397 protein-coding genes, 4 tRNA genes, 1 pseudogene and 1 other annotated feature (1 of these 403 only partly in view) are annotated in these 461,373 nt (G+C 50.8%); of the genes and pseudogenes, 192 read left to right on the top strand and 210 right to left on the bottom strand.

Going from position 1 to position 461,373, the window contains the following annotated elements; genetic code table 11:
• Together SE18_RS22800 and SE18_RS22795 are read right to left on the bottom strand one after the other, a co-directional pair.
• A protein-coding gene (locus SE18_RS22800) for a hypothetical protein (protein WP_054536774.1) crosses the window boundary here: on the bottom strand, positions 1–589 show its start. The gene continues 1,310 nt to the left of window position 1, outside the view; only the first 589 of its 1,899 coding nucleotides appear in the window; the start codon lies at positions 587–589; the stop codon falls past the left edge of the window.
• 263 nt (positions 590–852) lie between these two features.
• On the bottom strand, positions 853–2,223 hold the full coding sequence (locus SE18_RS22795) for an alpha/beta fold hydrolase (RefSeq protein ID WP_054536773.1): 1,371 nt from the start codon (positions 2,221–2,223) through the stop codon (positions 853–855).
• A 502-nt stretch (positions 2,224–2,725) separates the two neighbouring features.
• Here SE18_RS22795 and SE18_RS22785 point away from each other — a divergent pair.
• Positions 2,726–2,959, top strand: a complete 234-nt coding sequence (locus tag SE18_RS22785; protein ID WP_054536771.1) for an indolepyruvate ferredoxin oxidoreductase subunit alpha — start codon at positions 2,726–2,728, stop codon at positions 2,957–2,959.
• Between the two features lie 75 nt (positions 2,960–3,034).
• On the top strand, positions 3,035–3,736 hold the full coding sequence (locus SE18_RS22780; protein ID WP_054536770.1) for an HAD-IA family hydrolase: 702 nt from the start codon (positions 3,035–3,037) through the stop codon (positions 3,734–3,736).
• 56 nt (positions 3,737–3,792) lie between these two features.
• On the opposite strand, the gene SE18_RS22775 is transcribed toward SE18_RS22780, so the two are convergent.
• The 5 genes from SE18_RS22775 to SE18_RS22755 all read right to left on the bottom strand — a co-directional run bounded on the left by SE18_RS22775 (position 3,793) and on the right by SE18_RS22755 (position 6,836).
• Positions 3,793–4,152, bottom strand: coding sequence for a DUF5615 family PIN-like protein (locus SE18_RS22775; protein WP_054536769.1), 360 nt, complete (start codon positions 4,150–4,152; stop codon positions 3,793–3,795).
• 122 nt (positions 4,153–4,274) lie between these two features.
• The gene (locus SE18_RS22770) at positions 4,275–5,081 is read right to left on the bottom strand and encodes a class I SAM-dependent methyltransferase (RefSeq protein WP_054536768.1); all 807 of its coding nucleotides are present in this window, start codon (positions 5,079–5,081) and stop codon (positions 4,275–4,277) included.
• A gap of 11 nt (positions 5,082–5,092) precedes the next feature.
• On the bottom strand, positions 5,093–5,491 hold the full coding sequence (locus SE18_RS22765) for a hypothetical protein (RefSeq protein ID WP_054536767.1): 399 nt from the start codon (positions 5,489–5,491) through the stop codon (positions 5,093–5,095).
• 48 nt (positions 5,492–5,539) lie between these two features.
• Positions 5,540–6,262 carry a hypothetical protein gene (locus SE18_RS22760; RefSeq protein ID WP_054536766.1) on the bottom strand — a complete coding sequence of 241 codons (723 nt, stop codon included), beginning with the start codon at positions 6,260–6,262 and terminating at the stop codon, positions 5,540–5,542.
• 19 nt (positions 6,263–6,281) lie between these two features.
• On the bottom strand, positions 6,282–6,836 hold the full coding sequence (locus SE18_RS22755) for a GNAT family N-acetyltransferase (protein ID WP_054536765.1): 555 nt from the start codon (positions 6,834–6,836) through the stop codon (positions 6,282–6,284).
• 99 nt (positions 6,837–6,935) lie between these two features.
• Between SE18_RS22755 and SE18_RS22750 the strand changes: the two genes are divergently transcribed.
• Positions 6,936–7,373, top strand: a complete 438-nt coding sequence (locus SE18_RS22750; RefSeq protein WP_054536764.1) for a DUF5946 family protein — start codon at positions 6,936–6,938, stop codon at positions 7,371–7,373.
• Here the strand turns inward: SE18_RS22750 and SE18_RS22745 are convergent.
• From SE18_RS22745 to SE18_RS22690, 12 genes are all read right to left on the bottom strand, one after another.
• Positions 7,339–8,010, bottom strand: a complete 672-nt coding sequence (locus tag SE18_RS22745) for a ComF family protein (RefSeq protein WP_054536763.1) — start codon at positions 8,008–8,010, stop codon at positions 7,339–7,341. The two genes, SE18_RS22750 and SE18_RS22745, sit on opposite strands and share 35 nt — an antisense overlap.
• 49 nt (positions 8,011–8,059) lie before the next feature.
• Positions 8,060–8,596, bottom strand: a complete 537-nt coding sequence (locus SE18_RS22740; RefSeq protein WP_054536762.1) for a hypothetical protein — start codon at positions 8,594–8,596, stop codon at positions 8,060–8,062.
• Between the two features lie 8 nt (positions 8,597–8,604).
• A complete protein-coding gene (locus SE18_RS22735) occupies positions 8,605–9,270 on the bottom strand; it encodes an RNA polymerase sigma factor (protein WP_054536761.1) in 666 nt (221 codons plus the stop codon).
• 220 nt (positions 9,271–9,490) lie between these two features.
• Complete coding sequence (locus SE18_RS22730; protein ID WP_054536760.1) at positions 9,491–10,300, bottom strand: prenyltransferase/squalene oxidase repeat-containing protein; 810 nt, start codon at positions 10,298–10,300, stop codon at positions 9,491–9,493.
• A gap of 44 nt (positions 10,301–10,344) precedes the next feature.
• Positions 10,345–15,126: an Ig-like domain-containing protein gene (locus SE18_RS22725; RefSeq protein WP_054536759.1), complete on the bottom strand. Its 4,782-nt coding sequence runs from the start codon at positions 15,124–15,126 to the stop codon at positions 10,345–10,347.
• Positions 15,127–15,142: 16 nt separating this feature from the next.
• Positions 15,143–15,559 carry a molybdenum cofactor biosynthesis protein MoaE gene (locus tag SE18_RS22720; protein WP_054536758.1) on the bottom strand — a complete coding sequence of 139 codons (417 nt, stop codon included), beginning with the start codon at positions 15,557–15,559 and terminating at the stop codon, positions 15,143–15,145.
• Between the two features lies 1 nt (position 15,560).
• Positions 15,561–15,800 (bottom strand): MoaD/ThiS family protein, encoded by a 240-nt coding sequence (locus SE18_RS22715; RefSeq protein WP_054536757.1) that lies wholly within the window; start codon positions 15,798–15,800, stop codon positions 15,561–15,563.
• A complete protein-coding gene (hisF, locus tag SE18_RS22710; protein WP_054536756.1) occupies positions 15,797–16,588 on the bottom strand; it encodes an imidazole glycerol phosphate synthase subunit HisF in 792 nt (263 codons plus the stop codon). Before hisF ends, SE18_RS22715 begins: the two co-directional genes overlap by 4 nt.
• Positions 16,589–16,590: 2 nt before the next feature.
• On the bottom strand, positions 16,591–17,688 hold the full coding sequence (locus tag SE18_RS22705) for a coiled-coil domain-containing protein (protein WP_054536755.1): 1,098 nt from the start codon (positions 17,686–17,688) through the stop codon (positions 16,591–16,593).
• Positions 17,689–17,690: 2 nt separating this feature from the next.
• Positions 17,691–18,413, bottom strand: coding sequence for a 1-(5-phosphoribosyl)-5-[(5-phosphoribosylamino)methylideneamino]imidazole-4-carboxamide isomerase (gene hisA / locus SE18_RS22700; RefSeq protein ID WP_054536754.1), 723 nt, complete (start codon positions 18,411–18,413; stop codon positions 17,691–17,693).
• A gap of 117 nt (positions 18,414–18,530) precedes the next feature.
• Positions 18,531–19,163 (bottom strand): imidazole glycerol phosphate synthase subunit HisH, encoded by a 633-nt coding sequence (gene hisH / locus SE18_RS22695; RefSeq protein ID WP_054536753.1) that lies wholly within the window; start codon positions 19,161–19,163, stop codon positions 18,531–18,533.
• A 372-nt stretch (positions 19,164–19,535) separates the two neighbouring features.
• A complete protein-coding gene (locus SE18_RS22690; RefSeq protein WP_054536752.1) occupies positions 19,536–20,573 on the bottom strand; it encodes a histone deacetylase family protein in 1,038 nt (345 codons plus the stop codon).
• Between the two features lie 296 nt (positions 20,574–20,869).
• On the opposite strand from SE18_RS22690, the gene SE18_RS22685 reads away from it, so the two are divergent.
• Complete coding sequence (locus SE18_RS22685) at positions 20,870–22,216, top strand: Hsp70 family protein (protein WP_054536751.1); 1,347 nt, start codon at positions 20,870–20,872, stop codon at positions 22,214–22,216.
• 115 nt (positions 22,217–22,331) lie between these two features.
• The gene (locus SE18_RS22680; RefSeq protein WP_054536750.1) at positions 22,332–22,625 is read left to right on the top strand and encodes a hypothetical protein; all 294 of its coding nucleotides are present in this window, start codon (positions 22,332–22,334) and stop codon (positions 22,623–22,625) included.
• A 36-nt stretch (positions 22,626–22,661) separates the two neighbouring features.
• On the opposite strand, the gene lexA is transcribed toward SE18_RS22680, so the two are convergent.
• Entirely contained in the window at positions 22,662–23,306 is a 645-nt protein-coding gene (gene lexA / locus SE18_RS22675; protein ID WP_054536749.1) for a transcriptional repressor LexA, read from the bottom strand.
• 242 nt (positions 23,307–23,548) lie between these two features.
• On the opposite strand from lexA, the gene SE18_RS22670 reads away from it, so the two are divergent.
• The 6 genes from SE18_RS22670 to SE18_RS22645 all read left to right on the top strand — a co-directional run bounded on the left by SE18_RS22670 (position 23,549) and on the right by SE18_RS22645 (position 28,288).
• Positions 23,549–24,064 (top strand): NUDIX hydrolase, encoded by a 516-nt coding sequence (locus SE18_RS22670; RefSeq protein WP_054536748.1) that lies wholly within the window; start codon positions 23,549–23,551, stop codon positions 24,062–24,064.
• Between the two features lie 33 nt (positions 24,065–24,097).
• Positions 24,098–25,006, top strand: coding sequence for a carbohydrate kinase family protein (locus tag SE18_RS22665; RefSeq protein WP_054536747.1), 909 nt, complete (start codon positions 24,098–24,100; stop codon positions 25,004–25,006).
• 87 nt (positions 25,007–25,093) lie between these two features.
• Entirely contained in the window at positions 25,094–25,780 is a 687-nt protein-coding gene (locus SE18_RS22660) for an amino acid kinase family protein (protein WP_054536746.1), read from the top strand.
• 380 nt (positions 25,781–26,160) lie between these two features.
• Positions 26,161–27,447, top strand: coding sequence for a phosphopyruvate hydratase (gene eno, locus SE18_RS22655; protein WP_054536745.1), 1,287 nt, complete (start codon positions 26,161–26,163; stop codon positions 27,445–27,447).
• A gap of 64 nt (positions 27,448–27,511) precedes the next feature.
• Positions 27,512–27,886, top strand: a complete 375-nt coding sequence (locus SE18_RS22650; protein WP_054536744.1) for a YraN family protein — start codon at positions 27,512–27,514, stop codon at positions 27,884–27,886.
• A 21-nt stretch (positions 27,887–27,907) separates the two neighbouring features.
• Complete coding sequence (locus SE18_RS22645; RefSeq protein ID WP_054536743.1) at positions 27,908–28,288, top strand: RidA family protein; 381 nt, start codon at positions 27,908–27,910, stop codon at positions 28,286–28,288.
• A gap of 209 nt (positions 28,289–28,497) precedes the next feature.
• On the opposite strand, the gene SE18_RS22640 is transcribed toward SE18_RS22645, so the two are convergent.
• From SE18_RS22640 to rplJ, 4 genes are all read right to left on the bottom strand, one after another.
• The gene (locus SE18_RS22640; RefSeq protein ID WP_054536742.1) at positions 28,498–29,277 is read right to left on the bottom strand and encodes a PfkB family carbohydrate kinase; all 780 of its coding nucleotides are present in this window, start codon (positions 29,275–29,277) and stop codon (positions 28,498–28,500) included.
• The gene (locus tag SE18_RS22635; protein WP_054536741.1) at positions 29,274–29,771 is read right to left on the bottom strand and encodes a hypothetical protein; all 498 of its coding nucleotides are present in this window, start codon (positions 29,769–29,771) and stop codon (positions 29,274–29,276) included. The genes SE18_RS22640 and SE18_RS22635 overlap by 4 nt, the downstream gene beginning before the upstream one ends.
• 142 nt (positions 29,772–29,913) lie before the next feature.
• The gene (gene rplL, locus SE18_RS22630) at positions 29,914–30,309 is read right to left on the bottom strand and encodes a 50S ribosomal protein L7/L12 (RefSeq protein WP_054536740.1); all 396 of its coding nucleotides are present in this window, start codon (positions 30,307–30,309) and stop codon (positions 29,914–29,916) included.
• Between the two features lie 85 nt (positions 30,310–30,394).
• A complete protein-coding gene (gene rplJ / locus SE18_RS22625) occupies positions 30,395–30,919 on the bottom strand; it encodes a 50S ribosomal protein L10 (RefSeq protein WP_054536739.1) in 525 nt (174 codons plus the stop codon).
• Between the two features lie 18 nt (positions 30,920–30,937).
• Positions 30,938–31,096, bottom strand: a sequence feature (ribosomal protein L10 leader region).
• A 370-nt stretch (positions 31,097–31,466) separates the two neighbouring features.
• Between rplJ and SE18_RS22620 the strand changes: the two genes are divergently transcribed.
• From SE18_RS22620 to SE18_RS22610, 3 genes are all read left to right on the top strand, one after another.
• Positions 31,467–32,825 carry an acetyl ornithine aminotransferase family protein gene (locus SE18_RS22620; RefSeq protein ID WP_054536904.1) on the top strand — a complete coding sequence of 453 codons (1,359 nt, stop codon included), beginning with the start codon at positions 31,467–31,469 and terminating at the stop codon, positions 32,823–32,825.
• A gap of 108 nt (positions 32,826–32,933) precedes the next feature.
• The gene (locus SE18_RS22615; protein WP_054536738.1) at positions 32,934–33,206 is read left to right on the top strand and encodes a hypothetical protein; all 273 of its coding nucleotides are present in this window, start codon (positions 32,934–32,936) and stop codon (positions 33,204–33,206) included.
• Positions 33,207–33,244: 38 nt separating this feature from the next.
• Positions 33,245–33,802 (top strand): hypothetical protein, encoded by a 558-nt coding sequence (locus SE18_RS22610; protein ID WP_054536737.1) that lies wholly within the window; start codon positions 33,245–33,247, stop codon positions 33,800–33,802.
• Between the two features lie 354 nt (positions 33,803–34,156).
• On the opposite strand, the gene SE18_RS22605 is transcribed toward SE18_RS22610, so the two are convergent.
• The 9 genes from SE18_RS22605 to rpoN form a co-directional block, all read right to left on the bottom strand.
• Positions 34,157–35,236 carry an isocitrate/isopropylmalate family dehydrogenase gene (locus SE18_RS22605; RefSeq protein WP_054536736.1) on the bottom strand — a complete coding sequence of 360 codons (1,080 nt, stop codon included), beginning with the start codon at positions 35,234–35,236 and terminating at the stop codon, positions 34,157–34,159.
• Between the two features lie 835 nt (positions 35,237–36,071).
• Entirely contained in the window at positions 36,072–36,773 is a 702-nt protein-coding gene (locus SE18_RS22600; RefSeq protein ID WP_054536735.1) for an SDR family oxidoreductase, read from the bottom strand.
• Positions 36,766–37,386 (bottom strand): GTP cyclohydrolase I FolE, encoded by a 621-nt coding sequence (folE, locus tag SE18_RS22595; protein WP_054536734.1) that lies wholly within the window; start codon positions 37,384–37,386, stop codon positions 36,766–36,768. Before folE ends, SE18_RS22600 begins: the two co-directional genes overlap by 8 nt.
• 58 nt (positions 37,387–37,444) lie before the next feature.
• Positions 37,445–38,266 carry a 6-carboxytetrahydropterin synthase gene (locus SE18_RS22590; protein ID WP_054536733.1) on the bottom strand — a complete coding sequence of 274 codons (822 nt, stop codon included), beginning with the start codon at positions 38,264–38,266 and terminating at the stop codon, positions 37,445–37,447.
• Positions 38,267–38,611: 345 nt separating this feature from the next.
• Entirely contained in the window at positions 38,612–38,914 is a 303-nt protein-coding gene (locus tag SE18_RS22585; protein WP_054536732.1) for a hypothetical protein, read from the bottom strand.
• Between the two features lie 133 nt (positions 38,915–39,047).
• Positions 39,048–39,986 (bottom strand): diacylglycerol/lipid kinase family protein, encoded by a 939-nt coding sequence (locus tag SE18_RS22580; protein WP_054536731.1) that lies wholly within the window; start codon positions 39,984–39,986, stop codon positions 39,048–39,050.
• Entirely contained in the window at positions 39,983–40,363 is a 381-nt protein-coding gene (locus tag SE18_RS22575) for a hypothetical protein (RefSeq protein WP_054536730.1), read from the bottom strand. Before SE18_RS22575 ends, SE18_RS22580 begins: the two co-directional genes overlap by 4 nt.
• A complete protein-coding gene (locus SE18_RS22570; protein ID WP_054536729.1) occupies positions 40,350–40,640 on the bottom strand; it encodes a hypothetical protein in 291 nt (96 codons plus the stop codon). Before SE18_RS22570 ends, SE18_RS22575 begins: the two co-directional genes overlap by 14 nt.
• Positions 40,641–40,662: 22 nt before the next feature.
• Positions 40,663–42,048, bottom strand: coding sequence for an RNA polymerase factor sigma-54 (rpoN, locus tag SE18_RS22565; protein ID WP_054536728.1), 1,386 nt, complete (start codon positions 42,046–42,048; stop codon positions 40,663–40,665).
• 151 nt (positions 42,049–42,199) lie between these two features.
• On the opposite strand from rpoN, the gene SE18_RS22560 reads away from it, so the two are divergent.
• A complete protein-coding gene (locus SE18_RS22560) occupies positions 42,200–42,964 on the top strand; it encodes a dimethylarginine dimethylaminohydrolase family protein (protein WP_054536727.1) in 765 nt (254 codons plus the stop codon).
• 65 nt (positions 42,965–43,029) lie between these two features.
• Here SE18_RS22560 and rplA read toward each other — a convergent pair whose 3' ends face one another.
• The 11 genes from rplA to SE18_RS22505 form a co-directional block, all read right to left on the bottom strand.
• Positions 43,030–43,743 carry a 50S ribosomal protein L1 gene (rplA, locus tag SE18_RS22555; RefSeq protein ID WP_054536726.1) on the bottom strand — a complete coding sequence of 238 codons (714 nt, stop codon included), beginning with the start codon at positions 43,741–43,743 and terminating at the stop codon, positions 43,030–43,032.
• Positions 43,744–43,949: 206 nt separating this feature from the next.
• Positions 43,950–44,375: a 50S ribosomal protein L11 gene (gene rplK / locus SE18_RS22550; protein WP_054536725.1), complete on the bottom strand. Its 426-nt coding sequence runs from the start codon at positions 44,373–44,375 to the stop codon at positions 43,950–43,952.
• A 35-nt stretch (positions 44,376–44,410) separates the two neighbouring features.
• Positions 44,411–44,983 carry a transcription termination/antitermination protein NusG gene (nusG, locus tag SE18_RS22545; protein WP_054536724.1) on the bottom strand — a complete coding sequence of 191 codons (573 nt, stop codon included), beginning with the start codon at positions 44,981–44,983 and terminating at the stop codon, positions 44,411–44,413.
• Positions 44,984–45,007: 24 nt separating this feature from the next.
• Positions 45,008–45,223 (bottom strand): preprotein translocase subunit SecE, encoded by a 216-nt coding sequence (secE, locus tag SE18_RS22540; protein ID WP_236706941.1) that lies wholly within the window; start codon positions 45,221–45,223, stop codon positions 45,008–45,010.
• A gap of 69 nt (positions 45,224–45,292) precedes the next feature.
• Positions 45,293–45,457 carry a 50S ribosomal protein L33 gene (rpmG, locus tag SE18_RS22535; protein ID WP_041303786.1) on the bottom strand — a complete coding sequence of 55 codons (165 nt, stop codon included), beginning with the start codon at positions 45,455–45,457 and terminating at the stop codon, positions 45,293–45,295.
• Between the two features lie 153 nt (positions 45,458–45,610).
• Entirely contained in the window at positions 45,611–46,813 is a 1,203-nt protein-coding gene (tuf, locus tag SE18_RS22530; RefSeq protein ID WP_054535852.1) for an elongation factor Tu, read from the bottom strand.
• 95 nt (positions 46,814–46,908) lie between these two features.
• A tRNA-Thr gene (locus SE18_RS22525) sits at positions 46,909–46,984 on the bottom strand.
• 26 nt (positions 46,985–47,010) lie between these two features.
• Positions 47,011–47,095 (bottom strand) — tRNA-Tyr (locus SE18_RS22520).
• A 64-nt stretch (positions 47,096–47,159) separates the two neighbouring features.
• Positions 47,160–48,302, bottom strand: coding sequence for a pyridoxal phosphate-dependent aminotransferase (locus SE18_RS22515; protein ID WP_054536722.1), 1,143 nt, complete (start codon positions 48,300–48,302; stop codon positions 47,160–47,162).
• Between the two features lie 2 nt (positions 48,303–48,304).
• Positions 48,305–49,378: an STAS domain-containing protein gene (locus SE18_RS22510; RefSeq protein ID WP_054536721.1), complete on the bottom strand. Its 1,074-nt coding sequence runs from the start codon at positions 49,376–49,378 to the stop codon at positions 48,305–48,307.
• On the bottom strand, positions 49,375–49,581 hold the full coding sequence (locus SE18_RS22505; RefSeq protein ID WP_054536720.1) for a hypothetical protein: 207 nt from the start codon (positions 49,579–49,581) through the stop codon (positions 49,375–49,377). The genes SE18_RS22510 and SE18_RS22505 overlap by 4 nt, the downstream gene beginning before the upstream one ends.
• Positions 49,582–49,956: 375 nt before the next feature.
• Here SE18_RS22505 and SE18_RS22500 point away from each other — a divergent pair, with 375 nt between their 5' ends.
• Entirely contained in the window at positions 49,957–51,462 is a 1,506-nt protein-coding gene (locus SE18_RS22500; protein ID WP_054536719.1) for a carboxypeptidase M32, read from the top strand.
• Between the two features lie 83 nt (positions 51,463–51,545).
• Positions 51,546–52,607 carry a TRM11 family SAM-dependent methyltransferase gene (locus tag SE18_RS22495; RefSeq protein WP_054536718.1) on the top strand — a complete coding sequence of 354 codons (1,062 nt, stop codon included), beginning with the start codon at positions 51,546–51,548 and terminating at the stop codon, positions 52,605–52,607.
• 137 nt (positions 52,608–52,744) lie between these two features.
• Here the strand turns inward: SE18_RS22495 and SE18_RS22490 are convergent, their stop codons facing one another.
• Positions 52,745–54,034, bottom strand: coding sequence for a DUF2087 domain-containing protein (locus SE18_RS22490; protein WP_054536717.1), 1,290 nt, complete (start codon positions 54,032–54,034; stop codon positions 52,745–52,747).
• Positions 54,035–54,652: 618 nt separating this feature from the next.
• Here SE18_RS22490 and SE18_RS22485 point away from each other — a divergent pair.
• Genes SE18_RS22485 through arsM form a run of 3 tightly spaced genes read left to right on the top strand, consistent with a single transcriptional unit; the run spans position 54,653 to position 56,352 of the window.
• On the top strand, positions 54,653–55,012 hold the full coding sequence (locus SE18_RS22485; RefSeq protein WP_054536716.1) for an ArsR/SmtB family transcription factor: 360 nt from the start codon (positions 54,653–54,655) through the stop codon (positions 55,010–55,012).
• A gap of 53 nt (positions 55,013–55,065) precedes the next feature.
• Complete coding sequence (locus tag SE18_RS22480) at positions 55,066–55,488, top strand: GNAT family N-acetyltransferase (RefSeq protein ID WP_054536715.1); 423 nt, start codon at positions 55,066–55,068, stop codon at positions 55,486–55,488.
• Between the two features lie 45 nt (positions 55,489–55,533).
• Entirely contained in the window at positions 55,534–56,352 is an 819-nt protein-coding gene (gene arsM, locus SE18_RS22475; RefSeq protein ID WP_054536714.1) for an arsenite methyltransferase, read from the top strand.
• A gap of 52 nt (positions 56,353–56,404) precedes the next feature.
• On the opposite strand, the gene SE18_RS22470 is transcribed toward arsM, so the two are convergent.
• The 6 genes from SE18_RS22470 to SE18_RS22445 all read right to left on the bottom strand — a co-directional run bounded on the left by SE18_RS22470 (position 56,405) and on the right by SE18_RS22445 (position 61,844).
• Positions 56,405–57,217, bottom strand: coding sequence for a cytochrome c oxidase assembly protein (locus SE18_RS22470; RefSeq protein ID WP_054536713.1), 813 nt, complete (start codon positions 57,215–57,217; stop codon positions 56,405–56,407).
• A 4-nt stretch (positions 57,218–57,221) separates the two neighbouring features.
• Complete coding sequence (locus tag SE18_RS22465) at positions 57,222–57,554, bottom strand: cytochrome C oxidase subunit IV family protein (RefSeq protein ID WP_054536712.1); 333 nt, start codon at positions 57,552–57,554, stop codon at positions 57,222–57,224.
• Positions 57,555–57,579: 25 nt separating this feature from the next.
• Positions 57,580–58,206, bottom strand: a complete 627-nt coding sequence (locus SE18_RS22460; protein ID WP_054536711.1) for a cytochrome c oxidase subunit 3 — start codon at positions 58,204–58,206, stop codon at positions 57,580–57,582.
• A 59-nt stretch (positions 58,207–58,265) separates the two neighbouring features.
• Entirely contained in the window at positions 58,266–60,113 is a 1,848-nt protein-coding gene (gene ctaD, locus SE18_RS22455) for a cytochrome c oxidase subunit I (protein WP_054536710.1), read from the bottom strand.
• A gap of 9 nt (positions 60,114–60,122) precedes the next feature.
• Positions 60,123–61,202, bottom strand: coding sequence for a cytochrome c oxidase subunit II (gene coxB / locus SE18_RS22450; RefSeq protein WP_054536709.1), 1,080 nt, complete (start codon positions 61,200–61,202; stop codon positions 60,123–60,125).
• 414 nt (positions 61,203–61,616) lie between these two features.
• Positions 61,617–61,844 carry a hypothetical protein gene (locus SE18_RS22445; protein WP_152976724.1) on the bottom strand — a complete coding sequence of 76 codons (228 nt, stop codon included), beginning with the start codon at positions 61,842–61,844 and terminating at the stop codon, positions 61,617–61,619.
• Between the two features lie 284 nt (positions 61,845–62,128).
• On the opposite strand from SE18_RS22445, the gene SE18_RS22440 reads away from it, so the two are divergent.
• The 7 genes from SE18_RS22440 (at position 62,129) to gatB (ending at position 72,794) form a co-directional block, all read left to right on the top strand.
• The gene (locus tag SE18_RS22440; protein ID WP_054536707.1) at positions 62,129–65,758 is read left to right on the top strand and encodes a WD40 domain-containing protein; all 3,630 of its coding nucleotides are present in this window, start codon (positions 62,129–62,131) and stop codon (positions 65,756–65,758) included.
• A gap of 83 nt (positions 65,759–65,841) precedes the next feature.
• Positions 65,842–66,078, top strand: coding sequence for a hypothetical protein (locus SE18_RS22435; RefSeq protein ID WP_054536706.1), 237 nt, complete (start codon positions 65,842–65,844; stop codon positions 66,076–66,078).
• A 170-nt stretch (positions 66,079–66,248) separates the two neighbouring features.
• Entirely contained in the window at positions 66,249–66,794 is a 546-nt protein-coding gene (locus tag SE18_RS22430) for a helix-hairpin-helix domain-containing protein (protein WP_054536705.1), read from the top strand.
• Between the two features lie 8 nt (positions 66,795–66,802).
• The gene (locus SE18_RS22425; RefSeq protein ID WP_054536704.1) at positions 66,803–68,110 is read left to right on the top strand and encodes a DEAD/DEAH box helicase; all 1,308 of its coding nucleotides are present in this window, start codon (positions 66,803–66,805) and stop codon (positions 68,108–68,110) included.
• 218 nt (positions 68,111–68,328) lie between these two features.
• Complete coding sequence (locus SE18_RS22420) at positions 68,329–69,831, top strand: DUF790 family protein (protein WP_054536703.1); 1,503 nt, start codon at positions 68,329–68,331, stop codon at positions 69,829–69,831.
• A gap of 240 nt (positions 69,832–70,071) precedes the next feature.
• Entirely contained in the window at positions 70,072–71,043 is a 972-nt protein-coding gene (locus tag SE18_RS22415; RefSeq protein ID WP_054536702.1) for a BtrH N-terminal domain-containing protein, read from the top strand.
• A gap of 299 nt (positions 71,044–71,342) precedes the next feature.
• Complete coding sequence (gatB, locus tag SE18_RS22410; RefSeq protein ID WP_054536701.1) at positions 71,343–72,794, top strand: Asp-tRNA(Asn)/Glu-tRNA(Gln) amidotransferase subunit GatB; 1,452 nt, start codon at positions 71,343–71,345, stop codon at positions 72,792–72,794.
• A 65-nt stretch (positions 72,795–72,859) separates the two neighbouring features.
• Here gatB and pulA read toward each other — a convergent pair whose 3' ends face one another.
• Both pulA and SE18_RS22400 read right to left on the bottom strand, forming a co-directional pair.
• Positions 72,860–75,535 carry a pullulanase-type alpha-1,6-glucosidase gene (pulA, locus tag SE18_RS22405; RefSeq protein WP_054536700.1) on the bottom strand — a complete coding sequence of 892 codons (2,676 nt, stop codon included), beginning with the start codon at positions 75,533–75,535 and terminating at the stop codon, positions 72,860–72,862.
• A 73-nt stretch (positions 75,536–75,608) separates the two neighbouring features.
• A complete protein-coding gene (locus SE18_RS22400) occupies positions 75,609–76,355 on the bottom strand; it encodes a response regulator transcription factor (RefSeq protein WP_054536699.1) in 747 nt (248 codons plus the stop codon).
• Between the two features lie 263 nt (positions 76,356–76,618).
• Between SE18_RS22400 and SE18_RS22395 the strand changes: the two genes are divergently transcribed.
• Entirely contained in the window at positions 76,619–77,647 is a 1,029-nt protein-coding gene (locus SE18_RS22395) for an N-acetylmuramoyl-L-alanine amidase family protein (RefSeq protein WP_054536698.1), read from the top strand.
• A 91-nt stretch (positions 77,648–77,738) separates the two neighbouring features.
• Here the strand turns inward: SE18_RS22395 and SE18_RS22390 are convergent, their stop codons facing one another.
• The 4 genes from SE18_RS22390 to SE18_RS22375 form a co-directional block, all read right to left on the bottom strand.
• The gene (locus SE18_RS22390; protein WP_054536697.1) at positions 77,739–78,293 is read right to left on the bottom strand and encodes a hypothetical protein; all 555 of its coding nucleotides are present in this window, start codon (positions 78,291–78,293) and stop codon (positions 77,739–77,741) included.
• 57 nt (positions 78,294–78,350) lie between these two features.
• Entirely contained in the window at positions 78,351–78,992 is a 642-nt protein-coding gene (locus tag SE18_RS22385) for a cyclase family protein (RefSeq protein WP_054536696.1), read from the bottom strand.
• Positions 78,993–79,120: 128 nt separating this feature from the next.
• Positions 79,121–82,318: a carbamoyl-phosphate synthase large subunit gene (carB, locus tag SE18_RS22380; protein ID WP_054536695.1), complete on the bottom strand. Its 3,198-nt coding sequence runs from the start codon at positions 82,316–82,318 to the stop codon at positions 79,121–79,123.
• A 363-nt stretch (positions 82,319–82,681) separates the two neighbouring features.
• Entirely contained in the window at positions 82,682–84,430 is a 1,749-nt protein-coding gene (locus tag SE18_RS22375; RefSeq protein WP_054536694.1) for a golvesin C-terminal-like domain-containing protein, read from the bottom strand.
• 257 nt (positions 84,431–84,687) lie between these two features.
• On the opposite strand from SE18_RS22375, the gene SE18_RS22370 reads away from it, so the two are divergent.
• The 8 genes from SE18_RS22370 (at position 84,688) to SE18_RS22335 (ending at position 96,110) form a co-directional block, all read left to right on the top strand.
• Complete coding sequence (locus SE18_RS22370) at positions 84,688–85,329, top strand: VOC family protein (RefSeq protein ID WP_201783525.1); 642 nt, start codon at positions 84,688–84,690, stop codon at positions 85,327–85,329.
• Between the two features lie 363 nt (positions 85,330–85,692).
• Positions 85,693–88,554 (top strand): DNA polymerase I, encoded by a 2,862-nt coding sequence (polA, locus tag SE18_RS22365; protein WP_054536693.1) that lies wholly within the window; start codon positions 85,693–85,695, stop codon positions 88,552–88,554.
• A gap of 17 nt (positions 88,555–88,571) precedes the next feature.
• Positions 88,572–90,680, top strand: a complete 2,109-nt coding sequence (locus tag SE18_RS22360) for a response regulator (protein WP_054536692.1) — start codon at positions 88,572–88,574, stop codon at positions 90,678–90,680.
• A 102-nt stretch (positions 90,681–90,782) separates the two neighbouring features.
• Positions 90,783–91,697 carry a hypothetical protein gene (locus tag SE18_RS22355; protein ID WP_152976723.1) on the top strand — a complete coding sequence of 305 codons (915 nt, stop codon included), beginning with the start codon at positions 90,783–90,785 and terminating at the stop codon, positions 91,695–91,697.
• 22 nt (positions 91,698–91,719) lie between these two features.
• A complete protein-coding gene (locus SE18_RS22350; RefSeq protein WP_054536690.1) occupies positions 91,720–92,619 on the top strand; it encodes a DUF4129 domain-containing protein in 900 nt (299 codons plus the stop codon).
• Position 92,620: 1 nt separating this feature from the next.
• Positions 92,621–93,787 carry a DUF4350 domain-containing protein gene (locus SE18_RS22345; protein ID WP_054536689.1) on the top strand — a complete coding sequence of 389 codons (1,167 nt, stop codon included), beginning with the start codon at positions 92,621–92,623 and terminating at the stop codon, positions 93,785–93,787.
• 65 nt (positions 93,788–93,852) lie between these two features.
• Positions 93,853–94,800 (top strand): AAA family ATPase, encoded by a 948-nt coding sequence (locus SE18_RS22340; RefSeq protein WP_054536688.1) that lies wholly within the window; start codon positions 93,853–93,855, stop codon positions 94,798–94,800.
• A complete protein-coding gene (locus SE18_RS22335) occupies positions 94,800–96,110 on the top strand; it encodes a DUF58 domain-containing protein (protein ID WP_054536687.1) in 1,311 nt (436 codons plus the stop codon). Before SE18_RS22340 ends, SE18_RS22335 begins: the two co-directional genes overlap by 1 nt.
• A gap of 257 nt (positions 96,111–96,367) precedes the next feature.
• Here SE18_RS22335 and SE18_RS22330 read toward each other — a convergent pair whose 3' ends face one another.
• The 4 genes from SE18_RS22330 to SE18_RS22315 all read right to left on the bottom strand — a co-directional run bounded on the left by SE18_RS22330 (position 96,368) and on the right by SE18_RS22315 (position 101,446).
• Positions 96,368–97,261, bottom strand: coding sequence for a metallophosphoesterase (locus tag SE18_RS22330; protein WP_054536686.1), 894 nt, complete (start codon positions 97,259–97,261; stop codon positions 96,368–96,370).
• A gap of 101 nt (positions 97,262–97,362) precedes the next feature.
• On the bottom strand, positions 97,363–98,541 hold the full coding sequence (locus SE18_RS22325; protein ID WP_054536685.1) for a class I SAM-dependent methyltransferase: 1,179 nt from the start codon (positions 98,539–98,541) through the stop codon (positions 97,363–97,365).
• The gene (locus SE18_RS22320; protein WP_054536684.1) at positions 98,541–99,533 is read right to left on the bottom strand and encodes a YpdA family putative bacillithiol disulfide reductase; all 993 of its coding nucleotides are present in this window, start codon (positions 99,531–99,533) and stop codon (positions 98,541–98,543) included. Before SE18_RS22320 ends, SE18_RS22325 begins: the two co-directional genes overlap by 1 nt.
• A gap of 71 nt (positions 99,534–99,604) precedes the next feature.
• The gene (locus SE18_RS22315) at positions 99,605–101,446 is read right to left on the bottom strand and encodes a hypothetical protein (RefSeq protein ID WP_152976722.1); all 1,842 of its coding nucleotides are present in this window, start codon (positions 101,444–101,446) and stop codon (positions 99,605–99,607) included.
• A gap of 245 nt (positions 101,447–101,691) precedes the next feature.
• On the opposite strand from SE18_RS22315, the gene SE18_RS22310 reads away from it, so the two are divergent.
• The 5 genes from SE18_RS22310 (at position 101,692) to SE18_RS22290 (ending at position 107,768) form a co-directional block, all read left to right on the top strand.
• The gene (locus SE18_RS22310) at positions 101,692–102,831 is read left to right on the top strand and encodes a polysaccharide deacetylase family protein (protein WP_054536682.1); all 1,140 of its coding nucleotides are present in this window, start codon (positions 101,692–101,694) and stop codon (positions 102,829–102,831) included.
• A 365-nt stretch (positions 102,832–103,196) separates the two neighbouring features.
• Positions 103,197–104,204, top strand: a complete 1,008-nt coding sequence (locus SE18_RS22305; RefSeq protein ID WP_054536681.1) for a HEAT repeat domain-containing protein — start codon at positions 103,197–103,199, stop codon at positions 104,202–104,204.
• A 211-nt stretch (positions 104,205–104,415) separates the two neighbouring features.
• The gene (locus SE18_RS22300; protein ID WP_054536680.1) at positions 104,416–105,153 is read left to right on the top strand and encodes a PIG-L deacetylase family protein; all 738 of its coding nucleotides are present in this window, start codon (positions 104,416–104,418) and stop codon (positions 105,151–105,153) included.
• The gene (locus SE18_RS22295; RefSeq protein ID WP_201783524.1) at positions 105,150–106,214 is read left to right on the top strand and encodes a lipid II:glycine glycyltransferase FemX; all 1,065 of its coding nucleotides are present in this window, start codon (positions 105,150–105,152) and stop codon (positions 106,212–106,214) included. The genes SE18_RS22300 and SE18_RS22295 overlap by 4 nt, the downstream gene beginning before the upstream one ends.
• Before the next feature lie 9 nt (positions 106,215–106,223).
• On the top strand, positions 106,224–107,768 hold the full coding sequence (locus SE18_RS22290) for a UDP-N-acetylmuramoyl-L-alanyl-D-glutamate--2,6-diaminopimelate ligase (RefSeq protein ID WP_054536678.1): 1,545 nt from the start codon (positions 106,224–106,226) through the stop codon (positions 107,766–107,768).
• On the opposite strand, the gene SE18_RS22285 is transcribed toward SE18_RS22290, so the two are convergent.
• The 3 genes from SE18_RS22285 to SE18_RS22275 all read right to left on the bottom strand — a co-directional run bounded on the left by SE18_RS22285 (position 107,753) and on the right by SE18_RS22275 (position 109,965).
• Entirely contained in the window at positions 107,753–108,361 is a 609-nt protein-coding gene (locus SE18_RS22285; protein ID WP_054536677.1) for an FFLEELY motif protein, read from the bottom strand. The two genes, SE18_RS22290 and SE18_RS22285, sit on opposite strands and share 16 nt — an antisense overlap.
• A gap of 140 nt (positions 108,362–108,501) precedes the next feature.
• Positions 108,502–109,191 (bottom strand): hypothetical protein, encoded by a 690-nt coding sequence (locus SE18_RS22280; RefSeq protein WP_054536676.1) that lies wholly within the window; start codon positions 109,189–109,191, stop codon positions 108,502–108,504.
• A gap of 42 nt (positions 109,192–109,233) precedes the next feature.
• A complete protein-coding gene (locus tag SE18_RS22275) occupies positions 109,234–109,965 on the bottom strand; it encodes a hypothetical protein (RefSeq protein WP_054536675.1) in 732 nt (243 codons plus the stop codon).
• A 201-nt stretch (positions 109,966–110,166) separates the two neighbouring features.
• Here SE18_RS22275 and SE18_RS28045 point away from each other — a divergent pair, with 201 nt between their 5' ends.
• The 3 genes from SE18_RS28045 (at position 110,167) to SE18_RS22260 (ending at position 114,949) form a co-directional block, all read left to right on the top strand.
• The gene (locus SE18_RS28045) at positions 110,167–110,892 is read left to right on the top strand and encodes a DnaD domain-containing protein (protein WP_054536674.1); all 726 of its coding nucleotides are present in this window, start codon (positions 110,167–110,169) and stop codon (positions 110,890–110,892) included.
• On the top strand, positions 110,834–111,565 hold the full coding sequence (locus SE18_RS22265; protein ID WP_407928495.1) for an ATP-binding protein: 732 nt from the start codon (positions 110,834–110,836) through the stop codon (positions 111,563–111,565). Before SE18_RS28045 ends, SE18_RS22265 begins: the two co-directional genes overlap by 59 nt.
• Positions 111,566–111,667: 102 nt before the next feature.
• Positions 111,668–114,949, top strand: coding sequence for a tetratricopeptide repeat protein (locus SE18_RS22260; protein ID WP_054536673.1), 3,282 nt, complete (start codon positions 111,668–111,670; stop codon positions 114,947–114,949).
• A 60-nt stretch (positions 114,950–115,009) separates the two neighbouring features.
• Here the strand turns inward: SE18_RS22260 and SE18_RS22255 are convergent, their stop codons facing one another.
• Complete coding sequence (locus SE18_RS22255; RefSeq protein WP_054536672.1) at positions 115,010–115,927, bottom strand: ADP-ribosylglycohydrolase family protein; 918 nt, start codon at positions 115,925–115,927, stop codon at positions 115,010–115,012.
• A gap of 56 nt (positions 115,928–115,983) precedes the next feature.
• Positions 115,984–117,213: a lipase family alpha/beta hydrolase gene (locus SE18_RS22250; protein ID WP_054536671.1), complete on the bottom strand. Its 1,230-nt coding sequence runs from the start codon at positions 117,211–117,213 to the stop codon at positions 115,984–115,986.
• Positions 117,214–117,557: 344 nt separating this feature from the next.
• On the opposite strand from SE18_RS22250, the gene SE18_RS22245 reads away from it, so the two are divergent.
• Positions 117,558–117,836: a hypothetical protein gene (locus SE18_RS22245; RefSeq protein WP_054536670.1), complete on the top strand. Its 279-nt coding sequence runs from the start codon at positions 117,558–117,560 to the stop codon at positions 117,834–117,836.
• 88 nt (positions 117,837–117,924) lie between these two features.
• On the opposite strand, the gene SE18_RS22240 is transcribed toward SE18_RS22245, so the two are convergent.
• From SE18_RS22240 to SE18_RS22190, 11 genes are all read right to left on the bottom strand, one after another.
• Positions 117,925–119,034: a pyridoxal phosphate-dependent aminotransferase gene (locus tag SE18_RS22240; protein WP_054536669.1), complete on the bottom strand. Its 1,110-nt coding sequence runs from the start codon at positions 119,032–119,034 to the stop codon at positions 117,925–117,927.
• 1 nt (position 119,035) lies between these two features.
• On the bottom strand, positions 119,036–120,088 hold the full coding sequence (locus SE18_RS22235) for an STAS domain-containing protein (protein WP_054536668.1): 1,053 nt from the start codon (positions 120,086–120,088) through the stop codon (positions 119,036–119,038).
• 162 nt (positions 120,089–120,250) lie between these two features.
• The gene (locus SE18_RS22230; RefSeq protein WP_054536667.1) at positions 120,251–120,670 is read right to left on the bottom strand and encodes a DUF3054 domain-containing protein; all 420 of its coding nucleotides are present in this window, start codon (positions 120,668–120,670) and stop codon (positions 120,251–120,253) included.
• A 51-nt stretch (positions 120,671–120,721) separates the two neighbouring features.
• Positions 120,722–121,366, bottom strand: coding sequence for an RNA ligase family protein (locus tag SE18_RS22225; protein ID WP_054536666.1), 645 nt, complete (start codon positions 121,364–121,366; stop codon positions 120,722–120,724).
• 79 nt (positions 121,367–121,445) lie between these two features.
• Positions 121,446–122,204, bottom strand: a complete 759-nt coding sequence (locus tag SE18_RS22220; protein WP_083470086.1) for a Crp/Fnr family transcriptional regulator — start codon at positions 122,202–122,204, stop codon at positions 121,446–121,448.
• A 29-nt stretch (positions 122,205–122,233) separates the two neighbouring features.
• Complete coding sequence (locus SE18_RS22215) at positions 122,234–123,235, bottom strand: MBL fold metallo-hydrolase (protein ID WP_054536664.1); 1,002 nt, start codon at positions 123,233–123,235, stop codon at positions 122,234–122,236.
• A 200-nt stretch (positions 123,236–123,435) separates the two neighbouring features.
• Positions 123,436–124,818 carry a vWA domain-containing protein gene (locus SE18_RS22210; protein WP_054536663.1) on the bottom strand — a complete coding sequence of 461 codons (1,383 nt, stop codon included), beginning with the start codon at positions 124,816–124,818 and terminating at the stop codon, positions 123,436–123,438.
• A gap of 116 nt (positions 124,819–124,934) precedes the next feature.
• Entirely contained in the window at positions 124,935–125,867 is a 933-nt protein-coding gene (locus SE18_RS22205) for an AAA family ATPase (protein ID WP_054536662.1), read from the bottom strand.
• Between the two features lie 198 nt (positions 125,868–126,065).
• Positions 126,066–127,448: a TolB family protein gene (locus SE18_RS22200; protein WP_054536661.1), complete on the bottom strand. Its 1,383-nt coding sequence runs from the start codon at positions 127,446–127,448 to the stop codon at positions 126,066–126,068.
• Between the two features lie 238 nt (positions 127,449–127,686).
• Positions 127,687–130,719: a hypothetical protein gene (locus SE18_RS22195; protein WP_236706939.1), complete on the bottom strand. Its 3,033-nt coding sequence runs from the start codon at positions 130,717–130,719 to the stop codon at positions 127,687–127,689.
• Positions 130,720–130,744: 25 nt separating this feature from the next.
• Complete coding sequence (locus tag SE18_RS22190) at positions 130,745–134,827, bottom strand: adenylate/guanylate cyclase domain-containing protein (RefSeq protein ID WP_054536659.1); 4,083 nt, start codon at positions 134,825–134,827, stop codon at positions 130,745–130,747.
• Positions 134,828–134,977: 150 nt separating this feature from the next.
• Here SE18_RS22190 and SE18_RS22185 point away from each other — a divergent pair, with 150 nt between their 5' ends.
• Both SE18_RS22185 and SE18_RS22180 read left to right on the top strand, forming a co-directional pair.
• A complete protein-coding gene (locus SE18_RS22185; protein ID WP_054536658.1) occupies positions 134,978–135,826 on the top strand; it encodes a glycosyltransferase in 849 nt (282 codons plus the stop codon).
• Entirely contained in the window at positions 135,823–136,923 is a 1,101-nt protein-coding gene (locus SE18_RS22180; RefSeq protein ID WP_054536657.1) for a glycosyltransferase family 4 protein, read from the top strand. Before SE18_RS22185 ends, SE18_RS22180 begins: the two co-directional genes overlap by 4 nt.
• On the opposite strand, the gene SE18_RS22175 is transcribed toward SE18_RS22180, so the two are convergent.
• From SE18_RS22175 to SE18_RS22165, 3 genes are read right to left on the bottom strand one after another with little or no spacing between them, the layout of a single operon-like run.
• Complete coding sequence (locus tag SE18_RS22175; protein WP_054536656.1) at positions 136,909–137,502, bottom strand: histidine phosphatase family protein; 594 nt, start codon at positions 137,500–137,502, stop codon at positions 136,909–136,911. The genes SE18_RS22180 and SE18_RS22175 overlap by 15 nt on opposite strands.
• Positions 137,503–137,524: 22 nt before the next feature.
• A complete protein-coding gene (locus SE18_RS22170) occupies positions 137,525–138,943 on the bottom strand; it encodes a hypothetical protein (RefSeq protein WP_054536655.1) in 1,419 nt (472 codons plus the stop codon).
• A gap of 35 nt (positions 138,944–138,978) precedes the next feature.
• Positions 138,979–139,506, bottom strand: a complete 528-nt coding sequence (locus SE18_RS22165) for a VTT domain-containing protein (RefSeq protein ID WP_054536654.1) — start codon at positions 139,504–139,506, stop codon at positions 138,979–138,981.
• A 641-nt stretch (positions 139,507–140,147) separates the two neighbouring features.
• On the opposite strand from SE18_RS22165, the gene SE18_RS22155 reads away from it, so the two are divergent.
• The 6 genes from SE18_RS22155 (at position 140,148) to SE18_RS22130 (ending at position 148,423) form a co-directional block, all read left to right on the top strand.
• On the top strand, positions 140,148–142,547 hold the full coding sequence (locus SE18_RS22155; protein WP_054536652.1) for a hypothetical protein: 2,400 nt from the start codon (positions 140,148–140,150) through the stop codon (positions 142,545–142,547).
• A 496-nt stretch (positions 142,548–143,043) separates the two neighbouring features.
• Entirely contained in the window at positions 143,044–145,266 is a 2,223-nt protein-coding gene (locus tag SE18_RS22150; protein WP_054536651.1) for a protein kinase domain-containing protein, read from the top strand.
• 58 nt (positions 145,267–145,324) lie between these two features.
• A complete protein-coding gene (locus SE18_RS22145) occupies positions 145,325–146,224 on the top strand; it encodes an amidohydrolase family protein (protein WP_054536650.1) in 900 nt (299 codons plus the stop codon).
• A gap of 240 nt (positions 146,225–146,464) precedes the next feature.
• Positions 146,465–147,181 carry a thioredoxin gene (gene trxA, locus SE18_RS26955; protein WP_083470081.1) on the top strand — a complete coding sequence of 239 codons (717 nt, stop codon included), beginning with the start codon at positions 146,465–146,467 and terminating at the stop codon, positions 147,179–147,181.
• A gap of 85 nt (positions 147,182–147,266) precedes the next feature.
• A complete protein-coding gene (locus tag SE18_RS22135) occupies positions 147,267–147,491 on the top strand; it encodes an MbtH family protein (protein WP_054536649.1) in 225 nt (74 codons plus the stop codon).
• 80 nt (positions 147,492–147,571) lie between these two features.
• Positions 147,572–148,423 carry a hypothetical protein gene (locus SE18_RS22130; protein ID WP_054536648.1) on the top strand — a complete coding sequence of 284 codons (852 nt, stop codon included), beginning with the start codon at positions 147,572–147,574 and terminating at the stop codon, positions 148,421–148,423.
• Between the two features lie 63 nt (positions 148,424–148,486).
• On the opposite strand, the gene SE18_RS22125 is transcribed toward SE18_RS22130, so the two are convergent.
• Both SE18_RS22125 and SE18_RS22120 read right to left on the bottom strand, forming a co-directional pair.
• The gene (locus tag SE18_RS22125; protein ID WP_054536647.1) at positions 148,487–150,955 is read right to left on the bottom strand and encodes an ATP-dependent Clp protease ATP-binding subunit; all 2,469 of its coding nucleotides are present in this window, start codon (positions 150,953–150,955) and stop codon (positions 148,487–148,489) included.
• A 78-nt stretch (positions 150,956–151,033) separates the two neighbouring features.
• On the bottom strand, positions 151,034–152,038 hold the full coding sequence (locus SE18_RS22120; RefSeq protein WP_054536646.1) for a DnaJ C-terminal domain-containing protein: 1,005 nt from the start codon (positions 152,036–152,038) through the stop codon (positions 151,034–151,036).
• A 522-nt stretch (positions 152,039–152,560) separates the two neighbouring features.
• Here SE18_RS22120 and SE18_RS22115 point away from each other — a divergent pair.
• Entirely contained in the window at positions 152,561–153,022 is a 462-nt protein-coding gene (locus SE18_RS22115; RefSeq protein WP_054536645.1) for an ABA4-like family protein, read from the top strand.
• A 10-nt stretch (positions 153,023–153,032) separates the two neighbouring features.
• Positions 153,033–154,022, top strand: coding sequence for a hypothetical protein (locus tag SE18_RS22110; protein ID WP_054536644.1), 990 nt, complete (start codon positions 153,033–153,035; stop codon positions 154,020–154,022).
• A 237-nt stretch (positions 154,023–154,259) separates the two neighbouring features.
• Here the strand turns inward: SE18_RS22110 and SE18_RS22105 are convergent, their stop codons facing one another.
• Complete coding sequence (locus SE18_RS22105; protein ID WP_054536643.1) at positions 154,260–155,717, bottom strand: catalase; 1,458 nt, start codon at positions 155,715–155,717, stop codon at positions 154,260–154,262.
• Positions 155,718–155,891: 174 nt separating this feature from the next.
• On the opposite strand from SE18_RS22105, the gene SE18_RS22100 reads away from it, so the two are divergent.
• The 8 genes from SE18_RS22100 to xseB all read left to right on the top strand — a co-directional run bounded on the left by SE18_RS22100 (position 155,892) and on the right by xseB (position 164,608).
• The gene (locus tag SE18_RS22100) at positions 155,892–156,800 is read left to right on the top strand and encodes a LysR family transcriptional regulator (protein ID WP_054536642.1); all 909 of its coding nucleotides are present in this window, start codon (positions 155,892–155,894) and stop codon (positions 156,798–156,800) included.
• Positions 156,801–157,003: 203 nt separating this feature from the next.
• Positions 157,004–157,669 (top strand): SIMPL domain-containing protein, encoded by a 666-nt coding sequence (locus SE18_RS22095; RefSeq protein ID WP_054536641.1) that lies wholly within the window; start codon positions 157,004–157,006, stop codon positions 157,667–157,669.
• Positions 157,670–157,769: 100 nt separating this feature from the next.
• Positions 157,770–158,186 (top strand): CBS domain-containing protein, encoded by a 417-nt coding sequence (locus SE18_RS22090; RefSeq protein ID WP_054536640.1) that lies wholly within the window; start codon positions 157,770–157,772, stop codon positions 158,184–158,186.
• Positions 158,187–158,445: 259 nt separating this feature from the next.
• On the top strand, positions 158,446–159,009 hold the full coding sequence (locus tag SE18_RS22085) for a Uma2 family endonuclease (protein WP_054536639.1): 564 nt from the start codon (positions 158,446–158,448) through the stop codon (positions 159,007–159,009).
• A gap of 770 nt (positions 159,010–159,779) precedes the next feature.
• Positions 159,780–161,615, top strand: a complete 1,836-nt coding sequence (locus tag SE18_RS22080) for a 2-oxoacid:acceptor oxidoreductase subunit alpha (protein WP_083470079.1) — start codon at positions 159,780–159,782, stop codon at positions 161,613–161,615.
• Between the two features lie 3 nt (positions 161,616–161,618).
• Entirely contained in the window at positions 161,619–162,665 is a 1,047-nt protein-coding gene (locus tag SE18_RS22075; protein ID WP_054536638.1) for a 2-oxoacid:ferredoxin oxidoreductase subunit beta, read from the top strand.
• A gap of 657 nt (positions 162,666–163,322) precedes the next feature.
• Positions 163,323–164,387: a type III polyketide synthase gene (locus tag SE18_RS22070; protein ID WP_054536637.1), complete on the top strand. Its 1,065-nt coding sequence runs from the start codon at positions 163,323–163,325 to the stop codon at positions 164,385–164,387.
• A gap of 14 nt (positions 164,388–164,401) precedes the next feature.
• Positions 164,402–164,608: an exodeoxyribonuclease VII small subunit gene (gene xseB / locus SE18_RS22065; RefSeq protein WP_054536636.1), complete on the top strand. Its 207-nt coding sequence runs from the start codon at positions 164,402–164,404 to the stop codon at positions 164,606–164,608.
• Between the two features lie 100 nt (positions 164,609–164,708).
• Here xseB and SE18_RS22060 read toward each other — a convergent pair whose 3' ends face one another.
• Positions 164,709–166,013: an alpha-L-fucosidase gene (locus tag SE18_RS22060; protein WP_054536635.1), complete on the bottom strand. Its 1,305-nt coding sequence runs from the start codon at positions 166,011–166,013 to the stop codon at positions 164,709–164,711.
• A 461-nt stretch (positions 166,014–166,474) separates the two neighbouring features.
• Here SE18_RS22060 and SE18_RS22055 point away from each other — a divergent pair, with 461 nt between their 5' ends.
• Together SE18_RS22055 and SE18_RS22050 are read left to right on the top strand one after the other, a co-directional pair.
• Positions 166,475–167,056 (top strand): TetR/AcrR family transcriptional regulator, encoded by a 582-nt coding sequence (locus SE18_RS22055; RefSeq protein ID WP_054536634.1) that lies wholly within the window; start codon positions 166,475–166,477, stop codon positions 167,054–167,056.
• A 32-nt stretch (positions 167,057–167,088) separates the two neighbouring features.
• Positions 167,089–168,207 (top strand): DUF418 domain-containing protein, encoded by a 1,119-nt coding sequence (locus SE18_RS22050; protein ID WP_054536633.1) that lies wholly within the window; start codon positions 167,089–167,091, stop codon positions 168,205–168,207.
• A 52-nt stretch (positions 168,208–168,259) separates the two neighbouring features.
• On the opposite strand, the gene SE18_RS22045 is transcribed toward SE18_RS22050, so the two are convergent.
• From SE18_RS22045 to lysA, 4 genes are all read right to left on the bottom strand, one after another.
• Positions 168,260–169,246 carry a TerC family protein gene (locus tag SE18_RS22045; RefSeq protein WP_054536632.1) on the bottom strand — a complete coding sequence of 329 codons (987 nt, stop codon included), beginning with the start codon at positions 169,244–169,246 and terminating at the stop codon, positions 168,260–168,262.
• Positions 169,247–169,696: 450 nt separating this feature from the next.
• Positions 169,697–170,899, bottom strand: coding sequence for an RNA polymerase sigma factor RpoD (gene rpoD, locus SE18_RS22040; protein WP_054536631.1), 1,203 nt, complete (start codon positions 170,897–170,899; stop codon positions 169,697–169,699).
• Between the two features lie 15 nt (positions 170,900–170,914).
• Positions 170,915–172,843, bottom strand: a complete 1,929-nt coding sequence (dnaG, locus tag SE18_RS22035) for a DNA primase (RefSeq protein ID WP_054536630.1) — start codon at positions 172,841–172,843, stop codon at positions 170,915–170,917.
• Between the two features lie 200 nt (positions 172,844–173,043).
• On the bottom strand, positions 173,044–174,375 hold the full coding sequence (gene lysA / locus SE18_RS22030) for a diaminopimelate decarboxylase (RefSeq protein WP_083470076.1): 1,332 nt from the start codon (positions 174,373–174,375) through the stop codon (positions 173,044–173,046).
• Between the two features lie 187 nt (positions 174,376–174,562).
• Between lysA and SE18_RS22025 the strand changes: the two genes are divergently transcribed.
• The 6 genes from SE18_RS22025 to SE18_RS22000 all read left to right on the top strand — a co-directional run bounded on the left by SE18_RS22025 (position 174,563) and on the right by SE18_RS22000 (position 180,764).
• On the top strand, positions 174,563–176,425 hold the full coding sequence (locus SE18_RS22025) for a PD40 domain-containing protein (protein ID WP_054536629.1): 1,863 nt from the start codon (positions 174,563–174,565) through the stop codon (positions 176,423–176,425).
• Between the two features lie 353 nt (positions 176,426–176,778).
• Entirely contained in the window at positions 176,779–177,075 is a 297-nt protein-coding gene (locus tag SE18_RS22020; protein ID WP_054536628.1) for a hypothetical protein, read from the top strand.
• A gap of 226 nt (positions 177,076–177,301) precedes the next feature.
• Positions 177,302–177,967, top strand: coding sequence for a pyrimidine 5'-nucleotidase (locus tag SE18_RS22015; protein WP_054536627.1), 666 nt, complete (start codon positions 177,302–177,304; stop codon positions 177,965–177,967).
• 86 nt (positions 177,968–178,053) lie between these two features.
• A complete protein-coding gene (locus SE18_RS22010; protein ID WP_054536626.1) occupies positions 178,054–178,539 on the top strand; it encodes a PaaI family thioesterase in 486 nt (161 codons plus the stop codon).
• 3 nt (positions 178,540–178,542) lie between these two features.
• Positions 178,543–179,169 (top strand): macro domain-containing protein, encoded by a 627-nt coding sequence (locus SE18_RS22005; protein ID WP_054536625.1) that lies wholly within the window; start codon positions 178,543–178,545, stop codon positions 179,167–179,169.
• A 146-nt stretch (positions 179,170–179,315) separates the two neighbouring features.
• Positions 179,316–180,764: a hypothetical protein gene (locus SE18_RS22000; protein ID WP_054536624.1), complete on the top strand. Its 1,449-nt coding sequence runs from the start codon at positions 179,316–179,318 to the stop codon at positions 180,762–180,764.
• A 50-nt stretch (positions 180,765–180,814) separates the two neighbouring features.
• On the opposite strand, the gene SE18_RS21995 is transcribed toward SE18_RS22000, so the two are convergent.
• Both SE18_RS21995 and SE18_RS21990 read right to left on the bottom strand, forming a co-directional pair.
• On the bottom strand, positions 180,815–181,504 hold the full coding sequence (locus SE18_RS21995; protein WP_054536623.1) for a CvpA family protein: 690 nt from the start codon (positions 181,502–181,504) through the stop codon (positions 180,815–180,817).
• A 132-nt stretch (positions 181,505–181,636) separates the two neighbouring features.
• Complete coding sequence (locus SE18_RS21990) at positions 181,637–183,079, bottom strand: tetratricopeptide repeat protein (RefSeq protein ID WP_054536622.1); 1,443 nt, start codon at positions 183,077–183,079, stop codon at positions 181,637–181,639.
• A 233-nt stretch (positions 183,080–183,312) separates the two neighbouring features.
• Between SE18_RS21990 and SE18_RS21985 the strand changes: the two genes are divergently transcribed.
• Both SE18_RS21985 and SE18_RS21980 read left to right on the top strand, forming a co-directional pair.
• Positions 183,313–184,512 carry a M20 metallopeptidase family protein gene (locus SE18_RS21985; RefSeq protein WP_054536621.1) on the top strand — a complete coding sequence of 400 codons (1,200 nt, stop codon included), beginning with the start codon at positions 183,313–183,315 and terminating at the stop codon, positions 184,510–184,512.
• The gene (locus tag SE18_RS21980) at positions 184,509–185,456 is read left to right on the top strand and encodes a M28 family peptidase (protein ID WP_054536620.1); all 948 of its coding nucleotides are present in this window, start codon (positions 184,509–184,511) and stop codon (positions 185,454–185,456) included. Before SE18_RS21985 ends, SE18_RS21980 begins: the two co-directional genes overlap by 4 nt.
• 51 nt (positions 185,457–185,507) lie before the next feature.
• Here SE18_RS21980 and dnaA read toward each other — a convergent pair whose 3' ends face one another.
• The 5 genes from dnaA to SE18_RS26950 form a co-directional block, all read right to left on the bottom strand.
• Positions 185,508–186,926, bottom strand: a complete 1,419-nt coding sequence (gene dnaA, locus SE18_RS21975) for a chromosomal replication initiator protein DnaA (protein ID WP_054536619.1) — start codon at positions 186,924–186,926, stop codon at positions 185,508–185,510.
• Positions 186,927–187,271: 345 nt separating this feature from the next.
• The gene (locus tag SE18_RS21970) at positions 187,272–187,469 is read right to left on the bottom strand and encodes a zinc ribbon-containing protein (RefSeq protein ID WP_054536618.1); all 198 of its coding nucleotides are present in this window, start codon (positions 187,467–187,469) and stop codon (positions 187,272–187,274) included.
• A gap of 492 nt (positions 187,470–187,961) precedes the next feature.
• Positions 187,962–193,355, bottom strand: a complete 5,394-nt coding sequence (locus SE18_RS21965) for a beta strand repeat-containing protein (RefSeq protein ID WP_054536617.1) — start codon at positions 193,353–193,355, stop codon at positions 187,962–187,964.
• 563 nt (positions 193,356–193,918) lie between these two features.
• On the bottom strand, positions 193,919–194,923 hold the full coding sequence (locus SE18_RS21960; RefSeq protein ID WP_054536616.1) for a class I SAM-dependent methyltransferase: 1,005 nt from the start codon (positions 194,921–194,923) through the stop codon (positions 193,919–193,921).
• A 168-nt stretch (positions 194,924–195,091) separates the two neighbouring features.
• Positions 195,092–195,391 (bottom strand): PspC domain-containing protein, encoded by a 300-nt coding sequence (locus SE18_RS26950; RefSeq protein WP_083470074.1) that lies wholly within the window; start codon positions 195,389–195,391, stop codon positions 195,092–195,094.
• Between the two features lie 124 nt (positions 195,392–195,515).
• Between SE18_RS26950 and SE18_RS21950 the strand changes: the two genes are divergently transcribed.
• Both SE18_RS21950 and SE18_RS21945 read left to right on the top strand, forming a co-directional pair.
• Entirely contained in the window at positions 195,516–197,978 is a 2,463-nt protein-coding gene (locus SE18_RS21950; RefSeq protein ID WP_054536615.1) for a penicillin acylase family protein, read from the top strand.
• A gap of 64 nt (positions 197,979–198,042) precedes the next feature.
• A complete protein-coding gene (locus tag SE18_RS21945; protein ID WP_054536614.1) occupies positions 198,043–200,469 on the top strand; it encodes a hypothetical protein in 2,427 nt (808 codons plus the stop codon).
• A gap of 203 nt (positions 200,470–200,672) precedes the next feature.
• On the opposite strand, the gene SE18_RS21940 is transcribed toward SE18_RS21945, so the two are convergent.
• The 19 genes from SE18_RS21940 to tsaE all read right to left on the bottom strand — a co-directional run bounded on the left by SE18_RS21940 (position 200,673) and on the right by tsaE (position 219,873).
• Positions 200,673–201,143, bottom strand: a complete 471-nt coding sequence (locus SE18_RS21940) for a hypothetical protein (protein WP_054536613.1) — start codon at positions 201,141–201,143, stop codon at positions 200,673–200,675.
• Entirely contained in the window at positions 201,140–203,065 is a 1,926-nt protein-coding gene (locus SE18_RS21935) for a serine/threonine-protein kinase (protein ID WP_054536612.1), read from the bottom strand. Before SE18_RS21935 ends, SE18_RS21940 begins: the two co-directional genes overlap by 4 nt.
• A gap of 191 nt (positions 203,066–203,256) precedes the next feature.
• The gene (locus SE18_RS21930; RefSeq protein ID WP_054536611.1) at positions 203,257–204,876 is read right to left on the bottom strand and encodes an NADH-quinone oxidoreductase subunit N; all 1,620 of its coding nucleotides are present in this window, start codon (positions 204,874–204,876) and stop codon (positions 203,257–203,259) included.
• Between the two features lie 11 nt (positions 204,877–204,887).
• A complete protein-coding gene (locus SE18_RS21925; RefSeq protein ID WP_054536610.1) occupies positions 204,888–206,402 on the bottom strand; it encodes a complex I subunit 4 family protein in 1,515 nt (504 codons plus the stop codon).
• 18 nt (positions 206,403–206,420) lie between these two features.
• Positions 206,421–208,118, bottom strand: coding sequence for a complex I subunit 4 family protein (locus tag SE18_RS21920; RefSeq protein ID WP_054536609.1), 1,698 nt, complete (start codon positions 208,116–208,118; stop codon positions 206,421–206,423).
• A gap of 12 nt (positions 208,119–208,130) precedes the next feature.
• Positions 208,131–210,356 carry an NADH-quinone oxidoreductase subunit L gene (gene nuoL, locus SE18_RS21915; RefSeq protein WP_054536608.1) on the bottom strand — a complete coding sequence of 742 codons (2,226 nt, stop codon included), beginning with the start codon at positions 210,354–210,356 and terminating at the stop codon, positions 208,131–208,133.
• A gap of 80 nt (positions 210,357–210,436) precedes the next feature.
• Complete coding sequence (gene nuoK / locus SE18_RS21910) at positions 210,437–210,754, bottom strand: NADH-quinone oxidoreductase subunit NuoK (protein WP_054536607.1); 318 nt, start codon at positions 210,752–210,754, stop codon at positions 210,437–210,439.
• Between the two features lie 10 nt (positions 210,755–210,764).
• Positions 210,765–211,451 carry an NADH-quinone oxidoreductase subunit J family protein gene (locus SE18_RS21905; protein ID WP_054536606.1) on the bottom strand — a complete coding sequence of 229 codons (687 nt, stop codon included), beginning with the start codon at positions 211,449–211,451 and terminating at the stop codon, positions 210,765–210,767.
• A gap of 59 nt (positions 211,452–211,510) precedes the next feature.
• Positions 211,511–212,752, bottom strand: a complete 1,242-nt coding sequence (gene nuoH, locus SE18_RS21900) for an NADH-quinone oxidoreductase subunit NuoH (protein WP_054536605.1) — start codon at positions 212,750–212,752, stop codon at positions 211,511–211,513.
• A gap of 3 nt (positions 212,753–212,755) precedes the next feature.
• Positions 212,756–213,754: a 4Fe-4S binding protein gene (locus tag SE18_RS21895; protein ID WP_054536604.1), complete on the bottom strand. Its 999-nt coding sequence runs from the start codon at positions 213,752–213,754 to the stop codon at positions 212,756–212,758.
• A complete protein-coding gene (locus SE18_RS21890; RefSeq protein ID WP_054536603.1) occupies positions 213,751–214,863 on the bottom strand; it encodes an NADH-quinone oxidoreductase subunit D in 1,113 nt (370 codons plus the stop codon). Before SE18_RS21890 ends, SE18_RS21895 begins: the two co-directional genes overlap by 4 nt.
• Before the next feature lie 3 nt (positions 214,864–214,866).
• Positions 214,867–215,403: an NADH-quinone oxidoreductase subunit C gene (locus SE18_RS21885; RefSeq protein WP_054536602.1), complete on the bottom strand. Its 537-nt coding sequence runs from the start codon at positions 215,401–215,403 to the stop codon at positions 214,867–214,869.
• Positions 215,387–216,139, bottom strand: coding sequence for an NADH-quinone oxidoreductase subunit B (locus SE18_RS21880; protein ID WP_054536601.1), 753 nt, complete (start codon positions 216,137–216,139; stop codon positions 215,387–215,389). Before SE18_RS21880 ends, SE18_RS21885 begins: the two co-directional genes overlap by 17 nt.
• Before the next feature lie 88 nt (positions 216,140–216,227).
• A complete protein-coding gene (locus tag SE18_RS21875; protein WP_054536600.1) occupies positions 216,228–216,584 on the bottom strand; it encodes an NADH-quinone oxidoreductase subunit A in 357 nt (118 codons plus the stop codon).
• Positions 216,585–216,888: 304 nt separating this feature from the next.
• Positions 216,889–217,365 (bottom strand): FHA domain-containing protein, encoded by a 477-nt coding sequence (locus tag SE18_RS21870; RefSeq protein WP_012192498.1) that lies wholly within the window; start codon positions 217,363–217,365, stop codon positions 216,889–216,891.
• Complete coding sequence (locus tag SE18_RS21865) at positions 217,366–218,094, bottom strand: FhaA domain-containing protein (RefSeq protein ID WP_054536599.1); 729 nt, start codon at positions 218,092–218,094, stop codon at positions 217,366–217,368.
• A gap of 27 nt (positions 218,095–218,121) precedes the next feature.
• On the bottom strand, positions 218,122–218,649 hold the full coding sequence (locus tag SE18_RS21860) for a P-loop NTPase family protein (RefSeq protein ID WP_054536598.1): 528 nt from the start codon (positions 218,647–218,649) through the stop codon (positions 218,122–218,124).
• The gene (gene tsaB / locus SE18_RS21855; RefSeq protein WP_054536597.1) at positions 218,646–219,317 is read right to left on the bottom strand and encodes a tRNA (adenosine(37)-N6)-threonylcarbamoyltransferase complex dimerization subunit type 1 TsaB; all 672 of its coding nucleotides are present in this window, start codon (positions 219,315–219,317) and stop codon (positions 218,646–218,648) included. Before tsaB ends, SE18_RS21860 begins: the two co-directional genes overlap by 4 nt.
• Positions 219,318–219,357: 40 nt before the next feature.
• On the bottom strand, positions 219,358–219,873 hold the full coding sequence (gene tsaE / locus SE18_RS21850) for a tRNA (adenosine(37)-N6)-threonylcarbamoyltransferase complex ATPase subunit type 1 TsaE (protein WP_054536596.1): 516 nt from the start codon (positions 219,871–219,873) through the stop codon (positions 219,358–219,360).
• Between the two features lie 253 nt (positions 219,874–220,126).
• Between tsaE and clpB the strand changes: the two genes are divergently transcribed.
• On the top strand, positions 220,127–222,706 hold the full coding sequence (clpB, locus tag SE18_RS21845; protein WP_054536595.1) for an ATP-dependent chaperone ClpB: 2,580 nt from the start codon (positions 220,127–220,129) through the stop codon (positions 222,704–222,706).
• A 103-nt stretch (positions 222,707–222,809) separates the two neighbouring features.
• Positions 222,810–223,250 carry a nuclease A inhibitor family protein gene (locus SE18_RS21840; RefSeq protein WP_083470073.1) on the top strand — a complete coding sequence of 147 codons (441 nt, stop codon included), beginning with the start codon at positions 222,810–222,812 and terminating at the stop codon, positions 223,248–223,250.
• Here SE18_RS21840 and SE18_RS21835 read toward each other — a convergent pair.
• Positions 223,247–224,089 (bottom strand): hypothetical protein, encoded by an 843-nt coding sequence (locus SE18_RS21835; protein WP_152976719.1) that lies wholly within the window; start codon positions 224,087–224,089, stop codon positions 223,247–223,249. The genes SE18_RS21840 and SE18_RS21835 overlap by 4 nt on opposite strands.
• A gap of 455 nt (positions 224,090–224,544) precedes the next feature.
• On the opposite strand from SE18_RS21835, the gene SE18_RS21830 reads away from it, so the two are divergent.
• Positions 224,545–225,840: a sensor histidine kinase gene (locus SE18_RS21830; RefSeq protein WP_054536592.1), complete on the top strand. Its 1,296-nt coding sequence runs from the start codon at positions 224,545–224,547 to the stop codon at positions 225,838–225,840.
• Here SE18_RS21830 and SE18_RS21825 read toward each other — a convergent pair.
• The 3 genes from SE18_RS21825 to SE18_RS21815 all read right to left on the bottom strand — a co-directional run bounded on the left by SE18_RS21825 (position 225,815) and on the right by SE18_RS21815 (position 230,195).
• Positions 225,815–226,711, bottom strand: a complete 897-nt coding sequence (locus SE18_RS21825; protein WP_054536591.1) for a phosphatase PAP2 family protein — start codon at positions 226,709–226,711, stop codon at positions 225,815–225,817. The two genes, SE18_RS21830 and SE18_RS21825, sit on opposite strands and share 26 nt — an antisense overlap.
• A gap of 98 nt (positions 226,712–226,809) precedes the next feature.
• Entirely contained in the window at positions 226,810–228,555 is a 1,746-nt protein-coding gene (locus SE18_RS21820) for a DEAD/DEAH box helicase (protein ID WP_054536590.1), read from the bottom strand.
• A gap of 245 nt (positions 228,556–228,800) precedes the next feature.
• On the bottom strand, positions 228,801–230,195 hold the full coding sequence (locus tag SE18_RS21815) for a hypothetical protein (RefSeq protein ID WP_054536589.1): 1,395 nt from the start codon (positions 230,193–230,195) through the stop codon (positions 228,801–228,803).
• Between the two features lie 629 nt (positions 230,196–230,824).
• Between SE18_RS21815 and uvrB the strand changes: the two genes are divergently transcribed.
• Entirely contained in the window at positions 230,825–232,921 is a 2,097-nt protein-coding gene (uvrB, locus tag SE18_RS21805; RefSeq protein ID WP_054536587.1) for an excinuclease ABC subunit UvrB, read from the top strand.
• A 33-nt stretch (positions 232,922–232,954) separates the two neighbouring features.
• On the opposite strand, the gene SE18_RS21800 is transcribed toward uvrB, so the two are convergent.
• From SE18_RS21800 to rpsF, 5 genes are all read right to left on the bottom strand, one after another.
• Positions 232,955–233,869 (bottom strand): PH domain-containing protein, encoded by a 915-nt coding sequence (locus tag SE18_RS21800; RefSeq protein WP_054536586.1) that lies wholly within the window; start codon positions 233,867–233,869, stop codon positions 232,955–232,957.
• Positions 233,870–233,938: 69 nt separating this feature from the next.
• Positions 233,939–235,360, bottom strand: coding sequence for a peptidylprolyl isomerase (locus SE18_RS21795; RefSeq protein WP_054536585.1), 1,422 nt, complete (start codon positions 235,358–235,360; stop codon positions 233,939–233,941).
• Positions 235,361–235,457: 97 nt separating this feature from the next.
• Complete coding sequence (rpsR, locus tag SE18_RS21790) at positions 235,458–235,718, bottom strand: 30S ribosomal protein S18 (protein ID WP_012192483.1); 261 nt, start codon at positions 235,716–235,718, stop codon at positions 235,458–235,460.
• A 40-nt stretch (positions 235,719–235,758) separates the two neighbouring features.
• Entirely contained in the window at positions 235,759–236,256 is a 498-nt protein-coding gene (locus SE18_RS21785) for a single-stranded DNA-binding protein (protein WP_054536584.1), read from the bottom strand.
• Positions 236,257–236,275: 19 nt separating this feature from the next.
• On the bottom strand, positions 236,276–236,581 hold the full coding sequence (gene rpsF, locus SE18_RS21780; RefSeq protein ID WP_054536583.1) for a 30S ribosomal protein S6: 306 nt from the start codon (positions 236,579–236,581) through the stop codon (positions 236,276–236,278).
• Positions 236,582–237,375: 794 nt separating this feature from the next.
• Between rpsF and SE18_RS21775 the strand changes: the two genes are divergently transcribed.
• The 3 genes from SE18_RS21775 (at position 237,376) to SE18_RS21765 (ending at position 240,851) form a co-directional block, all read left to right on the top strand.
• Positions 237,376–238,797, top strand: a complete 1,422-nt coding sequence (locus SE18_RS21775) for an aspartate ammonia-lyase (protein WP_054536582.1) — start codon at positions 237,376–237,378, stop codon at positions 238,795–238,797.
• Between the two features lie 192 nt (positions 238,798–238,989).
• On the top strand, positions 238,990–240,234 hold the full coding sequence (locus SE18_RS21770; RefSeq protein ID WP_160319539.1) for a WGR domain-containing protein: 1,245 nt from the start codon (positions 238,990–238,992) through the stop codon (positions 240,232–240,234).
• Positions 240,235–240,257: 23 nt separating this feature from the next.
• On the top strand, positions 240,258–240,851 hold the full coding sequence (locus tag SE18_RS21765; protein WP_054536580.1) for a hypothetical protein: 594 nt from the start codon (positions 240,258–240,260) through the stop codon (positions 240,849–240,851).
• A 351-nt stretch (positions 240,852–241,202) separates the two neighbouring features.
• Here the strand turns inward: SE18_RS21765 and alr are convergent, their stop codons facing one another.
• The gene (gene alr, locus SE18_RS26945; protein ID WP_083470071.1) at positions 241,203–243,758 is read right to left on the bottom strand and encodes an alanine racemase; all 2,556 of its coding nucleotides are present in this window, start codon (positions 243,756–243,758) and stop codon (positions 241,203–241,205) included.
• A 206-nt stretch (positions 243,759–243,964) separates the two neighbouring features.
• On the opposite strand from alr, the gene SE18_RS21755 reads away from it, so the two are divergent.
• Entirely contained in the window at positions 243,965–244,177 is a 213-nt protein-coding gene (locus tag SE18_RS21755) for a helix-turn-helix domain-containing protein (RefSeq protein ID WP_054536579.1), read from the top strand.
• 170 nt (positions 244,178–244,347) lie between these two features.
• Here SE18_RS21755 and SE18_RS21750 read toward each other — a convergent pair whose 3' ends face one another.
• The 3 genes from SE18_RS21750 to SE18_RS27285 all read right to left on the bottom strand — a co-directional run bounded on the left by SE18_RS21750 (position 244,348) and on the right by SE18_RS27285 (position 248,728).
• Positions 244,348–244,587, bottom strand: coding sequence for a hypothetical protein (locus tag SE18_RS21750; RefSeq protein WP_054536578.1), 240 nt, complete (start codon positions 244,585–244,587; stop codon positions 244,348–244,350).
• Positions 244,588–244,671: 84 nt separating this feature from the next.
• Positions 244,672–245,124 (bottom strand): DUF3800 domain-containing protein, encoded by a 453-nt coding sequence (locus tag SE18_RS21745; RefSeq protein ID WP_054536577.1) that lies wholly within the window; start codon positions 245,122–245,124, stop codon positions 244,672–244,674.
• 121 nt (positions 245,125–245,245) lie between these two features.
• Positions 245,246–248,728, bottom strand: coding sequence for an ATP cone domain-containing protein (locus SE18_RS27285; protein WP_152976718.1), 3,483 nt, complete (start codon positions 248,726–248,728; stop codon positions 245,246–245,248).
• Positions 248,729–249,348: 620 nt separating this feature from the next.
• Between SE18_RS27285 and SE18_RS21730 the strand changes: the two genes are divergently transcribed.
• Positions 249,349–251,640 (top strand): sensor histidine kinase, encoded by a 2,292-nt coding sequence (locus tag SE18_RS21730; RefSeq protein WP_054536576.1) that lies wholly within the window; start codon positions 249,349–249,351, stop codon positions 251,638–251,640.
• On the opposite strand, the gene SE18_RS21725 is transcribed toward SE18_RS21730, so the two are convergent.
• Positions 251,637–256,079 (bottom strand): GAF domain-containing protein, encoded by a 4,443-nt coding sequence (locus SE18_RS21725; protein WP_152976717.1) that lies wholly within the window; start codon positions 256,077–256,079, stop codon positions 251,637–251,639. The two genes, SE18_RS21730 and SE18_RS21725, sit on opposite strands and share 4 nt — an antisense overlap.
• A gap of 128 nt (positions 256,080–256,207) precedes the next feature.
• Entirely contained in the window at positions 256,208–256,891 is a 684-nt protein-coding gene (locus tag SE18_RS21720) for a class II aldolase/adducin family protein (RefSeq protein WP_054536574.1), read from the bottom strand.
• A 195-nt stretch (positions 256,892–257,086) separates the two neighbouring features.
• Between SE18_RS21720 and SE18_RS21715 the strand changes: the two genes are divergently transcribed.
• The 6 genes from SE18_RS21715 to coaBC all read left to right on the top strand — a co-directional run bounded on the left by SE18_RS21715 (position 257,087) and on the right by coaBC (position 263,405).
• Positions 257,087–257,650, top strand: coding sequence for a hypothetical protein (locus SE18_RS21715; protein ID WP_054536573.1), 564 nt, complete (start codon positions 257,087–257,089; stop codon positions 257,648–257,650).
• Positions 257,651–257,655: 5 nt separating this feature from the next.
• Positions 257,656–258,351 carry an STAS domain-containing protein gene (locus tag SE18_RS21710; protein ID WP_054536572.1) on the top strand — a complete coding sequence of 232 codons (696 nt, stop codon included), beginning with the start codon at positions 257,656–257,658 and terminating at the stop codon, positions 258,349–258,351.
• A 178-nt stretch (positions 258,352–258,529) separates the two neighbouring features.
• Entirely contained in the window at positions 258,530–259,981 is a 1,452-nt protein-coding gene (locus tag SE18_RS21705; protein ID WP_054536571.1) for an FAD-binding protein, read from the top strand.
• 222 nt (positions 259,982–260,203) lie between these two features.
• Positions 260,204–260,365, top strand: coding sequence for a hypothetical protein (locus SE18_RS27605; RefSeq protein WP_160319538.1), 162 nt, complete (start codon positions 260,204–260,206; stop codon positions 260,363–260,365).
• A 12-nt stretch (positions 260,366–260,377) separates the two neighbouring features.
• Positions 260,378–262,129, top strand: coding sequence for a M61 family metallopeptidase (locus SE18_RS21700; protein WP_054536570.1), 1,752 nt, complete (start codon positions 260,378–260,380; stop codon positions 262,127–262,129).
• A gap of 73 nt (positions 262,130–262,202) precedes the next feature.
• Positions 262,203–263,405, top strand: a complete 1,203-nt coding sequence (gene coaBC, locus SE18_RS21695) for a bifunctional phosphopantothenoylcysteine decarboxylase/phosphopantothenate--cysteine ligase CoaBC (RefSeq protein WP_054536569.1) — start codon at positions 262,203–262,205, stop codon at positions 263,403–263,405.
• Between the two features lie 83 nt (positions 263,406–263,488).
• Here the strand turns inward: coaBC and SE18_RS21690 are convergent, their stop codons facing one another.
• Both SE18_RS21690 and SE18_RS21685 read right to left on the bottom strand, forming a co-directional pair.
• Positions 263,489–265,201, bottom strand: a complete 1,713-nt coding sequence (locus tag SE18_RS21690; protein WP_054536568.1) for a proline--tRNA ligase — start codon at positions 265,199–265,201, stop codon at positions 263,489–263,491.
• A 120-nt stretch (positions 265,202–265,321) separates the two neighbouring features.
• Positions 265,322–266,812 carry a DUF4153 domain-containing protein gene (locus SE18_RS21685; RefSeq protein ID WP_054536567.1) on the bottom strand — a complete coding sequence of 497 codons (1,491 nt, stop codon included), beginning with the start codon at positions 266,810–266,812 and terminating at the stop codon, positions 265,322–265,324.
• A gap of 173 nt (positions 266,813–266,985) precedes the next feature.
• Between SE18_RS21685 and SE18_RS21680 the strand changes: the two genes are divergently transcribed.
• Entirely contained in the window at positions 266,986–267,408 is a 423-nt protein-coding gene (locus SE18_RS21680) for a GNAT family N-acetyltransferase (RefSeq protein WP_054536566.1), read from the top strand.
• 47 nt (positions 267,409–267,455) lie between these two features.
• Here the strand turns inward: SE18_RS21680 and SE18_RS21675 are convergent, their stop codons facing one another.
• Positions 267,456–268,535 carry a s-methyl-5-thioribose-1-phosphate isomerase gene (locus SE18_RS21675; protein WP_054536565.1) on the bottom strand — a complete coding sequence of 360 codons (1,080 nt, stop codon included), beginning with the start codon at positions 268,533–268,535 and terminating at the stop codon, positions 267,456–267,458.
• Positions 268,536–268,646: 111 nt separating this feature from the next.
• Here SE18_RS21675 and SE18_RS21670 point away from each other — a divergent pair, with 111 nt between their 5' ends.
• From SE18_RS21670 to SE18_RS21660, 3 genes are all read left to right on the top strand, one after another.
• Positions 268,647–269,255: a YdcF family protein gene (locus tag SE18_RS21670; protein ID WP_054536564.1), complete on the top strand. Its 609-nt coding sequence runs from the start codon at positions 268,647–268,649 to the stop codon at positions 269,253–269,255.
• A 79-nt stretch (positions 269,256–269,334) separates the two neighbouring features.
• Positions 269,335–270,225, top strand: a complete 891-nt coding sequence (locus tag SE18_RS21665; protein ID WP_054536563.1) for a hypothetical protein — start codon at positions 269,335–269,337, stop codon at positions 270,223–270,225.
• Between the two features lie 121 nt (positions 270,226–270,346).
• Complete coding sequence (locus SE18_RS21660) at positions 270,347–272,329, top strand: amidohydrolase family protein (RefSeq protein ID WP_054536562.1); 1,983 nt, start codon at positions 270,347–270,349, stop codon at positions 272,327–272,329.
• Between the two features lie 63 nt (positions 272,330–272,392).
• Here the strand turns inward: SE18_RS21660 and SE18_RS21655 are convergent, their stop codons facing one another.
• Positions 272,393–273,268: a LiaF transmembrane domain-containing protein gene (locus tag SE18_RS21655; RefSeq protein WP_054536561.1), complete on the bottom strand. Its 876-nt coding sequence runs from the start codon at positions 273,266–273,268 to the stop codon at positions 272,393–272,395.
• A 14-nt stretch (positions 273,269–273,282) separates the two neighbouring features.
• Positions 273,283–273,849, bottom strand: coding sequence for a PspC domain-containing protein (locus tag SE18_RS21650; protein WP_054536560.1), 567 nt, complete (start codon positions 273,847–273,849; stop codon positions 273,283–273,285).
• Positions 273,850–274,166: 317 nt separating this feature from the next.
• On the opposite strand from SE18_RS21650, the gene SE18_RS21645 reads away from it, so the two are divergent.
• Together SE18_RS21645 and pssA are read left to right on the top strand one after the other, a co-directional pair.
• Complete coding sequence (locus tag SE18_RS21645) at positions 274,167–274,829, top strand: phosphatidylserine decarboxylase (protein ID WP_054536559.1); 663 nt, start codon at positions 274,167–274,169, stop codon at positions 274,827–274,829.
• The gene (pssA, locus tag SE18_RS21640) at positions 274,826–275,518 is read left to right on the top strand and encodes a CDP-diacylglycerol--serine O-phosphatidyltransferase (RefSeq protein ID WP_054536558.1); all 693 of its coding nucleotides are present in this window, start codon (positions 274,826–274,828) and stop codon (positions 275,516–275,518) included. Before SE18_RS21645 ends, pssA begins: the two co-directional genes overlap by 4 nt.
• 56 nt (positions 275,519–275,574) lie before the next feature.
• On the opposite strand, the gene SE18_RS21635 is transcribed toward pssA, so the two are convergent.
• From SE18_RS21635 to SE18_RS21620, 4 genes are all read right to left on the bottom strand, one after another.
• Complete coding sequence (locus SE18_RS21635) at positions 275,575–276,573, bottom strand: patatin-like phospholipase family protein (RefSeq protein WP_054536557.1); 999 nt, start codon at positions 276,571–276,573, stop codon at positions 275,575–275,577.
• 85 nt (positions 276,574–276,658) lie between these two features.
• Positions 276,659–277,153 (bottom strand): cyclic pyranopterin monophosphate synthase MoaC, encoded by a 495-nt coding sequence (moaC, locus tag SE18_RS21630; RefSeq protein ID WP_054536556.1) that lies wholly within the window; start codon positions 277,151–277,153, stop codon positions 276,659–276,661.
• Between the two features lie 15 nt (positions 277,154–277,168).
• Positions 277,169–277,666 (bottom strand): hypothetical protein, encoded by a 498-nt coding sequence (locus SE18_RS21625; protein WP_054536555.1) that lies wholly within the window; start codon positions 277,664–277,666, stop codon positions 277,169–277,171.
• Positions 277,659–278,546 (bottom strand): STAS domain-containing protein, encoded by an 888-nt coding sequence (locus SE18_RS21620; RefSeq protein WP_054536554.1) that lies wholly within the window; start codon positions 278,544–278,546, stop codon positions 277,659–277,661. Before SE18_RS21620 ends, SE18_RS21625 begins: the two co-directional genes overlap by 8 nt.
• A 140-nt stretch (positions 278,547–278,686) precedes the next feature.
• Here SE18_RS21620 and speB point away from each other — a divergent pair, with 140 nt between their 5' ends.
• The 4 genes from speB to SE18_RS21600 all read left to right on the top strand — a co-directional run bounded on the left by speB (position 278,687) and on the right by SE18_RS21600 (position 286,290).
• Positions 278,687–279,589, top strand: coding sequence for an agmatinase (gene speB / locus SE18_RS21615; protein ID WP_054536553.1), 903 nt, complete (start codon positions 278,687–278,689; stop codon positions 279,587–279,589).
• A gap of 160 nt (positions 279,590–279,749) precedes the next feature.
• Positions 279,750–283,631 (top strand): right-handed parallel beta-helix repeat-containing protein, encoded by a 3,882-nt coding sequence (locus tag SE18_RS27735; protein ID WP_054536552.1) that lies wholly within the window; start codon positions 279,750–279,752, stop codon positions 283,629–283,631.
• Positions 283,632–283,798: 167 nt separating this feature from the next.
• Positions 283,799–285,520, top strand: a complete 1,722-nt coding sequence (gene recJ / locus SE18_RS21605; protein ID WP_054536897.1) for a single-stranded-DNA-specific exonuclease RecJ — start codon at positions 283,799–283,801, stop codon at positions 285,518–285,520.
• Positions 285,517–286,290: a hypothetical protein gene (locus tag SE18_RS21600; RefSeq protein WP_054536551.1), complete on the top strand. Its 774-nt coding sequence runs from the start codon at positions 285,517–285,519 to the stop codon at positions 286,288–286,290. Before recJ ends, SE18_RS21600 begins: the two co-directional genes overlap by 4 nt.
• Before the next feature lie 52 nt (positions 286,291–286,342).
• Here the strand turns inward: SE18_RS21600 and SE18_RS21595 are convergent, their stop codons facing one another.
• Positions 286,343–287,086, bottom strand: a complete 744-nt coding sequence (locus tag SE18_RS21595) for a phosphoribosylaminoimidazolesuccinocarboxamide synthase (protein ID WP_054536550.1) — start codon at positions 287,084–287,086, stop codon at positions 286,343–286,345.
• An 85-nt stretch (positions 287,087–287,171) separates the two neighbouring features.
• A complete protein-coding gene (locus SE18_RS21590; RefSeq protein WP_054536549.1) occupies positions 287,172–287,750 on the bottom strand; it encodes a TetR/AcrR family transcriptional regulator in 579 nt (192 codons plus the stop codon).
• Positions 287,751–287,859: 109 nt separating this feature from the next.
• On the opposite strand from SE18_RS21590, the gene SE18_RS21585 reads away from it, so the two are divergent.
• The 5 genes from SE18_RS21585 to SE18_RS21565 all read left to right on the top strand — a co-directional run bounded on the left by SE18_RS21585 (position 287,860) and on the right by SE18_RS21565 (position 291,645).
• The gene (locus SE18_RS21585) at positions 287,860–288,735 is read left to right on the top strand and encodes an MBL fold metallo-hydrolase (protein ID WP_054536548.1); all 876 of its coding nucleotides are present in this window, start codon (positions 287,860–287,862) and stop codon (positions 288,733–288,735) included.
• 394 nt (positions 288,736–289,129) lie between these two features.
• On the top strand, positions 289,130–289,501 hold the full coding sequence (locus tag SE18_RS21580; RefSeq protein WP_054536547.1) for a DUF1304 domain-containing protein: 372 nt from the start codon (positions 289,130–289,132) through the stop codon (positions 289,499–289,501).
• Positions 289,502–289,580: 79 nt separating this feature from the next.
• On the top strand, positions 289,581–290,429 hold the full coding sequence (locus SE18_RS21575; RefSeq protein WP_054536546.1) for a dioxygenase family protein: 849 nt from the start codon (positions 289,581–289,583) through the stop codon (positions 290,427–290,429).
• Positions 290,430–290,736: 307 nt separating this feature from the next.
• A tRNA-Arg gene (locus tag SE18_RS21570) sits at positions 290,737–290,813 on the top strand.
• A 58-nt stretch (positions 290,814–290,871) separates the two neighbouring features.
• Positions 290,872–291,645 (top strand): DUF554 domain-containing protein, encoded by a 774-nt coding sequence (locus tag SE18_RS21565; RefSeq protein WP_054536545.1) that lies wholly within the window; start codon positions 290,872–290,874, stop codon positions 291,643–291,645.
• A gap of 56 nt (positions 291,646–291,701) precedes the next feature.
• Here the strand turns inward: SE18_RS21565 and SE18_RS21560 are convergent, their stop codons facing one another.
• Together SE18_RS21560 and SE18_RS21555 are read right to left on the bottom strand one after the other, a co-directional pair.
• The gene (locus SE18_RS21560) at positions 291,702–292,514 is read right to left on the bottom strand and encodes a MerR family transcriptional regulator (protein WP_054536544.1); all 813 of its coding nucleotides are present in this window, start codon (positions 292,512–292,514) and stop codon (positions 291,702–291,704) included.
• A 111-nt stretch (positions 292,515–292,625) separates the two neighbouring features.
• Positions 292,626–293,321 (bottom strand): DUF6391 domain-containing protein, encoded by a 696-nt coding sequence (locus SE18_RS21555; RefSeq protein ID WP_054536543.1) that lies wholly within the window; start codon positions 293,319–293,321, stop codon positions 292,626–292,628.
• A 179-nt stretch (positions 293,322–293,500) separates the two neighbouring features.
• Between SE18_RS21555 and hisZ the strand changes: the two genes are divergently transcribed.
• Genes hisZ through SE18_RS21540 form a run of 3 tightly spaced genes read left to right on the top strand, consistent with a single transcriptional unit; the run spans position 293,501 to position 297,757 of the window.
• On the top strand, positions 293,501–294,901 hold the full coding sequence (gene hisZ / locus SE18_RS21550; RefSeq protein ID WP_054536542.1) for an ATP phosphoribosyltransferase regulatory subunit: 1,401 nt from the start codon (positions 293,501–293,503) through the stop codon (positions 294,899–294,901).
• A 49-nt stretch (positions 294,902–294,950) separates the two neighbouring features.
• A complete protein-coding gene (gene pheS, locus SE18_RS21545) occupies positions 294,951–295,991 on the top strand; it encodes a phenylalanine--tRNA ligase subunit alpha (RefSeq protein WP_054536541.1) in 1,041 nt (346 codons plus the stop codon).
• A 44-nt stretch (positions 295,992–296,035) separates the two neighbouring features.
• Positions 296,036–297,757, top strand: coding sequence for a phospholipid carrier-dependent glycosyltransferase (locus SE18_RS21540; protein WP_054536540.1), 1,722 nt, complete (start codon positions 296,036–296,038; stop codon positions 297,755–297,757).
• Between the two features lie 230 nt (positions 297,758–297,987).
• Here SE18_RS21540 and SE18_RS21535 read toward each other — a convergent pair whose 3' ends face one another.
• Positions 297,988–298,515, bottom strand: a complete 528-nt coding sequence (locus SE18_RS21535; protein WP_054536539.1) for an ArsR family transcriptional regulator — start codon at positions 298,513–298,515, stop codon at positions 297,988–297,990.
• A gap of 28 nt (positions 298,516–298,543) precedes the next feature.
• Positions 298,544–299,854 carry a serine hydrolase gene (locus tag SE18_RS21530; protein WP_054536538.1) on the bottom strand — a complete coding sequence of 437 codons (1,311 nt, stop codon included), beginning with the start codon at positions 299,852–299,854 and terminating at the stop codon, positions 298,544–298,546.
• Between the two features lie 331 nt (positions 299,855–300,185).
• Here SE18_RS21530 and SE18_RS21525 point away from each other — a divergent pair, with 331 nt between their 5' ends.
• From SE18_RS21525 to SE18_RS21505, 5 genes are all read left to right on the top strand, one after another.
• On the top strand, positions 300,186–300,440 hold the full coding sequence (locus SE18_RS21525; RefSeq protein ID WP_054536537.1) for a YggT family protein: 255 nt from the start codon (positions 300,186–300,188) through the stop codon (positions 300,438–300,440).
• Positions 300,441–300,529: 89 nt separating this feature from the next.
• Positions 300,530–302,182 carry a spermidine synthase gene (locus SE18_RS21520; RefSeq protein WP_201783523.1) on the top strand — a complete coding sequence of 551 codons (1,653 nt, stop codon included), beginning with the start codon at positions 300,530–300,532 and terminating at the stop codon, positions 302,180–302,182.
• 1 nt (position 302,183) lies between these two features.
• A complete protein-coding gene (locus SE18_RS21515) occupies positions 302,184–302,612 on the top strand; it encodes a hypothetical protein (RefSeq protein ID WP_054536535.1) in 429 nt (142 codons plus the stop codon).
• A gap of 313 nt (positions 302,613–302,925) precedes the next feature.
• A complete protein-coding gene (locus SE18_RS21510; RefSeq protein ID WP_054536534.1) occupies positions 302,926–303,801 on the top strand; it encodes a class I SAM-dependent methyltransferase in 876 nt (291 codons plus the stop codon).
• Entirely contained in the window at positions 303,798–304,385 is a 588-nt protein-coding gene (locus SE18_RS21505; RefSeq protein ID WP_054536533.1) for a histidine phosphatase family protein, read from the top strand. Before SE18_RS21510 ends, SE18_RS21505 begins: the two co-directional genes overlap by 4 nt.
• Before the next feature lie 124 nt (positions 304,386–304,509).
• On the opposite strand, the gene SE18_RS21500 is transcribed toward SE18_RS21505, so the two are convergent.
• The 7 genes from SE18_RS21500 to SE18_RS21465 all read right to left on the bottom strand — a co-directional run bounded on the left by SE18_RS21500 (position 304,510) and on the right by SE18_RS21465 (position 315,807).
• Positions 304,510–305,253 (bottom strand): amino acid hydroxylase, encoded by a 744-nt coding sequence (locus tag SE18_RS21500; protein WP_054536532.1) that lies wholly within the window; start codon positions 305,251–305,253, stop codon positions 304,510–304,512.
• Between the two features lie 171 nt (positions 305,254–305,424).
• Positions 305,425–307,866 carry a tetratricopeptide repeat protein gene (locus SE18_RS21495; protein WP_054536531.1) on the bottom strand — a complete coding sequence of 814 codons (2,442 nt, stop codon included), beginning with the start codon at positions 307,864–307,866 and terminating at the stop codon, positions 305,425–305,427.
• A 90-nt stretch (positions 307,867–307,956) separates the two neighbouring features.
• Positions 307,957–310,398: a tetratricopeptide repeat protein gene (locus SE18_RS21490; RefSeq protein ID WP_054536530.1), complete on the bottom strand. Its 2,442-nt coding sequence runs from the start codon at positions 310,396–310,398 to the stop codon at positions 307,957–307,959.
• On the bottom strand, positions 310,395–312,839 hold the full coding sequence (locus SE18_RS21485) for a YfhO family protein (protein ID WP_054536529.1): 2,445 nt from the start codon (positions 312,837–312,839) through the stop codon (positions 310,395–310,397). Before SE18_RS21485 ends, SE18_RS21490 begins: the two co-directional genes overlap by 4 nt.
• A gap of 76 nt (positions 312,840–312,915) precedes the next feature.
• Positions 312,916–313,308: a hypothetical protein gene (locus SE18_RS21480; RefSeq protein ID WP_054536528.1), complete on the bottom strand. Its 393-nt coding sequence runs from the start codon at positions 313,306–313,308 to the stop codon at positions 312,916–312,918.
• 18 nt (positions 313,309–313,326) lie between these two features.
• Positions 313,327–314,310, bottom strand: coding sequence for a WXG100 family type VII secretion target (locus SE18_RS21475; RefSeq protein ID WP_054536527.1), 984 nt, complete (start codon positions 314,308–314,310; stop codon positions 313,327–313,329).
• A 489-nt stretch (positions 314,311–314,799) separates the two neighbouring features.
• Positions 314,800–315,807, bottom strand: a complete 1,008-nt coding sequence (locus tag SE18_RS21465; RefSeq protein ID WP_054536525.1) for an aminoglycoside phosphotransferase family protein — start codon at positions 315,805–315,807, stop codon at positions 314,800–314,802.
• Positions 315,808–316,324: 517 nt separating this feature from the next.
• Between SE18_RS21465 and SE18_RS21460 the strand changes: the two genes are divergently transcribed.
• From SE18_RS21460 to SE18_RS21445, 4 genes are all read left to right on the top strand, one after another.
• Positions 316,325–317,152, top strand: coding sequence for an MOSC domain-containing protein (locus tag SE18_RS21460; protein WP_054536524.1), 828 nt, complete (start codon positions 316,325–316,327; stop codon positions 317,150–317,152).
• Positions 317,153–317,180: 28 nt separating this feature from the next.
• On the top strand, positions 317,181–317,387 hold the full coding sequence (locus SE18_RS21455) for a YwbE family protein (protein ID WP_054536523.1): 207 nt from the start codon (positions 317,181–317,183) through the stop codon (positions 317,385–317,387).
• A complete protein-coding gene (locus tag SE18_RS21450; protein WP_054536522.1) occupies positions 317,380–318,003 on the top strand; it encodes a histidine phosphatase family protein in 624 nt (207 codons plus the stop codon). Before SE18_RS21455 ends, SE18_RS21450 begins: the two co-directional genes overlap by 8 nt.
• Before the next feature lie 100 nt (positions 318,004–318,103).
• Entirely contained in the window at positions 318,104–318,955 is an 852-nt protein-coding gene (locus SE18_RS21445; protein WP_054536521.1) for a hypothetical protein, read from the top strand.
• Here SE18_RS21445 and SE18_RS28380 read toward each other — a convergent pair.
• Both SE18_RS28380 and SE18_RS21435 read right to left on the bottom strand, forming a co-directional pair.
• Positions 318,952–319,812: pseudogene (locus SE18_RS28380) on the bottom strand (BsuBI/PstI family type II restriction endonuclease); the annotation flags it as partial. The gene SE18_RS21445 and the pseudogene SE18_RS28380 overlap by 4 nt on opposite strands.
• Before the next feature lie 89 nt (positions 319,813–319,901).
• Complete coding sequence (locus SE18_RS21435) at positions 319,902–321,425, bottom strand: Eco57I restriction-modification methylase domain-containing protein (protein ID WP_054536520.1); 1,524 nt, start codon at positions 321,423–321,425, stop codon at positions 319,902–319,904.
• Positions 321,426–321,660: 235 nt separating this feature from the next.
• On the opposite strand from SE18_RS21435, the gene SE18_RS21430 reads away from it, so the two are divergent.
• Genes SE18_RS21430 through scpB form a run of 6 tightly spaced genes read left to right on the top strand, consistent with a single transcriptional unit; the run spans position 321,661 to position 326,770 of the window.
• The gene (locus SE18_RS21430) at positions 321,661–322,815 is read left to right on the top strand and encodes an aminotransferase class V-fold PLP-dependent enzyme (protein ID WP_054536519.1); all 1,155 of its coding nucleotides are present in this window, start codon (positions 321,661–321,663) and stop codon (positions 322,813–322,815) included.
• Between the two features lie 30 nt (positions 322,816–322,845).
• Positions 322,846–323,241: a hypothetical protein gene (locus SE18_RS21425; protein WP_054536518.1), complete on the top strand. Its 396-nt coding sequence runs from the start codon at positions 322,846–322,848 to the stop codon at positions 323,239–323,241.
• 22 nt (positions 323,242–323,263) lie between these two features.
• Entirely contained in the window at positions 323,264–323,665 is a 402-nt protein-coding gene (locus SE18_RS21420) for a succinate dehydrogenase, hydrophobic membrane anchor protein (protein WP_054536517.1), read from the top strand.
• Between the two features lie 12 nt (positions 323,666–323,677).
• Positions 323,678–325,168 (top strand): FAD-binding protein, encoded by a 1,491-nt coding sequence (locus SE18_RS21415; protein ID WP_054536516.1) that lies wholly within the window; start codon positions 323,678–323,680, stop codon positions 325,166–325,168.
• 28 nt (positions 325,169–325,196) lie between these two features.
• Complete coding sequence (locus SE18_RS21410) at positions 325,197–325,949, top strand: succinate dehydrogenase/fumarate reductase iron-sulfur subunit (RefSeq protein WP_054536515.1); 753 nt, start codon at positions 325,197–325,199, stop codon at positions 325,947–325,949.
• Positions 325,950–325,954: 5 nt separating this feature from the next.
• Complete coding sequence (scpB, locus tag SE18_RS21405) at positions 325,955–326,770, top strand: SMC-Scp complex subunit ScpB (protein WP_236706936.1); 816 nt, start codon at positions 325,955–325,957, stop codon at positions 326,768–326,770.
• 384 nt (positions 326,771–327,154) lie between these two features.
• Here scpB and SE18_RS21400 read toward each other — a convergent pair whose 3' ends face one another.
• Positions 327,155–327,832 carry a YczE/YyaS/YitT family protein gene (locus SE18_RS21400; RefSeq protein ID WP_054536514.1) on the bottom strand — a complete coding sequence of 226 codons (678 nt, stop codon included), beginning with the start codon at positions 327,830–327,832 and terminating at the stop codon, positions 327,155–327,157.
• Between the two features lie 185 nt (positions 327,833–328,017).
• On the opposite strand from SE18_RS21400, the gene SE18_RS21395 reads away from it, so the two are divergent.
• Together SE18_RS21395 and SE18_RS21390 are read left to right on the top strand one after the other, a co-directional pair.
• Positions 328,018–329,142 (top strand): S1C family serine protease, encoded by a 1,125-nt coding sequence (locus SE18_RS21395; RefSeq protein ID WP_054536513.1) that lies wholly within the window; start codon positions 328,018–328,020, stop codon positions 329,140–329,142.
• A 92-nt stretch (positions 329,143–329,234) separates the two neighbouring features.
• Entirely contained in the window at positions 329,235–330,332 is a 1,098-nt protein-coding gene (locus SE18_RS21390) for a M20 family metallopeptidase (RefSeq protein WP_054536512.1), read from the top strand.
• 376 nt (positions 330,333–330,708) lie between these two features.
• On the opposite strand, the gene SE18_RS21385 is transcribed toward SE18_RS21390, so the two are convergent.
• From SE18_RS21385 to SE18_RS21365, 5 genes are all read right to left on the bottom strand, one after another.
• Entirely contained in the window at positions 330,709–332,631 is a 1,923-nt protein-coding gene (locus SE18_RS21385; protein WP_054536511.1) for a hypothetical protein, read from the bottom strand.
• A gap of 15 nt (positions 332,632–332,646) precedes the next feature.
• Positions 332,647–333,021 carry an EamA family transporter gene (locus SE18_RS21380; RefSeq protein ID WP_054536510.1) on the bottom strand — a complete coding sequence of 125 codons (375 nt, stop codon included), beginning with the start codon at positions 333,019–333,021 and terminating at the stop codon, positions 332,647–332,649.
• A gap of 138 nt (positions 333,022–333,159) precedes the next feature.
• On the bottom strand, positions 333,160–333,570 hold the full coding sequence (locus SE18_RS21375; protein ID WP_054536509.1) for a hypothetical protein: 411 nt from the start codon (positions 333,568–333,570) through the stop codon (positions 333,160–333,162).
• Positions 333,539–334,150, bottom strand: coding sequence for a class I SAM-dependent methyltransferase (locus tag SE18_RS21370; protein WP_054536508.1), 612 nt, complete (start codon positions 334,148–334,150; stop codon positions 333,539–333,541). The genes SE18_RS21375 and SE18_RS21370 overlap by 32 nt, the downstream gene beginning before the upstream one ends.
• Before the next feature lie 33 nt (positions 334,151–334,183).
• The gene (locus tag SE18_RS21365) at positions 334,184–334,939 is read right to left on the bottom strand and encodes a class I SAM-dependent methyltransferase (RefSeq protein ID WP_054536507.1); all 756 of its coding nucleotides are present in this window, start codon (positions 334,937–334,939) and stop codon (positions 334,184–334,186) included.
• A gap of 581 nt (positions 334,940–335,520) precedes the next feature.
• Between SE18_RS21365 and SE18_RS21360 the strand changes: the two genes are divergently transcribed.
• The gene (locus SE18_RS21360) at positions 335,521–336,306 is read left to right on the top strand and encodes a TrmH family RNA methyltransferase (protein WP_236706934.1); all 786 of its coding nucleotides are present in this window, start codon (positions 335,521–335,523) and stop codon (positions 336,304–336,306) included.
• Here the strand turns inward: SE18_RS21360 and SE18_RS21355 are convergent.
• A complete protein-coding gene (locus tag SE18_RS21355) occupies positions 336,282–336,887 on the bottom strand; it encodes an HAD family hydrolase (RefSeq protein ID WP_201783521.1) in 606 nt (201 codons plus the stop codon). The two genes, SE18_RS21360 and SE18_RS21355, sit on opposite strands and share 25 nt — an antisense overlap.
• 131 nt (positions 336,888–337,018) lie before the next feature.
• Between SE18_RS21355 and SE18_RS21350 the strand changes: the two genes are divergently transcribed.
• The 15 genes from SE18_RS21350 (at position 337,019) to SE18_RS21280 (ending at position 362,180) form a co-directional block, all read left to right on the top strand.
• Positions 337,019–339,841, top strand: coding sequence for a glycosyltransferase family 39 protein (locus tag SE18_RS21350; RefSeq protein WP_152976715.1), 2,823 nt, complete (start codon positions 337,019–337,021; stop codon positions 339,839–339,841).
• Between the two features lie 116 nt (positions 339,842–339,957).
• A complete protein-coding gene (locus SE18_RS21345) occupies positions 339,958–341,196 on the top strand; it encodes a glycosyltransferase (protein ID WP_083470064.1) in 1,239 nt (412 codons plus the stop codon).
• A gap of 378 nt (positions 341,197–341,574) precedes the next feature.
• On the top strand, positions 341,575–342,891 hold the full coding sequence (locus tag SE18_RS21340; protein ID WP_054536503.1) for a nucleotide sugar dehydrogenase: 1,317 nt from the start codon (positions 341,575–341,577) through the stop codon (positions 342,889–342,891).
• Positions 342,892–343,281: 390 nt separating this feature from the next.
• The gene (rpsB, locus tag SE18_RS21335) at positions 343,282–344,049 is read left to right on the top strand and encodes a 30S ribosomal protein S2 (RefSeq protein ID WP_054536502.1); all 768 of its coding nucleotides are present in this window, start codon (positions 343,282–343,284) and stop codon (positions 344,047–344,049) included.
• Between the two features lie 122 nt (positions 344,050–344,171).
• Positions 344,172–344,756, top strand: a complete 585-nt coding sequence (tsf, locus tag SE18_RS21330) for a translation elongation factor Ts (RefSeq protein ID WP_054536894.1) — start codon at positions 344,172–344,174, stop codon at positions 344,754–344,756.
• Between the two features lie 155 nt (positions 344,757–344,911).
• On the top strand, positions 344,912–345,658 hold the full coding sequence (pyrH, locus tag SE18_RS21325) for a UMP kinase (RefSeq protein WP_054536501.1): 747 nt from the start codon (positions 344,912–344,914) through the stop codon (positions 345,656–345,658).
• Positions 345,659–345,686: 28 nt separating this feature from the next.
• Positions 345,687–346,247 carry a ribosome recycling factor gene (frr, locus tag SE18_RS21320; protein WP_054536500.1) on the top strand — a complete coding sequence of 187 codons (561 nt, stop codon included), beginning with the start codon at positions 345,687–345,689 and terminating at the stop codon, positions 346,245–346,247.
• A gap of 294 nt (positions 346,248–346,541) precedes the next feature.
• Entirely contained in the window at positions 346,542–347,693 is a 1,152-nt protein-coding gene (locus tag SE18_RS21315) for a type 1 periplasmic-binding domain-containing protein (protein ID WP_054536499.1), read from the top strand.
• A gap of 62 nt (positions 347,694–347,755) precedes the next feature.
• A complete protein-coding gene (locus SE18_RS21310) occupies positions 347,756–348,238 on the top strand; it encodes a GNAT family N-acetyltransferase (RefSeq protein WP_054536498.1) in 483 nt (160 codons plus the stop codon).
• 17 nt (positions 348,239–348,255) lie between these two features.
• A complete protein-coding gene (locus SE18_RS21305) occupies positions 348,256–348,768 on the top strand; it encodes a phage tail protein (protein WP_054536497.1) in 513 nt (170 codons plus the stop codon).
• A 54-nt stretch (positions 348,769–348,822) separates the two neighbouring features.
• Complete coding sequence (locus SE18_RS21300; protein ID WP_054536496.1) at positions 348,823–349,338, top strand: phage tail protein; 516 nt, start codon at positions 348,823–348,825, stop codon at positions 349,336–349,338.
• Between the two features lie 44 nt (positions 349,339–349,382).
• Entirely contained in the window at positions 349,383–349,880 is a 498-nt protein-coding gene (locus SE18_RS21295; protein ID WP_054536495.1) for a phage tail protein, read from the top strand.
• 20 nt (positions 349,881–349,900) lie between these two features.
• Entirely contained in the window at positions 349,901–351,028 is a 1,128-nt protein-coding gene (locus tag SE18_RS21290) for an ABC transporter substrate-binding protein (protein ID WP_054536494.1), read from the top strand.
• Between the two features lie 32 nt (positions 351,029–351,060).
• On the top strand, positions 351,061–361,275 hold the full coding sequence (locus tag SE18_RS21285; RefSeq protein ID WP_160319537.1) for an isopeptide-forming domain-containing fimbrial protein: 10,215 nt from the start codon (positions 351,061–351,063) through the stop codon (positions 361,273–361,275).
• A 158-nt stretch (positions 361,276–361,433) separates the two neighbouring features.
• A complete protein-coding gene (locus tag SE18_RS21280) occupies positions 361,434–362,180 on the top strand; it encodes a DUF4388 domain-containing protein (protein ID WP_160319536.1) in 747 nt (248 codons plus the stop codon).
• A 112-nt stretch (positions 362,181–362,292) separates the two neighbouring features.
• Here the strand turns inward: SE18_RS21280 and SE18_RS21275 are convergent, their stop codons facing one another.
• The 6 genes from SE18_RS21275 to SE18_RS21250 all read right to left on the bottom strand — a co-directional run bounded on the left by SE18_RS21275 (position 362,293) and on the right by SE18_RS21250 (position 366,589).
• On the bottom strand, positions 362,293–363,525 hold the full coding sequence (locus SE18_RS21275) for a hypothetical protein (RefSeq protein ID WP_054536491.1): 1,233 nt from the start codon (positions 363,523–363,525) through the stop codon (positions 362,293–362,295).
• A gap of 98 nt (positions 363,526–363,623) precedes the next feature.
• A complete protein-coding gene (locus tag SE18_RS21270) occupies positions 363,624–364,577 on the bottom strand; it encodes a DUF6263 family protein (protein ID WP_054536490.1) in 954 nt (317 codons plus the stop codon).
• 95 nt (positions 364,578–364,672) lie between these two features.
• On the bottom strand, positions 364,673–365,098 hold the full coding sequence (locus SE18_RS21265; protein ID WP_054536489.1) for an LIC_13387 family protein: 426 nt from the start codon (positions 365,096–365,098) through the stop codon (positions 364,673–364,675).
• Positions 365,098–365,493, bottom strand: coding sequence for a hypothetical protein (locus SE18_RS21260; RefSeq protein ID WP_054536488.1), 396 nt, complete (start codon positions 365,491–365,493; stop codon positions 365,098–365,100). Before SE18_RS21260 ends, SE18_RS21265 begins: the two co-directional genes overlap by 1 nt.
• 9 nt (positions 365,494–365,502) lie before the next feature.
• Complete coding sequence (locus tag SE18_RS21255) at positions 365,503–366,024, bottom strand: DUF2867 domain-containing protein (protein ID WP_054536487.1); 522 nt, start codon at positions 366,022–366,024, stop codon at positions 365,503–365,505.
• Complete coding sequence (locus tag SE18_RS21250; RefSeq protein ID WP_054536486.1) at positions 365,966–366,589, bottom strand: TetR/AcrR family transcriptional regulator; 624 nt, start codon at positions 366,587–366,589, stop codon at positions 365,966–365,968. The genes SE18_RS21255 and SE18_RS21250 overlap by 59 nt, the downstream gene beginning before the upstream one ends.
• A gap of 165 nt (positions 366,590–366,754) precedes the next feature.
• Here SE18_RS21250 and SE18_RS21245 point away from each other — a divergent pair, with 165 nt between their 5' ends.
• Positions 366,755–367,918 carry a glycoside hydrolase family 27 protein gene (locus tag SE18_RS21245; protein WP_160319535.1) on the top strand — a complete coding sequence of 388 codons (1,164 nt, stop codon included), beginning with the start codon at positions 366,755–366,757 and terminating at the stop codon, positions 367,916–367,918.
• Between the two features lie 68 nt (positions 367,919–367,986).
• Here SE18_RS21245 and SE18_RS27855 read toward each other — a convergent pair whose 3' ends face one another.
• Positions 367,987–369,018 carry a choice-of-anchor J domain-containing protein gene (locus SE18_RS27855; RefSeq protein WP_054536484.1) on the bottom strand — a complete coding sequence of 344 codons (1,032 nt, stop codon included), beginning with the start codon at positions 369,016–369,018 and terminating at the stop codon, positions 367,987–367,989.
• Positions 369,019–369,171: 153 nt separating this feature from the next.
• Positions 369,172–370,113 (bottom strand): NADP-dependent oxidoreductase, encoded by a 942-nt coding sequence (locus SE18_RS21235; RefSeq protein ID WP_054536483.1) that lies wholly within the window; start codon positions 370,111–370,113, stop codon positions 369,172–369,174.
• Between the two features lie 110 nt (positions 370,114–370,223).
• On the opposite strand from SE18_RS21235, the gene SE18_RS21230 reads away from it, so the two are divergent.
• Complete coding sequence (locus SE18_RS21230) at positions 370,224–370,610, top strand: winged helix-turn-helix transcriptional regulator (RefSeq protein WP_407928491.1); 387 nt, start codon at positions 370,224–370,226, stop codon at positions 370,608–370,610.
• Here SE18_RS21230 and SE18_RS21225 read toward each other — a convergent pair.
• The 5 genes from SE18_RS21225 to SE18_RS21205 all read right to left on the bottom strand — a co-directional run bounded on the left by SE18_RS21225 (position 370,607) and on the right by SE18_RS21205 (position 375,347).
• Positions 370,607–371,398 (bottom strand): helical backbone metal receptor, encoded by a 792-nt coding sequence (locus SE18_RS21225; protein WP_201783520.1) that lies wholly within the window; start codon positions 371,396–371,398, stop codon positions 370,607–370,609. The genes SE18_RS21230 and SE18_RS21225 overlap by 4 nt on opposite strands.
• Positions 371,382–372,017, bottom strand: a complete 636-nt coding sequence (locus tag SE18_RS21220; protein WP_054536481.1) for a hypothetical protein — start codon at positions 372,015–372,017, stop codon at positions 371,382–371,384. The genes SE18_RS21225 and SE18_RS21220 overlap by 17 nt, the downstream gene beginning before the upstream one ends.
• Positions 372,014–373,315: a glycosyltransferase family 4 protein gene (locus SE18_RS21215; protein ID WP_054536480.1), complete on the bottom strand. Its 1,302-nt coding sequence runs from the start codon at positions 373,313–373,315 to the stop codon at positions 372,014–372,016. Before SE18_RS21215 ends, SE18_RS21220 begins: the two co-directional genes overlap by 4 nt.
• A 257-nt stretch (positions 373,316–373,572) precedes the next feature.
• Positions 373,573–374,562: an NAD-dependent epimerase/dehydratase family protein gene (locus tag SE18_RS21210; RefSeq protein ID WP_054536479.1), complete on the bottom strand. Its 990-nt coding sequence runs from the start codon at positions 374,560–374,562 to the stop codon at positions 373,573–373,575.
• Between the two features lie 20 nt (positions 374,563–374,582).
• A complete protein-coding gene (locus SE18_RS21205; RefSeq protein ID WP_054536478.1) occupies positions 374,583–375,347 on the bottom strand; it encodes a glycosyltransferase family 2 protein in 765 nt (254 codons plus the stop codon).
• Between the two features lie 33 nt (positions 375,348–375,380).
• On the opposite strand from SE18_RS21205, the gene SE18_RS21200 reads away from it, so the two are divergent.
• Positions 375,381–376,160, top strand: a complete 780-nt coding sequence (locus tag SE18_RS21200) for a polysaccharide deacetylase family protein (RefSeq protein ID WP_054536477.1) — start codon at positions 375,381–375,383, stop codon at positions 376,158–376,160.
• A gap of 65 nt (positions 376,161–376,225) precedes the next feature.
• Here SE18_RS21200 and SE18_RS21195 read toward each other — a convergent pair whose 3' ends face one another.
• From SE18_RS21195 to SE18_RS21175, 5 genes are all read right to left on the bottom strand, one after another.
• Entirely contained in the window at positions 376,226–376,483 is a 258-nt protein-coding gene (locus SE18_RS21195; RefSeq protein WP_054536476.1) for a GlsB/YeaQ/YmgE family stress response membrane protein, read from the bottom strand.
• Positions 376,484–376,551: 68 nt separating this feature from the next.
• Complete coding sequence (locus tag SE18_RS21190; RefSeq protein WP_054536475.1) at positions 376,552–376,809, bottom strand: GlsB/YeaQ/YmgE family stress response membrane protein; 258 nt, start codon at positions 376,807–376,809, stop codon at positions 376,552–376,554.
• Between the two features lie 619 nt (positions 376,810–377,428).
• A complete protein-coding gene (locus SE18_RS21185; protein ID WP_054536474.1) occupies positions 377,429–377,947 on the bottom strand; it encodes a hypothetical protein in 519 nt (172 codons plus the stop codon).
• Entirely contained in the window at positions 377,947–379,110 is a 1,164-nt protein-coding gene (locus tag SE18_RS21180; RefSeq protein ID WP_054536473.1) for a methionine aminotransferase, read from the bottom strand. Before SE18_RS21180 ends, SE18_RS21185 begins: the two co-directional genes overlap by 1 nt.
• Positions 379,111–379,120: 10 nt before the next feature.
• Positions 379,121–380,104 (bottom strand): zinc-dependent alcohol dehydrogenase family protein, encoded by a 984-nt coding sequence (locus tag SE18_RS21175; protein WP_054536472.1) that lies wholly within the window; start codon positions 380,102–380,104, stop codon positions 379,121–379,123.
• A gap of 361 nt (positions 380,105–380,465) precedes the next feature.
• On the opposite strand from SE18_RS21175, the gene SE18_RS21170 reads away from it, so the two are divergent.
• The 5 genes from SE18_RS21170 to SE18_RS21150 all read left to right on the top strand — a co-directional run bounded on the left by SE18_RS21170 (position 380,466) and on the right by SE18_RS21150 (position 387,102).
• Positions 380,466–381,149, top strand: coding sequence for a hypothetical protein (locus tag SE18_RS21170; RefSeq protein ID WP_054536471.1), 684 nt, complete (start codon positions 380,466–380,468; stop codon positions 381,147–381,149).
• 20 nt (positions 381,150–381,169) lie between these two features.
• Complete coding sequence (locus tag SE18_RS21165) at positions 381,170–382,036, top strand: hypothetical protein (RefSeq protein WP_054536470.1); 867 nt, start codon at positions 381,170–381,172, stop codon at positions 382,034–382,036.
• Positions 382,037–382,070: 34 nt separating this feature from the next.
• Positions 382,071–382,313, top strand: coding sequence for a hypothetical protein (locus tag SE18_RS21160; RefSeq protein WP_054536469.1), 243 nt, complete (start codon positions 382,071–382,073; stop codon positions 382,311–382,313).
• A 130-nt stretch (positions 382,314–382,443) separates the two neighbouring features.
• A complete protein-coding gene (locus tag SE18_RS21155) occupies positions 382,444–384,486 on the top strand; it encodes an NAD(P)/FAD-dependent oxidoreductase (protein ID WP_054536468.1) in 2,043 nt (680 codons plus the stop codon).
• A gap of 63 nt (positions 384,487–384,549) precedes the next feature.
• Positions 384,550–387,102, top strand: coding sequence for a hybrid sensor histidine kinase/response regulator (locus SE18_RS21150; RefSeq protein WP_054536467.1), 2,553 nt, complete (start codon positions 384,550–384,552; stop codon positions 387,100–387,102).
• A gap of 273 nt (positions 387,103–387,375) precedes the next feature.
• On the opposite strand, the gene chrA is transcribed toward SE18_RS21150, so the two are convergent.
• Entirely contained in the window at positions 387,376–388,542 is a 1,167-nt protein-coding gene (chrA, locus tag SE18_RS21145; protein ID WP_054536466.1) for a chromate efflux transporter, read from the bottom strand.
• 174 nt (positions 388,543–388,716) lie between these two features.
• Between chrA and SE18_RS21140 the strand changes: the two genes are divergently transcribed.
• Genes SE18_RS21140 through SE18_RS21125 form a run of 4 tightly spaced genes read left to right on the top strand, consistent with a single transcriptional unit; the run spans position 388,717 to position 392,078 of the window.
• The gene (locus tag SE18_RS21140; RefSeq protein WP_054536465.1) at positions 388,717–389,925 is read left to right on the top strand and encodes a WXG100 family type VII secretion target; all 1,209 of its coding nucleotides are present in this window, start codon (positions 388,717–388,719) and stop codon (positions 389,923–389,925) included.
• Between the two features lie 11 nt (positions 389,926–389,936).
• Positions 389,937–390,710, top strand: coding sequence for an oxygen-dependent tRNA uridine(34) hydroxylase TrhO (gene trhO / locus SE18_RS21135; RefSeq protein WP_054536464.1), 774 nt, complete (start codon positions 389,937–389,939; stop codon positions 390,708–390,710).
• Positions 390,707–391,363 (top strand): SDR family oxidoreductase, encoded by a 657-nt coding sequence (locus SE18_RS21130; RefSeq protein ID WP_054536463.1) that lies wholly within the window; start codon positions 390,707–390,709, stop codon positions 391,361–391,363. The genes trhO and SE18_RS21130 overlap by 4 nt, the downstream gene beginning before the upstream one ends.
• Before the next feature lie 13 nt (positions 391,364–391,376).
• Positions 391,377–392,078 carry a hypothetical protein gene (locus SE18_RS21125; protein ID WP_054536462.1) on the top strand — a complete coding sequence of 234 codons (702 nt, stop codon included), beginning with the start codon at positions 391,377–391,379 and terminating at the stop codon, positions 392,076–392,078.
• On the opposite strand, the gene SE18_RS21120 is transcribed toward SE18_RS21125, so the two are convergent.
• The 4 genes from SE18_RS21120 to SE18_RS21105 all read right to left on the bottom strand — a co-directional run bounded on the left by SE18_RS21120 (position 392,050) and on the right by SE18_RS21105 (position 395,669).
• On the bottom strand, positions 392,050–392,778 hold the full coding sequence (locus SE18_RS21120) for a PIG-L deacetylase family protein (RefSeq protein WP_054536461.1): 729 nt from the start codon (positions 392,776–392,778) through the stop codon (positions 392,050–392,052). The genes SE18_RS21125 and SE18_RS21120 overlap by 29 nt on opposite strands.
• 278 nt (positions 392,779–393,056) lie before the next feature.
• Positions 393,057–393,950: a 16S rRNA (cytidine(1402)-2'-O)-methyltransferase gene (rsmI, locus tag SE18_RS21115; protein ID WP_054536460.1), complete on the bottom strand. Its 894-nt coding sequence runs from the start codon at positions 393,948–393,950 to the stop codon at positions 393,057–393,059.
• Positions 393,951–393,967: 17 nt separating this feature from the next.
• On the bottom strand, positions 393,968–394,387 hold the full coding sequence (locus SE18_RS21110; protein ID WP_054536459.1) for a hypothetical protein: 420 nt from the start codon (positions 394,385–394,387) through the stop codon (positions 393,968–393,970).
• 199 nt (positions 394,388–394,586) lie between these two features.
• Positions 394,587–395,669, bottom strand: a complete 1,083-nt coding sequence (locus tag SE18_RS21105) for a YihY/virulence factor BrkB family protein (protein ID WP_054536458.1) — start codon at positions 395,667–395,669, stop codon at positions 394,587–394,589.
• 481 nt (positions 395,670–396,150) lie between these two features.
• Here SE18_RS21105 and dnaX point away from each other — a divergent pair, with 481 nt between their 5' ends.
• The 4 genes from dnaX to SE18_RS21085 all read left to right on the top strand — a co-directional run bounded on the left by dnaX (position 396,151) and on the right by SE18_RS21085 (position 399,394).
• Positions 396,151–397,878, top strand: a complete 1,728-nt coding sequence (gene dnaX, locus SE18_RS21100) for a DNA polymerase III subunit gamma/tau (RefSeq protein WP_054536457.1) — start codon at positions 396,151–396,153, stop codon at positions 397,876–397,878.
• Positions 397,879–397,952: 74 nt separating this feature from the next.
• Entirely contained in the window at positions 397,953–398,261 is a 309-nt protein-coding gene (locus tag SE18_RS21095; protein ID WP_407928502.1) for a YbaB/EbfC family nucleoid-associated protein, read from the top strand.
• A 71-nt stretch (positions 398,262–398,332) separates the two neighbouring features.
• The gene (recR, locus tag SE18_RS21090) at positions 398,333–398,947 is read left to right on the top strand and encodes a recombination mediator RecR (RefSeq protein WP_054536455.1); all 615 of its coding nucleotides are present in this window, start codon (positions 398,333–398,335) and stop codon (positions 398,945–398,947) included.
• Between the two features lie 84 nt (positions 398,948–399,031).
• Entirely contained in the window at positions 399,032–399,394 is a 363-nt protein-coding gene (locus SE18_RS21085) for a roadblock/LC7 domain-containing protein (RefSeq protein ID WP_054536454.1), read from the top strand.
• Between the two features lie 55 nt (positions 399,395–399,449).
• Here SE18_RS21085 and SE18_RS21080 read toward each other — a convergent pair whose 3' ends face one another.
• The 6 genes from SE18_RS21080 to SE18_RS21055 all read right to left on the bottom strand — a co-directional run bounded on the left by SE18_RS21080 (position 399,450) and on the right by SE18_RS21055 (position 406,880).
• Positions 399,450–400,712: a glycosyltransferase family 87 protein gene (locus SE18_RS21080; RefSeq protein WP_054536453.1), complete on the bottom strand. Its 1,263-nt coding sequence runs from the start codon at positions 400,710–400,712 to the stop codon at positions 399,450–399,452.
• A gap of 35 nt (positions 400,713–400,747) precedes the next feature.
• Positions 400,748–403,666, bottom strand: a complete 2,919-nt coding sequence (locus SE18_RS21075; RefSeq protein ID WP_054536452.1) for a VWA domain-containing protein — start codon at positions 403,664–403,666, stop codon at positions 400,748–400,750.
• 73 nt (positions 403,667–403,739) lie between these two features.
• Positions 403,740–404,705 carry a ferric reductase-like transmembrane domain-containing protein gene (locus SE18_RS21070; protein WP_054536451.1) on the bottom strand — a complete coding sequence of 322 codons (966 nt, stop codon included), beginning with the start codon at positions 404,703–404,705 and terminating at the stop codon, positions 403,740–403,742.
• A gap of 5 nt (positions 404,706–404,710) precedes the next feature.
• A complete protein-coding gene (locus SE18_RS21065; protein ID WP_054536450.1) occupies positions 404,711–405,610 on the bottom strand; it encodes an FAD:protein FMN transferase in 900 nt (299 codons plus the stop codon).
• A 10-nt stretch (positions 405,611–405,620) separates the two neighbouring features.
• A complete protein-coding gene (locus tag SE18_RS27600; RefSeq protein ID WP_054536449.1) occupies positions 405,621–406,049 on the bottom strand; it encodes a hypothetical protein in 429 nt (142 codons plus the stop codon).
• Positions 406,050–406,061: 12 nt separating this feature from the next.
• Complete coding sequence (locus SE18_RS21055) at positions 406,062–406,880, bottom strand: PepSY domain-containing protein (RefSeq protein ID WP_054536448.1); 819 nt, start codon at positions 406,878–406,880, stop codon at positions 406,062–406,064.
• A gap of 148 nt (positions 406,881–407,028) precedes the next feature.
• Here SE18_RS21055 and SE18_RS21050 point away from each other — a divergent pair, with 148 nt between their 5' ends.
• Genes SE18_RS21050 through SE18_RS21040 form a run of 3 tightly spaced genes read left to right on the top strand, consistent with a single transcriptional unit; the run spans position 407,029 to position 409,522 of the window.
• The gene (locus tag SE18_RS21050; RefSeq protein WP_054536447.1) at positions 407,029–407,571 is read left to right on the top strand and encodes a DUF2231 domain-containing protein; all 543 of its coding nucleotides are present in this window, start codon (positions 407,029–407,031) and stop codon (positions 407,569–407,571) included.
• Positions 407,572–407,580: 9 nt separating this feature from the next.
• Positions 407,581–408,261, top strand: a complete 681-nt coding sequence (locus SE18_RS21045; RefSeq protein WP_054536446.1) for a response regulator transcription factor — start codon at positions 407,581–407,583, stop codon at positions 408,259–408,261.
• Complete coding sequence (locus SE18_RS21040; RefSeq protein WP_054536445.1) at positions 408,254–409,522, top strand: sensor histidine kinase; 1,269 nt, start codon at positions 408,254–408,256, stop codon at positions 409,520–409,522. Before SE18_RS21045 ends, SE18_RS21040 begins: the two co-directional genes overlap by 8 nt.
• Positions 409,523–409,581: 59 nt before the next feature.
• On the opposite strand, the gene SE18_RS21035 is transcribed toward SE18_RS21040, so the two are convergent.
• Positions 409,582–410,217, bottom strand: a complete 636-nt coding sequence (locus tag SE18_RS21035) for a class I SAM-dependent methyltransferase (protein ID WP_054536444.1) — start codon at positions 410,215–410,217, stop codon at positions 409,582–409,584.
• 562 nt (positions 410,218–410,779) lie between these two features.
• On the opposite strand from SE18_RS21035, the gene SE18_RS21025 reads away from it, so the two are divergent.
• The 3 genes from SE18_RS21025 (at position 410,780) to SE18_RS21015 (ending at position 414,451) form a co-directional block, all read left to right on the top strand.
• Positions 410,780–412,468 (top strand): ABC1 kinase family protein, encoded by a 1,689-nt coding sequence (locus tag SE18_RS21025; protein ID WP_054536442.1) that lies wholly within the window; start codon positions 410,780–410,782, stop codon positions 412,466–412,468.
• A 178-nt stretch (positions 412,469–412,646) separates the two neighbouring features.
• Positions 412,647–412,955 (top strand): hypothetical protein, encoded by a 309-nt coding sequence (locus SE18_RS21020; RefSeq protein ID WP_054536441.1) that lies wholly within the window; start codon positions 412,647–412,649, stop codon positions 412,953–412,955.
• 101 nt (positions 412,956–413,056) lie between these two features.
• Positions 413,057–414,451: a glucose-6-phosphate isomerase gene (locus SE18_RS21015; RefSeq protein WP_054536440.1), complete on the top strand. Its 1,395-nt coding sequence runs from the start codon at positions 413,057–413,059 to the stop codon at positions 414,449–414,451.
• Positions 414,452–414,496: 45 nt separating this feature from the next.
• On the opposite strand, the gene SE18_RS21010 is transcribed toward SE18_RS21015, so the two are convergent.
• From SE18_RS21010 to SE18_RS20985, 6 genes are all read right to left on the bottom strand, one after another.
• Positions 414,497–414,937 (bottom strand): hypothetical protein, encoded by a 441-nt coding sequence (locus SE18_RS21010; RefSeq protein ID WP_152976712.1) that lies wholly within the window; start codon positions 414,935–414,937, stop codon positions 414,497–414,499.
• Positions 414,938–415,046: 109 nt separating this feature from the next.
• The gene (locus SE18_RS21005; protein ID WP_054536438.1) at positions 415,047–415,457 is read right to left on the bottom strand and encodes a hypothetical protein; all 411 of its coding nucleotides are present in this window, start codon (positions 415,455–415,457) and stop codon (positions 415,047–415,049) included.
• Between the two features lie 38 nt (positions 415,458–415,495).
• Positions 415,496–415,921, bottom strand: coding sequence for a hypothetical protein (locus SE18_RS21000; RefSeq protein ID WP_054536437.1), 426 nt, complete (start codon positions 415,919–415,921; stop codon positions 415,496–415,498).
• A gap of 113 nt (positions 415,922–416,034) precedes the next feature.
• Positions 416,035–417,219 (bottom strand): phosphoglycerate kinase, encoded by a 1,185-nt coding sequence (locus SE18_RS20995; protein WP_054536436.1) that lies wholly within the window; start codon positions 417,217–417,219, stop codon positions 416,035–416,037.
• Positions 417,220–417,372: 153 nt separating this feature from the next.
• Positions 417,373–419,856, bottom strand: a complete 2,484-nt coding sequence (locus SE18_RS20990; protein ID WP_054536435.1) for a DNA translocase FtsK — start codon at positions 419,854–419,856, stop codon at positions 417,373–417,375.
• Positions 419,857–419,984: 128 nt separating this feature from the next.
• Complete coding sequence (locus SE18_RS20985; RefSeq protein WP_054536434.1) at positions 419,985–421,277, bottom strand: glycosyl hydrolase; 1,293 nt, start codon at positions 421,275–421,277, stop codon at positions 419,985–419,987.
• A 124-nt stretch (positions 421,278–421,401) separates the two neighbouring features.
• Here SE18_RS20985 and SE18_RS20980 point away from each other — a divergent pair, with 124 nt between their 5' ends.
• From SE18_RS20980 to SE18_RS20960, 6 genes are all read left to right on the top strand, one after another.
• Positions 421,402–422,133, top strand: coding sequence for a hypothetical protein (locus SE18_RS20980; RefSeq protein ID WP_054536433.1), 732 nt, complete (start codon positions 421,402–421,404; stop codon positions 422,131–422,133).
• Positions 422,134–422,156: 23 nt separating this feature from the next.
• The gene (locus SE18_RS20975; RefSeq protein ID WP_054536432.1) at positions 422,157–422,636 is read left to right on the top strand and encodes a hypothetical protein; all 480 of its coding nucleotides are present in this window, start codon (positions 422,157–422,159) and stop codon (positions 422,634–422,636) included.
• 580 nt (positions 422,637–423,216) lie between these two features.
• Positions 423,217–423,948, top strand: a complete 732-nt coding sequence (locus SE18_RS20970; protein WP_054536431.1) for a hypothetical protein — start codon at positions 423,217–423,219, stop codon at positions 423,946–423,948.
• 122 nt (positions 423,949–424,070) lie between these two features.
• Positions 424,071–424,146, top strand: a tRNA-Arg gene (locus SE18_RS20965).
• A gap of 136 nt (positions 424,147–424,282) precedes the next feature.
• On the top strand, positions 424,283–424,444 hold the full coding sequence (locus tag SE18_RS27595; RefSeq protein WP_160319534.1) for a hypothetical protein: 162 nt from the start codon (positions 424,283–424,285) through the stop codon (positions 424,442–424,444).
• 99 nt (positions 424,445–424,543) lie between these two features.
• Positions 424,544–424,837: a hypothetical protein gene (locus tag SE18_RS20960; protein WP_054536430.1), complete on the top strand. Its 294-nt coding sequence runs from the start codon at positions 424,544–424,546 to the stop codon at positions 424,835–424,837.
• Here the strand turns inward: SE18_RS20960 and SE18_RS20955 are convergent.
• The gene (locus tag SE18_RS20955; protein ID WP_054536429.1) at positions 424,834–425,859 is read right to left on the bottom strand and encodes an AAA family ATPase; all 1,026 of its coding nucleotides are present in this window, start codon (positions 425,857–425,859) and stop codon (positions 424,834–424,836) included. The genes SE18_RS20960 and SE18_RS20955 overlap by 4 nt on opposite strands.
• 197 nt (positions 425,860–426,056) lie before the next feature.
• On the opposite strand from SE18_RS20955, the gene SE18_RS20950 reads away from it, so the two are divergent.
• From SE18_RS20950 to folK, 3 genes are all read left to right on the top strand, one after another.
• Positions 426,057–427,259 carry a leucine-rich repeat domain-containing protein gene (locus tag SE18_RS20950; RefSeq protein ID WP_083470057.1) on the top strand — a complete coding sequence of 401 codons (1,203 nt, stop codon included), beginning with the start codon at positions 426,057–426,059 and terminating at the stop codon, positions 427,257–427,259.
• Between the two features lie 87 nt (positions 427,260–427,346).
• On the top strand, positions 427,347–428,474 hold the full coding sequence (locus SE18_RS20945) for a patatin-like phospholipase family protein (RefSeq protein ID WP_054536427.1): 1,128 nt from the start codon (positions 427,347–427,349) through the stop codon (positions 428,472–428,474).
• Positions 428,471–428,950 carry a 2-amino-4-hydroxy-6-hydroxymethyldihydropteridine diphosphokinase gene (folK, locus tag SE18_RS20940; RefSeq protein ID WP_054536426.1) on the top strand — a complete coding sequence of 160 codons (480 nt, stop codon included), beginning with the start codon at positions 428,471–428,473 and terminating at the stop codon, positions 428,948–428,950. The genes SE18_RS20945 and folK overlap by 4 nt, the downstream gene beginning before the upstream one ends.
• Before the next feature lie 198 nt (positions 428,951–429,148).
• On the opposite strand, the gene SE18_RS20935 is transcribed toward folK, so the two are convergent.
• Complete coding sequence (locus tag SE18_RS20935) at positions 429,149–430,612, bottom strand: DNA-3-methyladenine glycosylase 2 family protein (protein WP_054536425.1); 1,464 nt, start codon at positions 430,610–430,612, stop codon at positions 429,149–429,151.
• An 11-nt stretch (positions 430,613–430,623) separates the two neighbouring features.
• Positions 430,624–431,160 (bottom strand): methylated-DNA--[protein]-cysteine S-methyltransferase, encoded by a 537-nt coding sequence (locus SE18_RS20930; RefSeq protein WP_054536424.1) that lies wholly within the window; start codon positions 431,158–431,160, stop codon positions 430,624–430,626.
• Between the two features lie 263 nt (positions 431,161–431,423).
• On the opposite strand from SE18_RS20930, the gene SE18_RS20925 reads away from it, so the two are divergent.
• Together SE18_RS20925 and SE18_RS20920 are read left to right on the top strand one after the other, a co-directional pair.
• On the top strand, positions 431,424–432,074 hold the full coding sequence (locus SE18_RS20925; RefSeq protein WP_054536423.1) for an NAD-dependent epimerase/dehydratase family protein: 651 nt from the start codon (positions 431,424–431,426) through the stop codon (positions 432,072–432,074).
• Between the two features lie 129 nt (positions 432,075–432,203).
• Complete coding sequence (locus tag SE18_RS20920) at positions 432,204–434,513, top strand: PPC domain-containing protein (protein WP_054536422.1); 2,310 nt, start codon at positions 432,204–432,206, stop codon at positions 434,511–434,513.
• 96 nt (positions 434,514–434,609) lie between these two features.
• On the opposite strand, the gene SE18_RS20915 is transcribed toward SE18_RS20920, so the two are convergent.
• From SE18_RS20915 to rlmB, 4 genes are all read right to left on the bottom strand, one after another.
• Positions 434,610–435,671: a phosphotransacetylase family protein gene (locus SE18_RS20915; protein WP_054536421.1), complete on the bottom strand. Its 1,062-nt coding sequence runs from the start codon at positions 435,669–435,671 to the stop codon at positions 434,610–434,612.
• Between the two features lie 302 nt (positions 435,672–435,973).
• Positions 435,974–438,067 carry an acetate--CoA ligase alpha subunit gene (acs, locus tag SE18_RS20910; protein ID WP_054536420.1) on the bottom strand — a complete coding sequence of 698 codons (2,094 nt, stop codon included), beginning with the start codon at positions 438,065–438,067 and terminating at the stop codon, positions 435,974–435,976.
• Between the two features lie 66 nt (positions 438,068–438,133).
• Positions 438,134–438,811 carry a M50 family metallopeptidase gene (locus tag SE18_RS20905; protein WP_054536419.1) on the bottom strand — a complete coding sequence of 226 codons (678 nt, stop codon included), beginning with the start codon at positions 438,809–438,811 and terminating at the stop codon, positions 438,134–438,136.
• Positions 438,812–439,233: 422 nt separating this feature from the next.
• Entirely contained in the window at positions 439,234–439,974 is a 741-nt protein-coding gene (gene rlmB, locus SE18_RS20900) for a 23S rRNA (guanosine(2251)-2'-O)-methyltransferase RlmB (protein ID WP_054536418.1), read from the bottom strand.
• Between the two features lie 75 nt (positions 439,975–440,049).
• Here rlmB and SE18_RS20895 point away from each other — a divergent pair, with 75 nt between their 5' ends.
• Positions 440,050–440,457 (top strand): sulfite exporter TauE/SafE family protein, encoded by a 408-nt coding sequence (locus SE18_RS20895; protein WP_201783519.1) that lies wholly within the window; start codon positions 440,050–440,052, stop codon positions 440,455–440,457.
• Positions 440,458–440,618: 161 nt separating this feature from the next.
• On the top strand, positions 440,619–442,256 hold the full coding sequence (locus SE18_RS20890) for a GAF domain-containing sensor histidine kinase (RefSeq protein ID WP_054536417.1): 1,638 nt from the start codon (positions 440,619–440,621) through the stop codon (positions 442,254–442,256).
• A 188-nt stretch (positions 442,257–442,444) separates the two neighbouring features.
• Here SE18_RS20890 and SE18_RS20885 read toward each other — a convergent pair whose 3' ends face one another.
• Positions 442,445–443,599, bottom strand: coding sequence for an acyl-CoA dehydrogenase family protein (locus SE18_RS20885; protein WP_054536891.1), 1,155 nt, complete (start codon positions 443,597–443,599; stop codon positions 442,445–442,447).
• Positions 443,600–443,783: 184 nt separating this feature from the next.
• On the opposite strand from SE18_RS20885, the gene SE18_RS20880 reads away from it, so the two are divergent.
• From SE18_RS20880 to pepF, 13 genes are all read left to right on the top strand, one after another.
• On the top strand, positions 443,784–444,677 hold the full coding sequence (locus SE18_RS20880; RefSeq protein WP_054536416.1) for a hypothetical protein: 894 nt from the start codon (positions 443,784–443,786) through the stop codon (positions 444,675–444,677).
• Between the two features lie 97 nt (positions 444,678–444,774).
• Positions 444,775–445,371: a hypothetical protein gene (locus SE18_RS20875; RefSeq protein WP_054536415.1), complete on the top strand. Its 597-nt coding sequence runs from the start codon at positions 444,775–444,777 to the stop codon at positions 445,369–445,371.
• Between the two features lies 1 nt (position 445,372).
• A complete protein-coding gene (locus SE18_RS20870; protein WP_152976710.1) occupies positions 445,373–445,921 on the top strand; it encodes a hypothetical protein in 549 nt (182 codons plus the stop codon).
• Between the two features lie 66 nt (positions 445,922–445,987).
• Entirely contained in the window at positions 445,988–446,578 is a 591-nt protein-coding gene (locus SE18_RS20865; RefSeq protein WP_054536413.1) for a hypothetical protein, read from the top strand.
• 31 nt (positions 446,579–446,609) lie between these two features.
• Complete coding sequence (locus tag SE18_RS20860) at positions 446,610–447,173, top strand: hypothetical protein (protein ID WP_054536412.1); 564 nt, start codon at positions 446,610–446,612, stop codon at positions 447,171–447,173.
• Positions 447,174–447,265: 92 nt separating this feature from the next.
• Entirely contained in the window at positions 447,266–447,760 is a 495-nt protein-coding gene (locus tag SE18_RS20855; protein WP_054536411.1) for a hypothetical protein, read from the top strand.
• 11 nt (positions 447,761–447,771) lie between these two features.
• Positions 447,772–448,347, top strand: coding sequence for a hypothetical protein (locus tag SE18_RS20850; protein ID WP_152976709.1), 576 nt, complete (start codon positions 447,772–447,774; stop codon positions 448,345–448,347).
• A gap of 28 nt (positions 448,348–448,375) precedes the next feature.
• Positions 448,376–448,936 carry a hypothetical protein gene (locus tag SE18_RS20845; RefSeq protein ID WP_054536409.1) on the top strand — a complete coding sequence of 187 codons (561 nt, stop codon included), beginning with the start codon at positions 448,376–448,378 and terminating at the stop codon, positions 448,934–448,936.
• 3 nt (positions 448,937–448,939) lie between these two features.
• Positions 448,940–449,521 (top strand): hypothetical protein, encoded by a 582-nt coding sequence (locus tag SE18_RS20840; protein ID WP_054536408.1) that lies wholly within the window; start codon positions 448,940–448,942, stop codon positions 449,519–449,521.
• Positions 449,522–449,600: 79 nt separating this feature from the next.
• A complete protein-coding gene (locus SE18_RS20835) occupies positions 449,601–450,752 on the top strand; it encodes a lipocalin-like domain-containing protein (protein ID WP_054536407.1) in 1,152 nt (383 codons plus the stop codon).
• Between the two features lie 45 nt (positions 450,753–450,797).
• Positions 450,798–451,295 (top strand): crossover junction endodeoxyribonuclease RuvC, encoded by a 498-nt coding sequence (gene ruvC / locus SE18_RS20830; RefSeq protein ID WP_054536406.1) that lies wholly within the window; start codon positions 450,798–450,800, stop codon positions 451,293–451,295.
• On the top strand, positions 451,296–452,054 hold the full coding sequence (locus SE18_RS20825; protein WP_054536405.1) for a hypothetical protein: 759 nt from the start codon (positions 451,296–451,298) through the stop codon (positions 452,052–452,054). It begins immediately after the preceding gene.
• A 44-nt stretch (positions 452,055–452,098) separates the two neighbouring features.
• Positions 452,099–453,916 (top strand): oligoendopeptidase F, encoded by a 1,818-nt coding sequence (gene pepF / locus SE18_RS20820; protein WP_054536404.1) that lies wholly within the window; start codon positions 452,099–452,101, stop codon positions 453,914–453,916.
• Positions 453,917–453,968: 52 nt separating this feature from the next.
• On the opposite strand, the gene SE18_RS20815 is transcribed toward pepF, so the two are convergent.
• From SE18_RS20815 to SE18_RS20805, 3 genes are read right to left on the bottom strand one after another with little or no spacing between them, the layout of a single operon-like run.
• Positions 453,969–454,481, bottom strand: a complete 513-nt coding sequence (locus SE18_RS20815) for a hypothetical protein (protein WP_054536403.1) — start codon at positions 454,479–454,481, stop codon at positions 453,969–453,971.
• Between the two features lie 52 nt (positions 454,482–454,533).
• The gene (locus tag SE18_RS20810) at positions 454,534–455,007 is read right to left on the bottom strand and encodes a GNAT family N-acetyltransferase (protein ID WP_054536402.1); all 474 of its coding nucleotides are present in this window, start codon (positions 455,005–455,007) and stop codon (positions 454,534–454,536) included.
• Positions 455,008–455,010: 3 nt separating this feature from the next.
• Positions 455,011–455,478 (bottom strand): DUF3291 domain-containing protein, encoded by a 468-nt coding sequence (locus SE18_RS20805; RefSeq protein WP_054536401.1) that lies wholly within the window; start codon positions 455,476–455,478, stop codon positions 455,011–455,013.
• Between the two features lie 144 nt (positions 455,479–455,622).
• On the opposite strand from SE18_RS20805, the gene SE18_RS20800 reads away from it, so the two are divergent.
• Genes SE18_RS20800 through SE18_RS20790 form a run of 3 tightly spaced genes read left to right on the top strand, consistent with a single transcriptional unit; the run spans position 455,623 to position 458,236 of the window.
• Entirely contained in the window at positions 455,623–456,948 is a 1,326-nt protein-coding gene (locus SE18_RS20800; RefSeq protein ID WP_054536400.1) for a hypothetical protein, read from the top strand.
• A gap of 16 nt (positions 456,949–456,964) precedes the next feature.
• Complete coding sequence (locus tag SE18_RS20795) at positions 456,965–457,744, top strand: hypothetical protein (RefSeq protein ID WP_054536399.1); 780 nt, start codon at positions 456,965–456,967, stop codon at positions 457,742–457,744.
• A gap of 24 nt (positions 457,745–457,768) precedes the next feature.
• Positions 457,769–458,236 carry an SRPBCC family protein gene (locus SE18_RS20790; RefSeq protein WP_054536398.1) on the top strand — a complete coding sequence of 156 codons (468 nt, stop codon included), beginning with the start codon at positions 457,769–457,771 and terminating at the stop codon, positions 458,234–458,236.
• On the opposite strand, the gene SE18_RS20785 is transcribed toward SE18_RS20790, so the two are convergent.
• The 3 genes from SE18_RS20785 to SE18_RS20775 are packed head-to-tail and all read right to left on the bottom strand — an operon-like array spanning position 458,233 to position 461,229.
• Positions 458,233–459,036, bottom strand: coding sequence for a protein phosphatase 2C domain-containing protein (locus SE18_RS20785; RefSeq protein ID WP_054536397.1), 804 nt, complete (start codon positions 459,034–459,036; stop codon positions 458,233–458,235). The genes SE18_RS20790 and SE18_RS20785 overlap by 4 nt on opposite strands.
• Positions 459,033–460,472 carry a 1,4-alpha-glucan branching protein domain-containing protein gene (locus tag SE18_RS20780; protein WP_054536396.1) on the bottom strand — a complete coding sequence of 480 codons (1,440 nt, stop codon included), beginning with the start codon at positions 460,470–460,472 and terminating at the stop codon, positions 459,033–459,035. Before SE18_RS20780 ends, SE18_RS20785 begins: the two co-directional genes overlap by 4 nt.
• Positions 460,453–461,229: a DUF2270 domain-containing protein gene (locus SE18_RS20775; protein WP_054536395.1), complete on the bottom strand. Its 777-nt coding sequence runs from the start codon at positions 461,227–461,229 to the stop codon at positions 460,453–460,455. Before SE18_RS20775 ends, SE18_RS20780 begins: the two co-directional genes overlap by 20 nt.
• Positions 461,230–461,373 lie beyond the last annotated feature (144 nt).

The raw sequence follows: 461,373 nt of genomic DNA, 5'->3' as shown, positions 1-461,373 counted from the left end.
TGCTCATGCCGCTTAAGTTGTAGATTGTGGCAGCAGTTGAATGAAAACCCCAGTGATAGCCAAAATTATCAACTGGCAGATAAGGCCGCAACGAATAGGGCACTTGGCCACTCTCAGCAATCACCCGCATAATCGTGGCATGGTGAATTGAATCGACCCATGGCGGAAACGCTACATTGCGAATATGGCTAATTCTGGTGCTAATCGCGAAGCTCACAATCAATAATGTCAAGCCAAGAATTGGCACTGGCGCTGGCAAGACCCAAGGCTGTTCGCCCTCGCGCCAGATACGCCAAACAACCCCGCCAACCAAGCCAAAGGCGATAAACGTAATCATGCCAACGCTGAAAGCTAGACCAAACGTGGTTAACCAGACATAGCCTAGTGGCCAGACGGCCAAACTTAGGCCAATCCAGAGGCTTGGGCGCACCAATGGCGCTAGCTCCAAATCAAGCCAGCGTTCTAGCAGATAACCTGGGGCCAGCGTACAAACCAGCGCCGCAAACCAAAAACGGCTGTGCGGCAAGATTAAGATCAACACCGCTAGCCCAAGCAATCCAGCAAGCCCAATTATTCGTTGACGATTCATACAGCACCATGCAATCTGAAGTTCATGCCAAATGGTACACGAAAAACGCCACTGGTAAAACAGTGACGTTTATTTCGAGACGAAAAATACAGTTTCAGATACCTCGTTAGATCTATGACGTCCACAAATCGTGCTTTAGGCGGTGCAGGGGGATGAAAACCCCTTGCGTTCTCCGCCTTGAGGCAGGGCGGAGGGAAGGTGATCACAATAAACAAATGAAAACATATCTGAGTCAAATCGATTGTTCAAACCATAATAGTTGATCAGCGATGCACCTCAGCACGCTGTTCAGCCAGTTGTAATTGCCAATTTTGCACTCGCAGCCGCTGCACCAACGAACGAGCCAGATTCTGCATTAACTTCAGGCCAAGCGAGGCATCATCCTCAAACAAGGCAAACAGGTAGCGGCTATCGATCGAAAGCACGGTTGCCCCCGATTTACCAGCGCGTAAATCGGCAGTGCGGCGACCACCTTTGCCTTGAATTAAGGCCATTTCGCCAGCAATTTGGCCAGCCATCAGCACATTAACCCGCCGCGATTCCTCAATCCCCAGTTCGTTGCTGATACGCACCAGCACATCAACTTGACCATCTTGCACAATAAACAGCTCGTCGCCGCTTGAATCTTCAAGCGCCAAAATATCTTGGGGCGCAAAATGATGTTGATGGCACAAGCCGGCTACCCGCATCCGTTGTGCTTCGCTGAGATCTTGACCCAACTCAGTATTCGAGAGAAACTGAGCAATTTCGCCCACATCAAGGTCGCGTTGTTGCTGCACTTGGGCATTGGGCAGGCTGGGTAAAATTGGCAAGCCCAAAAACGAAGCAATATAGCGCATGGTCGTTTCGTATTGCTCAAAATGCGGCCAATGGCCAGCATTCGGAATCAAGCGCAAATCAGCTTCCGTCCATTCGTCGGCAACTGCGCCAGCATCGCGCAAAGGCACAGTGTTATCTTCAGCGCCCCAAATAACTTGGGCTGGTGGCTGAATTTGCTTGAGTTTGCCGCGCAAATCGCCCATTTTCATAGCTTCGTAACAGGCAGCGCGCACGGCGCCTTGGCCAGGCCGACGAGCATCAGCCCGAATCCGATCGTAATCTTGTTGCGAAATTGCGGCGCGTTCGGCAAATAAAATTGGCTTCATCAACTGATTGATATAGCTCAAGGGAGTATTTTCGAGGTAGCTTAATATTTTACCGCCCAAGCGGGTGCGTTCAAGCAAAATATGCGGCGCCACAAATAAATTGATAAAGGTCGATAAGCGGCCACTCACTACTGGATTGAGCAAAATCAAGCGTTCGACCAACATCGGGTGGCGCAACGCCAAGGTCATGGCAATTTGGCCGCCCATCGAGTGGCCAAGCACCACCACAGGCCGATCGCTAGCTTCTTCGATCAGTTTGGCCATCAAATCAGCATACCATTCAATTGTAATTGGATGCTTCGGTGCAGGCGACCGCCCATAGCCTGGCAAATCGACCGCCATATACGAATAGCGGGTGCCTAAGGCTTGCAGCAGCGGCGTCCAGGTAAACCACGAGCTTGACCAGCCATGAATTAACAAGGCAACAGGGGCATTGCGACGGTTATCGCGGATATGCAGTTCCTGACCGTCGATCACATAGGTTGACATGGACTACCCTCATTGCAGGACCAATTACATAATCAGCGTTATTGTAGCATAGTGAGGCAAGCAACTTCTATAGATACGAGGCTAGTTAGTAGTGATGAAGGATGAAGGATGAGGGATGAATTATGAAGTCAGAAATCAAAAGTCTGAAATCAAAATAGGGGTCAGGGGACAGCGATCAGGGCATGAGGCTATGGGCTGGCGAGAACCTAATTCTACACATCTGTGCCAATCTGTGGCAAAAAAATACATATTCGTGCCATTCGTGGAATTCGTGGCTCAAAACGCAACCTTCGCGATCTTCGCGATCTTCGCGGTTTCTGTCCTTCGTGTGCTTCGTGGATCAATACTGCTTGAATATAGACTAAAAACCCTGATTTTACCGTCTTTATTAGAATCATTCTCATTATGTGACTAAAGTTACAGAAGCATGGCGAGGAGCTTGCTACACTATATTCAGAAAACAAGTATGAAGTTATCGCCGCAGCGCGAAGGAGCATCAACAATGGCATACGTAATTGCAGAACCATGTATCGGCACCAAAGATTCAGCCTGTGTCAAAGTTTGTCCAGTTGACTGTATCTACGAAGGTGAAGACCAATACTACATCAACCCAGACGAATGTATCGATTGTGGCGCTTGCGAACCAGAATGCCCAGTTAGCGCAATCTTCTCAGGCGACAGCGTGCCAGAACAATGGGCTTCATACGCTCAAAAGAACATCGATTTCTTCGGTTAGTTCCAAACTTCGCCAATTGAAACACAGGGACACGGAAATTTCCGTGTCCCTCTTCTTTATTTAGCCGAGGTTCCCATGTTGCGTTTTCCAGTAGTTTGTTTTGATGTTGGCTTTACCTTGCTCGACGAACGAGTTGATGCTCACGATTTAATTGGCGAGGTTTTGCAGGAATTTGGCCTCCAAGCGGAGCCAAGTTTAATTCGCGATGCCCGCCGCGCCACCAATCGTTGGTATCATCAGCGCTATCACGCGCTCGATAATACCGATTGGAGTTCCGATGCCACAATTCGCACGCTCTGGCTCGAATTCTATCAACACTTGTTCGATCAAATCGATCCCAGCCTTGATCACGCGGCGCTTGGCGCTCGCTTGATCGCGCACTACGAGCAGCCAGAAAATTGGGTTCCCTTCACCGATGTGCGCGAAACCCTCGATAGTTTGCACGCCCAAGGCATTCGGATTGGCATCGTCTCGGATTGGGCCAGCAGTTTACGCCCAATTTTGACCTACAACAAACTCTTGCCCTACTTCGATTTTGCGGTGATTTCGGCGGATGCAGGCTATGCCAAGCCCATGACCGACCTCTATCAGCTAGCGATCAAACGGGCTGGGGTTGCAGCCGAGCAGATTATTCATATTGGCGATAGCTATTATGCAGATGTCTTGGGAGCGCGCGCGGTGGGCATGCAGGCAGCTTTGATCGATCGCCATAAGCGAATTGCCAAGGCCGATTGCCCAATTCTGCACGATTTGCGCGATGTATTGTCGTTGGTTTAATGTTGGGAAAATCTCGCTCATAATGCGATGGGCGAGATATCATCTTTTAGTACCCTTTAAAGTGGAATCCACTCGATAACACTATTCCAATCTTCCAAATCTGTACAATACCAAATTTCATAGAGAGCGGCAGCTAAAATACCAATAGGGGTTAACGGACGAATAACCAATCCTCCACAGTGTTGAAATCCTGCTGCTATATGCTCTGTTATATGAGTAAACATCGTGTTGTAGTCTTGAGTTACAAAAATATATTGTTGTTGTTCGCTAAATGTTAAAATTTCTCTATCACTACTACCAAAAACTAGCTCATGATGATCACCTACACCCAAGATCTCGATTGATCGATTATGGCGTAATAATGCTTCTTTAAGCCGCAGAGACACATGTTCATCAAATAGATACCGAACCTTCATGCAGCATTCTCACGACGCATTGCTATTCGTAATTCATCATCATTAGGCTCCTTTTACACAATAGACTAGCATTATTGTAATGCGATTTTGGATATTCGACCCTCATTAGCATTAGTAGTCAATTAACTTAGGCGTAAACGCAACACCAAAACTGGGGGGATTTCGCTAAAATTGGCCCACGAAAACGGATGCGTGCTCGGCGTATCTGGCGCATAACTTGGCTCTAACAAGCCATCAAGCACAAAGCCCGCTACAAACGCCACCCCAAGCAAGCTGGCCAGCGAGCGATGAAAAAACCATTGGGCCATTGGTTGGCCAACGACCCCAACGCCTTGATGAGTGGCAGGTGTGAGATAGCTGCCAATTTGAATGTGGGCCCGAGTTTCAACCTCGCCCTGTTCATTTTCAAATTGCTCGACAATTTTGCGACTGTGCGGTGCTTGAAAACATGGATGCACGCTTGCCAGTACAAAACGGCCTTGGGGCTTGAGCAATTTGGCTGCTGCTTGAAATAGTGGTTCAAGCGTTGGCAAATCCATCAGCACCATCGTTGAAACCAGCGCATCGAAGCTGGCAACGCCCAAGCCAAGCAACTGCTCAGAACTTGTCGCATCGACAACCTGATATTCAAGCGTTCTAGGGTTAGGATACTGCTTGGCACGTTCGATCAGGCTAGGGCTGGCATCAACTGCCAGCACCGTTGCCCCCAATTCGGCCAAATGGCGCGCAAATAGACCGTTCCCACAGCCAACATCAAGCATGTGCTGATCTGCTTGTAGCTCCAACAATTGCAGCATTGCAGGGCGCACCAATTGCAAATGAAAGCGATTGCCAGCTTGGCCCATCGAGCTATCCCAATATTCGGCGTTGGCTTCCCAAGCAGCATTCGATTGGGCGTTCAATTCAGGCCATTCGGTGTTTGCGCTCATTGCTTGTATTCCTAATAATCTTGCGGATCGATCAATTCGCCACAGTTTGGAATATCCTGCAAGCGCGCGAAGGTTTGGCGACCATGGGTTTTCGCCAATTCAACCATTTGATCAGCGCCCTGTGAGGGGCCGCCAACCCGCAAAACTGCATCGCAACGAATCACCAAGCGCTCAGCAATGGGGTGAAATATGGCATTAAACGTTGCATCGCCAATCCGCTTAGAGCCAGCCAAATCGACCATTGGCAAGGCTAGCCACTCACCAAGCACTGGCAAATGACCAGCATTAAACAAGGGCAACACATACGATTCCATCAGATGCACATTGGCTGCAATTTTAGCCGGATCATCGCCAGTGCCCGAACGATAGGGACCCGCAATCAGAATCATCAACCCAGCATGATCAGCCATAACTGCATCCTCCAAACAAAATCCCCGTTACTCTAGCATAGCTGTCAACTATTCAGGCTTGCGCACTTCAAGGTTATCAAATTCGCAAACTTGAGTTACGTTAGCACCATAAGCACCACATATCACGCCAATAGTTCCCAATTTCAGCAAATCGTCAACCTCAATATCGGTAAGATAGAGGCCATTAAAAAGCAACATAATCGTTTTGTCTTTGACAACAACTGCTAAACGATTAAACTCTTTTTGCGATTTTTCGGGTAAACTTGTTAAGGTAATAATTTCTTTCCATTCACTCTCATTAGTATAGAGCAAGCGATAACAATCTTCAATAATTTCAAAATAATAAAAATTTGTAGCTTTATTTATTGTCACACTATTATCTATAGCCTGAGATAAAAATAATAGCCCATAAGTATCATGTACCTTCTCAAAAGATTTTGCATCAATACTTGCGTAAAAACCTTTTTCTCTATCAACAATATATTCTGCGGCCACTGATGAATAAATTAACGAATCACCTCCTTTCATCTCCATTCGATATAATTCTGGACCAACATCCATACTGCCAGTAGCATTATCATATTGAAAAGGGCCAGCCATCCATTTATTCCGATTATCGCGAAACGAATCGGTCAAGACCACAGGCCATTGGTGCCATGCTTCTTGCAGATTAGTCATTGTGGTTGGAGTAGCAGTTGGTTGCACAGTTGCGGCACAACCCAGCAATACGCTACACAAAACGCCGATGCTCAGCCAACGAAATGGTTTCATAATGCGCTCCTCTCAATGATTAAATCGACTGCGGCAATGCTCCAAGCCATGGGCCTGGAGCTTGGTTTGGCAACTCGACTAGCTCAGTTTTTTCGGCATAGATCGTAAAGCCACGCGCTTGATAATTGGCCAAAGCAGTTGGGCCATCGAGCGTGCACGTATGCACCCAAACCCGCGAGTTAGTTAATTGCCACGCCTGTTGAATAACCGCAGTGATTAGCAGGCCACCTAAACCTTGGCCATGCCATTGCGCCAATAGGCCAAAATAGCCAATTTGGGCCGAGCCATCAGGCTCTTGTACCAATTCACAATAGCCAATCGGAATCCCTTGATAGGTGCCAAGCCATGTTTGAATTGTGGGCTGGCTGAGATAATCGAGCCATTGCTGATACGTCCAGCTAAGCCGATCGAGCCAAAACCACTCGCCACCCACGGCAGTGTAGAAAAATCGATTCAGCTCAGGGCTGATGCGCTGAACTTGCGCAAAGCCAAAGGCTGGATCATGGCGTGAGCTTGGTTTAAGCTCGCTCTCCGCCAGCATTTGCAGATAGGTGGTGGTAACTGCACGCTGCATAGGCAAGCATTTCCTCTATTGCTAATCAATCATTTGGCAGATGTTGCTACATTTGCTTTCGCTTATGCTATCGCTTGATTATACCGAACGAGGTGAGCCATGCCAACTAACGAGATGTGCGACGAATGTGGTGCGCCGCAGGTCGAAGGATTCACTTGTTGGGAGCAACTAGGCGGGTTAATCGCGTGGGAATATACTGATCCAGCCTTGCATGCCCAGCATTTTTTGGTGGTGGCCTGCTACAATTTGCAACACCCAGCCCAATTTAGCGCGGCGGCGCTGGCAGGATTGTGGATTGGCTTCAACGATTATCTTGACCATGGGGTAAGTACCGCAACATTACGTCAACGAGCAGCCAGACACTATGCAGGAGCGACGCGGGTTTTGCGCCCAGAAGCTGAACACCAGCCGCAATTACAGCGTTGGGCCATGACAATTGCCGATGTCTATCTGCCTGATCAGCCAGAAGGTGTGGTTGAGCGGCTATTTCGTTGGGCTAGGATTATTCAGGCCTATCATGTGGCGGCGCAGGCTTAACAATCGCTTTGGCCAAGGCCAAACCTTCAACGACCTTGCTTCCAGCGGCAAGCAAAGCACTGGCACAGGCTTCAAAGGTCGAGCCAGTTGTCAGCACATCGTCGATTAACAGAATATGGGCTGGCGCAGGCTGTTGGCCATGCCATGCAAACGCTCCGGCTACATTGGTTGCACGAGCTTGGGCTTGTTGGCCAACCTGATGCTCGGTGGCGCGCACCCGTATAAGCTCGGTGCTGAGTGGCAATTGCCAAGCTTTGGCCAAATTACGGGCCAATAATTCTGCTTGATTATAGCCCCGCTCACGTTTGCGCACGCCATGCAGCGGCACGGGCATTAGCACAACATCTTGCCACGCACAAAATTCAAACAGTAACGGCGCCAAAATCTGGGCCAAGGGATAGGCATTTTGATATTTAAAGGCGTGGATTGCAGCCCGCAAACTGCCTTGAAATGGATAGATACCCAAGGCGCGTTCAAGTGGCGAATCGGCAGCTAAAGGTTGCGGGCGTTGATTAGGAGCCAGGGGAATACATTCGGCGAGGCAGGTTGAGCAAAATTGGGTTCCAGCCTTGCCACAGCTGTAGCAGCGCGGCGGGTAAACGAGATCAAGCAAGCTATTCCACAAACGGTTGATCATCGTACCCCCAAACCAAACCCGCAAGCCAGACGACTTGCGGGTTGCTTTTTTAGGCGGTTTGTTGCTTGTTCGGGAGCGGCATGCGTTCCCAAACTTGCCAAATCAAAATTAAGAGAATAATCCATTGCAAGGGTTGGTGCACAGCGATGAGTGCTGCCACAACCGAGCGTGATGATGGAATATGGCGATAGAGCCAATCGATTGCGACTCCAGGCCATGTGCTTGCGCTCGCCAACCATTGTTCGACGCCAACCGCCCCAGCCAAGAGAAACAAGCCATAGACCAGCAAACCGATTGCCAAAATGCTTGCAACTCCACTCAAGCCAACAAAGGCACGGCGTTGCAACTTCCAATGTTTGCTGCGCACCATCAAGGGTGGCATCAAGCCAGGGACCAAGGCCAGAAGCTTGGCCGTCAGATCATCAGGAACCGTTGTGATCATGGCTGAGCGCACAACCGTATCGAAGGCTTCAGCACGGCGGGCACGGGTAGCACAGCTTTCACATGTATCAAGATGGTCTGTCAGTTGTGGATCTAACGCTTCTTCGCGCAGATCATAGTTGGTTCGATGTTCACAACGCTTCATGACACACCTCAGCGCCATCCTAGGGCAAATGCAAAGCGACCACGGCTTGGCCGTTCATCGGCAACAGGCTCGCGCTTTGCAGGCAAGAGTGCTTCCGATTGATTGGCGGCCAAGAGCAACGCGAGGCGCTCTTTACCACGGCGAATATAGCTTTTGACTGTATTCAGTGGTACTTCTAAAATTTCTGCAATATCATTGTACCGCAAATCGTCAAAATAGTAGAGGGTTAATGCCAAGCGATAATGATCTTCAAGCTTATCTAAAGCTTGGGAAACTTCGGCCCGCAATTCGTGGTTCGAGGCTACTTCTTGGGGGTCGGCCCAACGATTATCATCGGCAATGCTCGATAACGGATCGACGGTTTCGCCATCGTCATCGGTCATGGCTGGCATTTCTGGGGCACGCCGACCGCGCTTGCGCAACTCGTCACGCCCAAGGTTGATAACCAAACGATAGAGCCATGTTGTAAACCGACTTTCGCCATTATACTGGCCGATTACCCGCAACAGCTTGATACAAGCATCTTGGGTTAGGTCAGCGGCATCTTCGGGCTGGCGCATCACGCTCATGGCGATGTTGTAAATATAATGTTGTTGGCTAACAATCAATGCTCCCATTGCTTCGGGATCATTGCGTTGAGCGCGATTGAGAATTTCAGCAGTTGGTTCGGCCACAGTTACAACTCCTTGCCATCAGCGTGGCTTCTATTGCTTCAGACGCTGACCCGCAAAAAATAGTTGCAGCAATTGCAGCGATTGATCACTATTCTGCCAAAATTGTCAGCATTGCAAAATGATCTTTCGATCTGTCAGCTCTAGTCCTTTTGGCCGATCACACCAAACTGCCCCACTCTGAGTATTGAGAGTGGGGCAGCAGTGCCAATTGAGCTTTGATTTATCGTAAGCCGAAGCGCCGCACAATCCGCACAATCCATGCGGTCAGCAAGGGGTCGGGCAGACCATCTTCGTTGAGCCATGCACCATTTGGTTGTTGCAGGTTGCGCAAAACGTTGATTGCTTGCGTAACCGCCCGTGTCATACGGGGAATGCGGGCAATCCCAGCGGCGTTCAACATCACGGCGAGGCTCGGCGCATCCCAATCGTTGGAAATAAGATCGCCTAAGCCGCCCAACATGCGCTTAACTGGCCGACTTTCGCGATGGCCCAACAGAACTGCGGCCAGCATCGCCCAACCAGTGGCCTCGACCCGAAAGCCAGGCAATAAGCCATTATTGGCAATTTGGCCAAGCAACCACGTATTGGCTTTATCGGCAGCCACATTCACCTCTGGGTTATCCAACAAGGCGAGGCTGGCAGAACAAACAGCGGTGGTAAAGATCAACGCTGCATCCGACTCGCTATCCATCCATAAGGGCGGGCTGTACATGGCCAAATTGCTGCTTTCGCGCCACCAGCCACGCGGCGATTGGGCATCGAGAATAAAACGGCTAGCAGCAACAACCGCTGGATGGTCGCTAGCCTCAAGTTCAACAAAATGGCGAATAATGTTGCAGCTATCGTTGAGCGTGCTCGGTCGCCCTGCAACGCCATTCAGCGGAAAACCGCCATCATCGTTTTGCAAGGCCGCTAATTGATCAAGTAATTCTTCATCAGCGGGCGTGGCCTCAAGCATGTGAGTTATTTTGGCTTGGGCTAAAACATTGCCCGATTGTTCAATCCATTGAATTGCTTCTGGAATACGCATTGATCTGCCTTAATTCTGAAAATAAAGATAGGGCTATTGTACCATCAGCGAATACGGACTGGCGGCGCAGTTTGCTCAAGCTCAAGCGTTTGGCCAGCGCTGGTCAATTGGGCGGCAGGCCACGCAAATTGGCCAGTTTGGCGTGCAACTCCCAACAGTTGAATTGGATAAATTCCAGCCCGTAACCGTGTCGCACTCAATTGGCCATCATGCCAGATTAAGCCTGGCGCTGCGCCCAATTGCCACGTCGCCCCGTTGGGTGCAGCCAAGCGCAATTGCAGCAGCTCAACATCGCGTTCAAGCACCAAATAGCCTTGCCAAAGCCATTGCTGGCCATAGGCCAACTGCGCGATTGGCGTGGCATGGAGCAAGCGGGCTTGGGGAGCAGGAGTTTGCCAACTGGCTTGGCTAGCCAACAAAATTGGCCCATTTGGCTCGATCTGGAGGTTCAATTGGTTGGTAATTGGCAAGCTCAGGCGCGTCGCTTGATCATAACGATCCAACGCTGCTTGATTCAAGCCAAAAGTATAGCTCGCTCTGGTTGGAAAATCCTGTTGGCTAAGCTGAAAAACTGCGATACTGCTCGGCAAATCTTCCCAGGTTGTGCCATTCCAGCCCTCAGCAAGTAGGCTCAGCACCTGCGCTCGCAGCGCCGAACTTGGCTGGCTGCGCTCAAAAATCAAGCCAATCATAGCAGCTTGACGGGTGCGGCTCATCCAAGGGCTGGGTTCCAAGGGTTGATTCAACATTTGGCGCACTTTAGCCAAATATTGATCAGCTTGGGGCGAATCGAGCAAAACCAAGGCATAGATCAGGCGCAAGCGTTGGGGCACAGTCAGTTGGCTATTTTTGAGCAAAGTGGTTATTTGGGCTTCGACAGTTTTGTTGCTTTGGGCCAAGGCCAACAACATTTCGCTGCGCAAATCGGGATCAAGTGGGCTAACCAAGGCTAGCCAACGAGTTGCGTTAGCAGTCAATTGGCTGAGATCGGGCGAGCGTTGTTCACTGGCAATCAACTGCACAATCAAGGCGGTTAATTGCACATCGCCGCTTTGGCCATCCCAACTCCAACTGCCATTGGCAAGTTGCTGCTTGGTCAATTGCACAATCGCTCCGTTGGCGGGCTGAGCGGCATAGCGCGCCATGGCGATTTGTCCGGCCAAGCTCAGCGGATCAGTGCCATTGAACTGGCTGGGCAAGGCTTGGGTTGCTTGAGCCAAACTAGCAATCGCCAGCTCGATTGAGGCTGCTTGGTTGGCGGTGGGCACTTGCCATGTAATATCAGTTGGCTCGGTAATCAAGCGACTTTGCCGCAACAAGACTTGGCTTGGCGGATCAATAGCCAAACTCTTGGTGATGATTTGGGTTTGTTGATTAACCTCGAAGGTCGCGGTCAGCATGGTTGTGCCAAGTTTGCTGGCAACTAAGCCTTGGGTCGCGCTATAAATGCGGCTGCTATTACCAGTTGTTGGCTCGGCGAGCGCAGTCAATTGCGCTTGATCATAATTAAGCGTGATGCGTGGAATCCCGCCGCGTGTTGCCAGCAGATTCAAGCGCGCCGTGACACTTAATTGATCGCCAAGCAGCAACCGCTCAGGCAGCAGCAATTGAGCAGCGATTGGCGGGCTTGACCCAAAAATGGTTGTGGCTTCGGCGCTACTCAGGCCGTCGCTGGCCAAGGCTTCGATTTGCCCAGCGCCAAAGCCCGTCAAATCGAGCAAAGCTTGGCCATTGCTCGCAGTGCGGATCAGGCGATGCTGGCTTGCTACGTTGGTTGTGAAATTTGATTGAAAACTCAAGCCAACCATACTGGCGACTGGCTGACCAGCGCGTTGGGTTCCCAGCACTAATTGCGAGCCGCTGACAACCAGCGTCAACTCAAGCGGGGCAACGCTTTGGAAAGGAATTTGGCTACTACTGCTGCGCAGTTGTTTGTCATCAAGCCATGCCAAGGCAACATCCAATTGCTGAGTATTGCTCAAGCTTGGCGAAATTGCGATGCGCTGGTCTGCGACCCACGGCTGAAGTTGCTGGCGAATGGTGCTGCCTTCAAACCAACTCACGAGCACGCTGGTGGCAGTTTGATTGGTCAGCGGCGCAAGGGCTAGCTCGGTCGTGTCAACCAAGCTGCTTTGGCTACGGCCAATCGGTTGTTCGCTGGCAGCGCCAAGCACCCATAACGGCACTTCCACGCTTGCAGCATCTGGGTTTGTTGCCCGAATCAGCCATTGGCCTGAACGCAAACCTGTTGAGCGCCAAATTGCTTCACCAGCAGCGTTAGTGCGCAAACTTTGGGTGCTCGAAGTCGCACCAGTCACTTCGATTTGGAGATTGCGATTGGCCAAGGCCATGCCTTGTTGATCGCGTAATTGGAAGCTGATGCTTGCTGCTTGGTTCTGGTTGAGCAATTGTTGGCTGGCTCTGGCTTGCAAATCGGCAGCATAGCGAATATGGAGATAGTGATAGCTGGTTTGCGGGCCAAGCTGAATTGCCAACACATAATCACCAAGCAAGGTTTGGCTACGTTGATAATCAAATTGGGCAATCCCAGCGGCGTTGCTTTGCCAAACCCCCGCCGATACTTGGCGATTGTTTTGATCGAGCAAGCGCCACGAACCCTGTTGATGCGGCAGATCGCTAATAATTTCGGCGGGTACAAGCGCGTTGGCGGCCTGAAATTCGGGCAAAACAACCTGATAGCCAAGCGCAGGATCGTTGACCACAAAGGTTTGGCTGGCCAAAACCTGATTGGCGTAGCGCAGTCGAACCTGATACAAGCCTGGTTTAACTTCGGCGGCAAGTTGCACTTGGCGGAGCCAAAGCGTTTGGGTCAGGTTAAAGGTTTGTTCGGGGGCAATCGCTTGGCCGCTCAGGTCGAGCACGGCGAGCGTCAAACTTGGCGTGGTTGCTAAGCCAGCAGCCAATTGAGTACTGCCAATAATCGTGAGTTGTTGGTTGGCTTGGTAGCTATGGCGTTCGAGCATGAGTTGGCTGCTCAAGTTTGGTGCTTGGCGCTGTGGTTGAATAATGGTTTCGGCCACAATCGGCGCTTCTTGTGCGCCCCCAAGCAACACTAAGCGCCCGCTGCTAGCGCGAATTGGGGTTTGCCAAAGCCCCTGCTGATCGCTTGCCCCCATCGCTAATTGGCTCACGCCCGCCAAAATGCTTAAGTTCTCGTCGGCGGCTGGCTGACGATTTGCCACATCAACCACCCAAGCTTGGGCTTGCTCGGCGCTCGCCAACAGTTGAGCACGATAAGGTGTCCAAATCAGCACATGTTGCACAAGCTCTGCATTGGGAGCTTGAATTTGCAACAATAACGCACCTTGGGTTGGCGTGATGGTTAATGTTCGGGCAGGAGCCGCACCAATTTGCCATTGCTGTTGGGGTTGGAGATTGTAGCGCTGTGGATTGAGCGGCGTTTGCGGTTGTTGCAAGGCTGCTGCCAAAACCGCCCGATCCATTGGATACAAGGTGGCGGTGAGGCGACTGGTTTCGCGGCCACGCAAGCGCAATTCGGCCTGCGTTTCGGGCAGCAACAACGAATAGCCACCACCTTCGATGTGTAATGGCTGGGCTTGGGCTTGGGTCCGAAAATTCAGCGGCGCAGAGCCAGCTAAGGTCAGCGTATAGCTTGTGCTTGGTTGCCAAGCAGCGCTAATCAAGGCTTGTTGATTGACGATGCTAATCGCCACATCGGCCACATCCGGCTCGATAAACAGTTGGGCCGCAATCTGCTCGCGCTCAGGCGTTTGGTTAAACAAGAGGCGCAACGAATCGGCGGGTGCCAAACTGCCGCCGCGCCCGGGCAGCGAACCAATCAGTTGCAGCTTGGGTTGGATTTGCCAAACTTGGCTGATTGGCTGGCTCAGTTGGAGGCTGGTGGTGATGGTTTGGCCTGCTGGCCAAGCTCCAGCTGGGGTAGCGCGCAAAATAGTTTGGGGCAACGGCTCTGCTTGATAGTGTACCTGCCATGTCGCGCTCAGGGCTGGGGTAAATTGAATCCGATCAATTAACTGTTTGGTTATGGTTTGATCAAGCAACCCTTCAAAAGCCCACTCCAAAGCTTGATTCGCTTCGATATTTTGCGCAGTTGGCAGCGCAATCGCGCTTGGCTCGCTAACGTTGAGTTGCCATTGGCTGGTTTGCACCGGAATTCCCAACAAATCGTTGAGATTTTGCAGGCTTAGTTGGTAGCGCTGGCCGAGCTGCCATTCTGCCTGCACCAACACGCTACGATCATCAAGCCAGAGTACTTGACGGGCAACGCTTGGCTCGATGCTGAGTTCAGCTAAATCACGCTGGAATTGGCTGGCATGATCAATCATTGCCCGATTGAAACGCAACAAGATTGGCATATTTGGGGCGATCGTGGCATTGGGCAATGGCGAGCGAAAGATCAACAAGGGTGCTGGGGCAGCAGCAAACTGGGTTGAAACCGTGGTTGGCAAGGTTTGGCGCAACATCGATTGCGCAGTTGGCCGCAATTGAACAGTGACGGTCGTGCCAGGAGTCCAGCCAAATTCTGGCTGCCAGCGCGCGCGGGTGCGGCCTTCCCATTGCCAACGGCCCCGCACTGGCGGCGTCATGACGAGCGCAGCTTCAACGCTCGATCGATCCATCGGCAGGTTGAAATTGAATTCCAAGGCCGTGGCTGGCGGCAATTCGCGGCTACCAGCCAACGGCGTTAAGCGCAGGACAGTTGGTTGCGGCAGCCAACCAGCGATACTCGCCACAATCACGCCAAGCAGCGCCATGCCCAACAAGCTTAGTATTGTGAGCAACCAACGCCACCACCATCGTGCTAGTTTTTCGAGCAATCGCATAGTTCACCTTAGTGCTTCAACGCTGACCCACCCATTCTTGCGAACCATCGGCCCAGTGTTCACATTTCCAAATTGGCACCACCAATTTGATTTGATCCATCAGCCAAGCCACCGCAGCAAATGCTGCGCCACGATGAGCTGAGCCAATCGCAATCAGCACCGCTGTTTCGCCAATCTGCAACACGCCAACCCGATGATGGATTGCCACTTTGCCAATGCCAAACTGGGCTTGAGCTTGTTGGCCCAACAAGGCTAATTGCTGCTCGGCCATCTCGGGATAGGCTTCGTATTCCAAAAAGGCGGTGGCGCGCCCGCCAAAGTTGTTGCGTGCCACGCCTTCAAACAGCACAATCGCACCATGACCAGCATCTGCAACCAAGGCCCGCAACGGCTCAGCCTGCAACACGCTTTCGGTTACCAAAAATGCTTGCACCTTAGCCTCCACTAACTGGCGGAATCAAGGCCAATTCATCGTTGGGCTTCAGGGTTGCATCAAGCGGCACATACTGGCGATTGATCGCATAGGCCAAGCCCGTCAAAGGCAAGTTTGGATGTAGCTCGGCCACAAGTTGGAGCGCCGTCTCAACCGTTGCATCCTCAGCCAACTCTACGCTTAAACTGCTTTGGTTGAGGGCTTCGCGCAGGCCAGCAAAAAAACGAATTGTGATGATCATACTGGCCTCGGGGTGCGGCGCATCGGAATGCCTTGGGCTGCCAAATAGTCCTTAACGGCTTCGACCGTGTAGGTGCCAAAGTGGAAGATCGAGGCTGCCAGCACTGCATCTGCTTGGCCTTCGTGCAGCGCAGCCAGCAAATGTTCGGGCTTGCCAGCACCACCAGAGGCAATTACCGGCACGCCAACTTGGGCACTAATCGCCGCTAGCAGTTCGTTATCGTAGCCAGCGCCAGTGCCATCAGCATCCATGCTGTTGATCACCAACTCACCTGCACCCAAATCGACCACTCGTTTGGCCCATTCAATTGCATCCAAGCCCGTTGGCCGTGGATCGCGGCCAGTATGAGTGAACACGTTCCATTGGCTGGGCTGGCCTGGCTCGTTAATCCGGCGGGCATCCATCGAGAGCACAATACATTGCGAGCCAAAGCGCTTGGCGCCATCCTCGATTAATTGTGGGTTGAGCACAGCAGCGGTGTTGATCGAAACTTTATCTGCGCCAGCTCGCAACATTCGATACATATCATCGACGCTGCGAATCCCACCGCCAACGGTCAAGGGAATAAACACTTGGCGTGCGACCTGCTCGACGACTTCGACCATAATATTGCGTTCATCGGATGAGGCGGTGATATCGTAAAACACCAGCTCATCAGCGCCCGATTCGTTGTAGAAGGCCGCCAATTGCACCGGGTCGCCAGCATCGCGATGGTTGAGAAAGCTGATGCCTTTGACAACGCGGCCAGCTTTAACATCCAAACAAGGAATAATTCGACGGGTCAACATGCTTAGATCTCGCTTCCGCGTTCCAAGATTTCGCTTTGGGCAATTTGCAATCGGCCTTGAATCGCCGAAACAACATCACTGAGCGCTTGCACTTCGCGCCGTTCCAAATCTTGCATGCGGCTCAAGTTGGCAATTTGCACATCTTCAAGCCGATTTTGGGTACGGCTAAGCTTCGATTCGTACTCATGACACCAGGTATCAATCCGCTCCAACGAACCCATAATTTGGCGCAGATGAATTTCATCAACCGAACGCAATTCATCCAGCTGCTCGTTATGTTGCCCACGCAATTCTTCCAAGCGCTCTTGGTTCATCAAGAAGCGTTCAGTGCTGACCCGCTCGATGCGCTTAATTTCGGCGATCATATCGGGCAATTGAGCGCGCACAACCTCAATCTGCTCAGGCAGTGGCTCGATTTGAGCCTCGACACCTTTTTGCAAATCTTCAAGCCGCTCGAAGCGCGAACGCAACTCGCGAATCCCTTCGCCGATGTCGATCACCATCTGTTGGGTTTCAACTGCTTGGCGCCGCATTTGTTGCTTTTCGATCTGCACATCTTCGCTGAGTTTGCGCATATCTTGCACGGTTTCAGCATCAACGGCGCGCAACTGTTCAAGCTGGCCACCGAGTGACCGATACTGATCGTTTTGCTCGCGGATGCGGGCTTCGAAATCGCTCATACGTTGTTCGAGCAATTCGATGCGGGCAAACCAGCTTTGTGATGTTTGCAAATCTTGTTTGCGATGTTCTTGCTGTTGGGCCAACGAAAGCTGAATATCGCGAATTGGCTTGACCCCATCGTCCATACGCACGGTGCTGTTGGCAATTTCCTTGCGCAAGGTGGTTAATTCACGCCGATAGCTTTCTAAAGTTTGGGCTTGCTCTTGGGCTTGGCGCTCGATCATGCCTTGCAGTTGGGCCACCACTGCTTCAGATTTCCGCGATTGCTCGGTTGCCCAGGCGTATTTACCATTGACGTCTTTGATTTGACGCCGCAATTCATCGATTTGATTCTGTAAATAGAGTAATTGCGATTGCTCTTGGGCGCGTAAACGCTCCTCTTCATAACGAGCGGTAATATCTTGTTTCGATGACGACACGTTTAGCCTCCGTGTTCAATCGTTTGAATTGCCGAGGCCAAATCGATATGGCCTGTGTAGAGTGCCGTGCCGATAATCGCCCCGCTAATGCCAAGCTCAGCCAAACGCGCCAAGTGTTCAACGCGGGCGATGCCACCAGAGGCCACAATTGCCGGGCCAGTGGGCGTTACCAAAGCGGCAGTTTGCGCATAATTTGGTTCGCTCAAGGTGCCATCACGGCTAATATCAGTATAGATGATCCGTGCAACTCCGAGTTGGGCCATTTGTTCGGCTAGCTCGGTGGCACGCTGGCGGCTGCTTGCCAGCCAACCTTCGGTCGCAACCACACCATTGCGGGCATCGATGCCAATTGTAATTGCCTTGCCATATTGGGCAACTAATTCGGCGACCAATTCTGGGTTGCGCACTGCCACTGTGCCCAAAATCACATCGCTCACGCCAAGCTCAAAGGCCGCCGCAACGCTGGCTGCATCGCGCAGGCCGCCGCCAAGTTGCACTGGCACGCCAACCGCTTTGGTAATTGCGGCAATCGTGCTGGTTTGGGTTGGGCGGCCAGCCTTGGCGCCATCAAGATCGACAATGTGAATGCGGCTTGCGCCTGCTGCTTCCCATTGTTGCGCGACCGCCACCGGATCGTCGCCATAAACCGTTGTTTGCTCAAAATCACCTTGCACAAGCCGCACACAGCGGCCATCGCGCAAATCGATTGCTGGTATAAGTTGCATGGTGCTCCTATAAGTAGTGGGGATCGGTTTTCGGGCGTTGAGGATCGGCTCCATTGCCAAACCAGCCCAAGGCTCTACGATCCAGATTATGTCGATCCTGCCAAGTTTGTTTGAGACTTAATCCCGATCCCTGATCCCCAACGCCCGACCCCGCGCCAATTCAACCCAATTCCCCAACAATTTGAGGCCCCATTGGCCGCTTTTTTCTGGGTGAAATTGCACGGCAGTGATATTATCGCGGGCAATCGCAGCTGGAAAAGTCAGTCCATACTCGGTGCGCCCAGCAACTAAAGCAGCGTCATTGGTTGCCAAATAGTAGGAATGGACAAAATAAAATTCAGCACCATTGGGAATGCCCTCCCACAAAGCGCTGCCATCGTGCTGCACGCTATTCCAGCCAATTTGTGGCACTTTCAGGCCTTGGTCGAAACGGCGAATCGTGCCTGGCACTAAACCAAGGCATTCATGCAAGCCAAATTCTTCGCTTTGCTCGGCCAGCACTTGCATGCCAACACAAATGCCCAAAAATGGCGTGCCACGGGCGATTACCGCGCGAATCGCCGAATCCATGCCCATTTCGCGCAACGAGCGCATGGTATCGGCGGTTGCGCCAACCCCGGGCAACACGACAGCATCAGCTGCTAATACAGCAGCCGGATCAGTCACCACTTCGATCGGCGCTTGCACATATTCCAAAGCGCGCACAGCGTTTGGCAAGTTGCCAGCCCCATAATTTATCACTGCAATCATTGATTGTCCTTGTATGTATTCGAGGGGATCGGGTATCGGTCGTTGAGGATCGGTATGGATAGACTTTTGGCTATAGGCTAATTTGGAATCCCAATAAATCTCCGATAGCCAAGCGCCAAGCGCCAATTGCCAAGCCCCAGCCCCCGACACCCAGTCCCCAATCCCTATATTCTATGCTCTTCATCCCTCATCCTTCGGCTCTCTGCGCCTCTGGGTTAAAACATTGATCCACAATGGCCAGAAACCGCGAAGAACGTGAAGGACACGAAGGGAAATTGACTATTGGCTATTGGCACAGGCTGACCAACCGATCCCCAGCCCCCGACACCCAGTCCCCAACCCCTATGCTCTTCATCCTTCATCCTTCATCCTTCATCCCTTTAAAAGCGGATGTTCGCGGCGCAAATGCTCGATTAGCCACATAACATCTGGTTCTGGGGTATGGCTGAATTCTTGATTGAACGCAGGGGCAGGCTGACCAGAAACCCAGGTGTGCAGCGTTGCATTGAGGCTTTGAGCAAGGGCTTCGAGGTTGTAACCACCCTCAAGCAAGCCCACCAAGCGTCCGTCGCAGCACTCGGCGGCTAAATTATACACGATGGAAGCGAGCTGGGCATAACCACCAGTTGAGAGCGCCAAGTTACCCAATGGGTCATACACATGGGCATCATAGCCTGCTGAGATGATTAATAACTCTGGCTCGAAGCGTCGAATTGCTGGCGCAATGGTATGCTCAAAAATCAAATTAAAGCCCATATCGCCAGTCAAGGGGCGCAAGGGCAAATTGAGCGTCGTGCCCAAGCCAGCGTTCTCGCCCATCTCCTTCCAATGGCCTGAGCCAGGCCAAAGCGGCCAGCCATGAGTCGAAATATACAACACATCAGGGTTGGTGTAGAAAATATCTTGGGTGCCGTTACCATGATGCACATCCCAATCCAAAATTGCCACTCGTTTAAGGCCATATTCGCGTTGAGCAAAGGCGGCGGCAATGGCTGCATTATTGAATAAACAAAAACCCATCGCCTGATCAGCAGTGGCGTGATGGCCTGGCGGGCGCACTAAGGCAAAAGCATTGGGGTGGAGCCCGCTCAACACCGCATCAGTCGCGACAATCGAACCACCAGCAGCAAGCTGGGCAATCTCAACCGAATCTGGCAAAATGTAGGTCTCAGGATCAGCCCAATCGCCAAATTGACCCATACGTTGCAGGTTTGGCAAGTGGCTTGGCACATGCACAGCCTCAATCTCGGCAACGCTGGCATGGCGTGGTTCAAGCGTGGTTAAATGCTGTTGCAAATCATCATCAGCAGCGAGCAGCGCATGAATCGCTCGCAAACGATTGGCATTCTCTGGGTGTTCAGGCTGGTCATGGTCAAGGTAATGATCGTGTGAAATTAGGGCGAGGCTCATACGCAAAAGCTCCTCAGCGGACAATACAAACCCTAGCTTAATCGAGGCGAGGCTTGGCTGCAACCAACCAACGATGGACTTTGCAGGCTTGAGGTTAATCAACCAAGCGTTGCCTCACGCCAAATCCGCGTGCACGCTGGCTAAAATACACCATTGCCCATCCAACATCCGTCTTAAGACCGATCATGGGAAGCAAAATGCTTTGTTACAATCCATGTTCTGCACCAGCCGCCCCCCAGTTTTGGGTTTGGGCGGCATTTCGCCGTGCAACCCATACATTTTAAGGAGGCTTTGCGATGCGGGTAGGCTTAGATTTCGGAACAACTAATACGACCGCAGCAATTTACGATGGCGCAAAGGTAACCTTGGTTCCGCTAGACTCCGTAGCGGCAAACCCCAATGTGTTACGCACTGCGCTGTTTATTACGCCAGAAGGCCAGCAACTATTTGGCCGCGCAGCGATCAACGCCTTTACTGAGGGCAATGTTGGCCGCGAGATTATCTACGAACGGCGCTATGTTGGCACAGTCACCAACACCTATTCTGGAGTTGGCACAATCGTCCAAGCGGTTGAAGGCATGGTCGATAGCAATCCACCAGGCCGCTTGTTTCAATCGATCAAAACCATGCTCCGCGATCCATCCTACATCAAAACCAACGTGTTTGGCCAAGAAACCACGCTCGAAGAACTGATTGCCAAAATTCTGCGTGCCATTCGGCGCGAAATTGAGCGCTTTACTGGCGAAAAAATTAGCGCCATTACGGTCGGGCGGCCTGTGCACTATGCCGATACGCCGGAAGGCGATGCCTTGGCGATTCGGCGTATGCGCGAAGCATGCGAATTGGCCGATTTGCCGAATGTGAGTTTTATGCCCGAGCCAGTTGCCGCTGCCCACGCCTTTGCTGCCAGCCAACACCAACGCCGCAATATTGTGGTGTTCGACTTTGGTGGCGGGACACTCGACGTAACCGTGATGGCGATTGACGGCAATGAGCGTCAGGTATTGGCCACTGATGGCGTGCCAATTGGCGGCGATGTACTCGATAGCAAAATCGTGACTGGGGCGTTACGCCAATATTTTGGCGATGGCGCACGACTTGGCCCACGCAAATTGCCCTTGCCTGCAACCCTCTTGGAGCACCTCGACAACTGGCAAAATATTCTCGAAATGCATACGCCCAAAATGCTTGAGATTATTGAAGAAGCGGTGCGCACTAGTGATAAACCCAAAGAACTCAAGGCATTGCGCACCCTCGTGCGCGAGAACTACGGTTTGGTGCTGTACGAACACGCCGAGGAAGCCAAACGCCAGCTTTCCAGCGAGCGCCAAGTTGAAATTAGCATGCATGTTGATGGCATCGATTTTGACCATTTGTTGCCGCGCTTTGAATTTGAGCGCTTGATTGGCCCCGAAGCGCGCTCGATTGGCGCTTGTGTTGATCGCACAATCAAGGCTGCTGGCCTCAGCCACGATCAAATTGATGTGGTGCTGCGCACTGGCGGCTCCTCACGGATTCCGCGCTTCATCAAATTATTAGCCGACCGCTTCAGCGAAGATCGGCTGCGTGAGCAAGATCCCTTCACCAGCGTTGGCGCAGGCTTGGCAGTTGCCGCCTACGAAGGTCGCGGCGAAGCAAGCTAAATCCAAAGGCTTGGCATCGAATCTGCAAGCTCAAGCTATGGCCTAGCTCAACATCACGGCCATAGCTTGGCAATCTCAGCTATAATGCAGCTAGCTTTAGTAGGGAGTATGCGCGATGGTCAAGCAAAAAATCTTAGCTACCCTCAGCAATATCACCAGTGTACGAGCGCAAGTTGATGGATATCGTCAGCGATTTCAAGATCTCAAGCCATGGTGGCCGGTTTTGATTCCATTTTTGTTGTGGCGAGGCAAGCGGGCCTACGATCGCGAGCTCAAAGCGGTTGGGGTTAAGTTGGGCGAAGCTGCCTTGAAAAAGGCCCAAGAACAGCACAAGCTTGAGCAACAACAAACCAAGCTGATCGAAACCCAAGCCAAAATTAACCAAAAAACCAAAAAGGGACGGAATTAATTCCGTCCCTTTGGGTATGCTGTCTGGAATGGGATTTTAGCCGAGGTTGCGAATGACCCCAACCACGCGGCCTTGCACTTCCACATTGGTTGATGGATAGTACATCGCATCCATGGTGACGTTGGCTGGCTGCAACCGCACGCGGTCGCCTTCCCAATAAATCCGCTTCAAAGTAACTTCATTTTCATCGCGAATGCGGGCTGCGACCATCTCGCCATTTTCGGCGGTTTCCTGATAGCGCAACAAAACAATATCGCCATCGGCAATTAAGGCATCGACCATCGAATAGCCTTTGACCCGCAAGGCATAGACATCGCCCAGCTTATCGCTGCCAACGATTTCTTCGGGCACCAAGACCGAATCTTCGGAGTTGGTTGATTCGTTGGGGCCTGGAATTGGCTGGCCAGCGGCAATAACGCCCAGCACTGGCACGCGTTGACCACCAAGCACGGTGGGCAATGGTTGTTCAACATTAATCAATTCGATTGCGCGCGAGATGTTGCCTTCGCGGCGAATTTGGCCTTTGCTTTCGAGGGCGCGTAAGTTATAAGCAACCACTGAGGTTGATGAAATACTTAACTCGCGTTGAATATCGCGAATCGCCGGAGCATAGCCATTTGTGCGAATAAATTGCTTGATGTAATCATAGATCCGTTGTTGGCGTTGCGATAATCCGCTCATTGAAGCGCTTCCTTTCTGGGCCGACGTAGCTGTGGGTATTCAGCCATACACGAATAGACGTTCTACTTGTTATTATAGAAAAATACATATGTTCTGTCAACTAGGATGTTCTACTTTTTAGCTAAAACGGCAAAATTCGGTCTCAAAGTAGCCTAATTAGGGCAAATAATTAACTTGGTCGAGCAAGCGCTGCAATCAGTTTATACTTTAATGATCTCATTTTGATTTGGACTGAGGCTATTATGGAATTACCAAGCTTTATTTTTCCTTTATTAAAACGCTTTCGCTTGCCGCCACGTTTACATTGGTTGGCAGCAAACGTGATCAATCAGCATTTTTTGCTGGGCGTAGCCGGAATTATTACCGATGAGCAAGGGCGCTTGTTGTTGTTTCACCATACCTATCGCCGCTCGCACCCGTGGGGCATGCCAGGCGGCTGGATGAGCAAAGCAGAATCGCCGCTCGAAACCCTCGAACGCGAGGTACGCGAAGAATCAGGCTTGCAGGTGCGGGCCGACCGCTTGGCATTAATCGGGGTAACCCGCGACCGCCCTAAATTTGAATTTGTGGTTTGTGGCACGGTGATCGGTGGTACATTCCAAGCCTCGCGCGAAGTTGACCAAATGGGCTGGTTTGCGCCCGATCAATACCCAGCTTTAGCCCCATTCCACCTGCATATTTTGCAACAATGGCGCGAGCAGCCCACAACCGAAGTTGGCTGGTATGATGCACCGTGGATTATTGCCCATCCACGTTAATCAGCAATGCTTTTGAATCAGTGGAGCAACAGAATGCAACAATCAATCGTTGTTTTTGGTGATTTAAATCTGGATACGAGCGTTTCAATTGAGCAATTTCCGCTTGCCTTGGGCGATACACTGTTTCGCTTCGATGGCATTAACGACGATATTGGTGGTGCGGCCACCAATGTTGCGGTTGGCTTAACTGCACTTGGTCATGCTGTCCATTTTGCTAGCGTTGTTGGCACAGATCATCTGGCCGAGCTTGTAGTACAAATCGCTCAAACCAAAGGCTTAGCCGCGCAATATATTCGGCGTGATTGGCAAACAACGTCAAGAACAGTAGTATTAATTGATCACGAAGGCAATCGTCAGTGCATCAACGATCCCAAGCAAGTGCATCACTATCGTTACCCCGAAACCGCATTGTCAACTATTTTTGCCCAAAGCCAATGGGTATATTGCGCAACCCAACATTGGTGTCGCTATGTAGCCCAAGCAGCACATGATGCTGGCAAACATGTGATTGTCGATGTTCAAGCATTGGTTAATATTGATGATTACCACCGCGATTTTCTCCAAGCGGCCTCTATCGTACTGCTTAGCAGCGAACAGTTAGCCATGCATAGCCATGAATTTATCCATGTACTATGGCGAGAATTTGATGTGGAGCTTGTTGTAGCAACTCATGGCAAACATGGCGCCACCCTTGGCGTAAGATCAACCAAGTACATTGAATATCAACCAGCCTTCAACCTTGGCTCGGTAGTCGATAAGACTGGCGCTGGCGATGCGTTTTGTGCAGGTTTTATTGCAGGTTTAGCCAGCGATTTACCACCGCAGCAAGCACTAAACGTTGGTCAATATGTTGCTGCGAGCAAAATTGGGGTCAAAGGTTCGACCAATGGTTTTCCTAATCGCAATCAGGTTTTCCAAGCCCTAAACTGCAACCTTGCATAAACTGTCAGCGCTTCGTCATCTTTAATCCTATTGTTTGCTAGTCCCCCTCGTTACAATTGAGCACAACACAGATGGGGACAACCAGAAATGACGCATGTAATCAAAATTAGCGGCTACGAAGTGGATCACGCTGATTCACTGCAAACATTAATTAGCGCCTTAAGCAGCATCAACGATCAAGTGGTTTTAATTCATGGTGGTGGCAGCATTTTGCCGCGCGTCTTGAACGCTATCGGTGGAACGAACCATCCGGCAGCAGCTGAAATTGCCGCCATGGCACTGCGTGGTGGCATCAATCCACGCTTGGTTGCAGCCCTCACCCAACATCATCTCCAAGCAATTGGCTTATGTGGCTCAGATTTGGAGTTGATGTATTTGTTGCCCAAAAGCGATGAGCCGATTGTGCGCTTCGAGGTATTGCACTATTTATTGGAGCAGGCTTGGTTGCCAGTGCTGGCGCCACTTGCCATGGAAAGTGCAACCGGTGCGGTCAAATTGCTCAACGCCGATACCGCCGCCCAGATGATCGCCTCGGCACTTTCAGCTGATCAATTAACCTATATTGTGCAAACCCCAGGCGTGTATGCTGCGGGGCGACGAATCAGTGGCATTTCTGGCCGCCAATGTGATCGCTACATTAAACAAGGTGCATTCGATCCAAGCTATACCTCGGTCGTCAAAGCAGCCTCGCTGGCAGCACCGCATGTTGGGCGCGTGCGCATTACCGATCTGAATGGCTTTTTGGATGGAGTTGAAACAGTCGTTGTGGCGTAGGAAGAGCTCGACTGAAACCACGAAGGGTACGAAGAACGCGAAGGGACAAGGGGTTAGGATTCAGGGGCCAGTTTTGATCCACGAAGGATACGAAGGGCACGAAGGTTAAATTTTTTGCCACAGATTGTTATGATTATCGTGGATTGCCAACTGCCTGAATCCTGACAACTAACCCCTGATCCCTGTCTCCTATGTTCGATGTTCTTTGCTCTCTGTTCTGCTCCCCATTTTGCCTTTTGTCTATACGTCTTCATCCTTCATCCCTCATAATTTATCCTTTATCCTTGCTCGATAGGTCGCGAAACCGCTACCCAGCAAATAGACAGAGCGTGGTATGATGGGGCCATAAAGATTCGTGTCCCTTGAGGAGGCTTCTCAATATGGCACTCATTACGCACGTTCGCGGTCGCGAAGTTCTCGATAGCCGAGGCAACCCGACCGTTGAAGTTGAAATCGGTTTGGAAGATGGCACGCTTGCCCGCGCAATTGTTCCTTCGGGCGCTTCAACTGGCGCACACGAAGCAGTTGAACTGCGCGACGGCGACAAAAACCGCTACGGCGGCAAAGGCGTGCTCAAAGCTGTAAAGCATGTCAATGAAGATATTGCTGAAGCCATCGAAGGCTTAGAGGCGCTTGATCAAATTACGCTTGACAAGACCTTGATTGAGCTTGATGGCACTAACAATAAAGGCAAACTTGGCGCTAATGCAATCTTAGGAGTTTCATTGGCTACCGCCAAAGCTGGCGCATTGTCAATTGGTTTGCCACTCTATCGCTACCTTGGCGGCGTTTTTGGCCATACCTTGCCAGTTCCAATGATGAACATCTTGAATGGTGGCAAGCATGCCCAAGATAGCACCGACTTCCAAGAGTTTATGGTGATGCCAGTTGGCGCGCCATCGTTCCGCGAAGCGTTGCGCTGGGGTGCAGAAATTTATCACACCCTCAAAAAAGTGCTCCACGACCGAGGTTTGGCCACCAATACTGGCGATGAAGGCGGTTTTGCTCCATCATTGCCATCAAACGAAGCTGCGCTTGAAGTTATTGTCGATGCAATTCAAAAAGCTGGCTATACCCCAGGCAAAGATATTATGTTGGCGCTCGACCCAGCATGTAGCGAAATCTACGAAAACGGCATCTACAACTTGGCCCGCGAAGGCCGCAAGCTTAGCTCAGAAGAAATGGTTGGTTACTGGGAAAACCTGGTCAACAAATATCCAATCATTTCAATCGAAGATGGCTTGCACGAAGATGATTGGGGTGCTTGGTCGTTGTTGCGCCAGCGCATCGGCGATCGGGTGCAGTTGGTTGGCGACGATTTGTTGGTGACCAACGTCGAACGCCTCAACCGCGCAATCAAAGAAAACGCAGCCAACAGCATTTTGATCAAGCTCAACCAAATTGGGACTTTGACCGAAACGCTCGATGCGATTCAAACCGCCCAACGAGCTGGCTGGACGGCAATTGTCAGCCACCGTTCAGGCGAAAGCGAAGACGTAACCGTTGCCGATTTGGTCGTTGCAACCAACGCTGGCCAAATCAAAACCGGCGCGCCAGCCCGTACCGATCGGGTCGCCAAATATAACCAGTTGCTACGGATCGAAGAAGAACTCGATAGCCAAGCCAAATTCGCTGGCTGGAGCGCCTTCGCCGTTAAACGCGACTAATCGACACTGACCATTCAGGACACGCAACGGCGCGTGTCCGCTTGCTATTTTAGGGGGAGCAAGCATGGCCGATGATCGTAAAGCACTTGGGCAGTGGGGCGAACACTACGCTGCCGCCTACCTTCAGCAATTAGGCTATCAACTCATTACCAGCGGTTGGCGCTGTCGTTGGGGCGAAATCGATTTGATCGCCTACGATCAGACAACCTTGGTGATTATTGAAGTTCGCACCCGCCGCGGCGCAGCCCATGGCAGTGCAGCAGAATCATTGACCCTCAAAAAACGCCAGCGTTTAGCCCAATTGATGCAAGCCTACTTGCAAGTGCTTGAGCAAGCTCAAACCCCATGGCTTGGTGAATATCGCATCGATGCCATCGCCATCACCCTCTCCCGTGGTCAGCCCCAACTTGAGCATTTTCAAGCAATTTCGATTGAATAAGTAGCGATCAAGGAGTTTTACATGACCCGTGAAGTTATCAGCACGCCCAACGCACCAGCCGCAATTGGCCCATACTCACAAGCAATTGCCATTGATGGATTATTGTTCTGCTCAGGCCAAATTCCGCTTGACCCCGCGACTGGCCAAGTTATCGAGGGCGATGTGAGCGCCCAAACCCGCCAAGTGATGGAAAATATTCGCGCCTTGCTGACGGCAGCTGGCACCAGCTTGGAAAAAGTGGTCAAAACCACGATTTTCTTGGCCGATATGAACGACTTTGCAACCGTCAATGCAATTTATGGCGAATACTTCCCCGAAAATCCACCAGCGCGCTCAACCGTGCAAGTGGCGCGCTTGCCTCGCGATGTGCAAGTTGAAGTCGAAGTGATTGTATTGCGCTAAAAGATATTTGCAGCCCTCTGCTTTCAAGGGTAGGTTGTCAACGATCATTGATGATCACCACCCTTCCGTCCCGCCTCAAGGTGGGAAACGCAGGGGGCTTTAATCCCCCTGCCCCCCTAAAATTCAAGCTGTCAACATCCACCCTTTATTAATCAATCCAATACTTTAAACTTTCCTCGCCCGCATTCAGTGGAAGCGGGGCTGGCAACTTAGCCCAATTGGCCGCTAATCTGCAAGGCTGCTTGTTGGCAGGCCCAATCTGCTGCTTGCAACGGTGAAGCGCCTTGCTGTATCCGCCAAAACCATGCCGCTGCCCAAACATCACCAGCCCCGGTTGGGTCGCTCACCTGCACCGGATAAGCCGCCACATGCTGGGCCTCACCATTGATCCAGATGGTTGCGCCACGCGAACCTTGGGTCATCGCCACCAAGCCACAAGCCTTGGCCCAACTGGCAACCAGCTCAAGCTTGCCACCAACATCTTCATCGCTGACCACCAAGGCATCAATTTGGGCTAGCTCAGTTGGGGTTGGTTGCCAACGTTTAGGCTGAATTCGACCAGTGCTATCCCAATGCCTGAGCCAACCCTGAGCTGTTAAGCCAATCAAAGCGTGGGGAAATAGGCTGCGCGGCGGAATGGCGGTGAGTTCTTGGGCTAAGGGCGCAAGATGCACCAAGCGGGCTGTGCGCCAATATGGCCCAAGCGCTGCCCAATCCAAGGTTGTGGGCGCAGCATGCAGCCATTGAGTACGAGCATCGCCCTGATAACGATTTTCAAAGGTGGCGGTGGCGCTGCTTGGTAAACGCAACACGGTGCAGTTACTTGGCAAATCAAAGATGATCTTGGTTTGAGCTGGAGTGATGATCGTGGGTGCCACTCCCCACGAGGCTAATGCCCGCGCGGCAAACGTGCCAGTGCCGCCTTGTTTCCAGCCGGTCGCAGTCAGATCGCGGGTTAGTGCGCCAATTAACAGATACTCAAGGCTCATGGGCTATGCTCCAAAGGCAAGTGAAGCGTGTGGGTTGGATTGCCACGCATAAAAACAAAGGGGTCGAGGTAGGCGCGGTAGGTGATATTGAAGGTATATTTTGTGTAAGTCGCCTCACGTTCCAAGCCAAAGCGGGTTTTATAGCTTAGCTGGCCCCATTCGCCAATTGCCAACTGCATAATCGTGGTTGAGGTGGTTTGTTCGGGCAAGCGCAACAGCACCTCAAGTTGGGGCAACGAGTTGAGGCGCAAACCTAAGCCATTATGATACAGGTGGCGCAAATCGCTATAGGTACGCAGATTAGCCCGAGTTGGGCGGGTGTAGGCATTGGTTTCATCAAACTCGGTATGATGCAGCACAGCGCCTTGCACAAAACCAGTCGGTGGCAGGGGCATCACACTTAACCGTTCAGGTGTACCTTGACACAACTGCGGTGGACGTTGGCCGTGGGGCACAGTCCAGCGCGTTTTGATTAGTTGGACAACAACAAGCATGTCAACTCACAGCTGAAAAAACTCTTCTCCTCAGTTTAATCCAATTTTGGCAGAATAGCAGGCTTAGTGGTGGCAATTAACAAAAAAACCGACGTTTGAGGGGAGAAACCCCCAAACGTCGGCTGAAAGCCAAGTAAAAAACTTACTTGATTTCGATTTCTGCGCCAGCAGCGGCCAAAGCAGCCTTGGCAGCTTCGGCTTCTTCTTTGCTGACACCTTCTTTGATTGGTTTTGGTGCGCCTTCGACCAAATCTTTGGCTTCTTTCAAGCCCAAGCCAGCGACAACTTCGCGAACGGCTTTGATGATCGCGATTTTCTTGTCGGCTGGAGCGCCTTTCAAGATAACGGTGAATTCGGTTTGTTCTTCAGCAGCAGCAGCTGGAGCATCGCCACCAGCAGCAGCGCCACCAGCAACCATCACTGGAGCAGCAGCTGAAACGCCGAATACTTCTTCCATTTCTTTAGCCAATTCAGCAGCTTCGACCAAGGTCAAGCCTTTGAGTTCTTCCAACAATGCAGTTACTTTTTCTGAAGCCATGAGTGTAATTGCCTCCAAAGCAATAAAATACGAATTTCAAGGTTGATTGGCGAAAAGGCTAGGCGATTCGCCGAACGAATGCGATTTAGCCTTCAGCACCTTTTTGTGCGTGTGCGCCGAGGATGTAGGCAATATTGCGCATAACACCCTTCAAGCCACCGACAATGCGGCTTGCTGGAGCGTTGATACCGCCCAAGATCTTGGCCAAGCTATCGTCGCGGGTTGGCATTTTGGCCACCCGTTCGACATCTGCGCCAGTGATTTTTGAGGTACCGACGAGCCCGCCTTTGATCTTGATGTCTTTCTTCGAAGCTTTGAAGAAATCGTCAATTGCCTTGGCAACGCCTGGAATATCATCGTATGAAAATGCCAGCGCGGTTGGGCCACCCAAAAATTCTTCAATGTCAGTTTTACCTGCTTCGCGTGCTGCCAAGCGGGTCAAGGTGTTTTTAGCAATAATCACCTCGCCGCCTTTTTCACGAACTTTCTTGCGAAGCTCGCTCAATTCGGCAACTGTCAAGCCGCGATAGTCGGCAACTAAAAGCATTTGAGCGCGGTTTAGGCGTTCGGTTAATTCGGCAACGGTTGCAACCTTAGCTTGTGTTGGCATTCCGTTCACCTCCTTTCACAGGCAAATAAAAAAGCCCTGAGTGTCAAGACACGCAGAGGCAGTAGCACACAAATGTGTGGAAGATTACAAAGAATCTATCAGCTACCTCGGCGGGCGATGCTTGGCATCATTAAGCGCGAACGCACCTGCTGTCTACGGTGGTATTTCTTGTACCGAAGCGAGATTATAGCAGGCTTTGGATGTTTCGTCAAAACTAAACAGAACAGAGAACAGAGAGCATAGAACATAAGGAAGGTACGAAACCGCTAAGAGCACGAAGAACACGAAGTGTAGATTCAGCCATTCTATAAATTCGGTGGCAATCCAAACAATGTACTCTCATCTAAATCTTAGCGCTCTTCGCGTTCTTCGCGGTTTTAATTCGTTATCCTCAGCCTCAGCAACCAATTTGGCATCTCTATGTTCTATGTTCTATGCTCTATGCTCTTTCCCCATATTGACTTTTGATTTACCTTTGACGCACTAGAATGGCTCGGATAGAATGAGCATAATACCGATCACTGTGCCAAGGATGGGTATTTTGGCAATGTCGCCTATCAACCTGTTTAAGGAGTTCCCCGTGACTGATCTGCTGACGACGATTCCTGGTCCCCGCGCAACTGCCCTAGTTGATCGCGATACGGCGGTAATGGCCCCATGTAGTGGGCGTGTCTATCCTTTTGTGATGGAACGTGGCCTTGGTTCTGAAGTGTGGGATGTTGATGGTAATCGCTACCTCGATTTAAATGCAGGGATTGCGGTCGTATCAACTGGCCACAGTCATCCACGCCTCGTAAGCGCCCTGCAAGATCAGGTGGCGAAGTTTATCCATATGGCTGGGACGGATTTTTATAATGAGCCAATGGTTAAGGCCGCCGAAAAATTAACCTCATTGATGCCTGGCTCAGGCGAGTGGCAAGTCTTTTTTGCGAATAGCGGCACCGAATCAGTCGAAGCAGCAATCAAATTGGCGCGTTATTACACCAAACGCCAAAATATTATTGGCTTCTATAGCTCATTCCATGGTCGCTCGTATGGCAGCTTGTCGGTAACTGCCTCGAAGCCGTATCAACGCAAAGGCTTCTTCCCCTTAATGCCTGGTGTATTCCACGCCTTCTATCCCAACCCCTATCGCACACCATGGGGCGTTGAGCCAGAACGAGTTGCCGAAATCTGTTTGGATTTCATCGAAAAGACCTTGTTTACCACCACCACGCCAGCAGAAGATGTAGCGGCAATCATCGTTGAGCCAATTCAAGGCGAAGGCGGCTATGTCGTGCCAGCTCCAGGCTTCTGGCAAGGCTTACGCGAACTCTGCGATCGTCACGGCATTTTGTTGATCGCCGATGAAGTGCAAAGCGGCGTTGGCCGCACTGGCAAAATGTGGGCAGTTGAATACGAAGGCGTTGTACCCGACATCATCACCAGCGCCAAAGGCATTGGCTCAGGCGTGCCAGTTGGCGCGATGATCGCCCGCAAAGAAATTAGCAGCGTTTGGAAACCAGGCGCACACGGCAATACCTATGGTGGCAACGCCTTGGCAATGCGTGCCGTCTACGAAACCTTATGCCTTGCCGAAGAAGAATTAATGGCCAATGCCAACGAGGTTGGTGGCTACTTCAAGCAACGTCTGCACGAACTCGAAGATCGCTACGAATGTATCGGCGACGTGCGCGGACGCGGCTTGATGATCGGCATGGAATTCATCAAGGATAACGTCAACAAAGATCCCCATGGCGAGCTTTCCAACGCCGTGATGGAAGAATCGTTCCGCCGTGGCATGTTACTGTTGACCTGTGGCAAATCGACCATCCGCTTCTGTCCGCCATTGGTGCTCACCAAAGATCAAGTTGATGAAGGCATCAATTTGTTGAACGATACCCTGCAAGCCCTCGGCGCAAAGTAACGAGCAACCAATACCTGCGAAGCATAGCCATACTATGCTTCGCAGAGTTTTTCTGAATCGCTTATCAAAAGTTCTAGGATGGCCATATTCCAAAAAGGATTGTAGCTTATGAGCCAACTTTCGCTTGATACCAGCAGCAAAGCCGAGGAAATCCAAATTAACATCCTACGATCAATGAGCATTGTTGAGAAATTACGTTTGGCAGAGCAACTCAATCAAACCCGTGATCGACTAGCGTTCTATGGGTTGCGTAAACGCTTCCCTGATGCGAGTAATCGCGAATTACAACGCCGTTTCTTTGATATTAAACTAGGTTATGAACTAGCAAATAAAGTATATGGCTCAATCGAGCAATGGTGTAATAATGAGATCATTGAATAGCCCTTTAGATATTATGACGTATATTGCTGAGATATTTGATGAATTTATTGATTGAATATTTCGTTGGAGGATCGTTTGCATCAATTATCTATGGCGAATACCGTACAACTCAGGATGTTGATATCATTGCCAAAATTAATAAACAACATATTCCAATGTTACTTTACCATCTTCAAAAAGAATTTTATATTCAAGAATCCGAAATAGAAATGGCGATTAATACAGTCAATTATTATCAAGATACACCTTCTTTTAGGTCAACTTTTAACATTATTCATTTGGCTACAGGATTTAAGATAGATATTTTCCTCCCCACCCATAGACCTTTCGAGCAAAGCCAATTTAATCGCCGAGTCTACGAGCAGCTAACGAATGAAACAGCAATTGGTACATGTATTACGACCGCCGAAGATATTATTCTGGCAAAACTTGAATGGTATAGCATGGCACAAGGCGTATCCGATCAGCAATGGCGAGATGTGAAATCAATTATCAAGGTTCAAGCAGACCAGCTTGATCATTCATATTTGGAATATTGGGCTGCTCAACTAGAAATTTCCGATCTGCTTAAAAAAGCTCTTCAAGATGCTCACTAGATCACAAATAGAACAAAACAAAAGATCTAGGGCTACAACTCTAACGCAAAGGCGCAGAGAACGAATGGCTTTTGACTAATGGTTCGTTCAATTCGTGCAATTCGTGGCTAGAAAATCGTGCTTTATAAGAACACAGAGCATAGAACAGGGTTATGGGCTAATGGCTTTGAGCTAACGGAAGATTGTTCGTGTAATTCGTGGAATTCGTGGCTAAAAAAATAATGTTTCGTGCTCTTTGTATCCTTCTTAGATCAAAACCGATCCCCGAACCCCAACAACCGATCCCCAGAGACAATAAAAGCACACTCCGCCGTTGCAGTGTGCTTTCGAAGTGATCAATTGCTGGCAAGCAGCTTAGTTACCGAGCGATGGCCAAACTTCCATCTTGGTTTTGACCCGGCGAATCACTTCGTCGGTGAAATCGGTGGTGGTGGTGTGGCCGCCCAAATCGGCGGTGCGCACGCCATCGTACACCGCTTCCAAGGTGGCTTCACTGATCGCGCGGGCAGCCATATTGGCTTGCGGCGTATCAATGTAATCAAGCAAGGCAGCCGAGGCCAAAATCATAGCCATTGGATTAGCAACATTTTTGCCTTCCAAGCTGGGAGCCGTACCGTGTGGCGCTTCGGCCATCACAACATTCACCTTGAAATCTTTGTCGAAGGCCAAAAGCAATGATTCAGCGCCAGCAATCGTGCCGAACATTTGCAAAACCAAGTCGCTCAAGCAGTCGCCATCGCGGTTGAGCGCTGGTATAACCATTGGATCGCCAGAGTTGGTCAGCAGCAAGGCATAGGTTGCATCGATCAATTGTGGCTCGTAGCGCACATCAGCATAGCGCTTGGCTGCTGCGTCCATTTCTTCCTTGAGCATGCCTTCGTAGACTGGGCTAACGGTATATTTGGGGCCGCCAAAAACTTTAGCTTTCATGCGCCGAGCATGCATAAAGGCATATTCAGAAACAGCGCGACACGTGCCACGGGTAATTTTTTCGGTGCGATAGGCAATTTCGTTATCGCCTTCGCCTTCGCGCCATTCTTTAGCACCATAGGCATCGTCAACGGCCATGCGAATGACCGAGATTGGGGCATAGGCACCGCCAACTGGGCGCACACCTGGAATTCGACGGCCAGTTCGCACAATCACCGTGCCATTGATTTGTTCGCGCAGAATTGCGTTGGGGCTACCAACATCGCCAGCTTTTTCTGGAGTGATCGTGGCGGCCTTTAAGCCAAAGCCAGCTTCTTTCATCGCTTGAGCTGCTTCCAACACAATTTGATTATTGGTCGCTCGACGCGATTCGAGGCTCAGATCGTAGCGCTTCAATTCAATCTCAACGCCTGTCACGGCAGGATCAAGCACGCGCAGACTTTCTTCAAGCAGTTCTTGCCCCGTTTGATCGCCCTCAAGGACAACAATCGTTGGCTTACTCATTTAATTTAACTCCTGATCGTATCGATCGTTTTGAAAATAAACAAAGTTCACCTAAGGATACAAGTCTGTGCCACTACTGTCAAAGTGGGTAGGAGCTAGTGGTCAGGGGTCGGGGATCGGGGGTCGGAAATTGGGATTTAGCGCAAAGAAGAGATGGCTATAGGCTATAGGCTTTGGGCTATCGGGGATGAGTTGGAACATCCAATAGCCAATAGCCCATGTTCGTGCTCTTCGCGTTCTTCGCGGTTTCAGCCCTTCGTGTCCTTCGTGCTCTTCGTGGATCAAAAATAGCTCAAACTTTACGAGTCACAATAGTACTTTATAGCTACATCCCCCCTCTGTTTAAGAGCATTCGCACAGCAAATGACGAAATTCTGCTCTATTAGTAGCTTAAATGACGAAAATAGGCAGCATATCAATCGAAGTGTTTAAATTTCAACTTAAATGGGTGATTTATTAAAAATTTTTGATGACACATATGGGGGAAGCGAGGTGCTATCAAGCTATGGACTGTCGCTTGATTGAATCACTGGAATAAGCTTGGTATGATACATCCAGAGTAATCGAACTGAACATTGTAGTCGCCAAGCAATCTAATATCGTCGCAGTATACATCATTGCACATCGTCGCACCAACCAAACTCGTTGCAGCACTCATCGCACTACTCCATTGCAGCACGACATTCTAGCACGTTGTCGCACCATTCTAGCTCATTGCACTCGACATCGCACTACCATCGCACATCGTAGCCTTTCAGTTTGATGCTCGACCATTCTCAATCTGGGACTTCCAGAGTAAGCCGAGGCGGCATTTACCGCCTCGGTTTTTTGTTGGCTACAATTTGCCAACAACATGGCCAATGCTGATCTCATCGATCAGCACATGGCTTGGTTGGCTCAGAATATGCGCGATGGTGTTGGCAACTTCGCTGGCTTGCAACATATTCTGGCGGTTCCAGCTGCCAGCCACATCATTCCACAATGCTGTATCAACTGCCGCCGAAACAACCGCCGTCACCCGCACTGATTGCGGGCGTAGCTCCTCGCGCAAGGCCTGCAAAAAGCCCATCAAGCCAAATTTGCTGGCTGAATAGGCCGACCAACCAGGAAAACCACTCTTGCCAGCAATCGACGAAATCGCAATGATCTGGCTGCCAGGCTTGAGGTAGGGCAAAGCAGCTTGACAGACCACAAAGCTGGCAGTCAAATTTACATCCAATGATTGCTGCCATTGCTGCAAACTCAACGCGCCAACGTCGGCCACATGGGCCACACCAGCAGCCAAAATCAACGCATCAATTTGGCCTTGGCCTACTTGCTGAGCCAAATCAATCGCTTGCTGCACAATCACCGGATCGCTGGCATTGCCAGCCACAACCTGCGCCGTCCCGCCAGCAGCATGAATTTCGGCGGCCACTGCTTGCAGCTCGGTTTCGCTGCGAGCCAGCAAAATCAGCTGATTCTGGGCGGCACAGGCCAAAGCAATCGCCCTCCCAATGCCACGCCCTGCGCCAGTAATGAGAATTGTTTTACTCATCGGAATAATTCGCCGTAATATGACCCATAAATTCAGCCCGAATTTGGGGATCGGTCTTAAACACACCTTGCAGCGATTGGGTCACCATGCGAGCATTAGCTTTTTTAACGCCGCGAATCATCGAGCACATATGCGCGCCATGAACCACGACCGCCACACCGCTAGCACCGATCGCTTCAGCGACAAAATCGGCAATCTCGCGGGTAAGCCGCTCTTGCACTTGCAAGCGTTTGGCAAACATATCGACAATGCGCGGAATTTTCGAAAGCCCAATCACCTTACCATTGGGAATATAGGCAACGTGGGCTTTGCCCCAAAATGGCAACATATGATGCTCACAGAGCGATGAAAACTCAATATCGCGCACCAAAACCATCTCGTTATAATCAACTGTAAAGATTGCCTCGTTAATCAAGGCAACCGGATCAGTGCGATAGCCAGCCGTAAGCTCGGTAAACATTTTAGCAACCCGATGCGGAGTGCGTTGCAAACCCTCGCGTTCAACATCTTCGCCGAGACCCTCGATAATTGTTTTGACTGCTGCTTCCATATCTTCGCGCACAGCTGGGGCTGAGTTGCTATTGAGTCCATTGCCAGAATAAATAAGCGTCATCTGATTAATCCTTTGTTAGTAGTAGTTCCAGAACCTCGTCCAGCGTTCAGGCTTAAGCTTAATTGTGGCTCAATGGGTAGTCAAACACATTATTGGCAGTTTCCCACAGCCGCAAATGTTTTAATTGTGAGCCAAACAACGCTTCGAGCCGTTGCCACAGCACAACCACAATATTTTCAGCGGTCGAAGGCTGTTCGGCAAATTCGGCAACCTGATAATCAAGATGGCGATGATCCCAGTCGTCAAGCACACTCTGCACGCGCCGATCCATATCGACCAAATCGATCACCATGCCAGTTTGGGCATCGATCAGGCCATCAACCGTCACTTCCAGCTGATAATTATGGCCATGGCCATTGGGATTATTGCACTTGCCATATAAATCGCGGTTTGCTTCATCGGATAACTGTTGCGCATGCAAGCGATGCGCTGCCGAAAACTCATAGCGCCGGTTGAATGTGGCGCGCTGTTGCTGACCAAAATATTCAGCATACAAATCGTTATTTTCGTACAAGCGTAATTTGGCTAAACGAACTCCTTTGGGTAATTGCGGCTCGATCTGGCCCCACAAAACTTGCACCAAATTTTCGGTTGTGGGGATTATCTCACGAAAGTAGGGGGTATCTTCATTCAGATGTTTATGATCAAATTGGTCTAAAACCGTTGTGACCAAGCGCTTCAACTCAACCATATTCATAACCATGCCAGTGATCGGATCAACAGCACCAGCGACGGTCACAAACAACTCGTAGTTATGGCCATGACCATAGCGATTGGTGCATTTGCCAAAGACCGCCTCATTTTGCTCTTGGCTCCATTCCTCGCGCCAATAGCGGTGCGAAGCCGAAAAATTAAAGCGCCTAGTTGCAAAAACATCCATGAGCAATTCATCCTTATGTTAACACCAATCCCCCAGCTATCGATCATGTCTTTTTATTATGCCATTGAAACTCTAGGCTCTCAATGCTTTTTAAGCATGATCTTAGCAAGTTATGCCGCTTGAGACTACGCACGAATAAACCAGAAGGATGAATAATCCAAGAAGTAGCACAGAGAATCGAGGTTTTGGGAATCGAGGATCAGAGGATTATGGGTCAGAAGATCAGATGGCAACTATATCTATGAGCAATTTAACACAGAGCTACGGAAAAGCGAGGCTATTGGCTATCGCTATAGTTTTGGGTTGCTCATAAACTTCAAGCGTCAACAGCCAATAGCCTCGTTCTTATTCAGCATCGTCGAAATCTAGCGGATCATCAACTGGCGGCACATAACTTAGCCCTTCTTGGATCGCTTCCATGGGATCGTCGGTTTCGCCTTCGCGTAAGTTCTCGCCAGTCAATTCGTCGTATGATTCCAGCGGCTCGTCCAAATCGCTGTAGGCTTCAGTTTCGCCTTGCTCAATATCAGTAATCGTAAAATCTTGCAGATTTTCAACTTCATCGGCGTTGAACACGCCCAAAACATCGCTTTCTTCATTGCGATAGCCAGCTAATTCGCGTAGTTCATCACGTAAATCATCACTCATCAGAATCTCCTTGCTATTGAGGGTTTAGGGTCTAGGGGCTGGGGGTCGGTAGTTCGAGTCGTCCGCCGATTGCCCCCACTATTCCGCTAGCCAAAAGCCTATGTTCTATGTTCTATGCTCTATGTTCTGACCCTTATCCCTCGTCCTTCTGAATCTCGGCCTGATATTCAGCACCCACAACCACTTCCAAGGCTTTGGGCAGCACGCTGAACACAATTGGCTCGTTAGTTATCAATTCGCCATCGGCGTTGAACCAAATTTCTGGCTCAGAAACAACTTGGACTTTTTTGGCGCGGCGCAATTCGACCAACTCGCTATTCAGATAATTGCCATTGACCAATAAGCGTGCCGCCGCTCCAACCAAGTTCAACAGCGAGCCATAATGCACAATCACCACATCGAGCAAGCCATCTTCGGGGTTGGCCAAGGGTGCAACTTGCACGCCAGCCGCCGCTGTACGGCCATTGGCAATAATAATGTTCAGCGCATCTACCTGCTCAGGCGCTGCATCATCATATTGAATTGTAGTGCGATAGGTCGTTAGATCGGGCAAAACCCCCAAAGCTCCGCGCAAGTAAGCTAACGGCCCCCAAGTAGACTTGACCTCGCCCGATAACGCTTCGTTGAGTTGGCCGCTAAAACCACCAGCAGAGACATTCAGCGCATAATGCAATTCGCGCGGCGTGCGAATCTCAATCACATCAAGTTTGCGCCGCTCGCCAACCAAAATCAATTTCCAAGCTTCGAGCGGATCAGTGGGCAAGGCCAAGGTGCGAGCAAGATCATTACCCGTGCCCAGCGGGATCACACCCAGCGGCACGCGCCGTTCAGCTTCTAGCAGGCCTTTAACGATCTCGTTGATCGTGCCATCGCCGCCAGCAGCAACAACTAATTCGGCTCCAGCGGCCACCGCTTGGCGGGCCAAACGCTCACCATCGCCAGCAGCATCGGTCGTGAGAATTGTGACACCGCTCATTGGGGCCAGCGTTTCGCGCAGCAAAGCGCCTTGCTCAGACGTGCCCGAAGCAGGATTCATGATTAGGCTAATCTTCAAAGTGGCCTCGTCGCTCATGGCTCAACACTTTCATCTGGTTGCGAATGGCGATCGAACAACCGCACTGCAAACCAACTAACCGTCATCCAAGGAATCACCTGAGTACCTGGAATTAGGGCCTCAACCACGCTAACGCGGCGCAATCCCTGCAAGTTGAAGTGACTGAGCACCAACCACGAAATTGGCGCTGCAAACACGTCAAAGGCCAAATCAAGTAGATCGAGCACAATCACCAAGCTTAAGGGAACGCGCATCATAGTTTCGCGATACGATGCGCCTTCGGGCACATTCAGGCGTTTGAGCCGATACCAAATGAGGGCTAGGCCAAGCAAGCCCAAGCCCCCGGCAATTGCAATCGTCCAACCAACAGCCCTGAAAAAGTTACTCCAATCCATGGGTGCTTCTCCGTGCTTGCTTCAATTGCCAAATGCCAGTTCCAAGCATTCCCAGCACTATAAGCAAGAATGTGCCACGCTCAAAGCGCACGCCCGTTTGCGGCTGCGCTGCGTCGAGCCATGCAAAGGGCCAAACCAAGGCTTGGCTCAACCAAAGAATCAGTTGGGTAAACGGCTGAGCGGGGTTGGCAGCAAATAAGAGCAATACCAACCGCGTAATCAGCAAACTTAACCCAGCAGCGAGCAACCATTCGAGCCAGATTCGCCAACGTCGCATCACAACAGCCTTTCTTGAAGGTTTAGCGCAAGGTCGAAGGCAAAATATTCAGTTGATTGCGATACTTAGCAATCGTGCGGCGCGCCACATCAAAACCACGCTCTGAGAGCAATTCAACCAATTCTTGGTCGGTCAATGGGCGGGTTTCGTTTTGCACCAATTCCAACAGCACATCTTTGACGTTCAACGAGGCGGTGAAGAAATGGCTAAATGGAATCACCGAGCGATTGGGCAATTGCACATATTTATTGGCGGTTGCGCGGCTCACCGTCGATTCGTGGACGCTAATGCCATCGGCAACCTCGGCCCGCGTCATTGGACGCAAGAAGCGCACGCCTTGACGCAAGAAATCTTCTTGGGTCTCAATCAAAAATTCGCTAATCCGACGAATGGTTTCGCGGCGTTGGCGAATGTTGGTCAGGAACATTTGAGCACGCGCAACATATTGACTAAGGTGATCGCGCTCTTCTGAAGACATTTCAGCTTCTGCTTCGCGGCCACGTTTGGCCAACGATTGATACAGCGGATTGATGCGTAGGAAGCTGCGATCCGACATCAGCACTTCTGCTTCGAGCTTGCCTTCGTTCTCGCGAATAATCACATCGGGCATGATGTAGTTGGTGCGGGCTGAGCCTTCGCCGCTGAGCGCTAGGGGATAGGGCCGCAAATGTTCGCGAATAAACTCGCGCACTTCGACCACATCATCATATTCTGCATTCAAGGCTTGGGCGATTGCGCCATAGCGATGTTCAGCCAAATCGTTCCAAAACTCAGTGATCACGCGCTCAACATAGGGATGTTGCACATCTTCTTCGGCCAAGCGCCGCAATTGCAACAACAAACATTCTTGCACCGTGCGCGCGCCGACGCCGACTGGGGCGATATCTTGCAGCTTGAGCAATACCGCAATCACCCGTTCTTCGTCAATCGTGAGCGTTGCGGCAATATCGACGGTATTGGCATCGAGAAAGCCCTGCTCATCCAAGCAGCCAACCAAATATTCAGCAATAAAATAATCTTGTTCTGGCAGCGAGGCTCGCAAATCACGTAGCAACACTTCGCTCAACTGGGCTGGCGTAGCCACCATCATTAATGGATCAAATTCATCTTCCTCGCCAGCGGCGGTGTAATCGCTACGTTCAGCTTCGGCCAAGCGTTGGTCTTCGTGAACGCAATATAAACAGAGCATTTCGATCAAAGGCCGACCACAACGTGAGCATGTTTCATCTGGCTCCAGATCGACATTCTCAAGCGCTGGATTCTCCTCTAATTCTTGCTGGATCAATTGTTGCAATTCGTGGGTTGAAAGCACCAGCATATTGTTTAATGCAATCAAAGCTGGTGATGCTTTGGTTGACATGGCTTGTTGTGCTAGCGCCTCAGGCGACATGCCCATGCGAAATTCCATGGCGCAATTCCTCCATAGGTTTGGTGCTTTGCCAACACGGGTGCTGGCAAACAAGGTAATTCTATTGCTATTATACGGTAAACCACCAAGTGAAGGCTTTCTGTGGTACATACGTGGACTTTTGAAGTAGCCAAAAAGGATAGCAATTTTTATGCCAACCGCAATTGTCCGTCCGGTTAGTCCGGCAATTCAAGCATGTGAGCTAACCCACCTCGAACGTTTGCCGATTGATTTGAGCAATGCTCAGAGCCAGCATAATCGCTACTGCACTACGCTTGCGGCTCATGGCTATCAGGTCGTTGAACTTACTTTAGCCGAAGATTTGGCTGATTCGGTGTTTGTCGAAGATACCGCCGTCGTGCTACCAGAACTAGCAATTATCACCAGACCTGGCGCTGAATCGCGGCGCCCAGAGTTGGCAGCCATGGCCGCAGTACTACAAAACTACCGTCAATTGGCCTGGCTCAGCGAGCCAGCAACGCTTGATGGTGGCGATGTGGTTGTTTTAGGCAAAAGCATCTGGATTGGGCTGTCGAGCCGTAGCAATCAAGCTGCGGTTGAGCAAGTGCAGACGCTAACCGCGCCATTTGGCTATCGCGTTCAAGGTGTGGAATTGGGCCAGTGCCTGCATCTCAAAAGCGCTGTTTGTGCCGTTGATCAAACCACAGTCTTGATCAATCCACAATGGGTTGATCGGCAGGTATTTGCTGAATATCAGGTGATCGAGGTAGACCCACGTGAGGAGTATGCGGCGAATGTGGTGCAGCTGCACGATGGGCGTTTGCTCTACGAACAAGCGTATCCGGCAACTGCTGAACGTTTACGCCAGCAGGGCTATCAACTAATTTTGCTGGATAATAGCGAGCTAGCCAAAGCCGAGGGCGCATTGACCTGTTGCAGCGTGTTAGTTGATTGAACTTGAGGGCTAAAACAAAACCAGCGAGAACGGCAGCAGCCATTCCCGCTGGTTTACGAATTCAATTAGGCGGTTGCTTGCGCAATGTTCACATCGAGCGGAATCCCAGGACCCATGGTGCTGGTCAGGGTAATGCTGCGAATGTAAACACCTTTTGAACCGCTTGGTTTTGCAGCTTTGATCGCATCCAACAAAACTAACAAGTTTTCTTGAATTTGCTCAGCGCTGAAGCTAACCTTGCCGATGGCAACGTGCAACAAACCAGTTTTATCGTTGCGGAATTCGACGCGACCGCCTTGCAAAGCCTTGATAGCTTGTGGCAAATCGCTTGGTGGCACAACCGTACCGCTCTTAGGGTTTGGCATCAAGCCGCGGCGGCCAAGAATCCGGCCCAAGCGACCAACCTTACCCATCATGTCGGGGGTGGCAACGGCGACGTCGAAATCGATGAAGTTTTCTTTTTCGATGCGTTGGATCAGCTCATCGCCGCCGACAATATCAGCACCAGCATTGCGAGCGACGTTTTCGGTATCGCCTTGAGCGAAGACCAACACGCGCACGTTTTTACCGGTACCGTGGGGCAATGAAGCGGTGCTCCGAACCGTTTGGTCGGCGTGGCGAGGGTCGATACCCAAGCGCAAGTGAACTTCAACGGTTGCATCAAAATTGGTGAACGAGGTTTCTTTGACCAAAGCCGCAGCTTCTTCGGGCGTGTACAAGCGATCAGCTTCTACTTTTGCCGCAGCAGCTTGGTACTTTTTACCGTGTTGCTTTGCCATGAACAATTAGCTCCTTGTGGTCTTAAGCGAAGCCAAAGCTTCTGCCACAACATCAAATCAAAAGTCAGAAGTCAAAAATCAGATTAAACATAAAAACGTTTAATATATATTTTTGGCTTGATCTTTATCCAAAAAACAAGTGAATATGCATCAGATAGCAGCTATCAGCAAGTTTTGCCTTCTGATATTTGCCTTTTGACTTTCACTTAGTCTTTGATTGTAATCCCCATTGAGCGGGCGGTACCGGCGATAATTTTTTCGGCGGCTTCAACATCGTTGGCGTTCAAATCAGGCATTTTGGTTTCGGCCAATTGGCGCAATTGAGCGCGGGTAATTGAGCCAGCACCTTGAGTGCCAGTTTTGCCGCTGCCACGTTGAATCCCAGCAGCTTTGCGCAACAAGTCGGCAGCAGGTGGGGTTTTCAGAATGTAGGTAAACGAGCGGTCTGAATAAACCGTAATTTCAACTGGAATAATCGTGCCAACTTGAGCTGACGTTTTTTCGTTGTAATCTTTACAAAACGCCATAATGTTGATACCAGTTGCACCAAGTGCAGGACCAACAGGTGGTGCAGGCGTTGCTTTACCAGCAGGCAATTGCAACTTTACGACTGCGGTTACTTTCTTTGCCACAAGGGACTCCTTCGCGAACTAGGTGTCGCGGGTGTTTATTCGATAACCCGGATAACTTGTAAGAAATCAAGCTCAACTGGTGCTTCACGACCAAAGAACGAAACAAGCACGCGCACGCGGCCCCGTTCTTCGTCAATCTCATCGACCACGCCTTCAAAGTCGGTGAAGGGGCCGTCGGTAATTTTGACAGTTTGGCCAATTTCGTAGTTGACCTTGACTTTGGGTGCTTCTTCTTCCATTTGCTTCAGAATAAAGCGAACTTCTTCATCGGCCAATGGTGATGGCTTGGTTCCCATGCCCACAAACGAGGTGACACCTGGTGTATTACGCACCACATACCACGAATCGTCGGTCATGGCCATTTGAACCAGCACATAGCCAGGAAACACCTTTTTTTGAACAGTCCGACGCTGGCCATTTTTGATTTCAATCTCTTCTTCGGTTGGCACGACGACGCGGAAAATTTGGTTCCGCATATCCATCGATTCAATCCGATGCCGGAGATTTTGCATCACTTTGTTTTCATAGCCTGAGTAGGTATGAATAACGTACCAATGGACACCCTCGGGATCAAGCGTTTTTTGTGCTTCGTTTTCGTTGTCAGACATACTGAGCCTCGCATTTGGCGGTATTTATTGGATGATCCGCACCAGCGTTTCAAATAGCAAGTCGAAGACTGCTAGAATCGACCCGACCAACAACGAAATGCCAATCACGACTAGCGTCAAGCGTTGAGTTTCCTCGCGGCTTGGCCAAACGACCTTGCGCATTTCCGAAAACGCATCGCGGAAAAATTGGGCGATTGGATTCGGTTTGTAATCTTCTTTGTCTTCTGTTGCCACGGCCACCACAACCTCCTGATGAAATAGAAATGCTGCGGGGCGCTAGGCGCGACCGCGTTTGCGCAATTTCTGGTACTACTTCGTTTCGCGGTGCAAGGTGCGTTTGCGCAAACGTGGGCAGTACTTCATCAATTCTAAACGATTTGTGTCGTTTTTGCGATTCTTGGTCGTTGTGTAATTGCGATCGCCACACTCAGTACAAGCCAAGGTGATCACAATCCGGTTTTCTTTCTTTGCCATGATAAAACCTCTGTAGATGTGAATCAGTGCCAAACATAATAATGCGGGGTTGCCCCCGTCTCGTTATGCTTAGCCTGCTGCTGACGCAGGTTGAGGCACAAACGCGACCAGACCAAGCGGCTGATCGCGTTTATGCTTTTTCAAAGCATTAGCTTATGCGATGATTTCGGTCACGATACCAGCACCCACGGTGCGGCCACCTTCACGAATCGCAAATTTCAAGCCTTGTTCGATAGCAACCGGAACGATCAACTCCACCGTCATTTGGATGTTGTCGCCTGGCATCACCATTTCCACGCCTTCGGGCAAGCCAATCGCACCCGTCACGTCCGTTGTTCGCACGTAAAACTGTGGGCGATAGCCACTGAAGAATGGGCTGTGGCGGCCACCTTCTTCTTTCTTCAACACGTACACTTCGGCTTTGAACTTGGTGTGGGGTTTGATCGAGCCTGGTTTCGCCAAGACTTGACCGCGTTCCACGTCCGTCCGTTCAATCCCGCGCAAGAGTGCCCCCACGTTGTCGCCTGCGCGACCTTCGTCCAGCAACTTCTTGAACATTTCCACGCCCGTTACGGCGGTGGTGCGCACGTCTGGGCCCATCCCGATGATTTCAATCGTATCGCCAACCTTGACGATCCCGCGTTCGATCCGTCCGGTTACCACGGTACCACGGCCTTTGATCGAGAACACGTCTTCGATGGGCATCAAGAATGGTTTGTCAATCGCGCGTTCTGGCGTTGGGATATAGTCGTCAACCGCTTGCATCAATTCTTGGATCGATTGATACTCTGGTTGGCTCGCATCGGTTGATGCGCTATCCAAGGCGCCTTTCGCTGAGCCGCGCACGATCGGAATTTCGTCGCCCGGGAAGCCGTACTTGGTCAGCAACTCGCGCAATTCCATTTCGACTAGTTCGAGCAACTCAGGGTCGTCCATCATGTCGACTTTGTTCAAGAAGACCACCATCGCGGGCACTTCGACTTGGCCAGCCAAGAGGATGTGTTCGCGGGTTTGGGGCATGGGGCCGTCTGGGGCCGAAACCACCAAGATCGCACCGTCCATTTGGGCAGCACCGGTAATCATGTTTTTGATATAGTCGGCGTGACCTGGGCAGTCCACGTGGGCATAGTGCCGATTTTCGGTTTCGTATTCAACGTGCGAAATCGAAATCGTAATCCCACGAGCGCGTTCTTCGGGAGCGTTGTCGATTTGATCGAAAGCGCGGAATTCAGCGCGACCACGGAGTGCCATGGTTTTGGTGATGGCAGCGGTCAAGGTGGTCTTGCCGTGGTCAACGTGGCCGATCGTCCCAATGTTGATGTGGGGCTTGTTCCGCTCGAACTTTTGCTTAGCCATTGAGTGTTTGTCCTCCTACAATCCCAAAATGGGGTTTTGTAAGTTTCAATGAAAACGACCCGCACAAAGTGTCGGATCGTTTTCCAGCATAGGTATGGAGCCCTTGACGGAACTCGAATCCGTGACCTCACCCTTACCAAGGGTGTGCTCTACCAACTGAGCTACAAGGGCATTTGTCTTTGACATGGAAAACAAGTTGGTGGGCAGGGAGGGATTCGAACCCCCGTAGGCGAAGCCAGCGGATTTACAGTCCGCCCCATTTGACCGCTCTGGTACCTACCCACTTTTTTGTAAACCTGCCGTTTTCTGGCAGCGCGGGTGATTATAGCCGAAGATTGATTGCTTGTCAAATTGTAAGGTTCTGGGCAAGTTTTTGAATCCCTGCGCGCCATTGATTCGGCTCAGTCAAGGCCGAAAGCATAATCCGACAATCGTCATTCCAATCGAAAAAGAAGCCAGGATGCACCAGCACACCTTGCTCGATTAAGCGCACAACCAAGGCTTCATCATCATATTCATCACGCACTTGGAGAAACAGATAATAGCCGCCAGCTGGCTCGCTCCAAATCAAACGCGGATGCTCAGCCAAATGTTGTCGTGCATAATCAATATTGCTGCGCACGCGCTCGAGCATCTGGGCAATAAACGCTGGCGCTGCCTGCAATAAAGCGGGCAACATGCTCTGAATCAGCGTGCTACAACTCAAAAAGGTGTCGTTGATCAATTCTAAGCGTTCTGCATAGCGCTGCGCCGCTTGGTTCAGCGCAATCCAGCCCAACTTGAGGTCGGGCAAGGCCAACAGCTTCGAAATCCCATTCAGGTGAAATACTGGCACATCTGGGTGCAACACGCCCAAGGGTGGCACTGCTGGCTTGGCAAGGGCAAACGGCGCAAACACCTCATCGCAGATCAACGGAATGGCAAGCTGTTGCAAGGCCGCAATTGGCTCGCTAATAATCGCGCCAGTTGGATTATGTGGCGAGATCAGCAAAATTGCCCGCGTGCGCTCATCTGCTGCCGCTAGCAACGAAGCCTGATCAAGCGCCCAATCGTTGGCAGGATCAAGCTCGTAGGTGCGCAGCTCAACGTGATGCAAATCGGCCAAATATTCAAACAATGGGTAGGTCACATTCGGGCCAAGAATATTATCGCCTGGCGCGGTGAGCAGCGAAAACAACAGGCTATAGGCTTCGCTGGTGCTGGCAGTAATAAAAATATCATCAAACGTCAGCACCAAAGCTGGGGTGCGTTGCTGATAGTATTCAATAATTGCTTGGCGCGCTGGCTCCAAACCACGTGGATTTGGCTCGTAGCGCCGTTGTCGCCAATAGTTGCTAGCTGCATGCTCAAGCACCTCAGGCGGAAAAAGCAAGCCTTGCTGGGTTGGATTGCTACTGGTCAGATCAATAAAATGACCCGCCGCAGCGCGGCGAGCCATTTCAATCTGGTTGGGTGTTAAATCAGTATCGTCAAAAACCACAAGCCACATTCCTAAATTGCAATATTCTTTTCGGCGATAATTTTGGCAATTCCATCGCGCAACGAGCCAGCAGTGCGCAGGCCTTCCCAAGTAATGCCAAGCGCCACCAAGGTGCTCGCAACATGGGCGCGAATCCCAGTAATCACACATTCAGCGCCAAGCAAACGAATTGCCCGCGCCAACTGAATCAGGTGTTGAGCAGTAGCAGTATCAACCACCGAAACGGCAGTAATATCGAGCAAAACTGTATGTGCTCGCTCTTGAGCCACCCGATTCAACAGCAAATCGGTGAGATTTTCTAGGCGTTTGCTTTCAAGGTGCCCAACGATTGGCAGCACCAACACTCCATCGAGCACCGGAATAACTGGCGTTTCGAGGTCGCGCACCAATTCAAGCAAGCGGGCTTGCTCAGCTGCTTGGCGCTCAACCTGAGCTAAGGTTTTAGCCTGCGCTGCTTGCGATTCTTCAGCAATCCGGCGCCGCTCATTGGCCTCATTCAACGATTGACGCAAAGTATTGCTCAAACCAAGCAACAACAGCGCAATCATCACAATCCCGCCACCAATAAAGGCTGGCACCAGCACTTTGGAAATAACTAAATTCAGGTGCAGGTTATTCAGCCATTCTGGCGGAGTTTGCTGAACGCCATTCAAAATCGCAAAAACAATCGTAAAGACCACGCCAATGACTGCCGACCAAGTGATCAACTCGTGGCGATCGGCGGTAACTGCATAAATACTCACCACGCTGGTGACCGAAATTGCAATCAAATAGCCATTTTGAAAGAAGAGCGCAATTTCGATTAAGGCAACCATCGAGCTAACCAAGGCAGCCCACAAACGCCATTGAACCGGCTTGTGATTGGTATACCACAAAATCCCGGTCGAGCCAATCGATGAGATAGAGAGGATCAGCATCTGCACCCAAGCGTCGTTGCCACTAAAGAAATTGAACAAAAACAGGAAGAAAAGGCTCAGTGCAGTCGAGCCATTGACAAAGATCCACACCAAATGAATTCGATCAAGCAGGGTTTTGCGCGCAGGCGATAACTCGTTGTCGTCAATCGCGGCGGGAAGTAAACTCATTCTGAACGCCCTTTCTTTAGAATGGTATCTTCTATGTCGTGGGCGGTGAGGGATACCATTGCCACAATTGATAGCACGACAAAACTGAGCAAAGCTAATGGTGCAATGGTTAAGGCTCCTGCATACAGCAAGCCGATTCCTAAAATCAACGTTGCCAAGGCAGCCAAACCAAGCTGTTTCGCAGATGGTAATGATCGTTGCATAGTGAAAAACCCGTTGGGAAAAATGGTTATTCGTGAGTATGACATACTCAGTCGGTTCGTGCAACTAGCAATAACAGGACTATAGGACTTTATTTATGGGTTACCTAGGGATATATGCCCCGCAAAGGGGTTGGATTCGCTCCCCCAGATAGTACCAGAGCTACTCATACATTTGGCCTATCAGCACGGTTGGCCTTGCTACACCAATAAAGGCTGGTTTGTTCGCCCACCAGTGCTTTTGCCAAGCAGCTCTTGGGCAGCATTCTACACCATCGGAATACATATTCTGGCTCGCCGATCGGCCATGAATTGAATTATAATGACAAGGCGGGTGTGCATTGTTGCACAAGCGTGCCACATGTGTAGGAGAACAGAATGCAAGAACAATTAGCTGATTTGAAGGAAAAAATTGGGGTTGCGCAAGATTTAGCGTATGCTGGCGCTGTCTTAAATTGGGATCAAAGCACCTATATGCCCAATGGCGGGGCCGAAGCTCGGGGCCGCCAAATGGCCACGCTCAGTCGTTTGGCCCACGAACATGCGACCTCTGCCGAGGTTGGGCGCTTGCTGGATAAGCTCGTGCCTTGGGCCGAACAGCAAGATCCTGATTCAGATGATGCAGCGTTAGTGCTCGTCACCAAGCGCGATTACGACCAAGCGGTGCGCGTGCCAAGCGAGTTTATCGCCGAATTGTATTCGCACATTGCTAAAACCTATACCGCTTGGACGCAAGCTCGCCCTAACAACGACTTCGCTTCAGTGGCCCCGTTGCTCGAAAAAACCTTGGATCTCAGCCGCCGCTACGCCGAGTTCTTCGGCCCAAGCGAGCACATCGCCGATCCATTAATCGATTTGGCCGACCAAGGCATGACCGTCGCCAAAATTCGCGAGATTTTTGGCCCCTTGCGCGAACAACTCGTGCCCTTGGTCAAAACCATCACTGAGCAACCAGCCGCCGACGATAGCTGCTTGCTCCAACACTATCCAGAAGCCGAGCAATTGGCCTTTGGCGAGAGCTTGATCCGCGAAATTGGCTACGATTTCGAACGTGGCCGCCAAGATAAAACCCACCACCCATTTATGACCAAGTTCTCGATTGGCGATGTGCGGATTACCACCCGTTTCCGTGACAACGACCTGAGCGATGGCTTGTTCAGCACGATTCATGAAACTGGCCATGCGGTTTATGAGTTGGGCGTAAACCCAGCCTATGAAAACACACCATTGGCCAGCGGCGCATCTGCAGGCACCCACGAATCGCAATCGCGCTTGTGGGAAAATGTGGTTGGCCGCAGCCGCGCCTTCTGGCAATACGCCTATCCCAAAGCTCAAGCTGCCTTCCCAAGCCAACTTGGCAACGTCGATCTGGAAACGTTCTATCGCGCAATCAACAAAGTCCAACGCTCGTTGGTGCGCACCGATTCCGATGAAGTGACCTACAACTTACACGTCATGATTCGCTTCGATTTGGAATTGGCCTTGCTCGAAGGCAAATTAGCAATTCGCGATTTGCCCGAAGCTTGGCACGAACGCTATCGCAGCGATTTGGGCATTACCGCACCAGATGATCGTGATGGGGTATTGCAAGATGTGCACTGGTATGGTGGGATTATCGGTGGTTCGTTCCAAGGCTACACCTTGGGTAATATTCTTAGCGCGCAAATTTTCGATGCCGCTGTAAAGGCCAACCCTAGTATTCCAACCGAAATTAGCCAAGGCCAATTTGCCAACCTGCACAACTGGTTAAAATCCAATATGTATGTGTATGGCCGCAAATACAGCGTTCCAACTTTGATCCGCAAAGTAACTGGCCAAGACCTCAGCATCGAGCCATACATCCGCTATCTGCGCACCAAATACGGCGAGCTTTATTCGTTGTAAAATAGCATTCCACACAGGAAACCGTTGTCGGGGTTGGTTTGTACAAGACCAACCCCGTTTGTGAATTGTTCATGGGTGATTGCATGGATCGGTTGCTTTGGTTTCGCAAACCACGTTTGCTCAATCTTTTGGCTGGTTGGCGTGATCTCACAGCCCTCGTCGCACTCCGCGCTAGTATTCTTGCTACCACGACTCACCTTGCAGATTATGCTGATGGCGTTGCCGATCAGGCCGAAAGCGTGGCCTACGATTATGCGTATTTATTGGGCGAATTGCAGCAAATTAGCGATGCCCAGACGCTCGAACGCGCCCATTACTATATCGATCGCTTGGCCCGCAGCATCGCCACAGTTCGCACGACCGCAATTAACGATATTAATCTCAATCGTTGGAAGGAATACGATGATATTAATACCGATAGTTTGTGGATGATCGATCGCCGCGATGGCTCAGGCGTGCATTCTGCTGGCTATTGGGGCAATTTTGTGCCGCAAATTCCCAATCAATTGATGCGGCGTTATACCAAACAAGGCGATTGGGTGCTTGATACGTTTGCCGGTTCAGGCACGACGCTGATCGAAGGCCAGCGGCTTGGCCGCAATGTGCTTGGGGTCGAATTGCAGGAACATATGGTTGAATACGCCAACCAAGCAGTTGAGCGCGAGCCAAATCCAGCGGCAATTATTGCGCGTTCGGTGCATGGCGATTGCACGACGATCAATTGGCAAGCGCTTTTAGCTGATTATGGTCAGCGCCATGTGCAGCTGGCCATTATGCACCCGCCCTATTTCGATATTATTAATTTCAGCGATGATGAGCGCGATTTATCGAATGCACCTTCGGTTGCTGAGTTTCTGGCTCAAATGGCAGCGGCAGTTGCGCGGGTCGTGCCTGTGCTGCAACGTGGCCGCCATCTTGCGGTAATTATCGGCGATAAATATATGCATGGCGAGTGGGTTCCGCTCGGTTTTCGCACCATGGAAGTGGTGCAGCAACAAGGCTTTCAACTCAAAAGCATCATTGTCAAAAACTTCGAAGAAACGACTGGCAAGCGCCACCAAAAAGAGCTGTGGCGCTACCGAGCCTTGGTTGGCGGCTTCTATATCTTCAAGCACGAGTATATTTTTCTGTTTCGTAAAAAGTAAGCGCAGGATCAAAAGAGCATAGAGCATAGAACATAAAGGACAAGGATCAAATCCAAATTATTGTTAACCACGAAGAGCACGAAGGATATAGATATTGACATTGCTTAGCGTTCTTCGCGCTCTTCGCGGTTAAAATTCTATTCTTCATTTTTTCGCCAATAGCGGGAACCAGTGCCATCGCGCTCAAACAGTTTCACGTCGATCAAATAGCGGCGTAGGTTGGCCACATCGCTGCCTGTATGCTGCTTGAGCAGTTCGTTAACTTCACGCTCACTATATTCACGCCCAAGCTCAAATCGCCCAGCCAAATACTCCAAGACTGGAATCCGATCGCTATGTTTGCTTGGCCAGGTAACCATGCGCCCTTCGCGGTTGAAAAAGCGTTGGATGCTGCTGGGCACAGCTGATTCTGTTTGCTCTACGCTGGTTTGGGCTTGGCTGGGCTGAGCGAGTGCTTGCTCAAACGCCGCAAAGGTAGCCCCAAGTTGGCTCGTAACCAAACGGTAGCTTTTGGTTGCGCCGCCTGATCGCCGTTCGTGCACAAAGCCAGCATTCCGCAAAATGTTCAAATGGCGCGAAACGCTCGATTGTGGCAGTTGGGTTTGGCTGATAATCGCTTGAGCCGATAATTCACCCTGCGCCAGCAACTCCATAATTTGGATTCGGGCTGCATCGGCCAAGGCTTGCAAGCGCAATAATAACTCGTTGCGGCTCACCACCCGAGGCTGAAGCTCGTTGCTGCTGCCAAAACCAATGCCAACCCACAAATAGCTTGGATCTAGCAAAAATGTGGTGAGGCTGGCATTTTGGGTCGCAGCAAACAACCGAATGTGGCGTTGCCCTTGTAATTGCTGCCAAACTTGATTCACTCCATAGCCCAAGTTTTGGCGAAAGCCGTTGAGCGCAGCTTGGTCGGGAATTTGGCTTTGGAGTTGATTTTTGAGCTGGCTGATCGCGGTTTGGGCTTGTTGCCATTCAGTTTGCAGCCAAGTGTGCCACATATGCGCAAGGTGTTGGCAAACCCGCGCCAACAATTCGGCTGGCTGTTGCATCGCCGCTAACAAGGCTTGCTGGGTCGCCAACTCGCTAGAAATGCCAGCATTGCGCAAGCCCTGCCACAGCCGTTCGCTGGTGAGCGAACCTTGATTGCCAGCAAATTCGAGAATCTGGTGTTGCAGCTGAGCAACCCATGCAACAGGCTCGGCGTTGCGTAATGCGCTCAAATAAGCGTCCATTGTTTGGCACGGATCTGCGGGCAATAAGCCAAAACTAAGGCTTGACACCAACTGATTATCGGCCAATTCTTGGGCGCTGAGAGCTTGGGCTGTGCGTTGAACCCACGCCGTCGCGCCGCGCAAACTGCTTGCTTGATTAAGCAATTGCAGCGTATTCAGGCTATCGGCAACTGCTGAGGTATAAAACTGCATGTTATGCTCACTTATTTATTCAATAATTAGATAGTTGAATAATAAAATAACCTGGCCAGCAGCAAATCAGCCTTTGGAGGGATGTTGGGGATAGCGTTGGCTTCGTTCACGGTATATGCTATGAAGAACAAAGGTTAACCTGTTCGTTTAAAGTTTGAGGAGAATCGTATGTCTAATAATTCCCCAGCCCATACCTATCCTTCGCCTAGTTCGCGCATGCTATGGGCTTTGGTTTGCTGTATTCCATTGGGATGGATTAGTTTTTATCTATTGCTTTTTTATCTTGAAGCGCTTTCGGGGGGCGATAAACCCATTGTATACCTATCATATCGCCCAATAACCCTCGTGATTATTCCATTTATGCTAGCCATAGGTTGTTGCTTATTTGGTATAGCTCAAGATAGTTGGCTACTAGTCAAAGGATTGCCGAGTATACCGCGACCACGGGCATATGGATTGGCCCTCAAACTTGCCATTGGTGGGGCAGTAATATTGCTGGGCGTTCAGATATATCTCTCAAAATAACAATTCAATGGCTGTCAGTGACATTCGCAATCAAGGGCTTGCTGAATTGAATTAATTCGATAAGCATGCTATAGTGTTCGTGGAGGCTGAATTATGACTGGCATTATTGAACTGATTGCCCAAACCACAGGCTGTTGTGCGCCTGCCAGCGCTGGCTTGAACGAAACTGAAGCCGAGGCGATGAGCGCCGATTTTCAGGTATTCGCGCATCCGGTGCGGGTGCAATTGCTGACCTTGCTGACGCGATCAAGTGAGGATGTTTGTGTTTGCGATCTTGAAGCAGCGGTTGCGGTCAAACAGCCAACCGTCTCGTATCATCTCAAGTTGTTGCGCGAAGCTGGCTTGGTTAGTTGCGAACGGCGTGGCCCGTGGGCCTATTATCGGGTTGAACGCGAACGCCTTGCCAGCCTCAAAGCTCGTATCAACAGCCACTTGGATGGCTGGAATCGCTAGCTGCGGCTAGCTTTTTTTCGCTTCTGAATTGAAATTTTTCAATAGGATGGCCTATGCAGCTTGAACCAATCACCTCAGATCAACAACCAACATTCGAGCAGTTATTGAGCACAGTAGGATTGGGCAACGAAGGTTTAGCCACGGCTCAGGCCTATGGCTGGTGGCAAGACGGCAATTTAGTAGCTGGTGGTGCGCTTGAAATCTATGGCGAGCTTGGCTTATTGCGCTCGGTCGCAGTTACCCCAGATCAACAAAACCAAGGCTTGGGTGCAACGTTGCTAGCAGCTTTGGAGCAACAGGCACAACGGCAGGGCATGCAAACCCTCTATCTTTTGACGACCAGTGCCGCCAAATTTTTTGCAACCCACGGCTACCAGCCAATCCCGCGAGCCGAAGCCGATTCGCGCTTGCATGCTTCGGCGCAATGGGGCAGCATTTGCAGCAGCGCAACGTTGATGGTTAAACACTTGGTTTGATTTTTTTGCTAACAAGATTGAATTTTTTCAATGGAGGAACCCACTATGAGCGATCAATCGATTAAAGCCAGCGTTCAAGCCTATTATGGCGAATGGGCCGAGCAGGTGCAACAGGAAGAGCCAAAAACCAGTTGTTGCGGTAGTCATGATATTTCGCTGAGCAGCACAATCTACCGTGATACCGCAACTGCTGATTTGCCCGCGACCGCCGTCAACAGCACCCGTGGCTGTGGCAATCCAGTTGTACGAGCCGCTTTGCAACCAGGCCAAGTCGTGCTTGATCTTGGCTCAGGCGGCGGCTTAGATGTATTGCTCGCTGCCAAACAAGTTGGGCCAACTGGCTTCGTCTATGGAGTTGATATGACCGATGCTATGCTCGATTTGGCCCGCCAGAATGCCCAGAAAGCCCAAATTGAAAACGTAGCTTTTTTGAAAGGCGATATTGAGCAACTGCCGCTAGAGAATGAGCAAGTCGATGTGATTATCTCCAATTGCGTGATCAATTTGGCTCCCGATAAGGGCATGGCCTTGCGTGAGGCCTATCGTGTGCTCAAAGTTGGCGGCTATATGGCAATCTCCGATATTGTGATCGATGGGAGTTTGGCTGATTTCCCCTTGCCTGAAGCCAGTTTACGGGCAGCCATGAATTGGGTTGGCTGTGTCGCGGGGGCACCAACCCGCGAGCAATATCAGCAATTTTTAGAGCAAGCAGGCTTTCAACAGATTAGTTTCGAGCTAACCCATCGCTATAGTTTAGCGGATATTGGCGGCAAGTTGCCTGAGGAATTGGCAGGATTAAGCGATTTGCAAGGTCAGCAATTGGCTGAACGCTTTACATCGTGCTTGATTCGGGCGCATAAATAGGTCTAAAAAGCACAGGCGCATTGCAAACCAATGCGCCTTGCATAATTATGTTTTACTGGCGGGCTGCCGCTTTTTGGTCGGCGATGCTTGGCAGGCTTTGTTCTTCGTCCTCGCGATTCATCCACTTGAAAAAGGCGATGGTAATTGCTAGGATAAAAATCGAGCCACCAGGAATCCACATAATTAAGGCCCCAATTTGTTGATCGGCGATGGCGCTAATGCCCCAAATCCGTGGCGCTAACTCGTAGGTTGGGTACAACACACTATCTGCAAAGGTAATCAACGCGCCCAAAATCGTTGGGATAATTGAATTCACAAAGTAATACAGCATTTGCACCGGATACGATGCGCGTAATTCTGGCAAGGGTATTAGCGATGGTGCCCAGAGCAAAATTGCGCTGCCCATCATCATTTGATGTTCGAGAATGTGCACAAGCTCGTTGCGTAGGGCCAAATCGTAAAATTGGGGAAAGTGCCAGCCATTGAAGGAAATATTGAAGGCACTAAATGCAACGATTGGATTCACTGCAAAGCGCACAATGCTATAAACCCAGGGCAATTGCACCAAAGGCCGCAACAACCACTCAGGAATGCCAATTAACAGCATGGGCGCGCAAAACATGGTCAAAATCATATGTTGAACCATGTGCATCGTAAACAGATAGCGATCTGCCCACAACCCAATTGGCGACATAATCGATAAACCTAAGGCCAACAAGCCGCTTAAGAAGGCAACAGCCTTCCCAACTGGGAAAGCTGCTGGCCCACCGAGGCGCTTGCGACCTGGGCCAACTGCCCAGAGATAGCCAACCGTTGCGGCGATTAAGCCCAAAAACAGCGGCCAATCAAGCGTCCATTCGTTCATTTGTTTACCATAACTCTGGCTGGAACAGGGCAAAGAAGCCAAGCATCATCAACAACACACACACAATTGGGAACACAAACAGCGTCCCAAACATGCGGCGATCGCCTTTAAGGTGCATATAGAACATCATTACAATTGCACCCTTGATCGTCATCAAGCCAAGCAACAGCGCGACTTCGACTTGCTTAACCACAATTTCAGCTTTATTGATGATTGGAATCGCAATTTCAATCCCAGTCATTACCAACAAGATAAAGAAGATAATCACATACAACTTAGCGTGGCTGTGATGCGCTTCGTGTTCAATTGGGGCGTGTTCATCATGACCGTGGGCCATTATGTACTCCTTGGATAAATAATGGTTAGATCAGATAGATTACGGTAAAAATCAAGACCCACACCAAGTCGACAAAGTGCCAATACAAACCGCCTAGCTCGACGGCCATATAATTGCCAGCATTGTAGCGCTCAGGGTGGCGAATTGCCGAGACCAGCAATGATACCAGCCAGACGACCCCAACCGCAACGTGGGTTCCGTGGAAGCCCGTTACAAAGAAGAAGGTCGAGCCAAACATCATATTTTTGATCGTCACCCCTTCGTGGACAATGTGATAGAACTCGTACACCTGACCACCCAAGAAGATCACACCACATGCGATGGTGGCCCCCAACCAGAAGCGGAAACGCTTTTGATTGTTGGTTTTGACTCCATCAAGTGCTAACACCATGGTCAAGCTACTGGTCAACAAAATGAAAGCCAGAATCGAGGTCAAGACATTATCGCCAAACAAGTTGCGAACGCCAGTAACATCAAGGTTGGCTTTGCTTGATGATGGTGCAACGACCCCGCGCATTGAAAGGTGGGTTACAACCAAAGCTCCGAAGAAAAATACTTCCGAGCCAAGGAACGTCCACATACCAAGCTTGCGTAAATCGAGGCCGCGCCCAGGATCATTTTTATCAATATCGCGCACGACTGCCTGTGCCATAGGTTCTCCCAGATAACTAAGCCCTGCGCCAACCTACCATCGGCGCAGGGCAATTTAGCTTACAGCACCGGATCTTGGGCAATTTCGCCGACCCAGCGATTCATGCCGACAAAGGCAATTGCCAAGGCCACCAAGATAATTGGAATCCCAATCAATGGGGCAGAGGCGAGATTGAGCATGCCATAGGCGAGCACAAACAAGCCAAATGAGAAGATGATTGGCGCATATGACGGCGGTGGCAAGTGGGGATGAAAATCGTAATTGATCGTCATGCCACGGCCTTCGCCGCTATATTTGTTATCCCACAAGGGGCGACGGCTATGCACAATGTACTCAACATCGAAGTTGTGGGCTGGAGGTGGCGAGGTCGTCGCCCATTCCAGGGTTGCTGCATCCCATGGGTCGTTGCCCGCAGGAGCGCCCTTGCGCAAGCTAATAATGAAGTTGACGATAAAGACCAAAGTTGCAAAGGCAATACAAAATGACCCAATCGTTGAGAGCAAGTTGTAGAAATCCCAACCTTGGTTTTGTTGATACGTCCAGACCCGCCGTGGCATGCCTTGCAACCCAAGCATATGTTGCGGGAAGAAGGTCAAGTTAAAGCCAAGCAGCAGAATCCAGAAGTGCCATTTGCCAATCCGCTCGCTCATCATCTTGCCAGTGATTTTGGGGAACCAATAATAGGCGGCCCCGAACAAGGCAAAGACAGCGCCACCGAACAGCACATAGTGGAAGTGGGCAACCACAAAGTAGCTATCGGTCACTTGCAAGTCGAATGGTGCTGCGGCCAACGAAACCCCGGAAATCCCGCCGATCACAAACATGGCGATAAAGCCAAGGCTGAACAGCATCGGAGTTTTGAAGCGCAACTCACCACGCCACAAGGTTGCTAGCCAGTTGAAGATTTTGACCCCGGTTGGAACAGAAATCAGCATCGACGCGGCAGCAAAGAAAGTGTCGGCAATCACGCCCAAGTTGGTGGCAAACATGTGGTGTGCCCACACAGTAAAGCCCAACACACCAATTGCAACGCCTGAGTAGGCTACAAACTCGTAGCCAAAGATTGGCTTGCGTGAGAACACTGGCAACATTTCTGAAACCACGCCGAAAGCGGGCAGAATCATAATGTACACTTCGGGGTGACCGAAGAACCAGAACAAGTGTTGCCACAAGAGTGGGTCGCCACCAGCAGCAGGCAAGAAGAAGTTGGTGCCAAAGTTGCGGTCGAAGAACAGCAACGTGATCCCAACCGTGATGCTTGGCAGGGCGAAAATCAACAAGAATGAGGTAACGAAGCTCATCCAGACGAACAATGGCATCCGATTAAAGCGCATGCCTGGTGCTCGCAACCTGATGATCGTTACGATGATGTTGACCGAGCCAGCCAGCGAGGAAACCCCCAACAACTGCAAGCCCAAGACCCAATAATCCATCCCTCGGGTAACCGAGTAGGTGGTTGAAGTGAGTGGAGCATAGGCAAACCAGCCAGCATCGGGAGCGCCGCCACCGAAGACAAAGCTTGAATACATGACGATCCCGCCGAACAGCAAGAGCCAATAGCTCATGGCGTTCATGCGCGGGTAGGCCATATCGCCTGCGCCAATCATCAGCGGCACAAAATAGTTCATAAACCCAGCGTTAATTGGCATAATTGCCATAAACACCATAGTTGTGCCGTGCATCGTAAAGACTTGGTTATACGCTTCTGGGGTCAGGAGCGCATTTTGGGGCGTCCCTAGCTGCAAACGAATGAGCAACGCCTCAAGCCCGCCGATTACAAAGAACAAAAAGGCAGTCACTGCATACATGATGCCAATTTTTTTGTGGTCGACGGTGGTGATCCATTCCAACCAACCCCGCCGTTGTTTGGCTGGGGCGTGATGGAGGGTACTTACGTCAGTAGCCATGCGGCCCTCCTACTGCTGACCTTTAACACTGGTGCCAGGATTGAGGCTTTCCAGATAATCGACCAACTCATTAATTTCGGCTTCGGTCAGGGTATCGGCCTTGATGGCGGTGGTCATAATGTTGCCACGCTTGACTGCATCAGGGTCGTCTAACCATGCATAAAGATGTTCGCGGGTATTATCGACGGTGCCAGCGGCAATCGTCATCCGGCCCCCGAAGTGAGTCAAATCGGGGCCGGTAATCCCGGCAGCATTGGTGCCACGCACCACGTGACAACCAATACAATTTTTGGTAAACGATTCAGGCAAGGTGGTATTAACCGCTACTTGGCTTTGCTCGGTTGACCATTTTTGGAAGTCGGCGGGGCTAGCCACAACGACCCGCATTTTCATGTAGGCATGTTGGCCGCCACAGTATTCGGCACATTGGCCCCAGAATACGCCAGGCGCGCCATCGGCTACATCATCGGCCTTGAACCACAAGCCGCTTTCGCGATTGGGCATCACGTCGCGCTTACCTGCAAGCCCAGGAATCCAGAAGTCGTGGATTACGTCAACCGAGGTCATTTTCACGTCGATATAGCTTCCTGAAGGAATCCATAACTCGTTAGCAGTGACCAACGGCTTCCCGTTCGCATCCTTAATATCAGGATACTGGAATTCCCACCACCACTGATGGCCGATAACCTTGACATTCAAGGTATTACCAGCAGCTTCGTCTGGCATAAACTCGATTTTGCGAATCGTGTCGAAGGTGAAGACGAAAATAACAATCGCGATAATTGCTGGCACGATTGTCCAAGCAATTTCAACCTTCGTATTGCCATGAATCTGTGTGGGAACCTGCGAACTATCCTTTTGTCGATACTTGATGATCGAAACGATCAACCAGGTTTGTACGATCAAAAAGACCACAACGCCCAACCAAAACAACAATTCCGAGAGATTGTAAATTGCGCGGGTGCTCTCGCTTGCTGGGTTCAGGGTCGTTTGAGGGGTCTTTTGACCGCACGCTGCCAGTACAACGCTTCCAAGCAACAGGGTTGCCGTTGGGCGCAGCAGAGCCTTGGCAGGCGAACGATTGGGCATCCATGCCTCCTTGCTAAGACCGTGTTCTCCAAATCGTGGTTGGCACCGCGAACATCCGCCACCAAGCCAAACGATTGGCCTTTCCACTACTACTAAATCAGAGTCAACCCCACTCAAACCGCCCACGCGCAATCTCGTGGTGGCATGAACTTGGAGTTGGGGGAGTTACTGGTTCGCTATCACCCCAATTGTACACTGTTATCAAAAAGTCTCAAGTTGACATATGGATAGGTACAGGGCTGCGATTTGGTCGCTAACTGGGATAGTATCAAATCTTGCTAGCGCTGTCTAAATATTTTGCGCGCAATTTTTGGCCCAATCTTGGCCACTAGCCCACGAAGGCTATTTTTTAGTCACGAATTGCACGAAGCATGGCTATAGGCTTTGGGCTATGGGTTAGTGATTTTTGATCTTTCATCCCTCATCCTTTTCGTTGGCCACAGATTGGCACAGATTTTTAGGATTATGCTCTCGCCAGCCCAAAGCCAATAGCCCATAGCCATCGGTTCCTCTGCGCCGCTGCGTTAAAAATGTCATCCTGATTCCTATTTTGACTTCTGACTTCTGATTTTTGATTTTCACCTCATCATCATTTCTCCTCCCTTCCGTCCCTCCGCTGGAGGGAAACGCCGGGGTTTTCATCCCCCAGCACCCCCTCATGTTTCTCCGTGGATTGTGAGTATGGTTCTATTCCCCCTTCGTGCGCTTCGCGCTCTTCGCGGTTCCTGACCCTTCGTGCTCTTCGTGCGCTTCGTGGATTAAACCTTCGCGGTGACTCCCCAATTAACCCGTTAAACTACGGTTAAAAATAGTACTTTGGCACTAGCCTTCTCGCTCTTGAAGTTCTACGAGCTTGCATCTATCATTCAGGCATAATTCGTTACTACCGAGCTTGATATTTTTTCCAGCGCAGAATGAGGTTTGTCATGACAAACGCTGTTTTATCGTTGCCTGTTTTTCATGCAACCGAAGGGCTTGGCGCATTTCTGGGCGATTTGCGTTCATGGGTTTTTCGCTCAAAAAATCGGGCTGCCCGCCATTTTGGGCTGGCGCATACCACGATTATGCGCTATGAAAATGATCAAATTTTATGCCCACTAGGCTATATCGCAGCCCTCGCCCAACTGGTGATCGATCAGTTGGATTTACCGCCCTACCAGCGGGGCTTGGCTGAACAGCAGTTGTTGGCAACGATTCAGTTCGCTCTCAGCGAGTATGCAATTGATTTCGCTCCACTGGCAACTTGGCAGGCCTTGCAACAACTGGCCAACGCCTACTTGGCCGAGGTGCAGCAACAAAAGCAGGAGCAAGCCAAAACTGGGCCGTTGATGGGCGTGTTGCACGATTGGGGCGATGCGCCCGATGTGCAAAATTTTGTTGGCCGCGAGGATGAAACTGCGACCTTGGTGAAGTGGCTGCAGCTTGACCGTTGCCGCTTGGTGGCAATTATTGGGCTGGGCGGCATGGGCAAAACCAGCCTTGCAACCAAGGTTGCCCAACAAGCCCAAGATGATTTTAAAGTGCTTGTTTGGCGTTCGTTGCAACAAGGCCAACATGCAAATGATTTTCTCTTGGAATGCCTACATCGGATTATTCCCAGCCCCAATTCGGCCTATCCCGCCCAATTTGAGCAGCGTTTAAGTGTCTTGATTGATTATTTGCGCACCACTCGCTGCCTATTGATTCTCGATAATATTGAGGCAATTTTGCAGCCCAATTATCCAGCTGGGCGCTATCGCGAGGGCTACGAGCAATATGCCCAACTGTTTCAGGCAATTAGCGAACGTGCCCACGAAAGCTGTTTGATTGTGACCAGCCGCGAAAAACCCTATGAGTTCAATCGGCTCGAAGGTGTACACACCCGCTCAATGGTGCTCACTGGTTTGATCCGCGATGATGCTCAAATGTTGCTCGATAATCAGGAGTTGTATGGTACGCCGCAACTCTGGCAGGAACTAATCAAGCATTACACTGGCAATCCGTTGGCCTTAAAATTGGTTGCCCAAGTGATCAAAACCATGTTTTTTGGCCAAATTGCCGAGTTTTTGCAGCACGAAGAGCTGATTTTTGGCGATGTGCGCACAATCTTAGCCCAGCAATTCGAGCGTTTATCCGACCAAGAACAAGAATTATTGTATTGGCTAGCAATCGAACGCCACACCGTCAAATTGGCTGAACTGAAGCACGATTTGGTGCGCTCGAAATATCAACATATGCTGCTCGAAACCCTTGAATCGTTGCTGCGCCGCTCACTCGTTGAGCGCCACCAAGATGGGTTTATGCTGCATAACGTAGTGCTCGAATACACCACCGACCGCTTGATCGACCAGATTGCCCAAGAATTGCTTGATGGAACCCAAGGGTTGCTCTATCGCCACGCGCTAATTAAAGCCAATAGCCTCGATAGCATTCGCGAGCACCAAAGTCGGGCCATTTTGCGGCCATTGCTGCACCGAATTTTTGTCGAGCTTGGCCAAGAACGCTTGTTGACGACCCTGCGTCAATTGCTGCAAACGATGCAAGGGTTGAGTACGTTGGAAATGGGCTATGCGCCAGGCAATATTTTTAATTTGCTGGTTGAACTCAAGGCCGATCTTAGCCAATTTGATTTTCGGCATAAACCATTGTGGCAAGCTAATCTGCGCGGCCTCACGCCCAAACAGCTCGATTTGAGCTATAGCGACCTTTCGCGCACGGTGTTTAGCGAACAATTTGGCCCATTAATTGCCCTCGCCCGCGATCCCGCAGATCGGTTTTTGGCCGTCGCTACCGCCGATGATGAGTTAATCGTTTGGCAAAGCTTGGATCTGCGCAAACTCTGGCATGTGCCAAGCAACCACGATGGCGTGCGCACGCTGAGTTTTAGCAGCGATGGCCGCTATCTCATTAGCGCTGGCAACGATGGCATCATTCGCTTGTGGGAAGCCAGCCAAGGCCACAATCCACGGATGTTCGTTGGCCACACCCAGCCAGTAATTGGCGTGGTGGTTGCGCCGCAATCGCAGCAGCTGATGAGCGCCAGCAGCGATGGTGAGTTGCGGGTGTGGGATCGGCTGAGTGGCAAATGTTTGCAAACAATCAATGTGCATAGTGGCGGCCTCAGCAGCATTCAATTGAGCGCCGATGGTCAGCTTTTGGCAACCGCTGGGATTGATCGCCAAATCAAGCTCTGGCATGGACAGCATTTGCGCTATCAAAGCACGTTAACGACTCATCACGAGCCAATTCAGCTCTTGGCATTCAGCCCTGATACCACAATTTTAGCTGGCACTGGGCTTGATGGCGATGTCTATCTGTGGGATCTTCAGGATAATCAGTTAATCACCAGCCTAGCCAACGATGATCGCGTGTTTGATTTGCAATTTAGCCCTGATGGCGCCAATTTGGCTACTGCTGGCATCGATCAATGTATTCGGGTTTGGCAAGTCCAAAGCGCCAATTTGACCCATATGTTGTATGGGCATCAGCATTGGGTGCGGGCGTTGCGCTACAGTCGCGATGGCGCGCGGCTCTATTCGGTGAGCAGCGATCAAAGCCTGCGAATTTGGGAGCAAGCCAGCGGGCGCTTAATTCACACGCTGCAAGGCTATCGCGGCGGGGTGCGCAGCCTCGCATTAAGCCCAAATAACGCTTTATTGTTTAGTTCCAGCGAAGCGCAAGCTGTCACATTATGGCAACTAACTGAGCCATATTATCACCTCAATTTACCACCAGAAACCAATAATGGGCGCGAATTGGCCTATCATCAAGCCAGCCACAGTTTGGCACTGAGCAAAGAGCAGCTGATTCAAATTTGGGATTGTCAGCGCTTGCAATTGACCATGATTTTAACTGGCCATCAGGGCTTAATTCGGGCGTTGGCCTTTCGGCCCGATGGCAGCATGCTCGCCAGTTGCAGCGAAGATCACACGGTGCATATTTGGTCGCTGCCGCATGGCCACATTAGCCATGTTTTTGCTTGCCACGATGATTTGGTAACAACCTTGGCCTGGAGCCACAACGGCAATTTGTTGGCGACTGGCAGCGCCGACCAGACAATTCGTATTTGGGGCATTAACGAACACAGTTGTGTTGGCTTATTGGCGGGCCATAGTGCCAGCATCATCAGCCTGAGCTTTAGCCCCAATCAACGCCATATTGTTAGTGCGGCAACAGACCAACAGGTACGAATTTGGGATCTCAGCACCGAGCAATATGAGATTATCGCCTTGCATAAACCAGGCTTACTCAAAAAAGTGCAATGGTCGGCGGATGGGCGTTGGATTGTGATTGTAGCTGGTTCGTTGGCACTAATTTGGGATTGGCAGAACCGCCAAATAGTCCAGCGTTTTGAGCATCTGGCAGCCTTGGATAGTGCGTACCTGAGCGCTGATAGCCAACTGTTAATCACTGGCGATCAGCAAGGTACGATTACGATTTGGGATTTAGCCACCGGCAAATTGCGCAAACGGCTGCATGGCGACCACCCCTATCAAGGCCTTAGCATCAAGCAAGCAACTGGCCTCAATCCAGCAGAACAAGCAAGTTTGCTCAATTTAGGCGCAGTGATTAAGTAGCGGTTATTCACATCTACACCCCATGTTCTGGTACAATCGGCGGCGTTGCAAAAAATGAAGCTGATTCATGAAAGGAACGGTCAATGCCGAATTATCTCTATGATCTCGAAGCCCAAGAGCTAGCCAACGGCGATTGGGCTTTGCTGATTCATTGTGAGGCGGCGTATGCCCAGCTTGTGAATATTGCGACCCCACATTTCAGCATCGAACGGCGCTTTGATGCAACTGGCTATGCGGCGGTGACGATTCCGCGCCAGCTTTTTAATGGCATCAAGGCTGGCGATTTAGAGATTCAGATTCAGCCCAAAAGCAGTTTGTGACGGTTTTTGTCACATGCTCAGGCTATACTTTGCTTACGTTAACGACCTCTATGAATCGGTCAGATCAACATAATAAGGCTTGCGATTAAGCTTAAATGTAGTATAATTAGCACAGATGTTTCATCACAGACACAGTACGTTTGAACGAGTAGAAAGCTTTGGTGATAGCCATGAATAATCGCGCAATTGCCCAAATTCTGTTTAATATTGCCACGCTGCTCAAGCGTCAAAACGCCAATCCCTATCGAGTGCGGCGCTATGGCGAAGTTGCGCGGGCAATTCTCCGCCTACGCCATTCCCTCACCGAACGCGCTTTAGCAGGCAAGCCGTTAGGGCTCAACAAACTTGGGGCCAGCCTCACCCGCAAAATCACGGTGCTTGCAGCCCAAGGCCAATTAGATTTCTACGAAGATCTGTGTGCCTTGCTGCCAGTGAGCCAACAACGCTTGCTCAAAATTGCTGGCATTGGGCCAATTTTGGCCGAACGCATCAGCCAAGAACTGGGCGAGCTTGAGCTTTCGGCCTTGTTGCGCGAAGCAGCCTACCAACGGCTGACCGCAATTTGGGGCGTAGGCCCGCAACGCGCCGACCTAATTGTTTCGAACATGTTTCCCGACGATCCACCACCACCAGCCAATGCAGCCCACAGCGCTCGCAGCAGCAACATCATCTATACCCAACCAACCTTATGGGAGTATGGGCAAAAAGCCGCCTAGGAGGATGCATGACTCGAACTGCCACCCAAGAAGAATGGCTGCTCGACGAGGCAAGTTTGCTTGATGCAAGCCTGCTTGACGAACCAGATGAGGATTTGCCCGAAGTTGATGTCAGTTTGCAGGGCGGCTTCAAAGCCAAATTGCAATTCGCCCCGCGTCCCTACCAAACCGAGGCTGTCGCTGCTTGGACGGCCAACGAAGGGCGTGGGGTGATTGTGCTGCCAACCGGTGCTGGCAAAACGATCACCGCGATGTTGGCAATTGCCAAGCTAGGCTTGCGCACCCTGATCGTCGTGCCCACGATTGAATTGCTCTACCAATGGCGCGACACCGTGATCCAAACCTTGGCGCTCGATCCCAAATTTGTGGGCGTGGTTGGAGATGGCCAGCGCGAATGGCGGCCAATCACTGTCATCACCTATGCTTCGGCGGCCATGCCCGATGCCCCGCTGGAAAATTTGGGTTTGCTCATTTGCGATGAAGTGCATCATTTGCCTTCACCTGCCTATAGCACAATTGCCCTACGCAGCCGCACGCCCTATCGCTTGGGCTTAACTGCCACGCCCGAACGCAGCGATGGCGCGCATTCAGCACTCGATCGCTTGGTTGGCAAGGTCGTCTATCGGCGTGCACCCAACGACTTAGCCGAAGAAGGCCATATTGCCAAATTCCGCGAAAAACGAATTTTAGTCGATCTGACCGCCGATGAATTAGTGCGCTACGAAACCTTAATGACCACATGGCGCTGGTTTTTGGCCAAGCATCGGCATAAATTGGCTAGCGGTGGTGATTTCTTTGGCGAATTGATTCGGCGCTCTGGCAGCGATCCCCAAGCCCGCAATGCCTTACAAGCGCAGCATCAAGCGCGCATGATTGCGCTCAATGCCGAGAAAAAGCTTGAGCATGTTGGCCAATTGCTCAGCCAGCATCCCAACGATAAAGTCATTATCTTTTCTGAATACAACACCTTGGTCAACACGATCAGCCGTCAGTTTGCCATCCCCAGCATTACCTATCGCACGGCGGCTGATGAACGTAAATCGATTTTGGATGGCTTTCGGTCTGGACGCTATTCTAAGTTGGTCACGGGTCGGGTGCTCAACGAGGGCGTTGATGTGCCTGATGCCAACGTGGCGATTGTGGTCAGCGGTTCAGCCACTGCCCGCGAATATATTCAGCGCTTAGGGCGGGTATTGCGCAAAAAACCCGATGAAGCCTTGCTCTACGAGTTGGTTACCCGCAACACCAGCGAAGTTCAGACTGCGCGCCGCCGCAAAAAAGCTGTGGCCGCGCATAATCAGCAGAGCAATAGTTAAGGATGAAGGATGAATTATGAGGGATGAAGGCTCACGATCAGGGATTAGGATTTAACGCAGAGGCGCAGAGTAGCGAAGGATGAGGGATGAGGGATGAAGCGTAAGGCTTTGGAAAGAGAAACCTTCGCGATCTTCGCGTCCTTAGCGGTTATAGCCCTTCGTGCCCTTCGTGTTCTTCGTGGATCAATCAGCTTAGCCTTTGTAGCATTGGAATAATTATGTCATTTACACCAGCCGATTTCAAATATACCAGCCGCAATGGCGAGCTTGGCCGCCAACTCTACCCGCACCAATTGCGTGATGATCGCTACTTGGCCGCGATTGAGTATGCGATTGGCTACTACGAGCAGATGCTTGGGCGGGCACGGCGCGAATTTGAAGCCGCCACCTTGCTGGAGTTTTTCGGCGATCCCAAGTTGGCGCGTGGCTTGGTGGCATGTTTACGCCAAACCTATCGCTGGCATCAGCCCCAAATCGCCGAAGTGCTCGATCAAACTACGTACCAACAATTGGCCGAACGTGGTTTGCGCAATTCAGCCGATTTTCGAGCCTTGCTGTATGCCTATGCCAATCAAAGCACTGGCTTCATTTTGCCCAGCGAACGTTGGCCTGCAGTCAACCAACTAGCTAGCGAGGTGGGGCTAACCGCCAGCCAATTTGAGCGGGTGCTCTACCTTGATGATGAGCAAGAAGCCTTGTTGGTGCGCAGCGCCGAACGCCCAGAGCCAAGCGCGATTGTGGCGCTATACAATTTTCATTCGCTGGAAACTGGCTTGCGCAATTGCCGCTCACTGCAATTACGGCTTGATGGCGATATTAATGCCTTGGCAGTTTCTGCCCATAACTTGGCCCAGCGTTATAATCTACGTTATGAATTAAGCGAGCCTGAAGATTGTATGGCTACGTTCGTAATGTTGACCTTGCATGGAGCCAAAGATGCGCTTGGCAATTGGACCCGCACTGGTCGGCGGATTGCCCGCTGTGCGTTGCGCTTGCTGGCGGCGCATCCCAACACTGCCAGCGAAGGCCTGATTCAGGTGCATATGCAGGGCAAAAATAGTTTGGTTAAGCTTGCGAAGCGCGAGTTAACCGTACTTGGTGGCACAGCTCGCTATCAACATAACACCAGCGGCGATAGCTGGGAAACTACGCTCGAACAGCAATTTAGCCAAGCTTGGAGCCGCTTCGTGAGCAAAGGCAACAATGCAGGTTGGCGGATTCGCCGCGACCCAGTGCCATTTAGCTTGGCTCATCGCTTGTTAGTACCCGATTTTATTGCCCAACGTGGCAGCGAGCGGATTCCGATCTTTGTGCCTGCTACCGAAGCTATGGCAGCGAGTTTGGCGCAACGCTTGGTCGGCCAACCCAAAGTTTTGGTTGTAGTGGCGAAAAGCTATCAAAGCCTGTTGCGCAATTGCCAAGTTGCCAAAGTGATTTACCAAACTACGCCCGATATGCAGGCAGTGTTGGCGCAACTCGAACAACTTGCCCCAGCCCAACAGCCAGCAGATCGCTGGAGCCGCTTGGCGTTGCGCTTTGATCAAGCGGGCTTTGTGGCCGAAGCCGAGCTTTTGGCAATTTTGGAGTGTCGCAACGCGGTAGAAATTGGCTTGGCGCTGCGTGGCTGGCGCGAAGGTACAGCCCAGTATGTGCCAAATCTTGGCCTATTTACGCCGCAAAAGCTGCGTGAATTGGGTAGTATGCTTGGCAAAGCCGCCTAAAAAATTAAGGTTTGAGCTACTTCTGCTTTCGTTAGTTAAGGCAGAAGTAGCTGCATAATCCACGCGTAGAATCATGGATTATTGGCTTGGCTCATGACTTTCACCACCCTTCCGTCCCGCCTCAAGGCGGGAGACACAGGGGGTTTTCATCCCCCTGTACCCCCTAATAACTATTTTGTGGATTATTATTAGCCAATACTTAAGACCCAAGCTCAATAGAATGTTAAGTGATGAGGATTTATGCTGGCAATCAAACCATTCATCGGCCAACACTGTGAGACAACCACCAATGGCACATTGCTGTATCAGCAAGGGATTGAGCTTTCGGAGCCGCTGCTATTTGGGCTTGGCGAAGGGCTTGGTTTTATTTTTTGGCACATGAAATCGATGCCCATGCCCTTCATCGGTGGGAGGATAAAGCCCGACCAACTCACCGACAACCTCGTCAGACATCTCAACCTAACGATTGAGCGCCAAGAAACCAGCTCACCAAATAAAGCATGGGCAATCGTCAAAGGCTGGCTTGATCAAGGCCAAGCGGTTGGCTTGAAGCTCGATTGTTTTTACCTCGAATATTTCAGCAACCCAATTCATTTTGCTGGCCACTACGCCGCGATCTATGGCTACGATCAACACAACGCCTACTTGGTGGATACCCAACAACAGGGCAGCGAAGTTCAAACATCATTAGCAAGTTTGGCCCAAGCCCGCAATGCCAAAGGCTCGATGGCCTCGAAAAATCTGGCCTATACGCTCAAGCGTGGCGCTGAGTATGATTTGGCCCAGGCAGTGCGCCAAGCAATTCGCAACAATGCCCAAGCCTATCTCAACCCGCCAATTACCAACGTAAGCTACAAAGGGATTCACAAAGCCAGCGCCGCCTTACAACCATGGTTTGAAGCGTCTGCTGATGTTGAGTACGATTTTTGCACCACGGCAATGCTGATGGAACGCGCCGGAACTGGCGGCTCGCTGTTTCGCAAGCTCTACCGCGATTTCTTGGCCGAGGCTGCAACGATGATCGATGCCGAGCAATTACGTCAAGCTGAATCCAGCTTCGCTACAATTGCCGCAAACTGGACGGAAGTAGCAGCTTTGCTTGATCAAGCAGGCAAGCAGCGCGATCTAAAGCCAATTCAAGCAGCAAGCACGCTGATGAACCAGATTGCCGAGCAAGAATATCAAGCCATGCAGCAACTCGCTAGCTTGTAACTGTATTGGTTCATTGCGTTGGCAACCAGTGTATTGCCGCAATCCACCCCCATCGAGTCGGTTTTCGCTGTCCACCACGCATCCGCAGGTTCATCAATAGATGGCGTTTGGTCGCGTCGTGCCCTTGAGGGGGTGCAGGGGGCTTTAATCCCCCTGCGTTTCCCGCTGGCGGGACGGAAGAGTGGAAAAGGGACATGCTGGTTAACGTGATGAACCAGTACATGTAACAGCTTGCATAATCAGCCATGATCGGGCACAATCAGCGGGAGATTGTGCTGTTGTGTTGCCTCGGAGTTGCTATGAAATATACTGCCACGATTGGGCTAGAAGTTCATGCCCAAATTCTTACCAAATCGAAAATGTTCAGCGGTTGTAACGCGGCCTATGCCAGCGCTCCCGCCAATAGCTGTATCGATGAAGTCAGCATTGGCCTACCTGGCACCTTGCCAGTTGTCAATCAGGAAGCGATTCGCAAGGCTGCGCTGCTTGGTTTAGCGCTCAATTGCGAAATTCCTGAGTATTGCGAGTTTTCGCGCAAATCGTATACCTACCCCGATTTGCCCAAAGCATGGCAAATTACCATGTACGATAAGCCAATTTGTATCAATGGTGAGCTAGAAATTACCCTTGGCAATGGCGAAACCAAGCGGGTTGGCATCACCCGTGCCCACCTTGAAGAAGATACGGGCATGTTGCAACACGGCGATGAAACCCACTCGCTGGTCGATTACAACCGATCTGGCGTACCCTTGCTCGAAATTGTCAGCGAGCCAGATATGACCACGCCCGAAGAAGCTCGTTTGTATGCCACCAAATTGCGCCAAATTTTGGTTTTTTTGGGCGTCAACAGCGGCAACCTCGAAGAAGGCGCCTTGCGGGTCGATGCCAATGTTTCAATTCGCCCAGAAGGCCAAAAGGAATTGGGCACCAAGGTCGAGATCAAAAACATGAACTCGTTCCGCAACCTTGAGCGCGCCTTGGTCTATGAATTGGAACGCCAAGAGAAAATCCTGCGCGAAGGCGGCACGATTGTGCAAGAAACGCGTGGTTGGGACGACGCAGCAGGCAGCACGCTTAGCCAACGATCCAAAGAGCATGCCCACGACTATCGCTACTTCCCTGAGCCAGATTTGCCGCCGCTGGAGTTGAGCCGCGAGTGGGTTGCCAAGCGCCGCGCTGAGTTGCCCGAATTGCCCGATGCCAAATTTGCCCGCTATATCAGCGAGTTTGGCTTGTCGAAGCAGGATGCAGCCTTGTTGAGCGGCGAACGCGAAACCGCCGACTATTTTGAAACCATCGTCGCCACCGCTGGGGCAAGCAATGCCAAACCAGTTGCCAACTGGATTACCGGCGAGTTATTCCGTTTGATCAAGGATGGCGCAGAAACCCTTGCCGACGTTGCCAAACGCGTCACGCCAGCCAACCTCACCAGCTTGATTGAAGTTGTGGCCAAGGGCGAAATTGGCAGCACGGTTGCCAAACAAGTCTTTGAGGAAATGTATCGCTCTGGCGAGGCTCCAGTCGAAATCATCAACGCCAAAGGCTTGCGCCAAATTAGCGATAGCAGCGTGTTGAGCCAAGCTGCCCGCGATGCGATTGCCGCCAATCCCAAGGTCGTTGCCGACTACAAGAGCGGCAAATTGCCAGCGATTAAGTTCTTGGTCGGCCAAGTGATGCGCGCAACCAAAGGCCAAGCCAATCCCCAAGTGGTCGAGGAAGCGCTCAAAACTGAACTTGATACGCTGAATTAAGTTTGGTTAACTAATTAAGGGCAGCGCAATGAGTAGCATTCATTGCGCTGCCCTTGTGGTTTTAATTAGCGTTGTTCAACCCAAACCACACAACTAAATCCGGGCACGCTAATGCTGCCATGGCTGCGGTCAAAGCTGGCTTGCTCCAGCACAGGATCATAGCCATTGCGCAATAGCGGGTGCAACTGCAAATCGTAATGGCCAAAACTGGCATCGCTGTAGCTCAACTGCTGATGCGAGCCATTGAAGGCCACCACAATCCGACAAAATGGCGAATCGCAGGCTTCGCCAACCTCATCATCAAGCACCATCACCACCAAACCAACCACTTGTTCCGGCCCAGTGTTGAGAAACCAGAGTTTTTGCTTGATCAGCTCAGCAGTGCTTAGGCGAAATAGCTCCGAGCTACGCCGAATTTGGAGCATGGTTTGGAAATGAGCGTAACTGAACGCCATATCTTCGGGCGTTGGCTTGAGCGCAGGGTCGGCCAATAATGGAGCGACGGTTGACCAATGTTCGTGATTATCCGCCGAGGGCGGCAAGCCCGAACCCCAGGTGTTTTGCTGGCCCGTCCAATCAATCCGATTAAACCAATCGCTGGAGTTGTAGCTATTGCGATCCATCGATTTGGAGCGCAGCAGCTCATCGCCAGCGTGGAAAAACGGAATGCCTTGGGCCAAAGCGACCAAGCTCAAGGCCAAATTGTGCATGCGCACGCGATCGGCAATTGGCGCTTCGATGGGAGCCTTGACTTGCACACCATCAAACAGGGTTTCGTTATCGTGGGCTGAAACATAGGCAATATGATCATCTGGGCGCAACCCATAGGCCGCTGGCTTGCCATTAACATACAAATGGCCACCAATCGTCTGTTGGCCTTCGCAGCTGAGAATTGGATAATCGGCTAAGTTGCCAGCCAAACTCAAGCGCACCACGTCGCTGATGACTGCAACGTGATACGTGCGTTCGACCAAGGCTCGTTGTTCATAGTGATTGGGCCGATCGAGCAGGCCTGTAGCAAAGCCTTGCACTTGGAAGCCAACAAATGGCCCGCCACCGCGCGCCGCATCGCGCAAACGATCGCTAAACGTGCCTATGCCTGTGCCAGCCATGGCATGTTGGGTTGCGTTCTCGCCGCGCGCGCCATCGGCAACCTCGCCAAAATTCCAGCCCTCGCCATACAAATAGATCGCTTTGCCATCAACGCCATGCTCAGCGAGGGTCAAGCCATCGAGCATTTCGCGAATCGCCAGCATGTTACGTTTAAGGTGATGGCCCATCAAATCGAAGCGAAAGCCATCAACTTTGTACTCAACTGCCCAGGTGCGCAGCGAATCGAGCATCAATTTTTCCATCATATGCTGTTCGCTGGCGGTGTTGGCGCAGCAGGTGCTGTTGCAAACATTGCCATCAGCATCCAAACGATGGTAATAGCCTGGTACAACCCGATCGAGCACTGCGCAGCTTGCTTGGCCGCTCGAATGGGTGTGATTGTAGACCACATCCATAACCACTCGCAGCCCAAGCTGATTCAGCGCTTGCACCATCTCGCGAAACTCAAGAATGCGCGTTGCTCCATTGGAATCGGTGCTGTACGAGCCTTCGGGCGTGGTGTAATGGCGCGGATCGTAGCCCCAGTTGAAGCCATCGCGATCGCGAATTGGATACAGATAGGCTTGCTGCTCGCTCGAATCGGCGGGCAAACTAGCCAAATATTCAAAATCGATTCGCTTGCGATCTGGCCGATGCTCTTCAACCGTAGCAATATCGAACACTGGCAACAAATGCACATGGCTCAGCCCAGCTTTGGCCAACCGCTGAAGATGCTGCATGCCATTCGATTCCAATTGGGTGAAGGCTTTGTAGGTACCACGTAATTCTGCTGGCACACTGGGATCAGTAATCGAAAAATCGCGCACATGCAACTCGTAAAGCACAATATCGGTTGGCTTGGCAAGGCTCGGCTTGGCCAGTTTGCTCCAACCTTTGGGCTGCAAACCCTTGCTCTGCAAATCGACAATCTGCGAGTGTTGGCTGTTGGTCGATAAACTCAGCGAATAGGGATCGGTCACGCTATTGCGCTCGAATTGGCCAGTGCTAGGCACAAAAACATCAATTTCATACCGATAAAATTGGTTTTTCCAAGCAGGCTTGCCAACAACGCTCCAAACCCCAGTGCCCTCATCGAACTGCATTGGATAACGCTGCGGCTCCGTGGTTTTGGCCGAATCTGCATACAACAACAGCTCGACATTGCGCGCGGTTGGTGCCCACAAGCGCAAAGTTGGTATTTTCTCCTGATCAAAACTTACGCCAAGCTCGCCAGTGTAATGATACAAATCATCAAGCACCCCGGGAATTTGCAAGGCCGTAGCATCGATCAAGCTACGATCGTCGCTGTGATAGGCTTGCACCGCGACTTGCCCGCGCAGGATTTTCGCAACCAAGCCATGGTGCTCAGCAGCCAGCCGAAAAACCGGCAAGCCCTGCAAATGCGGAAACGCCGCCACCAAATCTGCATCGAGGCCTGGCAAATGGCGTTCGAGCGGCAAAACTTGGCCATGCTGGATGCCTTGGGCGGTGAGTTTCAACGAACCATCAAGCGAATAATGTACCTCATAGCGAGCATTGGGGAGCGCATGAATATTCCATACAATCGTATCGCGACGCACCCAATACGCCCGCAGCCGATCAAGCTGCCCGACGCTGGGCTGCTCTTCAACAACAGATTGATCTAACATCTTAAACTATCCCCCATAAACTGGGAAAACTCGTATGTATAGCACATTATATGCAACAAATTGCTAAATCTGCTTAATCGTTCCAACGAGTTTGCCACTGGCCATCGGGCATAAACACCCGCCCACGGCCTTCTTCATCCCAAACGATCAACTGGCGCTCATGAAAAATAATCGTTGCGCGGGTGCGCGCCACTTTTTCATCGGTGGTATTTTCGTTCAAGCCCCAAGCAGTATAAATTTGGCCGTTGATGCGACTGACCGCCCGCGCATCGCGAAAACCCAAGCGATGGGCAATTTGATCGTTGGTAAAGCCATGGGCCACCAAAGTCATTACCTCGCGCTCGGCAGGCTCCAGCAAATCGAGCGCCGATTGTTCATCGAGGTGACGCACCTCTTGCACACGGCTGGCAATATCGGGGTCGATAAAAGCGCGGCCTTGAAAGGCATCGCGCAAGAGCGGCGCAACCATCGCTGGTAGTAGATAGTTGCTTTTGCGCACATAAGCATAGTGGCTTAAAATTCCCGAACGCTGGAAATCGCGATAATAGGCATCGTCATCTTGGATCGAATAAAACACAACTGGAATCCGCGGGTGTTCGCGGCGAATAATGACTGCTGCTTGAATGCCATTTAATTCGCCAGCCAAGGCCACATCCATCAAAATTGCTTGCGGAATATGCTGGGCACACCATTCAATCGCATCTTCGCCGCTGCCAGCCTCACCAATCACACTAATTTCTTTGGTAGCATGTAAACCAGCCACCATCGCCGCCCGTAAGCTCGGGTGATCTTCAACCACAAGGGTTTGGATTGTCTGCATCGGATAATCCTTAGCCAATTATCATCAAATATATGTCCAACCTTAATCTTTGTGTCAAGCAATTAAGTGCAAAAGCATGTTAATCTTTTAATTATTGGGGATCAGGGATTGAGGATCGGGGGCTGGAAGGTTTATCTGCATTGCGGCAGAACCCAGCTCAAACCTCGTTAATGATTGAAAAAAATATGGCTCAGGCCATAGCTACCGCTAGCCAGTCCCCGACCCCCAACAACTAACCCCCATCCCATACAAGGAACCACCCGATGAAACGCTGGTCTTTGATTATTGGCACCTTGTTCGTCGTTGGCTGTAGCGATGCTGCTATACTTGTTGAAGCGCCCAAACCTGCTGCGGTGCAGCAAATTGCGATTGCTACCACGGCCCCCACCCAGGTTGTTCCAACGGCTACGCTAGCGCCCAGCGCTACGCCGGCCCCGCCAACCCAAACCCCAGTGCCAGAGCCACCAAGGGTTGGCATTCAAGTGGGCCATTGGCAAACCGAAGATCTCCCCGAAGATCTGGCCAAGTTCCGCACCTCAACTGGAGCGTTTGTTAATGGTATCTCGGAGGTTGAGGTCAATTTGCCAGTTGCCGAAAAAGTCAAAGCCTTGCTCGAAGCAGAGGGGATTACGGTTGATCTGCTGCCTGCAACCGTGCCAGTTGCCTACAAAGCTGATGCCTTTATCACGATTCATGCAGATGGCTCGACCAGTAGCAGCAGTCGCGGGTTTAAGATGGCAACGCCATGGCGAGCCTCAGAAGCCAGTTTATTGTTGCTCGATAGCTTGATCGCTGAATATGCAGCGGGCACAAACATGCCCCAAGATTCAGCAATCACGGCCAATATGCGCGGCTACTATGCCTTCAGTTGGCGACGACACCGCAACGCGATTGCCCCAACGACCCCAGCAGTAATCGTCGAAATGGGCTTTTTGACCAACCCAACCGATCGGGCGTTTATGCTCAATCAATCAGATGTTGTAGCCCAGAGCATTGCGAACGGCCTGTTGCGCTATCTCGCAGCCCACGATCGCAACGATCTTGAAGCCTTGAAAGTCATTGAGTATGCAATTCAGCGCCCAAAAACTGACGCTGTGCAGGTGTATGCAGCTCCTGATAGCGGCGCACGGGTGTTGTATACGATGGAAGCAGATCAGCGTTTTATGCCATTTCGCCAGCGCGATGGTTGGTACGAGGGCTTTGTGCGCGGCAGTTCAAATGTTGTAGGTTGGGTGCAGGTCAGCGCTATGCAAGGCACAAGCGAGCAACTGCCACCGCCAACCGATCGTTAGCAGTGCTCAGATCGTTGCCCACAAATCACCTCAACCCCACAGAAAAACCCCTCGTCCGCTTAATGGACGAGGGGTTTGTGAAACCAGGAGATCAGCTCGCTTGATTGGTGTCCGTCAAACAGAGCAACGTCCAGCGGCGCTGGCCATGATTGAATGTGGCAAAGCTGCGATCCCATAGGTTGGCATTGAACCACGGTGCCCATGCGCCTTCAATCCGACAAACCGTGGTCGTGGTGATTTCGCCACCGAGCATGGCCTCGACACAAACTTTGCTCATCGTTCGCGCATCGCCATCGCTAAATGGCGAGCTGGTGAAGGCGCCGCCGCTGACCAAGGCGTGGGTCAAGGCGCCCTCATATTCGTAGCCACTGTAGAAGGTTAGCGGCAGATCGCTAGGAACGGCGGTGGGCAATCCCAATTCGGGCAATTCGCGATTCAGTGTGGGATGGCTGAGAAACCGATAGATCTGGAGACTAATATCGGTGGGGTTGCTGGCAAATACTGCATCATAGGCCGCTGCATCGCTTGGCCGCACGCTGCGAAAAATCACGCCCCCATTCAGATACATACCACGCAAGGCTTGCAAAACAAGCGTAATCCGTGGATCGGTTACTGGTTCAACCACAAGATCAATGGTATGCACCATGGCAAAACTCCCGATAGTGCCACAAACTGGCTGTAGCAAGCTTGATTCGTCGATGAATTAGCGTGGTTGAAGCACTGCCCGCGCCGGAGCGCCATCGCTGCCCAAAATTTTCAAGGGCAAACAAATCAGGTTGTAGGCACCTGGCTCGACATCATTTAGGTTAATGCCCTCTAAGATACCAACCCGCCCACCAAGCAAAATGCAGTGCGTTGGATTGCCAGATTCAGCCTCGAATGGCTCGATTGAAAGATAGTCAATCGCGATCAAACGCAAATCGCGTTCAATTACCCAGCGCGCGGCACTGCTATCGAGTGCCCGAAAATCGCGATGGAAGCGTAATGGCTCCTCTTGCCAAAAAGCCGAATTGCTGGTTTTGAGCAACAGGCGGCTGCAATCGCTGGGCACATTGGCGGCGGCTAATTCCTCGCCAGTAATCGGGCCAGTGCCAGTTAATTCCACCACATAACAATCGCCAATAAAGCGATCAAGCTCCAAGCTTTCAACCGCCAAATCGTTGTTGATAAAGTGCAGCGGTGCATCGACGTGGGTTCCGATATGCACCCCTGTGTTGAGTCGCGTCACATTGCAAATATCGCCTTTGTTCATATCGGCGGCGCGTTTTTGCTCAATCGGCGGGTCGCCTTCCCACACTGGCAAGGCTGGTGAAATCGGCACGCTAATATCGATCAAATTTGCCATGGTTGGCTCCTTTAACAGCGAGGTATTGCCATACCTCTCTAACTAGGGTCTATTGTCTCACAAAATGCGACTAAAACAGCAGGCAGCCAGCAGGTTTTGACCCACTGGCTGCAAGCAGCATCCGAAACCTAATCTTGCAAGGCTCGCACGCCTAAGCCACCTTCGCGTAAGGCTTGAATCGCATCGGCGACCGCCGCCGCACTGGCCACAGTGGTGATCGAAATCACACCTTGGCGCAAGGCAGTTTGGCGAATCGCTTGTTCATCAAACAGCGAGGCGCGGCCTAGCGGCGTATTCACAATAATATCAACTTGGCCGTTGATAATATAGTCGGCAGCGTTGGGTCGGCCTTCGTTAACTTTATAAATGCTTTCAACCTTCAGGCCTTGTTCACGCAGATATTGGGCTGTGCCAGCGGTTGCAATCACGTTGAAGCCAAGCTCGCTATATTGCTTGGCAACAGGCACCAAAGCTGGTTTATCGTGGTCGTTGACGCTGACAAAAATCGCGCCACTAGTTGGCAAGCTACGGCCACAGCCAGCTTGGGCTTTGGCAAAGGCTGCCCCAAAGCTATCGCCACTGCCCATGGCCTCGCCAGTTGAGCGCATTTCTGGGCCTAAAGCAATTGTTGCGCCAGGGAAGCGCCGCCATGGCAACACAACTTCTTTGACATGGAAGCCGCGCAAGGCTGGCGCACTGCTGATGCCTTGTTGCTTGAGCGTCACCCCAGCCATCACTTTGGCGGCCAATGCGGCCCAGGCTACTCCGCTCGCTTTGGCAACATAGGGAATCGAGCGCGAAGCTCGTGGATTGACTTCGAGCACATAAATCTCGTCGTCTTTGACCGCAAATTGCACGTTCATCAAGCCAACCACGCCCAAGGCGCGGGCCAATTTATCGGTTGCAAGTTTGAGTTGCTCAACAACTTCGGGCTTGATCCCAACGGTTGGCATCACGCACGCCGAATCGCCTGAGTGGATGCCTGCACGTTCGATTTGCTCCATCATGCCTGCAATCACCACGGTTTCGCCATCAGCAACGGCATCAACATCAAGCTCGGTCGCATCTTCAAGGAAGCGGTCGAGCAACACAGGATGTTCTGGCGAGGCCTCGGTGATATGGCGCAAATAATCGTCAAGCCCAGCTTGATCGTGGATAATCGCCATGCCTTGGCCGCCAAGCACATACGATGGCCGCACCATCGTTGGGTAGCCGATGCGCTCAGCGATGGCCCGCGCTTCATCCCACGAGGTTGCCGAGCCATAGGGCGTTGCTCGCAAGCCACATTCGGCCAGCACTGCGCCAAATTGGCCGCGATCTTCGGCGCGATCGATTGCTGCTGGCGAAGTTCCCCACAAGGGCACTCCTGCTGCTTCCAAACCTTTGGCCAATTTGAGCGGCGTTTGGCCACCAAACTGCAACAGCACGCCCGCAGGCTGCTCAACATCGACAATATTCAGCACATCTTCTAAGGTCAATGGCTCGAAATACAGCCGATCAGCGGTGTCATAATCGGTTGAAACTGTTTCAGGGTTGCAGTTGACCATGATTGTTTCATAGCCAAGCTCGCGTAGGGCAAACACCGCGTGACAACAGCAATAATCAAATTCAAGCCCTTGGCCGATGCGATTTGGCCCGCCACCCAAAATCATCACTTTGCGCCGATCGCTGGGATTGGCTTCGCTCTCGGTTTCATACGATGAATAAAGGTATGGCGTTTGCGCTGGAAATTCCGCCGCGCAGGTATCAACATGATGATAGGTGGGCGTGATGCCATGGCCAAGCCGCTGTTGGCGCACCTCGGCGGCGTTCGCATTCAGCAAATAGGCCAATTGCGGGTCACTGTAGCCGTTACGTTTGGCTTGCAGCAATAATTCTGCTGGAATCGTGGCCAAATCGTATTGGCGCAGCTCTTTTTCAAGCGCAATCAAACTGGCCAATTGATCAAGGAACCAATAATCGATTTTAGTCAATTCATGAATCTGATCAACCGTCCAGCCAAGGTCGAAGGCAGTGCGCATAGCAAAAATTCGCTGTGGCGTTGGCGTAATCAAAAGCTCGCGCAAACGCTCTTGGGGAACAGGTTGGCTGCCATCAGCGCCCCAACCCATGCGGCCATTTTCCAGCGAGCGCAAGGCTTTTTGCAAGGCCTCGGTAAAGGTGCGGCCCATCGCCATGGCTTCGCCAACTGATTTCATGGCTGTGCCAAGCACTGGCTGCGAGCCTGGAAATTTCTCGAAGTTCCAGCGCGGAATTTTGACTACCACATAATCGAGCGCTGGCTCGAATGAGGCTGGAGTTGATTTGGTGATATCGTTGGGCAATTCGGGCAAGGTATAGCCAACCGCCAATTTAGCGGCAATTTTGGCAATTGGGAAGCCCGTGGCTTTGGATGCAAGCGCCGATGAACGTGAAACCCGTGGATTCATCTCAATCACAATCACCCGCCCATCGTGGGGATTGATCGCGAATTGGACATTCGATCCGCCAGTTGCAACGCCAACGACTTCCATCACTGCCAAGCCCATATCGCGCAAGCGTTGATATTCGCGGTCAGAGAGGGTCATGGCTGGAGCAACCGTAATTGAATCGCCAGTGTGCACACCCATAGGGTCGAAATTCTCAATTGAACAGACGACAACGCCATTGCCAGCGCTGTCGCGCATCAACTCAAGCTCGTATTCCTTCCAGCCAAGCAAACTTTCTTCGATCAGCAGTTCGCCGATTGGTGAAAGTTTCAGGCCTTCTTCGACGATGCGCCGAAAATCCTCTGAGTTGTAGGCGATGCCGCCGCCAGCGCCGCCGAGGGTAAACGAAGGTCGAATAATCGAGGGAAAGCCAGTTGCTTTGACCAATTCAAGCGCTTCTTCAAGTGAGCGGGCGATGCCAGAACGCGCCGATTGCAAACCTATTCGATCCATCGCCTGTTTGAACAACTCGCGATCTTCGGCGGTGGCAATCGCATCGACATTTGCGCCGAGCAACTGCACATTATATTGCTCCAACACGCCAGCGCGGTGCAGATCCATGGCCAGATTGAGCGCAGTTTGGCCGCCGACCGTTGGCAACAAAGCATCCGGGCGTTCGCGGGCAATAATTTCGCTGACCGTTGGCACATCCAACGGCTCAATATAGGTACGATCAGCCAACGATGGATCGGTCATAATCGTGGCTGGGTTCGAATTGACCAAAATAATGCGGTAACCCTCTTCGCGAAGGGCTTTGATTGCCTGAGTCCCGCTATAATCAAACTCACATGCTTGCCCGATCACGATTGGGCCTGCGCCAAGCACCAGAATCGAGTGAATGTCGCTGCGTTTTGGCATCGGTTTCTCCATAGTGGGGGATGTACGCCCGCAAGGCACGCCGTTGGCTTGCCGCGCCCCATCCTAGCCAAGTTCGTGTGTCGGGCTAGCATTATACGATGAAATCGCATGGGGCAATTCAATTGGCCATTCAAAGCAGTGCGATCACCACCAGTCTATGTTCCTGCCAGCTGGCAGCGCAGAATTTTTTTATGCCCTGGCGTCGCTAAAATTTGGTTAGGAGCATGTCAGCCCAAGCGTAAACCAAAGCATTGGGTTTATGTACTCAGAAAAAAAAGAACTACATTCAAATCGCGTTAAAACCAAACTCCCGTTATTCATTGTGATAACGGGAGTTTGGGTAAATCCAGGTTGGGCTGAAGGTTAAGGTTGTTGAATGACTAAGGTATCGAGCGAAGTTGCTTGAGCACTGGGTGGAAATTCGCCAGTGTTGCCAGCCCAATCGCGCGCGCGTGCCCGAAAGCCATAGGTAGTATTTTCTGCATCAGCGGCGTTGACATCAATAATAAAGGTATCTTGCAATTCAGTCGTGGTTACTAACCAATCGACCCATTCGCCGCCGTTGCGTTGCACCTGTACATCGAAACTGGCCACGCCAGTGCTATCATCTTGGCCGTTCCAATGCACTTCGTAGCGGCCCTCGCCAAGATCTTTAACATCGATGATTGTGGCGTTAGGTGCAGTGTTATCGGAGCGTGGCAACCAAGCCATCGCATCGTAACGCACGCTTAATCCCTCTTCGCCAGTCACATCGTCGAGCAAAATCTCGTTGCCACCCTTGAAGTAATACACCCCCAGCGAATACCATTTATTTTGATTGGCCTCTTGATCGACGCGCACTTTGGTATTGCTGCCGTCGTGGGCGATCACATAGGTTGCATTCTTGGTTGCTGGCTCACCACACGCAGGAATGTAGGCCATCACCTCGTAGAAACCAGGGTTGGTAATGGGGGCTTTCCATACTCCAAGATTATCAACTTGGCTTTGATTAGCGACGCTCTTGGTCCAGCGGTGGGCACCGTTGAAGCCACAGCGCGCATCAAACCACACGCCTTGCATTTCGCGGAAGCTATTGTCGCGGTTATCGACCAACAGCGCGCCAGCTGGCGGCAAGGTTACAGGCAATGGCGTTGCGGTGACATTCGGCGTTGGGGTTGCCGCAGGGCTACCAGCCCCAGGATCGTAGCCTTCCCACAAGAAGGTCACTTCAACCCACGCATTATCAGGAATCCCCAAATCCCAGAACGTGCCATCGGCAATGTCGATGCCGTTGGGCAAGTTCGGGCGGCGGCCACGTTCGTCACGCCCGCCATTGTAGCCGTCGTAATAGGCAGCTTGAGCTTCGGGCAAGCCACGGGGCAAATCCTTCCACGATTGACGATTGGTTGACCAATAATCATCGCGCGTATTCCACGGCCCCACATCCCACACCGGCACAACTTTAGAGCGGCCTTTATAGGTAACGCGCACTTGGTATTCGTAGCCGCGATACGATGAGAGGGCGCGCCACGAAGGCAAGGCCACAAACTGATCGTATGGGCGAATGATATGGCCGTTGGCGGTGCGATGGCCCACCAAGCCCTCGCGGGTCGCATAAATCCGATAGGTTGGTGCTTCTGATTCGGCCAGAACTGCCGCACCATCCGACCATTCTGCAACCAACGTGACTGAGCGCGCGCGGGGCGACTCACCATTGGCCAACAGCCACATACGATATTGAATCACGCTGGTTGGGCGTTCGAGTGCCACCCGACCACCGCGTGGAGCCTCTTGCCACATTTGCCACGTACCACTTGGATTTTTGCCGCGCACATCAAAACGCACAGTGCTACCAGTGGTCAGCGTTGTATCGGTATCAATCACAACCGCAGCAACGACTTCTTCAAATTGATGCTCGGAAGAAAGATAACTTCCTGCTTGAGGATAATCGCCAACGAATGCAGGAGCGGGAGGAGCGTTGGGAGCGAGGGTGATAGTGCCACTGCCGACCAACCCATCAAAGCTGCCAGCCGTTAAATCATCAACCCAAACTTGCTCTGGACCAGCATTAATCGTCAATACTGGCATAATCAAGAGGGCAATGGCGACGGCGGCGAGCAGATAACGCCGCATAATCGACAACCTCCTACGAGTGTGTGTTCCGCCCACGAACCACAACAAGGCAATACACAGCCATCAACACCAGGGTTTCTCTGCGTTCATGGCAACAAACATCTCAACACGGAGATGGGGCTTGGAGGCCAATCATAGCGGCTCGATCCCTTAAAGTCAATAATAATTTTCAGCTAATTATCAGCTAGTTCTCAGTTTACCCACTTTTCTGGCCACATATATGCTAAAAATAAGGCTTAAATAAAGGAGCAACACCCATGATGCCTTTAGTAACTTGGATCGATCATTTGGTGATAACCGCGCCCAAGCTCGACGTTGGCATGGCCTATGTTGAGGATTTGCTCGGCGTGCCGCTGCAAGCAGGCGGCCAACATCAGGCTATGGCAACCCATAATTGCTTGCTTAAGCTTGGCAATTGCTACCTCGAAGTGATCGCGCCCGACCCGAGCTTGCCCACACCCAAGCGCCCACGTTGGTTTGAATTGGATGCATTACCAGCAAATAGCGCTCCGCGTTTGGCAGCCTGGGTCGCTCGCACCATTCTCATCCAACCAGCCAGTGAATTGCTTCAGCACCAATTTGGCAGTATCACACCGATGAGCCGTGGCGATCTCCACTGGCAAATCACGATTCCTGCTGATGGCAGTTTGCCGTTCGCTGGCGTTGGGCCGATGTTGATCGAATGGCCGCGCGATCAACATCCAATTCAACACTTAACTGATCAAGGCTGTCGTTTGTTGAATTTTGAGCTGCATCACCCCCAAGCGCGCCAAATCGAAACCATGCTGAGCCAGATTGGTATGAAGGATCAGCTTGAGTGGCACACCGCAGCCACGCCGCAGCTGATCGCCACAATTGAAACCCCAAGCGGAATTAAGAGCATAGAACATAGAGCATAGAACATAGAGCATAGGAGTTGAGGTTCAGGGGCTAGGGGTCGGGGATCAGGGACGAGGTGCTAGGCTATGGGCTATCGGATAATTGTTCGTGTAATTCGTGTAATTCGTGGCTAAAACTCAGCCTTCGCGCTCTTCGCGTGCTTCGCGGTTTCCGTCCTTCGTGTCCTTCGTGCCCTTCGCGTGCTTCGCGGTTTCCATCCTTCGTGTCCTTCGTGCCCTTCGTGCCCTTCGTGGATCAATTACTTATCATGGCCTCATTTCTATGCTAAAATGAACAAATGTTCGATTACGCTCGCCTAGGTATTGCAGCAAAATACTGCTACAATGCAGGGTGGATGTTGTGTTTCAGGAGGTTTGGATCATATGCAGCAGCGACCCACGCTCGTCTTGGTTGATGGCCATGCGCTGGCGTTTCGCGCCTTTTTTGCGCTCCGCGACACGGGCATGTCGGTTCGGGCAACTGGCGAACCAACCTACGCAGTCCAAGGCTTTTTATCAATTTTGCTCAACTTGTTACGCGAGCGCCAACCAGAATACGTGGCGGTTTCGTTTGATATTGGGCGCACCTTCCGCGATGATATTTACCCAGAATATAAGGCTGGCCGCGCTGAAACACCCGCCGATTTCCACCCTCAACTTGAGCGGATCAAGCAAATTATCAATGCCCTGAATATTCCAATTTACACTGCCGAGAACTATGAGGCCGATGATGTGATTGGCACATTATGTCGCCAAGCAGAAGCTCAGGGTGTCGATACCTTGATCATCACTGGCGATACCGATACCTTGCAATTGGTCAACGACTATACCAAGGTGCTGTTGGCCAATCCGTATGGCAAGGGCAATGTGTCGCTCTACGACGAGGCTCAAGTGCGCGAACGCTACAAAGGCTTAAAGCCAAACCAACTTGCCGATTTGCGCGGCCTCAAAGGCGATACCTCCGACAACATTCCTGGGGTCAAGGGCATTGGCGAAGCTGGGGCAATTAGCATGCTCAACGAATGGGGCAGCGTCGAAAATATCTATGCCAACCTCGATAAAGTTGCCAATCGCTATCGCTCAAAGCTTGACGGCCAACACGAAGCCGCTCGCTTCAGCACCCACTTAGCAACCATCGTCACCGATGCGCCAGTGACCTTGGATCTCGAAGCCACCAAGGTGCACGATTACGATCGCGATACAGTTTTGGCTTTGTTTAGCCAACTCGAATTTCGCAAGTTGGTCGATAAATTGCCGCTTTCGAGCAATGTCAGTGCGGTGCAAGTTGTTGCCGTGCCCCAAACCACCAATCCCAGCCAATTAACCATGTTCGATGATGCAACGCCGCCAAGCGCCGAGCCAATCGCTCAATCCGGCGATTACCAAGCGGTCACTACCAGCGAACAATTGGCCGAATTGGTAAGTATTTTGGCCGAGTCTGAACGGTTAATCTTCGACGTGGAAACCAATAGCCTGAATTTGTTCTCGCCAGTGCCTGCCAGCGTGGTCGGGATCGCCTTGACCCACACTGCTGGCTGTGGTTGGTACATTCCCTTGGCGCATCGCAGCGGCCAGCAATTGCCCGTGGCCGAGGTTGTCGCGGCCTTGCAACCATTGTTTAGCGACCCCAAAAAAGCTGTGGTGGCCCACAATGGCAAGTTCGATATGAGCGCGCTGAGCCTGATTGGGCTTGATGTGCCGCATTTAAGCTTTGATACTGCCATCGCCGCCGCCTTGCTGGGCAAACGTCAAAGCCTCAAGGATTTGGCCTTTGCCGAATTGCGCGACGCTGATGATCGCCCAATTGAGATGACCAGAATCGAAACCTTGATTGGCAGCGGCAAAAAACAAATTACCATGGATCAAGTGGCGATTGAACAAGTAACACCCTATGCCTGCGCCGACGTTGATATGACTGCCCGTTTGTTGGCGCTGTTTATGCCGCAACTTGGGGCAATTCCAGCGGTACGTGAAGTTTTCGAGCAAATCGAAATGCCGCTTAGCCCTGTGCTAATGCGAATGGAAGCCTGTGGCATTGGGCTTGATCGAGCGCAATTGGTGCAACAAGGTCAAGTGTTGGGCCAAAGTTTGCGCGAAATCGAGCAGCACATTGCCGATTTTGTGGGCGAACCATTAAATATCAATTCGCGCTTCGATTTAAATGATCTGCTGTTTATTCGGCTCAAACTGCCAACCGCCAATCTCAAGCGCTTGGCTGGCACCACCCGCAGCGGCGGCGCGGTCTACTCGGTCAACGCCGAAACCTTGGAAGATTTGCAAAACCACGATCAAAGCGGGATTGTCGCCATGATTTTGCGCTATCGCCGTTTGTCGAAGCTCAAATCGACCTACGTTGATGCCTTGATTGAATTAATTAACCAAAAAACTGGTCGCGTGCATACCCAATATCGCCAAATTGGCGCAGAAACTGGGCGGCTTAGCTCCGATTCGCCCAACTTGCAAAATATTCCGGTGCGTAGCGAAGAAGGCCGCGAAATTCGCCGCGCCTTTGTTGCCCGCCCAGGCCATGTGCTGATGACCGCCGACTATTCGCAGATTGAATTGCGGGTATTGGCCCATATCACCGCCGACCCAGCTTTGGTCGAAGTTTTTCAAACTGGCCAAGACATTCACGCCGCCACGGCAGCACGCTTGTTCGATATTCCGATGGATGAAGTTAGCAAAAACCAACGCCGGATTGCCAAAATGACAGTTTTCGGCATTATTTACGGCATTAGTAGTTTTGGTCTGGCTGCGCGCACAGCACTTTCACGTGGCGAAGCCCAACAAATGATTAGCGGCTTGTTTGCTCAATATCCTGGCCTGAAAAGCTATATCGACCGCACCTTGGAGCGGGTCAAGGCGGTAGGCTATGTCGAAACCCTGTTTGGTCGCCGCCGCTACTTCCGCGAGTTGCAAGATGGCGGAGTAACTGGGCCACGCCGTAGCGCTTTCGAGCGCGAAGCAACCAATGCAGGCATTCAGGGCACAGCTGCCGATCTGATCAAACTAGCCATGATTCGCTTGGAAAAAGCCTTGATTGAAGGTGGCTATCAGGCCAAAATGCTGCTCCAAGTGCATGACGAATTGGTGTTGGAAGTGCCTGAAGCTGAGCGTGATGCAGTCGCTCAATTAGTTTGTGATACGATGACCCAAGTCTATCCTGATTTGGCCGTGCCCTTGGAAGTCAACGTTGAAACAGGGCTGAATTGGGACCAACTTCAGCGCTGGCACGCCCCAGCTTAGTAATTTAGGAACCCTGCATGACTGAAATGCACGAATTTAGTCAACAGCCATTAGTCTTGATCGTCGATGATCAATCTTCAAATCGTTCAATTGTGCGGCGCTATGTTGAAGCGGCGGGCTACCTCGCCGCTGAGGCTGAGCATGGCATGGCGGCGTTGGAGTTTGTGCGCCAAACGCCGCCCGATGCCATTTTGCTCGATATTTTTATGCCCGGCATTGATGGCATTGAAGTGCTGAAGACGATTCGTGCCCAACGTGACCATCATTATATTCCGGTGATTGTGGTGACGGCAGCAGCAGAATTGGCGGTGCGCCAACAAGCCTATTTCGAGGGCGCCGACGATTTTCTGCTCAAACCAGTTGATTCGGCAACCTTGCGCGCCCGTTTGCGGGCGGCAATTCGGCTTAAACATGTGCTTTCGCGGGTCGAGGCCGAGCGCGAACGCTTTGCCCTGATTGCCGATATAACTCGCGATATTACTCAGATCGAGTCGATTTCGGGCATGTTGGCTCATGTGGTCGAGGTGAGTACCAAAGCCTTGCACGCCGACCATGGCAATCTTTTTTTGTTGCACGATGTTGCTGATGTTGAGATTCTGACGACCGATGATGGGGTTGCGCACAATCTTGAGCGAGTCAAGCGCGTGGTTAAAGAAGGAGCAGCGGGCTATGCCTTGCGCAGCCGTGAAACAGTACGGATTGCAGATGTGCGCGAGGATTCACGTTGGCTGGCGCTTGAGCAATCGGCGGCCAACGTGCGCTCGGCCTTAATTGTGCCAATTGGTGATGCCAGTGGGCCGTTAGGCGTTTTGGCGGTCTATCACAGCATTATTGACCATTTTAGTGCCGATGATCAGGTGTTGCTTGAATTGATTGCGCATCAAATTATTGGGCCGATTCGCCAAGCTCAAATGCGTGAACAACTGGCGCGTCAAACTCGGCAATTACAATTGGTCAATAATTTGGCTCAATCGCTGAGCGCCAATTTGGATCTCGATTCGCTATATCGCAGTATCGAGCAAGAATTGCAGCAAATTATGGGGCCAGTTGCCATCGCTTGGTATTCATATCGCAATGCAGTGATTGATTTGGCCTATACCTCGCAACGCGATGCCTTCTGCATGCCCAACGATCAACCAAGCCTGCATTTGCTCACCGAACTTGGCACAATTACCAAAGCTTATGCCTGTGTTTTGGGCAACGATAGCTTGGTGCCAATCACCCAGCAATTGCTTGATTCTGGCTATCAAGGCTGTGCCGCTGTGCCGCTGCATCATCAGGCCCGCTTGTTGGGCGTGCTGCTAATTGCAATCAAAGATCGCCAGATTAGCAATGAAGAAGTAGCCTTATTGGAAATGGCGCGCCCGCATTTTGCGGTAGCCTTGGCCAATGCTCAAACCGTCGCCGACCAAGCAGCCCGCCAAACCGAGCAAGCAGAATTGGGCTATTTGCGCAATATGGCCCAGCTAGCAGGCCAAATGGCGCATCACTTCAATAATCTTTTGGCAGTGATTTTGGGCAATACCCAATTGGCCGAGCTTGATGCAGTTGATGAAGCCCAACGCGAATTATTATCGGAAGTGGTCAAGCATGTACGTGGCGGCAAAGATATGGTTCAGCGCATTCATCTGCTCAAAGGTGCCAGCCGCAGCAATCCCGCGCCCTTTCCAATTGATCTGAGCGAAGCGCTGCCAAGCCTGATCGATCAAGCCTTGCAAGTTCATCAATCGGTCGAAGATTTGCGGCTAGAAATTCAGCCCAACTTGTATATTCTGTTGCAAGAACGGGAATTGCTGACCCTCTGCATTGAGCTGCTCAACAATGCTTTGGAATCTGGTTCAAGCCACGCAGGGATTGTGATCAAGGCCTATCAAACTGAGCATGCCACGGTTTTGGCCTTCCGTGATGCTGGCCAAGGGATTCCTGCTGATGCCTTTGGCGATATTTGGCAGCCCTTCTGGACGACCCATGGCTCGCAACGCTTGGGCCTGGGCTTGCCAATTTGTGCAGCAGTGATGTGGCGCGCTTCTGGCTCGATCAGCCTGATTCCAAATGACCCTGAGCCTGGAGTCACGGCCCTGCTTCAGTTTCCACTCTTGCCAAGCGAAGCCATGAATTTGGCCTAACTTAAGATCATTTTGCACTATCAGAACCTTGGGGGCTGCGGTATAATACACGTTAGCGGTAGCATTCTTGCCGCTCCCATGGTGTTTAAGCAGAGGGTTCTTGTGCAGCAGTCTCCATCATCAACTCCCACACCAATGCCATTATTTACGTTAATTCGCGGAGCACTCAACCTGCTTCGGCGCTATTCGAGCTTATTTATGGGCTTGGCGGCGCTCCAAGTCGTGCCCTTACTGATTGGCACGCTCTGGATGCAAGCCAACGGGGTGCAAGCACGGGCTACATCACAGTTAAACGTCATTATGGCCGAAATGACGCGGCGGGTTGAAAATAACCAAATGGGCGATGGCATGTGGGTCTTAGAGTATCCACGGGCTGATATTGCACCCTACATTTGGGGTTTGTTGGGGGTTGGCTTTTTTTCGATTTTCATTATGCGCAACGTGGCGATGGCGGCAAGTGTGATCGCAGTTGGCGAACATTATCGCCAAGCCAAGCCCCGTTGGCTCAACGTCGTGTTAAGCAGTTTACGCCATTTGCCCTCGCTATTTGCATGGGGCTGCTTGTGCGTTTTAGCCCTCTTTATAGCGCTGTTTTTTGCCCTAGCTCAGCTGCCTGGCCTCGTTTTAGGCTTGGGCTTGCTGTGGTTTTTTGGAGTTCGGCTGAGCCTTGTGCCACAAATTATTGTGGCCGAGCGGATTAATGTTTTCCGAGCCATCCATCACTCGTGGGTCTTAACCAAAGGCGCGTTTGGTCGCATTAGCAATATTTGGATCACGTTGGTGGTACTTTTAGGTGTTCTCGCCAGCTATGTAACCACGATTATCAGCGCGATTGCCATGGCGCTCTTTGGCGAAACCAGTGCCCTAACGATTGCGCTGACCCAAGGCTTATCAACAGTTACCTCGATTATGACTCTACCGATGGCCTATATTGGCTTTACCTTACTGTACTATGATCAAATTCGCTTAGCGTATGCTGGGGTGCCGAACAACCCAAGCCTGAATGTGCAACAATAAATAGCCTAATTGAGAGGTTGAGATGTATCGAATTTGGCGAATGCTAGCAGGTTTGTTGCTCGTGAGTGGGGTCTTGGCCCAACCCTTGGTTGCCAAGGCCCAAGCGCCTGAGGTTGTCAGCGTCAGCGAATATACCCAATTGCTGCGCGAAGCCTTTACCGCAGCCCAACGAACTGATGAAATTGGCCTGCGCGAGGCCAGCGACAAAATCGTTGCGCTGAAGCATATTCGCACCCGAAGCGAAGATCTGATTGAAGTTAATCATCAATGGCTCAAAGATGCTTTGGCTAGCACAACCCCAAATTTGCCACCTATCCGCGATCGTTTGGCAGCGATGCTCGAAGCCCTGACCGCTGGGCGTGAATCTGGCCCCCAAGACCTCGAAACCTTAACAGTTATTTTGAATACCGACCCATTTAATAAACTCAAGCCCCAAGACGCAGCAGCGCCGGATTTTAGCTTTCTGCGCTGGCTGTTTGGCGAAGGCTTAAGCTCGTGCTTTACAGTTATTGCGGTGGTGTTTGTGTTGGGGCTGATTCTGTATATTGCCAGAACTGTGCAGCGCAGTAATGTTAAGGTTGCCCGCCGCAAAGCCCCTGCTGAAGAGCAAAAATTAACCAGTGTGCAGGCAATTGAACGCGCCGATAAAGTCGCCGCCGAAGAAGCCAATTTTCGCGATGCAGTGCGCTATTTGTATCTTTCAACCTTGTTATGGCTGGAGGAACGTGGCATGCTGCGCTACGACCGGACTTTGACCAACCGCGAAGTTTTGGCAGCAGTCCCCAGCAACACGCCATTGCATCAGCGCCTCGCACCTGTTATTCAGACCTTTGATCGGGTCTGGTATGGGATTGCCGAGGTTGATCAAACAACCTTTGATCAGTATCGCCAACAAGTGACCAGCCTGCGCGAGGTACGCTAAGATGAGTAGTAAAATTAAAACCACTGTTATTGTCGTGGGCATTATCGCGCTGGTACTTTTTTTGTTCAACTCGCTCGATTTGCAAATCAACAATAGCGAAGCTGGCTCGATTTACAATGAAAGTGCCCTTGGCGCAGCGGCCCTGCCACTCTGGTTCGACAAAATTGGCTATCAAACCGAATCCTACGAATATCGCCGTTTTGACGACCTTGATCAAGAGATTAATGTCATGATCTCGTTGCCTTCGGAACGCTTCGATGGTTGGCAAGTTGCTGAGGTTGATGCAGTTTTGCGCTGGGTCGAAGAAACTGGCGCGACGCTGATTATCGTCGACGATCAACAAAACGGGATCTTTACTAGGCTTGATCTGACGGTTAAAGCCGTTGAGGGCTTTGATCCGGTTAGCACCCAAAAACCAAGCCATGGCTTGATAAATCCTGAGGTTACCAGCTTCGACCAGTATCAAACCTTGGCCTATTTTGAGCGCAAAAGCCCAAATAGCCAAGTGATTGTCGGCACTGAGCAACAACCAACCTTGCTTGGGATTAGCCGTGGTAGCGGCATGATTTACGCTTCAACGAATGGTATGCTATTTACAAACATCGGCTTGTTTAGCGAAAGCAATGCCCGCCTCATTTTGAATCTGGTCAATCGGACACCAGCAGGTGGCACGATTGCCTTCGATGAAGTGCATCATGGCCGTGCCTTGCCACCAAAAGCTGCGCCAGTGCCCGCCAAGCCCTACTCACCATTAGTTGCAGCAATGCTGTATAGTGCGATTGTGGTTGGGCTGTGGGCCTTATTCTCAGGCCGCCGCTTTGGTCAAGTTGTGCCCAGCAAAATCGATTTGATGCAACGCAATAGCAGCGAATATGTTCAATCGATGGCAAATCTGTTTCAACGGGGCCGCCAAGCTGAACATATGCAGACCCACTATAAAACCTACCTCAAACGCCGCATTGCCAAGCCCTATGGCATTAATCCAAAGCTTGATGATCAACAATTTATCTACGAAGTTCAACGCTATTCCGAGACAATTGACCGCAATCACCTTGCCCATTTGCTCAATCAGTTAAGCCAACCGAACCCGAGCGAAGCCACTATCTTGGCCTTGGTCAGCGATATTGATCGCTTTATTCAAATATGGGAACAACAAGGTCGGGTTTAAACACGCTCTTTTTGCCGAGGCTACGGGCATCGTGCGGTGCTCGTGAGAATGATATTGGAGGATCAATGCTGGTTAAACAAGTTGCCGAATATATGCGCCAAGAGGCGACAAAAGTTATTGTTGGCCAAGAGGAAACCTGGACGCAACTGGTGGTTGCTTTGCTGAGCGGCGGCCATGTCTTGCTCGAAGGTGTGCCTGGCACCGCCAAAACCTTGATGGCCAAAACCTTGGCGCATTTGGTGCAAGCTGAGTTTAAGCGGGTGCAATTTACCCCCGACTTGATGCCCTCGGATGTGATGGGCACAAGCGTTTATGAGATGCAAACCAGCCAGTTTCGCTTGCGCAAAGGCCCAATTTTTACCCAAATTTTGCTGGGCGACGAAATTAACCGCGCTCCTGCCAAAACTCAAGCTGCTCTGCTCGAAGCCATGGAAGAGCAACAAGTTACGATCGATGGCGAGACGATGCCCTTGCCCCAACCGTTTTTCGTGATTGCGACCCAAAACCCAATGGAATACGAAGGCACCTACCCGTTGCCCGAAGCTCAACTCGACCGCTTCTTGTTCAAGGTTTTGGTTGGCTATAGCCCACCAGAAGTTGAGTTTGAGGTGCTGCGCCGCTATAACCAAGGCTTTAACGCACGCAATTTGAGCAACGTCAATTTGCAACAAACTGTCACCCCAGAAACGATTATGCGCTGTCGCGATGAAATTGGGCGCTTGCGGGTTGAAGATGGCGTGATCAACTATATTAATGCAATTGCCCAAGAATCACGGCGCTCGCCAGATTTGGTGCTGGGCGGCTCGCCCCGCGCCTCGATTGCCTTGCTCCTAACCGCCAAAACCTATGCAGCAATGCAAGGCCGCGAGTATGTTGTGCCCGATGATGTCAAATTCTTGGCCCGCCCAGTCTATCGCCATCGGATTATTCTCAAACCAGAGGCAGAGATTGAAGGTTTAACCCCAGATACCGCCATGACCCGGATTTTGGGGCGTATTGAGGTTCCTCGCTGATGATTCCATCGCGCCGTTTATTAGGAATTCTGCTCGCAGGCCTAGTTCCGGTGGTAATCGGGGCCGAAAACCCCGATTTTCGCTGGACAATCTGGGTCTATGTGCTGTTGCTGATTGGCTTTGTGGCCGTCGATTGGTTTATCACGCCCAAGCCAGCATTATTGGAAGTGGCGCGGATTAACGAACCAAAGCTCTCGATTGGCGAACAAAACCTGATTACGCTCGCTGTGCATAATCAAAGCCAACGCACCCTCGATTTGCAAATTCGCGACGAATTTCCGGTGGAGTTTCCTAGCGATGCGCTGATTCTCAAGACCAAGGTTGAGCCAGAGAGCGTGCAAGAAGTGAGCTACCATGTGCGGCCACTGCGGCGCGGCGATTATCGCTTTGGCAATATCAACCTGCGCTACACCAGCACCCTTGGCACGTTTTTGCGCCAATCAAAAATCGCCTTCGACGAATTGGTTAAGGTTTACCCCAATGTGCTTGATGTGCGCAAATACGATATGCTGGCCCGCAAAGGTATGTTGTTTGAGCTTGGCTTGCGCACAGCGCGGGTTTTTGGCTCGGGCACTGAGTTTGAGCGCTTGCGCGAATACACGCCCGATGATGAGTTTCGCTCGATTAACTGGAAGGCCAGCGCCCGTCGCAATAAGCTGATTGCCGCCGAATACGAAACTGAGCGCTCGCAATATGTGGTTTCGGTCATCGATACTGGCCGCTTGATGCGCCCGACAATTAACGATATCGCTAAGCTGGATTATGCGATTAACGCCGCTTTGATGCTCGGCTATGTGGCGATGCTCAAGGGCGATCATATTGGCATGCTGTCGTTTGCCGACCATGTGGGACGTTTTTTGCAGCCGCGACGGGGCAAGGCCCAGTTTTATCAAATGTTGGAGATGCTGTATAACTTGCCATCACAGCCAGTCGAGGCCGATTATGGCCGCGCAATCTCCTACTTGGGCTTGAAGAACAAGCGGCGTTCGCTGGTGGTGATTTTTACCGACCTCAGCACGATGGATACCGCCAAGCCCTTGATTCAGCATATGGCGCGCTTGGCCAAAACCCACTTGGCGTTGTGCGTGGTGATGAGCGACCCCAACCTCGTCGGCTACGCTGGCAAATCAACCCAAAGCTCGACCGATGTCTATGAGCGAGCGGTGGCCGAAATGGTGCTCGATGAGCGCCGCGTGGTGCTCGACACGCTGAACCAAGCTGGCGTACATACCATTGATGTACCAGCCAATAAACTCACAGTTTCGGTGATTAATAAATATCTGGAGTTCAAAGGTCGGGGATTAATTTAACCGCCAATCACGGGGCTACTTTGCCCCGTGATGTTTATGTTTATTATTTTAGATCAGAATCAGCACCAAAATAAACATGCTGATGACGCCTCCGAGGGCAATCCCGAGCGCGATGCCTGCTGCAATACTCATGACACGGCGTAGTGGTGTGGTTGTGGCTTTCACCTGCAATCCTCCTAATTGGTTATGCCCTATGGCCCTAGGATACCACAGTTTGCTCGCTAGCTTGCTCAAGATCGGCTGATACTCATCTGAAGTTAAGCACATGCTAAGCTGAGCATCACAATCTCTGGCCGACAGCCAAAGCGCACTTGTGGCCAGCTACAGCCCAAGCCCCACGAGGTAAATTGCACCAGCGAACCAACATTATAGCGGTGGTCGGGGTAGCGCATGCCCAAATAGGGCAGCAGCAACGCACCCTTGACTGGCACCCGCACTTGGCCACCATGGGCATGGCCAGAGAGCTGCAAATCGAAGCGATTGTAGCTGGCGGTGAAGTCGGCAGTATCAGGCTCGTGCACCAAAATAATTGCTGCATCGTTGCTTGGCAACTCGCTTACCAAGCGGTCAAGCACTGGCTTCATGGTGCTTGGGTCGTTGGGGCCAATTGGGTTGGGCCAAAGATCATCGTGGCCCGCCAGATGCAATTTGCTGCTGCCACGGTTGAGGCTGATTGCCCGATTGGTCAGATCGTGAATGCCAGTTGCGCGCAAGACTTGGCGCACGGTTTCGCCATTGCCATCGCTCCAATAATCGTGGTTGCCCAAAACGCCTACAACCCCGTCGGGTGCTTCGAGCATCGCTAGGCCAACCGCCAAATCCTCGGCATAGCGGCTAGCATCAGCAGTAATAAAATCACCTGAGATCGCAATCAAATCTGGTTTTTGGGCATTGACCATGCGCACCGTGGTCAGCCAATGCTCACGGGTCATCAGCACATCGTCAATGTGAATATCGCTCAAATGGGCAATTCGATAGCCATCGTAGGCGCTAGCCAAGCGCGGCAAAACGATCGTTTCTTCGTGAATACTCAGCCATTCAGCTTCGACATTGAAGCCATAGGCGGCTGCGCCAAGCGTGCCAGCGGTGGTGGCCAAGCTCGAATAGGCCATTATTTTCAGAAAACTGCGGCGTGAAAGTGCTGCTGCCATGCAAACCTCCTACTTCTGTTTAATTCTACGACGTAGTTTATAGCGGTTTTGGCAACAAATGTAGCTGATATGCGGCTGATATGCAGCAGATAACGTGCAACTCAGCGTAGTTTAACCAGCAACACAATCGGCTGGCCTTGCAATTTGGTCAGCACCACGGTTTGCTCATTGCGGCCTTTCAAGCGCAGTTGTTTGCTCAGCTCCTCTGGCGTAATTGGCGAGCCACGTTTTTTAACCGTCACGCGGCCAATCTCGCGCTCATGCAGCACATGGCGCAAAGCCTTGAGATTAAATGGCAGCCATTGCTCAATCTGCCACACTCTGAGCAATGGCGATTGCACCATGCTGTCGCTAGTGAGGTAGGCAATGCTGGCATCAAATTGGGCCAAATTATGTTGCGCCGCCAGATCAGCCACCGCATGCGCCCGAATCACCGCCGGATCAGGCTCGTACAAATAGCGACATGGCTCGCTTAACGCCGCCGCTGCTTGCTCAGGATTGGCAATGATGCTGTGTTCGCTGCCAGCACTGGTCAGCACCACCGCTTTACGTTGGCCGCCGCTTTGGCCAGCGTGCCACCACAAACTCGCCTCGCGCAAATCGCCATCAAGCGAAATAAATTCGAGATCGTAGCCAGCAGGCACGGCATCGTCGGGAATGCCAGGCGCAACCTTAGCTCCATGAATTGGCACTTGGCTGCGCCAACGCTCAAGCGTCGAAAGCGGCGGCTGATAGTGCTCAACATCCCAAATTCGTTTGCCATTGCTGCGCCGCGCCGGATCGATAAACAAGCCATCGTAGCCAGCAAATTCCAAGCTTGTAAAATCGGCCTCTTGGATAGCAATGTTGTTGCTCAAGCCAAGTGCCTGGGCATTGGCCGCCAGCATTGCCAAGCGCAACGGATCGCGATCGAGCGCCAAAACGTGGCAACTTTGGGCTAGCGCCAAGGCATCGCCACCAATCGAGCAACCCAAATCGGCCAAGTGCGAGCCAGCAGCAAAATGGCGTTGGCGATAGTTGGCTACCAGCCAAGGCGTAGCTTGCTCCAAGGCCTCACGCGTAAAATACAGTTGGCTGGCCTGGGGAAATTTGGCTTGGGAGGCGCGCCGCAACAAGCTCGTTTCCAACGCCGCCGTAACCGCCGCTGCTGGATAGTGTTTGCGCAACTTGGTGGTATAGCGCAAAAAATTTGCTTCGTTCAGCTCAGCATCGGCGTTCAACTCGGCCAGCAATTGTTGGCCAGCAACGCTCAACAACCAACGAAAACCTTCAATCTCCATTAGGCTTTGCCCGCCCAGCGTTGGCGCAAAGCCGCAATAATCGCTGGGCCATGCTCGCGGCCATTTTCGATGAAGATTTTGCTCGGATGCGCACCAGCCGCCAACACTCCAGCAATAAACAAATTCGGCACGTTGGTTTCAAAGGTCGCTGGATCATGGCTTGGCACAGCATCAGCATCAACCTGAACTCCAGCCGATTCAAGCATGCTGGTATTTGGGCGATAGCCAATCAAGGCAAAAACCCAATCGTTGGGCTGTTCGTGTTGCGAGCCGTCGGCCTTGGTTATTTGAATGCTGGTTGGGCTAATCGCCGTCACATTGGCTTCCCAAAAGGGCTGAATCTTGCCTGCATCGATCCATGCCTGCAAATCGGCAGCGATCCACGGCTTGATCCGTTGATCTAAACTGGCAAATTGATGAATGATCGAGACGTTTGCGCCGTGATAATACAAATCGAGCGCAGCCTCGGCAGCAGAATTGCCTCCGCCAATCACCGCGACATTTTGGCGATAGTAGGGGTGGCCCTCACGATAATAATGCAGCACTTTGCTTAATTCAGCGCCAGCAATCTCCAACTGATTCGGCGTATCATACGAGCCACTCGCCACAATCAACGCTTGGCATTGATAACTGGTGCTGGTTTGATCATGGCGGGTGGTTTGCAATTGAAATCTGCCATCTGCTAAACGCTCCAAGGCTTGAACTAGCTCATACATATGAATATTTAAGCCAAAATGCTCAACCACGCCGCGATAATAGGCCAAAGCTTCGCTGCGGGTTGGATGCGGATGAATACTACTCCATGGCACATTGCCAATGGTTAAATTGGGTGCTGTGCTAAAAAACGCTGTTTGCAATGGATAATTGATAATCGTGTTGGTGATTGCGCCACGTTCAAGCACCAGATAGCTGAAGCCTGCCTGTTGGGCAGCAATTGCGGCACTCAGGCCGCTTGGCCCAGCCCCAATAATAATCAGATCGTAGGATTGCATACTGCTCCTCGCAATAAAAAAACCGCAGAGAGCGCCAAGCTTAAGCGCCCTCTGCGGTGCTACACAATAGATTAACTCATCGAAGCCCACATCATCAGCGCGATCACCTGAATAATTGCAGGAATTGCGCCAATCCCTAATAATTTACCACCACTCCAGCCATACAGCCCTTCCCACAAACCAGAAGTCAGCAGGAATGACCAAATTGCTGCGCCAATCCAGAGCAAAATTGGCAACAAGGGTACATTTAAGACCAGCAGCAACAATGCGCCCAACATCACGACAATGCGCGGCAATTGGGCGGTTGGGTAAAGGTAGAATGGGCGGGCCAAGTGGGCATCGCCATCCATATTGCGTTCGCTGAAGCGGGCAACAGCGGCGGCAATTGGGTATTCCAACAAACAGAAGCCAGCAAAAATCAAAACATTGATAATTGAACCAACGGTTGGATAGTGCACGCCGTTGATATGGCGCTCAACTAAAAGCATTAATGTGGGGATTGCAGCCAGCCAAAGCATTGGCCGACCAAGCGTGAGCATCGTCTCAAACTTAATTTTGTCGCTATCTTCGCGGCGCAAAATGTTGGAAACCATGCGATCGATCGCCTCGCTAGGCTTGAACATCAAGCGCAACAACCAGGCTGGCGCGTCTTCGGTCAAGATACCTTCATCTTGGTCGTTCGGTCGTTGGCGGCGCGAAACTTCGAGCACAATTTGCTGCACCAAGGGATCGTAGACGCTCAAGGCTGAGGTTAATAAGACCCCACGGGCATTCGAGCCATCGAACAGCAATGACGAAAGATGATGCATCAACTTCAAACTTTGGTTGGTGGTTTGGATCAGCACCACATGGTTATCTTCCGAGAGGCTGGCCGTTTTAACCGCAATAATTTCTTCCCAACGCACCAGCAGCCAGCGGTTGAAATAGCGCACCATCAAGCCTTCTTGGCGCGATTCAATATCGGGCAGAATGTTGCGCACCACGACCAACATAGGAATTAAAACGATCAGCAAGAGCACTGCGGCAACTGGCAGCCACCAAACACTTTGATCAAGCGGCAAGGGAGCGCTGCTAAAAATACCGCCTAAGCCAAAGCTCAGGCCAATCCATTGACGCAGCATATCGAGCACACGTAGTAGCCCGAGCACCGCCATGATTGCAGTGCCCCCAACCAATAAGGTGCTAATGCGCTTAGGGTAGGTAGCCATAATGCTGGCGACGCGGCCAGGTTGGGCGGTCAGGCCTGCTTGGGTGGCGTATTCCACATAGTCTTTGTCGCTCTTGGAGCGGCGGCTGAAAAAGCCAGCCGGACTGAGCAACAGTTGAAACAACGGCGAGGAAGCCTTTTCATCAAGCTTAACCGCAGGTTGTTTGGTTTGGCGCGCCACCTGTTCAAGCTCGCTGGTGAGCATGCGCACCAACGGCAGAAAATCGGATATGCCCGAGGTAATCAGCACCCCACGGCGCAAACTAAACCGATAAAGCAAGCTATAAAAACGATGCCAACTGGTCAAGGCTTTATTGTTGGTTTGCAACAACAGCACAAAGCGTTCGCCTGAGAGATCCTCGGTAACCCGCAAGCCACTCACTTGCTCCCAACCAACGGGCAACCAACCATTGCCCCATTCAATTAAAATACCACGGCTACTCGTGCGAATTGTGGGGAAGAAATTACGAACAAACACAACCACGAGCAAGGCTAAGCCCAACCAGCCAAACGAGGGCGCAAGATCGAGCAAGTCGCGGATGCGCGGGCGCGATTGGCCAGTTTGATTGAACCAGTTAACCACTGGTTCGTAAAAGGTGTCGCGAGCGATAAAGGCGGCGTTGATGTTGCGGCTATCCCAGAGATACTGCAAAACGGCACGTCCCCAGCGCACCACAGCAACGACGACGAGGACGGTACAAAGCACCTCAAAAATCCATTTGAACCGACGAGGGTAACGGTGCACCTGTTCGGGTGTGGCGAAGGCCATGGGCAGTCCTCCAGTTAACAAACCGCGCCTTAGCGGAACTGTCTCAGGAATTTGTCAGCTTCTCACGCTTCTCTCGCGCTACGGTGGGTCGGCAAGATCGAGTATGATGATTAACATAGAATCGCGCACGATAATAGCACAAGATCGTGGTGCTGATCGCAAAGATAAGGAGTACTGTAGGCATGATTCGACGTTGGATTCGTGGACTGTGGGGTTTGACGGTTTGTGGGGTGTTGCTTAGCTGCGGTCAAGGTACTGCCACTGAAGCGCCCCAAACTCAAGCTCCAACAGCAACCACAACTGTTGCTGCTAGCCCAACCACTGCCGCCTCGCCAACGACGGCTGCTTCGCCAACGCCCGCCGCAACAGCAACCCCCGCTGCCTCGCCAACTCCTGCTGGCTTGAGCGATGCGGATCTCGCTAAATATGCGCCCAACGAGATTGGCTGGGTGTTGGTCTTAGAATATCACTTAATTGAATCGCCCGATGCAGAGTATAGCCGCTCGCCCGAGAAGCTGCGCGAGGATTTAGAGTGGTTGTATGCTAATAATTTTTACCCAATGACCTTGCGCGATTTGGTTAACAACAATATCACCGTGCCCTTGGGCAAATCGCCAGTCGTGCTGACCTTCGATGATTCATCAGACGGCCAGTTCCGCTATCTCGAAGATGGCACAATCGACCCAACGTCGGCCATGGGCATTTTGCAGGCATTTGCCGCCGAACACCCAGATTTTCCAGCGATTGGTGTGTTCTTCCCGTTGATCGATGTTGATGTTAAGGAACGAGTGTTGTTTGGTCAGCCAGAGTTGGCAACCAAAAAGCTGCAAGAAATTGTGGCCTTGGGCGGCGAGGTTGGCACCCATACCTATACCCACCAACGCCTCGACGAAGCAGATGAAGAACAGATTCAATGGCAATTGGCCTTCTCAATCAAAGAGCTTGAAGAGCGCATCGGCGATGGCTATCAAGTCACTAGCCTCAGCTATCCCTTGGGTATGTTTCCAGCCAACGAGGGCTTAGTCCGCGAAGGCGAATCGGAAGGCGAAAGCTACACCTTGAGCGCCGCCGTCGATGTAACTGGTGGAGCCAGCCCTTCGCCCTATTCGCAAACCTTCGATCCCTACCACATTCGCCGCACCCAAGCTATCGATTCGCAATTGGAATATTGGTATCAGCTGTTTGAAGAACGGCCTGACCTTAAATTTATTTCCGATGGCGACCCCGACACGATTACCGTGCCCAGCGAAGAAACCCTTGGCGAAGAGCAACAAGGCCGCTTGCAACCAGATCTCGAAGTTCGGCGCTACGAACGGAAGTAGGGATCAGGATTCGGGGGTCGGGGATCAGGGGCCAGCAGTTCGGGAGCAGGTTACGGAAACCACGAAGCACAGGCTATGGGACATAGGATGTTGGCTATCGGAAAATCATTGGGGTTGGCAACAGAGGGTGGCACAGCACGGGATACTGATCCCCAGCCCCTGACCCCCGACCCCTCGTGCAAAACCCCCTGCGTCTCCCGCTGGCGGGACGGAAGGGTGGAAAACCAAGGGATCACAACAAATGATAGTGAATCCCAGTACATTAAATTGGGTAGCAAGCAACCCAATCTACTACGAAATCATTAGTAGCTGTCGGTGATCTATCCGTGGTAGACTAAAATGCAATGCTATCACGAAGGTGAGATATGACCGAAGAACAAAATGAACGCGATATTGAAGCAGCAATCATCGAAATTGGCGATCATAATCGCCCAATCGTGCTGAGCGAACTCAAAGTTTTTAACGACCTTGACCAAGATGAAGCTGATACTTTTGAATTTGAATGGACTCGCATCGAGCCAAGCCATCGCCGCAACTTGGCCCAAGCAATGCAAGAAGTAGCCGAGGCTAGCCTAGAGCTTGATTTTCGCGAAGTGTTTAGCATTTTGCTCACCGACCAAGATCCAGCGATTCGAATTGCCGCCGTCAAAGGAATGGCCGAGGATACCCGCCGCTCTAGTTTGCGGCGTTTAAGCGAATTGTTGGTTAACGATGCAGACGATGGTGTGCGGGCTAATGCAGCAATCACGCTTGGTGCATGGGCTTTGCGCGCTGGCGAAGGCAGTTTAGATCAGCGCACCAGCAACGAATTGGCGCAGCACCTCTGGGCCGCCTACGACGATCAGCAAACTTCGACCTTGGTGCGCCAACGGCTCTTGGAAACCTTAGGCTATTTGGCCGATAGCGATCCCCGCGTCAATCAAGAAATTGGTGCAGCCTACCAACGCTATGATGATGGTTGGCAAGCTGCCGCGCTGTGTGCCATGGGCCGCACTGGCTTAGATCAATGGTTGCCAACGGTGACGAACGGGTTGCGTTCCAACGAGCCATTGTTGCGTTTCGAAGCTGTGCGGGCAGCAGGCGAGCTTGGCGATTTGGCCGAATCGATCGTTAATCACGTGGCTCGCGCTACCGCCGATGGCGACATCGAAGTCGCAACCACCGCTATGTGGGCGCTTGGCCAAATTGGTGGTTCAGCTGCCCGCCGCTTTCTTGAACAACTAATTAAAGAAGTCGAGGGCGTGCGCCGCGAAGCAGCAGTCGAGGCACTCAAAGAACTCCAATTCTTCGACGACCCCATGCAATCGCTGCCAATCGACGACGACGATGAGGACGAAGACGATTATTGGTATGGCGAGGACGACGAAGAATAGCACAAAGGATGAAGGATGAGGGATGAAGGATGAAATTGGGATCGGTGGTTGGGCCAAGATTTGGGCTTCTTAGCCACGAAGAACACGAAGGATTGCGTTAGCTTAATTGCCGATCCCCAACAACCGATCCCCGATCCCCATCTAGTTAGTAACAAGGAGCCGAACATACGCATAAGGCAGCTATGCTCTATGCTCTATGTTCTGTGTGCTTATGTATCAACACATTTGTTTATCACCGCATTTCGATGATGCGGCGCTCTCGCTTGGCGGTGCGCTGGCTGGTTGGCATGCTGCTGGCGAGCGTTGTTTGATCGTTACGATTTGCAGTGCACCACCGAGCGGCGAACTCAACAGTTTTGCTGCCTATCTGCACGAACGTTGGGGTGCAGCCAGCGATCCGATTGCCATTCGTCGAGCAGAAGATCAAGCTGCTGCCGATCGGCTTGGAGCAGATTTGCTCTTCCTTGAGCAACACGATGCGATTTATCGCCACGCTGCCTATGATTCTGTCGAGGCGATTTTTGGCACGCCAATGCCCAACGATTTGCTGTGGGAAAGTTTAACCAGCCAACTTCAGGATCTCGCTAAGCAATATCCTGCTGCGCAGTGGTATGCACCTTTGGCGGTTGGTAATCACGTTGATCATCAAATTACCCATGGCGTGGCAGCAAAGGTATTATCAAACGTGGGTTGGTATGAAGATTTGCCCTATTCTGCCCGCAACAATGCCCGCGAGCACCGCTTGGCCCAAGTTCAACCAACGCTTGATCAAGTCATTCAAATCGAGCAAACCTTAGCCACCAAACTTGCTGCGGTTGCCGATTATGCCAGCCAAATGGTTGAGTTGTTTGGCACCGTCGAATCAATGCAGCAAGAGCTACGCGCTTATGCAGCCAGCGTGGCCGAACACGGTTTTGCTGAACGGTTATGGCGAGGAGGCCAAGCGTGAGTTTTGCGCTACGCGAGCTTGATGCCGCTCAGTGGTCGGCTGAGTTGGCAGCTCAGCCCACAGCCCATCTCTTACAACAAGCAGAATGGGGCCAGCTCAAAGCCCAATTTGGCTGGCAACCCCAACGCATCGCCATCTACAATCAGCATGGGTTTTGCGCCGGAGCACAGGTGTTGTGGCGCTCGCAATATGGCTTGCGGGTGGCTTATGTGCCGCGAGGCCCAATTTGGTCAGCTGATCAAGCAGCAAATCGCTTGTTGTTGCAAAGTTTGGAGCGCTTGGCCCGCAAGCGTTGGGCGGCATTTTTGCGCCTAGAGCCAAATCTGCTTGATGCAGGAACGCCTGATCAACTCCATTCTGAGCTATTGTTGGCGGGCTACGAGCCAAGCAGCAGTATGCAGCCTAGCGCCTCGATTCACCTTCAGCTGGAGCCAGAGTTAGCAGCCTTGCAAGCCCAAGCAAGCAAAGGCCATCGCGCCGATGTACGCCGCGCCGAGCGCCAAGGCGTAACAATTCGGGTTGGCACAACCGAGGCCGATCTCGACCAGTTTTATGCAATTATGCAAGCTACCAGCCAACGCGCTAAGTTTGGCATTCATAGCCGCGAGTATTATGCGCAAGCTTGGCGTTTGTTTGGCGGCGATCAGCCCGATGGTGCAGCCCGCTTGCTGATTGCTGAGCGCGAAGGTCGGGTGATTGGTAGCTTTTTGGTCTTTGCCCAAGGCGCTGAAGCCCAATATATGTATAGCGGCACCAACGAAGAAGGCCTGAAATTTGCCGCCAGCCATGCCTTGCAATGGGCTGCAATCACTTGGGCCAAACAACGTGGGTGCACGCTCTACGATTTTTGGGGCATTCCCGAAGCATTCTTAGCCCTTGAAACCACGACTGACCCTGCTGAGCGCGAACGCTTAGAACAAGCGGCACAAGCAACGGGCATGGCCGGGGTCTATCGCTTCAAAAAAGGCTGGGGCGGCCAACCAGTCCGCTATCTGCCAGCCTATGACCGTGTTTTCTTGCGTCCGGCGTATTGGCTTTGGCAGCGCCGTCGTTCTGAATAGGAATAATTGATGAAATCGTTGGCTGAACTTTTATTGCATGTTGCCCATCAAGCCGCTGGAGATCACAGCACGAGCATTAGCAACGTGGCCTATGATTCACGCAAGGTTACGCCAGGCGCGCTGTTTGTGGCGATCAACGGTGTGCACGTCGATGGCCATCGCTATATTGCGGCGGCCTTGGAGCAAGGCGCGGTGGCGGTGGTCTATGATGATCCCAATCAAGCACCACCAGCCAGCATTCCCTCGGCCTTGGTTGCCGATGCCAAAGTGGCGCTTTCGCCAATTGCCGCTGCCTTTTACGATTACCCTGCCAACCAATTAGAAGTGATTGGGATTACTGGCTCAAAGGGCAAGACCACGACTACCTTTTTAACGGCGGCAGCCTTGGAAGCCAGCGGCGAGTTGGTTGGCTTTATGAGCACCGTCGATTTTAAAATTGGCCCACGTCAATGGGCCAACAAAACCCGCCAATCGACCCCCGAAGCCTTGGAGATTCAGGCCATGCTGCGCGAGATGGTGGCTGCTGGCTGTCGCTATGCAGTGGTTGAAAGCACTTCGCATGGCTTATCGCAGCGTTGGAATCGGCTTGGCGATTGTGCCTACGATGTGGCATTAATTACCAATGTGACCCACGAACACCTCGATTACCATGGCACGGTCGAGCAATATCGCGCCGATAAAGCCCAATTATTTCATTTACTGGCAACCAGCCCCAGCCAAAAAGCAATTCTTGGCCAAACTACGACGGTCGAAAAAGTGGCAATCGTCAATGCAGATGATCCGCATGCTGAGCAATATCGGCTGGCGGCTGGCAACCAGGTGCGTCAATTAAGCTATGCAATTCATGCTGAAGCCGATTTGCGCGCAACCGAGATTGTTTCAACCAGCAAAGGCCTGCGCTTCACGGCCCAAACTCCCCAAGGCACGTTCAAGCTGAATTTGCAATTAGTCGGCACATTTTATGTCTACAATGTGCTGGCGGCGCTGAGCGTGTGTGTGGCTCGCGGGGTTGATTTGGCGGCGGCGATTCAGCGGCTCGAAGCGATTGCTGGCATCAACGGACGGATGGAGCAAGTTGAGCTTGGTCAGCCATTTAGCGTGCTGGTCGATTATGCTCACAACCCCGATTCGTTCGAGCAAGTGATGAGCATGCTCCGCCCCTTGACCCAAGGCAATTTGATTGCGGTCTTTGGCTCGGCAGGCGAGCGCGATCGGGCCAAACGCCCAATTCAAGGCCAAATTGCCGCCAAATGGTGCGATCTGCTGTATCTGACCGATGAAGATCCCCGCGCCGAAGATTCAATGCAGATTTTGCAGGAAATTGCGGCGGGAGCACAAGCAGAGGGCAAAATTATCGACCAAAACTGCTGGCTAATTCCCGATCGCCGGACAGCGATTGAGCAAGCGCTGGCCAACGCCAAAGCTGGCGATGTGGTGCTTTTGCTGGGTAAAGGCCACGAAGGCAATATCATTTACGCCAGCGGCGACATCGATTGGAACGAACATCACGAGGCAGAACGGGCCTTACAAGGATTGGGCTATACCAAACGATAAATCCGTTTGAGCCGATCAAGCTCGGTATGGGTCACTTGGGTCAGAAAGGGCTTGAGATCGTGAACTGGTTGCAGGGCCTGATAGCCACGGCGCAAAAAGCGATGCAATTCGCCCATGCCCATCAATTTGGCAAAGGTTTTGGTATTGTTGAGCGCCGTGCCAAGCAGGCTAATGCGCGATAAGCGATGCACCCGCCGCAGCGATTCGTTGATCAGCTCGATTTGGCGTACCCGTGGCTCAAAACTATTGACCCGATAATAGGCCTCTTCATATTGAGCTTCTGTAAATGGTAGCGTTACGCCATTGTGCTCAAGCCAATCGGCAACCTGCTGATCGAGCCGAACCGTAAGATTGAGCAAATCAAGCGTTACCTCAATATCTTCGATGCTCAAGCCCGGCGCCAAATGAATAAATTGGTGTAAACGGCGGGCTTGGGTATCGCGGGCATGAAAATCATATGGCCCATACATATCTTCAAGAAAAAACTGAGCTAGCCCATGGTATTGTGGCTCGGCGAGGAGATGTTTGTAATCGCGTTCTAAGCGTTTGGCCTGAAAAATTTGGAGCTGGTTGTAATACTTGGCTGATGGCATAAGGCGAAGCACCGTTGCTTGAATTCTGTCATAGCAACCATTGTAGCACGCTGTGTCATCGCATAGAAATAGGTTTTAACGCAGAGGCGCAGAGCACATTAATTTACTCTGCGCCTCTGCGTTAAATTACCTAATTGGATTTATCGTTGACTGCGCCGCCAACCGACCAATGCGCCCACGCCAGCCAAGACGCCGATGCCAACCAAAACCCACGGCAAAACGCTTGCTTGCTCGGCTGTGGTTTCGGTAGCTGGAAGCACAGGCTCTGGGGTTGCAGTTGGCATACTGATATTCGGCTGTACTTTTGGTTCAGCAGTTTGATCGACTGGCAGCACAGTGGCGGTGGGCGCACCTGCCAAACTATAATTCGTCAGCGTGCTCACCAGATCAGCCAGTGGTTGGCGGATTTCTTGGTTTTGCTCGAAGTAGCGCACCTCATCCTCATCAACATCAAGTGAACTATAGTTACCAAAACTAATTGGTTGCCAAACCGCTGGGCCATCGAATTGATTTGGCCCAAGAAACAAAACCCACGTGCTACCCTCTGCAAAACGATTGCCAAGGCCTAAAATGGGCTTACACATTGCGTCATAATCGATTGTATGATCGAGCACGCTGAATGGCTCGCTGGCAACATTGCCTTTGATCAGGGTATCAACCGTGAATAAGGCATGATTACCTTCACTTTGCGTGACGGTCGCCACCACAATCAGATCGGCTTGTTGGGCTAGGCCATCAAGGGTTGGCACGGCCAGCGAGCAGGCAGCAGCTGGAGTTGCAGACCACAAAACGACGACCAAGCCAAGCAAACATCCCAACATCCAACGCATAACTACCTCCTTACAAGCAACAGCTCTCAACATATTCAATTATTACTGGGCGTTGCGGCTGCGGCGCCAACCAAGCAAGGCCCCAATTGCAGCAACGACGGCTACGCCCACCAGCAGCCATGGCAACCAACTTGGGGCGCTGCTGGGATTGGCCGCAGCTGGAGCAGCAGCATCAACTGGAGCAGCAGGGTTAGCATTGCTATTGGGCAATGGTTCGACCAAGGCTGGGTCTGGAGTTGGCATAATTGCTGGCTCGACCGCAGGCTTCCCAGGCACCGGATCAACCAACTGATTCGGATTAACCCCACTAAAATTGGTCAAGGTTGCGATCATATCAGGCAATGGCACTTGCTGGGGAGTGCCTTGCTCGCTATAGCTTACTTGATCTTGTTCAACTTTCAATGCGCCATAATCGCCAAAGCTGGCAGTTTGCCAAGTAATATCGGGGTCGAGTGTGGTTGGAACAAGAAACAAGACCCAGCGACTGCCTTCAATAAAACGATTACCATCGCCTAAGGTTGGTTGGCAATCGGCTCCATTGTTAATTTGATGGTTCAACACATCAAGATCGTTTTGGGGTAGGCTGCCTTTGATTGGCGTTTCAACGCTAAAGGTCGCTTGGCTGCCTTCAACCTTGGTAACAGTCGCGACCACTACAAGTTCAGCTTGTTGGGTCACACTATCGATCGTTGGTTCCAGCATTTTACAGGCGGCAACTGGCGAAACTTGCCACAGCGCGACACAAACTGCCACAAGGCCTAAAATTCGGCGCATTAGGAAACTCCATCTTGCTAAATAGAAGTAAGGATTAGATTAAAGCATAACGCTTGCTGGCCCTGAGAAGTTCCCTGCTTCCGCGCGGCGCTAGGCTGGATGGAGGTGAATTCCACCGTGGATAGTTGGTCGCAAGCGTTGCGGCATGTGGTATCATTGAGTGCAGACGAATCAGCGCAGTGCTACTTTTGGAGGCAACCCGTGGCGGCGTTTCATGGCTTCTCAACTGAGAATCTCGTGCCGCTACCGGCAGAATTCTTTAGCGATGTTCTACCCTCGATCAGCAATTTGGCTGAGCTTAAAGTAACCCTGCATATCTTTTGGTTGGTCAGCCAGCAGCGCGGGCGCGCCAAACGGGTTTCATGGGATGCTTTATGCAACGATCCTGTGTTGGCCCAAGCGTTACGCAGCGTTTCGCAATTGCGCCCAACCAGCGACGTTTTAGAAGAGGCCTTGGGCTTGGCCGTTGAACGTAGCACATTGCTGCACTTAATCAGCCCAGAGCCTGGCCGCGTGGTCAGTTGGTATTTGGTCAATACCCAAGCCAACCGCCATTGGGTCGAGCGTCAAGCAGGCCAACGGGTGCTTGCCCCCGACGCTAGCCCCGCCGCCCAACCAACTATTTTTGGCCTATACGAAAAAAATATTGGCCTGCTCACGCCGCTGCTCATTGAGCAATTGCACGAGGCCAGCGCCAAATATCCCGCTGAATGGCTCGCAGAAGCCATCACCAAAGCGGTTGAAGCCAATGTGCGCAATTGGCGCTACATTCGGCGCATCTTAGAACGGTGGGAAACCGATGGAAAAGAATCTACGTCGCATCGATCCGAGCAGCTTTTCGATCTCAGCAAATATACCACGGGCAAATATGCCGCCCTCTTCGGAAGAAGCGGCGACTCCGATGGAGGAGATTTGTCCGATTTGTAAAGGCGCTGGCTATTTCTGCATGGATGTGCCGATCAGCGACCCAAACTTTGGAATATTAAACACTTGTCAGTGTAAACAAGCAGAAAAAGAAGTTCGCCAACGTGATAAACTATGGCAACAAAGTAATTTGCTGGCCTTTGAAAACAAAACCTTTGAAACCTTTAAGCCACAAATAGAAGGGGTCAGTGAAGCTTATAACCGTGCGATGGCATTTGCCCAAGCACCGAAAGGTTGGTTGCTTTTATTTGGGATGTATGGCTGTGGCAAAACCCATCTTGCAGCCGCTATCGCCAACGAAGCAGTGCGCCGCGAGTATCAGACGATCTTTATGGTCGTACCAGATTTGCTCGATTATTTGCGCTCAACCTTTGGCCCAAGCTCCGAAGTGGCATACGACGAGCGTTTCGACAAGATACGCAATATTAAGCTTTTGGTACTCGATGATTTGGGCGCAGAAAGTTCCACTGCTTGGGCACGTGAAAAGTTGTTCCAAATTATCAATCACCGTTATAATCATCACTTACCAACGGTTTTCACAACTAACGTCGATTTGGATAAGCTTGATCCACGGATTACCTCGCGTTTATTAGATGTCGAACTCTGTAGACAAACCGTAATCCAAGCGAAAGACTATCGACAAACAACACGTAACAATAACATTCGATACAAGTAAGATCGCCAACGGGCCGAGTGCGCAGCATTAATCCAGGCAACTGGTTGCAACGCTGCTCCTCATCCAACGAAGTTCTTCATCCTTGTGTCTGTGGGGGTTCGGATGGCAGGGAACCAAGCAATTTTTGACCGTGCGTTAGAACAATATCAGCTTGCATCACGTGCTGGCGATTGGAACAAGGCCTTAACTGAAGCCGCTCGCGCCATGACCGAATTTTCAACTCACGAGCAGGCACGGATTGCTGTCGCCACAGCCTTGTTTCATACCAACAAGTTGCCACAATCGCTGCAATTGTGGCAGGAATTGCTCAAACGCAATCCTGATAATCCAATTTTTACCGAATATATCGCCAAAATTTATCGCGCTCAAGGCGACACCGATCAAGCGATTGATCTGTTTATGCAGTTGGCCGAGCGCTTGATCGACCAAAAATTGCCACTCAAGGCCGTGCGCGCCTACCGCGATATTTTGGAGATTCATCCCAGCCACGAAGAGGCCCGAGTGCGCTTGGCCATGGTGCTGGCTGAATCAGGCGATAAACCTGGCGCAATTCGCGAATATTTGCATTTGGGCCAGCAGTTTTACGATGCTGAGCAATACGATGCCGCTGATGAAGCGGCGGTCGAAGCGCTTAATGTCGACCCTGCCAGCCTCTCGGCCCAAGAATTCAAAAAGAAAGTTGATCTGGCTCGCCAAGCATTAATTACCGCCGCAACCGGCGATCAATTGCCCGACCAAGGCCGCTTGCAAACCAAAGAGCAGATCGAACGCGCGGTCAACGAGGCAATTGAATATCAAAATAATGGCTTGTTGGAGCAAGCAGCCCAAATGTATGAACGGGTGGTCGACGTGCTACCCGAACGCGCCGACATGCAATATAGCTTGGGCTTGATCTACGATGAGCTTGAGCGCCACCAAGATGCCTTGCGCGTGCTTGAGATTGCCAGCCACAACGATGAATATGCGCTCTCGGCCCACTTTGCAATTGGTACAATCTACCAAAAAATTGGCCAAATGGAACGCGCGGCCCAAGAGTTTGAGCAAGCAATTCGCTACGTTGATTTGCAATCAATTGGCAAAGAAGAAGCCACTGATTTGATTGATATGTACGAAGCGACCTCGGCAATTTATCTTGAGCTTGGCGACGTAGCGCGGGCCGCCTCGTTGTATTCAACCTTGGCGGGCTTTTTGCAGGGTAAGCGTTGGGGCACAGAGCAAGCAGCCCAATACAATGCCAAAGCCAAAGAATTGACCGACCGCAGCATGATGTCGAAATTGCGCATGCTTGGCACGGGTATTTTGAACGCGCCGCCACCAGAAGAGGCTGTGCCCGAACCACAGACCGAAACTTGGGGCAAGATGCCGTCGATCACCGATTTCCTTAGCCCCAAAAGTCGCGTCGAAGCCAGCCCGATGGATGATATGGCCAGCCTTGAGGCCTTGATTAACAGCAACACCAACCATCTAGCTCACTCGCCGCAAAGCTTGCTGACCGACATCGACCCGCTTGATGTGCTGGCTGCCAATTTGCCACCAGCCAGCGAAGTCCATTTTGCGCCGCTCACCCCAATTGATACCGAAGGCCGCAGCGAGCGGATTCAGCGCTTGGTCGAGGCTAGCGAATCGTTTACCGAGCAAAATTTATTGTATGCAGCACTCGATGCTTGCCATGAAATTATTCGCTACGATCTTGAATTTTATGCCATTCACTTGCGTATGGCCGAAATTCTCGAACGCTTTGGCCGCATGGATCAAGCGCTCTCCAAGCTTAATTTGTTGATCGAAACCTACAAAGCCCGCGGCGAAACTCACAAAGCAATTGGGGTCTATCACAAATTAATTGATCTTTCTGCTGATAGCACGATTATTCGGGCTGAATTGGCCGAAGTGCTGCGCAAACAAGGCCGCAGCGATGAAGCCGCCGAACAATTGGCCTACGTTGCCAACCAACAATTCCGCCAAGGTCAAACCGTCAAGGCGCTTGAGCAATTTCGCAAGTTGCTTGAATGGGCACCTGATAGCGTTAATTTGCGCGCTCAATATGGCCAAGTGCTGCTCAAGCTCGAACGCTGGGAAGCAGCCTTGGAAGAATTCCGCCGCGTCATCGTGCAAAAACCCGATGATTTGGTGGTGATGGCCCAAGCAAATATTGCCTTAGCGATGATGGGCGAGTTTCCCGATGCAATTTGGGATTCAGTGGCGAGCTTGATGCAAAAGTTAGCCAGCAATCCGCAACAGCTGAACGATGTGCAAGCAGAATATCGCTCGGTCACCTTGATTACAGATCGGGCAATTATTCAGTTTCTCTTGGGCTTGATTCAACAATCAGCCAAGCAACATCAGTCGGCAATGCACTCGTTCAATCAAGTGCTCGAATTGCTGGAAATTGACGCCGATCCGTTGGTACCGCCAGTGTTGGTCTATCAAGCAATCGCCGATAGCTATATCGCCGAAGGCAACGCTGCTGGCTCGATTGAGCAGTTGCGCAAAATTGAGGCAATTCTAATTACTGGCACGGTGCCAGCGCTGAGCACGAAACACGCCTTTGCTCAGCCCTTTAACGAGGGTGAGTTACAACGCCGCTTGGCCGAAGCCTACGCCGCCAACGAGAACTTCGATGGCGCGATTCAGGCCTTGCAGCGGGTCAAGCAATTGCTGCCCTACGATCGTCAAGCCTACACCAAATTGGCCGACATCTACTTCCGCCAAGGCCGTTTGCCCGAAGCCTTAACCCAACTTGACGAGTTGGCAAGCTACTACGAAAGCCAAAGCCAGCTTGATCGGGCCTTGGAGATTTTGGCAACTGGCTTGCAACTCGCACCCAAGAATATCCCAATCAAATCGCGCCACGCTCAAATGTTGATGCGCCGAGGCTATCTTGATGAGGGCTTGGCTGGCTTGGATGAACTGGCCGAACTCCAACGCAAGCAAGGCTTGGTCAAGGATGCAGTCGCCAGTATTCAGCAAGTGGCCGATGTCTATTGGACTTTGGGCAAAGTTGATAAGGCTGCCGAAATGTACAACAGAATTGTGCAGATTGCGCCCAACGACACCGAAGCCCGCCAACACTTGGTCAGCTTTAACATTCTCTCGTTGCGCACCAAAGATGCGGTGGTGCAATTGCGCGAAATTGCGCGGCTCTCGATTCAGCAACGTAATTACGAAGAGGCAATCGCTTCCTTTCACCAAGTAATTGCGCTTGACCAAAAAGATGCAGATGCCTACGAGCAGTTGGCTGATGTGCTGATGCGCGTGCAAGAGTATGGCCAAGCAGTGCGAACCTACAAACAACTAGCCAAATTGTTGCCCGATGACGAGCGGGTCGAAGCCTTGCAAAGCGCGGCCCAACGCATGCTCGATCAGCAACAGGTTGCCAAAGGCTAAACTTCTCTCATCAAAGCCCCTCGTCCGTTGAACGGACGAGGGGCTTTGTGTTTGCTGGCTTTAGTGGCTCAAGCGATAAAGGCGTTCGGCAAATTCGACAATTAGGTCGTGGCTCACAATCGGTTTGCGCCATTCGGCGGGAATGCCAGCCTCGCCATAGTAGGCTCCGGCAATTTGGCCATAAATTGCGGCAGTGGTATCTGCATCGTGACCAAGATTGGCCGCCATCAAACAGCCCTCGCGAAACGAATCGCTGTTGGCAAAAGCCCACAAAGCAGCTTCAAGCGAACGCACCACATAGCCAGTGCCCTGAATTTCTGGCGGCTGGCGCTGCCAAAACGAGCCAGCGGCAATCTCGGCAATATCTGCTTGCAACGGTTGTTGCTGCCAATAATTGGCAATTGGGCTATAGTGCGGGGCTAGCAACGTCACCTTATCAACCCCATTGAGTGCGCCAATTAACAAGCCTGCGAAATAGCGACAGGCATCAAGCGCCGCCAACGCGCCATGGGTTGTGCGCGAGCTATCGACTGCCATCTGCATAGCCTGCTCTGGCTGGCTGGCGTAGGCCAAAACCACCGGAGCCAAACGCATCAACGAGCCATTGCCAGCAGTTGCAGGGTCGGTCGAGCCGCTATAGGGTTCGCCAGTGCGTTGAAAGCTACTGAGGGCTTTGCCAACCGTAATCCCGCAATCAAAGCACGAGCCAGTGCTGCTCATATAGCCATAATCGCGCCAACGACAATAGCGCTGCATCTGATCAACTGCATCGAAGCCTTGGCGTTCGATCAAGCTTGCAGCAAGGCATAAGGCCATCGATGTATCGTCTGTCCATGCCCCAAGCGGCAAATTAAACGGCCCGCCGCCAACCATATCGGTCAAAGGCTTAAACGAGCCTGGTGGGCTAAATTCGACCGTCGTTCCAACTGCATCGCCAACCGCTAACCCCAACAAACAGCCACGATAACGCTCAAGCATAGCTACCTCATCAACGTTGATGGATTCAATTGTAGTGCTGCAATGGCTTCTGTCTATCAGTTCTCGAGTGCAATCTTAGCAGCATTCATGCCAGATTCAAGCGGCTGCAACCATGCCAAAAGTTGTTGATAGGCAGCTTGGTTGGCTAAAATGCCCAAATGATGGGTGCTATACACAATTGCCTGGCGATCAGCAGGAATCTGTAAATCCAAATCTGGCTGATTCGCGGCCTGACCCAACGCACTAGCAACCGCCACCAAGCCATCACCACGCAAGCGTGAATGCGCGGCTTTTTTAGTCGAGCGCGTGGCCGCCAAGGCATAACAGGCAACATGCGCAGGCAACGCCACCCGATCAGGGCGTTGGCCAGGTTTTTCAAAACGATCAAAGGCTGGCAGATCGTGATCAATCAGCTTGCCATAGCGCAAATCGGTAATGCCTGCGCTGCGTAAACGAGCAATCTGACCAAATAAAGCGCTATAGCGATTGCGTTCAAGCAGGTAGTGCAACCAAGCGCCATAGCGTTCCACCGCAGAACCATGGTGCGGCGTGGCCAGAAAAATGAGTTTGCTCAGCTTCTGAGGCCAGGTATGCCCCAGTTGCTGAGCATAGTAACAAGCACTGCGCGCAACCAAACCGCCCATGCTATAGCCCAAGATCACAACTTCTTCAACGGGCACAGGCCAATTGGCGAGCAGTTGTTCAAGCAATTGGCTTAGTTGCTGGCCATTGCTGGCAATCGGCAAACCAGTGTTATAGCGCCCATGAATTGGGCTATAGCCTAAAGCTGCGGCGGCAACTAAACCATGATCATGGCCATGCTGCTTGAGTTGTTGCTCGTGCATACACACGCCATGCAGGTAGAGCAAGATTCGTGGTTGGGGCTGTTCAAACACTGTTTGGAGCGCAGATTGCTCTGGTTCAAGCGCTTTTCCTGCCACTCGCAGGCTCATGCTAGTTTGTAAAGGGTTGTTGCTGGCCACAAGATAATCGCCCAAAACGCCATTTAAGGCTGCTAGCAGGTCATCGCGTTGGCGTGATGATTCTGTTTGCTTGGCCGCTGTGCTAAATGCAGCCAAAAGTGCCTCAAGGCTTGCGCCAACCAAGCGCGTAAGCGTATGAATTTGGCGATAGACCAAGCCAGGAATCCCACCAATTCGGCGGTTTGGGCGGCGCATAATCGTGGCAAATAAGCCTTCGCTGATGTTGGTAATCTGGGTTGTCGCCTCAATTGCCAAGCGACTAAGGCCTTGCAGATCGCTGCGTTGCAGATGAGCTTTGGGCATAATGCCTCCCCGCCTATGAGTAGGCTGTGATCAATAGCGCGTTCAGGTAGCTGGAATAGTAACGAGCAGAACTGCGAGTCAATTCAATCAACCATTATAGCTATTGTATAGCAGATACGCGAGCGCTGACGGCTTGTATGCTATACTATGTTAAGTTTCTTCGATCAATGTTGCGCCTGTTGCCTATGTTTGGGATGGTGCTATTTGCCAACAAGCAGATCAGCAATGCAAGCTTCCTCGCTTAATCAACAACTCATGGATGCTCAAACCGAGCCACATGAGCCACAGCCAATTGATTTTTTGCTTCAGCGATACCCCACAATCCTATGAAATGAGGCCAGTCAATGCCCCCGAAAACCTATCTGCATACTCGTAGCCAGCGTTTGGCTGAGAATGCTGCTGCCAACGAGCGAATGCTTGATGAACGTATTGCCCGCGTTGTCGCCACTGCCAATGCAGCAGAATCAGTCCGGCTCGCCGAGATTTGCCCAAGTTGCCAGCGGGTAGCCTGCCAAACTCACCGAAGTTGTATGATTCGGTTTCGTGCCATCACTCAACATCGGCTGCGCCAAGAAGCTGAAGCAGCCGCCCGCTGGACGGAAAGCTTCGATTTTTCACGCTAAACATATGCTTCAACCCCAGATTGATCGTGATGAGTATTGCCATCACGATCAGTTGTTGGCTTACTCCACAAAACTGGGTTTGGTAGGGTCAATGCTGAATCAACCTGCACAGGGTTTGCTGAAATAGTTCTAAGCCCATAGCAACAGCTGCGGAATCGCCACCAAAGCCAAGCCGCACATGCTGGTGGTAGGCGGGGCCAAAGAATGCTCCAGGCACACAGCCAGTCAATCCAGCCAGCTGCTGCATTTGGGAAACAGGCAGCTTGAGGCTGGGAAAGTAGGTACAACCAACGGTAGGCAGCGCGCCACAAAGTACTTCGCGCTCAATAAATGGCTGGAGTGTAACCTGCAACAGTTGACGATTGGCGGCAACATGGCGTTGAGCCTGCATCTGATAGCTTGGCAAGTGTTCAATCACGCTTGCGGCCAGATATTCGGTCAGCGGCGAGCCAATGTTAATCAGGTCGAGATAGGCGGGGCGCAATTGCGCAAGCATTGGTGGCGCTGCCATAATCCAACCACAGCGCAACATACTTAAGCCATAGACCTTAGAGAGGCTATTGATGCTGATCCATTGTGCGCCAAGCTCAGCAACGCTGCCAAATTCAGGCTGCGCTACCAAATGCCAATAAATTTCATCAACCACGATTGGTAGCGGCGTAAGCCCAAGTCTATCAGTTGTTTGATTGAGGGTTTGTTGCAGCGCCAGTAGTTGGTTTTTAGTGCTTAAGCTGCTGCTAGGATTATGCAAATTACTGATTAGCACTAGTTTGGTGCGGGGCGTAATGCTAGTTGCGAGTTGCCCTAACTCAAATTCGCAGCTGGAATCACGCGGGCAGGCGCTCCAGGTCGCACCGCGAGCCAAAACGCAACGCTGAAATGGCTCATAATGCGGAGTTTCGATCACGGCATGATCGCCAGGTTGCAACAACGCTTGGCAGACGACCGCTAAAGCACTCGATGCTCCAGCCACAATTAATGGAGCATAACTACTTTTATACCACGCTTGCAAAGCCTGTTGAAGCCGTGGATGGCCCCAAGGATTAGCCTGTTGGGCAGCCTCGAAGGATACAGGATCGGTCAATTGCTGCTGAATTGCGTTGCGCACACTTGGCAGATACACGCTGCTGTTGCTCAAGATTGCGCTTGTTGGTTGCTGTTTGGCCCATTCAAGGTAGTGTGGTTGTGGTTGGGCCATGCTACTTTTTGCTCTGAAGCGTGGTTAAATCTTCAATTGCATCGGCAATGGTTGCATAGGTTTCGGGCAAGGCGGTATGCAAATCGAAATCAACAAACATGTGGGCAGTTTTTGGCTGAATTCCAGTTAAAAACACCTTTGCACCCAAAACATAAATTGCTTGCACCAACCGCTGTAAGCCTTGGGCAAAATTCTGGTCAACGCTGGTTACGCCCGTAATATCTACCAACACCGTTTGGATGCGCTCACGATGAATATGCTCAAGCACCAGTTTTTGAATTTTGGTTAAACGTGCATTATCAACATAGCCCAAAATGGGAATAACCACCGTATCTGCTAGAATTGGAATCGCCGGAGTTTCAAGCGTATCAATTACGTCAAGCAGTTTTTGTTTTTCAAGGTTATCGTGGTGCAATTGATCATTGAGTGCAATTTGGTCAAGGCGAGCATCTTCTGCATCGCGCGCCCGTAAAAATGCTTCGTCTGCACTCTCTTCTAAGCGCTTTACCGCCATATTAATGATAATTGCGGTAACGATTAACATACTCAATGATGCAATAGTTTGAACAATGAATGAGATAGTTGCACTACTATCAAATTGATAGGCTTTAAACCATTGATTATAGTCGGCAATTGCTAAAAATATCGAAACAAAAATTGATAATAATAAAGGGTAAATCGTATAGCGAAAGCCAATCAAGATGGCACTAACAATTATCAATAAAATTGAAACGAGTGCCATAAACGAGGGAACATTAAACACAACTGCCAAGATTGCGCCTAATAAAATACAACTCATAATGAAGAAAAATGCTCCACGTTGTTGATGGCCTTGGCGAATCCAGTATAAACTGGTGAAAATCACCGCAACTCCGCTGATCGCAACGAAGGTCATAATCACAAAGGGGATTGTTCGGGCTTGGGGAAAGGCCAAGGCAATCAGCATCACAACACTGAGCGCGCTTGTCGACATGAGAATGGTGCGAAGAATTTGATTAAGCAGGGTTTGCTGAATTTGGCGATACGATTGACCAATTGTTTTATCTGCTTCCATAAAAAGCTCCCAAGACCCTAGCAATGGAGATTGATGGTTGGGGCCTATTATACTCTAGCACTGACCGCAATGATAGTTACCAATCTGGCAGCTTGATGACAGAATTGTGCGCTAAAAACAAAAATTCAGCGCATAAACCACAATTTATGCGCTGAATTGGGTTTATGCGCTGCGCTTGCCCGCTCGATAGGCCGACCAGCCGCGCCATGCCAGCAGCAAAATCATGTTGAAAATAAACGTAGTAATTGCAAAGCCAGGCTTGAAATCGTGCTTCCAAACCAGCGAGCGTAACACCAAGCCAATTGGCGCAGCCACACACCACGCCAACGCTGTGCGTTGCAAGGCGATTTTGGTATGTTCACTGACTGCTGGGGTATAAAGCTTCATCAGTGGTGCAGCAATACCCCAGCCAATTACGAATGGAGCAGCTACATTAATCACTGCATCTGCATTCACACCTTCCTCGTGCGAAAGCCGCCCAATAATTACAAATAAGGCAAAAATCGCCACATCACCAACAATTAGGCCAATCACGCGGGCCGAATTGTCGGGCGTGTTGGCAAGTTCTTGATTTGTCGTCATGCTCAAATCCTTTGTAAAGCAATTCGCTATCTTGGATTGTAGCATAGCCGCTCACTCCCAGTAAGCTTCCCAACGCTCGGCAAAAGCTTGTTTGAGCCGCGCTTGATACTGACGGGTTTTGATTTTGACCATCCAGAGATCGACGCCACCAGTGCCGCCTTTGCAAACCACGCCTTCGTGCACGTTAAATTTGCCATTGCGCACATCCTCGAAAAACTGGCCAGTTAATGTGCCTTCGTAAACCACGCGCGCACTGTTGACGCAGCCAAAATCGGCGATAAATTGCTGTGGCCCGACAAAGCCATAGCCTGCGAACCAAACGTCAAACAAGCGGAGTTGTTTGGGGTCAGCGGTTTTGTGCAGGCCAGCAAATGAGTTGGGGCCGAAAAACTCAGTAAATACCCGAATTTCGTTGTAGGCTTGATAATTGGCATGGTTCAGCAAAATTTCGGCTAATGGCTCGGCCAAACTTGCCTGAAATAGACTTGGCGCTGCTTGAAGATGGGCATGGGCTTGGCTAAATTGCTCACTGCCATGGCAGGTTAATTCAAAGGCTTCGCGACGCGTGCCAAAGCGATGCCAACCAGCCTCGCGATCCCAATCCCAGTGTAAATTTGTGCCATCGTATTTTTCAAAGGCCCAGCAACGGCTCAAGGGTGCGTTGCGGCTATCAGCCATTTTGGGGTAGTAAAGCATGACAGGCTCCGGTTGGTAATCTATCAGCTTAAATAACAAGAGTATTGGAATCAAACCAATACTCTTTTCAGCCGAGCATTCACTTAATGCGTTTGGCCAAAGCTTCAAGGTTGTGCAAGCTGATGTGATAGTGCTGATCGACGCTCAGATAGCGACGTTGTTTGAAATAGCCGATCACTTGGTTGACTCGCTCGCGTGATGCGCCAACCAAACCCGCCAAATCGCTCTGGGTGAGGCGAATTGGAATTTGCACCGTGCCAGCTTCATCGGGATGGCCATATTTTTGGGCGAAGGCTAAGAGCTGACGCGCCACCCGTCCGTGCACATCGAGGGTTGCTAAGGCCTGAATTTGCTCATTGGCCAAGCGTAAACGGCTTGAAAGCATGCGCACAAGGTTCAAGGTAATCACTGGAGCGTTTTGCAAGGCTTCCAAAAAAGCTGTACGATTCATCCAAAGCAAGGTTGATTCTTCTTGAGTGACCACAGTTGCCGAGCGGCCAGCGCTATCGATTAAGCTCATTTCGCCGACCGTATCGCCAGCGCCAAGCATCGCGATGATCACATCGGTGCCATCTGCTTGCTCGACATGAATTTTGACCGTGCCACTCAGAATGATATACACAACCTCGCCAGGTTGCTCAACCGACATCAAATTAGTTCCAGCAGGGAAGGTACGTCGCACCAAGCGTCGGCTAATCTGCGCGGCCTGCTCTGGGGCAAGGCCATCAAATAGCTCAACATCGCGGAGTAACGCCAGTTCTGCATCGCTCAACATTGGGTTATCTCCTAGCATGCGCCAGCCAAAACTCTGATTTATCGTTGTTATGGTTGGATTCATGAGCGTCTTCCTCCACCTGCTACCGTTAATCAACTTATGACATCGGTGCTCAATGGCTCAGTCACGGTGCTGCTTGGATCGTCGTTGCTGATTACCTCAGGTTGGGGCTTGTTGAGCACCAATTCTAAGCCTTCGCGGGCAGCAAGCGTGCCAGCAAACATCGACTGGGCATGCTGTTCAATTGCCTCGATCACATCGTCGCCATAATTTGGCTCGTGATGGAACAGCACCAAAGTGCCAACTTTGGCCGAACGGGCTACATCGCAGGCCATGGTGGCGGTTGAGTGGCCCCAGCCTTGGGTTGAGCCAAAGCCAGGCGCTTTGCCCAAGTAGTGATCCTCGGTATATTGAGCATCGTGAATCAGCACATCAGCACCTTGAGCAAATTGAGCGAGCCGTTGATCACCATTAATATAGCCTTCTGTGTCAGTGGCGTAGACAACGCTCATGCCTTGCCATTCAATACGATACACCAAGACACCATCGGGGTGTGCATATGAGCGCAGGGATTTGATCACGATCATATTCTCGTCAATATCGCTGAGATTATCGTGAAAACGATTGCGCAACATTGCCTCGCCGCGTTCCTCTGAGAGCAATAGTACATCAGTTTCGCGAATGCTCGACACCATTTTTTGGGCGGGCAATTCGGCCATTGAAACCGGAAAAACTGGCGGCAACATAGTTTTGGCCAAGGTTTCTTCTAAATCGCGCTCAAAAATGCCAGGCCCAAAGATATGCATATTGGTATCGCCACGATAGGCAGGGGTAAAAAACGGAAAGCCCTGCGTATGATCGTGGTGCATATGGCTGAACAAAATTGTCACATCAATTGGCTTGCCGCTGGCTTTGGCGCGCGCATTCAAGCTTTTGCCAAGGTTAATAATCCCAGTCCCAGCATCGAGGATAATCGTGTGGCCATTGGCCTCGACCTCGACGCAGAGGGTATTTCCACCGTATTTCAAATATTCTGGGCCGGAAACTGGGTGGCTGCCACGCACACCCCAAAAACGCACTGTCATGGTTGTCATTGGCTATCTCCTTCTGGGTTGACGTGGGTTTGATGTATCGTGGTTCTATTATGCCCAATTCGTAAACAAGCGGCTGTTAGCTAGCTCACACTTGCCCAACGAACTATAGCACAGGTTAATTGTGGATTAAAGCAACCATACAGGGGATTATCGGTGAGGATTCTGAGCCACCTATGGCCTATAGGTGGCTCAATAAATAGCTAGTTAGCCAATAAACGATCAACCGCCGAGGTGAGTTCGGCCAGATTCGTCACGAGGTGAACCCTGTCGCAGAGCGGTGCGTAGAGCTGCATATCGCTATCGCCAGTGCCCCATTGATAGGTATCTTCGGGCGTAAACCAAATTAAGCGTTTGGCATGGCGGCGGATGGTTTGCAACGATTCCAAGCGCGGGTTATTGAAATTATTTCGGCCATCGCCCACGATAATTACGGTCGTGCGCCAATCGACCGTGTCCAAATAGCTATGCAAGAAAGTGTCGAGGCTGCGGCCAAGGTCGGTGTTGTAGTAGCCAGGTGGAATACTTTCGAGCACATCATTGACGCTAATGTCGGCGCGACTATCGTTGAGTTGGTCGGTAATATCGTGCAGGTTAGCAATAAAGGCAAATGAATGGGTTTTGCTCACTTGATCTTGCAGTTCATAAATCATGCGCAGCATAAACTCAGCTACAGGCCGCATTGAGGTTGAAATATCGCAAATAATCACGAGCTTGGGCTTTTGTTGCTTCTTGCGATGTTCCAATTTCATCGGCACGCCATCGTAGCGCATATTGTTGCGCATGGTGCGTTTGATATCGATTTGACCTGCTTTATCGCGCTTTTGGCGTAACGATGCCCGCGAACGCAACAAAGCTGCCAAACGGCGCACTTCTTGGCGCATGCGCTGAATATCTGCATCGGAGAGCGAGCCAAAGGGTCGATGTTGCAGATCGTCGCCATACTGCGGATTATAATCGTCGCTCATGCGCTCGGCTAAGCCAGAGCCAACAAATTGGCTAATTTGGTCGCGCATCGATTGAGCATTGCCCTGCATTTGCTGCATAATTTCGGCGAGGGCTGCCGCATCCATACCATCTGCTTCCAATTGTTTGAGCAAATCCTCAAGCGCTTGTTTAAACTCGGTCAAGCCCATTTGCTGTTCCATGCGCCGTTCGACCCAGCGGCGTTGGTTGAGCGATTGAATGTGATTGATGCCTGAGCTACGAGCTAGCGCCGCCAATTCCTCGGGCGTGAGATTTTGCCCATCCATCAAGCGTTGCATCAATTCGCGAATTCGTTCGCGGAGTTGGGCAATTTCTTGGCGCAGCTGATCCAATTCCTCTGGATCGAGGCCGCTCAAGCCATTGGCACCGTTGGTCATCGGGGCATCGCCATGGCCAAAAAAGAGCGGAAACAGCTCCTCGAATTGGGCTTGATGGGTTGCATCTTTGACCAAAGTCGCCAACAGCGCATCGTGAAACAGCTGGCGATCGGTGATGCCAAGCTGTTCTAAGGCATTAAAGCTATCAAGGCTTTCGGCGAGCGACACACGAACTCCGGCTGCTCGCAACGCCTTCACAAATGCCACAATCCGTTCATGCATCGGAACCCCCCTTGCAAAGTCAGAGGGCAAAAGTCAAAAGTCAAAAATAGAAGGGAGAGTCAATAATTTGTTGATCTCTTCTACAGTTTTTGACTTTTGATTTCTGCCTTTTGATTTTACTTTCTGCGTCCTTCGTCGTTGCGGTTGCGGCCTGTTTGCATTGCGCGTTGGGTGCGTTGCAAATCGCTTTCATGTTTCAACAGCACGGTCATAGTTTGATCAAGGGTTGTTTGGTCGAGTTGCTTGGCGTTGAGCAACACCAAGGCGCGTGCCCAATCGAGGGTTTCGGAGATCGATGGCGATTTTTTGAGATCAAGGTTGCGCAGGCGTTGCACAAATTCAACCACTTGGCGCGCCATTTTGGCTCCCAACGAAGGCACTTTCAACTCAACGATGCGCAACTCTTCTTCGAGCGATGGATAGCCGACGAACAGATACATACAACGCCGTTTGAGCGCTTCGGAAAGTTCGCGGGTATTATTGCTAGTCAAAATCACAATTGGCCGATGGGCAGCTTTGAGCGTGCCAAGCTCAGGCACCGTAATTTGAAAATCCGACAAGACTTCGAGCAAAAAGGCCTCAAACTCAGCATCAGCGCGATCAATTTCATCGATCAGCAACAAGGTTGGTTTGGGGTTGAGAATTGCCTTGAGCAACGGGCGTTGCAATAAAAAGCGTTGCGAGAAGAAAACTTCTTCTTCGGCAGCTAGGCGATCGGCGGCTGAGCGCAACGAATCTGCATCGGAAAGCAAATTGTTGAGCTTATCACGCAAAAGCTGGGTATACAACATCTGTTTGGCGTATTCCCACTCGTAGAGCGCCTTGGTTTCATCAAGCCCTTCGTAGCATTGCAAGCGAATCAATTCGCGGCCCGTTGCTGCGGCCCAAGCCTTAGCAAGCTCGGTTTTGCCCACTCCGGCAGGGCCTTCGGCCAAAAGCGGTTTTTCCAAACGATCAGCCAAGTATAAAACCGTAGCAATTTGATCGGTTGGAATATAATTTTGGGCGATCAGCCCATCCTTAACAGGCTGAATTGGTTGCTCTTCCATAAAATGCTGCTCCTGTAGGCTTGGCGGAAACTTGGGTTGGTGAGGGAGAGTTAGGGGTAACGGTCACACAGATTAAGTGTAGCACTTTTTTGATCAAATGCATTAAACGTTAATTATATGAGACACGATATCAAAAAGTGCTACGCAAAATCTAAATTTTTGTATGATTTCTAGGCTGAATATATGAATTTTTGTTATTTAATTTTTCCATACAGCCCATTTAGTATCTCCATTACTTTCAGCAAAGACCCTGATATTAGATCCATCTATATTAGCTATATATAATTTCCAAAATCCAGAGTTGTAGGAACAAAAAATTATTTTTGTTCCATCTGGAGATAGTGTAACTGGCCACCAATCGTCTTCATTGGTAGGTATTACCTTCTTGATATTTTTATCGACAAGATTCAAAGAATAAATATCTCTTACTCCATCTTTATTAGATGAAAATATAATATTTTCACTATTTTTAGACCATGACGGCATCCAATTATCAAATTCATCCATAGTTATAGGAGTAATTATATTATTTTCCATATTAATCATATATATATTCATTCCAGAAAAATCTTTGGAATGAAAAGCTATATATTTACCATTAGGTGACCATGATGGATAACCAGCAGACATATTGGTATTTATTTTATTTATTGTATCATTATTAAGATCATATAAAAATATTTCAAATTTCCCATCTCGTTTAGATTCAAATGCTATATACCTTCCATCAGGAGACCAAGATGGTTGACCATCCCATTCCAAATGATTAGTTAATCTACGAAGATTATTCCCTTCAACCGAAATTATATATATTTCTGAATTATGGCCGCCTGGATCATCCATATTAGAATGAAAGACTATATTTTTTCCATCAGGAGACCAACTAGGATGTCCATTATATATATCATTTGGGCTATTTGTTAAATTCATACTAAACGTTTCATGTTCATCTGTTAGATAAATATCATCATTACCATCTCTATTTGATACAAATACAATACTTGGGATTTTTGGTGGAATATCTGTTGGTGGAATATCTGTTGGTGGAATATCTGTTGGTGGGATGTCTGTTGGTGGAATATCTGTTGGTGGAATATCTGTTGGTGGAATATCTGTTGGTGGGATGTCTGTTGATATTATACTAATTTCGGTGGGCAGCACTTCGAATTTATCGCTCTTCGATTCTCTATCTATATTATTTGAATCAGGAACATCAATTTGTATATCATAGGTCTGGTTATTTACAATAACCGCATTTTCCCTCACAATCTCAATATTTTCATATATTACATTTATTTCCATAATATCTCCGTTTGAAATAAAATCCAAGCTAAAATCGGATATACCATTATTGTCTGTAATTCCTGATACACTTTTTCCTTTTGAGATTATAATTATCTTAGCATTATCTACAGTATTTCCATTACTTCTATTAATGACGCGGACTAAAAAATTTATACTGGATTTATCAATGTTTATAAAAGGGGTAATACCAATAATTGCAGTAATTATTGCAGCAATTATTGTAGCAATACCAGTAATAATTGCACCTTTTGGCACATTTCGTAAATTCTTATTCATATATCTCATTATATATTTTAATGTTTTTACAAGATAAGAATTATATGAAATCCTATCCTAATTAATTGATTTAAACTTCTGTTTAGAATAGGGAATTTTGATCATTGACAATATATAGAATAACATATATTGCAAGTATTTTATCTTTAATTAAGCTTTTTATATAACAAAACGTACATGGGAGAATCGTGGGTGCTAACTTGCAGCTAGCACCCACCACCGCCAACATTAGTAATAGCTAGCGGTTGACATTTACGTTGGGCAGATACATTTCGTAATCAATATCGAAACGTCCCCCATAGGTTTCAACCCCAACGTTGCCGGCCTCGTCTTCAACCTGAATCATCAGTTGCAGTGGTTGAGCGGCGGTCGTTGGCAGGCTGGCTGAAATTTGCCAGCGCTCGGTCGTGCCAACTTGGAAGGTGTTCATGCTGATGCTTTGCCAAACGCCAGTGCTGGTTTTGACCAACATCTCTGCTTCAATTTCATCGCCTGGGCCGTCGTCATCGCGTTCGATCACCATTGCGCGGATTTTACCATCGCTGGTGCGTTGGGTATCGCGCACGATTGGCTCGAAACTATCGTTGAGCAAATCGTCATCAGCACCATCGCTCAAATATTTAAGCCGTAGCGTAATGCTGCTAAATTGGCGTAATTCGCCGCCGTTGGCCGTGCCTTTGAATTGCGTTGGGGTCAATAAAAGCTGCGAGAAACGCCGATCTTGGTTGAAGGGGCCGTTATCGTCGAGATTATCGCTCTCGAACACACTATAGCTAAATGGCTGGTCGGGATACCAACGATCAGCAAAATCAAAACTTGGTTCGTGGGTCAGATAAATTTCATCAGTAATCAAACGGGTAACCAGCGGATTAAAGGTCGCTGTGGTTGCAGTGGTACCGCCAAGCAGCTGAACGCCTTGCAAGCGTTGCTCGCCAAAGCTATCGGTCAGCGAAAGCGGAATATTAAAGTTGGGCAATGATGGCAAGCCAGCTGCATTGACCATCGTGCTATTAAATGTGCGACCTGTCAGCAAGCCTTCAGTATCATTAACCACCGTCGCTTGAGCAGAAATAATCTTGCCGCGGCTGGTATTTTGGGCGATTGTATAGCTAATGTTGAAGCTAAGATCGCGATCAATTGCCTGATCAGTTACGGTTGCTCGCTGCGCTACATTGGGCGAACAGGTCAAACAGCCATCATCTTGGCGATCGTTTGGCGGGAAGGGAATTGGATTTGGCACTTTCACGCGCACCATCGGCATACCATACAAGGTCGATTGCAAAAGCACTTTTTCGTCGTAAACGCTGAATGTACCCGGCGTGCCTTCGCGCAAGTAAGCTCGTTTGGCACGCACTAAGCCATAGCCAACCGGCATGCCTTCATACAAACCTGATAGATTTTTCCATTCGCGGCCAATTTCATTGGTAAATTGGGCCATAAGTTTTTCGCTATAGCCCACCAAATCGCTATCGCCATAGCCAAAGCCAGTATTGCCAACCCAAGTGCCATGCTGTTTGATATAGGCTTGAGGAAAATCGATTGCCGCATCACTGCCGCTCACTACATCACTATCAGCGACGCTAAAGCCCGAGTGACAACCAACGCTGTAGCCTAAACGGCGAATTTGATAGGCATTTTCAAGCGTTGCAAACGGGTGATTATACAGAATCGAGGCGCTCACAACATCGCTTGAGGTGGCAAAGTTGGCAGGAATTGCCTGATAGTGGGTAAAGTGTGCGTTAATCGATTGGGCTGGATACGGCGATTTAGAAGTGTTATTGGCAATATTTGGCAGCCAAGTTTGCAAGAGGTCGGTAGCATTCCAGCTGTCGTTAATTAAGCCAATTGGCCGCAACCCAGTCAGCATGGTCAAGGTGTTTGAAACCATCTGCGCTTGGTCGGTCAAGAAATCGTAGCCCGTCACCAAACTACTATCTTGCAATGTAGGCCCTAATATAATGGCACTTTGGCTTTGGAAACCAGTATAGATATTGAGTTTTTTCAAATAAAGATGAATCGCAGCTGAGCTTTCGACCAAGCGCCCAACGCTCAATTCAGGCACCCACAACTGGCGGCCACGATAAGGAATTGGCTTGATAGCGCCGTAAATGTTATCGGTCAAGATGGTTTTGTATTTCAGGCTGCTGGCGGTAAAGCTATTTGGATCGATCTTTGAGCTAGCCAAATAATCGCTTTCATTGGCAATCACAGTTTCATCGGGCACGCGATAGAAGGGTACAACCGTGTCGCCACCAACAATCGTGATATAGCGCAGCATCGGGCAACGCCGCGCATATTGGGTAATGAGATGATGCACACCCTCTGCCAACCGATTAGCATAGAATGGATTTGTGCGATGGGCATTCCACTCGGTCGAGGCATCACTCAAGGCGTTACTCGGCTGAATCCACGGAATATTGGCCAAATCGATCACCAAGCCATTGGTATTAGGATCATTGATATTATCGGAAAAACCAAGCAGTTCGGTATAAATACTAGTGTTGTAGGGCGCAAATGTCTGGTGAATATCAAGATAGTCGCTATGGGTGATGTACAATGCGCGCTTACAAGCTGGTGGCTCATTTTGCACAATGTTAAACGGAATCGGTGCAGGTTTGGTCAAGTTGGGGTCGAAGGCCGCTTCAATCGCAAGCTGGTAATCGCCTGATTGATCGTCGTCAAGTGGATAGACGAGCAGATAATAAAAGCCAGGTGTCCAAACAAAGCTGTTGATGCTGGCATCGGAATAGCCATTTGCGCCAATCGCGTTCAGGTTGCCGATGGCGTTCAAATTGCCAATCGCGTTCAGGTTGCCGATGGCGTTCAAATTGCCAATCGCGTTCAGGTTGCCGATGGCGTTCAAGTTGCCGATGGCGTTCAGGTTGCCGATGGCGTTCAAGTTGCCAAGTGAAACATGGCCAGTTTGGGTAATCGGCTGGCCCAAATCATAAAAAAGCGCCACCTGATAATCGCCAAAGGTATCGGTTAAGCTAATCGCCAAAGTTGTGGCTGGTCGAACGCTAATTTTATACCAATCGAGATCGCTGCCAGTGCTCAAATCGCCAGTAATCTCGCACACGCTTATGCTTGACCAATTACAATCATCAGATACATCGTGGGCGTTTTGCCAAACGTCGTTCCATTCAACTTCAGGGACTGGCACCGGAAGCAGGGCTGGCTTGGCCAAACTATTGGCGCTCGGCTGCTGGGCCAACAGACTTAGGAGCAACACAACGACTCCTAATAAACGGACGTGACTGAAACGGCGCATAAACCCTCCATGGTGAAAATTTGGGCTAAGCCTTGGTTAATCGAGCCAGTTGCTCCTGATATTGAGCCATGCGGTGCGGATCGCTGGTTTTGGTTAAGCTAATCAATTGCTCCAAGCAGCGTTCAATATCTGCTTGGTTATCGCATTCTAACAAGAGGCTAAGTGCCTGTTCGGCTGCATTTAAGGCTGGATCATAATGGTCTAAGGCGAGCAAAATCTTACTTTGGGTTAATTGGGCCATGCCTTCGTCTGCTTTGGCCGAATGGTGACGAGCCTGCTCCAGCGCAAAATCACAATAATCTAAGGCTTGGGCGTAGTTTTGGCGGCTATAAAACAATTCAGCATAAATGCGATATAGCTCAGGTAAAAATGAATCGACGTGAATTTCATCGAAGAGCGTGCGGCTCCGATCGAGCATTGCTTCAGCGTCGTGGCTTTGGCCTTGCGCAAACAACGTATTGCCCATATTCATGTGGGTCACAGCAACCCCAAGCTTGGAGTTGAGCTTGTTCCACAGCCCAAGGCTTTGGTTGAAGGTTTCTAAGGCTTGGGCATATTGCTGCGTCTTGCGATAGAGTTCACCAAGGTTGAGGCTCACGAGTGCTTGCCCATAGCTATCGTTAATCGTCTTTTTGATGTTGAAGGCAGCTTGATAGAGCGCGATCGATTGATCCCATTGATCAAGATCGCTAAAGTTGATTGCGGCGTTGTTGTAGGCATCGGCCAAGCGTGAAATATCGTTGACTGTTTGATACAGCTCGATTGATTTGGCTAGCGCCCCAACTGCCTGCTCGCGCGAGCCAAGCACGCGGTAGGTCCCGCCGATCAGCAAATAGGCCCGAGCCTGCTCCGCTTGCAATGCTAGCTCTTCGGCCAGCGCCAAGGCCTGCTCGGCCCATGCAATCGTTTCGTGATAGCGGCCTTGACGCTGATGCAGACCAGCGCCAAGCAACAGCGCCCGCACACGCTCAACCGATTGTTGCTCGCCCAACAACCCAAGCGCTTGTTGTAGTTGTTCAAAGGCTGGCTCGTATTCGCCTTGGCGCTCGTAAATTGTGGTGATATGGCGCAAAATGCGGGCTTCGCGGCTGTTGCTATAGACGTTACTTTGGCGTAATTGGCTTTGAGCCTGAGCCAAGGTTGATAATGCTTCAGCATAATCGCCTGCTTGCAGCAGCACATAGCCCAAGCGCTCGCTCAATTCTTGCTCCAACGAATGATCATGCTTGCCTAAGTTGGGCAGCAACTCCAAGGCATCGCGATAATGGGCGCAAGCCTCTGCATTAAAATAGCGTTTTTGGGCGGTAATTCCAGCTTCGCGATAATAGCGCACAGCTTCGTGCCAATCCTCGGCGCGGGCATAGTGGCGGGCCAAAATCGGCAACACATCAAGCAAATTTTGGCGATGGACTTCTTGAATACGTGCTGCTACCCGCCGATGCAACTCACGCCGCCGTGCATACAAAATGCCTTCGTAGGCCACATCGCGGGTCAGGGTATGTTTGAACAAATAGGCCAAATCGGCAGCAATATGGTCGGGCAAGACCACATCGGCGTTGGTTAGGCGATCCATTTGATTAACCAAATCGTCGTCGTTGGTGATGCCACGCAAAATCGTCAATTCGAAGCGGCGGCCAACCACCGAGGCAACTTGGACAGTTTCGCGAATCCGCGTATCAAGCCGATCGAGCCGTGCGGTAATCACACCTTCAATTGTGGTTGGCAAGCTATCAAGCTCGCCACGTAAATCCCAGCCGTTGCTGGTTTCAACGATTACGCCTTGCTGAATCAGGCTGCGCATCATTTCTTCGATAAAAAATGGATTGCCCTGAGGATTGAAAAAGCGTTCGTCGCTCCGACGCCAGCGTTCGAGCAAAGCAGCAGGCAAGGGAGCGTTGCCAATAATCGCACTGGCGAGGGCTTCGCTTTCGGGCATGCTCAATTCGCTCAGCTCAAGCGTAATCGTCTGCTCAGGCCAATTCATGGCGCTCAGGCCTTTGGTTCGCGAGCCAACCAACAAGGCAATTGGCGCTTGATCGACATGTTTGGCTAAGCGTTCGAGCAACTGGCGCGATGAAGCATCGATCCAATGGGCATCATCCCATAAAATGACCAGCGGCGTAGCATTAGCGCTAGCCACAATTAATGCCACCACCAACTCAATCGTTTGATCGTGGCGTTGTTCTGGTGCGAGGGCTTGAGTTAATTCATTTTCAGCCAAGCTGACATGCAAAATATCGCTGAGCAAGGGCAAAAATCGCTCAAACTCGGGCGCAAGTTTGCTGACCCGTTGGCCAATAACTTTAACCAAACGCTCGCTGGTTAGGCTTGTATTTAGGCGCAGCACTTGGCGCAACATTTCGCTAGCCGATGCAAATGGCGTGGTTTGCTCATACAATTGGCATTCGATTGTAATCGGCATAAATTCGGGCACATTCAGGTTTGGGTCGAACGAAGCCAACGATAAACGGCTGAGCAATTCTTCGAGCAAGCGCGATTTGCCAATCCCAGCTTCGCCAAAGATATTGATAATTTGGCCTTGGCCTTGCAAGGCTTGGATACTAATCGTGGCTAATTGATCAAGCTCCTGCACGCGGCCCACCAAATCGGCGCGCATTGTTTCGCGGCGCACGTTGTAGGCGCGATCAACGCGCGCTGGCTCGATTGGCTCGCTTTTGCCTTTGAGCGGCAGGGCGGGCAAGCTTTCGTAGGCAAAGGCATGGCTGGTAAGCCGCTTGACCGCAGGGCTAGCCAAAACCTCGCCATAGCGGCAAACGCTCATCAAACGCACAGCGGTATTGACCGGATCACCCATCACCGTGTATTCGCGGCGGGTTTCGCTGCCCACAATTCCCGCAAAGACGTGGCCTTGGTTGATACCAATTTGTTGGTCGAGCAAGGGCAAGCGCAAATTGTGCTGTTGAATCAAAGCATTAATTTCGTTCATAGCCGATTGCATATCGAGGCCAGCTCGCACCGCTAGCTCGGTATCATTTTCGTTGGCCAGTGGTGCACCAAAAATTGCCAACAGTTTATCGCCATCGGCAGCCATATCGAGCTTGTTAACCACGCCGCCGTAGTGATTGACGATCTGTTGCATGCGCTGGTAGTAGTGATTGAGCAAGACCGTCGCACTGGCTGCATCGCATAATTCAACAATCGTGCTAAATGGCGCAATATGGGCAAAAACAATCGTTACCAGGCGAATTTCGCCGCTTTTGCTGGCCACGGTGCTGAGCAACTGCGCTTCGCTCATGCGTTGGGGCAAGAGGCCTTTTAGGCCATGATAGATGGTCGCCAAGGCTTGTACACTGGCCAGAGTAACTGGCTGAGCAATAGCCGTAACATTGGAGGCTGCTTGATAAGGCGGATGCTCAAGTTTCGTGGTTAATGCAGTAAATGGCGTATTGGGATCGGCGGGTAAGCCAAGCAAGCGCATCGTATCTTTCGAGCAGACCACCTCACCAGGCCGAGCCAGCTCTTGAGCACGCGCAACCAAGTTAACCGCAATCCCAGTCAGCATCAACTCTGCATGCTGCTGATCGCCGAGTAGGGCTGCGAAGGCCTCGCCGCTATGCACGCCAATTCGCAAGGTGAGGTTAAATTGGCCAGCCCGAATTTGAATCTTACCCAAACTGGCCATTGAGGTTTGCATGGCTTGGGCCGCGTGCGCTGCAAACAGGGCGTGCTGCCCACCAAGTTTGGTTTGATCAAAAAAAGCCGTAACTGCATCGCCGCCAAATTTAATTAACGCCCCGCCATGGGCCTCAATATCAGCTACCAGCTGATCAAACAAGCGATTGATAATGCTCGTCACCTGCTCTGCGCCTTCTTTGCCCAAGCGGGTCAGGTTTTCGGAAAGCGCCGTAAAACCAGAAAGATCAGCAAAGAGCAACGAGCCAGTCCAACGTTCGCCATAGGGAATCGTCAACGAGCCTTGTTTCAAGCGCTGCACAATTGGGTCGGGCACATAGCGCTGCAATTGCTGAATCCGTTGGTCAAGCTGATGATACAGATCAGCAAGCTGTGGTTGGGTGAGCGAAACCTCGGCCTGTTGAACTTGGTGCAACAATGAGGCAAATTCTGACGAAGAAGGCGAAATCGACATGGTTTAAACCTTCGTAAAGTAGCAAGCATCAATCACGATACCCTGCATTATAGAGGGTTCTGGCAACAAAACAACGGCCTAGCAGCAGGGATTTCTGAGCGACGTGGTATATTAATCGCAGATTGAATTGGCTAGCTGAATGGATGATCTGTGAGCGAAATTCCCCAAATTGCGGTGGTTATTCCGGCCTTGAATGGCGAAATTAGCGCCTTGCGAGCTTCGCTGGCTCGCCAAACATGGCAGCCAAGCCAAATCGAGGTTGCGGTTGGGGTGCGGCCCAACGGCAAGGCGCGCAATACAGCAACTCTGCGCACCAACGCGCCCTATGTGGTGTTTATTGATGATGATGCAGTGCTGGCCAATGACGATGCACTTGAGCAATTGGTCAAGCCGTTGCTCAGCGACCAAACGCTTGGGGTGACGGGCGCAGCCAAGCTCTTGCCACCAGATGCTTCAGCGTTTCAGCGTTGGGTCGCGCGCGAAGTGCCCCGCATTGAGCATGCCGTCGTGCAAACGCCGCTGGAGAGCAATCCCGATCCGCCTTCATTTTATTGCGAACTAACCACAACCTGCTGTGCAATGCGCCGCGCGGTGTACGACGAGGTTGGCGGCTTCAACAACGAGTTAATTCGCGGCGTGGATACTGAGTTTTTTACCCGGGTGCGGCGGGCTGGCTATCGCTTTATTTTGGTGCCAAATACCTGGACGTGGCATCCGGCTCCGGCTAATTTGTGGGCTTTATTGCGCAAACATTGGTTGTATGGGCTTGGCCATGCCCAAGAGGTGCGGCGCGATCCAGCGCGCGGGCGTGGGCGCGTGCTCAAAACACCGTTGCATGCGCTGGCCTATTGGTTGCTGCGCACACTGATTTTGCCCATTAATATCTTCTTGCCCTACTCGTTTGCAGCGCCATCGTGGCGACCAAGCTTCAAGCCGCTCAAGGCATTAACCAGCTATGTCGGGGCGTTGGGCTATATTTGGGGATGGTATCGGGCATGAAGCAAGCAACGATTGCGCTTGATCTACGGGTGTTGGATGATCACTTTCCTGGGATTGGGCGCTTTACCTATGATCTGACCTTGGCGTTGTTGCAAACGCCACTCGCCAAGCAGCTGCATCTGGTTTTGACCCATCAACCTCAAACCCAATTTGATCTGCAACCAATCTTGCGGCACTCGGCAATTTCGCGGGTGCAGCATGGCTTGTTTGGTTTGGGCCAACATGGCGAGTGGCGCAGCTTGCTGCGTGAAATTAATGCCGAGCTGGTAATTTTTCCGTATTATATTCGCCCGTTGTTTCAGCCTTGCCCCAGCATCACGTTCATTTACGATACGATTTCGTGGCGCGTGTCAGCAAGTTTTAGCCGCAGCAAGCGTTGGCAAATCGCCGCCTTGCATCATCTGGCAATTCAGCAATCAGCAGCGATTGGCACGATTTCGCATTCAGCAGCTAGCGATATTGCCCAATTTTATAGCGTTAATCCGCAGCGTTTGGCCTATTTGGGCGTGGGAATTGCCGAGCAATTTCAGCCTCAGTCAGCAGCAAATATCGCGGCGTTACGCGCCAAATATGGCCTACCAGAGCGCTATATCGTCTATGTTGCTTCCGACAAACCACATAAGCAAATCGATTTTTTGTTGCAGGCATGGCAAGTTGCCCAAACTGGCGAGGTTGGTTTAGTGCTTGGTGGGCGTTGGCGCAACCCAGCCAGCGAGCAATTGCTGGCGAATCCCAGCTTGCATGGCCGAGTTTGGCGGATTGCCGATGTGCCAGAGGCCGATTTAGCAGCGTTGTATAGTGGCGCGTTGGCGCTGGCCTTTCCTTCGTTGTATGAAGGCTTTGGCTTACCAGCACTCGAAGCAATTGCCTGTGGCACGCCAGTGTTGGCCCAAAACAGCTCATCGTTGCCAGAAGCAGTTGGCGCGGCAGGCTGTTTATTGCCAAACGAGCAAGCGGCGTGGGTCGCAGCCTTGGAGCGCATCTGCCATGATCCGGCGTGGCAACACGATTTGGCGGCTCAAGCCAACGCTCAAGCCGCCAAATTTAGCTGGTCGCAGGTTGCCCAACGCTTATTGAAGCTGTTAAATACTCTCTAATTCGGAGATACCTGCATTCTCGGTGCTGCGGCGCACAATTCGCCAGCCGCCATGGCGTTGCAAATAGCGCAGCGTCATCCAAATAAAGGCGCGATGGGCAACCACGACCGCGCGGGTGCTTGGCGACCATTGTTCAAGCATCGTATTCCAGGCTTTGATCACGCGGCGCTGCGCCACCCACCACGTTTCGCCCCACAGTGGGCGATGCGGAATCAGCTGCGAAAGATAGCCTCGAATATACATTGTGCGCAACAGTCGCACGCGCTCGCGGCGCAGCAAAAATGGCACAATCGCGCTAATCTCGTGCAATTCGTTGATAGTCTGAATTGGCAGCCCAACCCGTGCCGCAATAATTTGGGCCGTATCGAAGGCCCGAATATACGGGCTGCTATACAAACGGGTGGGATTGAATGCGGCTATTTCTTCTGCGACATTTGCCGCCTGCTCGCGACCCAAGGCAGTTAATGGTGAATGCTGGGCATGCTCCAATAACTGCCGAAAATCCTCTAGCCCAATTAAGCGTTTTAAATCAGCGGCATTTTCTGCCGATTGACCATGGCGCACCAGATAGACCCGCATGGTTCCCCCACAGGCTAAGCAACTATTCGCCAGTCGTTAATGGCGTGTATTGTTTATACATGAATGGGTCGGGAAATGCTAGTACATGAATATTGGGATCGATCATGCGCACGGTGCTGCTATTGGTTGGATAGCCATCAAAATTAAAGACGTTCAAGCCGCTAGCAAACTCGCTCATGCCAACCGAAGTCATGGTTTTGTCGTCGCCTTGGCCGCCAACCATGCGGAACAAGGTCAGATCGCTGGTGCGGGTGCTGCCCAAAAGCACGTTGGTGTTGGCCCGCAAACGAGTGCGCACTTGTGGCTCGCCATTTTGTTGACCAACCGTCACATTGCCCACCACAATCCCACGAGTGAACCCAGACGTAGTCAGGAGACAATTGGCCCACGAGCTAAATTCGCCATTGCTGAAGAAGCTGCTTGAATCGTTCATGCTGGTACAGGTGCGGAAGTTGCTGCCACTAGGGAAGGCCAAAACCACCAAACTTGAGCGCGAAAGATAGGCTTGATCGCTGCCGCTGCCATTGCCGAGAAAATTGATCGTATGGTTGCCAGCGGTCAAATTAAAGGTTGCAGCAATTGAAGTTGAAATATCGTTGCCATCGATTTGCTCGTTGTTTGGCTCTAAACTATCAACATCAACATAGCGATCGGTGCGTACATCGCCGGTTGTAGCCTCGTCAACGCCCAAGCGAAATTGCAACGCCACCTCGTTGCCAGGAATTGGCAAGGCCGAGCCATCGGCGCTGACAAAGACGGTGCTATTGCTTGGCAAATTGAAACTACAGGCCCGAATCACACTTGATGCAGGCGTTGCGCGCCAAACCCCAAGCCCCGTGTCGCTAGCACAAACTTGAATATTGGCCGAGTTGGTTGGGAAGGCCAAAACGGTTAATTGCGCGTTATTCAAGGTCAGAGGGCCATAGCCAACAAAGCCGCCAACCAAACTCAGCGTATGCACGCCAGCGCTGGCAGTAAACACGGTGGTGCTGGCAAAAATGCTGGTTTCGCCAGTGTTGAGTTGGCCCAGCGCATACACATTGCCCCAACGATTGCTACTTTCGCGCAACACGCCATCGAGGGTCAGGCCAATCCGGCCTTCGTAGGTATTGGTGACAACGTTGGTTTGCATGCTGAAGCTGCCAGTTGCCATCACAAAAATCATGGCCGCTTCGGGGACATAAATTTCACAATTGAGCGCAGGAGTATCATCGCGGACGCTGCTTTGCCAATTTTCGGCGCTTGCAGCACAGGGAACGAGCCATTCGCTGCCACCTTGCGGCGCTTGGCTACGCAAGGGTTCGCGCGTGCTGAGGCTTGGTTCGGGCCTAATTTTTGGCGATAGCGGTTGTTGCGCTTGGCTGGGCTGCACAGCCGTAGCTAATAACAAGGCCAACAAACCAAAAAGCCCTAGTGTACGAACCTGTAGCAAATGATGCACATGTTCCTCCCTTCCAAAAAAAGCTAACACTGGCATCACATTGTAGATTGACCGATCAGCGCAAGGATGGTAAAGCGCACGATTTTTCCAGCGCAGCAGGCCAGCAAAAATTTATACACTGGCATGCGGGCGATCCCTGCGGCTATGCCTGCAAAATCCATCAGTGGATTGGGGAGGGCTGCTAGCGCAAAAATGGCGAATGCTCCCCAGCGTTCAACGTAGCCTTGAATACGGGTAAAGCGTTGTTGTTGATCAAAAACGCTGCGACCTGCCCGCCCAGCAATATAGCCTGTCAATTCGCCGATGCCTGCACCCAACCCGCTGATAACTCCTACCAACCAGGGGTTGAGCGTGCGCCCAGCAGCCAAGGCGGTCATAAAGGCTGGCGCTGGCACAACTACGGTCGCATTGCCCAACAACACCAGCACAAAAACGCCCAGATAGCCATATTGGCCAAAATGGCGAAAATCGACCAGCAACAAGCCAATGCTGATGGCGATCATCAATCCAATTGTTAAGCTTGCGCGCAAACGGCTCGGTCGGGGTGCTGTTGGCGTTGTCATTGGCTGGCTCTTTCAATTCTAGCATTCATTACGCCGATTAAGCATAGTACTATCCATTGATCAACTGCTAGTTCTTAGGTGTATTGGGCGATTAAGCTTGGCTTCGCTCAGCATCAGTCTAGCATTTGCTTGCAGGATGTAGACCTTTAGCACGATAACAGCTTAATTTAGATTATTAATTATGGTAGCGAATCAGCCTATCGTACGGCCTTGCAGCAACTCAAACTTATCTAACCAATATGCTCTGCTCATTCAAACCAATGATCAACGATGACCCTTGAGTATCAGCAACACCGCCAACGGCCAACAGCGCAGCTATCTGCCATTCGTTGGGCGCTAACTGCGTAATAGCTATTTGCTGAAGGCTGTTGGCTATTGGTTTTTGATTTTCCAATCGTATTTCCGATAGCCCAAAGCCAATAGCCAACTCACCCATTCGTAGCAAAAATTATAAAACGCTCCTCATCCTTCATCCTTTCAGCGTGGGCTTTCAAAAAACGATAAAATATAGTAGGATTAGCATAACAGCGCAACGCGTCAAAACGGGCAACTTTTTAAGCTTTTGACAGCCTGCCTAGGCTCCTCTATCATAAGCATATTAATTTTTTTAGCCATTGGGCATGTGGTGTGGATGGGGTATCATGGATTCGCAGCAACAGTTTACCGCTGCCTCGCATTTGACTGCTGATAACTTGCGGAGTATTGCACGTTCAATCTCAATCAGTCAGGTGTCGCGGTTGTCGTTGCCGGAGATCGATGCCGTTGTTGACCAAATCTCGCGGGTCGTGCCAGCTGGCAATGTGCCTGGGGTTATTCTCAGTGGCATGGCCAAGCTCACAGGCCGTCGCCCTGCTGGCAATGTGATTAAACGCGATGTCAATTTGCTGTTTCGCGGCGTTGAGCAAGCGCTTGATCGAGCAGTGTTTAGCACCTTCTTTGCTGGGCCGGCTGCGGTTATTTGGGGCTATCAAAAGCTGCTCGAATTGGCAGGCAAAGATCCTCAAGATGCCTTTCCCGAAGGCACATGGCAATTTTATGTTGGCTATGCCTTGCGCGAAGATACCGCCCGCCACGCCAACGAAACCATCGGCTTCGATGAAACACTCAGCGATCATAACATTAATTTAACGCCGATCGACCGCATGACCGCTTGGGTCATGGCGGCAATTCATATTCTCCACAGCTACCCTGAATTGCTTGAAAATGAATGGCGCGAACGGGTTTCGTTGGCTTTGCTGCGCGATTTAACCAAGGTCAATCCTGAAACGCGCCAATTTGCCGACCTCTATAGCCAATGGGAACGCCAACGCCCCTATGGCCGTGGCCCAGATGTGCAATCGCAAGAGACCTACGCCAGCTATCGCAAACGAAAATTTGATGAATTTATGGCCGAATCGACCCGCGATTTGCCCAAAGAGCTGCGCGAACGCTGGGGCAAGCAATTTCAACGCGCCCGCGAAATTGCGCTGCCTGCCTATCAACGCCAAATGTCGTTGGCAGCCTACCTTGAACCCACGCCCTATAACGAAAATATGGTGGCCTTGCCGCGCCAAAGCTGGCATATTGGCTTAATCTTGCGTGGTCATTATTATTTGATTCCTGCCTGTGCACCCAATAGCACCCGCCCCAACGATGTGAGCAATGTGCGCAGCCAGATTGCCGCGCTACTTGCCAGCCCCGCCAATCATGCGCCAACCTCGTTGATTCCCTTGGCAACCACCAAGCGCGCAAGTTTGCCAAGCATTTTGGGCAAGCTGCGGCCTGAAACCAGCCAACAGCTCGAAGCGCTGCGCTGTGCGCCAATTTGGTTTAACGCAGATGGCCGCCCACGCCATTTGCCCTTGGCCGAAGTACGCCTAACCGAACGCGCGCTTGGCGACCACGGCTTGACCTTGATCGACACAGGCTCAAGTATGGTCTTTGACCAATCGCATATCTTTTTTGATGGCGCTTGGGGTTCAGCAGTCGCCGAAATTATGACCCTCGAAGCCTTGGCTTGGGCGGTCTATTTGCGCGGTCAACCAGCTCCAGTTGCGGGCACGGTGCGGCCATATGCACCAAATATCGAGCTAAATGAGGAAGAAAAGCAGATCTTAGCTGATAGCCCCAAAATCGTGGCCGAAGCCAGTGCCGAATCAATCGGGCTGGATTTGAAGAAAATATTGGATTTGCGCAAGCTCTTCAAGCAACGCAACGACCAAATTCGCATCACAGTTAATGATATTCTGGTGCTCTATCGCGCCATCCATGCTGTTTCCTACAAGCCAAATCCTGAGTTGCAGGCCTCGTTGCAAGAAGCAGCCAACGATCCGCAGCTCAAGCCAGCAGTTGAAGCAACAATCACGGCGTTTGAGGAATCGCTCAGCAATCCAGCGATTTTAATTCCGGTTGATGGCAGCATTCCCAACCCCAGCGATCGGCTACATCCCATGACCTTCGAGGTTCCACTCGAAGAACTTGAGATTACAAAGTTGCACGAACGAGCGTTGAGTTTGCTTGATCAGGCGCGCCAAGAGTGGCGAGCCGAAGTCTGGGATACCTTCGAGGCCACCCAAAAGCATTATTTGGCCACAATCGCTGGTTTTGGCGAGGTTTCAGCCCGCGCCAAAGATATTGCCCAATCGGGCGAAAGTACTTCGTCGGGAGCGTTGCGCTTGTTGGCGCATGTGCCAATGGCCTTGCAACGCTTGCTCGATGCGATTCCTGGCAAATTCGATGTGCTCAACGATTTGATCAAAGGCCGTGAAGTGCTTTCAAATGTTGGCGCGGTCGCCGACACCAGCTCGCTCTCGCGCTTTATTACCGCCAAAGACGATAACGAAAAGAAAACCTTGGCTTGGGGCGTCATTACCGATGCCAATGGCGTGATGCACGTTTCGCTACGCGACTTCCGCCCGCATGTTGGGCTGTTTATCAATGCCGGGCGACGCGACTTGGCGCGCCGGATTGCCAACGATTATCTTGAAAGCTATGTCAATGGTCTCAATCGCTTTATTAGCGAATTGACCAAAATCACCCAAGGCCGCCATAGTCGCCAGTAAAGAACATAGAGCAGAGAGCATAGAACATAGGGGATATGGTGCACAGAGAAAATTATGAAGGATGAAGGATGAGGGATGAAGAACACATAGCATAGAGCATAGGATTTGGGGATCAGGGGTCGGGGGCTAGGGATCAGGGATTAGGCTAATGAAATTGATTTGAAATGCCAACCATTGCTCCTATAGCCAAGAGCCATATCTCCTTCGTGGATCAATCTTTTTAACGCAGAGGCGCAGAGAAGCGAAGGATCAAGTTAAAACCCAAAGCCAATAGCCTGTGCTTCGCGCTCTTCGTGTTCTTCGCGGTTACAATGTTTCATGTCATTCGTGGCTAAAAACTATAGCCAATAGCCCAATCCCAATAATCTGTGCAATCGGTGGCAAAAAAACTTCGCGGTTACAATGCGTTATGGCATTACAACATTAGCAATATCTCTATCACACACTCGATCAAGCCGTTCTGCCTTTTGACTTTTGATTTTAAGCTTGGCACACTATGACTGATGATCTGCTTGGAAAACAACTCGCCAACTTTCGCATCGACCGAGTTCTAGGCCGTGGTGGCATGGGCTTGATCTACGTCGGCCACGATGTCAAGCTTGATCGGCCTGTGGCGATCAAGGTGATCGATGGGCGCTATCGTCAAGTGCCAAGCTACGCCGAGCGTTTTGTGCGCGAAGCTCGCGCCATCGCCACCTGGCGGCACGAAAATATCGTGCAAATCTACTACGCCGACGATACCGATAATCTCTATTATTTTGTGATGGAGTATATCGATGGCGTTGATCTTTCCAAAGTGCTCGCCCAATATACCAGCACCAGTAGCCTGTTGCCGCATAGCGCAGTGATGCACATTACCCGTAGTGTGGCCAGCGCACTCGATTATGCCCACAAAAAGGGCGTTATTCACCGCGACATCAAGCCCTCAAACATTATGGTTGCCCACGACCAACGAGTGGTGTTGATGGATTTTGGCTTGGCGCTCGATACCCAGCTTGGCTCGCAAGGCGAAGTTTTTGGCACTGCTCACTATATTGCGCCCGAACAGGCGCGCCGCTCATCCGATGCGATTCCGCAGTCGGATTTGTATGCCTTGGGCGTGATTTTGTATGAATTGTTGACTGGCTCGGTGCCGTTTGATGATCCATCGGCGACCAGCGTGGCCTTGCAACACATTACCCAAGCTCCGCCAGCGCCGCAAGAAAAAAACCCCAAGCTCAACGATGCAACGGCGGCGGTCTTGCTCAAAGCCTTGGCCAAAGCACCAGCAGAGCGCTTTCAAACGGGCGCAGATCTGATTGCGGCCCTAGAACAAGCCTTGGGTATCACAGGCAGTCATCAAATTACGGCGGCAGCAAATGTTGCGCCCGGCGTGCGCCCACCATCGCAGCCAGGAGCCTTGGGCTTTGCCACCTTCGACCCAGAAAAACCGTTGGAAGGCCAATATCTCGATGGCTATCGGGTTGAGGCCTTGCTTGGACGCGGCGGCATGGCCAACATCTTCCGTGGGGTTGATATACGGCTCAATCGCACGGTTGCGATTAAAGTTATCGACACGCCCTTCCGCAACGATCAAAGCTACGCCGAGCGCTTCAATCGCGAAGCCCAAGCCATCGCCCAGCTCGAACATCCCAACATTGTGCGGCTCTATCACTATGGCGATTCGTATGGCTTGCTGTATATGGTGATGGAGTATATCGAAGGCCAAAATCTGCACAAAGTGATTGAGCAGGTGCGAACCAGCGCCCAAGAATGGACACCCCGCACGCTGTGCCGCATGATTCGCGAAGTCTGCGCGGCGTTGGATTATGCGCATAGCAAAGGCGTCATCCATCGTGATGTCAAGCCATCGAACATTATGATCAACAAAGATGGGCGGGCGATTTTGGCCGACTTTGGCTTGGCCTTGTTGACCGAGGTTGGCACGCGCGGCGAGATTTTCGGCTCGCCACATTATGTCGCGCCAGAGCAAGCAATTTCCTCGGCCAAAGTTGTGCCCCAAACCGACCTCTACAGCTTGGGCGTGATTTTGTATGAGCTTTGGACGGGCCAAGTACCGTTTGACGATGCTGATCCGCTGGCGATTGCCATGCTGCATATGGCCGAGCCGCCCAAAGCGCCGCGCTCGATCAATCCAGCAATTTCGGCTCAACTAGAGGCCGTAATTCTCAAAATGCTGGCCAAAGATCCCAGCGAGCGCTTCCCAACTGGTTTGGATTTGGCAGAAGCCTTGGAAGCAGCCTTAGGCATTTCATCAACTGGCACTGGCGAATATGTGCGCAGCAAAATTACGCCCGTGCTTGACCAAGCAGTCAATAGCCCAAGCCAGCCAGCGATTTCAACCCCAACCCCAGTGGTTGTGGCGACTGAATCAACTGCGCCCAAAACTGCCAGCCAGCCAGTTGCCAACGTGCTGCCAGCAGAATCGTTGCCAACGCCGCCAACCCCCAGCAATAAGTATGAAAAAGCACCATCGGAGCCAACCAAACGGCGGGTGCAGCCCTTACCGCCAACGCCAGCAGCAGTGGCCAAAGCGCCAGAACCAACTAGCGCGCCAACCATGCCCATGCCGCCAGCAGATAATACCATTCGCGAAGCGCCAGCCCCACGCTTATATACCAACCGCCAGCAACGCAGCCGCTGGTTGTTTATGCTGATTGGTGCAATTGCTTTAATCACGTTTCTGGTTATTCTCTGGCAATTAGTCAGTATGATCTAGGCAGTATGGGCATTGGTGCTACTATGTTGAGCAGAATCGCAACTAGCTGGAGTGCTCAATGTATACCAATGCCCATACCCACTTAGAACTTAGCGCCTTGGCCGAGCTTTGCCCGACTGGCCAAGAATTTGGCGCATGGCTGCAAACGATGTTGGCACGGCGCATGCAGCTCGATAATGCCACCCTCGAACGCGGCATCCACAGCGCAATCGAACAGCTTCACCACAATCAAACCACCACGGTTGGCGATATTTCGGCCACCAGATTAAGCATTGGACCCTTGCTCAACAGTGGCTTGGCGGGCGTGGTCTACCTCGAAGTGCTTGGCTTTGATCCTGATGTAGCAAGCCAGCGGTTTAGCGCCGCTCAACGCGAAATCGACAGCTGGCGGCAGCGCGAAACCGCCATGAAAATTGGCCTCAGCATTCACGCGCCCTATAGTTGTGCGCCGTCGCTATTCGAGGCAGCGGCCCGTTGGTGTCAGGATGAAGCCTTGCCTTTAGCCATCCACATTGCTGAATCACCAGCAGAAGTGGCCTTTTTGCAGCAGGGAATTGGCGCATTACGCGAGCTAAATCGCCGCATTACGCCGCATATTGAGTGGCAAGCGCCCCAATGCTCGCCAATCGCCTATCTCGAACAGCTTGGCGTTTTGGAAGCCCAACCAGTCTTGATTCATGCTATCCAAGTCGATGCCGATGATCTAGCATTAATTGCCAAATATGATTGCGCTGTGGTGCATTGCCCACGTTCCAACCACAACCTCCTGTGTGGGCGCATGCCGCTTGAACAGATGCTTGCGCGCGGGATTCGAGTTGGTTTAGGCACCGATAGCCTCACCTCTGCTCAATCGCTGGATATGCGCGATGAAATTAGCTTTGCCCAGCAATTACACGCCTACAAAGTCGAGCCAGCCCTAATCGAGCAATTAGCAACGCAAGCTACCATTTTGAGCTAAGATTGACTACTTGACTAATCATAGAAGCTCTACGGTACTTCACAAATTGTCCTTTAGGGGGTCTGTGTCTCCCGCCTTGAGACGGGACGGAAGGGTGGTGATCACCAATGCTTGTTCACAACCGATCCAAATCTTAATAGATAAACCTTAGAGCTGAGGGCGTGAACATTGATAGATTGCTAATGCACCAGACCAGCGCAGCATGCTAAACTCAGAGCAGAAACAGCAAGGAGCTGAGCAATGACATTTTCAACCCCAATTCATACCAACGATCAAAGTTTCGAGCGCGTGCTCAAAACCGGCTATCCCTTGATGGTCGTCTGGAGCAGCAAAACCGACCAGCACAGCCAAGCCTTGGATAAAGTGCTCAATCTTTTGGCAATCCAATACGAAGGCCGCGCCCTGATCGTCAAAGTTAATCCTGAGGAAAATCCCAACTTAACCAAAGACTACAAGATTACGGCGCTACCAAGTATCGTTTTTATGCGCCAAACCGAAGAGCAAGGGCGTTGTGTTGGCGCGGTGAGCAAAGAGCAATTGCAACCAGTGCTTGAGGCCTTGGTCAATGGTCAAACCTTAGGCAATTTGCCGAATGCTGCCAGCACACCCATAACGCCTAGCGCTCCGGCGGCTGGTAGCTCCACGCCCGTGATCTTGACCGATGCCAATTTTGAGCAGACGATTCGCAACGGCCAAACCGTGCTGGTCGATTTTTGGGCCGCCTGGTGTGGGCCGTGTCGCGCCATTGCACCCTCAATCGAAGCGCTGGCCAAAGAGTTTGCAGGCCGTGCAGTGGTTGCAAAATTGAATGTTGATGAAAACCCACGCACAGCTCAACGCTTCAACATCCAAGGCATCCCAGCCTTGCTCGTATTCAAAGCTGGCAAGGTTGTCGAACAAGTTACTGGCGCCCAGCCATTGAATGCCTTGCGCCAAGTTTTGGCGCGCCATGCCTAATTTTGGCTCTTGCGAGCCGCTCAATTCATCTAGTAGAATGGATTGAATCCTATGCAAAGCCAGCTTAAGTGGAGGATCATCGACCATGGGTTGGAATGACGAAGAAGATCATACGATTTACAAAGTCGTAATCAATCATGAAGAACAATATTCGATTTGGCCAGCAGATCGCGAAAACCCATTGGGCTGGAATGATGCAGGCAAAAGCGGCACCAAAGCCGAATGTCTGGACTATATCAAAGAAGTCTGGACTGATATGCGGCCCTTGAGTTTGCGCAAAATGATGGATGAGCAAGCAAGCCAAGGCTAAACCGCTGCATAAAGTCACTCCCTGACACACCAAGCGACTATCCTACAAGGGTAGTCGTTTTTTGCTGCAAGGAGCCTGTGATGAGCCACAAGTTGCCAGCCTGGCACACCGAACTGCGCCGCAACCAAACTCTGCATCAATGGGGTTTTCGCTGGCATTCGCAACGCCGCTTGAGCCGCACGCCAGCCCGTAGCGATGGCTTGATCAGTTTGGGCACATGTCCGTCGCTCACAACCCGCCATGGCCGTGCCAGCCTCGTCTTTGATCCAAGCCAACCCCACGATCTATGGCTTGACTTCTGTAACGATCCCGACCAACCACGTTTGCACTGCGAACCGACGTTTGCCGCCTTGAGCGAAGTCTATCAACGCTATTTTCAGCGCTTCAATGGTCAGCCAAACAGCAATGGGATGCAGATGTTGGCCCAAGTGGTCCAATTGCGCGCGCAACTCAACACGGTTGGGCTTGACAGCATTTTAGGTGCTGGGTATCAACAATTTCAGCTTTTCTTGGGCTTGATCGACGAGGATGGAATTGTTGGCTTGGAAAATTCGATGGTGTTTAATCCGTGGCTAGACTTGCATCCCTTGGCCATAGATTCAGCCAGCGGCTGTGGCTATTCGCAATATCTCACAGCCTATTCTGGTTCGATCTTAACTATGGAGTTTAATCGCGATTACACTGCTGATGATGTTGCACTGTGTCTTGCCCGTATTGCCTATCAGCCAGTTGCTGAACAGGCGAACATCCAACGCTGGCAAATGCAAAATCCCGAATCGATTGCTGCCTGCTTGCCGCTTGATGTGCCGTTTGATGTCTTGGGCACGTTTCAGCATGCTGCTTGGGGTTGGTGGCAGACTGCCGAAGCAGCCCAAGCCTTGGCCGCAGCAGGCGATTCCAATGCGGCGATTATTGCTCATTTATTGGCCTAAAAAACACCAGCGGTTGAGAAACATCTTCTCAACCGCTGGCTGAAGCTGGTTTGGTGGTTTGGTTTAGGCCGAAAGTGGCTCAACCGGTTTGCTGCTGGTCATTTGCAATTGTTCACCTTTGTTGAAAATAATCACGCCATTTTCAACATCGACCTCGACCACATCGCCAGCGCTAAATTCGCCTTTGAGCAACGCCCGTGAAAGCGGCGTTTCGACCAAGCGTTGCAAGGTGCGGCGCAATGGGCGTGCCCCATACACTGGGTTGTAACCTTCTTGCACCAACAATTCCTTGGCGGCTGTGGTCAAATGCAAGCTAATTTGCAATTCGCTCAAGCGAGCAACAACCTCATTAGCCAAGACATCGATAATTCCCGTCAATTCGGCCATTTCCAATGGCTTGAACAGAATGATCTCATCGATCCGGTTTAAGAATTCAGGGCGGAAGGTGCGTTTCATAGCATCATCAACCCGTTTACGCACTTCACCAAGGTCAATTTTGTTCTCGCGGCGGAAGCCAATCGAGCCAGCCCGAATCTCATCAGTCCCCACATTCGAGGTCATAATGATCACGGTGTTGCGGAAATCGACGGTGCGGCCTTGCGCATCGGTCAGACGACCATCGTCAAGCACTTGCAGCAAGGCGTTGAACACATCGCCATGGGCTTTTTCAATCTCATCAAACAAAATGACTTGATATGGGCGGCGACGAATTGATTCGGTTAATTGGCCGCCTTCATCATAGCCAACATAGCCTGGAGGTGCACCAACCAAGCGCGAGACGGTATGCCGTTCTTGGTATTCCGACATATCGACGCGGGTCATGGCATCTTCATCATCAAAAAGGAAGGCTGCCAAGGCTTTGGCCAATTCGGTTTTACCAACCCCAGTTGGCCCGACAAAGATAAACGAGCCGATTGGGCGCTTGGGATCTTTGAGGCCCGAACGAGCGCGGCGAATCGCATCGGAAACCGCAGTCACGGCCTCGTGTTGACCAACAACCCGCGCATGCAACCGTTCTTCCATCTCGACCAACTTGAGTTTTTCGGTTTCGAGCATACGCTGTACCGGAATTCCCGTCCAGGTCGCGACGATAGTTGCAACGTCTTCTTCATCAACCACATCGTCGAGTTGGTTCGTTTCGAGCCATTGCTGACGCTCTAGCTGAAACTCGCTTTCCAAGGCCAAGGCTTCAGCTTTGAGAATCGCGGCGCGTTCGTAATCGCGCTGATTGCCAGCATCTTCCTCGCCACGATGCAAATCGCGAATTGCTTGTTGCTTGTCGCGCAGCTCTTTAGGCATCGAATAAATATCAATCCGCAGCTTGGCCGAGGCTTCGTCAATCAAGTCGATCGCCTTGTCGGGCAAGAAGCGATCGTTGATATAGCGGTGCGAGAGATTAGCGGCGGCCTTCAAGGCTGCATCGCTAATCGTCAAATTGTGATGTTCTTCGTAGCGGCGACGCAAGCCACGCAACATCTCGATGGTGGTTTCAACATCTGGCTCTTCAACATACACTGGCGAGAAACGTCGTTCTAAGGCTGCATCTTTTTCGATGTGTTTGCGATATTCATCGGTAGTCGTCGCGCCAACAGCTTGCATCTCGCCCCGCGCCAAGGCTGGCTTGAGCATATTCGAGGCATCGATTGAGCCAGCAGCCGAGCCAGCGCCAACCACGGTATGCAATTCATCGATAAAGACAATCACTTTGCCTTTAGCCGAGCGCACTTCATCCATCACTGCTTTGAGCCGTTCTTCAAACTCGCCACGGAATTTTGAGCCAGCGACCATACCAGCCAAATCGAGCGCCAAGACGCGGCGATTGCGCAACAGTTCTGGCACATCGCCATTGGCAATTCGTTGGGCGAGGCCTTCAGCGATGGCAGTTTTACCAACGCCAGTTTCGCCCACCAGCACAGGGTTATTCTTGCTGCGGCGGCTCAAAATCCGAATCACACGGGTAATTTCGCCATCGCGGCCAACCACCGGATCAAGCAAGCCTTGGGCTGCCAGCGCGGTCAAATCGGTGCTGTATTTTTCTAGCACTTCATAGCGGCTTTCAGCAGTTGGATCATCGGCGCGTTGCGAGCCACGAATCTCCATCAGAATTGCCAACAAGCGCTCAGTATCGATGCCAAAGCTCGCAAGAATGCGGGCCGAAGCACCTTCGCGTTCGCCAGCGATTGCAATCAACAAATGCTCAGTTGAGACATATTGATCGCCCATGCGCTCAGCTTCTTGCTCGGCGCGTTTGACCAAGCGTTGAGTGCGCGGCGTAACGTAGACGCTTTGCTGCGGATAGCCATAATTATAAACTTTGGGCGATTTATCAAGCTCGCGTTCGACACGGGCAATCACCGATTCAACATTGACACTAAGGCGACCCAAAACCCGCCCGGCAATCCCATCTGATTGGCGCAACAAAGCCAAGAAAATGTGTTCAACATCGAGCTGCGAGTGATGTTGTTCGTGCATCAACTCTTGGGCATGTTGAAACGCTTCTTGCGCTTTTTCGGTAAATCGTTCTAACTTCATATAAAAACCCTTTGTCAAAATCAAAAGTCAAAAGGCAGAAGTCAAAACTTTTTGCCTTTTGATTTTTGCCCTCTGACATTATTCGCTATCCCGTAGAGCCATCACCAATTCGCGCTGTTTGGGAGTCAGGCTAGTTGGTAGCACTGCCTGAACTTTGACCAGCAAATCGCCGCGAGTGTTTTGGTCGCGCAGGTTGGGCACGCCTTGGCCGCGCAAACGAAACACCTTGGCATTTTGGGTCTGTTCAGGCACCGTCAATGTTAATTGCTTCCCATCAGGCAATGGGACTTTTATTTTGCCACCAAGGATGAGGGTATGCCAATCGACTGCGAGATCGGTATGTAAATCGTTGCCTTTACGCTCGAAGCGGCTATCGGGCACGAGATTGACCACCAACATCAAATCGCCACGTTTGCCTTGATCGATGCCAGGGCTGCCTTCGCCAGCAACGCGAATGCGCGACCCTTGATCGACCCCGGCGGGAATGCGCACGTTGATGGTGCGGGTGCTTGTGCCGCTAACACCAGTACCGCCACAGGTTGGGCAAATACTACCACGGCTAGCCCCACTGCCACCACAACTGCTACACATTTCGGGCGCTTGTAATTGAATCGTGCGTTGGGTTCCACTGAGCACTTCAGCTAAAGTAACATCAATGGCTTGCTCAACATTTTGGCCGCGTTGTGGTCGGCGATTGCCATAGACCCCGCTGGTTTGGCGGCGGCTGGCATTGCCGAACAACATCTCGAAAAAATCGGAGAACTCACCGTTGGCGAAATCGCCGCCAAAGTTGCTACCAAAACCACCTGGTTGCGAGGCGTATTGATTCCAATTAAACCCCGAACCTGTACTTTGGGCGCGTCCCCAATCGGCACCGAAGCGATCGTACTTCTCTCGCTTGTCTTTGTCCGACACTACCTCATAGGCTTCGTTGATTTCTTTGAATTTACGTTCAGCTTCAGAATCGCCGGGATTGAGGTCTGGGTGATATTGACGCGCCAATTTCCGATAGGCTTTTTTGATTTCAGCTTCGGTTGCAGTTTTTGTTACTCCAAGAATCGTGTAGTAATCCTTGTAATCCATTACAACCCCTTCTAGTGCGAACTTCTGAACGTGAATTGATCATACGCCGCCCACCATGGCATGTCAAGATAATCAACCGTTAACCGCTAATTTCTAATATCCTGTTAGCAGTTAGGCCGATTACAACCGGCTTCCTTCAGCCTAACCCCACGCTCATCGCGCAAACGAATGGATTTTCAATGAATGCAAACCCACACATTTTAAGCTTATCGCACTATGCCTAGCATTCAACAATCGTCCTTTAGGGGATGCAGGGGGATTAAAGCCCCCTGCGTTTCCCTCCGGCGGAGGGACGGAAGGGTGGCGAACCTTGATCGATCGAAACCCACTTCCATGTTGAAAAACCACTATTCATGTCCATCCAATAGTACCAAGCCATGCTATGAATCGTCTAGCGTTATCAAGCGAGAATCACGCTAGTTCTTTCGGCATAAGCGGCCTAGGCCCAAATAGCCATCACAAGCAATATTGTGACCGCTAAACTAGCCAATAGTTAAGCAAGCTCAATACGCGGGAGGTGCTATGGTCGCTCAATTATTTTCACTCAGTAGTCTATTCGTAATGCCATTTTGGTTTTTGATGATTGTGCTGCCATTTTGGCAGTGGACGCAGCGCATCATTCAATCGCCATGGATTATTCTTGGCCCAGCCGTGATTTATGCGATTGTCTTGTTGCCAATTTTCGCCACCGTTTGGGCTGGCGTGAGCAACCCCACACTGCCTGGCATCATCGAATTAATCGGTAATGAAACTGGGGCAACCCTCAGTTGGTTGCATTTTCTGGCCTTTGATCTGTTTGTTGGGCGGTGGATCTATTTAGATAGCCGTGAACGCAACATTTTTGCTCCAATCACGAGTCTTATCCTCATCAGCGTCCTTATGGTCGGACCCGTCGGATTTTTGATCTATATGGTTGTGCGCACGATCCACGGTCTTGTTCGTTCAGCAAAAACCACCCCAATTGTTCAATCTGTAGCGAAATAAAGGAACAGCCATGACAACGACTGCTCAATTCCCAGAGGCTCGGCAGGCTATCCCAGGAGCGGGAGCGATTTTACGCCAATTTTGGGCTGCTAGCAAAGGCATGACCATCTTTTTTATCCTAAGTTGCTTTTTCGTAGTGCTGGCTTTGGCAGGGGTGATTGTTGACCCACGCGAGGTGCTTGGCCAACCAGTTTGGATGAAAAGCCTAAAATTTGCAATTTCGTTTGTGTTCTATGCCCCCACAGTGCTGTGGATGTTCAGTTATGTCAAAATTCGGCCCCGCTTGATGCGCTTTGTGCTGGATGCATGTGCTGCTGTGCTTACCATTGAAATTGGGTTGTTGGTCATCCAAGCCGTACGCGGCCAGCCCGTACATTTCAATGTGGCAACGCCGATTGATACAGCCATATGGAGTATCATGGGTACAACGATTATGATCTTCTATTTGATTAATATTGTTGGATTTGTGGTATTCCTGCGCCAAAAACCAGTTGCTGATCGCGCTTTTATGCTCAGCCTCAAGTTGGGTATGGGCTTGATGCTGATCGGCTTTGGGCTTGGCTTCTTGATGACTAACCCAACCCCTGATCAACTAGATGTGCTCAAAGCTGGCGGGACGTTGGCTGCCATGGGTGCACATACGGTTGGCGCAGCAGATGGCGGGCCTGGAATTGCGCTGATGGGCTGGAGCAGCGACCATGGCGATTTGCGGATCGCGCACTTTATTGGGATTCACGGCGCCCAAGTGTTGGCCTTGGTCGGCTGGTTGCTCTACACCGCCAAGCAACGTTTTAGCGACAAACAACGCTTGGCTTTGGTATGGGGTGCTGCGGTTGGCTACCTCGGTTTGGTTGCTAGTGTCACTGTGCAAGCATTGCGTGGTCAAGCGCTCTTTCAGCCAGATGCAATCACCCTCGGCTCATGGCTCGGGCTGGCAGTTGTAAGTATCTTGTTTGCTAGTGTTGTTATGAATAAAAAGAACATAGAACAGAGAGCATAGAACAAATAAAGGATGAGGGATGAAATTAAATAATTCGTGGAATTCGTGGCTAAAAACTTAACCTTCGCGCCTTTCGTGTTCTTCGCGGTTTCAGCCCTTCGTGCGCTTCGTGTTCTTCGCGGTTTCAGCCCTTCGTGGATCAAAAGGCTCTTGGCTTGGTAGATTTGCCGCTACTTCAGCCAAGAGCCTAAACTTTAACCCTCTGCGCCGCTGCGTTGAAAACTCAACACAGGCTACTTATGCTTCGAGGCTGCTGATATCGAGGCCCAAAGCTGCGGCAACCCCGCGACCATAGGCTGGGTCAGCTTTCAAGAAGTGGCCAATTTGGCGCAATTGAATAAATTCTGGCACACCTTGCATTGCTGCTGCAATGTTGTTGAACAACTGTTGTTGCTGATCAGCATTCATCAAGCGGAACAGATTGCCTGGTTGGGTGTAATCGTCGTTGCCATCGCGATGGTTGTAGCGATCGGCATCGCCGCTGATTTTTAGTGGTGGCTCAGCATAGCGTTGGTTTTCAACTGGGCCGCCAAAGCTGTTTGGCTCGTAGTTAACCGAACCGCCGCCATTGTTGTCGAAGCGCATTTGGCCATCGCGATGATAGGTGCTGACTCGTGAATGAGGCTTGTTGACTGGCAACGCAGCATAATTCACGCCAATCCGATAGCGGTGGGCATCTGCATACGACATAATCCGCGCTTGCAACATCTTATCGGGCGAGAAGCCAATGCCGGGCACGATGTTTGATGGCTCAAAAGCGGCTTGCTCGATTTCGGCAAAGTAGTTTTCTGGGTTGCGATTCAACTCCAAGGTGCCAACTTCGATCAATGGATAATCGGCGTGTGGCCAAACTTTGGTCAAATCGAATGGGTTAATGTGGTAGGTTTCAGCTTCGGCTTCGGGCATAATTTGCACGCACAGCTTCCAGCTGGGGAATTCGCCACGTTCGATCGCTTCGAACAAATCGCGTTGTGAGCTTTCGCGATCAACGCCAACCACTTCTGCTGCTTCGGCGTTTGTCCAATTCTTGATGCCTTGTTGACAACGGAAGTGAAATTTGACCCAAAAGCGTTCGTTTTGGGCGTTGATAAAGCTATACGTATGGCTGCCGAAGCCATGGACAAAGCGATAGCTAATTGGCAAGCCGCGATCGCTAAACAAGATGGTTACTTGGTGCAAGCTCTCAGGCGAGAGCGACCAGAAATCCCACATTGATTGGGGCGAGCGCATATTGGTTTTGGGGTTGCGCTTTTGGGTATGAATAAAATCGCTAAATTTCATTGGGTCGCGCACAAAGAACACTGGCGTGTTGTTGCCAACCACATCCCAGTTGCCTTCGTCGGTGTAGAACTTGACCGCAAAACCGCGCACATCACGTTCTGCATCAGCAGCGCCATGTTCGCCAGCAACGGTCGAGAAGCGCAGCAAGACTGGAGTTTGCTTGCCAACTTCACCAAAGATCGCAGCCTTGGAATATGCCGTTACATCATTGGTAACAGTAAACGTCCCAAATGCGCCCGAACCTTTAGCGTGGACGACCCGTTCTGGCACCCGTTCGCGGTTGAAGGTAGCCATTTTTTCCAACAGTTGAAAATCTTGCATCAACAGTGGGCCACGGGGACCAGCCGTCAATGAATTTTGATTGTCGGCAATCGGCGCACCATGGGCGGTCGTCAGTTGTTCTTGCTCATCCATTCGAACAAATCTCCTAAGGTAATCTGAGAAAACGGGGTGCTCGCCTATGTGGGCACAAAGCGAGCAAACGAACAGGTGCAGTAGTTGGTCGAAACCAAGCATGCCCCCATACTGTATGCTATTATAGCTATAGTTGCAAGATCTTATTAACTATACATTCTATAGGCAACAACTATGGAAATTCATCAATTGCTCTATTTTGTGGCCGTAGCTGAAACTGGTGGTTTTAGCCGTGCCGCCCAACGTTGTGCAGTCAGCCAGCCTTCGCTCAGCCAACAAATTATCAAATTGGAGCATGAGCTTGGTCAAAGCCTGTTTGAACGCTTAGGTCGCACGATTCGGCTCACCACTGCTGGCCAAGCCTTGCTGCCCCAAGCTCAACAATTGCTCGCGCAATGGCGTTCAATCAAGCAGCATGTGAGCGATAGCGTTGAGCAACATGTCTGTCGTTTGGCGCTGGGCATTATCCCAACTATCGCGCAGCACTTTTTTCCTCATGGGAGCGCTGCTTTTCAACAGCATTATCCGCGCACAACATTAACCATAGTTGAACATACGACGAGCCAATTATTAATCCAGCTGATCGACTACAGCTTAGATTTGATTATTGCTAGCGCGCCGATTGAGCATCCGTTGCTGCAAATTGAGTCATTATTTCATGAACCCTTGCTGGTTGCTTTGCCCACTACCCACGCCTACGCGCAACGTTCAGCTTTGCAATTAAATGATTTATATCACATGCCGCTGCTGGCGTTACACGACGACCATTGTTTGAGCCAGCAAGTCGATGCCTTTTGCTACGAACAACATTTGGAGCCACAGATTGTTGGCAGGTTCACCAATTTAGCCACCATCCAACGCTGTGTTGCTGCTGGTTTGGGCATGGCGTTTGTGCCGCAATCGTTGGCCCAAACAGAACCGCATCCAAATGTAGTTTATCGGCGCTTGGTCGAGGCCCAGCCCCACCGCAGAATCGTCGCCGCATGGCATCATCAACGCCCTCCAAGCAATAGTGTGCTCGCTTTGCTGAAAACAAACCTTGTACAAAGTCAAAAGGCAGAAATCAAAAGTCAAAATAGTTAACGCAGCGGCGCAAAGAACCGATGGCTATGGGCTGTTGGCTATGGGCTTTTGGGGTGGAGCATCAAAATCAAGCTAATCTGTGTAATCTGTGGCTAAAAAATGATTATTCGTGCAATTCGTGCAATTCGTGGCTAAATATACCCTTCGTGTTCTTCGCGGTTTCAACCCTTCGTATCCTTCGTGGATCAATCAAGGAGCTGTTTATGGAACCAAACCTTTTAAATGTGAGCAGCAGTTATCGCCAACTGATTGACGCTAATCGTGCGGAAATAACCGTGCGGATCAAAGGCTCGTCGGTGATTAGCAACAATACCGCCTTGGAAAAAGCCAAAGAAGTGCGTCAATTGGTCGAAGCCTTGACCAGCTACGGCTTGGACAAGACGGCCATCCAACTCCAAAGCGTGGTGGCGGAGGTGAATAATGGGGTGTTGTTGCGTAGTTCCAGCGCCACCTATAGCCTATTAATTCGCTGCGACGATTTGGAGCAACTGCCCGATCTGCTTGGGATTATCACCAGCCAAAAACAAGCAAGCCTCGAAAACGTCAGTTGGGGCTTTCCCGATGATCCAGCAATGATCAATACATGGGTACAAGCTGCGCTGGAATTAGCCAAAGCCAAGGCCAAAGCGATGGCCCAAACCCTTGGCGTGCGGATTATAGGCGTGCATCGGGTTGATGATCAATATGGCAGTGAACACCATCCGTATGCCCAAGATGCCGAATTTCGTAAATCGGCTAGTTTCATGCGGAGTGGCGGCAGTGGAATCAGCAAAGACAGCCTAGGCCTTGCTATGATTCATCGCAAACAGATCGAAGTCAAGGTCCAAGTTGCTTTTATCATCAGCCAAGATGAGAATTTTTCGATTTAGCGAATATTCGCTAAAAACTACTTGATAATGCAGTGCGTCATGCTATAATAGCCAACAATCGAACCTCGGCCAACCCTCAGAAATGCAAAGGAGCATGGCAATGACTGCTCAATTAACCGTTGGCGATACCATGAACGCAGCCGTAATCTCCTGTCGTACCGAAACCAGTTTGCGTGAGGCGATCACGCTGCTGCAAAGCAATCGCATTCAAGCCTTGGTTGTGGTTGATGGCCCTGGTTCTTTAGCGGGGGTCTTTTCGCAAACCGATGCGCTGGGCGCATGGAGTCGTGGCCTCGATTATGAGCGCTCGATGGCTAGCCCAGTTGGCGAGTTTATGACCCGCGATGTGATTACCTGTATGCCCCATGTTGATCTGAGCCGCGCCGCCAAGCTGCTAACCAACAACCGAATTCATCGTTTGGTGGTGGTTGAGGAGCGCAACGATGGCCGAGTTTGGCCAATCGGCGTGCTTTCACAAACCGATATTGTGCGCAAATTGGGCCAAGAAGGCCACTAAACTAGGTCAAAAGTCAAAAGTCAAAAGTCAGAATATTAGACGAGAGGCATGCAGGAGAGATTAGGAACTACATTTTTAACCGCGAAGAGCGCGAAGGATCGCTACGATCAGTTACTTCGTGCTCTTTGCGCCCTTCGCGGTTTAAACCTTCGTGTAACTTCGTGTTCTTCGTGGATCAAGCCTTCCGCTTCCCAACAACCAACCCTCAAAGCCATGTGCTATGATGCAAGGGCGATTGAATTTAGTGGATGGCGAGTGTATGAGTGCCGAATCAATTAGCCCAATGACAATTGAGGAATATTTGGCTGGTGAGCGAACCAGCCCTACCAAACATGAATTTTTGAATGGGCTGGTTTATGCCTTGGCTGGCGCGAGCCGCAACCATAATCTGATTGTGGCCAATTTGATTGCTGAATTGCATAGCCAGTTAAAGCAACGTTCTTGTACAGTTTTCCCCAGCGATCTCCGCATCAAAATCTCGGCTACAGGCTTGTATACCTATCCTGATGTCTCGGTTGTGTGTGGCGAAACCTGGTTTGACGATAGCCATCAAGATACCTTGCTCAACCCCACGCTGATTATTGAAGTGCTTTCACCCTCAACTGAGCACTATGACCGGGGCCGAAAATTTCAGCATTATCGCCAAATTCCATCGTTACGCGAATATCTCTTAGTTTCGCAAGATCCCTATCATATTGAGCATTATAGTCGTCAGGCAGCCAATCAATGGCTTTTAAGCGAAATCAACGATCCGCAAGCGGTGCTGGAATTACGCTCAATTCAATGTATGCTTACGGTGCAAGAAGTTTATGCCAAAATTTAGAACATAGAACAAAGAGCATAGAGCATAGTTATTGAGGATTCAGGGGCTAGGGGTCAGGAAGCAGGGACGAGGCTATCGGAATAGTATTTGGTGGCTAAAAAGGCTCGCTTTTACCGCAGAGGCGCAGAGCCACGAAATTATGAAGGATGAGGGATGAGGGATGAAGTTAAAAGCCTAATTCTCCGAATCTGTGCCAAGCTGTGGCTAAACATACCTTCGCGTTCTTCGTGTCCTTCGTGGCCCTTCCTGGATCAATTAATCCTTATCAATTCCTCTGGCTGCTATTTTGATTTTTGCCTTCTGACTTTTGCCTTTATTTGCTACTTGACAAACTATCCAACCTTAGATACACTACGCTCAGCAATAAAAACTGATTTATCCGATAAAACAGTTTTTATTATGACGCAGTTCTGAAGCACTGGACATGCATCATTGGCAAAGCGTCAGCATTGATCCGAGGTCGTAGCGGCAACTGCGCATCTCGGTGCTCCTCTCTCCCCTCTCCAGTTGGCACGCCAGCCGCTCATGGCACAGAGCGGCTGGTTCTTCTTTTAGTGCTAAAATACAAAAGTGTCCTAAAAACTGACTAAAACCCCTGTTCTCATAGACGCGCTCTATGGATATAATAGACAGAACACATCGCAGCTAAAGCAATCACGGCGTACAATTATGGTTTAGAGACCGGCTTTGGTTGGTTGACGAACCATTGGGTTCGCAGTATCTTTAGAGGCTATAACCTGGCAAAGAAGCCAATTAAGGAGAATACGTTCATGGCAGTCGTAGATTATCAGACGGAGCAACAGCCCGCTGAAATCGCCCGTGAGGACGTGAATATTAACGACTTCGCGATTATTGTGGCTACTCCCAATGGTTCCGGGAGCCAAACCGCCAATAATACCATCCTCCGTGCTTGTTTCAACATGGGTATTCCGGTAACAGGCAAAAACCTGTTTCCATCAAACATCAAAGGGTTACCCACGTGGTATTCAATTCGCTTGAGCAAGGATGGCTATCAAGCTCGCCGTCATAAACGCGATGTTTTGGTGGCCATGAATCCAGCCAGCTTTGGCGATGACCTTCAATCGCTTGAGCCAGGTGGGATTTGTCTGTATCCTGATGATTCGCGCCAAGAGCTTTCACGCAGCGACGTGACCTACTTCCCAATGCCAGTCAAGGAATTGGTGAAGAACTCAGGGGTCGATGCGAGTTTGCGCGATTATATTGCCAACATGGTCTATGTTGGGGTTTTAGCCCATTTACTTGGCATTGAAGTTGCCGAAATCGAAAGTGCATTAAACAAGCACTTCAAGGGCAAGCAAAAAGCCATTGCCTCGAATATGAATGTGGTTAATGCTGCTGTGGCTTGGGCTGCTGCCAACATCACCACCCAATCACCATTCCGGGTTGAGCGCATGGACAAAACCCAGGGTATGATTATGCTCGATGGCAATGCAGCTGGCGCGCTTGGCTCGGTCTTCGGTGGCGTTTCATTCGTTGCTTGGTACCCAATTACGCCTTCAACCAGCTTGGTCGATGCCCTCAACGACTACCTGCCAGAACTACGCATCAACAAAGAAACCAATAAGCCAACCTATGCAGTGGTGCAAGCAGAAGACGAATTGGCAGCAATCGGCATGATTATCGGTGCTGGTTGGGCTGGCGCGCGCTCGATGACCGCAACCTCAGGCCCTGGGCTTTCGTTGATGGCTGAGTTTACCGGCTTGGCCTATTTTACCGAAGTTCCTTGTGTGGTTTGGGATGTGATGCGGATGGGGCCAAGCACTGGGATGCCAACCCGTACCGGCCAAACCGACTTGATCTCAGCCTATTTCTTGAGCCACGGCGATACCCAACACGTTTGTTTGTTGCCTTCAAGCATCAAAGAATGCTTTGAGTTTGGCTGGCGCTCATTCGATTTGGCTGAACGCTTGCAAACGATTGTGTTTGTGCTTAGCGACCTCGACTTGGGCATGAACCAATGGATCTCTGAGCCATTCGAATACCCAACCGAGCCAATGGATCGGGGCAAGGTGCTCGATGCCGATGCCTTGACCGCCGTCGGCGATTGGGGCCGCTATCGCGATGTTGATGGCGATGGCATTCCCTATCGCACCCTGCCTGGCACCAATCACCCCAAAGCAGCCTACTTTACCCGTGGTTCAGGCCACAACCAAGATGCCAAGTATACCGAACGCTCAGATGAGTGGGTCGCCAACTTGGATCGCTTGGCTCGCAAGTTTGAAACTGCGCGGACGATCGTGCCAACCCCAATCACCGTCAACGAAGAAAACGCCACGATTGGGATTCTCTCGTATGGCTCGAACGATCCAGCAATTATCGAAGCCTTGGATCGCTTGCGCGAAGCCAACATCAACGCCGCCTACCAACGGGTGCGGGCATTGCCATTCACCAAAGAAGTTGGCGAATTTGTGGCCAAGTACGAACGCATCTATGTAGTTGATAACAACTACAACGGTCAAATGGCACAATTGTTGCGGATGGAATACCCAGAATTAGCTGGCCGGATTATTGCTGTTGCAAGCTGCGATGGCTTGCCATTAACCGCCCGCTGGGTTACCGAATCAGTACAAAAAGGGGAAGCATAGGCCATGGCAACGACCAAAGCGACTCCCAAGCCAAAAATTAACCTGCTTGGGTTTGAACAAGGTGAATACAAAGGCGCACCTTCGACGCTGTGTCCAGGGTGTGGCCACGACTCAATCTCATCACGGATTGTGTCGGTCTGTTTCGAATTAGGTGTTCAGCCCTACCAAGTCGCCAAATTCAGCGGCATTGGCTGTTCATCGAAAACTCCGGCCTATTTCTTAGGTCGCTCACATGGTTTCAATAGCGTTCACGGACGCATGCCCTCAGTTGCTACTGGTGCAATCGTCACCAACCGCAACTTAGTCGGCTTGGCGGTGAGCGGCGACGGCGATACTGGCTCAATCGGGATGGGCCAATTCAAGCACTTGGTGCGCCGTAACGTGCCAATGGTCTACATCGTCGAAAACAACGGCGTTTATGGCTTGACCAAAGGTCAGTTCTCAGCAACCGCCGATATCGGCCAAAAGCTGAAATATGCTGGCTTGAACGAACTCCCGCCAATTGATCTTTGTGCAGAAGCGATCATTGGTGGCGCAACCTTTGTTGCACGCTCGTTCGCTGGCGACCCACGCCAAGTTGAAGCCTTGCTCAAGGCTGCCTTGAGCCACCGTGGTTTGGCGATTCTCGACATCATCAGCCCATGTGTGACCTTCAACAACCACGAAGATTCAACCAAGAGCTACGCTTACGGCAAGGAACACGAAGAACGTCTGCACGACATGACCTTCATCCGCGCCCAAGAAGAAATCACGGTTGATTACGAAGAAGGCGAAGCAATTCCAGTCAAGATGCACGACGGCTCGACAATTGTGCTCAAAAAACTTGAGACCGATTACGACCCAACCAATCGGGTTGCCGCCTTGTCACGCTTGGATGCTGCGCGCGAAAACCAAGAGTTTATCACTGGCTTGATTTATGTGAAGCAAGACAACAATCGCACGATTCACGATTTGTTGCACATGGACGAACAGCCATTGAGCCACCTCTCAGCAGACCAACTTCGCCCAACCAAAGAAGCCCTCGATTCAGTCTTGGCTGATTTGTACTAATTTGGTTTTGGCTCATCACCCCAGTTCTGGCATGTGCTCAGGGCTGGGGTGTTTTTTTAAGGATGAAGGATGAGGGATGAAAGCCAGAACATAGAGCAAAGAGCATAGAGCATAGGAATTTAACGGCGAAGATCGCGAAGATCGCGAAGGGTACGAAGAACAGAGAGCAAAGAACATAGCAATTTAGCGATACGCTTAACTATTGAGCTACGAAGAATAATTTTTAGCCACAGATTGCTCAGATTAAATTCCCATAGCCCATAGCCATCGTTCCTCTGCGCCTCTGCGTTAAATACAAATCCTTTTTCTCCCCAAATAATATTCCGATAGCCAAAAGCCTATAGCTTATAGCCATTATTTCTCTGCGTTAAATACAAATCCTTTTTCTCCCCAAATAATATTCCGATAGCCAAAAGCCCATAGCCCATAGCCTCTCATTCTCTGCGCCTCTGCGTTAAAATACTGCCCTCTAGCCCATAATTCGGCTTCCCATTTTGCCTTTTGACTTCTGCTTTTCATCCCTCATCCCTCATCCCTCATCCTTCGCTTATGTTCTATGCTCTCTGTTCTATGCTCTCTGTTCTGGTCTAGCCCATGCTATAGTTAAGCAGCCAACTGCTTCAGCAAATAAGCAGCCACTAGTAGATAGGAACGATGATGCCACGAATCCAAGCAATTGGGCTAGGCGTGCCACAATATTGCGTGCCCCAACGAGCAGTGCAAGATATGGTTGCCCAACGCTTTGCCGCAGCTTTTCCCGAAATTCAGCGCTACCTGACGATCTTTCGCCATGCCCAAATTGATACGCGCTACTTGGTACGCCCATTGGAATGGTGGCACGAACCACGCAGTTTTGCCGAATGCAACGCGGTGTTTATTGAGGCAGCTCTCGATTTGAGTTGCCAAGCGATTGAAGCATGTTTACAGCCGCTCGATCTTACGCCCAACGATATTGACCATATTGTGGTTGTCACGACCACTGGGCTAGCAGCTCCCAGTCTTGATGCCTTGCTGATCCAGCGCCTTGGTATGCGCCCCCAAACCCGTCGCACGCCGATTTGGGGCTTGGGCTGTGCTGGTGGCTTGGGCGGTCTCAATACGGCCTTCGATTATTTACGCGCCGAGCCAACCCAACGCGTTTTGTTGCTCAATGTTGAATTTTGCTCGCTGACCTATCTCGCCGATGATTTCTCCAAACGCAATTTGATTGCCACCTCACTGTTTGGCGATGGCGTAACGGCGGTATTATTAGAGGGCGATCAGGTAAATCCGCGCAATCAAGCCTTGGGAGAGATTGTGGCGACGCGCAGCCATCTCTACCCCGATAGCGCTGAAATCATGGGCTGGAATATCGTCAATTCTGGTTTTGAAGTTGTGTTCTCATCGCGAATTCCCTCGATTGTACGCGAACAGTTTCGGCCTTTACTTGAGCAATTTCTGGCTCAACACGGCCTCAATCAAGCAGATCTTGGGCGTTATTTGTTGCATCCAGGCGGGGCCAAAGTTGTGCAAGCCTATCAAGAATCGTTGCAGCTTAGCGATGCCGATTTGGCAGTTTCGCGCGCTGTGTTGCGCAGCTATGGCAATATGTCGTCAGCGACGATTTTCTTTGTAATGCAACAAGCTTTAGCCGCCAAACCGCTCGCAAAAGACGAATTTGGCTTGCTCGCGGTGTTTGGGCCAGGCTTTAGTGCCGAATTGGGATTAATTCGCGGCGTGTAAAAAGGAGTGTCTATATGCCAACCAATCAAGCATACGAAACGGTGTTTCATGAGCTAGAGCAAACCGTCAATGCCTTGGAAGCAGGCGATTTGCCCTTAGAACAAGCTTTGAGCCATTACGAACGTGGCATGGCACTCGCTGCCCAGTGCAATCAATTGCTGCAAAGTGCCGAGTTGCGGGTTCAACAAATTATCAATGGCCAGTTGGTTTCAGTCGAATAGGAACTAGGGCTCAGGGGCTAGGGTTTAGAGGTTATGATTTAACGCAGAGGCGCAGAGAAAATAAGTTTTTGGTTCTCTGCGCCTCTGCGTTAAAAATGGTTCATTCTAATTCTAAGGCTACGACGGTCGCGGTTTCATTGGGCAATTTGGCTGAGGGCCAGTTCAAAAACAGGTCGTCAGTATAATCTTTGGCAATCCACGGCAGTTCAAGTTTTACTTCCGAATGATCGGCGAGCAGGCATGCACGTTTAACTTTGCCATTCAGCCCGCGAAAGTTAATCGGGCCAATTCCACGCTCGTAGATATGGGCATAGATCGTCGAACCGCGCTGAGTGTAGCGGCCCCACTCTGGCTTCTCCAACTGGCTACGACCACAGCCATAGATGCTTGCGCTGTGCTCAGCCATCCAAGTCCCAACTTCGAGTAAAATCTGTTGGCAGGCCTGCGGAATGCGGCCTTTGGCATCTGGCCCGACATTCAGTAGCAAATTACCATTTTTGCTGACACACTCGATGAGGCCATGCACAACTTGGCGTGCCGATTTGAAATCGCGGTCGCTGGCCGAGTAGCCCCAATGCTGATTAAGCGTGATGCAGGCTTCCCATGGCACTGAACGCCCAAGCGCATCGACCAACCCAGCAGGCGGAATCAATTGCTCAGGGCAGGCAAAATCGCCAGCATAGATTTCGGGTGTTGCTGTGCCAAAGCTTGCGTTGCCCTCGCCGCTGGCAGCCAAACGATTATCAATAATCAAATGCGGCTGGATTGCGCGGGCTTGATTAATTAACTCGCTGGCCCGCCAAGCCTCGCCACTCAGCTCGCCATACGAAAAATCAAACCACATAATATCAATTTTGCCATAGTTGGTCAGCAATTCCTTAATTTGGCCGTGCATATAATCGAGGTAGCGCTGAAAATCGCGGGGCTGGTCGCGATAGGCCTCGTTGCCGCGCATTGGGTGATATTCATCGTCAAAAGCTGGATAATCGGGATGATGCCAATCGAGCAACGAATAATACAAACCAACCTGCAAACCCTCGGCGCGAAACGCCTCAACATACTCGCACACTAAATCGCGCTTGGCTGGAGTGTTGGTTGATTTATACTCGGTCAGTTGGCTATCGAATAGGCAAAAGCCATCGTGATGCTTGGCAGTGAGCACGGCGTAGCGCATCCCAGCAGCCTTGGCCAATTTTGCCCATTCGCGCGGCTGATACTCGGTTGGGTTAAATTGCTCAAAATAGGGTTGATAAGCTTCGTTGCTGATTTTCTCAAGGCTGCGCACCCACTCGCCACGTGCAGGAATCGCATACAAGCCCCAATGAATAAACATGCCAAAGCGCGTATCTAAAAACCATTCGGTGCGTTGATTGCGCGCCGTAATCAGCGGATGTTCATTGTTCATCAAACGGGGTTCCTTTACTACTCACATTCGTGTAATAGCGTTATCATAGCCAATTTTGGGCTTAGTTACAGCCTCAAACATGCAGAAATAGTTGATAAAGTCAAAAGTCAAAAGTCAAAAGGCAGAAGGCAGAAATTAAAAATGAGTCTATAGGCTATCGGGGAGCAGGAACAGAACCCTAAAAGTCAAAGGTCAAAAGGCAGAAAAGAACATAGAACATAAGGATAGAGGATGAGCTTTGGGCTAGCAGGAACATAATCCAAAAAATCTGTGGGAATCTGTGGCAAAAAAAGAATTCTTCGTGATCTTCGCGATCTTCACGGTTTCGGCGCTTCGTGTCCCTTCGTGTTCTTCGTGGTTAAAAATATCTTCGTTGTTCACCCTAGACAAACTATATTTTTTCTTTTAGAATGCGAGTGAACGTTCATTCGCATTTTTCCTAGCTAGGAGTTTATGAGGGTATGAGCACAAAAGCCGAGGTACGACAGCGCCAAATCTTAGCAGCAGCAGCAATCTGTTTTGCCCGCAAGGGCTTTCACCAGACCACCATGGACGATATTTGTCGCGAAGTTCAGCTGAGCCCTGGCTCGGTCTATCGCTACTATCGCAGCAAAGAGGCGATTATCGCGGCCTTTGTCGAGGACGATAGCCGCGATTTAAGCGCGCTCTTGCAGCACGTTAGCCAGCAGCCAGATCTTTGGCAAGGGCTTGATTGGCTGATCGACCAATTGTTAGCAGCGATTAGTTCGCCGTTATATGCAGAGCTCAGCGCCGAAATTGGCGCGGAAACCATGCATAATCCAGCGATTGCAGCCTTGGTACGCCAAAGCGATCAAGCAAACCTACAAGCACTCATTGAAGTTTTTCGCTTGGCCCAACAACGCGGCCAACTTGGTGCAACGCTTGATTTGGCAAACACAGCCAATTTAATCATTGCGCTGATCGATGGCCTAACCTGGCGCAAAGGGCTTTATCCTGATGATGATTTAAGCAGCTATGCCACGAGCATTAAATCTATGATTAAGCAGCTCCTGAGCGCTTAATTCGCGGAATTTGCGTTGGCTGGAGATGAATTATGGCAGTTACAACAACCTATAAGGCCACAAATGTGGTCAATCGAGCGCAGCGTATTATTGGCTATGATGTTGCCCGCGCCTTGGCGATTTTGGGCATGGTGATCGTGCATTTTAGCCTGACGTTGGTGGCAAGCGATCAGCAGAGCAGTTGGTTGGGCTTAATTGTGACATTTTGCGAAGGGCGGGCAGCAGCCTTATTTGTGGTGTTGGCCGGCGTGGGCTTGAGCCTCATTGGCCGCATCAACCCAAACGCTGAGGCTGCGGCAATTCAAGCCAAACGCTGGACATTGACCAAACGGGGCTTGTTTTTGTTGGTTTTGGGCTTGATCAACCTTACAATCTGGCCAGGCGATATTTTGCGGGTCTATGGCATTGCGTTTTTGCTGATTGCATGGCTATTTCAAGCCTCGAATCGCGTTTTGCTTAGCTTAGCATTCAGCTTTGTGCTGGCATTTGTCGGCTTGATTATGCGTTTCGATTTTAACCAAAACTGGAACTGGGCAACGCTTGAATATCGCAATTTATGGACGTTTGCAGGCTTACTGCGCAACCTGTTATTTGATGGCTTTCGCAGCGTTTTTCCTTGGGCGGGCCTGATTTTCTTTGGCATGTGGCTGGGGCGGCAACACGTGCAGGTTGCCCTCGTTCGTTGGCGCTTGTTTTGGATTGGGGTAGCCATGGCGCTTACAGCCCAAATTGGATCAATTGGCTTAACCCATGTTTTCAGCCAAACATGGCCGATTTTGGGTAAGCCTGATGCAGCAATGTTGTTCAGCACCGCGTCGATTCCACCGATGCCGTTGTTTATGCTCTCGGCAGCTGGCCTGAGCTTAGCAATAATTATGGGCTGTATTCAACTGAGCCTTGGATTGAGCACCAGTCGCATCATCAATAGCTTAGCAGTAACCGGCCAATTGGCATTGACTTGGTATATTGGGCATATTGTGCTTGGCTTAGGTGGGCTGAGGAGCCTTGGTTTGTATCAAAATAGCAGTTTGGCAACAGCATTGGGATTGGCGCTTGGCTTTTTCGGCGTAGCGGTTGGCTGCTCGGTCTGGTGGAAAAGACATTTTAATCATGGCCCATTAGAAGCACTGCTGCGTTGGGCAACCAGCTAAATCAATAAAGCCCCCAATCGCTTGTACGATCGGGGGCTTGAATTCAAATAATTTAGATTTGGTTATCGGGCTTGATGACTGGTTGGTTGGTCACTGGGTTATCCAATGGAGTATCAACCCCTTCGAGGCGCTTAGCACGGCGCAATGAAGCAATAACCGAAATAACCAACACGCCGATAATCACCGCCAACGAAATATAGGTTGGAACGTGAATGCCCAAGGCAATCACCAACATCTTTACCCCAACGAAGGTCAAGATCACCGCCAAACCATATTTGAGGTAGTAGAATTTATCGACCACCCCAGCCAAAACAAAGTACAGCGAGCGCAAGCCGAGAATTGCAAATACGTTCGAGGTATAGACCAAGAAGGTATCAGTTGTTACTGCAAAGATTGCAGGAATCGAGTCAACGGCAAAAATCAAGTCGCTAGCTTCGACCAAAACCAAGACCAAGAACAATGGCGTGGCCATCAATTTGCCAGCATTGCGGGTGAAGAAATGATCTTCATGGTATTGAGAAGAAACAGGTAAGATTTTACGCACAAATTTAACCACCGGGTTGGTATCGGGGTCCATATGGGTTTCGCCTTGGCGAGCCATATTAATCCCAGTGTAGATCAAGAATGCACCGAAGATATAGATGATCCATTCAAAGCGTTCGATTAATGCAGCCCCGACGAAAATCAGGATTGCGCGCATGACCAATGCGCCGAAGACACCCCAAAACAAAACCCGATGTTGATATTTGGCTGGCACTTGGAAATAGGAGAAAATCAGCACAAAGACGAAGATATTATCGACGCTGAGCGATTTCTCAATCAAATAGCCAGTCAAGAACTTGAGGGCAACATCGCCGCCCTGCCAGAAATACAACCCAACATTAAAACTTAGGGCCAACGAAATCCAGACTACACTCCAGATTGCTGCTTCTTTGACTGAGACTTCGTGCGAATTGCGGTGGAACACGCCTAAGTCGAGTGCCAACATCGCGAATACAAAGACGGTAAATCCAACCCATGGCCAAATTCCAATGTCCATTCGTGTCCTCCGCTGCTTGCTTTAGCCTGTGGTGCGGGGCATAAAAAAACGCCGCGCAAGATCCACACGGCACGGTTAAAAAGAAACGTGTCGTAATGGTCTTGCCGACGTGAACATTGATTGCTCACGTGCAAATAGCCGGGAGCTGTTTGGCTCCGTACTGACGACTATTTGCCCCGAAAGGCGGGTGGCTACTCCCCATGCAGTTCGTTATTTAGCTACCCAACAACTCTACATTGAGTTTTGGTTGATGTCAAATTGGCTATGCAAGCGCTATGCCATCAAAAGAGCATAGAACAAAGAGCATAGAACATAGATTGGGGATTGGTTGATGGGGGCTGGGGATTGGGAGTAACCGACGAGATTTTTTAACCACGAAGAACGCGAAGCGCGCAAAGAGATGATTGCTTCGTATTCTTCGTGCTCTTCGTGGTTAATATTTAAAACGATTTATTCGAGGTAATCGCGCAGTTTTTTGCCAAAGCGGGGGTGGCGCAGCTTACGCAGAGCCTTAACCTCGATCTGGCGAATCCGTTCGCGGGTTACCCCAAACTCTTTACCAACTTCTTCGAGTGTGCGTTGGGTGCCATCTTCCAGCCCGAAGCGTAGTTTCAGCACGCGCTTTTCACGTTCGGTCAGCTGATCGAGCACTTGGGCAACTTGTTCGCGCAACATCTGGTGCGAGGCAGCATCGGAAGGCGCTTCAAGCTTTTCGTCGGGCAAGAAGTCGCCAAGCTGGCTATCTTCCTCTTGGCCAACTGGCGTTTCCAAGGAAACTGGCTCCATCGAGGTTTTGCGAATCGCTCGCACCTTCTCGACGGTCAGATCGAGTGCTTGTGCCAGTTCTTCATCGCTCGGTTCACGGCCATTCTCTTGGGTTAAACGCCGAGCAGTGCGCATCATGCGGTTGATCGTCTCGACCATGTGGACTGGAATCCGAATCGTGCGCGCTTGGTCGGCGATGGCCCGCGTAATTGCTTGGCGAATCCACCATGTCGCATAGGTTGAGAACTTAAAGCCCTTCAAGTAGTTAAACTTCTCGACCGCACGAATTAAGCCAACATTGCCTTCTTGAATCAAGTCGAGCAATGAAAGCCCACGACCGATATATTTTTTGGCGACGCTAACCACCAAACGCAAGTTGGCAGTGGTCAGATGTTCACGCGATTGATGACCGCGATCAATGCGGCGGCGCAAGGCAAGCCGTTCAGCATCGGAAAGCGTATGATCGTTTTCGATCAATTCCTGTTGCGCTTTATCGCCATCTTCCATGGCCTTGGCCAACTCGACCTCTTGCTCGCCCTTGAGCAACGGCACTAAGCCAATTTCGCGCAAATACAAGCGCACCGTGTCGTTGACACTAATGCCCTCGTTGGAAAAATCGACTTCGGGATTCTCGCTAACGGTGATTTCATCATCATCGTCGCCAGTTTCCTCGACCCGAATATTGGCCTTTTGCAAGCTCTCACGAATTTCTTCGAGTTGTTTATCTTCATCACGTTGTGAATCGATAATTTGTTGAATTTCGCCCGGCGTAACATAACCGCGTTTTTTACCGGTGGCTAAAAGATCGCTGAGTGTGCGTAAAGCGGGAAAATCGTCCGTTTCATCGCCCGCAAGCTCAGAGTCGAGGACTTCATCGTCAAGAGCCATCTGTTCCTCCTCTAATTATTTGAGCGAATCACGGGTATCAAGAAAATAGCTGCTACGGCGTGGTTCTGATGTGGCACGCAAATAATGTTGTAAAGCCATGGCTTGCTCCAGCAATCGTTCCTGTTCACCAGGTTCGGCGGCGGCAATCATCTGACCAAGGCGTTCGCTCCAGCGCTTGCCCAACCGGTAGCGCAATGGGCGCAAACATTCCTCGGCCTCACGAGTCACACGGAAACTACGGGTTGGTGGAGCATGATCCCAATTAAGTAGGCGTTCGCCATGGGCTTGCAATTCGGGTGGTACCGTTTCAAGCCATTCAATAGGATTGGGAGTAGCCATCGCCTGGGCTGAGCGCCACAGATCCCATAATACACGATTTTCGACTCGTTCAAATAGTTCGCTCACATCGCCATTCCACAACTCACGCAGGGTTGGCGCTGCGGCTAAATCATCACGTAACTGTTCGCTCACCACCGCATGTACTTGGGGAAAGCGAATTAATAACGATAAGAGAAAATCTTCACGCCGTGCCTCCTGCTCGAGAATTGAAAACACTGGTGGTGGCGCAGCGGGGCGGCTTTGGCGTTGATTCTGCTTGCGCTGCCGCTCTGGTTGTTCGCCGCTAATTGTGCCTTCAATCAGCCGTTGATCAACCTTAATTTGGTTGGCCAACCGTTGAATATAGTGGGCGCGCTCAACTGGGTCAGCAATTTGATTGAGCAATGGTGTAAGCCGCTCGACTGCTGCCGATTTGCCTTTGGCACTGCCCAAATCTAAGCCCCGGGTTAAAGTTGCAAGATAAAAATCCATCAACGGCTGGGCATTAGCAATCAGCGCCCGCCAATCATCAGGATTGTTGCGCACAATATCGTCTGGGTCGCGGCCATCGGGCAGGAGCGCAATCGCGATTGTTGCATCAAGCTCGCGCTCCCAGCGCAGCAAACCAGAAGCAGTTGGCACAGGCCGCACATGGGTATCAAGGGTTTCGCGCAAGGTTTCGAGGCCACGCAAGGCCGCCGATTGCCCAGCAGCGTCGCCATCCATTGCCAAAGTAATGCGCTTGGTCATTTTATTCAACTGGCTGGCGTGAATATCGGTTAATGCGGTGCCCATTGGCGCAATCACATTCCGAAAGCCAGCCTGATGGGCCATAATCACATCCATATAGCCTTCGACCACAACCACGCTATCGCTGCTGCGAATAGTTTCGCGCGCTTGATAGAGGCCATACAACAAGCTACTTTTATCAAACAGCAAGGTTTGGGGCGAATTGATATATTTAGGGTGGCCATCGCCCAAAATCCGCCCACCAAAGCCCACAACCTGGCCCTTGGGATTATGAATTGGGAACATCAAGCGCCCACGAAAACGATCGTAATAGCCACCATTCTCACGCTCCAAGGCCAAGCCAGCCTCGGCAACTTCGCTTGGCTTTGCGCCATGGCGATCGTGCAAATAGCCCAACAAGCTCGACCAATCGTCGCTGGCATAGCCCAACTGAAATTGCTCGACCGCTTGCGGCAGTAGCCCACGTTGCTCGATATAGCTGCGAACATGGGCGGCTTTGGGCGATTGCAAGAGCTGATGGCTCCAAAATTTGGCTGCAGCAGCATTCAACTCGCCCATGCGCGAGCGCAACACATCTTCTTGTTCATCTTGAACGGTGCGTTGGCGCAATTGTACGCCAGCCCGCGCCGCCAGTTGGTTCAGTGCCTCAGGAAAATCGATGCCCTCGCGTTGCATCAAAAAATCAAAAATTGTGCCGCTAGCTTTGCAGCCAAAACAGTGATAGCTATTGCTTTCAGCAAACACCGTAAACGCTGGCGTGCGGGTATTCGAATGGAATGGGCAAAAGCCCACCCAATTGCGCCCAGCCTTGCGCAACGGCACATAATCGCTAATGAACGACACAATATCGATGCGTTCTTTGATGTCTTCAATCACTGAGTTCATAATTATTTAGAGTATAGAACAGAGAGCATAGAACATAACAATATTTGGTTGTCGGGGATTGGAGGTCGGTAACTTCTGCTAGCCTATTATCCCTTGCCAAATCCAACACGTATTTCAGCCACGCATAATCTCTGCGCCTCTGCGTTAAAACCCAGCCCCTGATGCCCAACCTCCAACAACCGAATCCCCAATTACACATCCCGCGCCATCAAATCGGCGTAGGTTTCGCGGCGTTGCAGCAGCGTCGCTTGGCCTTGATCTAACAGCAACAACGCTGGGCGTGGCACTCCATTATACGCGCTTGCCATACTTAGGGTATACGCGCCAGCGACAGGCACTGCCACAAGCTCGCCAACCTCGGCGGCAGGTAAGGCAACCTCGCGAATTAAGACATCGCCAGACTCACAAAACCTTCCGGCCAATTGCACAGGCGCAATCGGCGGAGCAAGCGGACGAGCAACCAACGCAGCGGTATACTGAGCATTGTACAACGAAGGCCGCAAATTATCGCCCATTCCGCCATCAATATGCAAATAATTGCTGCCACCAGCCACCGTTTTGTGCCCAGTTACGCTATAAAGTGCTACGCCAGCCCGCGCCACCAACGATCGACCTGGCTCGATAATCAGTTTTGGCAAGGGAATCTGATAGCGCTCGCAGCCTGTTTGGACTGCATTGGCAATCGTATTGGCGTAGGTTTGAATATCGCCAGCCTGATCGTTGGGCATGTAGGCCACCGCCAAACCGCCACCTGGGCTTAATTCAGTTAAAAGCCAACCCCGCTCGCGCCGTTGCTGATCGGCAAACACCAACAAGCGACTGATCATCTCGCGCAATGCTGCCCAATCGCGCATTTGCGAGCCAATATGGGCGTGTAAGCCAACCAAATTCAAGCCTGGTGCTTGCAAGGCTAGGCGTACAGCTTCGGCAGCGCTTCCATCATCAAGCGGCAAGCCAAATTTGGCGCTGGCTGCGCCGGTGCGAATATGGGCATGCGCACCAGCAGCCACATCGGGCGCAATCCGCAATAAGATTGTTTGCGGCGTAGCGCGGTTGGCACAAAACTCGGCCAAAAATTTCAGCTGATCAAGATTATCGACCACAATTCGGCCAATGCCTGCCTCAACCGCTTGAGCTAATTCGGCTGGTGGTGTACCATTGCCGTGCAAATGAATATGATCGAGCGGCATTCCTGCTCGTTGGGCAATTGCCAACTCACCACCAGATACCACATCCAACCCCAACCCCAAGGAATGCACCAAGCGCGCGACCCCAACATTTAATAAGGCTTTGCTGGCATAGTGAATGCTGACAGGGCCACCATAGGCATGGCGCAAGGCGGCACTATAGCGCATTGCAATCGTGCGAATCGTCTCAGCATCCAAGATATAAAGCGGGGTTCCATATTCAGCAGCAAGCGCCGATAGATTGCAACCAGCAATCTGTAAGCGATCGTGAATAACGCTGGCACTCATGGGCCAAATATGGGCATTGGGCATGCGGCGAACTTCGGCGTGTTCCATTTGGTTAATCCTCGTGGCATGGCTAGCTGAATTTTAGGCGGTTAACCGTTATCAGGTTTAACAAGCATTTATGACATAGATCTCAGATCTGTACAATTTGGTTCACCCGATGACCGTTGTATAGTAGAGCCAGATACCGCAGATGACGGATCGAGAAACTGGTTCTTTTGCTTAGGAGGAAGTCGCAATGTCTCGATTGAAGGTTCGCCTTACTGGTTTGCTTAGTGCTTTCGTGATGGTCAGCACATTATTCCAAGGAACGGCTAGTGCTGCTCCTTGGGCCAATCGTTCGGCCTTTGTCTCACCCAAATTCGAAGAAGTGTGGCGACGTTCGGATGATCCACGGGTTCGTGATGGACGCTCATTGTATTGGGGTTTCGGGCCATGGTTTGATTATAACGAATATTACCGTGAATCGCCAAATGGCCTGCGCCGCGTGCAATACTTCGATAAAGCCCGCATGGAAATCAACGGCATCAATGGTAACACTGATGTAACCAATGGTTTGTTGGTGGTCGAATTGGTATCAGGCCAATTGAAAACTGGCGATAACGCCTATGATAACGCTTTTCGCAACGCCGCCGACCGCGTGCCAGTTGCTGGCGATGGCTATCAAACCAATAGCAATTCGCCAACCTATGCATCGTTTGCAGCAGTTTCGACGTTCAACAACAATGGCTACCGCGATCCAGACCGCCGCGATCAATCGGTTGCCGATGCAATCGACAAATCGGGCAACAAATCAACTCGCAACGATTTGCGCGATGCCTACAAAGATCAAACCAAACTTGTGGTCTACAACGCCACGACGGGCCATAACATTCCCCAAGTCTTTTGGGATTTCTTGAACCGCACCGGCCCGATTGTGGTCAACGGTCAACGCACAACTGGCTCAATCGTCGATTGGACGAGCGCCATGGGCTTGCCAATCAGCGACCCATACTGGGTCAAAGCAACGGTTGGCGGGGTTCAAAAAGACATCTTGGTGCAATTGTTCGAGCGCCGAATCTTGACCTACACCCCAACCAACGACGCAGCCTATCAAGTTGAAATGGGCAACGTCGGCCAACACTACTTCCAATGGCGCTATACCCACCTTGGCACGCCATGGAATAGCTCAGAACCAAGCTTGCCAATTGCTTTTGGTTCAAAACGTGATGGTGGAGCAGAATGGGATACCTACACAATGAACGGCGATGGCACCAGCCAATTGTTGTATGGCAGCAACGATAGCAAAGAAACCGTGCCATACTCATGGGTGCGCTCGTGGGACCCAAGCAAAGTCAAATTGTTCGTCGATTCACGCCGTGGTAATGGGGCAAATCGCCAAATCTGGACGGTTGGCGCTGATGGCGCAATGACCCGCGTGACCTACACCGACGGTACGCCCACCCCTCCAGGTGTGCCATACCAAGGCTATGTTGGCACTCCATCGAACGACTACAACGCTTCGGTTTCGCCAGATGGCAGCAAATTGGCCTTTGTCTCAGACCGTTCGGGCAAGCCCCAAATTTTTGTGAGCTATACCAACGGAGCCAGCCAAACCCAAGTGACGCTCGATGATTGTGTTCATGAAACACCAAGCTGGAGCGCTGATGGCCGCTATCTCTATTGGTCAGCAAGCTGTGGCACCAACGCCAAGTACAACATCTATCGCGCCGAATTGAACTGGCTAGCCGACCAACCAACCAACGATTATCCATACCTTTCGTTGGAATTGCGCAACACGGTCAATCTGACCAACAGCACCACCAGCGATAACGGTTTCCCACGGGTCTCGCCAGATGGCAGCAAGATTGTCTTCACCTCAAACCGTGATGGCAATAGCGAAGTCTATTTGATGAATGCTGATGGCACGAACCAAACCCGTTTGACCAACAGCAGCGCAGAAGATAGCGCTCCATCGTGGAAGCTCGACGGCACTAAAATCGCCTTCGATAGCAACCGCGATGGCAACTGGAACATCTATGTGATGAACATCGACGGCACTGGCCAATCGCAATTGACCAACAACAGCGCCGACGACCGCTGGAACGTTTGGGGCCAATAAGCCTTAGCTTTGTACTCGGGCGGGATTGAGTTCCGCCACCAAAGCCCTGCTCCCGTGAATAGGAGCAGGGCTTTTTGGTGCGAATTAAGCGCTTGAGTTGCTTAAGCGTAGATAAGTGCATTCAATAATTGCAGCCTAGGCTATCGCCCGCACTGTGGGAGCTGGCTGGCATACAAGGAATGACATTGATCTAGCTTGGCGGAATGGCACTTGCTATAACTTTTGTAGGTTGAATTATTGGGATTGAGGGCTAATTGGGTTGCCATGATCGGCAAAAATAGGCTACTATACCTAATGCAATACCCGTTTGCACCCTCTGGCCAATCCTCAACTCTATGCATAAGGAGCAACCAATGATGCAAGAATACGATTTAAGCTATCAACGCCAGCACGAGCTACTCGATCATTTGGCGGAGCTAGCAACCTGGTGGCGCGCTGCTAATATCGCTCGGCGCCCAATCTTGGTTGAAGCCTACCATGAAACGCTTGATGAACTGTATGGTGCTGGCTGGAACGCCGAATTAGCGCCGCAGCAATTGTTACCACCATGGCTGATGCCCGATTGTTATCTGGCCAAATATCCTCAGCCCTGCGCCACCGATGCCCAATCACTCCACGATTTATTTGGCGAACGCAACTGCGCTGCCTAACACGGCTTTGGTAGGACATTAATCTTCTGCACCGCTGCAACTCCACGCTTCATCAGTCGCAAACATGGCAAGGTTTAGCCAAACCAAGGCCAATTCTTAACATGCCATTTACACAAGCCTCTTGATCTGCGTGATAGACTAATAAAACCCTCTGAGCGAGGGTAGTAGATGATCGCTTATCGTTGAGGTATTAAAACCAGCACTGATGTTGTCGAAGGAGGCTCCAATGACGCTTCGTTTTGCTTTGTACGATTTAGATAACACCCTTTACGCTGACTCATCGGGGCTGATGGAACAGATTAATGATCGAATTGGATTGTTTTTTCAGGAACATTTGCACTTCGATGCCGCCGAAGCTCAGCGTTTGCGCCAAAGCTACTATGAGCAATATGGCACAACCTTGGCGGGCTTGCAAAAACACCATGGCGTGGTCGAAACCGAAGATTATTTGAACTTTATTCATCAATTGACGCTTGATGTGTTGTTGCCTGATGATGGTAGCTTGCACGTCGCGTTGCAAGCTTTGCCCCTGCAAAAAATCATCTTCACCAATTCGCCGCGCGAACATGCCGTGCGCGTGCTCAATCAACTAGGCTTACACGCCCATTTTGAGCAAATTTTTGATATTCGGGCCTTTGAATTTTTAGCCAAGCCCGATCTCAATGCCTATCATACGGTTTTGCGCGCGCTCAACGCCCAAGGCCACGAATGTGTGCTGTTTGAAGATACCATGGCCAACCTTGCTCCGGCCAAAAGTTTGGGTATGACCACGGTGCTAATTGCACCAGAAGGCGCCCAGCATCCATTTGCCGATATTATTGTGCCCAACGTTTTGGCGGGCACTTTAGCCATCCACGAGCGTTGTGGCGTGCCACTCAAAATTGCGGCCTAGCTCACTGATTCTGTGCTACATTAACCAGCGTATCTTGGAATATCTCAAGCCTATGGTCGTGCCATAGGCTTCTTTGGGGTTGTGCAATGACAACATTTTTAGAGCAAGCTCAGCAGCTTTTGGCCCAAATGGACGAACGCGAACAGCAATTGGCCTTGACCATAATTCAGCGCATCGGCAAGCATCAAGGCTATGGCGCGGCTTTTACTTGGAGTTTAGGCGTAGTCTACGAAGATGTACAGCCAGGGCGCTCGCGCTGCTCGATGCAGATCGATCCTGGCCATTACAATCCCGCTGGGATTGCCCACGGCGGCGTTGCCTACAGTTTGCTCGATACCGCCATGGGTAGCGCATTTTGGACGGCGCTGGAACGCCCGCTTGGTTGCGCCACCCTCGAATTGAAAATTAATTACCTGCGGCCCATTGTTGACGGCAATATTATTGCTAGCGCCGAACTGGTCGAACGCACAACCCGCTTTGGCATTTTGACTGGGCGGGTGGTTAACGAAGCTGGTGATTTGCTGGCATTGGGTCAGGGCACATTTGCAATTATTAATTATCCCAAGGAGTAACCGATGCAGATTATCTTGGCCGATGTGCAACCAGCGATGGTCGCCGCATGGCAGCAAATTTGTGGCGATTTGCCGAATGTCAGCATTCAGCATGGCTCAATTCTCGATTGCGCGACTGATGCAGTGGTTAGCCCAGCCAATAGCTTTGGCTTTATGGATGGCGGCATCGATATGTTGTATAGCCGCTTTTTTGGCTGGCATGTCCAAGAACGCTTGCAAACGATCATTCAACAGGAGCATTTTGGCGAGTTGTTGATTGGCAAGGCGGCGCTGGTGCCAACCGACCATGCCAAAATTCCGTTTGTCATTGCCGCGCCAACCATGCGCGTGCCAATGATTTTGCAAGGCACGGTTAACCCATATCTGGCTTGTCGGGCAGTGTTACTGCTGATCAAACATGGCACATTCGCTGGCCAAGCAATTGCTGAGTTGGTCAAAACCGTGGCGATTCCTGGCTTGGGAACGGGAGTTGGGCGAGTTGCGCCAGAAGTTTGCGCGCGCCAAATTCGGTCCGCCATCGAGGAAGTTTATGGCGCAGGGCCGCAGTTTCCTGGCAGTTGGTGGGAGGCGCAAGCCCGCCATCAATGGTTGTATGGGGCTGAGCCGCGCGATTTGCAACGCGAAGGCTAAGCAAGCATCCTCACCAAGGATGAGCGCAAATCACCCGAAAAAACACCCATGCAGGTTCCCCCAAAAGTTTTTCTTTTTAATCTCTTTATGCTAGCATAGGGTCAATCTTTACGACCGCTATTCGTATTCTTGGAAAGGACGTAGCAATGTCGCGAATCCGCGCTTCATTCCGTATCGCCATTGTTCTATTGGCACTGTTGTTCCTAGTTGGGCCGGCTTTGGTTGCTCGTGCCCAAAGTACCCTAGCCCAAGCCCCAGCTCAAAACCCAGCTACTCCCAACGATACCGAGTATCTTTGGATTGCAGGCAGCTCGTTTCAAACCCGCGACTCAACCACGGCCTTTGAAACAACACGCAACACCAATAATAATCAACCAACTGGTTGTATTTATGCCACCAGCAGTGGCGAGTTTACGGCTCCGGTTGCAGTGCCCAATGGTGCAACCATCTTAGGCTTGGATTATTATCTCAACGACACGAGCACCAGCCAAACCAAAGCGAAGTTGACACTCAACGACAGCGACATGATCACGCCACGCGAATTGATCACGGTGGAAATTTCAAGCTCAGTCGGCTTGACCAACACCTATGCACCAATTAGTTCGCAATATGCTCCCTATGTGGTCAATATGCAAAATCGCGGCTTGTTCTTGGAATGGTTTCCCCGTGTGACTAATGCCTCGATGCAATTGTGTGGCGTGCGGATTGCCTACACTGCCCCAGCAGAGCCACGCCCAGCGACCGATTATTTGTTTATTGTTGGCAGCACCTTGGTTAACACCAACTCTAGCACCGAACATGGGTATGCTGGGGCTGGCTGTACCTTTGTTAAAATCAATGGCCGCACCCTGAATGCTGATGTTGATTTGCCCCAAGGCAGCCAACTGACAGCAGTGCGCAGCTACTTCCGCGATGTTAATAGCGCTGATCTGACGGTGAAACTGATCGCCTCAAATGGCCAAGGCCTAACCAACACCCTTGCCACATTAACCAGCCCAGTTTCCGATACGGCAGTGACGAATCTTGATCAAACCTTGAATTACACCGTCAATGAAAGCAACGAATCGTTGAGCGTGGTTGCTGATTTTGCTGGGGTTTTGAGCAATCAACTGCGCTTGTGTGGGGTTCGTTTTCAATATAGCAACCCAACCACCAAGCCAACCCAAGATAGTCGCTTTATCACTGGCAGCACCTTCGTGCCACGGCGCTCGAACGTGAACTACAGCAGCGATGCCAATGGCTGTGTCAACGTTAGCAACGAAATTGAAGATTTGACGACCAACGTCACCGCGCCAGAAGGTGCGAAGGCTGCCCGCGTCACCTTCTACTACAAGAATGCTGCTGCTGGCCCAAGCCTCAACTTGTATAGCTTTGTTGGCAGCGGTGAATTTAGCCAAATCACCAGCGTCCCAGTGATGGGCACCGGCACCCAAAACTCAGTCAGCATCAACTACCCAATTGCCAACGCCGATCAAGGCTTGGCTTTGGTGTGGGATGCATCATCAGCAAGCAGCGAATATGCCTTATGTGGAGCCAAGATTGACTTCCTCTACACCCAACAGGTATTCTTGCCCATTGCCTTGAAGAACAACTAAATCAATGCTTAAACAACAATGGCCGAAGCAATTTCGGCCATTGTTGCGTTTTAGGCAGGTGGTTTATCTTTTTTGATCTCAGCCAAAATCAAATCGCGCAAGATCGGGTTGTTGACCGTATCGGGGGCTGGTGGTTTTGGTTCTGGTGGTTTGGGCGGATCTGCTGGTTTTTCCTCGACCTTCTTCTTTTCTTCTTTTTTAGTTTCCTTGCCATGGAGTTTGAAGATCAAGCGTTGTAAGAGCCGCAAATTGACCAGCACGGCAATTGCCACAACGCCAAATAGCAACATTGTGGGAAAGCGCTCGATAAACACCATTGCTACGCGGCTACTCGCTGCCCATTCGCTGATTAGCAAATCGTTGTTATAGACATTGCCATAGCGCAAAATCAGGCTGAGCAGCAAGATTCCATTGAATAAGCCAGCGCCAGCCCCAAACCAGCGCGAGCGCCCCAAGGCCAACTGCTTGCGCGAAGGCAAGAGCAAAGCCCCGCCATAGCCAATAAAAATCGTGCAGATAAGCAGCAGAATAATCGAGATCCAAGCAGTAGTATTGGCAATATCTTGATTGAAGCGGGTGGCATTATTTGGTCCCCAGATTGGCCCCCAAAGCTCAGCCAACAACGCCCCCAACAAGATGCCAATTAACGTCATGGCCTCGCGCTGAATCCCCCGACTCGCGCCTAAAATGGTCAAACCCAGCGGGACACCCAGCAACAATCCATTGAAGACTAGACCCACAACAACCTTCCTTTTGTGCTGATGGTTTTGCTACGAGCTATGATAGCACAGCCCTTGCCTGCTTCGCACAACCAAAAGCGGCCTTTCGAAACTCGAAAGACCGCTTTTGCATCGCTGCTTGATCAGGCAGGTTTATTGCGAGTTAGCCCGCACATAATAGCCTTGATCGAGGTATTGTGGGCTGAACAACACCAAATCGGTTGCATCAGGAGCCACATCAAAGACCAACGCCGTGGTAAAGTTGCCAGCTGGCGCGGTTTGTTTTTGGTTGATGTATGGGAAGCCACGATTGACAAAATCGGGGTAGACATTGGTTACTGCTTCAGAAGCATCAAGATTGGCACGATACACCCGACCTTGCGCATCTTTCAAGACAACCAAATCGGCAGGAATGTTACGCCCGCCAGCAGTGTCGGCCATCAACAAGCGCACTGCAATCCAACGGCCTTGAGGCTGGAGATTAATCGCATTGCCATCGGCAACCAAATTGCCGCCAGCATAGTTGAAGAACCAACCATCAACATTTAATGGAATTGTGCCATCGGAAGGCAACAAAGCTGGTTGAGCACTACCCAATTGTTGATCGACTGGGAAGGTGTTGGGATCAACGATTGGTGGGACTGGCGTTGGCTGGGGCAGGTTTGGATCAATCGTTGGCTCAACGATTGGGGTTGCCAAGGCCAGATCAACGGTTGGCGAAACTGGCTCGGTTACGCCGCCACCAATTGAGGTTGGTTGTGGCGTGTTCAAATTGGCAACTGGCTCAGGATCGCCTGAGAAAATGAACTTCCAAGCCAAGAAGCCCAATAAGAACAACAGCAAAACCCCAACCACAGCGCGGATTAAGGCGCTATTGCCTTGGTTGGTTTTGCGTTTGCCACCACGGGGGGTAACATTATTGCTTTCTGCGGTTGCAGCCGACAAGGTTGGTGAACGGCGGATTGGCTTTTTGGCTTCTTCTGGCTTGACTTCGATTTGCGAGACATCGACCCGTTCGCGGTTCATGTAGGCATCGAGGTCGAGATCATCGCCAAAATCGGGAATATCGAAATCGACTGATGAATCGTTGCCACTCTTTTGGCGATCGCTCATGGCGTTTGAATAGCTGCCCAGCGAATCCAACGACATGGCAAATTCTTCATCTGGCGTTAGTTCGCGGGTTCGGGCAGGATCTGCTTTGGCAGCAGGTGCAGGAGTTTGCTCAACGGCACGCGGGCTTGGTTGCCCCCAATCGACATCAAAATCATCAAATGCGGTAGTGGTTGCTGGCTCCACAAAAACTGGTGCAGGTTCTGGAGCAGGCGGCGGTGTTTGAACAGCAGGCTTAGCTGTAGGGCCACCAAGTGCCTCTAAACCTTGACGAGCCAATTCATTCGACGGATCGAGTTCGGTGACTTTCTCCAGCGCAGCACGCTTTTCCTCGCGATCCTCGGCAACCCCAGCCAACCACAGCCATGCTTGAGGGTCGGATGGAGTCTCGCGGGTCAGCAAACGGAAAAGTTTCCGCGCCTCTTCTTTGTCACCCGCACGCGCAGCTTCGATACCGAGCTGCAGGATGCTCTCTTTGTCTGCCATGCGGTCTCCTTGCCTGCACGTATTGTTCCAGGCACTAGCGCACAATTTGTGCCATAAGAGAGGGATACAACGGTATTGGGCGTTATTGTATCACACGCCTTAGATGCGGGCAAAGCCTATTATTCAGCGTTATGGGTGATTTTTGGTAAACTAAGGGTTTTGTCAAAGATCAAAATCTGTGTAGCATGACGGTAGTGGTCTTTTCACTCAAGCTCAGCATGAAGGAGTTGTCTATGGCTAGTCGTCCAGATTTTCGCTATGTTGCCCACACGTTGGTGGAGCAATTGATCACTGATCGGCGTGATTTACACCAGCACCCTGAACTTGGCTTCGAGGAATTTCGCACTGCCAAAATTGTGGCCGATCGCTTGCGCGAGTTAGGCTACGAGGTGACCGAAGGGCTGGCCACAACCGGCGTTTTAGGCGTGATTCCAGCCCAACCAGGCGGCAAAGTTGCCATGTTGCGCTTCGATATGGATGCCTTGCCAATTCACGAGCAAAATGATGTTGATTATCGCTCAACGATCGATGGCAAAATGCATGCCTGCGGCCACGATGGCCACGTTGCGATTGGTTTGGGTGTTGCCGCAGCCTTAATGCAAAACCGCGAAGCACTTGGCAATGGGGGCATCAAATTGCTGTTCCAGCCAGCAGAAGAAGGGGGCGGTGGCGCGCAAAAGATGGTCGAGGCTGGCGCGATGGAAAATCCCCGGCCTGATATTTCGCTGGGCTTGCATATTTGGGCACCAATGCCCTTGGGCACGGCTAATGTGCGTTCTGGGCCAATTATGGCTTCTGCAGATACGTTTAATGTGGAAATTACCGGCAAGGGCGGCCACGGCGCACAGCCAGAAACCACCATCGATTCGGTATTAGTTGCGTCGCACATGGTCGTGGCCTTGCACTCAATCGTCAGCCGCAATATTCACCCTGAACAACCAGCAGTGCTGTCGGTTGGCTCGGTTCAAGCAGGCACAGCTCACAATATCATCGCCCACAGCGCCACCCTGACAGGCACGATTCGCAGCTACGACCCAGAAGCTCGCGAGCGTTTGAAGCAACGGGTGCACGAGGTGGTACAAGGCGTAGCCGCAACCTTTGGCGCAAGCGCAGTTCTCAAATATGATGAAATGTGCCCAGCAACCATCTGCGATCCTGCAGCCACCGCCTTGGTACGCGGTGCAGCCGAAGCAATTTTGGGCGCTGAAAATGTTGATGACAGCATCCGTACCATGGGTTCGGAAGATATGTCGGTCTTGTTGAATGAAGTGCCTGGCTGCTATTTCTTCTTGGGTGGCCAAACCTTGGAGCGTGAATTGGGCGCGCATCCACATCATCACCCAGCATTTAGCTTCGATGAAGGAGTTTTGCCCTTGGGTGTGGCGATTTTATGTGAAGCTACAACCCGTTATCTCAATGGGAGCAACGAATGAGACAGCGCGTTTGGCTGCAACGCTTATTCCAAATTGGCCTGATCGTTAGTTTGGCTGGCTGCGGCGCAACTGCCAGCACACCTGTACCCGAGCCAGTTCAAACGGTCGCACCAACAATTGTGCCTTTGCCCAAGCCAAGCCTCACCGATAGCCCACAATTCGACGGAGCCAATGCCATGGAGTTTGCCAAAGCGCAGATGCAATGGATTCCCCGCGACACTGGCACGCCTGGCTGGCAAGCCAACGGCGATTGGATTGTGCAAACCTTGCTTGAATATGGCTGGGACGTTGAAGAGCAATTTTTCAACGTGCCCGAAAATAAGAAAGGCCGCAATATTATTGCCAAACGTGGCACAGGCCCGCTGGTGTTGCTTGGCGCACACTACGATGCTCGACGCTACGCCGATAATGATCCCGACCCCAATAAGCGTATGCAGCCAGTGCCAGCAGCCAATGACGGCGCCAGCGGCGTTGCAGTGCTGCTTGAATTGGCGCGCGTGCTCAAGCCAGAACGCCTGAACGAGGAAGTTTGGCTGGTGTTTTTCGATGCAGAGGATAATGGCACAATTGGCGAGTGGGGCTGGACGCTTGGCTCAATCGACCTTGCGCCCAAGCTCGAAACTGCACCCAAAGCAGTGGTGATTGTCGATATGATCGGCGATGCCGACCAGCAAATTTACCTTGAGCAAAGTTCCACGCCAGCCTTGCGAGCCGAAATTTGGCAACAAGCAGCAGATTTGGGCTATACCACCTTCATCTCAGAAACCAAACACCATGTGCTTGATGATCACACGGCCTTCTTGCAGCAAGGCTTTAGTGCTGCCGACCTGATCGACTTTGATTACCCGTATTGGCATACCACCAATGACACAATCGATAAACTCAGCGCTGCGGCCTTAGAAGCAGTTGGGCGCACGCTTGAAGAGTGGCTGACCAAAAATTAACCACGATTAAACAATGAAGGCCACGGTTGATCGACCGTGGCCTTTGGGCATTTAACGGGCGTTTTCGCCGTAGAGCCGTTGGCGGAGCGAGGTGATATCGTTGCGCAAGCGAGCATCACTCGTCAGTTCGTCGTTAATTTTGTTGTAGCCATGCATCACGGTGGTGTGGTCGCGACCGCCGAGCAATTCGCCAATTTCAACGAGCGAGGCATCGGTTTCTTCGCGCAGCAAATACATCACAACTTGGCGTGGCAATACGACGTTGCGCGAGCGGCCACGGCCACGAATCGCTCGTTGATCGATGCCATAATGCTGTGAAACTTCACGAAAAATATCATCAGATGTGACCCGTTTGCGCCGACTGGTATCCAGCAAATCGGCCAAGGCAGCGGAAGCAACCTCAACCGTCACTGGCGTGCGATTAAGATTGGCATAGGCAATCACCCGATTCAAACAGCCTTCTAGCTCGCGAATATTGCTTTGAATCCGCTGGGCCAAAAAGTCGATCACATCGGAGGAAACTGGCACTTGCAAAGTTTCGCCTTTGGCGCGCAAAATTGCCGTTCGCGTTTCCAGATCTGGGTTTTGCACATCGACAATCAAGCCCCACTCAAAGCGCGAACGTAAACGTTCTTCGAGGGTTAAAATCGCTTTTGGCGGGCGATCGGAGCTGAGCACAATTTGCTTGCCAGCGCCATGCAAGGTGTTGAAGGTATGGAAAAATTCTTCCTGCGTGCCTTCCTTGCCAGCGATAAATTGAATATCGTCGATTAGCAAAATATCGATATTGCGGTAGCGAATGCGAAACTCTTCAGTTTGTTGGCGACGAATAGCGTTGATCAAATCGTTGGTGAATTTCTCCGACGACACATAGAGCACATTCACTTCTGGATTGCGATCCAAAGCATAGTTGCCAATTGCCTGCAACAAGTGGGTTTTGCCCAACCCAACGCCGCCATATAAAAACAGCGGGTTATAGGCTTGGGCAGGGTGTTCGGCCACCGCCATACAAGCTGCATGGGCCAAACGGTTGGAGCTACCAACAATAAACGACGAAAAGGTATAGCGTGGGTTGAGCACCGATGAGCGATTGGGATCGCCCAATGGCAATTGGTTGAGCATTGGCGCAGGTTGGTTAAAACTGGCAAAACTTGGCTCAGCCACCTCTGCTGTTTGGCTGGGTTCTGCTGGCGGAGGTGGGGCAGGCTCGCTTGGCGCAGCAGGCGCACTGCTGATAATCACCCGCACATTGACTTGATAGCCCAAAACCTCGCCCAAAGCGCGGCGCAATACACTCATAAAACGATCTTCGATCACCTGCTTGGTGGTGACATTCGGCGCGCCAATCACGGCTAAATCGTTGGCAACCGAAACCAAGGCCGTAGTTTTCAGCCAGGTATCATAATCATAACGAAGTATTTGGTTTTGCAAAGTCCCGAGGGTTGTCAACCAAATCTGTTTTGTATCCAAAATTAAAAGCTCCTCTGTGCTGGTGGGTCGTCCAACTCGCCGTTGAGTTCATCAGCCCACAGGAGAGTAAATCGTATCGATGCAGGCCTAAATGTAGCTTGCATGATAGCGGATAGTAGCGTTTCTTGGCAAACTCGCATGGCTGTTGCCAACAGGCTGTGGATAAGCTAGATTGTGGATATGTGGAAAACCAGATCTAGCACTAGAATAACAGCTTTATTTTGCTCATTGGAATGGACTATTTGCTAGCTACAAAGCAATTGAATAGCATGTTGATAAGCAGTGGAACACTGTGGAAAACAGCCTAAAAACGGAGACATTACAGTCTCCGTTGATCATGTTCGTTTAGGCAGCGCGTTGATCATTTTTGCTACGATTGGGATTATTGCGGCGCGCAAGGTTGGTTGAACCACAGGCATGGCATTTGGCATTGTGGGGCAACGGCCCTGAGATTTGCATTTCATGATTGCATTTTTTGCAGACCAAGGCCTCGGTTGCAAAATCGCTCACATCTTCGTAGCGGCCTGTTTTGATCATCTTCATTGAATGCCTCCTTCGGCATGGCGATTGCTGCTTCCACTATAGCTAGCCACCAGCCGCAAGGCGACCCTTGAAGATGACAAATCAAGGACATTTATAATTTGGTGCTTTGGATAAATGCTCACCACCCTTCCGTCCCGCCTCAAGGCGGGAGACGCAGGGGTTTTGTACGAGGGGTCAGGGGCTGGTGATCCGTATCGCGTGCTGTGCCAACCATCTGTTGCTAAACCCGATGATTTTCCGATAGCCAAGAGCCTTCTCCCCTTCGTGCTCTTCGCGCTCTTCGCGGTTCCCGTTTATCCGACCCCAACACCCGACCTCCAGCGCCCAATCCCCGATCTCAAACTTCGTGCTCTTCGCGACCGTTGCGGTTCCCGTTTATCCGACCTCAACAACCGAATCCCATCTGTATGTTTTGACATCTAAGGTATTCAAGCATAAAAAAGCCCCTCGCCCACGTTGAGTAGGCGAGGGGCTTGGCGAGAATACTTGGGCTTATTTGACCACGTATGGCAAATAGACCATCCATTCATCGTCATCGATAATCGTGACTTCGATGCTGGCTGTGCCAAGCGTGAGGTTGCTTGGGTTGCTCAGCCCAACGCTAAAGGTTTCGTTTGGCTCTTTAACCCGATCGCCAACAATTGCAATGCTGACCACTTTTTGGGTTTCGCCAGCAGCAAAGTTGAGAGTCAGATTTTGGCCAACGAAGTCGCTGCCAGCGCTGGCAGTGCCCGCAGTGGTGGCTACTTGTACACTGCTTGCCCGACCGCTGGCCGTCGAAAGCGTCACGGTGAATTTTAAGGTTGTGGTGATGCCACTGCCTTCAATCACGCTGTTGAGGCCGCTCAAAGCCACACTTGGCGTTGGGTCGTTATCAACAATTGTGGCTGTGCCAGATGTGCCGATGGTTGCGCCGCCAGTTGCGCTGCTCAGCACAAGGGTAAAGCTTTCATCGGCCTCATCCAAGAGATCGCCAAGCACTACGACGGTTACCGTTTTGGTCAATTCGCCTGGCGCAAAGTTTAACGTGCCAGCAGTTGGCGTAAAGTCGGTGCCGCTAGTTGCTGTGCCCGCTGTGGTTGAATAGTTGACGGTAACAGCGGTTGCGCTAGGGTTGGATAGGCTGACATTGAAGGTTGCATTGACGCTGTTGGCATCGCCTTCGGGGACGCTGATGGCGTTGGCGTTGATCGTTGGCGCACCATCGTCATCGAGAATCGTGCCAATTGCATTGGAGTTCAACAAGCTCGCATTTTGCGGGTTGCTGGCAGTGATCGTAAAGGTTTCGTTGCTTTCGTCGATCAGATCGCCATTAACATTCACAAAAATGTTTTGGCTCAATTGACCTGCGGGAATCGTCAAGGTTCCGCTGATCGCCATATAGTCGCTGCCAGCGGTTGCAGTGTTGTCGAAGGTGGCGTAATGCACGGTCACAACTTGGCCGCTGACTGCCGAAAGCGTCGCCGTCACGGTCAAAGGCTTGCTGCCAGTATTACCTTCAAGCACTGGGAAGCCAGTAATATCGAGCATTGGCGCTGCATCATCATCAAGAATCACGACTGTGCCAGCGCTGCCAGCAGTGGCATTGGTTGGATTGCTCAATTCCACGCTAAACGATTCGTCAGCTTCGTCAAGCACATCGCCCAACACTTGGACATCGATGGTTTTGCTGGTTTCGCCTGGGGCAAAGCTCAGCGAGCCATTGCTGGTCGTAAAATCAACATTGGCGGTTGCAGAGCCAGCAACGGTTGCATAATCAACCGTGATCACGCTGCTGCTTGGGTTGCTCAGGCTCAGGTTGAGGGTCACGGTTACGCTGCCGCTGTTGCCTTCGCTCACTTCGCCATTCGCAATAGTGATCACTGGCGTTGCATCGTCGTCGAGAATCGTGGCAACTGCTTCATCGTTGCTAATCGTGGTGTTGACTGCATTGCTCAGCGCCACGTTGATCGTTTCATCTAGCTCATCGATCAAATCGCCAACGATGGCAATATCAATGGTTTTGCTAGTTTCGCCTGGGGCAAAATTAAGCGTACCCGTAATTGTGGTGTAGTCGCTGGGAGCGCTCGCCGTGCCATCGCTGGTCACAAATTCAACGCTAATTGGCAAGTAACTGGCATTCGAAAGCGTAACAGGCACGCTGATTTGGCCAGGCGTACCGCTGCCTTCATTGGCGCTGGCTGGATTCACACTAATTGTTGGCGCGCTATCGTCGTTGGTAATTGAGCCAATGCCTTGGCCATCGCCAATCGCCGCGTTGGTGGCGCTCAACAAATTGATAAAGAAGCGTTCGTTGAGTTCAAATTGAGTATCGCCATGAACTTCAATTGTAACTGGCACACTCAAGCTATTGGCTGGAATCGTGGCAGTGCTGCTGGCAGCGGTGTAATCTGCTGGCGCAATCGCTGTATCATCAGCGGTTACATAGCTGACAACCACTGGGCTAGCACTGACCGCCGATAAACTCAGGGTAAAGTTCAAGTTGGTCGTGCCGCTATTGCCTTCGACCACCGTTACATCGTTGACGCTGACGCTTGGCAAGTTGCCAACCGACGAACAGCGTGAGAATTCCGAGGTGTTGCCGTTGGCATCAACCGCAGTTGCAGTCACGCGTTGGCCCAAAGCTACAGTCGTGGTCAAATTAGCGGTGTAGGAAATTGCGCCCGTTGCCCCAGTGTTGATAGCGTATGAGCCAATGTAGGTTTGACCTTCGCCAAAGTTGCTGGGGTCGCACGCGCCTTGACCATAGAAATCAAGGGTCAAGGCCGCATTTGGTGCACCAATATACGAGCCCACAATTTGAGTCAAGCCACCACCAGAGCTGGTCGATTCGACAATTGGATAGTTGAGCAAGTTGTTTGGCCCGGTATCGCTGTCGTTGGCATCATTGGCGGTTACGCCATCGCCATTAGCATTATTATCAGGGCCAAGGTCAATGCCCAAGCGATTGTTGCTAAAAATGCTGTTGCGCTGAATCCGTTGGGTCGTGGCAACTGCCGAACCTTGGGTAATCAGCACCCCATTTTTGGCGTTGAAGGCAATCACATTGCCAGCACCTTGGGCCGAGCCGCCGATGGTTGTAGTTGTACCAGCAGCCACCCGCACGCCGTTGAATTGGTTGGCGACCCCGGTTGGGCTAGCAGGCGCAACAAAAGCGTTTGTGCCAATGTAATTCCCTTGAATCACATTCGCCGCTGAACTTGTAGTAAAGATGTTGATCCCGTTATTGCCGTTGCCAGAAATGACGTTGCGCTCGCCGATGGTCAAGCCACCAATTTGAGTATTGCGCGCGCCGTCGAGCTTGATGCCATCGCTCACATTGCCAAGCGCTGCATTACCATTCAAGGTTGTACCAATGTAGTTACCTTTGATGATATTGCCAATCGCCGAGCCGCCGCCAATCACAATCCCGTTGCTATTGGCCGAGATCAAGTTGCGCTCAGCGGTGGTTGTGCCACCAATCGTATTGCCGCCAACATTGAAGATATAAACCCCAGCAGAGCTATTGCCCAAGGCCGAGCCACCGCCATTGTTGGTGCCAATATAGTTACCAGAAATTTTATTGTTGGTTGCGCCAGCCTCAATAATTGCCACGCCATCGCTGTTGTTGCCAGAGATCACGTTGCGTTCAGCGGTTGTGCCGCCAACCAAGGTATTGGCACTGCGATCGATAAAGACCCCACGTTGGCTATTGCCAATATCGAGGGTGGCGCCAATGTTGGTGCCAATAAAGTTGCCTTGAATGCGGTTGCCCAATGGCGCTGAGCTAACATTCACCAGCACGCCATGCTCGACGTTGCCAGAAATAATGTTGCCTAGTGTCCCAAATGCGCCGCCAACTTGATTGTTATCACTGCCGATGCGCACGCCGCTCTTGCTATTACCAAGCGCTGCGTTGCTATTCAGGCTAGTGCCAATGTAATTATTTTGGATAGTTGTGGCGTTGGCTCCAGCAACCAGCGTAATCCCATCGCCATCGTTGCCAGCAATTAAGTTGCGGACATTCGAGCCGCTGCTACCACCAATTAACGTATTGGCAGATTCGACCCGCACGCCCGACAAGCCATTGCCAGCATCGACCGTGCCCGAAGGATCGGTGCCGATGAAATTACATTCAAGCGTGTTGCCGCCAAGGGTTGCCAAGCGCACGCCATTGCCAGTAAAACGATTGATCACCAAGCCGCGAATAAGGCTATTGCCGCCAGTTACCTCGAGGCCATTGACGTTTGCGCCAGCTAACGAGCCGTTTAATTCGATCAGCGGAGCGTTGCATGCAGCGCCAGCTTGGCTCAAGCCATCAAGAATTACTGGCGCCGTAATCGCTGGCAAGGCTGCGGTTGGCGAGATAGTGCGCACACCGCTACCAAGCAGATTAAAGCGAATCGTGTCGGTTTGGGGGGTGCTATTCGCCAACGTGATTGCTTCGCGCAACGAACAATTGAACGTCGTACACGCTCCATCATTGGTATCCAAATTGGTGCTAACTAAAATTGGCGAGCTTTGCACGCTGTTACTCGCTTCAAATGCACCAATATCCAAGCGGCCTTCGCGCACGCGCACAAAGCCAGGCCCACGTTGGTCGGTGGCTGGCAAGCCAATTGGCGCAGGATCACCAGCGTTATAGGCTGGGCTATTTTGTAACACAGCTGCGGTTGGCGTGCCGCCGCCGTTGTTCTGCACATCGCCAATTGCAGGGTCTTGGCCAGTGATATTGCTGGCGGTTGAGCCGCTAAATACCGCGCCGCTTGGCACAGTTTCAATCAAGTTATAGCCATTTGAGCTGATGGTTTGGCCAGTGCCAACCCCAACATCGGCGCTGGTTAAGGTTGTGTTGGCAGCGCGTTGAGTGTTGTTGGCCACAATCGTGTTATATAAACTGAGGCGTAAGCCAGGCTGGCCAGCAGTTGTAACCCCGTTGACGACTCCACCAACGATTGAGCCGCTACTATTCGAAGCAGCATTGTAGACAATTGTGCTGTAGTAAACATCGATGATGCCATTGTTATCGTTGTAAATTGCCGCCCCAGCCTTGCCACGATTATAGGCAATCGTGGTGTTGGTGATTGCGGTGGTCAAGTTGGCTGGGGGATTCTGAATATTAACGTGGTGAATCCCAGCGCCCAAGCCTGAGCCGCTGGTGATGCCGCCAGATGTGCTGGTGAGCGTATTGCTCAACACAGCACTATTAACAATCGTGGTGATACTACCGCTGGTGCTGAACGCGCCACCATTGCTCGGCGCTGTATTGCCCATAATCACGCTATTGTAGACCCGCAATACACCAGCAATGCCGCTGGTACGTTGGTTGCGGATTGCACCGCCATTGCCGCTGGTGCCAGCAGTGTTGGAAAGCACTGCGGTATTGCTAATAACAACTGTGCCACCTTGGTTGAGCACAGCGCCACCGTTGGCAATGCCCGTATTTGGGGCTTTACCACGTTGCAAGGTCAAGTTGTAAAGAGCAAGATTGGCGCTCGTGGCCGTGACATTAAACAACCGCACGCTATTATTGCCATCGATTTTCAGGCCAGGCGCTGCTGCACCATCGATCACAACCACCCGTGCAACGCTCAATTCGGCGGTTAATGTGATTGTTTGGCCCGCCAAACTTGGGTCGAATACAATTGGCGAACAAGTTGCATTGGCCAATGCTGCACGGAGCGAACCAGCTGGCGGCGAGGCGGCGTCGCTAGTGTTGGTAACCGTACAAACCGCAGTTGGTGCGCTGGCAGAACGGGCTTCAGGAAGCTGTGGTGCTGCAATGCGTGCTGCTGTTGGTTGAAGTGGTAGACCAAATAATGCCAACAAGAGTGCCAAATTAAGCACCAATGCACGACGACGAACCTGCGATTGCACTGTTCGCCCTTGATCAGGGGATTGGAGCATACAAACCTCATGCTAGACTCTCGAAGAGCAACCCTGCGCCGAGCATCATTACTCTTGAGGCCAATTAAGTGGAGACGATCAGCACAGCTTCAGCTGAGCTTAAGCCATCACCAACCTATGCCGCTGGTTAGTACGAAGCGGAGCAGTAAGTTATGACTAAGGTACTACTGAAGTGCATGGCGATTATATGCCAAGGTTATAGCAATTGCTAGGGAAAAATTTATTAAAATTGCTCTGAATAGCGGTTCCAATTTTAACTAATTAATAGATTTTTATAGCAAAAAATGAGGCTATCGATGATTTAGGGAAGTACGATTAACGCAGAGGCGCAGAGTTACGAAAGGATGAAGGATGAAGGATGAGGGATGAACGATCAGAGAAACATCATCAAACCAAGCTGTGGCGAAAAAACTTAACCTTCGCGATCTTCGCGGTTTCTGACCCTTCGTGCCCTTCGTGTCCTTCGTGGATCAATTCTTTAACGCAGCGGCGCAGAGGTTTGAAGAACTCAAATCCTCTGCGTTAATTATTTCTGCCTTTTGATTTTTGCCCTTTGAATTGACTTAAAATCCTCGGCGGCGCGTTTTCAAAACGGCAATTTTGGTCGAATGATTGAACGGCGCAGGATTCGTCACCGCTTTGCCAACTCGCGTATCAGCATAGCCCGTAAAATCTTGGCCAATATCAATAAACTGATCGATCGTGACATAGCCATCGGCACAAATTTTTTCGAGCAGTTCAATATATTCAGCGCCGCTCAAAAACAAGGCATTATTGATCGCAATAATCGTCCCATTGTGCTCCATCAGTGGCCGCACCCGATTCAACACCTTGGTATAATTTTGGGCCAAATCGACAACCCCATGGGCGGTGGCAGCAAACATTGGTGGATCAACGATCACACAATCGAACAATTCTTCTTTGCGCTTAAATTTGTTGATTTGGAGCCAAAAGTCTTCAGTTTGAAAATCGGCTTTGTTAATGGGAAAGCCATTCAAGGTATGCGAGGTTTTGCCAACATTCAAAAAGCGCCGATTGCGGTCGGTTTGCACAACACGTTTTGCGCCAGCAGCAACGGCGGCCACGCCCAAACTACCAGTATAAGCAAAGGTATTGAGCACGGTTTTATCGGCCAGGTTGGCCAAAATCCACTCACGCAAATTGCGCGTATCCAAGTAGAGGCTTGAATCGCGGTTCATCGTCAGATCAAGCGCATACCAAACCCCATGCTCGCGCACGCGGCTGGCCAGCTTTTCGCCATAGCGCAAGACCCCATTTTGAGCAGTTTCATCATCAGTATTGCGGGTTTTCACCAAGATTGATTCGAGCCATGGCAAACGAGTTGGCAACCACGCCACCACTTGCTCAACCAAGGCCTCGCCAGCTTTGGCAGGCTCAGCGTAGTTATGCACAACCGCAGTCGTTGCATACACATCAATCACAATTTTTGGTTCGCCTTCAAGAAACCCATTGAACAAACGCAAACCAGCTTGATGGCGTTCGTCAAACAAGTTTTCGCGAGCAACAATCGCCCGCTCTATTCGATCAGTCAAATTCACGACTGGCATATTTTATCCTTATTGTTGCCAACAGATCATTAGCATTATGCTATTTTAACCGAAATCGCTAATAAGGATCAACACCATGCTTAGCTGGTAATACTTGGCAAACCCGAACAATCATTAAATAAAAAATGGCGCAGTGTTGAATAACTGCGCCATCGAATCAGTTGAGTTTTAGTTGCCACCAAACAAGAGTTGGAAGGGTAATGAAATCAAGAAACACATAAAAGGAATGCCGAACAGTAACAGGGCAATGATAATTGGAGCACCAGCCCGTCTGCCAGTATAATCAGGCATAATTGCCCAACCAATTAAGTAGGCCAAAACCCCTGAGCCACCAAAGAGGGTGAAAATGACCAAAGCAACCCGTACAATGGTTGGATCGATGCCAAAATAGCGAGCCAGCCCAGCACAAACCCCAGCCAGAACACGACCTTCTGTCGGACGAACCAATGGACGTGATTGATTTGACATTCTATCGCTCCTAAACACACAAACTGGTTAATTTTATCCTATTTCCACGCTTTTGATCAACTTGCGTGGCAGTAAGACGCAGGATCTCTGTAAAAGGTTTCAGCTTGGACAAAGGAGTCAGCTCGTGGCAACCCCAGCCAAACGCTCATTACGCGATCGTCCACCCTTTCAGCGTTGGTTAATTCTCTTTTCACGCTTTTTGTTAATTGTCGTCCTGATCATTCTCCTAGCCAGCGGCGGTGGCTATCTGTATTTGCGCCGTTCGTTGCCAACCACCGCAGGCACATTAACCCTGGCTGGCTTGAGTGCCCCAGTCGATGTGCTACGCGATAGCAACGGCGTGCCACATATTTATGCCCAAACTGAATCCGATGCACTGATGGCCTTGGGCTATGTGCATGCCCAGGATCGCCTCTGGCAGATGGAATTTCAACGCCGGATCGCTCGCGGCACACTTTCGGAAGCCTTGGGAGAAACCACTGTCGAAACCGACCGCTTTTTGCGCACCCTTGGCGTCTATCGCGCTGCTGAAAGCGCCTACGCCAACCTCGATGCAACCGCCAAAGCAGTGATTGATAGTTATGTCAGCGGCATCAATGGCTTTTTGGCTGAGCATAGCGGCGGTCAGCTTTCGCCAGAATTTACGCTGATCGGAGTTGAGCCAGAGCCATGGGTTGGCGCTGATGTGCTCGGTTGGGCCAAAATGATGTCGTGGGATTTGGGCGGCAATTATTCGACCGAATTAATGACCATGGAATTGCTAGCCAAACTAGGCAGCGAAAAAACCAAGGATCTCTTGCCCCACTACCCAAGCACTGGCCCGCTGATTTTGCCAACCCCTATGGGTGGCCAAGCCCAACAACTGTTGGCGCTCAGTCGGCGGGTCGAGCAAGGGCTGGGCATTGGCGGCGGCAACATTGCTGGAGTTGGCTCGAACAACTGGGTCATTGGCCCAAGCAAATCGGCCACAGGTAAGCCCTTATTAGCCGACGACCCGCATTTGAGCTTTCGCACACCCTCAATTTGGTATATGGCCGAGCTTGAAGGCGGCGATTTGCACTCGGTTGGCGCAACAATTCCAGGCTTGCCAGGAGTGATTATTGGCCACAATCAGCGTATCGCGTGGGGCGTGACCAATACCGGCCCCGATGTGCAAGACCTGTATCGCGAAACCCTCGATCCATCTGGCACCAAAGCCATGTTCAAGGGCAATTACGAACCATTGACGATCATCAGCGACACGATTCGGGTCAAAGATAAAGGCCTCTTGCCGCTGACAATTCGGGTTAGTCGCCATGGCCCGTTGATTTCTGATGCGCTGAATGCCAATAACGCCGCCGACCCCGACGCGCCGCAACGCGAGGCCTTGGCCTTCCGCTGGACAGCACTTGATGAGACTGATAGCACCCTCAACGCGTATATTGCGATTAACAAAGCCCAGAATTGGCAAGAATTTCGGGCTGGCTTAGAAAGCTATGTTGCGCCAGTGCAAAATTTTGTTTTTGCTGACGTTGATGGAAATATTGGCTACATTGCGCCTGGCAACATCCCTATTCGGGCCAAGGGCGATGGCACCTTGCCAGCAGATGGTGCTTCTGGCGACTACGAATGGACGGGTTTTATTCCCTTTGAGCAATTGCCCCAAAGCTACAACCCGCCCCAAGGCTATATTGCCACCGCCAACAACAAAGTGGTGGCCGATAGTTATCCGTATTTTCTCAGCCACGAGTGGGCACCACCATTTCGTGCCGAACGCATTACTAGCATGATCGAAGCCAAACCAACATTAACCATGGACGATATGGCAGCGATTCAAGCTGATGTGCATTCGAGCTATGCAGAAGAATTTCTGCCTGTGTTGCTCAACTTGGTGCAACCAACCAGTGACCAGCAACGCCAAGCAATCGCCATGCTGCAAAACTGGAACTACAGCACCGCTGGCGATCAACCAGCAGCCAGCATTTTTCAGGCTTGGGCCTTCTATTTGACTGTGCCAATTGTTGGTGATGAATTGGGCGAAAACTTGCTCGAAACCTATGGCCAACGACGCCAACTGATTGATCTGGCGATTCCGGCCATGCTGCAAGACCCTAATAACCCTTGGTGCGACGACGTGACAACCAGCCAGGCAACTGAAACCTGTAATACAATGGTGACGCAAGCACTCGATGTGGCGCTCAAAGATTTAAGCTTCCGCCAGAAGGAGGCACCGATGGAGCAATGGCGCTGGGGCGGATTGCACCTTGCCTTGTTCCCACACAATCCACTTGATGCAATTGGCCCATTGCGTGGCTTTTTCAGCAAAGCAATCGAGAGCCAAGGCGATGGCAGCACCGTCAACGTCAGCCATATTGCCGATGACGCGCCGTTTGATCAAGATCGTGGACCAATTTATCGTCATATTATCGATTTGGGCGATTTTGCCAACAGCCGCATGATCAACGCGCCAGGCCAAGCAGGCCATTTTCTCTCGCCGCACTACGACGATTTGCTTGAACGCTGGCAGAAAGTCGAGTACATTCCAATGCTGTATGGCCGCTCGGCGGTCAACACTGGCGAAGTGGAAATGTTACAATTACAACCGTAGAGCATTAATGCGGGCTACTGGCAGCAACACCCAGTAGCCCGCCAATCAAACTACGGAAGGTATGATGAGCCGAGTTTTTTGTTGGTTGGGATTGTTGTTAATTGGCTTGAGCTTCGTGCCAAACCCAAGGCTTGCGAACGCCCAAACCACCAGCTACCAAGTGCAGGCCGAGTTTCAAGCATATTGGCAGGCTAACGGCGGAGCAGCATTAATTGGTCAGCCAATCAGCGAGGCACTGTGGTTCGATGGCCAGTTAGTGCAATATTTTGAGCACCAGCGCCTGCATTTGTTTGGCAATCAAGTTATACCTGCCAAGCTTGGGCTTGATCTCTTTCAAGCCAGCCGCCGCACATGGCAAAACCAACGCCAGCATGGGCCAACCGATCACTGTTTGCGGATTGAGAGCACCCAGCGCTCGGTCTGCGAACCATTTCGGCGGGTTTGGCAAGCCAATGGTGGTGCTGAATATTTTGGTAATCCAATCACCGAAACCGTCACTGAAACCAACCCCTTGACTGGCAAAATCGCCACGATGCAATATTTCGAGCATCAACTTTTCGTGCTTGATCAGGCTAGCCAGCATGTATCGATTAGTCCGCTTGGGCAGTGGCAAGCCAGTTGGCTCTTGAACGGCACGCGCCAAGCAAGCCCAATTCTGGCGTTATTAAGTGGGCCACGCCGAGCCGTAAGGCCATTCGAGCAGGTTGAAATTCAGGTTGATGCTGGCGATTATGTTGGCCCTGCTAGCCTGCGCATTGTTGATAGCGCTGGTCAACTTGAAACCAGCCAAAGTTTAAACCTCACTGGCCAAAGCCAAAGCCTCAAGCTACAAGCCCAAGGAGCCTTAGGCCAGCATTATGCCGTGTTGCTCATTGAAGGCAAAGTTTCAACAATCAACAGCAGCATCTATCAACTTACCGCCAGCACCAGCATTCAAACTGGAGTTGCAGCCTACGACACCATGCCCAAAAAGGTCGAAAACTTCCTGCGCAACGATGTTTCGAGCTATGAATACAAGGGCTACCAGATTCGTGGCTATCGTTCACCAGATAGCTACCTGATTTGGCTGCGCGACCATGTGCATCAAGGCTTGGGCTATCGCTATTTTGAGCACGATCTGACCAGCACGCTTGATTATTTTCGGCGTGAGCAAAAAGCCACTGGAGCCTTTGATGATTATTTTGCCATGGTCAATGGCGAACCAGTTCAAGGCCGCATCGAGGTTGAGGCCGATTTAGAATATTTGTTTGTGCAAGGTGTGTATCAGGCGTGGCAAGCGACTGGCGACACCAGTTGGATGCTTGAGCAAAAGCCAGCGATGCTGCGGGGTATCAACTATAGCCTCAGCGATCCACAACGTTGGAATCCCGACCTGCAACTAATTCGCCGCCCGTATACGATTGATACCTGGGATTTTGAGTATGGTGGGCCAACGATTGCTCCTGATGGCAAAAGCTCACCCCGCCATTGGATCGACGAAAAAACTCGCTTTGGGATTATGCACGGCGATAATACAGGCATGGCCCATGCACTGGCGTTGCTGAGCAAGCTCGAAGTAACTCAAGCCAATTTCGCGCAAGCCAACCAGTGGCTAAGCCGCTCGCAGCAACTGACCAAGCAGCTTAACCAAGTTGCATGGAATGGCAAATTCTATCTTCACAATGTTTTAGAGCAGCCCTTTGATATTCCAGAGGTTGACGAGGCGCGCCAACTTTCACTCTCCAACTCGTATGCGCTCAACCGCTATGGCATGGAAGCCAGCCGCGCCTTAGCGATTATCGACGAATATTATCAACGGCGGGTTGCTGATTCAAGCAATCTTTCCTCAGAATGGTTCAGCATCGATCCGCCATTTCCAGCAGAACGCTTTGGCACAACCCCGGGCTGGGGCAATCAACCAGGCGAGTATGTCAATGGTGGGCGGATGCCGTTAGTTGGCGGCGAATTGGCGCGGGGAACATTTCGCTGGGGCCAGCCAGCCTATGGCTTTGATATTCTGCGCCGCTACGCCCAAATGATCGAAGCCCAAGGTGGCAGCTATTTATGGTATTACCCTGCTGGCAATCCTGGTATTTCCGGCCCGCAGACGCTGGCCACCGATGGTTGGGGCAGCACCGCAATGCTGGCAGCACTGATCGAAGGCGCGGCTGGGGTGAACGATCAAGCAGCGCTCTATCAACATGTTCAATTAAGCCCGCGCTGGATTGTTGAGCCAGAAGTGCAGCAAGCGCAGGTTACGGCCCGCTATGCTGCCTCGCAAGGCTATGTAAGCTATCGCTGGCAACGCCAAACAAATGGGTTTCAACTTGATTTTACTGGCAGCGGCCAAGAAACAACTTTGCAATTATTCTTGCCCAACGATGCACCTGCAAACGTCAAGCTGACAATTAATGGGCTAGCCTCATTCGGCCATGAGCGCACGCTTGGCCCAAGCCGCTACCTTGAAGTTCGCCTAACCAAGGCCACAGGCACCGTTAACGTGAGTTGGTAGAACCCCTTGAAGATTGGTTTTAATCGCGTTCTGCGATAACCATGGAGCACACAACGGATTAATTAATTGGATAGTTGACCACCACGCACTGCCTTTTTAGGGGGTGCAGGGGGCTTTAATCCCCTGCGTCTCCCGGCTTGAGGCGGGACGGAAGGGTGGTGAGCAACGATGCTGATTACAAACCAACCCTTGTAAGGAGCAGCCTATTGCGGAATCGATTGCTTGAGGGTTTGCAATTCGCCAAACAAATTCGCCAGAATTTCTGGATACTCAGCGCCATCAATGGTGGCGATCGATTTATTGCCGGTGGTCAGCGTATAGCTAAACATATCGCAGCAACTCCCTAAATCGCCATAGCTAGCTGCAAGGCTGGCAAACTCAGGGTCGTTCAACAGCGTCTGAATTGAACTCAATTGCGCAGGCGTGGCCTCGCCGACGCGTAAGGTGCTTGCAGCACTAACGCTGGCAAGCTCCAACTTACCATCACTCCACACAGTGAGGGTTTCGTTGATGCCAGCGATGCCACCGGTTTGGGCAAAGGTCAGCAAGACCTCAGGGCTGGCTGCGGTGGTTGCGGTGGCGGCAGTTGTGGCAGTGACAGGCACGCTGGTTGGCGTTGCTCCGCCACAGCTTACTAAAAAGAGCAAGAACAAACTAAGGCATACACGTTTCATTCAGTTAATCCTCGAACAAAGGTCTCATAGCGGGCAATTTTATATTTGTCTGGGCTAAACAGCACACTCGCCTCAAAGCGCGCAGTTGCATCTGGCGATAAGCTACTATTGCCAGGCATAACGGTATCAACCCCAATAATTTCATCTTTATCATTGTAGGTTACAAGATAAATCATCAAGGTTTTGGTGCGCTTTTTGCCAATATTGGTAATCTTGCCAGTGGCTTCATAAAACAGACCATCGGGCTTAATTTCCAAATCGTCGATGCGCAAATCGCGATAATCAATCGTGCTCGTATAACTAGTATCCATGCCAAAAATCTCATACTTGACGGTTTGATATTCTGGGGCATCATTCAAAACCAAAATCCATGGCGCACGTTCGCCAGGCCCAAGCACGCCCAACACTGAGTAGCCCGTCTCAAATTCCACCTCTTTATCATCGACCAAAAAGGTAGCTTCAATTTTAACCGCACTTTTGGCGAGCTCGGTATTATTGGTAACCATGCCATAGATCAAGGTAGTTGAGCCAGCTTCGCGCTTGCCAACATTCGAAATGCTGAACTGATTGGCAGCATCAGGATTTGCAGGCTTGACAGTTGGATCAGGCTTCTTGGAGGGCGTTATGGTTGGGCCTTTATTGCCACCATTGGTTGGGCGCGGAGGCCGTTGGGTTGGCTCATCAGGAATTTGGGCCACAACCCCTGGATTTCTGGGCGACTGCTTTTTGAAGGCTGAATTGACGGTATAAACGCCCAAGCCCCCAATAATAAAGACCGATAACAAGGCTAACCAAAACCATGGCGAGATGCCGCGTTTGGCGGGCTGGCTCATCAGCACTGGATTCGATGGCGGCATTGAGCCATGTTGGGGCAGCGTATGGAGATTGCTACTTGGTGGCATTCCGCCATAACTTGGCTGGCTCGGATGAGCTGCACCTTGGCTTGGCTGATTACTATAATTGCCATAGCTTGGTTGGCTCGGATTGCCAGCATTATAATTTACTTGGCCCGGATACGAAGCATAATTGGCAGGCATTGGCTGTTGTGGACGCACCACCGCAGGCCCAGCAGGATTCGCATAGCTGCCAGGAGTTGCTGCATTGTGCATAATTGAGCGCAAGACCCGTGCAACCTCGGCCATGCTTGGCGGACGTTGTTGCGGCGCTTTGGCCATCATCGCCATAATCAAGTTATCGAGGGCTGGGGGCAAAAACGCGCCAGTGGTGCTTGGCGAAGGCGGCTGCGTATACACATGGCCAAACATAATTTGCGGTGTGTCGCCTTCAAACGGCAAACGCCCAGTCACCATCTGGAACAGCAACACGCCCAAAGCATAAATATCGGTGCGCGCATCAAGTTGCTGAGCTTGAATTTGCTCAGGCGCCATATACGACAGCGTACCAATAATCATGCCACTTTGGGTCAATTGATGCTCTTGCGATTCGCTATTGGCCAAGCGTGCCAAACCCAAATCGACCAACACGGCGCTGCCATTCGGTCGAATCAAAACATTGGCTGGTTTAATATCGCGGTGCAAAATCCCTTGGCTATGGGCATATTCCAAGGCATCGGCTAATTCGGTGGTAATTTTCAAGACTTTTTCTAAGGGCATACGCCCTTGACGCAACTCATCGCTTAGGCTCGGGCCTTCGATCAGCTCCATCACAATAAAGGGCATACCTTTATCTTCATCAACATCAAACACCCGCACAATATTGGAGTGCGATAGCTGCACTGCTACTTGAGCCTCGCGCAAAAAACGCTGGCGGGCATCTTCAGTTGCATTGCCTAAGATAATTTTAATCGCTACAGCACGCCCAAGCTGTGGATGGATCGAGCGATAGACTGCGCCCATGCCACCAGCCCCCAAGGGTTGACCAAGGGTATATTTGCCTAAGGTTGTGTTGGTTAAGTCTGTCATGATCGCCTCTTATTGCTTGCACCACGCCGATTTATCTTAGCACACCATAGCAAGAGTTTAGCGATTAAATGCTCACCCGCAATCGCTATTCTTTCACTATTGACGCTTGGATAGCGGTTTGTGTTTCCCTTAAAAAGCAATCGCCCGCTGCGCACAAGGCGAGCGAGCGATTGTTTGTCTAAGCGAAGCTTTTAGCGGGCACCAATCCGAATTGTTGCTTGTTCAAGCACGCCGTACAACCAGGTTGGCACAATCCCCAACCCAAAGATCAACAAGGTCAGGGCGGTCATGACAATGCCAGGCCCAAAACCAACCTTGATTGGTTCTTCGGTTTCCGCAGGCGCAAAATACATGGCCTTGAGAAAGCGCAAATAGTAGTACAAGCTGATGACGGTGTTGCTCACCGCGAAGATTACCAACCACTTCGCACCTTCTTGCCAAGCGGCAATAAAGACGTAGAACTTCACAAAGAAGCCTGAGAGCGGTGGAATCCCAGCCAACGACAAGATTGCAACCGTCAAGAGCAAGGTCAGGCCAGGTGAACGCCGACCCAAGCCATTCAAATTGCTAAAGTCGGTGCCGCCAACGTTATCTTCGACCAAGGCCAAGATCCCAAAGGCTACCAAGTTAGTAACGGTGTAGGCAATCAAGTACATCAAGAGCGAGACGCTACTATCGCGTTGGGTGCCAACCAAGCCCAACATTAAGAAGCCAGCTTGGGCAATTGATGAATAGGCAAGCATGCGTTTGGCATTGGTTTGGGGCAAGGCTGCCAAGTTGCCAACCAACATCGTCACCGATGCCAGAATCGCAACTAAGCTCGTCCAACCGCCAAAGCTCGTGGGTGCGCCAATTGCTGCCGTGCCCATAATGCTTGGCGCATCGAAGCCAGTTACCAGCACCCGATAGATCAAGAAGAAGCCAGCAGTTTTTGAGGCGGTCGAGATAAAGGCGGTCATCGAGGTTGGCGCACCTTGGTACACGTCTGGCGACCAAGCGTGGAACGGCACAATTGCTACCTTGTAGGCCATCCCTGCAAGAATAAACAATAGCCCCAGAATCGCAACGCCTTGGCTTGGGCCTTCAGGGTTAGCAAATGCCAACTCAACTGCGGTTTTCACCGAGCTCAAACTGGTTGGAGTAGCATTCATGGTCTGACCATTCATCAAGGTCAAGCCCAAGAGCAAGCTCATCCCAAACAGCAAGATTGCCGATGAAAGCGCGCCGAAGATATAATATTTTGCCCCAGCTTCGCTGCTAACAGGGTCGCGGCGAAAGTAGCCTGCCAACACATATAGCGGAATACTGGTCAACTCAACGCCAAGGTAAATCATGATCAATTCGCCGCCAGCGGTCATGAAAATCATGCCAAGGGTTGCAAACAAGATCAAGGCATAGAACTCGGCTGGGTTGTTCGAAGGCTTGGCTTTGCCAGTCAACACCACCGTCACAAAGGCTGCGCCGATGAAGATCAAGCGCCCAATGTGGGTCAGTGGATCAACCACAAATGCCCCGCCCAGAATACTGCCATCGAGGCCGCTGGTACGCAGATTTTGGAAAATACTGAAATTATAGAATTTCCAATCGCCAATCTGCACCCAATTGAAGAAGCCACCTTGGATCAAGACCATCACGAAAGCTAAGCCCAAGCCCATTAAGGTCATGGCAATCGCTTCGCCCGTGCGTTCAGCTAAGGCTTCTTTACCCTTCGACCAGCGCGTCAGAACATCGCCAAGCAACACCAAGGCTGCAATCGCCAGGATCAAGAACTCAGGGATGAGCCGCGTAAAATCAGCTATTTGAAAATTCACGTCATTCCTCCCTAACGTCCTGCTAGATCAATCATGCGCTGGGCGATTGGCTGGACACCGGTTGCAATGTAATCCATGATGATGCTTGGGAATAAACCAACCCCAATCACCACAATGGCCAAAACCGTGCCTGAGAATTTTTCTTGCCATGTTAGCGGCGGCAGGTCATGGTAGTGCGGGTCTTTGACCTCGCCCATAAATGCCATATAGCCAACTCGCAAGACATAGGCGGCAGTAATCGGAATCGACAAGGCCGCGACAATTGCAACCAAGGGATATTGGTTCATCACGCCAGTAAAGATCGTGAACTCTGCCATAAAGCCAGCCGTGCCCGGCATCCCCATCGACGAGAGACTCGCGATGATAAAGACCACAAAGGCAAATGGCATCACTTTCATCAAGCCACCAAGTTCGGGCAATTGGCGGGTGTGCGTCCGTTCATAGACCATCCGACCAACCACCGCAAAGAACAAGGCGGTCATCACGCCGTGCGCAAACATTTGCATCACTGCGCCGTTGAGCGCGGTTTCGTTCATCGAAGCCAAGGCCAACATCACCAAGCCCATGTGGCTCACCGATGAGTAGCCGATCACATATTTGAAGTCTTTCTGGACCATCGCAATTGATGCCCCATACACGACGTTCATCAAGGTCATGACTGCAATGCCTGGTAACCAGAATTGGGCGCCATTGGGCATGAGCCAGAGCGCTGCCCGTAATGCACCATAAGCTCCCAGCTTCATCAACACCCCGGCGTGGAGCATCGAAACCGCTGTGGGAGCAGCCACGTGCCCTGTCGGCGACCAGGTATGGAAGGGGAACATCCCCGCCAACACCGCGAAGCCAACAAAGACTGGCAAGAAGAAGATTTTTTGGAATTCGAGGCTGAAAACGCGTTGTGAAAGCTCGACCATATTAAAGGTCCCGCCCACAACGTAAATCGCCACCATCCCAATCATCAAGGCTGCCGAACCAACCATCAAGTAAATGGTAAGTTTCATCGCGCCATATTCTTTGCGCGTCGAACCCCAAATCCCGATCAGCAGGTACATTGGCAACACAGCCAATTCATAGAACACGAACATCAGGAACAAGTCCAGCGCCATAAACACGCCGTACACGCCCACTACCAACAAGAGCAGTAGAACGAAATATTCCTTGACCCGATCTTCGATGTTCCACGAGATGAACGTGCCAGTGAAAATCACCAAACCGTTCAAAACAATCAAGGGCAAGCTGATCCCATCAGCGCCGACCAAATACGACATGCCGAGCTGCGGAACCCAATCGAGCTTCTCGACAAACTGCATCTTCGTACCCATATAGCCCGCTGCGTTGGGGTCGTAGGCAAAGAAGACCAACAAGCCGAGGCCAAACGAGATCGTTGCAACCACTGCCGAGATAATCCGCATGGCTTGTTTTTGCTCTTTGGGCAAAAACATAATCACCAAAGCCCCAAGTAAGGGAACTAACCAGATGAGGCTCAGGTACGGAATGCCCGTTGGCAAACTTTCGATCAAATGCATCGTTTAACTCCGTCCACGTTACAGGCTTGTAAACACCTGAGCCATCACCGTGGCTGCGTAGTTTGATAAATCCATCAGTGGCTTGGGGTAAATCCCAAACACCAACAGCACAATAATCAACGGTAGGGTCACGTTGAAGGCCCAATCACCAACTTTAATGTCTGGCAAATTAGTTAGCTTGTGGTTGACTGGTCCGTAGAAAATCTTTTGATACATGCGGATCAGCACCAAAGCGGTCACAATCAAGCCCAAGACGGCAATTGTGGTGATAACTGGCTGCGTACCCCACGCGCCACGGAAAATAAAGAATTCGCCGACGAAGCCAGCCAAACCAGGCAAACCAAGGTTGGCAAACATCGCCACACCCATAATCCCAGCAAAAATTGGCATAACTTTACGCAAGCCGCCAAATTGATCAAGCTGGTAGGTTCCAGTCCGCTCGTAGAGTTCGCCCGCAAGGAAGAACAAGGCAGCGGTGCTGAAACCATGGGCAACCATCTGGGCTTGCACCCCGTTCAAGGCCGAGGTACGAATAGCCACGTCTAGGTTGCCCAAGCTTTCTGGCGCTGCCGAAGCTGCTGCCGCCAAACCAAGCAACACATAGCCCATGTGGTTAATCGATGCGTAGGCAATCAAACGCTTAAGATTGGTTTGAGCCAAGCCAGCGTATGCGCCAAACAAAATGCTCGCCAAGGCAAAGATTGCCAAGATTGGCGCAAAGTGATTGGTTTGTTTGGGGAACAGCATAATCATCAAGCGAATCATGCCATAGGCGCCCATTTTCGACATCACTGCCGAAACAATCATCGAGCCACTGGTTGGGGCATTTTCGTAGGTATCTGGCTGCCACGTGTGCAATGGCCAAACTGCCAATTTCACCGCAAACGCCACAAAGATACACCAGAAGATAATCGCTGCTGGCGTGCCATTGCTATTGCCCAAAACGCTGGTCAGGCCAACATCTTGCACGGCGCTGAACAACATCGATTGCAGGGTTGCGCCATTGCTATAGCCAGCACCCAATTTTGGTGCAAGCAAGGCTGGATCGACTGGCAAGCCCTGCGCCAAGCGCGAGAGCACCACCAAATCGAAGGTGCCAGTTGCCAAGTAGATAAATTCGAAAATAATCAACATCCCAACTGAGCCAGCCATCGTGTACACGAAGAACTTGAAGGCCGAGTAGCGGCGGTTTTCGCCACCCCAGTTGTTGATGATAAAGAACATTGGCACCAAGCTGAATTCCCAGAACAGGAACAACAGCAAGAAGTTGAGCGATACGAAATAGCCCAACATAGCCGATTCCAACAACAACATCAAAGCCAAATAGACGTTTTGGCGTTGTTTGATGCGGAAGGCCGCCAAGATACAGACTGGCGTTAGAGCAGTTGTCAAAAACACCAGTGGAAAGTTCATGCCATCAAGGCCAACAAAGTAGTCAGCATTGAAAAACGGAACCCAGCGCACCCGATCCACTTGCTGGATCATGGCTTGATCGCCAGTGACCGAAGCGAGGGCTGGATTAAAACCGCCGCTTAGCCACAAAAAGAGCGTGAGTCCGAGTGGCACCAAGCTCCACGCAAACACCCCCCACGCGATGGTGCGGCTATTTTCGGCTGGCTTGGGAAATACCAACGCCAGCAACATCCCCACCAATGGCGAAAGGGCAATTAGCGTGGTGATGCTCCAATCACTGAATTTGATAAATTCGTTCAGCATTCGCTCACGCTCCTAGAAGGCATACATATAAATCAAGGCCAACAGCACCACGCCACCAAAGATGTAGGCACCGTAGTCTTGAATCTTGCCCGTGGCCGATTGACGCACGCCGTCGCCCACCGTAATCGTGCCTTCGCCAATATCGTCGGTGACAGTATTCAGCGAGAAGTCGTCGATGATGAAGTTGACGCGGCCAATGAACAAGGTCACCAAGCCAGTCAAGTTAACAACCCGATCAACCACATGGCGGTCGATCCAGTTCAGCAACCAGCCTGCGCCGTAGGTCAGGGCAATAAAGGTTTTATCGTAAATCTGGTCGATGTAGAAGCGATTTTCCAGCGCCGTCCAGATTGGCCCCAAAGCGCCAGCCAAGGGGTCGCGATCGTTGGCATTTTTGAAGGCGTTGCGATATGTCAAGACACCTAAGCCAGCCCCAACCAAAGCAACCGCCGTGGCAATCCCTGCCACCATATAGCTAGGATCAGGAATCTCACCACCTGGGTTCACATAGTCGCTAAACCAGTGAATGCCCAAGAAGCCTGCGTTGACAAACCCAGCAAACACCGCAAATAAGCCCAAGATCATCAACGGAATCGTCATCGAACGTGGCGATTCGTGGGGATCATGCGCTTCGTGATGGTGGTGATGGTCGTCATGGTCGCCATGGCCGTGATCATCATGCCCATGCACGGCAGCCACTACAGCTTTGCGTGGTTCGTAGCCACGGAACTTGCCAAAGAACACCACCACAATTTGGCGCGTCATATAGAACGCCGTCAAGAAGGCAGCAGCGGTCAATACGCCATACACCACATAATGGTGCTTGATAAAGGCATCAAGGATAATTTCGTCCTTCGACCAGAACCCAGCAAACGGTGGAATCCCAATCAAGGCGAAGAAACCAGCCATATAGGTTAAGAAGGTAATTGGCATGAATTTGCGCAAGGTACCCATGTTACGAATATCTTGAGCTTTATCAGGATCATGGCCAACTGTTGCTTCCATCCCGTGGATGACCGAGCCAGAGCCAAGGAACAACAGTGCTTTGAAGAAAGCGTGGGTCAGCAAGTGGAACAAGGCTGCAACCCAAGCGCCAATCCCCAACGCCGCCACCATGAAACCAAGCTGCGATAAGGTCGAGAAGGCCAGAATGCGCTTGATGTCATATTGGGCGACCGCAATCAAGGCTGCGAACAAGGCCGTGAATGCGCCAATAAAGGCGACCACTGGCAGCACATCGCTCACCGCAAAGATTGGGAACGTCCGAATGACCAAGAACACCCCAGCCGCAACCATGGTTGCAGCGTGAATCAGCGCCGAAACAGGCGTTGGGCCTTCCATCGCATCGGGCAACCAAACGTGCAGCGGAAACTGCGCCGATTTGCCGACCGTGCCAAGGAACACCAAAAATGCCATCAATGAAGCAGCGCTAACCCCAGGAATCAAGCTCGCAGCAGTTTTGATGCTTTCCAAAAATTCGCCGTTGTAGATTTGGCCTGCTTCGTGGCCGAAGGTCAGCGAGCCAGATTTGTTGTAGATGTACATCATCCCCAACATCATGCCCACATCACCAATCCGGGTGGTGATAAAGGCTTTTTTGGCAGCTTCGCGGGCCGAAGGCTTGAAGAACCAGAAGCCAATCAACAAGAACGAACACAGACCCATCAACTCCCAGCAGATAAAGAACAGCAATAAGTTATCTGCCAGCGTCATCCCCAACATCGAAGCGGTAAACAACGCAATATAGGAGAAGAAGCGCGATTGGCGTTGGTGGCCTGCGGGGAATTCGTCGTGAGCCATATAGCCCACTGAGAAGAGGTGAATACACCACGCAGCCAACGTCACCATCGCCAACATTAGCACCGTAGCACCATCTAAGCGATAGCCAAAGTTGAAAAACCCTGAGCCATCTGGTGCCCATGCAAACGATTTATGATAGAAATTCCCAAATGTTGGAACTTCAACTGCTTCGTGGCCGCCTTCGGCGGCAGCGCCTTCGCTCGCTGGTTCTTGGCCAGCTTCAGCGGCAACACTGGTAACCAACGGAGCACTAGGGAATCCTTCGCTGATCGATTGTGCCAAAACACCCCAGGCAATCACCGTAGCCAGCCCAAGCAACACTAACGCCGTGGTATACGACGCTTTGCGCGAGCGCCCAATCGGTGGCACGAGGGTGATCAACACAAATGCTGCCAATGGCAGCAGCGGAATCAACCACGCAAGATCAAAAAACGGCATTGATCAGTCCCCTACTTCGGGACGAATTGCAAAGGGTGGTCAAAGTGGTTCGCACTCTCGCCGGCCTTTGCAATCCGTCACTATCCTTTAAGTGTATCTATTTCGTCAGCGTTAATCGTCAGGCGAGCGCGATAGATTGCAATCACCATTGCCAAACCAACCGCCACTTCAGCAGCGGCAACTGCGATGGTAAAAATTGCAAAGATCAAGCCAGCCGTGCCAGTTGGTTGTAGGTAGCGCCAGAAAGCAACTAAGTTAATGTTGACTGAATTCAACATCAACTCAATCCCCATCAGCATCCCCACGATGTTGCGCCGCGAGAGCGCCCCAAACAGGCCGATGCAGAACAATCCGGCAGCGAGGGTAAGCACCCACACTAATGGGACAGAACCAACCATCGTTTTCTCCTTATGCCTGTTCGGAATCGAGCAGAATAACCGCAGCTTCGGCTTCGCGTGGCACAACCGCGCCTTCAGCATCCCGTGGCTCGACAATCCCACGTTTTTTCAACGCCAGTTCTTCGGCCAAGGTCAGCACACGACGACGGCGGGTTCGTTCTTCATAGGCAATGACCACTGCCCCAATCAAAGCCATCAGCAACAAGACTGACACAACTTCGAATGGCAAGAGATATTCGCCCATAAACGAGCGCCCAATTTCGGTCGCGGTCGCAACTTGCAGGCTATTGGCTGCTCCTTCAACCGGAGCTGGGCCAACTTGGGCCAGTTTTGCTGCTTCTTCCCAGGTAGCGCCGTGCTTCCAGAGGGTTGGCACAATCACCCCGAATAGCCCCAAAGCAATTAACAGGGCTACCCACCAGCGCTCAAACACCACGCGCACACCTTCACCAGTAACTTGGCGTGTGAGCATGATAGCAAACAATACGAGGATTGAAACAGCCCCCGCATAGACCAAAATCTGAACAACTGCTAAAAATTCAGCTTCCATCAGCAAATAGAGCGCTGCCACCCCGATAAACGAGGCAATCAGCCATAATGCTGAGTGGATGATGTTTCTAACTGTCACGACCATAATGCCCGAACCGAGCGTCAGCAGTGCGATGACAATAAAAACACCTATCGCAATCGGGTTCATCAAGCTAGTCCTTCCGTATGAAGGATGGAGCAACCGCCCCATCCTTCACGCTTGCGCTTTTACGATAATCCAAGAGCAAGTTCTTCGTCGGTTGTGTATAAGTGTTTCTGAACGTTGCGGTTGGTCAGGCGCATAATCAGCGCCACAGCTCCCGCGTTGATCAACAAGGTCAGCACAATGGCAATCGCCAAACGACCCCAGTTGGTCGCGTCAGCAGTGCTTGGCGCGCCAAACCATTCGGTCAATTTCGGCCATTGTTGGTCCCAGCGCAGCAATGCTACCCAGAACGAGGCGCTCAGAATGTTGACCAAAACCAAGGGCAGCAAGAACTTCCAAGCAAAGCTCATCAGTTGGTCAACCCGCAAGCGTGGTACAGTCGCACGGATCAACACCATCACAAAGAACAGCGCGAAGGACTTGAGCAGGAAGTAGATGAGTGAGAGCAAACCGCCAGCAATCCCACCAAGCGCATCAACGCCAGGTCCATTGCCGCCACCAAGGTATAAGGTTGCGGTGATAAAACACACTGCCAAGTTGCTCATGTAGTTTGAAAGATAGAAGACCGCAAACTTCATGCCGCTATATTCGGTCATATAGCCTGCAATAATTTCCGAGTCTGCTTCGGGAATGTCAAAGGGTGTCCGTTCGCCTTCGGCCAAACTAGCCGTGAAGAACAAGGCAAAACCCAATAAACCCACTGGCGAAAAGACATACCAGCCCAAGCCAGCAAAATCGTTTTGGGCTTCGACAATCTTTTGCAGCGACATCGAGCCGGTCATCAAAACCACTGGGATAATTGCCATAACTTGGGGAATTTCATAGCTGATCAATTGCGCAACCCCGCGCATCCCGCCAAGCAAGGCAAATTTATTGTTGGAACCCCAACCAGCCATCATCATGCCGATGCTGTGCAAGCCGCCAGTGGCGATCACAAACAACACTGCTGCGTTCAAATCGACGGGGAACATACGCCCCCACGGAATGACCGCAAACGACAGCACGGTGGCCCCCAGCATCACCACTGGAGCCAAAAAGTGCACAATTTTATCAGCATCGCGCGGAGTTGCATCTTCCTTGGTCATCGTTTTGATGGCTTCGGAAATTGGCTGCAACAACCCTTGCGGGCCGACGCGGTTGGGGCCACGGCGGTCTTGCATATACGAAATCGAGCGACGTTCATACCAGGTCAGGAACATCATGCCAACTGAACCGCCCACGAGAATGAGGGTTACTTTAATGATGCTGGCAATCAGAACACTCAGCCATGATGCAAAGCCTAGTTGTGTTAGTGCATCAGCCATCGATTATTCTCCTCGTTGGGCACGTTTCGCAGCGCGAATTGCCTCAAGTTTGGCACGTTTGTCTTCTGACATGTTTTGGCCAATCGCCGCAACTGGGCCAGTTGGCGCAGCACTTGCTGCTGCTGGCGCATCGGCCACGGTTTCAACCACTGGCGCAGCTTGAGCGACTGGCGCAGCATCTGCCGCACCGCCACCGCGCTTGGCAGCATTAGCGGCCCGAATTGCCAGCAACTTGGCGGTTTTGTCTTCCGACATGTTTTTGCCAATTGCGGCCACAGGACCACGGGGCTTGGCTGCGCCTGCTGCTGGAGCTGCGCCTGCTGCTGGAGTTGCAGCGGCGGCGACTGGTGCACCACCCTTGATCTTTTGACCATGGTCGCGACCAATATCGCCTGGGCGACGTTTGATATTGTTTTGCAACTTCTTCATTGCTTGTTCTTTGACTTCCGACCACATGGTTGGCGCAATCGTTTCGTAGTAGGAAACGGGGCGCAACAAGCGGTTGTAATCTACATCAAGCTCTGGATGGTTAGCAGTTGATAATTCAAAATCGTGGTCCATTTTGATTGCATCGAATGGACAGACTTCAGCACAGTAGCCACACGACATACAGGTGTCGTATTCCAACACAAATTTGGCGGCGGCTGGCACTGGCTTGCCGGTAGCGGGATCTTTGGCTTGGGTAATGTGAATCACCTGAGGAGGGCAGATCCGCTCACATTGGAAACACGAAGTACACAATTCATGACCAGTTGCATCATCGTAGAGCAAAATTGGCATATTACGATAGGCTTCAGGAATCGCTAGCCGCTCTTCGGGATACTGCACGTTGAATTGGCCTTCGGTATCGGCGCGGTCGCTGTTGGGCTTGCCAAACAAAGCTTTGCGGAATTTGCGAAACACAATTCCCAAGCCCTTGGTCATCCCCTGACCACCCCGAAAATCCGCGTCATTGCGTTCAACAACAAACACGTCTTCAGTTGCTAAATGGCTCAACGTCATCGGTCTACCTCGCCCATCACGATATCGATACTACCCAAGATAACCACAACGTCGGCAATCGTGTAGCCCTTGCACATATCGGCCAAGGCCGAGAGGTTGATGAATGATGGGGCGCGGACTTTATAGCGATAGGCGCTGCCCGTGCCATCACTCACCACATAGAAACCTAGCTCGCCTTTGGGTGATTCAACCCGGGCATAGGCTTCGCCAGCAGGAGCCTTGAGGCTTTGTTGCTTGACTTTGGGATTGATAAAGCCGCCAGTTGCATCGGGCAATTGTTCGAGCGCTTGCTCCAGAATTTTGTACGATTCGCGCATTTCGGCGATCCGCACCAAGAAGCGATCGTAAACATCGCCCACGGTGCCAACTGGCACTTTGAACTTGAAGCGATCATAGACGGCGTATGGCTCGGCTTTGCGAATATCGTAGGCAACGCCTGAACCACGCAGCACTGGGCCAGTCACGCTATAGGCTAGCGCCAACTCTTTGGGCAACACGCCGATGTTGCGCGCGCGCGCCAAAAGAATTTCACTGTTGAGCAGCAAGCCTTCGAAATCGTCGAAGTAGTGCGGTAGACCCTGCATCAACTTCTTCAATTCAGTGATAAACCAATCGTCGATGTCGCGCACCACGCCACCAAAGCGGCAGTAGTTACACATCATGCGAGCACCCGACACATATTCAAACATGTCGAGAATCTTTTCCCGTTCGCGCATACCCCAGAGCAATGCAGTTTGCCACGCGCCCATGTCGCCGAGCATAAAGCCCATTGCGGTAGCGTGGTTCAAAATTCGCGAAAGCTCATCCATAATGACGCGAATGTATTGGGCGCGTTCAGGCACTTCAACGCCGGCAAGCGTCTCAACGGTACGGGCGTAGGCATGGTTGTTGACCATCGAGTTGAAGTAATCAAGGCGGTCGGTGAAGGGCATATTTTGCAAATAGGTATTTACTTCACCAAGCTGCTCGTGATTACGATGCAAGTAGCCAAACACTGGTTTAAGGTCAACCAAGGTTTCGCCATCGACGGTAACAAGCATCCGGAACACACCGTGAGTTGAAGGGTGCTGAGGACCAATATTAATTTGCAGTTCTTCAGTCTTTAGCATTGACTATTCTCCCGTGACGTGGGTATATTTATCGCCCGTCTTGGGGAAGTCTTTCCGCATTGGAAAGCCCTTAAACTCATCCCACATGTAGATCCGTGCCAGATTTGGATGGCCAGGAAACACCACGCCATACATATCGTAGGCTTCGCGTTCTTGCAAATCGGCACCAGGCCATGTAGGCGTTAGCGATGGAACAATGCACTCTTCTGGGCTACGACCAATCCGCACCCGCACCCGCAGGTCGGGGCCACCTTCAGCAGCATTATAAAATTGATACACCAATTCAATGATGCCATGCTTGAGGTAATCGACCGCAGTGATGTTGGAAAGGAAATCGTAGCCAAATTTATCACGGACGAAATGAGCAACCTCGACAATCGCCTCCGCCTTAACCACTGCGTCGAAATCGAGCAGCACGGTTTGGCCTTCGCCATGGGCTTCTGCTTGGTCGGTTGCTTGGGTATCCCAACGGCTATCGAGCACGTTGGGCAATTCGGTTTGCAGGATCGAGCGCAGTTCGCCTCTAGCCAGCAATGCCATGGCCTACCTCCTCGATCGTTACCGTGCCAGCCCGCAACATTGGTTTGGGCTGATTGCCTTCCAAGGCCTTGATTGATGCGTCGCGTTCGCCTTTGCCACCCAAGGCTGGGCTAACAAACGGCGGCATTTTTGGCGTGCCGCCAACTGGGTCGGCAGTGCCAGGGATGCCCGCAACTTCCAAGCCTTCAGCACCAAAGACCGGAATTGGAAACTCGTTGACCACGCCTTCGTCATCGCCATACCAGCGCACTTGTTGCAACGCTTGGACATCGATTTGCGCTTGCAAGGTCATCAACGAGTGCAACAACGCTTCTGGCCGTGGTGGGCAGCCTGGAATATACACATCAACAGGCACATATAAATCAACCCCGCGCACCACGTTATAGCCATCGCGGAAGGGGCCACCAGAGGTCGCACACGCTCCCATCGAAATCACATAGCGTGGTTCGGGCATTTGGTTAAACAAACGAACAACCTGTGGCACCATTTTCTTGGTCACAGTTCCAGCAACGATCATCACGTCAGCTTGGCGGGGTGAGGCGCGAAAGAGTTCCGAGCCAAAGCGCGAAATATCATAGCGCGAAGCTGCTGCAGCAATCATCTCAATCGCGCAGCAAGCTAACCCGAACTGCATCGGCCACACCGAAGAGCGGCGACCCCAGTTGTACAGCTTATTGATGGTCGTAAACAGCACCCCCTGCTGCTCAAGATCCATTTGCGTTTGTAGATCAGACATACGCCCTCCGGGCAAATTGGTGAATTGAAGTAGGCCAAGGCCTAGCGCAGTCGCGCCGCCTCCGCGCCGTCACGCCCCTATTCGTCGTTTAGATCCACTCAAGTGCGCCTTTTTTCCAGGCATACACCAAACCGATGGTCAGAATTGCTAAAAAGACCACCATTTCAAAGAGGGCAAACAAGCCCAGTTGCCCATAAGCCACTGCCCATGGATACAAAAAGACCGTTTCGATATCGAAGATCACAAAGGCCAAAGCATACAAGTAGTATTGAACTTTGAACTGGACCCAGATGTCGCCAATCGCCTCCAAACCACACTCGTAGGTCGAAAGTTTAACCTGTGTTGGGCGATTTGGTCGTAAAAAGGACGACAGCACCAGAGGCAAAAGCGGAAAGGTAATCGCGGCAACCGCGAAGATTCCGATAAACGCATAGTTTGTAAGCATAGGTCGGTCTCCTAGTGATGCCCGTTACAAACACACAAAGAGCGAGACGGGTAGCCCCAGTACTCGCTGTACACAATTGCACTAACACCGTGCAGCCATTGCGAAGTATATCACAGGCAGATTAAACTGACAAATACCTTTCACCCCTCAAGAGGTCGTTTTTAGCCCTTTATAATCAGCTATTTCTAAAAAATTAAATTATGTCAAGTTCTCATCTGGGGCGTTAGCAAGCAGTCGTGCATGGGGATTTTTGGGCTAAAAAAGGGCAGCAGCATCAAGCCAAGCTCAATGCTGCTGAAGGCACTTAACGGGAGAGTTTTAGCTCAATCCGCCCAATCCGAATGATGTCGCCATAGACAATCGGGGTTGGGTCGGCTACTTCAATGTCGTTGATAAAGGTGCCGTTGGTCGAACGCTGGTCTTCTAGCCACCAACTATCGCCGCGCCATTCCAACAAGGCATGCTCCGAGGATAAAAATGAGTCGTTTAGGGCTACATCGCTATCAGGCCGCCGCCCAATCATATTCACTGCACCAAGCTCAAAGGCATAGCCGCGCTGCAAGCCAGTATCGCCGCTCGACATGACAATTAACTTGCCATACAAATTTTGCGCCGCTCCCGCCAGCACGCCCGCACCACCAGTTCCAGTGCCAACTACCTGCAATTCGCGTCGAATAACCCGTACTACCTGATATAAAAAGAAGTACAAGAAAAAGATCACGCTAATTCGTAACAGCAAGATCACAAAATCAAGCGTAGCACTGGTGATGCTCTGACCCATTTAGGCCTCCTCAAAACGCAATTCCAAACCACCAAGCGACACAATGTCGCCGTTGCGCAGTTCCCGTTCTTGCACCGGATCACCATTGACAAACGTGCCATTGGTCGAACGCACATCGCTAATCCAGAAGCGCCGCGCCCGATAGCGCAGCTGGGCATGCTCGCGCGAAACGCGACTATCTTCAAGAATCAAATCGTTGTTTAAACCGCGACCTAAATTGGTCACCGATTTTTTAACTGGGATGCGGTGTTCGCCTTGGTCAGTATACAAGATTAAGTTGGCTTTCGGCGGGGTTGGTTGGCCGCTAATCGCCGCCCCAGTTGGCCCAATCATCTGAGTGCTGCCGCCAAGATGAGCTGGCGCTTCGCTGATTTGGCCATCGATCATAATTGAGCGTTGCTTCACCGCTGGATCAGCCACCAACTCCACATTCGGATGATGCACCATCGTAAAACCACGCTCACGGGCTAGCTCAGCTAAGTAGCGAGCCATTTCATGCTGCAAATTGGTTTTAACCGGCTCAAAGGCTTTGTAATCGTCAGGGTGCAAATGCGCTTTATAGGCATTCGGCACCAAAATCCGATCCATACTAATCGTTTGTTGGCTTTCCATCGCCCGTTCAAGGCGCTTGCCAATTTCAGCTGGTTGAATTGGGCTGCGAAACAAGCGCGCCACATTGCCTTCAACCATGCCTTCCATAAATTGTTCAAAGCGTGATAATGCACTCATCGATAAACCTCCGTGCGCAGGAGACTGCTACGCTGACATCTGCGAGAGATCAAGGAGCAATTGCTCAATCGCCGCATCACCACGTAGATGAAAAACCAATTTATTTGCTCTGGCTTCCGCCAAACCGGCTAACGTCCTTGGACGCCGAATCCGTGGATACGTCCAAACAAAGTCGAAGGCAACCCAATCAAGTTTTTCTGGGCAATCTGCCGCCAAATCAGGCCGCGAACGCCCATGATACATAATTCGGCGTTTAATCACCCGCCACAAGCAACGCAAACGCGGCTGATCGAGAAAAATCACCGTGTCAGCGTAGGGCCAACGTTCATCAAGCGTCGCTGAATAATTGCCATCCATAATCCATTGTGACGCTTGCACCAATTCACGTTGTTGCGCTCGGAACGTCTCGCGATCTGGCTCAACCCAGCCTGGCCGCCAAAAATAGCTATCAAGGTGGATGACTGGCAAATTTAATACAGCGCCAAGTCGCTTTGCCAGCGTACTTTTGCCCGAACCCATCGAGCCAAAGATCAACACCCGCTGGATGCTTTTCACTTGGTCGACTCCTTGACCGCCGCCCCCAAATACGAAGGCTCTAAGCTGGTCAAATCGTCGCGTTCGCCTGCTTGCAGCCGATTCCAAGCCAGCTCGGCCACAAAGCCTGCCCGCCGCAAACCAACTGCTGGCGATGGAATCACCACTCCAGCTCCACGAGCTTCGTTGATTGCCAAGGCCAAGCGTGGGTCGACATCGCCGCAGACCAACGCCAATTCAGGAATCGCCGCCAACAGTTCATCCCGCGAAACATTGCGCTCTTGGCCAATCCGCATCCAAGCGCGGCGCAAGCGAAATTCAGCCATGGCATAGCGATCGCGGCCAAGTTTGATCACCGCCACCACGCTGCGCCCAATCCGTTGATGTGGATAGGCCAAGGTTTCAAGGCTGCTAATGCCGAGCAAGGGCAAATCGTGGGCCAAGGCTAAACCTTTGGCGCTGCTCATGCCAACCCGAATGCCGCTCCACGAGCCAGGCCCGACCGAAACGGCAACGCCAGTTAATTCAGCAGGAGTCAGATCCAGGTTGCTGAGCAACTGTTGCGCCATTGGCAAGAGCTGGGTTGAATGACCACGCCCAGCAAACCAATTGGCTTCTGCACGTAAACCCTGAGCATCATAAATCGCTACGCCAGCAGTGTCGGTGGCGGTATCAAAGGCAAGTAACATAACGCAATCTCAATCTAATAACCCAGGCAATAAGCCTGATCTATTTACCACGTAAGCGCTGAATCAATTGTTTATAGCGCTCGCCATGCGGTTTGAGCCGCATCATGCGTTTGGTTTCGGCCAAGTGATCGATCCGAATTTCCAGATATTCGCTGGGCAACGAATCGGCAACCCGCTCGGCCCATTCGATCACACAAATGGCGCTATCGTCCCATAATTCTTCCAAACCAATCGAATCGAAATCTTTGGCATTGCCCTCAAGTCGATACAGATCAATATGGTGAATGCGGGTACGGCCATGGGTTTTATCGGCAGTATAGTTATTGACTAAAACAAAAGTTGGGCTGGTAACGTCTGCTTCAGGGATACCAAATGCGCTGGCAATGCCTTTGGTTAAGTGGGTTTTGCCCACGCCAAACGTCCCAAACAACAGCACTAAATCGCCAGCAGTTAAGGCTGCGCCGATTTGCTGACCAATCCGCACCGTGTGGGCTGGCCCATGGCTCACCACATCGATGCTATCAGGCTCTAAAATGGCAGGAATACGTGCTTTCATAGGCTCAATTGTAGCATATGCTGGCTGAAAACGGGCATCATGCCAATTGCCATGGCTCCTATGCTCTACGCTACTTGTCAAGCCGATCAACGCCGCTTTAGCATAGCGCAAAAATACCAACCATATGCTGATATTTTGCTGAAACCAAACAACGATTATGTTCAGACAATCTTCTAATAGTGGCCTACTATATTTTTAACATCGCTCTGCTATGCTTAGCGCAGTTACAACTGAATAGGGAGGTTTCGCACTCATGAATTTGAATATTTACACCGAAAAATCACGCGCAGCTATCTTTGATGCCCAAAGCATCGCTTCTCGCAATGGCCAAAGCGAAATCACACCAGAACATGTGCTTGTGGCCTTGCTCGAACAAGCAGATGGCGTGGTTCCGCAAATTATCACGAAAATGGATCGCGATCCGCAAGCCTTAGTTGCGGCGCTTAACGATGAAATTCGGCGTTTGCCACGTGTCAGTGGCACCCAAATGCAGCCTGGCATCGGCCAACGGCTTGATCAAGTTTCGCAGACTGCCGAAAATGAAGCCAAAGGCATGGGCGATGAGTATGTTTCGACCGAGCACCTTTTGCTTGGCCTCGCCAGCGAGCGCGCCAAAGGGCCAGCTCAGCGTTTACTCACATCGTTTGGTATTACCAAAGATGCAATTCTCAAAACCTTAACTGCCATTCGCGGCAATCAACGGGTTACCGACCAAAATCCCGAGGGCAAATATCAGGCGCTCGAAAAATATGGCCGCGATTTAACGACCTTGGCTCAGCGTGGCAAGCTTGACCCCGTGATCGGACGCGATGAAGAAATTCGGCGCACGATTCAGGTGCTTTCACGCCGCACCAAAAATAATCCAGTGCTCATTGGCGAACCAGGTGTTGGCAAAACTGCCATCGTCGAAGGCCTTGCTGCGCGGATTGTGCGCGGTGATGTGCCTGAAGCCTTGCGCAACAAACGCTTGATTGCGCTCGATTTGGGCGCGTTGGTCGCTGGCGCGAAATTTCGCGGCGAGTTTGAAGAACGGCTCAAAGCAGTGCTCAGCGAAGTTACCAACGCCGAAGGCCGCGTAATTTTGTTTATCGATGAGTTGCATACCGTGGTTGGCGCAGGCGCAGCCGAAGGCTCGATGGATGCCTCGAATATGCTCAAGCCAGCTTTGGCTCGCGGCGAATTGCACACCATCGGCGCAACCACACTCGATGAATATCGCAAATATATTGAAAAAGATCCAGCCTTGGAGCGCCGCTTCCAGCCTGTGTTGGTCGGAGAGCCAACGGTTGAAGATACAATCTCGATTTTGCGTGGCTTGAAAGAACGCTACGAAACGCACCACAATGTGCGGATTACCGATGCTGCAATTGTGGCCGCAGCAACCTTATCCAACCGCTATATTGCCGATCGTTTCTTGCCTGATAAAGCAATTGACTTGATCGACGAAGCTGCTGCCAAACTGCGCATGGAAATTACCAGCGATCCGGTTGAACTTGATGAGATCAAGCGCAAACGCATGCAATGGGAAATAGAACGCGAAGCCTTGAAACGTGAAAAAGATCCTGCGTCCAAGGAGCGTTTGGAGCGGCTCGAACGCGATTTGGCCAACTTGCGCGAACAACAAGCGGTGCTGGATACCAAGCTTTCGAGTGAGCGCGGCGCAATTAACGCCATCGCTCAACTAAAGGAAAAAATTGACCAAACTAAGGTGCAAATTGAGCAGGCCCAACGCCAATACGATTACAACCGCGCCGCCGAGTTGCAATATGGCACGCTCAATACCTTAGAGCAACAGCTCGGCGAGGCCGAAGCCAAAGTTCGCGATATGCAAGAACATGGCATGCTGCTCAACGAAGAAGTATCCGAAGAGGATATTGCCCAAGTTGTCGCCAAATGGACTGGTATTCCGGTTTCCAAACTTTTGGAAGGCGAGCTGCAAAAGCTGGTCAAAATGGAAGAACGGCTGCATGCCCGCATTATTGGCCAGCACGAAGCGGTCAAAGCCGTTTCCGATGCAGTGCGCCGTTCGCGGGCAGGTTTGCAAGATCCCAATCGACCACTTGGTTCGTTCCTCTTCCTCGGGCCAACCGGGGTTGGTAAAACCGAGTTGGCCCGGGCCTTAGCTGAATTTTTGTTCGATGACGAAGCAGCCATGGTCCGGATCGACATGTCGGAATATATGGAACGCCACGCTGTCGCCCGGCTGATTGGTGCGCCTCCAGGCTATGTTGGCTATGAAGAAGGCGGCCAATTGACCGAGGCCGTGCGCCGTCGCCCATATAGCGTGGTGCTGTTCGATGAAATTGAAAAAGCCCATCCTGATGTGTTCAACACGCTGTTGCAATTGCTCGATGATGGTCGCTTAACCGATGGTCAAGGCCGCTTGGTCGATTTTACCAATTCGGTGGTGATTATGACCTCGAACATTGGCAGTAGCCGCATTCAAAGTTTGGTTGATGATGAAGAAGCAATGCGCGAAGCAGTAATGGAAGAATTACGCGACGAGCTACGCCCAGAATTCCTCAATCGGATTGACGATGTGATTATCTTCAAGCCATTGACCCAAGCTGAAATCAAGCATATTGTTGATATTCAGGTTGATCGGCTAAGCAAACGCTTGAGCGAACGCAAACTCAAATTAGTCCTGAGTGAAGCAGCCCGCCAACATCTCGCCCACGTTGGCTATGATCCAGTCTTTGGGGCACGGCCACTCAAACGCGCTGTACAAAGCGAGCTGCTCAACCCGCTCGCCTTGGAAGTGCTCAAAGGTCGCTTCCCAGCAGGCACAAGCGTAAGCGTCGATGTCGATGCAGGCAAACTGATTTTCAACTAAATCAATCAAACTCAGCCCCCATCAGTAGCGTGATGGGGGCTTTTGTTGGCGCGAAAAATGCCCTATACTAGCCGCATTCAGCCAATGATAGCTGGAGCAGCCTATGTCCTTTCGTCGTCCACGTCGCGGGCGGATCAGCCCAATTCGACTTAAACAAGGAGTTCTTGTGGCCAAAACAAGTCTAGAGAACATTACTGCCGCAGCCGATGGCTTGCAGATGATGAGCGAAACCGATGCGCCATTCACGCCCTATACCTGGGATGCGACGACTCCATTCAGCCCCGAAGCGCTCGCTAATGGCCAGCCGATCCAAACCATTAGCCTTGAGCAATTCTTTAAAAATGCTACCAGCGTGCAAGATTGGCATGGCGAGGCCGAAAAAGCGACAGTTAGCCAATTTCAGCAGTTGGTCGAAGTGCTCAAGGCCGAATTAACTGACATTCAGGTCTATCGGCTGGGCGAAATTAACATTGATGCCTATATTTTGGGCAAGGATAGTGCTGGCAAGCTGGTTGGCTTAAAAACCCAATTGGTAGAAACTTAGGCTAAAAACCATTGGACTAAAAATGGTTTACAACGCCGCCGTAGCCGATCGCGCAAATTGTACAGCTCGTTGGCTTGCAAACCAAGCTGTTTGGCCAAGGCAGTAATGTTGTTATCCTCGCACAACAAGGCATACCAATACTGCTGGGCAATTGGATACAACGGATCATCGACCATCGCGTGAACTTCAGCAGCCATATGCCGTTGGAGTTCACAGCGCTCAACATGCTCGTGTGGCAGAAGATCGGGAGAAGCAATAGTATCGCCTAACTCACGTTGACAGTCGCGACCACTACTTTGGCTCAGATAATAGGTTTGATCTTGGGGTTTTGGCGTATACACATTGGCGCTTTCATGAATTCTGCGGCCACCAGAGCCGCCATGTTTCTTGGCATCTTTGGCTCGCCACCAATGGATAATTGCCCGATCGGCAATGGTGTGGATATAGCTGCGTAAGCGAGCTTCAAAACGAAACTGCGGCAACGAACGCTTAACATTCTCGTAGGCGACTAAATCTGGTGAATGCTCGCATAATTGAGAGCCATTGCCCAATGAGAAGCGTTTGCAGCGATACCAGCTCAGAATCTCATCCATAATTGAAACCCAGATAATTTCGTGATGGGGATGTTGCGGATCGCAAGCAGCGGCAACAGTGGCATAATCGTGATAGATATTGGTAACAATATCGGGATATTTGGCTGGATTTGAGGCGGGATTGCGTTGCAAAATTTCACAACTGCGCTGGCAAAGAAGCTGACATCCTGCCCCATCTAATTGCCAACCATGGTGTCGATTCAATTGGCTTACTATATCTCCAATAGTATCAGCGTACATACTCATATACTGCTCCCGTCTTAGTCATTAAGACTAACGGATTCAATAACTAGAAACAGCTGTACTGCATAACAAGAGGTAGTGTTACGATGAATTGCAGAACGCGGCGGTAGAGCGTGAAGAATCCTGCGTCGATAATACAGAGTTGGGATAATCTGGCTCCTTATTTCAATTATTTTAATAAGCCAAAAGACAATTGGTGAACAAAATGACGGCAACAATTGATAACAGTTACTGTGGATAGAGCTATTAAATCATGATCTATTTAGCTGCCACAAGTAGCCATAAGGACTTATTTTGGATAGGACTAAGTGCTAGGTATTGGCTAGGCGCAACAAGCTTTGTACGCGCTTCAAAAGGAACTAGATCACGATAGGATTAATAAACTATTAAAAAGTGTTAGAGTTAATCATTAATAAAACCTTTAGCCGCACTCACCCTGATTGCAAGAAAGCAAATCTATGCCCAAGCAAGCACCGCTCAGCTGGAAAGCCCGTGGATGGCGCTGGATGAAACAGTGGTGGCAGGATATTGTCCATGGTGCCGATCCATTTGCGACCTTAACAGCAATTTTGGCCTTGTTTACTGGGCTGATTGGTATTATGGGCGCATTCAATTTGGATTATGGTGGCGCACCAACAGGCGTTATCTTGCTTGATTTTGGGGTGGCGCTCTGTTTGGGTGGCTTGGCTTGGTGGATGTTCCGCCAACAAAGCGCGATGTGGCCGCGCTGGATTGTGGTAGCAGTGCTGACCTTAGCATGTTTTTATGTGCTGGCCACAATTCCTTCAGATGCAGCGGTGGTGGTTTTGACCATGTTGCCGATTTTGATGGCCATGTTAGCGAGTCGGCGTTGGTGGCCAATCGCCTTTTACCCGCTCTCCGTGACGATTGTGGCCTCACTGCACGCTGGTGGTTGGCAAGTATTTACCCCAGCAATTATCGCATTTAATATTTTGGAGTTTTTGATGCTTTGGGGCGTAACCTCGCAAGCTGTGCAATTTGCCAAAGCGCGAGTCAAAACCGAAGCCCAATTGAGCAAAGAGCAACAAGTTCGCCAATTTATGCGCTTCTTTCAGCACGAATTACGTTCATATAGCAATAGCCTTGATGTGTTGCTGCCAATGCTCAATCAACAGCTTAGCGAACGCCCAGCGCTTGAACAATCGACAATTCAGCCGCAAGAATTGGTAAGCGTGCTCCAAAGCACTGCCGATTCAATTCGCCAACTGACGACTGAATTGCTAGTACTTACGCGCGAAGGCCAATTGCTGCCCCAACAACGCATGCCGATTCAACTTTTGCCCTTGCTGCAAAGCGAACAGGCCGAAAGCCAAGCAGAAATGCAACGCCATGGGCTTAATTCAACAATTCAGCTCGCTTGTCCTGTTGAGTGCATTGTGATTGGCGATGCACTTTTTTTGCGTTTAGCAGTACATACAATTTTACAAAATGCATTTGAGGCGCTGTTGCGCTACCCTGGCGAAGGCCAAATTTTCATTCAGGTTGAGCAAACAGCGCAGCAAACTACAATTGTTATTTACGACACAGGCAAGGGCTTTCCAAACGATTTACTCGATCATTTGAACCAGGCCCAATCGTTAAATCAGGCCTTGGGCTGGACAACCAAAATCGGTGGCAGCGGCTTGGGCATGCCCTTAATTCGCCATGTTGCGATGCTTCACGGTGGCACTGCACACTTTAGCAATCGGCCTGAAGGCGGGGCACAGATTAGGCTGGTGTTGCCCCAGGTTTAGCTAGCGTCAGCCGAAAGACCAATGGCGCGCCAAAGGTCGTCCACATCCCAATAATCAAATAGCGCAAGCCATCGGCCAATAGCGTTTCGGGCAAGATACTTTTGAGCACTGCCCTCAGCACAAACACGACACTAATGCCAATGATGATTTTCATTAATTGGCGCCACCAAACGCTGCGCACTTGAAATTGAGCATAGCGCTGTTGCAAACCCAATGTGCCCAATGAACCAGCCAAAAAGCCCAGCATCTTGACCCGATCAGCCCCAGAATCAAGCATTAACCCAAGCAAACAAATGGCAGCCAACCCCAACGCCAAACCTTCTTGGGTTTTCGGTGGCAAAGCGCTAATCAGTGGCGTAAGATAGATGCTGGCAACCACAATCAAGCTGCCAAAAAACCAGCCACCAAGCACATCAATTGGCCAATGCACACCCAGATAGAGCCGTGAAAAGCTCACCAGCACAATCATCAGGCCCGCCAAAGCCCAAACCCAGCGTTGTCGCAGCCACAACCCAACAAACGCCCAAAAAACCAAGGTATGTTGGGCATGACCACTGGGAAACGAAGGAATCCACGAACCATCGGGATTAAGCGCGGTTGCTTTGGCGGCCTCGCTCAGCGGGAAGCGCTCTGGATAGGCAGCCGCAGGTCGAACCGTATCAAACCAATCTTTGAGCCAGGCATTTGTATAAAACGAACCAAGCAGCATCAGCAGCAAGCGCACACCCAAGTTGATACCAACACACCAAAAGATAATTGGCCCTAACAACAGGTAAAAATCCTCGCCGCCAATGTTGGTTACCCATAAAAACAGCTGATCCAGCACTGGGGTACGCCATTGCTGCAAGCGTTCGAGTAGATCAAGTTGCATTGCCAACCTCACTAAAATAGTTGGCGCAATTATACGTTAACCAAAACCGGCTCCTTGGTAGCAACCAAGGAGCCGGAGCACTGGACGGATAAACGATTTTAGCGGCGTGGGCGAGCCAAGGTTGGGGTGATTTTCACGCCCCGAATTTGGGTTCGGCCAAGCGCAGCCAAGACACGGTTAGCGGCATCGTCTGGCACATCGACAAAGGTGAAGTTATCGAAAATGTCGATTGCTCCAATCGCGCGGCCTGGCAAGCCAGATTCGTTGGCAATTGCGCCCACAATATCAGCAGGGCGTACACCTTGTTCGCGGCCAATGTCCACAAACAAGCGGGTCATGCCTTCTTCGCGGAACGAGCGGCCACCACCATTGCGATCGCCGGTGCGAGGAGCGCGGGCAGCACGGTCGCCAGTCCGTTCGCCAGGCCGGTCACCACCACGTTCGCGGCGGTCACCACGGCGACCGTTATCGCGGCTATCGCGGCGATCGCCACGACGTGCATCGAAGGTTGATTCATCTTCGACCATTTCCAATGGATCTTCGGCGGTCAAATCTGGTTCGCCGAGCATCATTTTGAAAGCGGCAGCGGCCAAATCGGTTGGTGAATATTGTTCGGCCAATTCTTCGGCCAAGACCAAGTATTGCTCCAAACCACCGTGTTCGTTGTGTTGCTCAATCAACTCGCGCAAGTTGTCCTTGAAGGCTTCGCGGCGGCGAGCCACCACGTCGGCAATCGTTGGCAAGCGCAAGCGTTGAATTGGCGAGCCAGTCATGCGCTCGATCGTGCGCAATTGGCGGCGTTCGCGAGGCGTTACCAAGGTAACCGCAACCCCTGAACGGCCAGCCCGACCGGTGCGGCCAATCCGGTGTACATAGGCTTCTGGATCAAGCGGAATATCGTAGTTAATTACGTGGCTGACATGTTCGATGTCCAAACCACGGGCAGCTACGTCGGTTGCAACCAAGATTTCAACTTGTTCTTCGCGGAAGCGTTTCATCACGCGGTCGCGCATTGCTTGGCTCAAATCGCCGTGCAACAATTCAGCCCCATAGCCGCGAGCCAACAATTTTTCACCAAGCTCATCGACCATCGCCTTGGTGCGGCAGAAAATAATCGCCGAGGTTGGCATTTCAAGGTCGAGGATGCGGGTTAAGACTTCAAATTTATCGCGTGCGCCAATTTCGTAATAAACTTGGCGAATTTGGGGCACGGTCAATTGTTCGCGCTCAATCGTCACCATTTGGGGTGAATTCAAGTATTTGCGAGCCAAACGAGCAATTTCATCGGGCATGGTTGCCGAATACAGCGCAGTTTGGCGATCTTTGGGCGCGCGTTCCAAAATATATTCAATATCGTCAACAAAGCCCATGTTGAGCATTTCGTCTGCTTCGTCGAGCACCACGGTGCGCACGGTTGAAAGATCAAGCGTGCCACGTTCCATGTGGTCCATCAAACGGCCAGGCGTACCAATCACAATATTAACGCCGCGCTTCAAAGCTCGTAATTGGCGATCAATTGGCTGACCACCATAAACTGGCAAGGCGCGAATGTTCAAATATTTGCCATACGCCGAAATAGCATCCGAGACTTGGACGGCTAATTCGCGAGTTGGGGTCAAGATCAAGGCTTGCACACCCATGGCCTTGGGGTCGATGCGTTCAATTGTTGGCAACGAAAAAGCTGCTGTTTTGCCGGTGCCTGTTTGTGCTTGAGCGATAATATCTTTGCCACTGAGCATCAAACCAATACTTTGGGCTTGGATTGGGGTTGGTTCTTCATAGCCAAGTTCAGTAATTGCCCGCAACGTCGCTTCGCCTAGCCCAAGTTCCGTAAACGTAGTCATTAAAAAGAGTATCCTTTCGGTGAATGTAGGGTTAACAGCCCTTTGCTGTTACCGTCCCGCAGCGTGCGGAGTCGCCCTAACCCCCCGAATTGGCAAGCAAGCGACGCGCACGACACAAAAAACGCGGGGGCTATACCGCCCGCGTTTTCGTTCTCTGCTTAGCGTTAGATCCAATTATAGCATGATTTTTGGATTATGCCAAAACGTAGATAGCTGCATCTTATTAATTTTTCATCTAGTTAGCTTCATTTTATGTAAAACTCAAGCTGTGATAGCCATGGAGTTTGAATCGCTTGGTCTGCTGCTTGTTCCAGCAATAATTGACTATCGGGCTTGGCTTGTTGCCAACGAGCAAGCGCATAAAGATAGGCCAATTGTGGCTCAGCAGGATTTGCCTGATAGAGCGGGGCAATGAGTTGTTCTGCTTCTGCAGGCAGCGAACATTGCAAAGCAACGCTAGCCACCACCCGCCGCGCGAAATCATCAACCGCACTCTTCAAGGCTTGGCGGCCATACTTCAGGCCACTCCTACAGCGGCGCAACGGTGTGTTGATATAAAAATTGGCAGCTTCTAGGGCCAACGTTCCGCTCATTGGCCCAGTTGCAAGCGCTTGATCGTAGGCGGCAGCAGTGCCATTAAAATCTGCTTGGCTTAGGCTAATCGTTGCTGCAACAAGGTAATTTTCGCTGCTGCCTGGCTCCAAATTAACTGCCTGTTGCAACGCGGCAAGCGCTAAATCGGGTTGGCCGCTGCTGGCGGCAATTTTGGCTTGAGTTCGCGGTAAGGTTGCAACGTTGGGCCATTGAGCTTGAGCAGCCTCGATCAAGGCCAAGGCGGTTGCACTATCGCCAGCGCTCCAATGTAGCAAGGCCCGCTGGTTGGCTGCAAAACTTGCCATCGAATCGTTGCTAGGAATTTGGCTCAGCAAGATGTCGGCAGCCTGCCAGAGACCTTGATCGCTCCATAAACTGGCCACCCCAAGCATGCGTTGGGCGGAATCTTGGGGCACAAGCTGCTTGAGACGTTGCAGCCGTTGCTGCAATTGCCATGGATTTGCCAATTGCAGGCCGTTCGGCTGGAACTGAATTTGAGCTACGATGGCTTGGGCAAGCTGTGGATCATTGGGCAATGCCAGCTCAGCGCTCCGCAACCAAGCCCAATTCTGCCATGGCTGTTGCAACGCTTGAGCCTGATTCAATTGGTTGGTTGCACTGATTAGTTCGCCGCTCCGTAACGCTATTTCTGCCCGTAGCATATGGCTCCATGGCGTAGCTGCCAAGGTTTTAAGTGCTGCTTGAACCGTTGCTTGATCGCCACGTTGCAAGCCAGCCCACGCATAGAACTGCCAGGCTTGTTGATGCTGTTCAAGGCTCAATGGCTGGCGAAAAACCTCGATTAGTTGATTGTGCGCTGCTTGCCACTCGCCACGGGTCAAATAAAGCTCAGCAAGCAGGAGTTGGTTAGGGACGCTGGGCTGGGCTTTGATTAATTGCTGATACAGGCGTGTGGCTTGGTGCCACTTGCCAGCTAAACGAGCTTGGGCTGCTTGGCGCGCCAAACTTGGCGGTTGCTGCACCAGCAATGCCAACCCGAGAATCATAATTAAACTTGGCCCAAGCCAACGCCAAATCCGTGCCACACCGACCTCCCAACGCAGATTGAGGCTATTATCCACGATTTTATATGATTGGGGATCGGGTTTTGATCCACGAAGAGCACGAAGATAAGGCTATGGGCTATGTGCTTTTGACTATCGGACATCGGGGGGAATAGACAACACAGAAACAATCCACAAAACAAATATTAGGGGGTGCTGGGGGATGAAAACCCCCGGCGTTTCCCTCCGGCGGAGGGACGGAAGGGTGGCGAAACGAATTTAAAGCACTCAGCGATTAATAAAAACGAAACTACGAAGGGCGCGAAGCACACGAAGGGAGTTTTAACGCAGCGGCGCAGAGAAAGTGAGGCTCTTGGCTTTTGGCTATCGGACATCGGGGGAATAGACAACACAGAAACAATCCACAAAACAAATATTAGGGGGTGCTGGGGGATGAAAACCCCCGGCGTTTCCCTCCGGCGGAGGGACGGAAGGGTGGCGAATCAAAAGTATCAATAAATCATTGACAAAGCCAAAAAACGCCAATCCCGATCGACTCGAGCAATGCTAAAAAATCGTTATAATAACACAATTGTTCGGTAATCAGTCGCAAGAACGACCATAAATAGCAGCAAGCGCAGTATAATTAATGATGTGATTTAGGAGGTCGTATGCCACCATTAAAAGTCCATGCACCCTACGAACCGCGTGGCGATCAACCACAAGCCATCGCCCAATTAGTCAATGGCTTGAACAGCGGGCTTGTCCACCAAACACTCTTGGGGGCAACAGGGACTGGCAAAACCCATACAATTGCCCGGGTTATCGAACAAGTTCAACGGCCTACCTTGGTAATGGCCCACAACAAAACCTTGGCCGCCCAATTGTATGCAGAGTTTAAAGAATTTTTTCCTGATAATGCCGTCGGCTACTTCGTTTCGTATTACGATGCTTACACCCCCGAAGCCTACGTGCCATCGAAGGATTTATATATTGAAAAAGAAGCCCAAATCAACGAAGAAATTGATCGTTTGCGCCACGAAGCAACCCAAGCGCTGTTTACCCGCACCGATGTCATTATCGTCGCCTCGGTTTCGGCGATTTATGGGCTTGGCTCGCCAACCGATTATGGTCAGGTTGCATTGAAGCTGAAAACAGGCGAGGTTCGCAACCGCGATAAAGTGTTGCGCACACTGATCGATCTGCAATTTGAGCGTAACGATATTGATTTTCACCGTGGCACCTTCCGCGTGCGCGGTGATACGCTCGAAATCTTCCCTGCCAATGCAGAAACTGCTTTTCGGATTGAAATGTGGGGCGATGAAATTGAGCGCATGGTCGAGGTCGATCCGTTAACTGGTGAGATTTTAACCCAAAAAGATCACATCGAAGTCTTTCCGGCCAAGCACTTTATTCCCAATGCAGAAAAAATGCAGGCCGCGCTGAATGACATTCGGCTTGAGCTAGAGCACCAAGTCGCTCACCTTGAAGGCGAAGGCAAAATTCTCGAAGCTGCACGGCTCAAGCAACGCACGCTCTACGATTTGGAAATTATGGAAGAATTGGGCTATTGCTCAGGGATTGAAAACTACAGTCGGCATATGGATCGGCGCGGCGAGGGCCAAACGCCGTGGACCTTGCTCGATTACTTTCCTGATGACTTTCTCTTGGTCGTCGACGAATCGCACATTTCGGTGCCACAGATTCGCGGGATGTTCAATGGCGACCGTTCGCGCAAGCAAACCTTGGTTGATTTTGGTTTTCGCTTGCCCTCAGCGCTCGATAATCGCCCATTGATGTTTGATGAATTTTCCAAGCATGTGCATCAAGCAATTTATGTTTCAGCTACGCCTGGTGTGTACGAATATCAACATCATGAACAAGTGGTTGAGCAAATTATTCGGCCAACTGGCTTGCTTGATCCCATGGTTGAAGTGCGCCGCACCCGTGGCCAAATCGATGATCTGCTTGGTGAGATCAAACAGCGGGTTGATACTGGCTCGCGGGTGTTGGTAACGACGCTCACCAAGCGAATGGCCGAAGATCTGACCGATTATCTCAAAGAAATGGGCGTGCGCACCCAATATTTGCACTCCGATGTCGATACAATTGAGCGCATCGATATTCTGCGCGATTTGCGCTTGGGCGTGTACGATGTGCTGGTTGGCATCAACCTGCTGCGTGAAGGCTTGGATTTGCCCGAGGTTTCCTTGGTGGCGATTCTTGATGCTGATAAAGCTGGCTTTTTACGCTCAGAATCGTCGTTGGTGCAAATTATTGGGCGGGCAGCTCGTCACATCGATGGCACGGTGCTGATGTACGCCGATAATGTCACGCCAGCGATGGATTATGCCATTAGTGAAACTCGCCGCCGTCGCCAAATTCAAGAGCGCTACAATCAACAACATGGCATCGAGCCAAAAGGGATTGTCAAAGCGGTGCGCGATTTGACCCAAGGCATGAAGAAGGTTGCCGAAAAATCAGCACAATACAAAACCAGCGAAAATCCTGATAGCATGACCAAAGAAGAGCTGTTCAAACTGATCAGCGAGCTGGAAAAGCAGATGAAACAAGCTGCCAAAGACCTAGAGTTTGAAAAAGCGGCCTTGCTGCGCGACCAACTGACCCAAATGCGCCAAACTTTGGCCTTGATCGACAACACGGCCTTGCTGGAAAGCGTGAACCACAAACCACGTGGCGCTGCGCCAGTTGCAGTCGAAGATCCGGGCAAGCGCAAAGTTAAAGGTCGCTCACGCGGCAAACTTTAATCATTAAATAAACTGCGCGGCTGGTTGCAGCAGCTAGCCGCGCACCACCACCCACACGGCAACCCCCAAAAAGAGTTGAATCACCGCGCTGCCAATTAACAAAGCAAATGCGCCAGCTCGTGAAGAGCGATAGACCAACGCGCCAAAGCCTGCATTGATCAACCACGCCAACAAGCCAACCAGCGGCAAGGCCAATAATTGTTCGCGGGCCTCAACCCCGCTCACCGCGCCAGTTGCGTCGATCCGAATTGGCACTTCTAAAGGCAATTGGTTATAGCGCCAAGCAATTAAGCCCCAGACCGCAAAATTGAGCAACAGCCCAACGACTAAAGTCCAGCGAACTGCATTATTTAGCCAAAAATCGTAGGCGATGCGGCTTGAGCGTACCACACCTTCGCTTTGAACCTGCACAACCCCCAAGTTGAGCCGACTTTCAAGCTCTTGGATGAAGCTCTCACGTTGGGCGGGCGTAATCACATAACTGCCGCCAGTGGTGCGCAAGAGCAAGGCTTGGGCGATGGGCTGGGTGCTAAAGAAATTCAACACCTGCTCATCGGCAGCTTGGCCAACCCCAGTTGTATAGGCAAATCTGGTCAAAAGGCCGGGCTTTTGTTTCACGCTGACACTTGGCTCAACCGCGGTAATCAAGTTCATTGGAACAACAGCAGTATTGCCAAGCCAGTGAATCGTCAAGGCATTGCGGTCGACCCGATAATGCAACGTTAAGGCGCTACCAACCCGATAGAGCATAATTAAGCTGATCAAAAAGCCCGAAACTGCGCTTGCAAACCAAGCAAAGGTTGTTAAATCGATGCGCCATGACGTTGCAGCACCGCTGATATCGGCGAGTAATTGCATGGTTGCCCAAATTGTTGCCACAATTACGAGCAGCGTAATTACTAGGGCAACCCAGACTCGCAAAGTTCGTTTGGCCCACCATCGATTCATGGGAACTCCTCAGATTAAACAACAAGTGGCGGGTCGGCATTGACCCGCCACTATTCTACCTGTTTTTGCTTATGGTGTTGGCGTTACGACCGTAGTTGGCGTCGCTTCGCTGGCTGTGGTTGCCGTTGGCGCAGCCGAATCCGTGGTTGGGGTCGCTTCGCTTGCTGGCGTTGCGGTTGCCGCAGCAGGATCGGTAGTTGGCTGCGGAATCGTGGTTGGAATTGGCTCAATTGTTGGTGGAACGGTGGTTGCGGTTGGTTCTGGGAAACGCTGAACATTGGCGGCAGCCCGTTTCTCCTCGATCCACTTCGTCACCGCTTCATCTCGCTTGGTTGCCAAATCGCTTTGGCTTGGGCGCAATTCGCGTTGATGCACCAACACAATGTGCCAGCCTTGGGCAGATTGATATGGCTCACCAATGACTCCAACCTGTTGGGTTGAAATTGGCTCAGTGATGCCTAAGGCTGCATATTCGGTCAGCGGTCGCATCCCAGTAGCTGGGTTATCAGTTGCATTATTGGTGGTATTCGCCAACTGCACATCAGTAAAGACTGCGGTGCTAGTCAACTGAGCAGCAACATCATCAATTTTGGTTTTGGCTTGGGCCCACTTGGTCGCGGTCAAGGGGTCGGTTGGCTCAGTAATCCCAGCGGTTACAAAAATTTGCTGGGCATCTGCATAAATTTCCTTGGTTGCCTGATCTTCGGTTACCAACTTCTCGCCCAGCTTTTCGCGGAGCAATTGCAGGCGTTCTTGATGCAACACAAAATCTTTGAAGGCATTGCGATCGAATGGCAAAGTAGCCAAGCCATAGCTTGAAGTTTCTTCAATAAATTCGCGCAACGTGCCAAAATAGGTGGTAATGGCCGAGTCAACCCGAGCGCTTGCTTCGCTCAAGGTTGGGGTTGGCGTTTGGGTTGGGGTCAACGAAGCGGTATCAGTCAAGCCATTCGTTGAGGTAACTGGGGCGACTGGGTTCATCACTTCGTTGGCAGGCGCAAATTTAGCAGCCAAACTTTGTTGCAATTCTTCGTCGCTCACCGTGATACCTTCAGCGGCAGCGTTGCTTTCAAGCACCTTATCGTTGATCAACTGATTGAGCACAGTATAATCAAGCGGGGCATTTTTATCTTTCAAGCCAGCAATATAATTGGTTACATCAGTTGCAAACTGCTCGGTGCCTTGCAATTGATATTGGGCATATTGCTGAATTTGCTGAGCCAAGTTAACTGCTTGTTGGGCTTGCATAATTTGGCGATATTGTTGATATTCAGCGTTGCTCACTTCAACCCCAGCAATATTTGCCACGGTTTTGTTGGGCACAATCACCTTTTGGATGACCAAGCCGATGCCAATTAACAACACAGCCAAGCCAACTGCGGCAGCGGCAATCAGCAATACCTGTGAGCTTTGCTTACGTTCTTGATCCCAGCGCGCTCGTTGCCGTTTGGTCATGGGCTTTGCGGGCTGCACGTTATCGTTCTTTGCCATAATCCTTGCCTACTCCAATGGGGGTAATCTAAAGTAAAGCAGGCACAGCGCGGATCTCGCGACTGTGCCTGAGCTTCGTTAAACCAACGACGCAGAATTAACCGCGGGTATTTTCTGAAACGAATGGCAACAGCGCTAAGTGACGGGCGCGTTTGATTGCAACATTCAATTTGCGTTGATATTTAGCACATGTGCCAGTGCGGCGGCGGGGCAAAATCTTGCCACGATCGGAGACCATGCGTTGCAAGCGTTTGATATCTTTGTAATCTGGCACAATACCTTCAGCCGTGAAGACACACACTTTGCGACGTGGTGTGTATTTGCGGCGACCTGCCGACTTACGGCGTTGATCTGACATGCGAACGGCTCCTTGTATGTTCTAGTAAGTGAATTTCAAATTAGAAAGGGATATCGTCATCGCCGATATCTGGCTCGTTGGTGTAGCCACCGCCATAGCTGCCGCCACGATTATAATCATTGGCGGAGTTATCGCGTGGCGGGCGGGAATTGCCGCCAGCTTGGTAGCCACCGCTACGCGCTTGGCCTTGGCCCTGTTGCTGATCACTGCGATCAAGGATGATCATATCGCTAGCAACCACTTCGGTGCGAAAGCGCTTTTGGCCGCTATCGTCATCCCACGAGCGGGTTTGCAGCCGACCCTCGATATAGACGCGGCTGCCTTTGGTCAGATACTGATTACAGATCTCGGCCAATTTGTTCCAGACCACGACCGAAAACCATTCGGTTTCATCGCGGGTCTCGCCATTGGGGTCTTTCCACTGACGACCAGCGGCGACAGTGAAGTTGGTCACGGGGGTTCCTTGCGGCGTAAAGCGCATTTCAGGATCTTTGCCCAAGCGACCAATAATCATCACTTTATTTAAATCTTTCGCCACGGTTTCCTCCCCGTTGGTTTTAGCGCTTGGTTTCGTCGCGGATCAACAAATAGCGCAAGATTTGTGGAGCCAATTTCAAGTGGCGTTCCACTTCGGTCACGCGATCAGCGTTCAAGCTGAAGTGGGTCAAGAAGTAAAAGCCTTCGGTGTAGTCGTCGATTGGGTAAGCCAATTTGCGACGGCCCCAAGGAGCGCCTTGTTCGGTGCTGGCAACTTCGCCGCCTTGAGCTTTGATGTAGCCTTGGATGGTCTCGATGGTCGTGTTGAGTTCTTCCTCGCCACCCAAATCAGGGCGCAGGACGGTCATCATTTCGTATGCACGCACGATGTTTTCACCTACATGAAACATTAAATGCCACCGTTTCATGGCACGGGGCCGCCAATATCCAATTGAGTTATATGCATGGAGTCAAGGTGTTGCCAAGGCAACAAGCACCCAAGGGTGCGGGGAGGGTTCGCATGGAACCACTCGAAGACTCCTTCCTTCGGGTTTGCCCCGTTTTGGCGTTGGGTTTGGTGGCCACAAGCCTACGGAGCAGAAAGGCCGCCGCAGTATAGCATAAAAGTTGCGCCTAAGCAACGAGAACATAGAACATAGAGCATAAGGATGAAGGATGAATTATGAGGGACGAAACTTAATTCAAAAGGCAAAAGGCAGAAATCAAAAGAACAGAGAACATAGGGGTTGGGGATCGGGGATCGGGAGCTGGGCTTTTGAAAAATAAGCATTCGTGTCATTCGTGCAATTCGTGGCTAAAAATAAAAGAACATAGAGCAAAGAACATAGAACATAATCCCAAAAATCTGTGGCTAAAAATAAAGGATGAAGGATGAATTATGAGGGATGAAGAGTATAGAACATAGGAGTTGAGGATCGGGGATCAGGGGACGGGGATTAGGCGATGGACTATTGAAAAATCGTCCTTCGTGATCTTCGTGTGCTTCGCGGTTCCCATCCTTCGTGCCCTTCGTGTCCTTCGTGGATCAAAACTCGCTCCCAATCCCCAACAGCTTCGTGGTTAAACCCGCCACTTTTGCTTGGCAAGTGTCGACCAGCATTGTGAAAAGCATCGCGTATAATAAGCACACTATTGATTCGAGCTTTCACGTGGAGGTTTTATGTCGGCTGAGTTTCGTGTGGAGAAAGATTCGCTCGGTGAGGTACAGGTGCCAGCGTGGGCATTGTATGGAGCACAGACTCAACGAGCAGTGCAGAATTTCCCAATCAGCGGCCTGAAACAGTATCCTGCATTCATTTGGTCAATGGCGACAATCAAAAAAGCTGCCGCCCTTGTCCACCAAGATTTGGGCTTGCTCGATGCCAACATGGCTGAAGCAATTGTGCAAGCAGCAGATGAAGTGATCGCTGGCAAATTGAACGATCACTTTGTGGTCGACCCCTTCCAAGCTGGCGCTGGCACATCGCACAACATGAATATCAACGAAGTGCTCTCAAATCGGGCCAACCAAATTTTGGGCTTCGACATTGATGATCCCAAAAAGCCAGTCAACCCCAACGATCACGTTAATATGGCCCAAAGCACCAACGACACCATCCCAACTGCCTTGCGATTGGGTGCCTTATGGCGCTTAGATGAGTTGGTCAACACGGTTTTGGGCTTGGCCGAAACCTTGGCTGCCAAAGGCCAAGAATTTGACCATGTGCTCAAATCTGGCCGCACCCACTTGCAAGATGCAGTGCCAGTGCGCTTGGGCCAAGAATTCAATGCCTATGCCAAGGCGATTCGCCTTGATGCCAAACGGATCGAAGCTGCTGGCGATCGCTTGCGCGAACTCGGCATCGGCGGCACGGCTACTGGTTCGGGCTTGAACGCGCACCCAGAGTATCACGCTCGTATGGTCACCAAATTAATGGGCTTAACCGGCATTGAATTGCGCACCTCAGACGATTTGTTTGAACGTATGCAAAGCATGGGCGACCAAGCCGATTTCTCAGGCTCAATGCGTGCCTTATGTGTTAGTCTGATTCGGATTGCCAACGACCTGCGTTTGTTGGCTTCTGGCCCAGCTACTGGCTTGGATGAAATTCGCTTGCCAGCAGTCCAGCCAGGTTCATCAATTATGCCTGGCAAAGTCAACCCAGTGTTGGCCGAAATGCTCAATCAAGCTTGTTTCCATGTAATGGGCAATGATCACGCTGTGACCTTGGCTGCTCAAGCTGGCCAATTGGAACTCAACGTGATGATGCCAATCATCGGCTATAACATCTTCCAAATGATGGATGTGCTGATCGGGGCAGTCAAAGCCTTTACCGAAAAGTGTGTCTTGGGCATTCAAGCCAACGAAGAAAAAGCCACTGGCTGGTTGGCCAAGAACGCCATTTTGGTGACGGCGCTCAACCCAACGATTGGCTATCTCAAAGGTGCTGAAGTTGCCAAAGAAGCCATGGCCAGCAACCGCACCATCCGCGAAGTGGTGGTTGAAAAAGGCTACCTGAGTGCAGAAGAAGCAGATAGCTTGCTCGACGTGCGGGCGATGACCGAAGGCGGTATCTTTGGCGGTGGCGGCGCTGGCGGCTAAACCGCAGCCCAAAATCAAATAGCGTTGAACCCTTGCTTGAATTGAGCAAGGGTTTTTTATTGCTGGCCGCAAGCATAAAACTGTGACTTTGTTTGACACAGCTGCTTGCTAAAGTAAGGCCAGCAAAACCAAGTGGCACAATGCACAGGTTTGAGCGTTAGACGATGGTTTGAGTATATGCGAGGTGCAATTGTGGGTACTGCAATCGGTGCGCCCCAAGGCGAACCAACCCAGCGCCGCAAGTTCCAGCTGACCAACCTAGATGGCAACAACAACAAATACTATCTGGTTGAAATGTGGCAGCTTGCAGCGAATGATGTTTTTTTTCGCGCCACCTATGGCCGAGTTGGCTCCGTCGCCCAAGTGGATGAGAGGGTGACGAACCACGAATGGATCGAGCGCAAAATTCGCGAAAAGGTCAAAAAAGGCTATCACGAGGTGGCCTTACACCGCCCAAGCGTTGTGGCAGCAGCGCCAGAGCCAGTTGTGACCTTGGCCGAGCCAATTCGCAAGGTGATTGATTATATTTTCGATGAGGCTGGCGAGGGTATTGCTTCGTACTTGGCAGTTGGCCTCGATGCAATTTCTGCTGAGCAAATTGAGCATGGCCGCAAGTTGCTCAGCCTCGCCCAATTGCAACATAGCACATGGCAACAAAGCCAAACACCAGCTAATTTGGCCTTGCTTAGCAACACAGTTCAGCATTTTTATAACACTGTGCCAACCAAATTACCCAGCAAGATCAAGCGCGAAACCGTGATCGAGAATTTTTGCAACGACTTCGACGAGCAAGAAACGCGTTTGCATCAATTAGAAGCAGCAATCGCCACCATGAGCGCCCAACAGCGCAATCCGCAGGTTTCACGCTACGAAATCTTGGGCGCTGAGCTTGATCTGCTGGCGCAGAACGATGATCGCTATCGCCACATTTGCGATTACGTGGATCGCACCAGCGTTCATGGCTATAAAGTGCGGGTCAACAGTATTTTTACGCTCAAGATTGGAGCCGAGCGCCGTAATTTCGAGCAAAATCAGCTTGGGCGTAGCAATACGCAATTGCTCTTCCACGGCACAGCGGGCCAAAATGTGCGCCACATCTTGCGCAGTGGCTTGGTTTGCCCACGCACGCCATCGAATGGCCGCATGTTTGGCCACGGGATTTATTTTGCCAATAAAGCCACCAAATCAACCAATTATTGCTCGGTGCGGCGCCGCAATCGCCCCATGTTTCTCTTTTTGGCCGATGTGGCGCTGGGCAATCCTTTCGTTGCGCCAACCGCCCAGAGCGATTTTCGGGCAGCGCCCAAGGGCTTTGATTCAGTTTGGGGCAAGGCTCAGCACACTACTGCTTGGGGTGGCAAATTGCAATACGATGAATTTATTGTCTATCAATCAGCCCAACAAAGCTTGCGCTATTTGGTGCTTTTCGACCGCTAGCTTATTAATTTTTGGAGGCTTGTATGCAACTTGGTGATTGGGTTGAATTTGAAATTATTGTCAGCAAACAATCAAAAGGCCCAGGCAGCAGCCCATCAACCCAAAATATGGGTCGGGTACGCCGTGGCATGGTGATTGGCGTGCGCAATGTCTATGATGTGGTTGGCGGCAATCCGCCCCAATTAGCCAACCCCCAGCCAGTCTTGATTGTGGCAGTATCGTTGCATCGCGCTTATCGGGTGTTTCCACACGATGCGACCCCAACCAGCCCACCAACACCACGCCGCAGTCGGCAACGGCGGGTCGCCTCGCCCTCAAACCAACCTGTGGCGCTAGGCAACGACGATGACGATTGGCACGCGGTCGATGATCAACAATTAAGTTTATTGATTGCCGAGCAAATTGGCACATGGATCACCGCAGGCCAAATGTTTACGGCTTACGACATTACAATGGCGCTACGCACCGCCAACCCACGCTTGATCATCAAGCACGATCGGGTACGGCCACTAGTGCATAGCGTGATGAATTCGGCGGTGGTCAGTGGCTTGTACGAACGCGAAAGCGCCTCGTTCAACGCCAACCAAGCTACGCGCTACTTGCCAATCGAAGCCTAATAAAAGGATGAAGTATGAGGGATGAGGGATGAAAGCCAGAACATAGAGCATAGAGCATAGAACATAGGATTTGGGGATTGGGGAGCGGAAATGTAACTCTGCGCCGCTGCGTTAAACGAACAGGCATTTAACGCAGCGGCGCAGAGCTTTTTTAGTATGGAGGCTAAACGAAAGAACATAGAACATAAGGAGTGATTATAGGCTACAGGCTCTTGGCTAGCGGAAGATCGGTGGGCTTTCCCGCCAATCGTTCATCCAAAAGCCAAAAGCCCAGCGCCTCTAGCCATTCGTGCTCTGCGCCGCTACGTTAAAACCTGACCCCTGAATCCTTATCCCTGACCCCTCATTTATTTAGCGCTCGGCAAAATGCTCAACAGGCTCACGTGGCACGCGTGGCAAAATTGCCGAAACCACTTCATAGGCGTTCGTGCCCAACCACTCAGCCACTTCTTCGGCGCGAATCCGATCAGCGCCCTGTTGACCAATCAGCACTACCTGATCGCCACGCTGCACGTGCTCCAGCTCGGTTACATCGATCATGGCGTAATCCATACACACCCGACCAACGACTGGCGCTCGTTGGCCATGAATCAGCACTTCGCGCCACGGCTGAGGCGCACGCCGAAAACCGTCGGCATAGCCAACCGGAATCGTCGCAATCTGCGAAGCGCGCTTGGTAACGAAGGTGCAGCCATAGGAAATTGGGCTGCCAGCCGCCAGTTGGCGCACTTGAGCGACTTCGGTCTGAAACTCCAAAACTGGTTGTAAGCCCAAACGCACATCGCTGCTTGGGTCGATGCCATACAAGCCAATGCCTGCCCGCACCATGTCGTAGCGCGCGCTGTGATGGGCCATCGCCGCAGCACTATTGGCGGCGTGTACAACTGGCGGGCGTAATCCACGCTCAATTAATTGATCAAGCACATGCTGAAAACGCTGTTGTTGCAATTCAAAAAAGCTAGGATCAGCTTCATCGGCATTGGCAAAATGGGTGAAAATACCCACAACTTCAATGCCCGCCAAGCCATTCAGCCATGCGATAAAATCCACAGCTTGCTCGATTGCCAAACCAAGCCGCGCCATGCCAGTATCAATTTTGACATGAACTTGGGCTTTCATCCCCAAGGCTAGGGCTTGTTCATGCAACGATTGAGCAACATGGCGATCAAACAGCGCCACGCTAATCCGATTGAGCAGCACTTCGCGCATTTGCCATGCAGGCGTATAACCCAAAATCAAAATCGGCGCCGCAATATCTGCTTGACGCAAATGCAAGGCTTCGCCCAAGGTTGCCACCGCCAACTCGCTTGCACCATGCAACAGCACAGTGCGCGCCGAACGCACTGCGCCATGGCCGTAGGCATCGGCTTTGAGCACCGCCATCACAGGCACACCAGCTGCTTGGCGAATCGCCTGCACATTCGCGGCCAAGGCATCAAGATCAATCCGCACGGTCGTTGGCCGATCGGGCAGGCCAATCCGCACGTTACGCCAAACATGTTCTTGCCGCACCAAGACGTGGCGCGGATCGCTGGTTGGCGCTAATAAGCCAGCTACCACATGTTCCATGCGTGCTTCGGCAGCCCCCTTGACCAGCACCAAATCGCCTGCGCCAAGATCGCTCGGTACTGCGGCAAGTGCCGCCGCAGCACTATGCACGCTGATGGTGTTAATCTGATAACCGCTGGTTAAGCTCGCTTCACGTGCTCGATTGGCCGCGAGCGCTGCTTGGTCGCCTTTGGTAATTAACAAATCAACATGCTCGGCGGCGATTTGGCCCACTTGTTGATGAAAATGAGGACTGGCAGAGCCCAATTCAGCCATATCGCCCAGAATTGCAATCCGGCGGCGGGCTGGCAACGAACCAAGGGTTTGTAGCGCAGCATAGACCGATTCAGGGGCTGCATTAAACGTATCATCAATAATTGTTGCGCCATTGCGACCCGCCAACGGGTTGAAACGGCCATGAGCTGGGGCTAAATCGGCTAGGGCTGCCTTCATTTCGGCCAAACTCAAGCCCGCAATAACGCCAACCGCAATTGCAAACGTAGCCGCTTGGACACTTGGCACGCCACTTGCTGAAAGTTGAATACGTTCAGGGGCATGTTCAGGTATGTGGATAGTAAAACTGGTTGTCTGAACGGTGCTGGTCACATCGCTCCAACGAATTTCGCACGCTGCATTCTGCCCAACTCGCAGAAGGCGAGCGTGCGTTTGTTCAGCCATCACAGCCACAAGGGGATCATCGCCATTCAAGATTGCGTAACCGTGGGCGGGTAACTGTTGAATAATCGCGGCCTTTTCGTGGGCAATTGCGGCTTGCGAGCCAAAGGCCCCAAAATGTGCCGAACCAACATTGGTGACAATGCCAATCTCGGGGGGAAACAGCTGACAGAGCTGGCGAATTTCGCCTGGATGATCGGCCCCAAACTCCAAAACTGCCCATTGCTGAGCCTCAAGCTCGGCCATCGTTACCGACAAACCTAAATCGGCATTGAACGAGCGCGGGCTACGCAGCACTGCATAACGGCTCGCCAACACCTGGGCAACCGCCCGTTTGGTCGAGGTTTTGCCAACACTGCCAGTAATCGCTACCGTGCGCGGCGCGTGTTTGGCAAACTGAGCTTTGGCCCAACGCTGTAACAAGCCCAACGGATCGTCACAGGTCAAGACACTTATTGATGCAGGAATGACGCTTGGTGCATATTGGCAGACAATTCCCGTAGCACCAGCGGCAATTGCATCGCGAATAAATCCATGGCCATCAGCCCGCGCTGTTTGCAGCGCAATAAATAAATCACCAGTTCGGGCGAGACGCGAGTCATAGGCCCAACCTGACCATTGTATTTGGTCGCCAGCCTGCACTAGCTGCGCTCTGGCGGCAATTAAATCCATAACGTGAATCATGAAATTCCTACTCAACATACAACCCAACCGAGTTGGTTGGGCCAGCGATCTCCAGCCACGTATCCCACATGGCTTCCCTACTTATGGGGATGCATTATAGCCAAAATTGGCGACTTTCGTCCTATCAGGATATGTGCATAGCGCCAAGTAGAACGGTTGTATAATCGCAGTGTGTGTTGGTATTTTATCTCGTGGAGGGATGTTTTATGCAACGGATTCGAGTAGTGCTACGCGAAGTGGCGCAACAAAAGGGTTTCAACATCACATCACTAGCCGACGCAGCCAAAGTCAACCCCGAAACGGTTCGCAAACTATGGCACGATGAATCGAAGCGCATCGACCGCGAGAACCTTGAGAAAATCGCGAATGCGCTCCAAGTTAGCCCGCTGATGCTTCTCTCAGTCGGAAGTAAAGACTAAGAAACAATGAAGGTCGGGATAACCCGACCTTCATTGTTTCTAGTAGTAGAATATTCAACACATTTCATTGACAGCGAGGGGTAGCCATGCTATGATCGCAGTATCGAAAAAATTTGCTCCATTATATGCGAAAGTCGGCTCCATGCCGTGCGCTCGGTAAACGAGCCTAGCTATAATGGAGCAATTTTATTTAACTCAAAACTATTTTTTCGATCATAAAATTTTTCACGTTCTCTTGCTTTTGTATCGTATAAATCGAAAATGAGGCTAATTTTTGAACGAACAATATCAATATACCGAATTTCACGATAGATAAATGCGCGCTGAACAGCCCAATTCATATAATCAATGATTGAGAGACATGGTTCAGCACTAGGAATTTGGGCATAGATCTGGCGTTGATTATGCATAATTCGATTATTTTTCTGCTCAAACCTTGTAACTGCTTCATTGATCGCAGTATTCAGTGGCTCTTGGCGAGTACTAGAACCACGCTAAGAAAAATAAATATGATTTGTATGATGCAGATGCAAATTATTTTGAAATAAGACGCTCACAAGATGATGATAAAATTGGGTTTCTTTGGCTTGAAAATTATTCCTAAAAACTTTTTCTACCTTCCGCGCAACCACAAACTGGGCACTAAATTCCATCGTCGCAATTTCTTCGAAAAAGCTATCGCGAATTTGGGCCACATCATTCTTTGCATGCAGTGCCTTCTTGGTTTTAGCCAATGATGGAATCTGCTGATATTCAGGCTTATTCACAACAGACTGCTGAAATTGCTGAACATGGCTGCGCAAGCGTGCTGGATTAGCGGTTTTAATAAAGCCAAGGATTAATATTTTTGAGCATCCTTGTTCACCAACAATCAAGTTACCACGTTTATCGTAAAAAGTCGGATCACCAGATTCATCCACGAAAAAATAACAATCATTTGCTTTCATTTCGTCCATCCTCGTAATTCGATCGTTTACCATCATTGCTAAAGTTGCGGGCTGAACAAGCTATAGTTGTAACCCATAGTCATTCAGCTCGCAAAAAATTCAATTCAGTAGAATATTCAGCTTAAAGGAAATCGATTTCGCACGCACCTGACATACAGGCCAATTCTTGCGCCGCCGTGGTCAAATCTTCTTCTTCGTAGCGATAGACTTTCGAGAAGTCGATTGGCGGGAATTCTGCCGCCAGTTTTTCGTATTCTTCGCGGCCAATCTCCACATACGGCATTTGGGCATAATTGGCATCAAACGATGGTAAGAAGGCCATCCCACCAATCACCTCGCGGTTTTCCCAAATCCACTTCATCACTTCCATCACTTCATCGGGCTTGTAGGTAATCGTCACCGATGGATTGTGCTCAGTCCAATTGAGTTTGTTTTGCAACCAATAGTTACATTGCTCAATCGCCCCACGGCTGTTGCGGGTAATCGCATTTTCTGGCGCTTTGACTGGGAAGTGCACAACCCAGGTTGTTGCATCATCACGGGTTTGACCATTTTCAGGGTCCATCGGCACGCCAGCATCGCGCAACACTTTGTAAATTGGCGAGTGCGTACTGACCCGCACGTTGCGAATGTAGTATGGAGCCCAGCGTGAGTGCAAGCCTGAAGCACAATCCAGCAGTTGGCTGCTGTTGCCGCTTGGCTTGACACAGGTGATCGATACCGATTGATTGATGCCCAACTTTTCGGCATACTCGCGATTGACTTCAATTGCAATTTCGAGCAAACGGCGCTGCACTTCTGGATCTTGGGCCACGGTGCTATCCATTTGGCCAGTGATGTCTACGCCGAGCAAGCGTTCTTCTTGGCAATTTTCCGACCATTGAGGCCGCAAGCCTGGGAAGTGGGTAGCCATCGATTGGATTGTACCGATAATCGTGGCAACTTCGACTTTTTCGCGCAATGTTTCAAAGGTATCGTCGGCACGGGCAACCGCTGCCGTCAAATTACAAAACTGGTAAGGCCGCAGAATGATCTCTCCGCATGGATTCGTGCCAAATTCGGCGGGCTTGCGGCGGGCTGGGCGCATATCGATCGCGCTTTGGCGATTGAAAATGCCAGGTTCGCCGCGTCCGGATTTCACCATCGTCAAGACTTGCTCGATAATTTCGAGTTGGGTCAAGCCACGGGCTGGCCAAACTGCTGAGTTGTTGGCGTTCCAGCGTTGGCTATTTTCGCGGTCGAAATCGCCATCTTTGGCAGTCAGCATATCGTGATCATCATAATCGAACAGACTGATCATTGCTGTGTTATGAACGAGATAGCCGCCTTCAGCAACAAACATACTTCCATCACGAACTTCAATATCATAGGTATGTGCATCACCACCATTACGGAGTTCTTTGATTGAAACTGGTACATAATGGGTAGCATCAACCATAGCAGTTAGAGTTGCGCTATTCATATTAGCGTCACGACCACTTGGCCAAACTCGTGAATACTCTTTATAGGCAACATCACGTTTAACCATCCAGCCAGGAACGGTATATCCAGCTTGTTTACCATGACGAGGAATCCATTCACCGCATGAATGTTCACCCAGAATGACAATAGCCTTTTGTAAGGCTAAGGCATCTTTGATACTCACAACCCACTGTGCATTCCAACCTTGTTCTGTTTCAGGCCGTCGCATACGAATTTCTGAAACAATACCAAGTGTAGCCAAAAGTTTAACCACGTCACGAGCAAAATTTTCATAGATAGTTGCAACAATTGTTACAGGCCTATCCGAGTAGCATCCATCACCATCCATAATGCCAGCAATAAATGCAGCTCTTGTTGCCTGTGAACTACGCCACAATACCTCTGGAATTACTAACTCTTGTTTAGCTTGTTTATACTGATGCATCCATCGAGCGATTTGGCGATTCCCAGAACGGATGGATATCCAGTTACCATCTTGGTGAACAATCCTGGCAGTAATTCCGTGATCTTCCATCCATGCCGTTATTCTATCGATTTGTTCAGTTTCGTTGATATGACAAGCAATGGCAAACTCTGTGTTTCCACCTTTACCTTTTTCATTATGTTCAGTAAGCGCAACATATCCATCTGCAAAGAACTTACCTAAAAACCATGCAGTTTCTGTATTAAGCGTTGGTTGTAAAATAATCGATCCACTATTATCAGCATCTCGTTTTGTTGGTAATGGCAACAATTCTTGATCTTCACCATCAATAGGATTCGTTATAAATAACAAACGATCATCTTCATTTAATTCACTGGCATACTTAAATTCATATCCACCACGGACATCTTTAAGTACTGCAACTCGATGATGAGGAGTACACCGGAAAATTGTGCCTGATTCGGTAACAATTTCAAGAATTCCTTGCCGTCCTTGATCGACCCATCCGGTTACTTTTTTATAACCATCCGATGTCATCACTTCATCATTAGTCGTTACTTGCTCAATTGGAATCGCACCTCGTTTGGTGTGAACTCGTGTACCAGCAGGTAAACAGCGTCTCACGCCACCACTGACCGCTGCATTACCAACCGAGCACATAATGTCGTGAGCATCGATTGAGCGCAGGAACGAGCCTTGGCGTGCCAAAACCCGTGAGCGGGCAAAATCGAGCATCTGGCGGAACGGCTCAGGCCCTGAAGCACGGCCACCTTTGATCCGCAATGGTGCGCCAGCAGGCCGCAATTGCGAAAGATCAAAGCTAACATCGTTGCCATCGAACCAGGTTTGCAAGCCAAAGCGTAGTGCATCGGCCCAACCCTCAGCTGAATCTTCGACTACATATTGGGTGGCAGGCGCGCCCGATTGACGCTTGATGCGGGGGAATTGCTCGATGTATTTGTGTTCGACCGAGAAGCCCACGCCACAGCCGCTCATCGAAATAATCAAGGCTTCGACAAACGAATCGATGCTATCGACTGGTAAATATGAGCAGTTGTAAATGGCAATATTATTGCGGCGAGCAGCCGGCCCAGCCATCGCCAACAAGCGCATCGACGGCATGGCGCGCATTTCGAGAATGGCTTGGCGCACGCGGTTGTAATCGGCATCAGCAAGCTTATTGTCAGAAATCTCGCGCAAGAAATTCACCGAGCGATCGACGGTTTCGATCCAAGTTTCGCGGCGGCCCAAATCGTAATCGAAGCGCGAATATTTATCGAAGAATTGGAATTTCTGCAACGGCGAGGGAAAGTATTGGTCTGATTCGGCAAAGGCATGGCGAATCGCTTCAGGCACAGGTCGTTGTTCACGCTTTTTGGCATGTTCGGCGCGATAGAGAATATAGCTCTTGGCGGCATCAAACTCGCCAGCAGCTTGCAACATCACCTCGACTGTATCTTGCACAGCTTCGACGGTTGGCGTAGTGGTATATTTGGCAGCCAAAATATTGACCACCCGTTGGGCCAATTCGCCAACGGTGATATGTGGTTGACGGCCTAAACCAGCAAAACAGCGGGTTAGGGCACGTTCAATTCGGGCTACATCAAATGCCACTTCACGACCATCACGCTTAATAATGGTGGCAGGCGGCGTTACTTGGCGGTCATCGAGCGGGGTCAAGGTGACCTGTTCCGTCATAACCAAGTCCTTTCAAACATCCAAAATAAAGACAACAAAAAATTAAGGGTGCAATCAATAAATGATTGTGCCCATTGATAGCAGGATTTAAATGAGCTTTAACGCAGAGGCGCAGAGCAATCCATTTATTCGGTTGCATTGGGGCAACCACGAGTATCGAGCGAGTAAGCCTTCCCATTAAAAAACAGCAAGCAGAGATTTGGATGCTCTTGCTTACTGTACACACTCAAAAAAAGATGCGTTACGCTTGGTAATGCCACACAAAATCAGTTATAACCTGTGCTTCGTTGAAAGCAGTGAAGGGTTCTGCAATCCAATATATAGTATGTCTTTTTAGCTGTCAACACTACATCTAGTAATTTTTATGGAAAGTGGCCTAAAAAAACGAGTTACAATCGTTGGCTATTTAGCAGATTCTAACGGTGCAAAACTTGCTTATCCACACGCTATGAACAGTGGCTAAACGCATTTTAATGAAGATTAGAAAATCCTAAATTGGCCAAAATCACGCTTAAAGGTTAAACCAAAGGCGACATTTGAACGATCATCATGTAACGGTAATGTACGTTCTAGCGGGTTTGGCTCTATAATGGGCTAGGGACTTTATACAAGGTATTTTTATGGCGCACGCAAGCAAGCCAAAACCAACAATTGCCTGGAGTTTGATCGGCGGGCTGGCGTTAGGCCCAATTCTGCTGATTATCCTGCGGCTGTTTCCTGCGCTCGATCTGCGGGTTCAATCGCCAGCTGGCCATTTTTGGATCGTCACAATTGCCCTGTTAATCGGTTTAGGCATGATTGGTTTGATGATTCGGGCAGCCTTAGTGCGCCGCGATGGTCGGGCATTAATGCTTGGCTTAGGCTTTTTGGCCATGTCGCTGATGTTTTTGGTGCATGCGATCGCCACGCCCGGGGTGATGTTTAGCAATACCTCGGTTGCAACCCAATGGTCGACGCCCTTGGCGCTCTTCGTGGCCTCGATCATTTTTGCCTTGAGCATGAGCCAACGGCTGGCAGAAGGCCTAATTCGTTCGTGGCAACGCTGGATGCTGTTTGGCTTTGGGCTGTGGATCGCGTATGCGCTCTTGATGATGGCCTATATTCCGAGCACCATTACTGCGCCAGCGCCAACCACCCAGCCAACCCAGCTTAGCGCCGACACAGCGCCTGTGCCAGTTACAACGCCACAACCAATCAGCAACGCTAGCCAGCATTCATTGCATAACGAAATGCGCAGCCTTGCGCCAAACGTCTTTCCGTTTATCGTTTGGCTTACGGTGGCCTTGTTTGGTTGGACGGCTTGGTTTTATGGCAAGCAATGGCGAGCCAACCCAACCTTGCCCTTAGCAACGTTTATCATTGCGGCGATTCTGTTGGCCGAAACAGCCTTGGCTGCCTTGTATGGCGAGCTATGGCAATTATCATTTTGGAGCTATCATGTGCTGTTGCTCGCGGCGATTGGCACCATTACCTATGGCGTGATTCGCGGCGTGGAGCGCACTGGCTCGTTGACCAGCGCCGTCGAGGGCCTGTTGCTCAAAAGCACGTTGCAACGCCAACAAGCAGGCTTTCAGAACGCCATGAGCCAATTGCTGAATGCCTTTGAAGCAGGCGACCGCAGCACCAGCCCAAGTTTGCGCCGCGAACTCAGCCAACAATTTGCCTTGGCCGAAGATCAACTCGACCTCTTGCAGCAAGCAGTCGGCTTGGTGGCCCAAGATCGCGAGCAAAGCCGCCGTTTGCAAGCCTTGGTCGATATTAGCTATACCGTGACGCTCGAATTAGAAGCAGATGCTTTGATCAGTCGCGTGGTTGCCAGCTTGGCCAATATGCTGCAACCAGCCTTGGCCGCAGTTGGCTTGCTTGATACAGAGCATTTGCAGATTCAAGCTCAACATTATTTGATCAAAGGCGAGCCATCGCACCAAGCCTTGAGCCTGCCGCTTAGCGCCTTCCCAATGGAATGGCTGACCGTTACCGATTTACCCTATATAAGCGCGCTTACCGGCCCACTCAAGCCCTTAGCAGTCAATCAACAACCAGCCTACTTGATTCCATTACAACACCGCACCCAGTTGATTGGGATTTTGTTCTTACAACTCAATGCTGATCAACAGATTGATGCTCGCAGCGAAGGCGTGTTGCAATCGGTTGCGGCGCACCTTGCCAACGGTATTATCAATAGCCGCTTGTATAGCGCCTTGCAAACCGAGCACCAACAATTGCAACGCAGCGAGCAATTGCGCGAACAAATGAATCAGATGGTTGTCCACGATCTCAAAAATCCGCTGACCGTGATCATCAATTATCTTGATTTGCTGCGGCGCCAAAACTTGCCAGAAAGCCAACGCGAGTTGGTCGAGGGTGCACGGCGCTCATCGCGCACCTTGGTTGGCTTGGTTTCCGATTTATTGGATACTGCACGCTTGCAAGAAGGCCATATGAGCATCAACCGCGAACATGTGCCAATCGCCCCACTCCTGAATAATGTGGCCAACGAGCTGCGTTCGTGGGCTGAGCAAGAAGCCAAAGTTATTTCAATTCAGGCAGATGCAGAGCTATATGCGACGATCGATGGCGATTTGATGCGGCGGGTTTTGAGCAATCTGCTTTCAAACGCCATCAAGCATACGCCAATTCAAACTGAAATTAAATTAATTGCCTATCAAACAGCTGGAACCATTAATTTCCAAGTGATTGATAATGGGCCTGGCATTCCTGAGGCCTTGCAAGACTCGCTGTTTGATCGTTTTACGACGCTGAGCGAGCAGCAATATGCCCGCCAACGCAGCACAGGCTTAGGCTTATATTTCTGTAAATTAGCGGTCGAAGCTCACGAGGGCACAATTGGGGTGGTCAGTAATCCAGAATCAGGCACGACCTTTACCATCAGCATGCCAGACCATAATTAAGCGCCAGCAACTTTAAGCGCCACTAGCGTAATATCGTCGTGTTGTGGATGATCACCGATAAATTGATTAATTTCGTTAATTACCAAATCAACCCATTCAGCGCTAGTTAGGCTATGATTGTGGTGGCGCAGCAACTCCTCGAAGCGCTCAAAGCCCCACATATCACCACTGTTATTCTTCGATTCAACTACGCCATCGGTGTAGAACAAGACCATATCGTTTGGCTCAAGCTGATAGCTGGCGGTTTCGTAGGGCGTGTTAGCCATAATTCCCAGGGGAAAGTGCGGGCCGGGCGCAGTTGCATAGACCAAATCGCCATTCGCCCGTCGAATAATTGGATCAAGCTGGCCTGCATTCGCCAAGGCCAACGTATTATCAGCAATATCGAAGGTCGCATAGGCCAAGGCCACAAAGGTATGCCGTGGAATATCCATTGTGACCCAGCGATTGGTTTCTTGCATGACGATTTGTGGTGTTTCGTGATCCCATGCTTCCGAGCGCACAATCGAACGCGCCACCGCCATCAACATCGCGCCTGGAATGCTCTTGCCCGAAGCATCGCCGACCATCAAGGCCCAACGGCCATCACGCAACTCGGTCACCTCGTAGAAATCGCCGCCAGTTTCGCGGGCTGGCAAACAGACGGCTGCCAACTCGACGCCTTGGGCCATAGGCAAACTGCGCGGAAACAAGTTGCTCTGAATTTGGCGCGCAATCTCTAATTCTTGCTCAACCCGCGTCACCGATTCTTGATAGAGCCGAGCATGCTCTAGCGCAGTTGCTGCTTGGTTGGCAAAAGTCATGGCCAATTCGGTATCGCCTTGGGTAAAAGCATTGGGCTGCAACGAATTAATATTCAGCACGCCCAGCACAACCCCTTTGCTAATCAAGGGTACGCCAATCCACGAGCGCACAACGCTGGGCATCGGCGAGCGCGTCCATTGCGGATCGCTAACCGTATCAGGAACCACCAACGGCTTGCCGCTCAGCATCACCCGGCCTGCACCACTCGTCAGATCAAGAGGGAAGGTCAATTCGCGCCATTCAACCGCTAATTGCTCATCTTGGGCTTGACGGGCGACAATCCGCAGTAAATTATTCGATGGCAACATCACCGAGGTCGAATCGAAGGTAATCACTTTGCGCAACTCGCGCAAAATCAAATCGAGTACTTCATCGGGATTGAACGTCGTGTTGAGCACGCGGGCAATTTCGCGCATGGTTTCGGCGGTGCGGTGGGCAGTTTGTTCAGCAGCATACAAACGGGCATTGCGCACGCTCAAGGCCAACTGACGGCCAACATTAAACAAAAATTGCTCATCGCTTGGCCCAAACGCCGCTGGCCGCGTTGCCCGCACTGCCAGCACGCCCAAAGGTTGGGCCGAAGCAATCAGCGGCACGCTCAGCCACGAGTGCATAAAACCAGAGTTGGTCGGAATTGGCGGCTCGACTAAATCGGGGTGCAACGCCCAATCGCGATAAATATCGTTCATGCGCAGCGGCTTGACATGCAGATACGTCCAGCGGGTCAGCGAGCCTTCAGGCAAGGGATGGCCGATTACCGCCGTTTGAACTTCGTGGCCTTCTTCGAGCACCACTGCCGTTTCAACCCGATCGGCGCTGCCAATCACCACTTGGAAGGCATCGGCATTGAGGAAACTGCGCAACACCAGATCCAACGAACGCAGCATTTCATACAAATCGAGGGTCGAGGTGACCAATTGCGTGATCCGTTGTTGAGCATCAAGCTCGGCTAATTGGCGCTCGCGTTGCGCAAACGAACGGGCATTTTGAATTGCCAAGCCCAATTGATGCGCCACCTGCAACATAAATTGCTCGTCGCTCTCGCTGAAATGGCTGGCATTCAACGATTGGGTCGTGATTGCGCCGAGCACCTCGCCACGGTGGTTGATCAACGGCGTGCCAAGCCATGACAAGGCCACCTCATCGTTAACCTGCACGGTTTTCAATTCAGGATAGAGGGTGGGAATATCAGTGATGGTGTTGTTGAAGCGCAGCGCCTTGGCATTGCGCAAAATCCAGGCTGTGGGTGTATTTTTGGGCAGCGATGTCCCAATCATCGAGCCATAATCAAGCAACTCACCCCGCTCAACCACACACAAATCTTCAATGACATAGGTTTTGGGATTATTTAATAAGATATAAAAGCCATCGATGTTGAGAAACGACGTCAACAATGGGTTCAGTCCACGGAACATCTCGTGAATATCCATGGTGCGGTTGAGCAATTCGCCAACCAATTTGAGCGTATTCAACTCGTTTAATTGGCGTTCGCGTTGGGCAAATAAGCGCGCATTTTGAATCGCCAAGGTCAGCTGTTGACCAAGCTGCGCCATAAATTGCTCATCACGGGTGCTAAATACATTGGCCTGAAAACTTTGGATCGCAATCAGCCCAATCACGTTGGTGGTTTGGTCGTTCAGCGGCACGCCGAGCCATGCCTTGGTACGCTCAGAGGAAATTCGCACATTATTATCTTCAGCCGCAACCTCGGTTGCGGTTTCCTGCGAAATATCACCAAAACGCAATGGCTTGCGGGTATGCAATACTTCCCACGTTGGCGTGTGCTCTGGTGGAATTAACCCAATCATCCAACGAAAATCGCCCTCGCCCTCACGATTCAAAGCATACACTGCCTCGACCATGTGAGTTTTTGGCTGATTCAACATCACAAAAAAACCATCGATATGCAAAAACTCAGTTAATACTGCATCAATCGCCCGCAGCATGGCCTCAATTTCAAGCGTTGAGCCAAGCAAACTGCTGATGCGTTGCAAGGCGTTGAGTTCGGCCAATTGGCGTTCGCGCTGCTGATAGAGCTGCACGTTCAACACATGCAAACTGACTTGGCTCGCCACCGATTGCAGAAAAAAGCGGTCGCGGTCGCTGAAGGCATAGGGCTGATAATTCTGTATCGCAATTACGCCCAAAGGCCGACGATTGGCATCGAGCATCGGCACGCCCAGCCAGCTTTCCGACGGCGCGCCTTTGATCGTGCGGCGAATAATCGTCGGATAATGGCGAATATCACGCGAAACATGGCGCAAAAATAATGGCTCACATTTGCTCAGCACCCAATCGGTAAATGAGCCTTTGCGCGGCATCGCCTCTTCGCTCAGATAGGTCGCTTCGTTATCGTCCTCAATCGCAATGCTATCAGTTAATAATTGGCGTTCGGGATCGTAAATCGCCATATAAAACACATCGACTGGCAAAAACGAGCGAATCGCATCATTTAATTGATGCAGCAAGGTTGAGAGATTGAGTGCGCGTACCGTTGCGGCGCTAATCGCGCTCAGCGCCTCTAATTCGGCAATTTGGCGGCGTTGCTGCGCCAGAATATTGCCATGCTCTAGGGCCAAAGCCAATTGATTGCTGACCACTTGGAGCAATTCAACTTCTTCGGTTTTGAAATCCCGTTGCTCGGTTTGGCCAACCAAGAGCACGCCAATCACGGTTTCATGGCGGCGCAATGGGATGGCAAGCGTGGTAGCAAGGTGGTTGAGTTGGGCCATTTGCCAATATTTGGATTGGCTCTGATGATCAACAATTGCGCTATTGCTGCTAATTGCAATTCCAAAAATCGAATCCAGCGCCATAAACGATTCGGGCAAGCTACCGTTGGGCAAACCACGTTGCACAATCGGCTGCAACTCGTTGCCATTGAGCGAACAGACCACGCCAGCATTGAGATGCATCAATTCCAGCATAAAATCGAGCGCCAGCCCAAACATCTCGGTTAATGGCAGCTGCTGGGTTAGCATCGCGGCAATATCGCTGATCACGAATAAATCGGCGTTGCGCAACTCGATTTGGTGCTCTAACGAGCCAGTTAATTCAGCTTGGCGATGCGAAAGCAGCGCATTTTCCAGCGCCACCGCCATCGAGTTAGCAATCCGCGTCAGCAGATCAAGATCAGCCTCGTCGAATGCGCCAACCGTATAGCTTTGGAGCGAAATCACGCCCAGTGCCGAGGTGCCAATTACCAAAGGCACGCCCATCCAGCCGCGCGAGAGCTTATCGCTGCCAAATTGCAACAGTCGGGGCAAGCCAATCGATTCGCGCTCAATCGTCAGGTCGCGAAACAACAACGGCTGGCGCTGGTGAATCAAATAGCCAGTCAGCGGGCCAATCGGGTCGTGTTCGCTAAACTCAATCACCCCTTCATCAACCAACATAGCAATGCGATAGGCGCTATCGTCATATTGGTCGGAAAGGGCGATAAAACAGGCGTCAAACTGCCAAACTGTCTGCAATTCCTGGTAGATAGTGCGCAACAACTCAAACGAATCCTGTTGCCCACGACAAGCAAGCCCAATGCGATAGAGCGCATCGAGAGCACGTTGGGTTTGATGGCGTTCAGCCTCAAGGGCTTCCACCCGACTTTTGAGCGTGGGTTTACGAGTACGTTGGGTCATAAGCAGAACCGCAGCAGTTTTACCAGCGCAAACATAGCACAAAATAGCATGCAGATCAACCAACTCCAAGAGCAAACATAGTACCAACAGCCTAATCTGTTTGGGGGCACGTGGGCTAGCCCAAGCGGTTAAGCTTCAGGCAACAACGGCTCAGCCTTGGGGTTACCTCCGCGAGCACGCCGCACTGCCAACAGATCGGCCACATGTTCAGCAGCTAAGGGTTGCAAGCGCCCCATACTGAGGGCAGTGGAGATAATTGTGGCAGCTTGTTCAACTTGCTCAGTCCGATGGAAGGCTTTGGTTAAGCTGCTAGCAACGGTCAACGAGCCATGATGATCCAACACCAACGCATCGTGATCACGAATAAACGGCTTAATCGCCTCGCCCAAGGCTGCCGTGCCAGTCCGCGCATAGGGCACAGTTGGAATTTTGCCCAAAGTCAGAATAATATCTTCTAACAATGGTTGGGTCAGCTCGATGCCAGCAATACTACAGGCAATAGTACATGGCGGATGGGCGTGGACACAGGCGTGCACATCGGGGCGTTCAGCATAAACTGCCAAATGCATCAACAATTCGCTCGATGGTAAGGGGGTCTGTGGGTCAAGCGGGACACCTTGGCGATCGACGATAATTAAATCGGCTGGTTGGAGCAAGCCTTTGCAATACCCCGTTGGGGTGGTTAAAATTCGTTGCTCATCGAGCAAAACTGAATAATTGCCACTATACGAAGGAGTCCAGCCGCGTTCATAGAGCCAGCGGCCAATTTGCACCATTTCGTGGCGATACTGCTGTTCTTGATCAAAATTCATCCGAAAAATCCCCTCAAAGGTGGATAAAAGCCTGCTATATCACCTGATATGGCAACTCAATCCTCACCCGTACTAGCCAAAAAATAGGAAAACATAACTAATAAAAGCCAAAAATTCAGTTCAGGAACTCTTGCAAGAACGCGTATAATGGCACTGTTCAGGCTTTGACCTCCATTGCAACTGAAAGGCACCCTAATGTATCGTTTTGAACGACATGCACCATTTGACCTGACTGCCTATGCTGACCCTGGTCAAGACCGGAGTGGCCCGCCATTAACGCAAGGTGGTATCTTCTTATTAATTTCGACCATTGCCTCCGAACATTGTACACCGGAGATGCTTGATGTCTTGGACGAGATTGATCCTGATAAATGGTATCATGGCCAACTCTTAGAAACCATGCTCAACAGCTTCGAAGATCAAGATCAAGCCTTGGTGATCGATGTTGGCAAGAATATTTATTATTCGCTGGAAGCCCAATTTCGCGCGGTTGGCATCGAAAAGCCCGAAGACGTGATCACAACGATTCCGATGATTTGGCTCTACGCAACCCGTGGCAATGGTGGCGAATGGCGCAGCCGAATAACTGGCGATAAAACCGCAATCATCGAAATGGAACAACCGTATAATTGTATGTTTGAACAAGGGGCAATGAAAGGCGCACTAGAATGCTTCAATGCCCGCGATGTTCAGATTGAGCATTCGAAATGTATCCGCGATGGCGCTGCCTTTTGCGAGTTACATCTTTCTTGGAAATAACTTCTATGGATCAATCAGAGCGCCCAGAGCAACCAGCACCTCCTGCATCGACCAACCAACCGCGGCTTTCGCGTGAAGATCGGGCGCTGATTCGCACGATTGGGAGTACCTTACGCAAAGTTATTCAAGGCGAGGCCGCTGAACACCTCACCATTGATCGGCTTGATGAACTCGGCATTTTGGCCAATATGGTCAATCGGGTTAGCAAAGAGCTAGCCATTTCACGCGAACAAGATCAAAAGCACTTGGCTGAGCTTGAGGCTCGGGTCGAGGAATTGAAGGCGGCCCGCGAAACCGAGGAGCGGCTGCTGTATACTATCGATGAAATTTCAACCCCAATTCTGAATATTTTTAGCAACGTGGTGTTGATGCCCTTAATCGGGGCCATCGATAGCAACCGTGCCCAACGCATGATCTCGCTCTTGTTGGAGCATGTCGTGCGCACCCGATCTTCGGTCGTGATCTTGGATATTACGGCAGTTTCATTAATTGATACTCAAGTTGCAAATGTGCTGATTCGAGCAGCGCAATCGTGTAATTTGCTGGGAGCTGGCGTTATTTTATGTGGTATGACTCCTGATGTTGCCCAAGTGGTTGTAAGCCTTGGGATTGATCTTTCTATTTTTCAAACCTCCAGCGATTTGCAAGAAGCACTCTCGACAGCCATGCGTACCCTTAAGTACCGTATACAGCCTATGTAAAGCATAGACTATTGGCCTATTGAGCCTAGTACTATCATCATAATAGAATAGATGCAGTCAGGACAGATGCAAAAGCTGACGCGCAGATTCACGCCAAACACCTCATTCCAGCCCTTCGTCATAGCTCTTAGGTGGTGAATTTGCGGTCAGTTTTTTTTTACCGAAAACGAGGGACGTTATGACGCAACTTAGCCGCCGTACATTCTTGAAAAGTCTCGTTGCAGGTGCTGTGGTAGTCGGTTTTGATCGGGCTACCAGTTCGTGGGTCACTTCAGCTCACGCCGCCGAGCAACTCGCGCCAAATTTCCCAACGTTCGATGGTGTGCTCTACACCGATACTGCAACTCGCGCCGAAGCTGCCGAAGATTATGGCCACATCATTCACCGCACGCCAAATGCGGTGTTAAAGCCTGGCTCAACCAATGATATTGTCAAACTAGTGCGCTTTGCCAAAAATAACAACATCAAAATCTCAGGCCGTGGTCAAGGACACTCAACCTATGGTCAACCCCAAATTCAAGGCGGGGTTGTGATTGATATGAGCACCTTAGCCACAGTGCACGAAATTGGCCGCGACTATGTTATTGCCGACGCAGGCCTGAAATGGCACCAACTGCTTGATGCGACCTTAGCCCAAGGCCTTACACCACCAGTCATGACCGACTATATCGAGCTGTCAATCGGCGGTACATTGAGCGTCGGCGGGATTGGCGGGGCTAGCCATCAACACGGTGTGCAAATTGATAACGTGCTTGAATTGACCGTTGTCACCGGCGAAGGCAACTTAGAAACTTGTTCAAAAAACCGCAACAAAGATTTATTCGAATCGGTGCTTGGTGGCTTGGGTCAATTTGCAATTATCGTGCGCGCTAAGCTCAAATTGGTGCGTGCCGAAACCAGCGCCCGCGTCTTCAACCTGTTCTACGATGACATCGAAACCTTCACCGACGATCAAATTCGTTTGATTCGCGATGGGCGCTTTGAATATGTCGAAGGCCAAGTTGTGGCCAAAGCTGGCGGCGGCTGGAACTTTATGCTCGAAGCAGTCAGCTTCTATTCAGCCAATAAGCAGCCCAACAACAACCGCTTGCTACGCAATTTGCGCTATACCCAAGGCACCGAAGTTATCAGCGATACCAGCTACTTCGATTTCTTGAATCGCTTGGCTCCAACTGAAGCCTTCTTGCGCTCGATTGGAGTTTGGTTCTTGCCACATCCATGGCTTGACCTCTTCATCAAGAGCCGCCATGTCAACAACTTTGTTGGCAATATTTTGGAAACCTTGACCCTCGAAGATACTGGTCAAGGCCCAATTTTGCTCTATCCAGTCAAGACCAACAAGTTTACCAAGCCATTCTTCCGCGTTCCCGATGGCGAAATCGTCTTCTTGTTTGATATTTTGCGCACCGCGCCAAACATCCCTGAAGTGATCAACGCGATGTTGGCCGATAACCGCGAGATGTTCGAAACCAACCGCGATCTCGGCGGCAATCGCTACGCGATCGGCGCAATCGAGTTCAGCCAAAACGATTGGAAACAACACTTTGGCGAGGTTTGGAACGACTTTCGCCGCGCCAAGAATCGCTACGATCCATGCAATATCCTTGGTGGTGGCCAAGGCATCTTCTAAGCAGCGGATTCAATCGCCCCAACGCCTATCGAGCATTTCGATAGGCGTTTTTGTTTGTTGCGATTTGGCTATGGGCTTTTGATTGTTTGCAAGCTTGAAATCTGCGCTGCTGCTTGATAAGTTCCGATCCCCAATCCCCGATCCCCGATCCCCAACGTACTTTGTTGAATGACTTTTTTTAAGCTACACTGATAGCAACTCACTTTTAGAGGAGTGCTGCTCATGCGCCGTGAGGCTTTATTACTTGCTCGGATCACCTGGTTTGCAGGGGTTTTAGGCTTGGTGATTGCGATAATCACCAAACACGACACCATGCTCACCACCGCTGGTCTCTTGATTGCCGGAAGCACGGTTGGCTATGCCGTTGCCGCTGATAAAGATTAAAGGAGTCTGCCTGTGTCTGTTGTCCTTGATTACACCCTCGCTATTCCTCAACCTCAACGCCATATCATCAACGTCACACTGCGGATTGAGGGTTTAACGGGTTCTGAAACGTCATTGCAATTGCCAGCATGGACACCAGGCTCGTATCTACTCCGTGAATATGCTCGCCATGTGCGCTTTGTCGAGGCCCACGCCGCTGGCCAAGCCCTATCAATCAACAAAACCGATCGCTTAACCTGGCAGGTGCAAACCAATGGAGCCAGCGCTATCACCGTAACATACCAAGTGTATGGTTATGAACTAACCGTGCGCACCAATCATGTCGATGCAACCCATGCTCACATCGTGCCAGCCGCCACCTTGCTCTATTTGCCCGATTATCAGGATTGCAGCTACAGTGTACAACTCGAATTGCCCAGCACTTGGGAAATTGCCACCGGCTTGCCGCAATTGACCGCTGGCCGCTATTCAACCAACGATCTCGATGAGTTGATGGATTGCCCGTTTGAGGTCGGCGAGTTGCGGCGCTATCGCTTTGAGGTAGCCGAAAAAGCCCACGAGGTGGTGGTTTGGGGCCATGGCAACGAGGATATTGAGCAAGTTTTGGCCGATACCAAGCAAATTGTCGAAACTGAACATGCCTTCTGGGGCGAGTTGCCATACGATTATTATTTATTTATTGTGCTACTGGCTGGAGCCAATACCTATGGCGGCTTAGAGCATCGCAATTCGACCTCGTTGCTATTGCCGCGCCATGTTTTTAAACCCAGCAAAACCTATGAACGCGCTCAAGGGTTGATTGCTCACGAATTTTTCCATACTTGGAATGTTAAGCGGCTACGGGCTGCGCCACTTGGCCCCTTCGATTACACCCGTGAGAATTACACCCGCTTGTTGTGGGTCATGGAAGGCTTTACCGAGTACTATACCGATTTGATGTTGGTGCGGGCTGGCTTGATGACGCCACAGCGCTACCTTGAGCGCTTGGCCGATGATATTGCCACCTTGCAAGCTACGCCTGGCCGCTTGGTGCATAGTCTCAGCAGCTCATCGTTCGACGCATGGATCAAGTTCTATCGGCCCGATGAATCAACGCCCAACAGCACTGTTTCCTATTATCTCAAGGGCGCGTTGGCAGCGCTGGTGCTCGATATGCAATTGCGCGAGCACAGCAACGGCCAGCAATCGCTCGACGATTTAATTCGCTATCTGTATCAAAAATACCCCCTCACAGGCCCGGGCATTCCCGAAGCCGATGGCATGCAGCAAGCACTGCAAGACCTCACTGGCAGCGATTGGAGCACTTACTTCGCCAAGTATATCGATGGATTAAGCGAATTGCCCTATGCAGAAGCTTTCGCCACTGTTGGCATCCAAACCCAATGGGGCTACAAAGATCGCGATGCGCAAGGCAATCCACGGCCTCAACTTGGCGTGCGTACCAAAGCTGTCGATGGTCGGGTGCAAATTACTCATGTGCTCGATGGCGGTGATGCTGACGCAGCTGGCTTGGCCGCAGGCGATGAATTGATTGCGCTCGATGGCTGGCGGATCGACGAAGATAGCTTGAACAAACGGCTGGCCGATTATCCAATTGGCGCAACCGTGCAACTAAGTTTCTTCCGCCGTGATGAATTATTGCACTTGCCCGTGAGCTTGAGCAAACCACAGCCCGATCACTTGAGCTTGAGTTTGGTCAGCCAACCAAGCGCAAGCCAACGCCAACAAGCAGCCTCATGGCTCGGCACTCCTTTGTTCAAATAAGTTTGGCAACTCTTATGGCCATTGTTGCTGTTTAATCACAGCGCAGTGGCCATTGTTAATTGAGGTATTTGCTATGTCATTGGTTGATCGGCGGATTGTGCTGGGCGTAACTGGCGGTATCGCTGCCTATAAAGTGGTGCAATTGGCGCGCAATCTGAGCTTGGTGGGAGCCTTGGTCGATGTTGTAATGACTGAAGAAGCGACCAAGTTTGTCACGCCCTTGACCTTTGGCGCCTTGACCCATCGCCCAGTGTATACCGATATGTGGCAGCTTTCCGAGGGAACCGATATTGGCCATGTGACGATTGGCGATCGCGCCGATTTAATCATCATTGCCCCAGCTACCGCCAACACGCTTGCCCGCCTCGCCATGGGCATGAGCGATGACATGTTGACCACCACCGTGCTGGCCTCGCGTGCGCCGATTTTGCTTGCTCCCGCCATGAATGTCAATATGTGGGCCAATGCCGCCACCCAAGCCAATGTTGCAACCTTGCAAAGCCGTGGCGTGCAGATTATTCCACCAACCGCTGGACGTATGGCCGAGCCAATGGTTGGGGTTGGTCGGTTGGCGGAGATCGATCAGATCGAGGCCGAAATCCGCTTAGCGCTTGGCAAAAAGTTCGGCGTGTTGGCTGGCAAACGCTTGGTAATTAGCGCTGGTGGAACCCACGAGGCGATCGATCCAGTGCGCTTTATCGGCAATCGCTCATCGGGCGCAATGGGTTTTGGCTTGGCCGCCGCCGCCCGTGATGCTGGCGCAGATGTACGCTTGATTATTGGCGCAGCCAGCGCCACCCCGCCGCTTGGTACCCAACATATTTATGCAGAAAGTGCCGCCGCCATGCAAGCAGCAATCGAGCACGCAATCGAGCAGGGCTGCGATATGTTGATTATGGCTGCCGCCGTGGCCGATTATCGCCCAGTTAGTGTGGCCGATAATAAAATCAAAAAAACCGAGCAAGGCGATCAATCGCTGAGCTTGCAATTGACCCATACAACTGATATTTTGGCCAGCCTCAAAGAGCGCACAGGCTTTGTAAAAATTGGCTTCGCTGCCGAAACCCATGATCTTGAGCAGTATGCCCAAGCCAAGCTTACCCGCAAAGGGCTTGATGCAATCGTTGCCAACGATGCCCGCACCGCGCTTGGCGCAAGCGATAACGCCGTCACCGTGTTTAGCCGCGATGGCCAGCGCTGGAATTTCGCGCGCCAAGCCAAAACTGAGTTGGCACAACAATTAATCGCCTTATTTAGTAGTTTTTTGAGAAGATAAGGGTTAGGAGTTATGATCCACGAAGGACACGAAGAGCACAAAGTAGGGCTAAATAGTGCTTAGTGCTCTTCGTGGATCAAAAATTAACTGAGGCTGGCAAACATTGCTTGGCGCACACCCAAAACATGGCTCAGAAGCTCGGCCAAAGCAACCATGGTGGTTTCGCCAGTGCTGCGAATTTTGACCTCTGCTTGGCCATTTTTCAGGCCGCGTGAGCCAATAATCACCTGAATTGGATTGCCAATCAGATCAGCATCGCCAAACTTGTTGCCAGCATTCACATCGCGATCATCCAACAGCACCGTCACGCCTTGGGCTTGCAAATCAGTATAGAGCTGATCGGCGACGCTCTTGGTTTCTGCATTGCTTTGATAATCGGTACCAACCACATGCACTTGATATGGCGCAACGGTGATTGGCAACATCATGCCGCGGGCGTCGTTGAATTTCTCGATCAACGAGGCCAAAATCCGTTGCACGCCAATGCCATAGCAGCCCATGATTGCTGGTTGCATTTCGCCCTTTTCGTTGGCAAACATACATTTCATTGCTGCTGAATATTTGGTGCCAAGCTTGAAGATATTGCCAACTTCGATGGCACGGGCAATCGTCAATGGTTCACCACAGCGGCTACATGGCTGGCCTTCGAGCACATCGGTTAAATCGACGACCTCGCCAATAAAATCGCGCTCCCAATTCAAATTGAGATCGTAGTGGCCAGCTTTGCCAGCAGCACCAACCAAATTGCGTTCAGTCGTCAAGGCGCTATCGACCAAGATGCGCACGTTTTCGCTGGCCTTCAGGCTGCGTGGCGCAACGCTAGCAAAACCACTCAAACCATAGGTGGCAAGCTCGGCTTCGCTAACGTTTTGCAATTCGGCGCCAACCGCATTTTGTAATTTGATGTGGTTGATTTCGCGGCCTGCTGGCGCATAGGTCACAACCAACACCCCGTCGGCGGTTTTGTACAGCTTAATTTGGATCACACGGCTTGGCGCAACCCCAAAGTGGCCAGCCAAATCTTTAGTGCTAGCTTCGCCTTGGCTCAACGCTTCTAACGCAGCAGTTGAAGTTGGATTCGCTGCAACTGCTACTTCGCGATTGGCTGAATAGCCACAGCTTGGACACAAGATCAGCGTATCTTCGCCAGCTGGCGTAACTGCCATAAATTCGTGGGCAATCTTGCCGCCCATCATGCCAGGGTCAGATTGCACAATTTCGACCGGCAAGCCACAGCGTTGGTAAATGCGCTTGTAGGCATTGAGCACTTGCTCATAATATTGGTCAAGATCTTCAATTGTGGCGTGGAAGGAATAGGCATCCTTCATCGTAAACTCGCGCAACCGAATAATCCCACCACGTGGCCGTGCTTCATCACGATATTTGGTCTGAATCTGATAGACCATCACCGGCATTTGGCGATAGGATTTGATGTAGCGGCGCATGATGTCGGTGACCACTTCTTCATGGGTCATGTTCAACACCATATCTTTGTTGTTGCGATCTTTGAAGCGCAGCAATTCTTCGCTTACGCCTTCGTAGCGGCCAGTTTCCCGCCACAAATCGGCGCTAGTGACGACTGGCATCAACAACTCTTGGCCGTCAATCGCATCCATCTCTTCGCGAATAATTTGCGAGATTTTTTGGGTCGAACGCACACACAAGGGCAGCAACGAGTAGATGCCAGCTGATTGTTGCTTGACATAGCCAGCCCGCACCAACAGCGAGTGACTAATTAATTCTGCATCATTTGGTGCTTCTTTGGTGGTACTCGTTGCCAGTTTCGACATTCGCATACGAATTAGTTCTCCATTTTGGTGCTGCTGGCAACAATTGCCAGAGTGCGCTGATTGCATGGTGCTTCGCGTTTGGGCGATAGCGAGGGCAATTGTACCACTTACCACCAGCACCCACGATCACATTGAGCGATCAATTGGACAACTCATTTGGGTCAAGTTTTGTGCGTTTTGGCGCACAAGTTCTCGTGCCTTGTTACGGCTCACATTAGTACTACGCCAATCAGCATCAGTTTCGTCAGCATCGTTCCAGTAGCCTAAAAGTTGGGTCGCAATTTGGCAGCTTTGCTCAGCAGGCAAGCTTGGCAGCACCTCGATAATGGCGGGCACTGCATCAGCATCATCAGCCAAACTGCCCACATAATAGCCATCAAAGCTGGCAACCCCACGATGGCTGGCGTTATAGCGCACAATGTAATTGCTTGGATTCAGCAGAACCAAGCCGATTAGCACAATCATCGCTGCAACCAAGGCACCATTGGCAAAATAGTGGCCGCGCTGGCGCAACACCGTTGCAACAAACCACAGCGCTACCAGCACAATCCAAATCATCAGCGCCGTCGCCTGGATCCGCGATTCGGTTAGGCCATAGGCATCGATGTACAAGAGCATACGCGAAACAGCCGAAGCCAAGACAATCCCAACTTGCACCAACAACACTAATGCCAAAACCCGAAACAGCGGTTGCGCTTCAGCTCGTTGTTCGATCAGCCAACTGCCAAGTAGCAGGGTTGGCAAGACCAACAACGCCACCGTTACCAGTTCAAAAAAGCCGCGCCGCGCATAATCTGCATAGCTAATGCCTTCGGCAATTTGTTGCTCGCCGCCAAACAGATAGCGAATTTGAATCACCACAAACAAGCCAAACAACGCATTCAGCAAGCCCAAAATAATGCCAACTTCAACCTTACCAAGATTAAACAAACTTGGCCGTTCGCTAAACGAAATATCAGGTTTTGGCGCGGCAAACAAAATCCAGCCACAGCCAAGAATCGCCCACGTGGCAAACAGCACCACAAACACATGCTCAAACAGCCAATCCAAATTCCAATTAAACAAATCGGCAAAGATATTTTCAAAGACCGCGTCAGCAGAAGCAAACAAGCCGCCAAAAATACACAACAGCGGCAAGGCCAAGCCCAAGCCAATCAGAATTGGCCGCAATTTGGCGCTGGTACCATTACCACCTCGCAGCGGCAGATTCAGCGCTGCGCCAAAGCTGCAAAATGCCGCTCCAAGCCCAGCCACAACCCCTGAAACAATCCAACCCCGAATTGAGGCTAATTGCCAATGAGCACGATAGGGCTGGGTAAAAATCAACATCCACGCCAACACCCAACACAAGCCTAGCCAAACCAAGATTGCTTCATTATCGCGCAGCACAAAGCCCAAACTTGCTAGATTGGCGATACCCAGCCAAAGCCATGTTTCTTTGGCCAACGGCTGAGTCTGCTTAAAACTAAGGCCAACAATCGCCGCGCTTGAGAGCAGCGTCCAAATCCCAAAATTAATCCCCCACGCTTGATGAAACAAGCCCAGCAGATCGGCAATTAATCCTAATCCAAACGCAACTGGTAAAAGAGCCAGCACAAGTCGTTGTTGGCGTGCCATACAGTTTCCTCGCAATGAATCGAACCCGTGTGGTTGGATTGTAGTTGGCTGGGCTAGCACCCAAGTGCCAGATTATCTGCACTCAAGTGCAAGGATTTTGGTGCGAGAATCCAATGTTAAGCCCTGCAAAAACCTGCGATAATAGCCACGATTGTGCTGTTGTGGAGAAACCTATGCAAATTAAACCCATGGAAAGTGCCGCCGAGATTGCCAGCACTTTTGCAGTGATGCAGCAGTTACGCCCGGCCTTAGTTGAGGCAGAATATGTTGCCCGCATTCAACGCATGCAACAGCATGGCTATCACTTGGCAGCAGTTGTGGTAGATGGCGAAGTTCAAGCGCTAGCAGGCTATCGTTTTATGGAGATGTTGTACGCTGGAATGTTGTTATATGTCGATGACCTCATCACCTCAGCCAGCCAACGCTCAAGCGGCCATGGCAAGGCGCTGCTAGATTGGCTTAAAGCCGAAGCCAAAGCCCAAGGTTGCAACGAACTGCATCTTGATAGCGGCGTGCAACGCGAGCAAGCACATAAATTTTATTTTCGCGAAGGCTTGACTATCAACGCCTATCACTTTCGGCTTGGCCTCGATTAACCAACAAGCCCAGTGCGGAGCGCAAAACTCTGCACTGGGCCACTTATTTACCCTAACAATGGAATAACATCTAATGGTGCATCGCTGCTATCGTCCAAATAGCGTTCAATCATTGCTGGCCGATAAATTCCACGATCGGTCACAATGCTGCTAATCAGTTCTGGTGGCGTAACATCAAAGGCTGGATAATAGCCGCGCACGCCTGCTGGAGCGATCCGCTGGCCATTCATCATCAACACTTCATCGCCATTACGTTCCTCAATTGGAATCTCAGCGCCGGTTGGTGTATTGATATCTGGGCCATCGTAGCCCAGCACATAAAACGGCACGCCATGGCGTTTAGCAAGCACAGCATTGGTATAGGTACCAACTTTATTGGCAATCGAGCCATCGAGGGCAATCCGATCAGCAGCGGTGATATAGACGCTAATCATATCGCGGCTCAAACAAAAACCCGACATATTATCATTAATCACGGTCACCTGCGAGCCAATTTCTAAGGCTTGCGAGGCAGTCAAACGAATGCCTTGGCCATATGGGCGAGTTTCGGTTGGCATTACCGCCACCTGTTTGCCCTGTTTAACCACGGCAGTATAGAGCATCCAATTGAACGCAGCGCCAGGGTAGCAAACCGTCAAAATAGTATCGCCATCGGTCAGCAACTCGGCAGCGCGCACGCCACAGCGCTCTGCCGAACGGTCGCCACGCTGAATTTCGTCAGCAACATAAGCATAAACCACGTCGTTTGGCGCTTTATTTTGATTAAGTGCCTGCAAGGCCAAGCGTTCTGCTTCAGCCAAAATGGTGTGCAAATCGTCGGCAGTTGGGCGGGTGCGGCGCAAACGCTCAAGCGCTTGATCTAAAACCGCTTGTTGTTCAGCCAACGAATAATCACTAGCGTGATCGAGCGCCAAGGCCAAACCATAGCCAGCAGCGTAGGCCAGCGGCGGGCCGCCTTGAATTACCATGGTTTCAATCGCTCGCGCCACAGCTTCAAGGTCGGCGCAATCGACCCAAACAGTTTCGGCTGGATACAAACGGCGATTTAATATAGCAACAATGCCTTTTTCGCGGTCGTAGCGCAAGGTATCGCCACGGCGGGTCAGCAAAGGTAAACGTCCTGTCATTTGCAACCTCATACTTCGTTAATGCTAAAATTGTAGCAGAGATTGCACGCCAACTCGTGTGAGCGTGGTAGTATAGGGCCAAAATCAGCAACCCTAGGGCAAAGGATCGCAATGCAATCACCAGCAAAACAATGGCTCCGCCGCAGCCTGCGTGGGCTATTCGCCAGCATCTGTTTGGCAAGCGTGCTCTTTATCAGCACTGGCTATATTGTGGCGCGTCAAGCTGACCGAGCAGAATTGCGCCCAGTTGATGCCTTGTTGGTGCTTGGCGCTGCTCAGTGGGATGGCGAGCCATCGCCTGTGCTTGAAGCCCGTTTAACCGAAGCAATTCGGCTGTATCGCTTGGGCTATGCTCGCCGGATCATCGTTTCTGGCGGCACTGGCCTCAACGACACCCGCTCAGAGGCCTCGGTGGCCTATGATTTTTTGATTGAGCAATCAATCGACCCAACCTTAATCATCAGCGTGGCCCAAGGCAGCGACACTCGCACAACCTTGTTGGCAGTACGCGATGAAATGCAGCGCCAGCAGATCGATAGCTTATTAATTGTGACCGATCCGCCACACCTCTTGCGCGCGCTCAAAATGGCTCACGACTATGGCATTACCAGCTTTGGCGCGCCCGTCAAGGCCAATACGCCAACTACGAATTGGGCTAGTATCAAAGCTACCAGCCGCGAAACCTTGGCCTACTTAGCCTATGTACTCTTAGACCAATAAGATTGTGACTTTTGGCATACCAAAAGCTGAGCATCTGTGCGTCAAAGTCAGCGTATGTGCTTTCAGAGGAGGCCACGCGATGATGACAGTACACTCTTTGCCCACCGCCATCCAAGCTGTTTACCATAGCTTGATCGACCACCCCCGTTGGCACACCTTCGGCAAACAAACCTGCGGTTCATGGCGCGATTTGTTATTAATCGAGTCGGTTGTTCGCTATCCCCGCCAGACCTTGCACGGTTATGTCAATTATCTCCATTATTACACCCCGTTGATTGTTGCCAGTGTGCTCGAAAAGGCCTTGCAGCAAGGGTGGCTCGTGCTTGATCATGGCAAATACGAGCCGGGGCCACGCTATCCCAGCTATCTGCTCGAACGCGCCGATTTAATTCAAGAATTATTGAATCTTTGGCCAACTGCCGCAGCCCAAGCTGTCGCCGAATATGGCGAGCGTTTGTGCGCAACGATTCCAGCCCAAGCCTGCCTTGACCATTTGCTGTATGCCTATGGCCCCCGCCCGAGCGCCCACAAAGCCGCCACCTTTGAAGAACGGGCATTGCTGGTTTGTACAGCGCTGAGCAACTATCGCGCCGATGCCAAAGCTTGGGCATGGCACGCCTGTGGCATTAGCCCAGCCCAAGGCATCATTTTGCGGTCAATTATCAAACAACATAGCCCTATTTCGCGCTGCAATTTGCTGATCGCGGTCGAGCCCTATTTGGGCATCTGCGCCGAAAGCGCGATCGAAGCTCTCTTGGCCCAGCAATGGATCACCCGTGACGATCGGGGCTTGCGCCTAACTGCCACTGGTTGGGGCTATTGGCATGCTGGCCGCAGCGCCTTGCGCCAACGGATTGCCCAACTCTATGGCGTGCTCAACTATCAAGAAACCCAAGAGTTTATTATGGGCGCACAAACCCTGGTTAACACAACTAAATATGTTTTTGCCCAACATTTAGCAATCGCTTGATCTACATTTAACCAAAATTGTGGTACAATGACCTGAATACCTCCCGCCAGACGGGACTCAAATTTGCCATCTAAGGCACAAGCGATGATGCTTGTGCTTTTGTGCAACATAAGGAGGCCAAATGGCTTTAGAACAAATTGATACCCTGCTGCTTAATGGCATCGTCGTAACAATGGATGCAGCAGGAACGATCCTTCGTGATGGTGGGGTGGCAATTCAGGCTGGTGCTATCGTTGCGGTTGGCCCAAGCAGCGAATTACGCGAGCGTTATACCGCCAATCAAACGATCGACTGTACCAATCATGCCATTGTGCCTGGCTTAATCAATGGCCATGCTCACGTTCCAATGAGCTTGTTGCGGGGCATCGTCGCCGACCAACAGCTGGATGTGTGGCTCTATGGGTATATGTTTCCGGTCGAAAGTCGCTTTGTCAACCCCGAATTCGTTTACCATGGCACGCGCCTCTCGTGTGCCGAAATGATCAAAGGCGGCATTACCAGCTTCGTCGATATGTATTTCTACGAGGAAGAGGTTGCCCGCGCCGCCGACCAAGCAGGTATGCGCGCCATCTGTGGCCAAACCGTGATGAAATGGCCAACCCCCGATGCTGCCTCTTACGATGAAGGCCTTGAGCGCACCCGCCGCTTTTTTGAACAATGGAAAGACCATGGGCGTGTGATTCCGGCGATTGCCCCGCACGCACCCTACACCTGCAATAGCACCATCTATCGCGCCGCCGCCGATTTGGCCCGCGAGTTCGATGTGCCGCTGGTAACTCACCTCAGCGAAACAGCCCGCGAAGTCGAAGAAGCTCGCCAGTTGGTCGATAAATCGCCAATCGCCTATGTTGCCGATTTGGATGCTTTTACCGATAAAGGTATTGCTGCCCACTGTGTCCACATCGACAAACGCGATATGCAATTGCTCAAAAAACATAATGCTGGCGCAGTACCCTGCCCAACCAGCAACCTCAAACTGGCTAGCGGCGTTGCCAAATATGGCGAGATGCTGCAAGCTGGGGTGAATGTCGGGCTTGGCACCGATGGCCCAGCCTCCAACGACGACCAAGATTTGTGGATGGAAGTTCACTTGGCAGCAATTTTGCCCAAAGGTGTTACCGGCGACCCAACTGTGGTCACTGCCAAACAAGCCTTTGCCATGGCTACCAGCATGGGCGCCAAAGCTGTGCACCTCGACCATTTGGTCGGCAGCCTTGAAACAGGCAAACGCGCCGACATCACGATTGTTGAGCTTGGTGGATTGCACGTTGTGCCAGCCCCAGCCTACAACTACAACCAAGATGCAATCTACAATCACTTGGTCTACTCAGCTCGTTCGGGCGATGTGCGCCACGTGTTGATCGATGGCGCGTGGGTGATGCAAGATCGCCAATTATTGACCCTTGATGAAAACGAAGTGCGCATCAATGCCATGCGCATCGCCGAAACCATCAATCAATTTCTCAGCCAACGCGAAGTCAATTTGTTGGATAAAATTTTGGCCATCGGCGGAGTCAAGCAGGCCGAAATCTTCGAAGTTCAAGTCAAAGCACGTTTAGAAGATGCAAGTGGCGTCGAAGCGTTGTTGGCATCGCATGCAGTTGAAATAACCAAATCCAGCGAACGCAAGCAATACGATACCTATCTGCTCTTCGATGATGCAACCCGTGGCCGCATTCGCTACCGCGAGGATCATCGGGTTGATGGCTCGCGGATTGAGCCAAAATATAATTTGACCTTGACGATGCCCAACGAACGCGAAGATCTGCCCTCGGCAGTGCTGCTTTCCCGCGCTCGCTACACCGCCCCAGCTGATCGCTCGTTGCGTTTCTATCGCGAATATTTCTCGCCCGACAATGTGCTTGAAGTCGAGAAATATCGTCGCCGCTGGCGGATTATGTATGGCGAGGTTGATTTCGCGGTCAACATCGACATGATCACCAGTGGACCAGCCAAAGGCACCTATTTAGAAATCAAGAGCCGCACTTGGTCGGCTCGCGATGCTGAAAGCAAAACCCAAATTATCAGCGAATTGTTGCAATTGGCAGGAGTCAGCGCCGATCATATTATCAAACAAGAGTACGTCGAATTAGCCCAAGCCTAAACAAAAAGCCCGCCGCCATGAATGTCATGGTGGCGGGCTTGGTTCGGTTGGCACGCACAAACGCTATTTAATGCTGACGCTCGAAGCTGAGCCAGAAAGATAAATATCTAAACGATACGCTTCATCGCTCTCTTCCCAACCTGGGCTGCTATACACTTCATCATCAATCAATTGAATATCCAAGCTTTGGTCGAGGTTGAACGCAGTAGCAGTATCATCGCGATGAATTCGCACCGGAACGCCCGGCGGCAAGGTTAGCGCTAAAGTCGTTGCATCAATATTAAAATGATATTCCCCGCGCTCAGCCAAGGCAATCGTTGCAGTTCCAGCCTGCAATTCTGCCTCAAGTTTGCCAATTTGCAACGCTGTTAGATCAGCATCCAAGGTTACATTGCTTAAATCCCAATCGAAATCGACCTGATGATTTATTGAGACTAAGATTGTTTGCGGTTCTTTATTGCCACCAAATGGGTCATCTTGGCCCAAGACAATCGTTATTTGATCGCTGTCTGGTTGCAATTCGCGCACATTGATATTGCTTGCTTGAACAATCCCAGCTATCGAGGCTTGGCCATCGAGAACTTCTGGCTTGATGTTAAGCGTGCTCCCCCGTTGATCAACCACCACTCGTGCCATTTGTGGCGCTGCTAAGGTTTCACTATAGATTTCATAGTTGGGTTGAGTGTAGGTAAGCCCATAAACGCCCATAATTGCCAACACAAGCAGCGCCAAACCAAGCCCAAACTTCGGGCGATTGCGCACCAACAACAAATCAAGGCCAGCCCCGATCAACAAGACTGGCCAAAACTGCTCAAGGATATCGAACAAACTGGCCTCAAAAAGATTGATTGCTGAAAGCGCGCCCAGCAAACCAAGGCCAATCAGCAAACAGGGCCAGAATAATGAACGGCGCGGAGTTTGCTCCGTTACAGTTGTCATCGCAAACCCCTCTCTTATCCGCGCCGACGAAACAGCATTATTCCTAAACCAATCAAGAGCAATGGCGTAATGAATTCGGCAGCACCGCTAAATTTATCGAGCATCGTAATCAAGCCAAATGCCAGCAACAACAACCCAAGAACCTTTTTGTTGTTGCGGGTTGAACGTGGCGCTGGCGTTGGGACTGGCGCTGGTTGTTGGCCCTGCATAAATGGCGGCATATACTGGTCTGGCCGCACTTGGACGGTTGTGCCAGTATAGGCCTCTGGTTGCTCAGCAATTGGCTGGCCGGTAAATGGGTCATAGCGATATGCTGGGCGGGCAGCGTTGATTGGTTGCTGTGGTGGTGGCACGACGCCCGCTTGCTGGTGTGGCATAAAAGGTGGTGGCATAGCCCCAGGTTTTTCGCTTGGCATAATTAACCACAATACAGGATAAATAAAGAAACTTAAGCCTGTAAAGATGAGTAAAATCATGACTAAACGCACCAGCGTTGAATCAATTTCAAAATAAGCACCTAACCCTCCACATACGCCAGCAAGCTTGCGGTCGTAGTAGGAGCGCAATAACCGTGGTTGCATTGTTTGCCTCCGAACCTTGTGTTCTGTATTTGCTATCGATATGACGCGCTTTGTGGTTCAATTGTTGCAAGCAATCTCTGAACCAACAGTCTAAATCGTTGAAACCTTTTTTTGCAGGGTTCGTATGTGCTAAGTTCAAGCCCTAGGTGTGGGCTTGCAAGCGCTTGGCATTGTATGCAATCAAGCCAAGTCTGTCGAATGGTGATTCATTCAAGCTAGCATTAATAAAGCACGATGGTATAATTACGCCTCAATTCAAGCATGCGTGTTACAGCGCCCATCAAGGCCTGTCTGATAGTTTTTTAAGGAGTCGCTTCATGCCTTCTACCCGCGCTCGTGTTCGCCGTTCACTGCCAGGTATCGCCATCGAAGGCATGCCTTTCATCGGGGCCGGCTTGGGCTTGACCGCCCTGACAGCGTTATTTAGTCGCAAGGCAGCGGCACTACCCCTCGCCCTTACCGCGTTTACCAGCTATTTCTTCCGCGACCCAGACCGCGAATGCCCCGCCGATAGTTCAATTCTCTACGCCGCCGCCGATGGTCATGTCACCATGATCGATGAGGTCGATGAGCCACGCTTTATTGGCGGTAAGGCTACCCGAATTGTTACATTCTTATCGGTGTTTGATGTGCATATCAATCGCACGCCCTGCGCTGGCACAGTGCAATATCGCGATTATGTCCAAGGCGAATTTCGCGCGGCATGGGATGGCGAGGCCGATATTGTTAACGAACGGGCCTACATTGGGCTTGAAACCGAGCATGGCCCAGTGTTGATCAGCCAAATTGCTGGGTTGGTGGCCCGCCGCATTGTGACTTGGCCAGTAGTTGGCGAAGAATTAGGTGCTGGCGAGCGCTTTGGCTTAATCAAGTTTGGCTCGCGCACCGATATTTTGGTCCCAAGCGGCTCAATCAACGTCTTTGTTAAGAAGGGTCAAGCCATCAAAGGTGGGCTGACTCAGATTGGAGCATGGCTGTGAAATTTCGCCGTTCATGGGTTCCCAATCTGGTTACGTCGGGCAACCTGTTTTGCGGCTTTTTAGCAGTTATTGCTGCTGTTGATGGTGAGGCCTTCAAAGCCGCTGTGCTGATTTGTTTGGCTGCCATTTTTGATACACTCGATGGCCGAACAGCGCGCATGCTGGGCGTCAGCGGCGAATTTGGCAAGGAGCTTGATTCGCTCGCCGATGTGGTTTCGTTTGGCACGGCTCCAGCGCTGCTGATTTATCAAGTTTCTTTGCGTGAGGTCGGCTGGCTAGGCACGATTGCCGCAGGGATTTTCGTCTGTTGTGGCGCTGGGCGCTTAGCCCGCTACAACTTAATCACCAGCTCGGATAAGCGCTTCTTCGTGGGCATGCCGATTCCGATGGCGGGCATGACCGCTGCCTCGTTGGCACTCTACACTGGTGCGCTCAACCCATATGTGGCAACCGCATTAATTGGCTTTACGGGCTTTTTGATGGTGAGCACCTTGCGTTTTCCCAGCGTTGAGCAAATTGCCTTTGAAACCTTCTTGCCGATTCGAATCGCGTTTATTGCGATTTTCGTCTTGGCCTTGTCGCGGCCAAGCCAATTCCTCTATGTCTTGCCGCTGAGCTACATCTCCTATGGCTTGATTGCCAATATTGTTTGGACAATTCGCGGGCGTGGCTCGCGCACAGCCGCTTAACGACACTTGGGCGTAGTTTTTTGCTACGCCCAAGCATTCTAAAATTTCAGCAACAACTACCTTGGTGGAATAACCGAATCCTGCGGGAGGCCTTGGCGGCGGAGCAATCCACGCAGCATGCCAAAGCGTAAGCGGGCTAATTGGGCTTGGGCAGCAATGCTGGTGCGCAAAGCAGCCTCAAGTTTGCTGCGGCGAGCTGGCTCGATTGGCGCAGCAACTGGTGCTAATTGGCTTTGCTCGTTGAGGTAGGTTTTGGCACTTTGGTAGCCCAAATCCATCAACTGACCGCTATAGCGAAAATCGCGTACATCAAGCCCACTGTAATGCAACATTTGAATATGATGGACTTTGACTCCAACCTTGGCAGCCAAGCGCACTAACTCGCGTTCATGGGCCATTTGACGGCGCATCAAGGCATCGAAGGTACGGGTCAACGAGCCACGCATGCCAAACGGTGGCACGGTGGAAGCAGCATCAAGCCCAATTTCCAAAGCCCAAATTTCGCTTGCCCCTTGCTGCAAGGCCACACCAATTGGCAAATTCGAGACAAAGCCGCCATCAAGGTAGGTTTCGCCACGATAATGATAGGCTGGTAAGTAGGGCGGCACAGCGGCACTCGCCATCAAGGCATCAACCAAACGCTCGCGGGGATCGTCGCCAAACAAATGCATATCACCAGTCCGATAATTGGTAGCGGTCACAAAGAAGGGCACTGCCAAATCGCTGAAGCGCCGAATATTGGGCGGCAAGAGGGAGAGGATAAAACGGCGTAAGCCATGATTATGGTGCAGCGAGCCACGTCCGCGCATCACCCGCCAGGCAGAACGCAACGAGCCACCAGGAAAAATATCATCGCGTTTAACAGTTTTCCAGCGCTGGGCAATGCGTTGAATGCCAGCCAAACTGGGATTACAGGCCAGAACTGCCCCATTGATTGAACCAACCGAAGAGCCAACCACTAAATCGGGGGTAATTCCTGCTTCGAGCAGGGCAAGGGCGGCTCCTGCTTGGAGTGAACCGCGATTGGCACCGCCACTAAATACAAGTGCGCGCATAGAGACAACCTTTCATGACCATTCTGCCGCGTCGTTGAGACAATGTAGGTCACAGGCGAGGCGCTCTACGCTCGATAGTCAAAGCTTACTCTGAGGTATCAAGCGGAGTGAGGGGATGCTGGAAGTCGCCCCGTGCGCCGCCCGTTTTATTGCGAACAAAAACCTGCTCAATCACCATAGCACGATCAACAGCTTTGGCCATATCGTAAATGGTCAAGGCTGCGACTGATGCTGCCATCAGCGCCTCCATTTCTACGCCAGTGCGGCCTGTGCAACGCACCGTGCTGATGATACGCAATAACGATTGGTCGGGATGCGCCTCGATCTCAATCGCGACTGCACTCAGCGGCAGTGGATGACACAAGGGAATCAAATCGGCAGTGCGTTTGGCGGCCATAATCCCAGCGATGCGGGCTGTTGCCAATACATCGCCTTTGGGCAATTCTCCGGCCACCAATAATGCTAGGGTTGTTGGTTGCATGCGCACATCTGCTTGGGCTTGGGCTTCACGTTGGGTTACATCCTTGGCCCCAACATCAACCATATGCGCCCGACCATGATCATCAAGATGAGTCAACATGAAATAGGTAGTTCCTCAGGCAGCGAAACGGGCAAGGGTCTGTTCAAGTTGGTCAACAACTTGGGGAATTAAGCCAGTTTCGCGCACATCGATCAATTGAGTAAAACGACCTTGTTGGCTACGTTGCTGTGCCCAGCTATGCACCTGAGGCCGAAAGCCATCTTCGATCCAAATAATTGGCTTTTGCCACTCTGCTAGGTGTTTGGCAACGCTGTTGAGTTTCCACAAAATCGCCTTGGGATTTTCGGCCAACGGCTCGATTAAGGGTAATTCTGGCAAGCCAAGGTCGCTATGCAAGCCAAAATTTGCCAGTTGCAGCCACGTCGAACACCAGATAAGCTGACCAAGTTTGGCTAAGCGAGCGATTGAAGCATGAATCTGCGGCGGATATTGAACTGGAATGCCTGGCGGAATGCGCTGTTGGGTTGGCCCTAAGCGCCCAAACATATTAATCACGCCATCAATATCCAATAAAATGATCGGACGCAGATCATGCCAATCGAGCTTATCCACGACGTTGCTCGTGCAAGGGGCGAATGCCAAGCCCAACTTGCTCCAGTGCATATTCGATGCCATCTTGCAAGTTGGCCCGCACCGATAATTGGCGCAGGTCGAGTTCAAGGCCAACGATGGTTTGTGCCACCTCGGCACTAATGCCCACCAAAATGACTTGGGCGCCCAATAGGCTGACTGCTTTGGTCGTTTGCACAAGATAATTGGCGATATTGGTATCAACAATTGGCACGCCAGTAATATCCATAATTACAATATCGGATTGGCGGGCAACGATTTGCTCAAGCAGATCTTCAGTAAGCATTTGGGCACGGTTGGTATCGATCGAACCAACCAACGGCAACACCAAAATATTATCGTGAATTGGTGCAATCGGCGCTGCCAGCTCGCGCAACGCAGCATTGGCTTGATCCAATTCACTGGTCATTTGCTGCAAGGTTTCTTCACGTTCGCGAATGCGGGCTTCGCGAATATCGACAAAGGCTTGATAACTATTTTTATTTGAGATAAAGGTCACTTCAGCAGCGGCGGCCAACGCCAAGGCATAATTCAATTCATCATCGGCAAAACATTCGCGGGCTGCCACTTTGAGGGTGCTGTAGATCGCCTCGCCAATTTGGGCCACAATGTCGCTGCTGGCGTTAGGATTATCAACGACAGGCTTGATCGATTGGCGGGAAAAATCAATCAGGGTTTGCATATCGCCGCGCAAGGCTTCAATGGTGGCAACAAACGGTTTTTGCATGCGGGGAATCAACTCTGCGTCTGAGAGCTTGGTGTAGGGCGAATTGGGCACTTGGCGCAGCAATTCGCCAGCGTGTTTGGCGAAGCGCGCAAGATTGGCTTCGAGAAAGTCGGCTAATACATGTTCGACGCTCATTGGTATCCTCGTTATTGACTAAATTGCTGATCGTCAGCGCCCGTTTGTCTCGTACAATGGTGATTATACCCGTTTCTGCGGTGCGGTTCTATGGTTCTCTTTACGGTTCTTAATAGTACTTTTGTGGAATGAGGAAAACGATGACACATACCACTCCCGATAATTTTTTGGGCTTAGACCAGCAGTATAGCACGCTCGACACGAGCAAGGTGGTGGTTTTGCCTATCCCCTTTGAGGCTACGGTGAGCTATGGCGGTGGCACGGCTAATGGTCCAGCGGCAATTATCGAGGCTTCGCAACAGGTCGAATTTTACGATCGTGAATTTGATAACGAGCCAGCCAAAACTTGGGGCGTCCATACCTTGCCCAGTGTCGAGGTGAATGATCAAGACCCTGATAGCGCCATGGCAAGCATTGCCCAAGCAGTTGAGCAAACCGCGCGCTTGGGCAAATTGGTGTGCGTGCTTGGCGGCGAGCATTCAGTTTCTGGCGCTGTCGCCCAAGGTTTGCAGGCAGTTCATGGCGATTTTGTGACGGTACAAATAGATGCTCACGCCGATTTGCGCGACGAATACGAGGGCAGCAAACACTCGCATGCCTGTGCAATGCGCCGAATTCTCGATGTTGGCGCTGGCGATTTGTTGCAATTGGGCATTCGCTCGTTGGATATTAGCGAAGCCCAGCTGATCAAAACTGACCCACGCATTACGACCTTCTATAGTGAGAATGTCCATGATGGGCTGCATCTACAAGCCTTGCGTGATTTTGTGCGCGGCAAGCAGGTCTATTTTACAATCGACATTGATGGCTTGGATGTTGGCCTTGTGCCAGCGACTGGCACGCCTGAGCCAGATGGCCTGACGTGGCGCGAAGTGCTCGAAATTACCCGTATTCTAGTGCAAGAATCCTCGAAGGTTGTGGCCTTTGATGTTATGGAATTAGCACCGATTGAACAGCTCCATGCGCCAAATTTTGTGAGTGCCAAACTCACCTACAAGGTTATGAGCATTATCATGGCCCAACAAGCCAATTTGTGGCAATAAACGCCACAAATTAGCCCCAATAGTTTGGAGCAAATCACAACGAACACCAAGCATCAGCATTTGGTGTTCGTTGTTGTAGCATTGGCAATTTTCGTTCAGCGCTAATTCCAAATGGTCTGTTTTGTGTGAGGTCGTCAATGCTGATGCCAGAGGTAGGTCTATGAAGCATCCATTTTCACTGCGTTTTATTCGTTTGCTTTCATTAGGAATGGTCGGTTTATTGATTGTGACTGGGGCGCTGCTCAATCGCCCTGTCGCTGCCCAACGGCTCGCCCCACCAACTGCCAAACAGCTCGATCAAGCGGTCTTGCAACGAGCTGAGGCGTTGAATCAGGCTCCTGCTCAGCGCGAAGTGCCGCTGAGCATTCAACGCTTGCGCGCCTTGAATTCGCCACCAGCAGCGCCAAAACCTGTAGCACAGCCAAAGCCATTTGCTCCAGTAGCAACCTTTGTGGTTAATACCATTGCTGATACTGACGATGGCGCCTGCGATGCGCTTGGCACTGGCGCAGGCAACCAAGATTGTAGCTTGCGTGAAGCGATTAATGCCGCGAATGCCAATGTTGCTGCTGATACGATTAATTTTGCGATTCCAGGGGCTGGGGTTAAAACCATCGTTCTGACAAGCGAACTACCAGCACTGCAAACCCAAATTCAGCTTGACGGCTGTAGCCAAGCAGGCAGCAATTGTAGCACTTGGCCAATGAGCTTGGTGGTCGAGATCGATGGCTCAGGTTTGAGCGATCCTAGCGCATTTAACGATACTGAAATTCTGTCAGTCGAAGCTGATAATTCAGTGATTCGCGGTTTGGTTGTGAATGCTGCCCGCAGTCCAAGCTTTTATACTTGGATTGGGATTAACGTTAAAGGCGATAATGTTTGGATTACGCAGAATATTATCGGCCTCGAAGCCGACGGCCAAACCGCCAACGGCAATAATACGGGCATTTTGCTCTATCCAAACAGCAATCAAGCGATTATTGGCACCAATGGCGATGGCAGCAATGATGCGATCGAAGGCAATATTATTGCTGGCCAAACCTTCAATGGTATTTCATTCTCAGGTGGTGCGAATAGCCGCATCTCCGGTAACTATATTGGGGTGGCCAGCGATGGCAATACCGGGCGTAATAATCGCGCTGGCATCGAATTTTATGGGCCAACGATCGGTAATGTTACAATCGGCACCAACAGTGATGGCATTAGCGACTCAGCCGAACGCAATATCATCAGCGGCAATATCTTAGGCATCTCCATTTCTGACTCATCGAATAATCGGATTAGTGGCAATTATATTGGATTAAATGCAACCGGAACTGCCGCAGCAGCCAACGATACAGGTATTCAGATTAGTGGCAATACGATTGAGACGATCATTGGAACCAATGGTGATGGCGTGCGCGATGCCGTCGAAGGCAACGTGATCAGTGGCAATGGCGCAGAGGGCGTGCAAATTGCCGAATTTAGCGGTGGCTCCAGCGGCTTCCCAACCGATAATGTCATTGCAGGCAATATTATCGGGCTTGATCCAACTGGCACGACCGCCGTTGGCAACCAGCGTGGGGTTGTGGTGCGTTTTGGGCCAAACGGCACGCGCATCGGTACCAATGGCGATGGCATGAGCGATGCTTTAGAACGCAACATCATTAGCGGCAATAGCGATCTTGGGGTTGGCGTTGGTGGTGGCAATCAGCCAATTACCGATACGATCATCAGTGGTAATTACATTGGGACTGACAGTACAGGATTAGTTGCCCGCCCAAACAGAGCTGGGGTGCAAATTCAAAATGAAGTTGCAGGCTTAGTGCTGGGCACTGACGGCGACGAAACTGCCGATGAAGCAGAGGGCAACCTGATCAGTGGCAATGACAGCAATGGGGTAAACTTCGTTTTCGACCCTACCAACGTTACCGTGCAAGGCAATCGCATTGGCGTCGCACTTGATAACAGCCCGCTTGGCAACCAAGGCGATGGGATTATGCTGGCGGAGTTGGGCGAATTGGCTCCGAGCAACATCAAAATCGGCGGCGAAGGCTTATTGAGCGAAAATATCATTGCATTCAATACTGATTTAGGCATTGATATTAATAATGATGGCCCCACCTCCAACGATCTTGATGATCTTGATGCAGGCCCGAACAGCACCCAAAATTATCCAGTCGTCACGAATGTAGTTGATAATGGCACAACGGTTACGATTCAAGGGACGCTTAACAGCACTGCCAGCCAAGAGTTTCGCTTGGCGTTCTATAGCAACGCTACGTGCGATGCCTCGGGCTACGGCGAGGGTCAACAATTCTTAGAAAGTGATTTTTTCACGACCAATGCTGCTGGATACAGCACGTTTACCAAGCTGTTTCCCAGCCCAGCCCCAAATATCACGATTTTAGCAACGAATACGACTACGAACGAAACCTCGGAGTTTTCGCAATGTTGGGTTGCCCCTGAGCCAACCAATACGCCAACATTTACCCCAAGTAACACGCCAACCAATACGGCGACTAATACGCCCAGCAACACGCCAACCAATACGGCGACCAATACGCCAACATTTACCCCAAGTAACACGCCAACCAACACGGCGACTAATACGCCCAGCAACACGCCAACCAACACGGCAACTAATATACCAAGTAACACGCCAACACCCAGCAATACAGCCTTGCCAGTTACCCCAACCACGCCGCCAAGTGCATGTGTCCCAGGCAGCAACCTGCAAGTGTTGTTCAGCGATAGTGTGAGCAGCGAACCGCTATGGAATGTCAGTGGCACAGGCCCAACGTGGACCTTAGATAGCAGCAGCTTTAATAGCCCCAGCCTTTCGTGGCATGCCGACAATCCTGAGACGATTAGCGATCAACGGCTAACGACGATGGCAAGCATCACAATTCCAGCTGGCGCAAGTGACGTAACGTTGTATTTCAACCATAACTATAGCTTTGAGTTTGATACCGAAGGTGGTGGCGGCGAACCAACGCCGATGCCCGAACGCTCAGCCAAACGCAACAACACGCCATTTGATATTTATTATGATGGTGGGGTGGTTGAATATAGCACCGATGGTAGTACTTTCAACGATCTTGGGAGTTTCTTTACCAGCTCGGGCTACGATGATGTGCTAACGCTTGAGAGCGATAATCCCTTATCAGGACGATCGGCCTTCGTTGGCATGAGCGGCGATTATCCAGTGTATATCGAAGAAACTGCCAATTTGACCTCCTTGGCAGGCCAAACGGTTTGGTTGCGCTTCCGCATGGGTAGCGACAGCTTAGTTAGCGCTCCTGGCTGGAATGTTGATGATATTGTGGTTGCTGGCTGTGTGCCAAGCGCCGCAACCAATACACCAACCACAACCGCGACCCCAACCGCCACGAATACGGCCACAGCAACCGCGACCAACACACCAACCCCAACCACAACCCCAACCGCCACGAATACGGCCACAGCAACCGCGACCAACACGCCAACTAGTACGCCAACCAATACGGCGACCGCCACTGGCACGCCATTTGTGGGCACCAGCCGCAATTTCTTGCCCTTGGTGATCCGCAATTGCTACCCAGATTTGGTGGTGAGCAGTATCACGGTCGAGCAGCAGTTGGAAGTTATCGTGACCAACCAAGGCAATTGTGCAGTCAACGAAGCATTTTGGGTCGATTTGTATCTCGCGCCAAATCCAGCGCCAAGCCATGTCAACCAACAATGGTGGGATGTTGCGCAGCAAGGGATTGTTTGGGGCGTGACCCAAAGCCTTGAGCCAGGCCAATCGATCAGTTTGCAGCCGTATGATCAATATTATTCGACGAGCAGAAGCGCTTGGTCGAACCGAATAGCGGCCCAAACCAAGATCTATGTGCAGGCCGATGCCTACAATGCTGCAACCAATTATGGCGCAGTCTTGGAAGTGCACGAAGCCTTGAATGGCGAATACAATAATCTCCTTTCAATTACGACAAGCAACAACTTCAGCCAGCCAACTGGTCAACGCCAGCAATTGGCGAGCGAACGAGGCTTGCCTGCCCGCCCAGCAACAAGCAAATAATTAATTTCAACCGCAAAGGCCCATTAATCAGCACGATTAATGGGCCTTTGGCCATGCCAAAAAATGCTTGCTTATGGCTCTATAATGAACTATTCAGCCAAATCAATTTGACGATTGCGCTGCTTATCTCTACAATCGCCAAACTAATCCAGCTCATGAGGGATTTTATGCTCAATCAACGTGTTATGCGCCATTGGCAATTGCCAACCAAGGCCACGCCAAGCCAACTTCGCAGCCTCGGCGAGTACCATCCATTGCTAGCAACTATTTTATGGAATCGCGGCTGGCGCGATGCAGCAGCGGTTGAGCAGTTTCTCAATATCGATTGGAAACAACGCCACGATCCCTTTTTGCTCCACGATATGGATCGCGCGGTCGAACGGATTAAGCTAGCGATTGAGCACAAACAACGAATTGTGGTCTATGGCGATTTTGATACCGATGGCGTGACTGGCGTTACCTTATTAATGCAATTGTTCAAAGCCTTTGATCTCGAAGTAAAGCCGTATATTCCCAAACGCGAGGGCGAAGGCTATGGCCTGAACTTGGCAGCAATCGAAAAATTGCATCAAGCAGGCATTGATCTGCTCGTAACGGTTGATTGTGGCATTAGCAATGCAGCTGAAATTAGCCGCGCCAACGATCTTGGCTTCGATACGATTGTGCTTGATCATCACCAACCGCCATTGCATTTGCCCCCAGCTTATGCAGTCGTTGACCCCAAACGCAGCGATTGCCGCTATCCGTTCAAGGGTTTGTGTGGCGTAGGCGTAGCGTTCAAGCTCTACGAGGCCTTGTGGCGCGCAGGCATTCAGCCTACCAACCTGCGTGCCCGCGAGATTCTCGATGTAGTGGCGCTTGGCACAATCGCCGATATGATGCCCTTGACTGGCGAGAATCGAGTCCTAGTCCATTTTGGCTTGCAGGCCATGAACGAAAGCCAACGGCCTGGATTAAAGGCCTTGTTGCGAGTGGCTGGGGTTGAGCAAGGCAAAATTGATGCGAGCAGCGTTGGCTTTCGGCTTTCGCCAAGGATTAATGCTGCTGGCCGTTTGGTCGACGCCAGCATTGCCTATAGTTTGTTGTTGGCGCCTGAACAAGCCCAAGCCGATGGGTTTGCCGACCAATTGAATAGCACCAATCTTGAGCGTCAAGCCTTGACTCGCGATGTGCAACAAGCAGCGCGTGATCTGGCCCAAAGCAGCGGCCAGCTTGATCAACGAATTTTGGTGATTGTTGGCGAGGATTTTCATCATGGCGTGGTTGGGCTAGCAGCAGGCAAATTGGCCGAAGAATTTGCCCGCCCAGTGCTGGTGATGGGCAAAGAAGAACATACCAGCCGCGGCAGTGCGCGTTCGATACCAGGCTTTAATATTGTCAACGCTTTGGCCGAATGTGCCGATTTGTTTGAAAAATATGGTGGCCATGCTGCTGCCGCTGGCTTTACGATTGCCAATCAACATATTCCAGAGCTTACCCGGCGTTTGCAGGCAATTGCCAATCAACAAATTAGCGACGAAATGATGGTGCCGCAATTGGCGATCGATGCTGAAGCCAGTTTCGACCAACTGAATCTTGAGATGCTGAGCGTGCTCGAAAAAATGGCGCCCTTTGGGCTTGAAAACCAACAACCACGCTTTTGCAGTCGCCGCGTAACTATCATCGAAGCAAAAGGCGTTGGCGCTGAAAATCAACATTTGCGCTTGCGTTTGCAACAAGGTCGCCATTATCAAAATGCAATTGGCTTTAACCTCGGCGATTGGCTGACCGAATTGCATACTGGCGCACAGATCGACATTGTGTATACAGTTGGCCTCAACGAGTGGAATGGCCGTAGTTCGGTGCAGTTGACGCTGGTTGATTTGCGCTTGAGTGAAGGGCAACGATGAGCTTAGTTTTAGCCTCAGCTTGGCAGCCACGTGGCGAATTGGCGCGCTTTGAACGGCTTTTGCCGCAATTAAGCCAGCTCTATCGATCAATTGTGATCAGCACGCCGCCAACGATTGACCAAGCCTTCTTGCAAACGCTCAACACCTTGCCAAACGTGCGCGCAGTGCCAACCAACGAGTGGGTACAAGGCAGGCATGTGGCCTTGGCCGAAGCGCTCAAAGCTCAACCAAATTATATTCATGCAATCGATTTTGATCGGGCTTTGCGCTGGATCGAGACGCGACCTAACGAATTAACTAGCATCGCCCAACGCTCGCAAACCCATTGTTTGATTATTGGCCGCACCTGGCAAGCCTACGCCACCCATGCCCGCGCCTTGATCGAAACCGAACGCACCAGCAATACCATGGCCTCGTTTTTCCTCGGCACGCCAATGGATTTTAGCGCTGGGGCACGCGGCTTTACGCCAGTTGCGGCGCATTTTATTTTGGCTAATAGCCCACCAATCGATGCACTTGGCACCGATGCAGAATGGCCAATTTTGCTCCATCGCGGTGGGTTTAAACTTAATTATTGCGAAGTTGATGGCTTGGATTGGGAGATTCCCGATCAGTTTCAAGCCCAAGCTGCTGATGTAGAGGCTCAGCAAAGTCAAGCAGCAACCTATGATCGTAACGTCGAGCATTGGCGCTATCGGGTTGAGGTGGCACAACGGATTGTGCAAGCAGGAATTGCGGCAGCACGGCGGCCATTGCAATTTCTCTCTTAATACCAAACCGCGCTCCACAAGCATGGAACGCGGCGCAGTAAAAAGCAATAATTTAGCGGAAGCTCTCGGTAATATCGCGAACTTCTTCGTATTTGGCTTTGAGGTTTTGTAACGCTTCGTCAGTGACGGTTTGCAAATTGCGATAAATCTGCTTATCGAGCATTTTGCTCTTATCGCCATCGGGCCACAAGCGCCATGAATCGTTGTCGATCATATCGGCGACGATCAACGTACCATCGGGAGTGCGGCCAAATTCGATTTTAAGGTCGACCAATTGCACGCCGCGCTCGGCCCAAGTTTGTTCGAGCAATTCAAACACCCGCGTGCCTTCTTGCTCGATAAAATGCACTTCCTCGGCAGTTGCCAAGCCTTTTTCAACAATCCCAGCCAAATCAATTTGCGGATCGTGGTTGGCATCGTCTTTATAAAAAAACTCAACCAAGGGTGGGCTAAAGCGCGTGCCTTCTGGCGTTTCAGGGTGGCGACGGCAGTATGAGCCAGTTGCCAAGCGCCGCATCACGACTTCCAAGGGCAACATATCGCAGCGTTCAACGACCATCACGCCTGGCTCAGGATCGGCTTTGTAGTGGGTGCGCACGCCACTGCGATTGAGCAAGGCAAAGACATTAGCCGAGGTGCGACCGCTGATCGCGCCTTTTCCTTCGATTTCATTGCGTCGTGCCCCATCACCAGCGCTAATCGAATCCTTTTGCAGCATATAGGCCAAGCTTTGGTCTTCAGGGTGAGCATAGATAATCTTGGTTTTGCCTTCGGCTAATTTGGTGCCGTATTGCATTGAAAACGCTCCTTCATGCGTTGTTGAGCAAGCAAATTCAATGGCAAACCCGCCAAATGGAGTCTGCCCGCCCCATTATACATGCTTATGAGCTTTCGCTTTTGATGCCCTGCAACACAATTGCCAGATAGCGTTCGCGCTGTTCAGCCTGATCATCACCGATCGGCAATCCCGCCAATAAGATCGATAAATCGCCTGCTTGCAAATCGGCACGCACTAAGCCAGCAGCTTTGGCACGGTCAATTAAGCTTTGAATTGCCGGATTGATGCCCTGTTTAGCTTGGCTACTGGCTGCAATTAAATTCGTATGTTGCTGAATCATGGTTTTAAACGCCCGATCTTTGAGTTGGCGTTTGGCCATGCCCCGCACCAGCTGCTCGACCGCCCACCAAGGATCTGCCGAATCCTGCAAGCTTGCCAGAAAATCCATCACCACCTGAAAATGCTCATGAATCACCAGATTCAACAGGCCTTCTTTGGAGCCAAAATGATGATAGAGCGTGCCAACCGCCACGCCAGCATCCCGCGCAATCGCATCCATCGCGGCGTTTGGGCCATCACTGGCAAAACGCGCCTTGGCCGCCGCCAGAATCCGGCCATGATTTTGTTGGGCATCAGCTCGTTGCGCTGTTGGTTTTTTCGCAGTTTTGGAATCATCAACCATGGTTAATTTCCCTCTTGACAAATTGAACTACAGTTCAATATAATCAAGTTGAACGCTAATTCAACATATTCAAGTAGTATAGCATACCGACAAAAGCAAGGAGTTATTGATGTCAACCCTCCACCAGCGCACAATTCAGCTTGGGCCAAGCACGATTACCGCAATCGTCGATGTCACCACGCCATGGCCGATACTTCCAGTCAGCGGCGAGATTTGGGATAAGGTTCGTGCGAGCTATCCAAGCTCGTTTTACAATCCAGAAACCCTGCTAGGCCGTGTGCATTGCTACCTGATTCAACAAGCAGAGCGCACGATCTTGGTTGATACTGGCTTGGGCAAGGCTCCAGCGCCAACGCAACCACTGAGCAGCCAACAACTTGAAGCTCAATTGGCATTGCTGGGCGTTGATCCTGCGATGATTGATACGGTTTTCCTAACTCATTTACACGTTGATCATGTTGGGCTGAATACCCATTATGTCGATGGCAGTTTGCAAGCACGATTTCCGAATGCCCGCTATTTGGCTCATCAAGCAGAAAAAGGCCTGATTGCGTTTATGCAACAGCACAGCCCTGAGCGCGCTGGCTACTTGCAGGATCAGGTTTTGTGGCTCGAAGCCCAAGGTCGGCTTGAGTTTTTTGATCCAGATTTTGAACTGGCAGAAGGCATCACAACATGGTTTACCCCAGGCCATAGCCCAGGCCACACCGCGCTTGTGATTGACCATGGCACAGGCGAACGAGTGTTGCTTGCTGGCGATATATTTTTCAACCCAATTCAAATGTTTGAGCCAAGCTTTGCCACCGGTTTGGATGTTGATAGTGATCAAGCGCAAGCCACGCGGCTAGCCGTGTTAGCCCAAGTAAGTGATGGCAAAACCTTAGTTGCTCCATGCCACTTTCCAACCCCAAGCTTTGGCTATGTCGTGCCCGAGGGCACTGCCTATCGCTGGCTACCAATCGAGGATGAACTAACTAGAGGTTAGTTTTAGAAACGTACCACCCCTGTGTTCCCCGCCTCAAGGCGGGGAACACAGGGGGTTTTCATCCCCCTGTACCCCCTAAAATGTGCTTTGTGGATGGTTATGCGCTTGCTTTCAACCCTTTTGTTTGAATTAAAGTTATCCTATAGCCATATCTTCTCTGCGCCTCTGCGTTAAAATCTTATCCACGAAGGACACGAAGCGCACGAAGGATGGAAACCGCGAAGGACGCGAAGAGCACGAAGGTTAAGTTTTGTGGCTACAGATTTTTAGGATTATGTTCTATGTTCTATGCTCTTTCTTCATCCTTTGACTTTTGCCTTCTGACATTTGAATTTTTGCGGTACTATAGCTAGCTAGTTGTCAACAGTTAGCAACCAAGGAAAGGTAACAGGCTATGGCAATCGTAAGTTTAATTTTGGTAGGCTTGGTGGCGGTCGAACACATCTATATTTTGTATTTGGAAATGTTCGCTTGGACCAAGCCAAGCACTGCCAAATCGTTTGGCTTAACGCCTGAGTTTGCCCAACAAACCAAATCGTTGGCAGCCAACCAAGGCTTATACAATGGCTTTTTGGCGGCTGGTTTAATTTGGGGCTTGGTGCATCCCAATCCTGATTTTGGCTTACAAATTCAATTATTTTTCGTGTGTTGTGTAGTGGTAGCGGCGATTTATGGCGGCTTGACGGCCAAACGCTCGATTTTATTTGTCCAAGGTGGCCCAGCAATCATTGCCTTGGTGGCATTATTAATCCATATGTTTAGCTAATTACTTATAAAATCTTTAAGTTTTCTTCATTATTCTTTGGTATGCTGCTTGGGCGGTTTATGCACAAGGAGTTATTGCCATGGATAATGATGATCAACCAGTTGGCCGGATTTTGAGTCGCCGCGAGGTGCTCAAACTGTTTGGTTTGGCTGGCTCGGCAGCGGTTTTGGCTGGTTGTAGCAGCGACGTAACGCCAACTGCAACCAGCGTTGCCCAGGCGAATGCGCCAACCACAACCGCCACAACAGCAGCAACCAACACAATCGGCGAGGTTGCAACGGCGACCAGCGCGGCCACCAGCACAGCCGAGGCAACCGCTACTAGCGAGGCCGTTGCAGCCTTGCCAAGTTGTATTGTACGGCCCGAGTTAACCGAAGGTCCCTATTTTGTTGATGAAAAATTAGAGCGCTCGGATATTCGTTCTGATCCCAGCAATAACGCTGTTAGTGCAGGCACGCAGCTCGATATTAAAGTGGTGGTCAGTCAAATTGGGGCTGGTACGTGTACGGCCTTAGCAGGGGCAATTGTCGATTTGTGGCATTGTGATGCTGATGGCGTTTATTCGGATGCGACCGATCGCAGCTTTGACACAGTTGGGCAGAAATTCCTGCGGGGTTATCAGCGCACCGATGACGCTGGGGTTGCCAACTTCACCACAATCTATCCTGGTTGGTATCAAGGGCGGGCGGTGCATATTCACTTTAAAATTCGCACCGATGCAGGCTATGAATTTACTTCACAATTTTTCTTCGACGAAAGCCTGACCGATGTGGTGCATGCGCAAACGCCGTATGTTGCCAAAGGTGTACGCACCTTACTCAACGATGGCGATGGCATCTATCAACAAAGCGCTGGCCAAACAGTCTTGACGGTTGTACCAAGCGGCCAAGGCTATAGTGCCAGCTTCGAGATTGGCTTGCAAATTTAACCAGGAAGAGCATAGAACATAGGGCAAAGTTTAGGTTTCTAAACCACAAAGAACACGAAGCAAGGCTATAGGCTAGCGGAACGTTTTTTTGGGATTCCAAAAGCCAATAGCCTATAGCCAATCCTTATGTTCTATGCTCTTTGTTCTATGCTCTCGCCTTCATCCCTCATCCTTCATCCTTCATCCTTATTTTATGCTCTCTAGGTTCATTTTGACTTTTGCCTTTTGACTTCTCCCTTTCATCCCTCATCCTTACTTATACGGGGTTGACATTTCGGGCGGGCTTAAGCATAATTGCCGTTGGTACGATCCCGTAGCTCAGGTGGATAGAGCAACAGTTTCCTAAACTGTGTGTCGCGCGTTCGAGTCGCGCCGGGGTCACCATATGCCAAACAACCACGAAGCGCCAAGGCTTCGTGGTTTTTGTTTAGGAGTATGCAGAATGGATCTGAGTTTGTGGGCAAAGCTCAATGGAACAATCATCAACGTGGTAACGGTGGCGCTCGGTACGGGTTTGGGTTTGGCGCTACGCGGGCGCTTGCCTGAACGCATGCAAACGGTGATTATGCAGGCCTTGGGTTTGGTAACAATTTTTATTGGTTTATCGATGGCTGGCAGCATGAATAAAGCAGGCGCAACCTTGCAAAGCACCGCCCAAGCCAGCCAACCAATTGTGGTCGATGGCGTGGTCATCGGCTTGGTGGGATTGGTCGTTGGTGGCTTGCTTGGCGAGTGGTGGCAGGTTGAGGAGCGTTTGGCAGCGCTTGGCGATTGGCTCAAAGCCAAATTTCGCGGCAGCGGACGCTTTACCGAGGGCTTTGTCGCAGCCTCGTTGCTCTTCTGTATTGGCCCAATGACCTTGATTGGCAGCATCAACAATGGCTTGGTTGGCGATGCCCAGCTGTTGATCATCAAGGCGGCGCTTGATGGATTGGCAGCTGTCGCTTTGGCCAGCAGCTTTGGCATCGGCGTGGGCTTTTCGATTCTGATTATTTTAATCTATCAAGGTGGCGTAGCGCTCGCTGCTGGCTCCTTAGCCACGATTTTGCCCAATCCAGCGGTTGATCCACGAGTGTTGATCATCACTGGGGTTGGCGGTTTGATGGTGGTTGGGGTCGGCATCAATCTGCTTGATCTAACCAAAATTCGGGTGGCTTCGTTGCTACCAGCCTTGTTGATGGCGCCGCTGTTGCATTGGCTGATTAGTTTGTTATAACGATTTTATGCCCCCTCACCCACTGGATGCGAGCAAGGGGGCTGAGTGCATCACATCTAGGCTTCGTGGAAGGGCCAAGCAATCTCCATCAAGGCATCAGGGCCAGGCGGGTTGACCCAGATTTCGCGCGGCGAATCGGAGACAACATAGCCATTGGCTTTGATCCAATCGCTACCAGCATCGTAGCCAGCCAAAATATGCGGAAACTCGCATTGATCGCCATGCATAGTCACAACTGCAACTTTGCCAGCAGGCAAAATGCGCCCAACAATCTCGCCTTGCTGCTCAACAAGCTGATCAACTGGTAAACAAATTTCGATTGGGCCGTCATCATCGGCGTTAATCGTGCCGTGAAAAATGCCAAATGCAGGCCCACGCACAACTAAATTATTATCAGCAGCAAAGCGTTCCATACTGTGGAAGGCATGGGCAATTACATTATCCAACTCGTTAACAAACGTGCGTTTGGTGATGCTCAGGATGGGCTGATCTGCTTGTTGGCGGACAGTTACTTCGAGACTCATACAAACTCCTTCTTGACGAATTAATCCGAGAATAAGGCTTTGGGCACGTCGGGCTTGGATTGCCTGCAACTCGACCGAGCGAATGTAGCGACTAAGCAAAATCTCGGCATCTTTGGCATCGCCAGCAATTACTTGGCGAATCGTGGCCAGCGGCATGTTGATTTGGCGCAACATGCTAATCAAGCGAGCAGGTGCCAGTTGCTCGGCGTGATAGTAGCGATAGCCATTGTGTGGATCGACATAGCGAGCTGATAAAATGCCCAGTTGATCGTACAAACGCAAGGCCTTGAGCGAAAGCCGAGTTGCCTCGGCAAAGTTGCCAATTGAGATAAGCGGTTCGTTCATAGCGCTAGTATAGAGTCATCCCCAAGGGCAGACACAAGGGTGATTTTTTGGGCAACAAAAAAGCCGAAGCACTAAACTTCGGCTTTTGATTATTGGTTAATTCAGGCTGATTTAGCGTTGGCGGGTATTGTTTTCAACTGGCACATAGACCGGAACCCGTTCGCCATAGCGATAGGGTGGTTGGTAGATGCGGCGAGCTGGTTTGGTGCGCACGGCGAACTCTGCGCCGCCAGCAGCGAACGACAAACCCATAAACAACGTTGGTGGCACTAACTCGATTGCGCCAATAGTCATGCCCTTAACATCAAGCGAGGTTGTAAAAAAGCGTTGAAAAAGAGGGCTTAATTTCGGTGTAAGCGCGCCAGCAATGGTTAATGCCAAGAAAATACTGGTACTCGACAACATATCCAGGAAGGCAACCATGCCAAGGCCAACCGAGGCAACTGTTAGAAAACAGAAACTAATGGCCGTTGCACAGCGACGATAGATTGCCATTGAACGATCGCCGCGTTGCAGCCGCAAAAGGCCTTCGCGGGCAGCATCGAGCAATAACGCTGGATCAATCGCGGCGCGAATGCGGAAACCTTCGGTCGTCGCACAGCCATCAACCATCTGCGAGCCATAGCGCTCTTCAAGCACATTGACGGTAGCGTGTTCAATTGCGTGATTACGCCGAACTGAAACACCTTGCCACAATTGGTTGAGTTGACGGGGGACATTTAACAATGACCAAATTGGCTGACCGAAGAACCAAAAGATGACTGCCAACGCACCAAATAATCCCGAAAAAATCATTAATCCATGCATAGGCTTTCCTTCCCGTGGCAGTTAACAAGCTGTAAAGTACCAACAAAAGCAGCGTATCACGCCACTCTATCGTCGTCAAGGCAGACATAAGTACTTTACGCTATACGACCCTCATTGGTTCCATTCACCCACAACGAATTTTCGCGTACAATGTGGCTTAATTGTGCTCGGAGGAACCTGTGGGCTATCAATTAACTCCTGAAGTGGTTCGTGGAACGCGTGACCTGTTTGGCGCTGCCGTTCACCAACGTCAGGCACTGATTCAGACATTAACCGCTACCTTTGATCAAGCTGGCTACGACCCAATTGAGTTGCCCTTGCTTGAGCATCGTGAATTGTATTTAAAGAAATCTGGTGATGATCTCATCGCCAAATTGTACCATTGGAATCAAGCTGGCCGCGATTTGGCCCTGCGCCCTGAATGGACGGCCTCGGTCTTACGAGCGGTCATCAGTGGCTTGGGCGATGCGCCGATTCCGTTGCGCTTGCGTTACGCTGGCCCGGTGTTTCGCTACGAACGCCCGCGCCGCGCAACCTATCGTCAATTTACCCAAGTTGGCATCGAATTGCTCGGTGCGCCTGGCCCATTGGCCGATGCTGAAGCCCTTGGCTTGGCTGTAACTGGCCTGCGCGAGTTGGGCATTGAGCAATGGACGTTAACAATTGGCCATATTGGCGTGATTAAGACGTTGCTCAATAGCCTTGGCTTACCAGAACGCATCATCTCGGCGCTCACTTGGAGCCTCGAACGGATTCGTTCGAAAGGGCTTGATGCGGTTAAGCAACAATGGCGCGACGACGATGATGAGCTTCCAGTCGATTTAGCTAGCCTTGCTCACCTCGCCGACCAAGACCTTGAAACGCTGCTCTTGCGCGTGGTGCCAAGCCTTGGCGTGCGCCTCGATAGCGGTGGTCGCGAGCCCCAAGCAATTATTCAGCGCTTGGTGCGCAAACTACGCCGTGGCGACGATACGCTGAACCTTGATCGCGCTTGGCATTTGCTTTCGGCGCTGACAGCGGCCCATGGCCCTGCGCCAAGCGTTATGCAGCACATGCGCGAACTCTGCACAGAGTATACGGTTGCAACCGATGCTTTGGATGAGTTGCAAACCACGCTTGATTTACTCAAGGCATATGGCGTGCCAGCAGATCAGGTTGTGCTCGATTTTGGCATGGGTCGTGGCTTGCATTACTACACTGGCCTCATTTTCGAGATCGATGGCGCTGATGGCTTGCAATTGTGCGGCGGCGGACGCTATGATGATTTGGTTGCAGCGCTCGGTGGGCGCTCCATGCCAGCAGTTGGCTTTGCCTATGGCCTCGAACGAATCGTGGCGGCAGTTGCCCCAGCTGAGATTATACCGAACAAGAGCGTGCTGGTGGTTGGCGATGACCATAGTTTGGTCATTCAAGCGGCGGCAAGCTTGCGCCAACAAGGCTATCGCACGGCAGTTGATTTGCGCCAGCGTTCGTCTGCTGCTAACTTAAATGATGCGCGGAGACGAGAAATGAGCCATTTGGCCGTTGTAAGTGCCGCTGGAATCCAACTTCGTGATTTGAATGAACAGAAAGCCCAATGAGTATGCTACACTACGCGGAGCATAATTAGTTGGTTAAGGTAGGAATGGCATGTTTGAGCAATTAGATCAGATTGAAAAAGAGGCCAAAGCAGCCTTGGCCAATGTCCAATCGCTTGATGATTTGGCAGCCTGGCGCACTCAATGGACAGGCAAAAAGGGTTCGTTGGCCCAGGCAAGTCAATCAATTGGCAAGCTCGACCCCAAAGATCGGCCAGCCTTTGGCCAACGCTTCGGGGCAATCAAGCAGGCGCTGAGCGAACAAGAAGCAACTTTGGAATCACGCTTGCAAAGCGCAGCATTGCATCAAGAGCTTGAAGAAGATGCAGTTGATATTAGTTTGCCTGGGCGGGCAGCCAACATTGGCCGTTTGCATCCAAGCACCCAATCGCTGCGCCGGATTCAGCATATTTTTGCTGAAATGGGTTTCCAAGTTTGGGAAAGCCGCGAAGTCGAATCAGATGAGTATAATTTTGAATTGCTCAACATGCCTGCGCATCACCCAGCCCGCGATATGTGGGACACGTTCTATGTGCAATCTGATGATCCGCAGCAAAAAGTTGTGTTGCGCACCCACACCTCACCAGGCCAGATTCATGTGATGCGAACGTTGAACCCTGAGCCAATTCGGGTGATTTTGCCTGGCAAGTGCTATCGCTACGAGCCAGTCAGCGCTCGCTCAGAGATGATGTTCCATCAAGTTGAGGGCTTGGTGATTGGCCGCAACATTACTATGGCAGATCTTAAAGGCACGTTGGCCAATTTTGCCCGCCGCATGTTCAAAGATGATGTTAAAGTGCGCTATCGACCTTCGTACTTCCCGTTTACCGAGCCAAGTGTCGAAGTCGACATCGAATGCTTCATCTGTGGTGGCGAAGGCTGCCGGATTTGTAAAAAGAGTGGCTGGCTGGAAATTTTGGGCGCTGGCATGGTTCACCCAACCGTGTTGCGCAACGGCGGCTACGATCCCGCTGAATGGAGCGGTTTTGCCTTCGGGATGGGTCCAGAACGCCAAACAATGTTGCGCTATGACATCGACGACATTCGCTGGTTCTTCTCCAACGATGGTCGTTTCTTAGAACAATTCGGTTAATTCTCCGATTGGCGCTGAATGGCCTCATTCAGCGCCTTGCTTCAATGCCTGCATTAAAACGCTTCCGCTACCATTGGCCTTTGCTGCTGTTGCTGCTGGTGTATTGCACGCTAGCGGTCTGGTGGAGTACGCGCATTCCGTTAGGCGAAGGCCCCGATGAGCCTGGTCATGCAGAATATGCCTTGTTTGTGGCTCGCAACAATCGCCTGCCCGACCAACGCGCGGGCGATGTACCAGGCGAAGGCCATCAACCACCCTTGGCCTATTGGCTCATGCAGCCTTTGGCGCGCTCGGTTGCGCTCGAAGATCGAGTAGTCATTCTGGCCAATAATCATAATTGGATTTGGGCTGGCGGCAAAGACCCAGCGGCTTTTGCATGGCGCTCGATCGATCGCCATCCCTACCAAGCAGATGTGTTGGTTTGGCATCGTTTGCGTTGGTTTTCAATTGGCTGTACCACATTGACGATTGTGATTGGTTATAGCATTGGCTTGCGTTTAGGCTTGCGCAAATCATTAGCGCTGTTTGCTGCAAGTTTGCTAGCCTTTTGGCCGCAATTGCTCTTTCACTCGGTTTTAGTCTCGAATGATCCGTTGCTGTGGCTGTTGTGTGCAATGCTGCTGTGGCTGTTGCTTGAGCCACATCCGAAGCCTTGGTGGCCATGGGCAGTTGGGGCAACGCTTGGGGCGGCCTTGCTCACCAAACAAAGCGCAGTCATGTTAATTCCCTTAATTGGCTTGCGCTTGTGGCACTTGCGGCATACGCTCAAATTACGCTCAGCCATTGCTTGGATTGCACTCAGCAGCATGGCGATTGCTGGCTGGTGGTATCTGCGCAACCTGCTGCTGTATGGCGACCCATTTGGTTTGGGCTTGTATAAAGGCGAATTTAGCAGCCCGACCTTCTCGCCATTCAGCCTGCACGATTGGGGCGAGGCCATGCATGCCTTGGGCACGTCGCTGATTGCGCGCTTTGGCTGGATGAGCGTGGCCGCGCCGCAATGGCTGTATTGGTTGCTGGCAATCTGGATTGGCCTCGCAATTTTGGGTATTCGACGCTGGCGCATCGAGCAGCGCTGGCAGCTCGCGTGGGCCTTGGTTGGGCTTTCGTTTGCATGGACATTTGCCTTTGCAGTCTTGAGCGGCCAAGTTGGTTGGCAAGCGCGATTCTTGTTTCCGGCTGCTCCGGTGGCTGCATGCGCCTTGGCAATGGGGCTTGAGCGCAGCGTCAAAACGGCGGCTTGGCTTTTGCCAGCGTTATTAGTAACCATGGCGGTTGGCCTGCCAAATACAGTGATCAGCGCCGCCTATCCCTATTTAGTGGTTGAGCCACAGCCAGAGCGGCCAGTGTTGGCTTTGTGGCGGCCAGATACGGCTAATCCTATCGAGCTACGCGGGATTTTATTGCCCCAAACCGCCAAGGCTGGCCAACCTTGGTTGGTCAATACGCTCTGGCGCGCAGTTGGCAAACAAGATCGTAAATGGTCGTTGTTTGTGCATTTAGCCAAGCCTGGCAGCGAAAGCGAAAGTTTTGCCTTCGATGTGCAGCCGCAAGATGGGGTTTGGCAAGCGCTGCGCTGGACACCAGATGATTGGTGGGAAGATTTGCTGACGATTCATTTGCCTGCCGAGCTTGAACCAGGCCAATACGAAGTGCGCATGGGCTGGTTTGATGAGTTTGGCGATTGGAGCCGCGCTGGCGTGTGGAGCCAAAATGGCTTGTTGCTTGGCGATTATGCGGTGGTTGGCAAGGTTGTGGTCGAGTAGATGTTGATCCACGAAGAGCACGAAGAGCACGAAGGCTGGAAACCGCGAAGGGCACGAAGCTCTTTTAGCCACGAATTGCACGAATTCCACGAATAATTTTATTTTTAGCCACAGATTGCACAGATTATTCGGATTATGTTCCGTTAGCCTAGAGCCTGATCCCCAGCCCCCGACCCCTAATCCCCAAGTTCTATGCTCTATGCTCTTTGTTCTATACTCTCATTTCTCCCTCAATCAACAATATTTTTGGCTGCTGCGAGAATGATCATCACCGGAATTAAGGCCTTTATTTCTAAGCTGTAGTCGCTGCGCCCACGTTGGATAATAATCCCAGCATTGCGTAACTCTTTGAGATGATGATACAACTGGCCAGCCGATTGCATATGCAATTGCTCCAACAGGCTTTGGCTGCTAGCTGGCTTTTCAAGCAAAGTTTGAACAATCTGCAAACGAATTGGGCTAGCCAAGGCACTCAGAACAGTAATTATTTGTTCGACAGGGTGGCGCAGCAATTCGCCCAAGCCATGCTCACCCTGCCAAACATAATTGCCAAGCACTGAACTAATTGAGCCAGCAAAGAGAAACGCGCCATGGCCAAGCTCATGCTCATAATCGCTGCCTGTGCGTTGTTGGAGTTGACGCACCAAACCCAATTCTTCGTTGGTTGCTGCTATACTTGCAGGATTTTGGGTTTCTAAAGCGCTTACGCGGGCCTCTAAAGCAGCGATTCGATCTAGCAATGATTGAGCTGAATCCATAACATTGGCTCCTCTGGCTGAAATCGGCTTATTTTAGCTGGCTTGCCACCGATTCAGCAAATGTAGGATCAAGCGCGAGTTGCACGGCAAATTGCTGTTGAATAAACGATTGCATCAAGCCCATCCATGCTTGCTCAGGCAATTGGTTGAAGAACAACACGACAACTTTGGTGCGATCAGCCCATTCGCCCTGCGCAGGCTGAATAAACATCGCTTCAGTCAGAATTCCGGGTAAACTGCCGCCCTTGGTGCCAAAATGCGTGAACATTGTTTCGTTACCAGGAATCGTCATTGGCCACTCTAAAAATTCGCGCATCGTTTGCGAAACTGCTGGGCTAAGCAATTGATTATTGCCAACCAAAGCCATAACCTTGGCATAATCGCTGGCACTACCTTTGGGCATAATGTGAGCAAAAACTTGGCTTTGTTGTGCCAGATCAAGCTGCAATTGGGTCTGATCTTGGGCTGCTTTGCGCCATTCCGGCTCTGCTTGATAGCGCTCGGCCAGTGCCAACGCTTGTTGCTCGATTCCGGCTTGATCAAGCTCCAATAGTGTTTGCATGCTCGTTGCATCTGCTGGCGCATCAGGGTTCATCACCAACAGAAATAGCCCGACGATGGGCACAATTTTGGTTTGCTGTTGCATACCAAGCTCAACGATCGTTTGATCAAGCGCTGGAATGCCTAAGCGATCGATTAAATAATCGGTGGCAGCATTATCGCTCTCGAAAATCATGGCTTGAGCCAAGCTTTTGAGCGGCACAGTTTGCGCTTGATCATTGGCAAAGCCACGTTGATCGGCGGGAATGCCAAGCCGTTTCAAGGCTGCTGGATGCGCGCCGCCATCGGTATTTGGCCAATACCAAGCTTCCCAATCGGCCAAGCTAATTGGTTGTTCAGGGTCAAGCGTACCTGCCTCGACTGCTTGAGCATAGCTGGCCAAAATCACGATTTTCATGGTCGAAGCCAAGGGCAGTGCTTGCTGCGCATTGAATTCAATCAGCGGATCAGCGTTGTTAATGCTGCCATCGCTGTTGGTGCTATAGCTCACCAAGCTAACATTGCTCGGATTTTGGCGAATAAACGCCAGTACCTCTTCAGTCGATTGGGGATTGCTAATCGTTGCCGTCGTTGGATTGGTCGCCTCTAGCGTTGGCGTGCTAGGAACCATGCTTGGCGTGAGCGCTGCGCTCGTTGGCTGGTTGGGAACCGCCGTCGGATCAATAGCGGTTGCAGGAACAGTAGTCGCGCTGGCTGGAATTGTGGTTGGTTGATTGGCCGTCTCGCCACATCCAACCACAATCAAGACCAAAAGCAGCATCAAACCTCGGTTAAACATATGATTGCCCTCATGCAATATTCTACTTTTCTAGATTATATGTATTTATATCAAAAATATTAGAATATGACAAGAGCCAAATTTGCGATTTTATGCTGGGTTACAAAGCAACCGAAGCTGGTTATCATAAACTCTGGGAAACATAAATCAGCCGCCAGGCAGCTCTGTGAGCAAGAAATTTGAGGTTACAAGCAAACAAATACGGGCCTTTAGCTGTTTGTATGAACTAATATGACATCTGGATAGTTGGGGCTGCTTGACTGACCATAAGCCAAACGCTTATGGTATACTTGACGGCAGAAATGCGGCAAACCACCTGTTGGGGGCGCTCATGGGCAATTTCATTAGCCAATTTTTTCTCCTGTTAATCCCGATTCTCGAAATCGCAATCTTTGTGCGAATCATCATGTCGTGGTTTGATCCACAAGGTCAATCACGGTTTGCCTTGATTCTGCGCGAAATTACCGACCCAATCTTGCTACCGATTCGGCGCGTTATTCCATCAGTTGGCATGTTTGATCTCTCGCCACTGATTGCGCTGCTGCTTCTGCAAGTTTTGCAAACGGTTTTTCAATCGGTTAGCTAAATTGCTTACCGATTTTCAGCTCATGTCGTGCCGTGGATGCAACGCCCAATGGGTGGCTTCCACGGCTTTTTGTTGAAAGGATTCAAGCATTGGCACGTCGTTACCTTATGTTGTTGGTCTTTGGTGCGGGGATCTGTACGCTCGGCATTGAAATGACTGCATCGCGGCTTTTAGCGCCCTATTTCGGCACATCGCAGTTGATTTGGGCCAATGTGATTGGCTTAACCTTGCTGTACCTGACCTTGGGTTATACGATTGGCGGGCGTTGGGCCGACCGTAGGCCAGAGTTGGGTTTGTTGTGTAGCATCATTTTGGTGGGCGCAATCACCGCCGCCGTGATTCCATGGATCTCGCGGCCAATTCTGAAGTGGTCGATTAGCGCCTTTGCAACCCGCTCGGCTGGGCCATTCGTTGGCTCGTTGCTTGGGGTTTTGGCCTTGTTCTCGGTGCCAATCACCTTGTTGGGCATGGTTAGCCCATTTGCAGTGCGCTTGGCCATTCGCGATGCAGCAGATGCAGGCAAGGCCGCTGGTAATCTCTCGGCCATCTCGACGCTTGGCTCGATTCTCGGAACCTTCTTGCCAGTGCTGTTTCTGATTCCCACGGTTGGCACGAATATGACGATTTATATTTTTGCCATGGGCTTGTTGCTGCTGGTGTTGCCTGGCTTCTGGATGGAACGGCGCAAGCTGTTGCCAGTGGCTTTGGTAGCGCTGATTGTGGTCATCGCCTTGGCATTTTGGCCCCGTAGCGAGCCAATTAAGGTTGCCGATTGCCGTGGCTGTAACCTGATTACCGAAGACGATTCGGCCTACAACTATATTCAGATTGTCGAACGTGGCAGCGATGACAACAAAATGATCGGCTTGGTGCTAAACGAGGGCCAAGCCATCCACTCAATCTACTACCCAAAATTTGAGCAAACCAATAATCCCAGCGATTTGCTGACCAACGGGCCATGGGATTTCTACAACATTGCGCCTTATTTCTACCCCAACCGTAGCGTTGAAAGCGTCAACAGCATGGCGATGGTTGGCTCGGCTGCTGGCTCGGTACCCAAGCAATTTCTCTCAATTTATGGCCCAGAGTCGGTGATCGATGGCATTGAAATTGATCCACGCATTGTTGAATTGGGCCGTGAATACTTCGCCATGCACGATGTTGAATATTACAAAGAACGTGGCGAAACGCCGCAGTTTCCTAATTTCAACACGCACGTTGCCGATGGCCGAATTTTCTTCGCTGGCAACGACAACAAATATGATATTATCGGCATGGATGCCTACAAACAGCCCTATATTCCGTTTCACCTGACCACGCGTGAGTTTTTTGAAACCGTGCGCGATCACTTGGCTCCTAACGGTGTGGCGGTGGTTAATGCAGGCAAGCCCAACACTGCTGCTGGCGGCGATTATCGCTTGGTCAATGTGTTGGCCAACACCATGAGCAGCGTTTTTGCCCATGTCTATATGATCGACGTGCCAAATAATTTCAATACGATGTTGATTGGCGTTCCAGCTGATGTTGGCGATGGGGTTGCCAACTTTGAAGCCAATTTGGCAACCATGCAAGACCCGACCTTGCGCTATGTGATGGAGCAAGCGCTGGCCAGCAATAGCAACAAAAAGCCAATTCGCCGCTGGGATGGCGTAGGCGAAAATCGCGTCTTTACCGATGACCTTGCGCCCGTTGAATCAGTGATTGATCGGATTATTTTGGGACAGGTTGATGAAGGCCAATAGTATGACAACATCGGATCAAGAAGCGATTAAACTGCGGCGTGCCAAGCGGCCCAAAGGCATTGTGCTGATGGTTGTGGCGTTGTATGGCGCCGCCGCGTTGGTGGTTATTTCGGCCTTGGCAACAGGCGGCAGCGATGTTATGCCCAGCGATGTGGCCAGCGTCGTGACGATTTACCTGATTGCCTTGGCCTTTGGCTTGTGGCGTTTATGGCGCTGGTCGTGGTTTGCCACCGTGATTATGTTTATTTTGAGCACGTTTTATGTGCTGAGCAATGCCCAATTACTTGGCAATTCGATTCTCAGCGTTGAGGTTATTTCACCCTTGCTGCTGATTGTGCTAGCCTTGGGCTATCTGCTCTCCAAAGATATTCGCACAGTTTATTTGCGCAATGGCTGGGAGCCAGTCGAAGAAGAAGAGCATAGAACATAGAGCATAGAACATAGGAGAAGGTCAAAAGTCAGAAGGCAAAAGTCAAAATGGGATCGGGGGCTGGGGGTCAGGGCTTTATGCTATGGGCTTTCGGACATTATTCGTGGAATTCGTGCAATTCGTGGCTAAAATAGCTTCGTGCCCTTCGCGTTCTTCGCGGTTTCCAGCCTTCGTGCTCTTCGTGCTCTTCGTGGATCAAAAACTTAACCTTCGAGAAACAATACAAACAAAGGTTTACTTATCAGGTTTGGCAGGGCCAAGCGGATAGTAGGGGTTACCAGCCCCTCGCCCCTGACCCCCGACCCCTAAAATTATGAAAACACTTTCACTGCTCACATCCGATAATTGGCACGATTACGCTTTGCTCGACAGTGGCAATGGCCGCAAACTTGAGCGCTTTGGCCCAGTCACGGTGATTCGCCCTGAAAGCGAGGCCTTGTGGCAACCCAAACTCGCTGCCAGCGCGTGGGAAGCGGCGCACGCAATTTACGAATATCAAGGCAAAGGCGAAAATTGGCGCAAACTCAAGCCGCATCCTGAAACATGGATGATGAGCTACCAAGGCTTGCGCTTCAAGGCCCAACTTACGCCATTTCGCCATGTTGGCGTTTTTCCCGAGCATGGTGCACAATGGGATTGGGTGGCCGAACACATTAAACGCGCCGACCAACAACCACGGGTGCTCAACCTGTTTGCCTATACTGGCGTGGCTTCGTTGGCCGCTGCCCAAGCAGGAGCCAAAGTTACCCACTTGGATGCCTCAAAGGCTTCGGTCGATTGGGCCAAAGAAAATCAAGCAGCCTCGGAATTAGCGCCCGATTCGATTCGCTGGATTATTGACGACGCTTTGAAGTTTGTGCGGCGTGAGGCCCGACGGGGCGCACATTACGAAGGCATTATTATGGACCCGCCAGCATTTGGGCGCGGCAGCCAAGGCCAAGTTTGGCAATTTGCCGAATCGTTTTCGGTGCTGTTGCAAGAATGTCGGGCAATTCTCGCGCCCAAACCATTGTTCTGCTTGGTAACGACCTACGATACCCGCGCCTCGGCCTTGATGCTCGCCAATACGCTGAGCGATAGCCTCACTGGCTTGGATGGAACGCTTGATGCAGGCGAACAAACCTTGCGCGAACAATCGGCTGGTCGGTTGCTATCGACCTCAATTTATGCCCGCTGGAGTGCCAAATGAGCCATGAATGCTGGCTGATACGCCATGGGGAGAGTGCCGCCAACGCTGGCCAACGAACCGCCGACCCAGCCAGCATTCCCTTGACTGAGCTTGGCTGGCAACAAGCCAATAGTTTAGTTGAACGGCTGCCGCAGCCAGATCGGGTGATTGTTTCGCAATATTTGCGCACGCAGCAAACCGCAACGCCATTGCTTGAGCGCTACCCACAGTTGCAAGCAGAAATCTGGCCAATTCACGAATTCACCTATCTTTCGCCAGCGCTTTGCAGCAACACCAACCAAGCCGATCGTCAGCCAATGGTTACGGAATATTGGCAGCGCTGCGACCCTGATTATCGCCATGGACCCGATGCAGAAAGCTTTCGCATGCTCATCGAACGGGTGCAAGCAGCGTTGCAACAGCTGCAAACCTTGGATGGAATAAGCTGCGTTTTTGCCCATGGTCAAGTTATTCGCACCATGCTTTGGCTGCAAACCCAAACCATCACCACCATTGATCAAGCCTTGATGCAACGCTGGCATGCCCACGGCAATCAGCAAGTGGTTGGCAATGCTGAATGCATTCGTTTGACATGGCCAGAATAGCGAATTGGGCTTTTGGCTAAGGGCTAACAGCTGGCACAACAACTGTTTAGTTAATGGAAACCACACAACCAAAAAGCCCCTCTCCTGTTGCATAGGAGAGAGGCTTAATTGCCTATTGCTCAGCTTATAAAGGTAATGATGGCTTGGGCAAGCCCTCTAATTCTGCATATTCATAGACAATTGAGCGCAAATGATCGAGGCTATTGAGAATAAAATAGTGCTCGTGATAGCCATAGGGAGCCGAGGCAGTATCGGCAACGCGTTCAATATCGAACTCATAGCGTGGCGTTTCTGGATTGAGCGAATGCAACAATTCGCCTGGCGATGAGAGCAACCCAGCGCCGAGAACCTTCAACTCGCCATTTTCGCGCAGCAAGCCAAACTCGGTGCTAAACCACCAAATTCGCGCAATGCCTAATTGCTGGCGTTCGTCCTTGGCCGAAAGATACAACGGCCCAAATAATTGGGCAATATCGGCAAACTCTTTATTGGTGAAGGCAGGCAAGTGGCCAAAATATTCGTGAAACAAATCAGGGAGCGGCGTAAATTCCAATTCATGCGGACGGCGAATGTAATTGGTCACCGGGAAACGCCGATCAGCGATGTGCTCGAACCATTCGGTTGGCCCAAGGTAGGCATTTTGCGCATCGCCCAAAGCCCAGCCAGTCAGCGTATTCAAGTGATCGCTCACGGCCAATGGATCGGGCAAATGGGTACGGTTGAGGTTCAATATATCGATGCCATCGAGAAAAAGCTGGCAGGCATGTTCTTGGGCGAGCGGCAATTGGCGCTGCCAAAGCGCTGCCCATGTATCGTGATCTTCTTGTGGATATTCCAAGCGGCTAAGGGTTGGCGATGCGGTGGCCATTGATCACTCCTTTGTGTAAGCCATAGGCTGCCAACCAAGCCCAAGCATGGGAGTGCGGCGGCAGCAGTGCCAAAATACTTGCCTCGCTATTGTACCAAATCTCAACTACATTCCCAACAGCGGTGTAATAGAATTACCATGATTTATGTACATTCATGCATACATCAAAATTTAATCCTTCAGCATCGCATCCAACAGGGTATCATCAAACGGCTGGTGATTCTGCAAATTATGCAGTTGCTGCTCATGTTCCTGCACCCGCTCGATGCCTAAGGGTCGTTCTTGTTCTAAAACTGACTGCATGCGTGATTCTGCTTCAGCCACATCACCAAGTTTCCAATAAAGGATACCTATTTTCCATTCAATTGCTAAATTTATTACGCGATTATAGTGCTGCATAATCGCGTGCGCTTGAGTAAGTTTCTCGATTGCTTGGGTATATTGACCTTTTACAACAAGTAATTTCGCCTGACCTTGGAGCATATACGCCCGACCTTCATCAAAATTAAGTCGCTCAACAATAATAATTGCTTGCTCCAAGGCCAATTGCGCTTTATCAAGCTGATGCAATTTAAGATAAGTTTGCCCAAGGTTATACAAAGCGCGACATTCATCTGCTTGATCTTCAAATTTTTGTGCCAACGCTATTGCTTCGATAAAATAACTAACTGCTTCTTCATTTCGATCAAGTGCTTTAAGTTTTACTGCAAGATTGTTAACTAAAAGGCTTTCTGTTGAATCGTTAATGCCACTCAATCGAAAAACATGCAGGGCTTCAAGCTTCAATTCAAGGGCTTTTTCCGAATTAACTCTGCCGCCCATTGCATTATAACAAGAAGACATATCCGATAAAACAAGTGTTTGTAGATTAAGATTTTGGATTTCAATCGCAATTTGCTTAACACGTTCATACCAACTAAGCGCTAATTCATAATTACCGTCATGTAAATAACCATTTGCCCGCTTCAAACCAAAAATTCCTGCCTTATAGAATTCTTGAATGCGAAGTGCTGCCTCAAATGCTATTTCGTAATCATCAAATTTAACAAATCGCCGTCCAACTCTAATAGTATCAGTTTTACCACTATATAATGCCATTTCAACCAAAATTTGATCACTCGTTTGAGCAATTGGTTGTTCTTTTACCCAGTTCCATGTGGCTACAAGATGGGCATGTTCACGATCAAACATATCAATACTTTGGGTTTGGGCCGCTCCACCAAGCTTATAGGTATCTGAAATGGACTTAATGGTTTTGGCGCTAGCTTGGGCATAATTCAATTGCGTTTGCGCCACTTCCCCTTCCGTCAGATAGCGCCGCAACACGCTGCGCACCAAGTCGTGCATCCGCCAACGTTCTTGACGATGATCAAATTGAATCAAATTGTGCGACGCCAGCTTATACAGCAAATTTTCGTTCGCCATGTCCAGCGACAACCCTGCCGTCGCCAACCCCAATTCGCTGCCGAAATCGGCTACCACCACACTCACCTGCCGCGCCAACGCTTGTAATTCGCTCGGCAACTGCGCATAGCTCAAGGCCAACGACGCTGCGACACTCGTCTGCGGATCGTCGGGATGGTCCAAGGCCGCCAGTTGCTGCTGCTGATCCTGCAACTGCGCCAGATAGTCATCGATTGCCAGCGCCGGATTGTCCGCCAGAATACTCGCGCTGATCCGCAAGGCCAAGGGCAAATAGCCACAGGCCGCCGCCAGCTGCTGCGCGTTTCCCGCATCCAACCGCGCACAAATCTGTTGCAGCAAAGCGATGGCATCCGCCGCCGCCAATTCCGTCACCTGCAATTGCGCCATCAGCGGCATCACAAACCGCAAACGGCTCGTCACCAGCAAACAATTCCCCGTTGGCGGGGTCAAATCCTGCACATGGGCCAAATCGCGGGCATCATCGGCCAAGATCAGCACCCGCTTGCCCGTCAACAGCTCCTGATATTGAGCAAGCAATTGGTCCCGTTGTTCCGGCAGTTTGGCATTCGGCTGAAACTGGCTGATCACGCTGCCCAATGCTTGCTCTACCGTCAGCGGTTGCTCGCGCGAGCCATACAAATTCAGCACAAGTTGCGCATCGGGAAAATGCGGAATCAACTGATGCGCCAGATAAATCGCCAGCTCGGTTTTGCCCACCCCGCCCATGCCTTGAATCCCGCTAATCACCGCGCCACGCGCAGCAGTACGCGCTACATCTAACGCATAACTGACCTGTTTGAGTTCTGCGGTGCGGCCCACAAAATCGGCCAAGATCGGGCGTAGTTGGTGCAAGTTTGGTGCAGGGGTCGGGGCGGCGGCCAGCAGCTGCGCGCCATTGAGCACGTTGGTCAAGTGCTGAATCAGGGCTTTTTGGTGGCGATGATAAGTGGCCTTATGGATGTTGAGCAACGAACAATAGGTTTCAACGGGCGCGCCAGGATAGGTAGTCAGCACAGTCAGCACGGCCTGCTGATTGGCTTCGAGCGGTAGCTGTTGTAACTGCTGATAAAACGCGCTCAGACCACCATGCTGCTGAATCGTCTGCCGCCAGTTCGTGTGGCTCAGCAAGCGTTCTGGGCGTTGCAACACATCCTGCACCACCCGTTCGTTCCACAAAGTCGTTGTCATTGTGCAGCCTTTCGCCTAGGTTTCACATTCCCAATAACGCAGCACTAGAATTGCTAGGCAATAATGGAATATTGCACATGCAAACTAAACTTATTCATCGATAATTGCATCCAACAGGGTATCATCAAACGGCTGGTAATTGAGCAAATTATACAGTTGCTGTTCATGCTCATGGACCCGCTCGATGCCTAAGGGTCGTTCTTGCTCTAAAACTGCCTGCATGCGTGATTCTGCTTCAGCCACATCACCAAGTTTCCAATAAAGGATGCCTATTTTCCATTGAATGTTTAAGGCAATAGTCCGATTATAATGCTGCATAAGCATATACGACTGCTTCAATGTTTCGATTGCTTGGTAATAGTTTTTTTGCAAAATCGCTACATTGGCTAGGCCTTGTAGCATGTAAGCACGTCCTTCATCGAAATTCATTCGCTCAACAATTGCGATTGCCTGATCAAACGCTATTTGAGCTTGGTCAAGTTGGCGCAATTTGAGATAAGTTTCTCCGAGATTATAGAGTGCACGACACTCATCATCCTGGTTCTCAGATTTTTGAGCGATAGTAACAGCTTCAATAAAATACTCAGCAGCTTCTTCATGGTATCCAAGCAACGTAAGGATTGTTGCAAGATTATTTACTCTGAGGCTTTCACCTGCACCATCATACCCACTTAACCGAAACAATCGTAGTGCCTCTCGCTCTAATTCCAGTGCCTTTTCCAGATATTGATCACCACCCATTTCGCAATAACAGGTGGCCATGTCACCTAAACATAACGATTGTAAATAGAGATCGTTAAGCTCTAAATCTATTGCATAAGATCGTTCGTGCCACATTAGTGCTGTTGAGAAATCGCCTTGTGTACAATATTGATTAGCAATCGACCCTGCAAATAGTGCAGCTTTATAAAGCTCTTGAATCCGTAATGCTGCATCGAACGTTGTCTCGCGTTCTGCTATAGTGCTATACCGTCGGCCAACACGAATCCGACTAACCCCTGCACTAAACCACCCTAATTCAACTAAAACTTGGTCTGTCGCTGGTGAAATTGGTTGCTGCAATACCCACTGCCACACCGCCACAATATGGGCATATTCACGATCAAAATTATCGATACTTTGGGTTTGCGCCGCTCCGCCAGCATGAAAATCTTGATAGATAGTCTTGAGCGTTTCAACACTGGCTTGGGCATAATTCAAATACGTTTGCGTCGCTTCCCCTTCCGTCAGATAGCGCCGCAACACGCTGCGCACCAAGTCGTGCATCCGCCAACGTTCTTGACGATGATCAAATTGAATCAAATTGTGCGACGCCAGCTTATACAGCAAATTTTCGTTCGCCATGTCCATCGACAACCCTGCCGTCGCCAACCCCAATTCGCTGCCGAAATCGGCTACCATCACACTCACCTGCCGCGCCAACGCTTGTAATTCGCTCGGCAACCGCGCATAGCTCAAGGCCAACGACGCTGCGACACTCGTCTGCGGATCGTCGGGATGATCCAAGGCCGCCAGTTGCTGCTGCTGATCCTGCAATTGCGCCAGATAGTCATCGATTGCTAGCGCCGGATTGTCCGCCAGAATACTCGCACTGATCCGCAATGCCAAGGGCAAATAGCCACAAGCCGCCGCCAGCTGCTGCGCGCTTTCCGCATCCAACCGCGCACAAATCTGTCGCAGCAAAGCGATGGCATCCACCGCCGCCAATTCCGTCACCTGCAATTGCGCCATCAGCGGCATCGCAAACCGCAAACGGCTCGTCACCAGCAAACAATTCCCCGTTGGCGGGGTCAAATCCTGCACATGGGCCAAATCGCGGGCATCATCGGCCAAGATCAGCACCCGCTTGCCCGTCAACAGCTCCTGATATTTGGCCAGCAATTGCTCCCGTTGTTCCGGCAGTTTGGCATTCGGCTGAAACTGGCTGATCACGCTACCCAATGCTTGCTCTACCGTCAGCGGTTGCTCGCGCGAGCCATACAAATTCAGTACAAGTTGCGCATCGGGAAAATGCGGAATCAACTGATGCGCCAGATAAATCGCCAGCTCGGTTTTGCCCACCCCGCCCATGCCTTGAATCCCGCTAATCACCGCGCCGCGCGCAGCAGTACGCGCTACATCTAACGCATAACTGACCTGTTTGAGTTCTGCGGTGCGGCCCACAAAATCAGCTAAGATCGGGCGTAGTTGGTGCAAGTTTGGTGCAGGGGTCGGGGCGGCGGCCAGCGGCTGCGCGCCATTGAGCACGCTGGTCAAGTGCTGAATCAGGGCTTTTTGGTGGCGATGATAAGTGGCCTTATGGATGTTGAGCAACGAACAATAGGTCTCAACGGGTGCGCCAGGATAGGTAGTCAGCACAGTCAGCACGGCCTGCTGATTGGCTTCGAGCGGTAGCTGTTGTAACTGCTGATAAAACGCGCTCAGACCACCATGCTGCTGAATCGTCTGCCGCCAGTTCGTGTGGCTCAGCAAGCGTTCTGGGCGTTGCAACACATCCTGCACCACCCGTTCGTTCCACAAAGTCGTTGTCATTGTGCAGCCTTTCGCTTAAATCGAATCCTATTCAACAGCAAGCCCAGCAGAATAAGGCCCAAACTAAGCCCACTCACCCAACCGCCAACGATCAAGCTCTGCGGTTGATAGCGAAATTCGACCGTATGCTGGCCCGCCGCTAACCATACGCTGCGCAAGGCATAATTGGTGCGATAGAGTTTGGCTGGCTGGCCATCAACCGTCACCTGCCAATCACTCGTGTAGGCATCGGCCAACACCAGCAAACCTGCTGCTGGCGTATCGACCTGAACGATAGCCTGATTTGGCGCATAGCTCAGGCTAGGCGTGAGCATTTGGGTTGGAGCTGGCCCAAGCGCTGGCACTGGCTCGGCCACAATCGCTCGAGTCGCAGGGTCGAAATCGCTGGCTGCCAGCCGATCAAGCTGGGCCAATTCAGTGCTAATAACCTCGGTTTGATAGACCATCCATGCTCGTGGCAGCACCTCAGGATTACGATAAATCGTGCCTTCATCGTTCCGTTGCACCAACTCCAACGGTTGATACAGCTCAGGGTTAGGGCTATTGGGGGTAAAGATCAGGTATTCCACATTTAGCATATTTAACAAGCGGCGCTGGTTGTAGGCCATGGTGAAATAAGCGTGTAAGCTATTGCCACCCTCGCCGAGTTTATGATAATCCTTGCCATCCATCAATCGAGTTAGCCGATTGTATTGGGCCAAATACAGCGATTGATAGCCGCGAATATCCTCGAGGCCAAAGGCGCTAAATACATTGGTTGGCATGGCCTGATAGTCAGCCCCGAAGACGCGAAAAACGCCGGGCTGGCGCAATAGAAAGTTAATTTGGCGGGTTGCTGGATACAGAATCGCTGCATCTTGCAGGGCTGGATCAGCCAGCAAACTGGCTTGCATATCAGCCGTCGCATGAAACAGCTTTGGATCAACGCTGGTATTATAGCTACTGCCATACCAGAGCAAATCGCCAACTACAACGATTAAAACCACAGCATTCGCCCAGCGGCGGGGAATTCGTTTAATCAATAAGCCAACCAAGGCCAAAGCGCTTAGCCCAAAAATAGCAAGGCTGATTGGGTTGAGCGCCAAACGCAGCAGCGTACTGTATTGGGCATAACGTGAGTTGGCAGTGAACAACGCAATGTGGTGTAATACCCAACCAGTCAGACCAAGCAAACCAAGCCCTAAAACGCCCCGTTGAAGCCAAAGCGCGCGCGTCGGTTTCGCCAGCGGCTGCTGCAAACTTTGCAGGCCATAGCCAGCCAACATCGCCACGGCAAAACCCCACAAACCAAACCAACGCTGATGGTCGGCAAATTGGCGATAGGGCGGAATTAGCCATAGCAACAATTGCAGCAATGGCGTGCCAACCGCAATCGCAAACGAGCTAAGCGCCAACAGTGCAAATAATTTAACGCCCCGTTGTTGGCTGCGCCACATCGCTAGCAAAGCAAGGCCCAAGGTTAATAAACCAGCATATGGTTGCACACCTTGCAACAAATGCGGTTGCCAAGCGCTTGGATTTTCGCGCGCAGCTCCATCGACAAGTGGCAAGCCCAAGCGCAAGAGCCAAAGCATAATCGAGCTGGCCGAGCCAAGCCCTGAGCCAATATCAAGCCGTTGGCCTTGGGCCGAAAGCGCAATTTGCGGCAACAATTGCACTGCGCTTAATCCCAATGCCAGCCCAATTGCACTACTAAATTGCGCAATTTGCTTGAAGCGCAAACGCCACGATGGCAACGCAATCAGCTGATACAGCAGCAAACAGCCAATCCCAAGATAGCAATAAAATGCCAGCTGAATTTGGCTGACCAATGGCAAGGCCAACACCAAACTTGCTTGTAGCCAATCACGCCAACGTTGGCTTTGCGAGGCTCGTAGCACCGCCCAAAAACACCACGGCAGCATGGCACAAGCAGCGCTAAATTCAGGAAAATGCAACCAATTGAGCAAAAAGCCACTCAGCATATAGCCAACCGCCGCCAAGCTAGCTGGCATTGCTTCAAGCTGCATGCGGCGGGCAAATTTGTAGCTACCAACGCCCGCCAACCAAACATTGATCAGCGTGTAGATGCCAAAGGCATAGCGCAAGGGCAGCAGCACAAACAGCCAACTTAGGGGGTAGAAAAAGGCCAATTGGCCATCAGCAAGCAACGGTGTGCCAGTTAAAATCGTTGGGTTCCAGAGGGGCAACGCGCCTTGTGCAAGCAGTTGGTTAGTTACCAGGCGGCGCGGATAAATTTGGGTAATCAGATCGCTATTAATCGGATTATTGACCGCCACCCGCTCATATGAAAAACGCCATGGATGCAGGTGGGCTACAATATCGAGCGGCAAAAACGTGTTGCCCAGCACAACCCGCCACATCAGTAGCAGGGCGACCACGGTGATACAAAGGTAGGGCCACCAGCGTTGCCACTGGCCTGAGAATGAGCGTTGTTCCATGGCGATAATTCCATTTAAAAGCCCATGGGCTGAAGCTCAACCCATGGGCAACAATCCGACGCTCAATTATACGGTATTAGCTGGCCAAATGTGCTGGTCGGCGTTTGAACCACCACCACAAGCCACCAATCGCCACCAGCGGAAGCATGATCCAAAGGCCAAATTGCCAGCGTTGGCTTTGGGCCAAGGCCTGCTCAAATTGCGCAATTGCCTGACCATTGCTGGCACAAAAACCAGTGCCATCAGGCCGACAACGCTCAATCGGATCAAACCGTGATAAGTTGCTGAAGCACCAATAGCACCCAGCAAGGCTCGCAAAGCTAAGCCCACTGGCAAGGAGCATTGGCAAACGTTTGGCTGTTGCATTTGGGCTGGTCAACTGACCAATAAGATAGCCCAAACCCAAGCTACTGAATACAAAAAAGACCAATAAACCGCTGATCATCAACAGATCACTAAACCCTGCCATGTGCCAACTCCCAGCCAACTAGCGATGATTCTTGCCTGAGGTCGTTTTATCGAGCTGAACTAAGTTATCACGATTGGCCAAAATTTCAGCATGCAGCTGCTCTTGGGTCATCGAGGTGCCGTATTTGTTCCAGAGATCGATGCCCATTTGCACGGTCAGCACATCGCCTGGATCGTTGGTTCCGGTCAGCGCATCGCCAAGGTTGGCTCCATCTTGCAGGGTTTTAGCGTCAAAGCCAGCAGCTGTGCCAACATAGCCATAGTGAATATTCGACCAAATATCGTAATAGTATTCGTTGGTTTGGTCGCCACGAATTGGGAAGTAATAGTCCTTGTCGTTTTTGAGGCCAAGCATATCGCCCAAAATCGGCTTGTGATCCCAATCGCTGCCAGCATGAACTTTGGCTGTCCACATAGCTAAGGCCGCAATAATTTTATCGCCAGAATTACTGCCGCTGAGCATATCGTACCATTTTGGATTCATGGCCGAATCAAGCAGCGATTTCATCTGTTTGACTACATCGCTTTGGGCGTTGTTGACCATTTCTTGGTGCATATATTCGATGGCTTTGTCGAAACGGTCGTAGTTATTGGGGTCGGCGGGTGCGGTTGGGGTTGGCGTTTCTTCAGCAGAAAATTGGGCGGCATTGGCGAACATGGACACGCCGCCACCACGGAAGGCTGAAACGCCTTCAGTCGGCGAGCCTTGGAACAAGCGCGCTGCTTCTTCTTCAGCTTGGCGCATAACGGTTTTAATTTCCATGGTCAGCGCTTGGCTGGCCCGTAGCGCGGCGATCAAACGGCTGAACGCTGGGAAAACATCGGCTTGCATTTCGTTGGCAAACGCTCTGGCTGCATCGCCCTGCCATTGGCCACCAACTAGCGCATCGTGCATTTGACGAATGCTTTGGGCGATCGCTTCGCTTTGATCTGCTTGACGATTAAAACGATTGGCGATTTGCTCAAGCTGCTCATACTGAGCTTGAACGATTTCTGCGGTCATCGGTTGATTCCTCCTACACAATATGGTGGTGAATTGGGGAATACGGAGGTGGTATGAGGCTGGCATGAGTTGTATTCTCACCAACCAAAAGTATAACACGTTCAGCTCTGCCAACCGCAAATGGAAAGTCAGAAGGCAAAAATCAAAAGTCAAAAATTTAACGCAGTGGCGCAGAGTAACCGAAGGATGAAGGATGCAATGCCAAAGCAGAAGGCAGAAGGCAAAATCAAAAGAGCATCCAACAGAGAACAGAGGGATGAAGGATGCAATGCACGGACGAGGGAATGAGCAACCTTCGCGATCTTCGCGTCCTTCGCGGTTTCGGTGCTTCGTGGCCTTCGTGGATCAAATCAACCACATCTGGCCAATCACTGCTGGCAAATTGCCCAGCCAATTGGCTTTGATATGGCTCGACTGCATCGACCACAAATTGAATTGTGCCATGGCCTTGAGCTAAAATCGGGGCAATTGCAGGCATTATACACCTCTCTAACTTGCGCGATCTGCTTGATAGGCCGATTCAATAATGTTGCCAGCCAAAAAGCGTGAGCGCAGCGATTGTAAGGCAGCTTGTTTGATCGTTTGGGGAGCGTCGCGGCGCAACAACACACGTTGGGCATAATCGCCAAGGTCTTGAATTACGCGCTCATACCGATAATAGGCCAAGGCTTTGTAGTCAATTGTTGGTTGGCCGTAGCCCTCAAAAAACCATTGTTCTTCGTGACGCTGCACTGGCACGCCAATCACCGAGCCAACTACAAAGCGCAAATCGCGCTCTTTTGGCGCAAACAGCGGGTAATCCCAATCGACAATATTAATTTGCTGAATCTGATCGAGCACAATATTGGCAGTATGAATATCGCCATGGCTCAGCCCAAACTCACGGGCATTGGCTCGCAGATAGTGGCCAAGCTCGCTAATCCGTTCGATCACATAGCTAATTTCGCGCGTCTTGACCCGCCAAAAATCGATTAATTCGGCGCTATAGCTATCGCCAATTGGCCAGGTGTTAATGCTCTGGTGAATAGTTTGGACGGTCGGCAGCCATGGCGGGCGAAACTGCTCCCAGCGCAGCATGTGGCGCAATGGCGGGCGCACTTGCATCGTGTGAATACGGCGTAATTGCTGGCCAAAACTCTGCCATTGTTGGGCCGACATACCATGATCCATGCCCGTTGAACCTTCGATATAGGGGTAGAGCACGCTATGAAACTGTTGGCAACGCCCCCATAATTGCTGGGTGCGCGTATCAACCGGCGCAACCACCGCCGCCACCCCGCGATCCTTGAGATAGCGCGGCAACAAGACCCCAGCTTGATAGATTGAACCATATTTAAGCTTCAGAAAATACTGCTGTTCGCTCGTTTGCACCAAATAAAGCGCCGCCCGCGGATCATTGCCCCGCTCGATTTGCGCAATCGTACTGGCCTCAATTGCATAGGTTTGAACAAGATGTTGGCGAATTATTGCTTGGTCGGGGGCGTGAGCTTGCTGCATACCAGATTTCCTTGATTAACAGGCGTGCTCTACGCCCTTGGAAAGCACGCAAAATAAGCAATATTCAAACGTGAACGAACGCAACTGCAAAGCTTGATTGGTGCGAGAACGAAAACAGCCTGAGGCAATTAGCACTTGTTCGGCTTGGCCTAGCCTGTGGGAGCAGCGGCAAGGCCTAAGCGCATAGTTGGTTAAGTATCGACCTAGCTGTTTTGAATGTCAAGCAATTTGTTGTAAGTCAAAATTCAGAAATCAGAAATCAGAAGGCAAAAAGAACAAAGAGCATAGAAGTTGGGGATCGGGGGTTGGGGGTCGGGCTAGTAAGAACATAATCACAAGAATCTGTGCCAATCTGTGGCTAAAAAAACGTCCTTCGTGCTCTTCGCGGTCTTCGCGGTTTCCAAACTTCGTGCTCTTCGCGGTTTCACTCGCTGATTCCCTGACCCTTCACACCTGCCCCCTCGTCTTGTCCTTGCTCGTATAATGCGTTTAATCGTTGGCATTAGAGGAGTATGCAATGGCACAGGTGATTGATCTGACGATTTACCCGATTAAATCGACAGCAGGGATTAAGCTCGATCAAGCGCGGTTGGAGCTGCGTGGCTTTGCCTACGATCGACGTTGGGCAGTCGTTGCCAGCGAAAATCGACGCATTATCACGGCGCGCGAGCATGGCAAATTGTTGGCAATTCGCAGCCAAGTTACTCCTGATGGATTGCTTGTCCATTTGCCAAACATGGCTGAGCCGCTCGCCTTGCCCAAGCTGTTCAGCCCGATTGAGCGGGTCAATTTATGGGCCGAGGAGCAGCACCCAGCCATGGTCTATAACAAGGCGATTAATCAGGCCTTCAGTGAGTATCTTGGCCTCGATTGCTTGGTGATTTATATGGGCGAAGGCTGTGAGCGTGCGTTGCCAACCGACATGGCTTCGGGCTACACTGGGCGCAGCGACGACCGCGTGAGCTACGCCGACGATTATCCGATTTTGTTGGCCTCGCAAGCTTCGTTAGATGACCTCAATCAGCGGCTTGAACAACCAGCAAGCATGACCCAGTTTCGCCCAAATATTGTGATTGATGGTGCGCAAGCCTACCAAGAAGAGCAGTGGCAGTGGCTGCAAATTGGCGAATGTTTGTTTGAAGTTGCTCAAGCATGCCCACGCTGCGTGCTGATCACCGTCGATCCGACAACTGGCGAGAAACATGCTAAGCAAGAGCCATTGCGCAGCTTGGCCCGCTATCGCAAAACCGCTGGTGGCGTACCCTTTGGCATTCAGCTGGTGCCGCGCAAGTTTGGCCCAATTCAGCTTGGCGATCAGGTCGTTGTGCTCAAGCAGCCTGTATAATGAACCGATACGATTTTTAGGAGCAACCATGAACGGTCAACAACGTAGCGCAATCAAACCAGGCCTTCAAGTGGCGATTGTGCTCAAGCACGATCAGGCCACTGGCAAAACCACAACTGGCATTGTCAAAGATATTTTGACCAAATCGCCAAATCACCCACATGGCATCAAAGTGCGCTTGGTGAGCGGCGAAGTTGGGCGGGTTAAGCAGATTTTAGGCCCAACGAATGCGTAGAATCGCCCTCGTAACCCACCCTGAAGCGCAGCACCATGTTGAGCAAAAGGTTGGCGGCTGGTATAACACAGGCTTGACCGAGCGCGGCCAGCAGCAAGCTAAGGCAATTGCAGCGGTGTTGGCTGAACAATTGCCCTCAGCCAGCCCAATTTATAGCTCCGATTTGCAACGCACAGCCGAAACAGCGGCCTTGATTGCGAACAGTTTGCACAGCCAAGTTATGCTCGATCAGCGCTTGCGCGAGATGAGTTATGGCGCTGCTGAAGGCCGCGATCAAGCGTGGTTTGATCAGCAGATCGTTTACCCGCCACAAGGCGCAGGTCGGCTTGATCATCGGGTCTACCCAAGCAGCGAGAATCGGCGCGAACTAGCAACGAGGGTTTATGCTGCCATGGATACGATTATCAACTCAACAATGCAACAGCTGGTGATTGTGACCCACGGTTTTGCTGCTAGCTTTGTGATTGCGGCCTGGGTTGGGATGCCAATTGAGGCGCTTGGGTTAGTGGCATTTCAGCTTAATTCGGGCAGCATTTCGTGGCTAACCCAAAGTGCACCATTTAATAATCGCACGCTTGCCAGTTTAAATGATACGCGCCATTTGGCCAAACTTTGAAGGTTGGTCGTTAATCAGCTAAGCGACCCTTGACAGTGATTCATGCGATTCTTTAAAATAGCAAGGCTGTGCTATTTGATCGGATTGGAGCATCGGAATCATGGATATAGATGCGCTGTGGGAATATACTGATCCTGCTGCGAGCGAGAGTCGCTTTATTCAAGCCTTGGCCGAAACAACTGGCGATGCTCAGCTTGAACTGCTGAGCCAAATTGCCCGAACCTTTTCGTTGCGTGGGCGTTTTGCCGAAGCCCACGAACGGCTTGATCAGCTTGAGGCTCAATTAAATGGGGCGAGTGAGCGGCCTAAGGTGCGCTACTATCTCGAACGAGGCCGCACCCATAATGCTGCTGGCGAACACGAAATGGCAAGCTATTTCTTTAACCAAGCTTGGGAGCTTGCCTCGCATGCAGGCTTGGTTGGCTTGGCTGTTGATGCGGCGCATATGCTGGCAATTAGCAATCCTGGCAGCGAACAAGCCTTGGATTGGAACCAACGCGGCTTAGCCTTGGCCCGCAGCTCAGATGACCCCAAAGCTCAAGCCCTAATTCCCGCCATGCTCAATAATGCAGCGTGGGACTTCCACGAACGGGGCGAGTTTGCTGAAGCTTTAGCGTTATTCAACGAAGCAGAGCAAGCGTGGATCAGCCGTGAACGCCCGCGCCAAATTCAAATTGCCCGTTGGTCAGTGGCCCGCTGCTTACGCTCGTTGGGCGAATATCAGCAAGCGCTCGACTTGCAACAGGCGCTCGCCGCAGAATTACAAGCAGCAGAGCAGAGTGACGGCTTCGTGTTCGAAGAAATTGGCGAGAATTTAGCAGCCTTGGGTGAGCACGAAGCGGCCAAGCCTTATTTTGAGCAAGCGCTCAATGCTTTAGCCCAAGATCCATGGTTTGTCCAACATGAAGCAGCGCGCCTACTCAACCTCAAAATTCGCGCTGGCAAAGCCTAATAGGGGCCAAGAAAGCGTGAACCATTAAAATGAATCAAATGATCTGGAGCTTCGGCGATCCAGACTTCAGATTCCCATGAAATATCAGCTGCAAAGCGTGCCATCTCGCGGCGAGTTGCAAACGCTGTAACAAAAATTAAGCCAAGGTTGGCACGCTGAAAAAGCTGATTTAATTCCTGATAGCGTTTCCCATCAACTGGGCCATGGCTCGTAACTGCCTCAATCAAAAAAAGCCAGCCGTGAGTAGGCGCATACAAAATAACATCAGGCATTTTGCCATGCAGATTAAGCTCGATGCCTAAGCGTTCAAATTCAGCAGAATCAACATAGCCCCACTTTTGGCCTGTATCACCAACATACAATAACTTTCCATTTGGGACGTAGCGTGAGCCAAAATCTTCAATAATCGATTTAATCAGTTGACTATGCTCACCAATGCTCAGATTAATCGTTAAGTCTTGATCGAGCGTGACTGGTATTTTTTGAACTTCACGCAATTGGGCATAGGTTGTGCGTAAACCTGGTTGATTTTTTTGAAAGTGCGCTAGTTGATACAGCCATTGCTCACGATTAAATGCTTGGCATAAGGTTAAGGCTTCTGGGGTAATTTGGTAACACCATTTTGGGCTATTAATCGCTCGATTTGGTTGATCTGGGTTGGCAATCACAAGGCCTGCTTCAATAAATTGATGCATCGTTTGGCGACGAAAGGTTTCACGGGTATTGGGTGCGTAGATTTTAGCATAATGAAGCCGACACCAATCCATTATCGGCGTAATTCCAATTAATGGTGCGCTGGCTTCCTGCCATGGTTGGATTGGCTTAAGATCAAGTAATGCTAAAAGCGTTAATGCTGAACGCTCATTTTGTTATGCTGTTAGAAAATCCAATGCATTTAGAATTTGTTGCGCTTCTTGGCATTTCTGTTGCCTTAATTGCTCACTATTCATATAAGAACAACCTCTTTTATCCATTGATCAATTAATAATTGATCGGGATTAGGATGTGTATCAAGCTTCTGGCCCAAATTAATGAGTTGCGATTGGCTTGGATAACGTAAAGCATATAAATCGCGCACATTAACTTGGGTATGGCCGCTAAATTGGCGAAAACAAGTATCATAGAACGTAGAATTAAGATATAGCGCTAAGCCTTGCGCCAAGTGGCGATTTAGGCCATTTTTGGCAGCATGAATCACATTCAAATGATTTTCAATCGCTACATAATTGGTAGCTTGAATTTCAGGATGATAGATTGTAGCTTTGACACGTCGCATTTCTTCTTTGCTCGAAAAACGCCGAATCAGCACATAGCTGCCATTATTGGGATACAACCACTTCATTATCGCAGCATCCTGTTTAATCGCATTCGGTTTATTACTCGCTGCAATTGGCCATTCAACAAAGAGTGAACGACAATGAATGGGATACAAAAGTGGCAATGTATCGGGATCAGCCTGAGCATGTAAATAGTCAGCCAGTCGAAAATCAACAACAGGGCCAGTTGATGCTTTTAATCCCAAATCAGCCAAACTACATGGTAATTGTTGCATCATCACCATAGTCTGATCGTTATGAATCTCGGTTGGCAGATGAATAAATTGCTGAGGATCGTGGGGTTGCACAAGTTGACCAAAAGGAATTTCGCGTTGTTTAACGACCTTAAATTGAGTCAATGGGGTTTGTGAGATAATCACGCTCGCTTGTTTTTCCTGCTTAATCGCATGCAGTACAACCAATTCTTGCAACACAGCATCATCTTTAAATGGCTCTGTTCGACTATCGAAACTATGAATTTGCTGAATTGCCATCTCCTTAAGCAACATTGAACGAAATGGCTTGAAATACACTCCATTACAAAAACTGCGCGGGATGATTGCAACTAATTCACCCAATGGAGCCAATAGGTTAATCGTTAATGCTAAAAACGCACTATACAAATTAACAGTCTCAATCGCTACGCTCCGTAACATTTTTCGCGTGAGTGAACTATTTTGAATTTTCTTATAGGGTGGATTGAGAATGGCATGGGTATATTCAGGATTTGGTTGCCATGCAGCTAATTGGATTTTTTGAGTCGCTGCCTGAATAAAATCGGTATTGAAGATCGTGGTTTGACATTGGATCGCGGCCTTGGCTGCAACCTGCTGGCAAGTCTCCAAGGTTGTTGCCAATTGTGGCATCAGTAAGTTATCAATCTCATAGGCATCGATTGTAAAAGCTTGAATTGAGGCTTGCTGGCTAAATCGCTGAACAAAGGCAGCGATTAATGAACCAATTCCAGCTCCAGCTTCAAGTAAGCGCACGTTTGGCTGATCTGATGGTCTAAAGAGACTCGCCATATACTCGGCAATTGGAGCAGGAGTTAGAAATTGGCTATAGCTTGCACGCTGCTCGGGCTTGATCAGTTGATTAACCACTAAGCGCCGTTGATCAACATGCTCCATGAGATCAAAATGGGTTGTTATCATCAGCCAATGCCTCGCGTGTAAACACCAATGTTCTAAGTCTCTATCATAGTAGAATTTTGTTTTTTAGCCAATCTCACTTTTTATGTTGAGCCTACCGATTAGCTAAAATTGCTGATTACAAGGCATTGATTTGCGTTCGACACTCCCCATAAACTGCGCTATAATCCAAACAAGTTTCTGGAGTTGCTGATTCGCGAGCCTCTGATCAGAAATTTCTGATCGGCAGGTGATATTTGTGTTTACAACCATGAGCACTGCACCGCGTGATTGGTTGGCAAGTCGGGCTGAGTTCCCGATTTTAAGCCGCAAAACCTATCTCAATACCTGTTCGCTTGGCGCATTGAGCACCCGTGTACGTTCGGCAGTTAATCAGCATTTGGATTTATGGGAAGAGTACGGGGCTTCGGCTTGGTATAAGATTTGGCTTGGCGAGTGCGCTGGATTACGCGCCAGCACCGAACGCTTATTCAACGCGCCTGCTGGCTCGGTGGCTTTGGCGCCTAGTGTTGGTGTGGCTCTTTCGGTAATCGCCAGTGCCTTGGATTATCGCCAGCGGCCCAAGGTTATTTCAACCGTTCTTGATTTCCCAACAATTCCCTATCAATGGTTGGCGCATCCTGAGGTCGAGGTGGTGCTGTTGCCCTCGCCCGATGGCGTGCATGTGCCGCTTGAAGCCTACGAGGCCGCAATCGACGAGCGCACAGCCTTGGTAGCAACCTCGCATGTCTTTTTTGCGAGTGGCACGATTCAGCCAATTGCCGAAATTGCCAAACTGGCCCATGCCAAAGGCGCGTTATGTCTGATCGATGGCTATCAGGCGGCGGGCCAAGTGCCAGTTGATGTTGTTGCCAGCGATCTGGATTTCTACCTGACTGGGGGCTTGAAGTGGCTGCTTGGTGGCACGGGCATTGTGGAATGCTATGTGCGGCCCAGTTTGATTCCGCAGCTTAAGCCGACGGTTGCTGGCTGGTTTGGTCATGCCAACCAATTTGCCTTCGACCCAAACAACTTTGAGTTTGCCCCCGATGCGCGGCGCTTTGAGGTTGGCACGCCAGCCTTGGCGGCGGTGTACGCTGGCCATGCAGGCATGCAAATTATCCTTGAGCATGGCGTTGCGGCAATTCAGCAACGCACCAGCGAGCTAGTGGCCTATTTGGTGGCCAAGCTACGCGATGCAGGCTATCAATTAACTATTGCTGGCGACCCACAGCAGCATGCAGGGATCGTAATGATCCAAAGTGCCGAGCATGCCAAGCTAGTGGCCGCCTTGGCTGAGCAGGGGATTATCGTTGATCATCGGCCTGGCCATGTGCGGGTATCGCCATTTTTCTATACCGTAGAAGCAGAGCTTGATCTTTTTGTGGAACGCTTACAGGCTCTCAGCCAGTAATTTGGAATTCAGCATCAATAAGGAGGTTACGTGTCCACTCGCACGATTTTGGACCGTTATCAAACGAGTGCCTCGTATCTAGCGCGCATTTTACTCCGTTTTTCGGGCTTGTTGCTCACGGTGTATATGCTGACGTACATTTGGGAATTGAGCACGGTTATTCGCACCAGCGACGAACCTGCTGGCACCGCTGCGGCGGCCTTCAACACGGCGATGGCAGCGTATAACACAACCTTTTGGCATATTACCCATGCCGTGGTTGTGGCGATGGTGGTGTTGCATGCCCTGACTGGCTTGCGGGTTTTGACCCTTGAGGCTGGCATTGGCGCGCGCTTCCAACGCGCCTCATTCTGGCTTTCGTTGGTCTTGACAGTAGCGCTGTTTGTGCTGCTCTTTATTAAGATTATTGCCAATATCGCGGCATAACGGCTGGAAAGGAATCGCTTCAATGGTGCACCGAGACGTTATCAGCGTTACAAGCCGCGCGCAAAAGGTTAAAGTAGAACCTGGTGCGGGCACGCTGTTGTGGATTTTGCAACGCCTTTCTTCGTATGGCTTGTTGCTGTTTTTGCCAATCCACCTGTATTTTACCTATTTCACCAAGCTAGATACACCAGTGCTGACCTATGAAGGCGCTCGTGAAACCTTCCGCGCATTTCCACTGTGGTATGTGCTCAACGAAGGGTTGTTGTTACTGTGTGCGCTGTTTCACGGCTTAAACGGCTTTCGCAATGTCATCTACGACTGGACAACCAATAGCGCTGTGCGCCATACGGTCAACTTTGTGTTGATTGTCTTGGGTATCGCCGGAGCAATTTTGGGGTTCTGGACGTTGTGGGCTTTGGCATAAGGAGTGTCGTCTGTGATTCAGCATGATGTAATTGTGGTTGGCAGTGGAATCGCTGGGATGCGCTGCGCCCTTGAAATTAAACGCACTGCGCCGCAAGCCAATGTAGCGATTGTCACCAAACAATATCCGGTGCGCGCCGCTTCGGTAGTCGAACGCACTGGCATTGCTGCCGCATTAGGCAATAGCAGCGCCGATAGCGTCGAAGCCCATATCAGCGATACGCTGGCTTATGGCAAGAGCAATAATGCCGCCGCTGTCAAAGCGCTGTGCGAGCTAGCTCCCGCTGCTGTGTACGAATTGGAGCACATGGGCTTGCCATTTAGCCGCTTGAAGACTGGCCGCATTGCCCAACAACCAGCCTATGGCCATAGCCAACCTCGCTTGGCCAACGCTGGCGATCAAACTGGCCATGCGATTGTCACCACGTTGTATGGCGAAATTGTGCGCTTTGGCATCCAAGTCTATCCCGAGCAGTTTATGCTGGGCTTGGTGGTCGATGGCAAAAACGTGCGCGGCGTGAGCGTGCTCGATATTCGTAGCAGCGAAATTAACGTTATCAATGCCAAAGTAACGGTGTTGGCAACGGGCAGCTATGGCCAACTCTACGCTAATTCAGCAGATTCGTATGCCTCAACTGGCGATGGCCATGCCGCCGCTTTGCGCGCTGGCATCAACTTAACGGGCATGGATCTGGTCAGTTTCCATCCGTTAGGCGTGGCCAACACTGGCTTGATTATCAACGAACGAGTGTTGGCTGATGGCGCTCATCTGCTTAACGCTGCCGAAAAGCGCTTTACCAACGAGCTAGCGAGCTTGGAGCTTGTGACCGCTGCAATCAATGCAGAAATTGCCGCTGGCAATGGCGTTGATGGCCATGTATGGCTTGATGTTCGGCATCTGCCAACCAGCCAAATTCGCGAGCGCTACCCACATGTGTTGGATTACGCCGAAGATTTCGCTGGCGTAAACCCCAAGCACGATTTGATTCCAGTCAAGCCAACCCAACAAGCGACGCTCGGCGGCTTGCCAACCGACCTCAACGGCAGCGTTGCAGGCTTCGAAGGCTTGTATGCTGTTGGCGCCTGTGCCAATAACGGCGTCCATGGCGAGCAAGCTTTGCCTGGCAACGAATTGGCCGCCGCTGTGGTGTTTGCCAAATTGGCAGGCGCAGCAATTGCCGCCAACCTTGGCGCAGCCGTCTATGGCAATGTGCCAAGCTACGCCACCAGCAACGCCAGCGATGAAATCGAAGGCTTGTTTGGTCAAAAAGGCGCACATAAACTTGGCTTGGTGCGCAAAAACCTGCGCCACGCCTTTAGCAGCCAAAGCGCCAGCAATGAGCAACAGGTTGGCTTTGTGCATAGCCTGCGCGACCAGTTTGGCCAAATTGGCTTGCACGATAAAAATCGCCGCTTTAATACTGAATTGCTCGAAGCCCTAGAGCTTGATCGGCTGCTTGATGTGGCCGACGCTGTGGCAAAAGCAAGCGTGGCTGCGCTCTAAGCGCTAGAAACCTAGTGGAGTAGTTTCAATGAAAGTAACTTTTCGTGTGCCACGCTTCGATGCTGCCACCGATTTTACCGCAAAATATCAGATCTACCACGTCGAGGTAACGCCGTATACCACGATTCTTGATGCTTTGAACATTATCAAAGAAGAGCAAGATGGCACGTTGGCGTTTCGGCGTGGCTCGCAATCGGGCATCGATGGCAGCTGTGGCATGATGGTCAATGGGCGCAATCGTTTGGCTTCGACCACCCGCGTTATGGGCTTGAACACCAGCGAAGTTGCCTTGGGACCATTGCCTGGCTTCCCCGTCATTCGCGATTTGGTTGTGGATTTCGATTCGTTCTTTGCCAAAGATGCAGTGATGTTGCCCTACTTGGTGACCGACATTGCCAAGCCAGAAGATGGCAAAGAGCGCTTGCAAAGCCCCAAAGATGCCAACCGCATCGCCTTGGCTGCAACCTGCAACCAATGTGGCTGCTGTACCTCTGCCTGCCCAGTTCACTGGAGCAACGGCGAATACTACGGTCCATCGGCCTTGACCCGCGCCTATCGCTTTGTCGAAGATTCACGCGATACCGCGATTAAGGCGCGCTTAGAGATCGTTGGCTCGGAAACTGGGGTTTGGCGCTGTCACACCATTTTCAACTGCTCGGAATGTCCCAAAGCCATTCCAAACGGCGAGAACATTCAAGCTCTCAAGCGCAAAATCATGCTTAACAAGATCGGCCTTGGGCGGATTGAAGTTAAAGTTGCTCGCACCGAAGCAACTATCTAAATTGCATGAGCGGGCAATCACCAAGCCAAACTATGCTGCGCCGTTGGCTCAAGCTGTTTGGCTTGGTGATTGCCCGTTTGGTTCAACACTTCGCCAAATCAGCAAGCCATGTAGCCATGAATGTAGATCAAGAACCACCTATGCTTAGCACCGCAACCGATCAGCCTGAGCTTGCAGCCGATGTTGGCGTTGATGAGCCGCTTGCTGAGCCAACAGCATTGATCGAGCAGATCGATCAATCAAGCCCTGATCCAAGTCCAAGCCCTGAGCATTTACACCCCGATTTGTTGCTGCGCGCCGAAGCTGTGCTGTTTGTGGCTGGCGATGCGGTTGAATATGCAACCTTGGCCAAAGCGCTTGAATTGCGCGAGCAAGATTTGCCATTGCTGATTGCCGACTTGCGCCAACGCTTCATTGGGCGCGGCATTCGCTTGCAAGATCAAGCTGGCACCTTGCAGTTGGTCAGCGCGCCCGAAGCTACCAGCGCCCTCGAACGTTTTTTAGGCGTGAGCCAACCGCAAAAACTCTCCCCAGCAGCGCTTGAGGTTTTGGCGATTATCGCCTATCGTCAGCCAGTCACGCGGGCTGGGCTTGAAGCAATTCGTGGAGTTGATTCGAGTGGCGTGGTGCGTTCGCTCTTGGCGCGTGAGCTAATCTACGAGGTTGGTCGCGCAGAAACGCTTGGCCGCCCAGTGCTCTATGGCACAACCAGCCAATTTTTGCATATTTTTGGCATTACCAGCCTCGCTGAATTGCCAGCCTTTAATTTTGAGCGCCAAGCCCCAGTTGACCCAGATGCAGCCCAAGAACGGCTGTTTTGAGTCGTCCAAGGGGCTAGGGGTCAGAAAAACGGCAACCACGAAGCGCATGAAACTAAGTCTATAGGCTATAGGCTGTTGGATATCGGAGAATCATTGGGGTTGGCAACAAAGGGTGGCACAGCACGGGATACTGATCCCCAGCCCCCGACCCCTGAACCTCAAATGCTATGGGCTAGGGGTCAGAAAATGACAACCCCGAAGATTGCAAAGGGAAGCAATTGGGGCGACAGAATCAACTTCAACATTCCACCGCTTAAATATTTGGGGTGCAGGGGCTGAAAACCCCTGCGTCTCCCGCCTTGAGGCGGGACGGAAGGGTGGTGAACACGCCGATTTCTGATAAGCAACGATTTGGCTAAAAACCAAAATAACGTAACCTAAATCTTAGACCGACGGTGCAACTTCGGCTGGCTCAGCAGCAACAGGCTCAGGTTTGGCTGAATGTGGCAAGGCCTTGAACAATTTCAGCCCCCATTGCACCGCCGGGCCGATGCTCACCGCAAACAGCAACGTTCCCCAGCCAACATCGCCACCCATGATCCAGCCCAAAAAGAGCACCGAAAGCTCAATGCCAGTTCGGACATGGCGCACTGGCCAGTTGAAACGCCGCACCAAAAACAGCATAAAGCTATCGCGTGGGCCAGCACCCATATTGGCCCCAATATAGGCTCCGATGCCAATGCCACACAGCAGCAACGCCAGCAGGTAGTAGCCCAATTGCCATGGCCATGTTGATACAACAGGAATCAAAGGCATGGTTAAATCAGTGACCAAGCCAATTAAAATGATGTTGCTAATCGTACCCCAGCCAAAGCGAATATCAACCAGCAGCAAGATTGCCATCAAACCAAAGCCAACCAATTCGCTGACCAAACCGACTTTCAGGCCAGTCAGTTTGTTAATCCCTTGATGAAAGAGATCCCACGGCCCCAACCCAAACTGGCTCTGCATCATAAAGCTAATTGCCAGGCCATACATGCTCAAGCCAAAGATCAATTGAACCCATTGGCGGGCAGCAACTGGCCGAAAATCGAAGTGACGGGCGAGAAATGAACCAAACATAGAGCCATCCTTGTGGAGCAATAATCCAATAGCATGTGTTTTAACAGATTGTCCTAGCGACAACGAGTGACAATCACCAAACATGGATCAGGACAATTATACCGAACTTTATCTGTAGGAGGATGGCGCTGCTTTTGCTATACTCGGCGTAGGTTCCAAATTGGACTAGATTTTTTGGAGGTTGTATGCAGCTTCGTGATCGCTTAGGCTGGATGTTAAGTGGCATTTTGCTGGGAATGTTGTTGATGGTCAGTTGTGATGTGGTTACTCAATCGCCAACCGCGCGGCCAAGCGTCGCCGATGCGGCCATTGTACCGTCGAATGTGCCGCAGGCCACAACTGGCGCCCAAATTCCAGTCAATCAAGCTTCGGTCGATGCGTATAGCAATGTAATTCGGGCGGTCTACAATCGTGGTAATCCCTCAGTCGTGCGCATCGATGTGCAAAGCAGCCAAGGCGAATCGCTTGGCACCGGCTTTGTGATCGATAAAGAGGGCCATATTGTAACCAATAATCACGTTGTCGGCAGCAGCCGCAGCGTTTTGGTCAATTTTATCGATGGCGAAGCAGCAATTGCCGATTTGGTTGGGATCGATAGCGATTCGGATTTGGCAGTGATTAAAGTGCGCAATCCAAACCCCAACATCTTAGTGCCTGTCGAATTTGGCGATTCGTCAGCGATTCAAGTTGGCGATGTGGTGGTGGCAATTGGCAATCCCTATGGCGAAAATCGCACGGCCACCGCAGGGATTATCAGCGCAATTCGCGGGGCCAAGAATGAAGGTGGTGGCAGCACATTCTCAATCCCCGGCGTTTTGCAAACCGACGCAGCGATTAACCCAGGCAATTCTGGTGGGCCGTTGTTCAATAGCCAAGGCCAAGTGATTGGGGTCAATACCTTTATTCTCGACCCATCAGGCCGTGGTGCAAACATCGGCTTGGGCTTTGCAGTGCCAGCCAATTTGGTCAAGCTGGTTGCGCCAGCAATTATTCGTGATGGCAGCTATACCCACCCGTTCTTGGGCGCAGCCTTGGCCAGTGCCGATAGCTACTTTGCTGAAGCCAATAACCTGCCAAGCAAAGGCGTTGTCATTACCCAACTCTACGAAGGGCCTGCTGCTCAAGCTGGTTTGCAAGTTGGCGATGTAATTGTGGCAATCAATGGCCAAGCAGTGCTCGAATCGGGCGATGTGATTGCAATCTTGGAGCTAACCACCAAGCCAGGCGATCGGATTACGGTCTCGGTGGCCGAGGGTGGTGGCCGCACCCGCGACGTGCAAGTCCAAGTTGGCGCCCGCCCAGGCCGCTAAATCAGCTTCAATCAGGGTTCCACCTTTAGCCCTAGCGCAATGCGTTAGGGCTTTTGTTACAATGAAGCAATGCTTAGCGAAAGGGGTTCTGTGTGTCGATTCGTACAACCTTGGTTGATCTAACCACGCGTTTGGTGGCAATTCCCAGTGTTTCCGCCGAAAAGCGCGATTTACAGCCAGTGATTGATTTAGTTGTAGCCGAATTAGCTGCTTATCCAGCGGCACAATTGCATCATCGCGATGCGAGTGGCTACCCAATGTTGGTCGTCAATTTCAGCCAAGAACTGCGCAGCGATATTATTTTAAATGCCCACCTTGATGTTGTGCCAGCCCGCCCTGAACAATGGCAAGCCTTCGAGCGCAACGGCAAATTGTATGGGCGCGGCACGCAAGACATGAAAGGTTCGGCGGCGGTCTACATTGAAATTATCAAAGAAATTGCCCAATTGCCTGCCGAGCAACGCCCAAGCGTGAGCTTCCAATTTGTCACCGACGAGGAAATTGGCGGGGCAAATGGCACAGCCTTGTTGCGTGATGAAGGCTGGCATGCCAATTTATTTATTGCTGGCGAGCCGACCAACCTCAATATTTGCCACGGAGCCAAGGGCATTTTGTGGTTGGCGGTTGAGCAACCAGGCGTGCCTGCCCACGGTTCACGGCCTTGGGAAGGCGTAAATCCAATTGAGCGCTTGGCCAGCGGGCTTGGGCGCTTGTACAACTATTATCCAACGCCTGAGCAAGAAATTTGGCGCACCACAGTTACCCCATCGATTATCAAAGGCGGCGATGCTGGCAATCGGATTCCCGCCAACGCCCAGCTCAATCTCGATATTCGCTGGACGCCAGAAGAAGGCGCTGATGCGGTGATTGATAATGTGAAGCAAGCTTTTGCCACGCCCAGCGAACCGAATGCTAACGTACAAATTTTGCATCGCGGCACGGCGCTGAATACCGCTGCCGAGGAGCCAAATTTACAGCGGATTGTTGATGCTCAGCAAACCAGCCTTGGCCGCGAAGCGCAACTGTTCCGCGAGCATTTTGGCTCCGATGCCCGTTTCTACAGCGATGCAGGCATTCCAGCGGTGTGTTGGGGGCCAGAAGGCGCTGGCCTACACACCGACGACGAGTGGGTCAGCATCGATGGCTTAGTCGATTACTATCACGCAGTCAAAGCCTTGCTTGGAATGTAATTGATCCACGAGGGCGAGGGATCAGGGGCGAGGGATCAGGGTTCAGTGAAACGGAACCGCGAAGAGCGCGAAGGACACGAAGATAAGGCTCTAGGCTCTGGGCTATTGCACTACCACAAAACGTTCCGCTAGTCCAGAGCCTTCAGTCTATCGCCCTTAATCCTCTGCGCCGCTGCGTTAAAAATTGATCCACGAAGGGCACGAAGAGCACGAAGCACCGAAACCGCGAAGGACGCGAAGATCGCGAAGGTTGCTCATTCCCTCGTCCGTGCATTGCATCCTTCATCCCTCTGTTCTCTGTTGGATGCTCTTTTGACTTCTGCCTTTTGACTTCTGCCTTTTGATTTTTGCTCTATGTTCTATGTTCTTCATCACATTACGGCACAAACGCCCCAGTGCGATACTCGATGATAAAGTCAGTCCAGAGCACCATTGAGGCGGCGATAATGAACAAGCTGGCAGCAATCGCGCTAGCGCGGCCAAAGCGCCCGCGTTGGGCCAATGTTGCCAAGCCAACTCCGCCGCTCAAGGCCAAGGCAGGCAAGATAAACAGCCACCAACGCACGGTTTGCTCCGACCAAATCAACGAGCTAAGCGAAAGCACGAAGGTTGCCAGCCAAGCCCAAATTGGGGTTGCCAAACGCGCTAAGCCGTGGCGCAAGCTGAATGCTCCACCCAACCCGACCAACCAAAACCAAGCAGGAACCCGCCCATCGAGCGCAATCAGATCGTTCCAAACCACGCCCCACAGTTTTTGGCCGAGCGGACGTGGGGCTGGGCAAATTACCCCATTGTTGGCAAGGCTTGGGTCGCCCAAGAAATTGCTGTAATATAAGCCAACCGCCAACACCACCGCACTCGTGCCAATCACCACCAGCCGCCCAAGCACCGACCATTGCCGTTGCCAAGCCAAAAATCCGGCGAGCGCCACGCCCCACAACCCAAGCGACAACATCGTGCCACTATGCTGCAAGGCCGCAACCGTCAGGCCAGCGATTAGGGCTGGTTGCCAAGCGCGCGGCTGATTGCTGGCTAGCCACAGCCCAAGCCATGCCAGCACAGGCAAGGCAATTGCCTGCCCAAGCACATTGCTCCATTCACCAATCACCATTGCCCGTAACATCGCCAAGGGCGCAAGATACAGGCTGGCCGCCCACAAAGCCGCCCGCGCCGGAGTTCGCGCATCGCGAGTGCGATCAACCAGCCACCACAGCAATGGAATAACCATAGCATCGGCAAACGCCCCAACCACTTGAATCAAAATGCCCCGATTGAAGCTAGCTGGTAGCAATACACTCAATGGTTGGGTGAAGAGATAGGTGCCAGGCGGATAGGGCGAACGGCCAGCGCCCGCAGCACAGGGTAAGCCTTCGGTAAACAGCAAATCGCCAGAGCTGGTGCTGGCAAGATTGTTGACGTTCAACAGCAGATCGCTAAAGTTGGTTTGCGGATGGCGAATGCCAATTAACCGCAAGGCCAAACCAAGCGCCGTCATGCCCGCTACCAGGGCAATTTCGAGGTTTTGGCGCCGTTCAGCCAACCAGCGCCCCAAGCCCACGACGACTAAACAAGCCAAGCTAATGTTGCGCAATTGGCCTGTATCGAGCGTGACAATCGTGCGCACGGTTGCCAACAACACGCCCAAACCACTGCTCGTGACCAGCATCGCGCCAGCAGCAGTCAGCGGGGCCAAGCCAGCCAGCGCCGCTCCTAAGCCAACCACAATCACCAACACTAGCAAATCGAGCCAGCCAGCCCATGGCATAAACCAGCTATGGCTAAGCGGCTGAACCTCCATGCGATACAAAACTACGCCCAGTAAGCGCGGGTCGGGGCTGGCATTATAGGTCGGCGCTTGCAATTCGAGCTTGAGGCCACCATCAGCGCTGGCTGGGGCAAAGATGTGTAATGTGCGTTGGCCTGGTGGCAGATCGGTTCGAACTTCGGCAGCATTGGCTTTGAGCAAAAACGGGGTTTGGGGTACTGATGGCGGCGCTAAACTGAGGCGAACAAGCTGCGCGCTGCCATTCAGATACGGCACATCAATCGTTGCTTCTGGCTGCGTCCAGCGATAGGTTTCTGTGGTGCTGAGATCGACCGTGGCAGGCTCGGGGGCATGCACATTAGTGAGATAAGGCTGATCATACATCAAGGCAAATTGCTCGCCCGACTCACCAATGACTAAATCGCCACCAATCGCAAGGTTGAAAGGAACTAAACGTTGCCAGCCAAGCCACAGCAATAGCCCAGCAACGATGCTGCTTAGCAAAATTACACGGGCATATCGACCCAGCGCCATGTGCACAAACGCCCCTTAGAATCCACTACCACGAATAATCAACAGAATGCCGACCACAATGATAATCGCCCCAAACATTTTTTCGAGGGTCAGGGTTTCGCCGACAAACCACCATGCAAACACAATCGTGGCGACATAGCTCAAGCCAAGCAAGGTATAGCTTAGCTCCAAGCGCCACCAAACTACGCTGCTAATCCAGGCTACGATGCCAACAAACAGCAGCAGCATGCCCAGCCAAACTTGCCAACGCCGGATGCCATAGCGCAAGACTTGCAAGGTGCTTAAACGGTTGGTGTGGGCCATTTGCACCCCAACCATGCCTGCGCGAACAATTAAATTGCCAAGCATCATCGCCAGCACCGCACCAATAATCCACCACGTTTGCATCATATGTTTGCTCGTTTGTTTGTTGGGGGTCGGGGATCGGTTATCGGGGATCGGGTTTAATCTATCAAGGATTAACGTTTTATCCCTCGTACTTCATTGCTCCAGCCCGATCCCCAACTCCCAACAACCGATCCCCAATTGTCAAATACTATGTCCACCGCGAAACAACAGGCTGACCCCAACAAAGACCAGGCCAATGCCAGCAAGGGTTTGCCACGACATGCCACCGCCAAACCACCACCAATTGATCAGCACCACGATAATCGTGGCGATGCTCCACAGTGGGTAGAAAAAGCTCAATTGGCGGCGCGCCAGCAAGGCCAGCCATGGAATGAGCGAAAGCAAAATCAGGCCAATGCCCAAAATGCCCCACAAACTTTGGCTTACCTGCCACAGGCTATTTAAACTATGCTGCGTAGCAGTCAACAAGGCTTTGCGATAACACAATTGCCCAGCGATCAGCAGGCCAATTGCACTGCTAAACAAGCGAATAGCAGTGCCATGCTCGCCAACTCCACGTTTAATCGACGCGGCTAAAACGGTAAACTGCATAATCACAAATTCCACTGCGAATCGACCAGCGACGTTGGATAGTAAAGTAGGGCGCAAATAAGCGGCCATAATCTTCGTCTTGGCGAATCGCATCGCCGCGATCAAGCCAATGCATCAAGCGCCCGGGCAGATTCCACCAATCTTGGGCTGGAATATCTTCAAGCATCAAAATTTCGCCGCCAGGAGCCAAAACGCGATGCAGTTCGCGGGCCGTAACTTGGGCCAATGCATCATCAAGATGGTGAATCACGCCCACAATTAAGGCTGCATCGAAACTAGCATCGCCAAAAGCCAAGGCATTGCCGTTCATCACCCCAAAACGATGATCGCTGAACGTGGCGGCATAGCGCACATAGCCTTGCGAAAGATCAACGCCCATATAGCTGTGCTGCGGAAACGATGCAGCAAATTCACCAGTGCCACAGCCAAAATCCAAAAAGCGCCGTGGCTTGGTTTGTAGCCATGGCGTCAATTCATCGGCAATTGCGGCACGTTCTCCAACATAATTATTTTCAACAATTCGCCGCAATGTAGCCCATAAAGCTGGGCGTTGGGCAATATTGGTTAAAAAAGCTTGCATGCAATGTTCTCAATCTATAAATCTATCGTGTGATTATACCGAATGATTGGGTTTTTGAGCGAGGGTCAAAATCGATAGCCCAAATGGAAAGCCTGCGCCCGATTCGAGCCAACGGGCTTCGAAGTTCATGGCCGCGCCAAATAGTTTGTTGGCCAAGCGGCTTGGCAATTGCATCGCCGAGTCGCTGGTTGGCGCACTTGGCCGAATTCGCTCGATTAAGCGCTGCACCAAAATCAAGGGAAACAGCAGACTGTTGATATACGAACTGCGTTCAATCGTAAAATCGGCGGCCCGCAATAACTGCTGAACTTCCTTGTTGGTGTAGCGGCGGCGGGTATGCACCGAGCGATCGTGAGCAGAATAGAGCCAATGGTAGGCTGGCATGCGCAGCAAAACCCAACCACCAGGCTTGAGCACGCGATAAATTTCTTGCAAGGCCGCCACTTCGTCGGGCACTGCGCGATGGTACAACACCTCAAACGAGGTTACCAAATCAAAGCTTGCATCGCGATAGGGCAAGGTCAGCACCGAGCCTTGGGTCAGCGGCGCGTCGGTTTTTTTGCGGCCCAACTGCACCGCCGCTTGCATCAAATCCAAGCCATAGGCTGGGCCATAATCGCCTAATAAATAGGCGACATTGCCCGCCGTGCCACAACCAGCGTCGAGCGCGCGCCAAGCGCGATGCACTGGCAATTGATCAAGCCATGCTTGGGCGATGTGGCGCATGCCGACATACCACCAGTGTTGCTCCTCAACCGCCGCCATCACGCTATATTCAATATCTTCCACAATGTTGCCTTTTAGCAAGAACTCCGCACAGACTATACCATATAAAGACCCTAATGTAAGGATAAAGTATGAGGGATGAAGGATGAAGGAAAGAACAGAGAGCAGAGGGATGAACATAAAATCAGAAGGCAAAAAGAACATAGAACAGAGAACAGAGAACAGATGGGGTTAAATTTAACGCAGAGGCGCAGAGAAAGCATGGCTATGGGCTAGCAGATGTTGGTTGGAAATCACAATAATTCTTCCAATAGCCTTAACCCTTCGTGCTCTTCGCGTTCTTCGCGGTTTCGGCCCTTCGCACGCTTCGTGCGCTTCGTGGTTACCTTCCTTTAACGCAGAGGCGCAGAGAAAGCATGGCTATGGGCTTTGGGCTATTGGAGATTGGTTGCAATCACAATACGTATTCCAATAGCCAACAGCCTATAGCCCTTACTTCGTGCTCTTCGCGTGCTTCGCGGTTTCGGCCCTTCGTGCTCTTCGTGCTCTTTGTGGATCAATTTTGCTGATTGGTTGTTACAATAGCTCCAGCACCAATTGCAACCAGAAAGTTTTAAACCATGTTAACCAGCAGAAATAACCCAATGATTAAACAGATTCGGGCCTTGCGTCAACGCCGCGAGCGCGAAGCCACAGGCCTCTTTTTTATCGAAGGCATTCGTAATGTCACCGAGGCAACCCAAGCCAACGCTGCAATCGAGCAATTAATCGTCGCCCCAGAGTTATTGCGCAGCCAATTTGCCCAAGAATTAGTTGTGCAGCAACGCCAACAAGGGATCACAATTCTCGAAGTGAGCGGCGAGGTGTTTGCCAGCCTTTCGAGCAAAGACGGCCCGCAAGGCTTGGCGGCAGTTGTTCAACAACAATGGTCTAGTTTGGCTGAAGTTCGACCCGAGCAAGGCCTATGCTGGATCGCGCTCAACGCGATCAGCGACCCTGGCAATCTGGGCACGATTTTGCGCACTGGCGATGCGGTCGGCGCCACTGGCGTGATCTTGCTTGGCGATTGCACCGATCCCTACGATCCAGCAACCGCACGCGCTAGCATGGGAACCTTATTCAGCCAGCGCTTGGTCAAAGCAACATGGGCTGAATTTCGCCAATGGCTTGGCCAAAGCGGCTTTAATCTGGTTGGCGCGGCAGATTCAGCTAGCAGCCATTATCGCAGCTATCGCTACCTCCAACCATTAATTTTGCTGATGGGCAGCGAGCGCGAAGGTTTGGATGCAGAACAACAAGCCCAATGCCAAGCCTTGGTCAGCCTGCCAATGCGCGGCCAAGCAGATTCGCTGAATTTGGCGGTGGCCACGGGCGTGCTGTTGTATGAAATTTTGGCCCAAGCCGATCAAGCAGCTGCTAACAAGGCCTGAATCTCAGCAATCGCCTGTTGATTTGAGCGATACAGAATGGCGTTAATCCCAACAGCGCGGGCGGCCTCAACCACCACCTCAATATCATCGAGGAAAATCATCTCGTGGGGTTGGATGTTAAGCCGCTCGCAGGCCAAACGATAAAAGGCTGGGTCGGGCTTTTTCAGGCCTTCTTCGTGCGAATAGATAATCAAATCGCAGCAATCTTCAAAGCCGTAGGCGGCTTGCTCGCGCTGGCGTGCGCCCACAAAACTATTGCTCAAAATCGCAGTGGTATAGCGTGGGCGTAGGCTGGCAAAAAATGCAAGTAATTCGTGATTAAGCGTGCCTAAATATTCAGCCCACAAATCGGCCAAAAAGGCTGCTAATTGATGTTCATCCAAGCCTAAGCGTTCGGCGATGCCAGCTTCGACTGCTTGCTCGCTAACCGTGCCGATGCTACCGCCGAGCCAAAGATCGTGCAGTTGCTGGTTGATGCTGCCAGCAGCCAAGCCCAATTGTTGCTCCCAATGCCCAATCCAGCCAGTTGGGGGCGTAATTTCCAACACGCCGCCAATATCAAAAACAATTGCTTTGATCATCATTGCCTCCAAATACCCGCCATCATGGCATAAAGCCAAGCCCAAATACAATGAAAAATGGCTGAAAAGCAGCGTCGCAATGCTCTGGTATAATGCCACGTTGTGATCGATGAAACGATATTGAGGCTGGCTTGATACAACACTGGTGGCAACGCCGCACTGCATGGTCGCTGCGTCAATGGATCATTACAATCGCAAGTGTGTTGCTGATAGCACTCGGGCTTTTAACGGCACTCTATCAGTTGCCAACTCAGGTGCGGATTGCCAGCGATGGTCTGGGCGATCAGCCTTTTTTGGTTTCGAGCGAGGCGCTTGGCCAAGCCGCAACCGATCTTGGCACGGTTTTCCCCGATGAACTTGATGCCAACGGCAATCGTTTTCGCTGGACACGCGGCAGCACGCAAATTCAAATTCCAGCGCTTGGCGCAAACAGCAGCTATAGCTTGGCGCTTGATCTGGTTGGCTGGCCCGACGATGTGTTGCGCAGCGATCTGCGCCAACCCTTCGTGCATGTGCTGGTCAATCAACAAGTTATCGGCGTGTTTGAGGCCAGCAGCCAACGTACAATTTATCAATTAAGCACTCCAGCGCTGAGCCAAAGCAACTTAGAGCTTGAATTGCGGCTCAGCGATAGCCTGCAACAACTCCCAGCCTTGGAAAACACTGCCACCTTTACGGGCACAACTCTCTACCCCAGCGACCGCCGCCCGCATGGCTTGCGCTTGTATGGCGTAAGTGCCACCACCAACACCGTTGGCCTGAATTTGCCTGCTTGGAGCCTGATTTGGCGCATGGCTGTGGCTTTGGGCTTGATTGTGCTGGCTGGCTGGCAGAGCGTTCGGGCGCGCTGGCCACTATTTTTGCTCAGCTTGGTTTTGGTGGCTTTTTGGCTCAATCTAGTCTATTTTGCCCGCCACTGGCTGCAACCATCGTTTGAACTTGTGTTGCTCAGCGTGGGCTTGCAAGCGCTCTGGAATGCACGCCAACTGCTGATTGATGGCTGGTTGCACTTCCGCGAGCGGCTGAGCCAACATTTCGATTATGGGCTGGGCTTCGCGGCGATTATTGGCTTGCTGGCGCTCAGTTGGCCGCCATTGAAACAGGCAGCAAATACCTGGCTGCCCAAAGCTCGCATGTACGATCCTGGCGCGATTATCGTGGTGTCGTTGGCGGTGGCAAGTCTGTTTATCGCCGCTTTCTACTGGGGCGATTTCAATCGCATGCTCGATCGCCTCAATCGACGCTTGCGCACGCGCCAAGGCTTGGGCTGGGCGGTGCTTGGCGTGCTGGTTGGGGTTTGGCTGCTCTATAGTTGGAGCGTAATTCGCCAAATCAACTACCTTGGCAACGCCGATTATTCGGATAATGGCGTGGTTGCGCGCAATTTAGTGGCTGGACGCGGCTGGGTTGTTGATTATGTCACCCAGTTTTTTAAGCTTTATCCCAATGGTAGCGTGACGCGGGTGCAAGAAACCTGGCCTATGTTGCAGCCAGTCTGGATTGCGCCATTTTTTGCCTTGTTTGGGCCAGAACCATGGGCTGCCAAAATCCCTAATCTGATCTTTTTTAGCTTACTTTCGATGTTGATCTACCGCATTGCCCGCCAATTATGGGATGCACGGGTTGGCTTGATCGCGGTGCTATTGGTCTTGATCAATCGGCATATGTTTCGTTTGATGATTTATAGCACTTCGGATTTGGCGTTTGTGCTGTTTTACGTAGCGGCAATTTGGTTGCTTTGGCGCAGTATTATGACCCACAGCAAAGAGCGCTTGCTTGGCTCGGGCTTAATCATTGGGCTGATGTGTTGGCAAAAAACCAGTGCAGTGATTGTGGCAATCGGCATGGGCTTATGGCTGATTTGGCGTTTGTGGCAGGTCGACGATCGCTGGAAAGCCTATCGCACAGCGGCTTTGTGGTGGGTATTGCCAGCGGTTTTGGTCTTTGCACCCTACATTGCGCGCAACCTCCACGAGTTTGGCAAGCCCGCCTTTTCGACCGAAAGCTACGATGCTTGGATCATCGGCTACACAAATTTCGATTCGATCTACAATATCTACACCAACGAGCAAGGCTTGCCGGGCAGCAATGGCCTGCCTGAACCAAGCTGGATTCTGCGTTGGGGCTATCAAAAGACCTTTGATAAAATTGGCAATCAATTTGAAGCCACCCGCAACTACCTATTGCCAGCCAGTCCCGCCTTGGGAGTATTAAGCGGACGCGGCAATTTGATGGGAAACAACGATCAGGGCGTGAATGGCAAGCCCTATGTTTGGTTGATGTTGGGAGCATGGCTGAGCTTAATTGGTTTGCTGGCAGCCCGCCGCCAACAAGCGAGCCTGATGGCCTTGGTTGCAGCCAGTTTCGCGCCCTATATCATGTTTTTAGCATTCTATTGGCACGCCGACGAAGAACGCTATTTTGTGCCATTAGTGCCGTTTTTGGCTTTGCTGGCAGCAGGCGCACTGGTGGCGATTCACGATGCCATTGCTCGTTGCTGGAACCAGCGCGGGCGACCTTTGGCCTTGGTGGTTGCTGGCTATTTGCTGGTTTTGGCGCTTACGCCTGGCTGGGTCGAGGCCGCCAATAAAAGCGCGACCGTGGTTGGCAGCGAATATGCCGAGTGGCAGCCCGATTTGCAGGCCTTTGAATGGTTGCGCCAAAACACGCCAGCAGAGGCTGTGGTAATGACCCGTGTGCCGTGGCAGCTCAATTTCCATGCCGAACGCGCTGCGGTGATGAACCCAAATGTGGCCGATTTGAACGTGATCAAGCAGGTTGCAACGTATTACAAAGCCTCGTTTATCGTGGTCAATGCTGTGCAAAACAACAAAGATCAAGCCCAAATTGGCTTAGGTCGTTTGCTGCGAGGCGAGGAACTAGCGGGCTTTAAGTTGCGGGCCAGTTTTGCGGGGCCAAAAAATCGCACAGTCTACATCTACGAAATTCAATAACGCCAGTTTGCTGGAGCCAAAACTGGCGCATCAACGTTCCAAAGACTCCAAGTTTGATTTCACCATCATACGAGGCTATAGCGTTGGCTACTAGCTTATGAGCGAATAGTGATTGTATGCGCATACTCATGATTGCGTCGTCGTTTCCCAAATATCCCGGTGAGATGACTGCGCCCTTTATCGAAGAAATTGCCGCAGCCGTGGTCGAGCGTGGCCACGAGGTGCACATGCTGTTGCCTGAGCATCCAGAATTAAAGCGCGGCGCTGTGGTTCGGGGCATCAAGCTGCATCGCTATCGCTATGCGCCGCATCCAAGCTTGAGTGTTTGGGGCTATGCAGGGGCCTTGCATAATGATGTGCAGATGCGCAATGCTGCGTTTTTGGTCGCTCCCTTGGCAGTTGCTTCAGCCTGGCGCACGATGGCCCAGCTCACCAAACAACAACCATTTGATCTAATTCATGGCCATTGGGCGATTCCAAATGGCTTTCCTGCGTGGCTCTTAGCTCGCCAACGCAAGCTGCCGCTGATTATCAGCACCCACGGCTCTGATGTTTCGGTTGCTGAACGCAGCGCGCCAACTGGCTGGATCAACACGGCGATTATGCGCTATGCCTCGGCAGTTACCGCGCCATCGAGCGATTTGACTACCCGCGCGGCGGCCTTGGGCGCTGAACCACGCAAGTTGCATGTGCTGCCCTATTGTGTCGATGCCCACGATTTTCAGCCAGATGCTGCTGCTGGCGCAGCGTTTCGCCAACAGCATGGGCTGGATGCCAGCACGCCATTATTATTTACGGTCGGGCGCATGGTCGAGAAAAAAGGCTTTAACTATTTGGTGCAAGCCTTTGCCAGCGTATTGGCCCAGCATCCAACTGCCAAATTGATGCTTGGTGGCTATGGCCCAGGTTTGGAGCAATTGCAGGCCCAAGTTGCTGAATTAGGACTAGGCGCGAGTGTGCTGTTTCCCGGGGCAATTGGCCACGATGCAATCAACAGCGCCTTGAATGCGGCAACCATCTTTGTGCTGCCCTCGGTGCGCGATCGCAGCGGCAACGTCGATGGCTTGCCCAACACCTTGCTCGAAGCTATGGGCGCTGGGCGGCCAATTGTTGCCAGCAAGATTGCTGGTGTACCAGCGGTCATCACAGCGGGCGAACATGGCGTGCTCGTGCCACCAGCTCAGCCCCAAGCACTCAGCGCGGCAATTATCGATCTACTCAATCAACCACAACGAGCGGCGCAGCTCGGCGCAGCGGCGCGCTTGCGGGTTGAACATGAACTAACATGGAATCGCTATGCAGAGCGACTTGAGCGGCTGTATACAGCGGCGCTCAAACCAACAGATAAGGATTGAACTACCCTCACATCCTTTCTCCCTAATCCATGCGGCGAGAGGGTATAGCTCATTGGGGAAAGTTTAAATAATCATTACGATCCAATCCAATGATCTGATCGTTCATCGGCAACTGCATAACGTTCCCTGATTGCGCTTGAGGGGGTGCAGGGGGATTAAAGCCCCCTGCGTCTCCCGCCTTGAGGCGGGACGGAAGGGTGGTGACATCCAAGGGTTGATTAAGAACCAACCATTGGATGTCAGGGATAAGGGCATATCAACATAGGGGAATGCTCTAAACATTCCTTGCAACAGCAATTATTTTCGCGTCGGGCTTGCTTGGCGCATGGTTTTCAGTTTCGCATAGATGCAAATCTATGAAACAATAAAGGATTTAGCGTGAGTACCTTTGCAGATTTACGCAGCGCGATCGAAACACGGCGTGCTCAAGTTGGGGTTATCGGCATGGGCTATGTTGGCTTGCCAATGTTGGCCCGCGCTGGCAATGTTGGGTTTAATGTGCTTGGCTTCGATATTAGCGTCGAACGAATCGCCAGTATCAACAATGGCGTGAGCTACATCGGCGATGTGCCAAGCAGCGATTTGGCCGCGCTGCGCAATAATAATTTGATCGAGGCAACCGCCCAGTTTGAGCGCTTGCGCGATTGCGACATTATTATTATTTGTATGCCCACCCCGCTCAACGAGGCCCGCGACCCTGATATGAGCTACATCGAGGCGGCAACCAATGAGATTGCCGAGCGCCTGCGCCCCGGCCAATTAATTATTCTCGAAAGCACAACTTACCCGGGCACGACGGTTGAAGTTTTGAAGCCAGCCTTCGATGCTTGCAATTTAACGGTTGGCGAAGATTACTTTTTGGCCTTCTCGCCAGAACGAATCGATCCCGGCTCAGTCAATTTCAAGGTGCACAATATTCCCAAGGTTGTTGGTGGGGTTACGCCGCAGTGCAACGAACTGACCTCGTTGTTCTATGGGCATATCGTTTCGGCGGTAACCGAAGTTTCGTCGCCAGCAGCCGCCGAAATGACCAAGCTATTTGAGAATATTTTCCGCAATGTCAACATTGCTTTGGTTAACGAATTAACCTTGATTTGTGACCGTATGGGCTTGAATGTCTGGGAAATTATCGATGCAGCGGCAACCAAGCCGTTTGGTTTTATGCGCTTCACGCCAGGCCCAGGCTTGGGCGGCCATTGTATTCCGCTTGATCCCTTCTACTTGGCGTGGAAAGCACGCCACTACGATATTTCGGCGCGCTTTATTGAGCTAGCAGGCGAAATCAATTTGACCATGCCACGCTTTGTGCGCGACCGCATTAGCCATGCCTTGAACGACCAAGAACGCAGCATCAAAGGCTCGACGATTGTGCTACTAGGCGTGGCCTACAAAAAAGACATCGACGACTACCGCGAATCGCCAATCTTCAAAGTGATGGATTTGCTGGCGGCTGATGGAGCGAATGTCTATTGTTGCGATCCGCATGTAACCGTATTTTATGATCACCATAATCATGAATACCAAACCGTGCCCTTGACCGATGAACTGCTGCAACAAGCCCATTGTAGCGTGATTATTACCGACCACAGCGCCTTTGATTATGCCAACATCGTTGCCCAAAGCAAAGTTGTGGTTGATACCCGCAATGCAACGCGCGAGGTCAAAACCCACCGCGAAAAAATTCGCCTATTGTAGCTGAGTTTTTAACCACGAAGGACACGAAGAGCACGAAGTAAGGCTTTTGGCTAGCGGAATAATTATTGGATTTCAAACCAATCTCCGCTAGTCAAAAGACCATAATCCAAACTTGCATCCCACCTTTGCCTTTTGATTTGGCATTTCATCCCTCATACTTCATCCTTCTGATTTTATGTTCTATGCTCTATGTTCTTTGTTCTAGCTTCTCCCTTTTGATTTTTGCTTCTAGTCGTGCTATACTAATCGACGGTGTGCCAGCCTTGGGCTGGTCGCTAGTGACGCACGTCGTCTGCATGGCACCGCTCCTGCCGATCCTCTGGGTGATTGGTTCAGTGCTGGAATAACTGCGGCGGCGGAGGAAAACATTATTTTGTAAGGAGTCATCCCTTGACCGACACAACTACCAACCGTGTAGTGTCGCTGAAGGCCCTGCTTGAAGCAGGTGTTCACTTCGGCCACCAAACCAAGCGCTGGAACCCCAAGATGCGTCCGTATATTTTCACGGATCGCAATGGGATTCACATTATTGATTTGCAACAAACTGTTACCACGTTGCAAAGCGCCTATCGCTTTGTAGCCGATGCAGTTGCTGGCGGCGGCAAGGTGCTTTTCGTAGGCACCAAGAAGCAAGCTCAAGAAGCTGTGCGCGACGAAGCCACCCGCTCAAATCAATTGTATGTAACCCAACGCTGGATGGGTGGTCTGTTGACCAACTTCTCAACGATCAAAAGCCGCTTGAAATTCTTGCACGACTTGGAAGCGCGCCGCGACCGTGGTGAATTCAACTTGGTTACCAAGGCTGAAGCATTGAAGTTGGAAGACGAAATCGTAAAATTGAACCGCGTATTCGGCGGGATCAAAACGATGGAACGCTTGCCAGCAGCTATGTTCGTGATCGACCCCCACAAAGAAACCTTGGCCATTAGCGAAGCTAAGAAGCTGGGGATTCCGGTGGTGGCAATGGTTGATACCAACTGCGATCCCGATCCAATCGATTACCCAATCCCATCAAACGACGATGCGATTCGCGCTATCCGCCTGATGGCTGGCAAAATTGCCGACGCAGCGTTGGAAGGCCAAAACCGCCGTCAATCACAACATGTCGAAGAACGTGCATTGGCCGAACAAACCAAGTACGAAGAAGACGCATTCTAGGCCGAGGTCATTCCGGCCTGCGCTCGCGAATGCCGTCCTAGTATCGATAGACACCAGAACCCCGGACGAGCAACAATGCTCGTCCGTTTTTACAACAAGGAGAATACCCTGTGAGCATCTCGATGGATCAAGTCAAGGAACTTCGCGAACGCACCGGTGCTGGCATTCTCGATTGCAAAAAAGCATTGACAGATACCAGCGGCGACGTTGACGCTGCAATCAAAATCTTGCGCGAAAAAGGCTTAGCTGCTGCCGCCAAGAAATCATCACGGGATGCCAGTGACGGTCGGGTTGAAGTTTATGTGCACCCAGGCAATAAAGTTGTTGCCATCGTGGAAGTAAACTGCGAAACCGACTTCGTGGCCAAAACCGACGATTTCAAAAAATTGGCCTACGATTTGGCCTTGCACGTTGCTGCAACCAACCCAGCTTATGTCAATCGCGAAGATGTGCCAACAGCAGAAGTCGAGCGCGAACGCGAAATCTTGCGCCAACAAAATGTCGACAGCGGCAAGCCTGCCAACATTGTTGAAAAAATTGTTGAAGGTCGCATCGAGAAATTCTATGGCGAAATCGTTCTGCTCGAACAAGAATTCGTCAAAGATCCAAGCGTCAAAATCAAAGATTTGGTGCAAGAAGCGATTGCAAAATTGGGCGAAAACATCGTCGTGCGCCGCTTCAGCCGCTTTGAAGTTGGCAGCAACTAAACAGTGCGACGATTGGCGCAACCCAATCTAGGCACTCTCAACCGTCGTTTGTGGATTGGACTCAATCCGCAGGCGGCGGTTTTTTTCTGAAATTAGGCAGCTGTTTGTTTCTTCCTTGCTTTTGATCTTTTGACTTTCACTTGGAGGGTTCTGGTATGCAACCACGCTATAAACGGGTTTTGCTGAAGCTCAGTGGCGAAGCCTTGGCTGGCGATGGCAAAACCAATATTTCGCCTGACGTGTTAAACTATATGTCAGCCGAAATTAAGCGATTGTTGGCGCATGGGGTGCAAGTGGCAATTGTGCTTGGCGGCGGCAATATCTGGCGTGGTGGCCCAGCAATCAAAGCTGGCATGGAACCACCCCAAGCTCATTATATGGGCATGCTTGCAACCATTATCAATGCCTTGGCCTTGCAAGATGCACTTGAGCGCAACGGCATGCAAACGCGGGCCATGACAGCAATTAAAATGGATGAAGTCGCAGAATCGTACATTCGCCGCCGAGCAGTGCGCCATATGGAAAAAGGCCGAGTGGTCATTTTGGCCGCTGGCACTGGCAATCCCTATTTCACCACCGATTCCGGCGCTGCCTTGCGCGCCGCCGAACTCGACGCCGATGTGATTCTGATGGCCAAAAATCGGGTTGATGGGGTGTATAGCGCTGACCCACGCACCAACCCCACAGCAACCAAATTTGACCATATTACCTATTTTGATGCCCTGACTCGTGGCTTAACGATTATGGACAGTACGGCGCTGACCTTTTGCATGGATAATAACTTGCCTATCATTGTATTCAGCCTCGATACCCCAGGCAATTTGGAACGAATTGTGCTAGGTGAGCAGGTTGGAACCTTGATTAGCAATGCCAGTACTGAAGCCCCCGCTACCTCTGCGTAGCGCTAGCCAACTACAAGGAGTTTTTTGTATGACAGTCAAAGATGTCTTACGCGATGCCGAAACCAAAATGAAAAAGAGCATCGATTCGTTGCGCCATACCCTTGGCGCTGTGCGCACTGGCCGCGCTTCTCCCGCGTTGGTCGAAGATTTGAAGGTTGAATATTATGGCGCTGAAATGCCACTCAACCAATTGGCCAATATCGCCACCCCAGAATCCCGCATGCTGACGATTCAACCCTACGACCAAGGCGCGATCAAGGCAATCGAAAAGGCCATTCAAAACTCAGAGCTGGGCATCAACCCTAGCAACGATGGCCGCGTGATTCGCTTGGCAATTCCACAGTTGACCCAAGAACGCCGCAAGGAGTTGGTCAAACAGGTTAAAGCCAAAATCGAAGATGGCAAAGTGGCGATTCGCAATGTCCGCCGCGAAGCCCAAGATGCCATCCGCAAATTGCAGCAAGATAAGGCCATCTCGGAAGATGACGAGCGCCGTGGCCAAGAAGATTTGCAAAAATTGACCGACCGCTTCCAAAAAGAGGTCGAAACGATCGGCGCGACCAAAGAAGCCGAGGTCATGGAAGTCTAGGACTTGTGGTTTTGGCATCGTTACGACTGGGCCTAGCAGAACTAGGCCCAGTCGTATTGCTCAAACTGCCTATTTAAGCCTCAAAATAGACCTTGAGCTAAGTGTAAGGTTTGCTTTATCCAAGGCTCATTTCACCACCGCACCCCATGCGGTGGTTTTTAATGTTTTATCTATCAGCCTAGGTACTATACCCTCCTATGACCTTTGACCTATAAGGGTTTTAAAAGGCTATGGTATGCTTTTGGCGCATTGCCCGATCCAGACTAAAAACTTAATACAATTGAGGATGCCACCATGCCCGATCAAGACCACAATCAAGCCATCAATCGGCGGCAGTTTCTCAAGTTGGGTGCTATTTCAGGGGTGCTTGCCAGCATGCCAGAATTAGCGGCTGCCAACGAGAGAAGCCTTATTCGGCAACGAGAGCCAGAGGTAATGCAGGTTGGCCTGTGTCTGCCTACCCAACTGCATAGCCAGCAGGCAGTTCAGGAATTATTGCTCGGTTTGCAGTTCGCCAGCGCGCAAGCAGTGGTGCCCTTCAGGTTTAAGTTTCAAGCCCCGCAAACGATCGATCAAATTCTTAGCTCCAAACCGCCAGCAACCACGTGGTTGAGCCTTGGCACACCCTTGGGCTTGCAAATGCTCAGCGAAAGTTTGCCCCAACAAACGATCATTGCTGCCTCGCTCGGCGAACATTTTGCCGTTGCCAACCCCAGCCCCAATCTATTGATCAATAGTTTTGGCATGGCCGATGCTGCTTGGCAAAGCGCGGTTTGGGCCAGCCAACAGCGAGGCAAGCGCGCGCTTATTCTGCGCTCAACAACCCTCAGCGGCTACGATTGCACATGGGGCTTTGAACAAGGCTTGTTGGCTGGTGGCGCCCAGCTCATCGCCGATTGGAACATCACTCCTCAGACCAACCTCGCTGAGCTAACAGCCAAAGTTGCCAGCCTCAACCCCGATCTGGTGTATCTGGGATTAAATGCCGCCGAAGCCCAGCAGTGGTGGCAGAGCTTTACCCAGCCCAGCAACGCCCTGTGGATTACCCCCAACCCAACGCTTGAGCCAACCCTCGCTCAACGCTTACGCAAGCAAGGCCTCGAATTGGCCTATGCAGGCGGCTGGAATGCATCCACCCAGCAAGCGTTTCGCGAAGCATTTAGCAAAACCTATGGCACTGAGCCAAGCCAACATCACGCCTTAGGCTACGATACGGCCTTGTTGATTGCCAGCACCACAGCAAGCACCAAAGCTAGTAGCTATAGCGGTTTGCGTGGAACAACCAGCATCGATCGCTTCCAAACGACTAATGCGCCAACCTATCTGCACTTTTTAGTAAGCCAACAACGCCAAGCAGCGCCAATCAGTTTTGCAGCGCTCGATCAGGCCAAGGTTCAACAACAGCTTACTGCGATCCGCAGCGGCGTAACCCAACCCTATATTTAATAATGGCTAAAGCTGCGGTTCGCTTAATCGACTAAGGTTTGGTGTGCTGAAGGAGATCACCGATGATTGGATTAGCAGCCCCGCTGAGTCTGCGGGCAGTGACGCCGAAGGATGAGTCACTGCTGCTTAATTTGTATGCCTCGACGCGCGCCGCCGAAATGGCTCGCGTTGATTGGGATGATCTACGCAAGGCTGAGTTTATCAGCATGCAATATCATGCTCAGCACACCCACTATCTGCAACACTACCCCGATGCGAGCTTTCAAATTATTCAACACAAACAGCAAGCAATTGGCGACTGGTACACATTTCAAAGTTCAAGCCTGATGCGCGTTTTAGATATAACGATCTTGCCGCAGTTTCGTGGGCGAGGCATCGGTAGCAAATTGCTTGAATTGTTTTTGGCCCAAGCCAAAGCCAGTCAACGTCCTGTTCGCTTGTATGTCTATAAAGAAAATCTGCGCGTAAGTGCTTGGTACAAACGCTTGGGATTTCAAGCTGTCGGTGGCTTGAGTATGTACACCGAAATGGAATGGCGGCCTTAGTTTTTGGAGGATCGCTCATGGCACAACCGTATGTCGGTGAAATTCGTATGTTTGCAGGCAATTTTGCCCCAGCTGGCTGGATGTTCTGCGAGGGGCAGTTATTACCTATCTCAGAGTATGAAACGCTCTTTCAATTAATTGGCACAACCTATGGCGGTGATGGACAAGAAACCTTTGCTTTGCCCGATTTACGTGGGCGGTTCCCGTTGCACCAAGGCAATGGCTTCGTTTTGGCTGAAACCGGGGGGGTTGAAGAAGTAACCCTCATCATGCAACAAATTCCTAATCATACCCACGTATCATTTGCAACCAACAATAATGGCACAACCAATATTCCGCAAAACGCCATTTGGGCTACGGCTGGCTCAACCAACCTCTATGTGGCAGGGGCAAGCTCTGGTGATCTTTCGCCGTTTGCCTCCAATACGCTGAGCCTCGTTGGTGGTTCACAGCCCCATTACAATATGCAACCCTATTTGGTCGTTGATTTTATCATTTCATTGTTTGGCATCTTCCCATCACCAACCTAGGCGAAAAAAGCTGGGCTTGAATCGTTAAGTAGATGTAGTTATTGAGGTGCTTGTATGGCAGACCCATTTGTTGCTGAAATTCGGATTGTCGGATTCAACTTTGCACCCCGCGGCTGGGCTTTTTGTGATGGTCAGCTGTTGCCACTTTCGCAAAATACTGCTTTGTTTTCGTTATTAGGTACAACCTATGGTGGTAATGGCAAAAGCAACTTTGCCCTGCCTAATTTTCAAGGCATGGGACCCCAGCATCAAGGCCAAGGCCCTGGCTTATCCCCACGGTCACTCGGTGAAACGAACGGGGTGGAAACAGTAACCTTACTTCAAAGTGAAATCCCCAGCCATAATCACACCCTAAACTTTGTACCAATAGATGGCAATAACCCAAATCCAGTGAGTAATGTTTTAGGGGCAAGCGAATCCACTGATGCCTTTCGCAAGACACCTGATACCACATTATCCCAAACAGCCCTTGGGCTTACTGGCAATAACCAACCGCATAATAATATGCAGCCCTATCTAACCCTAAATTTTATTATCGCCTTACAAGGGGTCTACCCACCACGAACCTAAGTTCGAACGATCGGCATCCAGCTATTTAAAAGGATGACATTGATATGGCAGAACCATTTTTAGCCGAAATTCGCCTATTTTCGTTCGTATTTGCCCCCAAGGGTTGGGCTTTGTGTAATGGTCAATTATTGCCAATTAATCAAAATCAAGCCTTATTTTCGTTATTAGGCACAACCTATGGCGGCGATGGTCGCGTCAATTTTGGCTTGCCCGATTTGCGTGGGCGGATTCCGATCCATATGGGCAATGGGCATACTTTAGGCGAACGGGCGGGCGAACAAGCCCATACCTTGACATTAAGCGAACTACCAACGCACAACCACACCGTAGCTGCTTCAAACCAGCCAGCCAATAGCGGTAGTGGCTATCCGCCTGCTCGTTCAAGTGGGGTCAATGGCTATACTAACGCCCAGCCCACTGGGGCATTGAGCGGTTTAGCAGTAAGTAGTGTGGGTGGCAGCCAAGCCCACCTGAATATGGCTCCATTTTTAACGATCAGTTTCTGTATTGCCCTCCAAGGCATCTTCCCATCGCAGACTTAATAGGTTGAGGATTTAAAGGAATGAATAATCAGCGTTTGGGTATTGGTATGCTCGTCCCTTTCGCAGTCGATCGATCAGCGATCGCCGAGCAATTTGAGCAAGGCTTGCGTAGCGCTCTAGCTCCCAGCCTTCACGATGGCATGATCAAGGATGTTCATGTGGTTGTTGAAGAAGTTGGCGCTGGGGTGATTCTGCTTGAGCAAAAAATCCAACAATTGCTCGGCAATCGCCATGTTGATATTTTAGTGCTGTGGCTGCAAAGTGGCTTAATTGAATACATTACGCCATTTTTGGAGCGCATGCCACGCCCAACGCTGGTCGTCAACCTTGGTGAAAATATTCCACGCACGAGCGAACAGCATCCGTGGATTGTTCAACACAGTTTGGGGTTATGGCAGGCCCACTATGCGCTTGGGCGTTGGGCGGCGGAACATCCGAGCCGCACCACAGTCCATGCGCTGAGCCACTACGATAGTGGTTACGACCTGCATTATGCCCTTTTGGAGGGGTTTAACCATGCCGGCGGCGAGGCAGTTGGCCACTACCTGAGTCATGTTCCGCCCGATCGCGGCAATTTTGCGCCGCTTTGGCATTATTTGGCAGAAACCCCTAGCGAGCTGCTCTTTTATACAGCATGCGGCCCTGAGGCAAAACAATTTCTAGCGGCGTGGGCGGATAGTCCATTGCTTGGCAAACGATCGTTAGTCGTTAGTCCGATGGTTTGGTTTGAAATCGAGCCTGAGCGACGCTCACAACTAGCCCTAACCACCTGTTTGCCATGGCATCCAGATCTCCTTTGGTCAGCGAATGCAGCAACAAACCCATTTGAAGCATTAGCACAGCTTTTAGGCCTAGAAGCCGGAGCTTGCCTAGCTCAGGCCCTGCTTGAGTCGCCCAATTCCGATGATCAAGGGCTGTTGCAAGCACTGAGCAAGGCAGCCTGGACGACCCCACGTGGCTCAATCGAACGTTATTCAAGCCAACAAACCAGTGTGCCACAGTTGTACCTTATTCAAGCTCATCCAACCGATCAAACCAGCAACCAAGTTATCGCGCTTGAGCTTGCGACGCTTGATCTTAATCCACTGCTTCGCACCATTGAACAAGCGCCGCGCAGTGGCTGGCTCAACTCCTATTTGTGTGTCTGATGAAGGTAACCCAAACAGAAAGGTATCCCGCTGTGTTGAAACAATCTCGACTTTCTGCTGTGGTAGCGGCACTCCTTGCTGGAGTGCTGTTTGTGCTGCAAGGAAGTGGAGCCTTTGCCGCTCCAAAGCCTGTGCAGCAAGCCCAAACGTCTGCTGAACGCCCCATGGCTGCGCCACTCCTCGGCTCCAACGATGTGTTGTTGAGCGATATGGGCGGGCTGGGCAATGCTGATGGTAGCATTGCTGTGAACCCTGTGGTTGCCTATAACGCCACCGATAGCCAATATCTTTTGGTGTGGGAAGGCTTAGAAACTGCCCCTAACTCGTTAAACTTGCATGGTCAATTGATCGATGCAGTAACCGGGCTTGAAATTGGCACCAATGACTTTTTAATTGCCGATGATGTTGATCCAAATGATGCTTACAGCAAACCGCAAGTGGTTTGGAATAGCGTTAACAATGAATATTTAGTCATTTTTGAAGGTGATGATCAAGCTACTGCTGGGATTAACTATGAAGGAGAAATCTTTGCCCAGCGCGTTGCATCCAATGGAAGCTTAATTGGTACACCATTCCAAGTGAGCCAAATGGGCAATGATGGCGATGGTCAAGCTGATGCCTTCGAACCATCCGTTACCTATAACGCTACCAACAATCAATATGCGGTGGTTTGGTATGGCGATGATCTAGCTAGCGGTCGGGTTGATGGCGAGTACGAAATTTATGTGCAGTTACTCGGCTTTAGCGCTGGCAACCTCGTTGAGGTTGGCGCCGATGTCAAGATCTCCGATGTTGGCACAACTGGCGATAATACATTTCGCCCAGAAGACCCCAATATTGTTTGGAATAGTGTTAATAATGAATATTTAGTTGTCTGGCGCTCCGATGATAGCGGCACTGACGGCGATTTTGATGTCTATGGTCAACGCTTAACTGCTAGTTTGGCCGAAGTTGGTGCAGACGATTTCTTGATCGCCAATAATGCTAATCAAGATTCGTTTGATGTGAATGTTGGCTATAACCCCACCAATAATCTCTACATGGTGATCTGGTCGGGCGATAATGTGACCAACTCGGTCTATAACGTTCATGGTCAGCTTGTCAATGGGGCAACTGGTGTACTAAGCGGCGGTTTGTTGGCGCTTAGCTCAACCAACCGGGGCGTTTCAACCGATCCAGTCATTACTTATAACTCGCGTGATAACCAGTTTATCATCGCCTGGATGGCTCCCAGCGCTGCTGGCAATACTGAGCGCGAAATCTTCACCCAAAAAATTAATGCTGCAACGGGTGCTCGCCTCGCTCCTAATGATGTCCAAGTCAGCGATATGGGGCCAAATGGCAATGATAATTTCTTTGCCAATGGCTTTATTGGGATTGCCTACGGGGGCCAGACCCTCAACCATACCTTGGTTGTTTGGGGTGGGGTTGATAATCGTGATGGGCAAACAACTGGCGAATCAGAAATTTTTGGCCAATTGATTACGCCAATTCTGAACGTGCGCAAAACCATCACCAGCAATATTACCAACCTCGATGCCTTTGATACACTCACCTATCAAATCGAAGTTGAACATGCCACAGTTGTTGAAGGGGCGGATACGGTTTCGTTGAGTTTGGCCGATGCCTTTAATCTCAACCTAACCGATGATTTACCAGCCCAACTGAATAACCCCACTATTATCAGTGCGATTGTTAGTGATGGGGCCGCCAGTACTAATGTTGCTGGTAATCTCTCGGTTGGCAGCGGCGATCTGGCAACCTTAACCCCATTTGGCTTACGCTACCGCTCCAACGGCAGCAACAGCGAAAAATTAACCTTGGTGCTGAACACCAAAGTTGCCAATACAACTGTTGCCGGCTCAATTTTTGGTAATGTTGCCAATACAACCTGGAGCAATAGCAGCTCACTTGGCAGTGTTACAGGCTTGAGTGACAGCAGCGCGAATGTGAACGCCACGATGGCCCGCGCCTTTACAGTCAGCAAATCGAGCCTTGAAACCAATGCGTTGATTAACCAAGATGTTACCTATCATCTTGATGTTGGTGTGATTGAAGGCACGACCAATAGTTTACAATTTGTCGATACTCTGCCTGCAAACACTAGTTATGTGCCAGGCTCAATTAACGTTAGTAATAGTAATGGGATGACGATCAATGGCTTGACCGCCAATGTTAGCGGCCAAACCTTGACGATTAATGCCAGCAGTGTGGTTAACCCAGGCAATGTTGATAACGGTGCAACCGCTGATAGCGATGTGTTCCGTTTATCCTATCAAGTAAAAGTGCTTGATGTACCAGCCAATGTCAGCGGCGTGGTATTGACCAATAGTGTCAATGCTTCAGCCAGCCCAAGCCAAGTTGATAATGGTAACACTCATAACCTGACGATTGTTGAACCATTCTTGGATGTCAGCAAAACCATCGTTGGCGTATCAACCGCTGTTGATGCTGGCGATACGGTGCGCTACCAAATTCGGGTTAGCCATACTGCTGCCAGCACCGCCCAAGCTTATGATGTGAGCGTGGTTGATAATTTGCCTGCGGTGCTTGGCTCACCAGTGGTTGAATCCGCCACAATCAGCGACGGTGCAACCAATACCGACGTGACCAGTAATTTCACAATCAATGGCTCTGGTCAACTTTCAACCACAACAGCCACTAATCTTAATATCAATACCAATGGTCCAACGGATCAATCCTTGACGATTATCGTGCGTGGAGTTGTTACCAATGCAGTAACCCCTGGCTCAACGATTGCCAATACTGCCAATATTACTTGGCGTAATGCAACGTCGCTCCAGCGCTCAAATTATAACGATTCGAGCACCGCACCGAATATTACGGTTCCAGCGCCGTTTACCGTGACTAAATCGGTGATTGCAGGTAGCACACCTACGATTGGCAGTCTTGTTACCTATCAACTAACCGTCACGGTCTTAGAAGGTACAACCAGCAATATTCAGATGGTCGATACCTTACCTGCTGGGATGAGTTATGTATCAGGTTCAGCCTCACTCAATGCCAATGGGATGACCATAGCGACCGTAACTGTCTCACCTGTCGGTCAGGTAGTGACCTTTAGTACAGCAAGTGTCGTCAACCCCGGCAACTCCGATGCTCCAAACATTATGGATACTGATAGCTTTACAATTACCTATCAGGCTCGGGTTAACGATGTGCCTGGCAACGTTGCTGGGACGGTATTAGCCAATGATGTTGATGCAACTGCTGATGGCGTTGCAGCCGATAACAACAACTCGGTGAGTGTTACGGTGCGTGAGCCACTCTTGTCGATTGATAAGAGCATCACGACCAGCACTGCCGGGGTTGATGCTGCTGATACCGTGCGCTATCGGATTGAAGTCTTCCCTCAAGCAGCAAGCAATGCCAACGCCTTTGGCCTGAATATCAGCGATGATATGCCGGCTGCGCTGCAAGGCACGGTGATCGAAAGTGCCACGATCAGCGATGGCGCAACCAACACCGATGTTGCCAGCAGCTTTAGCATCAATGGCAGCGGCGATTTAGTTACTGTCACCCCAGTAGACTTGGCACTCAATACCAACGGGCCGAGCGATCAAGTTTTGGTGATTGTAATGCGCGGCACAGTTCGCAACACGGTCAGCCCAGGCGGCACAATTGCCAATGCAGCCACTGTCGTATGGCGCAATAGCGAAAGCGTGCAACGCGCCAGCTACACCGCCACCGATCTTGCGCCAAGCATCACGATTCCGGCTAGCTTTAGTGTTACCAAAACCGTGGCTGCTCCAGGTGCAAATGTTGCCGTCGGAGCAACTGTTACCTATCGCTTGAGCACAACGGTGATTGAAGGCACGACCAGTAATCTGCAATGGGTCGATACCTTGCCCGCTGGCATGAGCTATGTACCAGGTTCAGCAGCCGTTGAAAATGCCAATGGCATGACTATTCCTAGCTTGAACGTTTCATTAAGCGGTCAAGTGCTGACGATCGGTGCTAGCAGCGTAGTTAATCCGGGTAACGTCGATAGTCCCGCAGTTGCAGATACTGATAGCTTCACGATTACCTATCAGGCAACGGTCGATGATGTTGCTGGCAATGTTACTGGCACGGTGCTAACCAATGACGTTGATGCAACTGCTAATCCAGGTTTGAGCGACAACAATAACTCCGCCAGCGTTACCGTGGTTGAACCACTCTTGGCGATTGATAAGGCACTCACGACCAGCGCGGTTGGGGTTGATGCAGGCGATACCGTGCGCTACCGCATTGAAGTCTCGCCACAAGCTACTAGTGACAGCAATGCCTTTGACCTTAATATTAGCGATGACATGCCCGCTGGCATTATAAATATGGTGATTGAAAGTGCCACAATTAGCGATGGTGCAACCAATACCGATGTTGCCAGTAGCTTTAGCATCAACGGCAGCGGCGATTTAGTCACGCTTACACCGCCAGACTTGTTGCTCAACACCAATGGAGCTAACGATCAACGCCTAACGATCGTTGTGGCAGGACAAGTACGCAACCAGATTAATCCAGGTGGGGCGATTGCGAATTCCGCCACTGTGGTTTGGAGCAATAGCGCAGGAGTCCAACGAGCCAACTATACTGCCACCGATCTTGCGCCAAGCATTACGATTCCCGCCAGCTTTAGTGTAACCAAAACCGTGGCCGCCCCTGGCCCCGAAGTTGGCGCAGGCGCAACCGTTACCTATCGCCTAACCACAAGCCTAATCGAAGGCACAACCAATAATCTGCAATGGGTTGATACCTTGCCAGCTGGCATGAGCTATGTACCAGCCTCGGCAGTCGTTGAAAATGCTAACGGCATGACTGTCAATGGCTTTGCAGTTAATCTCAGCGGCCAAGTGCTAACCCTGAGCGCTAGCAGCGTAACCAACCCAGGCAATGTGGATAATGCCGCCGCTGTTGATACGGATAGCTTTACGATTACCTATCAAGCAACGGTAGCAGGCAATGCCACCAGTGGCACGCCATTAACCAATGATGTTGATGCTAGTGCCGACCCAGGCTTGAGCGATATCAACAATCAAGTAACGGTTACGGTGGTCGAGCCAGAACTGAACATCAGCAAGACGATCAATTCAGTCACCACTGGCATCGACGCTGGCGATGAAGTAGCGTACTTCATCAAGGTTCAGCCAACCACGACCAGCGGAGCCAACGCCACCAGCGTGATGATTACCGATACCTTGCCCAGCCAATTGACTGCTACTAGCATTCTCTCGGCAACGATCAGCGATGGGGCTACCACCACCAATGTGGCTGGCAACTTCACGATTGTTGGCGGTCAATTACGTACCACTGGCAATCTTGGGCTTGATCTCAACACCAATGGCACGAACGACCAAGTGCTGACCTTGATGGTTCGTGGTCTGGTAGCAGACTCAACCACACCACTCAGCACAATCAGCAATACTGCCGACCTCACATGGCGCAACCCAGGCGGCATCTTCAATGCCAACTACAACGACAGTGCTACGGCTCCCACGATCAATGTGGCGAGCAGTTGGGTTGTTGGTAAATTTATTGTTCCGCCAACGACCCAAGTCAGCATCGGCCAAGTCGTAACCTACACCGTCAGTACGACCGTGATTGAAGGTACAACCCTCAATCCAGTCTGGGTCGATACGATTCCAACTGGCATGACCTATGTGCCAGGTTCGGCGCAAATCTCAAACGCCAACGGCGTGACCCTGAATGATTTCAATGTTGCACTCAGCGGCCAAACCTTAACGATCAGTGCAACCAGCATCGTCAACCCGGGTAATACCAACAACGCTGGCAACGTTGATATCGACACCTTCTTGATGACCTATCAAGTGGTGGTTGACACGGTTGCTGGCGGTACAGTTTTGACCAACGACCTTGATTCAAGCGCTAGCCCAAGCTTGGTTGATAACAACAATCAAGTGTCGGTAACCGTGGTTGAACCAACCTTGAGTGTGGTCAAGACCATCACCACTGCCACAGGTGGGGTTGATGCTGGTGATACAGTGCGCTACCAAATTCGCGTCGCTCACGTGCCAAGCAGCAACAATAATGCAACATCGGTCTTGTTGACCGATACCTTGCCATTGCAACTCCAAAACCTGACGCTGGTTTCAGCGATTGTCAGCGATGGAGCAACGAGCACCAACGTTTCTGGTAATTTCTCGTTGAGCGGTGGCGTCCTCAGCGTAACTGGCAATATCGACCTCTTGATCAATACCAACGGCAGCAACGACCAAGTATTGACTGTCGTTGTGCAAGGCACAGTCGCCGATAGCGTTACCCCAGCCGCCACGCTTAGCAACTCGGCCACCACAACCTGGGCGAACGCTAGTGGGGTTAGTCGCCCAGTCTATACTGCAACAGGCGCAGCGCCAACCATCACTGTGCCAAGCGTTTGGAGTGTGACGAAGGCGATTTCGCCAGCGGCAACCACCGTTTCACCTGGCCAAGTGGTTGAATATACCTTAACCACAACAGTACTGGAAGGCACGACCAATAATGCCCAATGGCTCGATACCTTGCCAGTAGGCATGAGCTATGTGCCAGGTTCGGCCCAAGTGCTCGCTGCCAATGGCATGACGATCAATGGTTTCAATGCCTCGGTTAGCGGCCAAACATTAACGATTGCGGCAAGCAGCGTGGTCAACCCAGGTAATGTCAATAACGCCGCAGCAACCGATAGCGATAGCTTTGTGATTCGCTACCAAGCAAGCGTTGATAGTGACGTAAGCCTTGGCACAACCCTAACCAACGATGTTGATGCAAGCGCCGACCCAAGCCTAAGCGACAACAACAATGCGGTCAGCGTGAGCGTGCGTGAACCATCCTTGACTATCAATGTTGGCCAAAGCAGTGATGCTCAACTTGAAGCTGGCGATCCAATCACTTTCACCGTGACGATCAATAATCCAGCAGGAGCCAATGCTCAAGTAGCCAATACCGTCGCCATTACCAGCAGTTTCACCAGCAATCTGAGCAATCTAAATCTGGTGGATGTGCAACAAACGGGCGGGGCAACTGGCGGCAGCTTTGCAATTGTTGGCAATAATCTCGCAACTAACACGCCAGCAACAATGCCAATTGGCTCGCAAATCATCTTGACGATTCGTGCTCAAGTTAACAACACTGCTGCTCCAGCCAGCTTGGCCAGCATGCAAAGTGGCGTAACATGGCGCAACGCAGCCGATGTGAGCTTGCCACGCTATGCCAAGAGCGCTAGCGCCAATGCCACAATCGCCTCGTTCTTTGCAGCAACCAAGGCGCTTGTGCCAGCAGCTAGTACGGTTTCTGCAGGCCAGACGGTCACCTATACCCTCGAAGTTGAGGTGATCGAAGGCAGCACTAGTAATATCGTGCTCACCGATACCTTACCAGTTGGTATGAGCTACGAGGTTGGCTCAGGCGCAATCTTGAGCAACGGTGGCATAACCCTGAATAACTTTACAGTGACCAGCGTTGGCCAAAATATCATCTTCCAGGTCAATCCAGCAACCAATCCTGGCAGCTATCCAGGCGCTGGCCTCGACACCGATAGCTTTACGCTGGTCTATCGAGCAACTGTCGGCCAAAATGTAGCATCAGGCACTGTGCTCAGCAACGAGGTTGATGCAACGGCTAGCCCTAACCTGAGCGATAACGACAACTCGGTCAGCGTAACTGTGGTCGAGCCAGCTCTCGCCATCAACTTAAGCAAACTTACAGCTGATGGTGGCTTGGATGCCGCCGATAAAATCCGCCAACAAGTGGTAATTAGCCATACCAACAGCAGCTTGGCCTCGGCCTATGATGTTGATCTAAATGTTGATTTGCCAGCAAGTTTTGGCACACCAGCTTTGATCTCGGCGATTGTCAGCGATGGCGCAACCAGCACCAACTTTAGTGGCAATCTGGGCTTCGATGCCAATGGCGATTTGATCAACACTGGCAACATCAATCTCTTGATCAATACCAATGGCAGCAACGACCAACGCCTGACAGTAATCGTCGAATATACGCTGCCCAATAGCATCAACCAAGGCGCAACGGCCACAAGCCAAGGCTCAATTACTTGGAAGAATGCAAGCAATACCCAATTACCAAGCTTCACTGATAGCAGCAACGTGTTGGATTACAGCGTAGCAACCAGCTTCGCGCTTGAAAAAGCCGTAGCAAGCACCAGCATTAGCGAAACTGTTGGCAATCAAGTAACCTTCGGCGAAGTGGTCACCTACGTCCTAACCACAACCGTGCTCGAAGGAACAACCAATAACCTAAGCTTTGTTGATACCTTACCAGTTGGCTTGACCTATGTCGCTGGCTCGGCCAGTGTAGCCAATGCCAACGGCATAACCGTCAATGGCTTGACCGCTAACCTCAGTGGCCAAACTTTGACAATTGCTGCCAGCAGCGTGGTCAATCCAGGTAATGTCAATGCAGCCAATGCCATCGATAGCGATAGCTTTACCATCACCTATCAGGCAACCGTCAATGGTAGCAGTAGTGTGGTGCGTGGGGCAAAACTGCTGAATAGCGTTGATGGTAGCGCCGACCCAAGCTTGACCGATACGCTCAACACCGCCACCGTCGATGTTGCAGAACCAACCTTGACCATTGTGAAGGCAGTCGATGACAGCACACCAGACTTTGGTCAAGTGCTCGATTACACCTTGACGCTTGAACACACCGCCCAAAGCAATTCGATCGCCTATGATCTACTGGTTGAAGATAGCCTTCCAACCGGCTTGAGTGCAGTTGCTGGCTCACTGAGTGTGATCTCAGGCCCAGCTCCAACCAGCTTTGTAATCAACGGATCAACGATTGAAGCAACCTTCGCTAGCTTCGCAACTGGCTCAACCACGGTGCTGGGCTACCAAGCCCGCGTCGCTTCGCCACCAGCTTTGGCAATTGGCGCAAGTCTGGTCAACGAGGTTGATCTAACCTGGACTTCAGCGCAAGGCACGGTGAGCTTAGAGCGCAGCTACGATACCAGCGATGCTGCAACTGTCACCGTAACCAGCGTTGATTTAGCGATTAGCAAGCAGGTTACGCCACAGCTTGCCACCCCAGGCACGCCGGTAACCTTCACCATCAACCTAACCAATACCGGCAACTTGCAAACTAGCAATATCGTCTTGACCGATATTGTTTCGCCGCTGTTGACCAACGTCACCATCAGCAGCCAAGGCTTGACGATCACCGATACTGGAGCCAACCCACGTTACGTTTGGACGGTCAACGATCTTCCAGCAGGCGCAAGTGGCTCAATTCAAGTTTCGGGGATTATTAGCCCAAGCTTGGCCAGCGATACAACCTTGGTCAACAACGTCAGCGTCAGCGATGATATTGACCAATTGTTAGCCAACAACACGGCGAGCGCGATTGTGGCCATCGTTGTGCCACGAGTCAACTTCAGCCTCGCCAATTATGAGGTTGTAGAAGCAACTGGCAGCGCAACCGTAACCGTTCAATTGAACGCGCCAAATCCCAATAGTGCAGTTCAGGTGAACTTTGCAACCAGCAATGGCACAGCCAATCTCAGCGATTACACGCCAGTTACCCAGACCCTGACCATCCCCCGCGGCCAGACCAGCGTGCAAGTGGTGGTGCCAATTATCAATGACAGCACCTACGAGCTAAGCGAGACCATCGTGCTCAGCTTGAGCAACCCAGTTGGTACCGCCTTCGGCACGCCAATCACCAGCACGATCACCATCATCAACGACGATCGCGCTGTGGTCTACATTCCAATGGTGATGAAGCCAGCCTTGGTAGACTTGGTGGTCGATACTATTCAAGTAGTCAATGGCACCGTCCGCGTTACCATTCGCAACGCAGGCACCGAGCCATTGGCGGGCGGCTATTGGGTCGATGCCTATATCAATCCAACGCAAGCGCCAACCGCTGTCAACCAACCATGGAACAGCCTAGGCAACTTCGGTATGGCATGGGCAATTCCAACCAATGCGCCAGCCTTAGCGCCAAATGCAAGTTTGACCTTGATCAGTGGTGGTCAATACTATCGCTCAGATTTGAGCTTCGTTCCAGCTGGTCAACTCAATGCTGGCAGCAGAATCTACGCCCAAGCCGATTCATATGGCTTGACCAACTACGGCGCGATTCTGGAAACTCACGAAATTTATGGAGGAACCTACAACAACATTCGCGGGCCATACATTGTGCCATCAACCACCAATTTGGTCTTCGCTGAGCAACGCCCAAGCACTCCAGAAGATTTAACTGGCGTGCCTGAACGGCCAGCCAGCCGCTAAACCAAAACAGCATTGAACGAAAGTCAGGGGGCAGTGGTACTGCCCCCTGACTGGTTTAACCGCAGAGGTAAATCTCAGTACTAACTCACAAGGGGACTACTGATTGACATATGCTAAGCCTAGATATGTTACTATGGCAAGCAGATTCGGAGGTTGCCATGGAACTAACAGGCACATTCAATAGCTTTCCGTTACGCGAATTACTCGAACTCATGCAACAAAGCTCGATGTGTGGCGAGCTAGAAATTATCGGCCAACATGGGCGTGGCGTTATTCTCACCCGCGATGGGTTGGTACGCCATGCAGAATATAGCGATAAAGTCGGCCCAGAGGCAGTTTGGCTCTTATTCGAGGAATCGAATGCCCAATTTGCGGTGCGCGATTTACGTGAACTCACTCAAGAAACCATGGTTTCGGATGCAACCAGCCTGTGTGATGAGGCTGAGGATCGCGCCCGTTCATGGAGCGAATTACGCAATTTTATCCCCAGCGATAATGCAATTCCCTATATTCGCAGTGGCGCTATGCCCAGCCAACCACTCGATTCAATGGCTGTAGCAGTTGCTCGCACCATTAATGGCGAACATAGCATTCGCAGCATTGCTGAACGCTTGATCATCGAGCCAATCGATGTTTCACGAGCAATTGTGCGCCTGATCAAAGCTGGAGTGGTGGCAATTATCGGGGTTGATCCTGCCAAAAGCATAGCTGCCAAGGTCGTCGTGCCAGCAAGTGCACCTATCCCAAGCCCCAACTTTACGCCAACCCTTACTCCCGCCAAACCAGCTGAGTTGGTCAACCAACCGTTGCCAACCCAACCAGCAACGCCTGCTTCAAGCGATAGTAGCCGCCCAAACCAAGGTGGCTTGCTTGGTCGCTTAGCTCAAGGCCCAGCCCGCCGCTAACACAAATAATAATCACGAAGGGCGCAAAAATCACAAAGGATTTAATTCCTTCATGATCTTCGCGCCCTTGATGATTAAATTCCTATCCCTTCATCCCTCATCCCTCATCCTTTTATTTAACCCATACTGGATAGCTACCATACTCAAAGGCTTGCAGTGCTTGGTTGGTTGGGTTCCAAACAAATACTTGCGGTGTTGCATAGATCGGGCCTGAGTCAGCACAGGTATAACTGCCCTTGGCAAAGGTCAGCCAATCGCCGCTTGGATTCCAGGCTGCGCCATGAATTTCTTGGCCAGTATTATCGGCAATTGGGCCTAAATTAGGCGTAAGCGTTGCCGAACTGAAATCGGCATTTTGCACGCTCAGCACTTGCGCAGTCAAACAGGCGCTGACATGAAAATTATCGATATAGGCCAATTGTTCACGCTTGGCATTCAATTGCACGCGGCTTACCCCATTGCCACCAATTTCGCCCAGCGCTTGAGGCACGCCATCCACCAAAACCCACCATTGCATGCCATTGCCCGATGCACCAAGCAAATTAACTTGGCCGCCATGGAAATAGATCCAGTCATCGTGGCTCAAAATATCATCAACCACCCAGCTGCCGTTCTCATCCTCAACCAGCTCGCCAAGCGGGCTAAATGCCCCATCACTTAAACTAGCCTCACCAATTTGATTGCCATTATGCACCACTAAGGCGCTACCATCGCTAAGCCAATCTGCGCTATAGCCAAGTGTACTCACCACGATATTGTCAGGTTTAGCACTCTTCAAATCATAGACATCAACAAATATCTCACCCATATCGGTTAGTTTGAGCAGCGCAAACTTGCCATCACCATTGGGCGACCAAATTGGCTCAAAGCTCGTAGGCAAAAGCAAAAGCTCTTGGAAGTCGAGGCTATAAATGTGCAGAAAATCGCCCTTAAAAACGCTCAAATACTGCAAACTTGGGTCAATCCCCAAGCGTGCTAAGGGCATTGGGCCTTGCTCTTTGTAAACCGTTTGCAAATCGCCACCAGTCGCTGCAATTGAGTTAATCGCAAAGCCCAAGGGATCAATAAAATAGATTCTGCCGGTCAGCATCGACGTATCAATCAAGGCATTGGGATCGGCGTTGGCAGGCGTGGCTGGCTGGTTGCTCGGCTCAGCAACTGCCTGAGTTGGCTCAGCAGTTGGCTCGCTTTGCGCACTCGAATCTAAGGTTGCGGTGGCCAAGACTTCAACTTGGCTGGCTGGCGTGATTGTTGGCGGTGGCGTAATCGTTGGGTTGGTGGCTTGGCCGCCACATGCAGCCAAGAGTAGCAAACTCAACAAGCCACTAAAAACGCGTAAGCGCATTGAAAACTCCTCACATAAAAAGCGTGCTATGGTTATAGCACGCTGGAAACCGATAAACCACAATAAACAACTTAATCACAGCTGAAAAAAAGCTGATGTTATGGTTGGAGTTGCACTTCCATATGCAAGGTCTGGGTCATGGGCATCGTAAGCGATTGATCAGCATTTGCGCCTTCGATGTTGATCACCATCGACATGGTTTGATCAAGCACATTCGATTTGAGCATGCCTGTGGCTTCATCAATCACAACTGTGCCGCGTTGGCTATTCTCACCCTTGCCTTTGTCAATCGACATTTTTATATCGTCGCGTTCCAGCAGATCAGGGAAATTTAATTCACCGATGGCAAATTCACCAGTCATATCAAACGTGGCGAGGCCTGCATTACGCTCTTTTAAGCTGTAGGTATTGGTCAAAACCATCGAAAAAATCTGCACATTCATGTCGGTTACATCTTGCCATGAATCGCCAATTGCCATTGGTTTGCCACCAAACGGAATAATCGTGGCTTTGGCATACGATTGTTCAAAGGTTTTGGTCAACATATCGCGCATCATCACGGTCTGTTCGTTTTCTTCAGCACCACCAAGCATTTTGTCGATCATTTGATCGATGCCATCGACCTTGGTTACTTTCGCTTCTGGACTCAAAGTAAGGGTCATTGGTTGGCTGATCAGGCCCGCAAATTGGGCAAATGCTGGCGAATCAGTGCTGGCAGCAGGGTCGCTTGAGTCGTAGATCATTGCCTGATCATTCGCATTGCTTTCAACCCGAATTGAATCGATCACAATCCGCATCACTATTTCGCCTTCAGGCGACACCGAAACCACGCTTTGGTCCATAGTCATGGTAGTCGTGGTAGCTTGAGTTTGCTCAGTCATGAACATGCTTTGAGTTACATGTTGCACTTGAGTCGATTGATAGCGATAGCTTTGATTTGGCTGAACATTTAATTTCAAGGTGAGATTTTCGCTGTTCGTGGCAGCTTGATCGTTTGAGCCACAAGCAACCAAACCAATCAACACCAACAGAACCAACATCCGACGTAGCATAAAGAGGCCTCGATTGCACTAAAAATCCAAGATCGCTCTCGTCGATCTTGGCATCTATATCGTGCTCACTATACTCGATTCTGAGGCGCTAGGTTTCAGGCTTGCGATGGATGTTGGGGTTGCGCTTGACGACTAGCCAACGCATACACCACAGTGGTGATGCTAAACGAACTGCTGGGAAAGATAAAAAAGTAGCGCAACGAAAGCACAGCCAAGCCCAACGAGACTGCACTATTGAAGCGCCAAATTGCCTGCAAACGAGCCGGTTCATTGCCCAGTACCCGCAGAATCAGCAAATTCAGCACACCATAGCCAATCAATAGATAGCCCATTGTCAACGAAAAGCCGCTATGCAATTGCAACATGCTGCGTTGAACGCCGGGCAATTGCACCTCAATCTGGCGCAACTGGCTGGCTGCACTTGAATCTGCTTCAGTTGCAAACAATTGAACATAAAGATGACCCAAGCCAACGATCATAAAAATCCAAGCGCCAAGCTTGCCCAATAATGATGGTTGCATTAATGTACTCCTTGCTCAATCAGGCTTGGGCGTGGAGTTGCCCACCATGTTAGCCCAGCCAAGGCTGCCAATAAAATCCATTGGGGAGCCAACCACAGCTGCCCAACAACCACAAGGTTCAAGAGCAGCCATAGCCCACTGTAAGCCAGATATTGGCCAATAATTGCTCGTGCTTGCTTAGTTGGTTGTGGATGCTGGGCCAAACGCCAAACTTGATAGGCCAACCAACCAAGCTGAATGGTCAGCATATGCCAAGTTGCCACGAGTTCTAAGCGCGGGCTGGCTGCCAGATTGGCATTATTCAAGGCCTGAATGCTGGTTAATTGGCCAGCTACACCATGTATTAACGCAGTCGTTCCGCCAATCAAGCCCACAATTGTTGTGCGTGCTAGCATCGTTTGCTCCTATGCAGCTTGCAAGTTGGCCAGCCCAGCCTTGATCATCTGGTTGACAACCACATGGTGAAATGGTCGAATCACATTAAAATAGACTGGCCCCGTCCAAGCGTGATAGCGCACAATCGTGAGCGTATGCAGCTTGTACTCCAAGCCAGCGCGTGGCTCCAACACCACCGCCAACCATGCAGTCAGATGCGATTCGCTGGCCGAGGCCACCAAATACTGGCCCTCTGCTGCTGCCGTAACCTTGAAAAAGCCCAAGTTTTGGCCTGCTTGCATTGGCACTTGCTCAGGCAGCAGTTGATTGCTGGAGGGAATCCCCGTTTGGCGCATGCCCAACATGCGCACAAACCCCCAACGAATCGCATACAACGTTTGCATCCAAACTGGGTTATAGCCAATCATAGCGGCGATAAAACGGCGTAATTCTTGCTCAGGCTGCGCGGTCTGAATCTGACGGGTTTTAACATCAACGTGATTCGCTTGGGCGATCAACGGTGCCAATATTGGGTGCTGCTGGATCGACATTGGGGCCTCCAGGAATTGCATATAAACGCAAAAATTCATCGTAGAGCTGGCGTAAACGTGACGTTGGCAGCATTGGTTGCATTAACACAGCGCCAAGCAAAATCGTATAGGCATGCTGGGCCATCAATAAACCTTGATCGGAATTGCCCGTTAGTTGGCTACAAATGTCGGCCACGAAGCTCACGCGCAGGCTATCGATCCGTTCGATCATCGCCCGAACTTCAGCATCGTGCGCCGCCCAGCCACGCATGGCAATTTCCACATCCCACGGGTCGTTGGCTGCATAAATCGCCACAATCGTCAGCAAATCAAACAAGGCGCGTAATTTTTGGCTAGGCTCGGGATAGCTCGCCAAATGCTGAATAATATCTAAGGTATCTTGTTGCTCGAATTGCTGCAAAAGCGCAGTTTTGTAGCTTGGCCAGCCGCCAAAATGATGATAAAACGAGCCTTTGGTCACCCCCAAATCGGTCGTCAAACGCTCAATTGTCAAGGCCGAAACCGATTCGCTGCTGAGAATACTCAGCCCATGTTGCAACCAATCTTCACGGCGTACCCGAGCCATACTGCCTCCGTTATGCCACCGCTAAAACATACCATACTGTATGGTATTGTCAAGCGAGCTTAAAATTCTAAAAATATTATCCATGAAAAGCTTTGACATTGGCCAAGCTCAAGGCCTACAATTGAGCCTATGGTAAGGAACGGCCCTTATCACATGGAGAACTGTATGTCTACTTCAGAGCAACCTCTCGCACCTACTCCGCCAATGGGTTGGAACTCGTGGAACATGTTTGGGAGTACGATTCATGAAGATTCAGTCCGCGCCACAGCTGACGTGATTGTTAGCTCTGGGCTTAAGGATCTTGGTTATAACTATGTGGTGATTGATGATTGCTGGTCGACCAAAGTTGGTCGTGATGGGAATGGCGATTTGGTCGCCGACCCTGAAAAATTCCCCAGCGGCATCAAAGCGCTAGCCGATTATATTCATAGCCTTGGCTTGAAAATTGGCATCTACTCCGACGCAGCGCATCTGACCTGCGCCAGCTACCCTGGCAGCTTTGGCTTCGAAGAGCAAGACGCCCAATTATGGGCTTCGTGGGGCATCGATTTCCTGAAATATGATTTTTGTTTTGCCCCGACCGACCAAGCCACAGCGATCGACCGCTACACCCGCATGGGAGAGGCCTTGCGCAAAACCAACCGTCAGTTCCTCTACTCGCTGTGTGAGTGGGGTGGCCGCAGCCCACAGCTTTGGGGCCGCTCGGTTGGTGGGCATATGTGGCGGGTCACTGGCGATATTTTCGATAGCTGGGTTGATATTTGGGTCGCGCCCCACAAATATTATGGCCTAGGAATTGACACGGCGATTGATATTGCTGCGAACTTAGCCGAATATGCTGGCCCCGATGCCTGGAACGATTTGGATATGCTGGTGGTCGGGTTGAAAGGCAAAGGCCAAATCTCTGGCGGCGGCTTATCATTTATCGAATATCAAACCCATATGTCATTGTGGGTCATGGCCTGTTCGCCCTTGATGATCGGCTGCGATATTCGCAATATGGATCGTGACACGACCAGCTTGTTGACCAACCGCGAAGTTTTGGCCGTCAACCAAGATCTTTTGGGCATTGCTGGGCGACGAGTTAGGCAAATTGGCACATGCGAAATTTGGAAAAAGCCGCTGGCTGATGGCTCAGTTGCGGTTGCCTTGATCAATCGTGGCGCCAATGGCAGCGATCTGAGCTTGCGCGCTTGCGATATTGGCCTGCTCGACACACCAAAATCGGTACGCAACTTGTGGACACAAGAAGATATTGCTGAATTTGGCGAAGCGTGGCAAACCCGCATCCAGCCACACGAAACTTTGTTGCTCAAAATCAAAGCCTAAAAATCACCGCCCCAATCGAAAGCCCCGTGAGATGGATGCTATCTCACGGGGCTTTCGATTAATCAGCTTTAGGCATCTTTTTGGATCGGGGCCATAAAGACCTTGAAGACTGGAATTGGCGTAACTGATGGCGTATGGGTAGGAGTGTTCGTTGGCGTTCGGGTAGGGGTATTGGTTGGCGTGTTGGTTGGGGTAATCGTTGGTGTATGAGTAGGGGTGTTGGTTGGCGGCGTGCCGGTTGGCGTCCGCGTGTTGGTTGGCGTATTGGTCGCCGTGTTGGTTGGCGTGTTAGTTACAGTAGCGGTCGTTGTATTGGTTGGGGTTGGCGTAATCGTAGCTGTGTTTGAAGGAGTTGGCGTATTGGTAATTGGGGTTGGCGTATCGCCACCAGAGACATTGCCCGAATAGCTAAAATCGTCAATCCCAATATACTGACCATTATCTGAAGTATCAACAATATAGTGGCGGAAGCCAATCCGGCCTACGGTTGGCTGACTCACCCCACTGATGGTATAGGTAAATTGAGCCCAATCGTCACACGGGTAGCCGTTGCTGCCATCTGGATCATGGCCAGTTTCTTGATTGGGATTAATCTGGCCAATCAGATTCGAGAAATTGCCAGTGTTATTACCACTCGCAACATTGGTGCTCGTTCCAGCGAGGCTATAACGAATATCCAAGCGATCTGGATCTGATATACAGCCAAGAGAGCGCGTCCAGAATGAAACTGTTTTGCCATTTTCCAAGACGAGTGGCGGGGTGAGCAACCAGTTACTCACAATAGCATTTCCATTAATGTTTGAAGCTTGCCAAGAAGATCCTGCAAATGAATTATTAGCGCCAGAGTGAGCATTCATATTATACCCATTCGAGCGACCTTGTTTCCAACGATCATGATCTGTCGTATCTGAATTAATTGGCTCACTCGCGTTTACAATGAACCAGCCATCAGCCAAGGCTCCAGCAAATGAATCGAAGTTTTCATTCAAAACGGTAGGTGCTGTAGGTGCGCTGGGTGTTTGAGGTTGAACCAACCCCTGTAAACCGATCCCAGCCAGCAAGAGTATCCCTAAAAGCGAAGCTCGAAAGCGTGTTGCCATGTGTGCGATGACCTCCCCATATAAGTGCAGATACCCCTAAGTATAAGAAAACACTTAACAATCTGCAACATGCAAATGGGAAGATAGTCCTAGGCGCATGAGTAGCCCATGGCAGATAGCCACTAGGACTATCTGCCAGTAGGATGAGTCAAGTTAGATCACTTTGACCACAATTTTGCCGCGCACCCGATTGCTTTGCATGCGCTCGTGGGCCGCCCCAAGTTCGGCAAAATCAAACACTTGCTCAAGCTCGATGCGTAGTTGTTGGCTATCGATCAATTGGGCAATTGCTGCAAGTTGGGCTTGATCAGCATGAACTAAGTGGCTTAAGCTCTTGCCTGCGTGAGCAGCAGCCAACTCTTCTGGGGGCGAGCCAACAATCGTGACCAAGCCAGCGTGGGGTTTGAGCACCGCATACGAGCGCGCTTGAACCTCGCCGCCAACCGTATCAAACACCACATCAACTGGCTCAATTTGTTGCTCGAATAGAGCAGCCGTATAATCAACAAATTGATCAACGCCCAATGCGCGCACAAAGCTTTCGTTACGAGCAGAAGCAGTCGCAATCACATGGGCGCCGCGTAATTTGGCCAATTGCACCGCCACATGGCCAACACCACCAGCAGCAGCATGGATCAACGCCCGATCGCCAGCCTGCAAATCAACCGCATCGAAGGCTTGCCAAGCGGTCAACGCCACCAATGGCACTGCTGCCGCTGCTTCAAAACTCAGGCTTGCGGGCTTAGGCGCAACTTCGCTCGCTGGTGCAAGCACATATTCTGCATAGGCGCCAGCAGGCGTTGGAAAATTGACCATGCCATAGACTGGATCGCCAACCTGCCATTGGCTAACATCTGCCCCAACCGCAGCAATCGTGCCCGCCACATCCCAGCCCAACACTAATGGAAAGTTATTCTCGCCAAAAAAGCCAGGAATGTATCCCGCGCGCACTTTATAATCAACCGGATTAATCCCAATCGCATGCACGTTAATCAATACTTGATCGGCTGCTGGCTCAGGCCGCTCAACTTCAACCTGTACCAATTCGTCAATACCACCATAGCGCTTAATTTGAACTACTTGCATCGTCGCCATATCCAGGTATCCTTCCATCTAGACAAACGAATCTTTGCGCTTAGTATAAACCGTGCTATGATTTTTACAAGAACGCACAATTTTGTTGGGTACTAACAAAATTGATACTATTGGATTACAAAGGGCTAAATCGTATGTGTCATGATTATGGGTTCAGCTATTCGTGCCCGGTTGAGGCAACTATTGCGGTCATTGGCGGCAAGTGGAAGTGTGTCATTTTGTTTCATCTCTGCGATGGCAAGAAGCGCTTTAGCCAATTGCAACGCTTTTTGCCCGAAATTACCCAGCGCATGCTGACCTTGCAACTACGCGAACTCGAAGCCGATGGCGTGATTAGCCGCACAGTCTATGCTGAAGTGCCACCACGGGTCGAATATGCCCTAACCGAGTTTGGCGAAAGTTTGCGGCCAATTCTGTTTCTGATGCGCGATTGGGGCCAGGAGTATCGCGATACGATTGTGGATACCAAAACTCGCCAAGCTAGCCAAGCCAATTAATCATCAATGCCACTCAACAAGCGACGATAGGTTTGCAACGCTAAGGGAATTCGCGGGCCATACCAGGTGAGCAATTGGCCATCGCAGCAATTAATTTGGGGAGCCAAGCCCTGCAATTGTTCAGCATCTGCTTGGCTAAATGTATATGGTTCGTCGGGCAGTAAAATACGATCTGGTTGCAAGGCCGCAATTTCGGCCAATTCCAAGCGTGGATAGCGACCCGCTGGATCGGCCAAACAATTGCTTGCCCCGCAACATGCCAACACATCGGCGGCGTAGGTTGCTTTGCCAACCCACATCCATGGGTCGCGCCAAATTGCCGTAGCCACTCGTTGTTGTCGAATAGGCGCAAGCGCCAGCTCAGCCTGAATCGCCTCAATCAAGGGCCTAGCCTGCTCGCTGCGTCCAAGCATGCTGGCAATCGTTTGCAACGAAGCCATGGCCTGTTGCACGCTATCAATCTCGCTCACATAAATCGTCAAGCCAGCAGCTGCGAGCGCAACAATATCACGCTCACGATTTTCTTCTTTGTTGGCGATGATTAAATCGGGCGCTAGCGCAAGAATCTGCTCGCGATTGGGATTTTTGGTGCCGCGCACTTTGGGCACTGCCGCCACTTGTTCAGCGGGCACAATACAATAATCGGTGATCCCAACAATTTGCTCGGCCAAGCCCAACCAAAAAAGATACTCGGTGAGGCTTGGCACCAAGCAGACAATGCGCTGTGGCACGCGCTCGAAGCGCAATTGATGCCCTAAATCATCGGTTATGTTATACGATTTGGCCAACCAAATACCCCAAGAAACTCAGAATAAGGTTATACAACAGCAAGCCATAGGCAACGCTGACGAAGGTTTCTTCATAGGGCTTGGAAAAAAGCACCCGCAGCGCCTTCAGCGTCGCAACCATAAACAGCAAGCTCAACGCCAAGCCCGAAATTGCCCCGACAAAGCTTACAAAGCCAGTTAACAAATAGAAAAGCCCGCCCACAACAAGCATAATTGGTGGCCACGCCATGGCTAAGGCCGTCGCAAATTCATCACGCTGGCGAAAACTCAGGCGTTGGCGTTGAGCAATAAACGAAATCAAGGCCGCAAAACCAGCAGTATGCCCAACCACGCTCACCACCAAGCTTTGGGAAGCCAACTTGCCTGGATAATGATAAATCAGCAAACCCATTACCAACAGCAACAAGCCGCTGACAAACGCTCCAATCGCGACATAGATCAAGGCGTTTTTGAGCGAGCCACGCCCGCGCACAAGGCCAAATGGCGGTTCGCTCGGCTTGCCAGCTAAGGCAATCGAGGCTTGCAGCAGTTCGGGAAGTTGCATTGTTGGAATCGGAGGTGATGGCGGCGACGATGGAGCAGATTGTGATGACGACGGCTGAGGGTTACGAAAACTCATTGGAATCCTCCACGCAAAGAGCGAGCTTGCAAAAGTTCGTGGTATGTGGCAAGGGTTTGCCGCGCCACAACCGGCCAATCAAAACTCCGGCGCACAATCGCCGCGCCAGCAGCACCCCATTGCGGCCAGTATTGGCGCAAATCGAGGGCTAAACGTAGCGCATTTGCCAAAGCCCGTTGATTGTTCGCTGGCACCAACAAACCATTATGGCCGCTGATAACTTTATCGGGAATGCCGCCAGCAGCGGTTGCTACCACCGGCAAACGATGAATCATCGCCTCAAGCGTGACCAACGACGAACCTTCATACAAGGTTGGATGAATGAACAAATCAACATGTTCATACAATGAATGCAATTCACGATCACTCAGACGACCGAGCAGGCTCACATGTTGCGCCAAGCCCAGATTTTGGGCTTGCTGCTCCAGCGCTGCTTGCTCTTTGCCAGTGCCAACCATCAACAAGCGCCAGTTTGTAGGCAACACGTCGCGTAAATCGGCCAAGGCCGCGAGCAGCAGATGGTAGCCCTTGTTGCGCTCCAAACGACTAACGGTTAAAAACACAACCTCGCTGCTGGCTAAATCCAAGCGTTGTGCTAAATCATGGCCCAATTCAGCATCTACCTGCTCCAAGGCTTCAGCAACATCAATCGCCGAAGGCAACACCGCCACCCGCGCAGGATCAACGCCCAAAAAATGTGGCAGATCAGCGGCGGTGCAGGCATCGGTGGCAATTGCACAATCTGCTTGGCGATGGCTCCACGAATATTGGGCGCGAAACGGCGCATAGGCCAGCTGCTTGCGCCAATCAACATTCTTATATTCTTCCATGCCATGCGGGTTGGCAATATGCGGAATGCGGCGCAAATCTGGCTGCTGTTGGCGCACTAAGCCCCAGCCCAAAGCACACAAGCCTTGGCTATGCACGATGTCAATCTGGCCTTGCTGGGCGGTTTTGGCCACAGCGCTCGCCTGCTGCCAGGTAAAAATTGGATAATTAATTTGGCGGCCAATGATGCTGTTTGGCCGCAACCAAGGGCTAGTGCGATCATAGCGGGTTTGGTGCACGCGAATCAACGGGTTTTGGCACAAACGATCATAGGCCGTGCCTGAACTTGGCGCAGCATCAGGAATCGTTTGGGTCCAAAGATCGAGCTTAACGCCCAAATCGCTCAGATGGGTGACCAAATGAAACACATGACGCTCGATGCCGCCAAAGCCGTGCAACGGAAAAACCGCCCGACAAAGCATGGCAACACGCAATTGCTGATCGATTGGGGCTGCTAGGGTTGTTGCCATTGTAGAACCAAACTAATTGAGTGCCCTCACCATCTCGTTCAAGGATAGGTTTTTCAACGAAGCATTGGTTGATCACCACCCTTCCGTCCGCAGGGTGTGCAGGGGGCTTTAATCCCCCTGCACACCCTCAAAGCCAATTGGTAGTGATCACACATCCACCGATGAACTATGGGATCGTCGTTCCCAAGTCAGAGCTTAAGACCCATCCTTTTATCTCGCGCCGCACTGAGGGCGAGGTTGGGTGCGGTATCTAAAAACTACCAATAGGATTCGCGGAATTCACGGTAAAAGTTCACGGTATACTCAAGACCTTGGCGCAAGCTGGTGGTTGGCTGCCAGCCCAAAACCGCTTGAATTCGGCTGTAATCGCTATAGACGCTGCCAATATCGATGCGGGCTTTTTCTGGGGGAAACGGCACCAAACGATACGAGCCAGTGCCCGCCACTTCAGTCAGAGTCGAAATCAATTGCAAATGGCTAATTGGCTCAGGGCCACCAAGATTAAACACTTGGCCATCGGCGGCAGGATTGATTGCGGCCAACAAAAAGGCTTCAACCGCATCATCGACATAGGTATAATCGCGCTGCTGCTCGCCATCGCCATAAATGCTAATCACTTCGTTATCGAGCGCTTGGCGCACAAACCAGCCCAAGGCCGTTTGGCGAGCGTGACGCACCAACATGCGCGGCCCATAAGTGTTGGTCATGCGCAAAGCACAGGCCCGAATCCCATAAACATTGTTATAGAGAATGTGATACCACTCGCCAGCCATTTTGTTGATGCCATTAACATCGGTTGGGTGCAACAAATGCTGCTCATCGACTGGCACATAATCGGGGCGGCCATAAATTTGGCGAGTGCTGGCAAAAACAATTTTGATCGCAGGGTTATTGTGACGGCAAGCTTCCAGAATCGAAAGCTGGGCGCGACAATTAATATCTAAGTCGTTGAAGGGATTTTCCATTGAATCAATATGGCTGACTTGGCCAGCGAGATTAAATAGATAATCTTGGCCTTGCACCAAATATTGCAACGAATGTTGGTCGCGCACATCGGCAATATTAATCCGAACGTGGTCGGCCAAGCCGTGCACATTCGCCATATTGCCGCCATACTCTGGCACCAATGAATCAACGATAACAACTTCTGCGCCTAAATCAACCAAGCGAAAGGCTAAATTTGAGCCAATAAAACCCAAACCGCCAGTAATCAAACAGCGCTTGCCGCGAAATGCCTGCTGTATCACACAACCTCCATATGAGCCATTTAGCCTACGTCACGCCCAAGCGCACGTTGGCGAGCGGCTTGTTCCTTAAGATGTTTGCCAAGGATGACCAATTTCCACCACAGCTGCAACAACTGAATCAGCGTGCGCCACAAACGGGGAAAATTAAAAAACTGCGATTTGCCATACGTCCGATGATAATGATGAACTGGCACTTCGGCGAAATTAAAGCCTGCATCCTGCAACTTTTTCACCAATTCCAAACAGATTGTGCCGCTATCCGATTCAAGGTTGACTACATCGAAGACATTGCGCCGAATCAAACGAAAATCACAATCAACATCACGCAATTTAAAGCCAAATAAAAATTTGACCCCATGGTGATAGATTCGACCAATAATTTTACGATGTAATGGGTCAGAACGGGCAATCTTGTAGCCGTTGACAATATCAACCTCAGGGGTTAGCACTTGGTACAAATCGCGTAATTCATTGGGGTCGTATTGGGCATCGCCATCGGTATAAAACACCAAATCTTTGGTGGCCGAGGCAAAGCCGGTGCGTAACGCTCCGCCGTAACCGCGATTTTTGGGGTGGTGAATTGGGCGAAAACGTGGATATTTGGTGGCTAAATCATCAAGCACTTGCGCGGTATAATCACTGCTACCATCGTTAACCACGATCACTTCATAATCATCGGTGAGTTCTGGTAAAACGTGAAATGCTGTGATCACCAAGCTACCAATGGTGCCAGCATCGTTATAGGCAGGAAAGAAGACCGAAATACTTGGACGTTCGCTGGTCATTTATAATCCTTTGACTGGTTTTTAATCGTTTTGATGCAGAGTACTAGCAGCGATTATAGCAGAAAGCGCCACGCCTGCCGCCAAAGCTTGGTGTTAATTGGGCTACTTTGGCTTTTAATTGGTTGTGGTTCCAACTTCTCAACCCCAAGACCAACCATCACCTGGCGGTTGGCCCAACCAGTTGCCGCCACAATCACGCTTGGGCCAACCTATACGCCCCAAGCAAGCGAGGTTTCGCCAATGCAACCAACCCAAGTTCGCGATAAGGTTGTGTATTTGACCTTTGATGATGGCCCCGACCCAATCTGGACACCCAAAATACTTGCTTTGCTGGCCCAGCATCATGCCCAAGCTACGTTTTTTGTGCTCGGACGCAATGCCCAAGCCTATCCCGAAATCATTGAACAACAACGCTTGGCTGGCCATATGCTGGCAAATCATAGCTGGAGCCACCCCGACCTCACCCAGCTTAATCAAGCAAGTGTGATCCAAGAGCTAAATTCAACCCAAGCACTGTTAGGCGCAACTTCCAGCAATTGTTTTCGACCACCCTATGGCAAGCACAACCAGCAAACTACTGCCAGCGCCGATCAATTGGGTTTACGCATGGTGTTATGGGATGTGGATAGCGCTGATTGGAAACAACCAGGCACTGAGGAAATTGTGGCCCGCATTCGCAGCCAAGTGCGTGATGGAGCCGTGGTGTTGCTGCACGATGGCGGTGGTTCGCGCCAACAAACAATCGAGGCCTTGGAAATTCTGTTGCCTGAGCTAGCCGCCCAAGGCTATCGCTTCGTCGCTGCCTGTAGTTAAACCAAAATCGCTAGCGATACAACGCTGTATCACTAGCGATTCCACAGATCAGAGCCAGTTGAGGCTTAGCGGACGCGTCCACGTTGGAAGAGGTTTACAATCCCAAGCAAGACAACTGCACCAATCAAGGCGGTCAAGACGCTCCACACGTTGAACACATTAGCGGTCACGTCGCGGTTGATCAAAAAACCGCCGATGAATGCTCCGATGATACCGACAACAATATTCAATACTGTGCCTTGTTGAGCATCGGTGTTCATAATTTTGCTAGCGACCCAACCGATCAATGCGCCGAAAATAAGCCATGCAATAAGTGAAAACATTATAGATTCCTCCAAATAGTTAATTCAATATCAGTGCTTGTTGATACTAATTAATTGAGCTTGAGAACTTAGCGAACGCGGCCACGTTGGACCAAGTTGACGATTGCGAGTAAGACAACTGCGCCAATCAACGAGGTCAAGACGCTCCAAAGGTTGAACACATTAGCGGTCACGTCGCGATTGACCAAAAAACCACCAATGAATGCCCCAATGATCCCGACGACAATATTTAATACTGCGCCTTGTTGAGCATCAGTGTTCATAATTTTGCTAGCGACCCAACCGATCAATGCGCCGAAGATAAGCCAAGCGATAAGTGAAAACATTGTTGATTCCTCCATTAGTTTTTTCAAATAGTGCTTGTTGTTACTACTGTGATTGCTTATGCAGAAAGTGTGCCAGCATTTCTTTTTCAGTAGTTGTACATTGTTTCGTTTGCCTATCAATGTACTTGTTGTTCTACTGTTGCTCTAATGCAGAAAGTGTGCCAGCGTTTTTCTGTTGGTAATCGCCAGTTGTAAACCTGTTCTGCCATAATCTAATGCAGAAAGTGTGCCACCATTGAAATTATGAAGGATGAGGTCAAAAGTCAGAAGGATAAAGGATGAGGGATGAAGTAAGAACAAAGAGCATAGAACATAGATTTAGGGGTCAGGATTCAGGGGCAAGCGGTCAGATAGTAGGCTTTAACGCAGCGGCGCAGAGAAATATGGCTATGAGGCTCTAGGCTATGGGCTGTAGGCTAAAATAATCATTCGTGGAATCTGTGGCGAAAAACGTTCTTCGTGATCTTAGCGCTCTTCGCGGTTTCAAGCTTCGTGCTCTTCGTGCTCTTCGTGGATCAATAGCCTAGAGCCTCATTCCCTTGGTGCTCTTCGTGGATCAAAAAATTAACCTTCGCGATCTTCGCGTGCTTCGCGGTTTCAGGCCTTCGTGGATCAAAAACTAATCTGGCTCGAAGCCCAAAATATCGATCCGTGAATTGCTGAGCACCACCCAATCGCCTGTTTGCAATTGTTCATTGGGCAATTTGGCTACATTTGGGCCAGTTAGGGTTGTGCGCAGGCCAATGCTACCAACCCCAACCGCAATAATTGCTTCAACATAGCTCACTGCATAGCCCAAATCATCACGCCGCTCCCAAGTTATTAACTCTTGGATGCAGCCATAGGCCAGCGGCATGGTACTCAGCCCATTGCCAACCTCTGGCTCGATTGCCATGCGCTGGGTATCTGCTGGTTGCAAGGCGACTCGGCTTAGCTGAAATACCAACTGCGCCTTGCCATAGCGGCCCGCATGAGCCTGATTCACATGATTATGGCGATCAACAACGCCTAAGCGTACTTGCTTGAAACCCAGCACAATCAAGGGCAAAAAGCGCTGCCCGCTACTATGCATCCTGCCCGGAATCAATTCTTCGAAGCAGGAATGCAATTGCAATGCTTGAGATTTTGGAAAATGCATCAGCTTTGGCTCCCTAAGCGCTTGAGTTTTTCAGCAGCGGCGGCAATCGTTTCGGGCTTTTTGGCAAAGCAAAAGCGCACCATCCCCGCTTGATAATTATCGTGATAGAAGGCTGATGGGGGAATCGCCGCCACGCCAATTTCGCTAATCAGATAGCGGCAAAATTCTGCATCATTATCCCAGCCCAAATCACGAATATCAGCCATCACAAAATAGGTGCCTTGCGGTGGCAACACATACAAGCCAGCATCACCCAACGCTTTAACCAATTGCGTTCGACGGGCGCTATAAAATTGTAATAACTGGCGTTCGTATGGCTCGCCAGCATTCAAGCCAACCACCGCCGCCGCTTGCAGGGGCGTGGCACTGGCAAACGTCACAAATTGATGCACCCGCCGAATCGCCTCGGTCAGTGGATTAGGCGCAATCGCATAGCCAATTTTCCAGCCAGTAACACTAAATGTTTTGCCAGTGCTACTAATGGTAACTGTGCGCTCCCACATCCCGGGCAAAGTGGCAATTGAGCAATGCTGATGATCTTCAAACACCAACCGATCATAGACTTCATCGCTCAATACCAGCAAATCGTGCTCAATTGCAATTGCTGCTAGCTGGCTCAGCTCAGCCCGCGACCACACTTTGCCAGTCGGATTATGCGGCGTATTCAAGATGATAGCTTTGGTTTGGGGGGTAATCGCGGCCCGAACTTGGGCAAAATCGACATCCCAACGTGGCTCGCTCAAACGAACGTAGCGGGGAATGCCGCCAGCCATCAGCACATTCGGCGGATAGGCATCGTAATACGGCTCGAAAATAATAACCTCCTCGCCTGGATTGATCAGCGCCATAATTGAGGCAAACAAAGCTTCGGTTGCCCCGCTGGTGACCGTAATTTCCGTCTCAGGATCGACTGAGGCTTTGGTGTGACGCTCCCATGTCCGCGCAATCGCCGCGCGCAAGCTTGGCAAGCCTGTACTTGGCGCATATTGGTTAAGATCGGCATTGATGGCGCTACAAGCAGCATCTTTTAAAAATGCAGGCCCAGCAAAATCAGGAAAGCCTTGGCCAAGGTTAATTGCTTGATATTGCGCGGACAAAGCGCTTATTTCACTAAAAATGGATGTGCCAAAGCCAGCTAAGCGATTGGCGGATTTGGGATGCACAACGAGCCTCCTAGCCTGTAATCACGACTTTACCAGCGCCGCTTTCGGTTGCCACGCGCACGATCCCAGCCAGATCATCAAGGGCGACCGTGGTATCGACATGCGGTGCCAAACGACCATCGGCAAACATCGCACTCACATCAGCGATCAGTTTGCCAAGCACTTGCGGAGTTTGGCGGTTGAGCCAGCGGCCAAGCCAAAAACCACGAATTGTTGCTTCGCTAAAGATAATCCGTCCATCAATCTGAATTGGCTGGTTGCTCAACAAACCATAAACGATCATTTGGCCATAGGGTGCCATTGCATTGAAGACTGCTGTGCCAGTTTCACCAGCAACTGCATCGATCGCTTTGGCAATGCCTTTTTGGCCAGTAATTTCCTTCCAGCGCGCGGCCAGATCGTCGCCGGGATGGGTGATTACGCCAAGTGCGCCAGCGTCAAGCAACGCTTGGGCTTGTTCAGCTTTGCGCACGGTCGCCACAACTTTAAAGCCGCGAACTGCGGCCAATTGCAACATAGCGCGGCCCAAGTGCGAAGCGCCAGCAGTTACCAAGACTGGTTCGTCGGGCTGCAACTCCAATTCATCGCTCATAATCCAGGCCGTCAAATAGTTGACCCAAGTACAAGCAGCTTGGGCATCGCTAAGCGCCGCTGGAGTTGGCACCAAAAATTGAGGTTTGACAACTGCATACTCACGCCATGTGCCCTCAGTCCCGACCGCGCCGAGCATGAGGATAACCCGATCGCCGACTGACCAGCCAGTAACGCCCTCGCCAAGCGCCTCGATCACCCCAGCGGCCTCGTTACCAGGGACTGCTGGTAAACTCGGGCGCACCCCATATGTCCCTTGAATCGTATAGACATCTGATGGATTGATCGAGCGCGCGGTTAGACGGACTAGAACCTCGCCAGCACCAGCGGTTGGGGTTGGCTTTTCGACCAACTGCAACACATCTGCCAAGGCTCCAAATTCGTGAAATTCAATCGCTTTCATGGCATCCCTTTGGCATAAAACACACATCGACGTGCTAAAGTATATCCTATCCCCCATGAGGTGACATGTCAATCAATACTTGCTACTAAGACCTATCCAGACACGGCTCAGCAAAATTGCGAAGCGGCCAAGCGAGCTACTAAAATAGCCCATTGGAATGCCCAATTCCCCCCATAGGGATATGCTAATAGAGGACTAATAAAACATTGACAAAACTCTAGCCAACATGTAGTATAATTTCAATGCGCGGCATTGATAATTATGTTCATCTGCACATGCTCGCGACACCTCAATTAATGTGTGTGTACATCATGAGCAGGGCATAACTCAGCCCACATTTGGATAGTGATGGTGGTAGCAATTGACGACCTTCCACAGAGCTTGGCAGTACGCAACAGAGCGCATTAAACGAGCATCGGTTCATCGGTGGCTGTGGTTTTTTGTCGTTAGCACAGGTCTTGCTGGTTGTACCCAACCAGGCGGGTTAAACCTTCAATCGTTGACCTTGACTGCTGCCAATCCAACTGTTAGCGGCTCGAACCCAAACATTCAACCAAGCGTACCATCACAAACCAACGTTTCTGGTCAGCCAACCCAAATTCTCGTGCCAACCGCCGTTGAAGATGGCCCGACCAGCCAAGTTATTGCAACCATTGCTCCAGTTGAGCCAAGCTTAGCGGTGCCAACAGTTGTACTAACCCCACCACCAAGCGGGAACGCCGCATGGGAGGCTCAAAAAATTGATGTTCAGCAATTTAGCGAGCCAACAACCTATGCTGCACCTGGAACCGTCATGCTTTGGTGGTATGATCCAAACTCAGGCCAATACGTTGGCCTTGGTTGGATTCGCTCTCCACTCATCGCAAGCGGCGAGTTTCGATTGCGTTGGAGTGGTTTAGCTGCTTTAGCCATCCCATACACGATTAACGTAGATTATGGCTTGACCTTAGAGCCAAGCATGATCCAACGGATTCGGCGTGCTGGCTATGGCGCTGATGTTATTGAAACATTTGTCTATCTTGCGCCCGATATTACGCCACAATAGGGCAGAAGGAGACTGTACATATGAGCAGTCGGTATTTAGAAATGGTTCGCGGTCAGCGCCGCAACCGAGGAGGCGGTTTTCAGTTTACGGCGAAAACCCTCTTGGTTGTGCTTGCCGTATGCGCCATGGTCGGATCGGCTGTGTATTGGTGGGGTATTCAAAGCGTTCTTACCCCCAATAAGCTGATTGCTGGCTCCTTTACATTGATTTTAGTTTTAGCACCGCCGAGCTTGGTGAGCTTCTTGATTCCATGGTCGCCAGCAGGTATGTTGTTGCAAAAAATCAATGCCCGAACCCTCGGCTATGTTGTGGTCGTGGTCTGTGCCTTGATTCTGGTGTACTACTCGTTTACCTTGCAATATCAATGGTGGGAAACCCAAGCAGTCGTCCAAGATAGCAATATTACCTTGTTGCAAGTCTTGGTCGGATTGATCGGCTTTATCTTTATTCCTGCATTGTTGTGGACTCCAGTCAGCAGCGAAGAACTGGTCGAACAGATTCGCCAAGCACACTTGGTACGCCGCTACGAATTGCAAACCCAAGCCGATATTGCTATTTTACGCAATACCTTGCTCCGCGCTCAAGAGAAAGCGCTGATCGGTTTTGCCAATTTGACTGTCCAAGAAAAAGAAGAACTAGCCTCGGTTATGCGTGGTTTGGTGCGTGGCATCGACACCACCATGAAAGAGCTAGCCCAAAGTGTTAAGGCCGTGAGCGGAACCGTAACACCCTTCGCAGCGTTAGAAGATAACGAGGACATCAAAGGGTACTTGGATTATGTTGCCGATAGTTTGATGGATACATCCATGAACCCTGGCACCAAGCCAACCAATACCACTTCGATGGATCGCTCGCCCATGGATCGACCTGGCGGTTACTCACGCTAGGTTTTAACTTAACTCATACCCTTGGAGGTGGCCGATGCGTGGTCGCTTACGCTCGACTGATGAACGATTAATCGATGATGACTTGACTGAATTGGCCGACGAATTGTCGATGCGGCTGTATGCAACGATGGGTCATCGGGTCTATTTGCTCAGTCGCCCAGATATTATTCAGCTCACCAAATCATATATCGATGATCTCCATACGGAAGATCAAGATGCTATCTGCTGGCTGATTTGGGATCTCTTTCAAGAAGGCATGCAGCTAGAATTTGGTTAGACTAAGCTTCAAGCTCAAGCATCAACGCCGCTTTTAACGTAAAGGCGGCGTTTGTGTTTCTAGCGCTAAAGCATTCTGCAACCCACCTGCGTAGAAACTCATAGAATGTTTTATTGCGATTGTGGGAATTATGCACGTTTACGCACAGTATGATCTTGAATGGGCCGCAGCACCAGCAACAATTTATGCCCGCTTGGCCGAGCTGCCTGGCTGGTTGTTGGGGTCTGAAGTTGCTGGCAGCTGGCATTGGGCCGATCAGGCTTGGCAGATTAGCACCCAGCATCAGCCGCAACGCTTGCATTGGCACGCCCAAAGCAGCAATCAACCAAGCCTCAAAGCCGATTTGGTGCTCGAATTGCTGGATAGTGTTTCCAGCACCCACATTCGGGCAACCTTGCACTTTGAATGGCCCAAAACAGCATTTGAGTTATGGCACTATTGGCAACGCCGCCGTTGGTTGCACAACGAATTGGCTGCTGTTTTGCAACATTGGCGTGAAGCATGGCCAGCTCAAGCACCTGCAAGCAACCAGCTTGCTGAGAGCCATCCACGCACATGGCAAGCGTTCCAAGCCATGAATGCCCTCGATCAACTGCAACGGATTCAAGCGCTCGATCAACGCTGGCAACAATTTGAGCAAGGCCAACTGCCAAACCTACCCTACAGCCAAACCCAACAGTTGCCTAAAGTCGATACTGCGTTTGATTTGGTTTATGCTGGCGGCGGCTTAGGCTTACTCCACGCCACGCTGATGGCTCGCAAAGGGCTGCGGGTTTTAGTCTTTGATCGCCATGAAGTTGGCTGTGCGCATCGCGAATGGAATATTTCGCAGGCCGAGCTTGAGCGCTTGGTGGCAACTGGCTTTATCTCGTGGGAAACCCTGGAACGCGAGATTATTATGGCGCGCTATACTGATGGGGTTGTGCGCTTTCACGCTGCTGGTTCAGCGGTTGCCCCCGCCGAATTGCATTTGCCCAAGGTGTTGGATATTGCGCTTGATGCTGGGGCGCTGCTGCGTTATGCACGTCAGCAATTTTTGGCTGCTGGCGGTACCGTTTGGGATGAAACGAGTTTTGAGCATGTTTATCACGATCCACAGCGCCAGCAAACCATCGTTGCGGTGCGCAAGGTAGATCAAGCGCAGGTGATTGCGACGCGTTTGCTGATTGATGCAATGGGGGCAACCTCGCCATTAACCCTTGCAAGTCAACCGTTTGCAGGCATCTGCCCAACCGTTGGCACAGTATTGAGTGGCGCAGACCATGACCAAAACTTGGGCGATATTTTGATTAGCGTTGCCGACACCCAAGCCGATCGCCAATTGATTTGGGAAGGCTTTCCAGGCCGCGATCAGGAACTGACGGTCTATGTGTTTTATTATGATCAGGTTGGTGCCAAGGCCCAATATCAGCACTCGCTGCTTGATTTATTCGAAGATTATTTTGAATTATTGCCAAGCTACAAGCAACTAACACCCAATGCCAAGCATCTGCGACCAGTTTTTGGCTATATTCCTGCTCGCCATGCGTTGAGCAAACCCAAGCCTTTGGCGGGAGTTTTGGCTTTGGGCGATGCCTCAGCGCAACAATCGCCATTAACCTTTTGCGGCTTTGGTTCGTTTGTCCGCAACCTTGAGCGCACCACCAATTTGCTCGAACAAGCGCTGCAACAGCAATTAACCACACCAAATCATTTAAGTGCAATTAGTGCCTACCAAAGCAACGTCAGCATGAATTGGGTGTTTAGCCGCTTTATGACTCCGTGGGGCCGCCCGCAGGATGTCAACGAACTACAAAATGTTTTTGCCCATGTGCTCAATCGTTTGGGCTACGATTTGGCGCGGCGCTTTTTTCAAGATCAAATGACGTGGCAAGACTATAATCGAGTAGTATTAGGCACGCTGGCCTATTACCCACAAATTATGCAGGTTGCTTGGCAAGTGCTTGGCTGGCGCGATTGGCTGCGCTGGATTGGCGATTGGTTGCGGTTTAGTCGCGCTGCATTGATTGCGAACGTTGGCCAACACGTGCCAGCTTGGTTGATTGCGCGTTTGCCTAAACCATGGCTTTTTCAGTACAATGCAGCCTATGCCGAATGGCAAGCAATGGGTTGGCTCGATTCCAGCCCGAATAATCAAAGCCAAGCGCTTGGTGCAAACACCAAAATTACGTAGCTTGGCCCAGCTTTTTGGATTGGCTCACGTTGTTGTTTTGGCAGCAACTATTGAGAAGTGTGTATGCGATGTTCGCCACTTGCTCGGATTCGCAATGCTCTGCTGATTGGATTAACGCTTTCGTTATTGCTGATCGCAGGCGGTTTGGCTTGGTTTTGGTGGTCATTTGATCAAGCACAGCACCAAGGTAGGGCGCTCAGTTCCAACGAACAATTGATAATTTATAGCGTGATTGGGGCCGCCGCCGTGATTGGGGCGCTGCTAACCCTGATTATGACAATGCGCAGCGTGCGCCAAAGCCGCAAGCCATTTGAACAATTGCCCAGCGAGTTCGACCCCGATCAAGCAATTGAAGCGGGTAATTCGGGCGACCCATTGATTGACACCACCTTGCAAAAAGTTGAGGCTTTGCGCCAACAGCTCTTGGCGCGCCAAACCAGTTTAACCAGCCAAACCAGCCAGTTGCATACAACCCAAGGCCGCCACGAAGCGGTGTTTAAATTGGCTCGCTTGCTCAACAGCACGCTCGAAATTGAAACCTTGCTCAACGATTTTGTGCGATCGTTGGTCAAAAAATTTGACCTTTCGTTTGTTGGGGTTGGCCTGATTGAAAATAGCAGCATTGTGGTGCGCCACGGCGTTACCCGCAAAGCTGATCAGATTGAATCGACCTCGACGTTGTGGCTAGCGCTCAGCGCTGGGATTGCTGCCGAAGCTGCTGCGGAAAGCCAAATTATCATCAAACGGCAGCCACCATTTGACACTGAATTGCCCTCGCCAAGCACCGTTGCAACTCAAGTGGCCCATCCCTTGATGAATAGCGGGCATATTATTGGCGTGTTGTTGAGCCAAAGCAGCCAAAAACTCGATGAAGAAACGCTCAACCATTTGCGTGATATTGCCGAATTATTGGCCTCGTCGCTGAGCAATGCTCAACTGTTTGCCAATGCTCGCGAACGAGCAACCAACCTAACCGCAATCAACGATTTGGCTCGGGCAATTAGCACTTCGCTTGATCTAAAGCGGATTTTGGATACTGCACTCCAGCAAATTCGCCAACTTATTCCCTATGATCAAGCAACCGTCACGACCTATGATGTTGGCAGCAATATGTTTCAGGTGTTGGCGGCCAACGATGCAGATTATGGTATGTTGAGCGCTGGCCAAGAAACCGAGGGTAACGGGCCGTTGCGCACCGCCTACGAAGCTGGTCATCCGGTCTATATCGCCGAGGTCGAGCATCATATCGGCCAGCCGTTGCAATTGCCGTTTGCCGATGAAGCGCAATCGTTGTTGATTCAGCCATTGACCACCGCCGACGTGCGTTTGGGCACGCTGAATTTGACCAGCCGCCGCCCGAATGCCTTTGATGAACAACAAGTCAGTTTGTTGGGCGGTTTATCGCACTTTTTGACTACCGCCTTGGTCAACGGTCGGCTCTACAATCAACGGGCGCAAGCTTTGCAACAACTTGAGCAAACCCAAGATCACCTGTTGTTTGTGGAGAAATTACGGGCGCTTGGCGAATTGGCCAGTGGCGTTACCCATGATTTCAACAACTTATTGGCAGGCATTTTGGGCAATGTTCAGGTGTTGATGGGCGAATTGCAAAATCCTGAGCAACGCGAAACCCTCCGCGTGATTGAACGTGCCGCCAAAGATGGAGCTGAAACCGTCAAACGGATTCAGCGTTTTGCTCGCAAAGATGATGGCGAAATTGACGCGCCAGTTGAATTGCACGAATTGGCCGAAGATGCGCTTGATTTGACCAGAGTGCGCTGGCGGAACGCCGCCCAAGAGCAAGGGGTCAACATCGAATTGCAACGCGAAATTCTGAATGTGCCAACAATTCGTGGCCATGCTGCTGAATTGCGCGAAGTGCTGACCAACTTGATTATCAATGCTGTCGATGCCATGCCCAATGGTGGTATGCTGCGGGTTGCGACTGGTCAGCGCGGCTCGGAAGTTTTTGTTTCAGTGGCCGATAGCGGCGTTGGCATGAGCGAAGAAGTCAAAGCGCGAATCTTCGATCCCTTCTTTACGACCAAGGGCGAGCGTGGCAATGGCTTGGGGCTGGCGGTTTCAGCGGCGATTGTTTCGCGCCACAGTGGCCGCATCGAAGTCCAAAGCATCGAAGGTCGCGGCACCAACTTCGCAATTTGGCTGCCCATGCTTGAAGTCGATTTTGCCCAAGTCGAAGCCACCGACCACGACATCCCCAATGTGCGCGGCAGTATTTTGATTGTCGAAGACGAAGAATTGGTACGGATTGCGCTGAGTCGCATGTTGGCTGCTTGGGGCCACGAAGTGGTAAGCGCCGATAGTGGCCGCGATGCGCTGGCCAAATTCCGGCCTGGCATGTTCGATTTGGTTATCACCGACCTTGGTATGCCCGATATGATGGGCTGGGACGTGTTGCGATTTATTCGAGAGCGCGAACATGGGATTCGCACGATGATGCTCTCGGGCTGGGCACGTCAGATCGATCCAGCTGAAGCCAAATTGCGCGGCGCCGATGTGGTGGTTGCCAAGCCGTTCGATCAAGCTGTTTTGCGCACCACCGTGGCGCATTTATTGGCAGGTACGCTCGATCTTACGCCGCGCGTTATTGCCTAAATGAAGATGATAGCCCCTCTGCCATAGCGCGGTCGAAGGGCTTTAAGCCGTAGTTCTGCGGCTGCGAACCACGTTATGACAGGTTCATCGATAGATGCCTGCGGCCCTCCAATTGTGCTTGAGGGGGTGCAGGGGGATTAAAGCCCCCTGCGTTTCCCGCCTTGAGGCGGGACGGAAGGGTGGTGATCAATGATCGATTCCATTATTCAAGGCTTGGTTGCCAGCCCAATTTTTTGAATGCGCGAATCTGAAGGTGAGCAAGCCCATGCTCAGTTAAAGCAGCAACGCAAGCAAACCCACAACCCCAGCCCCAAGCACCACCGCCGCCGTAGCCCACTTGGCCTTCCAACGATAGAGCAGCCATAAACTTAGCCCAGCAATCAGCAAGGCCAGCAGTGCTGGAGCCAACTCCTGCGGCCAGGCAGCCAGAATAATTTGGCTGGTCGTGACCGTAATCAAGCCAACCACCGCAGCTGTAATCCCATCGAGAAAGGCATGGGTTGCAGCATTGGCAATAATTCGTTCGAGCCAATGATGGCCAAGAATTGTAAATAAAAAGGCTGGCAAAAATGTGCCTGTGGTCAAGGCCAACGCACCAGCAAAGCCACCACCAAGGTAGCCCACAAAGGTCGAGAAAATAATCAATGGCGCTGGCAAAATTCCAGAGAGGGCCAAGCCATCAATAAACTGTTCATTGGTCATCCAACGGCCAACAACCACCGCATCGTTCTGCAAAAATGGAATCGCCGTATATGCGCCGCCAAAGGTCAGCAAGCCAGTCCGCAAACCATAACCAAACAAACTCAACACGCTGGGCGCAGCCAAAATCGCTAGTGCCAACAATGGCAACCATGAGCTATGCAAATTGGTTTTGTTCAATTGCGGCTTTTGCAACAGCCAATAGGCTAAGCCCGATAGTAGCAGAATTGCGATAAAATGCACATCCACAAAGGTGGCAATGCCAGCGACAATTGCAATTGCCCAGAGCTGACGATTGAGCAATGCATGCTCGCCAATTTTATGCACAGCCCGAATAATCAAGGCTGCCACTGCTGGCTTGAAGCCAAACAAAATCGCCCCGATGCCAATTGCGCTCATTCCATAGGCCACATAAGCCCACGAAAGCCCAAGCATCAGGATAAAACCAGGCAACATAAAGCCCAAGCCAGCTAATACGGCGCCAATTCGGCCACGGGCAACCATGCCAAAATAGACACACAACTCATGGGCTTCGGGGCCGGGCAAGGCCTGATAAACCGCGAGCACCCGATTAAAATGCTCGCGCTCGATCCAATGTTCTTCCTCAACCAACTCTTGGCGAATCATGGCAATTTGGGCGACTGGCCCGCCCCACGCCAACAAACCAAAGCGCAAAAAGCGCAGAAATAGCCGTAAATACGATTCATGAGGTGGACGAACAGAGGGAGTCAGCTCAGCCATAAACTGTTCCTTAGCAAAAGGCGAATCGCAGGCATTGTATGTCAAAAAAGCCCTCTTTACAGCGCCAAATCAGTATGCTATAGTGAACTCGTGCTGATTGCACTCCTCACTCAATAAACCCAACAACCAACATTTCAATAATCTACCAGCCGATTAGCAACGGAGCATAGACCCATGGCTATGCAGATTGTCCAAATTGACTATCAGCTGATCGACCAACTCATTCAACGCTGCGCCAACCAACAAACCCAAATTCAAGCCATCGTGCAACAACTGAGGCAAACGATTCAGGCGCTTGAACATGGCGGCTGGCAAGGCGATGCAGCCAAGGCATGTTTCAGCCAGTTTCATCACGAAATTGTGCCCGCCTATCAGCGCCTAGACTGTGTTTTTGCTGAGAGCCAATGCGTGCTCAAAGCCATTGCCAAGGCTTTTCACGAGGCCGAAGCAGAGGCAGCGACCCTATTCAATGCTCAATCTGAACAACCCAACCCGCTTCATGATCAACAGCAACCAGCAGCCATGCCAACAATCGTTAATCAGTTTCGGCAATGGCTTCAAACGCCACAACAAAGCCTGGTCATCGAAACCATTCGCTTGATTCCGCTGGAGCAGCGTCAAGCGTTGCTGCAAAATCAAACAGTCCTACAAGCAATTCGCGGCTTGCCAGGAATTTTGCCGCAAACGATTATTGCTAGCTTGCTAGAGGGATCATTAACATGGTATGAAGCTTCAGTTAGCCTAAAAGATGGTAAATTAAATGCTTCTATTGAGCAGAACCGAGAGATCCAAGCAGGGCATAAACATATCACATACTTGGCCAATAGATTAATTTTCGATACTAACCCGATTCTGCCATCATTTGATATGTATGTTCAAGCCGACGACATATTGCCAGATAATTATACTCAATGGAATATGAATTGTTGGGAATCGGTACTCTATATTGGCTTGCTGGCTGGCGATCTTACATTACATGATATTGACGAAATCTATACGAATGTTATCAAGCAAGCAAACCTAGCAGAAGACGATGTAGAAGCGCAAAAGCTAGCAGTCCGCCAAGCTTTGGCCGAAGGTCTCGGCTATACTCAGCGTCAAGGGTGGTGTGAAGGCGCGCTAATTCCTGAAGGTAGCATTGTCTTTTTTGAAAGCGGTGATAATCCAATCAGCCATGTTGCCTATGCAACAGGTAGGATTGCGCTTGATGGTTCACCCGAAATTATTAGTTTATGGGAAAGGCCAAACGATACAAAAAGCGTGCAATTCACTTCAATTGGCGAATTAAAGGGTTCCGATGATAGCATAACCTTTACTGCGAACCCTTGGCTGAACGCCCAACAACCATCGTGGTACAATAGCGAGACGATTATTTCTAGTTGAAATGAACACATATGGACATCTTAGTTATTGCCTTTTATAAATTTGTTGACCTGCCCGATTTTGCCGCCAAACGCGATCCATTGCGCGATTTCTGCAACCAACGCGGTATCAAAGGCACGATTTTGTTGGCCCACGAGGGGATTAATTCAACGATTGCTGGCCCCGAACCAGCCATGCGCGAATTGCTCGATTTTCTGCGCAACGACCAACGGCTGGCCGATTTGGTATGGAAGGAATCGTGGACCAACCAGATTCCGTTTCAACGCATGAAAGTGCGTTTGAAAAAGGAAATTGTGACCCTCGGCATGCCCGAAATCAACCCCAATGACGGTGTTGGCACCTATGTTGATGCAGAGCAGTGGAATACGCTGATCAATGATCCCGAAGTGATTGTGATTGATACCCGCAACGATTACGAAGTGGAAATTGGCACCTTTCCGCATGCGCTCAATCCCAAAACCGATTCATTCCGTGAATTTCCAGCCTTTGTCGAGCAAAACCTTGATCCCCAACAACATCCCAAAGTGGCGATGTTTTGTACTGGCGGCATTCGCTGCGAAAAAGCAACGGCCTATATGCTGCGCAAGGGTTTTCAAGAGGTGTACCATCTTGAAGGCGGCATTTTGAAATATTTAGAAACCGTCGAGCCAAGCAGCAATCAATGGCAGGGCGAGTGTTATGTCTTTGATCAACGGGTTGCTGTTGATGATGATCTCAAGCCAGGCCATTACGATTTAGACCAGCCAACGGGCTTGCCACGAAAGCGTGAGGAAACCAGTTTATGACCATTATCGCCTTAGCCGGAGCGACGGGCTACACAGGCCAACGGATTATTAGCCAAGCTGCCAATAATCCTGCATGGCAGGTTCGAGCGTTGGTGCGCCAAAGCGCCACCAGCAAAAGCCATTTCCCACTTGGCCAAGATTTTGCGATCTGCGATTTTGGCGATCAAGCCAGCGTCGAGGCTGCGCTTGAAGGCTGCGAGGCTGTCTTTCAAACGATTGGCACAACGCAGGCCCAATTTACTGCTGACGTAAATTACGAAACCGTTGATTATGGCACAACCATCGCTTTGATCAAAGCCGCTCAGAAACAAGGCGTAAAGCGTTTTGTGCTGCTTAGCTCGGCGGGTGCAGGCTTGCCGCTTGGCTCGTATTTACGCTGGAAGGCCAAAACTGAAAAGGCCGTGCGCGAAAGTGGCCTCGATTGGACGATTTTGCGGCCTGCGGCGATTGTTGGGCCAAGTCGGCGGGCAATTCAACTGGCAAGTTTGCCTTTTGCCTTGCTCAGCAAATTGCCATTAATTGGCCGCTTGGGTGCAGTGATGCGCCCTGTTGATGTCAATGATTTGGCTTTGAGCTTTTTCAAAAGCCTCGAAGACCCAACCACAATTGGCAAGACCCTTGAAGGTCGCTCATTCTGGCGATTAATTCGCTAACAAGGAGGTTCTGATGCAACATCTACCAACTGAAGCGTTACTGGCACGGCTGCGAGCAACGCACCTTGGCTCAGCAGTCGAGCCAGCGTTACAACTAGCGGTGGAACGTAACGCTGGGCGCATGCGTCCACTCAGCGATCAGCCCTATTTGTATCATTTAGTTGAAGTTGCCTTGCAGATTTTCGAGGTGTTTGGCATTCGCGATGAAATTGCCACAGTAATTGCGCTGTGGCACGATTTGCTTGAAGATGATCAAATTAGCCGCGACGAACTGCTGCAATACATTAACACGCGGCCAGCTTTAGTGCGGCTTGGCGATTTATTGCCCTTGTTGGATGGCCTGAATCGGCATAACAAAACCACTGAGCAATATTATTCAACGATTGCTATCTTGCCACCGCAAGCGTTTTGGGTTAAAACCAGCGATCTTTTGAGCAACACCAGACCAATGCCCTTGCTGGATTGGCAGCGGCTTAAGCCGCGCTGGATCGCCAAATATAGCGTAGAACTAGCCCGCGAGGTGCTTGATGTTGGGCGCTTCGAGCAAAAACGCGCCTATCCCACTATTCGCAATGCCTTGCTTGATGTACAACAACGTTTGCTGAGCGGCCTGCAAAACGACGAGGACCGTTGGCACGAAATTGCGGCCTACGATCCTCGCTTTATCAGTTCAGCCCAACGCTTGCTTAATCTCGAACTAGGGTCACGAGCTTAAACGATTCGGCCAATTCGCAATCAACCCCAGCCTCGCGCGCCAACTTCGCGGTAGAGACAGCCCACTCCCGCATCATCTGTTCTGGCTCCCAATCGCCCAACTGGCATTTATGCTCACGCAAAGCCTTGAGTTTCAATTGGAAGTCTTCCTCAGTCAAACCAATCCACGTATCAACTTGCGCACCACCCATCAAATATACCTGACGGACATTATGTGGTTCAAGCCCTTCTTCCAAGAGTTCAGGGAAGATCAAACGGGTTGAAGCTGCGGGCATAATTGCAGCAAAGGTGGCGTTGCCAGCTGCCACATGGTCGGGATGGTTCAAATAATCATCGCTATAACGGAAGGCTGGGTCTTGGCAGACCACAATATCGGGCTTGAAGCGCCGAATCACCCGCGTAATTGCTTTGCGCACTTCTTGGGTTGGCTCCAACGCTGCATCTTCAAAACTCAGAAAGCTTACATCGGCCCCAACATGCGCCGCAGCGGCCCGTTGCTCAGCTTGGCGAATTTCAGCCAAGCGCTCGGAAGTCATGTTGGGGTCGCTTGAGCCATGATTACCATCGGTGCAGAGACAAAAATGGATCTCGTGGCCCTCGCGATACCAGCGCGACAAAGTGCCGCTACAGACAAACTCTGCATCGTCGGGGTGGGCAACGACCACCAAAATCCGTTTGGGCGTAAATGTTTGCTCGCTCATGAAAGACCTTTCGTCACACACTGCTTAGGACAGTTCGATTAATTCCCAAGCTTAATCATACGCCTTAAATGACCAGTCACGAGTGCGACTTTGGGCTTATTCTGGCAATCTACAGGTTTTTGCTTCAACTCGAATTCGCCACCCTTCCGTCCCTCCGGCGGAGGGAAACGCAGGGGGTTTTCATCCCCCCTGCACCCCCTAATGTTTATTCTGTGGACTATCCATAACAGGGTGCATGAGCCGAATACGATCCTCAGCGGCTTTCAAAAGTGCTGGGCTTATTCTGGCAAGTTGCTCCATTCGCTATAGACTTGATGGCGATCAAGCTCGTATTGTTTGGCGAGCTGTTTGGCGGCTTTGGTGCCCGTCCAGCCTTCAGCGCGCAAGCGTTGCAACTCAGCGCGAATCAAATCCCAATCGACTTCTATGGGTAACTCATCGCTAGCAACCACAACGCCAAGCTCGTTGGTTACGGGGCTGGTTGGTTTACGTTTGGCAGGACGGGTAGCGCCGCCAATCATCAACACAAATTCGCCGCGCGGCTCGGTCGTATTGAAATGGGACACCAATTCGCTGAGCGTGCCACGCACAAACTGCTCGTGCAATTTGGTTAATTCGCGGGCCACCGCCGCCGGACGATCGCCCAATACGCTTAAGGCATCGGCTAAACTATCACAGATTCGATGTGGTGCCTCATACAACACCAAGGTTGCTGGAATATCGACAACTTCGCTGAACAGGGCACAACGTTCTTTCGAGCGGCGTGGCGGAAAGCCCAAATAATAAAAGCGATCAGTTGGCAAACCAGAAGCACTAAGCCCAGTAATCACCGCGCTTGGCCCAGGAATTGGCACCACCGCAAAGCCAGCGCCAATCACCGCCCCAACCAGCTCGTAGCCAGGGTCGGAAATTGCTGGCGTGCCAGCATCGCTCACCAACGCTACATCCTCGCCGTTGGCCAAGGCCAGCAAAATCGTATCCAAACGAGCAAGTTTATTGTGCTCGTGATAGGCAATCAGCCTAGTTTCAATCTGATAGCGTTGCAGCAATCTGCGGGTGTGGCGCGTATCTTCGGCGGCAATCAAGCCAACCTCTTGCAAAATACGCAAACCACGCGGACTAATATCTTCAAGGTTGCCAATGGGGGTAGCAACCACATACAGTACAGCCATAACCTTCCTTGTTGGGCCTAATGGCCTTGCTCAATCTGGTCTAAGAGATTATTCCACAATTGCATGCGTTCGATGCTGCCGCCAATGTCGGGGTGGTGCAAACGGGCCATGGCCTTGCGAATTGCGCGGGCTTCATCAGGGCTGAGTTTGGGCAATTGCTTGGTTTCAACCCGAATCTGTTCGCTATCGTAGCGCCCGGTATACCAACGCAGGCGTTCACATTCAACGGTTAATTCATTGTTCTCACGAATCATATCGAGCATATTTTTGACAGTTTTATTGTAGGCATTCGATGTTTCGTTGAGCTGTTGCTGAACCTTTTCCAGCCGTCGGCGCAACTCGCGATTAGCCACCTTGGCTTCCTGCAATTCACGCTCCATGCGCTTGTATTCACGCTCGACTTGATATGCTTCTTCGGACTGCCGCAGGTCTGTCATAGCATACACTCCTCTTGGATGGCTTGAACGGCTATCGTAGGGCAGCCAGATTCATTTGTCTACTGATCCAATTGCCGATTGACTCAGGCTTGTCGCGCATGGTATCATGAAATCAGATAAGCCCCCCCAAGAATTTCCACCTAAACCTAAAATAACAAAGCGGAGCCTAAGCCCCGCCGTTTTGCGTCGTGTTAGTTTTTTAGGATACTGGTTTATCTTTGAGCAAACTTTTGAATGCGCCAGCAACGACTGCCAACAAAAAGCCCAAAACAGCCGCCAGATAGCGTTGTTTTTCCAACGATTTAAAGCGTTCAGTCACAATAACTTGCGGCGTGCCAACGCTGGTAGCTGGGCGTGGGGTGCGATGATCGCGCGGCGAATGCCGATTGCTCAAGCCTTGTTCAGCCCGAGCAGCGTCGGTAACTGCCACCGCATTATCATCGGGCAGCACATGCGAGCCATACATATTGGCATACACTTGGGTAAATTCAGCGCCAAAAAAGAGAATTTGGCTCGAATAATACACCCACACGAGGATAATAATTAATGAGCCAGCTGCACCAAAGGTCGAGGCCGTGCTGCTACGGCTCAGATATTGGCCAATCGCAAATTTACCAACCGTAAACAGAAAAGCAGTCAGGGCTGCGCCGATCCACACATCGCGCCAAGCCATTTTGACATCGGGCAAGAATTTGAACAGGAGCGCAAAGACTACCGTGATAATGCCAAATGAAACAAGAAGATTAATCATTTGAAATAGAATCCCAATCTCTTCACCAAACAGCCAATTTTTGCCAGCATCAAGAATCGTGCTGATAATTAACGAAACTAAGAGCAAAAAGCCCACACCCAGCACCATGGTGAACGAGAAAAAGCGTTCTTGGACAAAGCCCCAAATTCCACGCCCAGGCTTTGGCTCAACGCCCCAAATTGTGTTCATAGCATCTTTGAGCTGGCCGAATACACCCGATGCACCAAAGAGCAAGGTTGCAAGCCCAATCAGCGTCCCAATAATGCCTGAGCGTTCGTTGCTCGATTGCTCAATAATCTCGTTGATCGCTTTGGCAGCATCGTCACTAATCAGGGTCGATAATTGGCGGGTTACTTCGCCGCGCGCCGCCTCTTGATCAAACACCAAGCCAGCAATGCTAATCGCAATGATCAAGAGTGGAGCCAAGGAAAACACGGTGTAATAGGCTAAGGCCGCCCCTAAACGAGGCACTTTATCATCGCCCCATTCTTTGAAGGTTTGCTTAAATAAATTCAGGATGCTCGGCTGCATCTGGGCCTCCTCGCGTGCATAAGTTAAATCCTCAATTCGTGCTAGCGAGATTAATTGCAACTCGTATACCACGGAGTTGATGTTGATGATCCACGAAGGGCACGAAGATTTATTTTTAGCTACGAATTCCACGAATTGCACGAATGAGTATTTTTAAGCCACAGATTAGCACAGATTCATTGGATTATGTCCTCCTAGCCCAAAGCCAATAGCCTTCGTTCCTCTGCACCTCTGCATTAAAAGCTCGATCCACGAAGGACAGAAACCGCGAAGAACACGAAGATCGCGAAGGATGATTTTAGCTACAGATTTTTTGAGTGCTGTTCCCATAGCCAAAAGCCCCTAGCCTCATCCCTTTTTTGATTGTTGCCTTTTGACTTCTGACTTTGCTCTATGTTCTATGCTCTTTGCTCTATGTTCTATGTTCTCCTTCGGGAGCATGCTATAATTGAGACTGATGTTTCAAAAGGGTTGAGTATAGATGTCGTCGCAAGCGTTATATCGAAAATGGCGGTCGCAGACCTTTGATGATCTGGTTGGCCAAGCCCATATTGTGCAGGCGTTGCGCAATGCAATTGCCGCTAACCGGATTGGCCATGCCTATTTATTTACTGGGCCACGCGGGGTCGGCAAAACGAGTGCCGCACGGATTCTTTCCAAGGCGGTCAATTGTGAGCAAAGCGATCCGCGTTTGCGGCCTTGTGGCGAGTGCAGCGCTTGCCGCGCAATTGTCGAAGGTCGCGCCGTCGATGTGATTGAGATGGACGCAGCCTCGCATACCAGCGTTGATGATGCCCGCGAAATTATTGAAAAAGTGCAATTTCGCCCAACCCAATTTCGCAAAAAAGTCTATGTGATCGACGAAGTGCATATGCTGAGCACTGCCGCCTTCAATGCCTTGCTCAAAACCCTCGAAGAACCACCAGATCATGCCATGTTTATTTTGGCGACGACTGAATTTCACAAAGTGCCAGCGACGATTCTTTCGCGCTGTCAGCGTTTTGTCTTCAATCGGCATACGATCGCCAACACGATTGCCCACCTCGAATGGGTTGCTGGCGAAGAAGGCATTTTCCTCGAACCAGGCGTAGCTGAAGCGATCGCTCGTGCGGCAACTGGCTCGATGCGCGATGCCATGAGCATCCTCGATCAGCTGATGGGCTATGGCGAGCCTCAAATTCCATTAAGCCGCGTGCAAAGTTTGCTGGGGGCAACCGCCTCGCGTGAGGTCGAAACCTTGGTTGCGGCGTTTGCTGCTGAGGATGTGGCCGCAGCGCTCAGCGTGATCAACACAATTGCCGACCAAGGCGCTGATTTACGCCAATTTACCCGCGATGTGGTGAGCTATCTGCGTGGCCTGATGTTACTCAAATCGGGCGGCTCCGCCGACTTGCTCGATGTTGGCCACGATGTCTTGGCCACGATGCAAAGCCATTCGCAGCAATTAGCCTTGGCCTCGATTTTGGCTTGGCTCAAAATCTTTAGCGGGCTTGATCATCAATTGCGCACTACGCCCTATGGCCAGTTGCCTTTGGAGATGGCGGTTGTCGAAGCATTGGTTGTGCCTGCGCCAGTTGCGGTTGCAGCAGCCAGCCCAATCCGCGGCGGAGTTGTGCCAGTAGCGCGCCCAACCCCAGCGCCAGCAGCGCCGCGCCAAACAGAACCAGCAGCGCCGCAACGGCCAACGCCAGTTGCCCCAGTCGCTGCGAAAGTAGAGCCAGCAATCGTTGAGCAACCACCACAGGTTGTTGAAGCAGCGCCAGTTGCTGCGGTTGTAGTGGCTCAACCGCTGCCCGAAGCCGAGCAACATATCGTTTTGGCTGAATCGGAGATTTTGCTGGCCGAAGTTGAGGCGGTTTGGTTGCAAGTCATCGAAGATCTCAAGCCCTATAATCCACGTTTGCAAGCGGTGCTCAAAAGCTGCGAGCCATTGGGTTTAGAAGATAATACCTTGCTGATTGGCACGCCATCGCCGTTTCACACCAAACAACTTGATGACCAAACCCAGCGCCGTTTGATCGAAGATCTGCTTGCCAAAGCAGTTGGCCGCCAAATCTTTGTGCGTGGCGAAGAAGCCAACCGCGATCAGCAAAATCGCGCCCGTGATGCTCGTCGCCAACGCGAAGAGATTATGAAGGATCAGATTGTCAAAGCAGCGCGCAACATCTTCGATGCGCGGATTGTTGGCGTCCAAGAGGATGGCAGCTAAACTACGTTGACATTTAGATTGAATTTCTTATACTTGCACTGCTTTAGGATAGCAATTTTCTACAAAGGAGTATCATAATGGATCGCAAAATGCTCAATCAATTGCAACAAATGCAAAAGAAATTGATGCAAGCTCAAGAAGATTTGGGCAAAACTCAGGTCGAAGGTAGCGCTGGCGGCGGCGTGATCGAAGTCAAAATGAACGGCCACCGCGAAATTATCAGCATTACCATCGCGCCAGAAGCGGTTGACCCCAACGAAATCGAAATGCTGCAAGATTTGCTAATGTTGGCGATCAACGATGCCTCGAAGAAGGCCGAAGAGATTTCAAACGCCAAAATGGGGCCACTCACTGGCGGCTTGAACATTCCTGGCTTGTTCTAAAACGGCGGCTAAACCCGACTCAGGGTGGTCGTGCGACCACCCTGTTTTAACTTAACTGTGGAGCGTATACTGTGGCATTTGGGTACGATACAATTACACCAGAACCAGTTTCAAAATTAATTGATGAATTTAATCGCTTGCCTGGCATTGGGCCAAAATCGGCATCGCGCTTAGTTTTTTATCTGCTGCGCGCCAAACGTGAGCAATCTGAGCGCTTGGCCAATGCAATTATGGCCATGAAAGATACAACAATTTTTTGCAATCGCTGCTTTAACATTACGGTTGATGACCCATGTAGCATTTGCACCAATGCCAATCGTAACGAACGCCAAGTTTGTGTGGTCGAGGAGCCGCTCGATGTGGTGGCGTTGGAGCGCACTGGCGAGTTCAAAGGCCTGTATCATGTGCTGCACGGAGCAATTTCGCCTGTCGAAGGCATTAACCCCGAAGATTTGAAGATTCGCGAGTTGCTTGGCCGTTTACGGGTTGAGCCAATCGAAGAAGTGATTCTTTCGACCAACCCCAACCTTGAGGGCGATGCAACCGCAGCCTATCTGGCGCGGGAGATTATTCCCTTGGGCATTCGGGTAACTCGCTTGGCGCGCGGCTTGCCGATGGGCAGCGATTTAGAGTATGCCGATGAAGTAACCTTGGGCCGCGCGCTGCAAGGCCGCCGCGAAATGTAAGCAGCGCATTGCAGAGCGGGCGCGGTGTGGTATGATAGCTCAAACATCAGAACTCACTGCACAGTTTGTTGATAAGGAGCCACTATGGGGATGAAAGACATTTTGGCCAGCGCGATTGAAAACGTACCCGGTGTTAAATTGGCCGGAGTCGTGGGGACAGACGGGCTGGGCGTTGAAATGCTCCTCAACGATGTTGATGCAAACTTTAGCAAAGATGTTGCTGAAGTGGAGCTTGGTGGCCTTGCTGCCGCCGCTGCGGGAGCCGCCTCGCGCTTAAAGGCTGGCCAAGTCCGTGATGTCGCGGTTGAGACCGATAATGCCACCTATTTGGCATCGCAAATCATCCCCGGCTACTTCGCTGTGTTGGCAGTCAATGGCGGCGGCAATCTTGGCCGCGCCCGCTTTGCGCTCAAACAATTGGTTGTAAAACTCCAAGATACCCTCTAAAATCCAACCATCCTACGAGTGTTGCGCTTGCCTGCTGCTCGTAGGATGGTTGCGTTTAATGCGCTGTTACAGCTATTTGGGGCTGATCAGTAGCTGACGCTAACGAGCGTTGCTTGATAATCACGTTCAGCATCAGCAGCCAAATAATAAAGATAGCCCATAAACAAAATGTACTTACAATTGGTGAAAAAAAGAGAATCATAACTGCAATTAGGAAGAGCAATTGAACACCGGCTAGCTTCGATTGATGTTCATAGGCTATTTTAATCAAATAAATCATTGTCGGATAGATCGTGACAATGTGAACGCTCCATGAAAAAGGAGCAATGAGGAAAATCAATGGCATTGTGACAAATACTATTTTTTCTAGGGCATCTTTTGCGTTCTTATTGATATATTTAGCAGTCACAAACAGCGTTATAAAGAATAAGAAGCCACAACACACATAGGTTAAAGCTGTTCCTAAGCTTGGGTTATAAATAAGTTGATATGAATCTTCTTGATTTGTAAAAATTCTAGCAAATAAACCATTGAGGCTTTGATTGTAGACTGATGCTGTTTGTAATAAACCTTTTGGATATTTACCGTAGCCACCACTAGGAATAATATTAAGCCACCAATCTTGCCAGACAAAGCTTGGAATAGCAAACGCTGCAATAATTGTTGTAAAAACAATGACACAACTCGTTTTAATCAATATTCGATAATCTTTATTGAAAAGTAATAGTGGCAGAATAACCGCTGGATACATTTTTACAATTATCGAAATACCTAATAAAATACAGGCAATGTTTTCATACTTATGTCTCATTATCAAAAATAGCAACACAAAAATAATTATATATGTATTTATCTGACCAAGATAAACATTTTGCATAAATGGGAAAGATGTATAGACTAAAATTGTTATAAGGATCGACTGATAAGAAAAATATGCAAATTCGAAAATTTTAACCAATAATCCAATAAGCAAAATCATCGCCAGATGATTAAGCAATAAATTAATAAGAAACGCTTGATCATAGGTAAATAACGACATTGGAAAGAAAAAAATTATACTTGGTGGTGGATAAATAAATGGGAATACAGCTAAGCCGGTATTTTTTTGAATATAGTCAATATTATAGGGAGAAATATTGTTATTGAATAAAGCATCACTCGCCCAATAGAATGATGGAAAATCAAGCGTACTTTTATGAATCGCAATATTAATTCCATAGATAATGATGAACTTAATAAAACTAAAAAGTGCTACCAGCACTAATGTTGGCTTAATAAAGCGCACGATCGTAGCGTTACCATTCGAAGGATTCAACACGGAGCTTTCCTCTGTAGAGAGTAGATTGAGCCTAGCTATTGGCGACGAGCACGGTTTTTGGCTGCCCGCAAACGCTCTAATGGATCGGTAATCTCATCGAGATTTGCTTGCTTGGGTGGTGGCCCTTGGGTTGGCGTTGGTGCCGGAGCACTTGGCTTGGGCTGCGGCACTGCAACGGTTGAGGGCTCAGGTTTGGGCTGCGCAACTGGTGGCGTATAGTTGGCTCCAGGCTTATAGACTGGCGCTTCCTTAGTAGCAATTGGGCTAGGTTCCGACGTAGGTTGGCCCATTTTAGTGCGTGCTCGTTGCTTGGCGGCGGCCAAATCGCCCATGGTTTGCGATGGCGCAGCTTGGCGCCGCCGCACACCAGCCCAAACCTTGCTCAATTGGCCAAAGCGCAAACGACGCACAGCAATATCAAGCAATAAGAGCAGCAACGCTGTCAAAAGTAAATTGAAGTGAATCGGCGTAGCCCTCGTTACCAGTTCTAGCGAATGCTCGAAAACCTTCGTTGGATCGGTCAACACTCGGCCTTGGCTGCGTTGGGCAATCGTGTTTAGCAAGTTGGGGTTGGATTGGCCTTGGCGATATTCAGGCGAATAGGGCACGATGACCCCAGCGGTTTCTTGAAACACCGCTTGGCCTTCGCTATTGCGCCCAGCTAGTTGCAAAAAGTAGGTGCCAGCGCCAGGGCTGCTGATGCGCCCTTGATAAATCCCAGCACTGACCTCGACCAAGCTTATCCCAGCTTGCGAACCACCATCATTGACCACATTGCCATCAACAAGCAAGCCAGTAATCGGCGTATCGTTGGGATCGCGGGCAACAAGCATGACTTCCATTTCAGGGCCAACAAAGCTGGCATTGACGCTAATTGTTTCATTCGAGATAACCGGCAGCGTCCAGCCAACCATTTGGGCAATGAGGCGCGGAAATTGATCCCAGCGGGTGAGATTTGTGCCCCATTTGCCTTTCATGTCGCTCATCCAAGCGACTGAACGGCCTAAACCATATTGCCATTGGGCCAAGAGGGGCGCATCTTCATCAGCCCACAAGACCATATTCGCGTTATCTTTGGCCATTGTGCCGTTGTAACCAAGCAGTTGTGGCCAATTCGCCGTATTCAAATTGGCCATAATCACGCTATCGCTGCCGAGCAAGGGCAAAAAGCTTTTTTCAACGATATACGGGGCCAACGAAAGTTGGGCATCTTGCAACACAATATCGGGCAGCGCCAGCGCATTTTCAACTAAAAAGTGGCGCCCGCCACCAGCAACCGCCACATTATTCAAAAAGCCAACGTCGCCACCATTGCCAATCGCAATCGTGCTGGTCGTAATGCCCAAGCGTCGATGCTCATCGGTCAATCGAACAGCATTTTCTTGTTGCTGCGAATCCGAGCCATCAGCAAGCAAAATAATGTGGCGAATTGGCGCATTGCGGCCTTTCAGCACGCTACCAGCAGCCACCAACGAATCGTGGACGTTGATGCCGCCGCCGCCAGTTACCCCACGGGCAATAATTTCGCCTTGGGCTACTTCGCGCTCCGAGCCAGCCACTGGCCCATATTGGTTTTGCACAGCGCTATCGAATGGCAAGACAGTTATTTCATCGAAATCGCGCAGCAATTGCACCACCCGCGCCGCACCTTCTGAAGCAAGGGTTACTTTTTGACGCCCGCCAACTTGCTCGCTCATGCTGCCAGAAATATCAAACACCACCGCAACGCTCACCGGAGGATATTTTTCGCGATTGCGCAGTTGCATTTCGACGGGCAATAGTTCTTCGATTGGCGTGCTTGCATAGCCACCAATCCCATAACTGTTTTCGCCGCCAATCATCACAAAGCCGCGCCCAAGGTCGCGCACAAAGGTTTGCAGCGCTTGTTGCGATTCATCGGCAACCAAGCGTTCGGGCACGTTGGCTAAAATTACAGCTTCGTAATCGGCTAAATCGGCCAACGTTGTGGGCAAGCCGCTTGGGCCAACAACGGTAACTTGCAAATTGGCAGCTTCGAGCGCAGGTGCAATATTTTCTGCATCGGCAGGCTCGTTGGCAATCACCAAAATTTTTGGTGGCCCTTGCAGATTTACCAAAGCTGTCGCTTCGTTATTTTGCTTGCGAATATCATTAGTTGGAATAATTTGGGCCGAAACTTTATGGAAACCTTGATCATTCAATACCACGGTTGAGGTATATTCTAAAGTACCTTTGGGCAAGGCCAAATTTTCTTCTGCATACAATTCGCGGTCGATCAAAATCCGAATTGTGGCATCCTGCGCTTCGTTACTATCGATCTGGGCGACAATTTGCAACTCTTGGCCAATGCGGGCTTGGCCGGGCATGCGCAAGGCCGTAATTGCCACTTCGGCGCCGCCCATTTGCTCAACCGTCACCACATCGACCACAATTTGGCGATCTTGGGCTAATTCCAAAGCATTGAGCGCTTGGCCGCTGTTTTCGCCACCATCGGAGAGCAGCACCACCCGTTTTTGGGTATCGGCGGGAAACAGGGCAAAACTCAAGGTCATGGCTTGCTCTAAATCGGTGCGGGCCGCAATTGGCACCGATTGAATGCGGCTGAGCGTGCGCACTTCCGAGGGCAAGCGTTCGATCAGGGCATTTTGGCCAAACACAATAATCGCCGCTTGATCATCATCGGGCATGGTTTGCAAGGCATCGGCAATAAATTGGTCTTGTTGGCTGCGCTGGTTGGGAGTAATCGAGTCGGAGGTATCGACCAAAAAGATTGTGGTGAGCTGTTTAACTGGCGAGATGATTTGGGCACCTGCCAAGGAGCCAATCAACGTGATCAGCAACAAACTGCGCAACAGTAACGAGCCAATTAAGCGGCTGCGTTGAAAGCGCCGCCCATTGAACCACCCCATCGCCACAACGGGCACTAATAACAATAACAGCCATAAATAATGTGGCGTAACAAACGACATGCCCATAGCAACACCTTTTAATCAAACTTCTCGATCAATCAATGCTGCTATGGTATCACGTTTGGCAAGCATTAGCATATTAAGCGCGCGGCGTTGCAGCAACAACGGGCAACGGTTTGCGGCGCATAATCAACACCCGATAGATGGTCATAAAGACGACACTAGCGCCAGTGCCCCAATACCAGAGCGTCACCAAGGGCGTGCTGGTTTCGCTGCCACTAAAAATACCGTGGGCCAAAACCAGCAAAAATAAGCCAAAACTCGCGTAGTGAATGATTCGCCAAGCGCTGCGCCCAATCCAGCGTTTGAGCCAAAAACTCACAGTGACAAGCGCTAGCCCATACAACCCAACTTGACCCAAGCCAACCCACAAGGGTTTATATTGGCTGCTGGCAAATGGAACGAGCAGTTGTTTTAATGTGTAATTGCTATAGCCATCGCCAAGCAAAATCACTGTATGAAACAGGCCAAAACCAATGCCCAAAATGCTCGCATGTTGATGCAAATCGAGCATGGTTGGGCCGCCATTCCACAAACGCGCCACTTTGCCAGTCAGCGAAAGCCCAAACAGCATCGAAAGCCAAACCAAGCTATAGGCCACCAAGCCGCTTGAGCGCGAAAGATACCAAAAAGCTTTGGGTTGCTCGCCAAGCAGCGAGCTACTAAGGCCAGGAATCCAGCGCGGCAGCACCAACACGGCAGCCACGATTCCAATAATCAAAGCCAGCATCAAGCTCATTAGGTTGGCGCTAACATCCTCAAGCATTTCTTCGGTGCTAGGACTTGGCACGCTTGGAGATGGTTTGGCAACTGGTGCTGGCGTAGCGACAGGCTGAGTTGTGCCCAGTGGCAAGGTTGCCATAACCTGGTTTGCTCCCGCTGATTGGTTTTTTTGGGCAGCGTTTTGGGCACGAATCGCTGCTAATCTTGCTGCTTTATCCTGCGGCGCTGGCGAAACTGGCTCGGCTGATTGAGCTTTTTTGGCAGCGTTTTGGGCACGAATTGCCGCTAATCTTGCTGCTTTATCTTGGTCTGAAGCACTCATCTACGTTACTCCCAACGATATTGATTAAAGCGTTCGCAAACATGGCTTTGGCCACTATGTTCAAACGCCATGCAGGCAAAGCTTGGGTGTTGATTAATCCAGGCTAAGCCTTGTTCAATGCCCAACAAGACGACGATTTTGGCAGCAACTTCGGCCTGCGCTGCGCTTGGAGCAATCACGGTTGCGCTTAGCACATCGCTGGTGCTTGGTTCACCAGTGCGCGGGTCGATTAAGTGATGGAGCCAGCGATCGCCTTTGCGCCAGCGCCGATAATCAACTCCTGAGGTTGCTACTCCGCCCGATGCAAACCAGAGCATAGCCTCACGCTCTTGGGTATGTGGGTTTGGCACGCCAACCGCCCAAGCCAAGCCATCGTGGCGCTGACCAGCGGTTGCCAAATCGCCGCCGACATCGACCAAACAAGCAGCATGGTGGCCCAACTGCTCAGCGGCCCGATCAGCGGCCCAACCTTTAGCAATGCCACCCAAATCAAGCGCTGTATCACGGGCAAGCTGCACCAAATGGCCTTGCTCTCGCAGCGAAATTGCCAAAGCAATGGGCGGTTGCGCAGGCCACACTGCCGAATCGCCCAGCGCATTGGCCAATAATTCAAACGAGCGATCGTAGCCAGCGTTTAAGAGTGCAGGCAAAATGGTTGGCACAACCAAGCCATTGCTCCAAGCTGCCGCATCAAGCGCCAAGCCAAGCACATCCCACAAGGTTTGGCTGACCGCAAGTGGTCGTCCAGCCCGCCGATTGAGGCTCATGAGTTCGCTATTTGGGCGAAAGCGGCTAAGCGTTTGCTCCCAAGCCTCAAACCATTGCGGCACAGCAGTGAGATCAATTGGCTGATCGCTGAGCACTGCAACTTCACAACCCATTGCGCGAAAGATTAATTCGCCCATAAACCACCTTTTAGCGTGATGAACGAGTGTTGCGTGATGGTGCAGCAGGCGCTGCTGGGGCTGGCGCTGGCACAACTTGGCGCGGCGCTGCTGGTTGCGGAGCCGCTTGGCTTGGGGCGCTACTGCCATTGCCGCCAGTTGCTGGTGCACCTTGGTCGGGCGTACTAGGCTGGGTGTTGCCGCCAGCACTATCGTTCGGAATTCGGATAATTCGATGGCCATGGCGCGTGAGTGGGGCAACCGTTGGCAGCGCTGGTAACTCAACTTGAGGCACTTCGGCTACCGCAATAATTGGCTCAGGCGTGGCAAGCTCGGCACTGAAATCGACAGCCTGTTGGTTGGCAAGCACTGCCCAGCCAGTGAGCGTCGCCGCGATTGCGGCAACACTCATACTGGTATTGAGCAGCAGACTGCTACGACGTTTTGGTAAATGGCTCATCAGTTTATTTCCTTAGTTATCATCATCTTTTTTGTCGTCGTCTTTTTTATCATCGTTGCTGCTACCAGACTCAACTTTGGCATAAACGACGCTGCCGCTATAGGCATCGACATAGACGCGACTATCATTGGCAAAGCGCACTTCGTAGACCAACGCGCCATGCTCTTCTTCCAATTCAACCCGCACGACCGTTCCGCCGCCAAGGTAGGCCACAGCAGCGCTAGCAGCTGCATCCGCCGAAATCGTCGTTGGCGCGGGCACTTGGGTTGGCGGCACTACTGCATTATTGGTCAACACAGCTCCAGTCGTGGCATCGACATACACCAAGCCCCGATCAAGCCGCACTTCGTAGGCAGCAGTGCCAGCATAATTAACCAGCTCTGGGGTTGCCAACAAGCCTGCGCCTGGTGCAGCCGCCAAAGCCAATTGGCCTGCTTGATCAGCAGAAATTGGATATTGTGGCACCGCAGGTGCTTGAGTTGCTGGCAATGGATCTTGGGCTGCTGGCTGCGGTTGAGCTGGCGCTTGGGCAATTGGCTGTTGAGCAGGAGCTGGCTCGCGTACCACAATTGGCTCTTGCAACCGAGCGTTGGCCTCATCGATCGTGCGGTTGGCTTCTTCGATCCGTTGGTTGGCTTCCAACAATTGTTGTTGATAAGCTTGAACGGTTGCGGTTGCTTGGGCAACATTATCGTTTGGCAGGCTATTATCCAAGCCTGCGGCCAATTCAACCGGACTTGGCTGCGCTAACGAACGCACAACGCCAGCTACAATCACCAAAACAAAGGCGGTCAGCACAGCGGCAATTAACAGGGCAAACTTGGGTTTCATCAAAACCTCCTGTTGTCGAACATCTGACCCAAGCATAGCAAGCCTTTCTTGGAATATTCTTGATGATAGCTATGAATTTTCCAAGAATCTTCCAAGAATTAATCATTAGAGTAAGAGCATCACTTGTATGTTTTATAGGAGGTTGCTCATGCTCGATCTTGCTCAATATCACCCATTGTTGGTTCATGCTCCATTAATCCTCTTGCCCACTGCGATTTTATTGCGGGTGCTGCACTTGATTTGGCCCAAAGCAGGCTTTCGCATCACCGCAATCGTGTTGTTGGTTGCAGGCGTTGGGCTTGGGATTTTGGCAAAGGAAAGTGGCGAGGCCGCTGAGCACGCCGCCGAAGCACGATCAGCCAATGTTGAAGCCATTCAAGCAACTGGTACAATTCCAACAATGTTTGGCGAAGGCTCGCTCTTAGAAACCCATGCCTCCTTGGCCGAAACAACCGTCATAGTCTTTATGCTGTTGCTGATTAGCGAAGCACTTTTGCTATTCCTAAGTCAGCCATTCTTTGCCCGCTGGCGTGGCTCGTTCAGCCTGCCAATTAGATTGCATAAACCCTTGGAAATTGGCTGGGTGGTCGTTGGGGTTGCAGCAATTGCTTTAGTCGTTTTAACGGGCCATTATGGTGGTAAGCTCGTTTATGAGCATGGGGTCGGTATTTCATTGAGTGCAATGCAATAAGGAAGCAGCATGCGCGTGTTGTTGATAGAAGATGATCGCAAATTGGCTCGCTTGATCGAGCGCGCCTTGCGCGATGAGCACCATCAGGTTGATGTGGCCTACGAGGGTGATAGTGGCTTGGATATGGCGCTGCATGGTATGTATGATGTAGCAGTGATCGATTGGATGCTGCCTGAGCGCGATGGCCCGAGCATTTGTCGGGCAATTCGGGCCGCCAAACTCAGTACCAGTTTGTTGTTACTGACTGCACGCAGCCAAATCGAAGATCGGGTTGCTGGCTTGGATAGTGGAGCCGATGATTATTTGAGCAAGCCGTTTGCCTTCGAGGAATTACTAGCCCGGGTGCGGGCCTTGGGCCGCCGCTTCAACAGCACTCTCAGCAGCGAAGAATTACGCTCAGGTGAGCTGGTGCTCGATCTGCGGGCGCACACTGCGCGGCGCGCAGCGCAACAATTGGATCTCACCGCAACCGAATGGAATCTGCTTGAATGCTTGATTCGCAATAGTAACCAAGCTCTGAGCCGCCAACAATTGCTTGATTATGTTTGGTCGTATGAGCGTGATGTGCAGCCATCGATGGTCGATGTGTATGTTTCGTATTTGCGGCGCAAACTGGAGCAAGCAGGCAAGCGCGACCCAATTCAAACCGTGCGTGGGGTTGGCTATCGCTGGGTGAGTGACTATGCTTAATCGTTTGCGCTGGCGCTTGACCCTGATTTATGCGTGCACCGCGTTGCTGCTGCTGGCGGCGGTTGGCGGCAGCGTCTATTGGATGACGGTGCGCTATTTTCGCTTTGCGACCGAGCGTGCCTTGCTCGAACGGATGACGCTGGAGTTTGAGCAATTGGCAGCGCCCTTGCCGCCAGCCTTGCAAGCCTATCGCCCGCAGCAATTGCCCGACGAACGGCCAGTTGATAATGGCACCTTGGCCAGCACTTTTGTCTTTACGATCGATCAAAACGGCCAAGTCTTCAATCCCAATCCGTGGAATCCACCAATTCAGCCAGACCAGGCGGCGATTGAGGCAGCCCGCGCTGGCAAGCTCGATCTGCGCACAATCAGCTTGGCAGATGGCACGCGGGTTGAGCTGCTGACCGAACAATTAACTCGCGCCGATGGCCCAGCGTTTTTGCAAGTTGGGCGGGTGCTCAACGAACAAGAAGCAGCCCTCAACACCTTATTAACTGGCTTGGTAGCGCTTTGGGCTGGCAGTGTGGTAGTTTTGGGCTGGTTTGGTTGGTGGTTAGCTGGGCGTTCGTTGCGTCCGGCCCAACAAGCTTGGGAGCGCCAGCAAGCTTTTATCGCCAATGCTAGCCACGAATTGCGTGCGCCGCTGACCTTAATGCGCGCCAGCAGCGAAATTGCCCTGCGCGAATCGACCGACCCCACCGAACAACACGAATTGCTTGAAGATATTTTGGCCGAAACCTACCATATGGGTCGCTTGGTTGAAGATTTGCTCTTGCTCTCGCGCTTAGATGCAGCAAAAACAAGCTTACAACGTGAAGTCGTTGATCTCGCTGAGTTATGCCATGAGGTTGCCCATGCTGCTGGGCATTTAGCCCACGATGCAGGAGTTGAGGTGCGAGTGGCCCATGCCGAGGGCCAGATCAAAGCCGATCGTACTCGTTTGCGCCAAGTGTTGTTAATTTTATTGGATAATGCAATTGCCCATACGCCGCGCGGTGGCAGTGTTGTGATTCATGCTGAACGCCAAGCAAGCAACTATCAAATGAGCGTGATCGATACTGGCAAAGGCATTGATCCCAAGCATTTAGCGCATATTTTCGAGCGTTTTTATCGGGTGGATAGCGCACGAATAGCAGGCGGACGCGGCAACGGGCTTGGTTTATCGATTGCGCAAGCGCTCATCCAAGCCCATAATGGCACACTTGAGGTTCAAAGCAAGCTTGGCACAGGCACAACGATGCTAATTAAGCTGCCAAAATAACGTGATTCCTTCACCCCCAACCAGCTCAACGCCAGCGAGGGATGAAGGAATTTCGCACATTAGCAAGCTTGAAATATTGCCAAATAGGCTGGATGCCAAGGTAGATTGCGCCAGACCAGCGCTGGAGCAAAGGGCGAGTAGGTTTCAAACACCGTTTTAAAGCCTGCTGCCTCGGCAACCCCGCGAAACTCACGGCCACTTGGCCGATAGATGTGAGTCGGGTCGGCATCATACGAGCCGCGATAGATTCGCGCTTGCAAACGGTTGCCAATTGTTGGCAAGTGAGCCACAAACAAGCCACCCAATTGCAAGCGTTCACGAATGGCGGCAACCGCCAAAGCTGGTTGCTCCAAGTGCTCAACCACATTGATCGCTGTAATCACATCGAAATTAACGCTAAATGGAATGCCATCCAAAATACTGCCAACGAACAACTTGGCATTGGGCAGGCGTTGTTGGGCTTGAGCCACAGCATAGGCCGAAATATCGGTGCCAAATGGCTCAAATGGCGGAGTCATCGATTGCAAAAACAAACCCAAACCACAGCCAATATCCAACAAACGGCCAGTTTGGCGAAAGCGCAACACATGGCGACGAATATAACGGTCGCGCAAGGTATCAACGAGGCTTTTGCGCCCAGCTTCAGGCCGCGACATAGCATAGTAGGCCTGATCATACGCATTTCCATCGGGCATTGAACTAACCCTTTCAATAGATCTAGAAGGTTTTTAACCGTCATCCAGTGTAGCATCATACCGCATGATCGATCCACGAAGAGCACGAAGAGTAGAAACCGCGAAGAGCACGAAGAGCGCGAAGGACGTTTTAGCCACGAATTGCACGAATTCCACGAAGGCTGATTTTTTAGCCACAGATTATGATGATTATCCTGCTATGCCCCGACATTTCATCCTTCATCCTTTTGCTCTCTGCGCCGCTGCGTTAAAATCCGATCCACGAAGGATGGGAACCGCGAAGAACACGAAGATCGCGAAGGCCGTTTTTGCCACGAATTCCACGAATTGCCCGAACAATGTTCCGATAGCCCAAAGCCAATAGCCTATAGCCTAGACCCTTATCCATTCATCCTTCATCCCTCATAATTCATCATTTTGACTTTTGCCTTCTGCCTTTTGATTTTCATCCCTCATCCTTCATCCTTCATAATTTCTCTCTGTTCTATGCTCTCTGCTCTATGTTCTTCAGTCTGCACTTGATTCCTTACATCGGCATCCCTAGCCTGCTATAATACTGAGCATGAGTAAAACAGAGTTGGTGTCGTTGCCGAACGTTCCACGTCGCCGCCGTTTCTTCCGCGTCGCGTGGTTTTTTGTGCGCTTAGTCGCCCATATCATCGTCTGGGATCTGTTGCTTGGACGACAATTTTGGTTTCGCTGGTACGCGGATCGCACGCGGATCGAGCGCTATCGGCGCTTTTCGCGGCGTTTTCGCGATTTGGCGATCGACCTCGGTGGCGTGATGATCAAGCTTGGTCAATTTGCCTCAACCCGGGTCGACGTGCTGCCGCCAGAGGTTGTTGAAGATTTAATTGGCCTGCAAGATGAAGTTTCGCCTGTGCCCTTTGGGCTGATTCAAGCCACCATCGAAGCAGAATTGGGCCAACCGCTCAGCCAAATCTTTCCTCATTTTGAGCGCCAACCAGTTGCGGCGGCCTCGTTTGGCCAAGTGCATTTTGCTACGCTTCACGGCGAGCAGCCAATTGCGATTAAAATTCAACGCCCGCAGATCGAGCAATTTGTTGCGATCGATATTGCCGCGCTGCGTTGGGTTGCTGGTTGGATGCAATATTATGGCCCGATTCGTCGTCGCACCGATTTGCCTGCGCTAATCGAAGAATTTTCACGCATTACCTTGCGCGAGCTTGATTACCTGAGCGAAGCCGAGCATGCCGAGCGCTTTCGGCGCAATTTTGCAGGCAACGAGCATATTTACGTGCCCCAAATCTATCGCGAGCACTCGACCGAGCGCGTTTTGGTGATGGAACGGATTGAGGGCATTAAGATTTCGGAATATGCGGCGCTTGATGCAGCAGGAATTGATCGGCTGGAATTGGCCGAAAAACTTTATTTGGCCTATTTGCAACAATGTTTTACCGATGGCTTTTTTCACGCCGACCCGCACCCAGGCAATCTGTTTGTGCGGCCTGTTGGCGAACCATTGGCCAATGGCAAACGCGCCTTTGTAATCACCTTCCTCGATTTTGGCATGGTCGATGCGATTCCCCAACATGTGATGGATGGCCTCGCGACGATTGCCGCTGGCGTGGTGATGCGAGAACCACAGCGCATGATCGACGGCGCGCGTTCGATCGGCGTGGTAATGGCCAGCGCCAACGATCAGCAATTGCGCCAAGCCTTGGAAATTTGGTTTTCCTATACTTATGGGCGCACAATTCGCGAGCTCCAACAAATCGATGTTGAGGGTTTCGTCGGCGGATTAAGCGAATTGCTCTATGATTTGCCGTTTCAGTTGCCGCAATCGTTGCTCTTTTTGGGGCGCACGGTTGGGATTATCGGCGGCGTGGCTGCTGGTTTAGCGCCAGATTTCGATATTTTTAGCGTGACTAAGCCCTTTGCTTTGCGCTTTATCCGCGAGCAAACGAGTGGCCGCGATCTGCGCGAACGGGTGGTCAATGAAGGCCGCGAATTAATCACCGATCTCAGCCAAATTCCCCGTCATGCCAAGCAATTTTATGCCAAGGCTGCCCAAGGCGATCTGCAAGTTCGCACCGAGATTGTTAAACTTGAGCGCACCACCAAACGCATCGAACGCGCATTTACGCGACTGACTGCGGGCATCGCCGCCAGCGCGCTGCTGATTAGCGCCAGTATTTTGCAAACCATGCACATCGATAACCCTTGGATGTGGTGGCTTGCTGGTGGCTTGCTGCTCTGGGCCTTGTTGCCACGCTTTAAAGATAATTGATCCACGAAGCGCACGAAGGTTTGAAACCGCGAAGATCGCGAAGATCGCGAAGGCTGTTTTAGCCACGAATTTCACGAATTACACGAAGAAGCTGAGGTTATGGGCTTTTGACTTTTGCTTTCTGACTTTTGCATTCATCCTTCATACCTCATCCTTCATACTTTCTTGGGGAGTCTTTATGAGTTTTTTTCGCAAGCTTTTTGGTGGTGGCAGCAGCCAACCAACCAGCGATGCTGGAATTTATTTACAGGTGCGTTGCAAACGCTGTGGCAGCGTCATTCGATTGCGCATCGATAGCCGCAACGATCTGTCGCAGCGCGATGACGACGAGAACTTGTTTGTGCGCAAAACCTTGGTTGACGACCGCTGCTACAGCCGCATCGAGCTTGAGGCCGTGTTTAACCCCAAGCGCCAATTGCTCAATTGCGAGATCAATGGTGGCACGCTTGTGGCTGGTGAAGAGAATACTACCACCAGCAGCCACTGAGTATGGTACGATGGGCATAGTTGGTCGCTTGGCAACGACGCCAGAAACTGCACCGCAGCAGCCTGCTACAAAGACCCACTTTCGCAACGATAAGGAGTGTCATGAGTACTCAAGCTATTCGCTTTGATTACAACAATGTGATGGCCGATGTGATTGGTGAACATGGATTAACTGAGGCTGAAATTGAGGCAGCATTGCCCCACGCCGCCGCCGCGATTGAGGCTGTTTACGCTCAGCGCGCCGAATTAGGCTGGATGGATTTGCCCTACCAAGATACGAGTGAAATTATTGCCCAAGCCCAAGCTGTGCGTGCCCGCGCCGATACCTTGGTCGTTTTAGGCATTGGTGGCTCAGCACTTGGCCCAATCGCCACTCAAACGGCGCTTCAGCACCCGTTTTACAATAATTTGCCCCGTGAATTGCGCCGTGGCCCAACCCTGTTTGTGCCCGATAACGTCGACCCAGAATTGAACGCTGGCTTGCTCGATGTACTTGATCTTGAGCGCACCGTCTTCAATGTAATCACCAAATCGGGCACGACCGCCGAAACCATGGCCTCCTTCATCTACTTCCGCGAAGCCTTGGCCAAACGCCTCGGCCAAGATAAATTGGTCGATCACTTGGTGCTGACCACCGATCCCAAAAAGGGTGCTTTGCGCCAAATTGCTGATCGCGAAGGCTATCCAACGCTGCCAATTCCAGCCAGTGTTGGCGGACGTTTCTCGGAGCTTTGCTCGGTCGGCTTGTTCCCGGCAGCGGTTACTGGGATTGATATCGACGAATTGTTGGCTGGCGCTGCGTATGCCGACAAACGCAGCCAAGAGCGCGACCCACGCAAAAACCCAGCCGCAATGTGCGCCTTGATTCAATTTTTGCTCGATAAGAAGGGCAAAAATATGGTCGTAATGATGCCCTATGCCCAGCGTTTGCGCGATGTAGCCGATTGGTTCCGTCAATTGTGGGCCGAAAGTTTGGGCAAGCGGGTTGATCGGGCTGGCAATGTGGTTAACGTCGGCCCTACACCAATCAAATCGTTGGGCGCAACCGACCAACACTCGCAAGTGCAATTGTATGCAGAAGGCCCATTCGATAAATTAATGCACTTCTTGTTTGTTGATCAGTTCCAAGTTGAAGCACCGCTGACCAATGCCTACCCAGACATTAACGAGCTTTCGTATCTCGATGGCAAGAGCTTTAGCCAATTGCTCAAGGCTGAAGGCGAAGCAACTCAGTTGGCAATTGCCGAAGCTGGCCGCCCAAGCATCGCCCACCACTTCCCAGCGGTCAATGCCTTTACGCTTGGTCAGTTCTACTACATGCTCGAAATGCAAACCGCCTTTGCTGGCGAGTTGTACGACATCAATGCCTTCGACCAACCTGGGGTTGAGGCTGGCAAAATCGCCACCTACGCCTTGATGGGCCGCGAAGGCTACGATGCTCGGCGTCACGAAATTGAGCAAGCTCGGGGCCGCAGCCGCAGCGAATTCGTGATCTAAATCTGATTAATTAAACCTGCCATGGTGCTTGCATGGCAGGTTTTTTTAGTTAATTGCTTTTTGAATATGTGGTTGCGAAAGATAACTTAAAATCAATACCGCCGCCGCTCCGGTTGCGATAGTAAACAAAGGCCAGATCGTCATTGGCGCTTGGCCCACAAAAAGCTCATAGAGCATATTGATGATTGTGATGCCTTCAACCAGCACAATTCCCCGATAGGCCCAGCGTCGCGCCCGCAATAAACCAACAAACAAAGCCAAACGACTAGCATTCAGCAATAACGACAACGCCGTCCAAAAAATCTCAGCATTTATGCCGCTGCTCAGGCTTGCTGGCGGCGAAACAGCAATCCCAATCAGAATTGTGCCGATATATGAGCAACTAGCGAGTGCAAAAAAACTGCCTACAATCGCATTGTAGCCACAAATCGATAAAATAGGCCCTTGGCGTTGCAATTGCGGGTTTTTGGGCACTTGATACATCATTCGCTCCTTTTTAGCTAGAGACGCATGTGATTGCTACACGATTACCAATTAAAAAACACCCACAGCATAGCAACGCCGTGGGTGTACGCAGATTAATTGCTTGTAACGCTTATACTCTATTTGATTGCAGAAATTGATGTTTAATCCGAGGGTGCAAGAGATAGCCAAGAATCAGCATAGCCATCATGCTCAAGGCAATTTCAACCCACGAAATGCGTTCTCTCTGGAGCACAAATCGACCGAGCAGACTCATAATCGATAACGCCTCGACGAGCACAATCCCGCGATAGCCCCAAGCCCGAAATCGCACAAACCCCACAGCGAAGCCTAAACGACTGATATTGAACAAAAAGAAGAAAAATGGCCAGAATAAACTTACTCGTTGCTTACCATATACAATGCTGGCAACCAATAAACAGCCACCAATTGCTGCACCAATCCCAACAATCGCATAATAAAAGAAAATCAGCGCGATTGGCCAACGAAGTTTATTTTGTGGATTATGCGGTACTTGATACATTATGTTTCTCTCTCAAAATGACACTTCTGTAAAAATAATTATTCTTCTACGCCAAAAAATGTACGCCATACCTTTGGTCGAAAGAGATAGCCAAGAATTACAATACCAATCATTCCGATGCTGATGATTATCCATTCATAAATTCGGATTTTACTGAAGGCTAAAGTATAGCCAGCATGCATAATCATCAGCGTTTCAATAATTAAACTTCCACAATATGCCCAGCGGCGATAATTTATTAATCCTACAAAGAAAGCCAAACGACCAGCATTCGCAATTACTATCAGCGCAAGCCAAAGCGTACTCATAATGCGATGGCTATCCAACATATCGCTATAAATCATCGTGATAAAAAAAGAGATGCTGTTAATTGCCGCAAGACTCCCCAACACCATATAATACAAACTTATCAGCATTATTGGCCATTTGCTAATAGGTCTTGTATTATGCGGCACTTCATACATAGCGCTGCTCCTCTCAGTTCAAAGAATGCTTGCAGGTTAAAGGTTATCGCTAACAAAAAGCCCCACAGAACGCATAATTCTGTAGGGCTGAGTAATTTAGGTAAGCGAACCGATTATTTATCGTTGAGTGCGGCGATGCCTGGCAGCACTTTGCCTTCGAGCAATTCGAGGCTGGCACCACCACCAGTTGAGATGTGGCTCATCTTTTCGCCAAGCTTCATCTGCTCAATCGCTGCGACTGAATCGCCACCACCAATGATGGTGATTGCGCTGCTATCGGCCAAGGCTTGAGCAACGGCGCGCGTGCCTGCGGCAAACGGCTCTAGCTCAAACACACCCATTGGGCCGTTCCAAATCACGGTTTTGGCTTCGCTAACAACTTGGGAATAGGTTTGGCGCGTTTCTGGCCCAATATCAAGAATCCGCCAACCATCGGGCACATCATCGACACTCAGCACTTGGGTATTGGCTTCAGCGCTGAAGGCATCGGCCACCACCACATCGCTTGGCAACAACAATTTCACGCCGCGGCCTTGGGCTTCGTCGATCAAACGGGCTGCTTCGGCTACGCTCTCTGCTTCGACCAATGAATCGCCGACAGCTTTGTTTTGAGCCAGCAAGAAGGTATTGGCCATGCCGCCACCGATTAGCAACGAATCGACTTTGCCAAGCAAGTTTTCGATCACACCGATTTTGTCGCTGATTTTCGCACCACCGATGATCGTCACGAAGGGGCGCTGAGGATCATCCAAGGCCTTGCCAAGGGCTGCCAACTCTGCTTCCATCAAGAAGCCAGCCACAGCAGGCAAGAATTTGGCTACGCCTTCGGTTGAGGCATGGGCGCGGTGGGCAGCGCCAAAGGCATCATTCACATACACATCGCCAAGTTGGGCCAATTCTTCGGCCATGGCAGGGTCGTTCGATTCTTCGCGCGGGTCGAAGCGGGTATTTTCCAACAACAACACATGGCCAGGCTGCAAATCTTTCGCAGCTGCTTCGGCCTCAGCGCCAGTTGTGGTCTGAATATAGTTCACTGGGGCATCCAGCAGTGATTGGAGATGATCGGCAACTGGCTTGAGCCGAAATTCTTCGGCTACTTTTTTCTTCGGTCGACCCAAGTGCGACATCAAAACCACGCTTGCACCTTGTTCGAGCAAATAGTTGATCGTTGGCAACGCTGCCCGAATCCGTGTGTCATCAGTGACTTTGCGTGCTTCATCAAGAGGCACATTGAAATCAACCCGAACTAAAGCTCGTTTTCCGCTCAACGCTACATCACGAATGGTCTGCTTGTTCACAGTGATCTCCTTGTACAAGGCTATAGGTGATAGGCTAACTGGGCGCTATCAGTACTACGAACCAAGAACCGCATAGCCTATACCCCCATGATAAACGATTTCGTCGATTTGCTGGGTAGCAGGCTCTACGCCGCAGGTGCAGGAATATCACCGTTATTCGTCGCTAGCTTGCGCACCTTGATTTGGATTTAGCACCTCGCGCGAGCGACTGCCCTCTGCTGGCCCGACAATGCCGCGCTGTTCGAGCAATTCGATTAATTGGGCAGCTTTGCTATAGCCAATCCGCAAGCGTCGTTGCAGCATCGAGGCCGAAGCCCGTTGATGTTGGCGCACCAATTCAATCGCCTTGGGCAGTAGCTCATCTTGCTCGTCTGCCTGCAAAAAGACATCGCCCATGCTGGTTTGGCTATTGGCTGCTGGCGCTGCTTGGGCATTCGTGGCGGTACCAGTATTGGATCCATTCGCTTGGGCTAATTCTGGGGGAATTTGCAAGCGCCAGAATTGCACCACCCGCTCAACTTCCCCATCGGAAACAAACGTGCCTTGCACCCGAATTGCCTTGGCTGCATCGACCGCCAGATAGAGCATATCGCCCCGACCAAGCAATTGCTCAGCTCCAGGCGTATCCAAAATAACCCGCGAATCGATTTGTGAGGTTACGGCGAAGGCAATCCGGGTTGGGAAGTTGGCTTTGATCAGACCAGTTACCACATCAACCGATGGCCGTTGGGTCGCCAAAATCAAGTGGATACCAGTGGCCCGCGCCATTTGGGCCAAACGACAAATCAAGGTTTCAACTTCATCAGGAGCAAGCATCATCAAGTCGGCCAACTCGTCGATGATAACGACGATATAGGGCATTGGCTCAAGGTCGGGGCGTTTGCGCGCCGCTTGCATATAGCTTTCGAGATTACGGAAACCGCCTTTGGCAAAGACCTTGTAGCGCCGCTCCATCTCGCGCACTGCCCACTTGAGCGAGCTAACCACCCGTTCAAGCTCAGTCACGACTGGCGTGAGCAAATGCGGAATGTTGTTGTACACAATCAATTCGACCATCTTGGGGTCGACCATGATGAATTTCAGCTCGTTGGGCGTGTGCTTCATTAAGAGCGAAATAATAATCGAATTGATACAAATACTTTTCCCCGAGCCAGTGCTGCCAGCCACTAGCAAGTGCGGCATTTTGGCGAGGTCAGCAATCACGACGTTGCCCGAAACATCTTTGCCAAGCGGAATTTTGAGCTTTCCACGTTTGGCATCAAAATCTTCGCTGCCAATCACATCGCGCATCGCCACCGTGGCAATCGCCGAGTTAGGAATTTCGATGCCCACAACCGAGCGGCCTGGCACTGGCGCTTCAATTCGCAACGATGGCGCAGCAAGAGCCAAGGCCAAATCGTTTTGCAAGCTGGTGATTTTGTTAATCTTGACCCCGATTGCTGGTTGGAGCGCAAATTGAGTGACTGCTGGCCCAGTGTTGGCCTCGACCACGCGCGCTTCAACCCGAAACGAGGCTAAAGTTTCCTCGATAATGCGGGCTTTTTCGCGTTTTTCTTCATCGCCAATTTGACCTTCGACAAAATCATCGAGGGTTGGCAGGGTTGGCAACGGCCATGCGCGGTGGGTCAAGGCTTCATCTGGCTCGATAAAGGCAGCTTCTTCGGCACTAGCTTTTTGCTGATTGGCTTTAGCATCATCGGCAGGTTTAAGCCGTTTGGTTGGAGCCATGCTGGTTGAGCCATTGGGAGCAACTGGCGGTGGCGCAACTTCCTTGCGGCGGGGTGGTCTGCTTGGGTCAGGCAGATCGCGATTGAACAAACTGGCTTGCGCAGGTCGTTCAGCAATCGGTGTAAGCATCACTTCTTGGCTGGTCGTATCTTCAATAATCGCTTGGCGCCGTTTGTTGCTCACCTTGGGCATGGCTTGAGGCGCGGGCAACTCCAGCGGTCGGTAGTGCTCCTCGGGATAATCATCAAACATTGGCGCACGCTGCACCGGCGCGCCAACCAAGCGACGGCCTAAAATACGCAAGCCGCCAGTGTAATACAACAGCGCGGCCATAATTTGGCGCAAGGTTAAATTAAAGGTCAGCATAATGCCGATCAGGCCGATGGTAACGGCAAAGAGCAATGCCCCGCCCTTGCCGATGCCGCTAATCAAAATCGTAAGCAAGGTTTGGCCGACCACGCCGCCGCCAGCGCCAACATGAAACTCAGGGTGTTCGCGGTGAATCTCGTAGCCTGGATATTCCAGCAGCATCAAAAGCGAGAGCAGCACCATCAGCGTGCCAAGAATATTCGCGCCGCTCAGGCGATTGTCGCTAAATCGCTCTTGAAAGATCATCAGGCCGCCCAAAATGCCAAGCGCAACCGGAACCAGCACCTTGCCAGTGCCAAAAGCGCGCGCCACGGCAGTGTTCCATTGCGTGCCAATAACCCCTTGATCGCCGCTAAATGTACTGAATAGCAAGGTCAATAAACCCAGAAACACCAAAATAACCGCAAAAATCTCACGCTGAAGATTTTGGGAAAGCTGGATTTGCGGGGTAATGGTTGGTTTGGCTGCGCCACGTTTGCGGGCAGTTGCGGCTGGCTTTTTGCCACTTTGGCGCTTTGGCGCAGATTTTCGCGTTGACATTGCTACTCTATCCCCAAGTGATGTACTCAATTCGTTGGCAGTTGTTTGCTTCGATTATAGCACACACGGTCGAATTGAGCAGACTGTTACTGCTGGCCTGCAAACGCTTTTTAGGCCGTCAGAATGCGCTAATTAATGTTATTGAGCACTTGCGGAATCCAAACCCGCTGGCGAAAATTGTGCACTAAATCGCGGTAGGCATAGAAACTTGGTTTATACAAACTCACCGCACCATTCAGATCGTAGGCTCCGCTGCCATCGTAATTGATATGCACCACGCCCCAAGCCTCACCAGGAAAATCTTCGTATTTAAACCAAAACCAGTTAGCAATGTCTGGACGACTATAAATCGTTGCAACAAATTGACGCATAAAAGCTGCTTGACGTTGCAGATCGTTGGCATTGGTTGGGTCGCCACGGGTACCAATTTCGGTCAACCAGAGTTTGCTGGTTTGATCAAACATGCGCATGGTCGCTACCAAACTATCTAGGCGTGGCCCAACCAAAGGCAAAAAGTCGTTATCATCGACCAAGCGTCGCATTTCTGCTGGGTAGGGATGATAGGCCACGCCATCGATTGGGTATTTGCCGTTATGGCTATTAGCCCAATTGCTGAACGGTGCAGCTTGGTAGAGCGCTTGCAAGTAGCCGCGATCAGTGCGCCCCGATTCATTGGAAGTCAACGGGTGAAGGCCACCAATGATCAGCGGCGTTTGATCGTTGCGGCTGGCATCGCGCAAAATCCGATACAGCTTGGTAATCGTTTGGGCCAGATAATAGGGATTCATCTCATCTTGCTGGCCATTAGTATCGCCAATCAACGCAAAATAGAAATTTGGCTCGTTGAAAATCTCATAGGCATCAATGCGGCCACGATAATAATCGGCGATACTGATCGCGCGTTCGAGCCATGCTTTTTGATAGGCATTCACGCCGCAGCCAATCGGCGCTGCTGGGCATGGATTCAGCTCGCGGTCGGGATTGCTGGTTGGAATGCTGCCCGAAACCGTGCCGCCATCAAAATGCTGCATACCAGCCTGTGGGCCACGCAAAATATCGCTGCCCAGCAAGGCCAGCACCTTCAAGCCCCGACTATGCGCAGCACTAACGAAATAATCAGCTTGAGCCAGATTAAAACTGCCATAACTTGAACCATTCCATTCACCATGAAACTCGAAGCGCACCCAACGCCCGCCCATGGCCACAATCTCATCGAACATGCGATTGATAAAGGCTTGGTTGACGGCGTTGGGATAAGCAGATGGGTTCGTATTCCATTCGTAGGCTGGATCGCGCACGACAATGCCCCACCAATCGCTTGGCTGGTTGGTTGGCGGCTCGGCATGACTCAGTGCAGGCAGCTGAATCAGCAAAAAAATCATGAGCATAAAGCCCAATAAGCGTTGGTAGAGGCCTAGCACGATAATGCTCCTATATCTCTAAATATAACTACGTTGTTACACATTTGTTACATAGAATTGTAGAAAGTACAACTAAAAATTGATACTATAAGAATTGTAAGATCTTTTATAGGAGTTTCAACACATGAAAAAGCTCAGTTTTTTAATCATGGTATGTATCTTATTAATAGCTATTATGAAGGAAACGCCATCGATTAAAGCAAGGTCTGAAGATAGGATAGATGATCGCAAAACTGTACTAACAAAAGATTCTAAAGATTTAAGTAAAGATGACTTAAGAGATTTTATCAGTCTGGCAATAGATGAAAATATAACGGTAAATGAAGCTGAAATATTCATAAAATCATTAGATAACGAGAAATTTATTGAAATGAATGAGATTATAAACAAAGAATTTGTCTACAAAAATGAATCAAGTCAGGCTATAGATCAAGGTTTGACTAATGAAAGAAAATTACTAGACAGTGTGCAGATCGATGCCAATAAAGCTGGATGTGATCCAACTGCTCAACAGCAAGGATTCTGTTGGAGACAGTTCATTGAATATTTTACACCCTATGTTAACTATTTGGAAGATAAAGCACCAACATGGCATCAGCGTTATACTACTATTTGTGATAATGATCCAAGTGATACAGATCTTGTATTATATTTTGATATTTCCTCATCAAATCCAGATAATCTTCGTTGGGCAACAAGTAGTGCCGCAATATATGTATTTGCATCTAGCAGCTTAAATGGATTCGATTTTGATAACTATGGTGCGCATTTATGCATAAATAGTCTAATATCTTCTATTCCTGGAATTTCAGATACGTTTATTAGCAATAACATAAGAATGCAGTTATTACAATAAATTCAACATAAGGAGCATCTATTATGTACAATATGAATATGGTAAGCAATCAATTTTTGATTCAAAATTTCAAAAAATTTCTATTATTCGTTATGGCTCAGCAATTCAAGCCCAGTATTATTGCAGCATTAATCTACACAATTCACTATATTGTTACCCAAACACCCGCTGAAGTTCAACAGACATCGATTGTTCAGTTAATAGTAGTTTCCTGGTTCTTTATTTTTTTGCCAATGAATGTAATCGCAGGATTAATCTATGCAGTTATGCTTTGGTATAAATTTCGAACAAAGGAAGTTAATCTCAATAGCTATCGCAAGAGTGTGGCATTAATTGCATTTTGGGTTCTATTTCTATGGGTGGGATTAGCTTATTGGTTGATTGTTGATGACTATGATCACACAAAAATTCTTACATTTATTATTAGTTATCTCGTTCAATGTATCTTTCAATTCTATTTTATTCCATATCGGTTGTTTAAGCGCTATACGCCGCAAATCTAACCGAAGTCTGTAAAATAGTTGAGCCACGAAGAGCACGAAGAAGTTGCAACCGCGAAAGCTAGCTGTTGGCTTTGGGCTCTTGGCTATTGGAATATTGTATTTCAAAACAATCTCCGATAGCCCAAAGCCCAAAGCCATTCTTGCTCTGCACCTCTACGTTGAAGTTTTAGCCACGAATTCTAGGAATGAGAATTATTTTTTGCCCCAAATTAGCACAGATTACGATGATTATCCTGCTATGCCCCACATTTCATCCTTCATCCCTCATAATTCATCCTTTTGCTCTCTGCACCGCTGCGTTAAAAACTGATCCACGAAGCACACGAAGAAGTTGTAACCGAGAAGAACACGAAGGACGCGAAGGCTGTTTTCGCCACAGATTGGCACAGATTAGTTGGATTCTGTTGCTACTCACCAATAGCCTGCCATTCCTAACATCTATTTTGACTTTTGATTTCTGCCTTTTGCCTTCTGCCTTTCGGCATTCATCCCTCATCCTTCATCCTTCATCCTTTACTTCATATATTCTTCACAGCAATGGTTTATGCTCAATCCATATCGAAAACACAACGGAGGCTGTATGAAAACAATCGGAAAATGGCTAGCAATTGTGGCAATCGCTTTTAGCTTAGTGTTTGTTGGTGGGCGTTTAACCAACACCAGCGCCCAAACCCCAACCACGCCTGATAGCACCACAACTCAGCCAGCCACACCTGATAGCACGAGCGTCGGCCCAGGCTTCGGCCTTGGCAAGCGTGGCGGACGTGGTGGTGGTATGGGTCAACGCGGCGGCATGGGCATTCATCATCAATTGGTTGAGCAAACCGCAGCCTTGACCAAACTGACCACTGCTGATGTACACACCAAATTGGTTGAAGGCGCTTCACTGACCGAAATCGCCACCGCCAACGGCAGCAGCGAACAAGCAGTAATTGACGCAGCTGTGGCTCAATTAGAAACCAAACTGAACGAATCAGTCAGCAGTGGCAAAATTACTGAAGCTCAAAAAACCGAACGCTTGAGCAACGCCAAAACCGAAGCCCCAACCCTGATGAACCAAAAAGGCGTGGTTGGCGCTAAAGGCCCAGGTCGCGGCGGGCGGGGCCAGCATTTGCTGGTGCAAGCAACCGCTGAAGTAACGGGCTTGACCGTTGAACAAGTCAAAGCCGAAGTTCAAGCAGGCAAAACCTTGGAGCAAGTTGCACAAGCCAATGGCAAAACCGTTGACGACATTATTGCCAACTTGCGCACCAAAGGCGAAGAACGCTTGAACACCGAGCTTGAACGCGCTCGCGAAGCCTTGACCAAATAAACCAGTTCGCCCTCGGTTTCCTCCACACAGCATTGAGAACAGCCCAACGCCCATGGAATTCCATGGGCGTTAGGTTTTTAGCATTTGCAACAAAGCCTAGTTTAGGGTATTCTATAGGCGTTGCGACCGTAGCTCAGTGGATAGAGCATTGGTCTTCGGAACCAAGTGTCGGGGGTTCGAGTCCCTCCGGTCGCGCCAATAGCACCTACTTACGACCCACGTAAGTAGGGCTTTTTTTAGCTTTACAAAGCCCTAAACCAGTGTGACGCTGTTTGTCACAACAGGGTGCGATACTAGCCTTAGTTCTAACGCAATGTTAATTCGGAGGCAGGCTATGTTGAACATCCAAACCCAACCATTCAATCGCACATTGGCTCTGGCAATCATCACCGCCTTGGCCTTGTTGATTTTGGCAACCAGCCTGATCAATCCTGCGCCATTAGCAGCAGCGTTTGAGCCACAAGCCCAAGCCGTTTGCACTTTTTGTGGCCAATAAGCTTAATTGTTATTGCTTCAACACAGGGTTGTGTTTTCTATCCTCTTGCGATTGCCCCATGCTATACTTCCCCACGGCTGTTTGATTTAAGGTACCTCAATGACAATTGAATTTTGGAGTTGGCTGGCCAGCGGCGTTGTGGTGCTTGGCTGTGCTATTTTAGCTTGGCGCATCAGCAATGGGCGGCGACGGTTGATCATCTTCGCGATTTATGCCAGCTTATTTGGCCTAAACTTGGCTGGAGTTGAATTAATTGCCAGTGGACTTGATCAATTATTAGGGTCATGGCTCACAGTCAGCCCAACCAACCTAGCCCGTTTAAGGCTTGGCTTTGCTGCAATTTGGATGGTTGCTATACTCTTTGGCCTACAACGAGTGCATAAATATTCTTAGCGTCGCACGCCCGAGGCCAATTCTTGGCGCTTGTATTTGCAATGATCGCAAAAATAGACCCGATAGCCTGCCAGCATCACTTGCTCTAAGGGCCTGCCACAATGCGGGCATTCCTCGCGTACTGGGCCACGAAAGCTTGGCTTTTCTTCAGCTTGCAAATTGCTCACGAGCGCTGGTTCTGGTGGCGGCGGAAGGTCAACTGGCGTAGCAGATCGGGCAGGGTTCAACTGTTTATTAGCTGCTGGCTGAGCAAGCTGTTCAGGCATTGGCTTGGCTTGAAAATTAAACACATCGCTGAGCTTTTCGACCAAGGCAGCATAATCAATCGCCCCATTCGAGCGTGGATCATACTCATAAATCGTTTTGCCTTCGGCGGTAGCCTCAGAAAGCCGCACATTAACCCGTACAGGATCGGTGACCAAACTGCCATATTCTTCGCGCAAGCTCGCGAGTAAGCGATGCGATTGGCGATTACGGCCATCGAACATAGTTGGAATAATCATGCGTAGTGCGCCCATTGTGCCTTTGATGCGGGTGATATTCCGGCCAAGTTGGCGCAAACCTTGCAACGCCAAGTGCTCCAAGGCGGTTGGCACAATAATATCTGAGGCTGCCATAAGCGCATTTAAGTTCAGCACGGTCAACGAAGCGCTACAATCGATCAGCACAAAATCATAATTACGCACCACTGGGCGCAAGGCAATTTCGAGCACCCGCCCCCAATCTGCGCGTTTGCCAATATCCGATTGAGCCTGCAACAAGGCATCGCTAGAAGCAAGTAGGTCGATATTTGGGCGTACTTGCACGACACAATCAGGAATTTTCTTATTATCGATCAAAACATCGTACAGCGAGCGGCGGGGTTCGGCATGCCCAAAACACATACGCACATTGCTCTGTGGATCGACATCGATCACAAGCACTGAGGCACCTTTGAGGGCAAAACCGGCGGCTACATTGACTGTGGTAGTCGTCTTACCAATACCGCCCTTGAAGTTGGTGACGGCAATTACGCGAGGCATAGGATACAACTCCTGAGTAGACTGCTTGCAGTGTACGGTAGAGTGTAGGCAACGTCAAGCAGGCAGAGGCTGATGCGAACCAGCAACACCCCTTACGAACACGCTTCGTAGCCTAGCCATTTGGGGGGACTCAATCGCCAAGGGCAGTATGCTACAATGAACCAACAATGAAATAACCCGACACAGAGGTCGTTACGATGGCAAAGCTTAAAAATTACATAGTCTCCTTGGATGATGTGTCCACCGTCGAAGAACTCAAGGCCGCCTTACGTGAACGGCGTTTAGTTGGCGTGACCCAACTAACCCTCAATGGTCGCAATTGGGGTGATGCTGTCGCTCACACGTTGGCACGCTCACCACATATGGCCACAGTCCGCGTGCTTGATCTTAGCGAAAATCAATTAACTGACGACGCAGTGATCGCGCTGGCTCAATCGCCTCACTTAAGCCAATTGCGCACCCTGCGCTTGCAACGCAACCACATTGGCGATGCAGGCCTGATTGCCTTGGCCCAATCACCTCACCTCAGTAAACTCACCGAACTAGAGCTGTATCGCAATCGAATTGGCGCTGCTGGCGTGCAAGCCTTGAGCACCTCGACCAACCTAACCCAATTAACCAAGCTGCGGCTCTATCGCAATCAGCTTGGCCCTGAAGGTGGCGCAGCCTTGGTCGCAGGCAAGGCCTTGGTCAACTTGCAACTGCTCGATATTGACCACAACGAGTTGGGCGATGCTGGCATTATTGCAATCACCAAAGCCCAACATCTCAATCAATTAACTGCCCTCAACTTGAGCAACAACGCTATTGGCCCCGATGGAATTAAAGCCCTCGCCGAAGATGAGCAATTGAGCAATCTGACTCATCTTGACCTGAGCGATAATGATGTGGGTTTTGCTGGAGCCAAAGCATTGGCCGAATCGCCCTATCTGCGCAGCATTGCAACCCTCAATCTCTCATCGACCAATATTGATGCAGCAGGCCTTAGCGCAATTGCCAACTCGCCAGTGCTGGCCAACACCGAACGGCTCGATTTGCGCTCGAATGCGATTGGCGATCCAGGTTTGAGTGCCTTGGCCCAATCGGCGCACGTCACCAACCTCAAGGCCTTGTTGCTCAATGATAATGCAATTGGCGACGCTGGAGTCCAAGCCTTGACTACCAGCACAAGCTTGGGCAATTTAGCGGTGCTCTATTTGGCTGAAAATGCGATTGGCGATGTTGCTGCAACCAGTTTGGCCAATACGAGCAACCTTGGCCAGTTGCAAGAGCTTGATTTGTGGGGCAACCAACTAACTCGCAACAGCCAAGAGGCTTTTGGTCAATCGCCAAGCCTAAATAATTTGGTGCTGCTCGACCTTGGCATCAGCGACGACGACGACGAGGACGACATCTTCTAAATCGCGTGCTAATAACTGACAGATGCAAACGCCTTGCCGAACATTGAGCAATGGTGTATTTGAGTTTTGCCAAGCTGCGAGGGTGCGATGACGAAAAAAGCCTTGGTGCTTTCTGGGGGCGGTGGCCGAGGAGCCTATCACGTTGGCGTAATGCAAGCGCTAGTCGAACGTGGCTGGATGCTCGATGGCCAAGGGCCAGATATTATTGCTGGCACCTCGATTGGCGCAGTCAATGGCGCGGCCTTGGCTTCGGGCATGACTGTGGCTCAATTGCGCCAACGCTGGCTGCATATGCACTCAGAAGATGTGCAACAGCTTTCAAACGATTTGCCGACGATTAGCCGCCCGCTGATGCGCTTTTTGCTGCGCTCGATTTTGACCTCTGACGAGCATGGCGGCGACGATCAGATTGAAGCCGAAACGCCTGAGGCTGAGCGCAATTTACACAGCCCCAGCATTTGGCATAAATTTCGCAGCATTTTTAGTGCTACGCCATTCAAAAGTTTGCTCGATACCACGCCATGGCGCCGCACACTCAGCGCATGGATGAACTTCGAGCACATCAATAGCCCAGCTGCACCAACTTTGCTGCTCACCGCCACCGATGTGCGACGTGGCACGTTGCGGGTGTTTTGCAATCACAAACTCGATGGTCAAACCCAAGATCAGCTCAACATCGAGCATATTATGGCGTCGTCGAGCATTCCAGCGGTGTACCCGTGGACCCAAGTTGGCGATGATATGTATTGGGATGGCGCGGTGTTGGCCAATACGCCGCTTGGCCCAGTCATTGAGCATGCTGGCGGCGATGTAGAAATTATTGTAGTGATGATGACTCCGTGGGATGCCGACCCCAACGATGGCGACCAACATCTCGAAGCCATGCCTAGCGATTTGGCGCAATCGCTGTGGTTGACCCTTGATTGGGCGTTGTTGGCTTCGTATCGCGCATCGTTTAAGCTGCTCAAAGTTTATAACCAAATTGCTGAAGCGGCGCATCGCCTAACCGCAGCCGCCGAAAAAACTGGCGATCAATCATTGCGCTGGCCGGGCACAATGCCCTATCGCGTGGCCGAGCCATTGGTCATTGCGCCCCAAAAACTGATGCCCTTAGAATGGATCGTCGATTATGAGGGCAAAAATCATCAAGCTTTGTTCGATATGGGCTATCGCGATGCGCTGCGAGCCTTAGATCAACGACAGGGGCAAGCGTGACCATAATTTATTTAGCCATCGGCAGCAACCAAGGCGATCGGCTCGCCAATGTGCAAACTGGTTTGGCTGCCTTAGCGCCAGCTGTTCAATTAACCAGCTATTCGAGCGTGTATGAAACAGCCGCCGCCTATGTGGAAGATCAACCGCCGTTTTTGAATGCGGTGGTTGCTGGCACGACCGATTTAGCGCCGCATGCGCTACTCGCCTTGCTCAAACAAATTGAACACGCTTGTGGGCGACGGCCAGGCTTGCGCTATGGCCCGCGGCCGCTTGATCTCGATATCTTGTTGTATGGCGATCAGCAATTGCAGAGCGCTGATCTGATCATTCCCCATCCGCGGATGTTCGAGCGCGATTTTGTGCTGCGACCACTGGCTGAAATTGCCCCCAAGCTTGTCAGCTCCGAACAATTAGCCCAGGCCAGCCAAGGCAGCGTCTTGGCAATCGCCTACCCAGCCACGCAATTGCACCTGTAACCGCGAAGAACGCGAAGGGTCGCTAAGTTTAGTTCAGTGGTTCCTTGATAATTGTAAAAATCTCAGCGAACCACGAAACCCAACATTCGTGCTCTTCGTGTCCTTCGTGGTTAAAAACGTATCTTTGTGCTCTTCGTGTCCTTCGTGGTTAAAAACGTATCTTTGTGCTCTTCGTGTCCTTCGTGGATCAAAACATTGTTACATTGGCTTCAAGCGTTGCCAGAGATGAAAGGTTGCAAGGCTGCGATAGGGACTAAAGGCGGCCATCAAGGCCAGCGTTGTTGAGCGATCAGGCCGTTGCTCAAGCTGAAAAAATGCCTGCAAACTACTGGTCAAGCCACTATCGCCCACCGGCACACAATCGCTAAACCCATACGAGCGCATCAGCACATATTGGGCTGTCCATGGGCCGATGCCGCGCAAGGCCAAAAGTTCGCGCTCGATCCGCGTGGCTGATTTGCTGCCATAGCTGGCCAAGGGCAGAGTTCCAGCCACAATCGCCTGCGCCGTATCAATTAAATAGCGCGCCTTGGAATTGGAAAAGCCCAACGGCAATAATTGCTCAACGCTTAGTTCAGCCACGGCGCTCGGCGTTGGCGCAAGATAAAACTCAGCATTTAATGGTTGACCCACCAGCGCGGTCAGGCGTTGGCGCAAGCGATAGGCTACCGCCAGCGAGATTTGTTGACCCAAAATTGCCCAAACCAAGGCATCGAACGGATTATGCACCAAGGGCATGCGCAGACCGCGTTGTTGCTCAATCAAAGGTAAAAGTGCTGGCGATTTGGCAACGTGGGCCTCGAAGCGACTGGGATCGTTGCGCAAACCCAAGCCAGCAACGATATGCTGGTGAATTGTGGCATAGTCGCTTGGCGTAAGCGTTGGCTGATCCACAATTGAACATTCTGCATGCTGCTGGGTGATTGTGACGCTGAGCAAAACCCCAGTTTGCGCATTCAAACGGCACGTGCTAAGCCAAGTCTGCTCCACAACCCGATCAGTTAAGCTCAGTGGATCGCGGCCAAGCTGGCCTAAAATTTGGCGGCTTGGATAATCGTTGGGCAAGCTAAGGCTAAAATGGCCAGTTTCTGGCATGCGGCGATAATCGCTTGGCGTGAGCAACGTCTGCTTGCGAAAATTCTCGTTGAAGCTCGAAAGGCTATCAAAACCAACTTCATTGGCAATCGCAATAATCGTTTGGTCGCTGTTCAACAATAAAGCGCATGCAGCCTCAATGCGCCCATGCAACAGCAAATCTGCTGGCGTGGTGTGATAATAAACCCGCATCAATTCGAATAATTTGGTTTGGCCAACGCCAGCTGCTTGCGCCATAGCCTTAACATCGCCAAAGGCAGCAGGTTGGGCCAGCACCGATTCGATCAATTGCTCGGTTAAATGTTCCTCAGGGTCGAAGCCACGATAAAAATCATCAGGCCGACAAAGTTTGCAGGCGCGATAGCCCGCCCCTTGGGCCGCGTTCGGATTATGAAAAAACTCAACATTCTCGGGCTTGGGTTTGCGCGCCCGACAGCTTGGCAAACAATAGATGCCTGTGGTTTTGACCGCAGTAATAAATTTGCCGTTATAGCTGGCATCCGATTGCAACATATGCGCAACCATGTCGCTGTGGCTTGGGAGGGTTGGCTCAATTTCAGTTAACATTTTTGCTGCTTTCAGACTAATTCAAAACTCGTTTGCTTGGGCAGATCTTTAAATTGAGCGCCTTCGTGGCGCAACAACCAGCGTTTGCGTTCCAAGCCGCCAGCATAGCCAGTCAAGCTTTTGTTGGCGCCAATCACGCGGTGGCAGGGCAAAACCAGGCTAATTGGATTCAGGCCATTGGTCATGCCGATGGCGCGAGCGGCGCTAGGCGTACCAACTTTGGCCGCCAATTGGCCATAGCTCATGGTTTGGCCAACGCCAATTTCGCGCAGGCTCAACCAAACTTTGCGCTGAAACTCGCTGCCAGCCAGATCAACCTTAATTGGATCAAGCGCCGCCAGATCGCCTGCAAAATAGTGGGCAACTGCTGCGCTCAAATCGCTTTGCGCAGTTGGGATTAATTCAAACGAGCCATAGCGTTGGCTGAGCAAGCGTTGGCAGCGGGCTTGATTATCGCCAAAATCAAGATAAACCACGCCCTGAGGGCTACTGATAATGACCACATCGCCAATCGGCGTTGCGACTTGTTCGACCGTTAGTTGTTGCATTGCGACACTCCTGTGGTTGTGACCGATTGACTGAATTCAGTATACCGATGGTTGGGCTTGGCGGCTACCGTTTTTCTTCGCACTAATTTTGGCGCTCCGTTGGCAGTAAATCGTGCTAGGCTTAAATAAAGCTTTTGTATTTTCAAAACAAGCTGTGGATGGTGATTGATCACTACCACTGCACCCCTAATATTTAGGTTGTGGATCGCTAAGGCTCCAGGTATGAACTCTAGGCTTTAGCTTAAAAAATGAGGGAACTGCCGATGAAGATACTTATTTTTGGGGCGACTGGCATGGTTGGGCAAGGGGTGTTGCGTGAGTGTTTGTTGAATCCGGCGGTTGCGCAAGTGTTGTGTGTTGGTCGCACCCCGACTGGCCAAAGCCACCCTAAGCTTGGCGAAATCGTGCATTGCAATCTCTATGATTTAGCCTCGATTGAACATGAATTAGTTGGCTATGATGCCTGTTTGTTTTGCCTAGGAGTTTCAGCGGCGGGCATGACCGAGGCAGCCTATCGTTCAATTACCTACGATTTGACCATGCATGTGGCCCAAACCTTGGCCCGGCTTAATCCGCAATCGCGCTTTTTGTATGTTTCTGGCGCTGGAACCAATCCCAACTCGCGGACAATGTGGGCACGGGTTAAGGGTCAAACCGAGCAAGCGTTGTTGAAACTGCAATTTGAGTCCTATATGTTGCGCCCGGGCTTTATTCAACCGCAGCATGGTGTGGTTTCCAAAACGCGGCTCTATCGGCTGCTCTATCGCCTGATTGGCCCATTCTACCCCGTGTTGCAACGCTTCATGCCTCAATATGTGACGACAACTGATCAATTAGCCCAAGCCATGCTGCGCGTGGCCCAAAATGGTGGGCCTCAGCCAATTCTCGAAAACAGCATGATCAACCAGTTATAGGTCAAAGCAAGCTTAAGCGCCTGCCCCAAAATCAATATTTGACGTTATAATGGACCAGCATAGCAATGCTGCTCTTTTTAACCCTATCTCTTTCAATTAATCACCAGCCTTGAAGCGGAGAAGTTGCCTATGAAACGGATGCGTTTATTGATGTTTGTGGTGCTCTTGGCTATGTTGCTACCACTATTTTTGATAGTACCAGAGCCAGACAAAGTACATGCTGCAACCCCTAGTTTATCACTTAGCCCAAATAATCCTACTTTAACTGGCCCAGCAGGCACAAGTGTAACCTTTAGGATTATTCTCGATAACTTAGGACCAGGCACGGATTCGTTCAATATTAATTTCTCGATCGTTCCTGGCTGGAATGCTACACTTTCTGTAGGAAGTCCCGTTCCTGTTCCAAATAACGGATCGCAGGATTTTAGTCTTACGGTTGATATTCCTCCAACCGCCAATAATGGTGATGTTGCGACCCTTAGTGTTGAAGCTGCGTCAACCACGACACCTACTTCAATTGCAAGGCTTTCAGGTTTGCGAGTGCGAGTTGCACCGGCTCCCACAGCAACGCCGCTTCCAACAACAACCGCAACACTTACTCCGATTGTTTCTGGCACTCCTGTGCGGGTTTGTAATGGAAGTGGTAATACCAGAAACGATGGTTTCGAACCAAATAACACCCGTAGCCAAGCGCGCCGAATTGAAGTTGATGTGCCCCAAATCCACGCGATTTGTCCAGTTGGCGATGAAGATTGGCTCTTGTTTGGCGGTTTAGAGGGCAAAGTCTACACCATCGATGTCTCGCAAATGACCGATGGCCTTGACCTTTCGTTGACGCTTTACGATAGCAATGGCAATCAATTGGCCTTCAACGACGACTTTCCGCGCAACAACGATCCCAGCGATATCAAGCCACGGATTCAATCGTGGCGCGCGCCAGCCAACGGCCAATACTATATCAAGGTGCGCGATTCAGCAGGCCGCGGCTTTATTGATGCCCTCTACACGGTGGTGCTCAACAGCGAAAGCTATGGCCCCACGCCAACGCTCATTCCCGAAATTTGCGAAGATTTGTATGAGCCAGATGGTTTGCCGGAAATCGCGCCCTTGATTGTGGTTGGCGAAGTGCATCCCGACCATCGTCTGTGCCCACGCGGCGATGCAGATTGGGTCAAATTCTTCGGCAAAGCGGGCAAAGTCTATTCGCTGTTTACCTCGGATCTCAGCGTTGGGGCTGATACAGTGATGGTGCTCGCCGATCGTGACGGCACGACAATTATCGATTTCAACGACGATTATGAATCGGGCTTAGATTCGCGGATCGATTTCTCGCCAGTCGTCGATGGCTTCTACTTTGTGCAAGTCAAAAATGTGGGCGATGTTGGCAATCAATTTATCGATTACACCTTGACCTTCCAGATCAAGAGCAACGCCAACCAAGGCCAGCCAACGATGCAGCCAACCGCAACCTTCGATGATGGCGAAATTACGCCAACCTTCGATGAAGATGATCTGACCCCGACCTTTGATGATGAGCGCACGCCGACGACAACTGGCACGGTAACGGGCACGCCAACGCGCACGCCAACCTCGGCCTATCCAACCCCAACCAATTTTTCGAGCAACAAATTGCCAAACTTCGATACCCGCAGCAATGGCAAATTTGCTGATCCAGCCTTCAACAAGGTTTGGTCCCATGCCGATGCGCCGGTGGCCAGCGGCCAAGCTGTGCGTTCGTGGTTATGGGGGCCAAACAGCGGCCAAGCCCGCGCCGAAGTCTATGATCAATCGCCTGGTGGTTTGCGCCAAGTGCAATATTTCGATAAATCGCGCATGGAAATTAGCGATTTCGAGAGTGATCGCCAAAGCCAATGGTTTGTCACCAACGGGTTGTTGGCCAAGGAATTGATCCAAGGCCAAATTCAAATTGGCGATAGCAACTATGTGCAGCGCACCCCAGCCCAAATTAACATTGCTGGCGACTTAGGCGATGCTTCTGCTCCAACCTATGCGAGCTTTAGCAATTTGCTTGGCGCAACCAATGACCGCACAGGCAAATTTGCCGACCAGCAATTAGCGCGCAGTGGCAAGGTTAGTGCCTATGCTGGCAACCTCAACGATGCTGCCAAATTGGTGCATTATGTGCCCGAAACTGGCCACAACATTCCCAGCGCCTTCTGGAATTTTGTCAATCGCCAAGGCTTAGTCAATCAAAACGGTAAAGTTCAAGAAGGCCAAGTGATGGATTGGGTCTTTGCCTTAGGCTACCCAATTAGCGAAGCTTACTGGGCCAAAGTGTATGTTGGCGGCGTTGAACAAACAGTGCTGGTGCAAGCCTTCGAGCGCCGCGTGCTGACCTACACGCCCAGCAATCCCGCCGATTGGCAAGTCGAAATGGGTAACGTCGGCCAACACTACGAACAATGGCGCTACCGCTAGTTTAAATCCTCAGCTTCAAGGCTAAAAAACAAATTCAAGGCTAAAAAACAAACCCCCGTGTTCAACATAGAACACGGGGGTTTTTGTTGCTCAAACCTACAAGCCCAAAATCGCGTCCAAGCGTGCCCAATCGCAGCGCTCGGCCATCAGTTTGGTGAAACGTTCGAGTTTGGTGCGTTCGTGCAAGCGCACATGGCCAAACATGTTTTCAATCCGTTCAACGGCGGTCAAGGTATCATCGGCAATCGTGATGATCGGCACGTTGCGTTGTTCAGCGCGATCAATCACCGATTGTTGCGGGCGGAAGTTGCCCGTCAGCACCAAGGCGTTGGTTGAGGTTTCCAAGGCTGCTAGTTGCAAATCAGTGCGGTCGCCACCTGTGATCACAGCTTTGTTGGCACGACGCCGGAAGTGCGATAAACCCGCCTCGGCTCCCATCGCCCCAATCATCAACGACTCGACGATTTTGCCTTGGCCATATTCAGCACCAATCACGCTGCCGCCAAGCTCGCTGACCAAATCCTCAACTGGAATCCCAGAGAGCGCAATATCTTGCGGCAACAAGCCCAGCACCGCAATCCCGCGTTGCTCAAGGAAGGGCACAACATGCGATTGCACAAAATCTAGTCGAGTTTCCTCAATTTGGTTGAGAATAACGCCCTTGAGCCGTTTGCCAACGAAGCGTTGCACCGACAAAATTGCATCGACGGTCAGGGTGGTGCGATAGCGCGAAACCAACACCATCGGCGCGTCGATTAAATCGGCCACCCGATCGGCGCTGAGATCAACCAGCGCACCTTCATACCAACTATTGGTGCCTTCGACAATTGTTACTTGATGTTGGCTGCTAATTGCCTGAAACGCCTGTTGCACCGCGCCAGCCCAATCGTGCTGCTCGCCACGCAAAATGCTTTCGATGGTGGTGCGGCGCAAAAGCACTGGGGCAATTTGCTCCAACGGCTCGCTCAGGCCAAAACTCTCGCGAATAAAAGCAGCATCTTCATCAAACGCCCCTTCAGGCGTGTGAGTTACCGAAACACTGACTGGCTTCATATAGCCAGCATCAATCTGGCGATCCTTGAGTTGGCGCAGCAAGCCAGCACAAACTGCACTCTTGCCAACATATGATTCTGTTGATGCAACATACAGCGTTGCCATAACGAAACTCCTTTATCAAGTCAAAAGGCAAAAGTCAGAAGTCAAAAAACTAAACTTCGTGGTTCATCATAAACTGGCTCATGGATTTGAAAGCTATTGCTATTTCAGAATCTATTTTGCCTTTTGTCCTATGATTTTTAATTTATTTTGCCTTTTGCCCTTTGATTTTCAATTATCAAATCAAAAGTCAGAAGTCAAAAAACTAAACTTCGTGGTTCATCATAAACTGGCTCATGGATTTGAAAGCTATTGCTATTTCAAAATCCATTTTGCCTTTTGCCCTTTGACTTTTGCCTTTCAATCTATCCTTGCAGAATAATGCGGGCATCGAGCACGATTACGCCTTCGCCACGGTTGTAGACAACCAACGGATTAATATCCATTTCGACGATTTCGGGGAAGTCGCTGACTAATTGGCTGACCCGCAACACAATATCTTCGACCGCCTCTAAATCGGCGGTTTGCTCGCCCCGCACGCCCTGCAACAATGGGAACGAACGAATAGCCCGCAGTTGTTCGCGCACTTCTTCACGGCTCAACGGCGCAAGTCGAAACACCACATCTTTGAGCACTTCAACATAAATGCCGCCCATGCCCACGCCAATTAATGCCCCAAACTGCGGATCACGGCTGACACCAACCAAGACTTCGCGACCTTTGCGCGCCATCTCCTGCACCAACACCCCCCATATTCGGGCATTCGGGCTGAATTTACGCGCACGATAGGCGATCAACTCGTAGCTATCGCTGGCAGCTTGGGGGTCGGTAATGCCCACGCGCACGCCGCCAATATCGCTTTTGTGCAAAATATCGGGCGAGCTAATTTTCATCACCACCGGAAAGCCAATTTCCTTAGCGATTTCGGCGGCTTCTTCAGGCGAGCGTGCCAGCCGACTATCGGGCAAGCGCATGCCATAGGCCGCCATCACTTCGCGAGCCTCAATTTCGCCAAGCTCAACCCGCCCAGCAGCGCGCACTTGGGCAAACAAATCGCGCACATGGTCTTTATCAACATCAAAACGGGCATAGGTTAGGGCTGGTTGTTCGCGCCAGCGCCGATGTTGCCACATTGCGGCCAAGGCGGCTACAGCCCGTTCGGGAAATTCGTAGTTGGGGATTTTATGTTGATTGAGCAATTTGAGCGCTGGCTTGATGCTATATGCACCCATAAAGCTTGCCACAATCGGCTTGCTTTGGTTGGCTGAAAGCTCGGCCATGGCTTCTACCGTGGCTTCGGCTTCGCTGCCAGCTTGCGGCGTAAACAGCACCAAGACTGCATCAACATTGGGGTCGGCCAAGGCCATCTCAATCCCCGTCCGATAGCGATCGGCCTTAGCATCGCCAATCACATCGATCGGATTATAGACATTGGCGGTTGGCGGTAAGTTGGCTTGCAAGTGGCTGATGGTTGCTGGGCTAAATTCGGCCATTTGCAAACCATCGCGCTCAATTGCATCGGTGGCGATAATGCCCGGGCCACCAGCGTTGGTGACAATTGCCACCCGTGGGCCTGCCAGCAAGGGTTGATAGGCAAAGACTAAAGCAAAATCAAACAATTGCTCCATCGTGCGCGCCCGCACAATCCCGCTTTGGCCAAAGGCCGACTCATAGGCGCTTTCGCTGCCCGCCAACGAGCCAGTGTGCGAGGAAATTGCCCGCGTGCCAGCAGCCGTCGTGCCGCTTTTGATCGCGATGACGGGCATGCGTTTGGTCACTTCACGAGCGGCCTGAATAAAGCCCGGGCCATCGGAAATGCCTTCCAGATAGGCCAAAATGACTTTATTCTGCGGGTCGTTGCCCCAAGCCTGCAACAGCGCCACTTCATCAACATCGGATTTATTGCCAAGGCTGACGAAGCGCGAAAACCCAATATTGGCCTCTTTGCTCCAATCGAGGATGGCAGTACAGACCGCGCCCGACTGCGACATAAAGGCAATTTCGCCATCAGCAGGCATTAATGCTGCAAACGAAGCATTCAAATGGCTGACGGTATCAATCACACCAAGACAATTGGGGCCGACCATGCGCATGCCGTAGCGTTGCACAATCTCTACCAATTGGTGTTCAAGCTTAACCCCTTCACCGCCTACTTCCTTGAAACCTGCAGTGATCACCACTAAACCGCGCACGCCTTTTTGGCCGCACTCTTCGGCGACATTGAGCACATGTTGCGGTGGAATAACTAAAACTGCCAATTCAACATCAGCGGGAACAGCAGCGACCGACGGGTAGGCCGTTTGGCCTAAAACTGCTTTGGCTGTGGGATGAATCGGGTAGATTCGCCCTTGATAGCCATTGTCAATAACATTTTTGAGGACACGGTGACCAAGACGTGATGGATCGGGAGATGCTCCCACCACAGCCACCGATTGCGGAGCGAAAATCTCCTCCAGCATAGCGATTGCCTCCGGGTTACTTCGATCACCCCTAGAGCATATCACATCTGGCGCTGCTTGAATGGGCTAAATGTCACGGAAGTAGGCAAATCGAATCGCTTGCCACAAAATTAACAGTGCGATACCGCTCCAAACCAAAGCCCATAAAATTGCTGGCACGCCTGTCGCTTGCTGCATAATTAAGGCATCGCTGGTGACATGGCGGCGGTATGATGAGAGCCGCAGCAAATCCCATAAGCTATCGAGCGCATTTAAGATGGTCTGCACACCCAAAATCAGCAATAGCCATTCGTTCAAGTGCAAGGCCAATTTGTAGCTGGCGGCAATAAACGCACCTGCTAGCACCACGCCCACCAAAATGCCAAACAGATTACGCACAAACAAGCCACACAGCACAAACAGCGCAATCCCAATAATTAATGTCACCCGATTGGCGCTAATGCCACGAGCCGAGAGAATCAGCAAAGCTCCGCCAACCAAAGCACTGCTTAAATAACCAGCGCTCGCCACAATCCAACGAATGCCGCCAGCCGTCCAAGCCACGCCCTCGCCATTGGCATACACCTCGAAGCGATCAAATTTGCCGCCAGTCAGCAGGGTGGCAAAGCCATGTCCAAGCTCATGTACAAAAGTATTGAACAACTCAAACGGATACACCAGCCAATGCAGCACTGGCAACCGCGCGATGATCGTTGATGTTACCGCGATGGCAATCGCGATCCAAAGTTCGTTGTTGCGTAGCATGGGGTTCTCCACGGGCGATGTGATTGATCCACGAAGGACACGAAGCGCACGAAGGATAAGGCTATAGGCTTTTGGCTATAGGATGCAGATTGCAGGAATCCTTTAAAATGTTCCGCTAGCCCATAGCCAAGAGCCACACAATCTCTGCGCCTCTGCGTTGAATGATTGCTCCACGAAGGATGAGGCTACAGGCTTTTGGCTATAGGATGCACAATTGTGAGAATCCGAGAAAAATGTTCCGCTAGCCCATAGCCAAGAGCCACACAATCTCTGCGCCTCTGCGTTGAATGCTTGCTCCACGAAGGATGAGGTTACAGGCTTTTGGCTATAGGATGCACAATTGTGAGAATCCGAGAAAAATGTTCCGCTAGCCCATAGCCTATAGCCAAATTCCCTATGCTCTATGTTCTATGCTCTATGCTCTACTGTGCACGCACTCGCCAAGCGTGATAAAGAATAATCGAGCCTGCGGTGGCGGCATTCAACGAGGCAACTTTGCCGCGCATTGGCAAACGCAACAACAAATCGCAGCGCTCGCGAGTTAGGCGGGCCAAGCCAGGCCCTTCAGCGCCAATCACCAAGGCCAAAGCTCCGCGCAAATTCGCCCGATCAAAATCGACCGCCCGCTCATCGTCCTCAACGCCAGCAACCCAAATATTGTAGTCTTGCAGGTGCTTGATGGTTTGGGAAATATTGGTAATTTGGGCGACATACAAATGTTCAACCGCGCCAGCCGAGGCATTAATCACTGCTGGCGTAATGCTGGCCGAGCGCCGATCGGGAAAAATAATGCCATGCGCGCCCACAATTTCGGCGGTGCGCATCAGCGTGCCAATATTTTGCGGGTCTTGCAAGTGGTCGAAAATTAAAATTAGCGGTTGCTCGCCGCGCTCACGGGCCAGCTCGATAATATCATCAACCTCAACATACGGATACGGCCCACATTCAAGCGCAATGCCCTGATGATTGGCGCCAGCTGTGCGTTTATCAAGCTCGCCGCGCTGCACTTTGGCAACTTGAATCCGCCGTTCGCGGGCAACAGCATTAATTGCCTGCATCGATTCGCCTTCTTTGATGCCATCGGCAACCAGCAAACGACCCAATTTGCGGCGATTAGCGCGCAAGGCCTCTAAAACTGCATTTCGTCCATATAATAATTCCAAAGTAGATTCCTATTCGGTGCTAAGTTAGTTGTCGGTTTGCGCTATTATAGCGTCAAGCTGTCAATGGAGGAATCAATGGATCAGCAACCAAAGGAGCAAAAGCGCGTGATTACCCTAAGTGTTGGCATGATTATCAATCTGCTACTGATTGGCTTGGTCGCTGGGGTGGCTGGCGGAATGTTCGGGATTGGTGGCGGCGCAATTATGGTTCCGGCCATGGTCTTGTTGCTGGCGCTTGACCAAAAGTTTGCCACTGGCACCTCAATTGGCGCACAGATCTTGCCTGTTGGTTTGCTAGGCGCGTTTGTTTACTATAAAGAAGGCAATTTGGATTGGCGAGCCTCGATCATTATTGCAATTGGCTTGTTGATCGGAACCTTTTTTGGAGCCAAAATTGCTGCGCCAATTTCATCAGCAACCATGAAAAAGTTCTATGGGGCATTTTTGTTTATCATCGGCGCGCGCTATCTATTTTGGAAATAAGGCTTGGGTTGCGCGCTTGAGCATCCACGCTCAATCAGCATAACGATTAGTTGATTGAGTTTGGGTTGCTCACAATTGCTAATCCAAATCATCAATGCTCAAGGCTTGACGCTGTTGCACGGCTAGGGTAGATTGAGTTGATACTGCAAGGAGGCTCGCTAATGCCATCAATAACTCTCGATGCTCAACGCTGGCAAACATTTAGTCAGTTGCTCACCGCAACGGCCTACCAAAATCCGCAAGCATTGCTTGAATCGTTTTTGCAACGCTTAATTGAATTTTGGCCAGCCCAAGCGGGCGCATTGCTCTATATTGATCCGATGAATGCGCCGTTTTCGTTGGAGCATGGCGAATTGCCCGCTGATGGCCATGAGATGATTGAACAGGCCCGATCGGTGTTTGAGCGCACCACTGGCGGCGAGCAGGATTTAGGGGTCTATGGGATTAACGATGAGCTAGCCTTGGTCGAATTAACTTTGCGCTCTGGCGACGCTGAGGTTGGCCTATTACACTTAATCGTCGCAGCCGACCGCGTATCCCCAGAAAACGAGGGCGAATTGGCGCTACTTTTGGTGGGCGTTGCAGGCGGAGCTGCCGATCGGGTGGCCTTGCTCAACACCACCCGCAGCGAGCTTGATGAGATGAATTTGCTTTATCAAGTTAGCCAATCGATTGCCAGCGACATCGATTTGCGCAGCCTGTTGCGCACGATTATTGAAAAAGTTACCCAAATTGTCGATAGCGAAAGCGCCTCGTTGCTGTTGGTTGATGACGTTCACAAAGAGCTCTATTTTGAAACGCCATCGAGCAATAACCAAGAATTACGCTCCTATCGCATGCCAATGGACCAAGGCTTTGCTGGCTGGGTTGTAACCCACGGCCAAGGCTTGATCGTCGATGATCCGCAGAACGACGCGCGCTTTTATCGCCAAGTCGATAGCGATATTTCGCACCAAACCCGCAATATTCTGACTGTGCCAGTGCGTTCGCGCGAGCGCACCGTCGGCGTGATTCAGGCAGTCAACAAGCGCAACGGCCCGTTTACCGAGCACGATTTGCGCACGCTTTCCATGCTGGCCAACCAAGCAGCAATCTCGATTGAAAACGCCAATCTCTACACAAAACTCAAGGAAGAACGCGATCGCTTGATTCGCAAAGAAGAAGAAGTGCGCCACCAGATCAACCGCGATTTGCACGATGGCCCAACTCAATCGATCGCAGCGATTTCGATGAATATTGAGTTTATCAAAAAATTGATGCACGCAATGCCTGAGCGGGTTGAAGATGAGCTGAATTCGTTAGCCGCGTTGGTCAAAAAAACCTATCAAGAGTTGCGCACCCTGTTGTTTGAGTTGCGACCGCTGGGACTCGAAACCCAGGGCTTGATTGCAACCTTACACGAATACTCCAGCAAATTCCGCGATCCTTCGGGCATGCAAGTGCGTTTTACGCCGGGCAATTTCGTTGGCCGCTTGGCCCCGCAAACTGCCGCCGCAACCTTTATGATCATTCAAGAAGCAGTGAATAATGCCCGCAAGCATGCCAAAGCTTCGATGGTCTGGATCGAGCTGTTTCAAGATAGCGAGCGCCATATGCTGACGGCAGTTGTGCGCGATAGTGGCATCGGCTTTGATCTGCAAAGCATCACGACCTCGTATGAAGAACGTGGCTCGTTTGGCTTGTTGAATATGGGCGAGCGGGCAACCCTCGCTGGCGGCTCGTTTGAAATTCGCTCATCTGCTGGCGAAGGCACCCAAATCATCATTCGCGTGCCAATGTTGGTCGAAGATCAGAATTGATACGTTGCACTCAGCTCCAATTTATACAGGTTGGTAGCTAGTAGTGCTCAACTGTGATCGAAGAATGTCAAGTTCATCGATTAACGATTAGTAACCACTGCTTGTCCTTCAGGGGGTGCAGGGGGCTGCACCCCCCCTGCGTTGCCTGCCTTGAGGCGGGACGGAAGGGTGGTGAATACCAATCGCAACTACCGACGCTTGCCAATCATCCCAGCATATTTGGCAATAATCCCCAACATAATTTCATCAGCACCGCCCCCGATTGAGAGCAAGCGCGAATCACGAAAATAGCGCGCCAACGGATACTCCTCAACATAGCCCATACCGCCGTGGAATTGCAAACAACTATCGGCCACTTCACGCACCAAGCGTCCAGCCTTGAGTTTGGCCATCGAAACCTCTTTGGTAATATCGTGGCCTGCGATCAGCAAACGGGTGCAATGATAATTAAGCTGGCGCAGGGCTTCAATCTCGGTCAACAACTCGGCTAAGCGAAAATGAATATATTGGTTGTCAATCAGGGCTTTGCCAAAGGTTTGGCGCTCACGGCAATAATTAATCGTCATTGCAACAATTCGTTCCATGCCTGCAACCGCCGAAACCGAGCCAATTAAGCGCTCTTTTTGAAATTGCTGCATTTGGAGCACAAAGCCTTGGCCTTCTTCGCCAATCCGATTGGCAACTGGCACGCGCAGATCATCGAAGGCTAACAGGGCGGTATCGCTGGAATGATTGCCCAATTTCTCTAGTTTTTTCGAAACATGAAAGCCCGGTGTGTTGGTTGGCACAATAATCAACGACATGCCTTTGAAGCCTGCTTCGTCGCTGGTGCGCGCCAACAAGGTAATAAAATCGGCTTGGGTGCCATTGGTGATCCACATTTTGCTACCATTGATCACATACTCATCGCCATCACGCACGGCGCGGGTGCGAATCGACGCTACATCGGAGCCAGCATCAGGCTCGGAGATGGCGACAGCGGCGATCAACTCACCGCGAATCGCGGGAGCCAAAAAGCGCTGGCACAACTCGTCGCTGCCAAATTCGGCCAAGGCTGGGGTGGCCATATCGGTATGCACCAAAATGGCCATTGGCACACCGCCACAATCGGCGCGGCCAACTTCCTCGGCCAAGACCACGTTATACCAATAATCGAGGCCAGCCCCGCCATAGGCTTCAGGGTACGAAACGCCCAACGCCCCCAATTCGCCTAATTTTTTAAAGAGTGCATGGCCTGGGAAACAGCGCTCATGCTCCCATTGCTCGACAAAAGGGTTGATTTCACGTTCGACAAAACGGCGGATGGTTTGGCGAAACATTTCATGATCGGGATTAAAATACAGCGACATCACAGCCTCCTTGCTAGGGCATCGCAATTGTAGCCCGATTGTAGCATAGCCCTTAGCTGGCTGAGCGCTTGGTCGGTTGCGTAACTGATAGTCTTCGATTGAATCTGTGCTAGAGTGAATATTGTCAGTATTTTTGGCTGGCAGCTATAACCAATTAATCCGTATGAGGAGCACAAGTATGCAGCGTTGGTGGCGTATTCTATATGGTGTGATTATTGTTGGCTTGGTGGGCTGTGGCGCAGCGACCCCAACCGCAACCCCCGTGGTCAAGAGCCGCGTGCAAGCAGTATTGGCGGCATCGAATTTGGTCGTCGGCCCCAATCGCTTGCCAATTGGCTTGATCGTCGATGGCTCGCCAATCAACGATCCCAAAGTGCAAGTAAAACTCCGCTTGTACTATCTTGATGGCACCGATGCTGAGAAAACCCAAGTTGCAGGCGAAGGCAGCGCCGAGTATTTTGGCCAAGGCTTGCCAGCAGGCATCTACGTAACCTACCCCGATTTTAAACAGGCAGGCGATTGGGGCGTTGAAGTCGAGGCCACCTTGCCAGGCCAAACCCCAACCGTCAGCACCCTGCGGCTTTCAGTCCTCGCCCAAGATCCAACTCCGGCGCTTGGCAGCAAGGCAATTGCGGTTGATACTCCAACCGTGAAAACCAACCCCGATCTCAGCCAAATTAGCTCTGATCCCAAACCAAACCCAGCCTTATATCAATTGAGCATTGCCGATGCGATTAAAAGCGGCAAACCAACCGCTATCTTGTTTGGCACACCAGGCTTTTGCAAAACCGCTACTTGCGGCCCAAGCGTCACGGTTTTGGGCAGTTTGCAAAAAACTTATGGTGATAAAATGAACTTCATCCATGTTGAAGTTTATAAATTTCCATTTAGCGAATCAGTTCAAGCCAATCCGCCGTTGTTGGTGCCAGCAATGAGCGAATGGCGCTTGCAAAGCGAGCCATGGCTGTTTTTGCTAGGCAAAGATGGCACGATTGTCAACAAGTACGAAGGTGGGATTACCACTGAAGAGCTTGGACCTATGATCGACACCATTTTAAGCCAAGGTATCTAGGCTCATTGCCTACGGCAGCAGCCAGCCTGGTTGCTGCCGCAACGTTGTTGCGTTACCAACGTAATAATCGAGATTCTGCTGAATACAGAGAGAACGTATGCAATCAGCATCCTTGAAATATCGTTTACGTCCACCCTACCAACGCATCCAAATTGGATTAGTCATTACATCTTTGATCCTATACATTTTGATGATTACAACCATTAGGTGGCAATTTGATTGGACTAGCCTCTGGAAGCTCATCATTATTCCGATTGGGACTATGCCATTTGCCATGAATGCGATTTCGTATCTCGATCTTAGTGCCAGCGGCTTGGTAATGCGCCGGGGCTGGCAATACTTTGCAATTAATTGGGAGCAAGTCGAAGCATTCGGCATCGGCGTAGTTGGTAAACGCATCCATATGCCATATATCGTCTTGTACGAGCCGATTAAAGGCTTACCAAGCATAAAAATCAAAGAACTAACACCAGAACAACAGCAACGAACATTAACCTTAGAAGGCTGGGTCAATTCAAAGCTAATCGCCAAAGCCTTGCATGTCTGCGTCAATATCGAGAATCACAAATGGCAGGTCATTCCAAATTTCTCAAAAACCCATCCAAGATTTTACTCGTATCAAAAATTCAATCTCTGCTATTTTTTCATTGTCGTTTCAATTTTTATTTATTTGGGAGCGAAATATGGATCCTAACGTGAATTCAGTTACGTTTAAAGTAAGCAATTATCGATTAATCATTGCCATCGGATTCGTCAAAATACTTATGTTTATTATATTAATCTATAGTAATTTTGATCTGAATTGGATCTTTACGCTGCTCATTCTCGTCAGTTTTCCCAGCACAATCTACGAGTTAAGCATCAAATTGATTGTTGATCAGGATGGTTTGGTTATTCGGCGCTTGTTTCGTAAGGATGTACGCATTATTTGGGACGACATTCTTGAACAACACTATTTCAACCTTGGCCAGCGTGAGATGCGCTATCTTCTCTTGCGGAAAGCCATTCCTACGCTTAGACCGATCTTTATACCAAAAGAATTTCAGGCGAATGTTTTTATTCTTGAGGCTTGGGAGCAACCAACTCGCTTATTGTCATTAATCGAGCCACATTTGCCAGCAAAAAGTCCAGCTGATCAACTTTTTGTGCCCTTTACGGTTGATCGCAATCTGCGCAAAGCATTACCATTGCTTATTGCGATCGGTATTGCAATCGTGCTTTTCAGCTTAAACACGTTTCGCTAAGGCGTGTAACCTTCAAACAGCTACCGACGTAATGGCTAGCGATTGATTTGAGCAATGAGAGACACCATGCTAGAAACAAACGATTCGATTAAACCATCCGAACTGAATTTTCGCTCAGCCTATCGCCTGTATGGCATAACCTATTTGGCGGTCATTCTATTTTTGATGTATACAATTGGTCAGTCGTTTGAGTTCTCGGGATTAACCATCATATGGCTATTTCTTGCGATGGCGCTACCAAGTCTCGTTCAAGCAACCGCCTTATTGCGCATTAGCGATAGTGGTTTATTGATTCGGCGCGGCTGGCAGCGAGCGTTTATTCCTTGGAATGCAATCGAATCAGTAGGGATTGCCAATGGGAAACGCTTCAGCTTGATTCCCTTTATCGTACTGCGTGAGCCGATTGCTAAGTTTCCAAACGTTAAGCTGCTGGAAGTAAAACCTGAGCAACAACAACGTACCATTACCCTTGAAGGCTGGAATAAACAGCAGCAATTGTTTGAAGCAATTTATCATCGAGTATATCAAAATCATGATTCATATTATGTCATTCCAGAGATTAAAAAATATCCAAAAAGCTTTATGTATTACGATAAAATCAATCTTTATATTATTATCGTAAATGTAATTGCCATGTTAATTATTGGTTCAATTTAATATTTGATTTAAAAATGAGAAAGGAAAGGCTGTGGAAGAGCATATATTCAAATTAGCAAAGTATAAAACAAAGCTGTTTGTTTTGATAGTTGCGATTATTTTACTTGGAATTTGGCTAGCGACAAATATTTATAGCAGCCTATTCGTACTTGGCTCATGCATTATTCTCATCCTAAGCCAAATCAATGGTTTAACAACGCGCTTATTGATTGATCAAGATGGCTTGGTTATTCGGCGTATCTTTCGCCAACCGATTCAAATTGAGTGGGCCGATATTCTTGGGCAGCAGCAGGTTAAGCTTGGCACGCGTGAAGTGCAATATTTAGTCTTGCGCAAACCAATTCCACTTGTCGAGCCATTAGAATATGCCGATGTACCAAAAGCCAACCAAGCAACAACCTTAATTCTTAATCTATGGGAGCAAGCAAGCAAAGTGCAAGCATTAATCAAGCAGCAACTGCCAGCCACAAGCTCAGAAAATCAGCTGTTTGTGCCATTTACCAGCACCCGAGAAACTGCAACCACCAAGCTTGCCCTAATTGTGATGCTTATTGGGGTTATTGTAACAACAGTGACAATTCTATTGTTGTTTTAAGTAACTATATTCGTAAAATACGGTTAAATTTCCACATATTTATTTTTTCTAATGGTTATTTTTTATCTATTCAAATATAGATTAAGCTAAATATGCAAACACATATTTTTAAACGTAGTGACCATTTATTACTACCAAATTTTGGCTTGATTGGTGGATTTTTATTGGTAGCGTTTGGCTTATGGCTTATTCGCGAGCCAGCAAAAATTGAATTATATGTGATTAATCTTGGTTTAGTTTTGCTATTAATCAATCTCTTCTGGAAATCGCGTGAACGAATTATTGTGAGCGAGCAAGGTCTCGATATGTATCAAATGCCACAGCGCACGCTGGTTGGCTGGAACGAGGTTGCCTATATCAATTATACTGAGCATGATCACGAGCCGCGGCCATATTTGGTCGTGCAGCAAGCCAACCAATTGGTGTCCGAGCAACTGATTAACCAACTGACAAACGATAATCATGCCTATCGCGTGATGTACCTTGATCGCTGGGAGCGTAGCACAGAATTGCTTGAATCGATCAAGCAGCAGCTCGAACAGCAAACATTCGACCAAGTTCGGGTTCAATTCAATATTCAGATTTAGGCAAGGGATTTATGCAACCGATGACATTTAGGGCAGCTAAGCTTAAAAAGACAATGTTAATCACATTAGGCTGGTTTGTTCTATTGATTATTATGATTATCGTCTATAAAACAATGTTTAATCTGAGAAAATTTCCAGTACTATTTATTGTTATGTCTGTGTTGTATGCGTATTTTTTATTGAGCGAATACTATCGAAAATTAATCGTCGATGAACACGGGATTACGGTTAAACGCTTATTTAATGCTACTAAAACTGCAAAATGGCATGAAATTTCAAATCTACACTATTTTATTCTATCCAATCGGCCAATTGAATATATCTTTTTTGAGCGTGATGTTGATTTGTTGGATTCGCTTTTTCCTTCGATTATCCCCAAACCATATCATCGGCGTACATTAATGTTGCAAGAATGGGATAATCATCAGCAAATTAAGCATTTGGCAGAACAAAACATGCAATCGGCAGCAGATAATAATTTGATTGTGCCTTTTACGGTTAGTTTTTCGGACTATACGAAACGAGTGTTTTTCTTTTCGCTAATTATGATTCCAATTATGATTCCGCTGCTTATTCTTTGGGGCTAGGATTATAAATCCATAAAGGATTTCATATATGCAAAACGAAGTTTTTCGAACAAAAGATCATAGATTAATCTTAATTGGTATTGTTATATGTATTTTATTACCAATATTTCTATTTTTCGATAATACATTTGAATTGAAAACAATATTATCTTTATGTTTCTATCTATCGCTTGGCCTGATTAATATGATCAATAGGCTATACGCTAGATTATCTATTAATAATGATGGCATACTTATTTACCAAATTTTTCAAAAGGATATTTTTATATCTTGGAATGACATTGAAGGCATCCAAGAATTCACAAATTACCATCGTAATTTTCATTATATTACATTAAATCAAACTTTGAAATTACCAAATTTACCCTATAGCCAAAATCTACCCAAATATTATCGTAATCGAGCGATTATTTTAGATGCTTGGGAAAATCATACAAGAATCATTAAACATATTCAAACAAAAGTTAGCTTTAAACCTAAAAACCAATTATTTGTGCCAATAGCTGGCAAAAGCTGGAATAAAATATTTCCATATGCAATTTTTATATTTGGTTTAGGTGCAGCATTGCTAGCATGGAGCTTACAATAGTCCATGACCAAACACATAATAACCATTCGCCCGCGTTTTTGGTGGCCAACCATTGGCTTTATTGGGATTGCTAGTGCACTGCTGATTATGCTGATCGTGCAAGCCTTGAGCGAGCCAGGCGTAAAACTCGGGATTGGCCTCTTATTTTTAGTCGGCATCCTGATTTGGCTTGGGCGGGGGCTGAATCAGCGGCTCAGCATCAGCGCAACCAACTTGATCATCAAGCACTCAGGCAAGCCAGTGACGATTGATTGGGAGCAGGTTGCAGGAGTTGGCACGTTGCAGAGCATTGCGGGGCTAGCCCTGCCCTATCTAATTTTGCGCCAGCCCTATGCCAATTTACCAGAGCCACAACTACGGCGTTTAGCAAGCGAAGATCTGCGTGATACGATTGTCATTATCAATCCATTGCGCTGGGCAAACATCGCCAAACTATGGCCATTGTTGTTGCAACAACTGCCAGCGACCAACAACTATCAAGTGGCATTTGATTTTAGTGGCGTTTCACGCGTTCAACGGCGCATTTTTTGGCTCTTTGGTTTGCTTACGTTGGTGATTGCCGGCCTAATTTGGTTATTCGCCTAAGCAGATTTCGTGATACGATTGCTATGTGACGCATCCAGGATTGGACTGGATGCGTTGCTGTTTTCAAGGAGTATATCGTATGCGAATACGTTTGGTTATAGGTTCATTGCTGATTGTGGCCTTACTTGCAGGTGGCGCTTGGTGGCTGTTGCAACCAAGCCAAACCGAAATTCAAACCTCGATCAGCGCCGTTGGGATGCTGAGCCAAGCCAATCAGGGCGATTATGTGCGTGCAACCGAGCCACGGCCATTTCAATTTCCTGCAGATCATGGGGTGCATGCAGGTTATCGCACCGAATGGTGGTATTACACTGGCAATTTGGTGAGTGCTGATGGCCAGCGTTTTGGCTTTCAGCTGACCTTTTTTCGCTCAGCCGCCACCGATCAAGTGATTAGTCGCACGGCGAGTTTGGCAACCAGCGACATTTATATGGCCCACTTGGGATTAACCGATGTGGCCAATCAACGCTTTTATGCCTTCGAACGCTTTATGCGTGGCAACCCGCAACTCGCCAACGCAACTGGAGATCCCTTCAAGGTGTTTGTTGAAGATTGGCAGGCAGTTGGTAGCGGCCCTGAAGGAATGACCATGCAGCTTACAGCGCAGCAAGCCCCAATTGCGCTGAACCTCAAACTTGAATCGAGCAAAACCCCAACCTTGCAAGGCGATCGTGGCTTAAGCCAAAAAGGCGCTGAGTTGGGCAATGCTTCGTATTATTATTCGCTGACCAACATGACCACCAGCGGCACACTGAACATTGATGGTCGTGAAATTGCCGTGACTGGCAAAGCATGGATGGATCACGAATGGGGTTCGGGGGCACTCGAAGATCAAGCGGTTGGCTGGGATTGGTTTGCCATCCAGCTTGATGATCAACGTGAAATCACCTATTTTAATATTCGTAATCAAGATGGCTCGATCAACCATTTATCGGGCGGAACACTGACCTTGGCCGATGGCTCGACCCGCAAAATTGCCCAAAGCGAGCTAACCCTCGAAGTAACCAAGCAATGGCAAAGCGCGCAAGGCATTCAGTATCCAGGCCAATGGCGCTTGAGCATGCCCAGCGAACAACTTGAATTGAGCATTACGCCCCAAGTTGCCAACCAAGAAATGCCGCTGACAATTCGCTATTGGGAAGGCTCGGTGGCAATTAGCGGCAATGCGACGGGCTATGGCTATGTTGAATTGACTGGCTATGGCGACACGGGACGCGGACGGGCGGAATAGCGAAAGCCGTTATAATGCAAGCAGCACGATCATTGAGGAAACACAATGCGCATTATCGGGATTGACCCAGGCACGGCAATTATGGGCTGGGGCATTATTGAGGCTGATGGCAGCGATTTGAGCATGGTTGCCTATGGCGCTTTTACCACACCAGCCAAACAGCCATTGCCTGATCGCTTGGTGAGCATTTACAATGATTTAGCGCATGTTTTGGCCGAGTATCGACCTGTAGTTGCGGCAGTTGAAGAACTCTTTTTTGCCAAAAATGTGACAACTGCCATGGCCGTAAGCCATGCGCGGGGCGTGGCCTTGCTAGCGTTGCGCCAAGCCAAACTACCAATTTTTGAATATAAACCGTTGTCTGTGAAACAGGCCGTGGTTGGATATGGCAACGCCGACAAAAAGCAAATGCAACATCTGGTGCAAATGACCCTCAATTTGGATCATATTCCCAAGCCAGATGATGCCGCCGATGCCCTTGCCGTTGCCATGTGCCACGCCTACGCAGCACCCTATCTTAACCGAATTCAGGAGGATTCCTAGATGGTTCGTCGGCCAGATCTTGAAGAAGTGAGCGTCAATACCTTTTTAATTGCCGATACGGCAATGATTCCGATTTTACGTGGCGAGGGCACGGTCAACGGCCACTCGTTTACCCTCACATCGGCACGCGGCTTGGGCTTGATTGCCCGTTTGCGCACCCGCAATTATCGGGTTGTCACCCTCAAGGATAAAATCGATCGGCTGCCAGAAATGCCCAATGTGCAAGCACCAGGCAATCTGCTGCAAATCGAAACTGGAGCACGCGATCAATGGTTTCGCTTTGATGGCGAAACCTTAACCTGGCAAGCTGTCGAAGCCCAAGCCAACGGCTCACGCTTATTTGTGGCCTTTGAAGAACATCGAGCTGCTCGTCGTCGCCGTTCGCGGACTGGCGGCGATTATTTTCGGATTGAGCGTTTGCCAAATAATAGCGCGCAATTAGCGACCCTGAGCGAAGATGCCGCCGTATTATTGGGCTATGCCCACGCCACCTACGATGCAGATATTGAAATCGATAGCAGCATCAATGCTGATGGCAGTTATAGTTTGCCAATCGAATTCAGCTTGCCACCCCAATATCGGGCGATGCTTGAATTGTTGGCTAAGAGCCACGACAAACAAAGCATGGACTTTTCGGAAGCTGGCTGGGCGTTGGCGGTGCGCTTGTTACATCGCCTGAATCTCCGCCCTGCGAATGGTGACATCGAAGCTGATTTTGACGATGATCACGATGATTTTGATGATGATGACGATGAATAATCGTTGCCAATTGCCATAAACCTGTGTGTTGAAGGAGTTTTGGAATGACAACCGCTGCAACAGTCCCAACTCGTCAGGAAGTAGCCCTCGCCGATACGTGGGATGCAACCAAAGTTTTCGCTTCTGATGCTGAATGGGAACAAGCGCTCGATGCCTATGCTCAATCGATTGCTGAGATCGAACAATATCAAGGCCGTTTGGCTGAAGGTGCGCCAACCCTCTTGGCAACGCTAAACTATGCCGATCAGCTCAACGAGCGGGTTGGCAAGCTCTATATTTATGCCAGCCTCTTCTATAGCGTCGATACCACCGATCAAGTTGCCAAAGCCAAAATGGATCGAGTCTTAGGTGTCTATGCTCGCACAATGGCAAGCTCGGCGTTTATCGAGCCAGAAATTATTGGCATTGGCTTTGAAACACTGAAGCAATGGCAAGCAGAAAACGCCGATTTAGTCAGCTATGGCCAATATTTCAACGAAGTTGAGCGCCGCCAAGCCCATGTGCGTTCAGCAGAAGTTGAGCAAGTGTTGGGCTTGGTCAGCGATGCCTTTGACTCGGCCAACTCGACCCACCGCATTTTGACCGATGCTGATTTGGCCTATCCAGCAGCTCATGGCCCTGATGCAACCGAATTGGAATTGACCCAAGGCACGATTGGCTTATTGCTCACCGACCCCGATCGTGAAGTGCGACGCACCGCCTTTGAAAACTATAGCGATGCCCACTTGGCCAACAAAAACACCATGGCCAATTGTATGGCGACCTGTGTCAAACAACATGTTTTTAATGCTCGAGTGCGCAACTATAGCTCAGCCTTGGCGGCAGCGCTTGGCGAAAACAACATCCCAACCGATGTGTTTCATCAATTGGTGGCGACAGTGCGCAAAAACTACCCAACTTGGCATCGCTACTGGCGCTTACGTCGTGAAGCCTTGGGCTACGATCAACTGCACGTTTACGACATCAAAGCCCCATTGAGCACCAAAAAACTTGATATTCCCTATACCGAAGCAGTCGATTGGATTATTGAAGGCATGAAACCGTTGGGCGAAGGCTACACCAGCGTTGCCAAACGTGGCTTGCTCGACGATCGCTGGGTTGATATTTACCCCAACAAAGGCAAGAGCGCCGGAGCATTTTCGAGTGGCTGGAAAGGCACGCCGCCTTATATCTTGATGAACTACAACAACGATATTTTTGGCATGAGCACCTTGGCCCACGAGCTTGGGCACTCGATGCACTCGTATCTGACCTGGCAAAACCAACCAACGGTGTATAGCAACTATGGCTTGTTTGTGGCCGAAGTTGCTTCAAACTTCAACCAAGCTTTGGTGCGCAACCACCTGTTTAACACCAACCAAGACCCAGATTTCCAAATTGCCTTGATCGAAGAAGCCATGAGCAACTTCCATCGCTATTTCTTCATCATGCCAATTTTGGCCCAATTCGAGCTTGAAATTCACGAACGCGGCCAACGCGGCGAGCCATTAACCGCCGCCACCCTGAACGGCATCATGTTCGATTTGTTCCGCGAAGGCTATGGCGAAGAAGTTGTGCCCGATGCAGACCGCATGGGGATTACCTGGGCCACCTTCTCAGGCCATATGTACGCCAATTTCTATGTCTATCAATATGCAACAGGGATTGCCGCGGCCCATGCCTTGGCCGAAGGTGTGTTGGCAGGCAAGCCCGATGCCCAAAGCAACTATTTGGCCTTCTTGAGCGCTGGTAGCTCGTTGGCACCGTTGGATGCGCTGAAATTGGCTGGGGTTGATATGGCTTCAGCCGAGCCAGTTGAGGCCGCCTTCCGGGTGTTGGCAAGCTATGTTGATCGCTTAGAGCAATTGCTGACCAATAAATAAATTAAATACCAAGGCGGGGCTGGTTAAACTAGCCCCGCCTTGTAGGTTAAGCTTATGAGCGTTTCAAGGTATTGTAGAAGCCTAAACCAGCCCCTAAGACCCCAAAGACGACCGTCAAAATATGATCGCTACTGGCGAGCCATTCACTACTGAAGAGTGCCTCGAAGCCAAACGAAATTGCTTGGCCTAATGGAATTGAACCCTCTAACTCACGTTGCACAAAGATTACCAAGGTAATCAAGCTACCGATTTCCAATGAAAGCAAGGTAAAAAGAATTGCTGGCACGACTAAGGAAAAAAGAATCGGCTTGGAAACAGGCTTGCGAAAGGGCGAGATCATCGCATAGCTAATGCCCATCCCAATCAAAATAGCAACATAGAAGAAGATTCGTTCGGTGAAATAAGCCAATAAGCCCCAAACAATCGCACCCAAAACAACAGCAGCCAGCCCAATCAAGAGCGCTTTGGCTTTGTTGCCGCCAGCTTGCTGATTGGTTGGCATTTGATAGTTGCCTTGGGGTGGCAATTGATAGTTACCTTGGGGTGGCATTGGTGGTTGTGTCATTGCGTTATCCTCCTAAAAAAACAAACTCTTACCAACTCGAACGTGGGGTGAATCAATCAAGCCGCAGCACATATTCGGCTACGTCGCAACCACGGCCATTCGCAAAGCCCGAATCTTCGCCAATAATCTGAAAGCCAGCTTTGGTTAATACTTTCAGCGAACCATGATTATCTTGGGCAACACGGGCAAACAATGGCCGCAGCTTAATTTCGTTGAGCAATAAGTGCAAGGCTTGGCTGGCAAGCCCTTGGCCCCAAAAGTGCCGATCAAGCCAATAGGTCACTTCTGGTTCGCCAAATTGTTCAAATTGAGCAATCTGGCCAATCAGTTGATTATCCCAGATGATTGCCCGCTTGATGATGCTACTATCGGCCATAATTTTTTGCCAATGCGCATGAAACGCAGCATAATCGCTGGGATCTTTGGCAGTAAAGGCAGCCATGTGAATTGCCACTGGATCTTGTTGCTGTGCGAAAAAGCTAGCTAGATCAGCCTCTTCAAGTGGGCGTAAATACAGTTCAGGCATTGATTAAGCCTCAGCTACAAGCTGTTGGTCGGGTGCGGCAAATGGCTTGCGAAAACTAAACGCAGCACTGCTCTCGCCATTGGCGCGTAAATGCTCCAAACGCTCAAGGGCTTCAGCAACAGTTGGTTCGTGGCCTGCTGGAACCCACCAGAGTACCATAAAAGCCGTATCCATGCGTTCAAACCACTCTCTGCGCCGCCGCATAAGCGCAACATGCTCTGATTGATAGACATACTGCATCAAGGCATCGAGATCGCGCCAAACCGACATATTTACAATCGTCAGCGGGTCGAGTGGGCGATAATCGGTCGCATTGCCAGAATCATCTTTTAAACGCCAAACAAAGCCAGCACTTGCCTCAGCCAGAGCATTAATCCGAGCCAAATTATTGGTAAAATCGGCCATCAATGGGCTATCTAAGGGCGCTTTAATCGTGCCAATATTTAGTTGGGCAAGCTGATAGCTGGGCATAAACCCTCCTTGCTTGACGCTATGCAATGCGCTTGCTAGTAAACAGCAGCATTGTGACATACGATGACACAATTGCTATGCGGCTTAGGGCTGACTTGTATGCTACCATACGAGGCTGAATCGCCCAAATTGGAGGAGTGTTGTATGCAGCGGCGCTATTGGCTGATAAGTGGCATCCTAATTGTGCTTGGTTCGGTATGGATTGGCATGTTGGCCTATTTTTCGCCACTGAGCACGATTGTGCAAGATGAAGTTGGCCATATTGTGATCTCGCAACGGGCTTGGCAGCAGCCAGCCTTTGTGTTGGATACATGGGGCCGCTTTGGCAACACGCTTTTTTATATGCCAGCAGCCCTTGGTGGTTTGTATGTGGCGCGGGCCTTTGCGGTGCTCATGACCGCGCTCACTGCTGGGCTTTATCTGTTGATTGCACGCCAAGTAGGGCTGCGCTATTGGTATCTTGTGCCCTTGTTTGTCTATCTTCAGCCGTGGGTCAGCCAATTTGCCTATGCGACAACCGTCTTGCCCTATGCTGTTTGTTTGGGTTTGGCTGCCTATGCGAGCCTCAATCGGCGTTGGCTTTGGGCCGCGCTGGCAATTGGCTGTTTGCCATTAATGCGCCACGAAGGCCTATTGCTGCTTGGCCTTTGGGGTCTCTATCGGCTAGCACAGCGTGATTGGCGCTCAGGTTTGCTTAGTGGCTTGCCAATGCTGGTTTATTATGGGTTGTGTTGGCTAGTATTGGGCAATCGGCCATGGATGATTTTCTTCGAGCCAAAACCAACCGATTTCTATGGCTCGGGCACTTGGTGGCACTTCGGCCCAGATTTATTGGCAGGCATTGGTTGGCCATTGGTCGTTTTGGTGGTTGCTACCGCAGCTTGGAGCTGGCGTAAGCGCCAAGTTTGGGTCGTTGTTTGGCCCAGCGTGGTCTATCTGCTGAGCCACGTGGTGATCTATCGCTTTGGCTTGTTTGCATCAGGCGGTTACAGTTATTTTCTGCTCCCATTTGCCTTTGTGGTTGCTATCTGGGCAACCCAAGGCCTTGAGATTGTCCAGACAGCGCTCAATCGCTGGGTTGGCCCAGCCCAAATTTTCTGGCCGTTGGTAGCAGTGTTTGTGTTGGTTGCCTTGAGTTTGCCCGCCAAATTGCGTCCGATTCCGGTTGATCTTGAGGCCCAAGCGAGCCTTGAAGCCCAACGTTGGATTGCCCAAAACCAACCGCAAGCGCAACCAGTCTATGCAACCCACGTCTGGTTTTACTATTTTCAAAAATTACCACTCCAAGCGCCCAATAAACTTTGGTGGAGCGTGCCCAAGCTCGAAACAATGCAATCGGGCACGTTGGTCGTGTGGGATCAGCATTATTCAGCCCGCATGGGCTGGCCAGCAGCTGGCTTTCGCGATCAAAGCCAATGGCAGCAACTCTACAGCATTCCTGATCGCATGATTATTTATCAGAAACGTTAATTGATGGAGGCGCGCCATGCCTACCCCCCAACAAATTTTAGAGCGCTTAGCTGCGATTGGCCAAGCGCTGGCAGCAACTGGCCATGGCTTGGCCTTAATCGGGCTTGGCTCGGTTGGCTTGGAACGCGAACGACTTGATCAATGGTCGGATCTGGATTTTTTTGCGATCGTAGAACCTGGCAGCAAAGCCCAATTTCTGAATGATCTTAGTTGGCTAGCGGCGATTCAGCCAATTAGTTATGCCTTTCAAAATACCGTCGATGGCTATAAACTGCTCTATAGTGACGAGATTTTTTGTGAGTTTGCGGTGTTCGAGCCAGCAGAATTGCCCAATATTCCCTTTGCGCCAGGCCAGATTATTTGGCAAGCAGCCCATGTTGATGCGACAATTGCCTTACCACAGCTTGCGCTCCCAACCTCCAATCGGCAGCAGCCTGCATGGTTGTTGGGCGAAGCATTAACCTGTTTGTATATTGGTTTATGTCGCTATCAGCGTGGCGAGTGGCTTTCGGCGCAGCGCTTTATCCAACATTTTGCGGTCGATCGGGTGCTAGAATTAATTGGCACATGGCCACAATTTGGGCTTGCTGCTGGCGATGTTTTTGCCAACGAACGCCGCATTGAGCAACGCTTGCCACAATTGAAGCCGTTGCTGGCTGCATGGGTGCAAGGCTATCAGCATAGCCCAGCCTCAGCCTTGGCAATTGTCGAATTTTTGGCCCAGCATACCCAGGTCGATCCCAGCATGCGCAGCTTGATTGAACGCTTGGCCAACGACGCCTTGCAAGCGGAGTGAGCTTGTTTTGTGGAGAATAAATTTATGCCTATTGGTCACGTTTCATTTGTAAATACGTGCTCGATTACCGCCCCCCCAGCGTTTTGCTTTGGCTATATCAGCGACTTCGAACATGATCCTGAATGGTGGCCATCGCTTGCCTCGTCGCAGCGAATTTGCGGCCATGGCATGGGCGCAATCTACGAGCAATTTGCCAGCGTTGGCGCGCTACAATTTTCATCGTTGATCGAAATCACAGCCTACACGCCGCATGAGTCGATGGAGTTCACAATTACCTCGCATGGCGTAATGATCTGTCTGGTGCGCTATGAATTTAGCGAGCAGGATGGCTTAACCACCTTCACGATGCGCAGCCAGATTCGCTTTTTGCCGCTGTGGTTGCGTTTGGTTGCCCCGCTTTTTCAAACAATCTTAGTCGGCCAAGTTGTCACCCATTTCGCCATTCTCAAACAAACGCTTGAGCAGGCATACCAACAAACGCTTGGAGTTTAACGGAAGTCGCGATTCATTCCAGCCCATGTGCTATCGAATTGCCACAAAATGACGGTTGCACTATCGCGACCGCCTTCAGTTTGCACGCGTTCGAGCAAGGCGCGGGCGGCGCGGGGCAGAGTGCTATGCTGCCAACAAACGGTGTTATACAAGGTGGTTGGTTGCTCAAATGGGCGCTTGCCGCATTCGAGCAAGCCGTCGCTGGTAAGCATCATCGTGGTAAGGCCAGGTTGCAGCAAACGAATGCCGGTGGAGTACGAGGGCAACACGCCATCCCAGGTATTCACATTGCCAATCCATTCGTAGAAGCGTCGTTGATTGAGCTGCATCTCGCCAAGCCGCGCAATGCTGGGGTGAAAAATATAGCCAATGCAATCGCCGACCGCCCAATACCAAACGTATTCATCTTTGCGCGCTACAAACAGGCACGATGCTTCGCCTTGAATTGTGGCACAGCGCGCCCGAAAGCTATTGCTGCGAAACAAATCGAGCAAAGCCCGATCAAGGCTAAAAAAGGCTTGATTCAAGGGTTGGTTCAAGCAATCGCGCAATTGGCTTTCTGCTTCAACCACCGTGTTTAAAATCAGCTGCGCACTTTGGGCCGAATGATGAGCATCGATCACCAAAGCCAATTCCCATGCCCCAGCAGGATCGATGAAGATTGCAGCGGCATCTTCGTTTTTGTGCGCACCTTGGGCAGTTACCCCGCCAAAACTTGCAAAAACCATCGAACCAAGGTCATGAACGAACAGCGTATCAAGATGGGGCTGGTTGTGGCCCAGCCAAGTGTAGGTCGTCATCGTTCAAAATCCCCAAACAACCGATAATTCAGGGTGGGAAAAGGATTGTCACGCTCTTGTAAGGCGGCAAATTCACGGGCTGCAACTGGCAACAAGGTTTCATGGGGCAACAACTGCATCAGCCAATCGAACTTTTGCAGGTGGTCGCTACGGCGAGCATTGGCATAATCAGCGCCTGGCGTACCAACCCAACGATCCCAATCGCCCGATTGGGCCAGTAAAAACTCGCGAGCCGCTTGGTTGAGCACCTGTTCGCGGTCGCCATAGGCTTGGGGATATTCAGCAACCGCAGCTTGCAATTGACGATGAGCGGCACTCAAACGACCATCAATAATCCCCGAAAAATGCTGCGGTGGCACAACGACGCTTGGTTTATGCCGCTTGAGCAGCGTGCTTGGGGTGACCAAGCGAAAATGGCTTGGCAATTCTTCGAGCAAGGTGCGCAGCCACAGCCCACCCTCAAACCAGCCGCTGCCAAACAATTCCATATCGGCCACAATCACCAGCGGCTGGCCGTTGCTAGCAGTTTCAGTTAGCACGGCAGTGAAATGACGGGCATGTTGGCGAGCACGGGCATAGGCATAAAACGGATCATAGGCGTTGCCATCACGGCTCAGCATGCCATCATCGAGCGGAATTAGCATCGGCGCGCGATACAATGGATCGCCAGGATAGCCCAAGCCAACCGAGCGAATATGGGTCAACAAACGCTGATCAGGCGTGATCACCGCAGTTTGGCGGGCTTCGGAAAGCCACGAAAGCGCTTGGCCACGCAATTCAGGGTTGGCAGTACCCACCAAGGCCCGCATATCGAGCGGCTTAAGAATCTGCTCCCATTCTGGCGTAACTGGATCTTCGGCGCTCCAGAGGACGCTTGGGGGTTGGCCGAGCATGTGCATCAAGGCAATCGTGCCAACTTCCACTTGGGTGCGCAGAGTTGGCCGATCGTACAAATGCGGCACGGGATAGGTGGCAGTATGGCCAAGCACTTCGAGCGCTTCGGCCTCGACCAACTCGCGGGTCATGGCCACAATATTGCGGCTCCACTGCTTTTCAAACACGTGTAAGGTGCGTTGGTGCAATTGCAAATAAAATTGCGCCAGGTAGGCGCTATGTTCATCGCCACCCTTGGCAGCTTCGAGGCGGCGCTCGGCCTGGGCAATTGCCTCATCAAGATGATGCAACATATGCTTTTGCACGACGGGATCATTCAATTGATGCAAGAGGATGGGGCTAATAGCCAAGCCCAGTTTAACCGCTTTGTTTTGCTCAATCAAGTCGGCGAGGCCACGCAGCAGCGGAATATAGCAATCGGCCATCAAGCCATGCAACTCTTCCTCGCCATGGCTCGAAGGCCCAGGTTGGCGCACAAACGGCGCGTGAGCATGCATAATAATGCAGAGATCGGTTGGCTGGTTAGTCGTGGGCTTTTCCATATGATTTACGTCGCCCTCCTCGGCGTTTGGCTTTACCCACTGGCATGGCTTCTGGCAACGCGAGCTTGCGCAGCACCCGTTCATGGCCCACCATCTCGGTGCGCGAACCCCAACGGGGAATCGTAATCAGGGCCATGATAATCAAGCATGCATAAAAGCCTAAGACCGATAAAATGACCAATTTGCCACCGAACGGCCCCAAACTGGCATCATAAATGAAGGTTTCCAGTGATGGCCGATTGGTAATCTGCGGATGAATCATCAGCTTAAGCAGCCAAATAAATAGCAAAAACAAGAAAATTGCCATGTAATTATGGCGTAAACGCCGCCCCAAAGCTTCGACGGTAGAAATCTTAAAATGGGGCGTGTTCATGTCGGTAATCAGCAATTTATGCCAATATTGATCAACCGCGAGGGTATTTTGGCCAAGCAATGGCACATAATAATCAGTTTCGAGGATACGAACCCATGTAGCCCATAAATCGTAGTAGCGATAGCGCCGCGCTTCGATAAACCAAAAGCCCATACAAAACACAATTGTCAGCAGCACAACGGCATGATGATGATCAGCATCGCCAAGCACAAAGCTGGCAACGGTGCCCGTAATGGCCACCGCCCAGTTAGTTGGCGTGTCGATCCGTGAACGCCAAGTGACTGCGCGATCCATCAAACCACGATAGAGATGAACCATCGCTGCTGGTGGGGCTGCCTGTTGGGCCGAACGTGAAGGTCGCATATAGGCATTATACGAGGCCATGGGTAAATGTCAAAGCCTAGGTTCTGTCTGATAATTCCATGGTAGACTCTTCGGCAGGAGGTGTCTATGGCTCGCCATGAATTGACCGATGCCCAGTTTGCATTAATTGCCCCGCTCTTACCGACCAAAACCCGCCGTGGCCGC

Source organism: Herpetosiphon geysericola (genome assembly GCF_001306135.1).
In the GTDB taxonomy this organism is placed as follows: domain Bacteria; phylum Chloroflexota; class Chloroflexia; order Chloroflexales; family Herpetosiphonaceae; genus Herpetosiphon; species Herpetosiphon geysericola.
The sequence above is the reverse complement of the archived record's forward strand: the minus strand, read 5'-3'. Positions and strand labels throughout refer to the sequence as shown.

Excerpts from the sequence above, each read along its gene's own strand:
- SE18_RS21965 (WP_054536617.1), bottom strand. The coding sequence starts at position 193,355 with ATGCTCCAATCCCCTGATCAAGGGCGAACAGTGCAATCGCAGGTTCGT.
- SE18_RS22510 (WP_054536721.1), bottom strand. The coding sequence starts at position 49,378 with ATGAGTTTACTTCCCGCCGCGATTGACGACAACGAGTTATCGCCTGCG.
- SE18_RS21265 (WP_054536489.1), bottom strand. The coding sequence starts at position 365,098 with ATGCAACCATCATTATTGGGCAAGCTTGGCGCTTGGATTTTTATGATC.
- frr (WP_054536500.1), top strand. The coding sequence starts at position 345,687 with ATGACAGTCAAAGATGTCTTACGCGATGCCGAAACCAAAATGAAAAAG.
- SE18_RS21840 (WP_083470073.1), top strand. The coding sequence starts at position 222,810 with ATGTCCTTTCGTCGTCCACGTCGCGGGCGGATCAGCCCAATTCGACTT.
- rplL (WP_054536740.1), bottom strand. The coding sequence starts at position 30,309 with ATGGCTTCAGAAAAAGTAACTGCATTGTTGGAAGAACTCAAAGGCTTG.
- SE18_RS20855 (WP_054536411.1), top strand. The coding sequence starts at position 447,266 with ATGCAAACACATATTTTTAAACGTAGTGACCATTTATTACTACCAAAT.
- SE18_RS21360 (WP_236706934.1), top strand. The coding sequence starts at position 335,521 with ATGATTAAACAGATTCGGGCCTTGCGTCAACGCCGCGAGCGCGAAGCC.
- SE18_RS22205 (WP_054536662.1), bottom strand. The coding sequence starts at position 125,867 with ATGGAAGAGCAACCAATTCAGCCTGTTAAGGATGGGCTGATCGCCCAA.
- SE18_RS21410 (WP_054536515.1), top strand. The coding sequence starts at position 325,197 with ATGAAAGTAACTTTTCGTGTGCCACGCTTCGATGCTGCCACCGATTTT.
- SE18_RS20880 (WP_054536416.1), top strand. The coding sequence starts at position 443,784 with ATGCAGCGTTGGTGGCGTATTCTATATGGTGTGATTATTGTTGGCTTG.
- SE18_RS21140 (WP_054536465.1), top strand. The coding sequence starts at position 388,717 with ATGGCTATGCAGATTGTCCAAATTGACTATCAGCTGATCGACCAACTC.
- SE18_RS22220 (WP_083470086.1), bottom strand. The coding sequence starts at position 122,204 with ATGAATCCAACCATAACAACGATAAATCAGAGTTTTGGCTGGCGCATG.
- SE18_RS22245 (WP_054536670.1), top strand. The coding sequence starts at position 117,558 with ATGCCCCCGAAAACCTATCTGCATACTCGTAGCCAGCGTTTGGCTGAG.
- SE18_RS20800 (WP_054536400.1), top strand. The coding sequence starts at position 455,623 with ATGCAGCGGCGCTATTGGCTGATAAGTGGCATCCTAATTGTGCTTGGT.
- gatB (WP_054536701.1), top strand. The coding sequence starts at position 71,343 with ATGAAATATACTGCCACGATTGGGCTAGAAGTTCATGCCCAAATTCTT.
- ctaD (WP_054536710.1), bottom strand. The coding sequence starts at position 60,113 with ATGGCTACTGACGTAAGTACCCTCCATCACGCCCCAGCCAAACAACGG.
- SE18_RS22665 (WP_054536747.1), top strand. The coding sequence starts at position 24,098 with ATGCAACAATCAATCGTTGTTTTTGGTGATTTAAATCTGGATACGAGC.
- SE18_RS21175 (WP_054536472.1), bottom strand. The coding sequence starts at position 380,104 with ATGAAAGCGATTGAATTTCACGAATTTGGAGCCTTGGCAGATGTGTTG.
- SE18_RS22050 (WP_054536633.1), top strand. The coding sequence starts at position 167,089 with ATGGCAGTTACAACAACCTATAAGGCCACAAATGTGGTCAATCGAGCG.
- SE18_RS21155 (WP_054536468.1), top strand. The coding sequence starts at position 382,444 with ATGCACGTTTACGCACAGTATGATCTTGAATGGGCCGCAGCACCAGCA.
- SE18_RS22465 (WP_054536712.1), bottom strand. The coding sequence starts at position 57,554 with ATGGCCCACGGTCATGATGAACACGCCCCAATTGAACACGAAGCGCAT.
- SE18_RS21750 (WP_054536578.1), bottom strand. The coding sequence starts at position 244,587 with ATGCATAATCAACGCCAGATCTATGCCCAAATTCCTAGTGCTGAACCA.
- SE18_RS20780 (WP_054536396.1), bottom strand. The coding sequence starts at position 460,472 with ATGGAAAAGCCCACGACTAACCAGCCAACCGATCTCTGCATTATTATG.
- SE18_RS21055 (WP_054536448.1), bottom strand. The coding sequence starts at position 406,880 with ATGAAACCCAAGTTTGCCCTGTTAATTGCCGCTGTGCTGACCGCCTTT.
- SE18_RS22620 (WP_054536904.1), top strand. The coding sequence starts at position 31,467 with ATGTCGCCTATCAACCTGTTTAAGGAGTTCCCCGTGACTGATCTGCTG.
- SE18_RS21215 (WP_054536480.1), bottom strand. The coding sequence starts at position 373,315 with ATGGCAACAACCCTAGCAGCCCCAATCGATCAGCAATTGCGTGTTGCC.
- SE18_RS22660 (WP_054536746.1), top strand. The coding sequence starts at position 25,094 with ATGACGCATGTAATCAAAATTAGCGGCTACGAAGTGGATCACGCTGAT.
- SE18_RS21315 (WP_054536499.1), top strand. The coding sequence starts at position 346,542 with ATGCCCGATCAAGACCACAATCAAGCCATCAATCGGCGGCAGTTTCTC.
- SE18_RS22020 (WP_054536628.1), top strand. The coding sequence starts at position 176,779 with ATGATGCAAGAATACGATTTAAGCTATCAACGCCAGCACGAGCTACTC.
- SE18_RS22200 (WP_054536661.1), bottom strand. The coding sequence starts at position 127,448 with ATGAATAAGAATTTACGAAATGTGCCAAAAGGTGCAATTATTACTGGT.
- SE18_RS22480 (WP_054536715.1), top strand. The coding sequence starts at position 55,066 with ATGCAGCTTGAACCAATCACCTCAGATCAACAACCAACATTCGAGCAG.
- SE18_RS21165 (WP_054536470.1), top strand. The coding sequence starts at position 381,170 with ATGAGCAGTCGGTATTTAGAAATGGTTCGCGGTCAGCGCCGCAACCGA.
- SE18_RS21980 (WP_054536620.1), top strand. The coding sequence starts at position 184,509 with ATGAGACAGCGCGTTTGGCTGCAACGCTTATTCCAAATTGGCCTGATC.
- SE18_RS21825 (WP_054536591.1), bottom strand. The coding sequence starts at position 226,711 with ATGCAACTTGATCTACTCGAACGCTTGCAGCAATGGCGTACCCCAGTG.
- SE18_RS20990 (WP_054536435.1), bottom strand. The coding sequence starts at position 419,856 with ATGTCAACGCGAAAATCTGCGCCAAAGCGCCAAAGTGGCAAAAAGCCA.
- SE18_RS22645 (WP_054536743.1), top strand. The coding sequence starts at position 27,908 with ATGACCCGTGAAGTTATCAGCACGCCCAACGCACCAGCCGCAATTGGC.
- SE18_RS21560 (WP_054536544.1), bottom strand. The coding sequence starts at position 292,514 with ATGAACGAACCGCTTATCTCAATTGGCAACTTTGCCGAGGCAACTCGG.
- SE18_RS21495 (WP_054536531.1), bottom strand. The coding sequence starts at position 307,866 with ATGACAACGACTTTGTGGAACGAACGGGTGGTGCAGGATGTGTTGCAA.
- SE18_RS21775 (WP_054536582.1), top strand. The coding sequence starts at position 237,376 with ATGTCGGCTGAGTTTCGTGTGGAGAAAGATTCGCTCGGTGAGGTACAG.
- SE18_RS22370 (WP_201783525.1), top strand. The coding sequence starts at position 84,688 with ATGATGCCTTTAGTAACTTGGATCGATCATTTGGTGATAACCGCGCCC.
- SE18_RS22180 (WP_054536657.1), top strand. The coding sequence starts at position 135,823 with ATGAAGCAAGCAACGATTGCGCTTGATCTACGGGTGTTGGATGATCAC.
- SE18_RS21985 (WP_054536621.1), top strand. The coding sequence starts at position 183,313 with ATGGCTAGTCGTCCAGATTTTCGCTATGTTGCCCACACGTTGGTGGAG.
- uvrB (WP_054536587.1), top strand. The coding sequence starts at position 230,825 with ATGCCACCATTAAAAGTCCATGCACCCTACGAACCGCGTGGCGATCAA.
- SE18_RS21195 (WP_054536476.1), bottom strand. The coding sequence starts at position 376,483 with ATGTTTTCACTTATTGCATGGCTTATTTTCGGCGCATTGATCGGTTGG.
- SE18_RS22285 (WP_054536677.1), bottom strand. The coding sequence starts at position 108,361 with ATGCCATCAGCCAAGTATTACAACCAGCTCCAAATTTTTCAGGCCAAA.
- SE18_RS22560 (WP_054536727.1), top strand. The coding sequence starts at position 42,200 with ATGCCAACCGCAATTGTCCGTCCGGTTAGTCCGGCAATTCAAGCATGT.
- SE18_RS22105 (WP_054536643.1), bottom strand. The coding sequence starts at position 155,717 with ATGGATGAGCAAGAACAACTGACGACCGCCCATGGTGCGCCGATTGCC.
- SE18_RS21945 (WP_054536614.1), top strand. The coding sequence starts at position 198,043 with ATGAGCCGAGTTTTTTGTTGGTTGGGATTGTTGTTAATTGGCTTGAGC.
- SE18_RS21290 (WP_054536494.1), top strand. The coding sequence starts at position 349,901 with ATGAATAATCAGCGTTTGGGTATTGGTATGCTCGTCCCTTTCGCAGTC.
- SE18_RS22590 (WP_054536733.1), bottom strand. The coding sequence starts at position 38,266 with ATGGATGTTTTTGCAACTAGGCGCTTTAATTTTTCGGCTTCGCACCGC.
- SE18_RS22495 (WP_054536718.1), top strand. The coding sequence starts at position 51,546 with ATGGATCGGTTGCTTTGGTTTCGCAAACCACGTTTGCTCAATCTTTTG.
- SE18_RS22345 (WP_054536689.1), top strand. The coding sequence starts at position 92,621 with ATGAGTAGTAAAATTAAAACCACTGTTATTGTCGTGGGCATTATCGCG.
- SE18_RS21185 (WP_054536474.1), bottom strand. The coding sequence starts at position 377,947 with ATGCATTTTCCAAAATCTCAAGCATTGCAATTGCATTCCTGCTTCGAA.
- SE18_RS22325 (WP_054536685.1), bottom strand. The coding sequence starts at position 98,541 with ATGGAGATTGAAGGTTTTCGTTGGTTGTTGAGCGTTGCTGGCCAACAA.
- SE18_RS21125 (WP_054536462.1), top strand. The coding sequence starts at position 391,377 with ATGCAACATCTACCAACTGAAGCGTTACTGGCACGGCTGCGAGCAACG.
- SE18_RS22145 (WP_054536650.1), top strand. The coding sequence starts at position 145,325 with ATGTATACCAATGCCCATACCCACTTAGAACTTAGCGCCTTGGCCGAG.
- SE18_RS22585 (WP_054536732.1), bottom strand. The coding sequence starts at position 38,914 with ATGAGTGATGATTTACGTGATGAACTACGCGAATTAGCTGGCTATCGC.
- SE18_RS21890 (WP_054536603.1), bottom strand. The coding sequence starts at position 214,863 with ATGCTAAAGACTGAAGAACTGCAAATTAATATTGGTCCTCAGCACCCT.
- SE18_RS20845 (WP_054536409.1), top strand. The coding sequence starts at position 448,376 with ATGCAAAACGAAGTTTTTCGAACAAAAGATCATAGATTAATCTTAATT.
- hisF (WP_054536756.1), bottom strand. The coding sequence starts at position 16,588 with ATGTTGACCCGTCGAATTATTCCTTGTTTGGATGTTAAAGCTGGCCGC.
- SE18_RS21270 (WP_054536490.1), bottom strand. The coding sequence starts at position 364,577 with ATGCTACGTCGGATGTTGGTTCTGTTGGTGTTGATTGGTTTGGTTGCT.
- SE18_RS22070 (WP_054536637.1), top strand. The coding sequence starts at position 163,323 with ATGCCACGAATCCAAGCAATTGGGCTAGGCGTGCCACAATATTGCGTG.
- SE18_RS21565 (WP_054536545.1), top strand. The coding sequence starts at position 290,872 with ATGGATCTGAGTTTGTGGGCAAAGCTCAATGGAACAATCATCAACGTG.
- SE18_RS22640 (WP_054536742.1), bottom strand. The coding sequence starts at position 29,277 with ATGAGCCTTGAGTATCTGTTAATTGGCGCACTAACCCGCGATCTGACT.
- SE18_RS21255 (WP_054536487.1), bottom strand. The coding sequence starts at position 366,024 with ATGTCGATCCAGCAGCACCCAATATTGGCACCGTTGATCGCCCAAGCG.
- SE18_RS20935 (WP_054536425.1), bottom strand. The coding sequence starts at position 430,612 with ATGTTAACTGAAATTGAGCCAACCCTCCCAAGCCACAGCGACATGGTT.
- SE18_RS22605 (WP_054536736.1), bottom strand. The coding sequence starts at position 35,236 with ATGAGTAAGCCAACGATTGTTGTCCTTGAGGGCGATCAAACGGGGCAA.
- rplA (WP_054536726.1), bottom strand. The coding sequence starts at position 43,743 with ATGGCAAAGCAACACGGTAAAAAGTACCAAGCTGCTGCGGCAAAAGTA.
- SE18_RS22685 (WP_054536751.1), top strand. The coding sequence starts at position 20,870 with ATGCGGGTAGGCTTAGATTTCGGAACAACTAATACGACCGCAGCAATT.
- SE18_RS21590 (WP_054536549.1), bottom strand. The coding sequence starts at position 287,750 with ATGGTTGATGATTCCAAAACTGCGAAAAAACCAACAGCGCAACGAGCT.
- SE18_RS20850 (WP_152976709.1), top strand. The coding sequence starts at position 447,772 with ATGCAACCGATGACATTTAGGGCAGCTAAGCTTAAAAAGACAATGTTA.
- SE18_RS20895 (WP_201783519.1), top strand. The coding sequence starts at position 440,050 with ATGGATCAGCAACCAAAGGAGCAAAAGCGCGTGATTACCCTAAGTGTT.
- SE18_RS21105 (WP_054536458.1), bottom strand. The coding sequence starts at position 395,669 with ATGCAGCCGAGCATCCTGAATTTATTTAAGCAAACCTTCAAAGAATGG.
- SE18_RS21820 (WP_054536590.1), bottom strand. The coding sequence starts at position 228,555 with ATGACTACGTTTACGGAACTTGGGCTAGGCGAAGCGACGTTGCGGGCA.
- tsaB (WP_054536597.1), bottom strand. The coding sequence starts at position 219,317 with ATGTTACTTGCCTTTGATACCGCCACCGACACTGCTGGCGTAGCGATT.
- SE18_RS22765 (WP_054536767.1), bottom strand. The coding sequence starts at position 5,491 with ATGGCTGATCATGCTGGGTTGATGATTCTGATTGCGGGTCCCTATCGT.
- SE18_RS22120 (WP_054536646.1), bottom strand. The coding sequence starts at position 152,038 with ATGGATTACAAGGATTACTACACGATTCTTGGAGTAACAAAAACTGCA.
- folE (WP_054536734.1), bottom strand. The coding sequence starts at position 37,386 with ATGACGCTTATTTATTCTGGCAATGGACTCAATAGCAACTCAGCCCCA.
- dnaX (WP_054536457.1), top strand. The coding sequence starts at position 396,151 with ATGTCGTCGCAAGCGTTATATCGAAAATGGCGGTCGCAGACCTTTGAT.
- carB (WP_054536695.1), bottom strand. The coding sequence starts at position 82,318 with ATGCCAAAACGCAGCGACATTCACTCGATTCTGGTGCTTGGCGCAGGC.
- rplJ (WP_054536739.1), bottom strand. The coding sequence starts at position 30,919 with ATGCCAACACAAGCTAAGGTTGCAACCGTTGCCGAATTAACCGAACGC.
- SE18_RS22760 (WP_054536766.1), bottom strand. The coding sequence starts at position 6,262 with ATGAAACCATTTCGTTGGCTGAGCATCGGCGTTTTGTGTAGCGTATTG.
- SE18_RS20840 (WP_054536408.1), top strand. The coding sequence starts at position 448,940 with ATGACCAAACACATAATAACCATTCGCCCGCGTTTTTGGTGGCCAACC.
- SE18_RS21040 (WP_054536445.1), top strand. The coding sequence starts at position 408,254 with ATGCTTAATCGTTTGCGCTGGCGCTTGACCCTGATTTATGCGTGCACC.
- SE18_RS22610 (WP_054536737.1), top strand. The coding sequence starts at position 33,245 with ATGAATTTATTGATTGAATATTTCGTTGGAGGATCGTTTGCATCAATT.
- SE18_RS22435 (WP_054536706.1), top strand. The coding sequence starts at position 65,842 with ATGCCGAATTATCTCTATGATCTCGAAGCCCAAGAGCTAGCCAACGGC.
- SE18_RS22000 (WP_054536624.1), top strand. The coding sequence starts at position 179,316 with ATGTCGCGAATCCGCGCTTCATTCCGTATCGCCATTGTTCTATTGGCA.
- SE18_RS22210 (WP_054536663.1), bottom strand. The coding sequence starts at position 124,818 with ATGCATGAACGGATTGTGGCATTTGTGAAGGCGTTGCGAGCAGCCGGA.
- SE18_RS22275 (WP_054536675.1), bottom strand. The coding sequence starts at position 109,965 with ATGCGCCGAATTTTAGGCCTTGTGGCAGTTTGTGTCGCGCTGTGGCAA.
- SE18_RS20980 (WP_054536433.1), top strand. The coding sequence starts at position 421,402 with ATGAAAAAGCTCAGTTTTTTAATCATGGTATGTATCTTATTAATAGCT.
- SE18_RS21075 (WP_054536452.1), bottom strand. The coding sequence starts at position 403,666 with ATGGGCATGTCGTTTGTTACGCCACATTATTTATGGCTGTTATTGTTA.
- SE18_RS21485 (WP_054536529.1), bottom strand. The coding sequence starts at position 312,839 with ATGGAACAACGCTCATTCTCAGGCCAGTGGCAACGCTGGTGGCCCTAC.
- SE18_RS21645 (WP_054536559.1), top strand. The coding sequence starts at position 274,167 with ATGCCTTCTACCCGCGCTCGTGTTCGCCGTTCACTGCCAGGTATCGCC.
- rpmG (WP_041303786.1), bottom strand. The coding sequence starts at position 45,457 with ATGGCAAAGAAAGAAAACCGGATTGTGATCACCTTGGCTTGTACTGAG.
- SE18_RS22290 (WP_054536678.1), top strand. The coding sequence starts at position 106,224 with ATGAAATCGTTGGCTGAACTTTTATTGCATGTTGCCCATCAAGCCGCT.
- pyrH (WP_054536501.1), top strand. The coding sequence starts at position 344,912 with ATGCAACCACGCTATAAACGGGTTTTGCTGAAGCTCAGTGGCGAAGCC.
- SE18_RS20865 (WP_054536413.1), top strand. The coding sequence starts at position 445,988 with ATGCTAGAAACAAACGATTCGATTAAACCATCCGAACTGAATTTTCGC.
- SE18_RS20915 (WP_054536421.1), bottom strand. The coding sequence starts at position 435,671 with ATGGCAACGCTGTATGTTGCATCAACAGAATCATATGTTGGCAAGAGT.
- SE18_RS21295 (WP_054536495.1), top strand. The coding sequence starts at position 349,383 with ATGGCAGAACCATTTTTAGCCGAAATTCGCCTATTTTCGTTCGTATTT.
- SE18_RS21475 (WP_054536527.1), bottom strand. The coding sequence starts at position 314,310 with ATGACCGCAGAAATCGTTCAAGCTCAGTATGAGCAGCTTGAGCAAATC.
- SE18_RS20805 (WP_054536401.1), bottom strand. The coding sequence starts at position 455,478 with ATGCCCAGCTATCAGCTTGCCCAACTAAATATTGGCACGATTAAAGCG.
- SE18_RS21260 (WP_054536488.1), bottom strand. The coding sequence starts at position 365,493 with ATGCTAGCACGCACAACAATTGTGGGCTTGATTGGCGGAACGACTGCG.
- speB (WP_054536553.1), top strand. The coding sequence starts at position 278,687 with ATGACACATACCACTCCCGATAATTTTTTGGGCTTAGACCAGCAGTAT.
- SE18_RS22125 (WP_054536647.1), bottom strand. The coding sequence starts at position 150,955 with ATGAAGTTAGAACGATTTACCGAAAAAGCGCAAGAAGCGTTTCAACAT.
- SE18_RS22225 (WP_054536666.1), bottom strand. The coding sequence starts at position 121,366 with ATGCTTTACTACCCCAAAATGGCTGATAGCCGCAACGCACCCTTGAGC.
- SE18_RS22310 (WP_054536682.1), top strand. The coding sequence starts at position 101,692 with ATGATTCGACGTTGGATTCGTGGACTGTGGGGTTTGACGGTTTGTGGG.
- SE18_RS21310 (WP_054536498.1), top strand. The coding sequence starts at position 347,756 with ATGATTGGATTAGCAGCCCCGCTGAGTCTGCGGGCAGTGACGCCGAAG.
- SE18_RS21620 (WP_054536554.1), bottom strand. The coding sequence starts at position 278,546 with ATGAGCGTCGAACATGTATTAGCCGACTTTCTCGAAGCCAATCTTGCG.
- SE18_RS21370 (WP_054536508.1), bottom strand. The coding sequence starts at position 334,150 with ATGCAAGCTTTTTTAACCAATATTGCCCAACGCCCAGCTTTATGGGCT.
- SE18_RS21905 (WP_054536606.1), bottom strand. The coding sequence starts at position 211,451 with ATGAACCCGATTGCGATAGGTGTTTTTATTGTCATCGCACTGCTGACG.
- SE18_RS21375 (WP_054536509.1), bottom strand. The coding sequence starts at position 333,570 with ATGCAGTTTACCGTTTTAGCCGCGTCGATTAAACGTGGAGTTGGCGAG.
- SE18_RS21355 (WP_201783521.1), bottom strand. The coding sequence starts at position 336,887 with ATGATCAAAGCAATTGTTTTTGATATTGGCGGCGTGTTGGAAATTACG.
- SE18_RS21870 (WP_012192498.1), bottom strand. The coding sequence starts at position 217,365 with ATGGGTCAGAGCATCACCAGTGCTACGCTTGATTTTGTGATCTTGCTG.
- SE18_RS22055 (WP_054536634.1), top strand. The coding sequence starts at position 166,475 with ATGAGCACAAAAGCCGAGGTACGACAGCGCCAAATCTTAGCAGCAGCA.
- SE18_RS22415 (WP_054536702.1), top strand. The coding sequence starts at position 70,072 with ATGCTGGCAATCAAACCATTCATCGGCCAACACTGTGAGACAACCACC.
- nuoK (WP_054536607.1), bottom strand. The coding sequence starts at position 210,754 with ATGGTTGGTTCTGTCCCATTAGTGTGGGTGCTTACCCTCGCTGCCGGA.
- SE18_RS22375 (WP_054536694.1), bottom strand. The coding sequence starts at position 84,430 with ATGCGGCGTTATCTGCTCGCCGCCGTCGCCATTGCCCTCTTGATTATG.
- SE18_RS22045 (WP_054536632.1), bottom strand. The coding sequence starts at position 169,246 with ATGGACATTGGAATTTGGCCATGGGTTGGATTTACCGTCTTTGTATTC.
- SE18_RS22085 (WP_054536639.1), top strand. The coding sequence starts at position 158,446 with ATGAGTGCCGAATCAATTAGCCCAATGACAATTGAGGAATATTTGGCT.
- SE18_RS21455 (WP_054536523.1), top strand. The coding sequence starts at position 317,181 with ATGAACGGTCAACAACGTAGCGCAATCAAACCAGGCCTTCAAGTGGCG.
- SE18_RS22500 (WP_054536719.1), top strand. The coding sequence starts at position 49,957 with ATGCAAGAACAATTAGCTGATTTGAAGGAAAAAATTGGGGTTGCGCAA.
- SE18_RS22420 (WP_054536703.1), top strand. The coding sequence starts at position 68,329 with ATGTCATTTACACCAGCCGATTTCAAATATACCAGCCGCAATGGCGAG.
- SE18_RS22445 (WP_152976724.1), bottom strand. The coding sequence starts at position 61,844 with ATGAAAACCCCGGCGTTTCCCTCCAGCGGAGGGACGGAAGGGAGGAGA.
- SE18_RS21665 (WP_054536563.1), top strand. The coding sequence starts at position 269,335 with ATGATGACAGTACACTCTTTGCCCACCGCCATCCAAGCTGTTTACCAT.
- SE18_RS22635 (WP_054536741.1), bottom strand. The coding sequence starts at position 29,771 with ATGCTTGTTGTTGTCCAACTAATCAAAACGCGCTGGACTGTGCCCCAC.
- SE18_RS22505 (WP_054536720.1), bottom strand. The coding sequence starts at position 49,581 with ATGCAACGATCATTACCATCTGCGAAACAGCTTGGTTTGGCTGCCTTG.
- SE18_RS22770 (WP_054536768.1), bottom strand. The coding sequence starts at position 5,081 with ATGAGCGCAAACACCGAATGGCCTGAATTGAACGCCCAATCGAATGCT.
- SE18_RS21895 (WP_054536604.1), bottom strand. The coding sequence starts at position 213,754 with ATGACGTTGAGCCATTTAGCAACTGAAGACGTGTTTGTTGTTGAACGC.
- SE18_RS21065 (WP_054536450.1), bottom strand. The coding sequence starts at position 405,610 with ATGGGCGAATTAATCTTTCGCGCAATGGGTTGTGAAGTTGCAGTGCTC.
- SE18_RS22265 (WP_407928495.1), top strand. The coding sequence starts at position 110,834 with ATGCCGCCCTCTTCGGAAGAAGCGGCGACTCCGATGGAGGAGATTTGT.
- SE18_RS22010 (WP_054536626.1), top strand. The coding sequence starts at position 178,054 with ATGACAACATTTTTAGAGCAAGCTCAGCAGCTTTTGGCCCAAATGGAC.
- SE18_RS22775 (WP_054536769.1), bottom strand. The coding sequence starts at position 4,152 with ATGAAGGTTCGGTATCTATTTGATGAACATGTGTCTCTGCGGCTTAAA.
- SE18_RS22745 (WP_054536763.1), bottom strand. The coding sequence starts at position 8,010 with ATGATCAACCGTTTGTGGAATAGCTTGCTTGATCTCGTTTACCCGCCG.
- SE18_RS22575 (WP_054536730.1), bottom strand. The coding sequence starts at position 40,363 with ATGGATTGGAGTAACTTTTTCAGGGCTGTTGGTTGGACGATTGCAATT.
- SE18_RS21940 (WP_054536613.1), bottom strand. The coding sequence starts at position 201,143 with ATGAAACGTGTATGCCTTAGTTTGTTCTTGCTCTTTTTAGTAAGCTGT.
- SE18_RS22095 (WP_054536641.1), top strand. The coding sequence starts at position 157,004 with ATGGAACCAAACCTTTTAAATGTGAGCAGCAGTTATCGCCAACTGATT.
- SE18_RS21990 (WP_054536622.1), bottom strand. The coding sequence starts at position 183,079 with ATGGCAGACAAAGAGAGCATCCTGCAGCTCGGTATCGAAGCTGCGCGT.
- scpB (WP_236706936.1), top strand. The coding sequence starts at position 325,955 with ATGAGCGGGCAATCACCAAGCCAAACTATGCTGCGCCGTTGGCTCAAG.
- eno (WP_054536745.1), top strand. The coding sequence starts at position 26,161 with ATGGCACTCATTACGCACGTTCGCGGTCGCGAAGTTCTCGATAGCCGA.
- SE18_RS21460 (WP_054536524.1), top strand. The coding sequence starts at position 316,325 with ATGGCACAGGTGATTGATCTGACGATTTACCCGATTAAATCGACAGCA.
- SE18_RS22785 (WP_054536771.1), top strand. The coding sequence starts at position 2,726 with ATGGCATACGTAATTGCAGAACCATGTATCGGCACCAAAGATTCAGCC.
- SE18_RS22155 (WP_054536652.1), top strand. The coding sequence starts at position 140,148 with ATGGATTCGCAGCAACAGTTTACCGCTGCCTCGCATTTGACTGCTGAT.
- moaC (WP_054536556.1), bottom strand. The coding sequence starts at position 277,153 with ATGTTGACTCATCTTGATGATCATGGTCGGGCGCATATGGTTGATGTT.
- SE18_RS22580 (WP_054536731.1), bottom strand. The coding sequence starts at position 39,986 with ATGAGCGACGAGGCCACTTTGAAGATTAGCCTAATCATGAATCCTGCT.
- SE18_RS22615 (WP_054536738.1), top strand. The coding sequence starts at position 32,934 with ATGAGCCAACTTTCGCTTGATACCAGCAGCAAAGCCGAGGAAATCCAA.
- recJ (WP_054536897.1), top strand. The coding sequence starts at position 283,799 with ATGCTCAATCAACGTGTTATGCGCCATTGGCAATTGCCAACCAAGGCC.
- SE18_RS21510 (WP_054536534.1), top strand. The coding sequence starts at position 302,926 with ATGAAAACACTTTCACTGCTCACATCCGATAATTGGCACGATTACGCT.
- SE18_RS21085 (WP_054536454.1), top strand. The coding sequence starts at position 399,032 with ATGGGGATGAAAGACATTTTGGCCAGCGCGATTGAAAACGTACCCGGT.
- xseB (WP_054536636.1), top strand. The coding sequence starts at position 164,402 with ATGCCAACCAATCAAGCATACGAAACGGTGTTTCATGAGCTAGAGCAA.
- SE18_RS21245 (WP_160319535.1), top strand. The coding sequence starts at position 366,755 with ATGTCTACTTCAGAGCAACCTCTCGCACCTACTCCGCCAATGGGTTGG.
- SE18_RS22650 (WP_054536744.1), top strand. The coding sequence starts at position 27,512 with ATGGCCGATGATCGTAAAGCACTTGGGCAGTGGGGCGAACACTACGCT.
- SE18_RS22015 (WP_054536627.1), top strand. The coding sequence starts at position 177,302 with ATGACGCTTCGTTTTGCTTTGTACGATTTAGATAACACCCTTTACGCT.
- SE18_RS20925 (WP_054536423.1), top strand. The coding sequence starts at position 431,424 with ATGAAGATACTTATTTTTGGGGCGACTGGCATGGTTGGGCAAGGGGTG.
- alr (WP_083470071.1), bottom strand. The coding sequence starts at position 243,758 with ATGATTCACGTTATGGATTTAATTGCCGCCAGAGCGCAGCTAGTGCAG.
- SE18_RS22025 (WP_054536629.1), top strand. The coding sequence starts at position 174,563 with ATGTCTCGATTGAAGGTTCGCCTTACTGGTTTGCTTAGTGCTTTCGTG.
- SE18_RS21920 (WP_054536609.1), bottom strand. The coding sequence starts at position 208,118 with ATGCTGAACGAATTTATCAAATTCAGTGATTGGAGCATCACCACGCTA.
- rpoN (WP_054536728.1), bottom strand. The coding sequence starts at position 42,048 with ATGGAATTTCGCATGGGCATGTCGCCTGAGGCGCTAGCACAACAAGCC.
- SE18_RS20890 (WP_054536417.1), top strand. The coding sequence starts at position 440,619 with ATGCCATCAATAACTCTCGATGCTCAACGCTGGCAAACATTTAGTCAG.
- SE18_RS21535 (WP_054536539.1), bottom strand. The coding sequence starts at position 298,515 with ATGGATTCAGCTCAATCATTGCTAGATCGAATCGCTGCTTTAGAGGCC.
- SE18_RS20920 (WP_054536422.1), top strand. The coding sequence starts at position 432,204 with ATGAAACGGATGCGTTTATTGATGTTTGTGGTGCTCTTGGCTATGTTG.
- polA (WP_054536693.1), top strand. The coding sequence starts at position 85,693 with ATGCAGCAGCGACCCACGCTCGTCTTGGTTGATGGCCATGCGCTGGCG.
- SE18_RS22230 (WP_054536667.1), bottom strand. The coding sequence starts at position 120,670 with ATGACGACAAATCAAGAACTTGCCAACACGCCCGACAATTCGGCCCGC.
- SE18_RS20905 (WP_054536419.1), bottom strand. The coding sequence starts at position 438,811 with ATGCTACGCAACAACGAACTTTGGATCGCGATTGCCATCGCGGTAACA.
- SE18_RS21010 (WP_152976712.1), bottom strand. The coding sequence starts at position 414,937 with ATGATGTATCAAGTGCCCAAAAACCCGCAATTGCAACGCCAAGGGCCT.
- SE18_RS26950 (WP_083470074.1), bottom strand. The coding sequence starts at position 195,391 with ATGTCAAATCAATCACGTCCATTGGTTCGTCCGACAGAAGGTCGTGTT.
- SE18_RS22250 (WP_054536671.1), bottom strand. The coding sequence starts at position 117,213 with ATGCCCAAAGCTCATCTGCAACGCAGCGATCTGCAAGGCCTTAGTCGC.
- SE18_RS22075 (WP_054536638.1), top strand. The coding sequence starts at position 161,619 with ATGGCAACGACCAAAGCGACTCCCAAGCCAAAAATTAACCTGCTTGGG.
- SE18_RS21525 (WP_054536537.1), top strand. The coding sequence starts at position 300,186 with ATGGGCAATTTCATTAGCCAATTTTTTCTCCTGTTAATCCCGATTCTC.
- SE18_RS22300 (WP_054536680.1), top strand. The coding sequence starts at position 104,416 with ATGTATCAACACATTTGTTTATCACCGCATTTCGATGATGCGGCGCTC.
- SE18_RS22360 (WP_054536692.1), top strand. The coding sequence starts at position 88,572 with ATGACTGAAATGCACGAATTTAGTCAACAGCCATTAGTCTTGATCGTC.
- SE18_RS21500 (WP_054536532.1), bottom strand. The coding sequence starts at position 305,253 with ATGGCCACCGCATCGCCAACCCTTAGCCGCTTGGAATATCCACAAGAA.
- SE18_RS21635 (WP_054536557.1), bottom strand. The coding sequence starts at position 276,573 with ATGCGCGCACTTGTATTTAGTGGCGGTGCCAATCGCGGTTCACTCCAA.
- SE18_RS22240 (WP_054536669.1), bottom strand. The coding sequence starts at position 119,034 with ATGGCCCAACCACAACCACACTACCTTGAATGGGCCAAACAGCAACCA.
- arsM (WP_054536714.1), top strand. The coding sequence starts at position 55,534 with ATGAGCGATCAATCGATTAAAGCCAGCGTTCAAGCCTATTATGGCGAA.
- SE18_RS21755 (WP_054536579.1), top strand. The coding sequence starts at position 243,965 with ATGCAACGGATTCGAGTAGTGCTACGCGAAGTGGCGCAACAAAAGGGT.
- SE18_RS22670 (WP_054536748.1), top strand. The coding sequence starts at position 23,549 with ATGGAATTACCAAGCTTTATTTTTCCTTTATTAAAACGCTTTCGCTTG.
- SE18_RS21880 (WP_054536601.1), bottom strand. The coding sequence starts at position 216,139 with ATGTCTGATCTACAAACGCAAATGGATCTTGAGCAGCAGGGGGTGCTG.
- SE18_RS22725 (WP_054536759.1), bottom strand. The coding sequence starts at position 15,126 with ATGCGATTGCTCGAAAAACTAGCACGATGGTGGTGGCGTTGGTTGCTC.
- SE18_RS21300 (WP_054536496.1), top strand. The coding sequence starts at position 348,823 with ATGGCAGACCCATTTGTTGCTGAAATTCGGATTGTCGGATTCAACTTT.
- SE18_RS21725 (WP_152976717.1), bottom strand. The coding sequence starts at position 256,079 with ATGACCCAACGTACTCGTAAACCCACGCTCAAAAGTCGGGTGGAAGCC.
- SE18_RS21705 (WP_054536571.1), top strand. The coding sequence starts at position 258,530 with ATGACGCAACTTAGCCGCCGTACATTCTTGAAAAGTCTCGTTGCAGGT.
- SE18_RS21250 (WP_054536486.1), bottom strand. The coding sequence starts at position 366,589 with ATGGCTCGGGTACGCCGTGAAGATTGGTTGCAACATGGGCTGAGTATT.
- SE18_RS21345 (WP_083470064.1), top strand. The coding sequence starts at position 339,958 with ATGCGCATACTCATGATTGCGTCGTCGTTTCCCAAATATCCCGGTGAG.
- SE18_RS20930 (WP_054536424.1), bottom strand. The coding sequence starts at position 431,160 with ATGCAACAACTAACGGTCGAACAAGTCGCAACGCCGATTGGCGATGTG.
- SE18_RS22730 (WP_054536760.1), bottom strand. The coding sequence starts at position 10,300 with ATGCGTATTCCAGAAGCAATTCAATGGATTGAACAATCGGGCAATGTT.
- SE18_RS21575 (WP_054536546.1), top strand. The coding sequence starts at position 289,581 with ATGGATAATGATGATCAACCAGTTGGCCGGATTTTGAGTCGCCGCGAG.
- SE18_RS21925 (WP_054536610.1), bottom strand. The coding sequence starts at position 206,402 with ATGCATTTGATCGAAAGTTTGCCAACGGGCATTCCGTACCTGAGCCTC.
- SE18_RS21160 (WP_054536469.1), top strand. The coding sequence starts at position 382,071 with ATGCGTGGTCGCTTACGCTCGACTGATGAACGATTAATCGATGATGAC.
- SE18_RS22795 (WP_054536773.1), bottom strand. The coding sequence starts at position 2,223 with ATGTCAACCTATGTGATCGACGGTCAGGAACTGCATATCCGCGATAAC.
- hisH (WP_054536753.1), bottom strand. The coding sequence starts at position 19,163 with ATGATTGCAGTGATAAATTATGGGGCTGGCAACTTGCCAAACGCTGTG.
- SE18_RS22470 (WP_054536713.1), bottom strand. The coding sequence starts at position 57,217 with ATGAACGAATGGACGCTTGATTGGCCGCTGTTTTTGGGCTTAATCGCC.
- nuoL (WP_054536608.1), bottom strand. The coding sequence starts at position 210,356 with ATGCCGTTTTTTGATCTTGCGTGGTTGATTCCGCTGCTGCCATTGGCA.
- SE18_RS21600 (WP_054536551.1), top strand. The coding sequence starts at position 285,517 with ATGAGCTTAGTTTTAGCCTCAGCTTGGCAGCCACGTGGCGAATTGGCG.
- SE18_RS21205 (WP_054536478.1), bottom strand. The coding sequence starts at position 375,347 with ATGACCAGCGAACGTCCAAGTATTTCGGTCTTCTTTCCTGCCTATAAC.
- SE18_RS21730 (WP_054536576.1), top strand. The coding sequence starts at position 249,349 with ATGGCGCACGCAAGCAAGCCAAAACCAACAATTGCCTGGAGTTTGATC.
- SE18_RS21150 (WP_054536467.1), top strand. The coding sequence starts at position 384,550 with ATGCGATGTTCGCCACTTGCTCGGATTCGCAATGCTCTGCTGATTGGA.
- SE18_RS21690 (WP_054536568.1), bottom strand. The coding sequence starts at position 265,201 with ATGCGAATGTCGAAACTGGCAACGAGTACCACCAAAGAAGCACCAAAT.
- SE18_RS21960 (WP_054536616.1), bottom strand. The coding sequence starts at position 194,923 with ATGCCAGTCGTGAATTTGACTGATCGAATAGAGCGGGCGATTGTTGCT.
- SE18_RS21305 (WP_054536497.1), top strand. The coding sequence starts at position 348,256 with ATGGCACAACCGTATGTCGGTGAAATTCGTATGTTTGCAGGCAATTTT.
- SE18_RS22780 (WP_054536770.1), top strand. The coding sequence starts at position 3,035 with ATGTTGCGTTTTCCAGTAGTTTGTTTTGATGTTGGCTTTACCTTGCTC.
- SE18_RS21540 (WP_054536540.1), top strand. The coding sequence starts at position 296,036 with ATGCCTGCATTAAAACGCTTCCGCTACCATTGGCCTTTGCTGCTGTTG.
- SE18_RS21670 (WP_054536564.1), top strand. The coding sequence starts at position 268,647 with ATGCAATCACCAGCAAAACAATGGCTCCGCCGCAGCCTGCGTGGGCTA.
- SE18_RS22305 (WP_054536681.1), top strand. The coding sequence starts at position 103,197 with ATGACCGAAGAACAAAATGAACGCGATATTGAAGCAGCAATCATCGAA.
- SE18_RS22090 (WP_054536640.1), top strand. The coding sequence starts at position 157,770 with ATGACTGCTCAATTAACCGTTGGCGATACCATGAACGCAGCCGTAATC.
- SE18_RS22260 (WP_054536673.1), top strand. The coding sequence starts at position 111,668 with ATGGCAGGGAACCAAGCAATTTTTGACCGTGCGTTAGAACAATATCAG.
- SE18_RS21765 (WP_054536580.1), top strand. The coding sequence starts at position 240,258 with ATGCAACTTGGTGATTGGGTTGAATTTGAAATTATTGTCAGCAAACAA.
- SE18_RS21935 (WP_054536612.1), bottom strand. The coding sequence starts at position 203,065 with ATGACAGACTTAACCAACACAACCTTAGGCAAATATACCCTTGGTCAA.
- SE18_RS22350 (WP_054536690.1), top strand. The coding sequence starts at position 91,720 with ATGTATCGAATTTGGCGAATGCTAGCAGGTTTGTTGCTCGTGAGTGGG.
- SE18_RS22335 (WP_054536687.1), top strand. The coding sequence starts at position 94,800 with ATGATTCCATCGCGCCGTTTATTAGGAATTCTGCTCGCAGGCCTAGTT.
- pulA (WP_054536700.1), bottom strand. The coding sequence starts at position 75,535 with ATGTTAGATCAATCTGTTGTTGAAGAGCAGCCCAGCGTCGGGCAGCTT.
- SE18_RS22570 (WP_054536729.1), bottom strand. The coding sequence starts at position 40,640 with ATGCGACGTTGGCGAATCTGGCTCGAATGGTTGCTCGCTGCTGGGTTA.
- SE18_RS21675 (WP_054536565.1), bottom strand. The coding sequence starts at position 268,535 with ATGACAGGACGTTTACCTTTGCTGACCCGCCGTGGCGATACCTTGCGC.
- pheS (WP_054536541.1), top strand. The coding sequence starts at position 294,951 with ATGTTTGAGCAATTAGATCAGATTGAAAAAGAGGCCAAAGCAGCCTTG.
- SE18_RS21505 (WP_054536533.1), top strand. The coding sequence starts at position 303,798 with ATGAGCCATGAATGCTGGCTGATACGCCATGGGGAGAGTGCCGCCAAC.
- SE18_RS21875 (WP_054536600.1), bottom strand. The coding sequence starts at position 216,584 with ATGCTTACAAACTATGCGTTTATCGGAATCTTCGCGGTTGCCGCGATT.
- SE18_RS22330 (WP_054536686.1), bottom strand. The coding sequence starts at position 97,261 with ATGGCAGCAGCACTTTCACGCCGCAGTTTTCTGAAAATAATGGCCTAT.
- SE18_RS22460 (WP_054536711.1), bottom strand. The coding sequence starts at position 58,206 with ATGGCACAGGCAGTCGTGCGCGATATTGATAAAAATGATCCTGGGCGC.
- SE18_RS22215 (WP_054536664.1), bottom strand. The coding sequence starts at position 123,235 with ATGACAACCATGACAGTGCGTTTTTGGGGTGTGCGTGGCAGCCACCCA.
- SE18_RS22005 (WP_054536625.1), top strand. The coding sequence starts at position 178,543 with ATGCAGATTATCTTGGCCGATGTGCAACCAGCGATGGTCGCCGCATGG.
- SE18_RS22060 (WP_054536635.1), bottom strand. The coding sequence starts at position 166,013 with ATGAACAATGAACATCCGCTGATTACGGCGCGCAATCAACGCACCGAA.
- SE18_RS21435 (WP_054536520.1), bottom strand. The coding sequence starts at position 321,425 with ATGATAACAACCCATTTTGATCTCATGGAGCATGTTGATCAACGGCGC.
- SE18_RS21835 (WP_152976719.1), bottom strand. The coding sequence starts at position 224,089 with ATGAGTATGTACGCTGATACTATTGGAGATATAGTAAGCCAATTGAAT.
- nusG (WP_054536724.1), bottom strand. The coding sequence starts at position 44,983 with ATGTCTGACAACGAAAACGAAGCACAAAAAACGCTTGATCCCGAGGGT.
- SE18_RS20775 (WP_054536395.1), bottom strand. The coding sequence starts at position 461,229 with ATGGCCTCGTATAATGCCTATATGCGACCTTCACGTTCGGCCCAACAG.
- SE18_RS21515 (WP_054536535.1), top strand. The coding sequence starts at position 302,184 with ATGACAACATCGGATCAAGAAGCGATTAAACTGCGGCGTGCCAAGCGG.
- SE18_RS21110 (WP_054536459.1), bottom strand. The coding sequence starts at position 394,387 with ATGACAGACCTGCGGCAGTCCGAAGAAGCATATCAAGTCGAGCGTGAA.
- SE18_RS21025 (WP_054536442.1), top strand. The coding sequence starts at position 410,780 with ATGAGTAAAACAGAGTTGGTGTCGTTGCCGAACGTTCCACGTCGCCGC.
- SE18_RS20950 (WP_083470057.1), top strand. The coding sequence starts at position 426,057 with ATGGCAAAGCTTAAAAATTACATAGTCTCCTTGGATGATGTGTCCACC.
- SE18_RS22110 (WP_054536644.1), top strand. The coding sequence starts at position 153,033 with ATGACAACGACTGCTCAATTCCCAGAGGCTCGGCAGGCTATCCCAGGA.
- SE18_RS21395 (WP_054536513.1), top strand. The coding sequence starts at position 328,018 with ATGCAGCTTCGTGATCGCTTAGGCTGGATGTTAAGTGGCATTTTGCTG.
- SE18_RS22235 (WP_054536668.1), bottom strand. The coding sequence starts at position 120,088 with ATGGAAGCAGATAAAACAATTGGTCAATCGTATCGCCAAATTCAGCAA.
- SE18_RS22690 (WP_054536752.1), bottom strand. The coding sequence starts at position 20,573 with ATGAGCCTCGCCCTAATTTCACACGATCATTACCTTGACCATGACCAG.
- SE18_RS21400 (WP_054536514.1), bottom strand. The coding sequence starts at position 327,832 with ATGTTTGGTTCATTTCTCGCCCGTCACTTCGATTTTCGGCCAGTTGCT.
- coaBC (WP_054536569.1), top strand. The coding sequence starts at position 262,203 with ATGTCATTGGTTGATCGGCGGATTGTGCTGGGCGTAACTGGCGGTATC.
- SE18_RS22515 (WP_054536722.1), bottom strand. The coding sequence starts at position 48,302 with ATGTGGCTTGTGGTTTTTGACGATACTGATTTAACACCCAACCAGATT.
- SE18_RS22135 (WP_054536649.1), top strand. The coding sequence starts at position 147,267 with ATGGGTTGGAATGACGAAGAAGATCATACGATTTACAAAGTCGTAATC.
- tsaE (WP_054536596.1), bottom strand. The coding sequence starts at position 219,873 with ATGAAAGCACGTATTCCTGCCATTTTAGAGCCTGATAGCATCGATGTG.
- SE18_RS21885 (WP_054536602.1), bottom strand. The coding sequence starts at position 215,403 with ATGGCATTGCTGGCTAGAGGCGAACTGCGCTCGATCCTGCAAACCGAA.
- SE18_RS20785 (WP_054536397.1), bottom strand. The coding sequence starts at position 459,036 with ATGACGACCTACACTTGGCTGGGCCACAACCAGCCCCATCTTGATACG.
- SE18_RS21800 (WP_054536586.1), bottom strand. The coding sequence starts at position 233,869 with ATGAATCGATGGTGGGCCAAACGAACTTTGCGAGTCTGGGTTGCCCTA.
- SE18_RS21450 (WP_054536522.1), top strand. The coding sequence starts at position 317,380 with ATGCGTAGAATCGCCCTCGTAACCCACCCTGAAGCGCAGCACCATGTT.
- SE18_RS21480 (WP_054536528.1), bottom strand. The coding sequence starts at position 313,308 with ATGGCAGGGTTTAGTGATCTGTTGATGATCAGCGGTTTATTGGTCTTT.
- SE18_RS22190 (WP_054536659.1), bottom strand. The coding sequence starts at position 134,827 with ATGTCGATTTCGCCTTCTTCGTCAGAATTTGCCTCATTGTTGCACCAA.
- SE18_RS22080 (WP_083470079.1), top strand. The coding sequence starts at position 159,780 with ATGGCAGTCGTAGATTATCAGACGGAGCAACAGCCCGCTGAAATCGCC.
- SE18_RS22755 (WP_054536765.1), bottom strand. The coding sequence starts at position 6,836 with ATGCAGCGTGCAGTTACCACCACCTATCTGCAAATGCTGGCGGAGAGC.
- SE18_RS22390 (WP_054536697.1), bottom strand. The coding sequence starts at position 78,293 with ATGGTGCATACCATTGATCTTGTGGTTGAACCAGTAACCGATCCACGG.
- SE18_RS22385 (WP_054536696.1), bottom strand. The coding sequence starts at position 78,992 with ATGGCAAATTTGATCGATATTAGCGTGCCGATTTCACCAGCCTTGCCA.
- SE18_RS20955 (WP_054536429.1), bottom strand. The coding sequence starts at position 425,859 with ATGCCTCGCGTAATTGCCGTCACCAACTTCAAGGGCGGTATTGGTAAG.
- SE18_RS22195 (WP_236706939.1), bottom strand. The coding sequence starts at position 130,719 with ATGCGCCGTTTCAGTCACGTCCGTTTATTAGGAGTCGTTGTGTTGCTC.
- lysA (WP_083470076.1), bottom strand. The coding sequence starts at position 174,375 with ATGGAACACGCCGAAGTTCGCCGCATGCCCAATGCCCATATTTGGCCC.
- SE18_RS21490 (WP_054536530.1), bottom strand. The coding sequence starts at position 310,398 with ATGACAACGACTTTGTGGAACGAACGGGTGGTGCAGGATGTGTTGCAA.
- SE18_RS27600 (WP_054536449.1), bottom strand. The coding sequence starts at position 406,049 with ATGAGCCATTTACCAAAACGTCGTAGCAGTCTGCTGCTCAATACCAGT.
- SE18_RS21005 (WP_054536438.1), bottom strand. The coding sequence starts at position 415,457 with ATGTATCAAGTACCGCATAATCCACAAAATAAACTTCGTTGGCCAATC.
- hisA (WP_054536754.1), bottom strand. The coding sequence starts at position 18,413 with ATGCAACTTATACCAGCAATCGATTTGCGCGATGGCCGCTGTGTGCGG.
- tsf (WP_054536894.1), top strand. The coding sequence starts at position 344,172 with ATGGATCAAGTCAAGGAACTTCGCGAACGCACCGGTGCTGGCATTCTC.
- SE18_RS22430 (WP_054536705.1), top strand. The coding sequence starts at position 66,249 with ATGAATAATCGCGCAATTGCCCAAATTCTGTTTAATATTGCCACGCTG.
- rpoD (WP_054536631.1), bottom strand. The coding sequence starts at position 170,899 with ATGGCTCTTGACGATGAAGTCCTCGACTCTGAGCTTGCGGGCGATGAA.
- SE18_RS21050 (WP_054536447.1), top strand. The coding sequence starts at position 407,029 with ATGCTCGATCTTGCTCAATATCACCCATTGTTGGTTCATGCTCCATTA.
- SE18_RS21585 (WP_054536548.1), top strand. The coding sequence starts at position 287,860 with ATGTCAACCCTCCACCAGCGCACAATTCAGCTTGGGCCAAGCACGATT.
- SE18_RS22490 (WP_054536717.1), bottom strand. The coding sequence starts at position 54,034 with ATGCAGTTTTATACCTCAGCAGTTGCCGATAGCCTGAATACGCTGCAA.
- SE18_RS21235 (WP_054536483.1), bottom strand. The coding sequence starts at position 370,113 with ATGGCGACGATGCAAGTAGTTCAAATTAAGCGCTATGGTGGTATTGAC.
- SE18_RS27605 (WP_160319538.1), top strand. The coding sequence starts at position 260,204 with ATGCGCCGTGAGGCTTTATTACTTGCTCGGATCACCTGGTTTGCAGGG.
- SE18_RS22425 (WP_054536704.1), top strand. The coding sequence starts at position 66,803 with ATGACTCGAACTGCCACCCAAGAAGAATGGCTGCTCGACGAGGCAAGT.
- SE18_RS21745 (WP_054536577.1), bottom strand. The coding sequence starts at position 245,124 with ATGAAAGCAAATGATTGTTATTTTTTCGTGGATGAATCTGGTGATCCG.
- rpsR (WP_012192483.1), bottom strand. The coding sequence starts at position 235,718 with ATGTCAGATCAACGCCGTAAGTCGGCAGGTCGCCGCAAATACACACCA.
- SE18_RS21130 (WP_054536463.1), top strand. The coding sequence starts at position 390,707 with ATGACCATTATCGCCTTAGCCGGAGCGACGGGCTACACAGGCCAACGG.
- SE18_RS21555 (WP_054536543.1), bottom strand. The coding sequence starts at position 293,321 with ATGCATGGATTAATGATTTTTTCGGGATTATTTGGTGCGTTGGCAGTC.
- SE18_RS21685 (WP_054536567.1), bottom strand. The coding sequence starts at position 266,812 with ATGGCACGCCAACAACGACTTGTGCTGGCTCTTTTACCAGTTGCGTTT.
- SE18_RS21970 (WP_054536618.1), bottom strand. The coding sequence starts at position 187,469 with ATGAAGATGATCAAAACAGGCCGCTACGAAGATGTGAGCGATTTTGCA.
- SE18_RS21280 (WP_160319536.1), top strand. The coding sequence starts at position 361,434 with ATGGAACTAACAGGCACATTCAATAGCTTTCCGTTACGCGAATTACTC.
- SE18_RS21420 (WP_054536517.1), top strand. The coding sequence starts at position 323,264 with ATGGTGCACCGAGACGTTATCAGCGTTACAAGCCGCGCGCAAAAGGTT.
- SE18_RS21680 (WP_054536566.1), top strand. The coding sequence starts at position 266,986 with ATGCAAATTAAACCCATGGAAAGTGCCGCCGAGATTGCCAGCACTTTT.
- SE18_RS20960 (WP_054536430.1), top strand. The coding sequence starts at position 424,544 with ATGACAATTGAATTTTGGAGTTGGCTGGCCAGCGGCGTTGTGGTGCTT.
- SE18_RS22255 (WP_054536672.1), bottom strand. The coding sequence starts at position 115,927 with ATGCTTGAGCGTTATCGTGGCTGTTTGTTGGGGTTAGCGGTTGGCGAT.
- SE18_RS22100 (WP_054536642.1), top strand. The coding sequence starts at position 155,892 with ATGGAAATTCATCAATTGCTCTATTTTGTGGCCGTAGCTGAAACTGGT.
- SE18_RS21120 (WP_054536461.1), bottom strand. The coding sequence starts at position 392,778 with ATGAGCGAGCAAACATTTACGCCCAAACGGATTTTGGTGGTCGTTGCC.
- ruvC (WP_054536406.1), top strand. The coding sequence starts at position 450,798 with ATGCGCATTATCGGGATTGACCCAGGCACGGCAATTATGGGCTGGGGC.
- SE18_RS20975 (WP_054536432.1), top strand. The coding sequence starts at position 422,157 with ATGTACAATATGAATATGGTAAGCAATCAATTTTTGATTCAAAATTTC.
- SE18_RS21710 (WP_054536572.1), top strand. The coding sequence starts at position 257,656 with ATGGATCAATCAGAGCGCCCAGAGCAACCAGCACCTCCTGCATCGACC.
- SE18_RS22740 (WP_054536762.1), bottom strand. The coding sequence starts at position 8,596 with ATGAAGCGTTGTGAACATCGAACCAACTATGATCTGCGCGAAGAAGCG.
- SE18_RS21445 (WP_054536521.1), top strand. The coding sequence starts at position 318,104 with ATGGATATAGATGCGCTGTGGGAATATACTGATCCTGCTGCGAGCGAG.
- SE18_RS21070 (WP_054536451.1), bottom strand. The coding sequence starts at position 404,705 with ATGAGTGCTTCAGACCAAGATAAAGCAGCAAGATTAGCGGCAATTCGT.
- SE18_RS22400 (WP_054536699.1), bottom strand. The coding sequence starts at position 76,355 with ATGCAGACAATCCAAACCCTTGTGGTTGAAGATCACCCGAGCTTACGG.
- SE18_RS21595 (WP_054536550.1), bottom strand. The coding sequence starts at position 287,086 with ATGCAATACGGCACCAAATTAGCCGAAGGCAAAACCAAGATTATCTAT.
- trhO (WP_054536464.1), top strand. The coding sequence starts at position 389,937 with ATGGACATCTTAGTTATTGCCTTTTATAAATTTGTTGACCTGCCCGAT.
- SE18_RS21015 (WP_054536440.1), top strand. The coding sequence starts at position 413,057 with ATGAGTACTCAAGCTATTCGCTTTGATTACAACAATGTGATGGCCGAT.
- SE18_RS20970 (WP_054536431.1), top strand. The coding sequence starts at position 423,217 with ATGAAAACAATCGGAAAATGGCTAGCAATTGTGGCAATCGCTTTTAGC.
- SE18_RS20795 (WP_054536399.1), top strand. The coding sequence starts at position 456,965 with ATGCCTACCCCCCAACAAATTTTAGAGCGCTTAGCTGCGATTGGCCAA.
- SE18_RS21865 (WP_054536599.1), bottom strand. The coding sequence starts at position 218,094 with ATGAGTGCATTATCACGCTTTGAACAATTTATGGAAGGCATGGTTGAA.
- SE18_RS27735 (WP_054536552.1), top strand. The coding sequence starts at position 279,750 with ATGAAGCATCCATTTTCACTGCGTTTTATTCGTTTGCTTTCATTAGGA.
- SE18_RS20815 (WP_054536403.1), bottom strand. The coding sequence starts at position 454,481 with ATGACACAACCACCAATGCCACCCCAAGGTAACTATCAATTGCCACCC.
- SE18_RS20825 (WP_054536405.1), top strand. The coding sequence starts at position 451,296 with ATGGTTCGTCGGCCAGATCTTGAAGAAGTGAGCGTCAATACCTTTTTA.
- SE18_RS21830 (WP_054536592.1), top strand. The coding sequence starts at position 224,545 with ATGCCCAAGCAAGCACCGCTCAGCTGGAAAGCCCGTGGATGGCGCTGG.
- SE18_RS22340 (WP_054536688.1), top strand. The coding sequence starts at position 93,853 with ATGCTGGTTAAACAAGTTGCCGAATATATGCGCCAAGAGGCGACAAAA.
- SE18_RS21580 (WP_054536547.1), top strand. The coding sequence starts at position 289,130 with ATGGCAATCGTAAGTTTAATTTTGGTAGGCTTGGTGGCGGTCGAACAC.
- SE18_RS21720 (WP_054536574.1), bottom strand. The coding sequence starts at position 256,891 with ATGAATTTTGATCAAGAACAGCAGTATCGCCACGAAATGGTGCAAATT.
- acs (WP_054536420.1), bottom strand. The coding sequence starts at position 438,067 with ATGCTGGAGGAGATTTTCGCTCCGCAATCGGTGGCTGTGGTGGGAGCA.
- SE18_RS22440 (WP_054536707.1), top strand. The coding sequence starts at position 62,129 with ATGACAAACGCTGTTTTATCGTTGCCTGTTTTTCATGCAACCGAAGGG.
- SE18_RS21715 (WP_054536573.1), top strand. The coding sequence starts at position 257,087 with ATGTATCGTTTTGAACGACATGCACCATTTGACCTGACTGCCTATGCT.
- chrA (WP_054536466.1), bottom strand. The coding sequence starts at position 388,542 with ATGGCTGAGCTGACTCCCTCTGTTCGTCCACCTCATGAATCGTATTTA.
- SE18_RS21795 (WP_054536585.1), bottom strand. The coding sequence starts at position 235,360 with ATGGCAAAGAACGATAACGTGCAGCCCGCAAAGCCCATGACCAAACGG.
- SE18_RS22175 (WP_054536656.1), bottom strand. The coding sequence starts at position 137,502 with ATGCGGGTCTATCTGGTGCGCCATGGTCAATCGGCAGAAAATGCCGCT.
- clpB (WP_054536595.1), top strand. The coding sequence starts at position 220,127 with ATGAATTTGAATATTTACACCGAAAAATCACGCGCAGCTATCTTTGAT.
- SE18_RS20945 (WP_054536427.1), top strand. The coding sequence starts at position 427,347 with ATGACGAAAAAAGCCTTGGTGCTTTCTGGGGGCGGTGGCCGAGGAGCC.
- SE18_RS21045 (WP_054536446.1), top strand. The coding sequence starts at position 407,581 with ATGCGCGTGTTGTTGATAGAAGATGATCGCAAATTGGCTCGCTTGATC.
- trxA (WP_083470081.1), top strand. The coding sequence starts at position 146,465 with ATGACATTTTCAACCCCAATTCATACCAACGATCAAAGTTTCGAGCGC.
- SE18_RS21655 (WP_054536561.1), bottom strand. The coding sequence starts at position 273,268 with ATGACAACTGTAACGGAGCAAACTCCGCGCCGTTCATTATTCTGGCCC.
- SE18_RS21035 (WP_054536444.1), bottom strand. The coding sequence starts at position 410,217 with ATGCCCGATGGAAATGCGTATGATCAGGCCTACTATGCTATGTCGCGG.
- SE18_RS20790 (WP_054536398.1), top strand. The coding sequence starts at position 457,769 with ATGCCTATTGGTCACGTTTCATTTGTAAATACGTGCTCGATTACCGCC.
- lexA (WP_054536749.1), bottom strand. The coding sequence starts at position 23,306 with ATGAGCGGATTATCGCAACGCCAACAACGGATCTATGATTACATCAAG.
- SE18_RS21000 (WP_054536437.1), bottom strand. The coding sequence starts at position 415,921 with ATGTATGAAGTGCCGCATAATACAAGACCTATTAGCAAATGGCCAATA.
- SE18_RS27285 (WP_152976718.1), bottom strand. The coding sequence starts at position 248,728 with ATGACGGAACAGGTCACCTTGACCCCGCTCGATGACCGCCAAGTAACG.
- SE18_RS20810 (WP_054536402.1), bottom strand. The coding sequence starts at position 455,007 with ATGCCTGAACTGTATTTACGCCCACTTGAAGAGGCTGATCTAGCTAGC.
- SE18_RS22600 (WP_054536735.1), bottom strand. The coding sequence starts at position 36,773 with ATGAGTAAAACAATTCTCATTACTGGCGCAGGGCGTGGCATTGGGAGG.
- SE18_RS21660 (WP_054536562.1), top strand. The coding sequence starts at position 270,347 with ATGGCTTTAGAACAAATTGATACCCTGCTGCTTAATGGCATCGTCGTA.
- coxB (WP_054536709.1), bottom strand. The coding sequence starts at position 61,202 with ATGCCCAATCGTTCGCCTGCCAAGGCTCTGCTGCGCCCAACGGCAACC.
- rsmI (WP_054536460.1), bottom strand. The coding sequence starts at position 393,950 with ATGGCTGTACTGTATGTGGTTGCTACCCCCATTGGCAACCTTGAAGAT.
- SE18_RS22395 (WP_054536698.1), top strand. The coding sequence starts at position 76,619 with ATGAAACGCTGGTCTTTGATTATTGGCACCTTGTTCGTCGTTGGCTGT.
- SE18_RS22280 (WP_054536676.1), bottom strand. The coding sequence starts at position 109,191 with ATGCGTTGGATGTTGGGATGTTTGCTTGGCTTGGTCGTCGTTTTGTGG.
- SE18_RS22320 (WP_054536684.1), bottom strand. The coding sequence starts at position 99,533 with ATGCAATCCTACGATCTGATTATTATTGGGGCTGGGCCAAGCGGCCTG.
- SE18_RS21220 (WP_054536481.1), bottom strand. The coding sequence starts at position 372,017 with ATGAGTTTTCGTAACCCTCAGCCGTCGTCATCACAATCTGCTCCATCG.
- SE18_RS21200 (WP_054536477.1), top strand. The coding sequence starts at position 375,381 with ATGCAGAGTACTAGCAGCGATTATAGCAGAAAGCGCCACGCCTGCCGC.
- tuf (WP_054535852.1), bottom strand. The coding sequence starts at position 46,813 with ATGGCTAAGCAAAAGTTCGAGCGGAACAAGCCCCACATCAACATTGGG.
- SE18_RS22485 (WP_054536716.1), top strand. The coding sequence starts at position 54,653 with ATGACTGGCATTATTGAACTGATTGCCCAAACCACAGGCTGTTGTGCG.
- nuoH (WP_054536605.1), bottom strand. The coding sequence starts at position 212,752 with ATGGCTGATGCACTAACACAACTAGGCTTTGCATCATGGCTGAGTGTT.
- SE18_RS21530 (WP_054536538.1), bottom strand. The coding sequence starts at position 299,854 with ATGTTTAACCGAGGTTTGATGCTGCTTTTGGTCTTGATTGTGGTTGGA.
- SE18_RS27855 (WP_054536484.1), bottom strand. The coding sequence starts at position 369,018 with ATGGCAACACGCTTTCGAGCTTCGCTTTTAGGGATACTCTTGCTGGCT.
- SE18_RS22750 (WP_054536764.1), top strand. The coding sequence starts at position 6,936 with ATGCCAACTAACGAGATGTGCGACGAATGTGGTGCGCCGCAGGTCGAA.
- SE18_RS21380 (WP_054536510.1), bottom strand. The coding sequence starts at position 333,021 with ATGATGCAAACGTGGTGGATTATTGGTGCGGTGCTGGCGATGATGCTT.
- pepF (WP_054536404.1), top strand. The coding sequence starts at position 452,099 with ATGACAACCGCTGCAACAGTCCCAACTCGTCAGGAAGTAGCCCTCGCC.
- SE18_RS21650 (WP_054536560.1), bottom strand. The coding sequence starts at position 273,849 with ATGCAACCACGGTTATTGCGCTCCTACTACGACCGCAAGCTTGCTGGC.
- SE18_RS20835 (WP_054536407.1), top strand. The coding sequence starts at position 449,601 with ATGCGAATACGTTTGGTTATAGGTTCATTGCTGATTGTGGCCTTACTT.
- SE18_RS22680 (WP_054536750.1), top strand. The coding sequence starts at position 22,332 with ATGGTCAAGCAAAAAATCTTAGCTACCCTCAGCAATATCACCAGTGTA.
- SE18_RS21275 (WP_054536491.1), bottom strand. The coding sequence starts at position 363,525 with ATGCGCTTACGCGTTTTTAGTGGCTTGTTGAGTTTGCTACTCTTGGCT.
- SE18_RS21465 (WP_054536525.1), bottom strand. The coding sequence starts at position 315,807 with ATGCAGCAAGCTCACGCCCCCGACCAAGCAATAATTCGCCAACATCTT.
- SE18_RS27595 (WP_160319534.1), top strand. The coding sequence starts at position 424,283 with ATGTTGAACATCCAAACCCAACCATTCAATCGCACATTGGCTCTGGCA.
- SE18_RS22130 (WP_054536648.1), top strand. The coding sequence starts at position 147,572 with ATGAGCCACAAGTTGCCAGCCTGGCACACCGAACTGCGCCGCAACCAA.
- SE18_RS22115 (WP_054536645.1), top strand. The coding sequence starts at position 152,561 with ATGGTCGCTCAATTATTTTCACTCAGTAGTCTATTCGTAATGCCATTT.
- SE18_RS22150 (WP_054536651.1), top strand. The coding sequence starts at position 143,044 with ATGACTGATGATCTGCTTGGAAAACAACTCGCCAACTTTCGCATCGAC.
- SE18_RS21020 (WP_054536441.1), top strand. The coding sequence starts at position 412,647 with ATGAGTTTTTTTCGCAAGCTTTTTGGTGGTGGCAGCAGCCAACCAACC.
- SE18_RS22715 (WP_054536757.1), bottom strand. The coding sequence starts at position 15,800 with ATGATCATCACAATTCGTTTTTTTGCTGGCCTGCGCGAAGCCCTCAAC.
- SE18_RS21385 (WP_054536511.1), bottom strand. The coding sequence starts at position 332,631 with ATGGCGCTGGGTCGATATGCCCGTGTAATTTTGCTAAGCAGCATCGTT.
- SE18_RS22165 (WP_054536654.1), bottom strand. The coding sequence starts at position 139,506 with ATGACAACGCCAACAGCACCCCGACCGAGCCGTTTGCGCGCAAGCTTA.
- SE18_RS21190 (WP_054536475.1), bottom strand. The coding sequence starts at position 376,809 with ATGTTTTCACTTATCGCTTGGCTTATCTTCGGCGCATTGATCGGTTGG.
- SE18_RS20875 (WP_054536415.1), top strand. The coding sequence starts at position 444,775 with ATGCAATCAGCATCCTTGAAATATCGTTTACGTCCACCCTACCAACGC.